The following is a 461373-nucleotide window of genomic DNA, read 5'->3' on the forward strand; positions in this document are numbered from 1 at the left end:
TGATATTGATCTTCCGCTTTCCTATATGTAACTTGCATTATAATTCCGTTATATTCAATTATTTAAAACTAATACATGCGGAACTTAAATTAGCATGCCGACTAACAGGCTTATTAGCATAATTCTGAAAAACATCCTTAGCTATTCAACGCAATATATATCGCTAATATACCTAAATTATCAATATTTTTAGCAAGTTATCAGCTTAGTAACCTTGAAACAATTATCCTTTTGGGTAGATAAAACAGAGAATAAATTTTAACGAGAATCTTTATTCTCGATAAAAAATCCGCAGAGTTCTTAAATTACGCTACATATCAATACGTTAAGTTCTCATAATCTAAAACCGAGAATTTTATTGATTACATAACGAGAAATAAAATGGCGCAAATTTAAAGAAATAAATGATACCTGCGTGAATACACAGGCATTAAAGCTAATGAGAGATTGAGTGTGTTAATAAATATTTTGTGCTGCTTCTCTTTTAGTACACTATTTTACAATGGCGAGTTAGGTAAAGCTGTTTACATGATGGAGACAGACAAATTTAATACTCCGTCTGTTCCATGTTGTAGAAGTAAGTGACTGTGACTACCCTTGCCTATATCGACATAATCACGTATTCAAGCCTGTTAAACTTAAGCCTCTGCTATATGAAAACAATATAGGTTGTTGTTAGTTATTATTTATTAGTTATTAGAATTTTTTAAAGCTGTCTTTAAGATTGCACCAAGAGCTTTTATAAAGAGCAAATTGCAAGCGTCATTGACAGTGTAATTAGTTTAATTGACTTAAACCTTCATAGCTTGATTCATATCTTACTGCTCTGAACACTTCTGAGCCTACGTTATATTCCCACGTAATATTGAAGTTGTTGTCGTACTCAAATAAACGGCCTTCTGTCCCTTCACACACAAGCGTATTACCATTGGTTAATCTTTGTGCACCTGAAATTCGCGATGCATAAAACTCACCAGTCACACCTTCGCTATAACTGCTGAGCATTTCACCTTCAGTACAATCATTTTCTGCTGAACAAAACTCATCGACTGATGAATAATCGCCTTCGGGTCTGTTAGTCCCATTATTGAAGACTAAGATATTGCCTGCCCCAGCAAGCCCTTCATCAATCCATTGTGCGTCATGCTGTACAAACAATGTTTGTTCACCTGTACTCTCATATGCAGCAGGATTACCGATACGTGAAACGATTCCTTGAGTTGAATCTTGATGGTTTACAATCCAGTATTCATTAAAGTTATGCACGCTTAACAAAATTTGATCTGTATCCACGTTGTAATCTACCGAATTAATATGGGTCCAGTCTGAAGCGCCGGCACCATTAAAGTAATTAAGGTTAATTTTGTCACTGTGCGCCGCTATGTCTGAAACAAAAGTATTGCTAATTTCTTCATCAACATTTTGCACGATATGATCCCAAACACTCCAACGCCAGACTGTATCTCCATCAATACAAGGATTACTGCTACTAGCACGGCAGATTTCATATACCGCACCAGCCCATAGTGAATCATCAGCGACTTGTGTTCGCCCTAGTGCTAGGGCTTCCTCTGCAGTTTTTGCTTCCCAAACTATGGCAAGGATATTGCCATTGGGTAACACTTCTACATCGTGATGACTTAAATATTGATCAGTTGACAGACTAGTACTCCATACTGGATTACTGTCCCAATCCAGTATTTCGATAATCCCACCTGTTCCGCCCGCCATGTCAGCAAAAACAGGATCGATATTATCGCTAGTACCAGTGCGTAATAACGTGCCATCTTCTAAAAGGTAGACTGATAATCCAGGGCGGTAATCACTTTGCCAACTATGAACAGTTTCACCAAGTTCATTTATAAGGTAAGTTTCGGTAGATTTTAACGGTGAGAATAAAGTGAACTGCTGGGTATCAGTGCTATTGGATTCGATATCTCGAACACAACGGACTTTATTATTACTCCGTAAGATATCACCCTGAGGCCCTTTATAATAAAACACCCCGTCTGTTCCTTGTGCTGATGTTGCGCCAGGTTCACTAGCAACATCAAGTTTATCGTTACTTCGTTGTGAGCCTGCGCCATGAACATCTAAAATCGTACTTTGCATGTAACCTAAAGCTCGACCAAATGACACGTAGACTGCATTACTGCCGTCTCCGTCGTTATCAACGTGTGTCGTTGACGCCCAGTAGTAGCCCCAATCAATAACACCTTCTTCATTCATAAACGAGGTACTATTAAATATGCTGTTTATAGCTGCCTGGTTGTGGGTATCTGGCGAAACAGTGTAATCAACAATACTTTGTAGTTCTTTTGCATTAGGCAGACGCCAATCAGTTTGGCTTGCTGTTGTAGCTGTTTGGCACTGTTGTACTGCATCATCCCAATTGTTCGAGTCAGTGTCGTTTTGCTGCCACATTAAGCCTGTTGCATTATCACTCACTGTTTTATTGTTATTATCAACAAATTGATTAACGCCATAGTCTGTATTACCTGCAACACAGCGAACATAATATTCCTTTGTATCAGTCGGGTAGCCTTTAATTCTTCCGTCAACATAGTTAACACCAAACATGGTTGGGTCGCCAAACATCGTGTTGCTGACATAAAGTGTGGTTGATGCATATTGACCATCAATGATGCGATCATTCTCGGAATTTAAATCCCCAAATGCCCAATCAAAAACAGGATCGATAAAAGGGACAAGCGTTGATGTATCTGTACCTTGATAGTTACTCGCATCTTTACCACTGAATAGAATAAGTGAATATGCTTCTTTTACGCTGGGCAAACGCCAGTCTTCTCGGTCTGCAAAATCGAGCGCTTCGCAATATTCAACGGCTTCATTTTGATATAATTTGTCATCGTAATTTACCTGGCCGTCTGCATTAATATCGGTGCTTTGTAACCAAATTAAGCCAGTCACATTATCGGTAACGGTTGTGCCATCATTACTGAGTGTAAAACTCGGTTGATTTCCCGAAATATCAGCATCGTAGCCGCTGCCTTCACATGTTTCAGCTTGGCCTGTTGATGAGTCATAACAAATGTTTTGATTGGTATCTACTATGGTATAAGTGTTGTCTGCACTGGTGGATGAACTGCTTATAATGACCGTAGCAGCCTCACTATTGTCAGTGCCATCGTTGACTGTAAGTGAAATAACATAATCACCATCGGTATCCGCTATAAAATTGGGTGTTGAACTCGACGCATCAGATAAACTTACGATGCCGCTAGGGGCAGAAGTGATGATCCAGTTGTAGGTTAACGTGTCACCATCTGGATCTGTACTAGCACTTGCATCAAGGGTAACCAACTCACCAGTCATTACCATTTGATCATCGCCAGGGTTCGCAATAGGAATCGTGTTATTTGGTAATTCTACAGCGGCAGAATCAGAATCTCCTGAACCACAGCCAATAAGAGAGAATGAAAAAAATATCATCACAAGTGACAGATTTATTACTCTAACTTTACTATGCATCTTTATACTTATTTTCTGAGTTATTGTAATTAAATTATACACATACGCATGTAAACAATAATGAGTAACATGTAAAGCTAAGTAAATTATACTGTTAACATGTCAACCGCATAAATTGTAGTTCTGCTAAGCCTAATGTATCGCCAACCTAGTGCTACAAACATCCAGTTAAAATCGATAGATAAAATACTCATGAAACGTATTTAAAGTTAAGTAAAGTTTATTTTTGTTGGCTTTATTATTGCTATTTTAATTAGCGATAAGGCATTAATCACGACTCGATTAAACCTGAGTAAAAACATAACTACCATTAAGTTGTTATGCATAATGTTTACTAGATAGGTTTTTATTAGATGGTTTTTAAAAATAGGTATTTTATGAAAAAGCGAATTCTTGGAGTTTCAGTGTTTATTTCATTGCTAGCAGCTTCTGCATATGCAACAGATTTAGCTAATTCATCATTTTATATAACAGGTTACCCAATTGTCGATACAGGGCAAAGAATATCCTACAGCAATAATGCCGCAATGCCATTACCTGACAAGGCCAATAGCTTTTATGGCCAGGATGCAAACTATCGCTCTAATCCTCCATCATATACAGACAATAATAATGGCACGATTACAGATAATGTAACCGGCTTAATGTGGCAACAACAAATGGGTGAAAAACTTACCTATGATCAGGCATTACAAAAAATATCCAGTTTAAAATTGGCTGGTTATGGTGACTGGCGGGTCCCTACGATTAAAGAGCTCTACTCGCTTATTCAATTTTCAGGCAGCGTTAAAGGGCAAAAAGCCCTTACTCCTTTCATCGACACCCACTTTTTTAGTCAACCCATTGGTAATACTCAAGCTGGTGAACGAGAAATTGATGCTCAAACATGGTCTAGTACTGAATATGTTGGCAAGACAATGAAAAATGATCAGACGATTTTTGGCGTAAACTTTGTTGATGGCCGAATTAAAGGTTATCCAAAGTATAATCCTCGCACAAAATCTGCGAATAAAATGTACTTTAGATTCGTTAGAGGCAATGAAGCTTATGGTAAAAATAATTTCGTTGACAATAATGATGGCACCATTACAGATTTAGCCACAGGCTTAATCTGGCAACAAGATGACAGCAAGCAAGGTCTGAATTGGCAAGAAGCATTGCAGTATTCAGAAAACCTCACATTAGCAGGCCATAGCGATTGGCGCTTACCCAATGCAAAAGAATTGCAAAGTATTTTGGATTATAGTCGTTCACCCGAAACCAGCCACTCAGCTGCAATTGCCCCTATTTTCTCAACAACAGCAATAACAAATGAAGCTGGCGATAAAGATTATCCTTATTATTGGAGCTCCACCACTCATCTTGATGGGCCAGTGCCTGCATCTGGCGCTGTTTATGTTGCTTTCGGTAAAGCTTTGGGCGTAATGCGCGGTAATACAATGGATGTTCACGGTGCGGGTTCTCAGCGCAGTGATCCTAAAACGGGTAAACCCATGTCCCGTGGGCCACAAGGCGATTACATTCGAGTTGATAACTATGTGCGTAGCGTAAGGGCTGGTAATATTGAGCTTGCCACTGAAGCAAGTCACCAATACCAAGCTGAACAAGTGTATCAATATTCAAATAGCTCTTCGGCGATAGTTGATACTACAAATACAAGCATGAGTACAAGTTCAGACATCAAAACTCATAAAATGACCCATAACAAAAACAGTTCTCCACATAATAAATTCATTAAACGATTTGATAAAAATGGCGACGGAAAAGTATCGGCATCAGAGTTTCAAGCAAGTACAAAACGATTTAATCATTTTGATAAAAATAAAGATGGTTATATCACGGCTAATGAAGCCCCGACAGGACCACCTAAAAATACAAAATAGAACATAATGTTGCAGTATATATTCTAAGCTTTTGTAAAATAGAGAGTATAATGATTTAGTAAAACGAGATATTAACGAGGCTTTAGATTTAGATGCCCGGTCATCGTTATATGCTTATTATTTGCACATAACGATGATTTATTGTTCTGTATATTTCAACTATCTATTTATAAGCGGCAATTTTTAAGTGATTGTTTCTAAATGCCTGTTTCGGCAAGCCTATATTATGATTTGTTTCTATTGATGGATAGCTTTACAGATTAGCATAATGCACGCATTGGTTTTGAACTGCGGTTTGCTTAAGCAACTGAGTGAATTGCGCCTTACCACCTGCTCTTTCATCATTTAACAATTTTTCCATGTGTTGTGCTTGTGAAACAACTTGCTCCATTGCCGTTTGTCTTGCCTGTTGTTCTGATTGCCCTGTTAATACTAATTGCTCAACAAGGTTTGAGTAATTCTCGTAAACCATGCCTTTGTAATAATCCGCTTCAGTCGCCATTGGCGTATGGGAATAAATGATAGAACAACTCACGGCTGATTCTATGTTAGCCCTAGCTTGATCGATTTGGATTACAACTGACTGCTGCGTTGAATAGCTGGCATTAGCTGCCACAGAAAAGAAAGCAAACATTGCGACCATGATTAATTTTTTCATATTTCGTATACCTTTTACGTCGATGCGAGTAAGCCAGTGTTGTAGTTAACTTGTACTAAGATAACGACTTTCATCATTTGTTAGTTACCTTTTTGCGCCAGTTAGTTCCAAAGATTTTTTACATTACATACCGCTTTACTGAATTAGCTAACTTGATAGCTATTTTACCTACTTTTGCTAAACCTAAGCTGAACAACCAATTAACTTATTCAATTCATGATGGTTCTTTTTAAGAAGCCTCAACGCTATCTTCGAATAAATAACCAACAGATTGTTCAAATCGAATACAAATAAACGGAAATTATTGCCAATTTTACGGGGAGGACTATAATACTGTATAAATATACAGTTATTTTAGAATGTGAAATTTATGAACGTTATTCCTATTTTAGCCAGCGCTGGGATTACCGGGTTTGGTAAGAAAATAAAAAATGAATAGCTTAAAAACCAAGTGATTTCATAACATATACATATAGAACGGACTAAAAAATCAAAAAAAACTCCTACACAGGATATGTAGGAGTTAAAGGACGACCTAAATCTTTAAAGCTGACTAATGAAATAGTCATATATGAATGAATCACACAAAACGCTATCTAGCTAAACCACACGAACTTAAATCTGAAACTAAATCGATTACAACAGTTGAAATAAAGGCTAAACAGCATTGATCTGCTTAGCGCCTTCTTCAGCGCTACATATAAATACTGTGGCTTGTAAATTGGTTTGTTTTTGATATTTAGCTTCAACAGCGGCAATAACTTGATCAATTAACTCATTGGGCACGATTGAAACAACACAACCACCAAAACCACCACCGGTCATTCGCACACCACCTAATTCGCCAATCTCTTGTTTAATGATGTCCACCAAATAATCTATTTCAGGAACGGTAATTTCAAAATCATCACGCATAGAAGCATGAGAATCAGCCATCAAACGTTGTAACGTATAGATATCGCCGGTGTGCATTGCGTTAGCCGCATCGAGAGTACGTTGATTTTCAGTAATAACATGGCGTGCTCGTTTCGCTGTTATCGCATCAAGCCCCGCTTCTTTATCATCAAACGTTGAAATATCAATATCACGTAGCGCAGGTACTTTAAAAAATGCCGCCGCTGCTTCACATTGCTCTCGACGAGTATTGTATTCACTGTCCACCAAACCACGTTTCTTATTTGAATTTACAATAAGAATGCGCATATTGTCAGGTAAAGATACTGGCGTTGTTGTTAACGAACGGCAATCAATTAATAAAGCATGGTCTTTCTTCGCTTCAGCAGAAATCAGTTGATCCATGATGCCGCAATGACAACCGACAAACTTATTTTCAGCTTCTTGACCATTAAGGGCAATTTCTTGCTGAGTAATGGTTAAGTTATATAGTGCTTTGAAACTCTGACCAATAACCACTTCAAGCGCTGCAGATGAACTTAACCCCGCACCTTGTGGCACATTGCCTGTAACAGCAATATTTGCGCCTGAGAACTGATAACCTCTTAACTTAAGATGCTTGACCACTCCGCGGATATAGTTAGCCCAATCATGTTCTGCGTGTTCTATGTCAGTATTAATTTCAAATTCATCGATGGCATTGTCATAATCTACCGATACAACACGGACGACATTATCATTACGAGGACTGGCGGCAACAACGGCGGCATAGTTAATCGCGCTTGGTAATACAAAACCATCGTTATAGTCAGTGTGTTCGCCAATTAAATTAACACGACCAGGAGCTTGTATAAGATGACTAGCTTCGAAGCCAAAATGGTTTTTAAAAGTGTGTTTCACTGAGTTAATAAGTGTTTTAGTCATGAGGAAACTCTCTATCTGGGTATCTAAAATTTGTATAACAACTTATAAAGCTATTTACACACTTTTATAATGTACTGATGCTGCATCACGTAATCGATGTGCCGCTTGTTCAGCGGTTAAATCGCGTTGAGCTTCTGCCATCATTTCATAACCCACCATAAATTTACGCACTGTGGCAGAACGTAACAGCGGTGGAAAGAAGCTGGCATGCAATGTCCACTCAGGATGCGCTTCACCATCAAAAGGAGCACCATGCCAACCCATTGAATAAGGGAATGAACAATTGAATAAATTGTCATAACGAATGGTAATTTGTTGCAAAATGTCTGCGAGTGATTCTTGCTGTTCAGCTGTAAGGTCAGTCATTCTTTGAATTGAAAAGCGCGGCAGTAATAACGTTTCAAAAGGCCATGCTGCCCAATAAGGAACAACAACAAGCCAATCATCATTAGAGACGACGACACGCTGCTGATTATCGAGCTCACGCGCAGCATAATCTTCAAGTAAAGTTGATTGCTGAGTTTGATAATACTCAGTTAATGCCGTCTGCTTCTTTTGAATCAGTGTTGGTAACTGGTTTTGAGCCCAAACTTGCCCATGTGGATGCGGGTTTGAACACCCCATTACCGCGCCCTTGTTTTCAAACACTTGTACCCAAGTATATTGCTGACTCAGTTCATGTGTTTGTTGCTGCCAGGTCTGAACAACCTTAGTAATTGCATCTACTGATAATTGTGGCAGCGTTTTGCTGTGATCAGGTGAAAAACAGATCACGCGGCTTTCGCCTTGTTCTGTTGCAACACGGAATAAAGGATCGTCTTGTGTAAACTCTGGCGTGTCTTGCTTTAAGGCTGCAAAATCGTTGGTGAATACAAATGTATCAGTGTAAGCCGGGTTAACTTCACCATTAATTCGAGTATTACCTGAACATAAGAAGCAATTTTCGTCGTAACTTGGCTTCACTGTTTCATCGAGCTTTTCTACTTGACCTTGCCAAGGCCTTTTAGCTCTATGGGGCGATACTAAAACCCATTCATTGGTAAGTGGGTTGTATCGACGATGTGGATGTTCAGTCGGATCAAATTCCATGTCGCTATCCTGATTGTTTGTTCGAATTATTTTCGCTTATTACTTGCTCTAACCCAAATAAGGTTAAACGTTTACCCTTTTAATGGCAATAGCTTTTTAAAAACTTTAAAAATTCCATTAAACCATTGAAAACCTGTGCTCTTAGTAGTAATTTAGCCAAAATTTTATAAGTTTCAGAGGTTTCATTGTCTAACGCAACCATCAAAGATATTGCTAAAGCCGCTAACGTATCAGTGGCGACAGTATCCAGAGTCGTCAATAACGGTCCTAAAGTCGGCCCTGAAACTCGTGCGCGTATTGTAGACTTAATTGAAACCATGGGTTATCGCCCAAACATCAATGCACGATCGCTAGTAACGAATAAATCATCCACCATAGGCGTAGTGATCCCAGATGTAGCAGACCCCTTTTTTGCCGCTTTAGCTAACAGCGTTGATAAAGTCGCAAGGCAGCACAACACCCAATTATTAATCAGCACAGGTCAACTCAGTGCTGATTCTGAACTAGAAGCTATCAAATTATTATTACAGCAACGGTGTGAGTCGATTGTTATTCACAGTAAGTTAATACCTAATGAAACGCTTATTAAGTTATTCAACGATAACCCTAACTTTGTATTGATAAACCGTTATATCGAAGAGATAGCACATCGCTGTATTTGGCTTGATAATATCGAAGGCGGAAAAATAGCGGCAAAAAGCCTAATCAACTGTAAGCACTTGAATATTGCCTGTATTTTAAGTAACTATGATATTGAAGATCCGAGTTTACGTTTGAAAGGGTTTACCGAACAACTCAAAGAATCTAATCAAGATATTGATCAGAAACTGGTCGTGTATGCGGAACCAACACTCCAGGGTGGAGAAGCTGCGACTCAACAGCTTCTTGCTGCCAACACACCTTTTAGTGCCGTTTTTGTTTATAACGATGCGATGGCAATTGGCGCTATATCCACATTAGAAGATAATGGATTTTCAGTGCCCAAAGATGTTTCTGTGATTGGCTGTGATGACGTATTGTTATCACGCTTTTCAAGACCAAAACTTACTACACTGCAATATCCAATCGAAACTATGGCTCACCATGCAGCCAAGTTATCTCTGAATATTGCTGTAAATGTAGATGACTGCCAACCACAAGATGCTAGTCACCCTTCCCCTGATATTCTGCCATCACTAAAGTACACTCCGGTGCTGATAGAACGAGAATCGACGGCGATAAAAACTGATTAAATGAACGAATTACTTTATTGCTCTTTTTTTGATAAACCATAAACTGCATGTGCCACCATTATTCCATGCAAGTTTTCGTGCTTGGGGGTTATGCCTTCTAAAAGCATATTAAGCCGCTCACAAACTTGGCGACTGGGTGTGTTTTCCACACAAGCTTTAATGCGTATCTTATCTAAATCAAATTCAGTAAAACTCACATCAATCATTTTTGACACTGAGCGTGTGATAATGCCTTTTCCTTGATAGGTTTGACTTATCCAATAACAAATCTCACCAACTTTCAAATCATTATCAATGTTCATTAACGCAACATTACCCACTAACTCACCTTGATAAATCATGGCGCAAACCATTCCTTTTCCTTGTGAATATTCAAGCCGTGCTTTTTCAATACAGCTTAAGAAGAACGCTTCCGACGTTGCAAGTGGTGGCCAAACCAACCACTTAGCTAAATAGTCATGTTGCTCGCTAACAATTTTATAATACTTTTTCGGCAAATGAAGGCTCAACTAAAACTAACATGTGACGGTACAGTCTGATATTTATATTTTTATCTACTTATTCGTATTACTCATACCGAGTTATATTGAGGCTATATCAAGGATTTACATTGAACAGATTAAACACTTTAATCAAGTAACACAAAACCAGTTACACTTCGCTCAATAACTGTTATTATTTCATATATGAACATTATAATTTATTGATGGATTAATAGGTGGTATCGTGCAAGATTTAATTAGCCCTACTCGCAACAAAGCATTGAGACGGTATATTCAAGTTCACCCAGAAGACAATGTTGCCGTTGCCATTGAACCTCTTAAGCAAGGGGAGTTATTCACTTTCAATAATAAACAAGTTACATTATTTAATGACATACCTAAGGGGCATAAATTTGCTTTATCTGCGTTAGATATAGCTGAGGATATCAGAAAGTATGGCTTCACCATTGGTATTACAACTAGCGCGATACAAGCTGGCGAACATATTCATAGCCACAACAGTAAAACCAAACTTGATGGTACAGAGACATATCACTATTCATCAGAACCTGTATCACAACCGAGTTTAAAAGATATCCCAAGTTTTGATGGTTACTTACGCCATAACGGTTTAGTCGGTATTCGAAATGAATTATGGATAGTGAATACTGTTGGTTGTGTAAACCAAACAGCGAAAAGAATCGCTGATTTATGTAAAAAACAGTTCACTGAAGCTGCTGATAATTTTATCGCCATCACTCACCCTTATGGTTGTTCTCAGTTAGGTGATGATTTGGTTAATACTCAAAAAATTCTTCGAAGTTTACTGGGGCATGCTAATGCAGGTGCAGTTCTTGTTATTGGATTAGGTTGTGAAAACAATCAATTAATGCAGCTCATCGGTGATGCTACCGGTCTTGATAAACAACGTATTAAGTTTTTTAACTCCCAAGAAGTTGATGATGAAGTTGAGCAAGGGTTAGATTATGCAAAAGATTTACTTAATGAGTTAGCAACTGATAAACGATCTCCACAGCCTGTCAGCAAACTGACTCTAGGCATGAAATGCGGTGGTTCTGATGGTTTTAGTGGGCTAACTGCAAACCCTGTTGTAGGCAGGATTACTGATATGTTGACTCAATTTGGTGGCCGAGTCATTCTCACTGAGACGCCTGAAATGTTTGGCGCAGAGCAAGTATTAATGGATCGCGCTTTAAACAGCAATATTTTTGATCAAATAGTAGATTTAGTTGACGAGTTCAAACAGTACTTCATCACTAACAACCAACCTATTTATGAGAATCCTTCGCCAGGTAATAAAGCTGGAGGCTTAACGACCTTAGAAGAAAAGTCATTAGGTGCCATTCAAAAAGGCGGGCAAGCAGTGATCAATGAAGTAATAGGTTATGGCGAAGTTGCATCGCAAACTCCGGGGCTTACCCTGCTTCAAAGCCCTGGTAATGATGCTGTTTCTTCAACGGCTTTAGCCGCTGCAGGTGCAAATATTGTTTTATTTACTACAGGAAGAGGAACCCCACTTGGTTTTCCCGTCCCGACCATTAAAATCTCATCAAACTCTGCGCTAGCCATTCGTAAAAAGCATTGGATTGATTTTAACGCAGGCCAAATACTGGACGCCAACGTCAGCATTGATCAATGCGCACAATCCTTATTTGATTACATCATTGAAGTTGCCTCCGGTAAATGTACCAACAACGAATTGAATGATAATCGCGAAATTGCTATTTGGAAAAACGGGGTCACTTTATAGTGATCTCTGTTTTATCAAAGTCAGTACAGTTTATCGCTGTAATCACTGTTTATCGGGATTGTCATGACACGCTAATCTCGATAACGATTCCTTCATGATAAATGCCTAATTATAAAAACAAAAAAGCCGGCTTAAGCCGGCTTTTTATCGAAATCAATTTACTTAATCTTGATTAGCTTTATGACCTGAAGCCCAAGTATTATCAACTCCAGCAAAAATATCCAGCAAAGCTGCAACTAACTCTTTGTCAGGTTTACTTTCAGCCCAGCGGACATTTTTTTCAATATTTAGCGGGTTTGCGGTACCGACCAAGGTAGACACAATTGATGGATGATCAATCGCATATTGCAGTGCTACTTCTGTAATATCAACGCCTCTTTCATTACACAATGCAATTGCCTTTTTACCCGCCGCTTGTAACTCTGCAGAAGCTGGATGCCAATCAGCAGCGCCTCTTTGAGTCAATATACCCATTGCGGTTGGTGAAGCATTAATAATGCCGACACCTTTAGTGTCAAGATCTGGGATCACTGCTGATAATCCAGTGTCATGTAATGCGTAGCGGCAATACGTCAAAATACAGTCGATATCAAATTGCTTTATCGTTTCCGAAAACACCTTAACGGGATAACCAGTAACACCAATGTGCTCTATTTTCCCTTCACTTTTTAGCGCTGCTAGACAAGGTAACGATTCGTTAAATATCTGATTAAAATCACCAAACTCAATATCATGTAAATACAAAATATCGACGGCATCAACACCGAGTCGATTTAGGCTTTCATCTAAACTCTGTCTAATACGTTTTTCGGAAAAATCAAAATCGGCAAAGTCAGCACCATAACGTCCCGCTTTAGTAGACAATATATATTTGTCTCGGCTAACCCCTTTTAATGCTTTACCTAAAACAGTTTCAGCGACCGTAGCTCCATAATAAGGTGATACATCAATATGGTTAATACCTAAGTCCAGTGCTGTATGAACAGTGCGAATGCCTTCTGCTTCACTAATATTGCGAAATACACTACCTAATGGTGATGCACCATAACTCAACTTAGATAATTTAAGACCGGTATTACCTAGTGCTTGATATTCCATATATCACCTTATTATATTTGGTAAAACGTTTTAGCATTCCCGCCAAAAACAGCTTGTTTGTATTGTGGATAGTTTTTTTCAACGTAATTTTCAATAATGGCTTTAATGGCTTCGTATTTACCACCGAGTAAGCAAACCGGCCAATCTGAACCATACATAATTCGTTCAGGGCCAAATGCGTTAAAAATAACGTCTAAATATTGATTGAAGTCTTGCTCTTGCCAATTATTTACATCGGTTTCAGTTACCATACCTGATACTTTGCAATAGGCATTTTGATAACTCGCTAACGTGTTAATGCCCCTCTGCCATTGGTCAAAATCTTCACCGGTTTCTATACTTGGCTTGCCGATATGATCAAGTACTATCGGTAATTGAGGCAAATGCTGTAACAATTCATTTGCTTGTGGCAATTGTTTCGCAAGTATCAATAAATCATAGCGGTAACCAAATTCAGCCAGCAGTTTTAGCCCTTGGATAAAGTCCTTATCGAGCATGAATTGACTATCGGCTTCATCTTGAAGAACATGCCTAAAGCCTTTTAACATTGGAAACGCTTGGTAATGTGTTAATTGCTCGGCCAAATCTACAGCCTTCAGATCAATCCAACCGACAACGGCTTTTATGAATTGATGTTGCTGTGCTAATTTAATTAGCCATCGTGTTTCTTTTTCTGATTGCCTTGCTTGGACTGCAACACAGGCATCAATGTTATTCTGCTTGTAAATAGGCAACAGCGTTTCAGGTAAAAAGTCACGTCTAATAACGGATTGGTGCTCACCAATCCAGCCATAGTCTTCTTCGTTAAATAACCAAAAATGCTGATGAGCGTCAATATTCATTCTAATTAATCCATCTCAATGACTGCCTTGATCACGCCAGAGTCAGGTTTTACCCACTCTTTAAAGCTATTTATCAAGTTTTCAAATTTAGCGGTGTGTGTAACAAAGCTATCGCACTTCACTGTACCATCTCTTAAACATTTCACAACGTGTTGAAAATCATCAAGAGTTGCATTACGACTGCCAAGTAATGTTGTCTCACGTTTATGGAATTCAGGATCTGAAAATGTAATATCGGCTTTAATGACACTCACGAACACGATGCGACCGCCATGTGCCAAATTATAAAAAGATGACTCCATTGCTTTAGCATTACCGGTGCAATCAATAATGACGGTTGGAAACTCACCTTCGGTCAGTATTGCGAGTTGTGCATTGACATCTTCAGCGGCATTCACGGTACCAAATACATTGTAATGTGCTTTACAAAAATCGAGTTTATCTTGTCTTACATCGCTGACGATTACTTTAGCGCCTTCAACCTGTGCAAACTGTAATGCACCCATGCCGATTGGGCCTGCGCCAAGAATAAGCACTGTATCCTCACTGGTAATTTTTGCTCTACTCACTGAGTGCGCCCCAATGGCTAAACATTCGATGACGGCCATATCATTAAATTCAAGCCCTTCAGTACAAACCACCGCCGATTCAGGAACAGATAAATACTCACACATGCCACCATCACGATGCACACCTAGCACTTCTATATCGGTACAACAGTTTGTTTTACCGTTTCGACAAGCAATGCATTTTCCGCAATGCAAGTAAGGAATAATGTAAACAGGTGAACCCACTTCAATGGATGTACCTTTACCGGTACTTTCAATGACGCCAGATAATTCATGGCCAAGTACTCTTGGATATTGAAAATACGGTTGATTACCACCATAAGCATGAATATCAGTTCCGCAAACACCGATAGCCTTAATTTTCACTAAAACCTCACCCTCTAACGGCGAAGGTTTATCTTTTAGAGTATGTTCAAGTAATCCTGGCTTAGTACAAACAATAGTATTCATTTAACGTTCATCTCCGAACAATTTTTACTAGTTAAAAGCATCTTTCATTTATATTACCACTTGAATTGTTAAAAACCACATATATTTTTGGATATAAACGAGGTGATTCATATTTAATTAATCAGTACTTTTGCTTTATTATTTAATTATCTCAATAAAGCGATTTGTCACCAATGAGCCGCACAAGCACAAACATTAAACAAAACAATGGGTTATCAAACAGATAATTTTTAACCTCTTAAATAGTCCAGGATATAAAACACCACTCATAATTACTTTTAAAATGCTAAAGCAATTATTAAAAAAACCTATCAACAATAATGATTTTACATATAAATCATAAGTGATGATGTAAAACGGCAATACCACTTCATATATGGTCAATTGACAGCCTAACGGCGTCAATGAAGTGTTATCACATAATAAAGCTGTCGGCATTTCTCTATTCAAATTTAGATTATTCAATCAGGTAGAAGATCATAGGGGTGCAGGTAAGTACTGCTAGAGCGTATTGGTTTGATAGCAATTGCAGGGAGCTTTGAAGACGGGAAAAAGAAGTGACGCGCTCGGTAAAGATACAGCAATACAGAAATTTCAGTGTTTCACCTTCTGACATTGGCCTAGATAAATTTGTCTTGCCCGAATAAATGCAGTTGTTAAACAAGGCCATATTTAGCGACCTTTACTCATCGCTGTTATAGTGAGTCGTTGTTACAGTGAGTCGCGGTAATCATTCTTGTTAATCGTCACTAAACTCTTTAGTTTTTTGTGCTGTATGGGTGTGAAATATTTTCAATCAATGCTTAAAATTACATGAACAACACGTCATGCCTACTTTTTCTTATATCGAAGGTTACTAAGAGAGACAAGTCTTAATAACCCAAATAACGATTACCTTTTAAAGCCTATACCCATACAACCTTAAATAACAATAAGTTAAATTAGGTTTGTGTCAGTATTGTTTACTATTACACTTCATGTATCACATGGCATATAGGTAATCAGCTTCATTTAAAACTATAATCTATACTAATTCAATTTTTTCATCGATAATAGCTCCTGGATGCTGTACTACCATCCTAGCCACATCACAGGCTAGCGTTAACTTGTCATTCATAGACATCCCTTCAATGGCTCCGTTCAGGTAAGCACCGGCAAAAGAATCCCCTGCTGCAGTAGTATCAACTTGCACTTTTGCTGGTACAAATGGCACATGTTCAACAGTTGCGTGAGTGCCTTTTGTGTAACCATAAACACCAAGTTCACCGCATTTAATCACCAGTTCACTTACGTTAAATGTTGAAAAATACTCCAGCAATTCAGCTAAGGATTGATGACCAAACAAACTCTGATGATCGTCTAGCCCAGGTAAAATAATATCACTGATATCATAGGCTTTTTGAATCCAGTTCCGAGCATCTTGTTTATTCCACAATAACGCTCGATAGTTTGGGTCAAATGCAATCTTACAGCCCTTCTGTTTCAATGAAGAAATAAGATCAAGCAAGGTTTGCCTGCCTTTGTCTGACATAATGGCCAAAGTAATCCCCGTAAAAAATACAATTTTAAACTGACTACTTTTTTCAATCACCATCTTTGTATCTAGGTACTGCATTAATTCACTGGCAGCAGACCCTTTCCGCCAATAACTGAAACTCCGTTCTCCATACGCATCTAACGAGATGTTATAAATACCGGTATTTCGCTCTGGTAAATAAACACATAGGTCGGTATTAAGTTGCTGTTGCTGCCATTGCTTATTCATCGCGAGGCTAAAGGCATCTCCGCCATAAGCTGATAAATAATGTACTTCCAATTCAGGGTTACATCGTTTTGCATATACCGCGGTATTGTAAGTATCACCCGCAAATGTTTTAACCAGCATAGTCTCATCTACTTCACGTAGCTCAACCATGCATTCGCCAATTACTAATAAAGACACCCATCACTCCTTTGTTCGCCAATATGTTACGATAACTAAGTTATGCCCAAGCCGTTTTATCGCCAGTTAACAGTGGCAGTAATTGTTGATAATTATTTTGCAGATTTTTAATAAATACCGGTTGTTGACTCAGCTCTGCAGAAAACACCTCTGAAATGGTCATGAGTAAAGTAATATCATGTTGAGCTTGGTTATTGCACTGTGAAGCCACTGTCAGCAATTTATCAGCGAGAGGGTCAACCAGTTCTACTTGTTGTTGATAACGTTTTCTTACAAACATAAACCAAGCAACCACTGCCATGGTTAAATTTTTAATACTGCGGTTTTCTACTATGTTTTTTTCAATAATAGGCAATATTCGCATTGGCAGTTTTTGTGAACCATCCCATGCAATCTGTGCCACAAGATGTCTAATAGCAGGATTTCTAAACCGATCAAAAATATCATTTTTATAAGCTACTACATCCATTTCTGCCGGTGCGGTAAATGAAGGAATCACTTCTTCTTTGACTAAATTTTCAAGTAACTCAACAACCTTAGGGATTTGCATACCATCAAATACGGTTTCAACATCCAGTAAGACGCCTAAATAAGCGAGTGTTGAATGCGGACAATTGAGTAAGCGTAATTTGGCATGTTCAAAACCACGAACATCTTTAGTAAATGTGGCTCCCGCTAATTCCCAAGCCGGTCTTTTGCTGGGTAAACAGTCTTCTATTACCCATTGAATAAAGGCTTCACGTTTTATAGGCCAATTGTCTGTCACATTTAATGCTTGCTTCACTTGGCTTTTTAAACTGTCATCAGTTGCAGGTGTAATGCTGTCTACCATTGAGCATGGGCATATTAGTTGTGTCGACAACCACTGAACCATTTGTGGGTACTTGATTGTAGAAAAACTGATAATGGCTTGACGCAATTTTTTGCCGTTATCTGTGAGGTTATCGCAGCTCAATATGGTTAATGGTGCTAAGCCTTTATCAAACCTCAACATTAACGCTTGTGAAAGTAAGCCTACTGCTGAAATCGCATTAGCTTGCGTTGTTAGATCTTGTTGAATGTCTACATGTTCACGTGCAAGCAAACCTTCGCTGTCTAAGCAGTAGCCTTTCTCCGTTATCGTCATTGTAACGAATTGAGTATCTTCATGGCTTAGCCTATCCATAACGCGTTGATATTGTTGCGTTGCGACAATGACCTCTTGAATAGACCCTACAACTTCATAGCTTGGCTCTGCATCTAATACCGCCAGTGTAAATAAACCATTTTGTGGATTAAGTGCTTCAGCTACACCTGCTGAGCGCATTGAAACGCAGCTTATTCCCCAATTTCCACCAGCAAGTTTCATTGCTTGATGGGTATACCAAGCTTGATGACCTCTAAAAAATGCACCGGGTCCAATATGCACAATACCAATCTTTGGTTGCTTATCTCCCATGCGGTAATTGGGTACTGATTGCTCTGCTTGCGCCAGCTTATTCAGGCTTTTAAGGCTTAATGAATTCACAACGTCTTTCCTTATATTGATAATAGGCACACTCTCTGAGTGACATCTATCAAGCTCACATAGGAGCAGTAAATCAAAAGAACAGTCAAAGTTGAAAATGTGCCACAAACGTCATTTGGCTTAACCTTTTATCGTTAAGCCAAATGAATGTAAGAAGGAAATGATAACCAAACTAATGACTGCGTTTATATCTGCATTCTAATTTTTATATACAAAAACGCAAGATAAATGATCAAAGTATACAATTGTTGAGATACTAAACCCAAAGTAATCGTTTCACTTAAAAGTTACCTTGCTGCATAATCTTAATTAATATTTAACCAATTATATCAATGAGTAACTTATAGAATTCGTCAAATAAAAGTAGAAAGAAATAATGATTTTTGGATGAATTTTTGAGAAAAATTAGTTTTTGAACACTGTTTCATTCACCTGCCGATTGATCAGTGACTAAACTATTCGTTACCTAAATATCATTTCCCGTGATATCAACTATTGAATTAACAAAATTTTATAACGCTTATTTAGATATATTTTAGTTTTTACCAATCTTATGGGGTTATTTGACTACATCATAATGATGCATTTGTTAACACAACAATAAATGCAATTAGCGGAGCTGATTTTGCGATCTTTAAATTTAAATACATTAATTACAATGAGTTAAATGTTACAAAACACATGGTTATGAGCAAATACAATTCGTTCAAATATAAATATAAACATTTGCATGTGAATTTTCTTGCAATCTTTTAACATTTAATTCTATAGTAGCTTTCATATTCAATGTACTTAACATAAAGTCGATATTTATGAACACTATGAGAAAGCTAACCTTAAAAAGCGCTGTAGCTCTTGCTGTTACTGCAAGCTTATTTTCTTGTTCTCAGGCCCCTGTCGCTGTTGATAGTCAAACATCAACAAAACCTGCAAAAGCCATTGAACAAGTGCCAGCTGTAAACCTTGAACAAAAACTGGCGAGCATTCACCAAGTTGCTAACCAAGGCCCTTATAAAGCTGACTTTACCTCATTTAGCCAGTATGAGATCCCTGCATGGTATCAAGATGCCAAGTTCGGCATTTTCATTCACTGGGGCGTGTATTCTGTCCCTGCATATAATGGTGAATGGTACCCTCGTAAAATGTATCGCGATGAGCCTAAGAGTGATGAAAAAGAACATCACGCTGAAACATGGGGGGCACAAACAGAATTTGGATATAAAGATTTCGTGCCTATGTTCACGGCAGAAAAGTTTAATGCTGATGAATGGCTCAATATTATTAAAGCATCAGGCGCTAAGTATATTGTCCCTGTAGCAGAGCACCACGATGGTTTCTCTATGTATGATAATAGTTATAGCCGCTGGGATTCTGTTGAAATGGGACCTAAACGCGACATTATTGCTGAATTAAAAGCCGCTACTGAAAAAGTGGATATTCATTTTGGTTTATCAAGTCATCGTGCTGAAAACTGGTGGTTTTTTGATGGCGGCCGAGAAATGCCTTCAGATGTTCAAGATGAAGCCAACCGTGACTTATATGGCCCTGCGATAAATCGTGATACTTCAGAGGCTGGTGAAACACCACCAACGAAAGAATTCATGGATGATTGGTTATTACGTACCGTTGAAATTGTTGATAAATATGAGCCTGAACTTATTTGGTTTGATTGGTGGATTGCATCACCCGCTTTCCATGATCATGTAGAAGCATTTACCGCTTATTATTATAATAAAGGGGTAAGTTGGGATCACATGCCAGCGCTTAATTATAAAGAACACAAAGACTTTAGATCATTTGTGCCAGGTTCAGCAGTACTTGATATTGAACGTGGTGGTATGACTGATATCCATGAGCACTTTTGGCAAACTGATACTTCAGTGTCTAAAACCTCTTGGGGTTACGTCACTAATCATCAATATCGTGATGCAAACTCATTGGTTGATGACATGATTGATATCGTCAGTAAAAACGGTTCTCTACTACTCAATATTGGCCCTAAAGCAGATGGCACCATACCAGAGGCTGAAGTCACGTTATTGAAAGAGATTGGTGATTGGTTAGCGATAAACGGCGAAGCAATCTACTCTACCCGTCCTTGGGTAACCTACGGAGAAGGTGAAACTGAAGTCGTTGACGGTAAGCATTCAAATAATGCAGAAAAGAACCGTAAAGATTTTAACAGCAGCGATGTGCGCTTTACCCGTAATGAAGACACTCTTTATGCGACGCTATTAGCATGGCCGGGTAATGGTAATAGCATTACGATTAACTCAATCAATGCGAAAAACTATCCAGATAAAATCGCTAAAATTTCACTTATTGGTCAAGCTGGTGAGCTCAAGTTCTCTCAAGATGCTGACGGACTAACAGTTGTCCTACCTCAGAGTTACCCTAGTGAATATGCTCAAGTGCTAAAAATCACTCAATAATCCCAAACCGCACAGAGTTTTCTGTGCGGTTTTTTACGTTTCACTTCATACTTTGAGTTAAAAGCCATGACTTTCAGACAACTATTGTCTTTTGAAGTGACAGCGTTTTTATACTCATTAATAACAATAAAATTGGAAAGGAAAATCCTGTGGACATTAAGCTAAGTTCAATAGACATCACTGTATTTGCAGTTTACGTGATAGGACTCATCTGCCTTGCATTATGGATCTCACGTAGCTCAAAAAAAGATGGCGCTGATACTGAAGATTACTTTTTAGCCGGTAAATCATTACCTTGGTGGGCCATTGGTGCATCACTTATTGCTGCTAATATTTCAGCAGAACAGATTATTGGAATGTCAGGCTCTGGCTATGCTCTGGGTTTGGCAATCGCTTCATATGAATGGATGGCCGCGCTTACTCTGATCTTGGTTGGTAAATACATGCTACCCATTTTCTTAAAGAACAACATTTTCACCATGCCTCAATACATGGAGCAACGTTTTGACACTCGAGTTAAGACCATTATTGCCTTGTTCTGGTTAGCTGTTTATATTTTCGTGAATTTAACCGCGGTATTATGGCTAGGTGGTCTTGCAATCGAAACGGTAGCCGGCGTCGATTGGATGACGGGTATGTGTTTCTTAGCAGCTTTCTCTGTGGTCTACTCACTCTACGGTGGGCTTAAAGCCGTGGCTTACACTGATATTTTACAAGTTGTACTACTGATTTTTGGTGGATTATTGTTAAGCTATTTAGCCTTAGTTGAAGTGAGCGCTGGTGAAGGGGCAATTGCAGGCTTTGGTATTCTAACCGATCGTTTGCCTGGTCATTTTGATATGATTTTAAGTCCTGATAATCCTTTTTATAAAGATCTTCCAGGTGTCTCGGTACTCTTTGGTGGCCTCTGGGTTATGAACTTCAGTTATTGGGGATTTAACCAGTACATCATTCAACGTGCCCTTGCTGCTAAAAATGAGCAAGAAGCACAAAAAGGGATTATGTTTGCCGCTTACCTGAAAATGTTAATGCCGCTCATTGTAGTGGTACCAGGTATTGCCGCCGTTATCTTATATCCTGATTTAACCTCAGCAGATCAAGCTTATCCATCAATGATGACTTTAATGCCTGTTGGCATTAAAGGCTTAGTCTTTGCAGCCTTAATTGCGGCTATTGTGTCTTCACTGGCTTCGATGACCAATAGTATTTCTACCATTTTCACCATGGATTTATATAGCAAGTGGAAGCAAGGGAAATCTCAACACCATTACGTACAAGTTGGCCGTATTGCATCATTAGTATCGCTTATCATTGCCCTATTCATTGCTGAACCATTATTAGGACAATTTGATCAAGCCTTTCAATATATTCAAGAGTTCACCGGCTTCTTCACACCAGGCATTGTCGTGATATTTGTTATGGGTATGTTCTGGTCTAAAACCAGTTCAACTGGCGCGATTTCTGCTGCGATAGGTGCTGCGGTATTCTCGCTAGTATTTAAAGTATTCTGGCCTGAGCTACCTTTCATGGACCGTATCGGGCTGATCTTCTTACTATGCTTAGCCTTGTGTATTGTGGTGTCACTATTAACACCGAACAATCAGCAAAATACTTGTGTGAGTTTAGATGATGTAAGCTTTAAAACTTCGAGCAGCTTTAACATTGCGGCAGTTGGTATCATCATCATCCTTACCGCCCTATATTACACTTGGTGGTAATCGCTTTAGTCATAGCTTCGATGTAAAGCAATATTGATTTGCAGTTTAGAAACTAAAAAATGCAGAATGTTTATGACATTCTGCATTTTTATTGGCAATAGGATTATATTGAGAATGCTGCTAACGATTATATTAATAACTCTATGAACATTAATTATGACCGTGCATCTTAATTGTTTGCGTAATGGACACAATCATTCTTTTTAGCCGTTTGTTGCAGCAGTTGTTTTAACTCTGTTTTTCCACCGCTTTTAGTATCATTGATTTGTTGTTCAATGGTTTGTGTTTGCATGACAATTTTTTCAATCGCTGTTTGTCTTGCGCCCTCTTCTGACTGGCCTGATAACACGAGTTGTTCAACAAGAGCTGAATAGCGTTCATAGACCACTCCTTTATAATAATCGGCCTGTGAAGTCATCGGAGTGTGGGCATACACAATTGAGCAGCTTAAAGCACTATTAATTTGCGTGAATGAATCCTGAATTTGAATGACAACGGGCTTTTGAGTCGATGGGCTAGCACTCGCACCAAAAGATAAGATGGCTAGCATTGAAATGATAAATACTTTTTTCATTGTGTTTACTCCCATTGATGAACAACTGATTTCTGGCTGATTAAGCACTTTGCACTTGAACTCATCGTCAGTATTAACGCTTTATAAAATTCTGATACTGATGACAAGCTTTAAACTTGCCTCTATTTTACCTACGTAAGCTAAACGTAAGCTAAACGTAAGCTGAACAAACAATTAACTTTTAACCTTTTTCTTTAATGAATGTTTATTAGGTTATTTTCGGCTAATGGTTCGACAGCAGCTCGATAACAAGTAGCCACTCAACCTTAAACACTCACGCTTACCTTGCTCATAATTTAGTACTTAGCAATGCTGTTTAGTTCAGCTCACTCAGCAAAGCATTCCTTCAACGACCCATAACAGATCAAAAAACCAACAATTCGCACGCTTATTCGACAACTTCACGGAATTTATTGCCAATTTTACGGGGCTGGTTATAATACTGTATAAATATACAGTATCGTAGAGTGTCGATTGTTATGAAGGTTATTCCTATTTTTGCCTGTGCCGGTATCAGTGGATTTGAGAGTCCAGCGGCTGAGTATCGACAACTACCACTCAGTTTAGATGAACTGTTAATTGAGCACCCGAGTGCCACCTTTATTGGTCAAGCCAGTGGTGACTCAATGGAAAAGATAGGCATATTTGATAAAGATATTCTGATTGTCGATCGTCACGTCAACGTTGAAAACCATGATGTAATCGTGGCTAATTACAACGGCAACTTCGTCTGTAAGCTGATTGATACCAAGCGCCGCTTACTGTTGTCGGCCAATGACCATCACAATAGCGTGTTAATCCAAGAGCACGACAATTTTAGTGTTGAGGGCGTGGTGATCCGTTCAATTCGTTGCCATCGCCAAAGTCCTTTATTAGTTAATGATTAGAATGGGCGGTTAACTTATGTACGCCTTGGTTGATGCCAATTCATTTTATTGTAGCGCTGAACAGGTTTTCAGACCTGAATGGCGCGGTCGCCCTATTGTTGTGTTATCCAATAATGACGGTTGTATTGTTGCCGCCAACCGACAAGCAAAAGCGTTAGGCATTGGTAAGTTTGGCCCTTACTTTGAAGTCAAAGACTTATGCCACGAACTTGGCGTAATTGCGCTCTCCTCTAACTATGAATTATATGGTTCGCTTTCTAGTGCGATGATGGACGTCATTGGCCGCTTCGCACCAGAGCAACACATATATTCAATTGATGAATCCTTCTTATCATTTAAACAAACTTATCCTGCAATTCCTTGCTTGCTGACCCATGCGGTTGATATACGCCGCGCAGTATGGAAAGAAACTCGCTTGCCTGTTTGTGTCGGTATCGGTGAAACCCTGACCCTAGCAAAAGTGGCAAACCATGCGGCAAAAAAACTGAGTGGCTATAATGGCGTTTGTTATATTGACTCAGTTCAGCAACGACAAAATATTCTCGCTAGCATGAAGGTCACCGATGTATGGGGAATTGGTTCTCGTATAGGCAAAAAGTTACAACAAATGGGCATTCAAACTGCGCTTGCCCTTTCTAAACTCCAGCCAGGGCTTGCACGAAAAAGCTTTAGTATTGAAATAGAGCGCACGGTACGTGAATTGAATGGCGAAGAATGTAAGGGCTGGGACAGTGCTCGAGCAGATAAGCAGCAAATTTTTTCGACTCGCAGTGTCGGTGAACGCATCACAGACAAAGAGGCATTACTACAAGCCTTAAGTAAACATGCTGGGATTGCGGCAGCGAAAGCACGCAAACAAGGTTCTGCAGCAAGTAGCTTACTCATTTTTGCCCGAAACTCCCCCTATGATGAACAGCCTAGCGGTTTTAAGTATCACTACCGCTGCGCGACGCCAACCAACGACAGTTGTGAACTCATCAGTCATGCAACAAGCATTGGAAGCCAACTGTTTAACCCCTCTACCCGTTATTATAAAATCGGTGTCGGGCTGGTGGACTTATGTCCTGTACAACATTTACAAGGTGATTTGTTCACGCCGCCTAAAGATCCTGCATTAATGCAAGTTTGTGATACGCTCAATCAACGTTATGGCACTGACTCCGTCTTTGTGGCTGCACAAGGTATTGGTGGAAAATGGCATATGCGCCGCGACTTACTGACACCGCAATACACCACCAGCTGGCAAGATATTCCTCAGGTTAGTTGCCGTTAAAATAAAGCGCCTGTGCATTTATTCAATGCTGTAATAGCTCAAGCAGCAGTTGTTCGAGCTTCAATTGCTCAATCACATCTATTCAATCTACAATCATTTGAACAACAGTCATTTAATCAACGTGATTCATAAGCAGTCATTCAATAAGGAGTGTCTTGACCTTATATCGCCCATTTTGTACCGCTGAACGACTTGTATACAGCAACACAAGCAGCGCTTAAGCAACACAAAAGAACAACAATGAAGCAACGTAAAGTAAACGTATATGAAGTTTTACAAGCTAATATCAGCATAATTGAATAAACCTCGACTGGATCATTGTTTTAGCGGCGAAAATATAGACAATACGCACCTTCAAATTTCTATCGGATTACTGTGCGTGCCTGAGTTTGCTTTAAATCAATTATTTTTTATCCAAGCAATTGGATTTGTCTCAATGGCCATAGGTTGGTGGGCAAATAGTCAACAGCAAGACTGCAAATTTATTCATGGCAATATGGTAGCTGCAATACTGACTGCAATTCATTTAGGTCTATTAGGCAGTTTTTTAGGCATGGCGAATCAACTAGTAAATGTTATTCGCTTTCGTTGTTGTCAAAGCCTCAATAAAGATGATTCAATTAACTTATCCCCTTTACTCATGACCATACTGTTCAGCGGTGTTGCGATACTACAGGGTTTAATGTGGGCAGAGCATTGGAGCGAATGGTGTGCTGTCATGGCTGCTGTCGTCATGAGTGTTAGCTTATTTTACTTTGCAGGCAGCCAGTTAAGACTCGCTATGATAGCCAGTAACGCACTGAACCTTATGCTATCAATATATTTGATGTCATTATCAGGAATACTCTATCAAGTCATGACGATAATGATTTTATCTCAAGGCCTGATTCAGCAATATTTACAAAACAAATCCTATTTCGAAACGAATAGCATTAAAGCGAATAATGATAGTGTTGAGCTGGTAAAATAGATAGAGAGTGGATTGAGTGTAAATGCTTAACTTACGCAGATATCCACCATTACAGCTCAATACATAAATTTGATACTTAAGCTCAGTACTTAAGCCCAGCATTCCCCTATCTCCAACTCTTATCTTTAAAATCATATCGCTACTTTTAAAGCAGCTAATTAATGCGTATTGTAATCAGCCAGAGTTAAGCAACCAGAGTGATGATCAATTAAGTTGGATCAAAAGCTTAAATGAATCATAGAAAACAGTTTTATTCACGACTTTAACAGGGATACAGGAGTTATAAATGCCACATTGTATTATTGAGCACTCGACAGAAATTGATGGAAACCTGCTCGTACCGTTAGTTCACCGAGGTGCGTTAACTTCAAACTTATTTGACCCAGAAGGCAGTGATATCAAGGTAAGAGCCATCGCTTACTCACATTACCAAACCGGTGCAGTTGATATCAATTTTATCCACGTTACCTTAAAGATCCTTTCTGGACGTGATGTTGAGCAAAAATCAAAACTCACTCAATTAGTACTCGCGCAATTGAAGACCTTATCAATAAAGGATTGCTCTATTTCGGTAGAAGTTGATGATATAGACAGAGAAAGCTACGCCAAAGTCGTTGTGTAGACAAAATAACGACATAAACTAATTTGTAAGGATACAATGAAGTGAAAATATGGAGACTCGTCATCGTGACTGTGATGCTTGCTGGCTGTTCAGCTACTGAAGTACATTTATATACGCGCTATTTATCAGAGGCTGACATTGACAAAGTCACCACGACGCTGGAACAAGCTAACTATAAAGTGACAACCAATACCCACGCTTTCCCTGATACGGTAAATCAATCAACCATCTTATATTCCCCCTTTATAAAGGATGAAACTCACCTTCAAGGACTTATTGGTTCCCTCTCTGATAATGGCTGGGTAATTCCTAACGTTGAAATGCTAAAGTCTGGAAATCACTGGTATAGCAAAGATAATGTGGGTTTATTTTTGCTGCCTGATGGCGTAAAGCCTAAAGATAAAGTCACCACACGAGATCTGGCTAGCAAATACCAAAGCAGAAATTGCGATACGTTAGTGGCTCTGGAGCTTAACGAAGATAATACTTATGAATTATCATACTCCAGTAAAGCAGTCACACACTCAGAACATCTGAAAGGCAGCTGGAAAATGAGGAGTTATCCTTATATAGAGTTAACCTCTTTAAACAGGCAATGGTGGTTTTATTTTGAAATAGAGCAGAAAATTGAAACCGATAAAATCAGTGAAGTTAGCATTATCGAATTTAAGCCTTTAAACCAATATACGTCTTTCCCTGGTTGCAGCTTTGCTAGTGGCGTAAGGATTTGATCAAATAAGATGCGAGTGAATAAAAAAGGGAGCCGAAGCTCCCTTTAAAAATAACATATTGCAGACACTAATTAAGCTGAGCTTATAACTAGACTAGGTGCAAGCACTTATAAATCGCACTTAAACCCAACTTATAGAGCATTAAGATAGGCTTTTAATGCCTTAAGCCTGATGGTTGCGCCACCAATAATATCCATAAACCCTAAAAAGTCAGCTGGTTTATCCGCCGAGATCCAGCCTGAACCTGTAGCACCAATAGGTATGATATAACCTTCCGGCTCTTCAAACTCGATAATCACTGTACGGCCGTGACTGCTGTTGTTGTTACCCACGTGCTGTCTAACATGTTGAGTTCCTGCCATTGGGCTGATTAACGACTCGCCCGTCCCCGTAGTGACACTGTGAACACGTCCACGGAAAATCTCACCAGGAAATGCATCAACATAAAACTCTGCAAATTGACCAGGTTTAATATAGCGATACGTTTGATCAGCAATACGCATTTCTAAAAACTTTTTAGAAGTATCATAAAGATGCATATTACCAATACGACTACCGACTGCAACATTGGTTATTGATAACTGGCCATCAAATTGCGCTCTGATCTCACGGCGATCGTCATTCCATTTAGCAGAACTAATCTGCGCATCGAACGAACGTAACTGCGCGCGATGGGTTTCAAGCTCAGCTTTGACAGAAGCGATTTCAGCCACTGTGGATTCGATTTTAGCGTCAAGATCGTCACGGGTCATTTCACTGGCATGTTCACCTAAATTGATAACACGCTCAAAATTACGCTTATCATTATTTAACGTTACCGTTAACGAATGCATTCTAAGTTTTAATGCTTCTTTTTTAGCAAGCTCTGCCGCTTTTTGCGCTTCAAGAGAATCTATTTCTTGTTCGCTGTCTACTGATACCAGTTTATAGATTAAATCGCCTTTTTTTACCTGTTGGTTATGAGTCACATAGATTTCTTCAATCTCTTGACCAAATAAAGGGCTTAACACCGCGTGAGGTGCTTTAATCGTTGAACTATCGGTTAAATCAGCTGGAGACCAAAAACGGTGTGCGGTAAAAAGCATAAATGCGATAAAAATACCTAAACCAACAGAACGAACCGCATTAGCAAGGTTCCATTTGATAACACCAAGTTTTACTAGGAGCCATATAATGAGTACATATGGGAGCATAATCTCTTTCATTTACTTGTCTCCTTTTAAGCCGTTACTAATGATGCTAGAAAGTCTGTTAGCTAATACATCCCAGCGACCGAAAGCAATAATGATGGCTAAAACCCACCAGGTTTTATCGATGAATAAGCCACATAATGATAAGGCAAACACAATTTGTGTATGTGCACTCGACATGGCCTCAGCCTTATGAACAGCAACTTCATGGAGGCGCCAAAATAGCAGCAGCGTATAACAAATAATGCCAATGGTGACCACAAACACAAAACCCATGAATAGCTCAGAATCGAGCAATCCTAAGATAGATGGATAACCATTGGCAAAATAACTTTCAGGTAATGATTTACCGTGGATCTTGGTCAACAATGAAAATAAATAGCTCAAAAGACCTAAAGCTGAAAAAGCAGCAATAACAGTGAGACTCTTCTTTAATAACCTAAACACAATGTGCTGTTTAGTTGATGCTGTAGATGCATTTTCTAGCGCTTTTGACATGTATTCTCCATAAAGCAAAGATTTGGACAAATGTATATTAACAATATTTAAATGTAAAAATGGAATAACCGATATTCCAAATGGCTTATTTACTTTGTTCGATAATGTGTTTGTGGAATAGATGGTGTAATATGAAGTTAACGTGTTCTAAATTATCGGTATATTATGGATCTTAATGCACTTAATGTGTTCATTACCCTATATAGAGCAGGCTCGACCCAAAGAGCGGCTAAACAACTCGGAAGATCACAATCTTTTGTGTCAAAAGTGTTGGCGCAATTACGTGAAGAATTAAGCGATCCCTTATTCATACGCACCGCAAATGGTCTTCAGCCAACCAGCTACGCTGACAAGATTGCCCCTAAAATACAAAGTTCTATAGAACAAATCAACCTGGCTTTAGAACCTGAGTATTTTGATCCTAAAAACCTGCAATATATTACGGTTCATTTAGGCGAACCACTAATGGTCATGATGGGAAAAGATCTCATTGATGCAATTAGAGCAGAGACCTCAGCAGTAATTGAGTTAAGACAATGGCGTAAAACAAGTAATGACGGCTTAATTGATGGCTCAATTGATATTGGAATACAAACCTTAAGAGAGCGACCACAACAGCTATACCAGAAGAAAATTGCTTCAGGTTATGGCTCATTAGTGGGCAATAAAAATGGCGAGTTTATTAAGCTGATTATTGAAGACCTAAATGAGTATGTTGAGCTGTATCGCGCCATAGACGTGAAACTCAACCCAACTATTATTGTTGATAATTATAGTGTGCAACGCCAATTACTTGCCGATAATTACTCTTATCAATTTAAGCTAGAGTCAGATGATAGCCATAAAGCGATTGCTGTCGACTTAGCTGTCATCTGCAGTGCTGCGCGTCGTCATGAAGCAAAAATTTCATGGTTATCTGAGTTATGTCAAAAAGTCATGTTGCAATCTATCGCTAATAGTTAGTCCACTCGAAAGTGAGGCATTATGAGTCAGAGAAGTATTCACGCTTTATTTAAACCAAAGTCTATTGCCGTCATTGGTGCATCAAATAAAGAAAAGCGCGCTGGTCGCGTATTAATGAAGAACTTACTGGGTAGCGGATTTTCAGGCCCTATCATGCCGGTGACGCCTAAATACGACGCCGTGATGGGCGTATTGGCCTACCCTAATATTGAATCTCTGCCCATCAAACCTGACTTAGCCATCATCTGTACTCGAGCAAGTCGAGTCCCCAGTATTGTAGAAACCTTAGCGCAATTTGGTTGTAAGGTAGTCATTATCATGGCATCGGGCATGGCCAATGAATATGATGACAATGGCGTTAGTTTACTCAGTTTGACTCAGCAGCACGCTAAACGTTTTGGCATGCGTATTTTAGGCTCAAACAGCCTAGGTATGATAATTCCACCTATTGGTCTTAATGCCAGCTTAGCCCATAGCAGTGCCAAGAAAGGCAAAATCGCATTTGTGTCTCAATCCGCAGCAATTTGTACTACGGTGCTCGATTGGGCCAATAACAAAGACATCGGCTTTTCATCATTTATATCCCTAGGGGATGCATCAGATATTGATTTTGATGAATTGCTGGATTATCTCGGTAGAGATAGCAGCACCAGCGCCATTATGCTTTATATCGATTCTATCAATGAAAAACGTCATTTCCTGTCCGCAGCCCGAGCAGCTGCGCGTAATAAACCCATCTTTGTGATTAAATCAGGCCGTAGCCAAGAAGGCATCGCAGCCGCCATGCTACATACTGGTGGTAAAGGCGGAAATGATGCGGTTTATGAAGCGGCATTTAAACGTGCTGGTATGCTACGTGTTAATGATTTAATAGAGCTGTTTGCTGCAGTTGAAAGTTTAGCCCATTCAACCCCCCTTAAAGGTGAACGTGTTGCCATTATAAGTAATGGCGGCGGCCCTGCGGTACTCGCTGCTGATGAGCTCATAATAAAAGGCGGTAAATTAGCTCAACTATCAGAAGACACCATTAATAAACTCAATGAAACCTTGCCAACAACATGGTCTGGCCAAAACCCAATCGATATTGTCGGTGATGCCAATAGCGAACGATATACCAAGGCATTAAATATCTTGATGGATAGCCAGGAAATGGATGCCATCTTAGTATTGCATTCCCCTTCAGCATTAGAAGAAAGTGACGAAATTGCTAATAGTTTAATTGCTGCAATTAAAGCTCACCCTAATCGAAATCGACTGAATATCTTAACCAACTGGAGCGGTGAAAACTCAGCTTACCAGGCAAGAAAACTGTTTAATAAAGCGGTGATCCCAACTTATCGAACGCCGGAAGGCGCAGTGAAAGCCTTCATGCACATGGTTGAATATCGACGTAACCAAAGGTTGCTTCAAGAAGTACCGCAATCTATTCCTGATAATATCCCTGCTGATGCAAACAGTGCGAGAAAGCTGCTGCAAAAAGCGCAAAATGAGCAACGTTTCATTTTAGAGACCCATGAAACCAGCGACATTTTAAAAGCTTATGGCCTGAATACCATTCAAACTTGTTTTGCTAAAACGGCAGATGAAGCCATTAAGCTTGCCAACGAACTTGGATATCCTGTTGCGCTTAAAGTACAGTCACCAGATTTAATGTATAAGTCAGATGCTCATGGCGTCATGCTTAATCTAACCAACGATGATGAAGTCCGACAAGCGGCACATTCAATAATAAGTCGCGTTAAAGAGATTAATCCAGATGCCAAGATTGACGGCATGATAGTGCAAAAAATGGCCTTAACAGCAGGAGCGCAGGAAGTACGAGTTTCCGTTATTAATGACCCTGTGTTTGGTCCAGCTATTTGTTTGGGTGAAGGAGGTTCTGAGTGGGATCCTACCCGTGATGCGTCAGTTGCCCTACCACCTTTGAACATGACACTAGCACGATACATGGTCATTCAAGCTCTAAAAGCGAATAAGCTTAGAGACAGACATTTGCCTTTAGGTTTAGACATGAATGCCTTGTGTGTCATGCTGACGCAAATATCGCATCTTATAATTGATTGCCCCGAAATTGCATCATTGGATTTAAATCCCGTTCTGGCAGCTGGCAAGACGATCACTTTACTTGATGTGAATATGAAATTGAACCAAGCCGATATCGACCCTAAAACGCGCTTGGCCATCATGCCTTATCCAAAAGAGTTAGAGCAAACAGCCATCTTGAAAAATGGCTTAAAAGTCATGCTTAGACCCATTTTACCAGAAGACGAACCTAAGCATTTAGCCTTTGATAATTCACTTAGTGATGAAGACAGATACAAGCGCTATTTTGGTGTGCGTTCTCGTATGACCCATGAAGAAATGGCAGTATTAACCCAAATTGATTACGCCCGCGAAATGGCATTCATCGCTACGGCAGAAGACGATAATGGTGAATCAATCACCCTTGGCGCTGTTAGGGCATCAACTGACCCTGATAATACCGAAGCTGAATTTGCCATGGCTGTACGTGGAGATTACCAAGGGATTGGCCTAGGCAAATTATTGCTAGAAAAGTTAGTCGATTACTATAAAACTACCGATACTCCGGTACTTGCAGGCTTCACCATGTTTGAAAACCGCAGCATGGCAAATCTTGCAAAGAATCTTGGTTTTGCAGTCTCATTTGATATGGAGGAGCATTTGATCAAAATGCACATGGACATGCCTACTTCATCTACATCAAACCAAGAGTAAATGACCCTGTGATAATAAATGTTTAAACACGATTGAGTTAAGAGTGACTCAACGGATTCTAAACCGCTGAACGGCTGGACAGGAATCTAATAGCATGGATTTCTGTTCAGTTTGGGCAAGGATATAACGAATTAAAATCAAAACGGAATTTGACAATACTATGATTAGAAAATGCATGATTGGCTTGCTATGTACAGTTTCATTGATTGTTAACGCAGAAAGCTATCAAACGGAAAACTTCACCATTGAATACGATAAAAACATTTCTATTAACACCATAAAGCAGTTAGCAAACCGTGTTGTTAAAAATAGAGAAGTCGTTCTATCTTATTTACAGCAGTCTTCGGTCTATGTTGGAACTCCGATAAACGAGCATCTCATTATTTATGTTTCCAAAAAAAGACGCACGCCTTACCAAGATTGGAACACAATACATATCCCCGAAAAAAGAGTCCTAGCTGCTTTTTCAGATAGCCAGTCTGAACACTCTGGTATGGCTATTATCCATGAATTGACTCACGTTTATGCCGTTAGTGCATTTAGAAAACAAAAGAAAAATGGATATGAAGATCGTTTTTATGATGACGGCCTTGCCGTGTTTTTACAGCATCGCTTTGGTGGAACACCAGAATACCCAGATTTTGGCACTGACTTATATAGGGCTGTTGCAGAGCAATCAGCAAAATATGGGAGTTTGATTTCACTGACTGAAGCAGAAGATATTAGGCATTCAGCAAAAACTGGAACCGCTAGGAAGCTCGCATATCTGCAAGAAGGTGCATTTACGCAATTTATCATTGAGCGTTACGGGTTAGATATTTATTTTAAATTATACCAAGGTGGCGAGCCACACACCTTAACGGGGAAAACATTTAGTCAATTAGAAAAAGATTGGATTGAGTTAATTAATGTATTTGCAGTTTAACTAAACAGTCGACATTAAGTGCCAATAACTACAATTGTACTTATTGGCCGTCAGTGTTAGACAGTAGTAAAATTTAGATAAGCGTCAATGATGACAGTCATAACATTCATACTAGTTTGGACGCTTAGATTATTAGCCTTTCACACAGTTTCTGCCAGATGATTTTGCTTGATACAACATATCGTCTGCGCGTTTTAATAAGGTTTCAGAATCATCCCCTGGTTGAATATTGGCAAGTCCAATCGACACGGTAATATTACCTAGTTGCTGTTTGTTTTCTTTGCCAATCGTTAATTGCCGCGCGGCAATACGCTCTCTTATACTTTCAGCAACAGTAAATGCATCTTTAAATTCTGTGTTAGGTAAAAGAACAACAAACTCTTCACCACCATAACGCGCGACAAAGTCATTGCCTTTCACTGACTGTTTTAATGCAAAGCCGACAAATGATAAGACCTTATCACCCACTAAGTGACCGTGGGTGTCATTAAATGCTTTGAAATGATCAATATCAACCATCAGTAAACTGCAAGGTATTTGGTTTTGAGTGAATAAGCTGACTTGTTCCGTTGAAAATATTTCATAGGCGCGGCGATTATTTAAGGAGGTGAGCTCATCGGTCATAGCGACTTTACTGAGGTTATCCATCTCTTCTTTAAGTTGGCTCAACTCGTCCCCTAAAGTTTCAATATCGGCTTTCATTGATTGGTTATTAGAGATGACCTGCTCTATCTCTGAGCTAATATTAACGACTAGTTCATTCAGTGTTTGAGGGTTAAGCTCTGTTTGAAGCTCTTGATTAAAATGTGAGAGATTACTTGAGAAGTCATCGGTACCAGAAGCAAACTGATTAATGCGATTCACTAAGCTATTAATGAGTAGCTGGGTTTCAATCTGGACATTCTCAATCACTTCAGGCGATTGCTCTTGTATGAAGTTATTGTATAAACCTTGATTGACTGAAGGGGTAAATTCAACCTCATTAGCAAGAAGACCATCAATCGCACGCTTTAAACTCAAATTGGTTTCTGAATAGTATTGATACCAAATGGCATAATTTTCAGGCGTGACAGGAATGTTTAACGCTGACATTTGCGGCACAGCCATACGTAATATTTGTGCAGAATTTTCAAGATTAGTATTCAAGAGAACATCCTATTCATCAATGTGAGAATCATATTTCGAAACAGTCAATCTGCACTAGTGACCTACAAGTCGCTTTAGCAATACACATAAAAAGTATACTTCACCAGTGTATTAAAATTATTTATTTAAGCAATGGAATTTAATATATAAAATGAAAAACATTGAATATAAAAGATATTTTAAGCTTTCATGGGGTGTGCTTATCGTAAAATCCTCGTGAATTAAAAATAAATAAAAAAATAAAACCCTTTTTGAACCCCAAACCGTTTATATCTATAACAAGGTTTTAGATACCAGTAATACACTAGCATTTTACAAGTGAGAATCCATATGAAAATTAGTCTTAACAGCGCATTTAAAAATCTAATCAAGTTGTCTGCAGTTGGCGCCATTGCCACTATGTCATTTTCATCTGTAGCGACTAGTCCTGTGCCGAATCAATTTGAGCGCCCTAACATGATTTCAAGTCATTCATTTACACAAGAGAGCTATCAAGAAATTGAACAAGCTAAAATGTTTCCTAAGCCTACAGAGAACCAAGTACAGCATATATTATCGCTTTCTAAACGTGACGATGAAGCGAGTTATAAAGTGGAAATTCAGATTGGTCAAAACAAAATGGTCGACTGTAATCAACATCGATTGATGGGCGAAATTGAAAAGCAAAACCTACAAGGTTGGGGTTATAGTTACAATACACTTGATAAATTGACCGATGGGCCAAGTACAATGATGATGTGTCGCGAGCCTAAAACAGCAAAATTTGTGACGCTAGGGGAAAGTATTACAATTGATTATGACAGCCGCTTACCTAAGGTCTTTTATTTGCCTGAAGGTGCCGAACTTCGTTACCGTATTTGGCAAGTCAAAAGTGATTACCAGTACACAGGTAATCAATAAAACAGGATTGGTGATCGCGGTGTAGGTTAACTTACTGATTGGCAGTTAAAAACATGTTAATAACGTTTAACCCGCACCACTTGCATTACTTCTATGGTAAAACCTGCAACCGTTTCTTCATCGGTGTAGTAAATAAGGCTCACTAATTGATCTTTAAGCGACTTATACTTTTTAGGTCGCTTAAATTTAAATGGAACGTCATAACCGTCTATCATAAGTGTATGCAGCACCCACTCTTCTTTCTCTCTTTGTATGTGAGAGATAACTTTAACGCCTTCTAAATGATTAAGTTTTTCATGTTTCTTTAGCAAGCCCTCAACTGCTTTGTTCTTCATTTTAGTGCGCTCCATTTTGGTTATATTTGTCGATACAGTTAACGATATCTTGATAACGATACTCACTACAATAACCGAAACCCGGTAACTGTTTCACTCTTATTCTGGCGAATATAGGCACGGTCATACCTGCCAAAAACTTAGCTTGCACAGATACTGAAACAGATAGATGCCCTTTCGTTAGCATGTGCTGATTAAAGCTGTCTAAATGTGCTTGGATGTCGGTTAAGTTTTCGATGGGTGCTATGGCTTTTTGCGGCAAAATGGCCGGTTTTCCACGACAAACACTACAATGACCACACTGCGAAGGCGCCGCATTATCGTCAAAGTAATGCGCTAACCGCGCTGTAATACAGGTTTGTGATTCAAAAAAAGCTAACAATTGATTTAAACGAGCGATTTCTTTGACTTCATTGCTCTGGAAGTAATCTGATAACTGACCAATGAGATCTTTTTGCACTAGCGCTGCAGGGTTTACTTCGAAAACTTGTGTGATTTTTTTGGTCTCTAATAAGATCATCTGCTTATCTGCAAGATACTCTAATGCTGCAACCACACGCTGCCTTTCAGCCCCATAAGCTTGATATAAACTATCAAAATCTAGTTGACCCCAAACCTTCTTAAAACGTGTATGTTCAAAAATTTGATTTAAAAATGTCTGCCTGTGCCCATCAAAGCCTGCAAGTAATTGATGTTTATCAACTAGAAATTGATACTTAAACTCAGCAAAATAAGCAAAACTAGGTTTAACGACCTTGGCTAATTCAAGTTGAACCAATAAGGTTTTAAGCGGCAATAACTTGATATTGCAACTACTGGATATACTAGATTCTTGCATTTCCCAGCGGCCATTATCCACTTCAGCGGTGATATGCTGAATTAATTTGGCAATGGCACTCGGTTCTGGAGTATCACCATAAACAAAGTTTTCTATGGTACTGAGACCATCTTTGTTTGCTAAAGTGACACAATGCGACAAACCATTATCACGCCCAGCTCTGCCAATTTCTTGGCTGTAATTCTCAATCGATTTGGGTAAATCATAATGGATAACAAAGCGTATGTTACTTTTATCTATCCCCATGCCAAAAGCAATGGTAGCGACAATAATATTGATTTCGCCATTCATGAAACGATGTTGGATCTGATTTCGAATATCAGATTCAAGACCCGCATGATAAGCCGTGGCCTGAAAGCCTTGAGTCGTTAAGTACTGCGCAACATCCTCAGCCGTTTTTTGCAAAGTCACGTATATAATGCCCGCACCGTTATACTGGCTGACGCAATGGCTCAAGCTGGTATTTTTTTCACTTTCTAAAACGGGTAATACACTGATATCAAGGTTGGCTCGATAAAACCCTGTTTGAACCACTTGCTGAGGCAATATATTAAACCGCTTAGCCATATCCTGTTTTACTTTGGCAGTTGCTGTTGCTGTTAATAGCAATACTTGAGGAATAGCGAACTCCTGACAATAAACAGGAATTTTCAAATAGTCAGGCCTGAAATTGTGACCCCACTCAGAGATACAGTGCGCTTCATCAACAACCAATAACGAAATAGTAATTGAAGATAAAAACTGCCTAAAGCGTTCATTTTTAAAACGTTCAACAGACACCATTAATATTTTAGTCTGACCGCTACGCACATCACGCATCACTTGCTGGCTTTGTTCATAGGTCAAACTTGAATCAATACTCGCTGCACTAATTCCTTTACTATGTAAGAAAGCTATTTGATCCTTCATTAAGGCCAACAGTGGCGAAATCACTAACGTTACATTAGCAAGCTGCAGTGCGCTAAATTGATAGCATAGTGACTTACCAGAACCCGTTGGAAAAATGGCCAAAGAAGAATGCCCTGACAATATATGTTCAATGACAGCTTGTTGCCCTTCACGAAATTGATCAAAACCAAATTGTTGTTTTAATAACGCAGTTAATGCTGGGGCTGTTGTAGATATGTGAGAACTTGGCTGTTGCATGTCGACGCCTTTATTGATTGAAAGCAGTCGAACGCTTACGACTTACGAGCAATATATTGATTGATTAAATCAGTTAGTTTATCTTCAAACACTTCTTGTACTTGTTCAAGGTCATGACCAAAGCGCTGTAAATATTTTGCAGCTTGCGCGCGAGTGAGCATTTTATTGGCTAAACAATAAGCCATTTCGTCTAATTGTTTATTAAAACGAGGTTCAAGTAACCACTGGCAACTGTCTGTATCAAACGCAGCTAACGTTTGCTGAGCAAGATTACAAAAGGTATCAATGTGATCTATACCATCTGGTCCTAAACAACCTGGCTCTAATCGGTAAAGAACAATTAATTTATTATCAAACATACTAAGCGCGCATCCTATGCGTAAACAATTGAACTGATTTACAAATTATCCAAAAATCAATTAAGTTAAAAAGAAAAACTAGCCTTCTTTGGCTATTATCATAGCTTGTTTAAACTTATCAATATAGTTTTCGATTGGCACAATGTCTTCTTTTAAGCGTCTATTACGCCCAAGCAAAGAGGACTCCACAAATAATTCAAACCAAGATGATAATGCCTCACCATTTTTAGGTTCATCTATCGCGCTAAATGCTAATGCAGCAACTTCAGCGGTAGACAACTGAAAGTCATGACTGCCCTTTCTTAATTCATAAGTGGCTAAGGTTTCCGGATTAAAAGATAGCAAGGGTAAATCATGAAGGTATGGACTCTTGCGAAACATTTTAATCGCTTGGCGCCAGCTACCATCCAGTAAAATGAGTAACGGTATTTTTTTAGGCTTATCAGCTTGATGCGCTAAAGAAGCATTAACTGCATTATCAATGTTTGACTGTTTGCACACTGATAGTTGATCAATATGCTCTACCACTTGCTGACCTTCTTGTGCATATTGAGCGGGGAAAATTAACAAAGGCTGATATTGAGCATCATTAATCATCTCAATCATTTGCTTATTGGGCTCTTTACGCGACCAAAGAAAAGCGCTGGTATTAGGCACGGTATCAGCAATGAGACGACCACTATTTGTCGGCTTTAATACTTCGTCATCATACATGATCAACATAAAGCTAGCTGATGTGTTGAGATACTGCCTATGCTCACAGGTACAGAAAATCTCTCCTAATAAACACCATGGGCAACGAATAAGCTTCATTCCTCTAGCTGCAAAAGGTTTTGTTGAAATTGATTTTCTGTATTGGTACAGACGATGAACAGCATGTTGCTGCTCAGGTGGTATCGCCAACATGTTGGACTCTCTTTCTATCGCAATATGGGAATGACTTAAGGACAGCTATAGTTTTGCTATTAAGGAAAATTATCATGCTTGCTTGATACATAATTATCTTAGTATCAAATGATAGTGTATTAAACACAAATAGATGCAGTCGTTTACTTTTACGTTCAAAAATATTCATCACCAATTAAGGTGATGAATGATTTTTGCCTAGCTATAATATTCTACGAAGTAAAAAATCAGCCTTTAAGCGTTTAATTCTAGTCATAATTTTTTTCACAGGAACTGGATATTTCTGTAAAGTTTCAATTTGACTGTAATGAAACAGCTTCTCAGTGTGGGTAAGGATCAGTTCTTGTTCAGCTTCAAAATTGGCCTTCCAAGCACCAGATTCATCATGCAGTAGTAAGCCATTTTCTAGATCCAAAGCCCAAGCCCGTGGGTTAAGATTAGAGCCTGTGATGAGGTGTTTTTTGCCATCAGCACTGATCCCTTTCAAATGGTAACTATTAATTCCATTTTTCCAAAGGTGGATCCTAAGCTGACCATTTTCAACAGCCCATTGTTGGCGCTTAACAAACTTGCGTAACGATTGCTCGTACATATACGGCAATGCACCAATGGTAGAGAATTCTTTTTCAGGTGGTATATAAAAATCGTTAGCCGTTTTATCACCGACAACAATATCAATACTTTTGCCATTACGAAGATGACGAGTCAGTGCACGCACCAAGGCATTAGGTGGATTAAAATATGGCGTACAAATAAACAATGACTCTTGAGACTCATCGACAAGCTTAACAACCACTTCATTAAGCTTATTCTTTTTACGGCCTAACCCCACAAGCGGTGTCACACGATTACCAATACGCGTACTTTCAAATTCGTATTTAGAACGCCCTAGACGCGTCTTGAATGTGCGAATATCGTTCTTTTCAGGGCACTGCTCGCTACTACTATCTTGCGTTAATGAGCAAACCGCTGGATCGCTAACTAAATACTGATGAATAAATGCAGTCATGCTTCTTGCAAGTTCAGCAGATTCAATCAGGTGATAGCGATCAAAGCGATATTTTTCAAATTGCTGGAAATAGATATTATTGATACTTGCACCACTGAAGATGACAGCATCATCGATAATGAAACCTTTAAGGTGCAAAACGCCCATAAATTCACGAGATTTAACAGGCACCCCAAGAATATCAAATGGGACTTCAGCTTCAGCCATTGCTTTGCGGTACATAATGTAATTACCGCTATCGCCTTTATGACCAATTAAGCCACGACGTGCACGATGATAATCTACTAGTACAACAATATTAATTTCAGGATTGGCAGCTTTAACTGCTAATAACGCATTTAAGACTTCGCGTCCTGCTTCGTCATCTTCCAAATACAACGCAGCTATATAGATCGCTTTTTTCGCGTTCGCGATGCGTGAAAGTAATTCAGTTTTAAACTGAATCGGATCTAATAACCATTTTAATGATTCAGCTTGTAATGCGATACCACCTAGCTTGTCCAGCAAGGCAACCTCCTTAAATGATTCTCAGTGTTACTCACTGAGTTCGCCGTTTTTAAATGACTATTCGTATTGAATTTAAGCATCAGCCCTATTTTTATTCTAGGTTTGAACAATAAAATGCTTAATCTATCAATCGATATATCTGAAACGACGCAATAACAAATTTACTAAAATAATTGGAGATAGAAATTACCGACTTAACTGCGTTCGAGCAAGGTTTTTCTCAACTTAAACACGTGTTTGGTTAGTTTATGAGAAACAATTAATATATTTGGGCTTAAACGCTAACGATTTACTCACGAAGGTGACCCAATATTTTCTGTAAAATCGACTATTTCTCAACCACAAGCAAAGATCTTTAATGTAAACCACACGTAAATGACGTATTTTAACTTTACCTATATTGATTGTATCTAATTATGCCTTTTCCTATTCGAGCCTTATCCTTTACGGTAGTCATTCTGGCAATGAGTTTTCCAGTGTTAGCAAATGACTATTTAACTAATATGATGAATATCATCAGCCCATCACAGTCACAGATATCAGTGAGTGTTTGGGATGTTGAAAGCCAAAAAAAAATCTATACACTCAATGATAATACCTTAATGTTACCTGCTAGCATTCAGAAATTAATCACTGCAGTAGCTGCGAGCCATCAATTAGGTAAAGATTTTCATTATGAAACCCAAATGACTCATGACGGTGTTATCAATAACAATGTCTTAAACGGTAACCTGTATATCCACTTTCAAGGGGATCCAACCCTAAAACGTAAACACCTCGATGCGCTCATCCAGCAATTAAAGCAAAAAGGGATCAGTAATATTAGCGGTGATGTATATCTAGTTGCAGAAGAGTCTAAACAAACTCGCGCACCAGGCTGGGCTTGGGACGATTTAGGCATTTGTTATGCGGCGCCGGTGTCAAATTACATTATTGATAGAAATTGCGTTAAAGCGACGCTGACGCCGTCTAAAGTGGCGTCTACCGTTTCAATTAAATCAATTTATCCAATCACGATGACATCAACAGCTAAGTTTGATCAAACCATTGATGTAAAAGAAGCACAAAAACATTTTTGTGAATTGCATATGCAACGATTTGATAATAACCATTATCAAATTGATGGTTGTTACCCAGGCAACAAATCCATTCGATTAGCGATAGCAGTAAACGATCCGAGTTTATATAGCAAAGGGGTAATTGAAGATTTACTCCAACAAAACAAGATTAACTATCTTAGTATTAGCACTGTATCAAAGGTTAATCAGCCACAAACAGTCATTGCAACACATCAATCAAAACCGCTACCCGTTTTATTAAAAACCATGTTACAAAAATCTGATAATTTAATTGCTGACAGTTTATTAAAACAAATTGGCAGACAGTATTTTTTTCAATACCAAAAGCAATTACGAACTGAGCAAGCAGCCCCTTTAGATGAGATACAGTGGAATAATACTGTACCTAAAGATGGATTTTTAGTCGGAGCAAAAGCCATTGAGCATATAATGCTAGAACTCGGCTTACCTTATATTGAAGCAAACATTGTCGATGGCTCTGGCTTGTCACGTTACAACCTTATTACAGCCCATCAAATGATGGCGGTATTACAACTAATCAAAACAGACGAGCAATTAAACTATCTAGAAACATTACTACCCGTTTCTGGTGAGTCTGGCACCCTCAAATACAAAAAATACTTTAATCAACCACCGTTAAAGAGTGAAGTGGCCGCTAAAACCGGCACTATGATGGGCGTAGAAAACTTGGCAGGATATTTAGATGCAGATAATGGTAAGCAATACGCTTTTGTCATCATAGAAAACGGCTTAAGCCCTAAAGCAAAAAAAGCCAGACTAGCACCTTTTAGTGCCCTTTTGCTGCAAACGTTGAATGATTTGCCTTAAACCTTAAGTATCGGTCTTTGCGCTATCAAGCAAATTGCTGCTTAAGCTTATTTATTGTAGATACTAAAAAGCACCTTAAATTAAGGTGCTTTTTTCTGATAAGTGCTTACAAGTCGATAATTTAAAACAAGTCTGCAGGCATTGCCATAATAGCATCGTCACCTTGACTGACCTGCGCAATATGGAAATCCGCTTTAGGCAGAACTTTGTCCATATAGAACTTTGCCACAAATTGTTTTTGTTGCGCAAAACTTTGATCTTCATGACCTTGTGAACGTTCAGCCATCAGCAATGAGTAATAACCGTAAAGGATAAAACCAAATGCATCTAAGAAATCAACCGCACTCGCATTAATTAATGCTGGCTGAGTTAATTTATGCTCATTGATGTGATTTGCAATGGTGAGTAAATTATCAAAGCGTAAGCTGATCGCCTTTTTGTCAGCGTCAGACACATGTTCAAAACCGGCTAACTCTTGGTTTATCTCAGCAACGAAACTAGTTAACGTTGCGACATTGTCACCTGTGACTTTACGACCTAAAAAGTCGATAGCCTGAATGCCGTTTGTTCCTTCATAAATCTGCGCGATTCGCGTGTCACGGACAAATTGTTCTATACCCGTTTCGCGAATATAACCATGACCACCGAATACTTGTTGCGCCATGATTGTGGCGTCTAAACCACGGTCAGTTAAGAAGGCTTTAGAAACTGGTGTTAATAAGCCAACATATTTTGTCGCTTTTGCTTTAACATCACCTTCACTGTGCTTGGCCAAATCAAGTTGTTTACCAGTAAACACTGATAATGCACGACCCGCATCAGTAATTGACTTGATTGTTAATAGCATACGACGCACATCGCCATGCACAATAATAGGATCGGCAGTAGCGCCAGTTGCTGACCCTCCTGCTGCGACGCCTTGTACACGTTCTTTAGCATAGTCGGCAGCCATTTGATAAGCACCCTGAGCACTGCCTAAACCTTGAATACCAATAGCCAAGCGCTCATAGTTCATCATAGTGAACATACACACCAAACCACGATCAACTCTACCAACTAAAAAACCTTTGGCATTGTCGTAATTCATCACACATGTGGCAGATGCTTTAAGGCCCATTTTATGTTCTATAGAACCAACAGTCACCCCGTTAGAATCACCTAATGAACCGTCATCATTAACATTGATTTTAGGCACTAAAAATAAAGATATACCACTGGAATTAGGCAGTTTAGCCAACACTAAGTGAATAACGTTTTCTGTTAAATCATGATCGCCACCGGTAATGAAAATTTTGCTACCAGAAATTAAGTAACTGCCATCTTCTTGAGGTTCAGCTTTAGTACGAATGTTACGTAAATCTGAACCCGCTTGCGGCTCAGTCATGTCCATTGCACCTGACCACTGGCCAGAATAAAGATTAGGTAAATATTTTTCTTTTAACTCTTCTGTTGCGTGCGCATTAATACATAATGCGGCGCCAGCAGTCAGTGAACTGTATAAAGTAAATGAGTTACAGGCGCTGTAATTCATCTCATCAACTAATACACCAAGCATTTTCGGCATTCCCATACCACCGAAATCTGGCTCACCACAAAGCCCTACCCAACCACCTTCTGAAAATTGCTGGTAAGTTTCTTTAAACCCATCCGGTGTGATGACCTTACCATCAATATGTCTGACTTCTTGTTCATCCCCATTTCGGTTAATAGGTTGAATTAGGTCACGGCTTATCTTGCTCGCTTCATCTAAAATAGCGACAGCAGTATCCATATCGACCATTTCAGCCATAGCAGGCATGTTTTGCCAAGTATTGGTGGCGTCGAAGACATTTTCTAATAAAAACTGCATGTCTTTTAAAGGTGCTTGGTAAGGGTTCATATCAGGCTCTTAAACAGATAATTAAAACAGTTGTTTCAATTTATACAAAAGTCGCAATAAACACAAGTTCAATCGCATGTTAACCATATAAAAAAAGGATATTTCTAAAAGCACTTTGGAAAGATAACTGCTGTCAATCATCTTAGATAATTAGCAGAGTTTTATTGATAAAATGAGAACGATATTAGATAAGTAACTTTTATTGCTGTTGCTCGTAAGCGGCACCCAGCAATGCAAAATAATCTATAATACAAGCCATGATCTGTTTGCGATGCTCCATAGAGGGATATATCATTTTTGAAACAGTATCAGTATCTAATGTCCCTGAGACCAAATACTGGTTATGGATATGACCGTCTGATTCAATTGCAGCCTCAAATGCCCTTGCCATTAGCTCTGTAGGTTTAGAGAAATAGTAACTTCCTTGCTGCTTATCAATGGCGATAGCCTTGTTCACATAATCACTTTCACTCATGCCGTCATCACTCAACAATACCAATTTAAATAACGCTGACAGTTTGTCATTTAGTTGGTGAGGTTTTAACAACACATCTTTGAGCCATAAATCAGATGCACAGCTGTATTTAACGCTAAAGGCAGAATGGGAACTCCTCATATTGCTACCAACATCAAAAGCCTTATCAACAATGTAATGATCAAATGCATGCCAGAACTCATGTGCTAAAGCTCCTGCACCTGCATTTTTAGCTAAAGCTAGTTCTTTAGTGGTCGGGGAATAATGAGCCTGCACGCCTTTTTGACCACCTCGGCCAAATAACAAGTTCAATGTTTGTCGCAACCCCAGTAATCTTGTAGGCACTTGTAATATCTGTGATAAATCAGCTAATGAATCAAAAACTAGATTAGCTGCAATGTCAGACTCTTCTCTAGTAACCCATTTGCCGACACTAATATGCCTCAAACCAAAAGTATGTTTGATATCAATAAAATTGGCTTGCTGCCCTTCTCGGTAATCAGCACCATTTCTATAGTAGTGAGTTTTTTTAAGCACGATGATTACCTAGTAAAGCATGAATGAAATGGTATTTAATTATAAATTTAAGCAATAAAAAAGCCCCGTAAAGAGGCTTTAATAATTATGATTTAGATAAACGAATTCGCCATTAAACACATCATTTGAATAATGAGAGTTTACTCCGTGTTTACCACATTAAATCATCAGGAATTGCATAATCTGCGTATGGATCATCTGCTTGTTCAACTTGTTCAGTTTGGGTATTGGTATTTTCTTCCCATAAATAACCACACCACTCAGGTACCAATAAGTTTACACGCTCAGCCAGTTTGTGAGGTACAAGGTAGCTCTTATCTTCGTGGCGTACGATACCTACAGCGCCAGATAATAACTGACCTTGCAGCTTTTCTGTTACGTAAATAGATAAAATCTTAGTGCTCATAGTGAAATTAAATTTGATTTCAGCATCTTTAGGGATGCTAATGGCAAACTTATTAAACTCGGTAATAAGACCACGAACTTGACCTTTCTCACTCGCCTCTGCAAATCGTTTCTCGTTTAAAGCGCGATCTTTTTCTGCTTGCGCTAACTTTTGATCTGCAATTTGCTGTTTCAAATCAGCACTGCCGTCATCGACCTTGGCTTTTTTCTGTTTACGTTTTTGAGTTTTAACGTCTCGCGCTTTTTGCTTACTCGCGAGTCCTGCTTTTAGCAATTGCTCTTGCAATGCGTTGGCCATTTAAATCACCTTTAAAAAAATTGTATTACTGTTCAGGTAAATGTTTTGCTAATGCATCCATTGCAGCACCTGCACCACCTAATGACCAACCACCATCGACAGGTAATATTGTTCCGGTAATGTATGAAGCCATGTCAGATGCTAGAAATAACGCAGCATTGGCAATATCTTGTTTTTGTCCGTTACGTTTAAGCGGCACACTATCAGCTATCATCGATTTTAATGCTTTACTCGGTGCTAAGCGATCAAAACCTTCAGTTTCTGCGATAGGACCCGGCACAATAGAATTGACTCGAATACCTTCAACGCCCCATTCTATGGCTAAGGTACGTGTCAGCATATCAACACCCGCTTTTGCTGCACATACGTGCACTTGTAACGCCATTGGCACATAGGCTTGAGGTGCTGAAATTTGAATGACACTGGCAGACGTTTTGCCATCAGTCTCTTTTATGCCTTTCGCCAATAATGGATATGCTTGTTTAATCACTTGAAAGCTACCAAGTAAATCAATATCCATAACCGATTTAAAGCCATTTACCGATAAATCTTTCGCTCGTGCAGGAAAGTTTCCTGCTGCGCCACTGACCAACACATCAATATGGCCGAACTGTGCTTCAATCTCTGAAAAACCCGAAGCAACAGCTTCAGGATCTCTGACATCAAAACTCACGCCTATGTGCTGACCTCGAGGGTTAGCTGACTTTAAAGCATCTACGGCTGCTGTCACTTTTTCAACACTGCGACTGGCAACAGCAACATTTGCCCCTTGCTGAGCAAAAGCGCAAGCAATACCAAGATTAATGCCACTTGTACCACCAATAACAACAACGTTCTTTCCATGATAATCAAACATTTTGCACTCCTGCTTAGGTGATACTATTAGAATATTGATCAATACCTACATGTTTACGTTAATGAATTAACGATTTGATGTAATGAAGCTAATGGATCGGTTGCTTTAGTAATTGGGCGACCAATCACTAAATAATCAGAGCCCGCAGCAATCGCCTTCGGTGGCGTCATTACGCGATGTTGATCACCAACATCAGCACCAACAGGACGAATACCAGGAGTGATTAAATTAAAGTCTTTACCAAAGCTTGTTTTAAGCATAGTGGCTTCTTGAGCTGAACACACAACCCCATCAAGACCAGCTTGATGTGTTAGCGCAGCTAAACGTTTAACATGTTCAGATGCAGGAACATTTATCCCTAATAATGATAAATCTTCATCACTCATTGACGTTAATACTGTTACAGCGATTAGCAAAGGTGCGTCATTACCATAATTGCCTAATGCATTTTGGGCTGCCTGCATCATCGCTAAACCACCACTTGCATGGACGTTCGTCATCCAAACACCAAGGTCCGCTGCTGCAGACACGGCTTTTGCTACAGTATTAGGAATATCATGAAATTTTAAATCTAGAAATAAATCGAAGTCACGATCATGGATGTCTTTTACCAATTGTGGTCCAAATAAAGTAAACATTTCTTTGCCTACTTTAAGGCGACACATAGATGGATCAAGCTTATCAATCAGTGATAGTGCCTCATTTTTATTGTCATAATCTAAGGCTACTACAATCGGTTTATCTGCCATGTTTACTCCGTAAGGTGTTTGTTAACGCATTTCAGCTATAGGGTATTAAATGAAATGTTTGATTGGTAACCCAATGTTTTAATCGGTTATCGTTGTTACCTTTGGCCACGCATATTACCATGCTCTGGCGTTATTCTCCGTCTAAGCCTTTAACACGTTTGATGCTGCCCCATTCTTTACAAGACGGACAATGCCAATACAAACTGTGCGCTGGGAAACCACATGAGCAGCAACGATAACTGGGTCTAAATTTAATCTGTTGTTCAACTAACTTTTCAAGCATAGATAAACTTTGTTTAGCTTGGCCATCTTCTGCTTGTTTGATATGTAGTTGCATTAAATGCTGAAAACCCTTCATCGTTGGGTGACGGTAAAGATGATCTAACACCATCTTTTCAGCATTTTTGGTATTACCTTGTTCAATCATGTGTTTTGCTAGTGCAATAATGACACTTGCCCCAGCGCCTGCCTCTAGGGCTTGTTGTAACAAGGATTGATAACCTTCAGCGTCGTTTGTGTCGCGATAGACTTGTTTTGCAACACCAATGGCATCAGAAAATAATTCAATATCAGCTAGTTTTAGTTCCAAGATAGCTTTTTTACATAAATTAACTTGATTTGAATCGAGATAAATTTTTGCCAAAGTTAACCAAGCACGACCACATTTATCATCGAGTTTAATTGCTTGTTGTAGTAATTTGATTTTCTCAGCGCCATCTGTAGATTCATCAGCAAGCTGACAATAAAAATGGGCTGTAATTGATTTTAAAACTTGCTGACGCTTGCGGCTTAAACCTTTAGTGATGTTAATGGCGTTCTGCCATTCTTTGGTAACTTGATAAATAGAGATCAGCTGAGTTTCAGCTTCTTCACTATGATCATCTTGACTAACAAGGTTTAAAAATATTTCTTCAGCTCTGTCGTAGAAACCAGCCGCTAAATAATCTTTACCCAACTCCATCATAGCAATATCACGTTGTTCTGTGGTTAAGCTAGGTCTGGCAATTAAGTTTTGATGAATTCTGATGGAGCGGTCGACTTCGCCGCGTTTTCTAAAAAGCGAACCTAATGAAAGGTGAGTATCAATGGTTTCATCATCGACATCTAACATGGTAATAAACAAATCGACTGCTTTGTCAGATTCGTTTGAAAGTAAAAAATTAAGCCCAGTAAAATAGTCTCTACTGAGTTTTTTACTTTGCTGTTTTTGATTCTGTCGTATACTTCTTCGCCCCATATACCAGCCATAACCAGCCGCTATAGGTAACAACAGAAAGAGGATTTCTAGCATATTACGCGACGGTATCCTGTACAGTTGGCTCAGAAATGTTGTTCGTTAGTTGAGCAATAGTTTTGTTCCTTTTTCTAACGACCATTTTCAACTTAACAATATAATAAGCAGCAAATAACCAACTAATGATGAAGCCAGCTAAAAATACAACCGCGAGGACAACAGGTAATCGATACTGTCCTTCAGCGATAAAATAACTGACAGTAACAATTTGCTCATTCTTAGCACCAAAAAGTAGCGCAAGAACAAAGAATAAACCAACAATGACAATGGCAATAAAAGATTTCACGTGCAGCTCCATTCTATCTGTGAAAGATAAGATCGAAATTTACCAATATAATGATTATCCAAGAATTTTAGTCAACTAACCAGCTTTGCTGAGCATTAGATACAAAAAAGCCTCCAAAAGGAGGCTTTTTAATCAAGCGTTAATCATTGATTAACCGCATCGACACGTTCACGCAGTTCTTTGCCAGGCTTAAAGTGCGGTACATATTTGCCTTCCAAGTCAACTGAGGTTCCAGTTTTAGGATTACGGCCAACACGTGGTGCACGGAAATGAAGTGAAAAACTACCAAAGCCACGGATCTCTATGCGATCACCGCCTTCTAATGTTGTCGCCATTTGCTCTAACATTTCTTTTATAGCACTTTCCACTTCTTTCGCCGACAGCTGCGACTGCCTAGTGGCGAGTTTTTCGATCAGTTCGGATTTCGTCATCCTATACCCTCTATTATCAAGCCAAACACAGTCGCCTAATGGGAAACAAAGTACGTTTCCCACACAACAGGCGATTTATTACTTACGAGCTGCTTTAAACGCTTCAGCCATTGCATTACTAATAACAGCATCATCTTGCTTGTTAATAGTTGCCATTGCTTCTTTCTCATCTGCTTCATCTTTCGCTTTGATAGATAAGCTGATAGAACGGTTCTTGCGATCTACGCCCATGAACTTAGATTCAACTTTGTCACCTACAGAGAATTGTGTAGATGCGTCTTCGATACGCTCGCGAGAGATATCTGCAACGCGAAGGTAACCTTCAACAGTTTCAGCTAGTTCAATTGTAACGCCTTTAGCGTCAACAGCAGTAACTACACCATTTACAATAGTACCTTTCTTCTTGTCTGCCAAGTAAGCATTGAAAGGATCGTCTTCAGTTTGCTTAACGCCTAAGCTGATACGCTCACGCTCAGGGTCAACAGAAAGAACTACTGCGTGGATTTCGTCACCTTTCTTGTACTCAGATACAGCGTCTTCGCCAGTACCGTTCCAAGAAATGTCAGATAAGTGAACAAGACCGTCGATGCCGCCGTCAAGACCAATGAAGATACCGAAGTCAGTGATAGACTTGATCTTACCAGAAACTTTATCGCCCTTGTTGAAACGAGTAGCGAAATCATCCCATGGATTAGTCTTACATTGCTTAAGACCTAGAGAAATACGACGACGTTCTTCATCGATGTCTAGAACTAGAACTTCAACTTCATCACCTAAGTTAACAACTTTAGATGGGTGGATGTTCTTGTTAGTCCAATCCATTTCAGAAACGTGAACAAGACCTTCAACGCCTTCTTCGATTTCAACGAAACAACCGTAGTCAGTTAAGTTCGTTACGCGACCAGTAAGACGAGTGCTTTCTGGGTAGCGCTTGCTGATTTCTAACCATGGATCTTCGCCAAGTTGCTTAAGACCTAGTGATACGCGAGTACGCTCACGGTCATACTTAAGAACTTTAACGTTGATTTCGTCACCAACATTAACGATTTCAGATGGGTGCTTAACACGCTTCCAAGCCATATCAGTGATATGTAGAAGACCGTCAACGCCACCTAAGTCTACGAATGCACCGTAGTCAGTAAGGTTCTTAACGATACCTTTAACTGCTTGACCTTCTTGAAGGTTCTCAAGAAGAGCATCACGCTCTGCACTGCTTTCTGATTCGATAACAGCACGACGTGAAACAACAACGTTGTTACGCTTCTGGTCAAGTTTGATAACTTTGAATTCTAATTCTTTGTACTCTAGGTGAGCAGTATCGCGAACTGGGCGAACGTCTACTAGAGAACCTGGTAAGAAGGCACGGATACCGTTTAATTCAACAGTGAAACCACCTTTAACTTTACCATTGATGATACCGATAACAGTTTCAGCATCTTCGTAAGCTTTTTCTAGAACAATCCAAGCTTCGTGACGTTTCGCTTTTTCACGAGATAATTGAGTTTCACCGAAACCGTCTTCAACAGAGTCAAGTGCAACATCAACTTCGTCGCCAACAGCGATTTCTAAAACACCTTGAGCGTTTTTGAATTCGTCAGCAGAAATTGGGCTTTCAGACTTAAGACCAGCGTCAACTAGTACAGTACCGTTTTCGATGCGTACAACTACACCACGTACGATAGAACCAGGACGGAACTCAAGTTCATTTAGGGATTGTTCAAATAGATCAGCAAAAGATTCAGTCATTTTATGATTACTTTCTTTTATAAACCACCATCCATCCTGGATGTGGAGTCAATTAATTTATTTACATCATCCGTGATATAAATGTTGTTTCATAATCTCTCAGAATTAAGAAATTACGTTAAGTTTTTATTGATGTGTTCAAGCACAAGCTCAAGCACTTCATTAATACCTATACCACTAGTATCAATCACTAGCGCATCATCTGCAGGCACTAAAGGTGAGACTGAACGATTAATATCGCGGTCATCACGTTCAATGATTTCAGATAAAAGGCGATCGATATTAACATCGAAGCCCTTGTCCTGCAACTGTTTATAGCGTCGCTGCGCCCTTTCCTCTGCTGATGCAGTAAGGAAAATCTTAGCTGGAGCATTAGGAAAAACGACCGTCCCCATGTCTCTGCCATCGGCGACTAAACCAGGTGTGTTACTAAAAGCACGCTGACGACGCAATAATGCTTCGCGAACACGAGGGAATGCAGCAATTTTTGACGCTGCATTGCCACATTCTTGAGTACGGATGCTGGTAGATACATCTTCGCCTTCAAGAATCACTTTAACTTGTTCAGTACCTGTTAAAAACTGCACATCTAAATGAGCAGCAAGTAAGGTAATAGCTTCTTCATTCTCTAATTCAACATTGTGATGAATCGCAGCAAGGGCTAATACGCGATAGATAGCACCGCTATCTAATAAGTGCCAATCTAGTTTCTCTGCGACTAATTGACATATGGTCCCTTTCCCTGCACCGCTTGGTCCGTCGATTGTGACTACTGGAGCACGTTCAGACATAAATTCCTCCGAAAAAAACAATCTTCCATGAAAGTAAAAAAGGTTCATCAAAATGAGCGGGCGGCATTGTATAACAATTTTGATGAAAAAACTGGAGTATTTTGTAAGTTCACTAACCAGATCAAAACAACGGCAGTATATTGACTGCCGTCATTTAATTGGTCGATGAAATCAACAGCCTTATTGAGCTAAACGAGCAAACTCAGCGAAATAGGTAGGGAATGTTTTAGACGTGCAATCTGGGTCATTGATGGTAATCCCGCAGTCAGCAAAGGCTAACATAGAAAAACACATTGCCATACGATGATCATTATAAGTATCAATTGCTGCAGTATTTAACTCAGCTGGCGGAGTAACAGCAATAAAGTCATGACCTTCTTCTACTGTGGCACCGACTTTACGGAGTTCAGTTGCCATAGCTGATAAGCGGTCGGTTTCTTTAATTCTCCAATTGTAAATATTTGTTATACGTGTGGTCCCCTCAGCAAATAACGCAGCAGTCGCGATGGTCATTGCCGCATCAGGAATATGATTCATATCTAAATCAACAGCCGTTAGCTTTGCTTGGCGTGCAATAATGTAATCATCACCCCACTCAATGTCTGCACCCATTTTTTCAAGTACATCTGCAAATTTCACATCCCCTTGAATACTTAATTTACCAACACCAGTAACTTTAACTTCACCACCTTGAATTGCACCAGCAGCGAGAAAATAAGAAGCTGATGATGCATCACCTTCAACAAGCACTTTGCCCGGTGAAACATATTGCTGACCAGTTTGAATTTCAAAACGGCGGTAATCATGATTAATGACTTCAACACCAAACTGAGCCATTAATGCAATGGTAATATCAATATAAGGCTTTGAAACTAACTCGCCCTTGATATTTATGTTTACTGTGTCTTTAGTTAATGGGGCAACCATTAATAATGCCGTTAAAAATTGGCTAGATAAATCACCTGCGATTTCAACTTCTCCGCCATTTAAACCGTCTGCATTGATAGTTAAAGGTGGAAAGCCATCATTCTTAAGGTAAGTTATATTTGCACCTAACTGACGTAACGAATCAACTAAATCTCCAATAGGTCTTTCTTCCATGCGAGGTTCACCTGTTAAGGTAAACTCACCTGAACCTAACGTAAGCGCTGCACATAATGGGCGCATTGCCGTGCCTGCATTACCTAAAAATAAAGTCTGCGCTTGCTGAGCACTTAATGGCTTGCCTAAACCTACTAATTCACACACGGTGTTGTTTTCAGACAATTGGTACTCAACGCCTAATTGCTTTAATGATGCCAACATATAGCGAATATCGTCTGAATCTAATAAATTTGTCAGGGTTGTTTTCCCTTTTGCTAGCGTCGCTAACAATAATGCTCTATTTGATATGCTCTTTGAGCCAGGGATATTAACGACACCATTTACTTTGTTAACGGGTTCTAGACGCAATTGTTTCATTAGCGATTCTTCTTAAATGATTTCTAGCTAAACGCGAGAATGACTGAAGGCAAAAGATAAAGACAGCTTTGTCAATTTATCTATACGATTTGGGCACTATCAAATTGATTAATTATTCTTGCCTACAAATTTACTGATTGCAGCCCATGATTCAAGGGAAATATGACATTTATTTACTGTTTTTAAGCCAACTTGAATAAAATGAATGAAAAACAGCCTGTTTAACCTAAAGTCAGAGCCTGTTCTGCACTATTGAACCGTAAACTGTAAACTTTCGGCTCATAAAAATAAGCTTTTTGGCGTTATTGAAAAAAAGGCATTTCATTCAGTATTTAATCTACGTTACCCTTAAGTTAATCCTACTAAAACTGAATAATAAATAAGGTCAACAGTCATGTTCAAAACATTAACTGCTATGCCAGCCGACCCAATCTTAGGTTTGCTGACTCAATACCGCCAAGATAATCACTCACAGAAAATAGATTTAGGTGTTGGCGTCTATAAAGATCCAGCGGGTCACACACCCATTCTGGAATGTGTAAAAACAGCAGAAAAAATGCGTACAGAAACTGAAACCACCAAAGTCTACATTGGCCCAACCGGATCAGAGTCGTTTAATCAATTAATGTCTGAACTTGCATTTGGACAAAGTCATACAGCATTGCTTGCTGATCGTATTCGCACAGTGTCAACACCTGGCGGTACTGGCGCATTGAGAGTAGCAGCTGAATTTATTAAAAGTTGTAATCCCAATGCCGTCATTTGGGTTAGCGATCCAACTTGGGCCAATCACACTGGCCTATTTGAAGCTGCTGGCTTAACGGTTAAAACCTATCCTTATTATGACTATGACACTAAAACCCTTAAATTTGATCAAATGGTCGATGCATTAAAACAAATCAATAAAGATGACGTCGTTTTATTGCATGCATGTTGTCACAACCCGAGTGGAATGGATTTAACTCAATCGCAATGGGATGAAGTAATTAGCATCACAGCTCAGCAAGGCTTTACACCACTGATTGATATGGCTTATCAAGGTTTTGGGGATGGTGTCGATGAAGATGCCTATGGCGTTCGCCAGATGGCTGCGGCTGTAGAGGAAATGATTTTATGTAGTTCGTGCTCTAAAAACTTCGGTTTATACCGTGAGCGTATTGGCGCATGTACTATTGTCGCTGATAATAGCCAAGCTGCAAACGTTGCTTTTTCTGTTCTACTGTATGTTGTGCGTTGTATCTACTCTATGCCGCCAGCACACGGTGCAGCATTGGTTGAGACCATACTTGGAAATCCAGAGTTAAAACAAGCATGGTTAAATGAATTAACAGTCATGCGAGATCGCATTAACGGCAACCGTCAAATGCTGGTGAGTAAATTAATTGAAAACGGTGTTGAGCAAGATTTCAGCTTCATTGCTAAACAAAAAGGAATGTTCTCCTTCTTAGGTATTAACCCTGAACAAGTAGAAACGCTTAAGCAGCAACACAGTATTTATATGGTAGGTTCAAGCCGGATGAGTATTGCTGGTATCAGTGAAGCAAACGTTGATTATCTGGCTAAATCAATCGCGACAATTTTATAATCAACATCACTAAACACATATAAACTAAAAAGCGAACGACATTAATGTCATTCGCTTTTTTATTTATGATTAGCTTAAACAGTTATGCACTATGTTGTTTTGCAAACGTTTCCATAAAGTTAACCAAAGCTTGAACACCTGATAATGGCATCGCATTATAAATACTTGCTCTCATGCCACCGACAATACGATGTCCTTTAAGCGCAACAAGACCCGCCTGCTCCGCTTGCTTTAAAAACTCACTATCTAGACTGTTGTCAGTTAACTGAAAAGTGACGTTCATTCTTGAACGGTTTTCTGCTTTAACACCATTTTTATAAAACGGATTACTGTCTATACACTGATACAGTAAATCCGCTTTTTGTTTATTGATTTTTTCTATCTCAGTAACGCCACCTTGCGCAGTCAACCAATCAAACACTTCTGCGGCAAGATACCATGCAAAAGTTGGTGGTGTATTGAACATAGAATCGTTCGCCTGCGCGACGCTGTAATCCATAATTGAAGACTGAGGTAAACTAGGCAGTTTCAACATATCGTCACGAACAATGACAATAGATAAACCTGATGGGCCGATATTTTTTTGAGCGCCGGCATAGATCAGCCCATACTTACTAACGTCTATTTGGCGCGACATAATCGTTGAAGATAAATCAACCACCACAGGCCATGGGCTTTCAAGTGATTCAAATATTTCTATGCCGTCAACGGTCTCATTGGCACAAAAATGGACATAGCGATAATCTTTATCAATGGCATTGAGATCAGGAAGAACAACTTGATTGACACCATCACAGTTTTCGACAATGTTCATTTGATCAATATTGTCATCACCCACCAATTTAACCGCTTCTTTAACCGCTGCTGTTGACCATTGGCCATTAACTAAATACAAAGCCTTACCGTTATCACCTAAAAAGTTATTAACGACATTGGTGAATTGACCACGACCACCACCATGCATAAATAACACATGATAGTTTTCTGGTATCTCCATTAATGCGCGTAATGTTTTTTCAGCATGTTGAGTTAATGCAATGAACTCTTTACTTCGATGGCTAATTTCCATGACGGAGACACCTAAACCATTCCAATCAATTAGTTCTTGCTGCGCTTTTTGCATTACAGCTTGTGGTAACATGGCAGGTCCAGCACAAAAATTATAAATAGCGCTCACAGCATTGTCCTTTATCGTTTTTAGTTAAAACATTAAATTGATAGCATTTTGACATGCATTATATCCCAACTGTTTCACAGCTAAAATGAAAAATAATCATAAAGCAGATCAAGCATGATTTAATTACTCAAAATATACTTTTAAATACTATCAACAAGGCATTTTTTGATAGAATCTACTGGTCAATTATCAATAAATAACCTGCTATTTTATTAAGTGCTGCATAAGTAAACTACGGCACTATTTTTATGTTTAAAATGAAACAGATTTTATGAATTTACATGACGAGTCACTAGTAAATATCATTAAATTAAACAACAATACTTGTATACAAATGAGTAACAAACGTCCTTTAAGTTATAGACGTCAACACAATAATAAATAAACCGTATTAACGGTCATTGGAACTGTACATGTTTTTAAAACCTATATTATTTTTAGGCGCTGTATCTTTTGTTAGTTTGCTCCCTACTTCCTTAATAGCTGCAGAGCAATCTGACTATTCTCCTTTAGCCGACAGCTTTAAACAGCGTTTTCATCAACAGCTTAAAACAAGCAAAGTGCCAGGTGGCGCATTTGTGATAGTTGAGGGCGACAAAGTGCTGAAACTCAGTACATATGGTAAACGAACAAAAGGCGGCAGTTTGAATGTCAATGCAGACACTGTATTTAGATTAGCGTCTGTATCTAAAACTTTTGCTGGCACGTTAGCTAGTATGTTGGTCAATGAGAAAAAATTAAATTGGCAACAGCCGATCAAAAGCTACTTGCCAGAGTTTACCCTTGCCGACAAACAAAAAGCGCAGCAAATCAATCTCGGTCATATCATTGGACAAAGTACCGGCTTGATGCCAAATAGCTATGATAATTTAATCAATGCCAATGTGGGCATGGAAAGAATTATCAACAAATTCTCTGAGCTCACCCCGATGTGTTCTCCTGGGGTCTGTTACAGCTACCAGAATGTAGCATTTTCATTTATTCAAGACGCAATAGAACAGCAATCGGGTCAATCTTATGAATCTTTACTGCAAAATAAGATATTTTCACCTTTAGATATGAAGTCAGCATCCATTGGTTATGACGCATTCGATCAGCAAAGTAATCGCGCTGAACCACACGTAAAAACGAAATCAGGGTTCAGAAAAGTAAAAGTAAAACCCAATTATTACAAATTAGCACCTGCTGCTGGTGTTAATGCCAGCATTACTGATATGTCAAAATGGCTAATTGCCAATCTAGGTGAAAACCCTGGGGTTCTGTCCAACAGTGTGATTAAAGATGTTACTACCCCAGGTGTTAGAACAACAAAAGAACTACGCCGCCGCGATTGGAGAACTTATCTAGATAATGCTCATTACGGTAAAGGTTGGCGAGTTTATGAATTTGAAGGTAGACCATTAATCTATCATGCTGGCTGGGTGGCTGGTTATGTTGCCGAAGTCTCCTACTCACCTGAATTAAATATCGGTATGGCAATGTTACTTAATGGAGAATCAAGGGTTATTGCTAAACTCAGTTCGGCATTTTGGCGTGATACATTTAAACGTGCAGATGTCCTCGCCAGTAATACATCAGCGAACTAAAACTGAATAGAACTGAGCTGAACTATAGCTGAACTAATATAAGTTAAATTAAGTTAAGTTAAGTAATCAAGCTGTCTTAAACAAGTTAATACATCGAGTGGTGAATACTTGTGACAGCGAATAACTGTAGCCAAATTAGCTTTAAGTAGCTTTAAGTAGGTAAGTAAGTGAGCAAACAACACTAAACCAAACACTGTAGTTTGAGACAATTTACAAACCTATAATTAAAAACACTAAAGCTGTGTTTACGCTAAGTTTAACGTTATCGATTATAAAAAAGAACCAATAAAAAAGGATGCCATTGGCATCCTTTTTTTGTTTTAGCAAATAACTCGATTAAGCATCTGCTTCTGGTGTATCAGTCGCATCGTCAGCAGTATTTTCTACTGCAGCTGTTTCAGACTCTTCGCCTTCAACAAACTCTTCTTCTGGGACTTCAATTTCATCAAGTCTTTGCAAACCGACTACTTTTTCATCTTCAGCAGTACGAATGATTGTCACACCTTGTGTGTTACGACCAATCAATGAAACACCGTTAGAAGGAGTACGTACCAGAGTACCTTTGTTACTAATCAGCATGATTTCTTCAGATTCAGTCACCTGAACAGCGCCAACGACTGCACCGTTACGCTCACTCACCTTGATTGAAACAACACCTTTAGTGCCACGGCTCTTAGCTGGGTACTCAGATAGGTCTGTACGCTTACCGTAACCATTTTCAGTTACCGTAAGAATAGAGCCATCTTCTTTAGGAATGATCATTGAAACAACTTTTTGACCATCTTCAAGTTTGATACCACGAACACCCGTTGCCGTACGACCCATTGGACGGATAGCAATCAGATCTTCACCAGTCTCAGGATCTTTCTTCACTTCACCCGTTTCAGAATCACGTACTTTCTCGTTAAAGCGAACAACTTTACCTTCATTCGAGAACAACATGATGTCATCACTACCATTAGTAATATCAACACCAATTAACTGGTCATCATCTTTCAGGTTAACTGCAATAATACCGTTTGCACGAGGATTACTATAAGCAGTTAATGCTGTTTTCTTAACGGTACCGTGAGCGGTAGCCATGACAATAAACTTATCATCAGCATATTCACGCACAGGTAGAATCGCAGTAATACGTTCACCATCAGAAAGCGGTAACAAGTTAATGATTGGACGGCCACGCGCTGTGCGGCTTGCCAACGGTAACTGGTAAACTTTAAGCCAGTACATTTTACCGAAGTCAGAGAAACAAAGAATCGTGTCATGCGTATTGGCAACAAGCAGTTTTTCAACGAAATCTTCATCTTTCACTTTCGTTGCAGCTTTACCTTTACCACCACGGCGCTGCGCTTGGTAATCAGTCAATGGCTGATATTTAGCGTAACCCATGTGTGATAGTGTCACCACGACATCTTCTTCGTTAATTAAGTCTTCAAGACTCATATCAACTTCGTTTTGATTAATCACAGTACGACGAGCATCACCGTATTGTTCTAGAATCTCTTCTAACTCTTCTTTGATGACTTCCATCAAGCGTTCAGGGCTACGTAGAATAAACAATAGACCTGCAATGAACTCGAGTAACTCTTCATATTCAGCAAGAATTTTTTCATGTTCAAGGCCCGTTAGGCGATGTAAACGAAGCTCTAGAATTGCCTGTGCTTGCTGCTCAGTTAAGAAGTATTCGCCATCACGAATACCAAATTCTGGCTCTAACCACTCAGGACGAGCTGCATCATCACCTGCTTTTTCAAGCATGCCTTGTACATTTCCTAGCTTCCAACCTTGCTCTACTAATTTAACCTTAGCTTCTGCAGGAGTTGGTGAAGCCTTAATTAACGCAATGATTGGATCAATGTTAGCCAATGCAATAGCAAGTGCTTCTAGGATATGTGCACGTTCACGTGCTTTACGTAATTCAAATACGGTTCTACGTGTAACGACTTCACGGCGGTGAAGGATGAAACACTCAAGCATTTCTTTTAAGTTAAACAGTTTTGGTTGACCATTTGTCAACGCAACCATGTTAATACCAAAAGAGCACTGCATTTGAGTTTGAGCGTATAGGTTATTAAGTACAACCTCGCCAACTTCACCACGTTTAATTTCAATAACAATACGCATACCGTCTTTATCAGACTCGTCGCGTAAGCCACTGATACCTTCAATTTTCTTATCTTTTACAAGCTCAGCGATTTTTTCAATCAAACGCGCTTTGTTAACCTGATAAGGAATTTCAGTAACGATAATACGTTCACGGCCATTCTCTTCTTCAACTGCAGCTTTTGAGCGCATAACAGCACGGCCACGGCCAGTTTTGTATGCATCAATGATACCTTTACGGCCATTGATAGACGCTGCTGTTGGGAAGTCAGGACCTGGAATGTGTTCCATTAGCTGTTCAATTGAAAGACTTGGCTCTTCAATTAACGCTAAGCAACCACCGATCACTTCAGAAATGTTGTGAGGAGGTATATTGGTTGCCATACCAACAGCAATACCAGAAGAACCATTAATTAATAATGTCGGTACACGCGTTGGTAGTACAGCAGGAATAAACTCAGTACCATCATAGTTAGGTACATAATCTACTGTTTCTTTTTCTAAATCGGCTAATAATGAATGAGCCAATTTTTCCATGCGAATTTCTGTATAACGCATTGCTGCTGCAGAATCGCCATCAACTGAACCAAAGTTACCTTGGCCGTCAACAAGCGTATAACGCATAGAGAATGGCTGAGCCATACGTACGATTGTATCGTATACAGCAGAGTCACCATGTGGGTGATACTTACCGATTACGTCACCAACAACACGAGCTGATTTTTTATAAGGCTTATTAAAGTCGTTCTTTAATTCGTTCATTGCAAAAAGCACACGACGGTGAACCGGTTTTAAACCGTCACGAACGTCGGGTAATGCACGACCTACGATTACACTCATTGCATAATCTAAATAAGAATTTTTTAGTTCGTCTTCGATGTTAATTGGCGAAATTGATGATGCCAGATCAGTCATAAACTGCTCGTTCCCCTAAAATTAGCGCACAATAATTATTCCATTTTATTGTGTAGCTCAAAAACGTGATTTGGCATTCTAACACAGATATAAAAAGTGGCTAGACCCTAGGACAACGAAAAGTTAAAGCAAGTGAAAAACTGAATAAAAACAGCAAGAATAAGTCAATATTGTTTAGGTTTCTCTACTATTTAAATTACGAAAATGGTTTAACAAATATCGGATGTCCTTTTTATCTACAAATAGTGTTGAATATATAACCAACTAGAAATGAATCTTGTTTCATCTCACTATGTTTATTGCAACGGATGGTTATAATGCATGCAATAATCACTAATAAATCATGGGTCCTTGCAATGTCGAATCAAGAACACACCACTCAACAAAATGTTGATCATCAAGAAATCGAAAAATTTGCCAATATGGCTGAGTCTTGGTGGGATCCAAATGGTGACTTTAAACCTTTACATTTACTGAACCCATTGCGATTAAATTATATCGACCAAACCTGTGGTGGTTTGTTTGGTAAAACAGTCGTTGATATTGGTTGCGGTGGTGGCATTTTGTCTGAAAGCATGGCAAAAATAGGCGCGAAAGTGACTGGGCTTGATATGGGTGAAGCCCAAATAGAAGTGGCAAAGCTGCATGCATTAGAAACAGGCGTGACAGTGGATTACGACACAATGACAGCTGAAGAGCATGCTGGTGCAAACCCTGCTAAATACGATGTTGTCACTTGTATGGAGATGCTTGAGCACGTCCCTGACCCATTATCTGTGATTCAAGCCTGTTGTGACATGGTAAAACCTGAAGGTTATGTGTTCTTCTCAACCATTAACCGCAATATGATGTCTTATATACAAGCCATTGTAGGTGCTGAATATGTATTAAAAATGCTGCCAGTCGGCACACACGATCACAGTAAGTTTATTAAACCATCTGAGTTAATAAATTTAGTAGATAAAACAGATCTAATTTGTCGTGATGCCCTAGGTATTACCCATAACCCATTATCGGGTGTATATAAGTACACTAATAAAGTTGACGTTAATTATATGATTGCCACTCAAAAAGTGGCTGACTAATTAATAGTTTTCATGGGTAGCATCAAATACGGTGCTGCCAGAGGCAAAATGCTTCGTTGATAGAATTAGCTTTGACAAAGAGTGCTAATCCGTTTTACTCATTGATAAAGTGTCGATTACGTATCTAAGGGATGTATGAATTCGATTAAAGCAGTGTTGTTTGATTTAGATGGTACTCTTGCTGATACCGCCCCAGATTTGATTCATGCATTAAATTTAAGCTTACAAGAACGCGGCATTGAGTCTAAAAGCGTTGATGAATTACGTTACTCAGCTTCTCATGGAAGTTTGGCACTGGTTAAAGCCGGAGTGCCACACCTTGATGAAGCATCTCAAATTGAAATTCAACAATCCTTATTGGCCTACTACAAACTAGTCAATGGTGAGAAAGCGAAATTATTTCAAGGATTCGAAGCCTTCCTAACTTTATTAGATAGTCATAATATCCCATTTGGGATCGTCACTAATAAGCAAGCTAAGTTTACTCGCCCTCTAGTCTGTGCTTTAGGGCTGACTAAAAGGGCCAAAACGGTAATTAGCGGTGACTCAACTCAATATCCAAAACCACATACTGCGCCAATGCTATTAGCCGCTCAACAAATTGACTGTCTACCAGAGCAGATCTTATACCTTGGTGACGCTGAGCGTGACTTAGTCGCGGCAGAAAAAGCAGGTATGATTGGTGGGACGGCATTGTGGGGGTATTTGTCTGAATCTGATACACCGTCACACTGGCCAAGCCAACTTGAATTCGAATCAGTTCATGCGCTCCAGCAATACTTTCTAAATACTGTTCTCTAAACACTGTGCTCTAAAAACTGTTATCTAAACACTCTTCTCTAAGTACTGGGGCATTTCCATTCGTTTACCGTACTTTAAGACTAATTTTGACAGTGTTTTAATGGATTAAATAATACCAGTTTGGCTTAGCAAAACCTTTCTATAAAGATCAAACTATTTTTTCAACAAAACAATCGATCGCTGAATATTGTAGCGATCAAACCGAACTCGTTCTTCGTTCAAAATTTAACCTAGCCTAATTATTCAAAGCGTAATTTGCGTTAGCAGGTTAGCTTTTACTAACTTGTTTCACTATACATAAGATATCCACAAGTTATTCAGTAAAATCTTGCTTGCAAAAGTACGCCAACCTCACTATCTTGTATGTATCAAATTTAAAAACACCATATCTTGTGTATGACATCACCACGAGACACTAGCTTAAAAAGCTCAGTATCTCGCTGTATCACTAGTATTTTTGTAAATTTAATGTTGTAAATGCTTTTGGATGATCGACTTACAAGGGAACGTAATGTGATTTATTGGCGATCGTAAGCAGTACGGTTAAACAAGATCCAAATAATAAATTACACCAATAAATATAGAACCAAGGTCTCTTTTTAATGAACAGCAATATGACAGTCACTAAACGTAGTGGCGAGCGCGAAACAATCGATTTAGATAAAATTCATCGCGTTATCGAATGGGCAGCAAAAGGACTGAATAACGTATCAGTCTCTGAAGTAGAATTACGATCACACCTGCAGTTTTTTGATGGTATTCCAACTGAAGCTATTCATGAAACTATTATTAAAGCCGCTGCGGATTTAATTTCTCCAGAATCGCCAGATTATCAATTTCTTGCTGCACGCTTAGCTGTTTTCCATCTTCGTAAAAAAGCCTTTGGCCAATTTGAGCCTCCAAAGTTAGTCGACCAAGTTAACCGTTTAGTAGAAATCGGTAAATACGATAAGCACATCGTTGAAGACTACACAGCTGAAGAATTAACCATTCTTGACGGCTACATGGATCATTGGCGTGATATGAACTTTTCATATGCTGCAGTTAAGCAGTTAGAAGGTAAGTATCTAGTACAAAACCGTGTGACTAACGAAATATACGAGAGTGCCCAGTTCCTTTATATTTTGGTCGCTGCATGTTTATTCGCTAAGTATCCAAAAGAAACCCGCCTTGACTACATCAAGCGCTTTTATGATGCGGTTTCTACTTTTAAGATTTCATTACCTACGCCGATTATGGCTGGTGTAAGAACGCCGACTCGTCAGTTCAGCTCGTGTGTATTAATTGAATGTGATGACAGCTTAGATTCAATCAATGCTACAGCGTCTTCAATCGTTAAATACGTTAGCCAACGTGCTGGTATTGGTATTAACGCTGGACGTATACGTGCATTAGGAAGCCCTATTCGCGGCGGAGAAGCATTCCATACTGGTTGCTTACCATTTTACAAATATTTCCAAACAGCCGTTAAGTCATGTTCTCAAGGCGGTGTTCGCGGCGGTGCAGCAACCTTGTTCTACCCTATTTGGCATCTAGAAGTTGAATCTCTGCTGGTACTGAAAAATAACCGTGGTGTTGACGATAACCGTGTTCGTCACCTTGATTATGGTGTGCAATTAAACAAGCTGATGTATCAGCGTTTAATTAAGTCTCAAAACATCAGTTTATTCAGCCCATCTGATGTGCCTGGTTTGTACGATGCATTCTTTGCTGACCAAGTTGAGTTTGAACGCCTTTATTTGCAGTATGAAGCTGACACTAGCATTCGTCGTAAAGAGATTAAAGCGGTTGAATTATTTTCACTAATGATGCAAGAACGTGCTTCTACTGGTCGTATTTACATTCAAAATGTTGACCATTGTAATACCCACAGCCCGTTTGATCCGAAAGTTGCACCAATCAAACAATCTAACCTTTGTTTAGAAATTGCCTTGCCAACTAAGCCAATGAAAAACATTGAAGATCCAAATGGTGAAATTGCCCTTTGTACTCTTTCAGCGCTAAACCTCGGTGCAATCAATGATTTATCAGAGTTAGAGCCTTTAGCTGATTTAGCCGTTCGTGCTTTGGATAACTTACTCGATTATCAAGATTACCCAATTATCTCTGCGCAACTTGGTTCAATGAATCGTCGTACGCTAGGAATAGGTGTAATTAACTTTGCAAATTACTTAGCAAAAAATGGCATGAAATATTCTGATGGCTCAGGTAACAACTTGACTCACAAAACCTTTGAAGCAATTCAATTCTACTTATTGAAAGCGTCAATGAACTTAGCCAAAGAGCAAGGTGCATGTCCGTTATTTAACGAAACGACTTATGCAGAAGGTATCTTGCCAATTGATACTTACAAACGTGACTTAGACAAAATCTGTGATGAACCATTACACATGGATTGGGAAGGATTACGTAGCGACATTAAAGCGCACGGTTTACGTAACTCAACGTTGTCAGCATTGATGCCTTCAGAAACCTCTTCGCAGATTTCTAACGCGACCAACGGTATTGAACCACCACGTGGATTAATCAGCGTTAAAGCAAGTAAAGACGGTCAGTTAAAGCAAGTAGTACCAGATTTTGATGAGCTTAAGCATCAGTACGAATTGCTTTGGAATATGCCGAACAATAACGGTTATTTAGAATTAGTCGGGATTATGCAGAAGTTTATCGACCAAGCAATTTCCGCCAACACTAACTACGACCCTACTCGCTTTGACGGTCAAAAAGTTCCAATGCAAACCTTGCTTAAAGATTTGCTAACAGCCTACAAGTTAGGGGTAAAGACCCTTTACTATCACAACACTCGTGATGGTGCATCAGACAACTTAGACGACATTACTGTAGTCGAAAAAGAAGATGACGATTGTGCCGGCGGCGCTTGTAAAATTTAATCAATAATTAGCATATAATTGCGGGGGCTTTCCCCGCTTTTTTGGGATATATAAATGGCTTACTCTACTTTTTGTCAAACACCGAACAATCCAATGAACGAACCAATGTTCATGGGCCAATCAGTTAATGTTGCGCGTTACGATCAACAAAAATATGAAGTTTTTGAAAAGTTAATTGAAAAGCAATTATCTTTTTTCTGGCGCCCAGAAGAAGTAGATGTAAGTAAAGATAAAATCGATTATCAAAGTTTGCCTGAGCATGAAAAGCACATTTTCATCTCAAACCTTAAATACCAAACGTTACTTGATTCTATTCAAGGCCGTTCACCAAACGTTGCCCTTTTGCCGTTAGTGTCGTTACCTGAATTAGAAACTTGGATTGAAACTTGGTCATTCTCAGAAACCATTCACTCACGTTCGTATACCCATATTATTCGTAACATCGTTAACGATCCTTCGGTTGTATTTGACGATATCGTTGTGAACGAAGAAATTCTGAAACGTGCTGGTGATATTGCTCAGTACTATGATGACCTCATTGAGTTAACTCAAGTATTCAATCTGCATGGTGAAGGCACGCACACGATTAATGGTAAAGAGATAGCTGTTAGCTCTCGTATCCTTAAAAAATCACTTTACCTGTGCATGATGTCAGTCAACGCTTTAGAAGCGATTCGTTTCTATGTCAGTTTTGCCTGTTCATTTGCTTTCGCGGAACGTAAGTTGATGGAAGGTAATGCTAAGATTATTCGCTTAATTGCTCGCGATGAAGCATTGCACTTAAATAGTACGCAGCACATAGTGAATATCATGCAAGGTGGTAAAGACGATCCTGAAATGGGCGAAATCGCTAAAGAATGTCACGATCAAGCCTACGATATTTTTTATAAAGCAGCTGAACAGGAAAAAGAATGGGCACAATACCTATTCAAAGATGGTTCAATGATTGGCTTAAATGAACAAATTTTATGTCAGTATGTTGAGTACATTACCAACCAACGTATGAAGGCTGTTAACTTACCGCAACCCTACCCAGAGCAAACTAATCCACTACCTTGGATGAAAAACTGGTTAGAAAGTGACGCTGTTCAAGTAGCGCCGCAGGAAGTTGAAGTTTCATCATACTTAGTGGGACAGATTGACTCTGCAGTCGACAGTGATGAGTTCTCTGATTTTGACCTATAAGCACAATTTTAAAAAAGCGCCCATTGTCAGTTTAAATGGCGAACCGGTGTTGCTGTTCAACCAGCAGCAACACACACTACTTGAAGTATTAGAAACTAAAAAAGTAAATGTTTTCTCTGAATGTAGAAATGGGTTTTGTGGCGCTTGTAAAACCAAGGTCAACAAAGGCAGCGTTCGTTACCTTACTAAGCCATTGATTGAGCTTAAACAAGATGAATGCTTACCTTGTTGCTGCGTGCCTGATACAAATCTAGATCTAGATTTGACCACAGATGAGCCCAGTAACTTATATGTTCAACATAACAAGTCTGTGGTTTTCTTAGATTAAGCTAAGGTGAATTGTCTTAAAAAAAGCACTAACCCTTGGCTTTCTTTGCCTCATTAAACATTTTATCAACTTCACCAAACATCCAATTCATAATATTACCCGCCCCTTTATCGCGACGCTTTACCAATCCCATTTCAATCAATAAAGAATCTGGAATGTGATAACAACTCAATTCTTTAATTTCACCAGAATACCAAGACGAGTCAGCAATGTGCTCAGGCACTAGCGCCCAACCTAAACCTCTTATGACCAAAGACGTAATATAGTAATAGCTATCAACATGCCAACAGTTTGCCGAAATGGGCTTACTCTGGGTTTGTAAATCACATATAACCAACTGTCGATACTGATTCAGTTCAGCTATATTGGGTGTTGGAACATTTGCTAGCGGATGATTTACTGAAACAATCAAAGATTGATGAAAACTGTCTATGCTAAAAAACTCAAGTCGCTCACAGAGTTGTTCATTGCGAAACAAAATACCTAAATCTGCTTTGCCATCATCAACCCATTGAGCAATGTCATCTCTTGAACCATTCAAAATAGTCAGTTTTAACAAAGGGAATGTATTGGCCGTTTTATCAAAAAAAGCCTCAAATGTAGAAATTGGTACAGCTTCGTCAATAGCAATAGTCAATGCAAGCTCATCCTCTGTTTGCACTGTCATTGCACGTGAATTTAATCGTTCACATTGTGCTAGTACTGCTTTCGCTTCGATGAACATCTGTTCGCCTTGCTCGGTAAGTACTGGCATACGCCCTGTTCTATCGAAAAGTTTAAAACCTAAATCTATTTCTAAATTGGCTACCGCAGTACTCACACGAGACTGCGCTTTACCTAATGAACGCGCAGCAGAGGAAAATGATCCCAGATTCGCCGCTGCAACAAATGCTTGTAACTGTTCTATAGACCAGTTCATGTTGACTCCCGCTAAAATACTATCCGAAAATCGGATAGTTACTAACTTTATTCTATCTTATAAATAGCCATAATGGACAACATTAAGTCTGTAAATTTATTTGAGTGTGTAGAATGTCTAACCTTATTTCAAAACCATCAAGTTTGACGGTCAGCCAGCATTTCTGGAAATATGCCATCCCTTCTATTGCTGCTATGCTCGTCAGCGGCTTATATCAGATTATTGATGGCATTTTTGTTGGTCACTATGTGGGTTTTGAAGGTTTAGCTGGGATCAACATGGCTTGGCCAGTAATCTGCTGTATCGCCGGTGTTGGAATGATGATTGGCATGGGCGGTGGTAGTTTATTATCCATCAGCCGTGGCGAAAATAAACCTGAAGACGGACAGCGTGTATTAAATAATGGCATCGCACTAATTGTGTTGTTAAGTATTGCTGCTGCCGTATTCATTCAACTATGGGGTGAATCGTTATTATTGTTACAGTCAGCTAGCGGCGCTAACTACACCATGGCAATGGACTATATTAAAGTATTTGCTTATGGAGCATTCTTTACTGCTGCGGCAACAGCTTTACCGCTATTAGTACGAAACGATGAAAACCCAGGTCTTGCCACAAAGCTTTTAATCGTTGGTGCCACGCTAAATATTGCATTGGATTATTTGTTAATTGCCGTCTATCCATTGGGCTTAAAGGGCGCAGCGATTGCGACATTAGTGTCACAAGCGGTAGTAGTTGTACTCGGTTTCAGCTACTTTTTCTCATCAAAAGCCAATACAAAAGCCAAACTTAATCTAAGTTCTATCTGCTTTTCTCAAATGAAACATATCATTGTGCTCGGTAGCTCGAGTTTATTTATGTTTTTATACTTCAGTTTTATTATTGCATTGCACAACTATTTATTCATGAAGTTCGGCTCTGCTGTACATGTTGCCGCTTTTGCCATCGTAGGATACGTGGCTACCACCTTCTTTTTGTTGGCTGAAGGTATTGCAAGTGGTATGCAACCACCTGTGAGTTATTACTACGGCGCAAAAGAGGTCAACAATATCAAAGCGACGGTAAAACTCGCTGTTAAAGTCATTATGGTATTAGCCGTATCAACAGTGACTTTTATCAATGTATTCCCTGAGTTTGTTATCGGTTTTTTTAGCAGTCAAGACCAAGCTTTAATGACTGAAACCTTGATAGGGATGAGATTACATTTATTTGCTTTGGTGTTAGATGGACTTATTTTTATCGCTACCATGTATTTTATGGCAGTTAACCAAGGCGGTCGTTCATTAACGATTTCATTGGGTAATATGTTAATTCAAATACCCTTTCTATTAATGCTACCTTATTTACTTGGGGTTAATGGCATTTGGTTATCAGTGCCCTTATCTAATATCGCTTTGTGTATTATTCTGTCACCATTAATTTTCAGTGAGATTAAACGGATCAATCAATTAGGTGAGCAGCCAACAAAGAGGGATTTGCATACTTTCAGTGAACTTAACGCCTCTTAATCTATGCATGGATGAAATATTGCTCCGCAGTTAATGCTCATTACAACTTGATAAAATAAACTCGCCATATATATACATCCATTATGTGGCGAGTGTAGATTCAGCATTGTCATAACCCTTCAAAATCCTTCATAACCTGCCATGAAAAATAGTTGTATTTAATCCGCTCGTCTTCAGCTCAAAATACCTGCTGTTTACAAGCTTAAGTACTAAGCAAAAAGTTATTAGCAATCAGCTAATATTCATCTTTGGCATACAATTTTACACTTTTAGTGTTCAATAACTTCGACTTATGTTAGTTAGTTGTTAATATCCACTGGCGTAAAATAAGATTAAATCATTATCTAAAATGGATTAAAACAACAATAAATAGGGACAATCATGATTAAAAAATCATTGAAATGGTTAGGACTTGGCACGTTAGGTGTTGCCACTATCGGTGCGAGTTTCGCTGCCCATGAGTGGTATGCCGATAAACCATTTATGTTTAGATCTTATCTAGATCGCCAAATGGTTAAGATGGCTTTTAAAGATCCTGAAGGGTTAACCTCTCTTGGATTTCTCGAGTCAGTTGGTATAAAAGGACATAATGCTCACCTTGATGATGTCGATCCATCTAACAGCAAAGCCGTGTTTGATGAAATGAAAAGCTTTCGTGATGGCTTGCATCAATATGAAGATAATAATTTAGATGAAAATCAGCTTATATCGAAACAAATAGCCCTATATTTGACAGGTCTTATCGATGATTTCGACAAGTTTCAGTATCACACCTATCCGGCAAATCAAATGTTTGGCATTCAAAGTGGCTTCCCAAGTTTTATGGAGTCTTCACATCAAGTGGCCACAGTTGAAGATGCCGAAAACTACCTTTCAAGAATGGGTGAACTAAACCGTAAATTTTCACAGTACCTATTAGCACTTCAAGAGCGTGAAGATCGCAATATCATTCCGCCACGCTTTGTGATTCAGCGAGTGCTTGATGAAATGCATGGTTTTGTTGCAACACCTGCAAATGAAAATATTCTTTATACTTCGCTTGTAACAAAATTTGATGCGACTGAAGAAATATCAGACTCTGAAAAAGCTAGACTCCTTGCGCAAACAGAGCAAGCGATTATAGATTCAATATATCCCGCCTATGATTTATTCATCAATTATTTTGAAGCATTAAAACCCAAGGCTGGCACTGACGATGGATATTGGCATTTACCTCAAGGCGAGCAAGCCTATGCGTTAGCTTTAAAGCTATTTACTACAACAGATTACACCCCTGATTATATTCATGAATTGGGTTTAACCGAAGTCGCGCGTATCCAAGCAGAAATGTTAGTTTTATTTGAGCAAGAAGGCATTGATACCAGTGATGGCTACCTTGCAGCAATGAACACGTTTTCTGATAAACCAGAATATTATTATGAAGACAGTGATGAAGGTAGAGCTCAAATCCTCGTCGACTACCAAACCATACTGGATGAAATTAATGACGGTCTAGATGACAGTTTTAACATTCGCCCAAAAGCTGGCATGGAAGTGGTTAGAATACCTGAGTTTAAAGAAAAAACAGCACCAGGAGCTTATTATCAAGGCCCCTCATTAGATGGCAGTCGCCCAGGGCGTTTCTTTGCAAATCTATATGATATAAAGACCTCACCTAAATATGCGATGCGTACATTAGCCTACCATGAGGGCATTCCAGGACATCACTTTCAAGTATCCATTGCTATGGAACTTGAAGGTATGCCTTTGTTGCGCAGATTTGCACCTTTTACAGCTTACTCCGAAGGTTGGGCATTATATGCTGAGCGTTTAGCTTATGAACAAGGTTTTCAAAACACACCAGCAGATAACATAGGCCGCTTAACAGATGAGTTATTACGTGCCGTTCGCCTTGTCGTCGATACTGGCTTGCATCACAAACGCTGGACTCGAGAAGAGTCGATAGCATACATGAGCGCTAGTACTGGCCGTGCGGAGCGTGATGTCATATCAGAAATTGAACGCTATATTGTCATGCCAGGCCAAGCGACATCTTACAAAGTTGGCATGATGAAAATTCTAGAGCTGCGACAAAAAGCTCAAGATAAACTCCAGGATAAATATGATATACGTGAGTTTCATGATGCGGTGCTGAAAAATGGTGCAATGCCTTTAGATTTATTGGAAACAGTCATTGATCAATATATAGAACAAAGGCTACAACAAGCTTAGAACTCGTTAAAATATAACAATAAAATAAAAGAAAGGACTGCAAATGCAGTCCTTTCTTTGTTTTAAGGTTCTGTACTTAATGTCTTAGCCGTAAGTGTAGCTAGCACCTAATCCTAATGGGAATCCAATTGACCAATAAATTAATAACCACGCACTCCAAATCGACAGTAGCGCCAAGCTAAATGGCAACATCATTGAAATGAGCGTACCTATCCCAATCCCCTTCACATAGCGTTGACAATAAACGACAACTAATGGGAAGTAAGGCATTAATGGCGTAATAATGTTGGAGCTTGAATCACCAATACGGTAAGCCGCTTGAGATAAATCAGGGCTGATATTAAGTTGCATCAACATAGGCACGAGCACTGGACCAATCAACGCCCATTTAGCAGATGAAGAACCCACAAACAAGTTAACGAAGCCCACTAATAAGATCATACCTACCACAGTCACTTCTGCAGGTAGGTTTAAGGCTTTAAGCCCACCAGCGCCTTCAACGGCAATTAATGCGCCTAAGTTCGATGCTGAAAATGCTGCTACAAACTGTGCACAGAAAAATGCCATCACAATATAGTGAGACATGCCACTCATTGACTTAGACATGGCTTGTACAACATCAGCTGAAGTTTTAAAGCTTCCAGTCATGTAACCATAAACTAAACCCGGCAACATAAAGAAGATAAAGATTAGCGGAACAATCGATTGCATTAGCGGTGCGCTAAAACTGGTAAGTGATCCATTAGCATCTCGTAATGTCGACGTTTCTGGAATGGCGAGTGAAAAGAAACCCACAATCGCAGCTAACATCACAGCTGAAGCAATCCTAAAAGCTTTCATTTCTTTCGCACTAGCTTGATCCATCTTAGGTAAGTCAACTTCGTCACGGTTAACTTTATGAGATTTATTCAATCTAGGCTCTAAGATTTTATCGGTTAAATACCAAATAACTAATGTAATAGGAATACAAGAAGACGCAGCAAAAAACCAATTATTCAGAGGGTTTACTTGGATATCAGGATCAACAATTTGTGCTGCTGACTGAGTAAAACTTTGCAATAATGGGTCGATACCTGATGGGATAAAGTTGGCACAAAATCCACCTGAAACGCCCGCAAATGCTGCAGCAATACCCGCTAATGGATGGCGGCCAACCGTAAAGAAAATAACCCCTGCTAATGGAATAACCACTACATAACCTGCATCTGTAGCAGTATGAGATATAATCCCCACAAGCACGACAGCTGGCGTCAGGAACTTAGCGGGTGTGACTTTTAGCATTTGCTTTAATGCAGTATTAATAAAGCCAGATTGCTCAGCAATACCCACACCCAGCATGGCAACTAACACAACACCTAATGGCGCAAATGCGGTAAAAGTAGTTACCATTGAGGTTAAAAAATGGGTTAACGCATCTGCGCTCAATAAGTTATTCACTTCAATAGGACTGTTTGTACGAGGATCTATCGCTTCAAAACTCACGCCTGAAAGCAGCGCTGAAATCCCCCACACAGCAAACATCAAAATTAAAAACAACATCGCTGGATCAGGTAATTTATTACCCACTCGCTCAATACCATCTAAAGCTCTACCTAAAAAGCCAGGCGCTTTTTCTGCAGATTCACTTTTAACTGTCATTATATCCCTACCTTGTAGATCCCTTTATTCAACAACACAGCATAAATGCCATCAACATTTATCGCCAGTGAATAAAGAGCGTCTGTATATTTTTATTAATATGACTAGTTTAATGAATTAATCTTTAAGTAAGCTTAATAAGTAGATAAAACTGCTTAAAAATAAGGCAGTTAAATTAAAGATAACAGTAAAAAAACACGTAAAAACTGACACAAACAAAGCCAGCAAGTTAACGGCGTTACAGCCACCAGCTAAACAACATGACAATCAACACAATATAATTAACCTATGAAGATAATTGATAAATCTTTAGTTAAAGTCTGTTAATCTGCGCCGCTAATATCTTTCATCACCTTAGTTATAGAGATTAAGTATGAGTCAACCTGACGATAAATACAGTATTAACAATACTGATTACGAAGTAGGACAAGATAATATTCAAAAATGGGGATTTGATATCCATAATCCGGTTTTTGGGATCAGCGCAGGTTTAATTGCCGTGTTTCTAATTGCCCTGCTCGCTGTTGAGCCAAGTACAGCTAAAGAAGTGCTTGATGGTGCTAAATGGAAGATCATCAATAACTTTGATGTTGTTTTCATGTGGTCTGCAAATTTTTTCTTAATTTTTTGTATCGTTTTAATCATCTCACCATTTAGAAAGATCCGTCTTGGTGGCAATGACGCTGTCCCTGAATACTCAATATTTTCATGGATGGCAATGCTATTTGCTGCAGGCATGGGAATTGGACTGATGTTTTGGGGCTTAGCAGAACCCGCAGCGCACTATACTGGTTGGTTTGAAACGCCAGGTGGTGTCGAGCCATTTACTGAAGAAGCCATTAAAGCCTCTCTTGGTGCAACCATGTTCCATTGGGGTCTCCACCCTTGGGCAATATATGCAGTAGTCGCGCTATCAATGGCTTTCTTTGCATTTAATAAAGGCTTACCCCTTTCCATGCGTTCAGCGTTTTATCCTATTTTAGGCGATAGAACCTGGGGTTGGTTTGGTCATATTATTGATATACTAGCAGTGCTTGCTACACTATTTGGCTTAGCAACATCACTAGGGCTAGGTGCTCAACAAGCTGCAAGTGGTATCAGTCATGTATTTGGGATCAGTAACGGCATTTCAACCCAGCTCATCATAGTTGCATTTGTTACGTCATTAGCTATTTTATCCGTTGTACGAGGTATGCACGGTGGCGTAAAAGTACTCAGTAATATTAATTTATTGGCCGCTTTCGCGTTATTATTATTCATCATCATAATGACCTTTTCAGTCACACTGACCTATTTACCCATTACTATCATGGGTTATATTGAAAACATCATCCCGTTAAGTAATCCACATGGCCGAGAAGACGAAGCCTGGATGCATGGTTGGACAGTATTTTACTGGGCTTGGTGGATATCTTGGTCACCGTGTGTCGGCATGTTTATCGCTCGTATTTCTCGTGGTAGAACAGTGAAAGAGTTCTTACTTGGCGTATTGCTAATACCGACAGCGATTACGATTTTTTGGATGGCAACATTTGGCGGTAATGCCATTGATCAAATAATCAATCAAGTCGGTGAATTAGGCGCAAATGGCCTAACAGATATCACTCTAGCGCTATTTCAGGCTTATGATGTAATGCCGATGAGCTCAATTATTTCGGTACTTTCAATCGTACTGATTATGGTTTTCTTCATCACCTCATCTGACTCTGCATCATTAGTCATAGACAGTATTACCTCTGGCGGTAAGATTGATGCGCCAATCCCACAGCGTATATTCTGGGCAACTACTGAAGGCGCTATTGCAGCTGTTCTATTATATGTTGGTGGCACTCAAGCGATACAAGCACTTCAAGCAGGAACCATTTCTACAGGTCTCCCCTTCACCATAATCTTGCTTACTATGTGTGTAAGCTTAACGATGGGCTTGAAATCGGAGATGGATATTAATCGAAAAAACTACGCTAAATAATTTTTGTAGTTCAAGTTAAGATCTCATTTAATAGAATATAAAAACCAGCAAGACGCTATAAAAATAGACTTGCTGGTTTTTTTACGCCTTAACATTGACTATTCTTTAACCTGCAAAGATGGTTCGACAATAACGCCTTTATTACTTGCTCTAGTAATAAAAAACTTCATTGGTACATCACCTGTATTAAATATGCCGTGTAAGTCCCAGGGCGAAACATATAATACATCGCCAGTTTTTGCAGGTGTTTCTACACCGTTTAATGTCCAAATCCCCGAACCTTCTACAATGTATAAATACTCTTCTTCAGCATGTTGGTGAGGCGGATGAATTTCATTGTTAGGTTCTATAATTGCCAAACCCACAATCGTATCCTTGGTGCCTATTGTTTCGCCGTAAAAATAAGTATAGAAATCACTACCATCGTAAGCTGTCTTATGGGTGTCTTCAAAGTTAACAATACTTGATTGAATATGAATATTTGACTCGTTATTTACAATGTTAATTTCATTTGAGTCTGTATTTTGCACAAAGGCACACGACGTCATTAAAATTATTGATATTAAAATAGTTAAGTAAAACTTTGATACTTTAACAATTTCTTGCAGATTATTTTTCATTGCTTGTCCCTTACCGCAAATAAATTGCCAACTTTAACTTGAGCACTGTCATAAAAATGTATGCAGCCAGATACCTATTAAACTGAGCCATTAACCCTTCACCAACTCGTTAAAACTTCATGTATTAATATAACCATAGACACATATATCCATAACTGTGATTAGGTTTAACTTATCAATTTTAGGTATATGCATTGTCGTTATTAAGCTATTTATCATTAGTAAAAATAGCATCGAGCTTAATACGTTCAACTGTATTTAATTCGGGTGAACCACCTTGCATACCAGAGCCAGAGGCAATCCATAGGTAACCATTTATTTCGATTACACCACTCCCGTGTCTTCCTTGAATTAAAGAAGGTTTTTTCCGCCATTGTTTGGATTGGCTATCAAATAAATGAACTTCTTCATGGGCTTTATTGGGATCGGCACTTTCTCCACCGACTACAATAAAATCATCTTGATGAGCAAATATTGCAATGCCAGCTCTGGGGGTTGGCAATTCGTTTTGTACTACTTTCCATTCATTAGTCTCGATATTCAACACATCTAGTTTACCTTCAACTAACTCAAAGACTTGTTTGTGCTTGCCTAGTGTTCTTCGTCCACCAGCAACATAAATATGATTATTTATGAGCGCAGCTTGAGCATGGTCACGCGCGTGAGGAGCATCATCAAGAATAGTCCATGTATTGGTAATAAAGTCATACCGATCGACCCAGTTAACATTGCCATCTAGGTGACCATTGGTAATACCGCCAATAAGATAAAGCGAGTTGTTTTTAATCACAGCAACGGCACTACCTCTTAATCTTGCCTCTGGAATAGCAGGACCTTTTTCCCATTTGTTTTTATGCGGATAAAAATAGTAAATATTTCTTACTGGAGTTTCAGCAGGGTAAGCACCCGTTAAGGCGCCGGCTATTACAATTTTGTTCTGCCATACACTTGGTTGGAAATGGTGTAATTCTATGGGCGATGCTTGTAGAGGACGCCACGATAATAAATCAGGATCAAATTCATCAACGGCTTTTACACCTCTACCACCAATTAAATAACCTTTATCTTCAAATTTTACAAAGCCCGCTTCGTGGCGTGCAGAGAAAGAGTTCGAGGTTTCTACTTGCTGCCAAGTTGTTGTAGCTGTTGCGTCTAGTACAACACATAGTGAAACACACAAGACCACAAAAAAAAGTGGAATATTGGTAATTTTCATGACTATTTCTCTGAAGTCGTTTTGTTAAACTTAGTAAAAAACGCCGCTACCGTTGGTGTGTCATTAATACCCAATATATAAGTGACTTCAACTAAGTCAGAAAAATCAACACCCCCTGCTGAAATCGCCTTATTATCGTAGCGCCCATTAATACCGTTATATTTAGTACATATTTCATTGGCCTGTTTCCAAACTTTTGCTGACAAAAGCCTGGTATCTTCAAGGTTTTTACTTAAGTAGGATTGATTGTTAAATCCTGGGGTACCGTTTCCTTCTTTATTACCGTCGGCAATTCTTATGTAATGAGTGTTTTGCTTGACGTAATTTAATGCATCTACGCTTGTTTCTTGTTCATTCCAATCTGCGTGTTGCACTACGATTATTTGTTCTTTAGAAAATGAGATATTGAATTCAGCCAGTGCTGTTAATATTTCTTGAGTAAAATCACTTTGCCCTGCCTCTACCATCCAAACATTGCCACCATCAGATAATGTTTTGTTTATCTTTTTGATGCTTCTATAGATAGAGTTTTGTCTGTCGTTATGTGCATCTGTCCAGTTTTGCTTGAACACCATATCAAATAGATTATTTGCCGGAACATAGGCACCTGCTTGTATGCCATAAGTGCCGCTGATAGCATAATAATTCAGTTTTTTATATTCTTTAGATTTCAGTATTAAATCGAATGCTGCAATAGTATGGACATCATCAACATCTGTTTTAAGATCAAAATTTAAAAGCAGTAGGTCTTTATCTATCTCAAACTTTTGATCCAAGGCATAACCATTAAAAGATAAAAATATCATTACGATAATAAATAAAGATTGAAATATGTATTTCATGTTGAGCCTCATGGACATTTAGTTGCCAGTTATTGTTAACATGACCATAACCATAGCGCGCACAGATTGCAACATCATTAATTTCAGTAAACCTTGTATAATTGACTTTATTACTTGAAACTTCGATTTGTCATTATATTAATGTGCTGATGTAATTCACTGAAAGTGGTTAATCAAAAAGCTTAACAACAATACTGACACCGGAGGAAGATAAAACCTCTCCATGCTCTATGTGATAGAAGTTTAATAAATCAATATTACATATAGAGAAAACAAACAGAGAGAGGTTTATTATTGGGGATATGAACTCACTAGTTCAACTGTGTTGGTTAGATTAATTTTCATCTCTACTAATGACTTAGTAAAGCCGACTTTCTCATATGCCCGTATAGCAGCATCATTGGCATCATAAACGTCTAGATATAAGTCAAACACGCCACGACTTTTACTCCAATCTATGAGGTTATCAATAATCATCTTATTGATACCTAACCCTCTGTATTCTGACTCCACATACATAAAACCAAGGTAGGTATGTGTAGTATGTTCGAGAGACTGTTTAGATTCTCTAATTTGACCGTAACCAGTGCCAATAATCACTCCGTTAATTTCAGCTACAATCAAATTTGAATCATCACCTGAAAGTAAGTGATTTAAATCATAATAAGCTGCATTTATAGGTTTAATACTTGGGTTAAAAGGCCGTTCTGCTTCAACCACTTTTTGCTCTAAGCTCAATAAATCAGCTTTATCTGCTGAAGTTGCTTTTCTAAGGAATAAATTTTTCAATTAAGCTCACCACCTTATTGTTTATGCATCAATATCAATACTGACATGAGTTTTAGCCTAGTCGATATTAAATACGGTAAGCTTTCGTAAATGACTGATCGCAGCTTTAATTCTGAAGAAGTATTAATATCACATCTTACCAAGGTAAGACTTGACCATTAGAGTGCTTAAACACACCAGATTGACTCATATCGAGTTCATTGATTAACCCTACAATACGAGCCGCTGACTCGACTGCTGAGATATCACCACCATGGTTAACCATATCAGTCTGCACGTAGCCTGGATGATAAATACCAACAGCTATATTTTTATCAGCAAGATCATGACTTAACGACATTGAAGCCGCATTTAATGCCGCTTTCGACATGCGATATCCATAACGTCCGCCAGAAGTATTATCTTCAATAGAGCCCATACGAGAAGTGATCATCGCAACTTTACTGCCCGGATTAAGTTGATTTTGCAGTGAAGCAACAACCCTAAGCGGTGCGACGGCATTGACTTCAAACTGTTGTCTGATGGTATCTAAATTAAGATGTGATAATTGCTCATCGCGTAAAATACCGGCATTGCAAATAAGAATATCAATAGCCACACCCGCAAGCGAAGTGTGCATATTATGAATCCCCTCATCTGTCGCAACATCAATTTGTGTAATCACATTAATATCCAGCGCTTCTAACTCATCAGAAGTGTGGCGACACAAACCAAATACCTTACACCCTTGTTGCTTAAATAGTTGTGCTAAAGCTAAACCGATACCTCGGTTAGCCCCTGTAATAACAACGTTAGACATTACAATACCCTTAAAATCTTTGATAACATTAATGAAAAGTATCAATAAAATTGACACATACCAAGTCCTAAAACTTCACCATCCCGTTTTGGTAACCGTATCGCTGATAAAATGATTCTTTACCTTTTACAGATAATAATCCTACAGTCGCTCCATTGCAGACCGTATCAGCCAAGTAACATTGAATATGTTCCATAATAAAATGCCCTAAGCCCTGACCTTGATAATGGTTTTTTACCACAACATCTTGTACATAATAAAACAAAGCTCCATCACCAATAATCCTGCCATAATCAGCTAAATTATTGTCACAATATAAGCAAACATGAAATAAAGATTGATTCAAACTGTTTTGCGCCAGTGTTGGGTCCACTTCTCCCTAACCAGCATCAGCTCTTATTTGATTAAACGCTCGCACTGATGGCGAGTTGAAACATATATTTACTTTATGTTCCTTATCATCATGGCGGACAAAATGATCAAAAGATTGCTTTAGCAGATTAAGATTCATCAAAATCCCCCCGTGTTACCTATACGATAGGTTTAATGGCAAAATATCGTTATCAACATTTAACGACTAACAAAGCAAAAAACCTAGCAAAATGCTAGGTTTTTTGAAAAATGACGAAGACCACATTTAACTTCAAGCTTTAGGGCTACATCGACGTCATCTTCTTTCAGTCAAAGCAAAGGTGTAGTTCTCATACCTGAAGACCTTATATTGAGGTATTGAGCTAACATGTTTTCCGCTAGCACCTTAAACTCTTGATTATTTATTAAGTTTTTTTGTTCATGTTCTTCTTTATTAGCATCAAGATCAAACAGTGCAACAGGCTTCCAATCAGTTAGATTTCGGTTAGTTTTGATAATTAATTTCCATTGTTCTTTTCTTAATACCACTTGAAAATCAGTGCCACCTTGTTGCAGCATAAACTCTCTGCTGGCTAACTCAGTTTTACCATCAAAAAGCGGTAAAAGATTCATAGAATCCATCATTTGATTTTCATTTGCTTCAAAACCAGTAACAGCAGCAATGGTCGCGACTACATCGTGTGCCATTATCGGTTCATTTACGATCTCGCCTTTAGAAATCATCTCAGGCCAATGAATAATAAATGGTACTCTATGACCGCCTTCATAAGCTGAATTTTTGCCATCTCTATACTCACCTGAAGCTCTGTGTCCGCTCGCTTGACTAAATAATAACCCCCCGTTATCAGATGTAATCATCAATAACGTATTGTCATACATTCCCTTGGCTTTAAGTGCTTTTACAATGCGAGCTATTTGAAGATCTAATTCCACAATCATATCAAGGTGAGCAGTCGGTGTACTGCCTTTTACTTTTACCCCATCAAAAGTTGCGGGGGGAATATGCGGAAGATGCGGCATCGGTGATGCGTAGTAAAGTAAAAACGGCTTTTTATTATTTTGGCGATGAATATAATCAACCGCTTTTTGAGAAATAATATCACCCATTTTACGGGTGTCCCAAGCAGAATCACCCATCCCAGGACCTTTGCTGGATACTATTTCTGGCACTACTGCAGAGCTTTCATCAATTAAAATAACTTTCGAATTTTCGGTTAATGGATACCATTTAGAATTTTCAAAAGCCATATAATTAGGTCCTTGAATCCCATCTGGTAACATGAAACTGTATTCAAAACCTACATGTTCTGGGCCACCGCCAACAATTTGGGATAAATCAACCTTAGGTAAATACCCTCTTTTTTCACCTCGATAAATTGTTGACCCCTCCTTGGTTTTGTAATCCCCCCCTAAATGCCATTTGCCAATAAAGCCTGTATTGTAACCTTGTGTTTGTCCAATACGGCCAATGGTGGCATCAGTTTTTTTGAAAGGAGACTCTTTATACATACTCCATGTCCCCCATGGCGCATTGCTTCGATAGGTACTATTACCCGTCATCATACCGTATCGAGTCGGAGAACAAAGTGCAGTTGTTGCATGAGCATCACTAAACCACAGGCCCTGCTGACTTAATTGATCAAGGGTGGGTGTTTCAAATAATGGCTTGCCATTAATTAAATCACGGGTGTAATAGCTCACATCACCCAAACCAAGATCATCAGCCATGATCAAAACAATATTGGGTCTTTCTGGCTGTTGGTTTGAAGATGAAGCTAAATGGGGTTTGGATAAAACTGGCTGACTTAAACTCGCGATTAAACATGGTATTATCGTGCCAATGCTGTAATGATATTTCATTTGGTCTAATGTCCTGAATGGTTGAGGCTGATACTGTTGCCATCCGCAAAGTGATTCTTAAAACGTGAGTTACAGCTAGCCCTTAGCAGAATATTTAATCGCTATTTTACTGGCTAAATACCAAGGTATTGATATTTCATACTGTAACGGATACTTAAAATATATGCAGAATAACGACAATCTAATAAGACACCCTTGCTAAAAATTTTCAACAAGGGTAAGCCAAAAATGATTAATCTAGTTTTAATACCACACCAGAGGAGGTGTTCTGCTTGCCTCCCATTAACGCCATAAACAAGTACTCTGGTTTGCCGTCCTCCATCAACACTTGCGGTCTTTCCATACGCTGAATTTTTTTCTCGTCGGTATAATGGGTGTTGGTTTTATATCCTAACATTGGACTTGACCAATTGATCCCATCATCAGACTCAAGCATGAGTCCTACATGAGGATGAATAACCCCCATATCTCGCATGACCATATAGTAAGTATTATTAGAAAAATATACGTACGCATCTTCTACTTGTTTTTTGATATTAGAAAAGGATACCAATGGGTTTTTCTCATGTTTTAAATAAGGCCCTTCAATCTTAGAGGATATAGCAACGCCCATTTTTCGCATATTATCGTTGTATCTATCCCAGGCTTTATAATATAACCAGTATTCGCCATTCGGATGTTGTAGCAGCGCAGGATTAGTGGTTAAGTAGCTATCCCAATCCGCTTTATTGGCACTAATATCAAGGATAGGTTCGTCACTAACCCGTTCAAATGGCCCATACAAACTATCAGACACTGCGAGCCCTATTCGTTGTGTTGAGGCATGGTGGCCATCAAAATCTTTGGCTTTACCTAGATTATTGCCAATAAAAAATAGCGCATATTTGTCCCCAACTTTTTGTATCGTCGGGTTATGTATCGTGTCTGCATCCCAGTATTCACCGCCTCGGCCAGCCAATACTGTCCCCATTACGGTATAAGGGCCTTCTGGCTTGTCAGCTACCGCATGGGCAATTTCACTGTGACTCAACCAATGTCCATGGGTACCGCGCCAGCGTGAAAAAAATACGTGAATCTTACCGTCTTCACCCTTGATGGGGGAAACGCCCCAAACATTCCAATTTTTCTCTTCTAAAATACGCACGCCAGTGGTTAATGACTGACTAAAATCAGACTCTACAATTCCAGCTGCCGCAAGGTCGGTTGGTATAGCATGATCTGACATAAACTCTTCACTTTGCCCCATAAATGCCACAGAGCTCAATAAAGCAGCTGCCACAATCGTTTTTATAAATTTCATATTCATTATTCCTTTTGACGCTTACTTTGTTTTTTTTGTTTTGGCAAAAACTGATTTAGTAACGGATCTTGTGTCGCGAGCATTTTTTCGAAAATAATATCATCAAAATTATTCACTATAACGCTAACCTTAGGGTCATTTGTTTGAATGATATTGTTTGATTCAGCAGGGTCATTGCTAAGATCGTAAAATTCGTCCCGCCCTTTATTAATATAATCTTTAATCAGTTTATATTGGCCATCACTGTACATCCGCATCCCTGAAATAGACTGATGTTTTGTTGTATAAGCAGCATAATAATCAGAGGTAGACAGTGCAGTTGTACCTAACAACACAGGCAGTACATTTTCACCACGAATAACGTTACTGTCACTATATGGAGCCTTAGCTGCAGCAAGCAATGTCGGGAACCAGTCAAGGTTTGACAAGGTGGAGTAATTGACACTGTTGGCTGCAACCTTATTTGGCCAGCGAACGATAACAGGCACTTTTATCGAATTGTCATACATATTTGGTCGTTGGTCTGCAGGGATATTGTGTGATTGAGCGGCGACCACATCATTCAAAATCCAATGGCCATTACCTTTATGCCAAATGCCGTTGTGTCCCATGTTATAACCATGATCTGAAGTAAACACGACCAAGGTGTTATCCGTTAACCCTAAGCTATCAAGTTTTTTCATCAAGATACCTAGATTGCGATCAACACTGCGAACACTAGATAAATATTCCCCCATATATTGTTTAACTTTCTTGACGTTTAAATTTGGAAAATCAGCGTTAGGAATTTGAATATCCACATTTTCATAAGGTGCTGAATCTTCTGGCGCTACAGGTAGCCACTTGCCATGAGGGGCTCTAAAATGAAGTGATAAAGCAAATTTCCGTTGTTGGTTTGCTTCTAAAAAGCCAATAGCATGCTGGGTTAAAATATCAGCAGTTAACCCTTGTTGTTTCACTTCTTTACCATTGATTTCTAATACTGGATTAGCGGGTTTGGTTCCACCTGAAGTAAAGCCTGAAAAAAAATCATAACCATTCTTTGTCGGATGATGCTCTGCTTGAGACCCTAAATGCCACTTACCAACAAGTCCTGTATAATATCCAGCTTGTTGCAGCTGTTTAGGCCAAGTCTCCCAGGTAGCAGAGAGCCCAAGCTCAGGTTCTAAAGGGGATAAATCCAATTTAGTAAATTTGGTATTAATCCAATCATCAATACCAAGTTCAAAGCCATACTTTGAAGTGAGTAAGCCTGCGCGTGATGGACTACATACCGGCGTTGTTGTATAGGCATTTACAAATCTCATTCCTTCTGATGCGAGCTGATCCATGTTTGGCGTTAGCGCCTGTTCGTTACCTGATGCCCCTAATGCCCATGGCGCTTGATCATCCGTATAGATAAACAGAATGTTAGGCGTTTCAGCTTCAGTCAAATCTTGAGAAACTGCCTTCTCGCCCGTTAAAGCAGCTAACCCTACACATATTGAAATGGCTATCACTAACGTTAATAATTTTGTTTTATTCATAACCCAAAGCCTTCGTGATTAAATTGGTTATTTTGCACTTATTGTAATAGGCGTAATGTTAAGTCCGTCAGCATAGGCACTGATTTTTATCTCGCCAGATTGCCCTTTTATGCTTTTAACGATTAACATTGCCTTACCACTAAATGCACGGCGATAATCCGCTTTAAATGGCTCTACTGTTGCAGAGTCACCATTGCCAACGGCAGCGATTTCACCAGCACCTTCTACAAAAAAGCGGATTTTATTTTCAGCCGTTGGGACTAAATTACCCTGTTCATCCAGTACTTCCACAGCAACATAAGAAAGGTCATAGCCGTCCGCATCAATGATATTACGATCAGGACTTAAGCTTGCTTGTACCGCTTCGCCAGCCGTTTTGATCACTTTTTCGCTAACCACTTTCCCTTGTTTATAAGCAACCACTTTAAGTTCACCTGGTTGATACTCAACATCCCAGCGTAAACGATAAGGCGTTTTATAATCAGGACGATTTTCACCATCCCAACGTTTAAAACTAACGGGTAATGAGGCTTTATCAACACCTTTAATTTTTCTGCCAAATGATTTTCCATTGACAAATAACTCAACTTCTTCAGCATTAGTGTAGGCAAATACAGGAATGGTTTGGCCTATCATCGTTGGCCAATTCCAGTGAGGTAATACATGGACCATCGGAGTATCAGTCCACTGGCTCTGATATAAATAAAACCTGTCTTTAGGGAAACCAACCAAATCTACAGCACCAAATGAAGAACTGCGCGCTGGCCAATCATGATTCCAGTAACCTCTATCGCTATGATCTTTGCCACCATAAGGTGTTGGTTCACCTAAATAGTCAAAACCAGTCCAAATATATTCCCCCATCACTTCAGGGTTACGCTCTAAAAATTCAAATTCTATATCAGGCGGGTAAGCCCAAACAGGACCAACAATATCGTAGCTAGTGACATAACGTGAATCATGGGTTGAATACTTTTCCATAGGGAAATGATACTTACCACGGGTACTTGTCACTGATGAGGTTTCGCTCGCTAATTTAATCCAGTTAGGATGTGCTTTATGGATATCATCGTAGAGTGTTGGCTTGTAATTTAAGCCTACAATATCAACCTCATCGGCAAGTTTATTCTTAATTGCACCATTAGGATTATTAAAGCCTGCTGCGACTAATCTAGTAGGATCTTCGTCATGAGCAATATCAGTGAGTGTCTTAGCAACCTTCCAACCATCTTCAACACCTTGTTCCATAATTTCATTGCCCGTACTCCACATGATGATAGATGGGCTATTACGATTTTGGCGGATCATGTCGCGTAAATCTTGCTCATGCCACTCTGCAAAATCTTTTTGATATCCATTAACTACAGTTCGTTTTTCAATTTCCCAAACATCAAAAGATTCAACTTGAAGCAAAATCCCCATTTCATCTGCAAGTTTGACAAGTTCAGGTGATGGAGGGTTATGTGATGTTCGAATTGAGTTAGCCCCCATATCTTTCATGATTTGTAGTTTACGTTCTATCGCTCGGTGATTTGCCACTGCGCCTAATGGACCATTATCATGGTGTAGACATACGCCTTGAATTTGAACTCTGCGCCAATTTAACCAAAAACCATCGTTGGCTTTAAATTCAATGTGACGAACACCAAGCGGTGTTTTATAGCGATCAACAATGACATTGTTTGTGCTAATTAATGTCTCAATTTCATATAAATGCGGGTTTTCAGTATCCCATAAAATTGGATTAGCTAAGTCAAAAAGCTGTGTAACTATTTTTTGAGAATTAGCTGCTAGCTTGTGAATAATATTGGGGGTTTCAATCACAGTGTCACCCGCTAAATTTCGTACAACATGACGAACATGAGTTGAAGCGGCCTCACCTTTATTATTAATTTTCGTTTCAAGTTTAACTTGCGCATAAGTAGGAGTGACTTTAGGCGTGCTAACGAAAGTTCCCCATTTGGCCACATGAATATCATCATTAATATCTAGCCAGCTATTTCGATATAAGCCTGCACCGGCATACCAACGAGCTGAGAAATTTTCCGGAGATAAACTTACGGCTATGACATTAGGTTTATCGTCATAATTTAAATAAGGTGTTAAATCATATTCAAAAGCAATGTAACCAAAAGGACGATGCCCTACTAAATGGCCATTAATGTATACATTTGAATTGTTCATCGCAGCATCGAAAGTGACTGATACATGCTTACCTTGCGTGTTTTTAGGCAAAGTAAACTCTTTACGGTACCAACCATCCCCAAATACGGGTAAACCGCCATTTCGCGCATTGTATTTAGTGTCAAATGGTCCTTCTATAGACCAATCATGCGGAATAGTGACTGATTGCCATTGGCTATCGTCAAAGTCATTTTTTTGTGCATTAACCATCTTACCTTTACTAAACTTCCAGCCATCATTAAAACTAATGCTTTCTGTATCTGCTGATACAGCTGAAAAAGTAAATGTAGATAAGACAAATAGCAGAACCAATCTATTGAATTTCATCATTAATATTTTCACACTCTTTTGATTTAACTTTTATTATTTTCGACTTTATCACACAAAATCAACAAATCATATATAAAATAGTAACGTTAAATACAAAAATAATTCGTTGTGTAGACTGGTTATGTAGCGTATTTAATCAATGCTGTTCATTACATAGCCAATATTAATTATTAGAGAAAGGTGATGGCATGAAGGTAAAAAGAACAAGTTTTATTGATAAGCAAGGTTACCGCTTATTGTTAGTTTGCAGATTTATGAGCCCCAAAAAAATGGCCCTTAAATCATGATGGTGATTTAAGGGCCAAACGGTGTAATTTGTGTTGGACTACACTTGGATCGTGCGTACCTATGAAAGCCAACCAGCGGTTAACTCAAGGCTCAGCTTAACGCTTCAAGTTTACTCATCTGCTTGAATTATGGATGGTCACGATTATTGTGAACCAACTTAACAAAACCGCGAATATCACGATGATTAACGATGTTATCAGCATTAAAATCATAAGCATAATGTGTAACACTGCCTGTGACAACACCATGTATAAATGCAATAAGGTCTCTTACATCTAGATCAAAATCACCATCGATATCGCCCAAAATACCAATTTGGTTATCATAGGGAAGAAAATCAATTTCATCATTAACACCATCATTATCATCATCAAGATCAGCGTTATCACCTAACCCATCAGCATCAAAATCAGCCCACTCAGTAGCGTCGAAAGGAAAAACATCTGCTGAATCATCCACATTGTCATTGTCATCATCTAAGTCACTGTTATCACCCACTCCATCTTGGTCAAAATCTTTAGATTCATGCGCATCAAATGGAAACAAATCAACCTCATCATTCACTCCATCGTTGTCATCATCGATATCAACTAAATCAGGAAGTCCGTCTTGATCAAAGTCTGCTGAAGGCACAGCTTTTACAATTTCTATAAAAGCGCCATATTGACCACCTGTTGCCTCTTTTGAGTTCAATTGACCATCAACATCTGCATTAATACCATAGGTATAAACACCATCTGATGTCACGTTAATGTCTGCACTAAACTGTGATGATGTACCGTCAACCTCGACACTGGTTATTAAGTTATCTAAATCATGCTTAGCATTCCAAGTGACGGTTAGCTCTTCCCAATTGTTATCACTTTCAAATATATTAATATTACCGATAATGGGTTTAGCCACACGGTTAAATTGCCATAATTTACTGGTAATAATATCGCCTGACACATCATCTATCCCAGTAATATTAAATTTCAAATAGCTATGACGACGATCGACAAATAATTTTAGTGCCGCTGGAGTGCCTAAATTTGAATCAGCACGACTTGAATCAACATCTGCATCTGCTATAACGTCAAATCTAAATTCAGCTGCCGCAGCTGCATATTTAATGTTAAATGGAAATGCATCAACATCATCAGCAATCCCATCGTTGTCATCATCGGGGTCGACATTGTTTGGAATACCATCCTCATCAAAATCAGCATCGCTATTATCATCACCTTCGTCAGGATTTTTATCTCCGCCAATCACAGTGTCATTAACAATAATAGGTTTTGTTTCTAAACAGGCTGACGAATCAAAACTAACACCTTTAAAGATGACATTGCCAAGTGATACGTTTTGACCAGGGTGGATCACCACATCACAATTACCTTCATCATGACCTGATAGTGTAATTTTCCTTGAGTATTCTGTTCCACCGGCAAAAGTATTCAGCGCTATTGAGCCATCTTTCCTGGCACCAATTTGAATGTTTTCACCCTCTTTTATGGCAACATAATCAGTGATCATCTCTGATTCGTGAAAATAGTTGCCTGCTATATAAATGTTTTTAGGACCGTAAGCATGCACATCTCTCTTACAGCTTTTATCTATATGTCCTGTGCTTGCGCATGAAGTTGAAGCGCGTCTTTCATTGCTGCCATCAACCTTATAGGTCCACGTTGGATAAGTGCTTGAATCAGTTTCTTGAAAAACGCGTTTATGACCTTCAGTTGCTGCGATAGAAATGTAAGGCACTGCTTTGGCAATGGTATCGTCCATATAAAATTCATTATCATAAATCTCCATATCACTGGTAAACTGTTCAAAATGAATCCCATTTGCACCTGAAGGGGCATCATCTGTAATCCCCAAAAAAGTGTTGTTTGATAATGTAAAGTGAGATGCTTGTACCCCAGAAAAATGAAATTTAGTACTTTTCTCAAAAATATTATTATCAATGATTGAACCATTCATATTGACGGATTCAGTATACCGACGACCAACCCTGTTACCATCCTCATCGGTATAATCGTGTGTTCTATCATTACCAGCATCCAATACCACACCAACACCGTATCCTTCTCTAAAGGTTGATGATTCAATAATCACTGGCTTAATGGAACTAATGACATCTCCGCCACGTTTTAAGGTGTTACGGTTAAATATATGTATTGCATAGCCTTTAATGTTAATAAACTCACTATTCCTGACTTCTAAACCTTCAGTAGCCCATCCTTGTGGCGCAGAAATAGCATCTTGTAATGACTGCTTAAAAATAACATTGTCGAAACGATGACCTTCACTTCGATTGAAAAAGAATATGCGATGCCCAAAACTTTTTTGTAAATTGTTACCGTCTAACGTTAAGTTCGATATGACTAAGTTATTACCAGTTGCATTTATCAACGATTGCTTAGCTTCTACTAATTTTAAAATAACCGAGTCTTTATCAGTACCATTTAACATGAGATTATTATTGTTGATTTTTAGCTGATTAGAAAACTCATAAACACCACTTGGAAATGTTATTTGGGTTGTAACCCCATCACTGGCCCATTCAATAATCTGTTCAATATTATTAGCATCTGCAACTCTTTCCTCTGCATTCGCCATAAAGGAACATACAGCATATGCAACTGCAGTCATTGTTATTACTTTGTATTTCATTATAACACCCCCAATTAAATTAAAATCATATACGAATACAATAGTTCGTATGCGATCAAGGTATGTTATTAGCTTGTTAATTACAAGGGGTGACAATTACTGTGATTAGCATGGTAAAACCAGAACAAACCTGATTTAGCACAAAATATTATAAGGTTAGATAAGGTAAGCAGCTAAGAGAAAAAGGTTTTGTTTCTATGCAAAAATAGATACGGATTTGAATATAAAAATACGGATGAGGAATATAAATGTCAGGAAGAAATTTTGAAATGAATCTATACGCTTTATGAAAACCCTCACAAAGCGTATATGAATCACATGAATTATTGACGATCTAGATAAAGATAAAAAGCCGCTTTGTCTTGGCGTTCGCCTGTCTCATCATCAGTAAACCAAGCCGTAACCGCTTGTTCACCAGATTGAAGTTCTAAATTCATTACGCAATGAGACGCTCTTCCCCAAACCCTTTCAATATGTCGTTGGTTATTTGTTTCTATTACACAATATTTATTTTGTACCGGTGTAGCTGCTGGCGCATCATGGTAAAAAACTTTTGCTTCATATTGTGCTGTTTTTTCAACATCGATATACCAAGGGTGAGGCTTAAAGTCACCTTCTCGAGTTAACCAATGAATATAATCTCGTTCATCCGCTGGTGCTTGATGGCCGATAAACCATGGTACCTCGCCTTGGTTTTCGCTCCAATCCATAGCATTTAATCGCACTGGATTTTCTGCTTCATTACCAATAACAATTCGACGATTTAAAAATCCTTTATCGCTGAGTTCCTGCCACCAAGTCGTATGATAGTTAGACAGCTGCTTTCTAACGTCAGGGTATTTTTTGATGACATTATGTTGTTGTTGCGGATCGTCACTTAAATTATAAAGTTCTTCTTTACCATTAAAGGTCAAATAGCGCCACATCTTGTGTGCTACCACTGTAGGTCGGTCAATTGATGGAACGTCTACTCTTTGGTTTGTTATAACTAGTTTTCGTTCGTCTAATTCCTTTGACAAGCCCGTCATTAATAATTCTTTTAAACTAATACCGTCAATTTTTTCTGTTGGTAAAGGCAAGCCAGCCAAATCTAATAACGTCGGTAAAAGGTCAACATGCGCACTTAAGTTATTATATTCTTTTGATATTAAGCCACCATCAGGATAATGAATATAGAATGGCACCTTATGACCACCTTCATAAGTACTGCCTTTATAGCCTCTTAAACCCGCATTGGGGATCCAACCAGGAAACTTTTCTTGTAACCCTGTGTGCTTCTTAGTTAACACATTTTTTTTGTCTGTTGGTTTATAACTCGCACCATTGTCAGTCATAAAAACTAAAATGGTGTTTTTATCTAATCCATTTTTTTTCAGAGCGTTACGAAGTTTCGCCATATTGTCATCAATATTAGTAATCATTCCGTATAACGTCGCCATATCACGGTTTAACCCTTTTTTTAGGTAGGGTTCGACATAACTTTCAGGCGCTCTATATGGTGCATGTGGTGAATTTAAAGAAATATAGGCAAAAAATGGTTGTTCCCTTTCTTCATTGATGAAGCTAATACTTTGATCGAACCACACATCAGTGGCATATCCAGGAAATTGTCTCTGTACACCATTATCATAATAGACATCATCAAATTGAGTGTTACCCCAATAATCTGGCGTCTGGCCAACACCACCTCCACCATGAATAACTACGTTATCAAAGCCTTGGTCTTGTGGTCTGAAAGGATAATTATCACCTAAATGCCATTTGCCAAAAATCCCAGTCTCGTAACCACTCCTTTTAAGTTGTTCGGCTAATGTGTCATGCTCTTCACCCAAGAAGTAACGCGTTAAAATAGTATGCCAAACCCCTGCTCTTAAGGAGTTTTTCCCCGTCAGTAATGAGGCTCTGGTTGGTGAACAAGTCGGATCAACATGAAAATTGGTTAAACTCACACTTTCATTAGCTAATTGATCAATATTTGGGGTGTCGATGATCGGGTTATCATTCTTGCCTATCTGACCATAGCCTTGGTCATCCGTCATCACCAAAATAATGTTTGGCTTATTAGGCGTAATTTTTTCTTCACTTGCATTAACATCTGACACGATTAAGTTATTCGTAGCTAGCAACAACACTAAACTTAAAAGCCTTTCCTTAGCCATACATAATACCTCTTTGTCGGTTGCTTCTATTTTTATGCTTAAATAGTATTAGTAAAAAATATTATCAAACAATAATTAATAAAAAAAACATACCTATTAAAAATTAAATTCACAAAAGAATCATTCTTACATTAAAAGGTTATCCGCAATTTAGCGCACATAACCAAAACTTATTCCATTTATCAATCGCTAAAAGTTAATTCTCGTTCCTAGGCGATACGTTGTACCCACATTTGACGCCGATATAGTTCGATGATCTGGCGCATCACCTAAGGTCAATGCTTCTGCCGGTAATAATGGGTCAACAACATTCGAGTTATACGTTCTAATAACTGTGTCGGTTAAATTTACCGCTTGAAAGTTTATCGAGATCATCTTATTTATCTGATATGAAGATGAAAAATCGAGCGAGTCATATCCCTCAGTCCACACGGCGTTACCATCTTGCGCAGCACGACTGTTTAAGTAGTCACTACGGTTGTTGTAAGCAATGCGCAATAAGGTATCGCCTTTTTCCCAAAAAACAGTGGCGTTAAACGTATGCTTTGATGTACGAGGTAAAGGCGATGAAGCAAAAATAATATTGCCTTGGCTATCACGTTCTTCATCCACTTCACTGTCTGAGTAGGTGTAGTTAGTCAGTAAACCTAAGCTGCTCAATGTCCCTGGTAGGTATTCAAAGTTATGCTGAAAATTAAATTCCATTCCTCTTACATATCCACCTTTACCGTTACGCTCAACCGTGAAGTTAAGCAAGTCACACCCTTTGTCACCAAAGGCTGCCACTACATTTTTCTCACGATTCGGCATACATCCAACAGGCGTCTCATCTGGGTTATAGCCAAGAATGATATCCGTCGGATCGACTATAAAGTCAATATCCTCATCATCTTTAAGCTCACCTGTACGCCCGTCATCAGCTACATCATAAAACTCATTTCGCACATCTTTCCAATACGCTAAACTCGCTAAACTTTCTTGGAAGTCTGACATATCTTTATTAAATAATGTCATGGCTAATAATGATGCCTTATCGAAATACCATTCAAACGATAAATCAAGGTTGCTCGATAAATACGGATTTAACTTTGTTGAGCCTAATGTTGCATTCGATGTGGGATTGGAATAACTTTCATTAATAGAAAAACCAGGTTTGAGTGCATCAATACGTGGACGAGCCATTGTTTTCGATGCAGCAAATCTAACGATGCTGTCAGCAGTTAACGAATAATTTAAGTTTACGCTCGGCAGCCAGTTATCATAATGATGTTTACCTTGAGTGGGCCTTGCTCCTGGAGTTTCTTCACCCTTCATAATGTTTAGACCTAGTGCCTCAATCGCGGCCTCTTCTGAGCCATAATAGGCAATATTTTCTGCGGTGATGAAGTCAAGTGTGGCGTACCGAAAAGCTGAATAGCCAAAGGATCTAACGTCAGTTTGTGCGTATCGTAACCCAATATCCCCTACCAGCGTGCCACCAAAGTATTCAAAATTCACTTTAGCGTAGGCCGCTTGCGCTTCAGTTTCAATATCACGAGTATTACGTAAATTAGTGGTGATTTCAGGGTCTAATCCAGCGGCTTGAATATCACGGTAAATCGCTCTTGAGTCTGCCTTTATCCAGCCGTTAGTGATTTCATCACGTGGAAAACCTAACACATCCCCCCAATCTGACGGTGTAGTTTCACCGTCATAGTAATCAGCCATGGTTTTACCATCGAAGAAATCACCAAACGTCGAATTATTAAACTCTTGACGCGTTTCATGAATGTTTTTTTCTCGTTGGCTCCACTTTAAACCAAGCTCAACTGTGGTGACTGGGCCGACATCAAGATCCCAATCAATATCAAGAAATACATTGGTGAAACTATCTTTAATTTTTCTGTCTTGCAGTGCCAGTGATTGGAGTTCCATTGTCGACGGGTCATTAGCAAGTTCAGGTGAAACCACACTTAAACACACCTCCTGTATTGAGGAACAATCATAACCATTGTAATAACCTCCACCTTTTGCACTATTTGGTAATTGATAGCGTGATTGAAGATAAAAATCATCGCCAGATTCTGATGTCGAATGTCCTGCTTTTAAACCCAATAGAAAATTTTCAAATTGATGATCGACATTAAAACCAAAGACGTGGTTGAAATCTGTGGTTTCTCTTATATCGCGATGATTTCTGACAACAATAGCCTCTTTAGCTGTCGATGAAGTATTAGTCCATTTAGTGAAGGTAAAGTTACTTGGGTCCCATAAAATATTTTCAGGCTCATCACCTTTATTTGGAGTAGTATTTGAAAAGTAGTTATCGTCATTTTTTACTTTTTTCTCAGCAAAAGTGTAATCAAATGACACATCAGTGTTTTCTGTTGGTAAAAACTGTAGAGTTGATGATACCGTTTTACGATCACTGGCAATATTTGAGGTACGATATTGGGTTTGTCGGCTAGCAAAGCCGCGGATCACTTTTTCATCATCACCAATCACACCATCGCCATTGTAATCATAACCATCATCTTTAGTTATTATTTCACCGGTTTCAATGTTTGTGGCACCTTTTTTTGGCTCTAATGGACGCCACCAGGTGTTATTGTAGCGATCACGCCTAACAGTTGATGCCTCTGTGCTAGCAACAATCGAAAAACCGGCTCTTTCATCAAGAAACCTTTCAGACAGAGAACCACTTAATTTATGATCAGGTGTGCCATCAACGTTAGCAAAGGGATTATTTCGGTATTGCACTTCGATGACTCTTCTATTCTTTGCGCCTTTTAGGGGTTTAAAGCCGTTGAGCTGAATACTTGCACCTATACTACCTTCATCATTGTCGGCACTAGGCGTTTTAACCACTTTAATACTAGATAGAATATCTGATGAATATTGGCTTAAATCAACCGATTGATTTTTGCCACTGCTGGTTAATGGCACCCCATTTAACGTAATATTATTTAAGTTAGGACCTGCTCCTCGCACTGATACCGTAGTACCTTCACCAGCGCTGCGCTCAATGGAAATACCGGTCACACGTTGTAATGCTTCAGCAATATTTTGATCTGCTGATTTACCAATGTCTTCAGCTTCAATTGAATCGGTTACTTTTTTAGTAAAGCGTTTTGCATTTAGCGCTTTGGTCACCGACGATTTAAAGCCTTTCACATCAATAACTTCTATATCTTGCTTAGCTTCTTTTTCGTCTTCTGCGTACACAGGGGACAACGCCAACAGCAAGGGACTTAGCACCAATCCAGTTACTAATAGTGTTTGGCTCATAAGCTCCTCCCCAGCTATTTATGTCTAATTGATTGTTAGTATTCTATTTTAATAATGCATTTCAATTGCACGAAACAGAAAGATTAAATGTAAAGTACCGAAATCAAATGCAAAAAACAAGACTAATAGACTAAACAAAATCGGTTGACACTGGAAAGTACAGAGGAAGCAATGACATTAACAATATTTTAAATAGAAAATATAATAAATATTAGGAATAAGAGGCACTCACAGCGTGAATAGATGATGGAATAATAAAGAAAATCTACGTAGGTCTGCCCTGTTAATAGAAAAGCTGTTTTGAGTTAACAACTATCATCAAGTATAAACATGATCTAGCTTGTAGACCTAAACCACTAAACATAAGAGACAATGAGTGACACACCAATCAAATTATGAACTAATCTTTGATGACAATAACGCTTAGAATAGAAACCGTGCCATAGAAGTGACTAGTTCAACGCCTTTTGTAAAAATACGATAAACTTAATATACTGAACAAAATAGCACGACATTCGCAAACGAATATCACTAGTTCGGTAAGAACAAGCCATGCTAACAACATGTTAAGCAAAAATTTTTCACGCCAAGTTAAATTAAGTTTTCCCAATTATATATAAGGTATTAGAGTAAGTTTTTAACAACACCTCACATATTAAATGTGGATAACCAAAATCATATATAAATTTTATTGGCTTTATTGCACTTATTGAGGTTAAATAAGAAACATTGAATAACTCTATATTAGTCATGAAAAGTCGAGTAAAAAATGAAAAAAATTCATTTAATTATCACAAGCTGCATATTCATTACAGCATTGTTTAGTTATAAAGCTATTGCTGATACACAACCTAACATCGTACTTGTACTGACAGATGACCAACCCTATGGTTATTTGAGCATTACGGGCAATAAAATTGCACAAACTCCAAGTATTGATGAACTTGCTGAGAAAGGCATGTTATTTACCAATGCTCATGTTACCAGCGCAATTTGTACTCCAAGCCGAGTTTCTATCCTTTTAAGCCAATATGAACGTCAACACGGCGTTAACTTTAACTCCGGCACTGCGGTTTCAGAACAAGCGTGGGCTGAATCTTATCCAATGATGCTAAGAGAAGCTGGATACTTTACTGGCTGGGTTGGTAAAAACCATGTTCCTCTCGGAGAAAAAGGTTACAAAAGTGGTTTAATGGAAAGTAGTTTTGACTATTGGTATGCATCCCAAGGGCATATGAAGTTTTATTCAAAAGAAACTTACGATATTTTTAAAGAAGCCGAGCATGACACTCAATTAGAAATCGTTTCTGAGGGAGTTGACGATTTTATGGATACAAACGAGCATAAATTCAAGCGTGCTGTAACATTCCTCGATGCTCGTCCAAAAGATCAACCATTTATGCTATCTATTAACCTTAACCTACCGCACGGCGCAAGCGCGCGCGAGATGGCTCAGCGTGATAGTGACGATGAAATTTACCGTTCTTTATTTAGAGATCGTGATATTGCCTTACCCAATCATTATGTCGCGAAAGATGATATTACCAGCCCGAAACTATCGCCATCATTACTTCATGCTGATGACCGACAAGCTGGTTATGCCTATGTCGATAAAGAAGATACGGTAAAAGAAATGCTTATTCGTCAGAACCAAGCAATGGTTGGAATAGATCGTTTAGTTAAAAAGTTAAGAGATGAATTAAAAGCTCAAAATGTCGATCAAAACACCATCATTATCTTCAGTTCAGATCATGGTTTATTCATGGGTGAACATGGTTTAGGCGGTAAAGCGTTTTGTTATGAAAAAGCCACCCATGTACCACTTATTATCTATGACCCTCGTAAGAAAGCCAGCAACAGTAGAAGTGATGCGCTAGTACAAAGCATCGATATTGCGCCAACTATTTTAGCTTATGCAGGCATTAATTCTCCTAAGTCATACCAAGGTGAAAACCTCACAGGGTTTTATCAAGGTCAGCAACAAACCCAGCGTCAATATAGTGTTTCAGAAAACCTATGGTCAAACCATTTCGGAAACCCGCGCTGTGAATCAATACAAGATAATGAATGGAAATACATTCGCTACTACCAAAACAATAACTTGTCCGCGACTAACAAAGTGGCTTTTGGTAAAACATTAGGGATGAAAGCTGGGACTGTGATGTATGGTTCCCATGACAGTGATATTTTTCAATACCGTGACTTTATCGACGGCCCGCTAAACGGTGAACCCGCTGTTTACGAGGAGGTATATCATTTATCAAGCGATCCCGAAGAATTGACTAACCTTGCACAAAGTGATGATCATCAAGCGGTTTTGAACAAGTTACGCGATAACTGGAAACAAGAAATAACTGCTGCACGTGGTAAAAGTAAGCCTGGTATTGTTCGATACACGGTCGATAGTTTAAAAAACTGACAAATAAGTAATGACCGTTTACGACTGTCTCATTACTTAATTCATTACCGATTTAATGCTAAATACTCACAGAGTAATTAGCATTTTTTTTATCACAGATACATTTAGTCCTATCTTGCTTATTAATCAATCGCATTAACCTACGACAACCTAATACCCTGACTTAATGGGGTTTTATTATCACAAAATAACGACTTAACGGTTAAAGCAATCGCTATTGGGGAAATCATTAAAGCGGTCTATTCGATTCTCTTCACCGTCAATGTAGTCAATGTAAAAGCTACGTACTGTAACGCTTACTCAAAATACGTCGACTAAAACCACTGGCACTGGCACTGGCACTGGCACTGGCACTGGCACTGGCACTGGCACTGGCACTGGCACTGGCACTGGCACTGGCAGAATGGTGAAAGACCGTTAGGGTGTCAATAAATCACTCTTTATTAATGGCTGTATATTGGCGCTAGTAACAATTGATGTTTTAAATATCAGATAAAAAAAAGCGATGAAATCTACATTTCATCGCTTTTTAGTTAAATTTTCCACCGTCAATTATAAGCTGATTTCATCTAGCTTTGACCATTGACTTTCAGTGTCCAACGTCTTACTTTTTAATTGGTAATAAAGGGTCTTTTGGGTAGGGTCTATATCTGCTGTAATCATGCCTCTACTGCTTGTTGTTACCTTCATATTAAGCCCACCTTTAGCATAGCCGTATTGTAAAATGTAACCAATATCATCCACTTTTCCAGAAAAACCAACTATGAACTTATCCTTGTCTATCATAGTTTCATAAATACTCGGAGACAGCGCCTTTCCAGATAGAGTCACATTGAAAGGCTTTGAAGGAGCGCTGTTACTCACATCGTTACTGGCCAAAAGCTCCAGTGTATATTGGTAGCGACTATCTAGATTAGTTAGCTCTATCGAATTGTTGATGGTTTTTTCTGACTCAATTATTTCCCCATCGGTTCGACGATAACGAACAAAGTATTCAACACTAGGCGTTTGCTTTTCAAATTCAACACGAACTGCATTATCAGCAACAAGCACGCTATTAATCGTTGGCGTTAACGGCTTTAAAAATGCCAGCTCTTTCTCAAAGCGTACATACCCATTGCTAGAAATAATGCGTACAGTCAAACTATAAGGATTATCAATATCCCCAGACCAATCAATTCCAGTCTGCCAAGTTTGATCTCCAGGTTTTAGTGTTGGCAAAGCTAATGAGGCCTTCGATAAAACGTCGCCATTCTCAGCATTTAGCTGCCATTCTAACTGGTAATTTTTTATCGTATAACTTGGATAGTCGTCTACATCTCTGACTGCAACGGAAACTTTTGCATGCTGACTGTTTATATTTACTTGATCAATTTGCAATAATTTTATCGGACTTAACTCTTGCTGGACCGTTTTGTATGCACGTCTTTTTTGACGCCAAGTATTCACCAAGCCCCAGGCTCGATTTTCATCTTCAAGTGACTGGGCATAGCCACTTCGATAGTCATTAAATGACCATATAGCGCTACCAACCACATGTGTATTTCTACCACGGATCATCTCATGCCACTCTGAAAAATTAGCATAGTCATTATCAAGGCTCGCAGTATCAAAACGCCCTAACCCATATTCTGAGATAAACACTGGACGATTTGGCCAACGATGCTTAATTGTGGAAATAACAGACTCAGGGTCTTTTTGATAAATATTTTGCATCAATAGATCGCTTAAGCCTAAAGGGTCGTTTTCTGCGGAGTCACCTTTTCTATAACCCGTATTACTCACATTAGTCACCAATCTATAGGGATCAAGCTCTTTTTTTACATAGTTTTTTACAGATGTGACATATTGATAATGTTCTTTAAGTTCGTTGCCAATGCTCCAACCAATAATGCTTGGATGGTTAATGTCCCGTTCAATCATTTCTCTGAGCCATTGCTTATTTAACGCATATTCAGGGGCGACAAACTCAGGGTTTGTAAGTTCTCTAATGTTTGCCTCTTCAAAAATTAGCATTCCAACTTCATCACACAGTTCAAGTAGCCTTTTATGTTGGGTTCCATGCATAATTCGCATGAAATTGGCACCCGCATTTTTCATCATCTTTATATCGCTAGCGAGTAATTCATCAGGCTCAGATGTCCCCCAATAACGATGATCGCTTATTCGATTAAAGCCACCTACCCGTATCGGCTCACCATTTAATAAGAACTGACTATCGGTAATTTCTACTTTTCTAATCCCAAAGCGGTCTTGTCGTTGGTGGAGTAATTTTCCTTGCTCACTTAATTCACTGGTTAATTCATATAAGTTAGGCCGGTCAAAATGCCAGAGACTGACTTGCTTAGCAGTAAGGTTACTTTCTAAATTAAATTCACTTACTGAATTTGCATCTAGTTGTAATTCATGGTCAAAGCTTGCCAACAATCCATTTCTGTTCACTTTTGCACTGAATTTGAACACTCTGGTTCTACTCGCAAAATTTTCGACCCGCACCTTTAGACTTAGGCTAGCATCACCTGCTATTAAATCTGGTTCTGCGTGAATATACTGAAAAGTAATTCTGGCATCATTATTTTTGATTAGCTTCACATCACGAATAATACCGCCCCAATTCCAGGTAGCACCCACAATCGCGTTATTATCGGCTTCAACAGCAAGTACATTATCTCGAGTAAAATCCAGTTTATCAGTGACATCAAATTCGAATGGGGTAAACCCACCTTTATGCACCCCTAGAAATTGGCCATTTAAATATACCTTAGCCACATGGTATACCCCGTCAAATGTTAACCGATATCGCTGCTCGGTCGTTGCTTGCCAGTTATCCGGAAGAGTAAATTCCTTTCTATACCAACCTTTTCCTGTATAAGTAGCATATTCGTTTAACATCCCCCAATGACCTGGCACGGCCAATTTTTGCCAAGATTCATCGGCTAAATTGACTTTATAAGCTTGTTGTTTCTCTTGTTGTGCTTTTAAATAAACAGATTCGTTTATTGGCCTCAACATTATTGCATCTACCGCCACTTGGCCTTTATGAATAGTTGAAAATTCAATACTTGATTCTGCTAAGTCGGCAATGTTAAAAATACCTAAACTGAGCCATTGGCCGGTACGATTACGCTGATTGAAATACTGGCTGGTTTCACCACCAGCATGTTTGACCGTCACTTTAGTATTTAAACTCGATGCAAAGGGATAAAAAACAAAATGCTCATAGTAACCCAACGCAATTTTAGGATAGTTAAATTTAACTTTAATATCAGGGTTTAACTTGCTGTAACTAAAAGCTAAAAAGTCATGCCCCCAAAAACTGCTGTCTCGCTGCCCAAGCTTTTTTGTTTGCCAGTTTCCAGAAAATTCGACTAAATCAAGGTCGCTATTATCAATAATAGTATCCTCAGCTGTCGGTTTAATATCTCGGTAATTAGAACCATCACCCAGAAATGTTTTAAATTTCCATTGACCATTTAATAGCTTTTCATCTTGTGTCATAAAACCGATATCTATCGGGGTATCATTAATAATTTCAGGCTTGCTAAATGTGGAGGAAAAATAGTTACAGCCAGAAATGATCATGAGCATAATAATCACGCCTAGCACTCGTAACCGGTTAATCGTATCTTTTGAAAACATCAACATATGATTAACGCTCTACTTTCTTTAGCTTATTTTTGTGCCACTGAGCGGTTTTATTAATTAACTGCTCATTCAATTCTGACGAGTCTTTATATTGCTTTCTTAATTCATCAAGCTCTTGGTTTAATTGATCTTGAACCTGCTTGTGGCTAGCGTTACCGTATAAGTTATTCAACTCACTTGGATCTTCTCTAAGGTCATATAACTCCCATGCATCTATATCATGATAAAAATGAATCAATTTATAGCGTTTTGTCATGATTGCATAATGGCGTTTTACTGCGTGGGCACCTGGATACTCGTAATAATGATAGTAAACACCATTGCGCTGCCATTTGTGTTCATCTCCGGTGAGTAAGGGAAGAAAACTTTGTCCCTGCATGTCGTCAGGCTCTTCTATACCCGCGGCATCAAGAAATGTTTGTGCGAAGTCTAAATTCTGAACAAGTTCATCAGATACTTTATTCGCTTCAATTTGAGCAGGCCAACGAACCATTAACGGTGTTTTCATTGACTCTTGATAAGCAAAACGTTTGTCATACCAGCCGTGTTCACCTAGATAAAAACCTTGATCAGAGGTATAAACAACTATCGTATTTTCAGCTAAGCCAACCTCTTCTAAATAATCTAGCACTCGCCCAATATTGTCATCAACGGATGATACAGTGGCTAGATAATCTTGCATGTATCGCTGATATTTCCATATGGTTTTTTCTCTTTCTGACATAGTAGGCCAGTTTTCGTTATAATCTTTCGCAATTTTACTGAGTACTTTTTCATATTCTATTTTCTGCTGGACCGTTGCACGTTGTGTATATTGCTTAGTGAACCTGCTTATATTGTCTTTGGCATCGACATAGGGTTCATACCTCGGGTCATAACGATCAGGAGAAACCTTGGTATCTTTTACCGGTAGCAAATGTTTTCTCAACGTCATTTCAGCCGTTTTAGCCGCACTACTTCGGGTGCTATAGTCGTCAAATAAAGTATCAGGCAATGGGTACTCTTTCTCGTAAAACTCCGCAAATTTATCAGCTCTAGGCCACCAAGAACGATGCGGCGCTTTATGCAGATAAGCCAACATAAATGGCTTTGTATCATCGCGCTTATCTTTAAGCCAACTCAATGTTTCATCAGTAATAATATCAGTAACATAGCCCTGCTTTCTCACTGTACCGTCATTGGTAATAAAGTCAGGATTAATATAATCCCCCTGACCAGGCAAAATCATAAAATCGTCAACCCCTTTTGGGTTGTTGCCAAAGTGCAACTTACCAAACATTGCAGTTTGATAACCATGACGCTGCAAGATCTGAGGAAAGGTTTCTTGGCTATCATCAAACGGCATTTGATTATCAATTTTGCCATTAATATGAGTATGTTTGCCGGTTAATATCGTCGCTCGCGACGGAGCACAAATGGAGTTTGTCACACTAGCATTGGTAAATCTCATCCCTTCATTGGCAATACGATCAATATTGGGAGTGTTTATTAGCGTAGAACCATATGAACTGATTGCCTGATAAGCATGATCATCGGACATAATGAAAATAATATTTGGTCGATCTGATGGTGTTTTCTCACTCACCAACGGCTCACTAGGTGTCACTTCAGCAAAGGAGCAACCTGGGAGCAGTGACATTATTAGCGATATAGAAGTCGCACTAATGATATTTGAAAATTTATGATGACAGTCCATTTAACCAGCCTCTTCCCTATATTGATATTTTAATGCGATTTAGCATCAATTATCATTATTTAATTTTGTAATCACCTCTCTTATATCATACCAACAAAAGACTCACCAGTAACACGTATTATTCATATATAAATACATTCACAGTAACGGCTAGAATAAGTAACTTAAATGAGATACTGTTTTTGTTTGTTTCTAATACGAATTAAGGCAAGAACTAGCACACCAACAGTCTCTGTTGTCATTGCACAATATGTTTCGGGTTACTTTTTGAATGATATAACGTTGAATATTGATTCCTTGGTTATTCCATCAAGGATATTTCATCAATCTAACGTTTTTTCGGAAACCTATTTCCTATGACGGTTGAGCATGACCAACCATTTTTTACATTTATTTTGGTATCAAAATGATTAAATTAATACAGTGCTTTATCAAGTTAATTTGCATGACTATTTTTTTTATAATGCTAGCTGGCTGTCAAACTCAAAAGCCAAAAAAGCTAGATTTTCAAAAACTATTACAACCAGTGCCAGCCACGGCAAAATTTACTGATCCTAATTATTTCATTTGGGGTGGTAGCATGGTTGAAGGTCCTGATGGAAAGTACCATTTATTTTATAGTCGTTGGCCTAAATCTTTCGGACATAATGCTTGGCTAACACATTCTGAAATAGCGCACGCCACTGCAGATAACCCGTTAGGGCCTTATCAACATGTAGACGTCGCTCTCCCCGCTCGAGGTCATCAGTACTGGGATGGTTTAGATACTCACAATCCCACCGTTCATAAATTTAATGGTAAATATTATCTTTATTACATGGGTAATACCGGCGACGGAAAAATCACCAAAAAATTTAACTTCTCGCACCGAAATAATCAAAGGATAGGTGTTGCTGTGGCAGATTCCCCAAATGGACCATGGAATCGATTTGATACACCGTTAATTGATGTTAGTCAAAATGCTGATGCCTGGGATGCGCTTATGGTTAGTAACCCATCTATTTTACAAAAAAAAGACGGGTCATTTCTAATGGTCTACAAAGCTGTTGCGAAGAAAAAGCCTTTGCCAAAAGGTGGCCCAGTGGTTCATTTAGTTGCAACGTCAGACTCTCCCACTGGCCCGTTTATTAAGCATCCTGACCCCGTATTCACAGCGCCAGGTGAACGATTCCCAGCTGAAGATCCGTTTATTTGGAGACAAGATGATCAATATTGGGCTATCGTCAAAGATATGAATGGCTTTTTTACTCAAAGCGGCAAGTCTTTGGCACTATTTCGCTCAGAAGATGGCTTTGATTGGCAACAAGCTGAACATCCATTGGTATCTCCATTAGTCATTAATTGGCAATCTGGTCGCCAAAAAGTTAACCATTTAGAACGTCCTCAAGTGTGGTTAAAAGACGGTAAGCCGGCTATATTATTTTGCGCTGCAGATGTCGACAGAGAGCATTCTTTTAATGTCCATATTCCGTTGAACTATGAATATTCAGGTAATTAATAGTACAGGTATATTCTGCACCTTAAGGTATCCAACGAGGTAACTGATATCGTGTAGATTTGGCAGCCTTGGTGCTTTTAAGTTTTCAATATCATTTTGAATAGTCGTAGGCATCAATGATGGCTACGCTGTTATTACGCAGAAGGGTTAAGAACAAGTTCAAGGTTAACACCATTTGCCAGCTAAGGTTTATTTCTAATGCCATTGTTTGAGAGGTGTTCATCTTAATAAGAGATTTCTTATCTGTTCAAATACGCTAAACAAACGTATTAAGCACCCTAGAAAACCATGATTAAATCAGCAAAATAAATCATCACGTTATGGTTTAAAGAAAACATACTGCTCTTTGGTAAAGTAACGATTGAGCACGTAAAACGTTATCTTTATGAGTTTTTATAAGTCATCAAAACCTTTGTCGTTATTTTATCAGTGCTCGTTTTATTAATTCTAAACACACTTATAGTTTGGACAGCATCATGGTGCGAGTTGTTGAAGGTAACTCTCCAAATAAAGCCTTAAATTGCTTTGTAAAATAACTCGGTTCAGCGAAGCCACATTCATGTGCAATATCTGCAATAGGCAGGTCTGTTTCAATCAAGTATCGTCTTGCCCTTTCAAGGCGTAACTCATTTAAAAACTGTTTAGGTGTTTTACCTAAGTACTTTTTAAAACGACGTTCCAAAGCACTTACCGAGATATGTGACAGTTCCGCTAATGATTGAATGGATATGGCTGATTTGAAATGCTGTTGCATATATTCCACAGGTACTTTGATGTGCTGCACTTCATAATCTAATTGAGATTGATGAGCTAAATTGCGTGTAAAGCCCATCGACCCAATAATCATTTTATTTTCATCAAACAAGGGCCGTTTAGTGGTGGAAAACCAGGCTAAATCACCATTTTTTAATACATTCATTTCCAACCGGTCAATGACCACCTCTCCCTTCATCACTTTCATATCATCAACGATATATTGATTTGCTAAGTAATGAGGAAAAAAATCATAGTCAGTCTTTCCTTGAATCTGCTCTAAGTGAAAAAATGGGGTACTCTCAAGGTAAACCTTATTGGCATAGATAATTTGGCTTTGGGTGTTTTTAATCCAAAAACGAATATCTGGAAGCAATTCAAAAATACTAATAGCTTGCGACACACCAATCGCCTCAAGTAACCCTATCTTACTCATTTAAATCCTCTTTATTATTCATGTCACAATAAAATCAACACGTTTTAAAATATCTAAACGCCGATTATGTTGCATAAGTCACCGATTAAATACTATCGTAAAGTTAAGCCTTAGTGTTAGCTTTTTAGATGTTAATAAATTACTTAACAATGTTAACTCACAGTTAAAAGGCGAATGGCGTGACTCAAGGTAATCATAGAAAAATAAAAATGGGCATGGTGGGCGGTGGTAAAGACGCTTTCATTGGGGCCGTTCATAGAATCGCAGCACAAATTGATGGGCAAATCGAATTAGTGTGTGGGGCATTTAGCTCCAATGTACAGCGCAGCATAGGATCTGGTCACGCACTTTACTTACCGCCAGAGCGTTGTTATGAAGATTATCAACAAATGCTCACTCAAGAAGCGGCACTTCCCGCTTCAGAGCGCATGGACTTTGTTGCTATTGTTACGCCAAATCACATGCATTTTCCTGTGGCGAAAGCCGCCCTTGAACATGGATTTCATGTTCTGTCCGATAAGCCAGCAACACTTAACCTAAATGAAGCGTTAGCACTCAAAGAAATAGTCGAAAAAACAGGTCAGCTATATGGGCTAACTCATACTTATAACGGCTACCCTATGGTCAAACAGGCCAGGGAAATGATCGCTGAAGGCAAGATAGGTAAAGTCGTTAAAGTGGTCGTTGAATACAGCCAAGGCTGGTTAGCTGACAAGAATAGCGAAGCTAGTAAACAAGCAAGCTGGCGACTCGATCCAGCCAAAAGTGGTGTCAGTTGCTGTATGGGTGACATCGGCGTCCATGCTGCCAATCTCGCTGAGTATATAACCGGACAGAAAATTGATTCTATTTGTGCTGAACTCAGTTCTGTGATCGAAGGACGTACTCTCGATGATGATGGCACTGTATTGCTAAAATTTGCTCAAGGCACTCACGGTGTATTGCTGGCAAGCCAAATATCAATTGGTGAAGAAAACAACCTTAATATTCGAATCTATGGTGACAAAGCCAGTGTCTCATGGGTCCAGCAAGAACCGAATAGCTTATGGCTTAAATTTAACGATCAACCTAGCCAACTTATTCGCTCGGGCGTGGGTAACTTTTCCAATACCGTCTCTGCAACCATGCGAACTCCAGCAGGCCACCCTGAAGGTTACCTCGAAGCCTTTGCCAATATTTATCAAGCGTTTGCCTCTCAAATTAGAAATTGTAACTCATCATCTAATGCCCATTTTGATGTTCCCGGTATCGATGAAGCCATTCGCGGAATGGCATTTATTGAAAATGTCGTTCAAGCAAGTCAATCAGACCTAAAATGGCATAAACTTGCTATTAACTAAAAGCAATAATAAGGAATAATCATTGTGAAACAAATACAAGGGCCTGCCATATTTTTGGCTCAGTTTGCTGGGGATGAAGCGCCATTTAATAGCTTTGAAAGCATTTGTGAATGGTCAGCAAAATTGGGCTTCAAAGGTATTCAAATCCCAACATGGGATGGCAGAATTTTTGACTTAGCCAAAGCGGCACAGAGTCAGCAATATTGTGATCAAGTGGCAGCGAAGGCTGCTGAATTTGGCTTAGTCATCACTGAGCTTTCAACCCATTTACAAGGGCAATTAGTGGCAGTTCATCCTGCATACGATGATATGTTTGATGGCTTTGCACCTGAAAACGTCCGCAAAAACCCATCTGCAAGAACCGAATGGGCTGTTGAACAAATGATGTTTGCCGCAGATGCCAGTGCCAAACTTGGGCTAAAAGCTCATGCTAGTTTCTCGGGCGCATTACTTTGGCAAACGGTTTACCCATGGCCCCAACGCCCACAAGGGCTGGTTGAGCAAGGTTTTGAAGAATTAGCCAAACGCTGGTTACCTATTCTAAATAAGTTTGACGAGGTCGGTGTCGATATCTGTTATGAACTTCATCCAGGTGAAGATTTACATGACGGAGCCAGTTTCGATCTATTCCTTGAGGCAACTGACCATCACCCAAGAGCTAACATCCTTTACGACCCAAGCCACTTTGTTTTACAGCAACTGGATTATCTTGCCTTTATCGACATCTACCATGAACGCATCAAAGCCTTTCATGTAAAAGATGCTGAGTTTGTTCCTTCTGGTCGTAGCGGTGTTTATGGCGGTTACCAGGGTTGGATTGACAGACCAGGCCGTTTTAGATCCCTTGGCGATGGTCAAATTGATTTTAAGTCTATCTTCACTAAATTAACCCAGTATGGCTTTGAAGGCTGGGCAGTGATGGAATGGGAATGTTGTATCAAACACCCTGAGGCTGGCGCAGCAGAAGGGGCTAAATTCATCAAGGCGCATTTGATTAGACCGACTGAAAAAGCGTTTGATGATTTTGCTGGCGGCGAGCCTGACGTTGAGCTCAACAAGCAAATTCTTGGGGTTTAGTGAGATCTATGATGAATTCAACTGTCCCCAAGGCCAATCGTCTATTTGTGCTTTGCTGTATTGCATTAACGGTCACCTCAATGACCTTTGCAATTCGCGCCGGCATTTTAGGCCAATTAGGCAGTAGCTATGGCCTGTCTGATGAGCAATTAGGCTGGGTTAACGCCATGGCCTTTCTGGGTTTTCCCATCGCCACTATGATAGGTGGCGTATTGTATAACTCAATGGGCGCTAAAAAGCTGATAGCATTGGCGTTTATTTGCCATTTGCTCGGTTTAATATTGACCATTACCGCTGAAGGTTTTTTAGGATTACTGATATCAACCTTCTTAATTGGCTTTGCTAATGGTTCCGTTGAAGCAGGCTGCAACCCCTTAATCGCCGAAAGCTATCCAGACAATAAAACCACCATGCTTAACCGTTTTCATGTGTGGTTCCCGGGCGGTATTTTCATTGGTGCACTCATTTCAAGTGCAATGACTCAAGCCGACATGGGATGGCAACTGCAAGTAGGCGCCATTTTAGTGCCAACCGTTATTTATGGTTTCATGATTTTAAAAAGTCAGTTCCCACAATTCGATCGCAGTTCACACTCCACCCTAGATAACTTAAAAAGTTTACTGTCACCTCTGTATCTCTTTTTAGTGTTATGTATGACGTTAACCGCAACAGTTGAGCTTGGTACTCAACAGTGGATAGAACGTATTTTAGGAGCAAGCGGCGCATCACCAATGCTGATATTAGCAATGATGACCGGTATTATGGCAGTAGGTCGATTTTTTGCTGGCGCGTTAGTTCACCGAATAAATCCAACAGGTATTTTGTTGGCTTCAGCGGTTTGTTCATTCGTTGGTATTTATTTAATGAGTCAAGCTGAAGGTTCTATGGTTTACGTTTCGGCTATTTTGTTTGCCTTAGGTGTAATGTACTTTTGGCCAACCATGCTCGGTTGTGTCGCTGAGTATCAGCCAAAAACTGGCGCGCTAGGGTTATCTATGATCGGCGGTATCGGTATGTTTGCCGTAAGTATGTGGAACCCAGTAATTGGTCGCTGGATTGATAATGCCCGCCAAGATGCACAAGCTCAAAACCTGGGGGCTGACATGACTGAACTAGTTGCAGGGCAAACCGTGCTGAGTAACTTATCTATCTTCCCCATCATGTTAATCGTTGCGTTTACCTGCTTATTTTTTTACATAAGGCGCAGTAAGCTTGCCACTTCATTAACACCGATTGAAGACAAGATAAACCAGAAATAACATTTCTTAGACATGATTCCTAGCGCAACCAGAAACATCACTTTAGTTTCTGGTTGATGCAAACTTTTGATACACACTAGAGAAGTCATTTTAAAGAACTAGCATAATTTTACTAAAATGCGTTCTTTAGATATGTTTTATTGATATTCAGTAATATGTTCATAATATTAATAAAAAATAAGAATATTCATCCTATAGATGACTAATGGAGTTAGCATTGACACTTTTAAGGTTCGAAAAATTTAAAAATATGAGTTTAGCCTTATGCCTGCTCATGACACCGCTTCAGAGCTTCACAGCAGCGGCAAATACACAAGAAGGTAAAACCTTATTTGAAACTACCTGTGCATCATGCCATGGTAAAAAATTAACAGGTGGTGCTGGATTTAACCTCAAAGACGAAATGTGGGTACACGGCAGTAAGCCAGAGCAGATATTAGCTAATATTAAGGCTGGGTTTTCACAAGCAGGCATGCCCGCTTTTGCTGCCATTTATAGTGACCAGCAATTGGCTAGTATTGTTGAATACATCCTTTCCCAGCGAGAGGGTTTAGATAATTTGACCTATAAAACCTACCATATCGACAGTAATGCACCTCAATCGTTTGAGATCATAGATAACTTACCTATTAAAAAATCAGGCAGCTTAGCAACTAACCTAATGGACTTTTCGTTACCTGAAGTTAAAGATTATATTATTGAATTTGAAGCCGATTTGTATGGCCCTAAGGATAAGGCTGGACAAATATTTTCAATGACTCATAAAGAGTTTTTCGAGATTGAAATAGACGGCAAACGCGTAGAACCGTCGATGACAGATTGGCTACGTTGGGCGTGGCCTATAAAACAAGGTAAACAAAAGATAAAGATTAGATACACAACCATTGGCACTAAACAGCGCAGTGATAAACGATTCAAAATGTTTGTTATGAATGGGGAATTAACAGAAAAAATCTTTGGCATCACTGTGTCTGGAAAGCAGTATCTCAATCAAGCAACATTTAACATTACCCCAGACAATAAAGATGAAGTGGTACGTAAAAAAATCGTCAAATTACCCACATCCTCAATAGCTGTAGGCACGCCATTAAACATCAATTACGCTTTTAACCCTAAGACCTGCTCTTTTGTTGGTGTATGGAGTGGCAATTTTTTAAATGTCGGTCCTAATATCGAAGGTAGAGGTCGAGACGGCAGTTTGATTGGTGGGGACTGGTTATTTCATATGCCTGCACAAATAAAACCCCTTGTAACAGATACAACACCCTGTGAGTTTATTCAATATCATCGTTCAGGAAATACCTCCTTTACTTACCGCTTAGGCCATCAGCAATATCGTGTTGAAGCCATTGCTCAAGATCGTTCTTCGCTATTGCTTAATTACACATTGTTATCGGGCCAAAATGGTAATTTACAAATAAGTTTACCCACATCAGACAAATTTAAGATTAGCACTAAGCAAGGTGAAATAACCGACAATCTATTTTCAGTGAATGCAAAAGTAGGACAATCCTATCAAGTGCTTTTATCCGCATCGGAGAACAACTAATGACACATAAAAAATCTATCATCTCCTGCGCACTATTATTGACAAGTTTAGTCAGTGTTACTGCAATGGCTAAAACAACGTATATACCCAAAGGGTATGCGATTGAAACCATTGCCACGCCGGATAACGTTCGATTTCATGCAACGGGATTAGATATTAATGCTAAAGGAGATGTCTTTGTCGCGACACGATTTGGCGATGTTTGGCAATACAGTGGCAATGTTTGGTCAAAATTCGCTGATGGCTTTCATGAACCTACAGGGCTGTTGTGTGATGATGATGGCAGCATTATTGTGGCACATAAGCCTGAATTGACCCGTTTGGTTGATAACGATAATAACGGCGTTGCGGATGAATATATACGTTTAGCTGATGGTTGGGAATTTCATGACAATTACCATGAATTTAACTTTGGTCCAGTCAAAGATGCTAAAGGTAATTATTATGGCACCCTAAACTTAGGCCACGGCGTACCTGATGCGCTCGCCTTAGGAGCCATGGACAGCGGTGGAGGATATCGCGGTTGGGCGTATAAAGTGACCCCTGAAGGCAAATTTATACCCTTCGCTTCTGGTTTACGCTCTCCAGCAGGGATCGGGATTAGTCCGGATGACGAGGTATTTTTTACCGACAACCAAGGCGATTGGGTTGAGACATCAAAATTACACTTACTAGAACAAGATAAATTTTACGGCCACCCCGTTCCACTAAGAGACCACCCTGACTTTGGTTTAGATAAAGTCCGTGATAATCGCAACAATTTCAATATGTTCGATAAACTCAGAGAAAAACCCGTGGTGTGGATCCCCCACAATGAAGTGGCTAATTCTCCCGGCAACCCCGAATGGGATGTCACAAAAGGTAAGTTTGGACCGTTTGAAGACCAAATATTTATTGGCGATCAAACTCAATCTAATATTTTTAGAGTGATGCTTGATAAAGTGAATGGGAAATATCAAGGCGCTGTGATTAACTTTATTGATGGCTTTCAAAGTGGCAATATTCGGCTCAAGTTTGACCCTCTAGGTCAATTATGGGTAGGTCAAACAGCCAGAGGATGGCACTCAAAAGGCGGTAAACCTTTTGGTTTAGAGAAAGTCGTCTGGAACGGTGATATGCCATTTGAATTACTTGATATGAAGTTAACCAATACCGGTTATCGATTAACATTTACCGAACCACTTGATCCGAATACGGTGGTTGCTGAACATTTCAAAGTGCATGAATATAATTATGTATACACCAATAAATACGGTTCAGATAAGCACAACATTCAAACCTTACCAGTAACTAACGTCATACTATCACCAGATAATAAGTCTGTTGATATCAGTTTAGCGTTAACCAAAGGCAAAGTCGTGGTGGTTGAGTTTGATGATTTACTTAATCGTATGAAAGACTCTCCTTCAGTCACTAAGGTATATTACACCTTAAATGAGTTACTCTGATATTTCATTGCCGAGTATGTCATTGAAGTGATTTAGCATTAATAACACTCTGTCACCTCCCCTAGCTGTACTTGCTCAAGAAGCCGTTCAGCTAGGGGATTATATTCATCTTACCATTACCACGCCAGCCAGTTTACCTTAACGCCTAAACCCTGTTCAGGACCTGCAAAACCAATCGCATAATAGTATTTTTTGTCTAAAGCGTTGGTCACGAAAAAATCAATATCAAACCCTTCATTGACTTGCCAGTTAGCACTGAGGTCAACTTTATAATAAGAAGATAATATTGCCGTACTGAAGTCACCGCCATGTAAACTGGTGGCCGATGATTCGCCGATATAGTTGGCTGAAATATAAGCTGAGAAATCATCAGTCCATTGTAAGTGTAAACTAGCGCCGCCCTGCCACTGTGGTCTGCCCGATAATAATTCACCTTCTCCCGCTTGCACATCGGCATAGGTTGCATTCGCACCTAAGGTACTGCTTGACGTTAAATCCGTTGATAAAATCAGCTCCGCACCTTGGGTTTTCACTGAAGCGCGATTGACTAAGGAAAACGTTTCGCTATCAAAATCAATCAGGTTTTTATAGTGGTAATCAAATACTGCTAAGCTAATATCGACTTGCTCACTTGCCCACTCTACACCTAGGTCAACATTGGTGGCCGTTTCAGGTAGCAGTTCAGTATTGCCTATCATGTTATTACCCAGAGCATAAAGGCTAGGCAATTTAAACGACTCACCAGTGTTAGCAAACAACCTAAGGTTGTTAGTCATAGGATAATTAACCCCTAGCTTCCAGGTCGTTTCATTATCGCTGTCTTCAGGTTTATCTAAACGGACACCCAGAAAAAGACTCGCTTCAGCGATATCAACTTTCGCGTCGATAAAGCCGGCTACATTAGTTCTTGATAGTCGATAATTGGTTGGTACTTGTTGCCCAAACATTTCGAGATAACCAGACGTTTCACCGTTTTCATCTTTATAATCCATCCCGACAGTTGCTGACACATTATCAACCGACACCGCATTTAACCAACGGAATTTACTCACCGTATAATCATTTTCAGTAAACGCTGGAGGCGCCATAAAATAGGGGGCAATACCCGGCGACGTCAAACTATCGTCTGTGGCGAGATGTTCTAATTGCAAAGACATTTGATAGTCTTCATTGATGTTAATTTGATGGCGAAGACTCGCACTCAAGGTTTGGCCTTCTTTACGCTCTTTGGTGGTATCTTCTGCAAATTCAGCCCCCCCACTTTGATCTGGAAATGCACTATTTTGATAGTCGGAAAATCGTATGTTGAGCTGGGTAGCACTGCTATCAGTTAATGTTAATTTCCCTTGTAAGGCAGCCTCTGCCAGTCTTTGACTGTCACCCGCGGCTTGCTCATCGGTATCAATACCGTTTAACGCGAGATTCCAGCCGCCAAAACCCGTTTTAAATGTCGCCGATTTTTGCCCATCATTGAGGTAACCAACAGACACCTTGCCACCCTCTTGTTGCTCATCAAAAGTAATAAAATTGATGACACCAGCAAGGGCATCAGAACCATAAATCGATGACTGCGCACCTTTGATCACTTCTACACGTGCAATTGTGTCTTTACCTAGGGTTGATAAATCAAAGCTACCACCACGGGAATCTAAAGGATTGTTCACTTGAACGCCATCTATCTGAATAATGACAAAGTTTGACTCGGCGCCACGCAAGAATATCTCTTGGATATTACCTGATTTATTAATGGTGATACCTGGAACTTGGGCTAAGACATCTAACGCAGTGTTACCCACAACAGAAGCAATATCCGCTTTATTCATAAGAGACACTGAACTAGGCATACTGTTTTTGTCGATGGGATTAAATTGTCCATAAACACTGATGGTTTCAATCTTTGAGCTTACGTTACTCTCAGCCCATACATAACTTGTAGTCGCAAATCCTATAGCGACGAATAAGGCATTAAACTTCATTTTTTTCATTTATTTACCTATTTTTATACCATACTTTTATTGATTAAATATTTTGATTAGAACCTGTTAGAAGACCACTCATTACATAATAACCAAACACAATGGTGACTCCCCATGCCTAGATAAATTGATTACACTAATGAGGGATGTTTATCATCTTTGAATTCAGTCTTGATTGAGGGTGAATACACGCTTTTGAGATTTGTTTTTCGATGGAAAATCATCGGGGATAGTTTGAGATACTTTACCTGTAGCTGACCACTCTACACCACGCAAGAAAGTGGTTATAAAACCAACACTTTCAAAGGCGGCACTCCCATGACCCAGTGTGGTGTGGAAAATACGCCCTTGCCCATAATGAACCGTCATTAGCATAGGTTCATGCTTTCCTGTGCCTTTTTGGTCTTTAGTGCAGTGAGCGGTTGCTAATATGGTTATGTTTTCTGCAGGCCCTCGCAATCGTCCATAACACTCGTCTTTGGTGTGCATCCATATAGCGGGTAACCCCTCCACAATGGGGTGCTCTGCTCGGGTGGTAATCTGTAATTCATGTTGTTTACCATGGGTGCCACCACTGCCTTTTTGAGTTTCACGGATTAATTTCCCCTTTTCATCATAATAAAGATAAGGCCCATTTGATTCATCTCGTCCGCCCCAGCCCCCTAGACCAATCATTTTATTAAAGGCTAACCACTGCGGAAAGGTGTTATCGGCCGCATGAACCGAGACAAATCCTCCCCCGTTTTCCATATACGTTTCAAATGCATCTTGGGTACCTTTGCTCCAGGAAGCGGCTTTGAAGCCTAAATTTGAAATAACGACATCGTAATCACTAAAATTAGGATTAAAACTCAAATCTTTTTCGGGGGTGCTGACATGAAATTGACTATTATCACTATGAAGGTCGTAGTATTGCGACTCTGATTCTCCTTTCCATGTCGGTTTAGTTCGATAAACATCCACAGTAAACAGGTCACTATCTTCTAAATACTGTTTCATCATGACAGTAGATTTCGGCCAAACAGTATGATTATTTTGGCCATCAAGAATGAGCGCGTTAAGTTTACTTATATTTGTATCAGTAATAACACTTGCTGTCGCATTTGAACTAGCACAAGACACGCACATCATTAGCGTAACAATTGAGATGGTTTTATTCATGATATTTCCATTGATAAAAAACTGATATAAAAGATACTTTATGTATTAGATAAATATGTACCACACCAACTCCCCCCTTCTTAAACAGGCATAAAAGAGGAAGCTAAATAACACTTAATAACGCTTAATAAAATTGAATTAATATCAATTTTTTTGTATTTAATAATCTAAATTTATTCACTCACTCATCAATACATAATGCTGCAGTTTTTAAATCTCACTCATATTATTAACAAATATACTGATGTCATTAATAACTGCTTTTGTATTGATTTTAAATAAGCCGCATTACAATATATCGTTAATATAAGGGGCTATAAGTCATTGAACTTATAACCCCGAGTCAATATTCGTTAAACAAAATATTAAGAAAACCTTTAAGGCAGAACCGCAACGATTAATCAGTAGTGTTAATCATCACTGATTGATCTTTTAGCCCTTTTATACGAGCAGTAACCATGACCTGACTAGCCTTCATATTAGCTTGAACCATCGCTATAGTACGTCCTTTCGCGGTTACAATCGATTGGCTTTGAAAATCTTGAACATTATCAGGTGCACCATTATCAACACCTAACCATCTAGCATCACCTTGCAACTCAAAGGTTACTTGAGCATTTTCGGTTAAAACAGCTCTACCTTGTTTATCATGTAATTGCACTACAAGATGACTAACATCGTAACCGTTAGCAGTTAATTCAACGCGATCTGGTGTTAAGCTGAAACCTACAACTTCACCAGTCGTTTCCATTGTGGCTTCAATTTCTTGACCTTCAAATCCGGTTTTAGCCGTTAAGGTACCTGACTGATATGGCACAACCCAACGGAAAATCCTATCAGGTGCTTCAGACATACTGCGAGAACCCAATGATTCGCCATTTAAAAATAACTCAACAATCGAATGATTAGAGGCGACTTCGACTAAAATAGGTGCGTCTATTTGATAATTCCAATGCATATTAGAATCGCGCCAGCGATAGCTTCGGTTACCACTTGGCGTCGCCAAACCTGATAGTTTATCAACATCAAAACCAGAATCTTTCAGCGGCAGTGTACCTAAAGAGATAAATGGCTCATTTACCCAGATGCTTTTGAAATAATTCCAGCCTTGTAACTTAAAACCAGCTAAGTCTAAAATGTCACCCCAACCGCTTTTATGTGGCCACTTTTGGTGGCGTTCACCCATGTAATCGATGCCGGTCCACATAAATTGACTAAATACACCAGGTTGTTCTAGTACATTTTTCCAGTCATCCCATGTACCAGGGTTTTCATTGATAGTAATTAGCTTGTCTGGGAAATGGGTTTGTCCCCAAGGAATGATGTTATTTCGGTAGCTGTAGCCGACAATATCAACTGCATCAGCATAACCACTAATATGGCTAATTTGTGGCATGATAAAGTTTGCTGTCGTCGGACGTGTAGTGTCTAACTCTTTAACCCATGTATTCAATTTTTTCGCTGTTTCAGCTAATCGATATTGTCCTTCATCAGAATCTTCATAACGTTGTTTCAACTCCTCTGGAGTATATTTCGGTGTCCCTTTCCAAAATCGAGGTTCGATTTTAGTTGGATCTTCTGTGCCTTTCCAAAAGCCGGTTACGTGACGATAATTGACATAGGCCCATTCAATTTCATTTCCTATACTCCATTGAAAAACACTTGGATGATTTCTATCTCGCAACATGGTGCGTGTTAAATCACTTTTTGCCGAATCTTGAAAATGCTCAACGTAGCCACGAGTGATGTAATCATCATGACGTTCGTTCATGTTTAAACGTTTGTCTTTAGCATAATCAAACTCATCAAAAAACTCATTCTGAACTAACAAGCCCATTTCATCACATAAGTCTAAAAATTCCTGTGAAAATGGATTGTGCGCTGTGCGAACTGCATTTACCCCAGCCTCTTTTAATGCTTGAAAACGTCGTCGCCAAACATCTTTTGGAACGGCGGCTCCCACTAAACCAGCATCATGGTGTATGGACACACCTTTTACCAAGGTCGCTTTTCCGTTTAAATAAAAGCCTTTATTGAGTTCAAATTTCAACTCACGAATACCAAAAGGGGTGGTATAGGTATCAATGACCTTTTCGCCTAGCAAAATGGTAGTAATGGCCTGATACATATTCGGCGTGTCGATATCCCAGAGTTTGGGATTACTCACTGTGAGTTCTTGTTCTATTAACTTGCTTTTATGAGATGAAATACGACTCTTATCAACAGTAGTCGCAACGACATTACCTACATTATCAACAATGTGAGTACGAAGCATAAACGATTTTTTATCTTCGTTATCGTTTTCAACATTCACTTCAATATTAATTGTCGCTTGCTGTGCACTCACCTCGGGGGTGGTGATGAATGTTCCCCAAATGGGAATGTGTAATTTATCAACGGTAATGAGTTTCACATTGCGATAAATACCACTGCCGGTATACCAACGACTGTCACCATAACGCGAATGATCAACATGCACAGTAATGACGTTGTTGCTACCATCTGTTTTCAGATGATCAGTTAAGTTGAAATGAACGGGTGAATACCCATAAGGGTTTTGTCCTAAACGCTGACCATTAAGCCAAAATGTCGCGTTGTTATAAACGCCGTCAAATAAAATATAGCTATTGGAACGCTTTGGATCAGCAGGTGTTTTAAAATGCTTTTGATAAATCCCAACACCACCGGGTAAATAACCTGTAGCCCCCTCTAGAGACTCATCAAACGACGCTTCCACACTCCAATCATGGGGTAGCCTTACATCACGCCAGTCAGTATCTTCCAAAGGTACTGTCTTAGGTAACCCGGTATTTTCAACAAGGGTAAACCTCCAATTAAAGTTAAAATCTACGGATCGGCTATGCTCACTCGCCATGACAATTGTTGTGTTTAACAAGCACAACATAAGCAGCCCCAATTGCTTAACTATATTCAATTTTTTACTCCCTTTTATTAATCCTGTTCGTTATAGCCTTTATAAATTATTCAGTTCGCTCTCAGTGCTTTAACTGGATTTAATCAGATTCGCGCACTTTTTAAATCATAAATTTTATCCATTTTTACCCACTTCTCACCCGGCGCAGCACTCTTCAGTGGTTGTTGGTATTTCCACATCAGCGCTTCCCACTCATCACTTTTCTGTTTACCTAACGCTGTTAACGGTGGTTTATTGGGGTCAAAACCTATTTTAGTTTCCATAATCATGAATAATCGATTATCAACTCGGTAAATTTCCATGTCTAAAATCCCCAGTTCACGCATATTCTGAGTGATTTGCGGCCAAGCATTTTCAGGCTTATGGTGCGCTATATATTGCTCAATTAAATCTTGATCTTGTTTTAAATCTAACGCTAAGCAATAGCGTAAACGGCCATCCATAACAGTTCCCTTAATTAAATAAATACATTGATAAGTAAAAAGCCATAATGTACATATGAAAATACACTTTAATATGTAAAAATACAGCAACTAGATATAAAAATACAGCCAAAGAGAGAGATAATCATAATCAAAGTATTTTTATCCCTAGAACATATCAAGTACAGAGGGAACGAACACGCTATTGAAGAACTGCTGGTTTTGATGCTTGAGGTTCTTTTTAGGTCACGGAAACATTTTGCCAAAGAGAAAATAAAATGAAGACAGATAAGTTTAAAAAGTTGATTCCACTTATTTCTGCCACTACGCTGATATTGACATTCAGTGCATGCACCAATTCAGATAAAGAAATAACGGATAAGCCCCACCCCAACGTAGTCATTTTTTATGTCGATGATTTAGGTTATGGAGACATAGGTGTAAACGGGGCTACGGGAGTCAACACTCCCAATATCGATGCTTTAGCACAAGGCGGAATTAACTTTACCGATGCTCACAGTTCTGCTGCTACATGCACACCCTCTAGGTATTCATTATTAACAGGCGAGCATGCCTTTCGTAAAAAGATTAAAGTGCTGAAAGGCGATGCTGCTTTACTGATTGATCCTGAACAACCGACTTTACCGAAGCTATTTAAACAGTCTGGTTATGAAACGGCAGTAATAGGTAAATGGCACTTAGGCTTAGGTGATGGTAAACAGCCATTAGATTGGAATAAAGCAATCAAACCAGGACCGTTAGAAATTGGTTTTGATTATAGCTATTTATTACCCGCAACAGGCGATCGCGTTCCCGCAGTGTATTTAGAAAATCATCATGTTGTTAATCTCGATAGCGCAGATCCCTTAACTGTCAGTTATAAAGAGAAAATTGGCCAGCGCCCTACCGGTTATGAAAACCCAGATTTACGAAGACAACCAGCAGATAAGCAACATAATGACACCATCATTAATGGCATAAGCCGAATTGGCCACATGGCTGGCGGTAAAAAAGCTGAATGGCGTGATGAAGATTTTTATAAGGTGTTTACCAACAAAGCCAACAACTTTATCGCCACCAATAAAGATAAGCCATTTTTCCTATTTTTCTCTTATCACGATATTCATGTACCACGCTTACCTAACAAAATGTTTAAAGGTAAAAGTACAATGGGTGTGCGAGGTGATGCCATTGTGCAAATGGATTGGATAACGGGACAAGTCGTTAAACAATTAGAAAAATCAGGTGTCATCAATGATACGATTATTATTTTCACCAGCGACAACGGCCCTGTACTCACTGATGGTTACGATGATTTTGCCATTGAAAAATTAGGTAACCATCTGCCCGCAGGCCAATACCGAGGCGGAAAGTACAGCGCATTCGAAGGCGGCACCAGAGTCCCTACCATCCTTCATTACCCCAATAAAGTGAGCACTGGTAGCAGTGACAGTTTAATGAGTCAAATCGATATCTATGCATCACTTGCAGCACTATTAAATACTCCATTAGCAGACAATGAAGCCATAGACAGTGAAAACCATCTAGATGCCTGGTTTAACGCAAATAAGCAAGGCAGAACAGCATTAATAGAAGAGTCTTACTCCTTGTCACTTAGAGACAAGCAATGGAAATATATTAAGCCAAGTAAAAGTGCCCATAGTTGGATTAAAGACAATAAAAATATTGAAGGGGGTTTCACTTCAGAACCTCAGCTTTACTTCTTAAAAGATGATCCACAAGAGAAAAATAATCTTGCTGTCGCTTATCCTAAACTTGTTGAGAAATATCAACATCAACTAGACAAAGCGGTTTCAAAAACGGCAAGAGATTAATCAAATACAAATTCATCCAGTAGAAAAATCAGCCTCTTATTGTTAAATAGGTGGCTGATTTGTTCATTAATAAGTCGTTTTACCCTATTAAACGCTAAACTGCTTATTTAATGGCAAGTCTCTGATCCGCCTACCTGTTGCAGCGTAAACGGCATTGGTAATGCTCGCCATGACAGGTGGAACGCCAGGCTCTCCAACACCACCAGGTAAACCATCACTCTCTATTATTGTGACCTCAATTTCTGGCGCCTGTGCCATTCGTGTCATAGGATAATCATGAAAATTTGATTGCTCCACTTGGCCATCTTTAATGCTGATGTTATTCATCAGCGCAATGCTCATACCAAAAATCATCGCACCTTCCATTTGTGCTTCTACTCGGTCAAGGTTAACAATCTGACCCGCATCGGCTACGCAATACATTTTTTTTACTTGCAGATGATTATTAAGCACTTTCACATGACTAATAACAGCAACATAAGATAAAAAAGACCTATGCACCGCAAGCCCTAATCCTTCACCTTCTGGTACTTCCTTACCCCATCCCGCGTGTTGACAAGCTAACTCAATGACCTCTTTATAACGGTCGGTATTAATTGGGTGATCTTTTGCACTGGCACCATAATTACCATTTTTGAAACCACCACGGTTCAACGCAACATTCTTATTGTCGCCTAATAGCTTGAACCAAAAGTCTTTTGCATCTAACCCTGCAGCGACTGCTAACTCATCAACAAAACTACTTTGTGCAAAACCATGGTGAATATTCGCCACTGAACGTAGCCAACCAATACGGACAAATGCTGGCGCATCAATATGTTCGCAACGAATATTTCGAACATCAAACGGTATGTCAGCAAAGCCACCTGCTAATTCAAATTTACCTTGAGATTGCGCTTTTTTCTTAAATGTCGATGCTATCGGCGGAAAACTTGTTCTTGATAACCAAGCTTGCACCTGGTTGTTATCGTCCAACGCTCCCTGATAATATTGAGCGCTGATAGCATGATAATAATCATTTTGAATGTCATCTTCTCGACTCCAAACTACCTTTACTGGCTGGCCTGCAGCTTTCGCTAATATCGCTGCTTCAACAAGGTAATCAGCCTTTGCTTTACGGCCAAATGCGCCACCGAGTAAAGTCACATTGACCAATACTTGGTCTTTATCGAGCCCTAATGCCTTAGCTACCGTGTCACGCGCACGTTGCGGCGACTGAGTACAGGCCCATAATTCACAACGACCATCACTATGGAACATCGCAGTTGCTGCTGGCGGCTCCATTGGCGCATGAGCTAAATAAGGGACGGTATAAACAGCGTTGACTTGTTTTACATGTTGTTTAAACGCATTGCCAATGTCACCTTCATCTCGACAAATTTTACCCGGTTGTTGCACTAATGATTGGCGCTTAGCTAAATATTCAGCAGATTGATGCGCTAGGTTTTTACCATAGTCCCAACTAATTTCCAGTTGTTCTCGACCTTTTATCGCACTGAAAGTATTGGTGGCTAGCACAGCAACACCTGCTAATGGGTGAAAGTTCACAGCCCCTGGCGTTAAGCCTATTTCAACAACCTGTTTAACCCCTTTAATTTTTCTCGTTAAACTTGCATCAAAGGATTTCACTTTGCCGCCAATAACAGGGCAACGCGAAATACTAGCAATAAGCATATTGGGTATTTGAATATCTTGCCCGAACGTAGTTGTGCCATTAATGATGTCTGGTAAGTCTATACTGGCTAGCTTTTTGCCAATGTAGTTAAATTCTGATTTATCTTTTAAACGCAGAGTATCAAGGGATGGAGGAGCCATCATTGAAGCGAGCTCTGCTAGTTGCCCATAGGATAAGCTTTTACCGGTTATTTGATGACTGACCTGATGATTAAGTGCCAAGCACTCGTCAATCGAAACCTGCCAAAAATTGGCTGCAGCTTGCCTTAACATGTATCGAGCAGAAGCCCCAATTTGTCTTAGTTGTAAAAAAGCTTTACGAATAGATGAAGAACCATCGGTATTTTGGCTACCATAAGCATTATTCGCCATGCCTTGAACAACATTCACTAATGACCAATCAGCCTCTAATTCATCAGCAATAATTTGTGGAATACTGGTACGGACTCCTTGTCCCATTTCAGAACGATGACAAATAATATCAATGTGATTATTAGCATGAATAGTGATAAATACATTCAACGCATTATGTTTCGCGGTGTCAGCCATAGCGATATGACCAAAGGGTAAAGTAGTGGCTAAAACAAAACTACCAGAAGCCAGGCCTAAGCCTTTTAAAAATGAACGGCGACTGACATTTTCAATGATGGGTTTATCTATAACATCCATTACTTTTCTCCTACATCGTTCGAAGCTGTTTTGATAGCAGACTTAATACGTTTATATGTGCCGCAGCGACAAAGGTTGCCAGACATTGCAATGTTAATCTCCTCATCATTAGGACTTTTATTGTTGCCAATTAAGGCAATTGCCGACATTATCTGTCCTGATTGGCAATAACCACATTGAGGCACATTTTCAGTTATCCAAGCTTGCTTTACAGCTATCGCAGTTGACGCATTTGATAAGTTATTCTCTACGCCTTCAATCGTGGTAATTTTCGCTGTCGTAATGGCAGAAATAGGAAGTGAACAGGAACGCACTGGTTTTCCATTTAAATGTACAGTACAAGCACCACAAAGCCCCTTGCCACAACCAAACTTAGTACCAGTCATATGTAGAACATCACGTAATACCCATAACAACGGAGTATCGGCCTCAACATCTACCTGATGTTGTTGATCATTAATATCAATAGTTAACATGCTCACCTTCTAGAAATAAAATGCTAAGGGCTGTTCTTATGTGTTATTTCATGACGTTATAAACGTCTTTTCAATAAAATGACTGCCCATAAAAAAGTCATCTAAATACACTATTTTGACTCAGCTAAAAAAATGCTAGAACAGCAATCTATGATCAAGCCTAGTGTCTACTGAGACGCATAATGAAAGAATTTAGATCAAGTAATAATCAATCACATACATTCATTTGCATTCATATACAATAACCACTACTTAAATATGAATCAACAACCTCGTCATTAACACTGACGAAAAATCAAATACCTTTAGTAACTTCAGTAATGGATAAAGACTCATGAGCTATGACTAATGAACCATGACTATTGAGTCAAGGGTGTTGATGGGTACAGGTTATAAACGAAAAAAAGGAGCAACAAGTGCTCCTCTACTTATCATGACTGGATTGATTTATTGAAGGGACTAAAAAGTGGCAGCCTCAATTGATTAAGCTACAGTCACTTACTTATTTACTGCTAATGCACTTTTTGACTCAATAACAATTAGCTACCAATTACAATTGGTTTTGCTATTTTGCATGCAGGTAATTCGAAATCAACTTTTGCAATGCTGACATTACTGTCGATGATGCCCTGCCCAGCTACAATGCTCACATTGCATGTACCTTCGTCATGACCACCAAAGCTAATTTTCTTAGTCGCGTTATTACCTCCCTTAAAGGCATTTAGATTAACGGTACTATTTTTTTCTATACCTATTTGAATATTTTCACCTTCGTGAACTTGGAGATACTTAGAAATTTTTGAAGAAGAGTTAAAGGTATTACCCGCGATATAAATATCTCGAGGGCCATACGCATGTACATCGCGTTTACAGTTTTTATTGGTGTCTCCAGAAGCCGCGCAACTGGTGTCAGCACGCCTTTCATTACTTCCTTCGTAATAATACGTCCAGTTTTTATAAGTATCACTCGCCAGTTTTTGTGAGACTCGCTTATGACCCTCTGTGCCAGCAAAAGAAATATAAGGATATGCTTTAGATACGCTATCACTCATATCAAAAGTATTATTGTAAATTTTTACATTTTTTGTAAATTGCTCGAAATGAAGCGAATTTGAACCTGATGCGGCATTATCAGTCATCCCCGCAAAGGTATTTCCTGAAATTTTAAACCCTTTAGCTTGAACACCGGCAATATGAAATTTAGTCGTTTTTTCAAAAGTATTATTTCGAAAAACAGAATCGCTCATATCAACAGATTCGGTATAACGGCGACCCACTTTTTTCCCATCAACAATTGATTCATTTCTTCTATCATTGCCAGCATCAAGGGTAATACCCACTGAATAGCCTTGCTTGAATAGGCTATGCTCCACAAGCACTTTGTCAATAGAGGTGACTAAAATACCATTGCGTTTTTCTGTATTCCGATTCAACAAGTTAATCACGATGCCATTGATATCGACAAATTCACAATGGGAAACATGCAAGCCATCAAGTCCATACCCCACTGCACCGCTGATACCAAACTGTTCAGATTTTTTAAATAAAACCCGTTCAAACCTGTGGCCCTTGGTTTTATTAAATTTAAAAATCGGCTCACCAAACTGTTTTAAATTATTATTTGCGTTTAAGGTCATGTCTTTTACCGAGATACTTTCACCTTGTGCATCAATAAGTGCTTTATCAAGCTGATTAAGTTTAAGTACTGTCCTTGTCTTACCATCACCTATCAATTTCAAGTTGTCATTAGTGATGACCAATCGTTTTGAAAGTACATAAGTTCCTGATGGAAATATAATTTTAGTTGTCACACCATCGGTTGCCCATGTCTGGATCTCATCAGCATTGTCAATATTGGCAGTTCGTTCTTTAGCAAAAGTTGCCGAGCTAATCACAGTTAATAGCACTGTACCGATCACAACCCGTAATGCTCTCAACTTATCACTCTGATAAGAACCTTGATTGTTGATATTTCTATTTCTAAACATAATTTCCCCATACGTAATTATTTTTACATTGATTTTTATATTTGATTTACTTTTTTTACACTGAAACAACCTAACAAGAGGAAAGTGATTTGTAAACCCAATCGATTACTTTTAAGGCTAAAATGGTTAATTCTGGCTCAAAAAGCAGACAGAATAGTACAATAGAGGTTTTATTTGGTTTAATATAAATTAATGACTATCTACAAATTGATTTGGAGGGGTTAACTTAGCGACTGAATTTTATAAAATGACAGCTATAACTTTATAAAACTACTCAGGAATAAAAATATAGTCATAAAAAAAGAACCACTATAAAGGTTGGGGCCTTTATAATGGTTCTATGCAAAAGTTATCATATTGAACTATGATTTACGCATGTAAAAGTTGGAATGTATTACTTTTAAAATTTACAGATAATAATTATCATTGAATCACGATTGGTTTATTCATTGAGCATGCCGGTTTATCAAAATCAACTCTAGGAATTGAAACATTACTTTTTGAAATTTGTTGATTTGGGAGAATTAACACATCGCAAGTTCCTTCATCGTGGCCTATCAAGTTAATCTTTCTCGTTTTATTATCGCCGCCTAAAAATGAATTCAAACTAACTCGGCCATCTTTTCTGGTGCCAATTTGAATATTTTCACCTTCTTTAATTAATAGATAACTTGATATTTTTGATGAGGCATTAAACGTATTGCCAGCAAGGTAAACATTCCTAACCCCGTATACATGTACATCTCGCTTACAAGATATATCAGTATGCCCATGAGCAGCACATTTTACATTTGCACGCCTTTCTGGACCGCCTTCATAAAAGTAGGTCCATTCTTTATAAGTGTCGCTACTTCTTTTCTGTGACACACGTACATGGCCTTCGGTGCCAGCGATTGAAATATATGGAAAACGCTTAGGCACTGTATCTGCCATATAGAAGGTGTTGTCGTAAAACTCTAAATCTCTAGAAAACTGTTCAAAATGAATAGCATTAGCACCAGGCTCAGCATCATCTGTCATACCTTCGAATACATTACGCTCCATTATAATACCCGTAGCCTGAACACCTGCTATGTGGAATTTCTTTGTCTTTTCAAATATATTATCGCGAATAATACTGCTATTCATATCAACTGACTCGGTATAACGTCGACCAACTTTTTTGCCGTTAACCACAGATTCATTTCGTCTATCATTTCCTGAATCCATGGTCACGCCAATAAAATAGCCTTTTCTGAAAACACTATTCTCTACAATAATCTGATCGATGGATGTTATTAACTCACCACGTTTCTCGGTATTTCGGTTAAAAATATGAATTGCATACTTATTGATATCTACAAATTCACAATGAGACACAAATAACCCATCAAGTGCCCAACCAGAAATTGGGAGAATGGCACCTTTAGTGCTACGTTTGAATATTACTCGTTCGAATCGATGCCCTTTACTCTTATTAAACCTAAAGATTGTATCGTAATACCCTTGTTGTTGATTGTTTCCATCTAAAGTTAAGTCTGAAATTATTGCATTATTGCCAATGGCTTCAATTAACATTGGCTTATGGTTAACCAGGGTTAAAATAGTGTGGTTTTTGCCACTACCCAATAAGTTAAGGTTGTCATTTTCAATAACAAGCGGTTCACTAAATCGATAATCACCAGCAGGAAATATTATTTTAGTAGTCACGCCATCTTTGGCCCACTTAATAATTTGACTGACATTATTTTCATCCGCTGTACGTTCTTTAGCAAGCGTAGTAAAACTACATAATACTGCTACACAACATCCAATTAAGACGATAAAACGTATAAATGCTGTAAATGGTCTATCAACATAGAGGTTGTGATTGTGATCTAAGTACATGAGCACTCCCTTTAATTTATTACTTACATATGATTTCAATTATTTATATACAAACAAGAATACCATATCTGTAAAAAATGTGACTAGTTTTACATGAATTTACACTTCATATAAAGCATCGCCATAGTGACCTTTTATGAGCAAGTTCATCACATCAAACCCACTATAAAATTACAGAGCCAACAAGAAAAAACATTCAATCAGCAATAACTAAAAATTGCCCAATTTGAAACGCTTTATTGTCAGCCAGTTTGATGACTTTGACCGTTGTTTTATGTTTTCCATCTTCAACTTCTGCTAAGTATTTGTATTTCTCCTGGCTTTTACCACTCCTAGAGCGCATGTCTACAAGTTTAGCTTTACCGCCGTCAGTAGAGACTTCCAGTAAAACATCACCTTTACCTTCTAATAATGCCGTAAAACCTAATAAGAAACCTTCCCATTCAAAGGTAAAGCTTTCACCAACTGTGCTTGTGGTCATTGCTTGGTCAAAGATGACTTTACTGCCTCGATTTTCATCTGCTAAATCAGCATCGATATCAATCCCTGTTAATGGCACGCTGTGCCAATTATTAGAATAAATGGCCTTATTTACAGGTACCATAGAAGCGTTAGAGAAGATGCGTTGTTGAGATGGTTCAGGAATAGAATTGGTACCCGCTACGCCGTGGCTTTCTATACTTTTAAGTGAGCGAGCAAGTACAGATTGATAAATATCATGCCCAGATTCTACTGGATGAACGCCGTCTTTAGAGAATATTATTTTACCTTTGGTTGGGCTATCGCCCTTTTTAAATACCAGTTGGTTTCCTTCTAATAAATTTACCACTTCTAGGCCAAAATCGATTGAGGTAATACCATAATGGTTAGCAACTGCCTCAATATGCTTACCTGCTTGTGTTTGGTTTCCTTTGGCAATATCTTCGATCATCCAATGGCTTATGGTGTAAACAATACAAATTTCCGCCTGTGGATTGTGTTTCCATATCTGAGGGATTAAACCCTCGATTGCCCTCCCCTGATAAACTCCGCCATTGTTTACTCTATATTCAATAAAAACCATATCTGGGTTATGTTTGAGTAAATGCTCACCCATTCTTGCGGCACCATAATCTGGACCCGTTCCGCCAATGGCGGCATTAACCTGACTGATATTGGCTTGGGGATATTCACTTTGAAGCCATGCAATAGACTTATCACGCCACATACCACCATTAGTAATACTGCCGCCAATGTAGCCTACTTTTACATCTTCACCTGCATGTAATTTCTTGAAAAAATTTGGTAAGCCTTCTCGTACTCGAAGTTCAGAGGTTTTGTTGGCATCAAAGGTATAACTCTTATCTTGAGTGTGGCTTTCCGCTTTAACCACATGTAGGTTAAGTAGTAAAAAGCATAACAGCCCAAGTGTCATTTTATGTATATTCATTTTCGACCTATTACTGAGACTGAATAATACCCATTGCATCGCTATAAAAGGCGACAAACATTTAATCACACAATGTGCCAAACAATGGAAGCACTCTGAATTGATCTCATATTCTATACAATTGGTCATTATCATTTAAAACGCGACTTCAATCCGCTCCATTATGTGAATCGAGCAAATTTCAAGTCGTGTGAAGGATGAATGATGCGATATAAAGTGGCGATATAGCATTTGAACTTTAGAAAGCAACATAAAAAAAGGTTATGCGCAGTTCATTGCGCATAACCTCATATCGTATCAACAAGGATTAAAAGTTAATCCGCGTGCTCAGACGGTATGTTGTCCCAACATTCGACGCCGTAATCGTTCGATGATCTGGCGCATCACCTAAGGTTAGTGCCTCTGCTGGTAATAACGGATCGACGACATTGGAGTTATACGTTCTAACGACAGTGTCGGTTAAATTAACTGCTTGAAAGTTTATCGAAATCATCTTATTAATTTGATAAGAGGCTGAAAAATCAAGTGAGTCATATCCTTCAGTCCACACAGCATTGCCATCTTGCCCTGCTCGAGTGTCTAAGTAATCACTGCGATTATTGTAAGCAACACGCAATAACGTATCCCCTTTTTCCCAGAAAACAGTGGCATTAAAGGTATGCTCTGACGTATCAGGTAAAGGCGATGCGGCAAAAGTGATATTGCCTTCTTCATCACGTTCTTCATCTACTTCACTGTCGGAATAAGTGTAGTTAGTCAGTAGGCCTAAACCGCTCAATGCACCAGGTAGATATTCAAAGTTGTGCTGGAAATTAAACTCCATCCCTCTGACATAGCCACCTTTACCGTTTCGTTCAATCGAGAGATTAAGTAAGTCACAGCCATCGTCACCAAAGGCAGCCCCCATATCCTCCTCACGGTTTGGCATACAGCCAGCGGGCATCGAACCGGGGGTGTAATCAAGAATGACATCAGAAGGGTTCGCAACAAAATCAATGTCTTCATCATCTTTAAGCTCGCCTGTGCGGCCGTCATCAGCTACATCATAAAACTCATTTCGCACATCTTGCCAATACCCTAGACTCGATGAAGTTTCTTCAAAGTCTGACATATCTTTATTAAATAATGTTACAGCCAATAATGACGACTTGTCGAAATACCATTCAAATGATAAGTCAAGGTTGGTTGATAAATAAGGATTCAATTCTGTTGAGCCTAACGACGCATTCGATGTCGGGTTGGTATAACTTTCTGTAATAGTAAAACCTGGTTTGAGTGCATCAATACGCGGACGAGCCATAGTTTTTGATGTTGCAAATCTGACGATCATGTCATCAGTTAATGAGTAATTTAAGTTCAAACTCGGTAGCCAGTTATCATAATCATGACTGCCTCGGGTGGGGGTCGCACTAGGAGTTTCTTCACCCTTCAGAATTCTAAGACCCAATGCCTCAAACGCGGCTTCTTCGGACCCATAATAGGCGATATTTTCTTCGGTAATAAAATCAAGGGTTGTGTACTTAAACCCTGAATAACCAAATGAATTCACATCTGTTTGCGCATAACGTAGCCCGATATCACCAACTAAATCACCGTCAAATAGTTCGAAATTAACCTTAGCATAGGCAGCTTGTGCTTCAGTTTCAATATCGCGGGTATTACGTAAATTAGTGGTAATTTCAGGTACTAGACCTGCATCTTGTATGTCTCGTAAAATGGCTCTTGAGTCCGCCTTCACCCAACCATTAGTAATTTCATCACGAGGAAAGCCTAGTGCATCCCCCCAATCCGACGGAGTCTTTTCACCATCATTATAATCAGCCATAGTTTTGCCATCGAAAAAGTCACCAAACGTGCTGGTATTAAATTCTTGACGAGTTTCATGAATATTCTTTTCTCTCTGACTCCACTTTAAGCCAAACTCAACCGTTGTAACTGGACCAAAATCAACTTCCCAGTCAATATCAAAAAATACATTGGTAGCACTATCTTCAACTTTTCGGTCTCGCAATGCCAATGATTGTAGCTCCATTGTCGATGGATCATTAGCAAGCTCAGGAGAAACAACGCTTAAACACAAATCACTTAACGAAGTACAGTCATAACCGCTGGTATAACCTTGGCCTTTGCCAGATGTAGGTAATCGATAACGTGACTGCAGATAAAAGTCATCACCAGACTCTGATGCCGAATGACCCGCTTTAAAACTAAATAGAAAGTTTTCATATTGGTGATCAATATTAAAACCAAATACATGGTTAGTATTGGTGGTTTCAGTGATATCACGATGATTTCTGACAACAATATTCTCTTTAGGATTCGATGAAGTATCGGTCCATTTAGGAAAGGTAAAGGTACTTGGATCCCATAGAATATTTTCAGGCTCATCGCCTTTATTTGGTGTGGTATTGGCAAAATAGTTATCGTCATTTTTCACTTTTTGTTCAGAAAAGGTGAAATTAAATGATACATCGGTATCTTCTGTTGGTAAAAATTGTAGCGTTGACGATACGGTTTTACGGTCTCTGGAAAGATTTGAGGTGCGATACTGCGTTTGCCTATTGGCAAAGCCCCGTATCACTTTTTCATCATCACTAATCTCACCATCGCCGTCGTAATCATAACCATCATCTTTAGTGACGATTTCACCGGTTTCGATATTTGTCGCACCTTTTTTAGGCTCTAATGGACGCCACCAACTGTTGCTGTAACGGTCACGCCTTACAGTAGATGCTTCTGTACTGGCAACCAACGAAAAACCTACGGTTTCATCAAGAAATTTTTCAGACAGCGAGCCACTTAATTTGTGATCAGGAGTACCATCAACGTCTGCGAAGGTGTTATTGCGGTATTGAACCTCAATCACTCTTCTATTTTTCGCCGCTTGTAAGGGCTTAAAACCATTGAGCTGAATACTGGCACCTAAACTACCTTCATCGTGATCGGCACTAGGTGTTTTAACCACTGTAATATTAGACAGGACGTCTGATGAATATTGACTTAAATCAACAGATTGATTTTGACCGCTGCTTGTTAATGGCACGCCATTTAAGGTGATATTATTTAAGTTTGGACCTGCGCCCCTAACTGATACCGTGGTACCTTCACCGCCGCTGCGGTCAATGGAAATACCAGTGACGCGTTGCAATGCTTCTGCGATATTTTGATCTGCAGATTTACCAATATCTTCAGCGGCAATCGACTCGGTAACATTTTTAGCAAAACGTTTTGAGTTTAGCGCTTTGGTCACCGACGATTTAAAACCTTTTACCTCAATGACTTCTATATCTTGTTCTGCTTCTTTTTCGTCTTCTGCATATGCTGGAAACATCGCCAGCATTAACGGGCTTAACGCCAATCCTGCAAGTAATAACTTATGGTTCATAAGGTCCCCCTCCCTATTCATGTATTGTTTATTTGCTATTTTTTATAAGTTAGCCACACACACTAAACATTGCATATAAACTACACTGTTTATATTTAAAATCAACAAATCTTTACATGTTTTTAACAAGCGGCGCTTAAGCAGAAGAAGTTAACAATGCTAGTTAGACTCAACGAAACAGCTTTTCATGCTAAAAACACGTAATTATTACGCACTCTTATATATAAAAAGCTCAACACATAACCTTTGGTATTGAAAGATTCTCATAATATTGATTTGAAATTATTTTTTGATTTATTAAAAATTGATAATCTATAAAATACACAACTTAATAAAAAACAATATAGATAGAAAGCTTGTTAATAATAAATCTGAACCATAAGCTGTTCACAATACGATACAATTAATCTTATTACTGAAAGAGAGTTCAGCAACATTAGAGGATAACGTTTTACAGTGTTCACAGAATAATTAATTAAAATAAAAATACCGTATTTAAACAATTTAAATACGGTACATCATCTGAAGTTAATTCAATTTTCGAACCTTACTGACTAGGTGTCCATGGGGATTTATTATTTTTACTATTTAGAAAATTAGCATCCACTTCGCGATACCAGTCATGTAGTAGTGCAGTTAACGCTTTCGCTTTAACCGGTTCAGTACTGACTAAATCGTTCTGCTCAGCGATATCGTGCTTTAGGTTATATAAATGAGTTTGACCATCTTCAAAGCGCTCAATGAGCTTCCAGTCACCAACACGGACTGCAGCACCAGGGAAACCACCTTGATTAGAGTAATGAGGATAATGGAAAAATAGTGGACGTTTTGCATTGATGTCGCCACCTGTTAACAATGGTGCTAATGAGACCCCATCTATATGTTTATCAGGTTCAGCGGATAAACCTGTTAAACTGAGTAAAGTAGGATAAAAGTCAGTTGCTATGACTGGTGTATCAAGTTGACGACCGTTTGATTTTGCATTAGGAGCTTTAATAATAAGAGGCACTCTTATTCCACCCTCATATAGCCAGCCTTTACCACCGCGCAACGGCAAGTTTGATGTAGGTGAGCCTTCTGAAGTCGATAATCCGCCATTATCAGAAGTAAATACCACAATGGTATTATCATCCAATCCTAAGTTCTTTAATTTGCTCAAAACCCGGCCTACATTAGAGTCCATTTTACTTATCATTGCAGCGTAAATTGCATGACTTTGTTTTACACGAACAAGTCTCTCCTCGTCCGTTGGCCATATTTGTTCTTCCCGCAGAAAGTCATTAGATAACTTCATCTTTTGTGATAAGACTTCATATTGCTTTACTAGCTCATCAGGTGCCTGTAATGGCGTATGAACGGTGTAAAATGATAGGTACATAAAAAATGGATTATCTTGTTTAGCATACGTTTCAAGTAAATTAATTGATTCATCCGTTAAGCGATCTGTCAGGTATTCACCATCTGGCCCATCAGTTAATCTAGGGTTCTTATAAGGCGAAAAATATCCATTTGGCGGTTGTCCATATTTCATCCCACCAATATTGACATCAAAACCTTGGTGCTCAGGCCAAACAGATTCATCGTCGCCCAAATGCCATTTACCTAAAAAAGCGGTACTGTAACCATTTTCTGAAAATGATTCAGCCATGGTTTTTTCTTCTAGGGGCATGCTTTCTAACATATTGGCAGGATTGAACTTTTCAGATCGATGCGGCCACCCATCAACATGAAACCAATCTGTGGCATTGATTCTTGTAGGGTGACGTCCAGTTAACGCAGCATATCGTGATGGACTACAAACAGGGTTTGCAGCATAACCATTGGTAAATTGAACCCCTTCTTTAGCGAGTTGGTCAATGTGAGGAGTTGCATAAAATGTATTGTCGTTATAAGCCGCAATATCTGAATAGCCTAAATCATCAACCAAAATAAATAACACATTAGGCTTTTTAGTTATTGTTTTTTTTGTGAGCTGTTCATTTGCTAATGGCTTTTCTGTGGCTATATGACAAGCGGAACCCAATAAGAGGCAAGCGGCAAGAGCACTATATCGATATAGTGACTGACAATGAATAAGCATGATACACCTTCTGACAAAGCAATGAATAAAATGCCCTATGCTTAAAGGATTAAGTCATTTGGCATAATATTTATAAAAATGATGGGGTGGTAAAACAAGGGCAGCATTTTTCTATATTACAGCCCTTGTTATACCATTCTTAAACGTGATACTTGTGATGTGCTCTATAGCCGTAAATGCAAATAGCTATAAAACAAATTAGTGGCAATATAAACGATGTTTGTACCGATGGAATACCGCTAATAAGCTCTACACCATCAATTAATTTACCCTGAAGAGGCGGCATTAATGCGCCACCTACAATCGCCATTACAAGACCAGCAGACGCCAAACTTGCATCATCTCCCATGCCTTTAAGTGCAATACCATAAATAGTAGGAAACATAAGCGACATGCAAGCAGATACGCCGATTAAACAATAAAGCCCCGTCATACCACCAATAAATATCGTCCCTATAGTGAGTGCAAAACCACCTGCAGCTAATATCATCAGTAATTGCCCTGGACGAATATAGGCTAGTAAAAAAGTACATATAAATCGGCTAGTTAAGAATAATCCCATCGCAATCATATTATAAGATTGCGCCTCAGCAGCGCTTAATCCAACAGAGGTGATGCCATAATGAATGATGAAGGTCCAACACATGATCTGTGCACCAACATAAAAAGCCTGTGCAACCACCCCTTCTAGATAACATTTATTGGCAAATAGTCGTGCAAAGGTCTGTTTTAACTCTTTTTTAGTTAATGGGTTATCGTGGGTAATTGTTTTAGGTAGCTTACTAAATAAAAACACCACAAATATGATCGCGACAATAATGGCTATAGCAACATATGGACCACGAATTGTCAGTAAATCAGCAGCTTGAATAGCTTGGTGTGCTTGTGGGCTTTGTGTTGAAAAATCAACCAACGCTTGCGTTAACTTACCATCGACTTCAGACGGTAATAAATTGGCGTACTCTGGATTAGCAGCCTTTTCTTTTGCTCTAAACTTCTCGACTTCAAGTTGACTAAGAATAAAACTAGAAGCAATAAACATGCCCGTTAAAGACCCTATTGGATTAAAGGCTTGAGCTAGGTTCAATCGCTGTGTTGAGGTGTCTGGGTGCCCCATTGATAATATATAAGGGTTAGCTGTGGTTTCTAGCAATGCTAAGCCGCAAGTTAAAATCCAAAGTGCCGCTAAGAAAAAACTAAACTCCATATATATAGAAGCAGGGATAAATAATAGTGCGCCAACAGCATATAGGAGTAACCCAAGCAAAATACCAGACTTATATGAGTATTTACGGATAAATATAGCTGCAGGAATAGCCATAACGCCGTAGCCTAAATAGAAAGCGAATTGCACTAAACTACTTTGCGCATTACTAATTAGAAAAATATCTTTAAAAGCCTTAACCAGCGGGTTAGTTATATCATTTGCAAAACCCCACAATGGAAATAATGTCGCGACCAACAAAAAAGGAAAAAGATATTTAGACTCTAATATCTTTTCCTTTTTAGTGATTGAACGCGCTGTGACTTCAATATCATCTAAATGATTAACACCTGTATTCATAATTCCCTCTATTACATTATTTCTTATTTGCTAGCTACGACGACCAAAGTTAACACCGGGCGAACAATAATTTAACAAACCATAACACAAATCCATATGTAAATGGTAGCCTTCATATGTAATTTAAAAGTCCTTCCCATATAATCACTTCTGTGTCCGTTTATGTAATTCCCTACGTTCACAGGAAAACAATAACGAAATAAACCTTTCCAAATCAGATACTTATGTACAGAACAATTTATTGGTAGTGGATCTAGCTTTCATTCACAGGTTTAATTTATAGGATTTGCAGTGGTAAGACGTACTTTAGAATTAAAGCACGTATGGGGAGATCGGATATTGGAGTGTAAATGGGTAAAGTCTCTGTGGAACCCGTCTTTGGCAGATTGAAACATGGCTGGATTGGTTAAAGTGAACCAACTCGCAAAAGCATAGATGAAAAGATGTAGATGCCCAGATTAATTATTACAAATTAGAGTAGCTGCATTCTACTCATGCTGATCTGTCGCCAATAGAGTTAAAAGTTCTCAACTAAGTGTATCCAATCATAGCGGTATCTTTCAAGAAAGTTCCCCAGCTCAACCTATTCGTATGTTGAGATCTTGATAGGAAATATGCTTAATAGGCTAAGGAGTAAAGTAACTCTTCGACTTAAAATAAGCCTATAAACACACCTAAAGTTCAAATTCTAAATTAATGAATCATACTTAAATCATTTATACGCATAAAAACATGCTGATAAAATTTTTAAATATAATATTTTGAATTTATACTTAATCTATCATTCTACTTCAAAGTGGGTTCGCGTGAATAAAAGTGAGTACATTAATTGATATCTGCGCCCCAAAAAAACAGTATTACATCTGTATTTATGAATGATAATGTTGAAACTTTGGTACAAAAAAGGGAGCGACTATGCTCCCTTGAATATTCAATTTGAAACTAAAACTTACGTACGATTCCATACGATACTGCTTTTGAAACTTCTTCTGCTGCTGCTTTTAGATGTTTAATAACGTCTTCAATGGGGACTTCTTCAGGAATACGCTTAATGTAAGGAACAGTCAAAGTAGCCACTGCAGCATCATTATCTAAAATTGGAAAAGAAATATCTGTAACACCTTCAACAAAAGCACTTGGTGCTTTCAAATAACCTTGTTTAGTGACTTTTTTAGCTTCAGAGAGGAAAGTATTAATTTCTTCTTCACTATGGTGTTGCTCTAATAACCTGAGTATTTTCTCTTTTTTCGCTGTATTTTGGAAAGCAAAAAGAATGCGTCCAGATGCAGCAAAACAGATAGGTCTTCTATAGCCAACACGCACTGAATAAGAAAGACTACTTGGGGTTTCGACACGAGCAATAACAACGATTTGTTCTTGGGATTCAACAGCTACATGGCATGACATACTGGTCTTTTCAGCTAGCTCACGCATAATAGGTTGAGCATATTCCATAATGTCTTTGATAGGTTCGTGTTCAGTGCCTAGTTGTAGTAACTTTCTGGTGACTTGATAACCATCAATATCATCATACTTTTCAATATAGCCTCTTTGTTCGAGCACGAGGATCATTCGATAGATTTCAGCGTTAGATCTGCCAAGCTTTTCTGCAATTGCCGAAGTACTAATAGGTGTAGAATCTGCCGAAAGTAACTCTAAGACATCCAGACCTTTTTCAAGTGCTGGTGCTGAATATTTTCTTATCTCTTTTTCGGACATATCGATAACCTTTAAAACAGGAAGTTTAATAGTGAATTGAAGAATATTTCAAAACTAACATAATTCAAATACGAATCTAAATATTTTTCTATTTTAGTATGAAAAGTGAAAATGTCGATATAAATATTGTTCAAAATAAAAATAACATTCCTAAAAAGCTGACCCTGACAGATAAAAGCCCTAAAGAACAAAATTACAAAGGACAAAACACTCATATTGGTTTGTTTTGACCTCTAATGTAATCCTCACAACACACTTATTTACTTTCTTTGCCCAAGTGTATGAAATAATTTCAAACAGCGTTTTATATCCAAAAAAACCAATGAATTCTATTGTAAAATTACTATACGTTTGTAGGTGACCAATATTTTATAGCACACCTTAGCTACCGATTTATAATGCTAGAAACCTTATTCAGGTGTAACTGAATAATCAATCTGCGCCAACATTCATATCCCAGTCCATTTGTGTTGCGATTAATTGAGCCAATTTAGTGGCATTAGCATGATGTTGTGCAACACGTGGATGCTTTTTAAAACCATTATAATCAAACATTACACTGCTAATTCTAGCATCGGGCTCTTGATATTTTATGTGGTCAATTGCTAGTTTTATGTAACCAGGCCAAGGCGAACCTTGCTGTGTTGCGTTCATACTACCAAGTGCACAAACAATTAGTGCTTGAGGGTATTTGCTACGTATTGTTTGTACAAAATCAACATAATGCTCAACAATTTCTGATTCGGTTGGTGCGACCTCAACATGCTTCTTTGATTTAACTAACCAACTATCGTTCTGTGTTAAGTTAATGACGATGACATCCGCTTTCCAACTCAAAAAATCCCATCGAGTATCGTTATTGCCAACGGCGGACAACTGATTAAAGTATTCAGGCATTATATAATCAAACCAACTATACATGACTCCTATTCCACTATGAGATATTGAATGATGTTCTGCATTTAGCATTCTTGCAGTAATCGCGGCATAAGAAAGGTAATGGTTCTTTTCGAAACCATTTTTATCATGAGAATTATAAATAGCTTCATTACCCATGCCAGATGTAATTGAGTCGCCATAAAATTCAATTTTCCGAGTTAAGGGAGCAGGCTTTGTCAGTAATTTTCCTGCTTCGATATTATTTATCGCTTTTGAAAGCGTTAAACCTAAAAAATGACTGCCGCCTTCAGTGCCTTCAGTACGTTTAAAAATCTCCACATTATGAATACCGAATGGCAATCCTGTAGCAACGGTGTAAGTATGGGTCCCTTTCTTTAAGCCAATAACAGTCGGAAAACGATTTTGCTTGTCAATGATCACATTATAGTAATTCAGCCCTAGCTCATCATCCATCGTAATGGCTAGCTCTGATCCACTGAATTGGGCTTTGATACTAGAACCGGGCCAAGTTAAGTAAGGTTTTTTAGGATCGGTAAAATCTATTCTGCCAGTATATAAATAGGCGGGATTATCTGCCGGCTGAAGTAAAGCTGCTACCTTGTGTAATTCACCTGAAATACCAACTGCTGAGTAAAATATGGCAACAATGCCAACCACATATGCAGGTAATACTGAAAAAGTGACAAAAATGGAAAGAGTTAAAGCGACTATCTTTTTCATAAATATCCATAAAGGTTGCATGAAATAGTGAGTTCTATGATTATTGTGACTTTTTTGAAATGCTCATCAATAAGATAGCGAAGCCAACAACTAGCAGCTATATAGAACCTGTCACACCCTCAACAAATTGACAATTGCTACAATGTCTAAATGTAGCAATTGTCATATTTACGCTCAATGTTGAGCATTATTTCTACTAACGTTTAGGTGACTAACACCTCAAATATCATCAACTCAGTTATTTCATCCAGCCTTGTTGACCATTTAAGTAAGTGATATACCAACCACTACCCCATCCTGAAGCCCATAATACATTTTCATTAAATGGATCGGGCTTTACATCTACAATTTTATCGTAGTTAGCTAGGTTATGATTTATTTTACTCCATGTGTTACCAGCGTCTTCAGAGAGGTACACTCCAGGGTTCATAAATTGATCAGCCATACTGACGACTTGACCAGCAACACTAATCACAATGAGCTTTGAATTAACGGGCGATACTTCTGCTTGCCAAACAAATGGCGCTTTAAATATTTGCTGCCAAGTGACGCCTTCATCTTTACTTCTCCAAACACCACCTTCTTCATAAATACCATTGCGACGCCCTGTGCTAATCAATATTTCCTTGGTATGTCTGTCAATAAACACATTATTAACCGCTTTTATGACCTTAGGAATGCTTATTTTTTCCCAATTCGACCCTTTATTTGTCGATTTATACAAACCACCATTGTCATTATTTAAAGCCGCAAATAATGTCTCTGGTTTATCAGGATGCATGACAACTCTTCTAACACTGGCATCTTTATCAAAGCCACTATTGCTCAACTCCCAAGTATGGCCACCATCGGTAGAGCGGTAAAAGCCGTAACCTCCTTTAGCTAATTTAGTTCCTGGGCCGTTAGAAATTTCAGAAATTCTCATATAAGTAGCACAAAAGTACATATTATCTGGATTTATAGGATCAATAATTAGCGAGTTTTGTGTCGCTAACTTTTGCCAAAGACCGTTCTCAGCATCAAAAATAGTAGCGATGTTTTCCCAAGATTTGCCACCATCTTCTGTCCTACGTAACTTACCTCTATGTTTTTGGCGCCATGATAAGGTGTAAATTGTATTGGGTTTATGAGGATGAACTGCCACTGTAGAAATTGAATGAGCACCATCGGGATTAAGTTGACCTTCAAGTTGCTGAACCGCAACAGCATTTTTGTCAGGCCAATCATCTGCTGATACGGTTTGCCATAGTCCGTGCTCGCCACTACTCAATAATCTTCTATTTTTAATACCCGTTTCGTGAAGCATAAAACGACCCGGTAGATTACTTGCCCCACGGCCAATCCACTTTTTACTCCCTGGTGAAGTTTCAAAATCATCGATTTGTTGCCATGAACTCCCCTTATCACGGGAAATGATAGTCTGTTGATGAATACCTGCGAACAGCTCCCCTTTAGAGTTTATGGCTAAAGCTCTATTGCCAGAGTATTCACCTGCTCGATCCATATAACTTTGCATATGGGCAAACGATACATTTGCTCCAATATCGTTGCCTCTAGATTCCCAATAACTGGTATCTTGGCCACTTTTCCAATAACTACCGTGACGAGCTACACCAGTCCAGGTTTCCCCGCCATCTAATGTTCGCCAAATATCACCATGACCAAAGGTATAATCATGTTTTTTATTATATGTAACATAAATTTCTTTACTGTTTAGTGGACTTACGACAATACGATTAAAAACCGGCAATAATTCTTTAGGTAACTGTGTAAATTTTGTTTTGGACTCATCTTTTGATATACCGAACCAATGAGCTAAAGTGCGATGGAAGCGCTCGAAAGTATCCTCAAAACTAATTTGAGTTAAATCAAGGGCAAGATTTCCAGTAATACTGTTCCAAGATTTACCACCATCAGAACTTTTAAATACTCCGCCTTTAGAGGAAACAGTATCCCCGTCTTGCACATACACCGACTGCTCTACTAAGTACAAACTAAATTCATGGGTGATCGGGTCATAATATGAAGTTAAATCTCTAGGTAAGTTATTGGGTAAACCTGATACATTTTGGTGCCAAGTATTACCAGCATCTTCACTTAATAGAAGCCCATGACTGGTCGCCATAATAATATTATTACTATTAGTGGGTTGAATAATTATCTTTGCAACATCCATTGTTTCAGGGAAATCAGCGGTTATTTTTCGCCATGTTTTACCTTTATCACTGGTTTTCCAGATATGTCCATATTCGGCGTATTTGAAATTTATGCCATGTGGTTTAGCGGCTGATTTATGGTTAGCTTTTACGTTCCAAAAGTCTCCTGCGCCAATGTACCAAATATTGTCATTGTTAGGGTCTACGGCAAGTTCACTATGCCGTGCTCCCTGCTGCTCATAATACCAACCTTTATCAAATGCTTTAGGGTCGCTAGGATCCATACCCACTTCTTGTGCGCCACGGCCTAAACTTTTAATTCTCAGCCAAGAGCGACCTCTATCCTTTGTTTCATAAGCCCAGCCATTCCAATCTATAGCCATGCCATAATCAGGATCTTGCAATGAAAACTCGATATCCAGAACCCGTTTCATCTTCAGGCCTAAACCATCAGGATCTTTTAACGTCTGCCAAGATACACCGCCATCCCATGAACCATAACTAACGTGCATGTCCGGTCCCATAAACATCACATTGGGATCAGTTGGGTGAGTCCAAAACTCTTCATTATATCCAGCCATGCCAGGTCCAAAATTTTTCCATTGAACCTTATCATCAGATTTAAATTTTTCATTCTTAATTTGTGAAAAAAAATCTTTATTTGGTTGAATATTAGAAACTTCACTAGTTTTTTGTTTCATACAAGCACTGTTGGCCAATATCGCACAAAGTAAAGTAGTCAAAACCACCGGCTTCCCATTCATATTTAACATCATCCTTTTATATTTCAATTTAACAATGGTTAAACAAAACAATAAACAATGCAATAAAAACTTATTTATTAAGATTAACAATAGAATCAAATCGAGTTAGTGAGTCAGTGAAAAAATGTTATAGAAAGACATTTAACCTGCTACTGAAGTCCAGCTGACTTACTTAAAGTTTAGTCAGCCTGGATTGAAAAAATTTGATTGTGGTTAGGGAAACGATGTTGAAAATAAATTTACCAGTAAATATAGCTATTTTAGACGTAGTACTTCAAGCAATGAACTAAACACACCAAGCAAAAAAAAACCTAACACAAAGGTTAGGTTTTCATATTTAATTGACGGTTTAATTGTCGTATTTAATATCGCCCGTTAAATTGCCATCGCTAGCTCTGCGCCTTGACGGATTGCACGTTTAGCATCAAGTTCAGCCGCTACATCAACACCACCAATCAAATGAACAGGTAACCCTGTGGCTTTCATATCATCAACCAATGAGCGATTAGACTCTTGTCCAGCACATAGCACGACATTATCTACAGCCAAAATTTCAGACTGCTCACCGACTTTTATATGCAAGCCTTGCTCATCAAATTTTTCATAACTGACGCCAGTTTTCATATTTACTTGATGTTGTTTCAATACACTTCGATGGATCCAGCCAGTTGTCTTTCCAAGGCCTTTACCCATTTTGGTCGTTTTGCGCTGCAGTAAATACACTTCTCGCTGCGGCTTATGTTGCACTGCATCAGTTAATCCACCGGCATGCTGGTAATCTTTGTCGATACCCCATTGCTTTAACCATTTATCAGGCTGCAATGTTGTTGATTCTTGCTCACATAAGAAATGCGCAATATCAAAACCAATACCGCCTGCACCGATCAGGGCAACTCTTTCACCAATATAGGCTTCGCCTTTTAGCACTTGCTGATAATCAACAACTTTTGGGTTATCAAAGCCTGGTAAGTCTAATGCACGAGGAACGACTCCAGATGCAATGATGACTTCATCAAATTGTTCATTAATAAACACTTCTGAATCTAAACGAGTATTAAGGCGTAGTTCGACATTATGTAATTTCATTTGGTTTGTGAAATAACGAATAGTTTCATCAAACTCTTCTTTACCCGGGATTTTTCGCGCTAAATTAAACTGACCACCGACTTCAGATTTAGCCTCAAATAGTACGACTTCATGACCACGCGATGCCGCATAAACCGAGAACGCCATACCCGCAGGGCCTGCGCCCATTACAGCTAAACGTTTTTTGTTTGTCGTAGGAGTAAAGTTGATTTCCGTTTCATAACACGCACGCGGATTAACTAAACATGTCGCTCGTTTTAACGCGAAAGTATGGTCTAAACAGGCTTGGTTACAACCAATACAGGTATTAATAAGTTCACTGGTGCCCGCAGCTGCTTTATTGACAAATTCAGCATCAGCTAAGAACGGACGCGCCATTGATACCATATCCGCCTGACCAGATGCGATGATTGATTCACCAATCTCTGGTGTGTTAATTCGGTTAGTTGCAATGAGCGGCACGGAGACTTCAGACTTAAGTTTTTCTGTTACCCATGAAAACGCACCACGGGGGACACTGGTAGAAATTGTCGGTACACGAGCTTCATGCCAACCGATACCCGTGTTAATAATTGAAACACCGGCGCTTTCTAACCATTTAGCTAATTTAACCACTTCTTCCCAAGTCGAGCCGTTATCAACTAAATCTAGCATTGAAAGTCTAAAAATAATGATGAAGTCTTTGCCTACTTTTTCACGTATAGCTTTAACGATTTCCAGTGGTAAACGGGCACGATTGTCAAAACTTCCACCCCATTCATCTGTACGTTTGTTAGTACGAGAACTAATGAACTGGTTAATCAGATAACCTTCAGATCCCATCACTTCAACGCCATCATAACCAGCTTTTCTAGCAAGCTTAGCGCTATTAGCGTAATCAGCAATTGTGCCTTTTACTTGTCTGCCTGACATTTTTGATGGGGTAAACGGCGTAATAGGTGATTTTATTTTGCTTGGCGCTTGGCTAAACGGATGATAGCCATAACGACCCGCATGTAGAATTTGCATACATATTTTGCCATCCGCTTCATGCACTGCATCAGTGACAATACGGTGCTTACTCACCTGCCAAGGAAAACTCAACTGGCAAGCGTGTGGCGCTAAACGTCCACGAAAATTTGGTGCAATACCACCAGTGACAATTAATCCGCAGCCACCTGCTGCTCGTTCTTTATAAAATGCAGCCAGTTTCTCAAATCCGCCCTTTTCTTCTTCAAGACCTGTGTGCATTGAGCCCATCAGCACTCGGTTTTTTAACTGAGTGAAGCCTAGATCTAAGGGTTCTAATAAATGTGGGAACGACATTCAAACATCCTTTTTAAACAAGTGATTTAAACTAGCATACAACGAGAGTTACTTAAGCTCAATGCTTTCCAAAGGCTCTTGTTAAAAACCGTTACAATTCAATTTCCCAAAGCTGCACATAATCAGTTAGCATTACAGTATTAGAATGTTATAGGAGTGGCTATGTCCGCCAAACCATCACTTATTAAAAGAATCTTTACTCTGATTTGGAAAACCATTAACGGTATTCGAAAAATCATCCTCAACCTTATCTTTTTCGGATTCATAGCCATCATTATTGTGGCGTTGAGTGCGGATGACGAAATTGTGGTCGAAGATCAATCAGCCTTAGTATTAAACCTTGCTGGCAGTATCGTTGATCAAAAGCGCCATGTAGACCCGATTGAAGCGGTGTTTAAACAAAGCAAAAGTAATGATCCTGAAGGTGAAGTTCTGCTTTCTGACATTATTTATGTGATTAACAGCGCAACACAAGACCCTCGAATCCAGGTCATCGTATTACAAGTGGGTAATTTACGCGCTGGCGGGATCAGTAAAATGACTGCGATTGGCGATGCATTAAATGAATTTAAAGCCGCAGGTAAATCTGTTGTTGCTTTTGGTAATTCCTATGAGCAAAACCAGTACTTTATTGCCAGCTATGCCGACAGTATTTACTTAAACAATAAAGGTGCTGTTTCCCTTGAGGGACTTAGCAGTTACCGCTTGTTTTATAAGTCCGCACTCGAAAAATTAAATATCAGCACCCATGTTTTCCGTGTGGGTACTTTTAAGTCTGCGGTTGAACCTTTCATTCGTGATGATATGTCAGCACCAGCTAAAGAGGCCTCTAGCGCATTACTTACTGATATTTGGCAAAACTACGAATCTACTGTTGCTGTTAACCGCAATATAGACCAAAACGATATTGTATTAAATCCGCAACGTTTTTTAACTGAGCTTGATAAAGTTTCTGGTGATTCTGCACAGTTAGCCTTGAAGATGAAATGGGTAGACGAACTTGTTTCAGATGAAGCCTTTAGATTAGCCATGGTAGAAAAAGTAGGCCAAGATACTGAAGGTGATTCATTCAAACAAATCAGTTTCTCTGACTACCATGCTGCAGTGCAACCAATACCAAGTCTTATAGAAAAAGACTCGGTGGGTATCATTGTTGCTAAAGGCAACATCTTAAATGGTAAGCAACAAGCTGGACAAATTGGCGGTGAAAGTACCTCAGCGCTACTTAAAAAAGCCCGCTTTGATGACAAAGTAAAAGCAGTCGTACTTCGCGTCGACAGTCCAGGCGGTAGCGCATTTGCTTCTGAAAAGATCAGGCAAGAAGTGATTGCGCTTAAAGAAGCTGGTAAACCTGTTGTCGTCAGTATGGGCAGTCTTGCAGCATCAGGCGGCTATTGGATTTCAGCCAGTGCAGATTATATCTACGCGACTCCTACTACCCTAACAGGTTCCATTGGTATCTTTGGTATGTTTGCCACATTTGAAAATGTGTTATCAAACTGGGGCATAAATTCAGATGGCGTATCGACATCTGAATGGGCAGGTATTTCAGCGACTCGTGCATTGGACCCTAATGTCTCAGCCGTTATTCAACGTCACGTTGAACATGGTTACCATGAGTTTATTTCTCTTGTTGCCAAAGAGCGTGACATGACACTCGAGCAAGTTGATCGTATTGCACAGGGCCGTGTTTGGTCAGGGACTCGCGCTGTCGAGCTTGGTTTAGTTGATGAGCTTGGTGATATTGACAGTGCTGTAGCCAAAGCCGCAACCTTAGCCGAAATTGAAAAATTTGATACTAAGGTCATTCAGCAAGAGCTCACAACTGAAGAAATCTTTGTTCAGAAAATGCTGGCTTCAGCATCAGCTTACTTGCCTCAGGCGTCGACTCAATCACCGATACTTGAACAGTTATTTAGTCAGTGGATTTCAGTTGTTGAAGAGTTCTCAATGTTTGAAGACCCTAATGGCATGTACCTGTACTGTGAAAACTGTAATTATTAACCCTGTATCGCTAATAAGCTCAATTTAATTACTCACTGAAAACAATTAAATTGAATATTATTCAAAAATGCCCGCTTTGCGGGCATTTTTATTGGGTTTTAATCAATCTAAGACGTATAATTTGCAGATCTGATAATTTCCAGTGCTGAGAATCAACTTCAATGACAAAACGTTCTATATACGTCGCCTACACAGGCGGTACCATAGGTATGCGCAAAACAGACAATGGCTTTGCACCTGTGGCTGGCTTTTTAACCGATTGTGTTAAATCTATGCCAGAGTTTTATCATGAAGAAATGCCAAGCTTTGTCATTAATGAATACTCGCCGCTAATTGATTCATCAAACATGGCGCCAACTGATTGGCAATTGATTGCCAATGACATCAAAGCGAATTACGACAAGTACGATGGTTTTGTTATTTTGCATGGTACTGACACTATGGCGTATACCGCCTCTGCTTTATCTTTCATGCTACAGGGCTTATCAAAACCGGTTATTGTGACAGGATCGCAGATTCCATTGGCACAGCTTCGCTCAGACGGTCAAACAAACCTACTAAACTCGTTATATATAGCAGCAAACTATCCTGTCGCTGAAGTTTGTTTATTCTTTAATAACAAACTCTTCAGAGGTAATCGTTCAACCAAAGCCCATGCTGACGGCTTTGATGCATTTGCATCACCTAACTTTCCGTTGCTACTTGAGGCTGGTATAAAAATAAACCTCCGTGCTGGCCAAATTACCGAGCCAACAAACGAAGCGCCACTGATGCCTCTTGAAGTGATAAATATTAGCCCGCAACCAGTTGGCGTTATTACGCTTTATCCAGGTATTTCCACTGAGATTTTTGCCAATATTTTAATGCAACCCGTTAAAGCATTAATATTATTAACCTTTGGTGTTGGCAATGCACCGCAAGACAAAGCATTGTTAGATACGCTAAAGCAAGCAGATGAACGTGGCATTGTTATCGTCAACTTAACCCAGTGTTTCCAAGGAAAAGTGAACATGGGCGGTTATGCTACGGGCAATGCCCTTGAGCAAGCGGGTGTAATAAGTGGATCAGATATGACCATTGAAGCAGCACTGGCAAAATTACATTATTTACTATCAAAAAATTTGACATCAAGCGAAATAAAATCTGCCATGAAGAAAAACTTACTAGGTGAGTTAACTGAGTAGATTTTACATTTAAATTAAACTACTGTTTTATTTGCATTAAAAAGCCACATTAAATAATGTGGCTTTTTTTGTTTGCAATGTAATTACTTCACACTAAATGTCAGACTCTTTGAATTCAGCTATGGACTCGCCGCGGAATTCTTTTTTAAGTTGAGATTTAGATAGCTCGTTAATCTTGCCACCAGCGCCAATCGTAAAGTGATCAGTCTGAGATAATTTACGTGCTTGATATAACATGACAACTTGTAACGTTGATTCTTTCTGCTCATCAGATAAAACGGTGCCGTCTTCCCACTTACCCGTTTCAGCCGCTGAGCGAAGTCGATGATAAACTTCTTCAGGCATGTCATCGATGACTTTATTGATATCGTTCATACGCTTTTCCGTTTGTGTAATACAATTCTTGCACGGGTTATGGTGTAGCCCACAAAACCAAATACAAAACAACCTACAGCTATATACGACTGCATTCCGGTTGCGGTTTCACCACCCCAAAACCAAATCACCACACCTGCAATAAATAAAGTTAAAAACACAAAACTATGGGTCATTAACTGATTAGATTTTTGGATGTGACTAATAACACGAACTGATTCATTATCGCCATCGGTACTCGAATGACAAAACTGACATTGTTTCGCTTTACTAGAAATACGTTTTTGACATGAAGGACATTCAATTAACGCCATAACTTGACTACTCTGTTAAATTATCAACAACGGCAAGCATTGCCACTAGCGATGCTTCACCAAGATACTCACAACGAGCTGGAGACCAACCCACTACAGGATCAGGCAGATTATCGTTGTCTTTAAATGGCATTTCTAACGTATTCGCTAGACATTTAAATGTGTTACCTACCCAGTTAGAGCCAACAGTTAAGTTTGCTTTTCCAGGCTCATCTTTGTCATAACCGTATTTAGTTTGAAAATCAGCACTTGCCATGCCTAATGCTGCAAGGAACTGCTCTTGTAACTTAGCCATATGTTCAGTGTAGTTTGGTGCGCCTTCACAGCCAGCAACAAACACATAAGGTAGACCTTCATCACCGTGGACATCATAAAATAAGTCAACGCCCGTTTCTTTCATTTTATTCGTTACATAAAACACTTCAGGGCTTCTTTCTAAACTTGGCGACTGCCATTCACGGTTTAGGTTAGTTCCCACAGCATTAGTACGTAGATGCCCTCTCACGCTTCCATCAGGATTCATGTTTGGCACAATGTAGAAGTTAGCTTTGTCTAATAAAAGTTTTGCTGTTGGGCAATCACTGTCAAGTAATTGGTTTAATAGACCTTCAATTAACCATTCAGCCATGGTTTCACCAGGATGCTGTCTTGCAGTAATCCAGATGTTTTTCTTAGCAGGATCGTTATCGCCAATTTTAAGTAAGCTCATATCGCGACCATCAAGGGTTAAGCCAAGGTTTTCTAAGCTAACTGATGGGTGTAATTGCACAGAGCTTATCAAGTCTAAGTGACGCTCGTAGCTGTATGGTGCAAAGTAAGCAATCTGAATGGCTTCACAATCTAAATCAACTTGAATGGTTAGCTTGCCATCTTGGTAGGCCGTTGGTAAACGGAACCAGTGTTGACGGTCGTAACTCGCCACTGCTTGATAATCTTCCCAACCTTTAGGGTAAGATGCAGTACCAGCATTCATAATGTTCAATGAATATGTTTGACCAATTTCACCTTCCATACGGAAGTTAAACCACTGATAAAACTCGCCGCCTTCATCAGGTCTAATCGCCAGTTGAATGTCATCGTGCTTGTCTAAATTGATAGTCTCAATGTTGCCACCATCAAAATTCGCGCTAATACGCATAGGACTTCCTTATGTAAGGTTATTATCGATTTTTATCAGTGCATCTTATCAAATGCAGTTACTCAATAAAATCAAATCTAGAACAACTGATAAACATCTGCACAATTAATCCCCTTAACAGGGTATTCCATTGCCAAACCGTCTTTGTTCCAGCTCAATATTCAGGTTTATTCTATTAAGATCTGTTATAAAAATCAGTAGAAAATCAGTTACTGAAAGTGAATTACTTGAAGTTAATTAATGGAAGTGAGTTATTGGAAGTGAAAAAATAAAAAGTCAGATATAAAAATGCCAAGTATGTCTGCCATACTTGGCATTAATTCAATGTTTGTTAATCACTTACGACAACATTAGCGAATATATATAGCCATGTTACCTCAAGATGCTTTGTCAGGCACAAGCTCAGATAACAATGCAAGGCGTAAGCGGAGGTAATTGTGATTCACTTTTTAAAGGTTACAACGTAGCAATGGTTTTCGAAGCAAAGGTTTTCGAGCTTGCGCCCCATAGGGCAAGTCAAATAGCACCAATCTGCGTTGTTATAAAATATCGATGTAGAATAACTTTACTTCAATTTTATGCCTAGGGACTGTTGATCTCTAAAGGTTGTTTTTGCAGCTTGAAATATCATGGGGATAAGTGCCAAAAACTTAAATTAGGCTTGAACTAAAGCAATAGCCTTTACCACGAACAGTGTTGATAAGCTCACGAGGTAAACATTTTTTGGCCATTTTACGTCGAGTATTGCTGATGTGCATATCAAGGTTTCGGTCAAACTCACCCAGCTCTTTATGTAACACCCTCATTTGTAGCTCTGCTTTAGTAACAACTTCACCTTTGCGCTGGAACAAATATTTAAACAAACGATATTCTGTTTGAGTTAGTTTCAGATGCTGTGTGTTCAAGGTGACGGTATTACTGACATCATCAAACAACACATCATCAAAATCAGACTGATGGATTACTTTGTCACTTCTACGGCGAAGTACATTAACTCGCAGCAATAACTCTTTTACATTGTAAGGTGCTGCAATATAGTCATCTGCGCCTAGCTCATATGCCTGCATACGCTCAACGTCATCATTGTTATTCGCTAAAACAATGACAGGGGTCTGGCAATGTTTAGCCATTAATAACCAAAATGAATCCATTTTAGGCACAAAATAGTCTAATAAAATTACTTCAAAGTCGTTACGTTCTATCTCAACCAGTGCATTAAAAGCATTATCAACTATTTCTATGCTATAGCCTAAAGACTCCATGTCCTGACAAAGTGCCAAACTATGAGTAAGTTGCTGGTCAATCAGTAATATTTTTTTCATAACGCTTTAATCTAAATGATAACAATTACCATTAAGATTACCACTCTGGTTAAGTTATTGCTACAGTAATTGTGTAAAGATGAGATCTTAATAACATTTATAGATAGTTCATTGTCTTAACTAAATTAATAATCAAGGTGTGTAGGGGTCGATCACATATTCGTCATCATTAGTTGAAGAGTAGTAAACTGAGGAATATACTTACATCGTTAATCGACGATTAACTATTGCTTAATCTTTTATAGCTTCAATAGCTATAATGTAAATTTTGAATGATATGTAATGTGTAACGTGAACAGCCCTAGAAAAATAGGTTAATGATCGATGCGTATACACTCTTTATGAACTAGCCCCAAATTGGATGTTGCAGTGAATAAAACTTGTGATCAAATCAACCAACTTGCTTTTAAAACCACAGAGCAAGATATTGCTAATGAAATCGCTTTTGCAGCTAAAGCAAAAGCTTTATCGCACCCTGCCCGTATCCGAATTCTCAAGATATTATTTACTCTTGATGAGCTGGGTGGCTGTTTAAGCAGTGATTTAGTTTCAGAAGTAGGACTTGCCCAATCAACGGTTTCAGAGCACATCAGAATTTTAAAAGCGGCTGGCTTTATTAGTGCTGAGCCCAAACCGCCTAAAATATGCTATCGCATTGTTCGTAGTGAGCTGGTTACATTTCAAACAAGTTTCAAAGACATTTATAGCTAATATGAATGGCAGTTTTTTAGTTTATTTTGCGCTCAACTTAATCGCTATTCGACGATTTACGATTAAGCACTTAAAGCTTACGAACTAAAATGGTAAACCACACAAGCGATGAGCTGTTATGCCAAGCTTGAAACCGATTTTTATAACTGGAATTTATGATGAACACTGACATACAAACACTCGGGGCTAAGAAAATGAGTTTTCTTGACCGCTACTTAACACTTTGGATTTTTGTTGCCATGGCCATAGGTGTGTCTATTGGTGCGTTGTTTCCACAAGTTGAACGAATTACCGAATCACTGAGTATTGGCTCAACCAATATTCCACTGGCCATTGGTTTAATACTGATGATGTATCCACCGTTAGCAAAAGTGGACTACAAGTTATTAGGAAAAGTAACTAAAGATAAGCAAGCCATAACGCTATCGCTCATTATGAACTGGATTGTCGGGCCAATTTTAATGTTTGCCCTCGCCTTAACGTTTTTAAGCGATCACCCAGGTTACATGGTGGGTATTATTTTAATTGGTATTGCCCGCTGTATTGCCATGGTTTTAGTGTGGAATGATATAGGTGGCGGTAATAAGGAACTGGGCGCTGCATTAGTGGCAATTAACAGTGTATTCCAAATTTTAACTTACAGTGTTATGGCTTGGTTATTTATCACCGTACTGCCACCGATATTCGGATACGAAGGCTTTGTGGTCGATATCTCAATGGCCGATATTGCCCAAAGCGTGATGATTTATTTAGGCATTCCATTTTTAGCAGGGTTTTTAACTCGTAAAATCTTAGTCGCCAGAAAAGGAGAAGATTGGTACAACACAGTATTTATTCCAAAAATCTCCCCTATAACGTTAGTTGCCCTACTCGCAACCATCGTGCTGATGTTCAGTTTAAAAGGCGACATGATCCTAGAACTACCCATGGATGTATTGCGTATTGCTCTGCCATTGACAATTTACTTTGTACTGATGTTTTTTATCAGCTTCTTCATTGGCGAGAAGATGGGGATCCCTTACGATAAAAATGCGTCTATCGCATTCACAGCCACAGGAAACAACTTTGAACTTGCGATCGCTGTGTCAATTGCAGTCTTTGGTATCCATTCAGACCAGGCGTTTGCGGGCGTCATTGGGCCATTAATCGAAGTCCCAGTGCTTATTGCTTTAGTGAACATTGCCTTACGCATGAAAGCTAAATCTGAGCAAAAGCTGCAACACGCCAGTTAATCAAACTTATCAAAACAAAAAGCCGGCTATTAATATTCAATGATCATAGCCGGCTTTTTATTTGCTTTATTAATACAGTCAGACAGTAAATTATTTCGTCATCATTAGCTGCTTAATGTACTTAACTGGCGCACTACCATAACTTAAGAACTGCTCATGGAAACCTTTCAAATCAAAGTCATCACCCTGGGCAGCTTTTAACTCTTCACGTAAATCATAGATTTCACGATAACCAGAGTAATAACTGGTTAACTGAACTTGGCTTAATGTAGCACGGCGCCATTTACCTTCTGCCTCTGCTCGCTGCTGAAATGCCTCATTCATCATAAGATCGAGTGCTTGCTCTTCAGTCATGCCATTCACTTGGATACTGTAATCTAAAATAGTATTGGCAATAACACGCAAATTCCATTTGTAGTACATCAGCCAAAGTTCAGGTTCAAAATCACCGTATCCTTCTTCAAGCATCATGCGCTCAGTATATACAGCCCATCCTTCAACCATGGCACCATTACCAAACAAGCTTTTAACCAAGCTTGGTGATTCGTTTGAATAGACTAATTGGGTGTAATGTCCTGGAATAGCTTCATGGATATTCAGAACTTGTAAAATCCAGTGATTATATTCACGTAAATAACTTTCAGCAGACTCATCACTCATGCCATCTAACGGTGTCACATTGTAATAAGTATTAGCAGACTTCTCATAAGGGCCAGGTGCGCTGATAGATGCTCCTGCAAAACCACGCATGTATTCAGGAGTTTCACGCACGACTAATGGCTTAGATGGATCTAACGTCATCAGTTGCTTTTTATTGACGAATTTAACTAATTCAGGAATTTGCGCGCGCACTTCATCAACAAAATCCTCACGCTTAACATGCTTAACTGACAAAACATCAATCAGTTGCTTAATCGCAGCATTGTCATCTTGTGGTTTTGGCGTATCAATGTATTTAGACCATAAATCATGGGTAATTTTAGCCATTTCCGCTTGAACGCGGGACTTATCAGCCGTCGCCTTTTCAAATAATGCTTTACCTGACATGCCCGCTTGAATATCAAAAGCGAACTTTTCTTCATATAACTCTTCACCGATTCTAAAGCTACGTGAGCCCTCTTTTTCAAGCTTGGCTTCTAGCTGCGTCAACCATTCAATATGTTGATTAATCGCATCCGTTGCTTTAGCAAAACGTTGGTTAAATAACGCTTTGTCCGCATCAGATAAACCAGATCCGCTGACTTGCTGTTTAAGCTTGTCTGATAATACAGAAAAGGCGCCTTTGTTTTGCATAATAGCCAGTTGTGTATGCTCAATCGTTGGGTCAACAATATTAGCTTGTGCTGCAGCATAATAGGCAGGCACATTCTCTAAACGCTCAACCACAGATTTAAGTCTTACATCTAGGGGCGCAAAGTCTTCATTAATGATTTGCGCAAAACCACCTGCCACATTGTATTGTGATGGATTCCACTGCCAAGATTTAAAGCGCTCTTGTTGCCACTTAATACTGCCAAGTAAATTTGAAATTAATTCGTAATCGATCAATTCATTGGTCGTTAGTGCGGTTTTATCAAATGCCAGTAATTTAGCTTGCTGGGTTTCAACAAACGCTAATGTCTTAGCTCGTGATGCTTCGTTTGGAATGTCTAAGTAGCCATCGTTTACATGTTTACCACTGTATAGCGCCCATGTGGGAGACCACTGCCATAAGTCATCAATAAATCCATCAGAGAACTGGCTAAAACTCGGCGCTTGAACTTGTTCAGCTGCCGTTGTGGTATCACTTGTTGTCGATGCACTATTACAACCCATTAGTGCAGCAAGCCCTAGTGCGATAGCGACTGAAATGGTGGCTTTTTTCATTGTCTGTATTCCTTTATCCCTTGAGATCATCTTAATCATGAATTTATAAAAAGGTGCTAACTGTACTTAGATACTTGAATTAGAAACTTGGATTAGAAACTTGAATTAGAAGCTTTAATCACAAACCTTAATACGAAACCTTAGTACGGAACCTTAATACGAAACCTTGATCTATTTTTATTGTTATTTATTTCACGTTTTTAAGCGGTTGAACATTTAGTTGTTAATCTTTTTGTGGCATAAGTAAATCATGAACTTCAATTCATTTCAGCTCAATTTAGTCTTTTGACACCTTTTGTGACAACTTATTCAGTCACTTTGAGCTAATAGATTAATTACCCATGGCACACTATGTCATCAGGCTCACCGCAAAAAGGATTTGAAATGACAACGCTACGTTACAGTTTGATTTTGAATGGTAAAAAAGCGGGTATCCCAGAGATCCGTACAGCGGTTTATGCATTAAGAGATAAAGGTTACGACCTTGCCGTTAAAGTCACATGGGAAGGCGCGGATATGCAGCGCCTAATAAAAGAATCAATCATTGCAGGTGCTGATAGAATTATCATTGGTGGCGGTGATGGCTCACTAAATGAAGCTGTTACCGCGTTAATACACTTACAGAGTGATTATTCATTACCGGAAATTGCCGCTTTACCACTTGGCACGGCCAATGATTTTGCAACCGCTTGTCAAATCCCCACCACCATCACTGAAGCACTTAACTTTGCAATAACAGGCGACAGTTTTCCTATCGATCTGATCAGTGCTAATGATCGTCACTTTATCAATATTGCCGCTGCGGGCTTTGGCGCCCAAGTCACCGCTGAAACTCCTGTTGAGCTAAAAGATTTCCTTGGTGGCGGCGCATATACCCTTACAGGTTTAGCTAAAGCGATCGGGTTTAAACCTTATGAAGGTTCCATTACCACTGAAAAAGGTCGATTTGAAGGCAATATAGTCGTAGGTGCCATGTGTAATGGTCGCCAAGCAGGTGGTGGTCAGGTGCTAGCACCGACGGCAAAAATAAATGATGGTTTGATGGATGTTACTTTGCTTAAAGGTTTTACCCCAATAGATTTACCCCAAGTAATTGAAGAAATAAAGACTTCGAATACCAATGGTGAATTTTGCTTTCACTTTCAATCTAAATGGTTAGAAATTGATTTCCCATTGGCCTTACCTCTGAATCTCGATGGTGAACCTTATCACTGCGAACAAGTCCGTTTTGAAGTCAAACCTAATGCAATTAAATTTGTACTGCCTAAGAACAGTCCGCTGATTTAGCCGGTTCCTGTCGCAATATTCAGTTAACAAGGAGTTTATATCATGAATCAATTGCAAAAAGCTGGTGGAATTGCAGCGCTTATGGAGGCAAGCATTTACGTATCAGCTTTCATTTTTTTTGGCGCATTCTGGGCTTATCCCATAGATGCTAACCCCGCTCAACAGTTTGCTTTTCTTGCTGAAAACCAAGTTGCCCTATCTATTGTAAATCTCATCATGTATGTATTATTCGGTGTCTTGCTAGCGATATTGGTAATGGCTATGCATCACCGATTAACAATAAACACTCCATTGCTGTCACAAATTTCTTCCGTCTTTGGGATCATTTGGGTGGGTTTGGTCATAGCCAGTGGAATGATTGCCAATATAGGGTTAGCTACGGCATTGGACTTGGCAACAAAAGACCCTGAGCAAGCAATGACAGTCTGGCGAGCTATTTATGCTGTCGTCGAAGGCTTAGGCGGGGGAAACGAGGTTGTTGGCGGTCTGTGGGTATTATTGCTGAGTGTTGCCGCTTTAAAAGGTAACGAATTACCTAAAATCCTCAATTACTTTGGCCTTTTTGTAGGCATTGTGGGTATTTTCACCATCTACCCTGCAGATGTACTGACAGAGATTTTCGGTTTAAGCCAAATCATATGGTTTTCTTGGCTAGGGAAAGTATTGCTGAGTAGGCCTAAGAGTTAATCATCATTGAGTGAAGTGAGTGAAGTGAAGTGAAGTGAACTTATTTTAAGTTAAGAAGTGCGCTCTTCGTCAAATGCTAAGGCCGCACTTTTAAAATGTTTAATATCAAAAAAGATACCCAATTGATTTTGCAGCCTTGAAAGAGTGATAATCAGCAGGATTTCGTTATTAAATGTATATAAAGCAAGAATAAAGCGATACAGAGTATATAAAAAATGCCCGCTTAGTCGCTCTTAAAGGTGCAGGTTAGGTATTTTGACGTTTACCTATACAAACTAAATTTTTTGGTGAATTCCCGTAAAATTTCAGTATCACCAAATAAGCACACACCGAGATATTCTAAGTCTGCTTCTTTAGTTTCATTGGTCCTTTGCTGTTGTACTAAAGAACCACCTTCAATCATCGAACTGGAAAAGTCTGTAAACTTAATATCTCGACTTATGGCTTCCTCGCGCACTTTACGAAGTTTATTGGAGTTATCCGCTTTTAACACAATAAAAGGATAATGAGATAAGTTCGGGTGCAAATTCCCATCCATGTCATGGTAATCAATATACTGAGTTTCACTATCATCTAGCTGACTTGCAAGACCTACACTCAAGTGACCTAAAACATTCAGCGACCTGCCAAGTTCCATCTTTTTACTCAAAACCGCTATGAATCGTTTCTGACTTTCATCTGGTAAATTTGACATAACATTTCCTTGTTAATTGATAGGTGAACACAAGTGATATATCGCATCATTATAAATCCCAACTCCGCAGTGATATATCACTTAAAGATCAAGGTTATATAAGAACTGATTATTGATTTAATGCACCAAGTTTACTTTTTTACCTGCTCGCCACATGAGTATGAAAAACATCATAAAATAAATAGGTGTTTCCACAAAGGTGTCATATGTGAGCCACTGTTCTTCAGTTAATTGACTTGCTACACAATAATTTAACCCAGCCATACATAAACCAATAAATGCTAAACCTATGACAAAGAATCTATGTTGAATAGGTGAGTTTAAATAGCGCTCAAAACGAGTTCCAAAGTAACCACCTTTATTAAACACGCCATCGATTATTAACGCTGATGCACTGAGTATTCCCATGAATGTGCCTTTGAGTTGAACTAAAAACTCACTTTGAAATGCAAACGAGAATATCGCTGATACGAAGAGCATTATTGTTCCGAACACTGCAAATCCACCAAGTAAATCGGCTTTTACAAAGCGTTGAATAATAACAAGTGCTAACCCTAAAAATACACCCGTAAATGCAGCCATGACTAAATCGCCAGTAACTTTCGCTACTAAGAAAAATACAGCACCTATGCCTATATCCGCGACAATAGAGGGTTTGTTTCTCCGCCATTTTTCACTTTGAAGCATTCTTTTTTCAGTTGCCTCTGGTGTTTGATCAGAAACACTCAGTTTTGCGAGTTTTTTAGTGGCAAAGTGAATATCTTTACCTGGATGACTTTGATAAATTAAATCAGTACCTTCCCTAACCTCGATACCGACACTAAACCAATTAAAGTAGCCAACTGATACGTGCACGGGTTTTGTTTCGTTGCCTGCTTGACTGGTCGATTGAAACTTATGCACAACTACTTTGACAGCTCCGTTGAATGAATCTGAACATTGGTCTATTAGATTCCCATTGCAAAATAGTTCAGATGTATAAGAAGTAAGTGTAAATGAGTACTTCACTTCATAGTCATCACCGTTATATTGAAAAGGCCGTTTGTAAGTCCATAATCGCATCGTCATCACCCTGATTTTTCCTATTTTTATTTTTTTTCTATCATCTAGCAAACTAGCATGGGCTGCACTTAAGAGCTCCAATAGGATCCGTTACTGCCTAGTTTCTAATTTATTAAGAGCCTCTATGAATCGTTTCTGACTTTCATCTGGAAAATTTGACATAACATTTCCTTGTTGAGGCTCATTTTGAGACATTTAGCCAGCCTTGTTGAAGCATGAACAAACTTTGAAATAAACTACTTGAAAATTCTGATCTTTCATTTTCAATAAATTGATTCACTTTCAATAAATTGATGCAATTTTAATACTTGATATTTATGTATTCCATTGTTCTGCCACGCACGCCCTTCACTGGTAATACTATTAAAAAATAGCAAAATAAATAGATGGCCTCTAACAATTTTGGTTCTCGTTTTCGCCAGACTCTTGCTTATCCCAGAATTAGACGACCCTTGTTATCCATTTTTTACGCTGTTTTTAGATAACAGACTTAACTGACAGTGCTACTTTTCTAATACCGTGGGCTGGCGTCCACCTTTTAAATTCGATAAAGCCATGTTTCTTATATAAATTAATTGCTGGTATATTTACTACAGCAGTTTCTACAACAGCTTCTGAAAACTCAATTTTTTCTAGAACAAAGCTTACCAATTGACCAGCAATACCTTTCCTAAAGTAATTGGGGTCAACAGTTAAACTATTTATATCTAAGTGCTGGTCTTCCATTACAATCTCTATAACTCCAGCTACGCATTCATTTTTAATAAATCCATAAAACTGTGTTTTTGAATTTTCTATATTTTTAATACTTCGGAATAGGGGCGGAAAATCAAGAGTGCCTATAAGATGAGCTTCAACTTGATATGATCGTTGAAAAACAGTGAAAATCTGGTTTGCTACTTTTTCATCCGAATTATCAAGTTTTCTAATCATAATATGCCTAAATCAAACATTTTCGTTACTCTCTAATATCGCAATAAGCGGCAAATATATAGTTGGCTAAAATCTTGAGGTAAGTGAAACAGCCAAACCTACTTTTCGATTATTCTTCTTGTTATATATATACTTAGCTCTGACTAGATTGCTTTAAATTATTTAATAAAATAAGACTTAAACCGATAATGGGAATATTGGTTGTTATAGGGTTGAAAGCTTCTATTAATAGCTGAGGCTGTATAACTGCGACAAATAGCAATAAACCAATAAGTGCATAAATGTTAAGTAAAACAATCAACTTAGAGCGGTAAAAAACAAATAAAATAATGCCGAATATCACTTCGATAATACCAGCAGATTTTGTAATGTGATAAGACACATCGTCTGAAAAACCAATGCTTGCTGTCATTAATTGTTCGAGCGGAGCAATATGGATTAACTTTGGGAATATTCCATGATAAAACCAACTAAAGCTGACTATATAGCGGGCTATTTGAATAGATGACAACGACTTACTTCCTTGTATTTATAACTGTCTATTAGTGAGATTTCAGATAAACATATTCAATCATCTCTCGTGCAAAATGATTACTAATAGGTATATTCTTCATTAATTTCAATACGCTATCAGCATATCGCCTCAGAATCAATTATCCCTTTTGGGGAAGCCAATAATTTAGTTAACCGAGAATTAGCACTTCTCGTTATACAAGCGTAACTATTCTATAAAACACACAATATCAATAGGTTATAATTTAACACAAAGTGAAAATGAAATTTTAAGATAACATACCAAGAATCAAAGTGGCCAAGTTTGTAGCAAGAGAATAAAACTGTTTGAAGGTTCAAAATCTAGGGTAAAGTACAAGAAGTAATCATAGTCATTAAGCAAATCATTTTTAGAAAACAGACTTATGACAAATACATTAAGAGATAGACAATAGAAACTGATAATTAAAAACAGATAGATAGAAACAAATAGATAGGAACAAATAGATAGGAACAGATAAACAAAAAATATTTTGCGAGAAAATTTGGCGGTGACGGAGAGATTCGAACTCTCGAAGGGTTGCCCCTTACACACTTTCCAGGCGTGCTCCTTCAGCCACTCGGACACGTCACCATTTCAAATTTTTATCTTGTAGCAATTCCAACAAACACCAAATACTGATTAGTCAATTTAGATATTGATATCAAGATGTTCGTGAACGGACGGTACTTTACGCAAATGCGCATAGTGGGTCAAGAGAAAATCCCCTATTCCCATTCTATTGCGCATTTGCTGCTCAAAATGGTTTCAAACTGAGGTGATTAACGCTGTTTATGCCATCAAAGTTGGGAACAAGCCTTTTAAGCCCGCTGCTACAACCTCAATGCCTATGGATAACATCAGAAGACCCATCAGACGGGTAATGACGTTAATACCTGTGGTACCTAATATTTTAAAAATCACAGGTGCAAGTCTAAATAAACCAAAGCTCATGAAGCCAAAGACCACCACCGTTATCGACATACCGATTAAATCGACCATCTTATTATTATCAGATGCAAATACAATCACCGAACTAATGGCTCCTGGGCCTGCCATTAATGGCAATGCTAATGGCACTACTGCCACTGACTCCATCCCTGACGCTTCACGATCTTCTTCTTGATTTCGCTTTACTGGACTTAATTTACCTTGCAGCATCGACATCGCAATGATTGCAATCAAGCTACCACCAGCGATTCTGAACGCTGACAGTGAAATACTGAACATATTTAAAATATGCTGACCGATAAATATCGTCACCAATAAAATCACGACAACCGCAAAGTTAGCGACTTTGCCTGTATGGTTCCGTTCGACCTCTGTTTGGTGACTGGTCAAGCTTACAAAAACCGGCAATAAACCCACCGGGTTAATGATGGCAACCAGTCCTAAGAAAAACTTAACGTAAAGCATGAAATCCACAAGCAAATCCTCAAATTATATGGTTTTGTGGCCCAAAAAATAATCGCGCAACTTTACTGATTATTTGCTTTTTATCAAATGAGATTTTTTAAAACTTTGAGCCAGTTAATAAAAAATCTAATCTATGAATATATTCGCTTTTTCAAATTAGATTTACTTATGAAAAAGTATGCCTTGAATCACATTTCTGCCTTCATCCTTCATTTTCCACTCTTGTACAAAATAAACAACGTAGCCTTCATAGTGAAATTTAATTTCAATTAAAGGCGAAAATTAATATTTTTCAGCCTACAGAGTGCAACATTTGTTATAATATTTCTCTTTCTGAATATAAATTACTGTTTAGCTTTTGTTTTCATTTTATTCAATACAGTACATTGAGGTTTCCCATGGGTAAACGAAATAGAATCAGCCAAAAAAACGGTCAACGCAAAATTACTGGCTCTAGAAGAAGGTTAGCTTATTTTCTATGGATAACAAAAACCGGACATAAATGCCCGCCTACCGAGCTTAAAATAGCTGACGATAATAGCTTAAACTCAAACGCTATTTAACGACTCTATGATTAAGCTGTAAGATCCACTTTATAAAATCAGACAAAAAAAAGAGATGCTTATTAGCATCTCTTTTTGTTTAATCAGACGTGTTGGTATAACTATTTTTTCTCAGTCCAACGATCCATCCAACCAAGTACGTTTTTGTACCATTGCTGCAAGTTATCTTGGTTCAGAATCCAATGGTTCTCATCTGGGAACATTAATAGTTCTGATGGGATATCGTTACGCTGCATGTAAGTAAACGCTGCTAAGCCTTGTCCATAAGGCACACGGTAATCTTTTTCACCGTGGATCACTAGCATTGGCGTTTTCCAGTTTTCAACATAGTTTACTGGGTTAAACTTCTCATACAGTTCTTTGTTTTCAGTGTAAGTACCACCGAACTCATACTCTGGGAACCATAATTCTTCAGTTACGTGATACATAGAACGCATATCAAATAAACCAGCATGGTTAACTAAACACTGGAAGCCGTCACTCCAATTACCTTGGAACCAGTTCATCATGTAACCGCCGTACGAACCACCTAATGCACAAGCGTTATCAGTATCTAGCCATTTCTGTTGTTGACCAACAGCTGCTAAGCCTTTTTGTAAATCTTCTAAAGGCTTACCGCCCCAATCTTTTGAGATTGAATCAGTAAATGCTTGGCCATAACCAGTAGAGCCATGGAAGTCGACCATCACTACGCCATAACCTGCACCAGCCCATAGCTGCGCATTCCAGCGACCACTAAATGAATTACCAAACGATCCTTGTGGGCCGCCGTGAACTAAATAGGCAACAGGATACTTTTTACCAGACTCATAGTTAGCAGGCTTGATCCAGTAACCATGTACTGTCTCGTTGTTCCAACCTTTAAAGTTAAACTGTTGGAATTCGCCAAATTGAATCTCAGCGAGTTTTTCTTCGTTTACGTTAGTTAAACGGGTTAGGTTTTCACCTTCTAGGCTGATTTTGTATAAGTCACCTGGCTCTACCAATGATTTATTACTAAAGATGATGCCTGAATCAGTAACGGCTACAAGGCTGTTACTGCCGTCATTGTATAGTGGACGTACATCACCAAACTGGGTGTTAACTTCAAAGATGCTAACTTGACCCACATCTTGCGCAGTGACATACAAGGTTCGGCCATCATCACTAAATGTCAGTGAGTGTGGGCTGCGATCCCACAGCGGTGCGACTTCTTTTTCAGCGCCTGTCACAGTGTCACGTAACATAATGCGGTAACGATCGGCTTCAAAACCAGGTTTGCTCATGGCTAAATACGCTAATTGGCGACCATCTTTTGAATACGTTGGCTGTGCATCCCATGCTAAGTTTTTCTCAGTTAGGTTTTCAGCTTCGCCGCCTGTTACTGGCACTTTCCATAAATCGTAATTTGTTGTCCAAGCTTGGTCTTTACTTGGCGCTTTTGCGCTATAAACAATATGCTTACCATCTGCAGTAAATGTGACCTCTTCCATGCCTGAGAAAGGTTTTGGCGGGGTTTCAGTATCTAGACCTAAAGTAACATCAACCACATCTTTTACTGGCTTACCATTTAACTGGCCAACGAATAAATGATTACGGGCATGATCTTCCCATGTGTCCCAATGGCGAACCATCAACTGCTTGTATTCACGGCCTGTCGTCTTTTTGTTTTCTTCTTCTGCAATACGGTCAACAGTACAAGCTAAGTCCTTGCACTCTGGAAAGACACGCATGTTCATGACAACTTGTTTGCCGTCATTTGAAAGCTTGTAACCATTAACGTCTAACGGTAAGTCTGTGACCTGCAAAGCTTCGCCGCCTGATAAAGACAAGTTATAAAGCTGACTTGAACCATCGCGCGCAGCAAGGAAGTAAATTGATTTGTCGTCAACACTGAAGTTAACGTCATGCTCAGTCCCTTTATGGGAAGTAATTTGCACTGGTTTAGCATTTTTGTTGCTTAAGTCGAGAAGATAAAGATCAGAACTACTCTCGCCTTGTTCATCAATGTGTTTAACTGCATAAACCAATTGAGTGCCATCATTTGACACTGCCGCAGAATGTAATTTGTTAAGTTTAACGAGCTGCTGCACATTAAAAGGAGTTTTAGTTGGCTCTGCAGCTTGGACAGAAAGTGCAAGTCCTGCTGCGCCAAGCGCAAGTAGTAGCGACGACTTTTTCATTTGATGAAGTTCTCTTGTTATTTTTTGTTGTTGATATCAATCACATTCAATTTCTAAATAAATCAATTATGGCTAGCATCATCACAGTTTTATGAGGTGAAGTTAGCAGTCAGTTAGTGAACTGAAATGACTCTGTTTAAAAAATACTGCTAAGCACATTACCCAAACAAAAACGCTCAGGCAATAGAGGGGTTCAAAAAAATGAATCTATCTATTTCTGAGCGTGATTTTTTAAACAATTTGAGTGTTTAAGCAGCTATATAAGCACGTATGACAGCATTTATATATGTTTCCATATAAGCACTTAATTAAGCTAGTCAAATATCAACACTAGCTTTTAGCGTTAGCAATATTCACTTTCCAAATTGCAGGACCCGTTTCATGAGCATTAATACCCTGAGTATCAACGGCTACAGTAACCGGCATATCTTGCACATCAAATTCGTAAATCGCTTCCATACCTAAATCTTCAAATGCGACAACGCGCGACTTTTTGATTGCTTTTGATACAAGGTAAGCTGCGCCGCCCACAGCCATTAAGTAAACCGCTTTGTGTTTCTTAATTGACTCGACAGTCTGTGGTCCACGCTCTGATTTACCAATCATGCCCATTAACCCTGTTTTTTCGAGCATAAGATCAGTGAACTTGTCCATACGGGTTGCTGTTGTAGGGCCTGCTGGACCAACGACTTCGTTACCTACTGGATCGACTGGGCCAACGTAGTAAATAAACTTACCGGTAAAGTCGACACCTTCAGGTAAACCTTCGCCAGATTCGATGAGCGTTTGAATACGTTTATGCGCTGCGTCGCGACCTGTTAGCATTTTGCCGTTTAGCAATAAGGTATCACCACTCTTCCAGGTTTCAATTTCAGCTTGGGTAACGTTATCTAAATCGACGCGATGAGTGTTCTCACCCGCTTCACGAGTGATTTCTGGCCAATCAGCTAATGATGGTGGGCTTAAATCTGCAGGGCCTGTGCCATCTAAATGGAAGTGAACGTGACGAGTCGCTGCGCAGTTAGGGATCATTACAACAGGTTTAGATGCCGCGTGAGTCGGTACAGACTTAACTTTAATATCTAAAACTGTCGTTAATCCGCCTAAACCTTGTGCACCAATACCTGTGCTGTTAGCACGTTCAAAAATATCTAAACGTAGCTTTTCTTCGGTAGTTTCTGCGCCGCGCTCCATTAGCTCATGGATATCAACAGGATCCATTAACGACTCTTTTGCTAACACAGCTGCTTTTTCAGCAGTGCCGCCAATGCCTATACCTAGCATTCCTGGTGGACACCAACCCGCACCCATTGTCGGTAAGGTTTTTTCAACCCAAGCTGCAATGTCATCTGACGGATTTAACATGACCATTTTAGATTTGTTTTCTGATCCGCCGCCTTTAGCAGCAATCATCACTTCAATGTGATCGCCAGGCACCATATCAATATGTACTACAGAAGGCGTGTTATCACGAGTGTTTTTACGTGTGCCAGCAGGGTCAGCCACAATAGATGCACGTAAAGGGTTGTCTGGATTCAGGTAAGCTTGGCGTACGCCTTGATCAACCATTTCTTGTACAGTCATGTCGGTTTTATCCCACTGAACTGCCATACCAATTTTAACGAAAGTGGTCACAATACCTGTGTCTTGGCATAAAGGACGTTTGCCTTCAGCTGACATACGAGAATTAATCAAGATTTGTGCGATTGCATCTTTTGCAGCTGCACTTTCTTCGCGATCGTAGGCTTTCGCCATCGCATCAACGAAATCTTTTGGGTGATAATACGAGATATACTGCAGAGAATCAGCAATGCTTTCGATGAAATCAGCTTGCTTAATCACAACACTAGCAGAAGAATTTGTAGACATATAGGGGCGCTCCAGCAGCCATTGAGGCATAACTTGTTTTATTTTTATATGAATGCGGTGTTAAAATTGAATTTAACCATAGAGTTAAAAAAGCATTCAATTAGCTATTAATCCTTTCAGGGACAATATGATACTCTTTCCAGCCTTTTTGGGCTACATGACATTTTAAATAGGTGTATTAATGGGACAGTTGAGCCAAGACTCTCTTGCTATAACAAAGCTAAATTGGGCATTAGACACCCACACAGTTTTCAGCGTGGTGAGCGATCAACCCTGGGCAATGTTATTGGATTCAACTCAAACCCTACATCAAGATGCCAATTTTGACATCATAGTGTTTAGCCCAATTGCCACCCTTGTCAGTGATGGGTCAAGCATCGACTGTTCAATAGTACCTAAAAGACAAACTCAATCTGATATCAACTCCTCAGCTACTATTACTCCAACTACCACTGCTAATGTTTTTGAAACACTGCAAGCAATGCAAAGCAAACTTTATCCAACCCAGTTTGATTGTAAGCTGCCATTTAGTGGCGGCTCAGTGGGTAGTTTTAACTATGATTTAGGCCGAGTCATTGAAAACTTGCCCCAACAAGCCATGAAAGATATTCAACTACCTGATGTTAATGTCGGTTTTTATGACTTTTCTTTATTATTTAGCCATCAAGAAAAGTGCTGGTATGCCACGCACTACCTTGGAGGAAATGCCTTAAACCTTGAGGTGAAAAAATTTGAAGCAAAACTTCAAGAAGCAGATGACACCAGTAAGCAATGTCAGCAGAACAATGCATTTAAACTCACCTCGACTTGGCAAAATCAAACCACAAAGGCGCAATATCAGCAAAGATTTGAACAAGTTCAAACCTACTTACACCAAGGTGATTGCTATCAAATCAACTTAACTCAGCGATTTAATGCCAGCTATGAAGGTTGTGAGTGGCAAGCTTATTGCGCTTTATCAGATGCCAACAAAGCCCCTTTTTCAGGTTTTATACGTTTAAAAGATCATTGTATTTTATCAATATCCCCTGAGCGGTTTATCCAGCTGACTGACGATAAAGTCTCTACAAAACCTATCAAAGGTACTTTACCGCGCGGTAAAACGCCGCAAGAAGATGATGCTAATGCCGCTAAGCTTAAAGCATCAGAGAAAGATCGCGCCGAAAACGTGATGATTGTGGATTTACTGCGTAATGACATCAGTAAAGTCGCTACTGCAGGTTCTGTAAACGTGCCAAAGCTATTTGATATTGAAAGTTTCCCTGCAGTGCATCATTTAGTCAGTACAGTGGAAGCCACCCTTGCCCCTCAGTATGATGCTGTCGATTTATTAAAAGCGGCCTTCCCTGGTGGTTCAATTACTGGCGCACCTAAAATCCGCGCGATGGAAATTATCGAAGAGTTAGAGCCATCAAGACGAAATATCTATTGCGGAAGTATTGGTTATATCAGCCAAGATGGCCATATGGACACGAGCATCACCATCCGCACATTAGTCACCGAAAACAATACCATCTATTGCTGGGCCGGCGGCGGCATAGTTGCTGATTCCGATGTGGATGCTGAGTATCAAGAAACCTTTGATAAGGTCAGTAAAATTTTGCCAGTGCTTGAGCAGGTTAATCAATAACCTTATTAATTTATCAACTTTTTTGTCGATGTTGCTTACGATATTAGTGTCGTTTGCAATATTAATCATGATGCTCATCTCAATTAAGACAGCTAAATGACTTAGCTGTCTTAAGCCTTAACCTTGAATCTAATCGCAGTAAAGCTTTTCTAAATACTCTTGCGCGACTTTGTGCCAAGTAAATCGAACGTCACTGGCAGATTGCCTCATGGCCAAATACTCATCTGGGTTGTCATTGTGCATGGTTAACGCTTGCTCGAGTACTAATAACAACTGCTGGGCTTGATGTTGTAAATTATTGCCTTCAAATAACCAGCCATTATGTTTATCTACAATCGTGTCTCTTAGACCACCGACGCCATGGGCAATACACACTTGGCCGTGTTTCATGGCTAATAATTGGCTTATTCCACAAGGCTCAAAACTGCTTGGCATCATAAACAGCTCACCATATTGATATAGGCTGGTTGATAAACTGTCATCGTAACCATTAAGGAACACAAAGTTATCGTTGTTTGCAGCGACTTTTTGAAACTCTACGGCAATTTGTTTATCGCCACTGCCCAAAAGGATAAATATTGCTTTAGGTTTAGCTTGCTTTAGTCGCTGTAAAACAGATTGTAAAATAGAACCTGAATTACCGTTGGTTTGCCTTAGCAATAACACTTTTTGATCGGTTAAACGCCCTACTGATGTCATTAAAAAATCACAGGCTAGACTTGGTTTTGATTGTTTTACCATCAACATTTGTAAGCGTGTTAAAGCAATTTGATCGACTGCTTTTACATACTCAGATTTACCAAGCCACTTAATAACGGCTTGCTGAGAATGTTCAAATACTTGTGAAATTTGTTTGCTGGAAACAGGCTTTATATATTTAGCGACTTTCGACACTGTACTTACTTGAGACACCTTTCTCACTTGGTCATGGGTCACTTGGTTATTAGTCGCCTGTGTTTCATTAGTCACTTGGTCATGAGTCGCCTGAGTTTCATAAATACAGCCATTAAGTATGCCGACTACGTCACCTCGATGATGCTTATCAAGCAATGAGTCTTCTAAACCTTCACCGCCAAAAAAACCGTTTTGGTGATCGGATGCCATTAATACTTCATTGGCATAAGTCGGCGACACCAAATGGACCTTATCACTGAGTTCAATGCCCATTTTCATCGGGTTAATACAATGAGGATAACGAGGGTCACTGATTTGGGTTTTCTGTGCTTGAGTTAATTTCATCGTTAACTCAGGAAACCATGCCGTAAATGATGACACATCTTCACGAATGGGCCGAATGCCCTGCAAAGCTAAATTATGAATAGAAAACACACAAGGTAAGGCTTTAAGCGCTGCATATTCAGATGCAAAGGCACGTAGCATCACTAACATTCCTGCATGCCAATCATGCATATGCAAGATATCGACCGGGGCTATGACTGCATCGATATAAGCTTGCGCTACCACTAAGTTAAATAAGGCAAACTTAGTGGCATCTTCTGCAAACGGACGGTCTGGAGCGCCTTCGGTATATACTTGGTTATCAGGGCTATTAAATAAATGATGATCAAACAAATAAACTGAGCTAGTTAACTCAATACTTTTGCCTTTCGAGCTTGTATCTTGCGTGCTTTTATCTTGCAAGCCAGTCGCTGTTAAAAATGGCGCAGGCATTTTGTAGACATCGATTGTTTCGAGATTGGCGCCAAACTTTACCACGACCTTAGCAATAAATTCTGCGTTGTTGTCATTGGCAATGAAGCCATAATTAGGCATTGCCACATCGACACACACATCAACTATGGCGAGTGCTGGTGGTAAGTCACGGATAACATCGGCCATTCCACCTACTTTGGCCCCTTTTATTGCGTCGTTTTCTGCTGCGATCATCAACACTTTTTTCACGTTGCTGGTTACCTTTTCAATATTTAATTTGGAACTCATAACATCGATAGCGATATCTAACTAACAAGCGGCTATTTAATGACATAACCGCTCATTGAGTCAGATTTACTCGTAACCTACTGGCAGCCCGAGCATTTTACGGGTGACTAAAGTGATACCTTTTTCAGAGACTCTAAAACCACGGGCTAAGTCTTGCTCGCGGCTGTAACCTATTTCCATGCCCTCAGGTATTACGCAGCCGCGATCAATAATCGCATTCTGAATACGACAGTTTTTAAGCACCACCACATCAGGTAACAGCACTGAATCTTTAACGAATGAATATGAACACACTCTGACTTCATCAAACAGCACACTGCGTTTAACTTTAGCGCCCGAAATAATACAACCACCAGAGACGATAGAGTCCACTGCCATACCGCGACGGTCATCATCATCAAAAACAAACTTTGCTGGTGGCAATTGTTCTTGATAAGTCCAAATCGGCCACTTGGCGTCATACAGGTTTAACGCTGGGGTTGGCGAGAGTAATTCCATGTTAGCTTGAAAGAATGAATCTAAGGTGCCTACATCACGCCAATACGCTGGCTCGTCAGGCACTGCACTGGTAAACGGGAATGCAAATACATTGGCATCTTTAATGATGGCTGGAATAATGTCTTTACCAAAATCTCGGTCAGAATTCTCGTTGTCAGCATCTTTTCGCAGTTGATCGAACAAGAATTTAGTATTAAATACATAGTTGCCCATTGAGGCTAAACAGAACTCTTCGTTACCCGGAATCGATTTAGGCAACTCTGGTTTTTCTTCAAAACCAATTACCCGTTTATCTTCATCGACTTCCATCACACCAAATGCCCCAGCCGCTTCTGGAATTGGGGTTTCTAGGCAGCACACCGTCATATCTGCGCCAGATTCAGCGTGAGCTGCAAGTAAACCTGCATAATCCATACGGTAGACATGGTCGCCAGATAAGATCATCACATACTTAGGTATTTCATGGCGAATAATATCGATATTTTGAAACACCGCATCGGCAGTGCCTTCATACCAATTTCCAGAGGTTTGCTGCGATGCAGGTAATATCTCTACTGATTCACCGAGTTCTTTTTTGAAGTGTCCCCAGCCACGACTGACATGGCGTATCAAAGAATGAGATTTGTATTGGGTGACAACACCGACACGGCGAATGCCTGAGTTAATGCAATTAGACAGAGGAAAATCGATAATGCGGAATTTACCACCAAAATATAAGGCAGGTTTTGCACGCCAATCGGTTAGCTCATGTAAACGAGAACCTCGTCCACCAGCTAAAATAAGAGCATAGGTATCGCGGGTAAGATTACTAATATAACGAACATTCGACATAAATATTAACTCCTAACTGTACGACTTTGGTTAGGGGCTGCAACTTGTAGAAAACGCACTCCTAGCAAGCTAACAAGCCCTTTAGCTATCTGATGATTATTTGGCTAGCCAAATTTCGTCACGATATGCACTAATAGTGTTGTCACTTGAAAAACGTCCGCTTGCGGCAGTATTTCGAATACTCATTTGAGTCCAATGCTGTTGATCTGCATAGGCCTGTGACACCTTATCTTGTGCCACTTTGTAAGCTTCAAAATCTGCTGCGATCATCCATTGATCAAAAGGATCTTCAATAGCATGAATAATGCTGTCGAAAATGCCCGGTTCCACTAAATTGAAATGACCACTTTTCAGCATGGTTAATACTTGCTGTAGAGCGGTCGATTGTTGAATAAATTGTTGAGGGTTATAGTTTGTTTTAAGTTGGCTGACCTGGTCTGCATTAAGACCAAAGAGGAAAAAGTTTTCTTCCCCTACTTCTTCAAGCATCTCGATATTGGCGCCATCTAATGTGCCAATGGTCATCGCACCGTTCATCATAAATTTCATGTTGCCAGTACCTGACGCTTCTTTACCTGCTGTTGAAATTTGCTCAGATAAATCGGTACCAGGACAGATTTTTTCCATAGCGCTAACGTTGTAATTTGGCAAGAAAGCAAAACGCAGATAAGGCGTAACGACGGGATCTGAATTCACCATATGTGCGACGTTGTTGGCTAATTTGATAATTTGCTTGGCCATCGCATAACCTGGAGCAGCTTTACCACCAATAAGCACACAACGAGGCTGTAGGCCTTCGGTATCACCCGCTACAATACGTTGGTATAAATGGATGACATGCAGAATATTTAATAACTGTCTTTTGTACTCATGGATCCTTTTTACCTGCACATCAAACATCATTGCAGGATCAAACGACACATTGCATTCTTCAAGGACTAACTTGGCTAAATCGACCTTGTTGTCGAATTTCACTTGTTGCCACTGTTTCATAAACGCTTTGTCATCAGTGAACGCATTTAGCGCTGTCAACTGAGTTAAATCCGTCACCCATTGCTCACCTAAACGGCGATTTAATAAATCAGCTAGCCTAGGATTACAGTGAGCAAGCCAACGCCTTGGCGTTACGCCGTTGGTTTTGTTATTAAACTTTTGTGGCCACAATTGATAAAAGTCTTTGAACAAACCTTTTTTCAGTAAATCAGTATGCAGACCAGCAACGCCATTCACCGAAAAGCTTGCCACAATCGCTAAATAAGCCATTCGCACATGAGGCTCTGGCCCTTCTTCGATAATCGACATACTGGCAAGTTTATGGTTATCACCAGGCCATTGATGCGCGACTTCTTCAAGATAGCGCGCATTGATTTCGTAAATTATGTCTAAAATCCGCGGCAGCATGTTTTTCAACATACGCACTGGCCAGCGTTCAAGTGCTTCAGGTAATAAAGTGTGATTGGTATAAGCAACGCTTTTTGAAGTGATGTCCCATGCTTGATCCCAAGCTAAGCCATAATTATCCATCAATAGGCGCATCATCTCAGGGACTGCAATACTAGGATGGGTATCATTAAGCTGCATGACGTTTAGTTCACTAAAGCGGCTAAAGTCTTGGCCGAATACTGTAATGTAGCGTTGTAAAATATCTTGCAGACTGGCTGATGATAAAAAGTATTGTTGCCTTAATCGTAACTCTTTACCGTTTTCACTTGCATCGTTGGGGTAAAGCACCATGGTAATTTGTTCGGCTAAGTTTTTACGGGCTACCGCTTCGGTATAATCACCATCATTAAACTCTGCTAAATCAAAGTCATCGGTGGCTTCAGCTTTCCATAACCGCAAAGTATTGATACGGCCATTTTTAAACCCTGGCACTGGCATATCATGGGGAACAGCTTGAACATCTTGGGTATCAACCCACACATAGTGCCGGTGACCTTCAGGATCGACATAAGATTCTGTATGACCAAAAAAAGGCACTGTAATGGCATGGTTTGCCATTCTCACTTCCCATGGGTTGCCTTCACGTAACCAGCGATCAGGTTGCTCTACCTGATAACCATCAACCAATTTTTGTTTGAACATGCCATATTCATAACGAATACCGTAGCCCACAACTGATAAATCTAAATTGGCACAACTGTCTAAAAAGCATGCCGCTAAGCGCCCTAAACCGCCGTTACCTAAGCCTGCATCTAACTCCGCTTCTTGCAGGGTTTCTAAATTGGCTGAATAATCCGTTAATGCATCGTTAGTCTCTTGGGTTAAATCTAAACTGAGTAAGGCATTGCCTAAAGTACGCCCCATTAAGAACTCTAACGATAAGTAGGCTATTTGTTTTTGCTGATACTGGTTATCTTTTAACCGAGTTTCACGCCATTGGGGTAATAGTTGTGATTTAACTGTTGAAGCAAGCGCACTATAAATATCGTTCACGGCTTGTTCATCGCGGCACAATGCCCCATGAAACTGGCGTTCAAATGTTGCAGCTAAGGTATCGCATGGGTCACAATCAGTGATTTTCGCATTAGCTGTGCTCTTGTTGGCGACTGGCTTTTTAGCGGTGCGTTTCGCCGTTTTAGCTTTGGTCTTAGCTACAGGCTTTTGTTTCACTTCTTCGGCATTATTCACAGCAGATAAATTGTCCGCCGAGGCTACATTAGTTGCTGGCGTTTTTCCTTTAGTCACAGTCATCGATAAAACTCCTTTATTACCCGCTTAATTTAAATGTTAATTTCGAAAATTATTTGATAAAAATTTGAGTTAATTCATTTATATAGATGTTTATTCGTTTTGCTGTTCACATGCATGGAATAACATTAAGCTTCTGCCTAACAAGGTCAGTTGATAGCTGCATGCATAACTCGGTTCTACAACTTGTTCTGATGCGCCATCATCTATGGTTGTAACAGCGACTTTGACTTTGTTTTTTGCCAACAAGCTTTCAATATCACTATTAGCAAGTTGCTGCGTGTTGATTAACGGTTGCCACTGGCTAAAACCTTCAATAATCGGCAAAACAAATTGTTGTGATTGCTCATCGGCATTAAGCAGTAGTAATAAGGCTTGAGGGTGTTGATAAGGCGGTAAGGTTTCGCACGTTAATACCACCGCTAATGTGCGCGCTTCAAACTCGCTCCACTGACGCTTGACCATGGGTTCGCCGTGTCGGCTATACCAGATAAATCCATTGTCATTTTGATCTTCTGGCTGATGTATAAATTCGCGATGACATAAGGCTGGGAAACGTTTACGTAATTTGATTAGTTCTGCGGTAAACTCGACCAATGGCCAATCGATATTTTGCCAATCAATCCAACAAATACGATTATCTTGGCAGTAAGCATTATTGTTACCTTGTTGGCTATGCCCCATTTCATCGCCACTTAATAACATTGGCACGCCTTGGGATAGCATTAATGTGGTGAGTAGGTTTCGCTGCTGGCGTGAACGAATTTGAAGAATATCACCGTCATCCGTTTGCCCTTCTACGCCATAGTTATGGCTGAGGTTTTCATGATGACCATCACGATTATCCTCGCCATTATCTAGATTATGACGTTGCTGAAAACTCACCACGTCATGCAAAGTAAAACCATCATGGCTGGTGATAAAATTAATACTGGCTGAGGGACTACGGCCATGATGTTCAAAAAAGTCACCAGAACCATGAAAGCGTCTAGCAAATTCAGGCAACATGCCATTATCACCACGCCAAAATCGTCTCATAGTATCGCGATATCTATCGTTCCATTCACTGAAAGCAATAGGATAATTACCCAATTGGTAGCCTCCAGGACCTATGTCCCAGGGTTCTGCAATCAGTTTCACTTGGCATAGCACTGGATCTTGAGATATCGCATCAAAAAAACCACACCCAGGGTCAAAACCATAGGTTTCACGACCTAAGCAACTGGCTAAATCAAATCTAAAGCCATCCACTCCCATGACCTCAACCCAATAACGTAGTGAGTCCATGATCAGCTGTAATACTTGCGGATGATTGGAGTTAAACGTATTTCCGCAACCCGTATCGTTAATGTATAAACGCTGATCGTTTGACACTAAGCGGTAGTAACTGGCGTTATCAATTCCGCGAAAGCTTAACGTTGGGCCTAGGCGATTACCTTCTGCCGTATGGTTATAAACTACATCCAAAATGACTTCGATATTCGCTTCATGGAAAGCATCCACCATGTCTCGAAACTCAGTGATACTGTCACCACTGAGATAACTTGGATTGGGTGCAAAAAAACCAATACTGTTATAGCCCCAGTAATTACTTAGGTTTTTTTCAATCAAGAAGGGTTCATTGAAAAAACTTTGTACTGGTAATAGTTCTATGCAATTAACCCCGAGCTGAGATAGGTATTGAATCGAGCTTTTTGATGCAAGGCCTGCGAAGGTTCCCTTAATTTCATCGTCAACCTCATGGTTTAAGACACTAAAGCCTTTCACATGTGTTTCATAAATAATGGTTTGCTCTAAAGGAATGTTTGGACGCTTTATCGTTTTTTGCTTTAATGCGCGATCGTCTATCACCACACATTTAGGCATAAAATTCGCGTTATCAATATCGCAAAAAGACAGGTCGGACTCGCTACTGTCTAGTGCATACCCGTAATTGGCATCATTGGGTTCAAGCTCACCTAGCAGTTGTTTTGCATATGGGTCGAGCAATAATTTATGGTGGTTAAATCGATGTCCAAGCATCGGCTGGTAAGGGCCGTAAACGCGATAGCCATATAAAGTCCCTGCAGTCAGTCCTTCAAGATAACCGTGCCAAATTTGTCTGGTTTTTTGCGGTAGGACAAACTGTTGCTCATTCAAACCATATTGGTCGAAAATACAAAGCACCACCTTGGTTGCATGAGCTGAAAATAATGAAAAGTTAACCCCATTATCATCCACAGATGAACCCAATGGATAAGGACTACCAGTTGCTACACTCTCTAAAAGTTGTTGAGATTTAGCATATGACATGACTAATCCTCATCCAGCACATTATTTGAGTTAACGGCTAACACAACACAAGCTAACGGTGGCACAGTGATCACACCACTGCCTTTCATTCCCTGCCAGGCTTCCTTATCGTAAGCAATGACACTATTGGTCACATCACTGCCACCATAACAATGACTATCACTGTTAAGCACTTCGACATAATCTTGCTCAAGTGGTAATCCAACACGAAAATGATGATGCACTTGTGGGGTCATATTAATGATGAAGACTAAATGTTCATCGGTTGATTTTGCATAGCGTACAAAGCTAAACACACTGTGTTGAGTGTTATCACAGTCGAGCCATTGAAAGCCGGTGGTTTGATGATCTAATTCGTACATACAAGGATATTGCAGATAGAGGTTATTTAAATCCCTCACCCAATCTTGCATGCCTTGATGTGGTGCATATTGTAGTAAATGCCAATCTAAACTTTGGTTATGGTTCCACTCATCACGTTGAGCAAACTCAGACCCCATAAAGATTAACTTCTTACCTGGTTGGCCCCACATTAAGCCAAAGTATGCCCGTAATGTGGCAAATTTTTGCCAATCATCACCTGGGATTTTGTGTAGCAGCGAGCCTTTACCATGTACCACTTCATCATGGCTGACGGATAATATAAATTGCTCGGTGTATGCATAAACCAGCGCAAAGGTCAGTTCATGATGGTGATGACTTCGATAAATGGGATCGCGTTTTAAATAGCTTAAGCTGTCATTCATCCAGCCCATGTTCCATTTAAACCCAAAGCCTAAGCCGCCATTTTCAGTAGAGTTAGTTACCCCAGGCCACGCCGTCGACTCTTCGGCAATCATTGTCACGCCTGGATAGGATGCATAAATCCGTTCATTCAATAATTTCAAGAATTCGATGGCTTGAATGTTTTCACGACCACCATATTCATTAGGTAACCATTGCCCTGAATCTCTGCTGTAATCTAAATACAGCATCGATGACACGGCATCTAAACGCAGTCCGTCGAAATGAAACTCTTCTAACCAATAACACGCGTTACTGAGCAAAAAACTTTGTACTTCACCGCGGCCATAGTTGTAAATCAAAGTGTCCCAATCAGGGTGTTCCCCTTGACGTGGATCTTCGTGTTCATACAAGCAGCTACCATCAAACTTTGATAAACCATGAGGATCTTTTGGAAAGTGTGCAGGTACCCAATCCAGCAAAACACCAATATCACGGGCATGACAGGCATCAATAAAGGCTTTCAAACCTACAGGATCACCAAATCTATAAGTCGCTGCATACAAACCTACGGGTTGATACCCCCATGATCCGTCAAATGGGTATTCACTAATGGGCATCAATTGAAGATGGGTAAAACCCATTTCTTCAATATAAGGTATGAGTTGGTCTATTAAGTCTTGATAGTTTAAATATTCATCACCCCATTCACCTTTACGTTTCCACGAGGCTAGTTGAACTTCATAGGTCGACATTGGTGCATGATGTAATTGTGTATCGCCACGCTGTGTAAGCCAGCGATTGTCATTCCATTGATAATCACTTTTTGCTGGAATAACTGAAGAGTTGCCTGGTGCAGATTGCATTTGTACTGCGTATGGATCCGCCTTTTCAACCTGTTCACCATATTGATTGGTAATTTGATACTTATAAAATTGCCCAGCACTGGCATGGGGTAAAAAGATTTCCCATATACCGTTACTTGGATGAAAACGCATAACATGCTGCCTGCCATCCCAGTGATTAACATCGCCGACCAAAGACACACGCTTAGCATTGGGTGCCCAGACGCAAAAATGTACTCCTTCAACGCCTTGCGTTTGGCGCCAGTTTGCACCTAGAAACTGATAACTCTTTTGCTGCTTTCCCTCAGCAAATAAATACACATCATCTGGGTTTATTAGCGAGCTAAATTGATAAGGATCGATAATGGTTTCAACGCTCATTGGATAAGTGACTTTTAGGCTATACAAAAAAGGCTTTACCCTTCGTCCCATCACGCCAGCAAATAAACCTTGATCGTCTATCTGGGCAAGTTCAGCCACTTTTTTACCGTCTTTCAAACTCATCACTTCAACGGCAATCGCGCCTTTAATGAAACAACGCACCAATAATGACTTACCATTTTCAGCCTTATGCATACCTAAGAGTGAAAACACATCGGTATAGTCACCGCTTAAAATTGCGATATCAGATCCATGATTAAAATAAGGGGCATTAGTCGTCATTGTTTATTGCTCCATGTAAAAGTTAATTTGTTACTGTCGCCCTACTACTTGCACTTAATGGTTAGCAACAGTCTTAATAAGTTGGATTTGTTGGCCGTTACATCAAAATGTTATTCAATTGAACCTGCCGATAGCGAACAGGATTCTGCAAGTGCAGATTGCTTGCAATGACGAGCACGATTAACAATATGAAGTTTTTGCTTCACATCTTCTGAGTCCATTATTTGCTCTAAACTCTGTGACAACCTGCGCCGCCAATTAGGATATTCTTTCCAAGTTCCTGGGATATTTATCGGCTTAACTTCATTAATAAGATCGTCAAGTTGAACGCTATACAACATGGATTCACCAGATGCTGTAAGTGATAACCATGCATTAATAAGCGCAGGCTGTTTGATATCGTCTAAAGTGATGTGTGACGGTAAAAAGTGCTTTGATTTAAGCAAATCTAATAATTGCAGCTTCTCATTAAGCCTGTCGTTCAACGCGTTATATTTCTGCTCAGTGTCAGTTAAACCAAGTTGTTGCCTTAACTGAATGTCGTCGCCATTCCACCAAGCTGACAATGTTGGTACATCATGATTAGCTAACATCATCAAACTATGTGGTTTATAAAATTCAGGCGGTGTAAAGCCATGGTAATTTTTTGTGAAGTAGAACAGTTCGTTAGAAAAGATTTTGGCTTTGGATAAGTTTTGAACGATCTCAGGTGGAACAATGCCTAGGTCTTCACCAATTAATAAACATTGCGTTCGCTGACTTTCGAGACATAGAATCGCCAATAACGTATCTAGTGGATAATAAACATAAGCACCATTACCGAGATGAGTATCTGTAGGCCACCACCATAAACGTAATAACCCCATCACATGATCAATCCGTAACCCACCGCAAGACTCCATATTACTGCGAATGAGCGTAATAAAATGCTGGTAACTTTGCTGCTGAAGGTTAATGGGATCAAGTGGGGTTAGCCCCCAATTCTGCCCTTGTGGTGCGAAAGGATCTGGCGGCGCGCCGATATTCGCTTGCTGGCAAAAATAGCTAGCATTTTGCTGTACCTCAGAACCCGTTGGAGATGCCCCAACAGCCATGTCCCTGATTAAGCCAATCTGCATGCCGACAGATTTTGCTTTTAACTGACATAAAGCTAATTGTTCTGCAGCCACAAACTGTAAGTAGCAAATAAAATCAGCTTCATAGCTAACATTAATATGATGAGGTTCAGCTGCTGGGCTGTTATTGGATAAAGCTAATTGATGATCGACAAATTGACTTAAAGCTTCTCCCTGTTGCTTTTTAAATTGAGTGAATTGTTTAAATCGCTTTGAACGTTTCGAGCTATTTTTAGTGATAAATACGTCAAACAATAATCGATAGATTGAATACTTAACTTGATAAACAGCCGAGTAATTGAGTAGCTCTTCATTGAATAAATTCGTTTTTTTATTATCAAATTCATCAGACTGGATTATGGCCGCGATACTTGCGTATTCGTCTACTGATTCAATGTGGATATATAAAGGATTTAATCGACGGCGATCATCAGGGCTGTACGGGCTGACACTATCGGGTAAACCTAAAGCATGTAGCGGATTTAATAATATAAAATCAGCACCTTGTTCAGCTGAATAATCAATTAGCTTTTGCAAGTCGTTAAAGTCACCAATGCCCCATTGACTGTGACTCTTAATGCTATATAGCTGCGTGCTTATTCCCCAAGGTTTACTCGCATCAACTCCATTTGTGTTTACATGAGCATTTGAACCTAGCTTGGAAGCTGAATTAGCTTTTAAATGCGTTGTTAATTCCGACTCTTGATGCTCAACAGTGCCACAATATGCACTGCGCGGCGCAAGCATAAATATGCCAGTATATGTTTGGGTGTAATTATCTGATTCGGTGGTTAAACTGATTTGATGATAACCAAGACCCACTGGCATATTAGATTCAAGATTTAACCGATATTGGTATTTGAAGTACTTAATTGAATCAAGTTGATAATCACCAACAATGGATAGCTGATGACTATGCACTTGAAAACGATAAACATCGCCTTGTTCGCTAATGATTTCAACCCGCAATTGCCCGATAAATGATTCAGGAAAAAATACTTCCACTACCGGTTCATCAACATTGCTCCACTGAAAATGATGCAAAGGAATTAGCCATGGCTTTACGTCAAGTTCATAAATCCGTTGCTCAATATAAGCATCACTGAAACTCTGTTTATTCGGATCTTTATCTAAATAACCCAAACACATTGATTTTAGAATTCCATTTCTATCTTCAGGGCAAATGTGAATATTGTTGCCAAAGCAATCAATAAATTCAGCCCCTACGCCTTGCAAATACAGTAACTTTTCCAGTCCCATATTTGTCTTCCTCGCGAATAACATAACTGGTTAATAACTCAGCACTAACCATGCCAGTAAAACATCACAGTTTAACTACAGTGATATTTCATTAAGGTGACAAATTAATTTACATATATTCAGCAGCTTACAACCAATAAAAAACCAAGCTTATATTTTGACCGTTTGAATTTAATCATGAATGTATTGGTGCAGATAGTATTTTGGTGCAAAAAACGCACAAGCAATGTGCATCACAAATCACTGAAACAATATAAGAAAGGTGCTACCAGAGATGTTTTATATATGATGCTTTCAAAGCAACAATCTCTTATGATGGGCTTAAATAATAAGTAATTAATACAGTTACACAACCATCGGGGGGAATAAATGAACGCCACTCAATTCAATGTACATTTTTCTCTTCAAAGCCTAGCTAGCGAAATAACCTCTGCACCGATTAATAGAAGCTTACGAAAGGCTGCTGTACTAGTGCCGTTAATGGAAGTTGATGGACAGTTACAAATATTACTGACTCGACGTGCACTGCATTTAAGAGCGCACCCAGGACAATATAGCTTTCCTGGCGGTAAAGTAGATGATGCAGATAACAGCATGATTGAAACCGCGCTTAGAGAAGCTGACGAAGAAATTGGTTTAACTGCTGATAATGTTACCGTTATTGGTAACTTCCCTCCTCACGCCACTTTTACCGGTTTTGAAGTAACACCGATTGTCGGAATAATAAAACAACCTTTTGATATCATATTAGATCCAGGTGAAGTGTCTGAAACCTTTTGGGTGCCACTACAATACTTCTTTAACGCGAGTAATCGATATACTTTTAGTTTTATGCGAAACGGCAATGATTTTGATGTGCATTATATGCCGTACAAAGGAAAGTTTATTTGGGGAGTGACGGCAGCAATTATTGATTTGCTATGCCGTCATATTGATTTACAGCATTTAAAATAATGTCAGCTTTATATTACGTAACGAATATAAAACCCCGCAGCAAGAGAAACCAGTAGTAACAAAGGAATATTGACCCAGTATTCTATCTTTCGTGACGTTTGCGCGTAATAGTTCACTGCTAGGTTCACTAAGCTTATCCCTGCACACCACCAAATTAAGTACTCTAATTTGATTGTTAAGTCTGGATCCCAATTAAAGCGTACTTCAACACCTTTGCTCATATAATAGCCAACAGCTCTATCGGGTCTTGCTTCACCAAACACGATAAGCGCGTAAACAGCTAATGCCCAACCAGTAATGGATAGCACAGTTAATATAAATTGCAGAACTTTGGTTTTGGACATTTAACCACCTACATCAATTAGATGATAATAAAATATACTCTTTGTTCATACGCTTACAAGCATAAATTAAGATCAATTTTAGTCGTTTAAAGATGATTTACCCCATTAAACAGTCGATATTGTTAAAAGTTAGCTAATAATCTTGCTATAAGGGCTTTTTCGGCTTGTGAAAAGCCGATATCAAGGTAATATAAAGCACTTATTTTTATCATTGATCCATTGGAGAACTAAGCAACAATGAGCATTACATCTGTCGCTTCTGTATTTAAAGGTGACTTCGCGATTGGTTCGCAAGTTACAGTACGTGGTTGGGTTCGATCTCGCCGCGATTCTAAAGCTGGTATTTCATTCCTAGCTGTTTATGACGGTTCATGTTTTGATCCTATTCAAGGCGTAGTACCGAATAATTTAGATAATTATACTGAAGAAGTGCTTAAGCTTACTGCTGGTTGTTCAGTGATCATGACTGGTGAAGTCGTTGAGTCTCCAGGTAAAGGTCAAGCATTTGAAATGCAAGTCACCAAAGTTGAAGTAACAGGTTTTGTTGAAGATCCTGATACTTACCCTATGGCAGCTAAGCGTCACTCTATCGAGTACCTTCGCGAACTTGCTCATTTACGTCCTCGCACTAACATTATTGGTGCCGTTGCCCGTGTACGTAACTGCTTATCTCAAGCTATCCATCGTTTTTATAACGAACAGGGTTACATTTGGGTATCTACCCCATTAATCACTGCTTCAGATACTGAAGGTGCTGGTGAAATGTTCCGTGTATCAACATTAGACATGGAAAACTTACCGCGCACAGATAAAGGTGCTGTCGATTTTTCTGAAGATTTCTTCGGTAAAGAATCATTCCTAACGGTTTCTGGTCAATTAAACGCTGAAACATATGCGTGTGCACTGTCTAAAGTGTATACCTTTGGCCCAACATTCCGCGCAGAAAACTCAAACACGAGTCGTCATTTAGCTGAGTTCTGGATGGTTGAACCTGAAGTCGCATTTGCTGACTTAGATGATGCTGCAAAATTAGCTGAAGACATGCTTAAGTATTGTTTCCGCGCAGTATTAGAAGAACGTCGTGACGATTTAGAGTTCTTTGCACAACGTGTTGAGAAAACAGCAATCGAGCGTTTAGAAGCATTCGTAACCAGTGACTTTGCTCAAATTGATTACACTGACGCAATCGAAATTCTTAAAGCGTGTGATAAGAAATTTGAATTTAACGTTGAATGGGGTATCGATTTACATTCTGAGCATGAGCGCTACCTTGCTGAAGAACATTTCAAAGCCCCTGTTGTTGTTAAAAACTACCCGAAAGACATTAAAGCATTCTACATGCGCTTGAATGACGATGGTAAAACAGTGGCAGCAATGGACGTACTTGCACCTGGTATCGGTGAAATTATTGGCGGCGCACAACGTGAAGAACGTTTAGACGTACTTGATGCGCGTTTAGCTGAGATGGAATTAGACCAAGAAGATTACTGGTGGTACCGTGACTTACGTCGTTATGGCACAGTCCCTCACGCAGGCTTCGGTTTAGGTTTTGAACGTTTAGTATCTTACGTTACAGGCGTGAGCAATATCCGTGACGTGATCCCATTCCCACGTGCACCAAAATCTGCAAACTTCTAAATCACCCCTCTGGTTCGAGAGGTAATTGATTTAAAAAACGCGCTTTAGGCGCGTTTTTTTATGTCTATAAATCCAGCACCTTCACATCAAAAATAATCACCCATAACAACCATTATTCATCAAAACCCTCTGCAAGCACGTATAATTATGGGTTTAGCTATCAATTTAAATCATCCAAAAATATAAGCTAATTTTCTATTTACATTCTAAGACCTTATTAACAAAGTTTTTGTTGATACGATTTTACTATTGAAAACTTGTTTGCGACTTAACTGCATAGTCATAATAAATGCCATATAATGATTGTTATAATCAAATCAATAATATCGAGCGAATAATGGAAGTCGAACTACTTGAAATTCGAAACTTCATCCGCCAGTACCCACCTTTTGATCAACTGCCTGAGCAAGCGTTAATCGAAGTGTCTAAAAGCGTCGAAATCTCTTACTATCGTTCTGACAGTATGGTGATTGAATTTGAAGATAAGATTCATGATCTGTATATGATCCGTAGCGGCGTAGTAGAAATATACCGCCGTAAAGGTGAACTCTATAATCGACTCGATCAAGGTGGTTTGTTTGGACAGCTTGGCTTATTGACCAACAATAAAGTTCGCTACCCTGCAAAAGCAGTTAAAGACACGCTGCTTTATTGCATTCCCGAAAATATTTTTGAAGAGTTTTGTGAACGTTACGATGTCTTTGCTGACTTTGTTGAAGTTGAAGGCAGTATTCGATTACAGCAAGCTGTTGAGGATAATAGTGATGATGCTAACTCTCTCACTACATCTAAAGTAAAAACCATTCTGAGTGCTGAACCTGTGATGTTGTCTAATACAACTTCAATTCAAGATGTTGCCAGGATTATGACCAATGAGAATGTGTCAGCAGCCATCATTAATGATCCAAGCCTCACAGATGAAGGCGGCAACAGTTTTGTCGGCATCATCACCGTTCGCGATCTATGCGCAAAAGTTATTGCTGAAGGCTTAGACGTTGACACGCCAGTGGGCGAAGTAATGTCTACCGAGCTCATATCGTTAGATCATAATGCCTATATTTTTGAAGCCATGCTATTAATGCTTCGATATAACGTTCACCATCTACCGATTTTAAAAAACAGGCAGCCTATCGGTTTAATTGAAGTCACCGATATTATTCGATATGAATCTCAAAACAGTTTGCTAATAGTCAGCAGTATTTTTCAGCAAAACAGCATTGAAGATTTAACTGTATTATCTCAGCAAAACAGTGCTTGTTTTGTCCGTATGGTTAACGAGGATGCTAACTCGCATATGGTCGGTCGTGCAATGTCAGAAATTGGCCGTAGCTTTAAGCAACGCCTCCTTGAATTAGCTGAAGAAAAGTTTGGTCCACCACCTGTGCCCTACTGTTTTCTTGCACTGGGTTCAATGGCGCGTGATGAACAATTAATCGTCACCGATCAAGATAATGCGATTATCCTCGACAATGATTATCAAGAATCACTACACGGTGAATATTTTGAAAACCTGGCTAACTATGTATGTGATGGCCTAGCGGCTTGTGGATATACATATTGCACTGGCGATATTATGGCGACTAACCCTGAATACCGTAAAACTCAATCTCAATGGGAAGATTGCTTTGCTGACTGGATTGAAAATCCGAACCCTCAAGCTTTATTAAACTGTTCTATTTTCTTCGATTTGTATGGCGTGTATGGCAGACCTAAATGGGCAGAACAATTAAATGCCTTCATTCTAAGAAAAGCGAAAAAAAATAACCGCTTTTTAGCCTGTCTTGCTCGAAATGCGTTAAACCGTACTCCGCCATTAGGCTTCTTTAAAGATTTCGTCATGGAAAAAGATGGTCGTCATAACAATTCGATCAACTTAAAAAGACGTGGCACAGCCCCACTGGCTGATTTAATTCGTGTTCACGCACTGGCGATTGGCTCTCAATCGCAAAACTCTTTCGATAGACTGGAAGACATTATAGAAGCCGGGATCCTTCCTGCTACCAAAGGCAAAGATTTACAACATGCCATGGAGTTCATTTCATTAGTTCGCATTCGTCATCAGGCATTAGATATTGAGGCAGAACAAGAACCTGATAACAATATTGAACCTGAAAACATGTCTGAATTTGAAAGGCGTAATCTTAAAGATGCATTTTTGGTATTAAGCAGCGCGCAGAACTTTTTAAAATTCCGCTACACTGCAAACAGTATGCAGGGGTAAACAATGCGTAATTTCACCAATCAAGAAGTCTTAAACTGGGAAGCGTTTTTACAAATAAAAGCCAAAGAAAGCAAAGATAAACGCTTAACAAATTTTTATGATGTCGGCACATATCATGCTGAAACACTCCTCAAAGATATTGAGTTTGTTGCGCTAGACTTTGAAACTACAGGGTTGGATGCTGACCAAAATAGCATAATCAGTATTGGGTTGGTGCCATTTACGTTGAACCGAATCGCACTAAGACATGCAAAGCATTGGTTTGTTACCCCTGAAGATAAACTGCAAGAAAACTCTATTATCATTCATGGTATCACTCACTCTGACTTAAAAGGGGCACCTGACTTACTGCGTATTTTAGAGCAATTATTAGATGAACTTGCGGGTAAAATTGTTGTAGTGCATTACCGTCGAATAGAACGTGATTTTTTTGATGCAGCACTGCGATCATTGATTAATGAAGGAATCGTATTTCCCGTCGTTGACACCATGCAAATAGAAGCTGAAGTGCAGCAAAACAAACCTAAAGGCTTTTTAGATTGGTTTAAGCATAAGCGACCTGAATCCATTCGATTGGGAAGTACTAGAATTCGTTATAACCTGCCGACTTATCCACCACATGATGCGCTAACAGATGCCATTGCCACAGCTGAGTTATTGCAAGCGCAGATTTATCATCACTATAGCGCGGAAACTCCGATAAAAAAATTGTGGATTTAGCGCTATAAACCTGTGCTATATCAAATAAAAAAGGCACCTTAATTAAGGTGCCTTTTGCATTATTCTAATAATGTACATTCTCAATACGTAATGTCGATAGCAGAGCAAGAACTTAACGCTTTTCTGTTCTTAATCCCATAATTAAACTAATGCACATTACCAGCAGAATGATGGTGAATGGTAATGCCGTCGAAATCGCACCAGCTTGTAATGCTTCTATCGCCTCAGTACCACCAACCCAAACTAGCGCTGCAGCAATCGCGCCTTCAACTAAAGCCCAAAACACGCGTTGCGGTGCAGGTGCATCGACTTTACCACCAGAGGTAATACTGTCGATAACCAATGAACCTGAATCCGAAGATGTCACAAAGAATATTAACACTAAGATGACAGCTAGCATTGATAGGATGTTGCCTAAAGGCAATTGATCAAACATTTGGAACATGGCTAAAGGAACATCTGTCAGTCCTTTTTCACCTAGCGTACCAATGTTATTCACCACTTGATCAATACCAACGCCACCAAATACAGACATCCATAGTATCGTTACCACTGTCGGTGCAATTAGCACGGCAGTCATAAACTCACGAATCGTACGACCTCGTGAAATACGCGCGATAAACATACCAACAAATGGGGACCATGAAATCCACCACGCCCAATAGAAAACAGTCCAACCATGCATCCAGGCTTCGTCTTCGCGACCGATAGGATTACTTAATGGAATGATATTCTTAATGTAGCCCATAACAGTCGTAGGGATTGTTCCCATTGCTACTGCAAAGCTCACTAAAGCAACAAATACCACTAAGATAAGCGCGAGCAGCATATTGACATTACTAATGACTTTAACGCCGCCATCAATACCGCGCATTACCGAAACAACTGCAATTAAGGTCACAGCAAAGATAATCGCTATTTGCAGAGTTAAGCCGTTTTCCATGCCAAATACATGATGGAAACCACTAGCAGCTTGTTGTGCCCCTAAGCCAAGCGATGTAGCTAAACCAAACAAGGTTGCGATAACAGCCAAAATATCAACAACATGCCCAGGCCAACCCCAGGTGCGATCACCCAAAATCGGATAAAACACTGAACGCATCGACAGCGGTAAACCTTTGTTGTAAGCAAAAAATGCTAACGATAATGACACTACACCATAGATTGCCCACGGATGAAGTCCCCAGTGGAACATAGTCGCACCCAGTGCGAGCTCTTTTGCTTCAGCAGTATTGGCTGCGACATTAAGTGGCGTTTCATACCATCCAGTAAAATAAGCTACAGGTTCAGCAACGGCCCAAAACATCAGCCCGATCCCCATACCAGCAGCAAATAACATAGCAACCCAAGATAATCTAGAATAGTCAGTCTTGGCCTCGGCTCCGCCCAAACGGATTTTACCGTAAGGCGAAATAATCATTGCTAAACAAAACAATACGAAGATATTGGCTGACCACATAAATAAACCGTCGAAAGCACCAATAATTTGCCATTTGATGCCGTCTAAAACAGATTTAGATGTTTCTGGTTCCACCAACAAGATAGCGATGATGAACAGACCAATTAAGGAAGCGCTGATACCAAAAACAGGGTTATGTACATCAAAACCCCATTTTTGAATGTTATCTTGACCGACGGTGTAATCAGTATTGTCGATACTGTATTTATCTTTATTAGTATTCATTGATCCTCGTTTAGAAGAACTTTCATTCGGAAAATGTCATTATATTTTACGCTATTAAGCGATTTTTTACAGTCGCAGCCGTAAAGCAATCGCGTTTAATGTCTCGTTTTTAAGCTAAGATTAGACATCCTTAACAAAAGTGGTGAAACAACCCGCAAAATAAAAACACTCATTTTCGAATGTGAAGTTAATACCTTCAAAGTATTCTGATATTAAAAGATAAAAAAAGCTTAGCATAATTGCTAAGCTTTTATTGTTTCAAACAGGATTGTCTGTAAGTTTATCGATAATAAACTAACTGTTAAGAATAATTTGTTCCCGCAGGCTTTTCACTTGGTCACGCACTGCAGCAGCTTGTTCAAACTCAAGATCGCGCGCATGTTGATGCATCTGCTTTTCTAGTGCATCAATTTGCTGCGATAATTCAGCAACACTCTGTACTTTAGTATCGGTTTTATATTGTGTTTCTTTTTCAGCCACTTTACCAAAAGCAGTGTATTTGTGTTTACTGTTACCACGATGAGGATCGCCCAAGTCCATCACATCTGTGACTTTTTTCGTCACCCCTTTTGGTGTTTGGCCTAATTTCAAATTATGCGCATGCTGCTTTTCGCGGCGACGTTCTGTTTCTCCAATAGCTTTTTCCATCGACTTAGTGACTTTGTCAGCATACAGAATAACTTTACCATTAACATTACGTGCTGCGCGGCCAATGGTTTGGATAAGTGAACGTTCAGAACGTAAAAAACCTTCCTTATCTGCATCTAAAATACACACTAACGACACTTCTGGCATATCTAAGCCTTCGCGAAGCAAGTTAATTCCAACCAGAACATCAAAGTGACCTAGTCGTAAATCTCGTATCACTTCTACACGTTCAACGGTATCAATATCAGAATGTAAATAACGGACCTTAACGCCATGCTCATCCAGGTATTCGGTTAAATCCTCAGACATACGTTTGGTTAACGTTGTAATAAGTACCCTTTCATTAACGGCAACACGTTTTGGGATTTCAGAAAGTAAATCATCGACTTGAATAGCAACGGGGCGAATTTCTATTTCTGGATCAAGTAAACCAGTCGGTCTAACAACTTGTTCAGCTATTTCACCATCACTTTGCTCAAACTCATAATCACTTGGGGTTGCAGATACAAATACCGTTTGTGGCATTAACTGCTCAAACTCTTCAAATTTAAGTGGTCTGTTGTCTAATGCTGAGGGTAAACGGAAACCATATTCAACAAGTGTTGTTTTACGGCTACGGTCACCTTTGTACATTGCGCCAATTTGAGGCACGGTAACGTGGGATTCATCAATAATTAATAAACCATTTGCAGGTAAATAATCTAATAATGTTGGAGGTCCATCGCCTTGTGAGCGACCAGATAAATATCGAGAGTAGTTTTCGATACCTGAGCAATAACCTAACTCGACCATCATCTCAATATCATATTGCACACGTTCTGAAATACGTTGAGCCTCAATCAGTTTATTGTTATCTAATAGCTCTTTACGACGTTCACGCAATTCTTCTTTTATATGCTCTGTCGCTTCGATGATTTTCTCTCTAGGAGTAACATAGTGGCTCTTAGGGTACACAGTAGTGCGAGCTAAGCGTTTAGTGACATGACCTGTTAATGGATCAAACTCACTGAGTTGCTCAATTTCATCATCAAATAACTCAACTCTGACCGCATCGCGTTCTGATTCAGCAGGAAAAATATCAATTACTTCACCACGAACACGAAACGTACCGCGCTGTAGGTCGATATCATTGCGGGTATATTGCAGCTCACCTAAACGAGTAATAATGTCTCGCTGTCCCATCATGTCACCCTGACGCAGATGTAATAGCATCTTCATATATAGCTCAGGATCGCCCAAGCCATAGATAGCCGACACAGACGCGATTAATACCACATCTTTACGCTCTAGCAGGGCTTTAGTCGCAGAAAGGCGCATTTGCTCAATATGAGCGTTAACTGAAGCATCTTTTTCGATGAAGGTATTAGAGGCTGGAACATAGGCTTCTGGCTGATAGTAATCATAATAAGACACAAAATATTCAACTGCATTATTCGGAAAGAACTCTTTCATCTCGCCATATAATTGTGCAGCCAATGTCTTATTTGGCGCCATAATGATTGTCGGACGACCTAAGGTCTGGATTAAATTAGCAACGGTAAATGTTTTACCTGAACCGGTTACACCTAATAAGGTTTGCTTAGCGACACCGGCTTCTAGCCCATCGACCAGCTGTTTTATCGCCGTAGGCTGATCACCAGCGGGAGAGTAATCTGAAACAAGATTGAAAACCGGTTCTTTCACGTCTAAGCATCCTATAAAAATGATAAACCATTTTATACTGAACCTGCCGAACATTGCGACCCAAAAGCTTTATAAACCCAGCCAAACAATCGCAGATACAAGAATTTGCATAGTTGAAAACTATTTTTCGTCTGGGACACGTTGACTGCTAATTGCAAATGTCTTGCACATCAGTTGCATTTATCATCAGTTGATAATTTGTCACTTTTAAAACAGCCATCATATAAAACAAACACCAAAAATGGTTTGATAAATGAATAAGCGATCCCAAATGATTTAGCCGCATATCAGTCAATCATTACAATTTGACGAACAAAACATGAAATTATGCTACAACAGCGCCAAAAGCTTAAAACTGTCGATAAAAGCGCCAAAAACCTCATTTCTATGGCAATTTAATACACAATAGCGCGTACACATATACTACATTAACCATCACTAAATAATCCGAGCAAATAAAAATCTATTGCATTTTGTAACACCTTGATTAGTTTTATGATTTTTAATTTGTTGATTCAGAGCATAATTTAACTTCTAGTCAATGCTCATAAGGGCTTCAGAGGGTATTTTAAGAGTAACTCACAGGCTTATCCACAGATTTAGTGGATAACTCACTCTAGCCCAATATTACTGGGGTGTTAGGGTAAACAGAAATTAATAAAACAGTAAAAAAAGATACATGAAATAAAATTACATTTGTAAGTCTGCTGACATGAATACATCATTTTGATTGAAACGGGGTATCGGCAATGACCTGCTCGTACTCGTAATTCGATCTCATTATTAATAAGCCGATCTACATTAAAATTAAAACAAGGGCCGCCATTTTCTTTACATAAAATTCCGCAAACAACATTATTGCTTGCTGTTTATTCGCGAGTAGTGACATTAACCAAACTTGGGCTGTAGTGTGCTTATAATGAAATAGTGAGTAGCATCACATTGCCAATTTTAACTTAGTTCTGATTGATTCCATTAAATGCTTTAATCCATAAATCACTATCTCTTTTTTATCCCTCAACTAATAACCTTCCAAGGCTAGAACACTACATATGAACAAGTAGGAGCAACTAGGAGTAATTAGGGAAAACTAGGAGTGACGAATACGGGCAAATCTATTTAATCAACCCACGTGTAAATGGTGTAACGTAGATGTGACCGTTATCAAAGCCATCACCCACTACAAATTTAGCAGCATATATAAGTAACCTGAATACAGATGGCTAATGTTAATAAGCCAACGTAGATAACGATGCTTAATGAGTTAACCTTATAAAGAGCAAGTTTTTAAGCTTAGCTAAAAGATCTATGATTTAAGCGCTCATAGCTGAAAAACTGTTTATAAAGCGTTAGCCGCTTATATGATCGATTAGCATGATTGACGCGTAAAAAGACATGTATCAGAAGAGAAACAAATATTTTGTAGAAAATGAATTTAGCGTCATTCAAATGATGTATATGTATAGAACTGCGTCAAGCATCAGCCTATATAGGGATTAAACAGTGATTGTTATTGACTAAATCGCTCAATTAACCTGTTTAGGATTAAAGTTGATAAGTAAAATGATAAAGCCATTAAATCGTTACTAATCAATTTACTTGTGAAAAAACACTCATTATGATGAATTATAAGCCACGATGGGTATTAGATGAGCAGTTAACATCAATTTTTCAATTTTTTTTATATCTCGAGTTGACTGATCGTTCAGGGCGTTTTACTATGCGCTCCGTTCTCAGCAATACATTGCTAAAACGATTCCCCTGTAGTTCAGTTGGTAGAACGGCGGACTGTTAATCCGTATGTCACTGGTTCGAGTCCAGTCCGGGGAGCCAATTTAGTATAGTAAGTTGAAAACATAGATAAAATGCAATTCCCCTGTAGTTCAGTTGGTAGAACGGCGGACTGTTAATCCGTATGTCACTGGTTCGAGTCCAGTCCGGGGAGCCAATTTTATCTAAGTTTTAATCGATTCCCCTGTAGTTCAGTTGGTAGAACGGCGGACTGTTAATCCGTATGTCACTGGTTCGAGTCCAGTCCGGGGAGCCAATTAAAACAAAATATAATGAAGTATCGATTCCCCTGTAGTTCAGTTGGTAGAACGGCGGACTGTTAATCCGTATGTCACTGGTTCGAGTCCAGTCCGGGGAGCCACTTCTTATAAATCTTCAAATCCCCTGTAGTTCAGTTGGTAGAACGGCGGACTGTTAATCCGTATGTCACTGGTTCGAGTCCAGTCCGGGGAGCCAAGATTTTGACGCTTTGTCAGTATTATACCCTTTCTTGATATCTATCTTTTTTAAATTCCTTTATAATTTCCTAAAATTTACACTACAATCTTAGTGTTAACTCCTTTATTTGTTATAGCTTTTTAATTTTTTGCCGCTATACATAAATGTATGATGACATCAGATTATTACAGGAAATGGACTATCCATGGGCTTATCGAAATCATTCCAATTAGTACTGTTTGTGATTTTTGGACTACTGTTTTTCCGGATTTATGATCTGGAAAATAAAGAAATGCAGCAACAAGGCGCATTAGCCATCCAAAACTACATCACACATATTGATAATATGACTGAGTGGGATGAAAACGGTGAAACGCTATTCAACACCCTGTCCCAAAATTTTACCTTTCAGTTTTTTCAATATATCCATGAAAGCGACAGTGATCTCAACTATACCTACGGCACATTGGCAAAAAGTGATGCAGAATTTGAAGACAAAATTTTCAGCATTCAATTAGGCCATACAAAGTCATTACCCAATGGTCGCTTGCAAGTCAGACTCAGCACTAAATCAGTCATATCTGCAAGTTTCGTCAATTTAGAAAAAGCCGCGACTCTGGTTATTTTTGCTTACCTTATTCTCATGATTAGCTTTGCTATATTAATGATGCTGCATCGTCGTGGCATAAAATACCTTTGCGATTATATCGACAACATTCCAAACCTAACCTTCCAAGCCGTTCAAACATCTCGTTTAAGAGGTTCTTTAAAACCCATTGGTATCGCGCTTGAAAAAAGCCGTATAGAGCTTAAAACCAGCATTGGTAATTTTCATAAAGAAAATGATTTACTAGCAAAAGCGGCATATCAAGATCCTGTTACGGGCTTTTCTACCCGCCGTCGCTTTAATGATTATATGAAAAGTATCAGTAACTCCGACAAAAAGCAGTTTGGTGTGCTTGCAATAATTAAAGCCGCTGATTTATCAACCATCAATCAATTACATGGCCGTGAAGCGGGTGATGATTACTTAAGTCAAATTGCTTCTTGTATAAGACGCGCTGCAGCTAAATCAGGTGTGAGTGAATATTATCGCGTATCAAGTAGTGATTTTGCGCTGTTTATCCAAGACATTACAGTAAAAGAAGGCGAACAATTTTTAGTCACATTAAAAGCCTACTTCGATGAGTATGCTCAAACTGTTGAAACCGATAACATTGCCCATAGTGGCATGGTGCCATTTGAAAGTAATAGCGATACTCATGCGCTGTTAACCTTGGCAGACACAGCCGTGAGCATAGCGCAAACTTCTGGACTCAATCGTTACCATATTCTTGAAAAATTTACCGGCAACGAACAATTAGGTGATGACCACTGGAAAGTAACGATTAATGAATTAATTAATCGCAAAAGCCTTAAGTTCTTTCAACAGCCGATATTGCCTTGTAACAATCAAGTCGATGTATACCGCGAACTGTATGCGCGATTTTTTAATACTGAAGGTTCAAACTTACCCACAGCCAGCGTTATTGCCATGTCGGAACGTCACGGTTTGAATATCGATTTAGATAAAATGATCGTGGTTCACACCTTACAGTTACTCAATGCAAACCCAAGTTTAACCGGTAATTTTGGCGTCAATATCAGTGCATCTTCTGCCCTACAAGAAATATTTGTTTCTTGGCTGAGAGATATTTTATCAAGCCACCGTTCGACCTCTGCAAGGCTTGTGTTCGAAGTCAGTGAATCGGGTATGCAACAAAATGTCACTGCTAGTCGCCGTTTTGTTCACGAAATGCATAAGGTCGGCGCAAGAGTTGCTATCCAGCAATTTGGTTTAGGCTTTTCATCATTTAAATTTTTCCGAGAAGTAAAACCCGATGTGATTAAACTTGATAGCAGCTATAGCGACGGTATTGACCAAGACAATAACAACAAATTCTTTGTCAGAATGATTGTTGATATTTCACGTCGCATTGGCATAAAAGTCATTGCAACTGGCGTTGAAAGACAAGATGAAAAACTGACATTAGAAAAAATGTTAGTTGATGGCTTGCAAGGATATTATATTGCTAGGCCTGAAATCATCGCTAAAACTGATAAATAAATAATCAATGTAAGACCAATCTTCCAAAATAGGGTTAATATTTACATAACCCTTTTTTTTATCCGTTGTTTCTCGACCCTAAACCTTAGATAATAGAGCTAATATCAAATAGAAAAGTGTAGTAATGACAGACTATCTCTTACTGTTAATTGGTACCGTACTGGTTAACAATTTCGTTTTAGTAAAATTTCTTGGCTTGTGCCCTTTTATGGGGGTATCTAGTAAACTTGCCTCCGCCATCGGAATGTCGATGGCTACCACATTTGTACTAACTTTAGCCTCTATCTTAAGCTATCTAACTAATGAGTTTTTACTACAGCCATTTGGATTAACTTATTTACGCACAATGAGCTTTATTTTAGTCATTGCCGTTGTCGTACAGTTTACTGAAATGTTAGTCCAAAAAACCAGTGCATCTTTACATCGCGCCTTAGGCATTTATTTACCGCTAATTACCACCAACTGTGCGGTACTTGGTGTCGCACTGCTAAACGTAAATGAAGATCATAACTTTATTCAATCAGCTGTATATGGTTTTGGTGCTGCTGTTGGTTTTTCATTAGTGCTGGTTTTATTTTCTGCCATGCGAGAACGTTTAGCCGCTGCAGATGTGCCACTCCCGTTTAAAGGCGGCGCTATTGCCATGATCACAGCAGGTTTAATGTCTTTAGCCTTTATGGGATTTGCGGGGCTGGTTAAATAGTCATGTCGAGTATTGCAATTGCTGTCGTTGTGCTGACACTTCTAGCACTAATTTTCGGATTAATATTAGGTTACGCCTCAATTAAATTTAAAGTTGAAGGTAACCCAATTATTGATCAGGTCGAAGCCTTATTACCTCAAACACAATGTGGCCAATGTGGCTACCCAGGTTGCAGGCCTTACGCAGAAGCCATAGCAAATGGCGATAACATTAATAAATGTCCTCCCGGTGGCACCGCTACCATGGAAAAACTTGCAGGCTTAATGGGTGTTGACCCAGAACCATTAAATGAAGTTGCACAAGAAGCCGTAAAAAAAGTGGCTTACATCCGCGAAGATGAGTGCATTGGCTGCACAAAGTGCATACAAGCCTGTCCTGTCGATGCCATTTTAGGCGCGGGCAAACTCATGCACACAGTCATTGCCAAAGATTGTACAGGTTGTGACTTATGCGTCGAACCTTGCCCTGTTGACTGTATTGATATGATCCCCGTTGAACAAAATCTTAAAAATTGGGATTGGAAGTTAGCGAGTATTCCAGTCACAGTCGTAGAAGATAGAACTGTCACCATCAGAATGAAGCAAGAAGATAAAGCTGTAAAAGAGGACTCTCAGTGCTAACTTTATTAGAACAAATTGATAAAGGAACGTTATGGCACTCTCCTGGAGGGATCCATCCGCCGCAACTCAAATCACTTTCAAATCAATCGGCAGCCAAGCGATTAACGCCTGCTGGCCAATATCGCGTTCCATTACCACAAGTAGGTGATTGCGCTCGGCTCAGCATTAAAGTGGGCGAGCAGGTAAAACAGGGCCAACAATTAACCGATGGCGAAGGTTTTATGTACTTACCAGTGCATTCCCCAGTTTCCGGCCATGTTATTGATATCAGCTTACAATCAAGTAACCATGCTTCAGGGCTACCAACACTTACTTGTATAATCGAAGCTGACGGTCTTAATCAAACAATTGACTATCAAGAGTCAGCTTTAGTTGAATTATCAAATCAGCAAATTTTAGATAAAATTAAGCAAGCTGGCATCGCTGGAATGGGTGGTGCAACTTTTCCGAGTCATATAAAGCTTAACCCAGCGAGTGAAATCGATTTAGTAATTATCAATGGTGTTGAGTGTGAACCTTACATCACATCTGATGATGTATTAATGCGTGAGAATGCTTTAGAGATTTTTAAGGGTATTCAAATTATTAATCAGTTGCTAACACCACAACGTATTGTTGTTGCAATTGAAGATAATAAACCAGAAGCGACTCTTGCAATGCAGCAATGTTTAGCAAGATTTGATGATTTAACCTCCATTGTCAAAATCACCGTTATACCAACAAAATACCCTTCAGGTGGTGAGAAACAATTAATACAAATCATTACCGGCCGAGAAGTCCCAACTGGCAGTATTCCAGCTCAGCAAGGTGTGGTGGTGCACAATGTTGGTACTGCATATGCTATTCAAGATGCTGTTTTACATGGGAAACCACTTATCGAACGACTCGTCACTTTAACGGGTGAACAAGTTACTCAACCGGGTAATTATTGGATTGCGATAGGTACTAGCGTTGAATATGCGCTGCAGCAAGTCGGTTTTAACGCAGATAGAAATCAGAAAGTGATTATTGGTGGCCCTATGATGGGTTACGCGCTACCTGATTATGATGTGCCTGTATTAAAAGGCACTAACTGTATTCTGACGCCAAGTGCCAACGAAATCGCGCCTGATGTCGAAGAGAAAGCCTGTATACGTTGTGGTGAATGCGCCGTTGTCTGCCCTGCTTTATTATTACCACAGCAACTATTTTGGCATGCTAAAGCGGAAGAATACGACAAAGCAGCCAGCTTTAATTTAAAAGATTGCATTGAATGCGGTTGTTGTAGTTTTGTTTGCCCAAGTGACATTCCATTAGTGGAATACTATCGCGTTGCTAAGTCGGCATTAAAAAATGAAGCTGAAGAAAAACAACAAGCTGAACAAGCAAAAATTCGCTTCGAAGCACGACTCAAACGTTTAGAAGATGAAAAACTTGCCCGAGAAGAGAAATCTCGTTTAGCGGCAGAAAAACGCAAAGCTGCGGCAAATGCTAGTAGCAATAAAAATACTGTCGCTGAAGCCATGGCGCGCGTCGCAGCTAAAAAGTTAGCAGCAGAACAAGAAAGTAAACAAGACAAACCAGCGACAGATAAATCTGCAGCTGTAAAAGCGGCCATTGAGCGAGCTAAGGCGAAGAAGTTAGCCAATCAATCAACAATATCGAATACTCCAGATGAAAATGCATCAACTGATAATTTACCTGCAGTTAATGATAAAAAAGCGCAAATTGCAGCCGCTGTAGCTCGAGCTAAAGCAAAAAAATTAGCTCAGAATAAAGCAACGCTGTCAGAGAATGATACTGCATCAGCTCAAAACGAACCCGTTGATGACAAAAAAGCTAAAATCGCGGCAGCAGTTGCACGTGCTAAAGCGAAAAAGCTTGCACAAAAACAAGCTGAGTCCGCCAGCGATATGGATGCAGCAAATTCGCAAGTGCTATCTTCTGAAGACCAGTTTTCTCAAGAGCAAGCGCCACAAGTGCAAGCTCAGTCAGAAATAGGTACAGGTACGGATTCTGATGTATCCGAACCGCTTGATGATAAGAAAGCTAAAATAGCCGCTGCTGTAGCGCGTGCTAAAGCGAAAAAACTAGCTCAAAAACAAGCTGAGTCAGCTGCCGATATGGATATACAAAGTTCGCCAGTGCAATCATCTCAAGAGCAGTCTTCTCAAGGGCAAGCGCCACAAGTTCATACTGAAATAGGCACAGGTACGGAATCTGATGTATCCAAACCGCTTGATGATAAGAAAGCTAAAATAGCCGCTGCTGTCGCACGTGCTAAAGCGAAAAAGCTAGCGCAAAAAGCAGCTGAATCTGAAAATAAAACTGATGTTGAGTCTGATGACAGAATAAATGCTGATGCCCTTATTTCACCAGCTCAAACGGAAACAAGTGCCCTGCCTGTTACGCCTTCTAATGTAAGCGAACCAGTAGATGATAAAAAAGCACGTATAGCTGCAGCGGTTGCAAAAGCCAAAGCGAAAAAACTGGCTAATAAACAGAAGTTGAGCGAAAAGGAATAATCATGGCATTTAAAATTGCATCCTCTCCCCATGTAAGCACCACATTGCACACCAATAAAGTGATGCAACGCGTGGCATTATGTTTAATTCCTGGCATTTTAGCTCAAGTATACTTTTTTGGTATGGGTACTCTGGTACAAATCCTAATTGCTGTATTAACTTGTTTATCGGCAGAAGCTGCAATAATGAAGCTTCGTAATAAATCGATTAAAAATGCCTTATCTGATAACAGTGCATTGGTTACTGGGATATTAATCGCTATAGCAATCCCACCACTTACCCCTTGGTGGATGACTGTCATTGGTTGCGGGTTTGCGATGGTGATTGTTAAGCACTTATATGGCGGATTAGGTAATAACATATTCAACCCTGCCATGGCGGCTTATGTATTACTGCTCGTATCCTTTCCAGTGCAAATGACTAACTGGGTAGCGCCTGCTGAATTAGCTGCGAATCAGGTGGGTATTGTGGCAGCTTTTGCCCACATTTTTGAATTTACCAGTGCAGGCTTAGATCATTTTAGAATTGCCGTTGATGGCCATACGATGGCCACGCCGCTTGATACCTTTAAAACAGACTTATCAATGGGTATGACAAGTAGTGAAAGCCTACAGCGTAATGTATTTGATGGCATGACTGGTGTTGGTTGGTTCTGGATCAATTTAGCCTACCTTGCAGGTGGCCTAATTATGTTGAAACTTAACGTCATACGTTGGCACATTAGCACTGGTATTTTATTAGCAATATTCGTTTGTTCGGGTTTCGGATTTTTACTCAACCCAGACACTCACGCAAGCCCAATGCTGCACCTATTTTCTGGCGGCACAATGTTGTGCGCATTTTTTATTGCAACTGACCCAGTCACAGCGGCGACCAGTACACGTGGAAGACTCTTGTTCGGTGCCATTATTGGTGTATTAGTTTTCGTGATTAGAACTTACGGTGGTTACCCTGATGCCGTAGCGTTTGCAGTGTTACTTGCCAACATGTGTGCACCATTTATCGATTACTATATCCGTCCTCGTTCATATGGTCATCGCGCGGGAAATTAAGCCGCTAAACTACAGGATTAAACATGTTCAATATTATTACTCGAAACGGCCTTATCCTTGCCCTGTTCGCACTCTGTTGCACAGGCTTGGTCGCTTCAGTGAATTTTTTTACCGAAGATCGAATTATCGACCAGCAACGTAAACAGCTTGCAGGTATCTTAGAACAAATTATCCCTAATCATTTGCATGATAATGAGTTAACTGAAGATTGTATTTTAGTGACCAATCAAGAGTTCCTTGGTTCTGATGAAGCGTTGCCTGTTTATATTGCTAAGATGAATAATGAACCTATAGCGATTGCAATTGAAGCTATTGCACCAGATGGTTATAACGGTGACATTAAAATCATTTTAGGTGTTAATAATGACAATGAGTTATTAGGTGTTAGAACCTTAACTCATCAAGAAACCCCAGGGCTTGGCGATAAAATTGAACTTCGTAAATCAGATTGGGTATTAGGCTTTAGCAACTTATTGTACGACCCAAATAGCAAGCCAATGGCAGTTAAAAAAGATGGTGGCGACATAGATCAATTCACTGGGGCAACGATTACACCGCGTGCTTACGTCAACGCCATTAACAATGCGCTCGCTTTTGTCAGTGCTAATAGAGAATCACTTTATAACACCGTCAATCATTGTGGACGTGAAAATGACTAATTATCGTGAAATTGCATGGCAAGGATTATGGAAAAATAACCCTGGGCTTGTACAACTACTTGGGCTTTGCCCTCTTTTAGCTGTTACTGCTACAGTCACTAATGCGTTAGGTTTAGGCCTCGCAACACTCATTGTGCTTGTAGGCTCCAATGTGCTGGTTTCTTTAGTGCGTGAATTTGTTCCCAAAGAAATACGCATCCCTGTATTTGTCATGATCATCGCCGCACTAGTGACTTGTGTACAGTTACTCATCAACGCATATGCTTATGGCCTTTACTTATCCTTAGGGATCTTCTTACCACTTATTGTAACGAACTGCGTCATTATCGGCCGAGCTGAAGCGTTTGCGTCTCGCAATAATGTTACCAGTGCTGCATTTGATGGATTAATGATGGGTGTTGGCTTTACGGCAATTTTGGTTGTTTTAGGCGGTATGAGAGAAATACTTGGCCAAGGAACCTTATTTGATGGAGCTGAACTCTTACTGGGAGACTGGGCAGCGAACCTCACCATTCAAGTATTTAATGTTGATACACCGTTTTTGCTAGCAATGTTGCCACCTGGTGCGTTTATCGCTATGGGATTACTGATCGCACTTAAAAACGTTATAGATAGTAAAATTGAGCAAAAGAAACCTCAACAAGCACCAGAAGCTATTGCACGTGCGCGGATCACTAAAGTCGGTTAAATAACTGAAATATCAACATAACGAATAAATAAAATGAATAAACAAAAACGCTATGAAATGCTGACTAGGCTTAGAGATAATAACCCTAAGCCTGAAACAGAACTTAACTTTGCCAGCCCATTTGAATTGCTAGTCGCGGTAACGCTTTCTGCGCAAGCAACCGATGTGAGTGTCAACAAAGCAACCGATAAACTATTTCCAGTTGCTAATACAGCTCAATCAATTTACGACCTTGGTGTTGATGGCTTAAAAACCTATATTAAAACTATTGGCTTGTATAACAACAAAGCGATTAACGTCATTAAAGCCTGTAAAATGCTAATCGAATTACACGGTGGTGAAGTGCCAGAAAATCGTGAAGCATTAGAAGCCCTACCCGGCGTAGGCAGAAAAACAGCCAACGTTGTGCTCAATACTGCCTTTGGTTGGCCGACGATTGCTGTTGATACGCATATTTTCAGAATGGCGAACCGAACCAAGTTTGCTATGGGCAAGAATGTCGACCAAGTTGAAGAAAAAATGCTTAAAGTCACCCCTGCTGAATTTAAAGTCGATGTTCACCATTGGTTTATTTTACACGGGCGCTATACCTGTATTGCAAGAAAGCCGCGCTGTGGCTCTTGTATTATTGAAGACTTGTGTGACTTTAAAGATAAAACAGAGTAATTAAGTCTGCTTTTTATTGAAGCAACCTCTCAAAAATACTGTGCTGCTCATAGGTAGATAGCTCTTGACAGATCATTGCCAAATCATCGGCCTAGAATTACGATAAAATATCGCTCAATTCCATAGAAAGTGATTTATGAGAAACTTTTTGAAGTCTAGTTTATGCCCCTTCAAGATGATTTATTAATTTTATCTCTTTATACTATCGGCCAAGCATTTGTGTAACTTTTCTGGTTCTTTGAAGCAATGAATGAAAAACAGTACCACCACGGAGATCTAAAGGCATCGTTGATCGAGGCTGCAAATATTGTGCTTGTTAGAGATGGTGCTACCAGGCTTTCACTTAGAGGTATTGCCGCTGAAGTAGGTGTGTCACACATGGCACCTTATGCCCATTTTAAAAATAAAAATGAGCTGATTAAAAGTGTCATAGAATCGGGCTTTCAGCAGATGGAAAATGCCATGCTTGATTGTCAAAAAAAACTAACGCCATCAAACCCGAACCTTGCAGGAGAATTAATTCTTGCATATGGCGTAAGCTATATAGAATTTGCTCTAGCAAACCCTCAGTTATATCGTCTGATGATTGGAGAATCTCATCAGTCTCCCATTGTTCATTCTCAAAATAAAAATGAGACTGAAATTGCAGAAAAACCAATCTTAGGTATCAATTCTGATAAGGAATATACTAAACGTATTAACCGCCCTTTTGATTTATTGCGTGATGCATTTGCGATGAAAGTTAATGAACCACTCATAGCTAAAACGCAGGCACTGGGGGCATGGTCAATGGTGCATGGGCTTTCCGCTTTACTTACCGAAGGGAGTATTCAAATTCCTGAAAGTATGAGCCTAAAACAGTTTTTGGCTACAGCCAGCTCAATGAGCTTTAACGCAGAACCTTCACAAGAAAATAAGTAACTCATTTAAGCCTAGTTAATACAAGTTAAAACATAAAAACATAAAAACATAAAAACATTGTGCGATAATTGATCACACAATGTTTTGATATTTTGTTTCGATATACTGTTTTAATAAATAGAAGAGCAAGTAGAGGCTGATAGTCGAATTCAAACGCTACAACAAAATTTCTATATCGCTCGTCGGAAAGGCAACACAAGAGTGGCACCAACCATAAGATTCATCAGTAGAGCGTAACTTAGATTCTGCAGGGTTAAATACACTACCTCGTAATACTTTCACCCTACATAAACTGCACTCTCCAGAACGACAGGCATTTTCTGCGCTGTATCCGTTGCGCTCCATACTGTTTAATAGCGGTTCATCTACTCGAGCGATAAAACTTCCCTGCCCTTTAACTTTCACTTCAATAACATCTGAAGGCTTAACTTGCTTAGGCCATCCTGGTAAAGTTTCTGGATTTTTAGGTGGTCCGTTACATTCAATACGAACTCGGCGTGCTTTAACATTAAGCGCTTCAAGCAATTGTGCACAATGATCATGAAAACCCGTTGTGCCGCATACGTAATACATTTTGCTTTGTAGCTGCTGCAGGTTGTCACCAAGTAACTCCTTTAAATCGCTTTGTGTTAAACGACCAGTGCGCCCTGAATAATTCTCATCAGGTCGTGTCACGATCCAAGTAATTTTCAAAAAATCATGTGCTCGTTCAAGTGCTATTAATTCATCTTTAAAAATAACGTCGTGTTCAAAGCTACTGGTGTAAATTAAATGTAATCGCTGATTTTGCTCTCTATGCAACAAGGTATTTTTCGCCATGTTAAGAATCATATTTCTAGCTGGCGCAATACCAGAGCCCCCCGCAATGAAAACAAGATCATCACCATGAAACAACGGGTTATAGTAAAAGGTTCCCATTGGCCCACTACTTTGTAGCTCATCACCAATTTGCACTTCATCTAGTAGGAAGTTTGATACAAAACCACCCTGTACGCGTTTAACGGTTAGGTCATAGAATTCATGTGATTGAGGCGAAGAAGAAATAGCGTAAGGACGCGCCGTATGTACGCCATTAATAGTGACGAACAAGTTGATGTATTGACCCGCTTGAAAAGGTGGAACCTGCCCATTTTGCTTTTTAAGTCGTATCGTTTTGGTACTGTCTGTATCTTCGATAATATCACTGACTACTAATTGCAAACGTTTAGGGTGCAAACTAGCAATTGTATTGGCGACACTGCCTTTTTGTTCAGAGTAATCTGTTCCGGCTTCAAACAATGCTTTCTTTTGGTTTAGGGCTTCTTTGTAGCCAGTCACCGCATGTAATATATTTTTCACTAGCTTAACCTCGCTTGAATGAACTTTAATTGCATAGCAAGTTTCATGTTTTTCCAACTAAGCGGATTAGCCATTTTAGGTTTATTCACTTTCATTGACTCTCCGAGCTGTTTAAGGACATATTTGGCTGTACTTTGCCCAACCATATACGTTGGCTGAAAACCGCCCATACCATTCCAACAACCTGCGATGTGTAAGCCGTCAATTTCTGTAATGCGTTCACGGAACATGTTTGCATCTTGAGTGTTTTGTCGAAAGCCATAAATTGCACCGTCAGGGGTATTTAAATAGCGCATCATGGTTAGTGGCGTGGCGACTTCAATTTCCTCAATATGTTCTTTTATGCCTGGGTACACACGTTCAGCATGGTCAATAAGGGTTTGAGCCAAGTCATATTTTGTTTGGGCATAATCTTCTACCTTCACATGCTTCCATGGTTCGCCGTATTGTAAGCACAATAATGAAATTGCTGATTTACCCTCTGGCGCAAAGCTAGGGTCATCATAGTTATAACAGGTAAACATGGTATGTTTTGGCGCCACGATTTTTTGCATATTATCGTGGGCTACCTGTTCATCTAAATCGTCAACAATAAAAGTAGACGCTGCGGTCACACCAAGGGTTTGAGGCGAGCAATCTAAGCCGATGTACAGCACAAATGCCGATGTACCGATACGGCGTGATTTAAAATCATTTGATGCCTGAATAGGTGTAGGAATATCGAGCAATTCATTAAAGGTATGCATTGGGCTGGTATTTGAGATAACCTGCGAGCAGGTAAATGTTTCACCTGCTTCTGTAGAAACCCCTGTTATAGCGCCGTTATCAGTATGAATGGTCGTTGCCGAGCAGTTAAACTTAATCTCACCGCCAGCCGCTAAAAACGATTCGAGTAACCCGCTAGATATGGCTTGTGAGCCGCCTTTGATGTGGCAAGGTTTAAATGATGAATATGCATAGAGCATTATGGCTAAATCTTGAAATGGAAATTCTTTAGGTGGCACACCTAAATAACACCAATACGCAGCGACAATGGATTTTAGTTCTTCGCTTTCTAAAAACTCATCTAATATCTCTTTAGCTGAGCGCAAGCCATACTTTACATACAATGGGCATTTCGCGCGCAATATCGATTCATCGTTACTCTTGGCTGCTTTTGGCATCAGCACAAAACACTCAAGGGAAACCCCTTCGCAGAGGTTTAAAAATTTCTTAATACCTGATTTTTCTTTAGGAAATGCATCGCAAAGGGTTTTAGCTAAGCCTTTCCAGTCAGCAGGTAAAGTAATATCAATACCTACTTCGGTATCACTTGCCACTTTAACGAAACGATAAATATCTCGCTCTTCCACCACTTGAAGCTTATCCATAATTCCTAGATCTGCGAATACTTGACGCATGATAAACGGGCTTTTATCGGTTCCCATACCGCTAAGCTGGTGAAGAGCCACTTCAAATTCGAAGTTTCCTCGAATAAACGACGTCGCACATCCTCCAGGGATATTATGTCGCTCAATCAATAAGGTTTTAGCCCCGCCACGTTGCAGCGTTGTGGCAGCGGTTAAACCTGCATTACCTGCGCCAATGACTATCGCATCATAGTCCATCATGTAATTTCTCCCTCACCCATCATTGAAAAATCCTCACCAGCCCATCCTTACACTGTAAACTTTACATCGAAAAGATAGGGCGAATTGCTATTCATTGTCAATGAAAAATGAATATTTTTAATAAACGTTTACTTAGAGGATATTTCTTCAGGTACATAAATGCAGAACCCATATTCACTGTGATTTTAACTAATAAAGTTAATCTACTCTTCATTAGTTAATTACAAACTATCTAGCAATTATCTTTAGGCTGGCCGACGATAGCCGTTGATACGCATATTTTCAGAATGGCGAACCGAACTAAGTTTGCTATGGGCAAGAATGTCGACCAAGTTGAAGAAAAAATGCTTAAAGTCACCCCTGCTGAATTTAAAGTTGATGTTCATCATTGGTTTATCTTACATGGACGCTATACCTGCATCGCAAGAAAACCGCGTTGTGGCTCTTGTATTATTGAAGATTTATGCGACTTTAAAGATAAGACTGAATGATTTAATTTACTGCAGTTATAGCTCATCAAATAGTAAATTCATAAGCACGTAAGTTCTTTGTAGCGGCTAATGAATACTGACCACTTGCTTAGAGATGTCCGTAACTCGTTTTTGGACAGAAACGTTTTAAGAGCAACAATTTTATACCTCATATAAATTGGGCTAGTTACTCAAGACCATTACTTCAATCTAATCCATTGCCTGCCGCAGGCTTATGTGCAGATACATCCAAGACACGCCGTAAACACATCCCTGTGGGCTCTGCGAAAACATCCATGTTTTCGAAGGTCTTGAACGCATCTACACTGGGTTTATTGTCTCTTCGATTTGACTATATTGGTGATAATTTAAAGAGCTAAAGCTAGTAGATCTTGCATTTAAAAGACTCCATTTGAATTGAGGGCGCAGAGAAAATAGCGTGAGCCTGACAGGACGTCAGGCTAGCTTTCGCGGTGCAGGGATGCACCATCGGAAGCGTTAGCATTTTCGAATAAGACCGAAGCTATCAACAAACGAAGTTTAAAGCTGGATCAATCCCCCGTTGGAAATCTTTCGCTTTTCAGAAAATTTCGCCGGGGCTGCAGGGGAGATGCAAGAGGGGTGAGCAGTTTCACCCTTCTTGCTCTGGTGTGGGCGAAGCGCCACGACGTTGATTTAGACTTTGATTTAGATGTTTATTCAAACCTAGAAATCATTAGCTGACTAAAGCTGCTAACAAGTTTTGGGGCAAAAACGTGCTAGCCCTCTAACCCGTTTCTGGAAAATTCCAAGTTACGAGTTTTAGACTACTTTTACTGTTCAGATTACTTCTAGTATTGCAACCAAACTATCAGTCCGCATATAGCTGGCCATATTCATTTATCCACTACACATTGGTTTTATCAAAGCCCACATAAGTAATGAACATATAGCGACTTATAGTCTATTACTTGCTGAGTGTAAAAAAGGAGCCAGAGAATATTGACTACTTTTCGAACAAGACTCTCATGATATATCGGATAATCTAATGCAGTTTTTCAAAGAAAGATAGAGCATAGCTGGCCAAATCAGACAATAGTGTTACGTAGGGTAATACTGATATTTTTGCTTGTTGATTTACTGTTAGGAAAAGTAAAAACTTAATCGAAGAATATCTTACCGCGTAAAGGAGACAACAAGATTGTTACAGGCTAGCATCGGATTTTAACGATATCAAAAGTCTCTGAGCTGACTTTAGAAGCTCAAAAACTAATGTCGATTTTTGACTAATTGAGGCTTTTCAGATATTCAAAATTCTTAATAATATGGGTTTTAATTAGTGACGCCCACTTCTTGGCAACATATGAAGGTTGATAGGCTAAATAATATGGCGTTTCACTCAGACTTTCTTTGAATATGTAGAGGTCTTTATTATTACTTTGATCGATAAAATATTCCGGTAAAATACCGATACCAATATTTGAAATAATTGCTTGGTATATACCGAAACTATTATTGATGACTTGCATGTTTTTATGCTGATGGAAAAGCTTATCATGCTTTAGAAAGAGTTTTTCCCATGTGTTACTTTTTACATCACTTCTAACAATAAGGCGGTGCTGTTCGGTAATATCGTCAAATGTGGAAAGTTGATGAGTTAGTGCATATTGTTCACTGCACACTAATACATTTTTCGCTGCCATTAGTGAAAAATACTCCAAGCCTCTTTCGTTCTTGTTATTTCTAATCGAAAAGTCAAATTTACTTTTCTTAATATCTACAACTTCGTCAGTTAAGTCTAGGTTGATGATTAATTGATCATTTTCCAGTTGCGACAGCATTGGTGTAATGAATTGAACTCCTAAATCAACTGGTGCAGTCATCTCTAATTTTGTTCTACTTTGATTAACTTGTGTATCAAAGATTACTTGATTAAAGTTTCGTTCAAGTATCACATACTCCTGAAACAGTTTACTGCCTTTGTTAGTAAGCTCTACTTTATTGCCTTGCCCACGTATAAAAAGCTGAAAACCCAACTTCTCCTCTAAACACTTTATTTGATAACTAATAGAGGGTTGTGATACCGCCAATTCGTTAGCCGCATTTGAAAAACTGAGACTCTTTGCAACTGCAGAAAAGTAAGGTAAATGGTTGGCCAAATGCCTAAGCATAGAATTTTCCTATACAGATATAGTAACAATCAATTTTATTTATATATTACGTTCATGGCAACATATAAACAATAGAAAACAACCTTGGATGATAGATGTCTAAAATTAAATTGAATTCCTACGCAGTATCATTACTTTTTTTATTTAACGGATGTCTCTTTGGGACATGGGCGGCTAAGGTGCCCTACTTTAAAGAGATGTTCGAGTTAGATGAAAAAGCTCTGTCAATCTTACTGTTGATACTTGCTTTTGGCGCAGTCATTTCTTTTCCATTGGCAGGTAGATTGAACGATAAACTGGGTGTACAAAGGTTTTCTAAAATAATGTATTTGTTATACCCAATCCCTTTTATAGGGTTGGCGTTGAGTTCTAATTATATTTTGTTGACGATATCTCTGTTTTTTTTCGGTTTTTTACACGGTTCAATGGATGTTGCTATGAATAGTTGGGCGGCAAAAACAGAAACCTTAACGAAAAGAAAACTCATGTCATTCTTTCATGCCATGTTCAGTTTGGGGGCCGGTGTAGGTGCGGGTAGCACAGTCTTTTTTATTTGGTCAGATATTAGTACTGTAATGCACTTTTTAATTGTCAGTTTATTGTTTGTCCCGTTATATATAATACTTTGCAAACCTTCTGCCTTTCCTCCTCCCAAAAACGAGTCTGTGAATGGTACAGATAATTCAAAACTACCTTTCATGCTTCTTTCTGTGGTTGGTTTGATGGCTTTTTGCAGTGCACTTGGAGAGGGAGCAATAGCTGACTGGGGCTCAGTAATAATGCGACAAGAATTTAGTGCTGATATGAGCTTCAGTGCATGGGCCTATGCCACTTTTTCAATGCTGATGGTTCTATCAAGGTTATCTGCTCATGTCTTTATTGAAAAGTATGGAGTAATACATATTGTAAAAGCTTGTTCATTATTTAGTTTATTTGGTGCAGTGATAATAATTATGGTTAGTTCGCCTTACCTAGCTCTAATTGGATTTGCATTTATGGGGATAGGTTATTCGGTTATCGTTCCATTAGTATTTTCTAAAGCCGCATCTATTAGTCAGCAAAAATCAGGTCGAGCTATCGCCTTTGTAGCAACCTTTGCTTACGGTGGTATGTTATGTGGACCAGTTGTTATTGGCTTGATAGCACACCAAACAAGCTTGAAAAGTGCTTTGCTTCTTCTAGTTGCCCTACCGATATATACGTTATTTACGGCTTACTTATTAAAGAGTAATAAGGAAGATAAACTCAAAAATGAGTTAAAAGTAGGATAAAGGCTAACTGTGAATATAAAACATTTAGGAAAAATAGTTTTTGATCAAACCGAAATCAAAAATGGTGTAACTATCGATAACTAATCATACAAAGCTTCAAGATATAAGTGGTCAACTAATATTGGCCACGATCTTAGAGTTTAACCAGAATAACCGTTCTGATTTATGGCCTCCCCTCTCTTTGGCTCAATTTACCAGACTCGTTTCAAATCTAACAACTGTCGCTCTACACTAAAACAACACTTGGATACTTCAATCAAAGATCACGTTTATCTCTGCTAAGCTCAATTATTCATCTCTTTTACCACGCTTTCTAATCTATTTTGAAAAAGCTCTTGTTGCCAACTTGGATTTATCCCGTTGGCAAGTTTAACTGCTAATTGGTGGGCTGAAATAGATTCTTCGTGCATTTTCAGTGAGAAGTAAACTTGTCCTAAACCACTATATGCAGCAGCAGACTCAGGATAATCACGGACTGAAGCTAAGTACAATTCCAACGACCTGTTATGCTCACCTTCTCTCAATAACATAGTCGCTAGGTTAAGTAGCGTACTCTCTGCTACCTGTGGATCAATACCATATATCTTCGCTCGTTTATTATAGTAATCTGTTAAGCCTATGAATCCGCCAAAATCTATATACTCTTCTAAATTGGCAAAACTTGGAGCTTGGTAACTATTGAAAACATGGGTCAATCCACCATATAAAGATGGAATAGCAGTCGTCATATGAACGTGTTCTTTAAGATATTCACTGCGCCAATCAAGATTTTCAGGTGGGTTTTCCATCAAAAAATGGACAAACTTATTGAAAGCATCGGTATATCGATAAGGCTCGTCAGCCTCTTCAGAGACAGCAATATATAGTGATTTAACTTGTGAGTTTTCTTTCGCTCCATTTGCCAAGATCTTATTATAAATTTTTGCTTCATCATCCTGCAACGGAGCACTTGCCAAAATATAGTTCCTAAAAAGTTCCGGTTGATTAGCCAAAACCTCGGCGGTGAACCAACCAGCCTTAGTATGCCCGTAGAGAGTATTTAACCCTGATGTTTTGTATTTATTGTTAACATAAGGCATCACTTCACTTTTAACAAAAGCGGTGAATTTACTTATTGCCATATCAGGGTCATGGCGTAATTCATTGTTGTTCGAAACCGCTACAATAATTTGCTCAGGGATTCTGTTCTGCTTTTGCAATAAATTAGATGAAACAATTGCATGTTCGATATGCCGATTACCGTCAATTAAATATAAAACGGGGTAGTTTATATTTGACTTATTATAACTGCTTGGTAAATGAATGATCAGATCCCTTGTTTCACCCAACGCTGTAGATTTGATAGAAACTCTACTAACTTTTCCTATTGAAATAATCTCTTCAACAACGGTTGAGGCCGAAACGGGTAAGATGCAAAAAGCTGATAATACTAAAAAAGACTGTATAATTTTTATCATGTATGTTCCCTCAACATTAATAATGTTTATCAACTGACTCTCCAGTGTCAACTTACAAAGATTCAACATTCTTTCTGCACAAAGCAATTTTCTATTTGTAACTAATAATGTCACCCCTTATTGTTCATCAAAAAAACAACACTTACATCGACTAGATTCATAACGCACCAAGTTTGCTACGCCACGACAGAACGTTGTTGAAGTTGAACAAAAGCACCTTAAAGTCGTACCGACGGAATTTATAGTTGACGTATTCCACTGGTTTATTTTACATGGGCACTTTAACAGTGTTGCTCGTAAACTAATGTGTGGTCTTATATTATTAAAAATTTGTGTGAGTACTTTCCAGAAAAGAAAGTTTAAAGAAAGGTTTATTCTGAAGATTTACGCTGAAACATTACTAAATGACAGACACAAAAAAACCGCGTTAAGCGGTTTTTTTATGGCTATTTGGTCAAGGTTATTAAAACAACGATACAAAAAAAGCACTGAAACAAATTGCGATTACTACTGAGGTACCTAGAGCCATTTTTAGTTCTGTTGTCATTATCTTGTCTCCAAATGAATATAAGTTAATTCTAGCTAATATGGATATATTTCACAGCTTTTAACCGTGATTATGTGATGTTAAACAACAAAAAATAATATTCTAAATCAATTTTTTAACTGCAATAGAAATTTGTTATGCTTACAAAAAAATACCCAATCAATAACTAAAGAGCACCCTATGTCGCAACTATTACATACTATGATCCGAGTCGGTAACCTTGAGCGCAGTATTGAGTTTTATACTCAAGTCATGGGCATGAAATTACTCAGACAATCAGAAAATGCTGAATATCAATATACCCTTGCATTTGTCGGTTTTGGTGAAGAATCAACTGGCCAAGCAGTGATTGAGTTAACTTATAACTGGGGCACTGAAAATTACGATTTAGGTACTGGATTTGGTCATCTCGCCATTGGCGAAGAAGATATCTATCAACGATGTGATGCGATTGCTGCAGCTGGCGGTAAAGTTACCCGTGCTCCAGGACCTGTAGCAGGCGGAAGTACTGAGATTGCTTTTGTTGAAGATCCAGATGGTTATAAAATTGAACTGATACAGAAGAAAGCAATGAGTGAGGGATTGGGCTAATAATTATTGTTTAGTTCATCAACCAATAAAAAAGCCAGCAAATGCTGGCTTTTTTGATGCTGTAAAGTTCGATTAGAACTTCATTGAGATGCCAGCGTAGATTTGACGCCCTAGAGTGTCATAAACCTCTGGTACAGTACCAGCTTCATTACCACTAGTTACACTTACAGGTTCTTCGTTAGTTAGGTTTTTAACACCTACGTTCGCAGAGAAACCATCGGTAAAGTGATATACACCTGAAATGTTGTGGTACAGCACTGAAGAGATATCTTCACCTGTGTTTACATCATTCATTTCACCGATGTAACGGTTTGAATACATAACACTCCAATCACCACGGCTAGCCGTTAGGTTAAAGTTGTTTTTGTATTCTGCATACCCGCCGTACATACCACCGATTGTACCTGTGTAATCAACACCGTCTTGCTCAAAGTTTAACAAGTAGGTTAAGTCATTGTTGATTTTCCAATCTAAACCTAAACCTTCGAAAGTGTAAGCTAAGTTGAAATCGATACCACTTGTATCTTGATAACCAACGTTAGTTAGCGGGTTAGTCAAATCCGATAAATCGCCATTAGCGCCGATGTTAAATGTGTCACAAGCTGATGCGTCACCAGCAAAACAGTTATCTAAGCCAGCTTGAACATCAAGACGTGCAATAGCACCGTCAATCTTGAATCTCCACCAGTCTAACGTTAGTGACATACCTTCAATGTAGCTAGGTGAGTACACTAAACCGGCAGTGAAAGATTCAGATGTTTCAGCATCTAAGTCTTCATCAGATGTGTAGTTAACTAATATTTGTGGGTCTTGCTCATTGTTCCAAGGGTCAGTTAGGTAATCGTAAGAACCTGAATTACCGCCGTATAGCTCGCTCACGCTTGGTGCACGGAAACCAGTTGCAGCTACAGTACGTAACATTAAGTCACCTGTTGCTTCGTAAGTTAAGCCAATTTTCCACGTTGCTGCGCTACCAAAAGTAGAGTAGTCATCGTAACGTAATGCAAATTCACCGGTTAGTTTATCGGTAAACGGTACACTAACTTCTTGGTATACTGAGAAAACATCAAAGCTACCATCTGTTGGATCTTGTTGAGCTGCAGTACCTTCACCAGCAACAATCACTGGGTCTGGATTGTAATAACCGCTTTCATGACGGTATTCTGCACCAATTGCGAATGCAACTGCACCTGCTTCTAAGTCAAATGCTTCACCACTGATGACACCAGCAACAACGTGTTGTTCGTTACCACCGTTAGTTTGTTCAGTGTAGCTAACCGCATCAATCATCTCTTGGCTCATTGGGTCGCCACCAAACCATGCATCTTGATTTGCATAGATTGATTTTTCCATGTTGCCTTGGTGAATTGAACTATGAACCCAAGTATCAGCTTCGTTTTTACCGTATGTGTAAGAAAGATCCCAATCCATTCCAGTGTTTACATCGATAACACCAGCAAGGCCAGCAGAAATACGGAATGTATCGGTTTCTTGCTCGTAAACACGATTACCCACATCATTCATACGCTTACGGTAATTGATCATGCCTTCTTCATCAGCTGCAACGCCACCGTCAATCATAGCTTGATCAAGGGTAATACAATCGTCTTGCTTAATATTGTTTTCACAAACTTTAAGATCTAGATTGGCTGGTTGAGCTGCCATCATTTGCTTTGATTTACGTTTTGTATATAAAACATCACCAGACAAAATCATGTCATTATTTAGCTCATGCATACCATTTGCAAAGAAGCTATAGCGTTTGTTTGGCGTTTGTAGCCAGCTATCTTGTGTGTAATCATACCCATATTCACGATCACCCCACTCACCTGTTTCAGGGTTGATTTGCTTTCCACCTAAAGTACCTTCAGGAATAAACGAACTTTCACCCTGTTCAACCCAATCACGATCGCCTTGCATAACACCTTTACGTTCAGAGTATGCTAAACCAAATGTGAAGTTGCCGCGGTCAGTGTTGAAACCGTATAAACCACTTAACTCGATGTTTTCGCCGTCGCCTTCAGAAGTCGCGCCGCCATTTACATCGAATTGGAAACCTTCAAAATCTTTCTTAGTGATAATGTTAACTACACCAGCAATGGCATCAGAACCATATACTGCAGATGCGCCATCTTTTAGAATTTCTACACGTGCAATCATGGCTACTGGGATAGTATTCAAATCTACTGCGCTATCAGCACCTGAACCCGAGTTAACCATACGACGGCCGTTTAGCAATACTAAGGTTCTATTTGAACCCATACCACGTAAGTCAACTTGAGCAACACCGTCTGCACCATTGTTGGTAGTAGAACCCACAGCCATACCAGCCATTGCTGGTTGTGATTGTAAAATCTCATCTACTGAGTTGTAACCTTCCGCACGGATAGCACCTGCATCAATTACAGTTACTGGAGAAGCAGTTTCCATGTCTTGACGTTGAATACGGGAGCCTGTGACTGCAATTCTTTCTACGTTTGCAGATTCTTCTTCAGCATAAGCGCTTACTGAAACTGCTGAAGCAGCAGAAACTGAGGCTAATAACGCCACATTAATGCTGTTTGATATTTTAGATTTTTTAATCATTTGTTGCTCCCAGGTGATATCTTTTCTTATTCTGTTTACGCAATTAAATAAATATTTAAATTTGCGTTGGACTAGATACTGAATAACCAGAGATATTTCGTCAAACCACTAACTTGTAACTTTTGAACCATTTTTTGTTAATAAATATGCACCAAGTATGTAAACCAAAATAGGTGATGAACATCTCAAAACATTATTAGTTTAATATTTCAGTTGAATAAACTAGTAAAACACCTGTGCAATAGAATTATTACCTAGGTCACAAATAACATTTTTAAAACTTACCCAATTACGAAAGTGTGACGCAGATCACATAAATAGTTTGAACCTTGACTCGGTTAAATCAAATATCTTCAGTTTTCATTCAGAATTGAAATTATTCACAATTAAAAACACTGAAACTCAGCCCTGCTGTGACTCAGAGCTAATTGCTAAATTAAGGAGGTTTATTAACCAAGTTGATTGGCGACAATAAAGGGTGATTATTTTACTGCAGTTGTTTTATTCCTCACTATTGAATGAAGAACATTAAGTAATAACTTTTTACATTCACAGAACAATTAAGCGTTAACTAACAAAAAATAAACATTTATCGAATTTATGAATTTCACTTTATAAAGTTTAAACAAAAGCAAATGTTAATAATTTGGTTCTCGGCTCATTGCATAGATATTCATTTTATTTGGGCAATAAAAAAGGAAAGCCTGTGCTTTCCTTTTTCTATTTTATTGTCTTGATTTAATATTAACAATTTATTCTGCAGGTTTGATTATATCAAAATGTTGATAAGCCCTGTCAGTCGCTATTCGCCCTCTTGGCGTACGCTGAATAAACCCTTGTTGAATTAAAAAGGGCTCTAGCACATCTTCGATAGTTTCGCGGTCTTCGCCAATTGCAGCCGCTAAGTTATCTAACCCTACCGGTCCGCCCATGAACTTATCAATAATGGCTAATAATAACTTTCTATCAAGGTAATCAAAGCCCTCTAAATCAACATCTAATAAATCTAATGCTTTTTGAGCGACTTCTTCAGTTACAAACCCATCATGTTTTACTTCTGCATAATCTCGCACTCGTCGTAATAATCGGTTAGCAATCCTTGGCGTACCACGTGAACGCTTTGCAATTTCATATGCCCCCGCTTCATCTATCGGTAACTCCATCACCTTGGCAGAACGGGTGACAATGGTGCACAGATCTTTGACGTTATAAAACTCTAAACGAAGTGGAATACCGAACCTTGCGCGTAAGGGTGAAGTTAACGCGCCCGCGCGGGTTGTTGCGCCAATCAAGGTAAAAGGCGGTAAATCAAGTTTAATTGATCTTGCAGCAGGGCCTTCGCCAATCATGATATCTAATTGGTAGTCTTCCATTGCTGGGTATAGGATTTCTTCGACAACAGGGCTCAAACGGTGTATTTCATCGATAAATAACACGTCACCATGTTCAAGGTTTGTTAGAAGAGCAGCTAAATCCCCTGCTTTTTCAAGTACCGGCCCAGAAGTCGATTTGATATTGACGCCCATTTCATTCGCAACGATCATAGCTAATGTGGTTTTTCCGAGTCCTGGAGGGCCGAAGATGAGCATGTGATCAAGTGCTTCTTCGCGCTTTAGCGCGGCCTCAATAAACACCTTTAACTGGGCACGAGTATCATCCTGCCCTGTGTAATCCTCCAACATTTTAGGCCGCATAGCTCTATCAATGTGAACTTCTTGCTCGAATTCTTGTGGCTGGATTAAACGATCCGCTTCTATCATTGTGGCCTCTTTATAACATTGACTTTAGAGAGGCTTTAATTAACACCTCACTTGTCATTCCGTCGCTATAAGCACTTAGCACAGCTTTACTTGCTTGTGCTGGTTTGTAACCTAAAGCAATTAATGCAGCAATGGCATCTTCTTCTGCATTATTTTCGATGGCTGCAGGCTTATAATTACTTTGTAGAGCAAATTCACGTTCAGAACCTACTGATGCTTCTAATAAGCTTTTCAATTTATCACGCATTTCGATAACTAAACGTTCTGCGGTTTTCTTACCGACACCGGGAAGTTTGACTAAAGTAGCAATATCATCTCTTTCGACACAATTAACAAACTCAGATGCAGTCATGCCAGATAAAATAGTTAAAGCTAACTTGGGACCGACACCATTGGTTTTTATTAATAAGCGAAACAGTGCACGCTCTTGTTTAGTGATAAAACCATATAGTAACTGCGCATCTTCACGAACCACAAAATGAGTGTATAACATTGCAACTTGATTAAGTTCCGGAAGCTCGTAAAAGCTGGTCATAGGCACTTGTAACTCATAACCCACGCCATTAACATCTAACACTATTTCAGGCGCTTGTTTCTCAACAACAAGTCCACTTAATCTTCCTATCATTTATATCGTCCATATGTGCGGCTTTGGGCTTTTCCGCCCATTGCAATTAAACTTTGAAAAGTATGGTTATGACAAACAGCAACGCCCAACGCATCTGCCGCATCCGCTTGGGGCGCTGCTGGCAACTTAAAAATTTGTTGGATCATATGCTGAACTTGTGTTTTCTGCGCGCGTCCAGTTCCTACAACCGCACTTTTAATTTGAGTTGCACTGTATTCGGCAACAGGTAAACCCGCATTCATTGCAGCGACAATGGCTACGCCTCTTGCTTGACCCAATTTAAGGGCTGAATCAGCATTTTTTGCCATAAAAACCCGTTCAATAGCAAATTGGTCGGGTTGGTACTGCTTTATTATTTCAGTGACCCCATCAAAGACTTGTTTAAGTCTAGTGGGCAGATCATCTGCAGAGGTGCGAATACAACCACTACCAAGGTATCTTTGCTGTCTACCCTGACATTGAATGACACCATAACCTGTGATCCGCGAACCTGGGTCAATACCCAAAATGATTGTCATCGCTTTACGCTTCCTTGGAAAAATTATTCAAGGCTTTCCATCACTTCATCTGAGATTTCAGCATTATGATAAACTTCCTGAACATCATCATGATCTTCAAGGTTATCAATTAAGCGCATAAATTTTGCCGCAGTATCGGCATCTAATTCAGCTTTGGTACCTGCTATCATAGTAACTTCTGCATTGATGGCTTCAAATCCAGCAGCATCCAGTGCATCTTTAACACTGCCAAAGGCATCAGGTGTAGTCAGAACATCAAATGCACCATTGTCATGAGTGACAACATCATCAGCGCCAGCTTCTAGTGCAGCGTCCATTAATTCGTCTTCGTCAATGGCTGCATCATAAGAAATAACCCCTGATTTAGTGAACATATATGCCACTGAGCCATCAGTACCTAAATTTCCACCAGATTTACTAAAGGCATTACGTACGCCTGATACGGTACGGTTTTTATTATCTGTCATGGTTTCTACCATAACTGCTGTACCACCAGGACCATAACCTTCATAAATAATGGTATCTAATTGCTGACCATCGAGTTCACCAGCCCCACGTTTGACTGCACGTTCAACAGTGTCACGAGTCATGTTATTTGATAATGCTTTATCAATTGCTGCACGTAGACGCGGGTTGGCATCAGGATCTGAGCCTCCTTCACGAGCAGATACCGTTAACTCTCGAATAAATTTACTGAATAGCTTACCTCGTTTTGCATCTTGAGCAGCTTTACGGTGTTTAATGTTGTCCCATTTACTGTGACCAGCCATTGTGACTCCTTCAGTTATTTTTGTTCTATATAAAAACAGACCGAGGCAAAAGCCTCGGTATGTGGGTTAACGCTTTAGTACAAACCAATGAGATTTGTAATTTTGCTGATTAACATTATTCGTCAGCGGCAGGCTTTTCTTGAGGGATAACGCTAATCCCTAAATCAACTAATTGCTGAGGGTTGGCAAATCCTGGCGCATTTGTTAATGGACATGCTGCAGTCGTTGTTTTCGGGAATGCCATCACATCACGAATTGAACTAGCACCTGTCATTAACATGATAATACGGTCTAAGCCAAATGCTAAACCTGCATGCGGTGGTGTACCGTAACGTAATGCTTCGAGTAAGAAACCAAACTTTTCATTCGCTTCTTTATCATCAATGCCAAGTATACGGAATACCGCACTTTGCATATCAGCATTATGAATACGAACAGAACCACCACCTAATTCGCAACCATTTAATACCATATCGTAAGCATCTGAAATTGCTGCACCTGGATTGGCTTCAAGTTCTTCAGCAGTTACGCCGCGCGGAGCGGTAAACGGATGGTGAACTGCATGGTAACCACCATTGATTTTTTCGAACATTGGGAAGTCAACAACCCACATTGGGCGCCACTCACCTTCAAGAAGTTCAAAGTCTTCACCGGCTTTAAGACGTAATGCACCCATTGCTTCAGCAACAACGTTTGCTTTATCTGCGCCAAATAAGATGATGTCGCCAGTTTCAGCATTAGTACGTGCGATAATTTGATTGACGATATCTTCGTTTAAGAATTTAAGTACTGGTGATTGAATACCTTCGATACCAGCAGATAAATCATTAATCTTCATCCACGCTAGGCCTTTAGCACCGTAAATGCCAGCATATTTAGTGTAGTTATCGATTTGCTTACGAGATAAAGATGCACCTGTTGGGATACGAAGCGCTGCAACACGACCTTCTTCATCGTTAGCTGGACCACTAAATACTGCGAACTCAACATCTTTAACTAAGTCAGCAACATCAACAAGTTCAAGTGGGTTACGTAAATCTGGCTTATCAGAACCATAACGCGTCATAGCTTCTGCATATGACATACGTGGGAACTCACCTAAATCAACATTCATTAATTCATTGAATAAACCGCGAACCATAGTTTCAGTTTTTTCCATGACTTGCTCAGCTGACATGAAAGAAGTTTCGATATCAATTTGAGTAAATTCAGGCTGACGATCAGCACGTAAATCTTCATCACGGAAACATTTTACAATCTGGTAATAACGATCAAAGCCAGACATCATCAGCAATTGTTTAAATAATTGAGGAGACTGTGGCAGAGCAAAGAACTGACCTTTATAAGTACGGCTTGGTACTAGGTAATCACGCGCACCTTCTGGTGTGGCTTTGGTCAAAATAGGCGTTTCAATATCCAAGAAACCGCTATCATCAAGGAAACGACGAACCGCGCTAGTGACTTTTGAACGGAAAACAATACGGTCAGCCATTTCAGGGCGACGTAAGTCAAGATAGCGATACTTTAAGCGCTGTTCTTCACTGTTGTTTTGATGATTATCCATGCTCAAAGGAAGCGGCGCTGAAGCATTAATAATTGTTAGGGCTTGACCTAAGACTTCAATTTCGCCAGTTTTCATTTGTGCATTAATTTGACTATCAGGTCTTGCACGAACTAAACCTTTAACTTGTACACAGAACTCACCGCGTAAACTGCTGGCTACTTTGAAAACGTCTTCCAAGTCTGGATCGTAAACAACTTGAACTATCCCTTCTCTGTCACGAAGATCTAAAAAAATTACGCCGCCTAAATCGCGACTACGGTTAACCCAACCGACTAAGGTGACTTCTTGACCAAGATGAGACTTATTAACGTCTCCACAATAATGACTGCGCATTTAACTCTACCCTTTAATTCGGAAATAGGTGTCTAAAAAACAATTTAATTTGGCATTATATTAAAATAATGCAGGCAACTATAGCACTTATAATACGCCTAAAAACGCGTTTATTGAACGTGTGCTACATTTTTGCATGGAAGTATCGATTAGTTTACTGCAATTGAACAGACTTTAGGGAAAGTTCCCGTTATAACCGAGTAAAAAAACAGCAAATAAGACAATTATGTTTGTTCATCACCTTGAAAACTCAACCGGTGATTAAAAGCTGCGTTGATCACCACCCTGCTTTTTTACTTTGTACATCTTTTTATCAGCCATCTGTAATATGGCGATAGCATCATCACCATCATCTGGATAAACCGCAATACCGATACTGGCTGATGCTGTTAATGTTATTCCTTCAATAATGAGGGGGTCAGATAACACATTAATAATATTATCTGCGACTTTTATCGCGCATTCGCTGCTGTCAACCTTGTTAAGTAAGATGACAAATTCATCGCCTCCAAAACGAGACACGGTATCAGATTTTCGTACTACTGATTTAAGTGCAGTGGCAATATGAATTAATAATGCGTCACCAATGTGATGACCATGTTGATCATTAACATTCTTGAATTTGTCTAAATCTATAAATAACAATGCAAACTTGGCTTGTTCACGTTCATGGGCTTTGATCGCACACGCTAAACGGTCATCGAGTAAACCACGATTAGGGAGTTTAGTCACAGGGTCGTGCTCTGCAACAAACTTTATCTTTTGCTCAGCCGTTTTTCTCAAAGTAATTTCACGTTTAAGACGTTTATTACCCAAGAAGACGATAAAGGTGATCATACTGATAATCAGCAAACCTAATAGTACAATTTTAAACCACTTTTGATATTTGTCCGCTTCAGAACGCAAGTCAACCGCCACCCATTTTTGGTACATCTGCTGTTGTTTGGTTTCATCAATCGTTTCAATGGCGCGGTTCAGTAATGGAATGATAGTTTTGAGTTTTGGGTAAACACCAATATGACTTTTTTGTTCTGTTAAATCTGCAACTAGGGCCATTTTTAAATCAGGAAACTCCCCTTCATTCAGCACATAAGCAAGGGTCACAACTTGTTCGATGAATAAATCGACATCACCAGAAGAAACCGCCTGTAAACCACGTTGAGTATTATCTACTTGAACAATTTCTAAACCTGGAAATTGTTGGCGCAATATATTGATCAAGTTATAGCCTTTGACGACCCCTATTCGCTTACCGTTATATTGGCTTAAATTGAACAACGGCTGTTGAGTTAACGTAGTCGCAATAGCCCAAGGTGATGGCCAATAACCTTCTGTAAACTCAAGTGCTGGCTCTCGATTTTTATTATTTGCCATACTGCCAACTAAATGAATACTGCCGTTTTGTAAGTCTTTATTGAGTTTGTCCCACTGCTGATAGGCAACAGGAATAATATCGATGCCTAGTTGCTCTGTAACAATTTCGATAACTTCTTTATTAATACCGGAAAATTCACCTAATTCATTTTGATATTCCATGGGCGCCCACTGAGTTAAATACCCCAGTTTAATTGCACCCAGTGAGTCTAAATATTTTCTGTCTTTATTACTGATATAGATTTGTTTATCGACAGTAGAAAATGTTCTATCGGCTTTATTTAAAAGCCATTTCTGTTCAAGTTTTGCCATTTCGAAATCACTAATTAGCTGAAAACCATTAGCGATGCGCTCTGCAAGTTCTGTATCTTCTACATTGGTAAGGTTATATATTTGAGTACCAAAATCGAGCTTATTATATTGATAAAACTCAGACCACGATTTTTGATGTAATAAGTAGTGTGAAGTGTAAGCACTTGCAGCGACAAAGCCTGCGATGTCGCCATCACGACTTGCCTTGATTAATTGCTCCATGGAATCGTAATAACGTATCTGCGCATTAGGAAGCACTTTCCTAAGCTCGATGATATAAGGTGATGTGGCAAACAATCCGATACGTTTACCATCAATTTCACTAATATCTTTGATTTCTTTGTTGTAGCTAAAGAATCGACTTTTAACTGAATAAAAATGATTAGCTCTATTAAGACCAGTATTGATTTCTTCACTCTCAGGGTAACCAATATGTACGTCGGCATGACCATCTTTAATGAGTTCAATGCTGCCATTCATATCGCTTGGAATAAAGTCTATTGATATACCTGTTTTTTCAGACCAAAGTCGCCACAAATCGACAAATAAACCATGGGGTAAACCGTCTAAACCAATATCCACAAATGGCTCTACATTCATTTGCATCGCAATCAATAGACCGTTGGATTCACGACGATAGCCAAACCAACGCTTTTCAATTTCATCGACATGGGTAGTAGACACTTTCTTAAAGCCTTCATTAATAAAGGAGACCCAAGATTGATTTAGCAAAGATACTACTGGCGCAAGTTCTATTTCTTTAATCAATATACGTGAAGATATATGGAAATTGTTGGCTAGTTCTAAATTGATAGGGATGCCTTGGTTATAGCCTTGAATCGTTGCAAATACGTATATTTCACCTGCAACAACAGCATCGTATAACGCTTTTTTAGTCTTAAAATATTTAAATGTCAGGCTGGGTTCTATCGCCAGTAAGTCCTGTTCATGTGAAGTCCCTTCAATAATGCCTATTTTAAAAGGACGAATATCACTAATCGCTTTTTTATTAGCAATATCTTTGTGAAGGTAAAGGTAGGAATTAAGAGAAGATACTTTATCTGCATATGAAAATAGTTGCTGTCGCTCTTTGGTTATTGCCATACCAATGTGAGCATCGACGTCACCGTCAGCGACTGATTGTAAAGATTGTTGCCATTGCATGGGATAAAACGACACTTTTACGCCTGTTGCGGATGCCCACTCGCGCCATAAATCTACCATGACACCTGCGGGGTTACCGTTATCATCAACAAATTGATAAGGGTAAGCATCTTCACTCATTGAAATGGCTAATGAACTTGGAAAAGCCAATGATGATACCGAGGCGGATTCATTTTCATCGGCTGATACAATAAATGTCATCAACGTAAACAGGAAAAAAGTAAAAATAGTGCTAATTAACTTCAAGCGCGTTCCTTTGTGCTAGTTGTCATTTTATTAGTCGTTATTTGTTATATTCGTTTTTTGACCACACACTTTATCTGGTTGAAATTTTGTTAATCAACCTTAAGCTTAATTGTAAATCATTTTAATTATATGTTCATCATACCGATTTATATCGACCAATTGTCCTACTTAATTAATTATTTAGCCAAAAAAGTGCAAATAAACAAAATAAAACAAAAAATACCAATAGGATACTTGCTGCTATTTGGTAGGATTGGCTAAAATGAAGCTATGATTTTCTCAAGTTACCTCAGATGAACTCTCAACAAGATACAATTTACGCTGCAGCAACCGATAAAATATCAGATTTTCAATTTGATAATCGGGTTGCAGGTGTATTTAACGACATGATACGACGATCTGTACCTGGTTATGCCCAAATCATTAGTACGATTGGGGATTTTGCTGACCGTTATGTTACCCCTAAATCTAATATTTATGATTTAGGCAGTTCTTTAGGTTCTGCGACTTTGAGTATTCGACGCCAAATTGAGCAAAGACAATGTCGTATTATCGCTGTTGATAACAGTGAATCGATGATCGAGCGTTGCCAAGAAAATTTATCTGCCTACGTCAGTGACACTGAAGTAGAACTCATTTGTGGTGACATTAGAGACATCGACATCACTAATGCTTCAATGGTGGTATTAAATTTCACTCTACAGTTTTTACCTGTTCATGACAGGGACGAGTTAATCGCCAAGATTTATCAAGGTTTACTCCCTGGCGGTATTTTAGTTATTTCAGAAAAATTACGATTTGAAGATAACGTGATTCAAACACTTTTAGATGAACAACATCTAGACTTCAAACGCGCAAATGGATACAGCGAACTAGAAATTAGCCAAAAGCGCAGTGCACTTGAAAATGTGATGCGCCCAGACAGTTTATCCATGCACCAACAACGCTTTACTGAGAATGGTTTTAGCCATTCAACAGTGTGGTTTCAATGTTTTAATTTTGCATCAATGGTGGCCATCAAGTGATAAGTTTTAGCTCCTTTTATCAACAAATTGCCGATTCAAGCCTGCAACATTGGCTAGAAGAACTTCCAGCAATTTTAGGAAAATGGCAAAGAGAACATAAACATGGCAACTTGCCAAAATGGGAAAAAGTCCTCAATAAATTACATTACCCAGCGCCAACCCATATTGATTTATTCAACGGAGTCAAAATTGGTGACGGTAGCCAGCTGACTCCAGGACAAACAGAAAAGTTACAAAATCTACTTGGGTTATTTCAACCTTGGCGTAAAGGCCCTTTTTACATTCATGGAATCGAAATTGATACTGAATGGCGAAGTGACTGGAAATGGGATCGGGTTAAAGAACATATTTCTCCATTAGATAATCGCACAGTATTAGATGTCGGTTGTGGCAGTGGTTATCACATGTGGCGCATGCTAGGTGCTGGTGCTAAACGTGTCGTCGGGATTGATCCCTCCCCGCTGTTTTTATGTCAATTTGAAGCAGTAAAGCGTTTAGCAGGTAATGAACATCCTGTACATTTATTGCCACTGGGCATTGAAGAGCTTCCAGCATTAGATGCGTTTGATACCGTATTTTCTATGGGTGTGTTGTACCACCGTCGTTCACCCATCGATCATATAATGCAATTGCGTGATCAACTGCGTATGGGCGGTGAACTTGTATTAGAGACCTTAGTGATAGATGGCGATGAAAATGCTGTTTTAGTCCCACAAGACAGATATGGCAAAATGAATAATGTCTGGTTTTTGCCATCTGTCGATGCACTCATGTTATGGTTAAAAAAGTGTGACTTCACCGACATACGTTGCGTTGATGTGGATATTACTTCAATGGCAGAGCAACGCTCAACACAATGGATGAAGAATGAATCTTTAGTAGATTATCTTGACCCCAACGATGTAAGTTTAACGGTCGAAGGTTATCCAGCCCCAAAACGGGCAACGATAATAGCGATAAAAAACCAACCTAATCACGACCTAGTTTAATATAGTATTATAATTATCAAAGTATTAGCTTAGATTAAAGAAAACAGGAATTGTCATGTTAAAGCAGGTATTTATTTTAACCGTCACCGCCGCATTAATATCAGGCTGTGCATCAAGTGCGAAAATCACTCCCGTTGGAAGTGAGGAATTGAGTGCTAATCTTGCAACTTCACAAACTGCGATTATCGAGGCAATAAATGCTCAATGTGCTCACTCATCTACTGAAATGCAAACCTTGAGTGCTGAAGTCAACGACCTAAAATTACAAATTACTGATGCATTAGCAAAACAATCTAAAAAAATGAATGATGATGCTGCAGCACTTGCACAATTAAGTGAGCCACCACAGTGTCCAGAGTCAGTTGTCTCAGACAAAATAGTCTTAGGTGAAATTGAGCATGTATATGTTGATGAGTTAAAAGCGTCATTTGAAACCCGCATCGATACAGGTGCAGAGTCATCTTCATTAGATGCACGTAACATTGTGTTATTTGAGCGTAACGGTGTTCAATGGGTTAGATTTGATGTGATGACCAACGGTGAAAAGCAACCTGGCAATACTTTCGAGCATAAAGTCGAGCGCTTTGTTCGTATCAAACAAGATGCTGATTTACCTGACGATCGCCGTCCTGTGATTCATGCTCATTTAAAAATTGGTCAATATGCTGCCGAAACAGACTTGAACTTAACCGACCGAAGTCACCTTGAGTTCCCGCTACTTCTTGGCCGTAAATTTATGAAAGACATTGCAGTAGTTGATGTTGGACAAATTTATGTTCATGGCAAAAAACCACAAACAGAATCGACTAAAGAAGCGAAATAGGAATTCAAATGCATTCTCGTAAGCCATTTTTTATCTTTGTAGCCCTATTATTCATATCAGGGATCAGCGCAAGTATTTACCGCAGCGTTGAACACAACGTACCCTTTTTCCCAGGCAAACAAGTTCAAAGTTGGTCTGTTGAAGCAAAAGTAATGTTCAACGGTACTAGCAAGCCAGCTGAAGCCTCGCTTTCTCTACCTCAAGACCCTGCATTTGATGTGTTAGCAGAAAATGCTACATCTGCCGGTTATGGATTAAATATTTCTGAAGGCGAAGACCGCCGCGCGGTCTGGTCAATTCGTGAAGCATCTGGTCGTCAGTCTTTATACTATCGAGTGACATTAGTGCCTACTGGCCAACTAAAAGTTGATGCAGATGAAGAGCCAGTCACCCCAGAGCCGTTTTTATGGCAAGTTACTGAACGTGGTGCAGCTGAACAAATCATTAACCAAGTATGGGAAAGAAGTGCGAGTAACATTTCTTATGCTCAACAGTTAATGGATGTAATTAATGATAGTAACCAATCGCAAAACCTTGCATTACTATTATCAGTTAATTCACGAACTCAGCTTTTTGTGCAAATGCTTCAATCAAAAGGTGTTCCAGCCAAGTTAGTTAGTGGCTTGATGCTAGAAGATCAACGTCGTCGTCAACAACTTAATCCTTACGTTCAAGTCTACCAAGATGGTGAATGGATTTTATTTGATGTAGAAAACAACAAGCAAGGTCGCCCAGATAACTTAGTACTATGGCAACACAACGGCATGTCTGTACTTGATGTCATTGGCGGTAGTAATTCACAAGTTAATTTTTCAATGTTAAAGGAAACTCGTTCTGCGTTAGCGACTTCTATTGACATGATGATGAACACTGATTCGTTAGACTTTTCGCTTTACCAGCTACCCCTTGAGGAACAAAGTACCTTTAAAGGCATCTTACTCATCCCTATCGGTGTGTTAGTTGTTGTATTCCTTCGGGTCATCATTGGTATCAAAACTTCTGGTACTTTCATGCCGGTTCTGATTGCATTGGCATTTATTCAAACCACTTTACTGACTGGTCTAATCGGTTTCTTACTGATTGTCGCATTCGGATTAATGATTCGTTCGTATTTATCGCAACTCAATCTCTTGCTCATATCCCGAATATCCGCGGTGATTATTGTGGTGATATTTATTATTGGGTTGTTCACGCTTATATCTTACAAGTTGGGACTCAGTGAAGGATTAACGATTACCTTCTTCCCTATGATTATTCTTGCTTGGACCATTGAGCGTATGTCTATCCTTTGGGAAGAAGAAGGTCCTAAGTCAGTATTTATGTCTGGTGGTGGTAGCTTATTTGTCGCCACATTAGCTTACCTTGCTATGAGTAACAGTTGGATCCAACATTGGGTATTTAACTTCCTTGGCATTCACTTAGTTATTTTGGCTATGGTACTGGTAATGGGTCAATACACAGGTTATCGCCTAACTGAGTTAAAACGCTTTAAACCACTGGCTGAGGATAAGTAATGAAGAATTACGCTTGGCCTTGGGAATTACGTCGAAATGGCGTATTGAATATGAATAAGCGCAATATCGATTACATTGGTAAGTACAATCAACGCAAATTTTATAAACGCGTAGATGATAAGCTCATTACTAAGCAGTTAGCTTTAGCCAATGATATTGCAGTACCTGATCTAATTGGTGTTGTTGAAGAACAGCATAAAATTAACGAAATACCACAAATGGTATTAGGCAGAACTGGCTTTGTTATCAAACCTGCTAAAGGGTCTGGTGGTAAAGGTATTCTGGTTATTACCCATGTTGAAAATGGCCGTTATTACAAACCTAATGGCGATGAAGTAACGCCAAATGAAGTTTATCGCCATGTGTCTAATATCTTAAGTGGCCTGTTCTCATTGGGTGGGATACCTGATGTTGGATTAGTCGAAGGCTTAATTGAATTTGACCCAATTTTTGACGGTTTTAGTTACGAAGGTGTACCTGATATTCGTCTTATCGTCTTTAAAGGCTATCCAGTAATGGGCATGCTTCGCTGTTCAACAGCGGCTTCAGACGGTAAAGCAAACTTACACCAAGGTGCTGTGGGCGTCGGTTTAGACATTGCAACGGGTAAAAGTTTGTATGCGGTTCAGTTTGATAAGCCAGTGCTTAGGCATCCTGATACCAATTATGAACTTTCTCAAATCCAAGTACCTAATTGGGACGTGCTACTTCATACCGCATCAAGCGCATATGAAATGTGTGAATTAGGCTATTTGGGCACTGACATGGTGTTAGATAAAGTCCGTGGCCCTCTTTTGTTAGAGTTAAATGCACGACCAGGATTAGCAATTCAAACAGCGAACGGAAAAGGAATTTTAGACCGACTTAAACACGTAGAAAGCCTGAAAGGGCCGACGTTATCAGTGGAAGAACGTGTCGCTTATGCTAAAAAACATTTTTGCAGCAACCCTAACTTTTAGTTTATTGGCAACTGCTCCCGCAGTTGCCAACCCTCTAAACCTGTTTATCCAACAATGCTTGCGTTACCAGCCTTCGCTATCTGAATTAGACTTAACTCGGTCGGTTTCCCAACAGGCCGTTCAATTTGAGCAGCTCACCCTAGGCCTTAATAACATTAATGATCGTTTAAATTACTATCGTGATTTGGCCATTAATAGCCAACGAGAAAGCATATTAATGTGTCAGTTACATTTAGCTGACGAATTACAAACACTACTTTTAGAACCAAAACTTGATCAGTTAATAATGAATCTGTCGCAATCACAGCCCCCCTATTCCTCTTTGGCTGAAACATTAACTAAGGTTAAACAGCGTCAGCTCGATATTAATACCAAATCACAACTGCATAATGCCCAGGCAACCATCAGAAGAAATTTAACAAATCAGCATATTGCTATGGTTTTCAACGATAAAACCTGTCAGCTACCGACTCAAACAAGCCATAACTCAGACACACCGACTGCCAATTCAATGTTGAAAACCACCAAGCCAAATCTGGATGTCAGTTTAGCTAAATACTTAATGTCACAACCTAACGAACAATGTAGAAAAAATGCTTGGCTTGCTTACCAATCACGAGCAAAAGATAAAAATGCGGCGTCATTAGATATCATTAAGCAGCTTTTGCAAGCAACGGCTTTCGAGTCACTTAACACTCAAATACTCAATGCCGCTTCACTTAATGAATATTTACAGCAACAAACAAGTAATATTAACCTTGCACCTTGGAACATTGGGCAACATCTTGCTTCATTACCTCACCAGCCCTACTCTGGACCTCAGTCTGCAAATGAGATTTTTACTCGAGTATTTACTCAATTAGAAAATTTGGGGATTCGAATAGAAGCATTGAATCTCAGTGACATAACCGACACTAAAACAGTTGAAACAAGCGATACAAACCGCACTAACACCAGAGATGGCGTTAAAAATACAATTTATCGTGTATGGCACCAACAACGTCTACTCGGAGAATTGTTTGTTAGCCCAACAGGTCAGACTAACGCCCATGTTATTCGTTATCCCGTGATCGGACATCAATTTGCACAAGCAAGCATCAGTTATTCAGAAACTATCTCTAATAAAAGACAAGCAAATAAGTTGATTAATGCAATTGCAGAAGCTGTTACAGGTTTAGCACGGGGTAATAAATTTTATCTGATTAATAAACAGGGAAAATCTGCTGATAACCATTTATTAGGGCAATATTGGCTGTCTGCATACCTACGCCAGCAAAACGATTCTGTATTATCTCAACGCGAGCAAGTTGTTCAAGATTATCGTCGGCAATTACGTGTTATACGTTCCAAAGTTATTATTGACTTCTATTTGAATGAGCCCTCAAAGCAACAACAGTTATCAATGGCTTTTAAAGATAGCTTCAATCAAGAGTGGCAATACGCTACTGATTTAGCTTTTAGCTTCAATGGTATTGCAAATGAAGGGGTTAACTATTATTTACCTCTTTGGCATCAAAGCCTTGTTAGTATGATTTTCGAATCTAGTAAATCTTCAGTAACAGAACGTCAAGTTTTTGATATTTTGGTGGTTAATGAAGATAATTTAACCCTAATGGAGCAAATGTTCATTATACTTACTCCACCCAATGATCCATCTTCACTCATCAGGAGAGCCTTCAATGCTGGCCACTTGCAAAAGTAAATCGTTATCGTGCTTAATTGGTTTATCATTTATAGTATCTTCGGTATCAGCCTTCGCTGCCGATGACCCAAAATCAACCGCAACACCATTAACACACCAACAAGTAAGAAGTGCGATACAGGTTAACCTTGAACAGAATATGTATTCTCTGCCACCAAGAATTCAAGGGCATTATGGTTTAAGAATGTACCGAATGACGGGTGATGAAAAGTATACAAATGCAGCCTTAATAGATTTAATCACGATTACTGAACGTCAAAACTATTTTGCCTGTAATATTGATAAGCCTAAGTTTATCGAACAGCAAGCCAGTGAAGCAATAAGTGTATTAGGTAAAGGCCCTCGTGCAAAAGCGAGAAAGAAAGCACTGAAGCCCTTCCCAGAATTTATCTTTTATAGTGATATTTTATTACGTTATGCCAGTCGTACGGACGAGTTAGGTTTTATGGGTCCTTGCCATCAAAAAATGGTTACGGCATTAAAAGCATATGATCTTAAACCTGCATTGACTGATCCTAAGATGATTAAAGCTTGGGCTGCACAACTGATCAATTACGCGTATTGGGCAGAACAACTTGAAGTCGGAAACTACGTCGATGATTACAAACAAGCTTTCATTGCCGCTTACCCTAATGATAAAGATAACGAATTAGATAAAAGACAATTCAGAAATAAATTGTATGGCATGACTCACTTTATCTTTGCTGCAAGCGGTTATTATCAACAAGAAGTAAGTGCCAAAGAGTTTAAATGGATTTTAGATTACTTTGATGACAACATTGACCGTATCCTTACCGATGCCACAGACGATATTATTTCTGAAGTTGGGATAAGTTTCTATTTAACAGGCTTACGTGATCATCCTGTCATTAAGAAGACGCAAAACCACATAGCAGCATCGTTTAACTCTGAATACCAACTGATCCCTTCACCACGTGGAAATCCAGATATGGTCATGGGTGAACACAGAAATGTTTTAGCCATGATGTTACTTGATTGGCCAGAGACGCTTCATAAAGGGCCATATCTTGCTGAAACAAAAGCGACGAAGAAGTACTTACCTGTACAAGTGACACCTAAAAATGTCACGAGTAAAAACAAGTAAGTAAGATATTAGTGATGATTAAGGGGTAACGATTGTTACCCCTTATTTTTGCAGTTTACCCCAGCATGAGTAATTTAAAACATGAGTAGAGCTAAATCGACGTTAGAGCAGTGGCGAATTATTCAATCTGTGGTTGATTTCGGTGGTTACGCCCAAGCTGCTGAACAGCTTAACAAAAGCCAATCATCTCTTAATCATGCCGTGGCAAAACTACAGACTCAATTGGGTATCCAATTACTCGAAGTTAAAGGCCGTAAAGCTTATCTCACAGAACAAGGCGAAGTATTACTGCGTCGTTCACGACATTTAACCCAAACAGTAGATGAACTCGAACAACTCGCGAGCAATCTTGGCGAGGGCTGGGAGCCTAACTTAACCATTGCACGAGAAATCATTTATCCTCTGCACTATTTAGTGGATGCCTTAAAAGCATTTTTGCCCCATAGTCGCGGCACCCGGGTAACGATTATCGACTCAGTTATTTCTGGTACTCACGAACTAATTTTAAATAACACTGCTGATATTGCCATTTGTGGGATCCCCGCTAAAGGTCATGTTGCAGAGCCTATATGTGAGTCAGAATTATATCTAGTGTGCTCGCCCGCTCACCCACTAGCTCAGCACGATGTTATAGCTGATGACCAAGTTTTAGCTCAACATCTACAGATTGTCATTAAAGACACAGCAACCCATAAAGCATCAGACACTGGTTGGCTAAAAGCAGAACAACGTTGGACGGTTTCTAATTTTCATGAAGCGAAAACTATTTTAAAAACAGGCATTGGTTTTTGTTGGGCACCAGCTTACTTAATTGAGGATGAGATTAAATCAGGTGAACTGCAAAGATTGGCATTGAAAGGCAGTAAAAGTCGTAAGGTACAACTTTCATTAGTGGTTCCAAATAGGGATAAACAAGGGCCTGCATCTAAATTATTAGAGTCATTGATATTATTACAACATGATATTAATCAGATGGTTGAATAGGTAACGATTCATATTAGCTAATAAATTTGTTTACTTTGAATGTAATTAGTTTGAATTGATTTGAATGACTTGAAAAGTGATGAAGTGTTATACGGCAATATTAATAGATGAATATTCTTGTGCGGCGTTAATCGCTGAATCCTTGATACGAGAAGTACTCGCATTGTTAGCTTGCTCACTTCCTTCATCATTAGTTTGATCAAATGGATATGTTGGCGTAAATTGCTGCTCATCCAACTGCTGAGCTAATTGATTGATTTGTTGAGACTCTTCTGTGCTTAGCACCTTTTCTTGTCTTTCAGATACAAGCTCTTTTTTAGCTTCATTCATTTTTCGAACCGCTTCATTAGCGACTTGAATGTCTGCTGTAGAAGGTTGAACCGGAGCCATTGCAGCAGCGTAAACCTTTTGCATTTTATTGAAAGTAGCTTGAGCATTACCTTCTATTACACCAACATCAATCTTTACTTCCCCCTCTACTGCATAGCGTTTTCCATCAGGGCCTTTTTCATAGGTATATTGGGGTGTTTGAGCAAAACTTCCGCCAACAGCTGCATGCGCCTGTTCATGGGTTTTAACTTCAGCATCCCTTTTAGATAATTCATTAATAATTTGAGTATCAAGTTGTACTTGTTGTTTTTCTTGCTCAGCTTGATGTGAATCTTGCACATCTTGTTTTACTTGCGCCTTTTGTTCAGCTTCAGCTTTGCTTTTGTCACTTTGAATGTCGTTGTTACTTTCGTTTGTACTATTATTTTCATCGACATTAGCAATAGCGTCTTTTTGACCAGTCGCCACCAGCGTAGAAGCTGCAAAGCTTTTATCGCTGTCTCGTAAGCCGGACGTTACATCATTAGTCGTATCCTCAAAAGCGTTCACTGACGCAGAAGTGGTCAATGAACTCGTGTTAACAGAATTTGAATGACCACCAGCGATTTGATTAGCTTGGCCATCAATCTGGATGTCTGTCGTTTTGGAAGATGAAATGACACCTAAAACCGATACTGGTCCACTTTTCAAATTAAATTGCGGGCTCAAATGACTTGAATTAACGACACTCTGTGTTTTTAATGGCTTCGAACTCAGGGAGCCTGCGTGAAAATTTGAACTGGACTGAATTGAACTGGGCTGAATTGAACTGGACTGAATTGTACTGGAATTGAAACTTGAAGATGAGGCCAATACTGAAGATTTTTTTGTAACACTGATCGTTTCGTTATGGTCGTTAACATCAGCGCTGACAAGTTCAGGACTTAGAACATTATGATTAATATTATTGGTATTTAATGCATTTGAAACGGGTTTATTTGTTACAGGGACAGTTGAGACCGTTTTACTTATGGCAGAATCAGCCACAACACTTTTACTACTCGAAGTATTGTGACGATTTAGAGAACTTGTCCCTTGCTGAAGTGGCTGACTTTGTACGTTCATCTCTGAATTTTAAACAGATAAATTTATAATAGTGCCAACATTTTCAGAGGCCACATCAATGACTTCAGCAGATGCCTGAGCTTGAGTCACTGCTTGTTCAGCATCAATGATCGCAGACACTTTATCTGTTGATTGTGCAGCTTGAGAACTTAACGTAACGGTATCTTGTTCAACTTTAACTGGAGTCGTTGTAGTGGGCTCAGGCGCCGCGACAGCTGTCGTTGCTTGTGCCAAATCATTTTGGGCACTCTGTAAACCTTGTATTCCTGAAGTCATTGCAGAAGGTATTTGCATTTGATCATTCCTTTTTAAACCCAAATCTAACCGTGTATACAATAAATTTATTTACAACACTCACGTTAGACTTAACTCACTAATTGGTTAATTATCATCCATGAATACAAGTTTGTACAGTACTACAATGATGAACGTAAAAGTTAAATTAATGCCAAGCCCGCTCCCAATCTTTCCAAACTGGATTTAGTCCTTTTATCTGCATTTTTTCAATCACTTGCTCAACGCTACGGTCGTCACTGATTTCAAATTGATCCAGTTGAGTATGTGGATTTTGATAACCACCAGGCTCAGTAGAGCTGCCTGCACTAATATTTGTCACGCCAAGCGGCAGTAAATTGTCTCTAAACTCAGGTGTTTCACGAGTCGACAGGCTAATTTCAAGCTGTGCATTAAATAATCTGAATGCGCAGATCATCTGTACCAAACCTTCATCAGTCAGTTCCACTTTTGGCGAAACGCCACCAGTACAAGGTCTTAATCTAGGCAATGAAATACTGTAGCGAGTGCGCCAATATTGCTTTTGTAAATAAGCTAAGTGATGACCCATCACAAAGGCATCAAGTCGCCAATCATCCAGTCCCAGCAACACGCCTAAACCGATTTTATCAACGCCAGCTGCAGCCACTCTATCTGGAGTTTCAAGCCGATAAGCAAAGTCTTTCTTTTTACCGCGAGTATGATGCTTGCTATAGGTATGCGGCTGGTAGGTTTCTTGATATACCATCACAGCATCAAGCCCTAACTCAACAAGCTCTTGATATTCAGGTTGAGTTAACGGCTGGACCTCTATCGCTACATAACTGAATGCTTGCTTCACTATGGGCAATACATGCTTAAAGTAGTCAATGCCGACTTTGGTTTCATGCTCCCCTGATACTAACAATATTGAATCAAACCCTCGCTGCTTAATGATCTTCATTTCAGCCAGCAATTCATTGTCAGACAGGGTTTTGCGCTTTAGTTTATTGCTCATAGAAAAGCCGCAATAATCGCATTCATTTGCACAAAGGTTTGACAGATATAAAGGCAAATATAGCCCGATATTTGCCCCAAAACGCTGTCTTGTTAACTGGTAAGCTTGTTGTGCCATTTGCTCTATGTATGGTTTAGCAGCTGGTGATAACAATGCCATTAAACTGTCAATGCTACCTTGTGGGTGATTGAGTGCACGCTTAACATCATCTGCCGTCGTGCTATATAAGCGCATTGATAAGTCATCGAGGTTTAACCGCTTAAACTGTTCAAGAAAACTCATTAGTAAGGTAAACCTTTAATCATAAATTCAGAAAGTTTGTCAATGGACTGGTGTGTTTTGCTTGTTTTTCCACATTGCCCAACCCTGCAAGATAAGCTTGTCTACCAGTGTTAACAGCTTGATTAAAGCATTTAGCCATCTGCACCGGATCGGCGCTACTGGCTATTGCAGTATTAACCAATACTGCATCTGCGCCCATTTCCATTGCTCTGCAAGCTTGAGATGGCGCGCCAATCCCTGCATCGATCACTACAGGAATGTTAGCTTGCTCAATAATAATTTCTAAAAAGGGTTCTGTGGCTAACCCTTGATTACTGCCAATTGGGCTACCGAGTGGCATAACAGCCGCGCAGCCTGCCTCTTCAAGCCGGTAACATAACACTGGATCAGCATGTACATAGGGTAAAACCGTAAACCCTTTTGCACAGAGTATTTCAGCCGCTTTTAATGTTTCAATCGCATCTGGCATCAGATACTTAGGATCAGGATGGATTTCTAATTTAATCCATTTTGTCGCTAACATTTCACTGGCAAGCTCAGCAGCAAATACGGCTTCTTTAGCATTTCGAGCGCCTGCAGTATTCGGTAAAAGCTTTACGCCCATTTGCTGCAATGGTGTCAGTAAGTCATCAAAATCTTTATTGTGATCGATACGTTTCATCGCTAATGTGACTAATTGCGACTGAGAGGCTTCAATAGCCGCTAACATGGTCTTAGCGTCGGAGAACTTTCCTGTGCCCGTAAATAATCTTGAATCAAATTGGTGATCGGCAATAGATAGCATGTTAACCACCTGCTACAGCTGAGAAAACATCAATTTTGTCACTATGTTGGCACTCAATCTGCGCCCAGCGACTCCTCGGTACCACTTGGTCATTAAGCACAAGTGCTAACGACTTTGGGTTCAGATTTTTCAACTCTATTAATTGTAATAAACTTGAGTTGTAACCTAGCTCTTGAGCTAGTCCATTAAATTCAATTGTAATCATGTCAATTCCTACACTGATAACTTGTCCTAAATGCAACTTGGAGTGCAAATACAACAATCTGGGTCTTGTGACATTGTGACTTTTCGCCACTGTAAGTTATGGGCGTTAAATAAGTGCAACTGCCCTTTTAATCGATCACGTTGGCTTACATCACTTGTTAGCCAATTAAGTCCTAATAACGATTGCATCGATGCCATGGATAATAAGGCTGATGTTAATACGCCTGCTTGGGCACACGATTGACTGACATTGGAGTCATCGGGATAAAGACACTGATAACATCCTGAACCGTGAAAATTGCTCTGCTTGCTATGAGCAATACAGAATAACTGACCGTTTGCCCCACTTATCGCAGCACTGATCAACACGCCTTTTGCATTTACCACCGCCTGATTAATCAATAATCGCGAAGCAAAGTTATCTGTACAGTCAAATACTAAGTCCACAGAATTGACTGAATCAACTGAATAAAAGTCTTCAGCTGTGAAGCGTTTACAGACGGCTGTGATTTTACAATCGCTATAAGCAGTACTCAGTTTCTGCCTTACAATGTTAACTTTAAGCTGACCAATGTCTTGCTCGTTAAACAGCAGCTGCCTTGGCAAGTTTGAAAGCTCAACAGTGTCATCGTCCATTAAAGTAATATGTTTAACGCCTGCCGCAGCCAGTTGCTGAGCCACGGCATGACCCAGCCCGCCAACACCAATAATTAACACTGAACTTTGTAATAACTTAAGCTGACCAAGTTCACCAATTTCAGGCAACAACACATGACTTGAATAACGGATATATTGTTTATCCGTTAGTTTACTCATCATCACTGTTCCCTTTGATCGTATATTTACTGTCGTTAGGCTCTTTTTCATACTGACTTTTAGTACTAATACCAGTACTGTCACTGAACCACTGATGCGACAGTTGTTTAAATGCCGTTTCAGGGTAGTTAGCTTCAGTAATCGCCCTTACTACAGCAACACTGCGCACTGTTGTTGCTTTAACAGCATCGAGCACATGTTTATCAATCCCACCTATTGCTACCGTTGGACAAACAGGTTTAAGCAAAGCAGCATAATGCGCTAACTTAGCCAGTCCTTGCGGTGCTGATGGCATCACTTTCGTAGTGGTAGGAAAAATATGCCCGAGTGCGATATAAGACGGTTTTAATTGATGAGCTAATAAGATTTCAAAGATGCTGTGACTTGATAAACCCAGCGCAATACCAGCCTCTTTTATCGAGTCCAGGTTAGCCAATTCAACATCCTCTTGGCCTAAATGAATTCCAAAAGCACCATGCTTTAGCGCTAATTGCCAATGGTCATTAATAAACACTTGCGCGTTATAGTCTCGCCCTAACGTTATTGCTTGTTGAATTTGTTGCTCAATATCCTTAAGTAGTAAATTGTCTGACTGCTTAATACGTAATTGAGCTGTGGTGCAGTTAGCCTTAAGCAGTGCTTCGAGCATCACGACATCATTTACGACAGGGTAAATTCCAATCTCTTGTGATAACTGGGGAAAACCATTGTCATAGCAACCACTTTGCGTGGTTGAAGTAAATAAATCATAGGGCTGGTGATCATAATAAAGGCTGATAGATGGGTATAAACTAATATCTTCAGGCCAGCCTGTTTTAGCAACTGGGCCCGTACCTTGGCCATATTGTACGCTGTTTATTAAGCCTTTTGACACATAAGCTTTGGCCATCACAATCGCATCATGCAGCACATAACCATATGCCATAAAACAGGCAATAGCACTTGATAAAGTACAACCACTGCCATGATTATTATCAGTATCGATTCGTTGAGAAGTTAACCAAAACTGTTGGTATTGATGTGATCCACTGACACCATTAACCTGCTGACATACAAATAGATCACTAGCAGTTTCCCCTTGCCATGGTTCGGCATCACCACCTTTTGCAAGCACATTGCAACATAAGAGTTGATTTAACGCTGTTGCAGCTTGATGAAAACCGACTTTAGAGTGGGGATTGGCTATGTTAGCTAAACCTTCTAGCCTAAATAACTCTGCAGCATTAGGTGTCACTAACGTCATCAGCCCTTTAAAAGGGCTAAAATCTAATTCGTCAGTTTGATTTAAACCATCACCACAGCTGGCCACCATGACAGGATCAACAATCACCGGCACAGTCTGATTTGCGATATTTCGCTGTCTAAAAGCATTTAGCCAGCAAGCAATTGCATTTAATTGCTGCTGATTAGCAATCAGTCCAATTTTGATTGCTGCAGGTTGTAAATCGTCATAGAGCGCCGTCAATTGTGCTTCTAGCATCGCCTCTGAAACGGGTTCGACTAAATTAACTGCAACTGAGTTTTGCGCAGTAATAGTGGTAATGACACTGCAACCAAAACAACCTAAATCGTTTATGGTTGCTAAGTCAGTTTGAATACCCGCGCCGCCGCCACTGTCTGAACCTGCTATGGTCCAGACGATAGGCTTAGTTTGCAATTGCCCAGCTTGCACGGGCTTAGCTTGCACTTTTTTAAGGTCGTATGGCCTTTGCATGCTTACCCCTCAAGCTCTTCAAGCTCAGCCTCTGGAGTGACAAGCGGTTTGTCAGATACGGCGTGGTATAGTGCTGAACCTGTGGCTTTGAATTCTGAAGACTTCTTCGCCATCGCCGCATTAACGTCAACGACTTGTTTTTCAGCATTAGCATCTGAAACTTGTTTCGCTTTAAATTCGCTGGCATCCACAACCGATACTAGCTGCTCTGTTCCTGCACTTTGTGCTTGTTTTTCTTGCTTTGCTGCATACTCTCTGACTTCTTGTGTGATTTTCATTGAGCAAAATTTGGGACCACACATAGAACAGAAATGGGCGACTTTGGCAGATTCTTGTGGTAAAGATTCATCATGATAAGCGCGGGCTGTATCAGGGTCTAAACCTAAGTTGTATTGATCTTCCCAGCGAAATTCAAAACGGGCTTTTGACAATGCATTATCACGTATTTGAGCGCCAGGATGCCCCTTGGCGACATCTGCTGCATGAGCTGCAATTTTATAAGCAATTAAACCTTGTTTAACATCTTCTTTGTTGGGTAAACCTAGGTGCTCTTTTGGCGTGACATAACACAACATAGCAACGCCATACCAAGCCATCATTGCAGCGCCAATGCCTGAGGTAAAATGATCGTAACCAGGCGCGATATCCGTCGTTTGTGGGCCTAAAGTATAAAATGGCGCTTCATCGCAATGGGCGAGTTGCTTTTCCATATTCACTTTGATCAATTGCATTGGCACATGACCAGGACCTTCAATGATGGTTTGCACATCATATTCCCAAGCCACTTTTACCAATTCACCTAAGGTTTCGAGTTCTGCAAATTGTGCTTCATCATTCGCGTCGGCAATACTGCCAGGGCGCATACCATCACCTAAAGATAAAGACACATCATAAGCGGCGCAGATTTCACAGATCTCTTTGAAATGTTCATATAAAAAACTTTCTTTATGATGGCTTAAGCACCACTTCGCCATGATTGAACCACCACGGGAAACGATACCAGTTAACCGTTTGGCGGTCATCGGCACATAACGCAATAACACACCAGCATGAATAGTAAAGTAATCAACGCCCTGCTCTGCTTGCTCAATCAAGGTATCGCGAAATACCTCCCATGTAAGATCTTCAGCAACACCGTTCACTTTTTCTAACGCTTGATAAATCGGCACCGTGCCAATGGGTACTGGTGAATTTCGGATGATCCACTCTCGCGTTTCATGAATATAACGGCCAGTTGATAAATCCATAACCGTATCCGCGCCCCAGCGGGTAGACCAGACTAATTTCTCGACTTCTTCTTCGATTGATGACGTCACCGCAGAATTACCAATATTCGCGTTTACTTTTACTAAAAAGTTACGCCCAATGATCATGGGTTCAGCTTCTGGGTGGTTGATATTTAATGGAATAATTGCACGACCACGAGCCACTTCATCACGAACAAACTCAGCTGTAATTGGTTGTCCAATCACTGCGCCAAAGGCTTCACCTGGTGCTTTTTGTGTCAGTATTTCATCGGTAACTTGCTCACGCGCCATATTTTCACGAATGGCAATGTATTCCATTTCTGGTGTGATAATACCTTGGCGAGCATAGTGCATTTGAGTAACACACCTACCCGTTTTAGCACGCCTTGGGGGAACTAACGCTTCAAAACGTAAATGATCCAAGCCATCATCCGCTAATCGTTGCTGAGTAAAATCAGAACTCACACCTGCAAGTTGCTCGGTATCTTTACGTTCATCAATCCAACTTTCGCGAAATTTGTTTAAACCTAATCGAACGTTAATTTCAGCATCGGGATCTGAATAAGCACCTGCACAATCATACACTTTGATTGGCGGGTTTTTCTCTGTAACTGGAGCATCGTCGCTGCCACCTAAAATGGTGTCTGTCTGATGAATTTGGCGCATACCGACTAATAAATCTTCACGGGATCCGCTTAAATATATTTTCTCGGAATTAGGGTGTTGTAGCGGCTTTAACGTATCAATGAAAGCCTGGGCTTGTTCACGGGTTTGACGACGATTTGACATTAGCAACCTCAAAATTAATGAAATAGAGTTGCTTGTCTGGAGAGGTGTGTTGATGACGAGCGAGTTATACATAACTCTGTAATTTGCATTTCATGTTTAAAAAACATCCATAAATTTTGGATACTCTTTTTGTATTTTTGGTCATTCTAAAGGTAAAGAACAATCAAAATCACACTATATGTTTCAACATCAATTTCAACGTTTGCTGAATTAAATTGAACATAAACAATAAGAAGAAATAGCAAATTAACTGCTTGTTTCCTTCGCAGGTTTTAACCTGATCAGGTTCAACGGATCCCGAATAAACGGTCTCAGCCATAAGGCACTCCGACAAGATGCAAGCAGTATACTCAGCTAATGAAATAAAATACAAGTGAAATAAAGTCAGGCAAACACAAGAGTTAATCAAATTAATTCGTATGACAAATAATTGATATTAAATAGAAATAATAATTTTGTATAATAAAGTTAATATATTAAGTGAATTATTATTAAGAGAAAAAGCAATGATTGGTTTCAAAAATGGATAAATAGTCAGCAAATGTTTAAGGTAATTGCACTTTAGATAATCTATTTTGAATTGCCTTCCCCAAGGCTTTCTTCATTTTTGCACTATCACAGGGCTCAGCAAAACCTAGACCTTCTGCATGAGGATTAATTTGTGTAGGTAATGGCACAATACGATAGCATGTCTCCCCATGTTTCATAATTCTATTGGGGTCTAATCTATGGTCAAGTGTGGTTGCTTGTCGCTTGTCTTCAATCTCAATAATTTCAATATCAAACATCTCAGGCGTGAGCTCGCTTAAACTTGCCCCACTCTTTGAGGTCGCTAAATGAGCTTGCTGTGAAATTAAAGTATTAAGCGCTTGCTGATTTAAGTTTTTCAGTACTTGATGCTTAACTGCATTTGTTCCTGTAAATAAGTGTTGATTTAATTTTGTGTCTTTAAACAAATGAGAGCTTACATCATCATCCTTTTCTTGCTGTAAATACATGCTGTCTACATTTGCCCAATTAAAATCTTCTTTTACCTCAACAATCGCACTGATTTTATTGATTTTTTCAACTTCAATTAATTGGTTATCAGATGAATTCATTTCAGGTAAATTAACAGTATTGATTTTAGTTTCTACACTTGTTGCATCATCAACTCGTTCCTCTATGACTTCCTCTTTGACTGCATCTTGTATTGTAATGGCGTTATCTTGTGGTTCAGTAGCTGTGTGATCAATTTGGGTTTCATTCACGTCTGAGGCTGACGTATCTTGATTGATTAGGCTGTCTAACTGCTCAGCAGTAATAAAATAAGCATTGATCTCTTTCGTTTCAGTTTGATTTTCTTGTTTCGAGGTGGCAATTTCTACGAAAATGTTGACTGTCTGTCCAGCAAGAACCAGCAATATAACAAAAGCTAAAATATGAGCAATTGCTACCATAAACACGGTTGGAGTTAACGATTTCCTTATCGTTTTAAATTTAGAAACGGTACCAATATCTTTTGCGGATGAATAATTTGAACGAGTTATTTTACTATCTAATTTAAAAGATTCATCAAGTTGAAATGGCTCATCAAAACTTAATGATTCGTTGCGGTTTTGGCTTGCTAAGGCTAAAGACAAGTTTAATTCAGAAAGCTCAATGTTATCGCTATCATTTACATATTGAGAAACGGCATCGCTAGCAATAATATGACTTTGAATATCTTCTGAACAAGATTGATTGAAATTTGTAGATTCGCTTAGGTTAATCTCTTCATTAAAATTTGCATGGGGCGAGTTTTGTTTTGATGAAGCACTATCCTTTACAGCAGCTAACGACGAAGTAGATAGCTCTTTTGTTAAAAGTTTAGGTTCATGCTTGTGGGTCATTTAGCGCATCCTATCGCCTTGGTGATTATAAAACGCTATAACGCTTTATCGCATATAGTGTAAAAAAGTTAGTGTTAAAAAATGTCCGTGTTAACACGATTTATCAAGCGATTAATAAAGCATTGGTTTGATTGTCTAGTCTTGGTCAACCTAAACTCTGCTTACAGCTGCTGTCTCTAAAGGCTAATGCTACAGGCATCCACTACAAGTATTCACTACTGTTTTAATCGCTGAATATTATCTGATACTCAATCTTTAAATTAGTTCAATAAAGCATCGAGAAGACCATAAAACACATAATACTTTGTTAACAAACTGAAATAATACACTTTTAAATTTAGCTTACACATGTACGCTAAAAATCTAGTGTTTTACAATTTAAGCTGTTACTCTAATTTTCCAATTAGTTTATTAAGTTGTATACCAAGATGTCTCTTGAGTTAAATGTGGCTCCCAAAATTGAAACTAACTCATGTTCTCAGTCTGACTATTGTGCGACTGAAGAGCTAGCAAACAGTGTCACCCATGGAATAGGTGTGTTAGCAGGCCTCGTCGCCATGGTGGCAATGTTAGTTAAAGGATCGACACATTTAAATACCACTGAGATGTTTGGTATCGGAATTTACGGTCTCAGTATCGTTTTACTATTTCTAGCATCAACTTTATACCATTCAAGCAAATCACAACTTTGGCGAAAACGTTTTAAAATGGCTGATCATTGTGCCATTTATACATTAATTGCCGGCACTTACACTCCCCTTATGCTGATTAGCTTAGACGGGGAACAAGCAAATATTGTTTTGGCTGCTATTTGGATACTTGCACTGGGCGGCATCATATTCAAAACACTTTTTATCGGCCGCTTCAAAGCCTTTAGTGTCATCCTATATCTCGTTATGGGCTGGTTATGCGTTACGGTTATGAATGATCTCATCAAAGGTATGACAGATTTAGGTTTTAATCTGCTATTAGCAGGCGGAGCCTTTTACAGCATAGGTGTCATTTTCTACATTAATAAGCGCATTCCGTATAACCACGCTATATGGCATTTGTTTGTACTCGCTGGCGCATTGTCACACTTTTTGTGTATCTATTTAGCCGTGATTTAAATGCTCTGTTCAAATAAAACGTCACTTTAACTTTGCAAAGATTCCTATCAAGCAACTGATAGATTATGCTGTTGTTTTTGCTGTGATGATTATTGAATGAATCCGCTTTCGCCAAAACAAAAAATCTGGTTTATCGTCAACATGATCCCTGAAGGAAATGTACTTGCCTATGGCAAAGTTGCAGATTTAGCAGGACTTCCTGGTCGTGCTCGTTATGTATCTCGAGCACTACAAGAAGCACCACCACATTTAAACTTAGCTTGGCATAGAGTTATCAATAGCCAAGGTAAAATATCTTTTAAACTCAACACGATTAATTTCCAAAACCAACAAGAGCGACTAAGATCAGAAGGAATTGAAGTGAACAAAGGCAAAATTTCACTGTCAAAATTTGAATGGAAACCCGATATGGCGACATTGGTTTTATCGTTACCTTTTTAACTCTCTTACGTAGGTACTGCTTTGGTTAAATTATTATCCGATTTCTCGAATATTACTACGACAAATAACACTTCATTAACTGCAGTAGTAATGGCAGCCCTATTGCTGCAGCCTTTTTCACCCGTTAATGCCGAAACATCCCCTGTCACCACAGCACAACAATCAGATAAACACACACAGAATATTGCCACAGACGCAGAAATAGAACATTCATCTGACTACCTCAATCCCCTTGCTGCTCACAATGCTGAATATAATGTTTACTATGGCAGTATTCATTTAGGCAAGGCTCGTTATCAACTGCCAGCCTCAGATAATGGTTACTATCAATATCGTTTCGATAGCGATGTCAGTTTATTGATGTTGTCTGATGTGCGTAATATTAGCAGCGAGTTTCAATTAGTTGAGGGTAAATTAAAACCTATCCGCTACATGAGCAAACGCTCAGGAACCGGTAGCGACTATAGTGAACAAACGGTATTCGCTGAAGGGCAAGGTGTTATTCATACTATATATAAAGACGAGCGCGAAAAGTTAACATTCGAAAACAACATTCTCGATCCATTAATGGTGCAACTGCAATTTAGGATGGATATGTACAATCCTCCAGAAAAATTGCACTACACCATGGTCAAAGAAAAAGAGTTAGATGATTACGAATTTAAGATTGTTGGTAAAGAATTAATGACACTTGAAAGTGGCTCATACGACACCATTAAAATTGAAGTCGTCAGAACCAGCAAAAAACGTCAGACATTTTTTTGGATGGCACCTGATTTAGGCTACTTACCAATAAGGTTAAGCCATTTCTCAAAAGGCAGTAAACAGCTCGATATACAAATAGATAATTATCAATTTTTAGAGCCTATAGAAAACGAAACACTTGTACCTTTTACTAAATAGACTATAAAGCAGGTGTTTGAAACACCCCATATAATAGTAAGGTTTTTTTCAGACGTTCTGGTACTAATATTTGTAGATTTAAATCTACATTTGCTCAATGTCCAAGTAATTAAGTTTTAACCAAAAAAAAGTGACAGTCGATTATCGACTGTCACTTTTTATTATCACAAAGATATTTCTTCTATCACAAAGAGTTCAAGATAATATCTACAATTAGTTGCAGGCCTGAAGCTCACCTTGTCTGAATAGCTTCCATTCACCCGGTTTTAAAATATGCCACTCTTCATCTTTAGTTAGTGGTCTAGTCGCAATTACAGTGACCACATCGTTCGGTGTGGTTTCTTTATCAAAATCAATAACCACATCGGTATCAATTAACTTTGCTTTGCCAAAAGGTGCACGGCGGGTGATGTAACATAAGTTATTACTGCAATAGGTCATTAAATCGATCCCATCACTCAAAATCATATTAAACACACCAAGGGCTCTTACTTCGTCGGCTAACCCAGCTATGAATGTAAACACCTGATTCATATCTTCAGGTTGCTTAGGGCCAAATTCAACTAACACTTGTTCCATAATCCAACAAAATGCTAATTCACTATCTGTATCGCCAACCGGTTGAAAACGATTAACAACAAACTTTTCTTGATAATCAGATAACTGACCATTGTGAGCATATGTCCAATACTTACCCCATAATTCACGGGTAAAAGGATGGGTATTTTCAAGTGACACACAACCACGATTAGCCTGACGAATATGGCTAACCACTATCTCACTTTTGATAGGGTAAGATTTAATCAATTTGGCAATATGTGATTCACTGCTTGGACAAGCATCTTTAAAAGTACGACTACCCTTGCCTTCATAGAAAGTAATTCCCCAGCCATCGACATGAGGACCAGTGACACCGCCTCTTTCAGCTAAGCCTGTGAAACTAAACACAATATCAGTTGGAACGTTAGCGCTCATCGCTAATAACTCACACATGGGGAAACGCCTTAAAAAGTTTTATAAGTCATAATTTTATCTAATAACTATTGTACCTAGTGCAAAACATTTTTGGGATATTTTTATTGTAGAAAATATTTTAAACAATTGTTTGAAAAAACTTGTAATCGTGTGCAGTAAGGTTTAATTTTATGTGATAGAGGTCTGACCACAAGTCACTTCTGTGAATAGGATCATTAATTTGTAAGTGCTCAATTTTTGAATGCTTTAAGGAGAAAGACATTGACTACCCTGACTTGGATCATCGCCATGATCGCAGTGCTCGGCGCAGCCACTTATATGCGAGTATCGCTACTCACGGCTACCATCGCCGCTGCAGTCGTCATGCTGATTAGCAGCGTATTAGATATTGTTGGTATCGTGGCATGGATTGTTTTTTTAGTCTTAGCACTACCGCTAAACGTAAAATCATTTCGCCAAAACTTCATTTCACGTCCATTGCTTAAAGTCTATCAGGGCATCATGCCTGAAATGTCTTCAACAGAAAAAGAAGCAATCGAAGCTGGAACCACATGGTGGGAAGCAGATTTATTTGCCGGTAACCCAAACTGGAATAAATTGCACAATTACCCTAAAGGGCGTTTGACTGCAGAAGAACAAGCCTTCCTAGACGGCCCTGTTGAAACTGTGTGTAAAATGGTTAACCAGCATCAAGTTTCTCATGAGTTAGCTGACTTACCCCAAGAAGTATGGCAATACCTGAAAGACGAAGGTTTCTTTGCCATGATCATCAAGAAAAAATACGGTGGTCTTGAATATTCTGCTTACGCTCAATCACGTGTATTACAAAAACTTGCTGGTTTAAGTAGTGAACTTGCTTCAACAGTAGGTGTACCAAACTCGTTAGGCCCTGGTGAATTATTGCAGCACTACGGAACGCCAGAGCAACAAGACCACTACTTACCTCGCCTTGCAAAAGGTTTAGAAGTACCTTGTTTTGCATTAACTAGCCCAGAAGCTGGTAGTGATGCAGGCGCCATTCCAGATTTTGGTGTGGTATGTAAAGGGGAATTTGAGGGCGAAGAAGTGTTAGGTATGAAACTAACATGGAACAAACGTTACATCACCCTAGCCCCTGTTGCTACTGTATTAGGTTTAGCATTTAAACTACGCGATCCAGATGGCTTATTAGGTGATACTGAAGATTTAGGCATTACTTGTGCGCTTATCCCAACGGATATTCCAGGTGTTGAAACAGGTCGCCGTCACTTCCCACTGAACTGTATGTTCCAAAACGGTCCAACTCGCGGTAACGAAGTCTTTGTACCATTAAGCTTCATCATCGGTGGCCCAGAAATGGCTGGTCAAGGCTGGCGTATGCTGGTTGAATGTTTATCGGTTGGTCGAGGTATTACTCTACCTTCAAATTCGGCTGGCGGCATTAAAACTGCAGCTCTCGCAACGGGTGCTTATGCACGTATTCGTCGTCAGTTTAAGCTTCCTATTGGTAAGTTAGAAGGCATCGAAGAGCCAATGGCACGTATCGGTGGTAATGCTTACCTTATGGACGCTGTAAGCTCTCTTACGACTGTAGGGATTGGTTTAGGTGAAAAGCCATCGGTTATTTCTGCCATCGTTAAATACCATCTTACCGACAGAATGCAAAAGTGTGTTATCGATGCGATGGATATCCACGGTGGTAAAGGTGTTTGTCTTGGCCCGAATAACTATTTAGGTCGCGGCTACCAAGCAGCGCCAATTGCAATTACTGTTGAAGGTGCAAACATTCTTACCCGCTCGATGATCATTTACGGTCAAGGTGCGATTCGTTGTCATCCATATGTACTTGCTGAAATGGAATCCGCTTTTGATACCACATCAGGCAAAGGACTAAGTAACTTTGATAGTGCCATTTTCGGTCATATCGGATTTGCCATGTCTAACTTTGTTAGAAGCTTCTGGATGGGTGTGACATCAAGTCATTTCTCTAAATCACCATATAGCGATAAAACAAAACGTTACTATCAGCAGATGAACCGTTTCAGTGCTAACTTAGCCTTATTGTCAGACTTGGCAATGGCCACTTTAGGCGGCAACTTAAAACGTAAAGAACGTATTTCAGCACGTTTAGGTGATTTATTAAGTCAGCTATACCTAGCATCAGCAACGCTTAAACGTTATGAAGACGAAGGTCGTTTAACTGAAGACTTACCATTAGTACAATGGGCGGTTGAAGATTCACTTTATAAGTTACAAACGTCATTAGATGACTTATTAGATAACTTCCCTATGGGACTAGGTTTTGCACTACGTGCTGTTATCTTCCCGTTTGGTCGCCCTCTTAAGCGTCCTAGTGATGTACTGGACCATAAAGTATCAAAGATTATGCAAACTCCGTGTGCCAGCCGAGACCGCTTAGGTCAAGGCCAATTCTGGACGCCTTCAGAGCACAACGTAGTGGGTATTCAAGAACAAACCTTACTGGATATTCTGGCTTCAGAGCCATTGTATGACAAGGTATGTAAAGCAGCAGGTAAACGTCTACCATTCATGTGGTTAGATAAAATTGCTGCAGAAGGTAAAGCACTTGGCGTGTTAAGCGATGCTGAAGTTGCATTACTCGAAAGAGCTGAAGTTGGGCGTTTGAAATCAATTAACGTTGATGATTTCGACTCAGAAGAACTAGAAGCAAAAACGGCAGCTGTTGCGAAACAAATACAAGCAGCGTAACGTTTTAGTCTATTAAAGCCAAAGGGAAAGCATCTGCTTTCCCTTTTTTATGCCTCTAATTCAAGTGACAATAGCGCAACTGCCAACATAACTTAAGTCATCTTTTCATTATTTAGTTGGTCAAATACCCAACCTCATTTCAAGCGCTGTGCCCAATTACCGTTATTCTGCGCCTCACATCGTGTTTCACTATCAAACACGATTTGTTTGGCTTGTACTTTAATGCCCTGTTGCAATAATTTATGGATGATTAAGTTTTGAATAAAAGCATCTTCTTTGCTCAACGCTAATTGAGTGAGCTGCGGATCATTTTCGAAAATACACACCACTTTTAACGACGCAGGGAAAGCATTGAAATTAACAGTATGGGTTAACCATTCAAACCCTGAACATTGCTCGAGTAATACCTCGCACACCTCTGTCAGCGTATCTCTAATTTGATTATCTAATTTTTTGTCGGTCTTTTTCATCTGCGCTCTACTTGGTACTTGATTGTGACAGCATATAGCTATTATCCATTGATTTTGAGCTTAGTCATTATTTTACGACTAACGTTAACTATCGGAACATATCACATGGGATTTATAAACAATGAGATATTCATTTATGCTTAGTAGTCATAAATAGAAAACAATAAAAAGCCAGTTACGAATAACTGGCTTTTAATTTGCTAATTAGCTCTTCAGTTTTAATTTAGCTTAATTAATCATTTGAAAGTTCTTGTTCAAGCTGTTTTGTGATCGCATCTGGTGAGCTGCTATTACGGGCGAATATGCTATACGCCACAGGTATCACAAGTAGTGTAAAGAACGTGGCTAACAATATGCCTGACAGTACCACCACACCAATAACAAAGCGGGTTTCAGCACCTGCTCCGCTTGACATAACTAAGGGTATTGCGCCAGCTGCTGTCGTAATACCTGTCATCAAGATAGGACGTAATCGCTGGGATGATGCTTGTATTACCGCATCATCAAACGCAATCCCTTTATCACGCAATTGGTTAGCAAACTCAACGATTAAAATACCGTTTTTCGCCGCAAGTCCCACCAGCATGATAATCCCGATTTGGCTGTAGATATTGATACTTTGATCAGTAAACCATAGGCCAATTAACGCGCCTAAAGTGGCTAGCGGAACCGTTAACATAATCACCATTGGATGCACATAACTTTCAAATTGCGCAGCCAACACCAAGAACACAATCCCTAATGCCAACACAAAGACAAAGTACATTGAACTACCAGAACTTTGATAATCTAAAGACTGGCCTTTGTAACTGATAACAGCTTCAGCAGGTAAATAAGTATCCGCAATATCATTCATATAATCTAATGCTTCACCCAAACTATAGCCATCGGCTAAGTTAGCCTCAATGGTAATAGCCCGCATTCGGTTATAGCGGTTAAGTGAACTGGCATCAGCGTACTCTTCCACTGTCACTAAATTTGATAAAGGAACTAACTCACCGCTTCGGTCTGAACGAACATAAATATTTTCAAGATCCGTTGCAGTGTTTTGATTTTCACGATTACCTTCAATAATCACATCGTATTCTTCACCATCGCGCATGAAGGTAGTGACTAATCTAGAACCTAACATCGACTCTAACGTGCGACCAATATGCGAAATTGATACACCTAAATCTGCTGCGCGATCTTTATCAATCGCCACTCTCAACTGCGGCTTAGTTTCTTTGTAATCATGATCAAGACCCGCAAGCATTTCGTTCTCACCTGCTTTTTCAATCATGATGTCACGCCACATTGCCAGTTCTTCGTAACTTGGGCCCCCTAATACAAACTGCACAGGTTTACCCACACCTCGACCAAAGGCTTGACGCATTATCGGGAAAGCTCTTACACCAGCTAAGTCAGATATACGCGAACGGATATCGGTAATGATTTCATTCGCTGGGCGACGCTCAGCCCAATCTTCAAGTACGATAATGGCCATACCATTAGAGAAGTCAGCACCAGATCCAAAACCACGTGGTGCGCGAATTAACAAACGCTTAATATCTCCAGATTCAACTAAAGGCATTAAGCGACCTTCGATTTCATCCATATACTTTTCAATATATTCAAAGCTTGCACCTTGTGGGCCATTAACCACTAAGAACATCGAACCGCGATCTTCTTGTGGTGCAAATTCTTGCGGGACTTTATTAAGCAAATAACCACTGACAGCAAATGCAGCAACAACAATTAAACCGATAAAATAAGGTTGTTTAATGGCTGATTGCAGATTGGACTGGTAGATATTAGTGACAAAATCCATCATGGCATCGACTTTACGCACTAACCAAGATGATTGACCCGCAGGTTTTAGTAACTTAGAACACATCATTGGGCTAAGTGTCAGGGCCACTAAGCTTGAAAACATCACAGCTGCACTCATGGTGACAGCAAATTCTTTGAATAGTTTTCCTAGATCACCATCAAGGAAACTAATCGGCATGAACACTGCGATAAGTACCAAGGTTGTTGCAACAACAGCGAATGCCACCTCACGTCCACCAAGGTATGCCGCTTTTAATGGAGAATCGCCTTGCTCAATTCGGCGGTGAATATTCTCCAGCATCACAATCGCATCATCTACTACCATACCAATGGCTAAGATCATCGCCAAAAGGGTTAATAGGTTAATGGTATATCCAAGTGTATATAACACGATAAACGTGCCCATAAGTGATACAGGAACGGTTAACGCAGGTATCAGCATGGCGCGCACGCTACCTAAGAACAAATAAATCACAATGATCACCAGTATCATTGCAATGAACAGCGTCTGATAAACTTCTTTAATCGATGCTTCAATAAATACTGAACTGTCGTATGAACGTTTTATCTCCATTCCTGCAGGTAATGTAGGATTGATTTCATCCACTAATGCATTGGCAGCACGTGCCACTTCTAAGGTATTTGAGGTAGATTGTTTAGACACCCCTAAACCAATCATTGACTCGGTATTACCACGGAACATAATCCGCTCTTCTTCAGAGCCAATTTGCACCTTAGCAACATCACCTAGCCTCACCAAATAGCCATCATTACCTTGTGTAATCACAAGATTGGCAAAGTCTTGTTCTGTTCTAAAACTTCTATCCACACGGACAGTAAAGTGACGCTCTTTAGATTCAATGGAACCCGCTGGTAATTCTACGTTTTCTGAGCGCAGCGCAGATTCAACATCGGCTACGGTCAAATTTCGAGACGCTAAGGCTTGTCGGTCAATCCAAATCCGCATTGCGTAGACTTTACCGCCACCTAAACGAATATTAGCCACGCCATCGACCACAGAAAAACGGTCAGTTAAGTAACGGCGCGCATAATCGGTGAGCTGCAATGTGGTCATTTGATCAGAGACCAAGTTTAACCACATGATGACTTCATCACCACCATTGGCTTTTTCAACCTCTGGTGGATCGGCTTCTTCAGGCAAGTTATCGAGTAAGCCAGAAATTCTGTCACGGACATCATTGGCAGCCGCTTCAATATCACGGCCAACATCAAATTCTAATGTGACAGATGAGCGCCCGTCACGGCTACGGGAGCTAACATGCTTAATCCCTTCTACGCCACTAATCCTATCTTCAATTAGTTGGGTAATACGGCTTTCAACAACCGAGGCACTCGCACCACGATAGCGGGTGTCAATCGATACCACTGGCGGGTCAATATTAGGGTATTCTCGTAATGGCAATTTTTCAAAAGACACTAAACCAAGAATGATAATCAAAATACTGATAACAGAGGCTAATACCGGTCTTTTTACAGAGATATCAGTTAAAATCATGCCGCATTCTCCGAACCAGCGACCTTGGCAAAATTAAATGCTTCAGCTGCTTCAGTTTTCACTTCATCGCCCGGTCTGACTTTAAGTAAGCCACGAATAATGACCGGCGTGCCAATTTCCACGCCGTCGATGATTTCTACCCAGCCACGATTACGGATCCCAATGGTTACCGGCTTTTGCTCTACCACATTTTCATCGTTAACTATGTATACGAACTGTTTAGATTGAATTGGGATAATCGCCGATTCTGGTAATAGTAAGGTTTCTCGATTTTGTTTAATCAGTTTTACTTTCATTAACATGCCTGGCAATAAAGCAGCATCGGCGTTATCAATGATGGCGCGCACAATCACTGCGCGCGTTGAAGGGTTAACGCGACTATCGATTGAAGTCACAACGCCCTTAAAAATACGGTCAGGGAAAGCGATGGCTTTTGACTCAACACTTTTGCCTAACTGTAATTCTTGAATAAAACGCTCAGGTACTGAAAAGTCGAGCTTAATCTTGCTGACATCATCTAAGGTGGTGATTTGAGTGCCAGGAGACACTAACGAACCGACACTGACTTGTTTAAGCCCTAAACGGCCAGAGAACGGCGCATGAATGGCTCTGTCTTCTAATGCCGCTTTAGCTTGCTCAAGTTCTGCGCGAGTGGTGTCGATTAAAGTTTGTAACCTATCTCGCTCAAGTTCCGCCACTGTTTTACTAGTCACAAGACTTCGGATTCGGTCAAGTTCGCGCAGATGGTCTTTCACTTTGACTTCTGCAGCTTGCACTTTGGCGAGTTGTTCACGGTTACGAAGTTGAACCAGTAAGTCGCCCTTCTGTACTTTTTCACCGTCGTTAAAATTGATTGTCGCAATTTGCTCAGTCACTTTAGGGGTAATGGTAATAGATTCGAAAGCCTTGTTTGTACCTATCGCTTCCACTTCATCACGCACAGGTAACATGGCAACTTTGGCCACTACAACATTCGGAATAGGTTTAACACGCTCTTTGGTGTTACTAGGAGATAGAGTCGATTGGTAGCCGAACCAAGCTAGACCTAATGCAACGAGTAATATAATTATTTTTTTCATCGGAATTCCGTTCGTCAAACTCATATACAAAATGTTAAAAGGATTGAAGCAAACGTTAGTTTACCCAGCAGCAAGCTGGTATCAAGGCGTTTTACCTTTACTTACAAAATACACATTTCATTAACACTCGGTTTTGTACGATTAAAACTGAATTACAGTTTACATATCAGCGGTTATCACCTCTTATGTAGATTAATTCAAACTAAATAACTGTATATTTAGCCAAATTAAGCATAAAAAAAAGAGACACATAAATGTGTCTCTTTGTAATAAATTGATGCATTTTAAAGCAACATCAAATAATTATTTACTTTATAGCCTATCGTACTTTACGGTCTGCTTTCATCGCTTCGCTTAATACGCGGTAAAGCTCAGTAATAACTTCGTTATCTAACGGTTCACCGGCAGCATCTTTGATAAAGATTTCTGTTTGTTCTTTGTCTGCTGTTTCAACAAGTTCAACACGATAGTTACCACGTTCTAACGGTAATTTATCTTCGCCCCATAACGAGCTCCAGAATCCGCCGCTTTCTTCAAGAACGATGTAATAAAGGCCTTTAGCTGAGTTCATATCAACAATATCAAAACCTAGCTCAGGCATGACGATACGCAAACGATCCCATGTTTTTGTATAATCTGCTTCTGCAATCCAGAAAGCGCCTCTTTCTTCAGTTTCAGCAACGAGATCTACATCAATCCCTAAACTCTGTTCAATACGGTCAGCTTTGATTTGCTTTTCACGCTTAACACTCATATAAGCAATGGTGTTATTGAGCATATCAATGGTGTAACGACGTTGGTCTTCACCGCTTAAAAAGATTTCTTGTTCTTCGCCGTCATAAGATTCTTCATGTTCTACAAGATCGATACTCATGCTACCTGAACGGCCATGAGGACTCACGTCAACATCGTAGCGGTAGCGTTGACGAAGTAAATAAACTTTGTCATCACCAAACCAGCTTGTTTCGATAACGTCTTTGTTCTCAATCCAACCCGTTTCGAGAACGCCAGCTTCATAATCTTCTTTTTCGATAGCAACATCGTACTTAGCTAAGAAGCCTTTAAGATTTTCGAACACTTCTTGCTTAAGGTCTTTTGTGCTTGCGATAGATTCAACGATAATTTTAATATTATCGGTGCCTTCTTCGACACGGGTACCTTCAGACATCGGCAGAACTAATAGTGGAGGACGGATATCTAAACGTTTACCAATCAGTTCTTTGTTTACGCCTTCACCAGCTTTAGGGATATCATATTCACGACTGTACGTCGGTTCAGTTAATCCTTCTGGAATGGTAAGAAGTGGTACTTCTTTGGCATTAGTAAAATCTTCACTACCATTTGCAACTCGACGATCTGTCGGCGTACTACACGCTGTAACGGCAGCAATCAGTAAAATTGGGGTGACTTGCTTCAACATTTATCGGTTTACCTCTATATGGGCTTGTTTCATCGCTTCTAACAACAGACCATGAAACTGCTCAGAAAGTTCAGTTAAAGGTAAACGAATATGCCCTTGACTGATTAAACCCATCTGATGTGCAGCCCATTTAACCGGAATTGGGTTAGCTTCACAGAACAAATGTTCATACAGTGCTTTCATCGGCAAATTAATGCTTTCTGATAGTGCATGATCGCCTGCTAATGCAGCGTCACACATTGCTTTGAATGATTTTGGTACAATATTATTCGCAACAGAAATTACGCCGTCACCGCCTAATAATAAAAAGTCACGAGCAGTAGCATCATCGCCACTGTATAACTTAAAGTCATTACCACAAAGTTCACGTAATTTAGCCACACGGGTCAAATCACCGGTCGCTTCTTTAACGCCAATAATGTTACTCACTGAAACTAATTCAGCTACCGTTTCAGGCAACATATCAACTGATGTTCTGCCTGGCACATTATATAGAATTTGTGGGATATCAGTACAAGCAGCAACCGCTTTGTAATGAGCAATTAAGCCCTTAGGTGAAGGCTTATTGTAATATGGCGTAACCCCAAGCATACCAACGATTCCTGAGTCGGCCATAGATTGGGTCAACTCAATGGCTTCAGCCGTTGCATTTGCACCGTTTCCACCAATAACAGGTATTCTGCCAGCAGCAAATTTAACGGCTTGAGCAACCACTTGTGCATGCTCTTTCATTGGCAGAGTCGCTGACTCACCTGTGGTACCCACGGCAACAATCGCATCTGTGCCTTGGTCAATATGAAATTCTACTAGTCTTTCTAGACTGCTGTAATCTACTGTGCCATCACTATTCATAGGTGTGATTAAGGCAACGATGCTTCCGTTTATCATCTAAATTCCCCAAGGTTTCAGGATTCGCTATGTTACTTATGCCTACTACTAATGACAAGCATTAACGGGGCTCTCAAATGCATTTCTACAAAACTGTAAAATTATCGACTTATTTAAACACTTTTTTAGAATTTATATCTTATTTAATACATGCAGAAATAAACTTTATTTCCTTACAAATCAATACTTATTAATTATTAGTGTCTCAACATACCACTTTTCAGGCAGTTTATAGCCTATTACGTACATACTTATGTGGTTTAGTTCTAGTTATGTTAGCATTACGCTCCGCAAAAAAACTTTGCGTTAGTTCGCTAGTTTACGCTCTATGATATCGAAAAAGTGAGGAAAATCCATGACCAACTATCTGGTCGTTACTGCTATGGGTGCAGATCGCCCTGGTTTAGTAAGTCGCCTAGCCCGTTTAGCCAGTGAATGTGATTGTGACATCGTCGATAGCCGTATGGCTTTATTCGGTAATGAGTTCACACTCATCATGATGATTTCAGGTTCTTGGGCTGCAATCACTAAGATAGAAACCTTGCTACCAGGCTTAAGTGTTGAGCTTGAGTTACTCACTGTGATGAAGCGTACCTCCAAACATACGCCTAAGAATTTTGTTTCTCGTATTGAAGTCAGCGTTAATGGCCAAGATCAGCGCGGCACGATGAAACGTATCACTGAATTCTTAGCTGATCGTTCTTTAGATTTAGCTGCTGTGCGTTCTCATGCTGATGATGACAACTTAACTCAAACAATTTTGTTCACGATTAACGTTCCTGAAAAAGTTGATCTAATAAAGCTTGAGAAAAGTATTCATGAACTCGCAACTGAACTCTCTTTAGATTGTTCAATCAATCATATGCAGGCAAGTGAAAAATAAAATAATTGAATAAGGACTTTACATGAATACCCTAACCGTTGGTGATTTAGCACCGCAGTTTTCTCTACAAAACCAATTTGATGAAACTATCTCTTTAACGGATGCATTAAAAGAGGGGCCAGTATTAGTCTATTTTTACCCAAAAGCGTCTACTCCAGGTTGTACAGTTCAAGCTCAAGGTTTACGAGACAGTAAAGCTGAACTTGCCAACCACAAGGTTACTGTTCTAGGGTTAAGTCCTGATCCTGTTGCTAAACTGCTTAAGTTTAACGACAAACAAGAGCTTAACTTCTCGTTATTGAGTGATGAAGACCACGCTATCGCCGATGCATTTGGCGTCTGGGGCGAAAAGAAATTTATGGGTAAAATCTATGATGGCATCCATCGTTTAAGTTTCTTAATTGGTCAAGACGGTAAAGTGGCGCACGTGTTTGATAAATTTAAAACTAAAAATCATCACGAAGTTGTCTTATCTGTTATCGCTGAGCACTAATCACAGAAAAGTATCACTTTGAATTAATTCAAATACTTATACTAACAGGCTTCGTTAACACGAAGCCTTTTTTGTTACTGATTATTGATTCATTATAAACTGACTTTTATTCCTGAGGCTTATGTTGACTGTTGGACGGTTTGTTATCCGTTGCTTGCGTTTCATTTTGCTCAGCTTGTTGTTTTTCCGCTTGCCCTTTTTCTGCTAGCAGTTTTGCTTCTCTATCAGCCACTTCTTTTAAGTTACGTTGGATGACATCCTGTTCTTGGGCCTCTTGTGGTAACAAGCTGATGAGCTCGATGCCTATCGGTAAGTCTTGTTCAATACCTGAGACAATTTTTACTTTTTGATCTTTAGTCAAATAAATTAATGGCATTGCAGTTTCGCCATAACGAGATTTAAAGTCTTCCAACGTAAAGTTTTCAGTGATGTTAGTCACCTTGATGACCGCACCTTTAGCCATATAACTGGCAATTCGTGCATATGAGACAGACTCACCAAATAAGCATAAACGTTGTAAATATGATTCAGACAATTGATGTCTAGCACTTCCGCCTTCAGCATTATTTAAACCATAAACTTTTTCACTGCCAAAATAGTCCTGAAAATGAAAACTCACTAGTGGATTTAATTGTCGATAAGGTGACAGGATTAGTACTCGGCCTATACCACTTAAGTCCATAAAGTTATCGGCATGCTCTGAAGCTGGGTTACCAAAATACACTGGAATATTTGCCATACGCGCTTGGCGGATATTATCCCAGTTATTATCAGCAAGCATGACTTTGACATTTTTCTCAGTTAACACTTTAGCTAACTCACGTGAAAATTTAGATGCGCCAAATAACAGTAAACCTTGTGACGAATCCGCTTTAACGCCTAAAAATTTAGCCCATGGGCCTGCAGTCAAACTTTGAATAACGACTGTACCGATAATAATTAAGAAAACTAATGGCACAATTGAGCTCGCGCCGTTAACCCCTATAGCTTCTAGTTTTATCGCAAATAGTGATGAGATAGCTGCTGCAACAATACCGCGTGGTGCAACCCAACTTAAAAACCATTTATCAGAGCGGGACAAGTTAGTGCCAATGCCTGAAATCCAAATGCTTAATGGTCTCGCCACCAGCATTACAACCATTAATACACCAATGCCACCCCAACCCAGATCTAACATGGCTGTTGAATTTAATCTTGCAGCTAATAAAATAAAAAGTGCAGAAATTAACAGCACCGTTAAAGTTTCTTTAAACTCTAAAATATCCGCAATATCCACGCCGCGCATATTGGCCAGCCAAATTCCCATTACGGTTACAGTCAGCAGACCTGATTCTTCTTGAATTAAGTTAGAACCAACAAACATGCCTAGCATGATGGTTAGCACAGCCGTATTTTTAAGATAATGGGGAAAGACATTGGTTCTTAACGCGACACCAATTAAATAGCCAGCTATAGCGCCCAAGCCAAAACCCAGTAGTAAAGTAATACCTAATGCAGACAATACATGAGTGGTTGGGTCTGCTGCGGCAGCAACTGCGATATATTCATAAACTAAAACCGCAAGAATAGCGCCAATTGGGTCTATCACAATGCCTTCCCATCGCAATATACTGGCAAGGTTTGATTTAGGCCTTACTGTTCGCAGCATAGGGACAATAACCGTTGGCCCTGTTACCACAACTAACGCACCAAATAACAGCGCCATAGGCCATTCAAAGCCCAATAACCAATGTGCAGCAGGGGCAATACATGCCCAAGTGATAAAAGCACCAAAAGTGACTAAATTCGTCACCATGCGGCCGTGATCTTTAATTTCTTTAAAGTTAAGCGTTAATGCGCCTTCAAACAGGATGACTGCAACCCCTAAAGAAATAATAGGAAACAGTAAATCACCAAAAATGGCGTCTGGATTTAAAATGTCTAAACCGGGTCCTAACAAAAGTCCACACAGCAATAACGGTAAAATTGCAGGTAATCGTAACTTCCAGCCGATCCACTGACACAATAAAGACAACACACCAATGAGTGCGAGCATGCCTGTGATGTGTTCCACCATGTATATATCCTTATAAAAGCGCTAACGTGCTTAGCTGTATCTTTGCCGATGTTCTTTGTATTTTACTTACAGTAATAAAATACTAAATACCTAAGTAGAGCAAGTGATAATTAATAGATTAGACGCATTTAATTAAAGATTCATTAACATCATAAGGTGTTGATTTGAAATACGTAAAAATTAAGCAAACTGTGAAAGGTAAATTTTGAGCACAAAAAAGCCCTTGTCATATGACAAGGGCTGATCTGTTTGGCGGAGCGGACGGGACTCGAACCCGCGACCCCCGGCGTGACAGGCCGGTATTCTAACCAACTGAACTACCGCTCCTAAACTGTGCTATCTGTTATGAACAGTATCAAAACAAATAAACATAATCTAAGTAACTTAACTGGCGGAGCGGACGGGACTCGAACCCGCGACCCCCGGCGTGACAGGCCGGTATTCTAACCAACTGAACTACCGCTCCACTTAAGTTGCGAAGAATAATAGAGATGTCGTCAAAAACCGTCAACCGTTTTTTTTATTTTTTTGTCTGTTTAGCCAAAAAATGTTCAACCAAGCTTAATTCATGAGCTTTTTGGATGTAAATAAACCAGTTCAGTGCCCTTCTTGTGATGTCATTATTTTTATCAAACAATAAAACTCACATCCAATAATTTTCTAATCAGTAATTAACCATGGGGTTACTCTCTTTTTTCAAAAGAAGAACCTATTTATTGATAAATACTTAATCAAGCGTGAATACTTAATCAAGCGTGAATACTTAAGCAAGCTTGAGTCCATAGCTGATCTACTGTCTGGTCAGCTATAGACTTTTATAGCTTGATAAGCTGCTTTAAAGCTCCTATCAATACTGCTTTTAAACATGAAAAAGCTAGCATTAAAGTGAGCAACAAAACGTTAAGCAGTTACAATACGTATTTAGCTGAAAACATAATGCGATTTAACTCTCCTTCATCGCCATTTTCTTTACTGTTTTTAGCGTACATGTACTCAACACCTACTGTCAGAGGCTTAACAGGTGAATAGAGTAAATTAACATAGCCAGAGTATGAGTCTTTATTGACCTCATCTGCCATCAAGCTGGTATTATTATCAGCACTAAAGGCTGAAGCTGTTAAGCTAGTACGCCATTTATCATTCCACCAGTGACGATAAGCAATAAAACCCCCATAGGATGAAATGGTGTCAATATCGCCATCAGCATCAATAACGCCGGCATTTACATAATTTAATGCCATATAACGACCTAAACCTTCTCCATATGTCGCTGTAAACTTTAAATCATCTTTTCCGACGGGAAGTATGCCGCTAACGCTTACACCGTAACCCATGGCTGTGGCATCTAACTGAATATCATTGATTTCAGTTTCTATATTGAGCTGTCTTGCAATACCGGCAACAGAAAACTTAGCCCCCTGCTTTGTTTTAATGTTATATCGTGCGACAACGTCTGGCACCATGCCACTACCACTCACAATTCTGCTTGTACTTTGATAAGCATTTAGTGTTGTTTCGGGGTTTTCTAATGAAAATTGAAACCCACCATTGGTATATCTAACTTGCGTTTGACGAACAAACGGTGTCCCTTCAGCAGCACCAACAAAATCAAGGTTTTCAGGTAACGCTGCAGGGTTTTGAAAAGTGGTCCAAGACTGGCCTACAGTCCAATTGTCAAAACTGACAAAGGCATGACGAATACGCGGCGAATAGCTATTAGAAACACGTTCATTGCCATCAGCATGTGTCATAAAATCTAACTCAATAAAACTCGTTAATTTATGATCGTCGATACTGCTAACCGTTTTAAAATTAAATCTTGATTCCCTAGCTTGAAAATCAACAACCTGACTGCCATTACCATCAACGCCATAGATAGTGCCAGGCACATAAAACTGCCTTGAGATTGAACCAGAGTCAGGTGCGCCATTGCTATAATCACTGAACATGGTATCGACTTTTATATAGCCGCCAAAGTTCACGTCAGTGTCATCAATCACTGATGCGCTTACATTTGTTGCGGCAAGTGCGCTGGCGACCACTAGCCCTATTAGGCTCAATCCTTTGTTTAATTTAAAAAATTTAACATCTGATGACTTTAGCTTGGCGTTAACTACACAGTTTTTCATTACATCACCTTATTTTTATTTATAACCTTCCATCGCATCCGTAAATGATGAGAAAGATTGGGATTTAGGAATTTTTAATATCCATGGTGTGATGATAAAACTGGAATTTGTTCCAAAATGTGGGTTACTAGAAGGTTTACAAAAAGAAACCCAGTCGTAACAAGAAAGTTAAAAGTGAGTCCCAAAGATTTGATATTAGTGATAAATGTCGCTTTTTGGATTGGGTACCATAATGTGAATAAGCTTTATTTAACACGCTAAATGATTAGCTAATAGAAGATTGATGGTGAGATGATTAAAAATGGAGCTAACATTGTAGCTCCACCGTAGTAGTTACTTTTCGTCTGGCATGGTTAAATCAAGATCATCAATGCTTGGTTCGTCAGTATTCTCAGCACCACCCTCTTGTTCCAAACGCAGTTTTGTTGCCGCTAACGCTTTGTTTAGCGCTTGTTTCTTGCGCCAAATAATTAAACCTAGAATGCCAATCACTAATAAACTGCCGTTGATGACTAAAATCCAGAAAATGGCTTTGTCTTTTGCTGCTGCCTCTTCTTGCGCTGCTTTAATCGCTGCACGCTGGGCTAACTCTTCGGCTGATGGTGGCGGCGCAGGGGGTTCAATTAAATTGAAAAACTGCTCGGGTAAGTCCAGCACAATCTCACGGCCTTCAATAGTCGTTGAGACTGCTGAGCCTTTAATTCGATAGCTGCCAAAGCCAGTGACCGATGGGATAGCGAGTAAGGTTTCAGCGAACTGAACCTCATTAAAGCTTATCGGTAACTTAAGGCCAGCTGGTCCGACAATATCAAAATGAAAATGAGTTTGTTCAAGTTGTAAAACGTCGTCATCAACGTTTAACTGAAGATGCCAAACACCGTTTAATTTATCTTCGGGTTCAATTACATCCACAGCAATTGGTTTTTCTGATAAGTAAAATGGGTAGCTAATTTCTCGTTGAAATATATTATTTCGGGCTTCAACCGTTAAGGTGTAATTCCCCCACGGTTGATTGAGGTTTTTCTTACCAGTAAAGATACCATCATCAGGTACTTCATCTAGCCCTTCGCCATTGTCTTTATAGGAACCTACGATGACAGTTCCAGTGGTAAAGTTTGCGTCAGTGTTTTTATGATGACTGGCAAACTTGACTGTCCACTCAATCATGTAATCAAGCCCGGGCAGCCTGACTGTTAATCCATCCCCTAATAAACGCGATGTCACTTTTAAACGCTCGCCTTGAAATAAAGGCTGTGGAATTGGCTCAACGTCAATTTCAAGGTTAGACACTTTTTGAATGGTTGAATTGGGCGCTAAACTGCCCAACAGCTGCCATGGACCAGGCATTGGCTTTTGGATTTTTATCATATCACCAGTCAATCCATCAACCCATTTGACAGACTCAGGATGCCTATCGGCATACCATTTAGAACCATCGGGTAATATGACAATAACGGGCGCGGAGCCGTATTCACGTTGCACTAATAATGTCAGTTCATCGACCATATGATCAATTCTGAACCTATTTTTAAGTTCAGTGGCCTGTGTATATGGCACAGCTAACGCCAATTGAGAAAAGGTGCTCACAATCAGTATTAGCAGTGACAATGCCAGTGACATTAAATACGGTTTAATTCCATTCATTACTTGCGCTTTTACCTTAATTTTTAGGCTTCACCTCTCCAGAGGCACTTCCCCGATTTCTTGACTAAATCAAGACGTTCGTCATGTAATACTAATTCATCGGCCGTAGCTGAGATCACTTTAAGATTAAACTCATTTTGATCAATTAATTGTATCCCACCACCCTCTTGCCCCGCTTTTTCATTGGACAAATTAAATTTAATTTGTCCGCCCGTCATGATCAGATAAACATCTGCAAGAATTTCGGCATCTAATAACGCGCCGTGATAGGTACGACGAGACAGATCGATACCATAACGACGACACAGGGCATCAAGGTTGTTCTTTTGCCCAGGGTGAAGATGTTTTGCAACGGTTAATGAATCGAGAATGCCACAAATATCAGCAGTTTTGGGGCCGATGGGTTGAAGATTTGCAAATTCATGATCCATGAAGCTGATATCGAACGGCGCGTTATGTGCGACGATTTCAGCCCCATCAATAAAGTCGATAAATGCTTGGGCTACTTGATGAAAACGAGGCTCTTTTGCTACTCGTTCATCAGTGATGCCATGTACTTCAATTGCTTCAGGATCAATAAGCTGACCAGGGTTAATATATTGATGGTAAGTTCTACCGGTTAATTTACGGTCAATGACTTCAACACAACCAATTTCAATAATGCGGTGACCAATATAAACAGGCCCGCCTGCTTGGTTCATACCCGTTGTTTCTGTATCTAAAATAACCTGGCGACTTGCGCTAGAAATAATATTCATAGGTAACTCAATTAATAGTTGTGTATTTAAGTATAATTGCCGCAATTAATACGTATTGTATGGTAACAATTTGATGTCAGAACTAAAACAAATCAAAATTTATACTGATGGCTCATGTCTGGGTAATCCAGGTCCTGGCGGATACGGTATTGTAATGAAATATAAGCAGCAAACCAAAGAATTGTCTGACGGATTTAAATTGACCACTAATAATCGCATGGAATTATTAGCCCCAATCATAGCATTAGAAGCCTTATATGAACCGTGTAATATTATTTTAACGAGTGATAGCCAATATATGCGTCAAGGGATCACGCAATGGATCCACGGATGGAAAAAAAGAGGTTGGATAACATCCACTAAAACACCCGTTAAGAATGTCGATTTATGGAAACGCCTCGATGCAGTCAGTCAAATTCACCAAATGGATTGGCGCTGGGTTAAGGGTCATGCTGGACACGCTGAAAATGAACGCTGTGATGATTTAGCTAGGTGGGCTGCAGAAGCTAAACCGGAGCAAGAAGATGAAAACTATAAGCCTGAATAAATTTAACTTAGTTTGGGTTATTTAATTTATTTGAATGACCCGTTCTACCTGCTGTTGATGCTGGCGCCCATTGAGGTGCCCGCGCTTTTTTCTTTTCTCTAATCGGTGTCAAAGGTGACTCCATTTTTCGCGCCACAATAAGATAAACACTGCCAATACCAGGAAGCCATCGCTCAATTCGGTTTTGCCACCAAGCACCTTGGTTAATATCGCCAATAAGTGGATGATATATAAATCGTTCATCTTGCAATATTTTATAACCCAAAAGCCCTAGCCAATCTTTGACCCTTGCAGGCATGAAGAATTGTCCAGACCAAGGAAGTTTTGTTTGATATTTAGGCATAACCTTTCCAATAAATGCAGTGCTCACCGGATTAAACCCGCAAATAAAGATATAACCACCGCTGATCATCACTCTATCGACTTCCCTAAGTAACCGGTAAGGATCTTGTTCAAACTCTATAAGAAAGCTCATTAATACCGCATCCATAGAACCACTATTGAGCGGTAAATGGTGGGGGTCAGCAATGATTGATGCTCCTTCTCCATCGTGAATAGAAAAATGACGAGCAATGTTGCAGTGTAAACTGGAGATTTGATGGCTAAGAGGGCCAAGTTTAAGTAAATGATAACCGAATATTCTTGGCCACCAACTAGCCAGTTGCTGCTCAACTGCTAATTGGATCTCATCACCACAAGGTAATTGATGCCATTGCTGCGGTTTCTCATTTTTTGACATGAACAATAACCCTTTAAGATTGTAACGCCTCACTTGAGTATAACGATTTTTGAATTTTTTTGAACTAAAGTCCCTAAGGCGATTCAATAAATTATGCTATTGAGAGCAGTAGGTAAATTAAGCTGAATTTTCGAATCTCTGGACTTTCGCTACCAACATGCGAGCCGCTCAAAGTTTAACGATCAATACCAATTCTGTATCAACATATGCTCTTCATTTCTAGTCTGTATTTCCGCTTTAATAGATGATTCAATCAAGGCAATTTGTTCAGATAAGGTATACAAGACTCTCAAGTAGCAGGCCATTATTTGGCGTCTCTAAGATAATCCGTTAATCTGTAGCTTCATCTATTATCAAGGTTGCTTTCATGCTCTCAGTTATTACCATCCCAGCTTTTAATGACAATTATATTTGGCTTTTCCATCAAGTTAATTCTAACAAAGCTTATGTGGTCGACCCAGGTTGTGCACAGAGTGTATTAACCTATTTAAATCAAGCTGATGCTCAAGGCAATAAACTAGAATTAGTGGGTATTTTGATTACCCATCATCATGCTGACCACACCGGTGGTATCGCTGAACTACAGCAAGCTCATCAACAGCAGTTAGCGGTATATGGCCCTAGCAAAGAAACAATTAGTGGTCTGACTCAATTAATCGAACATGATCAGACAATGTCACTACCCCATATAAGCAGCCCTGTTAAGGTCATCGAAGTGCCAGGCCATACCCTTGGTCATATTGCTTATTCAATAGAGGACACCTTATTTTGTGGCGACACCCTTTTTAGTGGCGGCTGCGGACGATTATTTGAAGGAACGGCTGAACAAATGAGGGCTTCTTTAGCGAAACTATCATCCTTAAATGCAAATACAAAAGTCTATTGCGCCCATGAATATACCCAAGCAAATTTAGCCTTTGCCATCGCTGTTGAGCCGAATAATAGTGCACTGCAGCAATATCAACAGTCAGTTCACAAGGCAAGAGAGAACAACATTTCAACAATCCCTACTACTATTGCAACAGAATTAGCAATTAATCCATTTCTAAGAAGTAATTGTACAGAAATCAAACAATCTATTTCTGAACAATTTAATGTAGAGAATCCGACCGATTTACAGACATTTACCCTATTAAGACAATGGAAAAATAATTTTTAAAAATACTGACAAAGCCAAGCAAACGTAACTAAGCAAAGACATTAAGCGTGTTTTGCTCTACAATGCCGCTTTAATTTTGACCAATACTTTAGGCTTACAACCTTGTTAAGCCTGTTTTGCAAGACTTAGGAATATTGTTTTTGATGCACAAATCTTTATATATTTTTATTGGTGGAATGGCCTTTTTAACAGGTTGTCAAACTCTTACAACACCAAAACCGACCCCAGAGCCGATTGCTATTCAAAAGCCTGTAGAGCCTGAAGATACTATCGTAAAAGTTGAAAAACCAGTTGAAATTACCGATGTATGGCAGCGTATTAGCCTACAAATGGAAATGCCGATAGATGATCATAAACTGGTTAATCAGTATCGTGACTGGTATCTGGCTAACCCTAGACACTTGGAAATTGTTTCAAAACGTGCTGAACCATATCTTCATTACATTGTAGAAGAGCTAGAAAAGCGTGATATGCCAATCGAAATCGCATTATTACCTATTGTAGAAAGCTCATTCGACCCTTCAGCTTATTCAGCAAGTGCTGCGTCTGGACTCTGGCAATTAACCTCACCTATCTCCAATCATTTTGGCGTAAAGAGTGACTGGTGGTACGACGGTCGCCGTGATGTGCCAGCTGCAACGATTGCCGCATTAGATTTTCTTGAATACCTGTACGACCGTACAGGCGAGAACTGGTTGTATGCCATTGCAGCTTATAATACTGGTGAAGGCCGTGTAAATAATGCAGTGCGCCGTAATAAAGCTGCAGGTAAAAGCACAGAGTTTTGGGCTTTATCATTACCTAGAGAAACACAGCGCTATGTCCCGCAGTTAATTGCCTTATCTGACGTTATTAAAAATGCTGAAAAATATGGCATTAATCTAACACCTATCAGTAATGAACCTCATATCGCCATCGTTGATATCCAAAGTCAGATGGACTTAAAGCTTGCTGCTGATTTAGCAGATATGAATATTAATGAGCTTAAAAGTTTAAATCCTGGGCTTGACCGCTGGGCGACATCACCTGATGGTCCCCATACTTTGGTTGTGCCTTACGACAAAAAAGATGTTTTTGAGCAAAAGCTTGCCCAATTAGATCTAAAATCAAAGCTAAATTGGCATCGCTATAAAATTCAATCTGGTGATACGGTCAGTCACATTGCGAAACGTTTCGATACTTCACCCTCGTTTATCCGTTCTAGTAATAACCTAAAGAACAACAATATCCGTGCTGGCCGATATCTTATAATTCCAGTTCCACCTGAAGGGGCTGATTTAACAACCGATGAGCTATTAGCACAAAACCAGTTAACACCTAAAGCGATGACGTATACCGTTAAGTCTGGCGATTCATTATGGGTTATTGCACGTCAGTTTGATGTCTCTGTAGATGCGTTAATTCGCTGGAATAGATTACCTAAAAATGGCGCATTAAGCATAGGTAAAGTACTGACGATTGGCAGTGCAACGTCTAGTAATGCCACAGAGCGTACGGTTAATTATAAAGTGCGTTCAGGGGATTCTTTAGCACGTATCGCTAATCGGTTTAATGTCTCAGTCGATGACTTAATCAAGTGGAATAAGCTGCATAACACTAAATACATTCAACCAGGTCAAATGTTAAGACTCGTTGTTGATGTGAGTAAAGTGAACGCGTAACAGTGTTAATCTACTGAAGTGATGATTGTCGATGAATACCACATTCTATAACATTCAATAGCACAACTAATAAAAACGGCCAGTGAAATCACTGGCCGTTTTTTATTTCATGCATACTAAATCAGTTCAATAAGCTGTTTTATTTAACGATAAGCGGCGTTGAACCTGCATTGATTAACGGTAAGCTACTGCCTTCGGCTTTACCTGCAAATTTTACTTCAAAGCGATAACCAGGGCCTGAAACTTTTTCCATAATCGCAGCAGGAACACTGAATCTAGATTTAATCGTTTGTGCTGGTGCTAACGTCACATCTCTTAACGCTTGGGTGTACATCATATCTTGCGATGATGACCATACCTTTTGCCCTTTAGGATCGTATAACCACAAATCAGCTGTCATTCCCGAATTAAATCGTAGATTAACACTACGACTTTGGCTGTTAGTGACTGTATGTGTCAATGACATTGCTTTACTTGGATCGGTATATTCTTTAGCTTCTAAAAAACCGACTAACAGTGTTTCAGCCATTGTTGAGACTCCAGCGCCTAACATAATTGTTTTGGCTTGCATTACGGGTTTTACCTCTGCTGCTGCCTCTTTGCTGTTTTGTGCTGTAACATCGGTACTTGTCGCACTACAACCTACTAACAGTAAACTTAAGCAACCTATAAAACGTTTCATTAAAACCCTCCTAATTTTTTAAACAAGCTATCTTTTAGCTTATCAGTTTCACCTTTTAACTTAGCATCAAACAACGCGCTAGTATCAATACCAAATTTAGGGTCTTGCATACTGCCTTTAATGGTTAAAGGTATATCCACACCAGCTAACGCATCGCTGCCACCGCCTTGACCTGCAAGTGAACCAACGACAGATGTCGTAAGTTTATAATCAACAGTTTGCGAGTCAATATTGGCACTACCATTACCAGCTAAACGTATTAATGGCGAAGCCATTGATAAATCTGGGTTAGTAAATACCGCATTTTTCAGTGAATAAGAACCGGTTAAACTGGTGAAGTCAGTTTTGAGTTCTTCATCATTTTTAGCTGATAAATCCCCTTTTAACTTATCTTGAGCACTACGGATCATTTGCGGAATATTCACCCCGTAAAGCGAACCATCAGCAATAGCAAAATCACCATTTGCTAATAGGTTTTTCTTCAAGTTGTCAGGGATTAAACTCTTACCAGAACCTTTGACATTAAAATTTGCAGCGCCAGAAATTAAATCAATATCAGCAGCATCTTTTAATAGCGGACGGAATTGTACCCCTGAAAGCGTTTGCTCGAAATTGTAACTTGCCACTTTTTGGCGTCCATCAAGTTTTGCTTTAGCTGTGATACTACCCTCGTACAAATTAGCTGAAAAATCACTCAGATTAGCAATACCATCTTTCACAGTCGCTTTCATTTTCCAGTCTTGAGTTAATAAATTTGAAACCTTTATCGACTTAACCGTCATGCCTAAGGTTAAATCAATCGTTTTAAGCGCCGATAAATCGGGCTCCTCGGCAGGTGTTGTTGAAGCAACTTGCTCTGTTTCTTTGGTTTCAGTTTGTTCACTTGCTGGCATTATGGAATCAAGGTCTATATCACCAAAATCCATCTGCACATTAATTTTCGGGATCTTATTGCCATAGTTCACTTTGATGTCACCAGTAGCATTAATATCCATTGCTGACAGCTTACTAATTGCAACCTGAAGCGTTTGCGAATCAAGTGCAACATTAATATCAGTGACTAGTTGGGTTGATAACTTCTTATTGGGGATACTGTCACCGGCTACATCAGTATTGATAGAAAAACCACTTATCATCACTTTCGATAAATCATGTTGCACAGTCAATTGGCCTTCGCCGTTACTATTTACCGTCATATCAGGCATCTGCGCTGAAAAATCATAAGCAAAATCAGCAGCATTGCCTAACGAGAATTCACCTAAGGTTAAGCTATTTAACATGAAGACTTGTTTGGTATCACTAGTCTCATCAATGAGGTTAATCCTAGTATTGGTAATTGATACGCCACCGATTTGTAGGCTTTGAAGTTGCAAATCGCTTTTTTCTGAAGGTGCGGCTTCTTCTTTAGGTTCTGTGGCAGACTTGTCACCACTAAGACCATCTAAACTGTTAGCGCCATCTTTTTTTGTCACCATGTTAAGTGTCAAACCATCTAATGAAAGCATGGCAATTTCAACTTCTTGGCTTAATAGCGGCATCAATGCCACATTGGCAACCGCTTCATTGATTTCAACAAAAGTCGCTGGGGCGAAGTTCTCAGGGTTGGACAATGTTATTCCGCCCAAGTTAATGCCGATAGAAGGAAAGAAACTCCAACTTAAATCATCTTTAATAGCAAACTCACGCCCAGTTTGTTCTTTTACCGCATCTACAATTTGTGGTTTAAAACTATTGAGATCAAAAAATACCGTTAAATACACAACCAGTATTAAAATCAAACTAGCCATAATACCTAATAGCCATTTAAGTGCCTTCATGTTTGCATCCTTGTAAGCAAATTGAAATTTAATGAGAAATTCTGTTCTATATATGAGTTTAGCTTAATACCATTAAATCTAAAGGTTTTTCAGAGACTGCTATACCATTTTTATCGGCATAAACCATCATGTTAGGTTTTATTGTGACTCCAGCGATTTCAATATCCGCATTCACTAGGCCGACATCTTTTTTATCGGTTTTGATTGGGTTACTCGCAAGTGCTTGAACACCAATATCAATAGTAGCAAGGGTGCCAACATCACGCACTGCGCCATAAATAATGATCCCTTCCCAATCATTATTTGCTGCAGATTCAGCAATCATATCACCTAATAACGCACGTCGGCATGCACCGCCACCATCAACGACTAGGACTTTTCCTTTACCTGAACTGGCTAATGTTGATTTAACTTTTGAATTATCTTCAAAACACTTAACCGTCACTATTTCGCCATAGAAAATAGTTTTACCACCATATGTATTCCAATTCGATTGAACCAAAGTCAGTTTATCTTCGTAATAATCAAATAAATCAGGCAATAAATCTAACATCTCACACTCCATGTACTAATTTAATAAGACTATCATTAATATAAACGTGTATAGCTATTGAAACAATTCATTAATCTGAATAGACTGTCGCTATAGTTGATTGTTCATGGATGAAAACACTGCAATATCCTTATTGCTATTCATTAACCCACCTTTCTAAGTAGTTTTCAATATGACAGATATTAATTTACAAAATGTTATTAATGCTTTCGATGAATTAGATTTTGAAAATCGTACCACTAAGAGTTTAGAGAATGCTCGTAACAGAGTTCAAATGAAGACCTATTTGTCTTCTTTAGATTACAGCTTACGTCGTATCAAAATTCTTGAGGAAGTCGTTTCTGAGTTAGTTGAAGAAAAGCAAACCGAACTCGTAAAACAAGAGCATATTCAGACATATAAAGCCAAAGTTATTCAGCTTTCTAGAGAGTTCAAAATCTCTTATCAAGATGTGTTAAGTATTATGTTGAAATTAAAACAAGATGAGAAATGAATACAAAGTAAGTTATTCACTCAACTCTGAAGATATTAATTATATTTTATTCAGATAAAACTGATGTCTTTGGGAAAATGAAATTTCTAAAATACAGCATTAAATTATCTTAAATATAATCATCAATATCCGCTGTAGCAATTTGCCTATCGTTAAACTCACTTAAAATAATATACCAGATAAACATATGACCTAAGTGAGTGATGACTTTTATAAAGCGAGTTAGCTTTTACAGTTAATCCTGTCATTGATATAAAATTTGTATCAATGACACAAAAGCTGAGTATTCGAAAAAGCCATTAGACTTTAAAATTACCAACAATACTTTCTAATTGAGTAGAACCTTCTGCTATTTGTATACTGCTATTAGAAAGTTGTTCATTGTGAGTTTTATTTTCAACAGACATGTCATTGATTCTTGTAATGTTCATATTAAGTTCAGATATAACAGCGCTTTGCTCTTCAGTTGCGCCAGCAATTTGAATGTTCATTTGCGATATGTCACCAATCGCTGTTTTAATCGAATTGAGTGCAGCTTCTACTTTTTGGGTTTCTGTCACCGTTTCATCAGATTGCATTATCGCGCGTTCGACTGACTGGTTAACATTTTCAATAGCTTCTCTGATAGCATCAATAATGCCATTAATTTCGCGGGTAGAATCTTGAGTTCGGCTCGCTAATGTTCTTACTTCATCAGCTACAACTGCGAAACCTCGACCAGCTTCACCTGCTCTTGCTGCTTCAATCGCTGCATTCAGAGCCAATAAGTTAGTCTGTTCCGCAATACCTACAATAACATCCAATATTTGCCCTATTTGGCTGGAACTGACCTTTAATCCTTTCGCTACAGTTTCAGTTTGTTGAAGTTCCGTGGATAAATCACCAATTTTCACTATCGCATTATCAACAATCTCAGCCGTTTTATCCGCTTCGCTATCAGCAACATTAGCACTTGATGCTGCAGCTTGGGCGTTTGATGCCACTTCAGCTGCTGTCATCGACATCTCATTAATTGCAGTGGCGACATTTTCAGTTTCCATTTGCACGTTGGAAGATATTTGATTGGCCTGTGAAGAAATAGTCGATAAATCATTAGCCAGGGTATGACTCTCTGACACAGAATCCGCGACCGAGGTCACTAACTTCTGAATTTTATCAGTGAAAATATTAAAATTTTGCGCGATTTGATTTAATTCATCTTGACCAGCTTCAGACAACCTTAATGTTAAATCCCCTTCGCCTTTAGCAATATTCTCAAAAGCAGTAATGGTTTGCGACATGGGTTCAGCAATACTGCGAGTAATGACAAACAAAATAATGATGATTGGCAACCATACAATCAATAAAAGTATTAAATATTGCATAGCAAATTCTGTCTTTTGAGCTTGGATATCATCGATATAAATGCCGGTTCCGATAATCCATCCCCATGGTTGAAAACGCTCTACCACACTCATTTTAGGACTAGGTGAATCTTGTTCTGGCTTATTCCACATATAATTCACAGTGGCATTCTTAGCGGAGTTTGTACGTTCAATCATTAACTGGAATAAAGGAACATTATCAGGATCACGCATTGATAACACGTTAGTATCGATTAATTTTTTAGCGAAAGCATGCTGCACCATTATCCCATCAAGGTTGATAGTAAAAAAATACTCATTGCCAGAATAACGTAGTTCATTTAGCGCTGTTATTGCCGCCGCCTTTGCTTCAGCCTCGGTTAATTTTCCTTCTTGTGACTGCTGATGAAACTGCGAAATAACTGAACTCGCTACCCCAACCAAAGAAGTTAACTTCGATTCTTTTTCTTGTACTAGAACATTATCAATACGATTAAAAGCGAAGAAGAACATTAGGATAGTGGCAAATGCAGCCACGATAATCATTGCTAGTAAGCGATTTGCAATGCTTGTTTTACGAAAGAAAAGATAGACAGCATTCATGATATATCACCGTATTCTTATAATAGGGATTAGATCACATGCGTGATCACTGTGAGGCTTCCCAGATCAAATACCACTTAATTAAGTTTAGAAATACCACACCTATACAATCGACCATATATGGGAATTATTTAGGGTTTAACGCTACAAATATCTAAATAAAAATATTATCGATAGATCTAGTCTGTTTTTCACACTACAACTAATGCAACAATTTAAACATCAAAGAGGCATAAAAATTGAGATAATTACTAGTGTTAACCATCTAATTTAACAACGAAAAATTTGTAATATAAAGAGTTACTATTCAGTAAAAGTAGTTGATGTATTTACATCTCGCAAGTACTTAACTGCCCGTCATGGTTAGTTATTCTTTAATTAGACAATAATATTTTATATTAGATATTAATGCTTAAATGAAGAAAATTAAAACAGAAACGCTGCTACCGCTTTATGGTTAGGGTTAGGGCTATAACTAGAGCTAAAACTATGGCTTATCGCTATATATTTCGATTCTATTTTTACCTTTTTGTTTCGCTAGGTATAAAGCTTTATCGCCTTGATTAATTAACTCATGCATATTCAATGACTGATTTTTGTTGGTAGCTAAACCAATAGAAACGGTGACTCTTAAGTTTTTATCAGGCCAATAGAGTTTTGCTACGTCGGTTAATATTGATTCCGCAATTTGCTGTAGCTCTGACTCACTAAAGCAATGGAATACCGATAAGAACTCTTCCCCACCATATCGAATGTTCATCCCTGTATAACGTCCACAATGCTGCCTGATGATTTGTGCAACACCATAAATCACATTATCACCCACTTGATGCCCGTATACATCATTGATTGATTTAAAGTTATCTATATCAATCATGAGTAAACTCATACCTTGCTTTGATTGCTTTGCATTTTGGACAAATAGAGCTGCATTTTGGGTTAAGTAGAGTCTATTTTTTAATTCGGTTAATGGATCGGTTACCGCTTGTAGCGATAATTTACGCTGGCTGGCTTTTAACTTAAGTTGCTGACTGCGGATTTGTGAATATTGTTCAAAACTTGTATGTGTTTCAGACTCTCGTCTTAAACAAGCAATAAGGCACATGATATAAATAGCCGACATGATAGATAAACGATCTATTTCTTCTGCAAAATCATGCTCTAACCTTAAAGGAGATATCATCCATACGTAACAAATTGCCATAAATGTAAGTGCGATAAAACTGGCTTTGAACGGCAAGCGTGACAAGGCGCCGACATAAGCCATGACCAATATACCGCCCGATTGATAGTTAAAATCCCCTCCGTGCATTGCCATTTGGCCAATATAAGTCAATGACCAATAAACACATAACACTAAAGTTAATTCAGCTAAATCTAAATGTTTTGGCGAATAACGTTTTAATAATAATAAAAGTGCCACACATAAAAAAGAAAAAAACAGGCGGGTCATTGTTGCTAGCCACGCATCTTCCTGTAAGTGCTGATAGTCAAAATAACCAAATAACAGGTATATCGGAATAACTGAAAGCACAAACCCCGAATAAGGCAACATGACTTGGTAAATGTGAAAGTGTTTAAAGCGCCAAAAGGTATATTCTGAACGATGTATTTTGGCAGAGCCTTTCAAATAATCGAACATATAATTCCCTGAGTTATTTTAAGGTTATACTTGTTTAATTTGATTGTAGGACAACTGAAATTAGGTAGCAATAATTGACCATAAAATCATAAAATCATAAAATAGTTATCGAAAACAATCTTTTTTGGAAATAATCTAATAGAACACGCTGTAATGACAATCTATCTGAGAGTTGTGAATTTCGATTAAAGATTGGTGCAATGGATGAAGGAGTACAGGGAACGTTGTAAAAGATCACTCGCCATTTAACAACCCGAATCTGTACTAAACTTTTTAAGCATCCAAACATCACAGCCACCGTGAATGGTACCATCCAGAGGTTGGTTAAGATGCTCAAAACCTACTTTCTCATATAACTTAATTGCAGCGGTCATACTGGTTAATGTATCTAAATAACATTGTTTAAACCCCATATCTTCAGCAAATTCCAAGCAAGCTTGAGTGAGTTGCATGCCTATACCTAATCCACGGCTCTCGGGTAGCAAAAATAACTTACGAAGCTCACAAGTATCTTCTGACTCATTGAAAGAAGCGACGCCACCACAACCTAAAATTTTCCCATCTAACGATGCCACTAAATAGATACTCTTATTATTGTAATGATAATGCTGACTCATTTGCTCTACTTCAGGATCTGACGGTCCAAAACCTTCGCCAATCGCACCAAATTCCTTGCCAACGGTTTTAATAATTAATGCAACTTCGCTATCTTGTTCTGCAACAATTGGTTTAATCAATATATTCATCTTCATGGTCTTTTAGTATTCCAACATTTATGACTTTTCACCTTACCAGCTAAATTTAACATTTCAAAGATTAGCGATATTCATTAATACATATAGACATGATTATACTAAAACGAACCTTTAAAGCTCATAACTACATCAAGTAATAGGTTTTGAATTTTAGCTATTCTAGGCATTTATACGATGAGTAATAACAAGAGTTGCTCAGTAAGACATGCATCTGACTAAAAATAAGTGATGAAAGGAGTTAATGTTGTGAGAAGTAAACTTTGTTGCAAAGTCATCTTATACAGCAAAATAGATATAGAATAGTTAAACTTTATAGCTTCTAAAACAATAATAGATAAGCTTCGCTAAAGTGTGAAGCCTAAACTAATGTTGTAAAAAACGATGTTAAAGAAATCTATGTTAGAGAAACCAATGTTAGAGAAACCAATATTAAAGAAGCTAACCTCGAAGAATCAATTCTATTTGATTATGCAGCAACCACAAGTTGAGCTTTTCTAAGCGGATTAAGTCTATTATGCATCACTTTAATTGTTTCAAATTGCTGCAGAGTTTTGCTCTCAGATAATGGACACTCTTTAGACAGTACCATCACTAATGCAGCTTGTAGGCTATTCTCAACCACCATGACTAAAACGCGAGTACCATTAGCATTGAGGTTAAATAACTTACCGACTTCACAATAAACACATTCTTGGCTTATTTCAAAAAACCAAGATTTAGGCATTTGTGGTTTTAACAAAAAATGCGCAGCGGTTGCATTTAGTGCTGTTTGAACAACAGCAGCATCTGACATATTGATAACTTTTGGAAGAGTTTCAAGCAAGTTGATATAGAATTTAGCGTGATCGACACTAAATTCCGATGTTATTAATGCATCAGGAATGAGTGCTTTAGTTTTGTATGGGGTTAAGAACTCCATCTCGGAACCTAATGAAATACTTAATTGCTTATAGTCTTCATTATATTCCCACTGCCAGTCCTTATTTGGCATTAATAACATTTTTTAGTACCTAATTATAAGAATACAAGGTGATAATAGTTTATATTTCAGACAATATCAAAACATTATTGAATATTTTTGATATAAAGATCATAAAGTTACAACGATCGAAAGATCGTTATTTCGATCGCTATAACTTTATTAGATCTAAAAAAAGGATCTTTGGTTGGTTTTTAAACTATTCAGATCTTATTTTGCTTTATAGGCTTTTACAATATCATTAATTAATCCAGGACCTTGGTAAATAAAGCCAGTATATATCTGAACTAATTGAGAACCTGCGTCAAATTTAGCTAAAGCATCTTCTGCACTATTAATTCCGCCAACGCCAATAATTGGGATCTCACCGTTTAAATATTCAGCTAATTGTTTGATCACTTTAGTTGAAAGATCGGTTAACGGTTTACCACTCAAACCACCCATTTCATCGGCATTATCAAGGCCAACCACAGCATCTCGACTTAATGTGGTGTTTGTGGCAATTGCGCCGTCAAATTTACTTTTCAATAATGACTCAGCAATTTTCTCAATTTCTTCAGTGGTTAAATCTGGCGCTATTTTCAATGCAACTGGAACATATTTATTATACTTCTTAGCTAGCTCTGCTTGCTTTTCTTTTAGCGAGCTTAATAAATCATCTAACAATTCACCGTACTGCATTGTACGAAGACCCGGTGTATTTGGTGATGAAATATTAACCGCAATATAATCTGCATGTTGATAAACTTTTTCCATGCAAATTAAGTAATCGTTTTTGCCTTCTTCAACCGGAGTATCTTTATTTTTACCAATATTCACACCAACAATAATGTCTGTCTTTTTAGCCATTAAGTTTCGGACTAAATTATCAACACCTTTATTGTTAAAACCCATACGATTAATAATCGCTTTCGCTGGTTTTAATCTGAATAAACGTGGTTGCTCGTTACCTGGTTGTGGACGAGGAGTGACAGTGCCGACTTCTACATGACCAAAACCCATGGCATGGAATGCATCAATCGACTCACCGTCTTTATCTAAGCCTGCAGCAAGGCCTACAGGGTTATTGAATGTAATACCCATGCAAGTCACTGGAGCAGCGCTAACATTTTGACTATAAAATAGGTTTAAAGGGTTGTTTCCAGTGTTTTTTAAACTTCCAATAGCGATGTTATGCGCTACTTCTGGATCCATTTGAAACATTACTTTTTGTGCAACTTTGTAAAAAAACATGCTTTCTCCTAAACCTAAAAAAAACCCCGGCTATTTGCCAGGGCTTGTTCACTTATTATAAATAATTATCTCGGTCCTTCGCAATGAAGGATCAACAAATTAAGTTCACGTAACGCCACCGAGAATTTGGCAAAGTCATGACTTTGAGAGACTTTAAAGTCTGCTAATAGGTGGAACCAACGTTCCAATAGCTTCTCGTTATTGTCTATCCATTGCTGAATAATTGAATCGGCATTACAAGTATCTGTACACGCTCGCAGCACAGTAGAGCTCAGTGCGCGTTGCTGCCAATCTAATTCTTCTCTGAAGGCGGCACGAGCAAGCGCTTGCCAATGGTTAGATACGGGCTGATTACTAATTTGTTCAAGGAACCAATGTAATTCAACTTTTGCACCAAGTCTGAAATAGGTTTCAGCCACAAGCTGAACTGACTTACCTTCGATTTGGGCAATTTGGGCGATATCTAACGCTGAGAACAAGGTACTCATTTTAGCAACAACTTGTGCTAAAGACTCAGGTACTTTTTGTTCTGTTAGTGATTTTATTTCAGTTGAAATCGCAATCACTTCAGCAGCAATCATATACTGATCAACATTGGTCTTTAATTCTTCAAATACAGGTTTGAAGAACGCCACTGTTTGCTCAATATTCTCACCTTTGGTGCGATGACGGATGAACCAGCGACAAGCACGACGCATATTGCGACGTAGTTGATGTAGCATTTCACTTTGCACGTCAGCAGAGACAATACCGTTTAATTCAGTAATTGATTGAGTTAAATCAGCTAAACCGAAAACTTCGCGAGCCATAGTATAACAAATTGCGGCTTCGGCTACTGTGGCACCTGTCTCATCCTGCATGCGTTGCACGAAATTAAAGCCCATGTCATTAACAAGTTCATTAGCTAATGATGTAGCAATAATTTCACCGCGCAATGGATGCGCAATCATTTTATCAGCATATTTGTCTTGTAATTTCTGAGGGAAATAAGCCGTTAGCAATTTACTTAAGAATGTATCTTCAGTGATTTCTGCTGTAACTAATTGCTCTTTTAATACCATTTTTCCATAAGCAACTAACACAGATAATTCTGGACGAGTTAATGCTCTGCTATTGGCTAAACGATCTGCAAGTTCATCATCTGTTGGAAGGAACTCTAACGCTCTATCCAACTTGCCATCTTTTTCAAGATACTGAATATAACGAATGTGTTCTTTTAATTGTGAAACACCGTGAGCCTGCGTCACTGAAATTGTACGAGTTTGATCATTACAATCTTGAAGTACAATATCCCCCACTTCATCAGTCATTGATTCTAATAAGCGGTTACGTTGTTTAACGGTAAGTTCACCGTCTGCCACTAACGTATTAAGTAAGATTTTAATGTTCACTTCATTATCTGAACAATCAACACCGCCAACATTATCAACAAAGTCAGTATTAACTCGACCACCATTAGCCGCGAATTCAATACGCCCTAATTGTGTCGCACCTAAATTGCCACCTTCACCAATGATTTTAGCGTTTAATTCATTACCATTGACACGAATAGCATCGTTTGCACGATCGCCAACTTCAGCATGCGTTTCAGAAGTCGCTTTAACGTAAGTACCAATACCACCATTCCAAATCAAATCAACACGCATTTTTAGCAATGCTTGCATTAACTGGTTCGGGGTCATGGTGTCTGAATCAGTTTCAAGCATTCCCTTGATTTCTTTAGTCAACTTAAGTGACTTAGCAGAACGATTAAAAATCACCCCACCTTTAGACATCAATTTAGTGTTGTAATCTTCCCAGCTTGAACGCGGTAGATTAAACAAACGCTCACGCTCTACGTAACTCTTTTCAGTATCCGGGTTTGGATCAACAAAGATATGCATGTGGTTAAATGCTGCAACAAGCTTAGTATGGCGCGATAACAACATACCGTTACCAAATACATCGCCTGCCATGTCACCCACTGCTAAACAGGTAAAATCAGTTGTTTGGCAATCAATACCTTCTTCACGGAAATGACGTTTAACCGATTCCCAAGCCCCTTTCGCAGTAATACCCATTTTTTTATGGTCATAACCGTTACTGCCGCCAGATGCGAAAGCATCACCTAACCAGAAGTCATACTCAATGGCAATTTCGTTGGCAATATCAGAGAAAGTCGCAGTACCTTTATCAGCTGCAACAACGAGGTATGCATCATCTTCATCATGACGTACTACATCTTTTGGCGGTACCACTTTGCCTTCAATGATGTTGTCGCTGATATCAAGTAAACCACGGATAAATAATCGGTAACATGCTTGGCCTTCATTAAAGAATGCCTCGCGGCCACCTTCAGTTGGTAGCTGTTTACACACGAAGCCACCTTTTGCACCAACAGGTACAATAACGGTGTTTTTAACCTGTTGCGCTTTTACAAGACCAAGCACTTCAGTACGGAAATCTTCACGTCTGTCAGACCAACGTAAACCACCACGCGCTACTTTACCGCCACGTAAATGAACACCTTCAACTCGCGGAGAGTATACGAAGATTTCAAATTTCGGTAATGGGCGAGGCATTTCAGGAATGTCTTCAGGTAAGAACTTAAACGAAATGTACGGCTTGTTTTCGTTTTTGTTCAATGTTTGATAGAAATTGGTACGCAGTGTTGCGTTGATCAAATCTAAATAACGACGAATAATACGATCATCATCTAAGCTCGATACGTCCTCAAGACGCAAATCCACCTGTTCTAAAAACTTATTTAACGTACGAGTTTTTAATTTTGGATTAAATTTACGAATGAACATTTTAACTAGTAAGTCAGCTATTTGCGGATAGCGATTAAACGTTTCTTCAATGTATGACTGACTAAAAGTTGCATCTATTTGACGCATATATTTAGCGTAAGCACGCAAAATAGACACTTCACGACCCGTTAAGCTGGTCGCTAAAATCATTCGGTTAAAGCCATCATCTTCAAGTTCTTTATCCCAAACTTGTGATAATGCATTTTGAAAACGATCTTGGCTATCAGCAAGGTTTTCAATGGCAGCGCCCTGCACTGTCATTAAGAAGTCTAAAATCCAGAAGGTTTGACCATCTGCAGTTTTAACTTCGTACGGGCGTTCATTAATGACCCTCAAACCAAAGTTTTCAAGCATAGGTAGCACATCAGAAAGATGAATAGGTTCATCTTTATGAAATAGCTTTAAGCGGACTTTATTATCATTTAATGCCGTTTCTTGTGGCTGATAAAAAAGCATGCCCAATTTATGTTCGTCGTTCAATGCTTCAAGGTGTTGAATATCAACCACTGCTGAACTAGGCAACACATCTTCTTTATAACTCGGTGAAAATGCCGTGAAGTAACGCTTAATAAGACCCGTTCCTGACTGCTCACCAAGAGCATTATTCAGTGAACTATGTAGTTTATCTTCCCAAGAGCGAGCTGCTTCAATTAGGTTTTTCTCAATAGCAGCCACATCGACGTCCATATTATTATTGTCAACTTTAATGATGTAATGAGTACGCGCTAAAGTTGATTCTGAGAAGTAAGTGGTAAATTCAACATCTTCACTACTGTTAAAATGTTGAGCCAAAATGCGTTGTGTATCTTGACGTAATTTGGTGTTGTAACGATCTTTTGATACATACACCAAACAAGATAAGAAACGACCAAAACCGTCTTTACGGACAAATAACTTTAATTTGTCACGATCTTGCATTTCTAAAACGCCGCGAGCGATATGAGCAAGCTCATCTTCTTTAGCTTGTATCAGCTCATCGCGAGGTAAGTTCTCAAGGATATTCATTAACGCTTTATAGTCATGAGAGCGAGGCGTTAAACCTGACTGCTCCATAACGCGTTCAACTTTACCAGCAAGTAGCGGAATTTCACGTGGGCTTCGATTATATAAATTAGAAGCATATAGGCCTAAGAATCGGTCTTCGCCTATGACATTACCTGCTTTATCAAAACGTTTGATACCCACATAATCGACATATGCAGGGCGATGTACACGACTTTTGGTTGAGCTTTTAGTAAGCACTAATAAGCTTTCATCCAGCGCTTCTTTACGGGCAGAAGCTGAGAACGTAGACAAAAGTAATCCACGATCTGCATGTTCAGCACTCGAGCGGCTCATTAAGCCTAAGCTTGAATCCAAATCTGGTACTAACTCAACATCACCTTCAACACGCTTTAACTCGTAATGTCTGTAACCAAGTAATGTAAAATGATGATTATTGAGATAAGTTAGGAATTTAGTCGCTTCTTCCATTTCAGCTTTATCGCCTGGAAATGGTTGTTTTGGTAATTGCTTAACCGTCTCGGTTAACTTATCTGACATTTGCTGCCAATCATCAACTGAAGACACAACATCAGCAAAAACTGACTCAAGTTCTTTACCAATGGCTTTAATATCGGCTTCGCTACTTTGACGATCGATTTCAATTAAAAATACCGCAACATTTTCAGTTGCTTCAGGTGCATCTTTAATAAAAGAAACTTCTTTAACCAATTCCTCATCACGAACTAATGCTAACGGTGTATGTAACACCATGTGCGCCGTAATGCCCATGCGGTTTAATGCCATAGTCACTGAATCAACCAAGAAAGGCATATCTGGTTGAATAATTTCAATAATACTATGGGTAGACTGCCAGCCATGTTTCGACTGACTTGGGTTAAACACACGGATGTGGCTGTTGGTTTTAGCTGATTTGTTTAGCGCATTCCAAAGGCTTAATACGGCACCATAAAGGTCGCTGTCATTACGAGCATTTAAGTCGTCTTTTGACATATGGGCGTATATACAATTGGCAAATTGCTCAACTTGTTTAGCTTGAGAATTAGGGATTTTTTTATGAATTAAATTGACTACATTTTCTAGTAGTACTGAAGGCATTGCATCTTTAAAGGCCATGTTGCAGTTTCCTTAAGCGTTTATGGCAGCGCTTTTATCATTATATTGGATGCTTCGGCTTGTTGATTCAGTCTAAAACTGAGATCTGGAGCAAAGTTTATTACTAATTAACTGCTATATCGAGCACTATTTTAGTGGTAGATCCTCTAAAATCCTTGTTAACTATAGAATTATAGTCACTATTTGACCAATCAAGCGTTTAGATAGACTAACTATGCAAAAAAAAGAGGAGCCTAAGCTCCTCTTAATATTTTCAAACCGTTTATTTACTTGGGTTTGCGCCAGAATACCGCTGACAACGCAGGTAAAATAATTATCGCACCCAACATATTTACTAAAAACATGAAAGTTAACAAAATACCCATGTCCATTTGGAACTTAAGTGCTGAAAAGAACCAAGTACTCACACCAATAGCTAAAGTTAACCCTGTAAAGATGACCGCACTACCACGTTCAACTAAGGCTTCAAAGTAGGCTTGCTGGACTGCCATACCTTGAGTAAGTTTACCTGACATGGTCGATAAAATATAAATACCGTAATCCACGCCAATACCCACACCCAATGCAATAACAGGTAATGTACTCACCGCTAAACCGATATCTAGCCACGTCATTAATGCTTGCGCTAATGTTGAAACCACATATAAAGGCACAATCACGGCGATAGTCGCTTTAATTGAACGGAAGCTGATGAGACATAAAACAAACACCGCGCCATAAACATAAATCATCATAGGTAGCTGTGCTTCGCTAACAGCCTCATTTGTAGCTGCCATCACGCCAACTGGCCCTGAAGCTAATTTAAACTGCAATGTGTCAGTATTAAGCTGCTCAGCAACTTGTTTTACTTTGGCAGTCACAACTTCAATGGTTTCTGCTTTATGATCTTTTAAGAACAAGAAAACTGGCATCACTGAACAATTACCGTTAAGTAATCCAGAGGTAGTTGGCACACGGCCTACAGCTTGCACTAAGCTCGCTGTGGTACGAGGAAGCACTTGCCATTTAGGATTACCCTCGTTGAAACCGGCATTCACTCGCTTAGAGACTGACGCTAAACTTGCTGTCGACTCAACACCTGGTGTATTGCCAACCATCCATTCAAACTGATCAATTTCATTTAGAATGGAATGATATGTACAGGCTTCAGGTGTCGCTTCAACAATCACAGTCATATAATCAGTCGTAATTGAATAATTGTCTGTTATATGGAAAGTATCTTGGTTATATCGAGAATCTAAATGAAGTGCTGGCGCACCGCCCTGCAAGTCACCAATTTTGATATTGCTTGCTTGCTGAAAACCAAAGCCGTATAGCACTGCGGTGCAAACTAATACAATGACAGCATATTTAGGTGTCGCGAATTTTGACAAGCTGCGCCACAAACCTTCAATTTTGGCTTTTTTAACTGGATCTTCTTTTTCTGGCTTAATCGTGGTGTATGAAATCACCAAAGGCAATAAAATGAGATTGGTTAAAATAATAACAGCCACACCCAATGAAGCTGAAATTGCGAGTTCTCGGATAATACCAATATCAATAGCCAATAACGTTAAAAAACCAACGGTATCAGATAATAGCGCTACGCCGCCCGGCACTAATAAACTGCGAAATGCCGATGCTGAAGCTGCTTTGGTATTTTGACCATCGAGTACACGACGTCTAACAGCATTGATCATTTGAACGCCATGACTAACGCCAATTGCGAACACTAAAAACGGTACTAGAATTGACATAGGATCTAAGCCAAAACCGACCACAGTTAATAACCCTAGCTGCCAGAAAACAGCAACAAGGCTGCACACAAGTGGGAGAACCGTTAGAATTAACGACTTAGAAAATAAATACACCATGACTGCAGTAATCAAAATCGCAATCAAGAAAAACAGTAATACGCCTTTTGCCCCTTCTGCGACATCACCTGCCATTTTAGCAAATCCAATAATATGGATTTTAATCGTTTCCGTTTCGTATTTGCCACGTAATTGATTTTCTAATTGTTTAGCGAATTGAATCGTGTTGAGTGGTTTAGTCGTAATATCTTTTTCAGCACCTTCAGACTCGGCCATTTCTTCGTCTGTTTTAGCCACAAAATCCATTAACTGCGCAGTTAACATCGCTGATGAATAATCATTTGATACTAAACGACCAACAATACCTGCCTTTTCCACATTGTCACGAACAACATTCAGGCCATATTCATCGTTACGAAAATCTGCAGGTATCACTGGTCCGCCAGCAAAACCATCTTCAACAACTTCAGTAAAACGTGTTGAAGGAGAATATAAAGACTTAACTTGGGAACGCTCTACACCCGGGATAAAAAACAGTTCATCATGAACCTGTTTAAGGGTTTCGAAATATTCAGGATTAAATATATTACCGCTAGTGTCTTCAACAGACACCATAATCCTATTCGCACCACCAAAATCTTTTTGATGCTTTGTATAGGTTTTCATGTACTCATGATTAAGCGGTATGTTTTTACTAAAAGCCGCATCCATTTTTAATTGGCTTGCTTGATAACCAAGAAAAAGTGTAATTAACATGAATGACAAAATCACCCACATGCGGTTTCTGAAAAGATGGGTTTCAAATCCATTGACCAGTTTTTCTAACATCTTATCGGCCCTATTATTGTTGTTTTATTTTTACACTAACTTAGTGTTTATTTTGCTCAATTTACACCGTAACCGTATCTTCCAGACACGTTTACTTGCCCCGTCACTGAACAAATCCATCGTAAAGCTTAAGCGACTCTATTTGAGCTGAAATAAACCTTTTGAACCTGCAAACCAAACTTGACCTTGATTATCACTTTCAATAGCGACGATATTTTCGCCTTGTCTACGTGCAATGATATTAGCTTTATCAGTACTATCTAACTCGATAACAACACCTGCGTTACCAACAAGGTACAAAGATCCAGAATCAGTAATATAAGCGTTATTAATTGAAGACTTCACCGGTAAAGCGATTTCTTGCCATTGACTGAATTGCTTATCGGTTTTGAAAACATGGCCACGTAAGCCCATGACAAACACTGCGCCGTCCGTTTCAATAGCATTAAACATTGAACCTTCATAATCAAAAGGCTGTGTAACAAACGTTACGCCATTATCATCAGATGTGGCGACAAGTCCTAATTCACCTACCATCAACAGTCGATTATCAGCTAATTGGATAACACGGTTAAAGTGAGGTAATAACGCTGATCTTTCTGATAAATATAAAGCTTCATCTTCAGCTTTTAAATCAGCAAGGTATGAGACATCTTCAGGGAATAGTAATTCTTCATGAAACTCTTGAACCCAATGCTTGCCACCATCAGCTGTGCGATAAAACAAACCATACGCGCCAACGGCAATACCTTCATTTTCATTAAAAAATAAAATATCCAAAAGCGGTTTTTCAACTTCTGTAGATTGGAATTGTACTTGCCAAGTTAACCCACCATCTTCAGTGTGAATGATGGTTGCATCATGACCTACCGCCCAGCCTTGCTTTTCATTTAAAAAGAACACTTTGGTTAATTGGGAAATTACTGGTGAACTCACTTGTTGCCAATCTTGTTGTTTAACTAACACATGACCGCGTTCACCCACCGCAACAAGGTTTTCACCTGCTTTGGCAATATCTAGAACTAATGAAGACTCAGCGAGTGGCTGTATTTGAACGGTAAGAGGATCGAATTGAGCATGGACTGGCGCAGTAGAAATTAAACAACCTAAGCTGATTGCGACAACATTGCGAAGTGTGCGAAACGACATACAAACTTCCTTAGAAATAATAGGGGCGCAATGCGCCCCATAAAGGTCTTAGCGAATACCTGCGCGACGTAATGCGTCAGGTGTGAAATTAGCTTCAGAAAGCTTAGCATCGAAATCGTACATGCGGCCTTCATTATCTAATCCCATTGCTAAATAACGACGAGATTGTAAATCGTGGAAAATTTCTAACGTGCTCCAATGTGTTGGAACTTCGTAGTAGTTAATCGAATGTGCTGTACCTACACGGTATAACTCATCACGGTTATCGTACATATCCGTTAGCGAAACCTGCCATGAATCTTCATCGATATAGAAAACACGTGTTTTATAAATATGACGCATGCCATCTTTAAGGGTTGCTTTAACTTCCCAAACACGGTGCTTTTCCCAACGAGCAAATTCAGGGTTGATATGACCTGGTTTTAAGATTTGATCATATTCAAGTGAATCTGAATGAAGTTTGTAATCGTTGTAAGGGATATAAAGCTCTTTCTTACCGACCAGTTCCCAGTTATAACGCACAGGCGATCCGTTAAACATATCGAAATCATCAGTTGTTCTTAGACCATCAGACACTGTACCTGGTGTATCAAAGGCAACATTTGGCGCTTTACGAACACGGCGTTGACCTGTGTTATAAGTCCAAGCTTGGCGCGGAAGTGCTTCTTGATCCATTGTCTCTTTAACAAGCAAAGCAGTACCTGCAAGACGCGCAGGTTGACGTACAACTTGTTTAAAGAAGAACAAAGTATTTGATTCTTTTAATTGATCCAGAGTCACTTCAGGACGGCTGTAGCTAAAGCGAATTTCTTCAGCCGTTTCAATTAACGTATAAGAACCACCTGCCGTTGGAGCCGCTTGGCTACGAGCAGTTTTGATATCAACACCACGATAACGCAGGATGTGGTTCCAAATCACTTCTAAACCATTATTTGGAATTGGAAATGGCACACTAATAGAAGCGCCACTTACACCGTTACCATTAGCAACCAACTCTGCATTTAAGGCGTTAGCTTTAGTTGCATCATAGACATACTGAGGTAAAGAAGCCGTACGACGACTTTCATACACATTCATTTTGTATGTATCTGGGTATAATTCAAAAAGCTTGTTTTGACCCGGCGTTAAAAATTCAGCGTACTGTGCTTTGTTAGCATTTGTAATGGTGAACAAAATTTTATCAGAAGGAAAAGGATCTGGATGATGCATTCCCTTTTCATAGCCAGCAACTGGAGAAGTAATACCATTATCCCAAGCAGGAATAGAACCGTCAGCATTACCCGCTTTAACAGCACCAATTGGCGTAAGTTCATTACCCAATTTAGCTGCTTCAGCTTCAGATACTTTCGCCATCGCTGCTGGCGCACTAAACGCCATGATCATTGCAGCCGATAATATCGTCAGTTTCTTCATTATTATTATCCTTCTAGATAGAATACTTGACGTTAAACGAGACGTAATCTCGGTCAGTCATTGCATTTGTTGTTCCTACACCACCAAAGAAGTTGTTGTAAGAAATATCTGCTCCCCAGCGGCTGCGATAATCAAAACTAACGCCTAAAGCAACTGATTTACGACCTTCAGTAAATAAGAACATTGGATCAGGAGTGATACCGTCAACATCGTGAGAGAAAATCACACGTGGAGACATGTTCACGCCAGCAAAGATATTATTGTAGTCAGCTTTAGCCACTAAACGATAACCCCAAGCAAAATCAGTTGGGAATGGATTCGTTTCAGGACCATCATGCAAGGCTTCGATAATACCTGGCATATCAGGGTTACCACCTGAACGCGCGGTACCAGGACCATTTAAGCGTAGTTCATCAAAACCAGGCATGTCATGGATCCACACACCACCGACTTCAGCAAGCATGGTTAAATTATCTGTTCCAAAGGTAGGACCAAATAAATGTGTCAATGTAAATTGAGCTTGAGTCGTATCAGATAAAATGAAACCATCAATTGTTTCACCAGCCTCTACACCTTCAATTTGCGACACACCATCTAAATCAGGGCGTAGACCAGCATTAGCAAGTTGCTGTGGCATACCTGCAAATAACAATTCAACGTCATCAATTTGTAATGGTTCATCAACACGGTGAGAAACTTCACCCGCAACAGATGTGTCACCGACTAAGGTGTTAAAACTCGCGCCGTACAATTGAATATCTTCAGGGTATACCACTTGAGCCTTAGTAAACGATTCCATACTAAGCATCAACTCACGGTCAATTTCACCGCCACTTGCAGCTAAACGGCCGTAGTCTCTTGCTAAAGCTTCACTGCTAAAGTTAGATGCTGTACCGCTGATAATAGGGCGGCGACTGTGATAGTTCATGTAGTACAAGCCAAATTCAGTTTCACCTAAACTCGGCGCGTAATAACCTAACTTGATACCGTATTGACCATCATCACTTGGTTCTGCTTCATCTTGAAGTAAAGCCACTTTAGTAGCATATGGCACCATGTAAGCTGCGAATGCAGGATCAAAATTAGCCGCAGCTGCTGCACCATAAAGCGCGGCATACTCAGACATTAAAAAATCAAGATTGATATCAGGGTTTGAGTTGAAACCTAACTGAGCGTTTTGGTTATAACCACCAAAACCAACAAAGTCATTGGTTGCAAAGTTAGAACCCGCAGATGGAACCCAAACTGGCTCCCAATCATATTGATAATAAGCTTCAACATTTAAATTTTCGGTAACACCTAACGATGCCCAAACCATTCCTTGCGGACGGAAAGCTTCTTTAAGTTCAGCACCAGGTGTATTCAAGATATTTAAATCAACTGGGTTAATGACACCAATACCGTGAGGAATTAATGTGCTTTCACCCCAAGAAACAACTTGGTTACCGATACGAACTGATAATGGGTTTTTACCATCATTTAAGTCAAAGTTACCGTAAACAAATGCATCTAATAAACGAATGTCTTTACATTGAACTTCTTCTGCTCGGCTATCCTCACAAGGATCATATTCTTTGCCAGTCAATGGATCATTATAATCAAAATCGCCATCACTTAATTTGCGATCATAAAAATACATGCCACGTACAAACAAACCGAAGTTCTTATATTCTAAAGATAGCTCGTGCAAACCTTTAAAACGTTCAGAGGTAGTGTCACCCTGAGAATAGAGTAAGTTACTTAAGTCGTTGTTACTTGAGTATGAACCAGGCTGGCCCCAAATTTGAGCTGAAGAATAGATAGGCGTTTGCCCAAATGGCGCACCGAAACCAGAATAACCAGACCAATCAAACTGTGGCTGGTTAACTTTACCGATTTGGCCTTCCCAATCACGCTCAGAAACACGCCAGCTTGCGCCGACTGTCCATGTTGAGTCAAAGGTGCCTTGTACTTCACCCCAATCAAATGATACAGCATTAGCGCTACTGCTCATCCCTAAAGTCAATGCCGACACCACCCCCAAAGCGAGTGCCGACTTGTTAAAGCGTCTTTTAACAATATTCATTTTTGCTTCTCTCCGTAACCTGCCGGATTCGTTGTTATAGGATTTGAACCAACATTTTGTTAGCCTGCAGGCAACACCATTGTTACAGCAATTAACATCATTGAGCAAGTTCAAAAAACAGAAAATTTGTTAACGAATTGGTGCAGTTAGGAGAAATTAATACAGAATAATCGAACGCTTATTTGAATTGGATCACACGAATTGACTACAAGCAGTAAAAACGAAAGAAAAATAGAATTTTTTCAACAGGTTACATAAAACCAAGTGAAGCTAAATTACCATTTAACAATCAATTGGTCGTTTGAAGTAATTACTCTAAACTTTATTAAGAGAAATAAATTTTCCAGCAGGTTCTAGTTGCAAAATGAATTGCCCCTGTATCCCTGCAGAGGTCACAAATGGTCTAAAATATTTACCATTTATGTGTAAAATTTTGCCATTAATATCCTTTACCTCGACATTTTTAACTGTGCCTTGGTAATAAGGAAGAAAATCTTTAAAACTGATGTACATTGAAAATATAAATTGCATAACTCAATTACTACAAATTATAGAGTGAAATAGTGATAGGCAACGATCTAGCATTAAAAATGATAAACCGTCACCCAATTTTAGATTAAGCGTGTTCTAATGCCTTTTCTACTTTCTCAAACAAATCTTTCGATAGGTTAGGTAGCGCTTTTAATCGTAATAAACAGGCTTTCATTTTCTGTTGGCGGCCATCATCAAATTTACTGAACTGAATAAGTGGTGTGATCATTCTGGCAGCAATTTGCGGGTTCAACTCATTCAGTTTAACCAAGATATCCGTTAAGTATTCGTAACCACTACCGCTCGCATCATGGAACTGGTAAGTATTTGCAGCGACAAAGAAGCCAATTAACGAACGCACTCTATTTGGATTGTTAAAGCTAAAACTTTCATGTTCAGTGAGTGCTTTGATTTCTGTTAAGACTTCAGGCGTGTTTTGTGAAGCTTGTAAACTAAACCATTTATCCATAACCAGTGGCGTTGAAATCCACTTTTGCTCAAAGTCTGCCATCAACGTTTGTTGACAAGTTAACTGACCTGAAACCGCAGCTTTAAGTGCAGCTAGGCTATCGGTCATATTCGTAGCTGCATGATATTGCTCAGTCACTAAGCCTTCATATTCTGATGACACACGCGATAACAATACTAAACAGATATTCTTAAAAGCTCGCGAAGCTGCATTATCTTCCTTAATCAATGAACGATAACGCGTCACTAACTCATCTAAACAGGCTTCAGCAAGTTCATCGATAACAAATTCTCTAGCAGCTTGTAAAGCATCTAAGTCGACAGTTTCAACCTGTTCAATTAAAGCAGCCGCACTCGGGAATGCCAGTATTTCTGCCACTAACGCTTTGTCTAAGCTTTCATCTAGAATAATGCCTCTTATTGCTTCAATCACTCTAGCATCGAGATGCATTGCCTCTTTAGCAACTAAACTGGCGACATTTTGCCAAACAGCTTGGCTGAATAAACCAACAGAAGCTTCCCAACGTGCTACTTCGCTTGATGCAAAACGTGTTAGATGTACAAGTTGGTCAACATTAAATTCATAATCTAAGCGAACTGGTGCTGAAAAATCTTGCAGTAAAGAAGGCACTGGCATTGCGTCAATATTATCAAATACAAATGTCTGTTCAGCTTCTTTCACATCAAGCACTTGGTTTGTTAAAGGTTGACCAGCAGAATTCAATAGCTCAAGGCTGAATGGAATATGCAGAGGGTTTCCTTTCACTCCTTGAGAAGTAACCGATTGACTGACAGTTAACTGGTACTGCTTGTTATCTGCATCATATTGATCAACCACAGTAACCACTGGGGTACCGGCTTGGCTGTACCAATTTCTGAATAAGGTTAAGTCGATACCACTCGCCGTTTCCATTGCATTGACGAAATCATCACAAGTTACTGCTTGGCCATCATGGCGTTCGAAATAACATTTCATCCCTAACTGGAAATTTTGCTCACCTAATATGGTATGCATCATTCTAATAACTTCAGCGCCTTTGTTATAAACAGTCACGGTATAGAAGTTATTCATTTCAATAACAGATTCAGGACGAATTGGATGAGACATTGGGCCTGCATCTTCAGCGAACTGTTGATTCTTCATGACGCGAATGGCTTGAATACGATTGACAGCACGAGAGCCTAAATCTGAACTGAACTCTTGATCTCTAAATACCGTTAAGCCTTCTTTTAAGCTTAACTGGAACCAGTCACGACACGTCACACGGTTACCGGTCCAGTTATGGAAATACTCATGGCCAACAACCGATTCAATACCATGATAATCTTCATCTGTCGCACTGGCGGTATCAGCTAATACGTATTTAGTGTTAAACACGTTTAAGCCTTTATTTTCCATCGCGCCCATATTGAAAAAATCAACGGCAACAATCATATAAATATCGAGGTCGTATTCTAAATCAAAACGGCTTTCATCCCATTCCATCGATTTTTGTAACGACACCATTGCATGGTCAGCTTTATGTAAGTTTCCTTTATCTACAAATACTTGCAGTTTTACCTCTCGGCCACTACGAGTAATAAACTTATCTTCAAGTAAATCGAAGTCTCCTGCTACAAGGGCAAATAAATAGCTAGGTTTTGGGAATGGATCTTCCCAACGCACAAATTGACGTGATTCACTCACATCGCCCTTTTCAACCAAATTACCATTGCTTAATAAAAACGGGAATGCCGCTTTGTCAGCTTCGATTCTTACCGTATAGATAGCTAAAACATCAGGACGGTCAAGGAAGTAAGTGATCCTTCTGAAGCCTTCAGCTTCACATTGGGTACAGTAAGCGCCATCAGACATATATAAGCCTTCTAGGCTTGAGTTTGCTTCAGGATCTTGCTTAGTAACGAGCATTAACTCAAAATCATTTAAAGAGGTGCTGATAGATAATTGGTTATCTTTTTCTTGGTAATCAGCTGGCTCGCCATTGATATGCACAGACACTAAATTAATTTGCTCGCCTACTAGCACCAATGCTTCGCTGTGCTCGCCTACCCTTTGTATTTTGCTTATCGCAATAACTTCAGTGTCTGAACCCTTTAAATTAAAATCTAACTCGATGTGACTAATAGTGAAAGTCGGTGCTTGATAGTCTTTTAAATGTTTTGCTTGAGCTTGAGTCATAAATAATCCTTGAATAACACTTAGCATTTAACGGGCATAAAATTTACATAATAAAAAACGCGCTAAAAGCGCGTTTTTTGACAATGAAATAGCGTTTATTTCACTGCAGATTTTTTAGCATCAACCATGTCTAGGGTGATTAATGCTGTTTCTTCTAAAAACGCATCCGGTACTTCTAATTCGTCTTCTTCAGACTCTTCAGCATCTGCCGTTTCGTTTTCAGCAACTTCTGTTGATTCTGCATCAGTTTCAGTGGCTTCTTCATCTTCTTCATCAAGTGATGCTAAAGGCTCAAGACCATTTTTAACACGACGCTCATTAGTGCGGTCAAGAATACGCTTTTCATCTTCTTCACGAGAAGCAATGCGCTCACTTTCCACTAATGAAATCGTTTTATCATCATGATGCTTTTTAAATTCAGCAATATCATCAAAGATATAACCAAATTCTACATCGGTTTTGATACGCTGCTGATGCTTGGTATCAAGTTTAGATACCAATTCAGGGTAGATATTACCTAAAGTACCGTATTGCGCTACCGGAACTTTATCCCATGGTAATGCGTTCTTCTCTTCAGATTCACCATATTCACCAGGCTCAAGTGCACTAGGGAAATTGATATCTGGAGTAACCCCTTTTAACTGTGTACTACCGCCATTAATACGGTAAAACTTAGCTATGGTGTATTGTACATGCCCAATAGGTTTTTCGTACATATCATAAATGCGACCTAAGCTTTTATGCTGCTGAACTGTACCTTTACCAAAGCTCGCCTCACCTACAATCAATGCACGATCATAATCCTGAAGCGCTGCAGCAAAAATCTCTGATGCTGAGGCACTGTAGCGATCAACCATAACTGTTAATGGTCCGCTATAAGCACTTTTACCGTCATTATCACGGTTTTGAGTAACGCGGCCATTAGCATCACGGATTTGAACCACTGGTCCCATATCAATGAATAAACCAGTCAGTAATGTCGCTTCGGTTAATGCACCGCCGCCATTACCACGTAAATCAATGATAATACCTTCAACGTTATCTTCTTTTAATTTAGCAATTTCTTTTTCTACATCAACGGATAAGTTCATGTAAAAACCCGGAATTTGAATAACACCGACTTTACGGTTAGCGTATTCGCCTTCAGTAGGCTCAACAACTTTAGAGGTTGCAGCGCGATCTTCTAAGCGAATTTTGTCACGAACAATCGTCACTTCAAATGCTTTCGCGTTTGCGCCACCTTTGTTAGGCAAAATTTGAAGATTAACTTCACTGCCTTTAGGGCCTTTAATTAATTCAACAACATCATCTAATCGCCACCCGATGACATCGACTATCTCTTCGTCTTTTTGACCGACACCAATAATTTTGTCTTCTGGAGATAGTTTTTCACTGCTCGCGGCAGGACCACCAGCAACCAAGCTTTTAATTACCGTGTAATCATCATCCATTTGCAACACTGCACCAATACCTTCAAGGCTTAGGTTCATTTCCATTTGGAAACGTTCAGCATTACGTGGAGAGAGATAACTTGTATGAGGTTCAACAGTGCGTGCAAAGGCATTCATAACACCTTGGAACACATCTTCACTGTGTGTTTGACTTAAACGTTTGATGGCATTGTTGTAACGCTTGCCAAGAATTTCGACTGTTTCTTCCCAGTCTTTATCAGCAAGTTTTAAATTTAATGCATCGTATTTGACACGTTGGCGCCAAAGTTCATTTAATTCTGCTTCATCTTTTGGCCATGTAGCTTCTTCGCGGTCAAACTCATAGGCATCATCGGCTTCTGTGAAGTCGAATTCTTTGTCTAATAAAGTCAGTGCGTAAGCAAAACGTTCATAGCGACGTTGTTGCAATAAAGAGAACATATTGAAAGCAGGTTCGATATTGCCTGTTTTGACCATATCGTCAAACAGATGTTGATATTGTTTAAAGCTATCAACATCTGCTTGTGTAAGCACATTACGTCTGAAATCTAGCTGTTGTAGATAACGATCATAAATCAACTCAGAAAAAGCATCATCAAGTTCAAAGCGATGGTAATGAGAGCGTGTGAATAAATTCGTTACCCTCTTACTCGCAACCTTGTGTTGAGGCTCTTGCTCAAGTTTAGGTAACTCGTTGATTTGAATAGTTGGTGAAATTGCCCAAGCCGAAAAACCGACAAATAAAGTGGCAATCGACGCAGCCAAAGTGAGTTTTCGCATCAACAAGTTACTCCTTAAATGATCACGATAATAAAATATGCTCTGCACGTACTTTAACGACTAAACCAGAATCAAGCTGTACATGGACATCTTCTTTCTTGATATCAGTGATAACGCCAGCGACAGGATTTTGTCCTAACTTGACACTAACACGTTGTTTTTGTTTAAGCTCGTCAAATTTTGCTGGGACATAATTAACTTTTGGTGCAGCAGGCTTTTTAGGCTTAGCTGGGCGGTCTTTCTTAACCGGAGCTGCTTTTGAAGAAGGTGCTTTTTTAGCTGGCTTCTTAGGATTTGCTTTAGCAGCTTGTGCTTGACGCTTAGCCTTGGCTTTTTCTTGACCTTCTTTTAAAGTCTGCTGAGCATGATCGATATGCTCTTGCTCAAGTTCGCCACAGTCTTGTCCGTCAAGATCAATACGTTGAACGCCGGTTTTAACACCTTTAAGGTAGCGCCAGCTACTTGTATAACGTCTAAGTGCAACACGCAATTGTGTTTTACTTACTTTAGAATCATCAGCCAACCTTTCAGCTAAATCTTGAAACAACCCAATTTTTAATGGCTTAGTTTCACCTTCTGCAATAAAGCATAAAGGAAATGTTTCATATAAATACGCTAAAACTGCGTTGGTGTCGGTCAACTTGTCTGTTGATTCCATTTTTACTTCCACGTTATATAAGGGGACTGGTTTATAGCTATCTTAGCTAGTTACAGTCGTTTATCTTTCGTTAAACAGAGTCTTGCTTAACGTTCAAATTAGCATTTCCTACATGATTGCTAAAGCAATTGAAACATGCCCTAACAAATTAACTTACTTGCCTGCATATTTACAGTAAATAAATTTTAAACATAGTAATGCGTGCAGCTCAGTATTATAAAGCCCATGTCAGCGATTGCGACCTGCAATTTAGCTTATTTGTTCGCAAATTAAGCAAATAAGCAAGATTCGAAGCTTTTAACTAAGATTTCTAAGCCTTTTTGATCATCTTTATCAAAACGATTCAAAGAAGGACTATCAATATCTAACACTGCTATGACATTTTTCCCGTCATGAACTGGCACTACAATTTCCGAATTACTGGCTGCATCGCAAGCAATATGACCTTCAAATTGGTGGACATCTTCAACAAGTTGAGTTTCATCTATGGCTGCAGCTGTGCCACATACACCTTTGCCAATCACAATGCGTGTACAAGCAACTTTTCCTTGAAATGGTCCTAACACTAATTGGTCGTTGCGCTTAATATAAAAGCCAACCCAATTGATATCATCCAAATTGTCATTTAATAAGGCTGAGAAATTTGCCATACCAGCAATTAAGTCGTCTTCGCCTTCCATTAAGGCCAACACTTGTCTGTTCAAGGTGTCATACATTTCAGCTTTCATTTTACTTCCTAACTATTCTTTTATTCTGCTGCCGCTTTTTTGGGTGCTTTTTTGGCTGCAGGTTTAGCTGCAGGCTTAGCTTTTACGACGCCTTTGAGTAGATTTGCGAGTTCATCTTTATTAGATGCAAGATAAAAAGCAAGTTTCTCTACACTATTTTCGTCAATTTTTAACTCAGCACTAGTAATAAAAGGAACTAAGTTATCCGCAATATCGAGCATTTTGTCATAGGCATCGGCTTCTTTTTTAGATGTGAACGTCATCTTTTCCACCCCTTCTCTGACCACGACAAACTTTGTAATTACCGCCATGATTAACCTCTTACTGTTTTTATATACAGTGCATAGAGTGTCATAGAACTAACTTCTGATGCAAGTATTCTGATTATTCTGGTATTATCTCATTTCATTGTAACTCGAATCATGATGAATAAACTCAGATAGTGGTCATAATTAGTCGCAATAAGTGGCTATAATATGTCTCAACTTGGATCATTGTTTCGCTGCTCATATTTACTAAATGGATGGTTTTAGCTTTTATATGCCCAAAAATTTAGATCAAGACACTATTATATTGTGCCGCTCTTGTGATTTAGCTGTGCAGCGCCGTGCTTTGCCCTCTAATGTTCGTGCACTATGTCCACGTTGTCATACGGCACTGTATGATGTGCCATATTGCTCTTTAAATGGCATGCTTGCCCTATGTATTACAGCCATTCTGTTTTATATCCCTGCTAATTTTCTTCCCGTGCTTGAAATACATTTTTTAGGCAGTATTCGAGCAACCACAGTTTATGAAAGTGCATTTGCTGTTTGGGTTCAGGGTTACTGGATTGTTGCTGTCGCCGTTATCGCTGCAGCGGTCGTCGCTCCAGGATTACTTATATTGTCGATATTGCTGCAAATTATCATTGTAAAGCGCCGACTTCATTCAGCTTTTTGGCAACAGACATATCGTAAATTGCTGAAAAACCATGGCGTACTTTCTCAATTAACAATGTTAGAAATCTATGTCATTTCTTTTTTAGTCGCAGCATTCAATTTATCTGACTTTTCAGATATCTATTTAGGCATGGGCACTTTTTGTTTTGGGATGTTATTTTTGGTTATCCTGTTCTTACAGCGAGAATATAACTTAGAACATATGTGGAGAATGGTTCATGACGAATAATACTTCACACTCAACGACTCAAGCGTCAACGTGTACTGAGTCTACAAGTACTGAGACAAAGATGTTGCAAGAAGATAACGCCACTAATAAATCCAATCTTGGCCAACAAGGTAAAGATATTGGCATGACGCTTTGTGGTACATGTCGCAATATTAACCCTATCGACCAAGGGCGTTGTAGTCGTTGCCATTCTAAAATTCAGCCGCGCAATTATCAAAGCCTACAGCAAAGCTGGGCATTACTAATTACCGCCGCCATATTATTAATACCCGCTAATATTTACCCAATCACAATGCTAACTAACCAAGGCAAAGTGACCTACGACACGATTTTTACTGGCATTGTACATTTGGTTCATTCAGACATGATCCCAATCGCGATTATCGTCTTTACCGCCAGTATTTTAGTGCCATGGTTAAAGATTGTAGGCTTGGCGATATATTTGTCAGCAATCAGTTTTAATCTTCCCGTTTCAAAAAAGAAGCTCATGGTGGGATTTCATATCATTGAGTGGATTGGTCGATGGTCTATGCTTGATTTATTCGTTATTGCTTTAACAGTGGCGGTAGTGAATATGGGACAACTTCTTGATGCAAAACCTGCACCTGCAGCAACAGCCTTCGCGCTGGTCATTTTATTGACCCAGTTAGCTGCAAAGGTACTTGATACACGTTTACTTTGGGATCGCTTGGAAAAAAACAATGACACGAATTGAATCACCAAAAGTCGTTAAAAAGAAACTCTTCTCTCCAATTTGGTTACTGCCAATTGTGGCTCTCGTTCTGGGAGCTTGGCTTGGAGTGAAAAGTATCAAAGAGTCAGGAATTGAAATACAAGTTCATTTCCCCAGTGCCATTGGTATTGATGTTGGTAAAACCTTAGTAAAATACCAAGGATTAACTGTTGGTAAAGTCACTGACATCAGCCTTGATAAGGACTTATCAGGGGTAAATGTCAAAATTGTGATGGATTATCGCTCTGATCCTTTCCTAAATAAGAACACCCTTTTTTGGCTGGTTACGCCAAAAGCCAGTATTACGGGAATTGAAGGGCTAGATACCCTATTTTCAGGAAATTATATTGCGATTGAACCGGGTGATGGTAGTTCAACATCTGAGTTCATTGCATCCACTGAAGCCCCGTCAATGATCCCCAATGAAGAAGAAGGTATCGTTGTTAAGCTAACGACCCCAACTTTAGGTTCATTAGATGTAGGCTCTTTAGTGTTTTACCGCCAAGTACCTGTCGGTAAAGTCGTTAATTATCGCTTGATAGACAGTGACACTATTATCATTAGCACGTTTATTGAGCAGCAGTATGCTCACCTTGTTAACCAGAATTCGCAATTTTGGAATGTGTCAGGACTTAAAATTGATGCCTCACTTTCTGGTATAAAAGTAAATACTGAAAGTTTAGCGTCATTGCTCGCTGGCGGGATTAGTTTTAACTCTGATATTAAAGCGGACAAAGCAATCACCGGCGATAATTACGTTTTATATCCAGATGAAGAAAGCGCTGTAAAAGGGGTTGAGTTTGTATTAACAGCAGATAATGCCGATGAGATTAACCAAGGCTCTGCATTGGTATATCGCGGTATTGAAGTCGGTAAGATTCATCAAACTCAACTGACTGAAAATGGCGTTAAGTTTTCAGCTAAGTTTGATATTGAATATCAACACCTTTTAAATGCTGATAGTCAGTTTTGGGTAGCGGGTGCTGATATTTCAATGGATGGAGTTAAGCATGTTAGTCGCTTACTGACAGGTAGCGTCGTTAATGTACTTCCTGGTGTATCTGACGAAACCTTACCTGAGAAATTTACATTACTTGAGCAATCACCAGACTTATTGAATGACAGTAAACTCAAGATCCAGCTCAGCTCTGATGAGCATAGTGGTCTCACTGCAGGGGCTGAAGTTCGATACAAACAAATGCCAATTGGTGAGATCACTCGAGTGACCTTTACTAAAGACTTTAGTGGCGTTGAGTACCAAGTAGAGATCCTGCCAGAATATAAAGGTCTTATCACTACCGATAGTCATTTTGTGTCTGAATCAGCATTAACCATAGATGCTTCACTCGATGGTGTTAGTGTGACCACCCGTGACTTAAACACTGTTATAGCCGGTGCAGTTTCATTAGTCAGAGGCAAAACCAAAGCGTTAGTAAGAGCAAATAGCCAATTTGCACTTTACCGTTCAACAGATCATGCTACTGCGACATTAAGTAAAAATAGTGTCACCACGCTAACCCTTGACAGTATCGATGGCGCAGGCCTTTCAGACGGCTCACCGATTTATTATAAAAAAATGCAAATCGGTAAAGTAACTGAAGTTAATTGGAATAATAAAACAGACCAGTTTTCTATTAGCGTCGCAATTCAAAATAAATTTAGTCAGCTAATACGAGATAATAGTGTCTTCTGGCGTAATGATGCTGCCAATATTAATGCGAGTTTATCCGGTGTTGAAGTGAATGTGGCGCCACTTGAGGGTGCGCTAAAAGGCAGTTTAAGTTTAGGGCTGTTAAGTGATGAGCTAATCGGAAATCAACAAAGATTATACGATTCAAAAGAGCTAGCCTTGAAACAAGCGCAAACGATTACGTTAGTTTTACCTGCTGAAGCAAAAGTAGCAGCTAAAGCCGCGATTCGATTTCAAGGGCATCTGATTGGTGTCGTTCAGCAAGTAAAGCTTAACCAAGATCTTAATACATTAACGGCAAGCGCTTATTTATATGGAGAGTATGCAGGTCACTTCACTAAAGCTGATACAGAATACTTTATTGTCGATGCGCAAATTTCATTAGCAGGCATTAAAGCGCCTGAAACCTTGATAACAGGTCCATATATCGGTGTGATACCCGGTAAAGTCAGCGATGCTATAGATACTTTTGAAGCTCATTTATCAGCTCGTTATGATGCTGACATTGAAGATGATGCTTTAACGCTCATACTTGAAGATAGCCAACTGGGTTCGATAAAAGTGGGCACGCCAATATTCTTTAGAGGTATTTCAATCGGTCAAGTTGATGGTTATACATTGTCGGATAACGGCAACAAAGTCTTAATGTATTCACACATTGAAAAGCAATACACCCACCTAGTGAACCAAAGCAGTCGTTTTTGGGATGCTTCTGGTATTAAATTAGAAGTGGGTATTTTCTCTGGTGCGCAAATTGAAACGGGTTCACTAGAAACATTACTGTCAGGTGGTATATCAGTTGTTACTGAGGATGTGACTTCAGAGCAGAATAAACTATCAGATAATAGCCGTTTTGATCTTTATAACAAGATGAAAGAAGAATGGCGCAGATGGCAGCCTGAACAGGTAAAGCCATAAAATGTTCAATCCAAAAAAGTCGGCATATGCCGACTTTTTTATTGAGCAAATGTAATATGAGTCAGCAGATATGATGACTCTACCCTTATGGCTCCTTTAAGTCTTTATCCGTAAAACCAGTAACAAACCCCAATAGCAGCCATGATACCGCCGACATCAGCAGCTAAACCACAGCCAAGCGCATGGCGACTATTTCGAATGCCAACAGAGCCAAAATATACCGCGAGAACATAAAATGTAGTTTCTGTGCTGCCTTGAAAAATAGCTGATAATCGCCCAGCAAATGAATCAACACCATGGTGGTCCATCGTTTCAAGCATCATTGCTCTTGCTCCTGAGCCACTAAAAGGCTTCATTAATGCTGTCGGCATCGCATCAACAAATCGGTTATCAAAGCCGAATAAGGTCACTAAGCTTGATAAACCCTGTAAAGCGAAATCTAACGCGCCTGAAGCCCTTAATAACCCTATTGCCAATAACATCGCCAATAAGTAAGGGATCAGCATAATAGCTTGGGAAAAGCCGCCTTTAGCGCCTTCTACAAACTCATCATATATGGCAACCTTTCTATAACCAGCAATCAGTATAAAACTTAAAATTAGCACCAGTAAAATACCGTTACCTATGGCGGTAGATAAAGTGCCAATAGCCTCAACTGATAAAGTCATTAAATAAAATACACTGGCAATAAGCACACTGATTAAGGTTGCACCGTAAGCAAGCACAACACTATTTAATAAAGAGATACGTTGCACAATAGCCACAACTGACAGCCCCACTAAAGTTGATGCAACTGTGGCAAGTAAAATGGGTAAGAAAACATCTGCGGGGGCAGCAGCGCCTTGTTGAGCACGATATAAAAATACTGTTACAGGCACTAATGTTACAGAAGAAGTATTGAGTACTAAGAACAAAATTTGCGCATTGGTCGCAACGCTTTTTTCGGGGTTTAAACTCTGTAAGTCATGCATCGCCTTAAGGCCAAGTGGAGTTGCAGCATTATCAAGTCCTAGCATATTTGCAGTTAAGTTCATCGACATACTGCCATAAGCTGGGTGTCCTCTTGGCACTTCAGGCATCAACTTGGATAATAACGGCTCGAACAATCGTGCAAACACCGCTACAACACCCGCCTTCTCACCCACTTGCATCAAGCCCATCCAGAGCGCCAACACACCAATGAGTCCAATTGAGATCTCAGCAGCAAGTTTCGCACTACTAAAAATCGCATTGACTGAGTCACTCAGCACTTCAACATGGCCATTAAATAGTTGCACAATGATGGCAATAGCTGCCGTTATAAAGAACAATAACCAAACTCGATTCAGCACTTAATACTCCATCATTATGACCAATGCTAACCCGTTTAGAACTGATGCTTAGTCCACGGGGATAACCTAACTCTTGTTAATGCATGATATAATCTATTTCATTATTACACAGTTGTTTTTATCGAAATATTTTACTATGGCTCAAATTAATCCAGATTACCTCACCCACATTGCCGCAGAACTTCCAAAACATCTTGATATGGAAGAGTTTGTTGCAGCTTGTCATCGCCCTTTAAGAAAATCTATACGCATTAATACGCTAAAGATTTCAATAGCCGACTTTAAACAGGTTATGTATTCAAAAGGCTGGGAATTTGAACCTATTCCATGGTGTAAAGAAGGTTTTTGGATAACCCATAACGAAAACCAACAACCTGGCAATTGTGTAGAACATATTCAAGGGCTTTTTTATATTCAAGAAGCCAGTTCAATGTTGCCGCCAGAAGCATTATTTAACGATTTAGGCACCAATGAAACTTATCAAGCGGATATTGTTTTAGATGTTGCTTCCGCCCCTGGCTCTAAAACAACCCAGCTTGCCGCATTAATGAACAACCAAGGCTTACTGATAGCCAATGAATACTCATCTAGCCGCGTTAAAATTTTGCATGCCAATGTACAACGCATGGGGGTCCGTCAAACAGCATTAACCCATTTTGACGGCAAGGTATTCGGTGAATATCTTTACGAAAAGTTTGATGCCATTTTGCTAGATGCCCCCTGTGGTGGTGAAGGCACAGTACGCAAAGATGTAAATGCATTGAAAAATTGGCAACTCGACGATGTCACAGACATTGCAGAAACCCAGAAACAACTTATTGAATCAGCCTTTTTAGCATTAAAGCCCGGTGGCGCTTTAGTTTATTCAACTTGTACACTAAGCCAAATTGAAAACCAGCAAATTTGTCACTATATCCAGCAGCAATACCCCGAAGCAGTGAAATTCGCCTCATTAAATAATTTATTCGCAGGCGCTGAGCAAGCCTGTACAGAAGAAGGTTTTCTACATGTTTGGCCACAAATATTTGACAGCGAAGGCTTCTTTGTCGCTAAAATCATCAAGACCGCATCTGTACCTCGCTTGAAGAAATGCCCCAAACAACAGCGAAACTTCCCGTTTGTTTCAGCTAACCCAACGCAGACCATAGCCGTTTCTGAGTATTTTTGTCAGAGCTTCAACATCAGCTTACCTAAGCAATATAACGTTATGATCCGCGACGATGAATATTGGTTATTTCCAGAGCAATTCAGCCATTTTATCGGCTTAATGCGTTTTCAACGCATTGGATTTAAACTGGCTGACGTAATGAAAAAAGGTTTTAAAGCTAAACATGAAGCCATTATCGCCTTAAGTGACTTTATTGAAAATCAAGATAGCGTTATTGAGCTTAATCGTCAGCAAGCTATTGAGTTTTTGATGGGACGCGATATTCCAACCAATGAAGTTAACGGCTTAGATATAACCCCTGCTGGTGAAATGATAGTAAGCTTTCATCACAAGCCATTGGGCGTAGTAAAACACTTAGGTCACCGCCTGAAGAATAATTTACCGAGAGAATTGGTCAAAGATAAAATCGAATCAGTCTAAAATTAGGCGTTAAAGTGAGCATTAAAGTTAAAATCATCCAAAAGTTAAACAGCTTTAATAGGCTAATTTCGCTAGTGATTTAAGCAGTATTAGTTAAATATGACGATTTATATACGTTAAACATTCATTTATAGCGCATTAATTGTGCAATATAGAAATACACAACTATAATTTACTCAGACGTGTTTAATTAAAGACTTTTGTAGCAAGAATTGAATGTTGGGAATAAGCGGGAATAACGCCTTATTCTCATAACGGTTTACTGAGAGTTTACTGAGAGACAACTCTCAACAGTAGCGCAAGGCTCTTTTCAATAAGAGCCATTCCCCTAGACCCAGAACAATTGGATAGTTTTGGGTCTTTTTTTTACCTGTAGTTTAATAGAGCAAACCTAATGATTAACGAATGTCGTTAGAATCTTGTCGCTAAAAATAACTCTATCGGCCAATTAATTTGGCAGCATCGGTGAATAGGTTGAAGAAGTTTTCCGAGGTGTAATGAGCTAAATCTTCATATTTTTCACCACGTAGCTCAGCGACAAACTCTGCGACATCGCGAACATAAGCCGGTTGATTTTCTTTGCCGCGATGTGGAACAGGTGCTAGATAAGGCGAATCTGTTTCTACCAATAGCCTATCTTGTGGGACTTGGCGAATAACACTTCGAAGTTCACCTGCGTTTTTAAAAGTGACAATACCTGAAACTGAAATATAAAAACCTAAATCAATCGCCGCTTTTGCCATTTCCCAATTTTCAGTGAAACAGTGTAATACGCCACCCACTTTATCCGCATTGCCTGCTTTTAACATGGCAATGGTATCTTCACGTGCATCTCGAGTATGAACGATCAAGGGTTTATTCACATCAACAGCTAATGCAATTTGTTGTTCAAAACATTGCTGTTGAAGTGTTTTAGTTTCTGGGGCGTAAAAATAATCAAGACCAGTTTCACCAATTGCTACCACTTTTTTATCAGTGGCAAATTGTTTGATTTCTTCAACATTTAAACCGTCTTGAACATCTAAAGGGTGAACACCAGAAGAAAGGAAGACATTATCAAATTGCGCCATTTTTTCGCGCATAGATTCGAAACCTTGCTGACGCACATTGACGCACAGTAGGTAATCTACGCCACGAGATTTAGCACCATCAATAATGGCTTGTAAACTAGGTTGATCAGGTGCCGCTTTTAAACGGTCTAAGTGGCAATGAGAGTCGATTAACATGGGAATTCTATCAAAAGCTAAAATAAGCCAGCAAGAATACCTAGCTACATTGTGCAGGTCAAATCACTTGAAGAAAGTTCGCTCGAAAGTAACTTTTCAATGTGATGTTTATGACTTTCGGGATCGGTTTTAATTTTAACCCCTATCCCTGCAGGTCTGCCACCAGAAGCGCCTAATGGGTTAATCCAAACCACCACACCTTTAAAGTCAGTCATTTGTGATGTTCCAGGTAACTTATACGATATCGACAACTCTTGGCCTAAAAAGTGGCTTTCTGTTGTTGAAATAAATAAACCCGCAGGCTTAATAAAAGGCATATAAGCTCTGTACAACTGGTGCAGAGTATCAAAATTTACAACAAGATCGGTCATAATCTCAGTCTATTATTTAATATGAATAAGTTGTCTAAATTCGAGTATGTAATCTTGGCATAATGCCGGAGCATTCACACTCGCCATCGTTGCTAGCCGTTGGCATATTTGCGCCACTTTTGAAGACAAACCAATAATGTTACTTATAGCTAATGCATCTAGCTCTTTACTTTTTAACACATATTGTCTTAAGTACAAATATAAAACATTAAGTGCATCAACAATTTGATGCTCTGAAACCTTAATTAAACTGCCATTCAAATGGCCAGATTTAATGCTTAACGCCCAATCTGTTCGAAACTGAATCAACTGTTGGTAATGCTGACTACTGAGGCTTTCAGCAAGCTTTAATGGCCCGCCAATCATACTTAAACACCAAGTGACATCATGGGGTTTCTCGCCAGCACGCACTGAAGGTAGCATTTGGTGGGCTTTTAACCATTCATACACTTGTTTTCTATCAGGAGCGTGAAATGCCACTTGCTGACAACGACTTTTAATCGTCGCCAATATTCTTGAAGGCACATCGGTTTGTAAAATAATTAATATATTATTACCCGGCTCTTCTAATGTTTTCAGTAAGGCATTGGCTGACGCTAAATTAAACTGCTCACAATTAAGAATAATAGCAACTCGTTGGCCGCCTTGCTGAGCTGTTACAGTTAACTTTTGGCATAAATCACGGATTTGGTCGACTTTTATTATCGTACCATCCGCTTTGATAACATGACAATCGGGATGTGTGCCGGCCTTAAATAGCAAGCAACTCTTACATTGGCCACAAGCCCCCACTGGCGTAAGCGCTGTACACATAGCAGCTTCAGCCATTTCGTTTGCCAAAATATGACCACCTAGGCCTTGATCAATACTCACCAGTTGAGCATGAGCGCTATGGCCGCTTTGGCGTTCGTTAATAAAACGCTCAAACGGTGCATCCAACCACGGTAATTGCTGTATACCAAATGCTTGCATTATACGCTCGCCTTTACCCAATAATATGTCATTTTCAAGCTAGCCTTGCTGTTAACTCAGCCGTAATCTGTTGGTGCACTTGCTCAATAGGCTTACTGGCATCAATAACAATAATTGAGTCATCTTCCGCTGCAAACGCTAAAAATGTCGCTCTAGCACGTTCAAAAAATTCAATTTGTTGCACTTCAATTCTGTCTAAAGCGCCGCGACTAGCAGCTCTTGCTAGCCCAAGCTTAGGCTCTATATCAAGATATAAGGTTAAATCGGGTTTAAAACCTTTTAAAGTGATATCACTAATAGATTTTACTAAAGGCATTAATCCCCTACCGCCGCCTTGATAGGCCAGCGATGATAAATTATGACGGTCACCTAATACCCAAGTACCATTAGCCAAAGCGGGCTTAATAACATTAGCAATTAGTTGCGCTCTCGCAGCGTAAAACAATAAACACTCAGACTCATCGCAAAGAGGGTCGGTTTCATCTGCAACCTTAACTAAATCACGCATTTTTTCGGCAAGTGGCGTTCCACCTGGCTCACGCGTGCATACTGGGGTTTGTTGAGTGTGTTGTGTGATAATCTGTTTAACCAGCTCAATGGCACTGGATTTACCCGCGCCTTCTAGGCCTTCTATTACAACAAATTTAGCTTGTTCTTGGGTCATTTTCTATTTCTCTGGTATTCATTCACAGCGCGGTTATGTTGCGCTAGCGTCTCGGAAAAAACATGGCTTCCATCATTTCTTGAGACAAAATATAAGTAATTAACATCTGCAGGCTTAGCCGCTGCAAAAATGGCGGCTTTACTTGGTGCGGCGATAGGCGTTGGTGGTAAACCATTAATGCGATAAGTATTAAACGCGGTATGCTCTCGTAAATCACTGCGGGTTATATTACCGTTATAGCGTTCTCCCATGCCATAAATCACTGTAGGATCAGTTTGTAAACGCATACCTAACTTCAAGCGGTTGTTGAATACTGCTGCGACCCAGTCACGCTCAGATGGCTTGCCGGTTTCTTTTTCAATAATGGACGCAATCGTCAATAACTCATAAGGTGTGGTTAATTTAAGATCTTTATCTCGCTCACCCCAAGCCGTAGCAAGGGTTTTCTGCATCATTTGATAACTGCGGTCTAATATCGCCTCTAATGAATCATTGGCTTGATATTGATAGGTTTCGGGGAAAAACTTACCTTCAGGTAAACCCGATTCATCACCATTTTTTATCAACACGCGATTAAAGACTTCCTCATCAAATGTTAAATGCGGCAAATCCACTAATGACTCATGCCACTCTTTAATCGTTTTACCTTCAATTAAGGTAACAGAGAAGGTCATTTCGTCACCACGATTAAGTTTGGTTAGCAAGCTGTCAATGCTATCACCTGGGTTAATTTGGTATAAACCAGTACGAATATGGGCATATTCAGGCTTAATCTTTAACAGGTATTTGAGTTTCCAGCTGTCGGTAATAAACTGCTTACTTTCTAGAACAGCCCCAAGTTTTGTGACATTCATTCCTTGTGCGATAGTCAGTTCAACTGGCTTTTCAATTGATAGAAGTTGGCTAGGATAAGCGATAATTTGCTGGTATCCCCAAAAGCCTACAACACACGCGACCGTAGTCAGTGTCATTAGCGATGTCAGTATAATGGTGATGGTTTTTTTCATATTATTTTAATCAGTACTTATTAGAATGATAGTTTAAGCTGGGTGAGTAAAGTATGGGTCATATTCCAGGTTTTATAATGATAGCTAGAGCTTAATTGGCTATTAATCGAGTCTATATTAATGCTGTTTACATTCACCACACCTAATAAGCTGTTGGTGATAAATACATGTTCCGCATCGAGCAATTCATCCAAAGTGACCTTTGTCGCCATTACTGCAATATCATTTGTCAAAAGCGCATCAATAACATGTTCACGCATGACGCCAGACACCCCGTTTTGACTCATCGCAGGTGTTTTAACCTGATTGTCCTTAACAATAAAAATATTCGCCATTGAAGATTCAACTAAACAATTATCTGCGTCAAGTACAAGCCAGTCATCGGTGTTTTTGGGTAATGTCTGCTGTTTGATTAACACTTGCTCTAAACGATTTAAGTGTTTCATCCCTGCCAGTAAAGGCTGATTACCTAACGTTACTGGCGACAAGGACAATGTGATTCCTTTAGATTGCCACTGAGCATATATGTCCGGGATCGGATGTAATGAAATCACCTCAGTGATATCAGGGGATGTAGGCGCAGCATAACCTCTGCCGCCAACCCCGCGGCTAAGCAGTAACTTAATACAGCCTTCCTTTAACGTTTTCGCGTGTGATTCAAGGCGTAAAACTAATAACTCGATGTGCGAAATAGTAAAACCTAAACGGAAACAGGTTTGTTCTATGCGTTGCAGGTGTGTATTAAGGAATAAGATTTCGCCTGCAGCAACTCGCATGGTAGCAAATGCGCCATCGCCATAAGCAAGCCCTCGATCAAGAGCATCAATAGTATTATCAGGTTTTCCATTCACAAATACCGACTGCATAACGTCCTTAACTCAAGGTTGTATTAATCTCATCTTGAAAATGCGATTTAGTTCACTAAGTGGATTGACTATCATATTTGCATCTAATGCCATGTAATTCAAATCGTCACTAAAGACTGTAAAGGCTAAAAATAACTAATGCGAATTCGAAACGAGAAACTGGTACCAGAAATGGCCTCAGCATATGATGAGGCTCCAATTCTCATGGAACCGTCAACTTGTATATCAGAGATCACATCCTTGTTATCTATAGCTTAACTCTATCTTATCTGGCTAACAGATGTTGGATCCTTGCTTTCAGTATATCTGTCGCAATACGGTTTTTACCGCCGCGAGGAACGATAATATCAGCGTGCTGCTTTGATGGCTCAATGAACTGCAAGAACATTGGGCGAACAGTGGCTTTGTACTGAGAAATAACCGACTCCATCGTACGTCCGCGCTCTGCTACATCACGCGTCAAACGACGTAAGAAACAAATATCCAGCGGTGTATCCATGAATACACTCGCATCCATGAGCTCACGTAACTTAGGGTCTGTTAATAGTAAAATCCCTTCTAAGATAATCACCTTTTTAGGTTGCATATCAAGGGTTTTAGTCATGCGAGTATGTTCTTTATAGCTATAACAAGGAATGTTTACCTGCTCACCTTTCTTTAATTGCTTAAGGTGTTCAGCTAATAGCTGATGATCCAGTGCTTTAGGATGATCATAATTCGTTTTAACACGGTCTTCCATTGTCATATGACTTTGGTCACGGTAATAAGCGTCTTCATTAATCACACCGATTTGGTCGGTGCCTAGGTCACGCTTAAGTTCTTCAAAAATCGTTTGGGCAATTAAACTTTTGCCTGATGCTGAAGCACCTGCGATACCAATAATGACACATTGCTGAGAATTCATTACTTAACCTTACTCGTCGTCTGAAATACTGATTGAAACTGTGTTTTTGTTTTGCTGCTTCGCAAGTTGAGCACCCACTTTACGGGCGATTTCACGATAAATAGCAGCAACTTCTGAATCTGGCTTACTGACAACTGTTGGGTTGCCTTCATCCATTGACTCACGAATGTTAATATTAAGCGGTAATGCGCCCAATAACGGCACTTCATATCGCTCAGCAATCTTGCTTCCGCCATGGGTGCCAAATGGGTGTTCTTTATGGCCGCATTCAGGACATAAATGAAAACTCATGTTTTCAATAATGCCTAACACTGGGATATCCACTTTTTGGAACATGGTGATACCTTTTTTGGCATCTTCAAGTGCGATATCTTGCGGTGTTGTCACCACAACTGTGCCACTTACTGGAAACTTCTGTGACAATGTTAATTGTATGTCACCGGTTCCAGGAGGCAAATCAATCACTAAGTAATCCAGTTCTGGCCACTGAGTTTCAGTTAACAACTGATTTAATGCGCCTGCAGCCATAGGACCGCGCCAAACAGCTGCTTCACCATCGCCTAGCATAAAGCCTATAGATTGGGCTGAAATACCATGGGCAGACGCTGCAGTCATCATTTTGCCGTCTGGAGATGTCGGTTTAAAACCTTGTAAACCCAGCATCATTGGAATTGAAGGGCCATAAATATCAGCATCTAATATGCCGACTTCAGCGCCTTCAGCTTTTAACGCTAATGCAAGATTTACCGCAGTGGTAGATTTACCCACACCGCCTTTACCTGAAGCAACTGCAATAACTTGTTTAATATTAGGGATTGGTTCTACTGAGGCAATAGCTGAAAAAACACGTGGCTGGAAGTCAATTTCACATTCTACTTCGTCAATAGCATCAAGTACGGCTAACTTTTTAGTCACATCCATGACGGTATCACGATATTGCGTCATACAAGGGTAAGGATAAACCAATCCAAGTAGAAGGCGTTTACCTTCAGTTGCAAGTTTGTTAACACAACCCGCAGATATTAGCCCTTCAGCTAAATATGGATCTTGGTATGCATCTAAAATACTCAATACTGGACCAAGAAGGTCATCACTTAATTGATAATCTGTATGCGAAGTAGACAAAAGCAGAACTCCCAGCGAAAAATTTGCCCAAGTGTACCAGAATTAGAAAAAAATGAGCGCTAATTTAGCCGATTTTGTTGTTGTTTGATGAAATAATCACTTTGATCGGTTAGTATCTTGACCATATATTTAGTGTAATCGATTGTTGAGACAAAATGACAAATTCACAACGTAAAATTCTGGTGACAAGTGCCCTCCCGTATGCAAATGGTCCAATCCATTTAGGTCATATGCTTGAGTATATTCAAACTGATATTTGGTCTCGCTACCAAAAACTTCGTGGACATGAATGTCACTATATTTGTGCAGACGATGCCCATGGCACGCCAATCATGCTCAAAGCTCAACAAATGGGTATAACCCCAGAAGAAATGATTGCTCAAGTTCAAAAAGAACACGAACAAGATTTCGCTGATTTTAATATTCAATTTGATAATTTCCATAGCACACACAGCGAAGAAAACCGCGAATTAGCTAGCGACATTTATATCAAGTTAAGAGATAACGGTTATATTAAAACCAAAACTATCTCGCAGTTATTTGACCCTGAAAAAGAAATGTTTTTACCAGACCGCTTCGTTAAAGGCACATGCCCTAAATGTAAAAGCGAAGACCAATATGGTGACAACTGTGATAACTGTGGCGCGACATATAGCACCACTGATTTAATTAAGCCTTATTCGGTTGTTTCTGGTGCTACACCTGTCATGAAGGATAGTGAGCATTTCTTTTTTGATTTACCAGCATTTGAATCAATGCTTGGAGAATGGTTATCTTCTGGCTCATTACAGCCTGAAATTGCTAATAAATTACGTGAGTGGTTCGATCAAGGTCTACAACAATGGGACATCTCTCGTGATGCGCCTTATTTTGGTTTTGAAATACCCGATCAACCAGGTAAATTTTTCTATGTATGGCTAGATGCACCAATAGGCTACATGGGTTCATTCAAAAACTTATGTGATAGACGTGATGATTTAAACTTCGACGACTTTTGGAGCATTGACTCAAAAGCCGAAATTTATCATTTCATTGGTAAAGATATCGTTAACTTCCACGGTTTATTCTGGCCAGCAATGTTACATGGCGCAGGGATCAGAAAACCAAACAGTGTTTATGCCCACGGTTATGTCACTGTGAACGGCGCTAAAATGTCTAAATCTAAAGGCACATTTATTAAAGCCCGTACTTACCTAGATAACTTAAACCCTGAGTATCTACGTTATTACTACGCTGCGAAATTAAATAGCCGTGTTGATGATTTAGATTTAAATCTTGAAGATTTTGCTCAGCGTGTAAATTCAGATCTAGTCGGTAAATTAGTTAACTTAGCTTCTCGTACAGCTGGTTTTATCAGTAAACGTTTTGATGGCAAGTTAGCAAAAATTAACGACACATCGTTAACCGAAGCCTTCCTTGCTAAACAAGACACCATTGCTGAACTATACGAAACTCGAGAGTTCGGTAAAGCAATGCGCGAAATCATGGCACTTGCCGATATGGCTAATGCTTATGTCGCTGATGCAGCGCCTTGGCAGTTAATCAAGCAAGAAGATAAACAAGAAGAAGCACATCAAGTATGTAGTAATGCACTTAACTTGTTCCGAATTCTGGTCACTTACTTAAAACCAGTACTGCCAAAACTTGCTGAAAATGTTGAAGGTTTCTTACAAGTGACGCTGACTTGGGATAATTTAGACCAAGACCTAGCTGGCCATGAAATCGCAAAATTCAAAGCATTAATGCAACGCATTGAAATGAAGAGCATTGAAGCCATTATTGATGCATCGACTGAAAACCTTCAAGTGACTCAAACTGAAGTGCCAAAAGTTGAACAAGTGCAAACTGAACTTGAAAAAGAGCCGTTAGCACCAGAAATCAGTTTCGATGATTTTGCTAAGATTGATTTACGCATTGCGTTAATTGCTAAAGCTGAACATATTGAAAAAGCCAATAAACTACTTCGATTAGAACTGGATTTAGGCGGCGAAACTAAGCAAGTCTTTGCAGGAATTAAATCAGCTTATGCACCAGAAGACTTGATTGGTAAACACACTGTAATGGTTGCCAACCTTGCACCACGTAAAATGAAGTTCGGTGAATCTGAAGGCATGGTATTAGCCGCAGGTCCTGGTGGAAAAGATATCTGGATTTTAGAGCCACATGCAGGTGCAAAACCTGGTATGCGTGTGATGTAATAAGTTTACTGACTTATTAACAACAAAAAAGCCGTCATTTGACGGCTTTTTTAATGCGTTATGAATAATAAATTTAAGACATCAACTTAGTTTCTGAGTCTTTGTCAGTGTCATTACTATTTATTTTACCGCAGTTTTCTTTGTCTGGGTCGCAAGGATGTTCTTGGGCGAATCGTTGACTTTTATACGCTTCAGTATCAGCTACGATAGCCTCTTTTAAACGTTCCTCGTATTCAATAAACAAGTTGATAAAATCGCCACCAAATTTTTCACCATCTGAACGATTAGCCCACTCGTTATAAAGCACTTCAGAAGCTTCACTCTCAACTCGCATGTAAGTCTTCTTTTGTCTTTGCACAAGCTCATCAGAAAAGCCCATCGCTTTCATTGATTCGGCTCCGACTTTTAACGCTGAGCGAAACGTCTCTGACTCAACGTAATCAGCCCCCGCCTGACGTAATAAATGGCCATGTCCACGGTCAAATGCTCGGCTAATCACTTTCAGTTTAGGGTATTTATGTTTTAGGTGCTTAACCAGCTCTACACTGGCTTGTGGATTATCTATCGCTACAACAAATGCTGATGCCGTGGCAACACCTGCGGTCTCAAGTAAATCTGGTCTCGTAGCGTCGCCATAAAAGGCTTTAGTATTGACTTTACGTAGATTATCGACTTGGGTCGCTTGATGATCTAACACCACCGTCTTAACCCCATTAGACAGTAACAGTCGATTGACTATCTGACCAAAACGGCCTATCCCAGCAATGATAACGGTGCCTTGTTCATCAACTTGATCTTGCTCGCGATCGTTCGATGTTTGTTGATATTTAGGTAAAATTACTTTTTCATAAAAAATAAACAATCCAGGGGTTAGGAACATCGATAAAGCCACTACAATCGATAAAGGCTGCGCGACTTCTGCTGAAATCACATGGTTTTGCTGGCTAAAGCTGAGTAACACAAACCCAAACTCACCTGCCTGGGCTAAACTTAAGGTGTATAGCCATCTATCACTGCCTTTAATCCTAAATATAAAACTCAACAACAATAAGACTAAGCCTTTTACTATCATCACAGCGGCTGTAGCACCAAGAATAACACCTAAGTACTGCCACAAAATTTCAAAATCTATTCCCGCACCTACGGTGATAAAAAACAAACCGAGTAATAAACCTTTGAATGGGCCGATATGAGTTTCTAATTCATGTTTGAACTCACTATTAGCCAGTACTACACCCGCAAGAAAAGTGCCTAACGCAGGTGACACGCCAACTAAACTCATTAAAGTTGCAATACCAATGACTAACAATAAAGCCGCTGCAGTGGATATTTCACGCACACCAGAATCGGCAATAAACCTAAAAACAGGTCGGCTTAAATAGTGCCCGCCAAACACGACTAGCCCTATTGAAAGCACTAACACCAAGGCGTATAAGCCACCGGGTAAGTTAGCGACTAAAGATAGTTCATCATGGTGTTCCGCTGCCGCTGCAACAGAGGATTGAGCAGCTTCCACCAGCTCAGGTAATGCTAGAAGAGGAATAAGTGCCAGCATTGGAATGACGGCTATGTCTTGAAATAACAACACTGAGAAAGCGTTCTTACCTGCCGTTGTCTTGGTTAGACCTTTTTCATTTAAGGTTTGCAGCACTATAGCCGTTGAGGATAGCGAGAAAATTAAGCCTATTGTTAATGCCACAGTCCATTGAAACTCAAACATTAGCGCAATGGCCATCACAATACCGGTTGATAAACCAACCTGTAAGCCCCCCATTCCCAACAGTCGGTTCCTCATCGACCAAAGCATTTTAGGCTCAAGTTCTAAACCAACTAAAAATAGCATCATCACAACACCAAATTCGGCAAAATGCTGAATGGTGTTTGTTTCACTGCCGACCAGCCCCACAATGGGACCAATAATCACCCCAGCAATTAAATACCCCAGCACAGAGCCTAAGCCCATTCTCTGCGCTATAGGTACAGCAATAACAGCGGCAGACAAATAAATAAATGCTTGGATAAAATATTCTGTCATGATGCTATTCCTTAAGCGATATCAGAAAGTTAAACTGGATTAACAATATCAATAAAATGATGGGTCAAACCAAATTGTTCAGCTAAATGCTCACCCAAAGCTTGTATGCCGAACTGCTCAGTCGCATGATGACCTGCAGCAAAATAATGTATACCTTGCTCCATTGCACAGTGGAAAGTTCGCTCTGAGACCTCACCGCTGATGAAAGCATCCACGCCAAGTGATGCCGCATGATCGATATAGTCTTGAGCACCACCGGTACACCAAGCTAATGAGCTAATAAGTTGTTCTTTATCACCAATGTGTAATGGTGTTTTGTTGAGTTTTTCTGTAAGTAACTCACTCATTTGTGAAACACTTAACGGTTTCGGTAACTTACCCTGCCACATTAAATCTTGTGAAATATCGGCACAAATTTCTACATCAACCAAGCCTAATTTATTCGCAAGCTCGGCATTATTACCTAATGTTGGATGGGCATCTAAAGGTAAATGATAGCCGAATAAATTAATATCGTGGTTCATTAACGCCTTAATTCGATTGTATTTCATCCCGGTGATCACTTCAGGTTCGTTTTTCCAAAAAAAACCATGATGTACGATAATGGCATCAGCATTGAGTGCTGCAGCTTGCTCAATGAGTGCTTGGCAGGCTGTTACGCCAGTCACGATAGTCTTAATGTTGTCACGGCCCTGCACCTGTAGACCATTTGGCGCATAGTCTTTGAATTGTTTTACATTAAGAAAATCATTTAGATATTTGGATAATTGTTGGCGAGATACAGACGTTAATGACATAAAACTAACCCTAAAATTTTTGATAATAATAGTGTAACTCAGTCCAATACTTATTGAAAAACCCTTGTTAAGATTGATTATTTGCTAAGCTATTTTGGCTTAAATTGGACTTTTGGGTGCATTAAACACTAAAATTAGACCTAAGGGATGTTGAAAACATTAAATAAACTATTCATTACAAAAAAATAGGTCTCAAAATGTCTAACTTGACTAAAGAAGCGCTTATCGCCGAATTAAAAGCTGCTCTTGAAAAGCAAACTTCAAAAACTGTTGAAATTGAACAGAAAGGCAGTTGGTATAAAATTGATGGCGGCAAGTCTTTACGCTTTAGCGATCTTGAGCAAATGCACCTTGAAGCAACACAAGGTCAATCAGTAGAAGCGCCTGCAGCTAAGCAAGATGTAGCTAAAAAACCAGCGGCTAAGCCTGCTGCAAAAAAAGCAGTGGCCAAAAAGCCAGCAGCAAAAACGGCAAATAAATCTGGTGGCAAAACGCCAAAAGAATTATGGCGCGAAAAATTAGCGAACGCTGGTAAAAATACCCTGCCACGCGGTTTCTAATCTTTGCTTATATGATAAAAACTAAAAAGGAGCCAATGGCTCCTTTTTTATTCATTGCATTAATCATTGCTAGATTGCTACATGGCTACATGGCTACATGGCTACATGGCTACATGGCGATATCAACGCGAACATAACCTTTAAGGTAAACAACGCGAACTTCATCTCCTGCGACAAATGACATGCCAGGGTCTAAGTCCTGTATCACCATCACTTGTGTGCCATCATCTAAATTTATCATCATTTCAATGAGCTTATATTCAAGTGTGCGAGTAGAGTTACCGTACTGATTTGCAGCTGCGCCGCCTAGTAATGCACCTAAAACGGTCGCAACATCTTGGCCAGAACCGCCGCCAAATTGATGACCAACGACGCCCCCTATTAATGCGCCTCCGAAAGTTTTCCAACCTAGATTACGATCTTCAACTAATTGAGTTTGAGTAACATGTTTTATCGACTCAACCTGACCATAAACCACTTTTTCAACCGGTACAGCTTGGTTTCTATCGTAAGCTGCACTCGCTAACGTGCTAACAGTAGCCATTAATAACATTAAAAGCGCACTAAATCGTATCACTAAGCTGTTTGTGAGTTTCAACATAGGCAAAATTCCGCTAACGTATATATAAGGTTTAGTAAATAATATACTTAATTGTGAACTCACTGTCTTATTTAAATCATCTTCCGCACTTTCCTGATCCGCAACAAGCACTTGATGAACCCAATGGTTTACTTGCTATCGGAGGTGACTTATCACCTCAACGTTTAGTTGAAGCTTATTATCAAGGCATTTTCCCTTGGTTTAATGATGATGACCCTATTCTATGGTGGTCACCTGAGCCTAGAGCTATTTTCAAACCAAAAGTTCAGCCGCTTAATAAAAGCATGAAAAAATATCTACGTAAAACACAGTGGCGTTACACCATCAATCATGCCTTTGCTGATGTCATCAAAGCCTGTTCAGAGCCACGACTCACACAACAAGGCACATGGATATCATCTGACATTCAGGAGGCTTATATCCAGCTACATAGGCTTGGAAAAGCCCATTCAATTGAGGTTTGGGACGGTAACGAACTTATAGGCGGCCTGTATGGCATTGCTGTAGGCAGTGTATTTTGTGGTGAATCCATGTTTCACCGCCAAACGAATGCATCCAAAGCGGCCTTTGCCATGTTAAACCAGCATATTTCTCGATACGGTTTTAAGTTAATTGACGCTCAAATAATGAACCCACATTTAGAAAATCTTGGCGCACAAGCCTGCCCTCGTGAGGACTTTCTGTTATCACTTCGGCAATTACGAAATAGTGTCATCGACAATAATGCATGGATAGCACAAGAGGTCTGTTTTGAGTTCTAGAAGCGTCAGCGTTGGCATTAGCCACCCATTTGATTGCAGTTATATCGAAGGATTAACTGAGCAGTTACTTATCATTCAAGAGTCTCAACTTGATAGTCAATTATTTGAGCAGCTTTTAGGCATGGGATTTAGGCGCAACGGAAATTCAATTTACAAACCGCGCTGTCCGAGTTGCTCTGCATGCCAGTCCATTCGAGTCGTAGTACCTGAATTTAAGTTATCAAAAAGACAGAAAAGAACCTTAAAAAATAACCAAGACCTGCACTGGAAAGTCACTCATCAAGTCACAGAAGCCCATTACGAGTTATACGAGCGATATATTATTGGTCGCCATTCTGATGGCCCGATGTATCCGCCAAGTGAAGACCAGTTCAATGATTTTTTAAAGTGTACTTGGTTAGAAGCGACTTATATCGAGGTTTATCTGCAAGATAAGTTGATTGGTGTAGCAGTTACAGACGCGATGAATAATAGTCTCTCTGCGATTTACAGTTATTTTGACCCTGATTACGCCAAACGTTCGTTAGGGGTTTATATGATCTTAATACAGTGTGAATTAGCCCAACAGTTAGCAAAACAATTTTTGTATTTGGGCTATCAAATTGATGAAAATAGAAAAATGAATTACAAACGTTTATATCGTCCATATCAAATATTAACAGCAAATGGATGGCAACATATTGAAAAAGAACCCACGCTATAGTGTTTCAATCCTTTACAGCAAGCGCTTTTTGGGGCATGATACGGCGAATTTTTTATATTTGAAGGCATAAAGGTAACCAATTAATGGCGAAAGAAGACAACATTGAAATGCAGGGCACAATCCTTGAGACCTTGCCAAATACAATGTTCCGCGTTGAACTTGAAAATGGTCATGTTGTGATTGCACACATTTCTGGCAAAATGCGCAAAAACTACATCCGTATTTTAACGGGTGATAAAGTTACGGTTCAGTTGACTCCTTACGATTTAAGTAAAGGTCGTATCGTCTTCCGCGCACGTTAATACTGCCTCATCTATTTAAAAACCCGGCTTAATTGTCGGGTTTTTTATTGGCTAAAGATTAACGTTGATGCGAAAAAAAATGGCTATCTGATTTCAGATAGCCATTTTTATTAACCCGATAAATTAATTAGCGAATTACGATACTTTCTCTAAACATTCACAATGAATAACAATCTCGTTGTCCTTAACATCCACTTTAGCTGTACCGCCAGCTTCAAGCTTACCGAAAAGTACTTCATCAGCTAATGGACGTTTAATGAGTTCAGTCACCACACGCGCCATTGGTCTAGCGCCCATGTTTTTATCGTAACCTTTCTCAGCAAGTAACGTCCGCGCTTCATCAGTCACTTCCAGTGTTACTCGTTTCTCGTCTAACTGCGCTTGTAATTCAATTAAGAACTTATCAACCACTTTCGCAATAATGGTCATGTCTAAATGGTTAAACCATATAATTGAATCTAAACGGTTACGAAACTCTGGGGTAAACACTTTATTGATTTCTGACATTGCATTAAGACTATTATCTTGCTGCTTAAAGCCAATCGATGTACGAATTGTTTCTTGCACACCCGCATTGGTTGTCATCACTAATGTTACGTTTCTAAAATCAGCTTTACGACCATTGTTATCTGTCAGTGTGCCGTGATCCATCACTTGCAGCAGCAAGTTATAGACATCTGGATGGGCTTTTTCAATTTCATCCAATAACACTACGCAATGAGGATTTTTAATCACAGCATCTGTTAATAAACCGCCTTGCTCATAACCCACATAACCTGGAGGCGAACCAATAAGGCGTGAAACCGCATGACGTTCCATGTACTCAGACATATCGAAACGAATTAACTTCATGTTTAAGCATGAGGCCAATTGATTGGTGACTTCCGTTTTACCGACACCTGTTGGGCCAGCAAATAAGAAACTACCCACAGGTTTCTTTTCTGCGCCTAAACCGCTACGAGATAACCTAATCGCTGAACTGAGCCCCTCAATCGCCTTGTCTTGGCCAAACACCAACATTTTAAGGTTACGCTCAAGGTTTTTAAGTAAATCCTTATCAGTCGAAGATACCGACTTCTCAGGTATACGAGCAATTTTAGCAATTATCGCTTCAATTTCTGGTTGGCCGATGGTTTTCTTGCGTTTACTTTGTGGCAGCATCACCATTCGAGCACCAGCTTCATCAATCACGTCGATGGCCTTATCAGGCAAGTGACGATCATTGATATGTTTAGCTGATAAGCTCGCCGCTGAACTAATTGCTGCTTGGGTGTAACGCACACCATGATGCTCTTCGTATTTGGACTTAAGACCTAACAAAATTTTTGTCGTCTCAGCCACTGATGGCTCATTAATATCAATTTTTTGGAAACGTCTTGCCAATGCACGATCTTTCTCAAAAATGCTTTGATATTCCTGGAACGTAGTTGAGCCCATGCAGCGTAGTGAGCCGTTAGACAATAAAGGCTTTAACAGGTTTGACGCATCCATTACTCCACCGGATGCCGCACCTGCACCAATAATGGTATGGATTTCATCAATGAACAAAATAGCATGTTCATTTTTACCTAATTCCTTGAGTAAACCTTTAAAGCGTTTCTCAAAATCACCACGGTATTTAGTACCAGCAAGCAACGAGCCTAAATCTAATGAATACACAGTTGCATCTTTGATGACGTCTGGCACTTGTTCGTTAACAATACGGTACGCGAGGCCTTCAGCAATGGCAGTCTTACCCACACCGGCTTCACCGACGAGTAATGGATTATTCTTGCGGCGACGACATAAGGTTTGAATCGCACGTTCGACTTCATCATCACGACCAATTAATGGATCAATCACACCGTCTTTAGAAAGTTGATTTAAATCGGTAGCAAATTGCGATAACAAGCTTCTGTCTTCAGCAGCTTCACCGCCTTCCTCTGAAGCTTCCGGGTTATTAATTTCAGAGTCGTCATCATCTTTCGGTAAACCATGAGAAATAAAGTTAACCACATCTAAACGGGTTATTTCACAACGGCGGAGTAAATATACTGCTTGTGACTCTTGCTCACTGAATATCGCCACTAACACATTTGCGCCAGTGACTTCATTACGACCGGACGATTGCACATGAAATACTGCACGTTGAAGTACACGTTGAAAACCTAAGGTTGGTTGGGTTTCACGTTCTTCTGTGGTTTCAGCGATCAATGGGGTTGTTTGTTGAATGAAGTTAGATACTTCCTCGTGGAGACGAGTAATATCCGCGCCACAAGCCAATAATGCTTCTTTGGCCGATGGGTTATTAATTAATGCTAATAATAAATGTTCTACCGTCATATATTCATGACGTGAATCTCTAGCTTGTTGAAACGCTAGGTTCAAGGTGACTTCGAGATCTTTGTTTAGCATAAGCACCCCCTAAAAATACTCATAAACTGCAGAGTTACCGACGGAGAATCAACTAATTCATTATGCGGTTTCTAATGAACACAGTAATGGATGTTGGTTTTCTTTGGCAAATTGATTTACTTGTAACACTTTCGTTTCGGCAATGCCAAACGAGTAAACACCACATATTCCCTTACCTTGGTGATGGATAGCCAACATAATATCGGTGGCTTGTTGTTCATCCTTATTAAAAAAGCGTTGTAACACTTCTATCACGAAATCCATCGGAGTGTAATCATCGTTATTTAACACGACTTTGTACATTGAAGGTGGTTGTAGCTCCGATTCAACACGTTCTTCTGTGTGCTCTACGCTGCCTAATCTACCCATGAGTTAATACTAGCCTCTAGTTTGGTACAAGACCAATTGATATTATTAAATTAATTAAATGTTGTCATTTTGTTAATTTTTACTTGACATCTTTTCGTACAAATTTCATTCTGTTCTGAGGCGGCAATAGAGACCGCTGATAAAAATAAGTTTTACTATCTTACTGGTAAGTAGACAACAGAAGGAAGTGGAAGTATGGCAAGCGGAACTGTTAAATGGTTCAACAACGCCAAAGGATTCGGGTTTATTTGCCCAGATCAGGGTGGCGAAGATGTATTTGCGCATTATTCAACAATCGAAATGGAAGGTTATAGAACGCTAAAAGCGGGCCAACCGGTAGATTTCGAAACTGAGCAGGGCCCAAAAGGGATGCATGCTTCAGCCATTTCACCAACTAAATAGTCGGTGAAACTATAATACAAAAAGGCAGAGATTTTAATCTCTGCCTTTTTTATTTAGCCAATTAATTATCAATAACGATTTGTTTGCCTGAAAAACACTCAACATTTATTTTAATATTGACAAACTTAGTTACAAAAATCTTTGAATCATCACGTTAATATCACTCATTTTTAAACCCAAATAAAAAAACAGAGACACAAGGCCTCTGTTTTTATCTTAAGCGATACCGCTAAATATTAAATTACGCAGTAATAAACGAATTCAATAATGCACTTGGACGCATTGCTGTTTCAGCTTTTGCTGCATCTAAACGGAAATAACCGCCTAAATCGACAGCTGGGCCTTGTGAACCATTCAATTCAGCAACAATCGCCGCTTCGTTAGTGGTTAATGACTCAGCTAATGCAGAAAATTCAGCTGCAAATGAGGTGTCAGCCGTTTGAACTGATAAAGCTTGTGCCCAGTACATGGCGAGATAGAAGTGACTACCACGGTTATCCAATTCACCTACACGACGTGAAGGAGACTTATTGCTATCTAAGAACTGTCCAATCGCAGTATCAAGCGTATCAGCTAATACCTGTGCTTTTGGATTATTCTGAGTTTGACTTAAGTGCTCTAATGAAGCCGCTAATGCCAAGAACTCACCTAAAGAATCCCAACGTAAATGCCCTTCTTTCTCAACCTGTTGAACATGCTTAGGTGCACTACCACCTGCGCCAGTTTCAAATAAGCCACCGCCATTCATTAGTGGTACGATTGATAGCATTTTAGCACTGGTACCCAGTTCTAAAATTGGGAATAAATCAGTTAAGTAATCACGTAAAACGTTACCAGTGACTGAAATCGTATCTAGACCTTCATGAACACGGGCAAGTGTCGCTCGTGTTGCTTCAACTGGTGCTAAGATTTGTAAATCAAGACCTGCTGTATCGTGATCTTTTAAGTACGATTCTACTTTAGTGATGAGCTGCGCATCATGTGCACGCTTGCTGTCTAACCAGAAGATTGCTGGTGTGTTGCTTAAACGAGAACGATTAACCGCTAGTTTAACCCAGTCACGGATAGGCGCATCTTTCACCTGACACATTCTGAAGATATCACCCGCTTCAACATTGTGGCTCATTAGCACATCACCCGCGCTATTGGTCACCTTAACAACACCTGCTGATGCTATTTCAAATGTTTTATCGTGGCTGCCGTATTCTTCTGCTTTTTGCGCCATTAGGCCAACGTTAGGCACGCTGCCCATTGTCGTTGGGTTAAAGGCACCATTTTCTTTACAGAAAGAAATAGTTTCTTGGTAAACACCCGCGTAACAACGATCAGGGATCATTGCTTTAGTGTCTTTTAATTGACCGTCTGGGCCCCACATTTTACCTGATGAGCGGATAGCCGCTGGCATCGATGCATCAATAATAATGTCACTCGGTACATGAAGGTTAGTAATGCCTTTATCAGAATCTACCATCGCAAGTGCTGGACGTTTTGCGTATACCGCTGCGATGTCAGCTTCAACTTCAGCACGCTGAGCTTCAGGAAGCGACGCAATTTTAGCGTAAACATCACCAAAACCATTGTTTACATCTACACCTAGCTCATCAAATAATGCTTGATGCTTAGTAAATACATCTTTAAAGAAGACCTTAACAGCATGACCAAATAAAATTGGGTCTGAGACTTTCATCATTGTCGCTTTTAAGTGAAGAGATAATAAAACGTCTTCAGATTTAGCAGCTTCAATTTCACGTTCGTAAAATGCTTGCAACGCTTTATTGCTCATAACTGCAGTATCAATGATTTCACCGGCAAGTAATGGAAGCCCCTGCTTAAGTGTCACTTCTTGACCATCAGTTTGGGTCAGTACGATATTAACAGTATCAGCAGCAGTTAATGTGACTGACTGTTCACTACCGTAAAAGTCGCCTTCGCTCATGTGTGCAACATGAGACTTTGAATCACTCGCCCACTTACCCATTGAATGTGGGTTTTTCTTAGCATAGTTTTTAACTGATGTCGGCGCACGGCGGTCAGAGTTACCTTCACGTAATACAGGGTTTACTGCACTGCCTTTAATTTTGTCGTAACGGCTTTGAACATCACGCTCAGCATCTGTTGCTGGCTCGTCCGGGTAATTCGGAATGTCATAACCTTTAGTTTGAAGTTCTGCAATACACGCTTTTAATTGCGGAATTGAGGCACTGATATTAGGTAATTTAATGATATTGGCTTCAGGAGTGCCAGCCATAACACCTAATTCAGTTAATGCGTCAGAAATTTTCTGCTCAGCAGTTAACTTTTCAGGAAAGTTTGCGATTACACGGCCTGATAAAGATATATCTCGGGTCTCAACTTTAACACCTGCAGCATTAGTAAATGTACGGATGATAGGGAGTAATGAAAGCGTCGCTAATGCGGGTGCTTCATCAGTTTCAGTATAAATGATCGTTGGAGAGTTATCTTTCATGCTTTTTCCTACATTATTGAAATAAAAAGTTTTTATAAATTATTATTGTAATAAGTATCTACCTAAAACAGCTTCAATCTAATTGTCGAAGTCTATTTATCTGCGGCACAAATCCATATGAAATAGAAAAATTAACTGTGACAGCGGGTACAAAAGTGGGCACAGATCACATTTTTTAGGCCAACATCATAGATCATTATCTCGCAGATTCAAATTCCACTAAGGCCCAATGCCAAGTAAACTATGCAAAATAACTTAATTTCGCTCTTAAATAGGCTTATTTATGCCAGCAAATGACAAAACAAAACGATTTAATAGCAAACCGGCATTTGCCAGAACAGCCAAAAAGTCTAGCAACAATACCAGAAAAACCATTAAACGCCCTGTAAAAAAAGCAGTTGAGAACCCAATAATTGTGTTATTTAACAAACCTTTTGATGTGCTATGTCAATTTACTGATGAGTCAGGAAGACAAACATTAAAAGATTTTATCCCAGTAAAAGATGTTTATGCTGCTGGCAGATTAGATAGAGACAGTGAAGGTTTATTATTGCTGACTAATGACGGTAAATTACAAGCTCAAATTACTCAACCTAACAAAAAAACATTTAAAACTTATTGGGCGCAAGTTGAAGGTGAACCCAGTGAGGAAGCCATTAATGCGTTATGCCAAGGTGTTGAATTAAAAGATGGTATGACTTTACCGGCCAAAGTTACTGTGATGAATGAACCAGCGGTGTGGGACAGAGTTCCCCCAGTTAGAGAGCGTAAATCCATTCCAACAACTTGGTTAGAAATCCAAATATGTGAAGGCCGGAACAGACAGGTTAGAAGAATGACAGCACATATTGGTCACCCTACATTAAGATTAATTCGCTATAAAATAGGCCAATGGAGTTTAGATGACATTGCCAATGGTCAATATAAAACACTTGCACAGTAACAATTGATAACCATCATAAGCTTATCTTTCAAGCCATGCTTAAGCTTAAAAATAAACCCAAGCCCAAAGAATAGCCTAAGCCCAAAAAATAGTTCAATGACAAAAGAATAGCTCAACGACAAAAGGATAGCTCAATGACAAAAGAACGTTATAAACCCAATACTACGGTCGCTTGTGTTATCCATTGCCAAAATAAATTTTTATTTGTCGAAGAAATCATTGATGGTGAAACTCGCTTTAATCAACCTGCAGGTCATATTGAAGCGCAAGAATCGATACCAGAAGCTTGTAAAAGAGAAGTTAAGGAAGAGACGGGGCTAGATATCGAGCTTCTCGGTATTATCGGCGTCTACCAGTTTAGCCCGAATGAACAATTATCCTTCGTGCGTTTTACCTTTGCCGCTGAGACTAAAAACCTGATAATTTGTCAGCCTTTAGATAAAGATATCCTTGCCTGCCATTGGTTCACTCTGGATGAAATTAAAGCGCGGAAACATCAGCTTAGAAGCCCGTTAGTGATTAAATCCATAGAAGACTTTTTACATAAAGCTCACAGCCCATTATCACTGATTAATAGTGACTTGCAGATCATAGCCGACAACAACAATGCATGATAGAATATGCGCCGCACATTTTTGAGATTTTCGTGATGTTTTTCATCGGTTTTTATGACCGGTTTTGATAACAGAACTTGGCGATATATATACAGCGACTTGAAAAGCGCTAACGTCGACCACATGATCATCTCTTGTATCCGTAAATTCACTGGTTTTTAGGTTTTATGACATCAATCAATCCCAATTCAAATGGTAAAAAAGTCATCGTAGGTATGTCCGGCGGTGTAGATTCTTCAGTTTCAGCTTATCTGCTTATGCAGCAAGGCTATCAGGTTGAAGGATTATTTATGAAGAACTGGGAAGAAGATGACACGGATGAATACTGTCTTGCAGCCGAAGATTTAAAAGATGCTCAGGCTGTTTGTGACAAACTCGGTATTAAGTTGCATACAGTTAACTTCGCTTCAGAGTATTGGGACAATGTATTTGAACATTTCCTTGAAGAATACAAAGCGGGTCGCACGCCAAATCCCGATATCATGTGTAACAAAGAAATCAAATTCAAAGCATTTTTAGAATTCGCAGACGAAATTCTTGATGCTGACTTTATTGCTATGGGCCATTATGTGCGTCGTCGAGATAACGAAGACGGCAACACCCAAATGCTACGTGGCGTTGACGGCAATAAAGACCAAAGTTACTTCCTCTACACCTTAAGTGACAAGCAAGTTGCTAAAAGCTTATTCCCAGTGGGCGAGTTAGAGAAATACCAAGTTCGTGATATCGCCAAAGAAATGGGCTTAATAACCCATGATAAAAAAGACAGCACCGGTATTTGCTTTATTGGTGAGCGAAAGTTCACCGACTTTTTAGGCACCTATTTACCTGCACAACCAGGTGATATAGAAACCGCTGAAGGTGAGGTCATTGGTACCCATCAAGGTTTGATGTATCACACCTTAGGGCAACGCAAAGGTTTAGGTATCGGCGGCTTGAAAAACAGCAATGACGACCCTTGGTATGTCGTTGAAAAAGACTTATTACGTAACGTATTAATCGTCGCACAAGGTGGCAACCACCCTCGCCTAATGTCTCATGGCATGATGGTCAGTCAGCTACATTGGGTTGACCGCCAAGGTCCTAGCTCACCAGCAAGCATTACGGTAAAAACTCGCTATCGCCAACACGATGTAAAATGCACCGTGACAACAGTAGATGCTGATAACATCAAAGTCATGTTTGATGAACCTGTTGCAGCGGTAACACCAGGTCAATCAGCCGTATTTTATGATGGTGAAGTCTGCCTTGGTGGCGGCATTATCGATACCTTAATTAGAGGATAGGTCGTGAGCCAAGTATTATTTGAACGCACTATGGCGTTTGCAGGTATTTTACAAGCGGTTGCTCAAGTTCAACACCTTGCTCGTCATGGTGAATCAGACGAAACCGCAATGGCTGCGAGTTTGAACACCATTATGGTGACAGACCCAGAATCAATTTCTGATATCTACCAAGATAAGCATGCATTAAATAAAGGCTATCAATTAATTGAGCAACAATTAGGTGATGGTAATAGCAAAGATGTTGAAACCACACGCTATCTTGTCGGTATGCTCGCTCTGGAGCGTAAACTCGCTCGCTCAGCTAATGGCTTAGGCATGCTTGCAGAACGAATTAACCAAGTCCATCGACAGTTACACCACTTTGCCATCACAGATGAGCAAATTGTCGCAAGTTTAGCGAGTATTTATAGCGATGTGATCAGCGAACTTGGGCCTAAATTACAAATTTCTGGTAATCCAGCTTGCTTGCAACAACCGCAAGTACAACAAAAAATCCGTGCTTTACTTCTATCAGCTATGCGCAGTGCTGTTTTATGGCGTCAATTAGGTGGCAAACGTCGTCACCTTGTTTTTGCTCGTAAGGCCATTGTGGATACTGCAATTAGTAGCCGTAAAAATAATTAATCGTATCACCCTACAACAAAAGTTCATCAAGGAGCTTCAAATGGATCTTTCTGCACTGACCGCTATCTCTCCGATAGACGGTCGTTATGGTAGCAAAACCACCTCATTACGAGGTATTTTCAGTGAATTCGGTTTAACTAAATACCGTGTTCAAGTTGAAATTAACTGGTTAAAACTACTTTCAAGTTGCCCAGAGATTGAAGAAGTTCCGCCATTCAGTGAAGAAGCGTTAATCTTACTGGATAGCATCAAGGATAACTTCAGCGAAGAAGACGCATTACGCGTTAAAACAATTGAAAGAACCACCAACCACGACGTTAAAGCGGTTGAGTATTTCATTAAAGAACAAATTGCCGATAATGCTGAATTAGTCGCTATTGACGAATTTGTTCATTTCGCTTGTACCTCAGAAGACATTAACAACTTGTCTCATGCGTTAATGCTTAAAGAAGCGCGTGAACTTGTTCTAGCACCTCAGTGTTTAGAAATTGTGGATGCCATTAAAAAGTTAGCGACAGATAACAAGTCTGTACCGCTAATGTCACGTACTCACGGTCAACCAGCTTCACCTACAACTTTAGGTAAAGAGATGGCAAACGTAGCAGTACGTCTAGAGCGTCAACTAAACCAAATCAACGCTGTTGAAATCATGGGTAAAATCAATGGTGCAGTAGGTAACTACAACGCACACATCTCAGCTTACCCTGAAGTTAACTGGCATGAGCTGTCACAACGTTTTGTGACTAGCCTTGGCATTAACTGGAACCCATACACGACTCAAATCGAACCGCATGATTACATTGCTGAATTATTTGATGCCGTAGCACGTTTCAATACAATCCTAATCGATTTCGATCGTGATATCTGGGGTTACATTGCCATGGGCCACTTCAAGCAGCGTACTATTGCTGGAGAGATTGGTTCTTCAACCATGCCGCATAAAGTTAACCCTATTGATTTTGAAAATTCAGAAGGTAACTTAGGTATTGCTAACGCGCTAATGCAGCATTTAGCCGCGAAATTACCTGTTTCAAGATGGCAACGTGACTTAACGGATTCTACGGTTTTACGAAACCTAGGTGTTGGTATGGCCCACTCGTTGATTGCTTATCAAGCAACGATGAAAGGCATCAGCAAGTTAGAAGTTAACGAAGCTAACCTGTTAGCAGAGCTCGACAAAAACTGGGAAGTATTGGCTGAGCCGGTACAAACAGTAATGCGTCGTTATGGTATTGAAAAGCCATATGAGAAATTAAAAGAGCTAACACGTGGTAAGCGTATTGATGGCGAGCAACTTGCTTTATTCATCGATGGTTTAGAACTGCCTGACAGTGTCAAAGCAGAGCTTAAAACAATGACACCAGCTAACTACATCGGCCGTGCAGAAGCATTTGTTGACGAGTTAAAATAATCTTCCAAACAAATGCTTATATAAAATTATTTATAAAAGTCACTTGTTTGTAGAATAAGGAATGGCGACACCTCTTATGAGCTGTCGCCTTTTTTACAATTATGTATACATTAAATTTTGATACTGCTGAATTCATACGTGAAAACTGGCAAAAAAAACCTATTGTGATTAAAAATGCCTTCAATGCATTCGAAGATCCTATTTCTGCAGATGAACTAGCGGGTTTAGCCATGGAAGAAGATATTTCTTCACGTATTGTGCAAACACAAGCTCAAGGCTGGAATGTGGTCCAAGGGCCATTTGAGGATTATGACGAATACGGTGAAGATGGCTGGCAATTATTAGTTCAAGCCGTTAACCATTGGTACCCTGAGTCACAGCCATTAGTGGAAGCCTTTCGTTTTTTACCTGACTGGCGCTTTGATGATCTAATGGTCTCTTTTGCGACGCCAAAAGGCGGTGTTGGACCACATATCGATAATTATGATGTATTTATCATTCAAGGCGAAGGTGAGCGTCGCTGGCAAGTGGGCAATAATGGTCACCATAAGCAGCGTGGCGGTGATAAAAACAGCCCTTTAGTAGACGACTTTGAGCCTATCATTGATGTTGTATTGACCAAAGGCGATGTACTGTATATTCCCCCTGGTTATCCACATTGTGGTGAAACGTTAACCCTTGCGTTAAGTTACTCCATTGGTTTTAGGGCCCCTAGTCAGCAAGAGCTATTAACTGAACTTGCAGACTCTTTAATTGACAATAACGCGGGTAAACAGCGATTTATTTCAACTGAAGAAAAAGCCAATAAAGGCATTGTTAGCCAACAGCAACAACAAGGTATGATGAACTTGTTAGCTGAGCTAGCAAATAACCCGAATCAGTATCAAACAATGTTAGGTAAGTTGCTTAGTCAAAATCGCTTTGAACTTGACCTTAATCCATTCGAGCAACCTATTTCGGCTGAAGATATGATTGAAGCCATTGAAGACGGTGCAAGTATGCAACGTATTGGTGGTTTAAAAGTATTAACACTTGAGGCGGATACACAAGCCCATCTCTATGTAAATGGTGAAGTAGTCAGTGTTGAAGGCATCGATGCTGAAATTATCAAGGTGATCGCTAATGAGCATTCAATCAGTCAACAAATGTTATCGACTTGGAGTCATCACCCCGCTTTACTATTAATACTCACAGAGTTTATCAATCAAGGTTGGTTTTACTTCTCTGAATAACCCATTATTTATCATTGATGGGTTATAAGATACATATTAAAAAGGCACAAAAGAATCATCTTTTGTGCCTTTTTAATTTAATTTTAATATTGGTTAAAGTGATTGAAACACGACTATCATTTACAACAGCACAAATCACTGATTGTAGGATTTAATACAGTTTACTCTCGCCATCTGGTCTTGTTTTCAAAAACTTTAAAAACCACATGTATTGCTCAGGATAAGCATTGATAACTTGTTCAACCATTTTGTTAAGGGCAATGGCTTCATTATCCTTACCTTGCATATCTTCTGGGTCTACTGCCTGCATCACGGTTAAATTAAACTGTCGCGCTTGTTTGTCATAACCAATTTTAACTGGCAGTACTTGCGCTTTTCCTGCTTGAGCTAAACGGCCAACCACTGGCAGTGTTGCTTTAACAGTCCCCAGTAATGGCGCAAAAACGCTTTGTTCTGGGCCTAAATCCTCATCTGGCAGGTAAAAGAAACTATTATCTTGTCTTAATTCGCTGATTAGAGCACGTATACCCGCCTCTCGCATGTAAACACGACCGTTTTGACTACTACGTAGACGGTTGCTAAACCAGTTAAACAAGCCATTCCTGTGAGCTTTTGCCATTGTCACCATCGGCAGTTCGATGTTAAGCCTGATCCCAGCATAATCGATTGGCCAAACATGAGGCATGATAAAAATCATCGGCTGCCCTGCTTGTCTTGCAGCTTCGACATGTTCAAAACCTTCAATCGTGACACGACTTTTAATATGTTCATTAGAGCGCAGTAACAACTCAGCTTGCGACATTAATGTTAGAACAAACATATCGACATTGTCTTTAATCAAGGCATCAATTTCTGCTTCTGGCTTATCTGGAAAACAAGTACGCATATTAATTCGTGCAATATTAATTGGTTTTTTAGCAATCGACATTACAAGCTTGGCGAGGAGTCGCGAAATGGGATCGCGTAGCCAAGCCGGCATAATGCCAAAAATGAATAAAATCAGAATGACAAACCAAGTACCCCAATATCGATGGTGTAACAAAGAAAGAGTAAATCGACGATCGAAATGTTTTGCTTGTCTAGCCAAAAGAAACCTCAAAATTACATCAGCGCAGTGAAATGAATAGCGGAGCCAAAGACATATAATAACAATTTTCTACTACTCACAGCACGATATTTTTACCTCTCCAACATCAGGAGTAGTGATTAATTAATTTTAGAAAACAAAAAAGCCACTCAATTGAGTGGCTTTTTGAATAAAGCGAAACTATTTCTTAGCCGAGTTCGATTCTTCAACTCGAGTTTTCAACTTTTGTCCTGGACGGAACGTCACAACACGTCGAGCTGAAATTGGAATATCTTCACCAGTTTTTGGGTTCCTTCCCGGTCTTTGATTCTTGTCGCGCAGATCAAAGTTTCCAAAGCCAGATAACTTGACCTGCTCACCACTTTCGAGTGCTTCTCTAATTTCTTCAAAGAAAGACTCAACCATCTCTTTGGCAACACGTTTGTTCATGCCCAGCGTTTCAAAAAGATGTTCTGCCATTTCGGCTTTGGTAAGTGCCATACTTTTAGTCCCTCAACGATGCGTTGAACTCGGTCTTAAGTGCAGATACAACTGAATCAACAGTTTCGGTTATATCTTTTTCTTCAAGCGTACGAGTAATGTCTTGTAATGTAAGTGCTATTGCTAGGCTCTTTTTGCCTGCTTCAACACCTTTACCTCGGTATACGTCGAACAAGTTTAAGCCAACCAACTGATTTTCGCCAACTTTTCTTATCAAATTCATAACATTAGTTGCAGAAACTTCTTCTTCAACAACAACAGCAATATCACGTCGATTTGCAGGAAACTTAGATACAGTCTGGGCTAGCGGCAAACTGGCATGCAGTAAAGCGTCCAGTTCTAACTCAAAAATAATTGTTTTGCCATTCAGTCCAAAAGGCTTTTCCAAACTAGGATGGATAGCACCAATGATACCAATGACCTGATTATTTCTTAGTATTTCAGCACATTGCCCTGGATGAAGAGCAGAATGTGTTGCACTTCTAAAAGTAAATTCAGAAGTTGAAACTGTCAAGCCGATAATTGATTCTAAATCACCTTTTAAATCAAAGAAGTCGACAGTTTTTGAATCCATTGACCAATGTTCATCATTTTGAACACCAGATATCACTGCACCAATCATTGCTTCTTGTCTAACACCAGAATCTGCTTTTGCATCAGGTACAAAGCGTAAACCAGTCTCAAATAAACGCACTCGACCTTGTTGACGGCTTTGGTTATAACCTACTGACGTCAATAATCCAGTGAACATAGAGAGGCGCATCGCTGACATTTCAACCGAAATAGGATTCGGTAAAATCATCGCTGGCGCATCAGGGTGAACAAGATTTTGTTGCTTAGGATCAACAAAGCTGTAAGTCACCGCTTCTTGGAAGCCACGTGCGACTAAAACATTACGTACTTTACGTAGTGAAATATCAGCTTCTTTGTGATCAGACATGGTTAATGAAGCTACAGGCGCGATATTAGGGATATTGTTATATCCGTAGATGCGAGCCACTTCTTCAATAAGATCTTCTTCAATCGCCATATCAAAACGATAAGTTGCAGTGACAACATCCCACGTTTCAGCATTAGCGGTTACATTGAAACCTAAACGCTCAAGAATTTCAGTCACGTCAGTATCAGGAATATGATGGCCGAGAATTTTGTCTAGTTTGCTGCGACGTAATGTCAATTCAACAGGCTTAGGCAAGTGAGTTTCAGTCACAGCTTCTTCAACAGGGCCAGCTTCGCCGCCACAAATGTCTAATACTAGACGAGTAGCACGATCCATAACCTTATGTTGTAGTTCAGGGTCGACTCCACGCTCAAAACGGTGTGAAGCGTCGGTATGAAGACCTAAGCGGCGTGACTTACCCATAATCGCAAGAGGCGCAAAGAAAGCACACTCTAAAAGGATATCTTGAGTTTTAGTGGTAACACCGGTTTTTTCACCGCCAAATACGCCGGCTAACGCGATTGAACCGCTGTCGTCTGCAATCACTAATGTATCACTAGGCACAGTAACTTCATTACCGTCTAGAAGCGTTAATTTCTCTACGCCGTCGCTTAAGCGAACTTGAATAGCACCCGATAAGGTAGCCAAGTCAAATGCATGCATTGGCTGACCGTATTCAATTAATACGTAATTAGTAATATCTACAATTGGATCAATTGAGCGAATACCACTACGACGCAGTTTCTCTTGCATCCACAATGGAGTTGCAGCGGCAAGGTTAACGTTTTTAACTACACGGCCTAAGTAACGAGGACATGCTTGTGCATCGATAACATTAATCGCAACTTTATCGTCGATAGTCGAAGCTACTGCTTCCCAAGTTGGCTCTGTTACTGCTTCACGGTTTAATACGCCAACTTCACGCGCAAGACCAGCCATGCCTAAACAATCTGCACGGTTTGCCGTTAAATCAACGTCAATCACCGCATCGTTAAGGTCAAGGTATTCACGAACATCCTTACCAATTGGAGCATCTGTCGGTAATTCGATAATGCCATCGCTTTCGATGTCGATACCTAATTCACCGTACGAACACAACATACCAAATGATGGTTGACCACGTAATTTAGCTTTCTTAATTTTAAAGTCACCAGGTAAAACAGCACCTACCATAGCAACAGCAACTTTAAGACCTAAACGACAATTTGGTGCACCACAAACGATATCGATTAACTCTTCTTCACCGACATTAATTTTGGTTACACGCAATTTGTCAGCATCAGGATGCTGACCACACTCAACCACTTCACCGACAACAACACCGCTAAATTCGGCGGCTACAGGGTCAACGCCGTCTACTTCAAGACCAGCCATTGTAATTTGGTGTGATAACGCGTCACGACTTACTGATGGGTTAACCCACTCACGAAGCCAAGATTCACTGAATTTCATCTTTATATTGCTCCGTTATTTGAATTGCTTAAGAAAACGTAAATCGTTTTCGAAGAAGGCACGTAGGTCATTTACGCCGTAACGCAGCATTGTTAAACGCTCAACCCCCATACCAAAAGCAAAACCAGAGTATTTTTCAGGGTCAATACCGACACTGCGAAGGACATTAGGGTGCACCATGCCGCAACCTAATACTTCTAACCACTTGCCATTTTTGCCCATCACATCCACTTCTGCAGAAGGTTCAGTGAATGGGAAGTAAGATGGACGGAAACGAACTTCTAAATCTTCTTCAAAGAAGTTACGCAAGAAATCATGCAAAATACCTTTCAGCTCAGCAAAGTTAACTTTCTCATCAACTAATAACCCTTCCACTTGGTGGAACATAGGTGTATGAGTTTGATCGTAATCATTACGGTAAACACGGCCTGGAGAAATAATGCGTAAAGGCGGTTTTTCGTGTTCCATAGTACGAATTTGAACACCTGAAGTTTGCGTACGAAGCATCACTTTAGGGTTAAAATAGAAAGTGTCATGATCAGCACGAGCCGGATGATGCTCTGAAATATTTAATGCATCAAAGTTATGGAAATCATCTTCGATTTCAGGACCGTTCTTAACAGAAAAGCCTAACTCACCAAAGAAAGTTTCAATACGTTCGATAGTACGGGTCACTGGGTGCAAGCCACCCAATTCAATTGTACGACCAGGTAAGGTCACATCAATTTGTTCAGCGATAAGTTGCGCTTCTAATTCAGCAGATTTTAAGCCTTCAATACGCTCAGAAAGTTCTTTCTGCACCGCTTGTTTAGCTTTGTTGACTGCTTGTCCAAAGGCAGGTTTTTCTGCTGGACTTAAGCTACCCATCAATTTCATCATGTCAGTGATTTTACCTTTCTTACCAAGGTAGTCGACACGGATATCATCCAATGTCTTTAGATCACTGGCCTTAGCGATTACTTCTAAGGCTTGTTCTACGATCTCAGTTAACTGCTGCATTATATCTTCCACTGCATTCTTGCATATCAAATGCGTTTGGGCGTCTAAGGTTAGACGACATATTTAGTCTAGGCATAAATGTAAAATTAAACCTAAAGCATGGGGTTAAAACAAAAGATGGGATTTTACGTGACCTAGGCATATTTTACTAGCATTTATTGCAATTTAAACCAGTAAACTCCTGCGTTATCATGAGTTAGCCTCATGTAAATTGAAATTTATCAAACGCTAAAAAATCTTATACCCCTAAAAGTATAATTTTATGAATAATTCAATATATACAAGCCAGTAGCAATTAATCAGTCAGCCATTATTGCCTTTAACAAAACTCCATCTAAAGTTTAATCAGTATTATCCGATATAACGACATAGCGCGTATAAAACAAGAGGCCAAAATGAAAGAAGTAAAGTTTAGATGGGTTGATCAATTTTTAATTAAATTATCCATTAAATCCAAATTCACAATATTGGCGATTGTTCCGATTGCATTGATTTTATTGCTAACTTTTACATTGACAAGCAGTTTTAAAACGACCTTAGCTGAAGCTGAAATTGAAGAAGCTATATCCCTTAACAATACTTATAATCATGCGGTTGAAGTTGCCTTAGATTTACTTGAACAAGATAAACAACAAGCTTTCCTATCTGACTTAAATGGCTCAAGCCGAGCGGTTAATATTGATACGCTTTCTCGCCAAGAACAACAAATCGCACGTCAAGGTGGCGGTTCCCTCGAAACAGGCCAAGGCTTTAATGTCTTTAGTAATGTTAATTCTCACGATATTGTTATCACCACTCAAATAGCGCACAAAACTATCGATGATAAAACCACCGACGATAATAATTTGGCCTATTTATTAATGGTGTTGATTATTGCAATTATTTTGTTCTTTTCTTATTACATCTCAACGTTTATCGGCGGCGCGTTATATACCACTGTGATGGCGCTACGTAGAGCAACTGAAGGCGATTTAACTAGTCGATTAAACTTTTTCGAAGTCCCCGATGAATTTAGTTTGCTGGCTATTAGTGTTGATGAATTGGTTGACAGGCAACACAAACTTGTCGTTCAAATGACTCACGCTACTGAGCAAATTAGGCATGTAGTACATTCATTTAGAAACACGGCTGAAGAGGGTCAAACTGTCGCTGTTAATCAACGTCAACATTTGGACTCACTGGCTACAGCCATGGAGGAAATGACTGCAGCCGTTAAAGAAGTGGCCCGTAATGCAGAACAATCTTCAGCAGAGACTCAAGAGGCGAATAATCAGGTTACAGCAGGGTCTAACGACATTGAAACCACAGTGCAAGCCATTGATTTACTTTCAACTGAAATTGCTGGCGCTTCAGACGCTGTGAATGAATTAAATGACAATGCCAGTAAAATTGATGCAGTTGTAACCACAATTAATGCCATTTCTGAACAAACCAACTTACTTGCCTTAAATGCTGCTATTGAAGCTGCACGTGCGGGTGAGCAAGGTCGTGGGTTTGCCGTCGTTGCCGATGAGGTTCGTACTCTTGCAGGTAGAACACAATCTGCCACGGTAGAAATAAAAACCATGATTGAAGCTTTACAATCTGGTACTCAGAACCTAACACAAGTTATGTCTCGGACCGTTGAACAAGCAGAAGAAGGTAAAAAGCATGTCCTTCAAACTGGTGACGATTTAGAAAGCATTGCCCATCATAGTGGTAAAGTGTTTGAGATGAGCGTATTAATCGCTACATCAGCAGAGGAGCAATCAGCTGTCGCAAATGAAATAGCCTCTAATTTAATGGAAATTAGAAATCAATCCCATAATGTTGAGGAAGCGGCCAATTTATCAGTATCTGGTTGTAATGAGCTAAACACGACGGCTGAAGAACTCGATAAACTAATGATTGGTTTGAAGATTTAAAATCAAATCGGCATATAAATGCAAAAAAGCTCGTCCCTAGATGGTGACGAGCTTTTATTTACCAATTTTAACTGGCTGTTTTATCTGACAATATTATCTAGCTATAAGTAAGTTAAACGCATTAATCTAGCAGTGCTAATACAGCTTAATTAACACTAGTGAAGCATTAACGGTTTTTCTCTAATCGAGCCAATAAACTTGAAGTGTCCCAGCGATTACCTTTCATTGACTGCACTTCTGAATAAAACTGATCGACCAATGCAGTGACGGGAAGATGGCTGCCATTACGTCTACCTTCTTCAAGGGCGATACCTAAATCTTTACGCATCCAATCAATCGCAAAACCAAAGTCATACTCGCCCTGCCACATGGTTTGGTAACGGTTCTCCATTTGCCAACTTTGCGCTGCTCCCTTACTGATAACTTCAACCACTTTTAAACCATCTAAACCAGCACTTTTAGCAAAATGGAGCCCTTCAGCGAGCCCCTGCACCACACCTGCAATACAGATTTGATTAACCATTTTAGTTAATTGACCAGCGCCAACATCACCTAATAATTCAGCGCAGCGGCTATAAGATTCAATCACGGGTTTGACTTGATTGAAAACCGACTCTTTCCCGCCCATCATCACGGTCAGTACACCATTTTCAGCCCCAGCTTGGCCACCAGAAACAGGTGCATCTAAAAACTCGACATTTTGGCCAGCTAACAAAGCAGCAACTTCACGTGCCACATCCGCTGATGCTGTTGTGTGATCGACGAGTACAGCACCTTGATTAATACCGTGAATAACACCGTTGTCGCCTAAGATAACTTGTCTTAAATCATCATCATTACCAACGCAGGTAAATACAATATCTTTATCTTTTGCAGCTAAAGCTGGCGTTAACGCGAACTCACCTTGATAATCTTGAGTCCACCTTTCCGCTTTCGCCGTTGTACGATTGTACACAGTGACTTGATGACCTTGTTTGACAAGATGACCCGCCATTGGGTATCCCATAACACCAAGTCCGATAAATGCTACCTTTGCCATATTATCCTTCTTATTATTTTAATGGTTTTATAATTACAGTGCAGGTTTAACGTGCGCTTCCATTTCTGCGCCAATACGCTTACGCATATCCATTAATCGTAATGCAGAGTCTCTTAAACGAACATCGTCTTCATTTTGTGGGATCCACTCAGGTACAGAAGTTGGTTTACCATCATCATCAACCGCAACCATGATCACAATACAATGGGTGGTTAAATGGCGTTCAGGTTCTTTAGGATCGCCCGCTTTTACATCAATACCTAAGTGCATTGATGATGTACCGGTATAAATTACTTTAGCGCTCACTTCGACAATATTGCCAACATGAATAGGTTTCACAAAACGAATACCGCCAGCATAAACCGTAATACAGTATTTCCCGCTCCAACCTGCCGCGCCAGCATAAGCCGCCAAATCAATCCATTTCATTACCGCGCCGCCGTGCACTTTGCCGCCAAAGTTAACATCTGCGGGTTCGGCCAAAAATCGTAAGGTTATTTCTCTATCAATACCGGCCATACAGCCTCCTAAATGAATCATCTAGACTCAGTTTACGATATTTTTAAACCTAAAACGTTAAAAAAATCAGCTTTGTAATAATTTAGTCATTATATTATTGAATTGTTATTTATCCTCGAAAATATCCACGTTTCGATAATAAAGGAATGAATCTATTAAACAGCAAATATAAAAAAGCAGTAACCGAAGTTACTGCTTTTATTATGTATTCATTTTGAATGTTAATTATAATTCAAAACTGATTTATGACATATTTTAAGATGTGCTTTACTCTACGAATCCGCTTTTTTGAATAAAAGCGAGCCGTTAGTGCCACCAAAACCAAATGAATTACATAATGCGTAGTCAAATGTATGCTCTTTTGCTTTATGGGCAACGAAATCTAAATCACAGCCTTCATCTGGGTTATCTAAATTAATGGTTGGCGGTACGATTTGATCACGTAATGCCAAAATAGTAACAATAGCTTCAACTGAGCCCGCAGCGCCTAATAAATGCCCCGTCATAGACTTAGTCGAACTGACTAATAAATCATAAGCATGAGGGCCAAATACTGATTTAACCGCTGCAGCTTCTGCTTTGTCACCTGCTGGTGTTGATGTGCCATGAGCGTTAATGTAGCCCACTTTTTCATTTTCAATTTGCGCATCATTGATAGCATTAACCATTGCAGCAGCAGCACCTGCACCATCTGCTGGAGGTGAAGTCATATGGAAAGCATCGCCACTCATGCCAAACCCAACAAGTTCAGCATAAATTTTGGCACCACGTGCTTTTGCATGTTCATACTCTTCCATGACCATCACTCCAGCACCATCACCAATAACAAAGCCATCACGGTCTTTATCCCATGGACGGCTTGCAGCAAGCGGATCGTCATTACGAGTCGATAACGCTTTAGCCGAGCCAAAACCTGCGACTGCAAGTGGTGAGGTCACATCCTCTGCACCGCCTGCAACCATCACATCGGCATCACCATATGCAATGGTGCGCGCTGCAAAACCAATGTTATGCACACCAGTAGTACAAGCGGTTGTTACAGCAAAATTCGGGCCTGTCATGCCATATTTGATTGATAAGTGCCCTGCTATCATATTGATAATAGTACTTGGGACAAAAAATGGAGAAACCTTACGCGGGCCACCTTTTAAAAGTGCGGCGTGGTTTTGCTCAATTAATGGCATCCCCCCCATTCCCGCACCAATTGCAGTTCCCACTCGTGAAGGGTTTTCTTTTTCCATATCCAAACCGGCATCGTTCATGGCTTGAATACCAGCAGCCATGCCGTATTGGATAAATAAGTCCATTTTGCGCGCATCTTTACGCGATAAGTACTGCTCGACGTCAAAATCTTTTACAGAGCCACTGAAACGCGTACTGAATTCAGTTGCATCAAATTTGGTAATGGGTGCAATACCACTTTTACCCGCTAATAAAGACTGCCAAGAAGAATCGACATCGTTACCCACTGGAGTAACTAGTCCTAGGCCTGTAATGACAACACGACGTTTAGACACAGTATTCACCTTTGAAATAAATAGGCATAAGCCAATAATAAACAATATTGGTTAATCCATCATCAATGACTTTGTACCGGTACATTTAGCATTGAGTAGATAAGGATGGAGCTGAAGGATTAACGCTTGGAAATTAAGTCTAGTCGAAAAGTATCGACTTCAGAAACAAAAACAGGCGGCATAAATGCCACCTGTTTTTGTGAATCTGGGATTACTGATTTTTTGAAACGTAATCGATCGCTGCTTGAACAGTAGTGATCTTTTCAGCTTCTTCATCAGGGATCTCGGTATCAAACTCTTCTTCTAGAGCCATAACCAATTCAACAGTGTCCAGAGAATCTGCACCTAAATCGTCTACGAATGATGCAGCTGATTTAACGTCTTCTTCTTTAACGCCAAGTTGCTCAATGATGATTTTCTTTACACGTTCTTCGATGTTGCTCATTAGTTTTCTTTCCTATTCAAATTACACACTTGCGTAAGATTGCGAGTAGTTTATTCGATCCAGCTGACAATGCAAGCTTAGTTTTCGTGGTCTAACCACGAAAATTATCATACTTTGATATCAAACCAGATTCAATAAAAGTCGTTGCCTTTGAAGGCGATTAAACCATGTACATTCCACCATTTACATGCAGGGTCTCACCCGTTATGTAAGCAGCAGAGTCAGATGCTAAGAACAATACAGCGTTAGCAATCTCTTGTGCCTGCCCTAAACGCTCCATTGGAACTTGTGACATGATAGCTTGCTGTTGTTCTTCAGTTAGCTCATCTGTCATGTCAGTTTGTATGAAACCTGGTGCAATAGCATTCACTGTTATTTGACGAGATGCAACCTCTCTTGCAAGAGATTTTGTAAATCCGATCAAACCAGCTTTAGCTGCAGAGTAGTTTACTTGGCCTGCATTGCCCATGGTACCAACAACTGAACCGATGTTAATGATGCGTCCATTACGTTTTTTCATCATTGAGCGCATTACAGGTTTTGATAATCTAAATAGCGACGTTAAGTTAGTATCAAGGATATCTTGCCACTCATCATCTTTCATTCGCATTAATAAATTATCACGAGTGATACCCGCGCTGTTTACAAGAATATCAACATCACCGGCTTTTTCTTTGATCTGGGCGAATAATTGTGCAACTGATTCTTTATCAGTAACGTTTAATACTAGACCGTGACCTTTGTCGCCAAGGTACTCTTGAATCGCCGCAGCACCTTTTTCACTGGTTGCAGTACCAATAACAACTGCGCCGGCTTCGACCAAGGTTTCAGTGATTGCACGTCCAATACCACGACTTGCGCCGGTGACTAATGCAACTTTACCGGTTAAATTAAAGCTAATGCTCATGAAAATTCCTTATTGGATTAAAGCAGATAAAGACGCTGCATTGTTTACCGCATGCCCCTTTAATGATTTATTAATTCTTTTTGTTAAACCCGTTAAGACTTTACCTGGGCCCATTTCTACTAAATCTGTGATGCCTTTACTTGCCATTAGCTCGACCGATTCGCTCCAACGCACAGGGCAATATAACTGGCGAACTAAAGCATCTTTAATGTCACTTGCCGCAGTTGGCGTGGCAACATCAACATTATTTATCACGCTAATTTTAGGCTCATTAAAAGTCAGTTCGGTTAATGCTATCGCTAACTTATCAGCTGCAGGCTTCATCAGTTCACAATGAGACGGCACACTCACTGGTAATGCTACTGTCATTTTGGCCCCTGCCGCTTTACACGCTGCCGCAGCTCTTTCTGCCGCTTCTTTTTCACCAGCGATAACGACTTGGCCAGGACTATTAAAGTTAACCGGGCTAACCACTGCGCCATTGGCTGATTGTTCACAAGCTGTAGCGATTGCATCATTATCTAAACCGATAATAGCAAACATCGCACCTGTGCCTGCTGGAACAGCCTGTTGCATGAGTTGACCACGAAGCTCGACTAATTTAATAGCATCAGCAAAATCAATCACACCAGCACATACCAGCGCGGAGTACTCACCTAAGCTATGGCCTGCTAATAAAGCAGGTTGAGCCGCACCGCTTGCTTGATAAGCGCGGAAAATAGCCACACTTGCGGTTAATAATGCAGGTTGAGTTTTGTCTGTTTCATTTAATTTTTCAGCGGGTCCATCTTGAGTTAGCGCCCAAAGGTCATAACCCAATACTTCGCTTGCTTGTGAAAATGTCTCAGTGACAACCGGAAAATCCGCAGCAAGATCAGCTAACATGCCAACGGCTTGCGAACCTTGACCAGGAAAAACAAAAGCCATATTTTCCATTATTTTTATTACCTTTATTCGTTCATGAAAAATGAAATTATTCGTCTGTCGTCTATATAAAGCGCTAACTTTACTGACAAGTAATATTAGAACAGTTAATGAATGAGTCTCTATTCAAAATATTAATTATCTTACTGACGTTTTAACGATAAATCTAGAATCTAACCAGCTGGTTAAATCAAAACCTAACTAACGCACTGCCCCATGCAAAACCGCCGCCAAACGCTTCTAGCAAGATTAATTGACCACGTTGAATGCGGCCATCTCTGACGGCTTCATCCAGAGCAATCGGAACTGATGCAGCTGAAGTATTACCATGCTTAGCTAACGTCAATACAACTTTATCTAAGCTCATATCCAGTTTCTTAGCTGTAGCTTTAATAATTCTAAAGTTTGCTTGATGAGGCACTAACCAATCAATTTCTGATTTATCAATATTATTAATACGTAATGTTTCAGTCACAACATGCGAAAGCTGAGTGACTGCAAACTTGAAAACATCATTACCTTTCATAGTCATAAAACTAACGGCTTCTGATGATTCTGCAGCTCTTGGCGGGAAAGAACATTTTAATAAATCACCTTGACGGCCATCAGCATAAATATGAGTCGAAATAATACCTGGTTGCTCACTTGCACCAATCACGGCTGCACCAGCACCATCGCCAAATAATATGACAGTAGTACGATCTTCAGGATCGCACAAACGTGATAATACATCTGCACCGATAACCAATACTTTTTTAGCGGCACCTGTTTTTACAAACTGGTCTGCAATAGATAATGCATAAACAAAACCTGAGCACGCTGCAGCAATATCAAACGCAGGAATAGTATGAATGCCGAGTAACTTTTGAATTTCACAGGCTGCAGCAGGAAAAGCATTGCTAGCACTTGTGGTACCACAGACAATCATGTCTAGTTCACTGGCTTCAATCCCTGCCATTTCTAACGCTTTTAATGCGGCTTGATAACCTAATGTAGTTACAGTTTCGTCTTTTGCTGCAATACGTCGTTCAGAAATACCTGTACGCTCCACAATCCATTGATCTGAAGTGTCGACCATTTTTTCTAAATCGTGATTACTACGAACTTGCACCGGCAGATAACTACCAGTTCCGAGAATTTTTGTTTGCATATAATGAGATCAGCTATTGATGTCTAAAAGAATCGTCTCCAAACGATCTTTAATCATTTCCGGAAGACGACGTTTTGCTTCTGTAGCAGCTAAATTGATTGCTTGTAAGTAAGCCGCTTCATCAGCGTTTCCATGACTCTTTACTACTATTCCGCGCAATCCTATCAGACTTGCGCCATTGTAGTGGTCGGGGTTCATCTTACTGAGCACTGATTGTATACGTGGAGCGAGGAGTTTAGACAACATCCGAACGAACAAACCTTGCGTTAAGCCACGTTTTAATTGGTGGACTAAAAGCTTAGCAATGCCTTCTGATGTTTTTAACGTGATATTGCCAACAAAGCCGTCACAAACAATGACATCAACCGTTCCGGTGAATATTTCATCACCCTCAATAAAACCGGTGTAATTGACTTGTTCAGTATCCAATAAATACTGAGCAGCTTGCTGGACCTGATCGTTGCCCTTCACGTCTTCGATGCCGACGTTCAGTAATGCAACTTTTGGTCTTGCGCGTTTATGGACTGCTTCACATAACACTGAACCCATGACTGCAAACTGAAATAACGTTTCAGAGTCACAGGAAACATTTGCGCCGAGATCTAATAAATAAACAGGTTTACCTGTTACTGCAGGTAAACAACTCACTAAAGCGGGCCTATCAACCCCAGGTAGCGTTTTAAGTAAAATTTTAGCCAATGCCATTAATGCACCAGTATTACCGGCACTAACGCACGCTTGGGCTTTACCATCTTTAACTAATTCTAACGCCAAACGCATTGAACTTTGTTTGCGCGAACGAATAGCTTGAATAGGTCTATCACACATGGTGATAACTTCAGTGGTATGAATAATTTGAATACGTGCACGAATAGCACTATCAATATCAACTAGGAAAGGATCTATTTCGGTTTGATTACCGACAAGAATAATGGATAGTTGAGAATTGAATTTCAGTGCCTGCAAGGCTGCAGGCACTGTGACGAGGGGGCCATTATCGCCCCCCATCACATCTAACGCGAGCGTCAGATCCGTCATAAGATTAGCAACAAATTACTTGTTGATAACCTTTTTACCGCGGTAAAAACCATCAGCAGTCACGTTGTGACGTAGATGTAATTCACCGCTAGTAGCGTCTACAGATAATTGAGCTGTGCTCAATGCATCGTGTGAACGGCGCATGCCGCGCTTTGAACGTGATTTTTTATTCTGTTGTACAGCCATTTGACTTGTCTCCTAGATTACTTGCTCTTCAGTTTTTCTAACACTGCAAACGGATTTGGACGCTCCTCTTGAGAGGGCTCGATTTCGCCTACAACTATGTCTTTTGTTCCTAAGTTGCAATCAACATTCTGATGCATAGGAATAATTGGCATAGCGATTATCAATTCATCTTCGATCAACTGATGCAGACGAACTTCACCAATTTCATTGCACTCAATCGGCTCATACGCATCCGGGAGCTCATCGATTTCTTCTTGAGTCTTACAAGGACTAAAGGAGAAGTCGACCGTAACCTCTGTGGTATATGGTGTCATACAACGTTGACATAGCAGAGTGAGCTCCGTCACAGCCTTCCCGCTAAGGTAGACTATCCCCTGAATATCGACGCCACATTCTAACGACACTGTCACATCGGAACAATCGCCAGCACATAACTCGTTTAATCGCTTATTCTGTTTGCCGGGCACAACACCTTCATAACGAAGACCGCTGGCTGCAGTTCGAATAGGATCAATTGATACTGGTATCTTTACTGTTTGCATAAGGCGCGCATATTATAGTTTGAAAACGCTAGAGTCAAAGGAAATTTATCCAAATTGCGGTTAATTGCTTAACTAAACAAATTGAACAATTTACTAAAACGCCAACATTAAAATTGATCGAAGCGAAATATTACCTGTCACAGCCTGCGATCACAAGCGCGATCCGGCTAAATTTACTGCATTTGAACGCAATTTTGACTTATTATAGTCGTAATTATCTAAATACATGAAAGACGCAACATGAATACCAAAATAATCTTGGCTTCTACATCTGTATATCGCAAAGAAATTCTCGAAAAATTACAGCTCCCTTTCGACTGTTTATCTCCCAATATCGACGAAACCCCCATTAAAGGTGAAACAGCACAAGCATTAGTATTACGCCTAGCAAAAGCTAAGGCTGTAGCAGGTGCCAAACTCTACAATACAATTAATAATAACCTCGATACGCATAATAAAGATGTGAACAATAATCCAGAGACTAAACTCGATAAAATTAGCTATATAAAGAGTGGATCAAACGAAATACAACCTGCGGTGATAATTAGCTCGGATCAAGTGGCAGTAATAGATGGCAAAATTGTCGGTAAACCCCACTCCAGTGACAAAGCCATCAAACAACTTCAACAAGCCTCCGGCAAAGCTATCACTTTTTATACTGGACTCAGTGTTATCCATAGCCAAACACAGCAAGCATTCAGTTTGATTGAACCATTCACCGTGCACTTCAGAGAGTTAACCCTCGCAGAAATTACCCGTTATGTTGAACTAGAACAACCTTTATACTGTGCTGGCAGCTTTAAAGCTGAAGGACTTGGAATCGCTCTGTTTGAAAAGCTTGAAGGCGATGACCCTAACACCTTGATTGGCTTACCACTGATTAAGCTTATTCAGTTACTTAAAAAACATGATATTCAAGTATTGTAAAAGTCACGTTTTTTAAAAAAATATATGAACCTTTGTTAAGGATAATCAAAGGTTCAATTTAAAATCGGTAATTTATGAATGACGATTATCGGGCGCAATATAATTTTACGTCTACATTATTGAATAACTCACTTCCAACTCATTTAATCAACAAAAATAAAAGAATCATTACAAAAAATAGAAACAAGGATTACAAAGAATAGAATAAAACAAAAATAAATTAATGCTAATGAAAGTGACAATCTGCAATATAAATACACAAACCCACTTGCAAACAATTAAAATTAGTTACCCGGCAAGTATTCCAGACTGATGGAATTACTCTAAAATGAAATACCAAGTACACTCAACCTTTCAATTTAATATTTATAATTAATATAACCTCTTTCATTTCGTATAAATAAGCCCTCTAACCTGACAATATATTTACATTGTTACAGATTAAAAAAAAGACTAAAAAGTTAATGAAACGATATGGTAATGTTTCCCCCCTTAATTAGCGATTTAGCACCACTTTGCAATAAAAAATTAAATAGCCAATGCAAACCCAGCCAACAAGCCATTAATAACAGCAACTTAAACAAAAACACAGCAATAAGCGCAAACAACTTAAGGTTGCTCTAAACTAATGTTCAGTTCTCAAAACAACTTAAATATACATTTAGATCACATTGCAACTAATATCATTTACCATGTGAGAATAAAATTGACATTCATCACATACTATTTCTTTGCAAACATTTACATTCCTCACCGAAGCAATCACCGCATTACTAATACTAGATAATAGAATTAGTAATGAATCAAAGTTAAAGCTGCAATATCAGAGGTGTTAACTAAAGCATCGATATCGCACAAATGATTTTGTGAGCACTGCTTTATTTACATCTAAATTAAATTTGGATGTTCAAACATATTAAAGCTGAACGTAGTTAAACGTTTTATTAACGTATGAATAAAAGATTGTTCGTCTCACCTAGTGTTTTACAAGACATTCATTTAAATGGATGTCATAAAAATATTAAGGTAAAGACTGCTCATTCTATCCATCGCTTTAATTTGTAGGTTGAAATAAAAATAATATTAAATGCTAGTCACAAACTAGTAGGGGAACAATGATGAAAAAAACTTTTAAATTAAGCCTTGTCTGTATTTCAGTTTTGGCTCTAACTGCTTGTAACGATGATGATACTGTTACAATCGATCCTAATCCTGAACTAGAAGTACAAATTGCTGAATTAACTCAACAAAACCAGCAATTAGATGAGGCTAATAAAGGTTTAACAGAAGATAACAAAAATCTATCTGATACCAACAAAGAGTTAGATGAGAAAGCCACTAGCTTTGTTAGCACATTCCAACAACAGTGTGCCAACATTGGTGTCAATTTCGAATATGAAAACCCGAATCCTGATACGCCGTATGTCAATAATGGTAAATCACCAGAAGCGAGTTTAGTGGGCGTATTTGGTATGCCTGAAATTCCTTTTGAGCATAATGAAGGGTCTACATGTACTTCATGCCACAACGATGGCCACGATAACGGTATGACTTGTGATACTTGTCATAGCTTTGCAGCAGAACCTGTTGAGCCAACAGATCCTGTTGATCCAGTTGAACCAACAGAGCCAGGTGCGCCAGGGGTTCCAACTCATCCAGCTGATGGAAATTGGGATAGTTATACTGGAGCATCAAATGTAGGTACTTTTTATTACAATGCAGACGGTGCTTCATTTGTTAATGCTGCATTCTTAGAAACTCGTATGGGTAAACAAAATACTTTCTATGAATGGAAAGAAGCTGCTGAAGGCGAAGGTGTTAAAACACTTAAAACGGCTTGTGGCCAAGAAAATCGTGAATTTATCACCCATGAATTCCCAGACGATGGCAAATCTTATACGCTGAATAGTTATTCTAACTTCAAAGGTGCTTCTACTTTCACTACTCATCGTATAGAAAATGGCACGCCAATAGCGAGTTCAGCTACATTTGGTCCTGGTATGAGCTTAGAAGATGACGGTGAATACTACATCGACTTATTTATTACCAAGAATAATACTTGTAAAAACTTAATCACCAACGGCAGTGGTGAAGTGCATTACTATGAGTATGATACTCGTTCTAATGTTAAGAAAGGCTCACCAGATATGGGGCCACGTAATGCTGGTGCACGTATACAAGTAACCGCTGATTTACATAAGTCAGTACTGAAAAGCTTTGACTGGTTCACACCTGTTTATGGTGCTGATGGCCAATCATTCGATCCACTAGCTGTAGACTGGAATACTGTAGGTTCTTGTGATCTAAAACTGAAAGTGCAAGTTATCTACCCACTAGGTTAATTAACACTTAGATACAAAAAAGCCGGTGAATGATTCATCGGCTTTTTTATGATTAATTCATAAGGCAATAACTAGTTATGATTCGAGACTATTTTTTATAAACTGAAACAAGTAGCCAAATAGTACAAGATAACTCTACGAGCTAAAGATGCAATAATATATCAGTCGGCTTATTGACTGTTGCTGTAGGATTCTGACTTAATAAATCTTCTAAGCTATGTGCACCATAAGTGACCGCAATGCTACTCACACCCGCATTATTTGCCATTGCAATATCAAGCTTTGAATCACCAATCATCACTGTCTGTTCAGCATTGATATCTAACTCATCAAGTAAAGATGTGATCATCGAAGGGTGCGGTTTTGACTCAGCTTCATCAGCAGAACGAGTAGCCACAAAATATTTACCTAAACCCGTTTCAGACAACATTCTATCAAGACCTGCTCTGCGTTTACCGGTAGCAATGGCTAACGTGTGCCCTGCTGCTTGAATTTGAGATAACACATTCTCAATACCGTCAAACAAAGGCGAAGGCGTCACATTAATGTTTAAGTAGTAGTTTTTGTAAGCTTCCAAAAGTTCGTCGTACATATCAGCATTGTGAGGAAACAACTTTTCCATCGCAGGTAAAATAGACAAACCGATAATATCGCGGACTTGTTGCTCTGAAGGAACAACTAAACTTAATTCTTTCGCCACACATTGCATGCAATCAACTATTTTACCGATTGAATCCATTAATGTGCCATCCCAATCAAAGATGACTAACTGATACTGTTTTGTCTGATTTGGGTTCATGCGCGCTTTAACTTCTCTAAGGTTGCTAATAAAACATCATCTAATGGCGCTTTTACTGTCGTCACTTCATCATTTTCAGGATGTATAAACTTAAGTTCAGCCGCATGCAAAAATAAACGATTTAAACCTTTGTCACGCATAGCATCATCAAACTTCTTCTCACTGTACTTATCATCACAGGCAATTGCATGACCTGCATATTGACAATGTACTCGAATTTGGTGAGTTCGACCTGTTACTGGACTCGCTTTAACTAATGTGCAGCCTTGGTAACGCTGCATAATCTTATAACGGGTTTCAGATGCTTTACCTTCAGGGTTTACTCTGACTATTCGCTCACCGGATTTAAGAGTGATTTTAAGTAACGACGCTTTAATGACTTTATCTTTAGCTTGCCAATCACCGCGAACCAAAGCCATATAATCTTTCTGCATCGTTTTCTTACGCAGTTGATCGTGTAAATGTTTTAATGCGCTGCGTTTCTTAGCAATCAGTAACACACCTGATGTGTCTTTATCTAATCGATGAACCAACTCTAAAAACTTTTGTTGTGGTCGTAATGAACGAAGGCCTTCAATCACACCAAAATCAACACCACTGCCACCGTGAACAGCAATTCCCGCAGGTTTATTCAATACGATAAGATGATTATCTTCATGAATAATACGTGCTTCTAACTGAGTCACTTTCGATAATTTAGCTGAAGGGGCTGTACGATGATCTTTTTCAGCCATTCTCACTGGCGGAATACGCACCACATCATCAATTTGTAATTTATACTCAGGTTTTATCCTTTTCTTATTTACACGCACCTCTCCTTTTCGCACGATTCTATAAATCATGCTTTTAGGAACACCTTTTAATTTGGTGAGAAGAAAATTATCAATGCGTTGCTCAAAATGATCTTCATCAATGGTGACCAACTGAACTTTTGTGGGAGTTTCTGTATTCATGATGCGCCTATAGTAATTACGGCGCACATTGTACCCTAAGTTTTACCTTGATGGGATAATAAGAATTCGTTGTTTTGATTGCTGTCTAAATTGTTTATTGCTATATTTGCGCAGTGATTGAGGATAAACAGTGAATAAATTGTTCACAACCTCAATTTATTATGGTGTTTTTTCAGTAGAATTCATGAGCACGGCAGGTCGCAAATCATTGATTTGCAGACTGTAAACATCACAAAGCAATAAGAATTGCTTTTACAGTTAAACCGTCTGTTTCATCATTATTTAAAAAGTTTTCCTGAAACATTGCACCCCCAAATTCGAACAAATTTTAGCTTGTTATCAAACAGACCGATTCGACTTGGGCATTACCGGATAAGAAATTTTAAAATTTATGGGGTTGGTTGCGTATTAACAACGAATTCCTTGTTTTTGTAATCATTAAAAAATAAGCCATAAATAGGATGCGACACGCAGCGAATGCGTCTTACAGCAATGCGCACCTAACTTGCCTAAAAACCAGCCGTGAGGCTTTGTGAATAATAATTTTAGGCCCGTAATGCAACGATAAGTCTTTGTTTGATGACCTTATTAGAAGAATTAAGTCATCATGAAACGTATGTTAATAAATGCAACTCAATCGGAAGAGTTGCGCGTTGCCCTAGTAGATGGGCAACAATTGTATGATCTGGATATCGAAAGCCCAGGCCATGAACAAAAAAAATCAAATATCTATAAAGGCACCATCACTCGCGTAGAACCTTCTTTAGAAGCTGCGTTTGTTGATTACGGCGCTGATCGTCACGGTTTCCTTCCGCTTAAAGAAATCGCACGCGAATACTTCCCTAAAGGATACTCTTTCCAAGGTCGCCCAAATATCAAAGAAGTGGTATCTGAAGGCCAAGAAGTTATCGTACAAATCGACAAAGAAGAACGTGGTAATAAAGGCGCCGCCTTAACAACGTTTATCTCTCTTGCTGGTTCTTACTTAGTGTTAATGCCTAATAACCCACGTGCTGGCGGTATTTCTCGTCGCATCGAAGGTGATGAGCGTACTGAGCTTAAAGCAGCAATGTCTGAGTTATCTGTACCTAACGGTATGGGCCTTATTGTACGTACAGCTGGTGTTGGTAAAGACGCTGCAGAACTAAAATGGGACCTTAAAGTTCTTCAACATCATTGGGATGCCATTCAGGAAGCAGCTCAAAGCAAGCCTGCACCATTTCTTATTCACCAAGAAAGTAACGTAATTGTTCGCGCTATCCGTGATTACTTACGCCGTGATGTTGGTGAAATCTTAATTGATCACCCACGCATTTTTGAAGAAGCGAAACAGCATATTGGCCTTGTTCGCCCTGATTTCGTTGAACGTGTTAAGCGTTACGAATCTGAAGTACCGCTATTCACTCACTTCCAAATTGAGTCTCAAATTGAGTCTGCTTTCCAACGTGAAGTACGTTTGCCTTCTGGCGGTTCAATTGTTATTGACCCGACTGAAGCATTAACGTCTATCGATATTAACTCTGCACGTGCTACAAAAGGCGGAGATATTGAAGAAACAGCATTAAACACTAACCTTGAAGCCGCAGACGAAATTGCACGTCAATTACGTTTACGTGACCTAGGTGGTTTAGTGGTTATCGATTTCATCGATATGACACCAGTTAGACATCAACGTGAAGTTGAAAACAGAATGCGTGATGCGGTTCATTTAGACCGTGCTCGTGTACAATTAGGTCGTATTTCTCGTTTTGGTTTGATGGAAATGTCACGCCAACGTCTACGCCCTTCTCTTGGTGAATCTGCAGGTCATTTATGTCCTCGCTGTCATGGCCAAGGTACGATTCGTAGTACTGAATCTTTAGCTCTTTCTATCCTTCGCTTAATGGAAGAAGAAGCGATTAAAGAAAATACCTCGCAAATCGAAGCTGTTGTACCTGTTGATGTTGCTGCATTCTTATTGAACGAAAAGCGTAAAGCAATTCGCATCACTGAAGAACGTCACAATGTTGAAGTGTACGTAATCCCAGATTCGCACATGACAACACCTGACTACCGCGTATCACGTTTAAGAAGCGATGATGAAGTCGTTGAGTCAAGCTATAAGCGTGTAGAAAAACCTGAAGCTAAGTTGTACGAACCACGTAAACTAGAACGTGCAGAAGCACAACAGCCAGCTATTAAAGGTTTTGGTACGCCAAAAAATGTTGCGCCAAAACCGACTGTTGAACAGCCTGCTAAAGTTGAAGCTACTGCATCAGAGCCTGGTTTCTTCGCTAAAATGGTTTCAGCGATTAGCAAACTATTCTCATCAGATGAGCCTGCAAAAACTGAATCTAAGCCATCAGACAAAAATCGTAAAGATGGTCAAAACAACCGTCGTAACCGTCGCAATGATTCACGTCGCACTGACAATCGTCGCAATCGTAATGACAACCGCAGCGATAACCGTAACGATGCTGATAACAAAGGCAGAGACAACAAAGGTCGTAACAAGAAGTCTGACAGAGATGTTGCTAACAAAGAGCAAGCTGATAAACGTCCGACTAAGAATGACCCTAAAGTTAATACAAATAAACCTGTTGCAGATAAGCCACGTGCTGAAGGCGAGAAATCACCTAAGCAGGAAGCTGCCAGAGAACGTCGTCAACGTCGTAACATGCGCCGTAAAGTTCGAATTGAAAACGAACAAAATGAAGCTAAGTTAAATGACGTTGCCACAACTGAAACTACTGCTTCAGTTGAAACAGCTAAGCCTGTTGCAACAGAACAAGCAGCTAAACCGGCTCGTACTCGTCGTCCAAGAAAAGATAACACAGCAAAAACTGAGCAAGTTAAGTCTGAATCAGTTGAAGCGGTAACATCTGAATCAGCAAAAGATGCTCAAGTTATCAAAACTGAAAAAACTGATTCTGAAGTGAAAGTTGACTCTGCAGTTGTCGAAACCACGGTTGAAGCAACAAGTTCAGCGCCTGTAGCTGCCCCAGCTGAAGCATCAGCAGAAGCACCTGTTGTTACATCTGAAGATAATGCTGAAGACAGTGATGAGAAACAAGGTCAGCGTCGTAGCCGTCGTAGCCCTCGTCATTTGCGTGCAGCGGGTCAACGTCGTCGTCGTGATGAAGATGAAACTGCGCCAGCAACAGCTGTATTTACTCCAGTTGATGAACTTGAAAAACAACTCGATGCAGAACAAGCTGAAGCAGCAGTTGAAGTTAAAACTGAGGCTCCTGCTGTTGAAACAACACCTGTTGTTGAAGAAGTTAAAGTTGAAGCACCTGTTGCTCAAGAGCCTGCAGTTGAAGAAGTTAAAACTGAAGAGCCTGTAGCTGAAGAAGTTAAAACTGAAGCGCCTATTGCTCAAAAGCCTGTAGCTGAAGAAGTTAAAGCTGAAGCGCCTATAGCTCAAGAGCCTGTAGTTGAAGAAGTTAAAACTGAAGCGCCTATTGCTCAAGAGCCTGTAGTTGAAGAAGTTAAAACTGAAGCGCCTATTGCTCAAGAGCCTGTAACTGAAGAAGCTAAAGTTGAACCGCTAAAAGCACCAGCTAAAGATAATTCAATCGCTTCAGCACCTATGGCTAAGCCTGCGGCTATTCAACGCAAAGTTGTTGCTACACCAACAGCATCTGCCGCGAAAGTTGAAGCGCCAGCTAAAAAACCTGCTGCCGCTAGTCGCTTTGGTTCTATGGTGATGTCAGATACAACTAAACCTGTTTCTGAAGCTCGTACTCAGCAAGCTGTCCCTAAAGGTCGTGAATATGAAAAATCACAACCTGATGCTGAAGCATCTAAGTCTAGAATGGCAAATAGTGCTTCGTCTGATACGACAAAAGCTTAATGATTTAAGTTCAGTCTAAAAGACTCATTTAAAAACCACGCTAATTAGCGTGGTTTTTTTATATTTACAATTTAATGAATTATTCTATTTATAATCAATTAAGATTAATTTCAGGTTTAGCGCAGCATTAAATTTTGTTAACATACGCACACTTTTATTATCAAACACATCAATTGTTTTCAGGGGCTAAATGTTCGATCTACTTCGTCACAAAACAAGCAGTAGCAAAGCAGATATTTTATCTGGATTGACTGTTGCACTAGCACTTATACCAGAGGCTGTTGCTTTTGCATTTGTCGCTCAAGTTGAACCTATGGTCGGTTTATACGCAGCCTTTATCATGGGTATTATTACTGCTGTTATTGGCGGGCGCCCAGGCATGATTTCTGGCGCAACCGGCGCTATGGCAGTTGTCATGGTATCGCTTGTTGTTGAGCATGGAGTACAGTATTTATTTGCAGCGGTGGTGCTGGCGGGGATAATTCAGATATCCGCAGGTATATTCAAGCTCGGTAAATTTATACGCATTGTTCCTTATCCTGTGATGATTGGCTTTGTAAACGGTCTCGCTATTGTTATTTTCCTTGCCCAGCTTGGACAATTTAAAGTCAAAGATGCCGCAGGAAACATGATCTGGTTGGCACAAGAGCCATTAATGATTATGCTCGGCTTAGTCGCTTTAACGATGGCGATCATCCACTTTTTACCAAAATTAACCACTGCGATTCCGTCTTCATTAGTCGCGATTTTAACGGTTACCGCAATCGTAGTTGGTTTAGATTTGGATACGCGTAATGTACTCGATTTCTTAAAAACCATGAGTGGTGATGAGCATGCAACCATTGCAGGCACCTTGCCTAGCTTTGCCATTCCAAGTGTGCCATTTACTCTAGATACCCTATTTATTATCCTTCCGTATGCATTTATTCTTGCTGCAATTGGTTTAATTGAATCACTGTTAACCCTTACCGTTATTGATGAAATGACCAATAGTCGTGGTAAAAGTAACAAAGAATGTGTTGGTCAAGGTGTGGGCAATATTACCAGTGGCTTCTTCGGCGCTATGGGTGGGTGTGCAATGATTGGTCAATCAATCATTAATATCAACTCAGGGGGTCGTGGTCGTTTATCTGGCATAACTGCAGCTTTAGCACTACTTGCCTTTATTTTATTTGGCTCAGCATTCATTGAAATTATCCCTCTAGCCGCGCTAGTCGGTGTAATGTTCATTGTGGTACTCGGGACATTTGAATGGGCTAGTTTTAAAGTCATGGGCAAAGTACCAAAGCATGATGCATTCGTTATCGTCTTAGTCACTGCTGTGACCGTATTTACCGATTTGGCATTTGCTGTTTTTGTTGGCGTTATTGTTTCAGCACTCGTGTTTGCATGGGAACACGCAAAACACATCAACGTTGAAACTAATACAGATGCCAATGGCTGGAAAGTTTACAAGTTAAATGGCCCATTGTTCTTCGGCTCTGTATCTAACTTCTTAGATCTTTTCGATGCAACTAATGATCCTGAAGATATCATTGTCGATTTCCAAAATTCGCGCGTTGCTGATCATTCAGCACTTGATGCTATTGATACGTTAGCTGAACGATATGTTGCAGCAGGTAAAAAGTTACATTTACGACACTTAAGTCCAGACTGTAAAGATTTACTCCATAAGGCACGTGATTTAGTTGAAGTTAATGTGATTGAAGATCCACATTACAAAGTGGCAGATGATGCACTGGATTCTTAATCCGAATCAATAAGTGATGTTATTCCATCAACAAAAAAGCGAACTAGAAAGTTCGCTTTTTTATTGGGTTACCGCTTTGTCAGCGTAGGTATTTCTTACATCAACTAGACTAATCTTTCTTTAGTAATGCCTCAAATTGTCTCATCGCCTGTTCAAACTTGGGCTTGATAAGTAGTTGGCAATAAGGTTGTTCTGCATTTTTAGCAAAATAGTCATCATGAAAGTTTTCTGCATGATAAAAAGTTTCGTACATAGAAACTTCAGTCACAATAGGTTTTGGCCAAATCCCCTGCTGTATCAATTTACTAATTGCAATTGTCGCTTGATCGACTTGCTCAGCATTATGAGTAAATATCACCGAACGGTATTGTGGACCTTTATCATTACCTTGTTGATTCAAAGTGGTAGGATCATGAATCGCAAAAAATACCGACAGTAAGGTGTTGTAACTAATCACAGCTGGATTAAATGTCACTTGTATGACTTCGGCATGACCTGTAATACCACTGCATACCGCATCATAATGTGCATCTTCTGTTGTGCCGCCACTATAACCAGAATAAACACTCTCAACCCCGTCGAGTCTTTGGAAAACGGCCTCTATACACCAAAAGCAACCTGCACCAAATGTGGCCATTTGCATCGATTTGGCCGCTTTAGATTTCTCTGCTTCTATTTCATCGTAACTTTTAAAAACCATTGAAATAGAGTTGACACAATGACGCATATTTTTACCGGTGAGCATTTCACCTTTAAACACATGACCAAGATGACCGCCACATTCATAGCAAGTAATTTCTGTGCGTTGACCATCTGCATCTACAGTACGCTTGATTGCACCATGTATTTCATCATCAAATGCAGGCCAGCCACAAAAAGCATTAAATTTATGTTCGCTTTTATATAAAGGCGCTAAGCATTTTTTACACAGATATAAACCTTCAGCTTCATGATTGACGTATTCTCCACTAAATGGACGTTCAGTTCCTTTCTGCTCAATGACATACTTTTCAAACTCAGTTAATTCATTCATTTGCATCGTCCTAACTTCAATCTTAGCCTTCTCACTTTAAAGCAATAGTTAAACAGATGGCAGTATGCCGAATAAAGATCACTATTTCGACTTATAAGACCGCTTTTTAGATCAAAAAATTGCGACAAAGTGTGACGGAGGTTAAAATCACATTGGGTCAAATAAAACAATAAGTAGAAAACATGAAATTAGAAACAATTGATTACCGCTCAGAGGGCTGTGCAAAGCAGTTTGTTGAGTCATTAAGAGAAACAGGGTTTGGTGTATTATCCAATCACCCAATCAGTAAAGAACTCGTCGAAACCATCTATAAAGAATGGTATGAGTTTTTCCAGTCTGAACAAAAAAATGATTTTTTATTCAAACCAGAAACACAGGATGGGTTTTTCCCGGCCTCAATTTCTGAAACGGCAAAAGGCCATAGCGTAAAAGATATCAAAGAATATTTTCACGTTTACCCTTGGGGCCGTATACCTGAATCATTAAAAGCCAACATTCTGGCTTACTATAAACATGCTAATGAATTAGCTGCGGAATTATTAGGTTGGATTGAAGAGTATGCACCAGCTGAGGTAGCTGCAAAATTTTCAATTCCGCTGCCAGCCATGATAGCTGAAAGCGAAAAAACATTATTACGTGTTCTGCACTACCCACCAATGGCTGGCGATGAAGAACTAGGCGCAATTCGCGCAGCAGCACATGAAGATATTAACTTAATAACTGTACTACCCGCGGCTAACGAGCCAGGTCTTCAAGTACAAACCAAAGATGATAATTGGATAGATGTACCCAGTGATTTTGGTAATATCATTATTAATATCGGTGATATGCTTCAAGAAGCATCTGGTGGTTATTATCCATCAACGTCACATCGAGTCATTAACCCTGAAGGAACAGATAAGACCAAATCGCGTATTTCGTTACCACTGTTTTTACATCCCAACCCAGAAGTGGTGTTATCTGAGCGCTACACAGCAGATAGCTACTTAATGGAAAGACTACGAGAGCTTGGCGTTATTTAAGTTCTTGAGTATTTCCAATAAGTTTAAAGCGCCAAATGGCGCTTTTTTTTATCATTTAACGGCATAACAAGGTAGAATATGCCCCCTTTGTTAGTAGTGGTTTTAAAAAAGGCAAACACATGGCAATTCAATGGTACCCAGGACACATGCACAAAGCTCGAAAAGAGATTGAAGAGGCAATGCCTCAAGTCGATCTTGTCATCGAAGTATTAGATGCGCGTATTCCATATAGTAGTGAAAACCCTATGGTTTCAACCTTAAGGGGCGATAAGCCATGTATTAAACTACTCAACAAATCAGACCTAGCCGATCCTAAAGTGACCGCACGCTGGATTGAATACCTAGAGCGTGAACAAGGTGTAAAAGCAACTGCGATAACCACACTTCAACCAGGTCAAGTTAAAAGCATTCCTGATATTTGTCGTAAGTTAGTTCCTTCTCGCGACAAACTTGAAAAAGATATTCGTACCATGATTATGGGGATCCCGAATGTCGGTAAGTCCACTATTATTAATACCCTTGCGGGTCGCACTCTCGCAAAAACAGGTAACGAACCCGCTGTCACCAAGCGTCAACAACGTATCAATTTAAAAAATGGTATCGTACTGTCTGACACTCCTGGTATTTTATGGCCAAAGGTTGATAACGAATCAAGTAGTTATCGTTTAGCTGTCACTGGTGCGATTAAAGATACTGCAATGGAATATGAAGATGTCGCCATGTTCGCTGCAGAGTATTTTCTTCACGCCTATCCTGAAGAGATTTGTGAGCGATATAAACTCAAGTCACTGCCTGAAACCGATATTGAATTACTCGAAGAAATTGGCCGTAAACGCGGTGCATTAAGACCAGGCGGTCGTATTGATTTACACAAAGCATCTGAATTACTACTCCATGAATTCCGCTCAGGAAAAACAGGCTTATTGACCTTAGAAACCCCTGAAATGGCTGAGATTGAAAAAGCTGAAGTAGCGCGAGTGATGGCAGAAAAAGAAGCCATTAAACAGCAAAAAATTGAACAAGAAAAATTAAAACGTTCAGGTAAACGTCATCAAAATGGTTAACCCTAATTAGTTATTACGTTACGATAGAACGTATAAAGGCTTATCACATGATAAGCCTTTATACGTTAAATTAGAGAGATTCTGCCGATTTAATCCGCTTTGCCAACGCAACTAAACTTGCATCCAACAAATCTAAAACCACTTCAAAACCATTCTCGCCGCCGTAATAGGGATCGGGCACTTCCATTACACCGTTAACGTCATCTGCTGCAAAGGATAAAATCAACCTCAATTTATGTTGGTATTGAGAAGGACAGCGAATGATTAAATCATCCATATTAGTGTTATCAGCTGCCAATATTAAGTCAAACTGCTCAAAATCTTGGTCTATTACTTTACGTGCTTTCATACCACTGAACTCTAATCCACGAGCCTCACCTGCTTTGATTGAACGAGGATCCGGTGGGTTTCCTTGATGATAGGCCGCTGTTCCTGCTGAATCTATATGAATTTCAAGACCTAACTCAGCAACTTTATGGCGAAAAACAGCTTCAGCGCTAGGCGAGCGGCAAATATTACCGAGACAAACAAAAAGTACTGACTTAACCTGACTCAAGTTTAGCGTTTGTATCGCATCAGCTTTAGAATGGGATTGGGATTCCAATACTTACTCCTTTATTTCGCTTGGAAAAATCGTAGATTTAGCGAACCTAATATTAACTAGGTTTAGGTCAAAAAGCCTATATTTATTCATTCCTTAACCTTAAAAAATGCGCGAATCGTGGAATGCCGTTTTTCGTCAGCCCTAAATATTGGTAAGTGATGATTGAGCCAATTGCCGGCGGGTTAGCTCTTTGATGATCACTAAAACCACTGCCAATTTTAAACTGTTTTCCATCAGGCATTTCAACAGTGAGAGAGCCTAGTAAACCTGAATATTTCCCCTTACCTTCGTTATAAGCGATGACAATGGCTTCAGCATCATAGCGAGGTTTGAGTTTAACAATATCTTGGCTGCGGCCCACTTTATACAAGGCCGATTTTTTATGTAGCATCAGGCCTTCAGCTTTTAGTGCTATAACACGATTAAGTTCTTGATATAGCGCTTCGTGAGTTGAGAATGATTGTTGGGGGATCATGTTTATGTACTTAGAGTGAGACGCTATTTGTGCCATGTCTTGCACACGCTGACTAAATTCGCCCTTATGTTCTGGCATATCAAAAATCATAAACTTAACTTGTCGCCACAAGGGGTTATCGACCCTCTGACTTCGCGATAGCGCGGACACTGATTCAAAATCATTACGTTTAATCCATAACTCGCCATCCAGTTTAGACGCTGGAAAGTCTGCAACAAACCAATCAGGCACGAATATCTTTCTACCAGAGCGAGACAACAGATGTTCACCATTCCAATAGCCTCTTACACCATCAAGCTTTTCACTGACAAAGTATTGTTCAACCTTGATGTCATCTTGAAACCGGCTAGCAAGTTGAATGGGAGGCTTTTCAGCTGCAAACAATGAAACAGAAAGTAATAAATAGATGGGAAGAAATATAATAGACAGTAAATATCTTTGCATAGTAGCATCCTTGCTAGTAATAATTTGAAAATGAAACCTATTGGACTTGATCAATACACTGCTGCCACAACAGCGACCATATTGAATAGCAACAGTAGTCGGCTCCTACCTTAGTTAACAGCTAGCATAGTTAACCCCAGCTATAGACAACAACTCTGACACTAAACAGCATTCAAGATAATTGATTTTAGTAAAGATTTTATATTTTGCTATGTTAAGGGCTGATATAACAATCTACCTACGTTACACACAAAATGAGATATAGGCATAAAATGAAACCGGTAAATAATAATGGCTTTAAACGGATCATCCGAGCGACTGGCTTTTCATTACAGGGGTTAACAAGCGCCTGGAAAAATGAAGCTGCATTTAGACAAGAACTTATCTTAGCAATGGTATTACTCCCTATTGCACTTTTCACCAATGTCAGCTTTATCGAATCAATATTAATGATAATGACTTTGTTCATCGTACTTATCACAGAGTTACTTAACTCAGCCATCGAAGCGGTCGTCGATAGAATAGGTGATGAAATCCATCCTTTAAGTGGTCAAGCCAAAGACGTGGCTTCTGCAGCGGTATTTTTAAGTTTGGCATTGTGCGCTATAACGTGGGGCGCAATATTGATCAATGCTTACTTATTATAGCTATTCGTCCGAATCACTCTCTTGTAGTAAAGACAGCTAAAAACATTAAATGATCCAGCTAAGATCAACGATAAATTTTATGTGTTAGTACTAGCAGAGCTTGTTCAATTTCATCAATTCGCTCACTGTTAATCCAATGCGCGGCGTAAATATGTCTGCGCATTGGCTCAACGCCTTCAACTAAAAACAGTTCAGATTGTAAAAGCTTTTCCTCAACCATCGTTTCAGGCAAAAAAGCACTACCGCCATTGCTCATTAGATAATCAAATGCTATTTGCGCAGAACTGGTATGTAGAGATGCCATGGGAAAGTATGCTAACTCTTGCGCATGCATGATATTAAAAGCGGTACCCCAATCCACTTTCACATACTGGTATTGGCTTATATCATTCACCGATAAGTCAGGCTTGTCAGCCACCAATATTAAATTCACGCGGTGTAGTTTAGTGATTTCGATATCATCGATACGCAGAGGATCAAAACTTAGCGCGATATCTAGCGTTCTTTCCGACAACTGTTTTGACATCACAGCCGTGGTTATCACATCAGTTCTTAAAGACACGTCTTGTAAGCCAGAACATAATGGTTGCATCAATTTATTTAAGTAGCTATCCCAAACATTGTGTCCAATACCAAGGCTAAGTTGTACTAGCTGACTGTCTGACAATGATACATCTTGCTTTGCCCTTTCAACTGCGGTTAACACGGCATTGGCATGCTCTAGTAATCGCTCACCCGCTGGTGTGGGCTGAATATTATTTCGCTCTCTATTAAACAGCGAAACACCTAACATATTCTCAAGCTGTTTAACTCTGAAGCTCACCGCGCTACGAGTTAAAAATAGATTATCTGCAGCTTTTCCAAAATGACGGGTGCGATAAACTTCTAAATACGTTTTTAATAAATCAGTATCCATAATGGATTAATACTCAAACAGGAATGTACGAGGTTATTTTAATATCGCTTTATAGCAAAATTATGGCAAAGAGTAATTAGCTTTAACACTTGTAGACGTAATATCAAATCAGCAAAAAATTGACAAACCCTCTCAATTACAAATTTTTAACACTTAGTCAAAATACTGACTGTAAATTCCATAAAATAATCAGTAAATATTCCATTAATGTTCCCTTAAACACACTGAACACTTCATTTTAAAGATTCATTAAACCAAGCCAGGCCTCACCGTAAAACCCAACTTAAAGCTTTTAAAACAGGCACTTAAATTTATCATACAAATATTTAGCTTTAGCCCGATGTTTGTCGACACTTCTAAACTTTGATCTAGGATCACTTTTTAGCACATTTTAACCAACAAAGTCTTCACATTTAGTTACATAGTGCTAGTATTAGTACGCAAAAAGATATAACCCTGATTATAAAATAAAAATAAAAAGCACGTCTAACTCACAATGAGTTCATATTAAGTGCGGAGATAAAATGTTTAAGCGAGCCTCTTTAGGACTTTTAGCTGTGGTTTGTACTACTGGCCATGTTAAAGCTGACGAATACAAATTTACCCTTGGTGCATTTTACGCTAGCTCAGATTCAACGATGCTAGTGAAAAGTGCTAAAGATACCGGTAATTATTATTTGCTCGATTTTGAGGATGACTTGCTGTTAACCGAAGATCAATTCCTGCCTTTTTTTGAATTCCAATATAGCTTCAAAGAACGCCACCACATTTATGTCGATTGGAAGTCATTACACCGTAATGCCGATACCCCACAGTTAGGTTTTGATATCGAAATCCCTGAGTTTGGTGATAATGATCAAAGCTATGTCATTGACGGCAGTGCTAAATTATCGACCACATTAAATATCGATATTTTAAGAATTGGTTACGGATATGATATTTGGGAAGGCAATGATTACACTGTAGGCGGCTCAATTGGTTTGCATACTATGTTTGTAGAAACCATATTTGAAGGTGACATTAGCCTCTGTGGCGAAACTAGCGAACCAAATAGCTTGTGTGATACCGTCTCATTTACGCCTAAAGTTGTTGATAACGCGTTAACAGCACCTTTACCAAATATTGGTTTATTCGGCATGTACGAATTTTACCCAGGTTGGCAGTTTAGTGCTCATGCACAATACTTTGCTATTAAGTATGATAACTTTAAAGGTTCATTAGTCGATATTCGAGCAGGTGTTAGTGCCATGATCTGTGAAAACTTCCACTTATCTTTGGCGTATAATTATTACGATGTTGACGTTGATATTGAGCGTTCTCGTAGTATCTTGGATAAAGAATTTAGAACTTTAGATTACAATATAAATTATAGTTTTACTGGCCCCATGTTTGCCGTATCCTATTCATTCTAATGTTCAAAAAGCACCTTAATAAAGGTGCTTAAAAAACGTTGAAGATTAATAATTAAGTCACTTTCAAGCATCAACATTCATTAAAATTATGCCTCTTTTCTTTTGATAGTTTGCAAAGTGACCTCAACTGGTATTGAGGAATTGCATGTCAACTGATCAACTAAAATCTGCCGCTTTAAATTTAAAAAAAGCCGTTCCTTTAATGTTGAAACACAGCATTCCAACCACGCCGACCAATTATGCACTTTGGTACACATATGTGGCCGAATCCAATCCCAAGCTTAACCTTGCCCTCGATTCAGCTATTGCACAAAACCAGCAATACTCTCCTGTTTCCAGCGAATTACTTTACCGAGAACACATTTCAGATCCCGTTGAGCTAGATGTGCGTGATATGAGACAAAACCTTGATGCAATGGTTTGCGAGCTGTCTCAATCCTTAAAAGACACTAATCATGACACCAACAATTTTCAATCAAAAATCGAAAAGGAATTTAGTAAGTTAAGCGAACTTGAAAGCAAAGGCTTTTCACTTGAGCAAGTTATCAAGGTCGTTCGCAATATCGTCAGTGAGTCAGCAAATATACATTCAAGTACCGTTAGTTTTACCCAGCAATTGGACAAAGCACAATCAGAGATAAATACCCTCAAACAACGCCTAGCTGAATCTGAAAAAGATGTTTTATTTGATGCATTAACCGAAGCATTAAACCGCCGTGCATTTAACGAAGATATTAATGCCCTTATCAGTCAATCTCCGTCAGGGGCTTGTTTGATAATCGCCGATATTGACCATTTCAAACAATTCAATGACACCTTCGGCCACCAGCTGGGGGATTTAGTCCTCAAAGTAGTATCTAAACGGTTACAGGAATCTTGTCGTGATGGGGTTAAACTTTACCGATTTGGTGGCGAAGAGTTTGCAATTTTATTGCCTAACAGCAAACAACGCATTGCAAGACAACTGGCTGAAGCCATGCGCCGCTCTATAGAAAAACTGAGCGTCAAAGACCGACGCAGCGAAACACGTATTGATAATATTACTGCTTCATTCGGCGTCAGTGAATGGAAAGAAAAACAAACAACCAGTCAGCTGATTGAAAGTGCTGACAAGTTGTTATACGAAGCAAAACGATTAGGTCGTAATAGAGTGATGCCCATTTCAAATTAAACGATGACCACTGTTTACTTTCTTGGCCGTCACCACATAGCGATAATCGCTGTTAGCAGATAAATCTTCAAACGGATAACACGTTATTAAAGTTAACTGGTTATCCGTTGTCATATTAAGTACTTCAGTTTGTGTTTCGTGAACGATATCAATATGTGTGATTAAGTAGTTCTGCTGCATTCCGTATGATGTTTCAAGCTCAACAATGTCCCCTTTTTTCACTTGTTGCAGGGGTAAAAAATGTGTATCTCTATGCCCTGCAATAATGGTATTACCTTGCTCACCCACTCCAGCACCACTTAATACTAAGCTTGGGCCAAATGCTAAGTTTCTCCCTGAAGCCCCCGCGAGAACAAACATTGGCTGGCCGATTGGATATAAGTCAGTTTCTTTATCTGCGTATAATTTTAACTTAGCCACAGGGTGTGTATCTGCCCAGCTCCAAGGTTTATGCGGTAATTGATCTTCTAAGGTTTTACTCCATGCCTGCTCAATCAAATATTGAGCAAAATTAGCTTTAATTTGCATATACGCTCCTTGCGATAAAAAACTCACTCCTATCAATGCCACACAACTCGGAATAATCCATTTAAATGACATCATAAGACCCGCCTTGCTCGTTATTTTTGGGCAAAATGAGTCGCTGTGCGGGTAACAAACCTTTTAGCCAAAGGCCATGTAGCAAAGCAATGATAAGTAGGCTTAGCCCGATTAAAATGTTTAGCCGACTAGATGTTGCAGTTTGAGGCAAAACACCTTGAGGTCTTTTCCAGCCATCAGGCATATGTCTTTTCACCTGTTGATTGCGATTAAATTCGGCCATAGGGTTCACTGGTGTTTTATCAACCGCAACTAGGCTTGTTTGCGATGTGACTAAATGATATTTCATTCCCAATGCTTCCACTTGCTTTTTCACTCGCTGTAAGTTGCTGCGACTTTGGGTGGCTTCAATAGCATCAATTTGCGCATTTGCCCAGATTAAATCCAGACCCGCAGCTTGTTTGGGTGCATTACGGTTTATCTGATGTTGCCAATATTGTCCTTGGCTATAACCTGAAACAATTAAATCTTGTTGGTTATATGAAGGCGATTTATAACTCACTAATAATGGTTCATCTTGATATAAATCGGGGATCTGAGCAGGCCAATAATCAGGTACTGTGCCATCTTGATAAGTTAACTTAATATCTGTACTCACTGGTTTCTCGATTTTAGCGAGTAATTGCGAAATTTTGCTTTTTACTTCAGACGTTTTACCAATGTATGTATATGTACCGCGCCCAAACATAGCTGCACGTTCCATAAAGTATGAATTAGGCGCCGAACCGATCCCTACGGTGAATAACCTGCTGTCGCCTAATTCAGCTTCAATTTGCTGAAATAAGCCATGCTCATTACTCACCGCGCCATCAGTGATAAAAATAACTTGCCTTAACAACGTTGAATGCTCTTGTGCGCGATTAAATTCATCCTCGTGATTTCCAGCTTGATTTCCAGCGTGAGTCAAAGACACTGATAAGGCTTTACTGATTTCAGTTCCACCATTAGCTTCAAGTTGACGGACAAACTGATTAGCTTTGCCGATATTGCTACTTGAGCCTACTAATGATTGTTCAGATAACTGACTCATCGCGTGATTAAACTCAATCACATTGAATTTATCTTGGCTGGTTAATCCTGCAAGCGCATAAAGCATCGCTTGTTTGGCCTGTTCTAAAGAGCCGCCTGACATTGAGCCTGACGTATCAATCACTAAAATTAACTCTCGTGGCAAGTGATGTTTACTGATGTCATCGTTTGTATTTGGGTCCCTTTGAACAAATTGGCTTTGATTTGACGCTGCTGGAGGTGTCAGCATGACTAAACCATATTCCACTTGATTAAGCTTTGCCTTGTTATCAATATGCTTATTACTCTTTTCATTACTCTTTTTATTACTATGTTCTTTACTCTGTTGATTAACGACTTCATGAGTCTGACCTTGCTGAGTAAACACTGCTGTCAGCGGCGATAAGCTTTCATTAGCCTGCGCTCGCCAGGTCAGCACAAAATCTTTATTGGCTTTTTGTTGCCCCACAAGCGATATTTGCCATTTATCCCCTGCACCAACCTTTTTAATCTCTTGGTATGGGCTGTTGATATCTGCAACATTAAAGCCTGCTTCTAATTCCACTAGTAAGTTGACCGTTACCCCGTCTGAGTTTTTATCATCCAGCTCGTAATCAATCTCACTTCGATCGTCTGCCGCTGGGTACAATAAAAATTCAGGTGAAAAACTTAACAGTGATGACGGCAATGTTGGCGATAAAGATTCATACGATTGTTGCGATAATTCAGACGTTACAGTCACACCATTTAATGGCTTATGATTAACAGTCTCGCCATCAACCGCCGAAGATCCTGGCTTATACCTAGGGTTAATCGTCATCGGAAATCGTAAGCTAAACTCACCGTCTCTATAGCGCAGTTTTTCTTGATAACTAATTTCAACCGTTAATGTTTCCTTCGGCCCAAGATTAGCGACTTCTGTGGTGAATATATTAGCGCGTTGCTGTGATACGAGACTGGCTCTTTTCCCCTGAGACTTTGCTTTTTCAAATGTGGCTTTAGCTTGCTTTTTAGGTTGAATATCGCCTTCAATAACCCGCTCGCCGATAATGAGGCGCATTTGATCGACCGCACTATTAGACGATAACGGGAAAATATAACTACCATTAATCCAATCACTAGATTGGTTTGTGAAGGTTTGCTTAACACTCACCCTATTTGTCCAGCCAGAGACTTTCATCCTGACATCAGTTTTTAAAGGTAAACTTTCAAATTGCTGACCATTAACCTGATAACGCAATATTCCTTGGGTCACTTCGGATAAGTCATTTCCTTTATGCTCAGAGCCAGTATTTCTGCGATCTGATGATCCCATGGCATGCACTGGAAACAACACATTCAAAAGCATCAATGCCAACAGAATTAGACCTGAACAGCCATAGGCTGCTAGATCAAGCTTGTTAGTGGCATTCCTAATTATAGGTATTTTCCTGTTTCGGTAACGGGTTAACCTTTTCATCGTTTCTCTCCTTGAACTCGGTACTCCCTTCGATGAAACGCTGCCAACTCAGCAAGGTTTCACGAAGGTTGAATCTTTAATAAAGGTTAATTAGTTAGCAGCGAGAGCTTCACCGACAGGCATAATTTTCAATGTGACACGACGGTCAAAAAAGTCATTTTCAAAACTTTGCTGGGCATGTAATGGCGCTGATGCTCCAAATGCTTTGGCATGTAGACGCTCAGCTGATACGCCTTGGCTTTGTAGATAACTTGTCACTTCAATCAGTCTTTGCTCAGAAAGCGCCTGGTTAAATGTGCTATCTCCGCGACGATCTGCGTAGCCCGTCAAATCCAACATTAATTCAGGAGATAAAGCCATTAAGTAAGCCACGTCATCAAGTTGTTGCTCAAAGTGTGGCTCGATAGTGGACGACCCTGTTTTGAACTGCACATTCAAGCCAATAGCTAATTCTTGTAACTGTTGTTGCTGCGCTTCACGCAAGTCAGTTAATTGCGATTGCACGAGTAAATACTCATCCGTCACCTCTGCAAGTGATTGCTGTTTTTCATGTAAGGCAGTTAACTCAGACGTTTGGATTTCAATAGATTGCTGTTGCTGCACTAACATTTCTTTCTGAGTTTGAATTTCAGAATCATCACCTACTGTTTTACCAATTAAGGTACCGGCAAACGCGCCGATAATTGCACCAACAGGCCCGCCTACCACTGCGCCTAATACAGCACCTGACGTCAGTCCGACTAACTCTTCAGTGTGTTCACGCTCAGTGACTTGTTCGGTCATTGGCTCAGTATTCAAATTAGATTCTGCATTAGCGACTGAGATAGTAGAAATAAATAAACTGCTGATTACGGCTACTGCGATTAATTGCTTTTTCATGGTGATTCCTTTTGTGTTCTAGTTAAGTCATAAAATGAAGGAGACAATGAGTGATTCAATAAACAAACTTGAATGTCGCTGCGTCTCATTCGATGTCACTATTAAACACAATAGAAATGGCAACCAAGGGGCATAAAAATGGCAATGTAGAGATGAAATGTGGCAACAATATGGCAATTACTTTGTGACGATTTTTTTGGATTAAAAATCATGTATAGTCAGCCATATAAGTCACAAGAAAAACCAATACATGAAAAGAATTGCCATCGTTGAAGATGAAGTTGCTATTAGAGAAAACTACAAAGAATTGCTACAACAGCAAGGCTATAATGTGCAGGGCTATGCCAACCGTCCCGCAGCAATGCTGGCCTTCAATGCTCGCCTTCCGGACTTAGCTATTATTGATATCGGTTTGGAAAATGAAATCGATGGGGGTTTTACCTTATGTCAATCACTTCGTTCAATGTCGAGTAGCTTGCCGATTATTTTTCTCACCGCAAGAGACAGTGATTTTGATACCGTTTGCGGCCTTCGCTTAGGCGCAGATGATTACTTATCAAAAGATGTTAGCTTTCCGCATTTAATTGCCCGTATTGCCGCGCTTTTTAGACGTTCAGAACTCATTGGCGCTGCCACCGTCGAAGATAACCTCATCGAACATGGTGCATTAACCATTGATGGCAATCGAATTCAAGTATATTGGAACCAACAACCCATTGAGTTAACCGTAACTGAGTTTTGGATGGTGCATGCGATGGCAAAACATCCCGGGCACGTCCGCAGTCGCCAAGACCTAATGCAAGAAGCTAAAATTTTTGTCGATGACAGTACTATTACTTCTCATGTTAAACGGATTCGTAAAAAGTTCATCAGCGCAGATAAAGACTTTAATTGTATAGATACCGTTTACGGCATGGGTTATCGCTGGGATAGTGTTAGCTAATGTTTAATATTCCCATAGGTCTGCGTGCCAAAGTCGTTATCTTGTCTTTATTCTTACTTTGCTTGCCTTGGCTGGGTTATGAGTATGTTTGGGAGATGGAAAAGTATTTACGACATGGGCAAGAAAAAACCTTAGAAGGCACAACCCAAGCATTAGCAACTGCGTTGCATGAACGGCCGAAACTGTTTAATCATCAAGCGAGTTTTTTAAGCCAAGTTGAAAAAGGCCGCGACCTTTATGCTTACCCATTATCAGGCCCAATTCAATTAGATGGTAAGCTGATTGATTGGCAGCAATACCAGCACCGTATGATCAATTACGCTAGTGATCATGTGATTTTTAATCGAAATGAAAATCAACCGGTTGATATTCACTTTACCCACATGGTGGGTAAATATGCTGGCTACTTATATGGTTTTTTTAAAGTACACGATAAACAGTTGGTTTATCGCAGTAAAAATAGCTTACGTGTCGATAAGAACGACCACTTAGTGATTGCCACTCAATCACCAGATGGCCAATTTAGACGTTATATCGTTGCTAACACACAAGATGGCTGGTTAAGCGCATTCGAATTGCCTCAAGATCCAGCTCAGTCCATGCCAGTAACACCAGAAATTCGTATCCAAGGACAATGGCTAGCGACGAAAGATGGCTACAATATCGAGTTTAGAATGCCGCTTTCTATGGTGGGCAGTAAACTTGGTTTTGCGATTTATAATGTCGACGATGTTAAAACTCGCACTGTGAATACCATTATTGGCACTTCCGCTATCGACTCTGTGGCTCAATTAGGAACGGTATTGGTGCCCTCGCCTGAAATTGAAAATATCATTAAAGGCATGAGCCATAACAGCTCGCGTATTTGGGTGGTTGATAACCACGGCCGTGTGTTAGCAAAATCAGGGGATATTCGCGCGACTAACAATGTCTGGTCTTCAAGTTTAAATGAAACAGAAACCGCCAGTGCTTGGCGCCAATTTAAAAGTGATCACTTATTGCCTTTGTATTATAAAATTCTCACTAAACCACCACAGGATTTTGTTGACTCATTGCAAGATTCAACCGAACTCAATGGCAGTCACATTCAACAGGCTTTAAATGGCAAACGTGCCTCAACTTGGCGTCTAACACCAGATAACAAAGCCGTTGTTTTAGCTGCTGCTAGCCCTATTTGGATTGATGATAAAGTCATGGGCGCTGTCATTGCAGAAGAAACCACCCATGGGATCCGCACGTTACGTAACCGCGCTTTAGAAAAGTTATTTAATGTCATCTTAACTATTATGAGCATGGGCACATTGGCGCTATTCATATTTGCCTCAAGTATCTCAAGCCGCATTCGAAAACTGCGCGACCAATCTGAGCAAGCCATTGATAGCCAAGGCCGAGTGAGACAACAAATTGTGCCGTCTAAAACCCGTGATGAAATAGGCGATTTGTCACGTAGCTTTGCCAATATTGTTGGCAGACTAGGACAATATACCCATTACCTTGAAAACATGTCATCACGCTTATCCCATGAGCTTAGAACCCCTGTGGCAGTGGTGCGTTCTTCTCTTGAACACTTAAGTCTACAACCTCTTGAACCTGCAAGTGAAAAGTATGTCGCCCGCGCCCAAGAAGGTGTGAGCCGTTTACATCTTATTTTAAATAATTTAAGTGAAGCTACTCGTCTTGAAGCCAGTTTATCCCATGTTGAACAAAGTGATTTTTCACTGCAACAAGTTGTCAGCGGTTGTATGCAAGGGTATCAATACACCTATCCTGATAACGAGTTTGCTGTCGCCATAAATGAGCACACTATGTCTATGAACGGTGTGCCAGAATACATTGCCCAATTAATGGATAAACTGATTAATAATGCGATTGAATTTAGTACTGAAGATCCGATTGAAGTTTCGTTGAAACAATCAGGAAAAATGGCCAAGTTAACGGTTAGCAACCGCGGCCCTTTATTACCTCAAGATATGAGTGAGCAAATTTTTGAATCCATGGTGTCGATCAGACCACAAGGCATGCAAACAAAGCCTCATTTAGGCTTAGGGCTATATATCGTGAGATTAATCACCGAGTTTCATCAAGGGGAAATACATGCACAAAACCTCGCTGATGGTTCTGGTGTGCAATTTAGTTTGGCGTTTCCAATTACAGACCCTAAGTAAGCTAAGCACACGATAAATCGTCATTTATATTCGACTAGCGCTTTATTATGGCCGTATAGATGGTAGGATGGCTAAATTAATAGATAACATCACCTTGTATCAATTGGGAATGAGTTTATGAGTAATCAGCAAGACAAACTAGCCACTCAAATTGTCAGTGTCGGTAGAGAAAAGAAATACTCGCAAGGGATTATAAACCCACCAGTATATCGCGCATCGACAGTCGTATTCGATACCATGGATGACATGCGTTTTGCGATTAAAAACAAAACCAATGGCGAAATGTTTTACGGCCGCCGTGGCACCCCTACTCATTTCTCTTTTCAACAAGCAATCAGTGAATTAGAAGGCGGCGCAGGTACTGCGCTTTACCCATCTGGTGCTGGTGCTATTAGTGCTGCTCTGTTGTCCTTCTTAAAAAGTGGCGATCATTTATTAATGGTCGATAGCGCCTATGAACCGACGCGTGATTTATGTAATAAATTGCTGGCAGGCTTTGGCATTGAAACCACTTACTACGATCCGCTTATTGGCGAAGGAATTAAAGACTTAATCCAGCCGAATACAAAAGTCTTGTTCCTAGAATCTCCAGGGTCTATCACCATGGAGATTCAAGATGTGCCAACATTAAGCCGAATCGCACATGAACATGATGTTGTGGTAATGCTCGATAATACTTGGGCATCGCCAATTAATTCCCGCCCTTTTGAAATGGGCGTGGATATCTCCATCCAAGCTGCAACCAAGTACATCGTCGGCCATTCAGATGTGATGATGGGCACAGCAACAGCTAATGAAGCCCACTGGGAACAACTGCGTGAAAATAGTTATATCATGGGCCAGACTACGTCACCTGACGATGTGTACCTCGCCGCGCGTGGTTTACGCACATTAGGTGTAAGAATGGCCCAGCATGATAAGAATGCGCTTAAAGTCGCCAATTGGTTAGCTAGCCGACCTGAAGTGGATCATCTGCGTCATCCTGCCTTTGAAACCTGCCCTGGTCATGAATTTTATCAACGTGATTTTAGTGGTGGTAATGGCCTATTCTCATTTGTATTAAAACAAGGCAACTTAGCCTCTGTCACTGCATTTGTTGAAAACATGCGTCATTTTAAAATGGGCTTTTCATGGGGCGGATATGAGAGCCTTATTTTAGGTGTATTCGGTATTGATAGACTGCGCACTGCAACAACATGGGATACCAGTAAACCACTGATTAGACTTCATATTGGCTTAGAAGATCCTGATGATTTAATTGCGGATTTAACTGAAGCATTTGAGCGCTTTAATGCTGTTATTGACAAATAACACCACAGCTTAACAGCCAATAAAAACTAAGGGCCTTCTCAGTGAGAAAGCCCTTTTTTATATTTTTCAAATACAATTAAACGCGCTACAGCAATTTAGTTAGCATTAACAATAGACTGTAATACTTTACGTAATTCATCACTGTTAGCTTTAGATAATCCAATAATCACACTGGGTTTCTGACCACGAGTTTCAATTTCAACCTTGTCCCAAATAATACCGCTACGGTAATTAAACCCTGCAATTTTATTCCATGGTACTTCATCCGTGTTATTCCACAGTCTAAACACACCGGGGGTATTAATCGTGATTTTATCTTCATCGGTTATGATTTCTTGGGGAAGAAGTCGAAACCTAAACAACAAAGAGGCCAACACTTCCGTGTTGAATGCCATGGACAACTGACCCACATCAACACTTATCTGGCTAAAGCGATAACGACAGTGCATGCACACCTTGGCACCAGCAGGTAATGTCCCATAACAGTCGGGGCAGACATGCTCTGATAAATACTCATGACAATGAGCGCATTTGAGAGCGCCTTCATTCAGTTCACTTTGGCAAAAAGGACAATCCATGTAATCACCATTTATTTTATAAGTTAACCATTAACTTAAGCTATGCCCATGATACTTCAAGATGCAAAGTCAGTAAGGCAAATAGTGCCAAGATGCTAGGCATAAAATTGAAGTATAGTTATTCTACATCGATATTTTATAACAACGCAGATTGGTGCTATTTGACTTGCCCTACGGGGCGCAAGCTCGAAAACCATTGCTTCGAAAGCCATTGCTACGTTGTAACCTTTGAAAAGTGAATAACAATTACCTCAGCTTACGCCTTGCATTGTTATCCGAGCTTGTGCCTGACAAAGCATCTTGAGGTAACATGGGTATATCAGTATCTCAACTAGCAAGCTTAAAGCTAAATCGCAGGCTGCGGCTGACGATAAGCCTTTGTAGCCCACAGAGGTACAGTGGATAAACTGTGCTTGTAACTGCCAGATGTTTCTTTCGTTGAATATGAAACATACATCAAAGTTTGATTTTCTTTATCAAAAATACGTCTAATTTTCATGGTTTTAAAAAAGATACTTTTTGACTTTTTAAATACAATCTCGCCTGATGCAGACATATCAATTTGTGCAATCATTTCTGGTGTGATTTCACCCGTTTGTCGACATGAAATAGCCGAATCGGATGGATCTGAAAAGCTTAAATCAGCTTCAATACTGGCAACATGACACGTTACACCTGAAACGATCGGGTCGACCATCATATTTAGCTTAATATCTTTGGTCGTAAAAACACCTAAACTGACTTTACCAACATCATCACTGCAACTCATTGTTAGCATGCTAGCCGCCACAACAAATATTGCCGCAGTAGTTTTAGTCAGCGAAGGCAGTAACGCTTTGTTATTCAGTGTCGACTTTAATGGAGTAAACATCATTTCACTTTTCCTTAAGAATTAAATACTTTACCAGCCCAGCGCACAAGACCACTGGTCACACTACCAAAATGATCACCAACAACGATTTCTGCATCAGTAAATTGCTCGGCAATGCATTGATGAATAACCGGACTTTTTGCGGTGCCGCCAGTAACATAAACCACATCAGGCATAACGCCAGTCCCCTCCACCGCTTGCTTCATAATTGTCACCAACTTAGCAACGGGTTGATCAACCGCAGTTTCAAAATCAGTTCTATTTACCGGCACAGTAAATAAAGGCTCAATAAATGACAAGTCTGCGCTGTACTCAGACTGTGATGATAAACCTATTTTAGATTGCTCCGCTTGGCGTACAAACTGATAACTCATTTGATGTTGTCTTAATGATTTAAGACGTGCTAATAATGCAGGTTTTGACGAATCTTTAATTAACTCATCAATTAATTTTGCCGTGGCAAGCGAGCCAAAATCACGCTGAGCGCTGATATCATTTACCGCAACACCATTCCAAAACGGTTGTCTTGGTACGGTTAAATTGTTTTTCAATTGAGAACCAAGACCAAGGTGCGGCATAAAACAATTCATTGCTACGGCAATATCTAAATCGTTACCGCCAACACGTTGTCCACTATGGCCTAGTACATCTTCACTGCGATCTGTTTTGTGTTGTAAATCTGGCCCCATTTTCACCATAGAACAATCCGTAGTACCACCACCGACATCAACCACTAATACGGTTTGATTACGTGTCATTGAAGCTTCATAATCCATCGCTGCAGCCATTGGCTCAAACAAAAAACTCACCTCTTCAAAACCCGCGCGTTTAGCTGCAGTTTCTAAAATAGTTTGCGCTTGTTGGTTGCTTAACTCTCCGCCAATGCCTTGAAAGTTGACCGGTCTGCCAATAACGGCTTTGGTAATAGGTTCATTGATCACTTTATTCGCGCGAGACATCACTTCTAACATCATAAGCGTCACGATGTCTTCAAACAGTCCTACCTGCTCAACTCTTAACCCACTGGCACCCAAAAATGATTTTGGCGAACGGACATAAAACCCTTCGTCAGGCAGCTCCAAATATGCTTCAATCGCCTCAGGGCCAACAAACACCACTTGCTCATCTGGGTAAATATCCAAATCATGGCGAACCATTCTTGCGCGGCTAAGTTGTGCAGAGCGCAGCTTGCCATATTCAGCTTTTAGCTCTGGTGCAATACGCTGATAAACAGCTTCGGCGATTAATTCTCGGTCCATTGCATATAAGGTCGATGATAAGAAATTACTGTCGCCATTGATCGGAATTAACGTCACTTCACCATTTTTTTCAATTCCTACGGAACAATTAGCACTGCCATAATCAAACCCAATAAACATTTCTTACCACTCAAAAATTCAAATCAATGCTAAAAATAACACAAGCGCTATATAGGATCTTATAAAGTTTAGCGTTCACTGTTATTTCGCTGACATTTTCATCAATTGGTTTAATTTGCTTAATCAATTTGTTGCGTCTTTGAATTTACTGAAAACAGTGTTCACACTCAATGTGTTCACATAGCTGTCATATAACTGCAGTAAAATACCTTCCTATTTTTATTCATATTAAACAGCTGATTAGCTACCTCTATCCGATAGTACTATTTAAGCGCTACCTATTTAGTGATAGATTAATTTTTGCAGCATTGCTTTGCAGGAGCCCATCATGAACGAACCTCGACATCACAGATTTATCGATAAAGAACTCTCTTGGTTATCATTCAATGAGCGCGTATTGCAAGAAGCTTATGACACATCAGTGCCTTTAATCGAGCGAGTTAGATTCTTAGGGATTTTTTCTAGCAATATGGATGAATTTTTCCAAGTCAGAGTGGCTGCAGTTCGCCGCGCTATCTTGGTATCGGGGATCAGTTCAAAGCAACTAGAATATCAAAGCTTGATGGCTAAGATTCAAGCTAAAGTATTAGATTTACAAGAAAAGTTTGACCAAATATATCCAGTGCTAATGAAAGAGCTCGCGCGCTGCAATATCTTTTTAATCAATGAAACTCAACTAAGCGAGTTTCATAGTGCCTGGCTTAAGAAGTATTTTAAAAATCAACTTAAACGACATATTGCACCGCATATTATCAATGAAGATAGTGACTTGGTTCAGCACTTAGTTGATGGCACAACTTATCTCGTGGCCAGTTTACAAAACGGTGAAAACAAAGAATACGCATTAATTGAAGTGCCGAATAAAAATGTACCGCGCTTTCTTGAATTACCTACTGAAAAAACTTCTAAAATAAAGCACTTAATATTACTCGACAATATTATTCGTCATTGTATTGATGATTTATTTAGACCCTTTTTTGAATTCGATACCATTAACGTGTTTTCAATGAAAATGACCCGAGATGCTGACTACAATATCAGTAATGAACTTGAGCAAACAACTTTAGAGCGCATGACTAAAGGGATTAAGAAACGCTTAAAAGCTCAGCCTGTAAGGTTGGTTTACGATAGAAATATGTCTGATGATATGCTCGAGATGTTAAAGTCTCATTTGCATATCAGCTCGACAGAATGCTTAGTTCCTGGCGGTCGTTATCACAGCTTTAAAGATTTTATGGATTTCCCTAATCCAAGTCGTAAAAAACTAGTCAATGAAAAGCTTCACCCTATTGATAGCAGTCAGTTTTTAGCCTTTGATAATAGCTTCGATGCCATTAGACATAAAGATATCATGCTCAATTATCCATATCATAAATTCTCGCATTTCACTGAGTTAGTCAGACAAGCCGCTTATGATCCAGCAGTTAAATTCATTAAAATAAACTTATACCGTGTGGCTAAAAAGAGTCACATAATGCAATCTCTTATTGATGCAGTTAAAAACGGTAAACGCGTCACGGCTGTAATTGAATTAAGAGCGCGCTTTGATGAAGAGTCTAATATTAACTGGACTCGCCGCTTAGCTGAAGCAGGTGTAAAAGTTCATCACGGTATCCCTAGTTTAAAAGTGCATTCAAAACTGTGCCTAATTGGTCGTAAAGAAGAGAATAAAACCCAATATTATTGTCATATTGGTTCAGGTAATTTCAACGAAGGAACTGCACGCTTTTACACTGATTTCTCGTTATTCTCAGCAAACCAAGATATTGCCGGTGAAGTAAAACAAGTCTTTGACCTCATTGAACGACCTTACCGCAAAGATGAATTCAACCATTTAATTGTCTCACCTTATAATTCTAGAAATAAGCTCATTGGTTTAATCAATAATGAAATTGAACAAGCTAAGCAGAATAAGCCTGCCAGTATTCAACTGAAATTAAACAATCTAGTCGACGACATCATGATTAATAAGCTTTATGAAGCGTCACAAGCGGGTGTCAAAATCACCATGCTAATACGCGGTATGTGCAGTTTAATTCCTCAAGTCCCTGGGCAAAGCGATAACATTAAGGTTTTCAGTATTATTGACCGCTATTTAGAGCATTCGCGCGTTATGTTGTTTCATGCTAGCGGTGAACAAAAACTGTTTATAGGGTCGTCAGATTGGATGACACGAAATATTGATGAACGAATTGAAGTCACTACGCCTGTATATGATAAGCAGTTAAAACAGATGGTTATTGCTATACTTTCACTGCAATTTAAAGATAATACAAAGTCTAGGGTGATTAACCAGCAGCAAGACAACCGATATCACCCAAGAGGAAATAAACGAAAGCTTCGCAGCCAAGTGGCCATTCATCAATACCTCAATGGCTATGAGAAAAAAGTAACAAGTGCACTCGCTGCAATAAGTAACACAACAACTCATTGTTTAAATAACAATAAGAAACTACAAGAATTACCACAAGAGGCGTAGATTTGGCAGATGTTATTGCAGAAGACTCACAACATTTTGTCGCTATCGACATGGGGTCTAATAGTTTCCACTTAGTCATAGCCCGTGAACAAGATGGGCTTTTACAAGTGCTGCACAAAGAAAAGCGCCAAGTGCAATTGGCTAAATATTTAGACAACCAAAATGTGCTAGATGAAGTTGCTATCGACAATGGTGTTCAGTGTCTTAAAGATTTCAGTCAACGTTTTTCAAACTTAGCCAAGACGCAAGTCAAAATAGTCGCAACCCACGCACTTCGTGTTGCTAAGAACCGACAATCATTTTTAAAAGCCGCCAGAAAAATACTGCCCTATCCCATTGATGTGGTCTCAGGGCATGAAGAAGCTCGCTTGATCTACACTGGTATTGCCCATAGCCAAGTACTGAAACAGAAAAATATTGTCATTGATATTGGTGGTGGCTCAACAGAAGTCATTGTGGGGAATGAAAAACGCGCAAAACATTTAGCCAGTTTAAAATGTGGTTGTGTCAGTTATAACAAGCGTTTCTTTATTAATGGTCAGCTATCAAAAGATGCTTTTAAGCAGGCGATTTTAGCAGCAGACAAGCAGTTTGCAGGCTTAAGTCAGGTCTACTTTAATCAAGACTGGTCACTTGTATTGGGTAGCTCAGGTTCTGCTAAAGCCATTTCGCTTGCGATTAGTGAAATTACCGATAACGGCGAAGGCATTACTGCTAAAAACCTGCTGGCATTAAAGAAACACCTGATTAATATAGGCAGTATTGAAAAACTTGTATTTGAGCATTTAGATGACAGAAGAATCCCATTATTGGCTGCAGGCCTAGCTATTCTTATCAGCTTTTTCAGGCAGTTAGGTATTGAAAGCCTACAAGCGGCTAAAGGCGCTCTACGTGAAGGGGTATTGTACGAACTGGCTAAAATTGAGCAGCAAAATGATATAAGACAACGCACGTTATCAAGTTTAACTCAGCTATATCATACTGATTCAAATCAAGCGCTTAAAGTAACCAATACTGCGCTGACATTATTTGAGCAAGTCACAAAAAAGTGGCAGTTAACGGGTTATCGCTGGCTTTTAGAAGGTGCCTGCCAGCTACATGAAATAGGTATTTCGATTAACTCAAAGTCTCACCATAAACACGGAAGTTACATTCTTGAAAATAGTGATTTACCGGGTTTTAATCAGCAACAGCAACAATTATTAGCCTTGCTCGTTGGCAACCATAGAAAGAAAATCAATTACCTTTCAATCACCATTGCTGATGAAACACAGCGCCTTGCCTTTTTCAGATTATTGACCCTTTTGCGATTAGCAGTGCTATTTAATCTTGGCCGCACATCCAGTAGTTATCAGCACATAATCGTAAAAGCACAGCAGGCAGATTTCAATGTCATATTTTCTGGTGAGCAAGCCAAACATAATGAATTATTACTGCAAGATTTATACGCTGAGCAAAAGAGATTGGCCACAATTGGTATTAACCTCAGTTTTGGTTAGTCTCGGTTGTCGTTAATCTGAACAACTAGTTAAAAAACTAAAAAAGCATCCATATGGATGCTTTTTTACTTTGGTTAATCACTAAAACTCTGATACGAAGCTAGAAATTTAACCAATAAATCTTAGCGTGCAACATAAACTAACTTACTTAACTTTTACTTTTCATTTTGCGCTTGTTTTAGTGACTCTTTGTCTTTACGACGCTGGGCAATCACTTGCTTTACTTCGCTACCAATATGCGCTTCGCCGCGCTGTTTCGCTAGCTGAACTTGGCGTTCACGTTCGATAAAACGTTGGCGTTGCTCATCAGATATTTTATCAATACAATGGGGACAACTTACACCTTGCACATAAGCTTCTGATTGCATTTCTTCTTGAGTGATAGGCATACGGCATGCGTTGCACTGATCGTAAATGCCTTTTTCAAGGTCATGATTCACTGCAACTCGATTATCAAATACAAAGCACTCACCTTCCCACATGCTTTGTTCAGGTTTGACTTCTTCAAGGTATTTTAAAATGCCACCTTCAAGATGATAAACATCTTCAAAGCCTTGCTCTTTTAGATAAGCAGTCGATTTTTCGCAGCGAATACCACCGGTACAAAACATAGCCACTTTTTTGTGTTTTGCAGGGTCTAGGTTTTCTTTTACATAATCAGGAAACTCTCGAAATGTCTCTGTTACTGGATTAACGGCATCTTTAAAGGTACCGATTTTAACTTCGTAATCATTACGCGTATCAACCAGTAATACTTCAGGGTCGGAAATAAGTGCATTCCAATCCTTTGGTTTAACGTAGGTACCAACGACTTCACGAGGGTCGATCCCCTCTACACCCATGGTCACAATTTCTTTTTTAAGTTTTACCTTAGTGCGATAAAAAGGCATGTCTTCATCAAAAGAAAACTTACAGACAATATCAGCTAAGCCTTCTTGAGTTGCCAGCCATGCAAGTAACCCATCAATGGCTTGCTGACTACCTGCAACTGTGCCGTTAATACCTTCTTTAGCGAGTAATAAGGTACCGCGGATCTCGGCATTTTCCATATGGGCTAATAATGGCGCTCTAATGGATTCGAAATGAGGTAACGCAACAAATTTATATAAAGCACAAACAACGACTTGTGACATGGGGTTCTCCGCAAGCTGGAACTTAATTTCCAGAGCATTTAATGTAAGCTGACTAATGCAAGACCACTTAAGGTGACAGACCTCAAATAAAGGCGCGAAATTGTACCCTAATCACAGTCTTCACGGCAATTTAATTTGAATCAGATCACACACTTTGATGGTCAACTTAGGATTTATCACTAACAATTCATTTATTAACCTCTTAAAATGAATCAAATACTTAATAAAAAAATAACTCAAATTATGATCCTATATAGTTTTAGACGTTGCCCATATGCTATGCGCGCCCGCTTAGGGTTACACTTATCTTCATTAAACCCGCAAATACGTGAAATAATACTAAAAAATAAACCGACTCAATTACTCGACGTTTCACCTAAAGGCACGGTACCTGTATTAGTGGTAAACACGCAGCAAGATACTGGCGGCGCTGGTGTAGACCATCACCCTTTTGTACTAGAAGAAAGCCTAGACATTGTCCATTTTTCTCTAGGTAATTATCCTGCAACCAATAGCGAATATTTATGCAAAGGTGAATATGATTTATTAATTCACTCTCTAAATGATGCCAATGCTAAAGCACTAATTGAAAAAAATGATAACGAATTTAAAACCTGGCTAGATAAATACAAATACGCAGATAGACACCTTGAGTATTCTGAAGAGTATTATCGGGAAAATGCATGTAAATTCATTGCATTACTGGAACAGAGATTAAGCGACTCCACGCACTTATTTGCTGACAGCCCTACCTATGCTGATTTTGCTATTTTTCCGTTTGTCAGACAGTTCGCCCATGTAAATAAAAATTGGTTTGAGCAGAGCCAATACTCCAAAGTGAGGCAGTGGCTAAAACTTCACATTGAAAGCAATTTATTTCAGGTAGTTATGCGTAAGTATCCACTATGGCTTGATGATATTAATCAACAAATGAGTTTAAAAAGCACACTATAGTTTAGTAACTGCTTAATTAAACAGCTTAACTTCAAACTTTTGTATAAATATTCATAAAAACCATTGAATTAGTAAGACTAATTAGAGTAAGTTATATCAACTTAAAGATGGATTTTTAATTGTTTTTACTGCGAAATCCTAAAATGAGATTAAGCTTAAATAAGTCTCTTTGCAGTAATCAAGGATGTAGACATGGAACAAATGGATTTGGTGATGTTATTAATACTGTTATTAAGTATTTTGCATATCATGTTTTGTCATCGAGCAATAACAACGGGTGCTCATATCGACAATGTACGAAGGTATTTATGGGGAACAATTAGCTTGATTTTTGGGCCTTTAGGTTATTATATTTATCAAAATTTACTCCCGCTAGACTCCTTAGACCCAAGTGAATAAAAGCTCAAGTATATGACGCTGATAAATAACAGCGTCATATTTTATCTACAGATGATTTCACCTGATAGCGCCGAATCCTTCACTATTTATTAAAGCCTATATTTGGTGAATCAATACTCAAACTTATTAGACTCAAGGTTTGTATAAGCCCAGAGTTTATTTAGGCTCATAATTTTCCTACGTTCATATTTTATCTAAGTGAATCATTTATCTAGGCTGAGCAGATATCAAAGAAAACGAGCAAATTGACGTCCAGGCTTTAACGGTTTAACAGGTGCGTTAACTGCTGGCGTACCTACGTATAAGAATCCCACTATTTGCTCATCTTCGGCTAAGCCTAAACCTTCATTAACAACCGCGCTAAAAGCAAAGTCACCTGTGCGCCACACTGCGCCAAGCCCTAATGAAAAAGCCGCTTGCTGCATTGCCATCGTGGCACAACCTGCTGCCAGTTGTTGCTCAAGTAAAGGAACTTTAGGGTGCTGCTGATTTTTAGTCGCGATAGTGATGACCATCGGGGCACGGTGTGGCATATTTTTAGCTTTAGCGATAAAGGCTTCTTCTGCTCCGTTTGCAGTCGCTGCTTTAACAAAAATATCGCCTAACTTATTAAGACCATCACCAGTAGCAATGATAAATTCCCATGGCGTTAAAGCACCATGATCAGGCACACGTGCGCCAGCATTAAGAATGAAATCAAGTTGAGACTCTGAAGGAGCAGGTTGAGTTAATCTCGGCGTTGATTGTCGGGTAAGTAATAATTCTGATGCGTCCAATGAAATGTCCTTTTTATCAATCACATTAATTAAATTCTGACTGATACTAACAAAAATCCCACATTGAAGTGGGATTTTTTAATGACTCAATTTATGACATAAAACGCTTTCGAATAAAGTAATCAACGCTAGTGTATCGACCACCACCCATCATGAGTAGAGCCAGCAACATAAATAAATAGGTAATGGCAAACTCTATACCATTATTTAAGATAACAAAGTTACCTGAGCTAGTAAGCCATTCATAATTACCATGCTGTTGCAAAATTGACTTCGCAGCAGCCAATTTTTCAGCAGATGCGGCAACATTATCATTCGCAAGCCAAGAACTAGCATCAGCAATAGCTAACCAGCCGTTATCAATATGAACAGCAAATGCCGCAACCAACATGGTAAACATCATTGGAATAGCCACTAATCGAGTCGCTAAACCAACCAATAATAAGAAACCACCAAATAACTCAGTACCTGCAGCAAGTGCTGTCATCACCTCAGGCATTGGTAGTCCCAATCCCCAATCTGGATTACCAAACCATGCAGCAGTATCGCTAAAATGCGACAATTTATTATAACCAGCCTGCATTAATACCGGCGCAAGATAAATACGTAATGCTAATGGTGCTAAACCTTCAAGGTGTTTTAAAAAATTTAAAAACTGCTGGTAAAGGTTGGTCATATTTATTCCTTAAAATATTCATTCATTACGTCAATAGACCAAGCTTAGTCGAAAATTATTTCATCACAGGTAATTAAAACAGCCTAAAATAGTACCTGAATTATTTTATCTCACTTGAAAGATCACTTAAGTCAGTAATTAGTTCTTCCATTTTACCGGTAAAATGTTGCCTTTGTTTGGCGGATAAACTGCGATTAATATCAATCACCAATTGACCAAATAATCGAGAATTTTGATCAACATGTTGCTGGTAAACCTCTGACTTTAATTCATCTGGTGAGGTCATTAATAAACGCATACGTTGTTCTAATAAGCGTTCATCATCACGCATTTCAATCGCTTGTTGAAACTCTCTTAACCATTCAAGTCGATATTCGAGCCACATATCTAAGGTCGCAATACGCTGTTTATTATACTTTTTAACTAAACTTTGTTGTTCTGTAGATACGCTGCCTAGCCAATCATCAATACGATCTAATATCTTCTCATTGGAATCTTCTAATAACTCTTGTTGTGTCTTTCCTGCATACTTTTTGTTTAAGTCTTTATTATCTTGTTTGAGCTGTTCAATCATGCCATTGGCTTGTTCATCAGATAAGCTTGCAAGGATGGGTAATAAATCAGGTAGGATAAAGTCGAAAATACGAAACCAGTGAGCCTTTGCATCCGTAACTTGTTGCTGCCACATTTCGGGCGTCACAGTTTGCGTTTCAATCGCAGTAGAAAGTGTGTTGAGTTGTTGGCTATACCTTAATAATTCATCTTTTTGATGCCAGATGAGGAATTTATCTAGTAGAACATCAAATTGTTTTTGCTGACTCTTATCTAAAGTCACATATTCCTCTACCCGCCATTCTATGGCCCAATCAAGAAAAAAATAACTAAATTTAGTTGAGCAGCCAACTAAAAATACCACCAGCAATATTGGAACGAATGACTTCTTCAACGGACGTTCTCCTTAATCTTGGCTATTGATTAAGAATAATAGCCTTATGATATTAAAGATAGGTATTTGTTGAATAACGTAAAATATGAAGCTTTTACCTCAGCAATATCTGTCAGCTTGTTACCTACAATCGGTACTTCAACTTCCATTCCCGTGTCTTCAACCTCTGTTCCTGCCATCATTAGTGCCCAAGCGGCAGCAAACATCCAAAAACAATTAATGATTTGCCTTACATACTGGCTAGCGCCAGCTTTAAGATTTGGTTGCTCAGCAAAATATTGTTTACATAAGCTGGTCACTTGATGCGAAGTTAATTGGTGAGTTGTCAAAACAGAGGCCAAATCAAACATTGGGTGACTGGCCGCACAATATTCAAAATCAATGCATTGCAATTTATCATCGCAAAACAACAAATTATAGGGTGATAAATCTCGATGGCAAAACTGAGGAGCTATCAAGCATGATTCCAAATCAGCCAACCAAGCATTCATCTCAACTTGTCGTTGCTTTAACTGTCTGAACGAACTCTGCCATTGTTGATTTTTTTCAACTTGAGAAATGGTTGTTAAAGACTCGAGGTAAACTTGCCATTGCTGCGTTAAGCTGATGACTCTAGGTGGCAAAGGTAGCCTTGATAACTCGCAGAGTAATGTTAACAGGTGCTCAACGGGGTCAAGTGCTTGTTGTTGCTTATTTTTTAATAGCGTTTGATCCTCTGCGGATTGAGATATTGGATTTAGATGAAAAACAGAATTAACCGGGCGTTCTCGGGAATTAAAGCCGTATTCAGAGTATATAGATGACCAATCAAACCTATCTTGCTTAATAAATTCGCTCAAATAAAACTGTTTATTAGCACTTTTCCAGATCAGCTTTGGCGCTAATTTAACTGCTTCAACCATCTGCCAGCAAATGACTTCATTGTCTCTATCACACCATTGTTGAACATTTTTATTATCACGCAGCACCCAATCTTGATGAAGCATGTGGAGCCGATAATTACTATTGCTTAAACCAGCAGATAGCTTAGTGACGCCAATACAATGTGAACTTATCTCATTCACTAAATTAGACGGCAGTAGTCTTTGAAATGATGCAGGCAATACAGACCAAGGATTAAATTTTTTCATCTATTTCTGCATTTTAGTTCAGGCTCCACTCTTGCTCCATTCTGGCTCCATTCTGGCTTTAAAGTCATTCTAAACGCCTTTATTTTGCTAGAGATAAATTAACGTCAAGGTTATCTTGCTGCATTTTCTTGCGCCACATGAAATAACCACTGACAGCCATGAACAGATATAAAATAAGTAAACCAGATGTGAGCATCAAGCCTTTCTGTAAGTATAAATAAATCGATAATGAATTAATCACCATCCAGTAATACCAATTCTCAATGACCTTTTTCGCCACTAGATAGGTTGTCATCACAGCAAAGCATGTCGTTAATGCATCAAGATAAGGAAACGAAGCTGAGGTATTCGTTGCCATTAAATAACCTACGACTAGAGAGATTATGCTTGTAACGGCAATAATTATTAGATGTGTCTTCAGTGACCAACTGATAATGGGAGAAGCCGTGTTGTGGACATCGCTGGCACCATAACGCCACAACCAAAAACCATAAATAGCCATTGCCATGTAATATACATTCAACAATGACTCCATCAATAATGAGACTTTCCAAAACAACACGGTGTAAATTGCCGTACTGACAAATGCTGCAGCCCAGCACCAGATATTAGTTCTCATGGCGAGAACTAAATATGCGATGGCCAATATGACAGCAACCGCCTCCCAGCCAGTCATAGCGGTGGCTTCAGCGATGGCCGTTTGTATTGATTGAAAAATCTCAGCAAGCATAATAAGGCGCTTCTTTTTCTATATTGAGCGAATTAACAAGTTTTATTCTGTATGGCTTAAATCTAATTCGCCACCGATAAACTTACATACAAAAACAGCCTTGCCCCACTTTTGATGGGCGGCTTCCATTTCAACCGCAAGCATTGACATCACATCTGCATATTCGCCACAGATTTGTGTTGCCATCGCATTGGTTTTTCTTTCAATGTTTGAATAGCTATCAACACGACCAATAAACCATTTAATCGGATCTAAATAGTTTTCGTTAAATGGATACATACTGATTTCAGCAGTTAATTTCATCAGGAATTCCTTAGGTACGTCTCAATTAAAAATACCGCCATAGTCTAGCAAGTTATGGCGGTATTTCACTGAAATACGTTGTAAAAATATATTGTTAAAACTATTGTAATTATTAAAGAAAATGATCTTTAACGATTACTCATTAACGCTACATAAACTTCACATCAAGGGTAATACCTAATTGACGAGGGTCGCCATAACGAACGTATTGTTTGTCAGCCCAATCTAAATCTGGCTCGTTGCCAAAGTAGAAACCTCTTACACCATATTGCTCATCAAATAAATTCCTGCCCCACAGGTATGCTGACCACATTTGTGACTCATAGCCAATGCGAGCATTGAAGATAGTATAAGCATCGGACTTTGATTCATTACTGTCTGAGTAATAAAAATCACTTTTGCCACTCGCATTAAGGTTAGTAAACCAACCTGAATCACTGACATAACTCATACCAGCACTATAGGTAAAGTTAGGCGCATGCGCTTGGTCACGACCTGTCAAATCAATCACGTTGCCATACTTATCGTTATATTGATAATCACCGTATTCAGTTTCTAACCAACCAACACTGCCATAAAACTGAATATTATCTGTCGCATAGTATTTAAAATCAGCTTCTGCACCGTAATTTTTGGCGCTGCCTGCATTTTCTGTATACAGAATAAAGCGCTGCTGATCATCTGGATCTTGTTGTGACGCTGATACTTGCTGGTTTTGACGGTCCATATAAAATAACGCCATATTCGTCGCAACCACACCATCTAACCAAGATGACTTAAGACCTAATTCGTAGTTATATAAGATTTCAGTATCGAACTCTTTTTTATCAGCCAATTCCGGTGGTAATGTCATGTTAAAACCACCAGCTTTATATCCTCTCGCGATTCTGAAATAAGCATTATGATCTTGGTTTAAGCTTTTCGAAATCGCTAAATGACCGCCCCACATATTCTCTGTTGGGTCGAACTCATCGCCGTTGCTATCGCTGTATTCACTTTCTCGGCGTTCTAAACGCACACCAGCAGAAAAGACATAACCGTCGCCAAACTGGGTATCTGTTTGAGCAAAAACAGCATAATTGGTTGCTTCATATTCAGATTGTAAAACCTCGTCAGGCCAGCCGTTATATTCAGAATATAAATCATTATCTTCTTTTAGATTCATGCCATATAAACCCACTAACCAATCAGTTGAATCATTAAAGATTCGACCCGCTTCGTTTGAACTGATCCTAAACTCTTGTGAAATAGTTTTACGATCGCCTTGTTTATCCCATGTGTAATCGTAAACACACGGCTCAGTGCCAATAACAGCCCAGCTGTCATCATAGGCTGGACATTCTTTAGATGCCCAATATTCAGGGTTAGCCCAGTCACCGTCATAATTATGATGATGATCAGTTTGCGCATATGAGGTTAACGAGGTGAGTTCAAATTTTTCGAACTGAGAGAAAATAGCTTTTAAACCTACACCTGTGGTTTTTTGAGCATCAACACCTGGTGCATCTGTGATGGTTTCAAAGCCGTTGTTATCCAGTGTCCAAGCATCATAACCATTATCAAAGTTCGCGTGTAATAGGGTTAAATCGAATTGGACATCATCAGATGCGTACCAGCGCAGTTTAGCTCTAGCCGTAAACTCGTCGCGGGCATTGGTATCTTCACGTTCAAGGTAAGTATTATCGCGGTAACCATTTTGAGAATGCTGCTCTAGAGAAACGCGATAAAGTAATTTTCCTGAATCAGAAATTGGACCAGAGCTGAAACCGGAGAATGTCTGTAAGTCGTCGTCGCCCATTGATACTTGCGCGCCATGTTCAAACACATCTGTAGGGTCATTACTTTTTAAATAAATCAAACCTGCTAACGCATTGGCACCGTATTGCGTACCTTGAGGCCCGCGCAAGACTTCAACTTGTTGCATGTCGTACATGCTCGAAACCATGCCAATACCAGACAAGTCGATATCATCAACAATAAAACCAACCGATGAATTAGGTGCGCCTTGATACTCTTCTTGTTCACCCACACCACGGATTTGGAAATATTTAGGGCGAGAGCTGCCACCAGACCAGTTAAAGTTAGCAATGGAGTTCAAAACGTCTTCAAAATGTTGAGCGCCTTCATCTTGCAATTGTTGACTGTCAATTACGGTGACACTAGATGGCGCTTTTTCAAGTTCTATACTGCTAAAATCAGCATTAACAACAATCACTTCCATTTTTTCAGCGTCGGGAGCAACGCGTTCGATATTTTCTGTTTGAGCAACAGCGGAAGTTGATAAAGCAGCGAGAATGGCTATCGCAACAGGCGATTTAGATTTTAATAAAGACATAGGACCTCAAATAATAATTTTGAGATCCGGCAAGCATAGCGAATGAGTGATGTGCATCTGTGACAAACGGGTCTTATGTGCGTTGTGCTAACCGCGCTATCGTAACTGTGTTGTCGTAAATAAATGCAGCCTATTCCTACGCCGGTATGAGCCGGATCAGGTTCTAAGGGTTTGTCATTAGACATCTCAGTTAGCTCATTAATGAGCTAACACCCCTTGGCGAGGCGGATTATAAACGATTCAACTTAAGTACGACACTATTACCGTGAACTTTTCATTAACTATTTAAGTACAAATTTGTATCACACAGCAATAAAAAATATATAGCGATAAAAAAACACCCAATTAGGGTGTTTTTAATACTCAAAATACAGATTAGTTAGAGAATGCTTTACGCACGTAAACATCAAAACGTGTCGCATTGGCATTAGGCGCTAACGCTGTTACTTGCATTTGCTGTTTGCCATGTAACTTTAACGACTTCCAACTTGTGGCCTCATCTTCGATAGTAAAACCGCTGACATCATACCAAGTGAACTTATATTGTAGGCGTAAATCGCTGCCAACTTGGCTCATAATAAGTGCTGAACCTTGTAGCAAGTCCCCTTGAGTACGTACTCTAACTTGCTCAACGGCAACTTCTTGACCAAATGAGTAATTATCCACTCTCGTGACACCATTTGAACCCGCTGAAACCCCTGCTGTGTGATTGGCACAAGCAGACATCATTAATACTAATGTTACAACAACGATAGACAGTTTCATGATTGTTCCTCTGGGTACTATTTTCTTATTAAGAATACTTATTAAGAATACTGTAAAAAATGGCTTATGTTTAATTTACACTTTATTGGTCTAATAAAAAATGGGCTCTAGCTGTTGCTATCAACTGCTTTCTATTCGTTTGCCAACAATTTATCGTTACGTGGGCGACTCTGCGCCCCTGACGAGTAATTTTACACTCTGCAAAGGTATCTTGGTGTAAGCCAGCACGTAAGTAATCAATTGAGAAGTCAATGATCTTAGGTACCTTCTTCGCCTGCATAAATACCATTAATTGCACAATCGCCGACATTTCCATAAAGCCCGCGATAACACCGCCATGGATGGCAGGTAAAATAGGGTTACCGATATTGTCGTCTTTTTGTGGCAATTTAAACACCATTTCATCACCGAAACGGTTAACACTCATGCCAATAAATTGCGTGTACGGCACTTTTGCCAGCAGATAACTGTAATCATTAAGATCAATAGCACGCTTTACAATATCATGAACGTTTAATTCATCGTCAACGAGTACTTCGCTGTCAGTTTTTGAAGAAGTGCCAGTACTAAGGTTTTTATTAACAGCGAGCTCATCGCTGGTGCTAGTGTCTCCCATTAATGCTTGGCGGAATTCTTCGCCGACCATTTCTGGACTTATTCGCATAAAAGAACCAACAGCATGAGCAATAGGATCATCAACACTATCTTGATAAGCAATGGCTCTTGTAAAAGCAACGTTGGCTGATAAACGATAACACTCAGCAATCGCATAAAGTGGCTTATCAGGTTCAGCGGGTTTCATATAGTCAACACGCAAATCCAAAGTTGGCGATATCTCTAGAGACTCATATTTAGCTAAAATTGCACTCACAACCGACGTACCTGATGCCGTGTCGATTAACGTAGTTACCACACCACCATGGATAACTCCGGTATCAGGATCACCAATAATATCTTGGCTGTATGGCAGTTCGAGTAAAACATGATGCTCACTCGCCTCAAGTACACTGATGTTCAGGCGGCGACATTGGGCTAACTGGTTCACGAAACGAGTCGCCACTTGCGTTAGCGGAAAAAATTCACTGTTTATTTTCATTGGGTTAGAACTATCCTGCATGATTAAGCATTGAACCTAACGGTTTGCCGCCTACTAGATGCATGTGGATATGATAAACCTCTTGGCCACCATGCTTATTGCAATTCATGATTAAACGATATCCGTCTTCAGCTATCCCCGCTTCATCAGCAAGCTTTGCCGCAACAGACATCATGCGTCCTAAAGCTAACTCATCGGACGCTTTGATATCGTTAGTCGTTGGAATAAGGTGATTGGGGATAATTAAAATATGCGTTGGAGCTTGCGGGGAAATATCACGAAAAGCAGTCACCAACTCGTCTTGAAATAAAATATCCGCAGGAATTTCGCGGCGAATAATTTTACTAAAAATGGTTTCTTCGGCCATGGGTAATCATCCTTATCGTTATTTGTGAGGTGAACTTTACTATAGAGCGCGCCAACTAGATTATCTTATAGTATCAACTACGACCTTTGTCACTCCAGTAAATGTACATTTTAGATTTTGTCGTCTTGTACATATGCATTTGCACATTGGCAGTGATTTTGGCAGCATTGTGGTTCTTCTAGCTCGCATTTCTTTTTAGCAACACCAACTTATTTGGAAATTGTTCATGCATTATCACATCATTGCTATCGATCCTAAAGCGCATTTATTTGAAGTCACTCAAACAATTAGCAAAGCAAAACTGCAGCAAACACTGTCATTGCCTTCTTGGTTACCAGGAAGCTACATGATCCGTGATTTTGCAAGAAACCTAATCGATATAAAGGCAATAGATAAAAATGGGCAACCAATTGAGGTGCTTCAGCTAGATAAACAAACTTGGCAATGTCAAAACAGCGACAGTTTTATTAACATTTCTTATCAGGTTTACGCTTGGGACTTATCCGTGCGATCTGCTCACCTAGATACGACTCACGGATTTTTTAATGGCAGCAGTGTTTTCTTATGCGCTGAAGGGCTTGAGCAAGAAAAACACACATTAACCATTGAAAAACCAGTATTGCCTGAATTGAGTGATTGGAAACTTGCCACCAGCATGAAACGAACCTCTGGTGAACAATTTGGCTTTGGTGAGTTCTACGCTGGTAGTTATGATGATTTTATCGATCATCCTGTAGAAATGGGCAACCTCGCGATTGCCAGTTTTGAAGCATGCGGCGTACCTCACGATATCGTTCTCAGCGGTAAACATCGCGCATCACTACCCCGTTTATGTAAAGACTTAAAAGCCATTTGCGAGTACCAAATAAACCTTTTTGGTGGCAGTGCACCATTTGAGCGATATGTGTTTCTTACCACAGTATTAGGCAATGGTTTTGGCGGTTTAGAACACAGAGCAAGCACGGCGCTAATGTGTTCAAGAAAAGATTTACCTACTGATATGCACCATGAAGTGAATAAAGATTATCGGGTTTATTTATCCTTATGCAGCCATGAATATTTCCACAGTTGGAATGTAAAACGGATTAAGCCTGCTGAATTCACCCCGTTTGATTTATCCAAAGAAGCTTATACAGAGCAATTATGGGCTTATGAAGGTATCACATCCTACTTTGATGATTTTTTAACTTATCGCAGTGGCTGTGTCGATCAAACTCAATATCTCACTATGTTAAGCGAGATAATGACTCGAGTGTATCGTTCACAAGGGCGTTTTAAGCAAACCTTAAAATCATCAAGTTTTAATGCTTGGACTAAGTTTTATAAACAAGATGAGAATGCCAATAATGCCATTGTGAGTTATTACACTAAAGGCGCCTTGTTCGCCTTATTCTTGGATCTCACCATTAGAATTGAAACAGAAGGCAAACAGAGTTTAGATGATGTCATGCGCACGCTTTGGCAAGAGTTCGGTGCAAAAGGAATTGGCACTGAGATTAATACTCACCAACAAATTGTCGAAAGCCTGTTAAATCGCAATTGTGACGAGTTATTTGCTTACCTCGATAACACCCAGGATATCCCGCTTGAGCCTTTGCTTAACCAAGTCGGTATCACACTTCGCCTTAGAGCCAGTGCCGGCAATGCTGATTTAGGCGGTGGAGAAACCAAAGGTTATCAAATAGCATTTGGCGCAAAAACGAAACCTGAATCTCTAGGCCTTAAAGTCTTGACGGTTACCCAAAGCAGCCCTGCTCATCAAGCTGGACTGAGCGCGGGTGATTTATTGATCGCAGCAAATAACTTACAAGTTGATGCGCAATTTGAAGCACAATTACAATCAATGAGTTTGGCCGATGAAGTCACGTTAACTTGGTTTAGAAGAGATGAGTTAATGCAAGGTGTTATGACAATTAGCTCTGCAATAACTGATACCGTTAGTCTTGATATTCACGACCAAGAAAAACTGAATATTTGGCTGTAACGCTATAGCCATGACCTAAATATCAAATAAAAATTGAATACGCTTTTATTTCTGAAGATAAGACATATTCAATTATTTACAGCAATAAAAAAGGTGCCATATAGGCACCTTTTTTTACTGTAAATAATGGAGCTTTAACGTGTGTTAGCCGCGCTTAATTCTTGCACTCACTCTGGCTTCACTGTGGGCTTCTAACCAATACTTTTGCAAAGTTTCATTTTGCAGACCTGTGACAGAATCACCTAAGTTCCAAGCACCTTTCCAAATACCATCTGCAATTAAATGTACTACAGCACTTTCAATCGCTGACACAACACAAAGGCTTACAGGTTCATTTGAGGTGTAACCGACTTCAGCTTCTAGTAAATCTTGAGCGTCAATAAACTTAAATACACCAGCGGTGATTTCTTTTGAAATTACCGATTTAGTTGTAGTAACACTACTTAAAAGGCGACCAGTTCGAATATCAACTGCACGTAGGTTTACAGTAATACTATCCACACGATACTGACCAGAAGCACCAATACCTAAATATCGCGCGCCAGCACCACCTGTTTTGATGTTAGTGTCATAAGCAACAATACCGCCTTCCATCAATACTTGGGCGCTGTTTAATTGAGGCAGTTTATTCTTATTACCATTTAAGCCAGCACGTAAAATTTTACGCTCGGTTAATAAGTTTTGCAGCCCTTCTCGCTCAACAGGTATAAACCATGCTGAATCATTCAATGATTGCGCTAAAAATGCAGTTCCAGATTGCGGCACCGCAGTTGAAAAGTTACTAGACGGGATTGGTTTATATTGACCTGTTTGATCTCTAAAGTCATAAACTGCAGCAATCATGGCACCTTGAGGAAAAGGCAAGCTGACCAAATCGTAGTAAGTCTCACCTTTTGGCATTAAACTCGATGTTGCGTCTATGTCTGCAAACTCATCATCAACAGAAGAACATGCTGTTAACGAAAGAAGAAATAAACTGACTAAAATCTTATTCATTTTATCCTCCTGTAGACACTAGGCCGCCGACTTCGATTATCGTCGTTTCACCCGTTAGTAGATCTGTAATATGTACGAGTAACGTTCCATCTTCATTAACAACGTTAATTTCGAAATCATCGGTTTTAAGATAACCTTCATTACCATTAGCTGCATCATTAAAGAGTTGAGACATTAACCTAGATTCTAACGAACTTGCTAAACGTTCCAAAGCTGTTGGCGCGACATATCCCGTTCCACCTGAAGATTCAGGCTCATGATCATTTTGAGCAAGTGCATTATTTAATAAATACTGACCATTTAAGTAGCTACCACCAAAAGCGGGATTAACCGGAGTATAAACTAACTGAGTGGCGCTAATATTTGCCGAAAAAACTAACGCCGCGGAAGTAAATAATATTTTTTTCATGTGCGGTCCCTGCCTATATTTCATCGGGAGCTAAGTCTGGGTCTAAAAAAGCTCCCAAAAGCGCCCGTTCATTTTCCTGTTTAATCACTGTGTTAACTCTTTTCGCAGCATAATTGGCTTGATCATCCAAGTTTCTACTGATTGGGGAAACAAAGGTGACGAAAATAGTTTTTCGATTCTGTTGAATCAACATTTTACTACCGCTTCTGGCAGTAGCTTGTTCGATAATAGTAATGCCTGAATGTTTCGTTATTCCGCCAATATCTCTATAAGCCCCGACAAACTGACGATAAAAACGATGCCCAAGACGTGTCATTGCACGATTTAGAATGAGTCCATCGATTAAGTCAGTTTCATCTTTAGGAATAGAATCACTCGTATCTTGAGGTTTTACTTTAATTTCTTTTTGTATATTTTTATCTGTAGCAGAGGTTACAGGCTCTTTAGCATCTTCTTGACGTTGAGCCTGTGTTTGATCAATCACTTCATTTGGAGCTTTATTGATGGTCTCTACTGTATCCACAGATTGAGATACAGAAGAGTTTTCAGCAAATACGTTGCCTGAAATTAATAGTGATAAAAACATCAAATTGATGTTTTTCATACTCTAACCTCATGCATATGAGTTTGTGCCCAAGCAATTGCCTGGCCTCGACTTGAAACACCTATTTTTCTAAAAGCACGATATAAATGTGTTTTAATGGTACTTTCACTGACAAACAGTTGGTTAGCAATATCCAAGTTTGTGCTACCTGATAGTAAAGCTTGTAGCACTTCCCTTTCTCTAATCGTCAAGTGCTCACTCTCATCATCAGCAATATCACTCAATAATGATTTATGTAAATCATTCGGAATAATACTTCTTCCTTTCAATATTTCATTTAATCCACTACTAACTTGACTTAATTCTGCATCACAGTAAAAAACACCGGCAGTTGTAGCAGGATGAATTAGAAATTTTGCATCGACTTGCTTAGGAAAGTTTAAAAAAACAGTTTTTACAGCATAATGTTCCCTTTCTATCAATTTTTGTAATTGATAGACCTGCTGTAAGTCAATTGTCGCTAAATCAAATACGACTAGAGAATTTTGATGAGATGACAGTTGCGAACTCATTGTTGCTGGGGTGGCTTTAGCTAACTTCACAAGAAACTCTTGCGGCCAACGACAGTCTAATAAATCAACTAATAACTGAGAACGAGAAACTATCATCCAATTGACAACTTTAAACATTAATTACACTCCATTGTGACTAGATGATTAAATTGAACATGTATTGATAAATCATTTACAAGGTAATCTGACAATCCAAGTACAGATAACATTAACTTGTAAAGCAAAGAGCTAGCACTTAACAACGTACTAGCTCTTGTTAAATATTATCAAGGTAGATATGTAATAACTATTAGCCTAACGGGTGTTTTTACTTACTCCAATAGACGAAAGTATTACGATATTACATGCCTTGGTTAACCGTAATGTTGTTACCCGCACCTGAGGTTACTGCAAATGAACTGTTACCATTACCTATTTGAGATACCGATACAGTACTACCTGAACTCATGTAACCACCAGCGAATGAAAGGTTGCCTTCACCTGTTTGAATAACTGAAACAGTGTTAGAGTCACCCATTATTGCACCAGCATATGATTCATTTAAATCACCAGTCTGAACTAAATCAACTGTAGAACCTAAATCATCAGTCAAAGTGAATGAATAGTTGTCATTACCAGCTTGAGTAACGTTAACCATATCGCCTGCACCGTACTGTTCATTTTCAGCAGTATTTAAATCACCAGTTTGGGTTAATGTTGCATGGTCACCAGCACCAAACTGTTGCGAAGAAGCCATGTTGCCTAAACCGCCAGGTGTAGAAGTTTGTACCACGGTAGCTGTATTATCAGTCCCTGATTGTGTCACCCCTGCCTCATTAGAATCTTCATTTTGAGTTACAGAAGCTTCATTATTATCACCTAATTGTGCAGTAACTGCGGTGTTCGCATTACCAGTCTGAACAACGGTAGCCATATTAGAGATAGAGAAATCTTGAGCAGTCGCTGCAATGTTATCGTTACCTGTTTGAGTAATGACTGCAGAAGTATCATCACTACCTGCACCTAACAAATGGTTGTCAGTTCGTTGCCCTATTAATGCATCATTACCTGAGCCAGTTTGATTAACAGTACCGACAGCAGCATTAGAAACAACTTGAACAATCGCAGCTCTATTAAAGCCAGAACCGCCACCATATTGATTAATCGTTGCCACAGCATTATCTGATTGAGTATTTACTGCAGCTGCATAATCATCATTACCGTACTGATTAATTGTTGAATTAGCTGTATCACCACTATCTTGAATAATACGACCCCAGTTGTTATCACCCATTTGAGTAACAGTGGCTGCTGCATCAAGGCCGTTATTAAATCTTTGTTCAACTGTTGCTAAGTTACCAGCACCAACTGACGTAATTGTCGCTGTTGCAGAATCTGTTGCGTCATGCTGATAAACACTACCCATATTTTCAGAACCATCTTGGGTAATAAAAGCATGTGAATTAGTGGTATCAGCTTGTTCAATACTTGCAACACTGTCAGAGCCGTACTGCATAATAGTCGCATCATTATCCATGCTATTTACGACTTGCGTTACGGTTGCAGACTGGTTCGTCCCCATCTGCTCAACCCATGCTTCATTATCATCGCTAGATGCATTAACAGAAGATGCTAAAACCGCTGCCGAAACAAGTATTGCTAATTTTGAATATTTCATGTCGTCTTTCCCTTTACTGAATTAAATTAAAGATTTCCTTGGGTTACTTGGTAATTCTTAAAAGCACCCACCTGATGAAACGTTATATCGTGATTTGAGCCTAATTGGTTGATCTCAATATTGTTATAGAAACCAGCTTGGGTTACTTCAGCATTGTTGTAATCTCCTTCTTGATATAAATCGATAGAAGAACCAACCCCACCTTGCCCAACAAACGCTGTATTATTTGTCCCTATTTGCATTATTTGTAATTCTAAATAAGCACCAGTTTGTATTACTTCTGCGCTATTTTCTTGCCCTTGTTGCTGTACATTAAGAAAGTTGCTTTGACCAAATTGATTCACGTTTGCCACATTACCTTGCCCAGACTGACTTACAATCAAGTCATTAGACCAACCAAACTGCGTAATTGTTGCCTCGTTAAACCCATGGGACAATTCATCAATCTCACTGATATCTTGACCTGCAAAACTCGGAAATGATAAGCACAATCCAACAGCACTTAATACGGCCATTTGAAACATACGAAAATTCGCATTATATCCATTGCAGATTGAACACTTATTCAAGGTCATGCTTCCTGCCTCCTTGTTTTTCGATGTATATCAATTATGACTTGATATATGAACTTTTAAATCCGCCCCGAGTATTAAAGGGAGCTATACCAATAGGTTAAAAAAATTCTCAACCCCCACTTTAGTACTAGACTGACAAATAGCACTAATAGAGATAACAAACTGTTATTAAAGACAAAAAAAATATTGAGTTACTTAAAGGGGATATTACGAAAGAATGAGGAAGAAACTATAGACGGCAAGAAGCATCGAACTTTATCAAACTCTATTGCATTCAAATAAGTCAACTTAGCAGTAAGTACATAACCCATATAAGCAGAGTTGCGCACGTACTTTGCCAGAACTTAATTGGGTTTCTTTGAATAAAAGGAATGAAGGTTTTAGAGTCGGTTTGACTGGGCGTAGTTAAGGCGTGAATGAACTCATTGGTGTCAACAAAACGTAATGATGGCTCAACTGATAAAGCCTTTTCTAATGCTTTATCCATCCACTCTGGCACCATAGGGTTGGTTTTATACACAGGCACATAGCATAATTTAACAAAATCATTTCGACTATGACACTTGGCTAATTGACCTTTAAAAGGTGGTTCACCCGCCAGCATTTCATAAGCTATGACTGCAAATGAAAATAAGTCTGCCCTACCATCTGATTGATAACCTAAGATCACTTCAGGCGAGGTATAGTCTGCGGTGCCAAGAATTTGATCGCGTTTAAGTGGTGTATTAATTTCAGCTATACCTTTTATATGGCAGGCGCCAAAATCAATAATTTTAACCACACCTTCACGAGTGATAAAGATATTGTCAGGTTTCAAATCTTGATGAAGGGTTTCTTTACGGTGAAACGCACGAATACCAGTTTCAATTTGTTTTAATAACTGCAGCACATCTTCAACTGGGCCACGTTGATGCTGCACCATCCAATCGGCGAGGCTTAACCCTTGTAAGTATTCAGTAAGATAATATAACGCTGACTTATTCAGGTGGTGATCGACGACTTTCACCACATGTTGACTACTTATTCGGTGACCAATCCAACTTTCAAGCATAAAACGCTCAATATAAGCAGCATCATCAATATAATTAACCGATGGGGTTTTCATGCAGCGTTCTTCGCCCAGCTTATTTTGTACAATATACACCTGGCTTCGCTGACTTTGATGAAGCACCTTAGTGACTTCATAATCATCCAGCTTCATGCCAACCTCCATGGGTGGCGGAAATGGACGACTAGACAGTTTTTGATATACATCATCGATAGCTTGGGTGGGCAATTGTTTTATGCTGATAAGTTGTGCACTTAAATTATCGCCACTGTCCAACTCATAAGCTTTATCGACTAGGTTTTGACAAAAGGTTTCACAGGCATCATCTGTTAATAAAGGGCTACTCTGTTGAAATTTTACTAAACTTTTTAATAATTCATGATCGGTCACCACATCATGAATTCCATCCGTGGTTAGCAAATATATGTCATCAAGTTCAATATTAAATTGTTTGTAATCCACCTCTAGATTGACATCCATCCCTAACGCACGGGTTAAGTAACTGGTAAATTCATTAACAGAAGTACTATGATCGCGGCTAAGTTTAACAAGTTGACCTTGGCGAAAACGATAAATTCTTGAATCACCAGCATGTAACATGTGCGCCGAGCAAGATTTAAATACTAATGCGCTGAAGGTACAAACGTAACCTTTACGCGCATCACGATAGTCTTGACCTAAACCATAAAGCCAGCGATTTAATGCTGTTAAAACACGGGTACTGGAAGTCAATACGCTCCAAGACTCAGGTGTTGAATAGTAATCAGCGATAAAGTTAGACACACTAATAGCGGATGCCTTAGCACCACCTTCAGCCGCACTCACTCCATCGCTGATGACACTCACAATTCCTTTTGTCGTTAAGGTTAATCCCGTAGGTATTTTAATCCCAATTGCATCTTCATTTTCTGGTTTACGGCCTTTGCTCGACACTTGTCCAGCAAACACGGCTAATGCGCCAGAGATGGGTAATTGTTCTTGTTTTTCTGGGCTAGTTTGAATCGACTTAGATGTGATTTTAGAAAGGCTAGTCTCATGTTTTGTCATAGCATCAGTTTCAGACTCTACATTTTGTTTAAGATTCAATTGCATCTCAATCCTTTAAAAGTCTAACACCGTAGAGTGAATACAATACGGTGTTAGCTGTTGGTATAAAAGCTTAAACACTAGGGCCGGTTCAATGCTTTATGATGATTAACCTAGCGCTTTAGTTAACACTGATTAATGTCACCTCACCTTTTTCATTCACTTCTGTCATATGACCTTTAGGTTCTGCCATAAAGAATAAAGTGATAAACCCAAGTACGGCGCTCACAGCAATCACATAGAAAAAGGTTGATGTGGGTACCATCGAATAAACTGTCAGAAAGAATACTGCACCAACATTACCATATGCGCCTGTCATACCCGCAATCTGGCCAGTTAAACGACGCTTAATCAAAGGAACTGCAGCAAATACCGCACCTTCGCCACCTTGTACAAAGAAAGAACAAGCCATAACCACCACAATTGCAACTGGTAATGACCAAGTGCCATCAATTTGCCCGACGGCAAAATAACCCACCGCTAAACCCGCAGTTAAAATTAATAAGGTATTCTTGCGGCCAAACTTATCACTTAACCAACCACCGCCAGGACGGGACATTAAGTTCATAAAGGCATAGCTTGAAGCGACCATACCTGCTTGTGCCATACCCAAACCAAATGTTTCCGCAAAAAATAACGGCAACATAGACACCACTGCCAATTCAGAGCCAAATGTGGTGAAGTACAACACATTTAACACCGCTACTTGCTTAAATGGATAACGCTCAAATTCAGGCACTTCTTTAACAAAAATATCCTTGTTAACCTGATAAGTCTGATACAAATCGACAAAGAATACTCCTACCAACGCAGCATAAATAATGTTAGTGGTTTGCTCATCTAGCATACTGACGCCAGCAGGAGAAAGCTTCCAAGCAAGTAACGCAAGGGTTGCATACATAGGGATTTTCATGAAGATCAGTAAAGCAAAATCACCTTTACTGGTGACTTCCAAGCCACCCGCTTTTTTAGGCTTAAAATAAGTCGAACCTTTGGGCGTATCGGTGACATTAAAATAATAAACAAAAGCAAACACTAAACTCATCAAGCCTGTTAGGCCAATGGCATAGCGCCAACCATCTTCACCACCAAAAAATATGGCGATAGCAGGTAAAGTAAATGCCGCTGCTGCACTACCAAAATTACCCCAACCACCGTAAATTCCTTCAGCAGTGCCAAGCTCTTTCGCTGGGAACCATTCACTAACGATACGGATCCCAATCACAAAGCCCGCACCGATAAAACCAATTAAAAAACGCGCTAAAGCTAACTGCTCAAAGGTATCTGCTACAGCAAACATAAAACACGGTATCGAGCATACACCCATTAACACTGAGTAAGTGAGCCTAGGGCCATATTTATCCGTCACCATACCAATGATAATTCGAGCTGGAATCGTTAACGCCACGTTTAAAATCAGCAGGGTCTTTATTTGTGATGTAGTCAGACCTAAGGTATCTGCAATCACACTGAGTAAAGGCGCAGCATTAAACCAAACTACAAAGGTGATAAAAAAAGCCATCCAGCTTAAATGCAGCGTTTTCATCTTGCCCGAAAACGAAAATAAGTTAAATTTTTCAGCACTCATATAAAGGCCCCTTATGACTTAGCCAAGATCAGAACTTGGCCAGCTTCTTTTTTAATTTCATAGGGAGAAGCCACTAACGCTTCATCTTCGATACAAATACCCGTTTCAAGGCTGTAATGTTGTTTATAAAGCGGTGATGCGACACATAACACCCCTTCCATATCACAAACTAATCCTCTCGCTAATAAGCTAACGCCAGTAGCAGGGTCAACATTATCAATGGCATATAAACCATGTTGACCTAAATCAAATATTGCGACGGCTTTTCCTGCAACCCAAGCTGCAACACCGGTTCCTTGAGGCAAAGTAGACTCATTACACACGTTTACCCAACTCATACTAATTCCTCCGCTACCGCTTGCTCGTTTTGTTCAGTGGTGATGTCTTTAATCGCAATATTTCCGGCACCTGAAGATTCAGGGCTTAACGGGAAACGCTGATCACGAACTCGTTCATATAAGTGTGTTTCACCATCAGGTTTAGCATCAGGGTTTACGAACTCATTAAAGCGAGATAAAAATTCTGGCTTTTCAAGACTGGTCTTCCATTCACACTGGTAGGTATCAGAGACACTATTCATTTGTGCATCAAGTTCTGCAGCAATGCCTAGGCTATCTTCAATTACGACTGACTGCAGGTATTCAAGACCACCTTCTAACGACTCCATCCAAACAGATGTACGTTGAAGCTTGTCTGCCGTTTTAATATAGAACATTAAAACGCGATCAATGTATTTAACTAAGGTTTCGGTATCTAAATCTGTAGCAAATAAATCACCATGGCGTGGGCGCATTCCGCCGTTACCCGCGACATACAAGTTCCAGCCTTTATCGGTTGCAATCACACCGATATCTTTACTCTGCGCTTCGGCACATTCACGAGTACAACCCGAAACAGCAAACTTAATCTTATGAGGACTACGCAGGCCTTTATAACGATTCTCTAAATCAATCGCAGTACCAACTGAATCTTGAACACCATAGCGACACCATGTGCTTCCCACACAAGATTTAACCGTTCGCAGTGATTTACCGTAGGCATGACCTGTCTCAAATCCTGCATCAATGAGCTTATGCCAAATAATCGGCAAGTCTGACAATTTTGCGCCAAACATATCAATACGTTGACCGCCAGTAATCTTAGTATATAAGTCAAATTCTTTTGCAACAGCGCCAATAGCAATTAAGCCATCTGGCGTGATTTCACCGCCCGCGACACGTGGCACAACGGAGTAAGTACCGTCTTTTTGTAAGTTACCTAAATAGGCATCATTAGTGTCTTGAAGCTGCACATGACTGCTTTCTTGGTTTAATACATATTTGTTTTGTAATGAAGCAAAGATTGAAGCAGCAGCAGGCTTACAAAGGTCGCAACCAAAAGTCGTTTGCTGACCTGTTGGGGATTTTTTACCATGCTTGGTAATTAAGGTATCAAAATCAGTAATATTCTCTACCTGACATAAATGATAAAGCGACTGTCTATCATGCTCAAAATGTTCACAAATACCGGTGTTACATTCTACACCTTCAGCAATTAATGCTTGATCCATTACTTGTTTTACTAGCGCTGAACAACCACCACAACCTGACGCTGCACGTGTACAAGATTTAATTTCAGCAATGGTGTGATTGCCTTCTTTCACTGAATTAACAATGTCAGCTTTAGTCACTTGATGACAAGAACAAATGATTGATGTGTCTTTTAATTCAACAGCAGATTCATCACCTGTCATCAGTAATTCAACCGCATTACCTTCAATTTCATCTTGTGAAAGGTAACAATCTAATAGACGGTTATAATCGCTGTTGTCACCAACAAGCACAGCACCTTTCAAATACTTGCCAGTTTCGTCTAGCCACAGCTTTTTATAAATCCCAGATTGGTTATCTGAAAGCTCAACAAACTGCGCATTTTCAAAGCCGCGACTTTCACCAATTGCAGCAACATCCACACCCAGTAATTTAAGCTTGGTGCTCATGTCTGCGCCAGTAAATGTCGTCGTTGAATCTACCTCATTAGCACTGGCTGCGATATGTGACACTGCAACACGCGCCATTTGATAACCTGGTGCAACTAGGCCAAAAATACGATTCTGCCATAATGCACATTCGCCAATGGCGTATACGTCTGGTGCAGAAGTTAAGCAGTTATCATCAATGGTAATACCGCCGCGCTCGCCCATGGCTAAACCACTTGAACGCGCTAATGCATCCTGGGGGCGAATACCGGCTGAAAACACAATCATGTCGGTTTCCAGGAAAGTGTCATCATTAAATGTCATACGGTGCATGGCTGACTCGCCATCAACAATCGCCGTCGTCGCTTTTGAAGTATGAACAGAAACACCCAGCTCATTAATTTTGCTTTTCAGTAAATCGCCAGCTTTGTCATTTAACTGTACAGGCATTAATTGCGGTGCAAACTCAACAACATGAGTGGTCACACCCAATGCCATAAGCGCATTTGCGGCTTCTAACCCTAATAAGCCACCACCTACAACCACACCCACTTTAGACTGGCTGGCTGCGGCTTCAATATCTTGTAAATCTTCAATGGTACGATAAACCACACAGCGTTCACGATCATTACCGTTAATCGGCGGTACAAAAGGATATGAACCCGTTGCCAACACTAAGCTGTCATAAGTGCTTGTTACGCCATCTTCAGTAGTAAGGGTTTTATTTGCTGTATCAAGTGCTGTAATACGGGTTTCGAGGTGTAATTTTACGCCCCAATCTTGATAATCTTGCGCACTTGTCAACATCAGCTCATCAGCGCTGCCGGTTTCAAAATACTTAGATAACTGCACACGGTCATATGCTGGACGTGGCTCTTCACCAAAAACTTCAATATCAAATTGATTTTGTAAGCCTTGAGTGCATAACTGCTCAATAAAATGGTGCCCGACCATGCCATTTCCGATCACAACAAGTTTTGGTTTTACACTTGTCAGTTTCGTTGAATTCGACGTTCCTGTTGAATCAGCCATCGTAGGCTCCTTTTTTATTTTGAATTAAAAACAAAAAGGCGCCACTCTCTGAATAAACAGAGATGGCGCCTTTGCCTAAGATTCAAATTTTAAATTTTAAAAATATAAACTAAATAACATTCATGATGATAACGAATTCAAGTTCGAGTTATTCAGACGCCATTGCCTGCGTTAACACTCATCATGATTAAATTACTGATTACGCTTAACACTTTATGCTTTACCTAACTATTGCATTGACTACTGCATTGACTATGCCAATCAACAAATTAACTTAAGCTTCTGATTTTATGTGAAATATTAAAGCTTCCGGTTAACAACTTTACGCTTCTTTGTTCACCGCAGGAGCATTCGCACCAAATTGATGCATTTTCTTTGCCTCAAGTTGTTGCGCTGCAATAATGACTTGTTGTGCCATGTCAGCCAAACTGATGCTTTTACTCATTGCCTGTTTCTGAATTAATTCATGTGCTTGAGACTCAGAAAGTCCTTGTGTTTGTAAAAGTGACTTTGCTTTAGATAATTGCTTTAATCCAGTGCATTGCGCATCAAGCAGTTTGACTTTCTCCAGCATATTAGAGGCACTGTTAAAACGAATTTTAGCGAGGCCAACTAAAGAGTTTAATCGCTTTGGGGTCATTTTTTCTGGCACAAAAGTGACTCGACCACATTTCAGTAAATTCTCGAGATGCGTTTCATCCCAAGAGTATGCATTGACAATGATCGGCAACGCAGTACTTGCCAGTAGTCGTTCAATAAACACTTGCTGTAATGGTTGTAATGCCTCAGTGAAAAAAACCAAACATAAACCATTACCCTTCAAGGCTTGGCGCTCTAATTGACTCAATGATGTCATCTCGATACAAGGCTCTTCACTGCTCAGTTCAGACATGCAATCAATAAACAAATCTTCGTTTTTAAACGAAGGATCACGATAAACTAAATTAACCATGGGCTAGCTCCTAACTTTCTGGTTAAACAACAAATTTGATAACGTTAAGTTCAGTTGCTTCATGTTCTTTGTTCACAAAAATTTGCATTAGCATTGAACGAGAACATAAACATTTCATCAGGCTGACTGAATGTATTTTTCAAAGAGTTACTATTGTTACGAAGCAGCCAATCTTTGTTCGCTCTTTTTATCGATTTATCAATAGTTAATGAAGGCGACAATAAGACATAAACCAATGCCATAGTTGCAGTTATACTGCTGATTGCTTGCTGTAACTGTAAGTCAGTCAAATCAGTTTCTTCAATGTCAGAACCGCGCCATAGTTGTGCAAGTAAGTAAGCAGGTAAATCAGACTGACCGACTTTTGCACCAACAAAAGCTTCGAGTTGAGTGGGTAATTCAAACTGAGTGCTTTGAGGTAAAAATGTTGAACCTTTAGCACTAAAACGAAGCATGCTCACTTGAGTCGCTACTCGAGGATTTATTTCGGTTTCACCCTGCAAGCCTTTAAAAATCGCAATACTCGGTGGTTTACCTACTGCGCTAGGCAAGTGATATTCAGCCAATAATGATGCTACTTGTTGGTGCTGTTTATCTAAACCTGGATGAAAATAACTGCGTAAACTGAACGGCGAATTGGTTGGATTGATGCAGCGCACTGACATCTGGATCAAGCTGCGTAAACCTAATTCTTGATGCAAACGGCGACAATCATTTAATACCGGAACAATATCTGCTGAGTTAACGTATATGATCCCTGAACTAGCAAGATTGACTTTCGCTTGTTCGGCGGTAAAACAACGCGGGATATCTAATGCAGAAATAAATCCTTCAACATGTCGTCGGTGAGGCAATGATTGACTATCACCGTGTAAAATAATGGTTTGACCGTTTTTGGCTAAGGTTTTAGCCGCTAACAATAACCAAGGTAATTGCTCTCTTTTACCAGCATAAACGGGCCAGTCAATATCGGCCTTAATCGATTGCCATTCTGTGGGAACTAACTTTTTAAGTCCGCAAGCGACGCCCGCTAATTCTTCAATTGATTCACCACGAACCCGCATTAACATCATCGCTGCAGCCATTTGACTGTTTGAAACATCGCCTTTAGCAAATGCGGTTATCAGATGAGAAGCTTCAGCAAAATTTAAGCTGCGACTACCTTTGATGCCTTTACCCAATGTTTTAACTAATTTACGATGGTCAAAATCTTCAGATTCGAGCATTGCCTGTGTGTGTTGTTCAACCATTAACAACCTCTGCCATGTCATAACGGCCAAATGCATCTGCACTACGATCAATATTATCAAGTAATTCAGTCAGCTCTTGCCCTACTGCAACCACTTCACCAATAATAATTAACGTCGGGCCACTGTCTTTAATTAAACTGGCTTTGTCAGCCATATTACTCACGGTTGCAAACGTGACTAACTGATTAGGTCTGCCACCATTGGTAACAAACGCAACAGGTAATTCAGCTGGTGCATCGACGGCCATTAAGCCTTGCGAAATTGCAGTAGCTTGCTCTTTTCCCATATAAAATACGAGGGTCGATTCCGCAGCAAGTAATGCTTTCCACTGTGTGGGGGCTTGATGATTGCCTTCACTGATAAAACGAGTTCCTGTCACCAAAGTAACCGAGCGTGCTGTACCACGATAGGTTAATGGTATGCCAGTTGTTGATGCGCAACCTAAAGCCGCTGTTACCCCTGGAGTGAATCGACTGACAATGCTTTTTTTAGCAAGATATAACGACTCTTCAGCGCCGCGGCCAAAAATGTGTGGGTCGCCACCTTTTAAACGCACAACTTTTAATCCTTGCAGCGCAAGTTTTGCAAGTAAGGCATTAATATCATCCTGCTTGTAGCTAGGTTGGCCACAACGCTTTCCAACAAAGTGACGTTGGCAATCTGGTGACACTAAAGAAAGGATATCGCTACTGACTAAGCTGTCATAAACCAAAGCTTCAGCTTGCGATACAATACGCGCGGCTTTAATGGTCATGAGATCTAACTGACCACAGCCTGCGCCTACAATTTCGACTTCGCCAGCGCCTAAGGTGTTAGCACTCGATTCGTTAACAGAAGTGATAGCTTGGTTAAAATTCACTAACTGATTAAATGAATGGCTCATCACGCCACCTCCTCTTGTGTTGATTTACGTTGCTTTTGTTTGCCGTCAGTATCTTGATTGCTCAGCGCTGCAGTTTCTAAACCCATATCTTCAAGGCCAATCAACCAAATATCACTGGCACATTGCACAACTTCACTGTGGCAACTTCCGCACTGCTTACCGCAGCCAAGTGCAGATTGAGTCTCATTAAGCGCCGTATCAAAATCATCTTGGTTAATCGTTGCATTAACTTCTGAGCTGCGTTTACTGAACACCATATTGTCGAGCTTTTGCAGCATTGCATCTTGAATCTTTGCTTCAGTTACACCTGTACAAGCGCAAATTAATGGGCTGTTACCTGCTCTAATTAACTGATGTAACTGCTGCATTAATCCTGTATCCACTTCTTTGCCAATTAACAAATGCAAGGGTTCTAATGCCACCTCAACTTGGGTTTTACTTAATAATTTAAGTGATACCAGCAGGCCTTTATTGATGTTGCATTGAACATGAATAAGTTGCTGGCTAATTAAGCTAACCGTCCACTTTAGTGAATACGCAGTTGATTGGAATGCAAAACCTTGTTCAGCATCAGCAAACGCAATGTGGTAACACTCCCCAGTTGAAAGCGTATGCTGAACATTCCAACATGCACCTTTAAACGCTGGGTCATGCTCACCAAAAATAACCCCCTGTAAAGCTGTTTCAACTTTTGATATAGAGACGGTTTGACATTTAAATGCGGGTTGCTTTGAAACAGGATCGTAAGCACTGGATAATGCTTGATTCACGCCTAGGCCAATTGAAAACTGTGAAGACCAATGCATTGGCATAAAGGCGATTTCAGGTGCTTGGTTATCATCAGTTACTACCCTTGCTGAAGCATGTTTATTGCTGTCATTAAAACTGATTAAGTCACCTTCAGATAAGTTAAGCTCTTGAAGTTTAACTGGATGTATTGCAATGAATGGCTCAGGAATGCTGGCGCGTAAACTGGCTATATGCCCCGTACGAGTCATGGTATGCCATTGGTCACGGCTACGACCACTATTCAGTTTAACCTGATGTTTACTGACAATTTCTGTGGATTGGCTGTCATTGGTAGCGATAAATTGTGCTTTATTGCTGGCGGTTGAAAACGTCCCAGTTTGAAAGACCCTTTGATTGGATTGCCCAAGCTGTGATGGCGTTGATATAGGCCATTGGGTTGGCAATAATGCATCATACTGCGCATCGGTTAATTCGCTCATGCCTGTTAAATCAAATTGTTTTTCAGGAAAGCGAGCTTTGACTGTTTTTGATAATTGCGAAAATTCTTTAAATACAGCAGCACTATTGCTAAATTTAAATGCGCATTCAAAACCCATTAATTTACCGACTTCAGCCAATGCCCACCAATCTGCTTTGGCTTCTCCTTTAGCTGGAATAAAGCCGCGCTGACGAGTAATCGTTCGTTCACTATTGGTGACTGTGCCACATTTTTCTGACCAACCTAACGCAGGAAGTAAAATATCAGCTTCCTTAGCCGTTGCAGCATCTTGCGTAATGTCAGACACCACCACAAAAGGACAAGTATCAAAAGCTTGTTTGATTTTTGCAGTATTAGGTAAAGATACTAATGGGTTTGTTCCCATAACCCATACCGCTTTAATTTTACCCTCTGCCATCGCATCAAAAAGCTCAACAGCGGTTAAGCCCTTTTCTGTTGCAATCACACTTTTGGTATTATTTACCTGCCAAAAGTCTGCGAGTAATTCACGTTCTGGAGCTGAAAAGCCCATATGACAAGCAAGTTGTGTGGCTAACCCGCCAACCTCACGTCCGCCCATTGCATTAGGTTGACCTGTGAGCGAAAAGAAACCACTGCCGGGCTGGCCAATATGACCCAATGCCAAATGACAGTTAATCATCGCATTGGTGGTATCTGTTCCTGAAAGTGTTTGGTTAACTCCCTGACAGCTCGCTGTCATCACTTTATCGTTGCCAATAAAGAGTTGGTAAAAATAAATAAGCTCACTACTTGTAAGGCCTAACTCTGTAGCAAGGCTGTCAATGTCATAACTGAGTTTGTCTTTTGACAAGTGCGCAAGAAGCTCATCAAACCCTTGTGTGTGGGCTTCGACATAATTTGAATCTGTCGCATCGTTATCCACGATAAATTGCAATAAACCATTGAACAATTTGCAGTCTACACCTGGCGTAATTTGGAGGTGTAAATCAGCTTGGCTAGAGGTGGCTGTTTTCGCGGGATCGATAACCACAATTTTAGTGCCCCGTTGTTCGCGGGCTTTTATCATGCGTTGAAATAATACAGGATGAGTCCACGCACTATTAGCGCCAACTAACACAATCACATCGGCTAACTCAAAATCTTCATAACACCCTGGCACAACATCTTCGCCAAATGCACGCATGTGGCCACTCACAGCAGAAGACATACATAAACGGGAGTTAGTATCCACGTTTGCAGTTCCAATAAATCCTTTAGCGAGTTTATTGGCAACATAATAATCTTCAGTGAGTAGTTGTCCTGACAGATAAAATGCGACCGAATCAGGTCCGTGCTCAGCAATGGTTTGCGTAAATGTTTCAGCAATTGTGCTTAACGCTGAATCCCAGGAAGTCGGTTTACCCGATTTAAGTTTTGGGTAACGTAAAGTATTAGGTTGAACCAAGCTTTCAAGAAGGCGTTCGCCTTTAGCACAAAGCTGACCTTTATTGGCAGGGTGAGCTTGATCGCCAAATAGTTCATCAACAGATTTTTGCGCCTCAGCAGCAGGTAAACCCATTTTATGCGAGCCTGAATTTAAAGAAACAGTAACGCCACAGCCTACTCCACAATAAGCACAACTCGATTGGATATTAGACATGCAACTTCCCTTTACTGACAAAATGTTATGTCAATAACATCGCAAAAGTTGTGCCAATTACTAAGGTTATGATTTAACTGTGGTTTAACAAAAGGAAATCTAGGAAGTACCGAGAAGTGTGCAACTCAAGTGCATTATTTTGCACCAAACCTGCGCAAGCTATTGAAAACAAATGAATTTAAATACCTCTTTAGGGGTAGTTAAATTCATAGCATTAGTCATATCTAGAGCAAAAAACCTCATCACAATAACCAGCTTAAGATTAATAGGCATAAAAAAACGCCAACATCTGTGGCGTTTTTTACACTATCTCGCATCGTTCTGTACAAGCGCTCTTATATAAGCAATATGTGTTTCCGATGTAAAATAGCAGTCGATTCATCTCATTTACTGAGCAGAACGTCCATCATCATGACAACTGTCACATGTTGGCACATCACCAACATTCATGTCATGAGGTGCGTGACAATCGGCACACATTAACATTCCATCATGTGGTGCGTGATTATCATCCATTTCAGCAAGTGTTCCGTGACAGCTTTGGCATTGTTCAAACTCATACTCACCATCAGCTGATGGTTCGCCGTCAGCATGACAGCTTTCACATCCACCCATTTCGGCGTGGAAATCTGCTAGATTTTCATCAGCAGCAAAAGCATTCGATGACAATGTTAATACAGCAAGAGCTGCTGCAAACAATGCGACAAGAATTTTATTGCTCACTATAGTACCCTCCATTTGTGATAATCGAGAAAGTAATCATCAAGTCACTTTTTCGATATCGGTTATCAGCACGACATTTATTTGCTCATTATAAACTTAGCTAACACTGGTTGATTTAGCAACAGCAAGCGCAACCACTTAAACCTAACAACCAGCTCAACCCTTTAATATGCGTTACTTTATGTATCCGCAAGATTAAAGTGGTCATTATTCTACTCGTTCAAGCGCAAATTGAAAGCAATAAAAAAGGAGCCTTCAGGCTCCTTTTTTTAGATATATTAAGATATTAACTGTTTTTAAGCGCGCTAATACGCTTATCTAATGGCGGATGGCTCATTAGAAACTCAGCCATTGAACGTTTACCATTAATACCTAAGGCTGACATTTGTGCTGGCATAGCGCCTGCTTCTGGGCCTGTTTTTAAACGCTCTAATGCAGCAATCATTTTATGCTTACCAGCTAGTTTTGCAGCGCCTTCATCTGCCTTAAATTCACGAATACGTGAGAAGTAAGCCACGATCATTGATGCTAAAATACCAAATAACATGTCCATGACGAATACAACGGCCATATAAGCAAACATGCCTAGGCCTTCACCATCTTCACTGTTATTAGCAACAACGTTATTCACAATGCCAGCAACCACACGTGCAGCAAAAATAACAAACGTGTTCACAACACCTTGAATTAGCGTCAGTGTCACCATGTCACCGTTAGCTACGTGGCTAACTTCATGAGCAAGTACACCTTCGATCTCATCTTGAGACATACCGTAAAGTAAGCCTGAACTTACCGCGACTAATGCATTGTCTTTACTCGGGCCAGTAGCAAAAGCATTCATTTCCTGTGACTGGTAAATCGCCACTTCAGGCATTTTGATGCCAGCTTGCTCTGCTTGGCGAGCAACAGTTTCAACTAACCAGCGCTCAGTGTTATCACGTGGCGAAGTAATGACTTCACAACCCATGGTCTTTTTAGCCATCCATTTTGAAATAGCTAAACTGATGAATGCGCCGCCAAAACCGAACATCGCAGCAAAAATTAATAAACCGCTCATACTTGAAGTACTGACACCAAGTAGAGACATAACAATTGAAGCCACTAGCAAGATTGCTAAGTTAGTTCCAATCAATAACATAATACGTAACATTACAACTCCTATCTGGCACACATGCCACTTTACACTTAAATAGCTTGAACCAATCAGTTCGCGTTAATCGCGGTACTGTTTACACTCTTTCGAATTTCTTATTCAAACAATTGATGAACACTTAATGACATAATATGTCCTAAAAATCGTTTTTCAAGGGCAGGAAGTTAAAAATTGAAAATTAATTAACGACGATATAGAAAAATATCACAGCAAACCTTACCTAACCTGAATGTGTCGCTTGTTTGCCGCAGAGTCTAGGTAGCTAGCATTAATCTAATCTTAAAATTTACACCTAAGTCATTAGTTAAGTTATGGAAAGCGATTAATCTTTGTTAATATCGATATATACAAGAATAAAAAGTTAATAATTAACCAGTTAAGGATTTTTACATGGCTATGAATGCATTGATGTTAAGCAGTTCTCGTGAAGGCAATACCGATTATTTAGCCCATGCTATTGAGTACATCAAACCTTTGACAACTCATGCTAAAAAATGGGTCTTTATTCCCTATGCTGGCGTGAGTGTTAATTACGATCAATACCTTAGTATGGTCACAGAAGGCTTAGCTCCACTTAATATTAATGTGAGCAGCATTCATCAATACAGCGATCCTAAACAAGCCATAAAAGATGCTGATGGTATTTTAGTTGGTGGTGGTAATACTTTCCAATTATTAAACGAGCTATACCGCTACGACCTTATCCATTTAATCAATGAGCAAGTCTCAAATGGTAAACCTTATATTGGTTGGAGCGCAGGATCTAACATTACCGGCTTAAGTATTCGCACTACTAATGATATGCCGATTGTTGAACCAGCATCTTTTACTGGGCTTAAGTTATTGCCGTTCCAATTAAACCCTCATTACACTAATTACCAAGCCCCTGGTCATAATGGTGAAACGCGCGCACAGCGTTTACTCGAGTTCACTCTGGTTGACCCGATTACCCCAGTGATTGGCATTCAGGAAGGCACAGCCCTTTGGCGCCGTGGTGATACCTTAACGCTTGTGGGTGATAAAGAGGCATACTTATTTCACGGCAAGCAACAAGAAGTCGTTATTCCTGTTGGTAGTGATTTGAGCAGTTACCTTGATTAACATTAACAAGAATTGGAATAAAACAGTAACAAGTATCTGATTCAAAAAGCCTAATCTAATTAAGCAAAAAGCCTTAAACTCAGTAAGAGTTTAAGGCTTTTTCAATCAATAAACCGCAATAATTCTGCGTTTTAGAAGGTGTAGTTCACTTTCACACTGAAATAACGACCTGGCTGGCTGTAGGTTTCTTCAGTCACACCTAAGTTAGACATCAAGAACTTAGATTGACCTGCCACATCGGCATAATCAATATATTCTTTGTCTAATACGTTGAATACACCTGAACGCAGTGTCCAATTATCACTCAATACAAAATTAGCGGTGATATCAACCACGGCATAACCAGCAGTATTAAATACTTCGTTAAACCCCATATCTGGCATACCAGGAATCGGTGGGAAAATATCTAACTCTGTTGTGCGGTCCATACTGTCAGCAAAACGCACTGTTAAGCCAAAGTCCATTTCTGTATTGGCAAGATGAGTATAATAATTAACCCCAACGTTGCCTTTAAGCGGACTGACTGAATTTAAATAGTCACCGTTTTGATCTTCGCCGTGGGTATAAGCAATATTACCCCAAAGTTCAATCTCATCAGTAAACCATTGACTAAATGATGCTTCAGCACCGTATAAAGTCACTTCATCATAGTTAATATATTGGTATTCAAGTGAGCGAGGCATTACACAACCTAAAGGACCGCCACAGCCAACAAATTCCCAATCAATGTAGTCATTGGCTTGAGTGTAGAAAGTGGTGAATTCATATTGAGTATCACCATGATGGCCACGTAAACCAAGCTCAATGGTATGGCTTGATTCTGACTCTAAATCATAGTTGGCTTGGATCATTACAGGGAATGGCATTTTGCCATCTTTCACTTCAAGCTCACCCCATTTTTGATCCGGCGTCGGCATTTTGTAGCCGTAAGCATATTGTGCATACACATTAACGTTTGGCGTCATGTGGTACACAAGGCCTAGCTTTGGCGACCAAAAACCATCACTCATTTCTTCGAAATCAGCTGGGTCACGGCCTGCTTCTTCAGCTTGGTTTTGATCTGGCGTGTTTTTAAAGTAGTCATAACGCAGACCTAAAATCGCGTTTAACTTGCCATCATAGAAAGTGATGTCATCTTGAATGAACGCGCCAACTCGAAGGCTTTTAGTATCAGCGAATGAGAAAGTGTCAGTATCTGAAGGTGACCAATTACCATCTTCAAAAACTTGATAATCACGTGGACGACTCATTTCTGACTGCTCAACATCAACACCGTAAATGATGTTGTGATCGTGACCCGTTAACGATAAAGACTTACTAAATGTGCTGGCGAAACCAACACGATATTCGTCAAATTGGTAGTCTCTGTGCTCGGTAATATCACGAGCACCACCTTGCGCGCCGTCGTAATAATCACGCTTTTCACTTTGGTCAGTCTTACCGTAGTACAGCACAAAGTCGACATTGTCATGGATAACACGGTCTTTAGTCGAACGAAGACGCAATGACGTGTTTAGTGACTGGGTTTGGCGATCATAATCAATCGAACTTGTGTTATCTAAGCTGTTTTCCCAACGGTCTAACTGCTGATTCATGTAATCAACAGTTAACTGCAGGTTAGTATCATCATTGAAGTGATATTTACTTTTAATGAGAAAGCTATCTGTGACTAAGTCGCTATCAGGGAGTGTTTCTGAGTAGTTTTGCTGCTCTTCACCTTCACGGCGTTGGTATGAGACTAAGTTGTCAAAGTTACCTGCACTAAAAGCACTGGTAAATCCAGCGCTGTACTCATCATTCATGCCGGTATAGCCAGCATTCGCTGAGAAGTAATAATCTTCACCACGTAAATAGTCATCAGCATCTTTAGATGTCATCACTAATACACCGCCAAGCGCATCTGAACCATACATGGTCGATGCAGCAGCCTTTAACACTTCAACTTGTTTTAAGCCTTCAACTTCAGTTAAACCACGGCCAGTACCTTCAGCACCTGGGCCTAATGGTGAAGCATATTGGTTGTTAACGCGAACACCATCTTTCACCATCATCACACGGTTACCACCAATACCACGGATTGTCACCGAGCTTGGTTTACCAGCACCGCCTTTAACATCGACTGCCGCTTCATTTCTGAATAACGTTGAAAAATCAGTGCTCATGTTACGTGCAATGGCTTCTTCATCAATCACAACGACAGAGCCCGCAACTTGATCAAGCGTTTGCTCCATACGTGAACCCGAAATAACAATCACTTCATGGAAGTTTGAGATAGATTGTTTAATCTCTTCTTGTGATACAACCTGTGACTCTGCCATTACTTGTGGCGCAAGCGCTGCGGCTACGGCGGCGCTAATTAATTTGATTGAAAGCTGCTTCATCATCGCGAACCTTAATTAAAGCTTAATAGGAATTAATCTCATCTTGAATGGCGCAGGAGTCTACCATGAAGAATATTTCACATCGGGATCACGATCCCAATATTCGTGTAATGATATAAAACCCTTATCTTTTAATAGGAACGCTGTTTCACACTTGTAAAAACATGTATTGCTAATGTTTAATTTTCACAACTTAAACAGCAAGATAAGAACAATCATTACACAAAGCGGTATTTAATTAGTCCAATTAAATGTCACAATGTTTTTATTCAGTGGCAGGTAGATGGCAGGCTTCGATGCCTTTTATAGATATATCCCCTTTGAAATTAGACGGGAGTTCGGACAGATTTTACCATTAAAAAAGGGCTCGCATTAAAATGCGAGCCCTGATGATGAATAGCGTCTGTTCAGGTATTACAATTCAACGATTCTCATGTCTAATCCTAACTAGAGTCACTTTGATTTGAACTTGAAATATCAGCTAATTCTTCTTCTGTTAACACCCCACCACCTAATGAACGATATAAGGTGATCATTGATAACAAACGGTCACGCCTCACCTGACTTAGGGTCAACTCGGCATTAAATAAACTTCGCTGGGCATCCATTAAATCTAAAGAACTAGAAACACCATTTCGATATCTCAACGTGGCTAAGCGAGTATATTCTTTTGAAGCTGCGACTAAATCTTGCTGCGCCTCGATAGCGAGTTCTGAGCGCCTGAAACTATTCATCGCATCATTCACTTCAAAATAGGCACTTAGTACCGTACTGCGATAGGCAAGATTTGCCTGTTTATATTCTTGTTGCGCAATCTCGTATTGAGCTGAAATACTACCAGCATTAAATATAGGCGCAGTAATACCACCAAGCAGCGACCATGTTAGTCCTTGGCTATCAAAAATGCTGCTGAGGTCATCTGTTTCAGTGCCGTAACTGCCGCTAATGGTAAATTGTGGGAAAAATGCAGTCTTAGCCACACCCACATTCGCATTAGCTGCAATCAATGCTTGTTCCGCTGCTTTTACATCTGGCCGTTGAGATAACATTTGCGATGGCACGCCAACCACAAAGCTATTGGGAAATAACGTTATATCTTCAAGTAGCTCATCACCTGTTTTAGCTTCTAACGGATAATTAAATTCCCCCAGTAATATTTTTAGCTGGTTAGATTTGGCTTTCCTTTCAAAATCTAAATCTGGCAAGGTCACTTTCGCGCTTTGATATTCGACTTCAGCTTGGCGTACTTGTAAGCCTGAAATCACCCCGTTCTTTTTGCGCAAACGCGATAAGTCACGCTCTTTTAAACGAATCTCAACGGTATTTAATGCAATTTGATAACGCTGTTCAATATCAAGCCACTCGTAATATCGACTAGCGACATCACTTATCAAACTAATAACTGCAAGGTTTAACGCATCTTGTGCAGACAAAAAGTTTGCGTACTCAGCTTCACTTCGGCGTCTATTGGCTCCCCAAATATCTAATTCCCACGAAACCGTGCCATCAAGATTAAACTCATTGCCATGCTCAGGATCTGTGCTAGTAATCGCACTATCAATAGCGCGCTCAGCGCCAGCTTCAAGCCCTAGTGATGGATATAGGGCAGCGCCTGTTACTGTAACCTTTGAACGAGCGGCAATTAAACGCGAGCGAACTGATTCAAGATCTAAATTTTGCGATAACGCATGCGAGATAAGTATTTGTAAGTCTGGGTCTAAATAAAACGATTTCCATTTCGATAAACCAAGATTCGTCTGTGGCTCTTGGGCTAAATCATCGTGATACTGGGTAGGCAGCTCCATCTCAGGGCGTTGATAATCTGGCCCCATCGCACAGCTTGTTAGCAATATGCTTAAACCAAGTGGAACAAAGGCTCTAACTGGTTTCTGAACAAGACCGTTTTGAACAAATATTTTTTGCACAAGTAATTTAAACACTGTCAGCCCCCTTTACATCAGTAAGCTTGTTGATGTGTTTATCTTCTGACACTTTAGACTTTAACCAACCTGCGGTGGTGACAAAAAATAGCGGCACCATCACAATACCGATACTGGTCGCAAATACCATTCCGCATAGGATTGGAATAGAAATACTTTGGCGACTGACAGCGCCCGGGCCTACTGATAACACCAGCGGTAACACGCCTAATATGAATGCCATCGAAGTCATTAAGATAGGTCTAAAACGCATGGTCGCGGCTTCTAATGCAGCATCCACTCGACTTTTACCTTCTTTATGAAGTTGATTAGCAAACTCAACAATTAAGATTGAATTTTTAGCCGCCATACCAATCAAGGCAATAAAGGCCACTTGGAAAAATAAGTTACTTTCCATGCCGCTTATCAAGGTGCCTAATGAAGCGCCTAACATCGCAATCGGTGCTATTAACAACACTGCTATAGGAATCGTCCAACTCTCATAAAGCGCGGCTAAAAATAAGAATACAAACACCATAGCCAACGATACGGCAATGCTGGTTTGGTTTGCTGATTGCACTTCCTGATAAGTAATACCTGTCCATTCGTAGCTGAACTCATTCGGTAGCATAGGTTTAGCCACCCGCTCAATGGCTTTAATTACATCACCTGATGCGTAGCCTTGTGCTGGCGTTGCGTTAACAGAGGCGCTACTGAACAAGTTATAATGGGTTACTGAAGCTGGTCCAACGGTGTAGTCATACTTAGCAAGCACACCAATAGGCACCATCGCACCAGTATTTGATCGAACGTAGTAATCTTTAATTTGTTCAGGGAATTGACGGTACTGCTCTTCAGCCTGCACTTTTACCCGATAAACACGGCCAAACAAATTAAAATCATTCACCGTTGAGGAGTCAGTAAAGGTTTTAATCGTGCTATAAATATCTGCGACATCCACTCCAATGGCCATAGCCTTAGCTTCATCTACTGTTAAATGAAGTTGCGGAATGGCACTTTGCAACGACAAACTTGCTGAGGCAATTTCAGGTTGTAACTTTAACGCTTCAACCAGTTCATCCGCCGTTTCCATTAACCCTTTAAAGTTAGTTCCTGATGTATCTTGCAGTTCCATCTCAACACCTGAGCCATTACCAAGCCCAGGCACAGCAGAAGGTAAATACAAATTAAATTCAGCTTCTAGCACCTTATGTAATGAAATGCGAATATCTTTCATCACTTTTTGTACTGTGGCATCACTTTCAGCCCTGTCCGCCCAAGGCTTTAAAATAACTTCAAATTGACCATTAGCCTGGTTAGAACCTGAGCGTTTATTTTCGCCCGCTAAGGTAAATGAATATGCAATTGCAGGATGGGATAACACATGAGCTTCAGCTTTTTTCAGCACAGCTTGCGAGCGGTTAACCGTTGCACCATTTGGCAAGGTCATATCAATAAAGAATCGGCCTTGATCTTCATCAGGCATAAAGCTTGAGGGCAGCGACGACATAATGAAATAAACACCACCGACCATTAATGCAAACAAGAAATAACTGCGCTTTGCATGTTTTGTGGTCAGCGCGACTAGAGCACTGTATTTGCTGGTACTGATATCCAGTTTATCGTTCATCCATTTGAAAAAGCCGCTCGTGGCTTTATCACCCGGTTTTAGCAATAATGCACATAAGGCAGGCGACAGGGTTAACGCCACGACGGTTGAAATGAGCACTGCGACGGTAATCGCAACCGCAAACTCACGGTACATAATGCCAGTGATACCTGACAAAAATGACACTGGCACAAATACAGCGGCGAGCACTAAACTGGTAGCAACTAATGCTCCTGATAGCTCTTTCATTGCCACTTTTGTGGCTTCGACAGAAGACATACCATTTTCATTCATTAAGCGTTCAACATTTTCAACCACCACAATGGCATCATCAACTACGATACCAATCGCAAGCACTAATGCCAGTAAACTCACTGTGTTAATCGTAAAACCAAACGCCAACATCGCTGCTAACGTACCAATCAAAGAAACAGGCACCGCAATAGCTGGGATCAATGTTGCGCGGACATTTTGTAAAAATAAAAACACCACTAGAATCACTAGAATCAACGCTTCTACCAGTGTTTTAACCACTTCATCTATTGAGTTTTCGATAAACACAGAAGCATCAAAAAAGACTTCCCAGTTCATGCCTTGGGGGAATTTTTCTGCCAGCTTTGCCATTTCAGCTTTTACGTTTTTTGTCACTTCTAACGCATTAGCACCCGGTAATAAGTACACCTGTAAAATGGTCGCATTAGCGCCATTTAACTGCGATTGTAATGTGTAAGATGAGGAGCCTAATTCGATTTGAGCAATATCACGTAAACGGATAATTGAGCCATCGTTATTTGCTCGCACAATGATTTCTTTAAATTGCGGCACACTGCTCATACGACCTGCCGCAGTAATCGGCAATGTCATGCTAAGTGAGTCACTGTTAGGTTGTGAGCCAATAGAGCCAGCTGGTGATTCTTTATTTTGCGCTTTGATTGCACTTATCACATCGGCAGTTGTTAAACTGTAGCCAGCCATCATGTCAGGCCTTAGCCATACTCGCATTGAGTAACTTCTTGCACCTGTGTTTCTCACTCGGCCAACACCTGGGATCCGCTTAAGTGCTGATTCGATGTTAATGGTGCCGTAGTTACTGAGATAAATTTCATCAAAGCGTTCATCACTTGACGTTAGTGCAAGCTTTAATAGCTCAACTGAAGCTTCTTTAGAAACCGAAACACCTTCGGTTTGTACGTCAATCGGCAAACTTCCTGTAGCCTGTTGCGTTGAGTTTTGTACATCAACAGCAGCAAGATCGGGATTAGTCCCCACGTCAAAAGTAATGGTGACATTGGCGCTACCTGAGTTGGTGCTTTTTGAACTCATGTAAATCATATTCGGCAAGCCGTTTAGCTCTTGTTCAAGCGGCGTTGCGACAGATTCTGCTGCAGTGGTTGATGTTGCTCCGGGGTATGACGCTGATACTTTGACTTGCGGCGGCGTAATGTAGGGATACTGATCAATTGGTAGCTGAAACATGGCAATAAGCCCAAGTAACACGATAACAATTGAAATCACGCAAGCATAAACAGGTCGATTAACAAAGAACTGAGCCATCAGTTTTGCTCCTGTTCTTGTTCTAACTCCTGCTGCTTAAGCGCCTGTTCTTTAAGAATCACATCTTCTTTCTTATGATATTCCTCTGCTGTTAATGGCTCAGCTAATTGACCATGGCGAACACGGTGCATGCCTTCAACAATCACTAACTCCCCTGCTTTTAAGCCACTTTTAACCACAACGCCCATTTCGCCTTGATGCTCAATCACAATAAATCGACGTTCCACTTTATTGTCTGGTAGAACGACCATCACGTAGACACCGCCCTGCTCCACTTGCGTGGCTTTTTGAGGGATGACGATGGCATTGTTCACTTCGTTGAGTTTAATGCGCACATTAGTATATTGGCCCGGAAGCAACTCTCTATCAGGGTTGGGTAATTCGGCTCTGACTTGGAATGTACCGGTTTCTGGGTTGACTGAAGGATCAGTAAAACCAACATCGCCTAAAAAACGGTATTGACTATTATCAGGCAGTGTAATTCTCACAAAGCCCTCAACTGCTTTACCTTCAGCTTCTGCTTCTTGCTGTGCAGAATAACTGGTCATACGACGGCGGGCATTAAGGTAATCCAGCGCCGACATATTAAACGTCACATAAATTGGATTGACTTGTTTTACGCGAGTCAATAATGACTGGCCGCTGCTACCGACTAACGCGCCAATATCCACTTCAGAACGACTAACAAGCCCAGATATTGGCGAGCGGATTTCGGTATAACTAAGTTCAAGTTCAGCTTCTTCTAATTCAGCTTTACTGGCTGCTAAACTTGATCTTGCTTGTGACAATATCGATATCGCATTATCAAAATCTAGCTGACTGGTGGCATCTTGCTCATAAAGAGGCTTTAACCGCTCAACATCACGTTTAGATTTATCTAGCACTGATTGTTGCGACTCAACATTAGCTTTTAATCTATTAACCACAGCAAGATAAGGTCTATTATCGATGGAATATAACAGCGCACCTTCTTTCACAGCGCTGCCTTCAATGAAGCTTTTTCCTTCTACAAAACCGTCAACACGGGCTCTAACCTCGACATCTAAAGAAGCTTTCGTTACCCCGACATAATTACCATATAAAGGCACAGTCGCGGTATTCACTTGCTCTACTACCACTAATTTAGGGGTTATTTGAGGAGCTGGCTTTTCACAGCCCGATAAAGATGCTGCTGTAATAATAACTGCGAGTGAAATTGTTGGAGGAGTGAAAAACGATGCCATAGCTATCCCTAAATCCTTGATGGTGAGTGCTAATCCATTACTTGCTTTTTGTCCATAAAAACACAATAAAACAGCATGAGGTTACAGTTACACTTTTATAACAGTGTAAGTTCAATTATCTAACACATCAAGGAATGGATAGGATTAGTTTTTACAGCAAGCACAGGGAGTTAGCGACTTTGTCTACAATGGAAGAATAAAATAATGCTACTGGCTAGAAACATCATTTATCCAAGGTAAATATGCTTAAGCCGTAGAATTAGTTAGCGCAATGAAGTTTATTATAATAGGTTCGCAGTTGAGGCATATTCTCAAAACAAAACGACTAGTTCAGTTCAGTCGAGTCACATCAGTGTTATCGTCTCTGGCACTTTCGTGAAAAATATCCCCTAAATAAGTCGCAAGCTCATGTTCTGATAATTCACTCGGGATCACAACATCATATACCCGAGTGCGTAACCCAGTATTTGACTCTATAAATAACAGCCATTCGCCGTTTTGTCTATTAACCGACATCGACTTACCAAAGACATCAAATTTTAACAACATATCACCTCTTTAAACTCAATGAGAAATGATCCAATGACTAATGACTAATGACTAATAAAATAGTGTCAAAAAGTCCTAATTTATAAACCTTTAACCTCTAAATACTGTGCAGCCTCTTTCGCTGTTGCAGAAGCGAAGTTTGGCACATAACCCAAAAAGGACCACTCATTAATTCTGTTAAACTTGCTAAATTCTCTTTTATTTCGCTCATGTCTGCATCGACTTGATTCGCCACCCAGCCCGCAATTTTAAGTCCGTCTGCCACTGGAACAGCACCTCTTTATCTGTCCAGAGCTTCGCTTTTTCAGCGTCAACTTTTAACAGCACATATAAATGGTTACTCATCACTGCATAAGCACAAATATCAATCGCAAAAATGGTCGCCAATTCTACAATACATGAATCAACCCACTCTCGGCGATGCTAAAAATTTTTACCTGTCGATTTATCAAAACCACACAAAAACGCCTTACGTACCACACGCGAACAACAGTGGTAGTAAGGGGTATCTTCTAAGCTCACGAGGGTTTGTCTTGGTCTAGCCATCTTCAAATACCATTTTGAAAGGGTAAATAAAGCCTAGTTAAGCGGTGAATATTTAGCCAATTAGAATGGGTGGCCATATTATTTGCTAAAAGTGAGCTGTGAGATTAGAAAATGTATGGTAATAAATTAAATTTTACACTGACCCAACATATTCAAAACCCCGATAATCAGCTAGACTATCGGGGTTTTATTATTTACAGCTTTCAGTTAAAGCTCAAATTAAAGTCTTATTCGACAGCAACAACCGCTTCAGATGTTGACGAATTATAAAGTGAAGCTGCATTATCTGTATCGAGTGAATCACCATCTGCATATTTCTCAAAGTCATCAGTGAACACTTCTGTTGTGCCAGCTGTATCAGAGTAGATTGTAAAGTTATCTACAGAGACAATACCAGTCGCTTCTCTTACACCTGAGTTATCACCAAACCTAACAGATACATGTGTAACACCGCCAAATGAGCTGTTATCAGGAGTAAAACCAGCAGTCGTCAAGCGAACCCCGTCTATTTCAACTGTAACTAATGGATTAACCGTAGTATCACCACCAGGGTATTCCCAAGTCACCACAACGTTCATAAATTGGTCAAGTACATGAGTAGCGACAGAAGTATCAACGTCACTTGGACTACGAACACTAAAACTGTCATCTTTGATACGAAGGTCTAAAATAGCCCCATCATTATTTGTATCAGAGTTAAACAACGTAATGAATGCATCTCCATCACCAAGGTCATCATCTAAACGTTTTATTGCAACTTCAAATCGACCTGCCGCTAATGGACCATTAGTATCAAGGGCATAACGTAACTCGCCGGTATCATCAGTTGTATCAGTAATTGCAGCAAATTTATTACCAGCCGTTCCAGGACCGCCCACAGGAGGAATCGTTTCTACTGTTGCTTCTGAGGTACTGCTATTATAAGGCGAAGCAGCATTATCAGTATCAAGCGAGTCGCCATCTGCATATTTCTCAAAGTCATCATTGAAAACTTCTGTTGTGCCCGCGGTATCAGCGAAGATCACTAAATCATCAACAGTAAACTTACCAGTAGCTGCTCTCACCCCACTATTGTCACCAAATCTAAAGGAAACATGAGTAACACCACCAAATGATTGGTTATCAGGAGTAAAACCTTCAGCAACAAAGCTTACGCCATCCACTTCAACTGTAACCAATGGGTTAACCGCAGTATCATCACCAGGGTATTCCCAAGTAATAACTACATCCATGAATGTGTCTAACATAACCGTAGCGACTGACGCATCAATGTCACTTGGACTACGAACACCAAAACTGTCATCTTTGATACGTAGGTCTAAAATAGCACCATCATTATTTGTATTAGAGTTAAACAATGTAATGAATGCATCTCCATCACCAAGGTTATCGTCAAGACGCTTGACTTTTACCTCAACTCTACCAGCAGAAAGAGGTCCATTGTCGCCAAGTGCGTAACGAAGTTCTCCTGTATCGTCTGAGGTATCGATAATAACGGCAACATTGTTAGCACCTGTATTAACAACAATAGTACCTGTAATTGTGATTATTAATTCAGCAGTAGTACCATCAAAAGATTCAATGGTAAAGGTATCGATTTCATTATCACCCACAACAAGTGCAGCAATAGTAGGATCAGTGGTATCAAGGGTATAAGTCCATGAACCATCATCTAATATTGATAATGTACCGTATGTACCCATTAAGGATGACTGAACAATAGAATCTTCGCCACCATCTGGGTCTAGTACACTGACTACACCTGTTGCCGTTGCCTCATCACTTGCAATTCTTCCAGTTAAATCAAAAAATGCCGCTGGCGTATTTTCTACTGTGCCGTCACCAGCATCAAATACGATAACTTCTGAGTAAATAGCTACGCCATACTTGCTGCCTGTACCATCTAAAGTTTCGCCTGCATCATAAACTTCAAAGTCATCTGAAAATATACTAGTTGTGCCAGCGGTATCAGAGAAGACCTCGATGTTATCAACATAAAAAGAACCAAAAGGAATCGTTCTATCATTATCACCGAATCTAAATTGGATAGCTTTCACACCATCAGCGAACCACTGGTCTAAGCCAGTATAATCAGAGTCAACAACCGCTGCAGTAGAGAAAGAACCGCCACCAATCACTTCACCATCAATAGTCACGGTAATTTGTTCTGTTGCGTCTAAGTCCCATGTGATTTCTACATCATAAAACTGGTCTTCAACAAATGGTGCAGTGATTAAATTTCCAGGGTAAGCGTCACTGTCAGTATTTCGAACAAAGAAACGTGGATCAATTATAGTGCCGTCGCCTCCAGTTTGAGTTCCTTGAATACGTAAATCCATTAACGCTTCACTAGAACTACCAGAAGAACCATAAAGCGTAATATAAGCATCTTTAATATTTCCATCACTACCAAGCGCAACCTCTTTAGTGAAAGAAGCACTTAGTTTACCTTGACGAAGGTTATCAACGCTAAATCTAAGCTCACCCGTATCGCCGCCTGTATCGCTTATTTTTACAATCTGAGTAAGCGAAGCAACACGAATATCAATGTAAGCAGTGGTACCGTCAATAGAAGCGATAGTGATTGAATCTCTTACAGAATTACCTAACTCAAGGCTAGCCACTGTTTCGTTTGCAATATTAACTGTATACGACCAGCTACCGTTAGCGCTGATACTAAATGTACCATAATCAAGTGCTACATCAGTTTGCGCAACAAAAGCTTCTTCTTGAAAGTTTGGATCAATAATGGTTAATGAACCAGTTAATGGATCCGTAGTAGTATGCTGAACAGTACCACCCAATTCTCCTTCGATGATTGCAGCAACAGGGTCATTGTTATAACCCACAGACGCGCCAATGACGTCAAGTAACGCCTCATCAACTGAATCAGCAACTTGTGAAGTCGTTTGCAAATTAATTTGTGCTGTCTCAAGTGTATCTAAAGACTCTTCAGAAAAAGAACCATCAGCGACGTCACTAGCAAGATCTTGCATAACGGTAGATAAATCTGCGTCTGCGTTGTCTGCATCAACTTGTGATAGTAGTGCTAGCACAGAACCATATCTATCAGCATCTTCAGCACCATCAGCACCAAGTTCAACAGTACCAACTAAAGTAGGAAGCACTTCTGTTGTATCAAAACGAATACCAAAACGAGCATTAATTATTTCAGCTTCGTCAGCAAACTGGTTTAAATCACTACCCGCGTTTTGAACGGCCATTTCGGTTAAAGGAGAAACAACATAGGTAGGTGGTGGTAGTATAGTTTCCACACCATTTTCATCAGTCTGAACAATATTTTCAACTACATTCACTACAGATCTTAGTTGAGGAGCATCTAAGGTTAAACCTGTTGATTCATCTGCATAAGTACCGCCAGTACATGTAATTAAACCTGTACCTTCGAAGTGTACGTCGCTAAATGTAACACCACCTGAAACATCAGAGGTTGCAGCAGCTTGTGCAGGAAGAACCGCAGCACCACTATCATCAACTTCAAATATGTCACAAGTTGCACCATCAATAGGGCCCTTAATAATGCTAGCAGAAACATTTAAGGTTGGATTGATAGTAGGTGTAGATGCACCAACACCTTCGGTAAAACCTGCCTCATCAGTATAATTAGCAGAAACAGAAATGACTGAACCTTCATCGGCTTCAGTAATGGTGATGGATGTACCAATAACACCTGTTGACCATACGTAAGTAAGTGTATCAGCTATAATTCCGTCAGCATCAGTAGCTGCTGCAGAGATTGTTTCGCCAGCGATAAAATTGCTTCCGGTTATTGCTATACTACCGCGAGTATTTCCATCTAGTTCAGCACCGTCATCACCGCCACAACCTAATAGACCTGTCGCAATGATGAGCGGTATAAAGGATTTATTATTCATTTTTATGACTCCAAAAAAGATTCTTTTTCCAAATTTAGCTTGTTTTATTTAAGTACTAGACTTGGCTAGTACTTAAAGCTGACACCTGCAAACAGGCGAGGACCGTAATCACTTACTTGACCTAAGTTACCTTGGGTATAGAAGTCATCACTGCGAGGCTCACTGAACAAGTTAATTGCTGAAACTTTAATACGAACGTGTTGATTGATTTTGTAAGCAGCACGAGCTTCCCAAATACCTGCCTCATCAACATAACGCAGTCTTGTGCCGTTAGAAGTGTATGGTTGGAAGTATTCACTACGATACTTGTAGATAAGAGCAGTATCAAAACCGCCTATTTGATAGTAAATCTGTCCATTGAATACATGTTCAGAAAACCCAGGTACTGAGGCAGGAGGAACAATACCTACGGTATCCTGAATAGCAACACCATCTAAATCAGTAGTAAAGGTACTACCGTAGTTACTATCTTCAAACTCATAGGTTGTATCTGCATAGTTATAACCAAGCTTCACACCAATGCCTAAGTCCCAACGATAGGAGAATGTCGCTTCAAAACCATAAAGGTCACTATTTTCGTCAGTAGTGACTGAATTAGTAATAGGTAAAGAAACTTCTACACCGTCAACGATAAAATTCTCTAACTGTGTTTGCTGTTGGTAACCGCCATTGAATTGCTTGTAGTAAACACCTAACGCTACCATAGAGTCATCGCTTGGATACCATTCAAAAGCAGCGTCATAGTTCCATGACATTAATGGTTGAAGATCAGGATTACCTGAACCATTAACACCAACCAACAAATCTTCAACTGATTCAGGGTCATCCGAGTCATCGGTTACGAATGTGCGGCTATAACCTAGATCAGATGGATCTGCACGTGACATACCTCGGTAAATACCGGCCCTTAGGAGAATATCGTCACTATAATCAACGACTAAGTTAAAGCTTGGTAGTACTTCAGTGTAATCACCACCACCAACAATCTTTTCAATACTTCCGTCTGGTACTAATTCGACGATACCTGTCGCCGGATCAGTGACAACGTCGAAACCTTCTCTAAAGCCAATAGAGGTAATGTCAGAGTTCACTACACGAACACCAAAGTTACCACGAATAAATTTACCAAACATTTCAGTGTCGTAATTAAGCATGGCGTAAGCAGAGATAGTTTCTTCTGTTACGTCAATAGTACCCGCATTCTCGTATGTAACCTCTGGGTATGCGAATTCGCCGCCTTGTGATGCTGCTACTGCTTGAGAGAAACACTCGTTATTGTAAGTTGCCCACGAAGCGCCTGTACCGCTTTCTACAACATTACCTGAACTGTCAACATGGGTGATAATATCACCGTCAGAAACACTAGATAAAAAATCAGTCTCAGGGAAGGCTATTTGGCAACCTTCAAGTACGTCGATGGCCGATGTTGCAGATTCATCTAAATTAAATGTCGTTCTTGAGCCATTACCGTTCGTGCCACCAAATTGAACAAATGTTAGCTCAGAAACGCGAACGCCAGCTTGAACGCTACTGAAAAAATCACCGTCTAGAATATAATCAATATCAAGGCGTGCACCCATAATTTCGTTGTCGCGGACATTTTCTCTGTCGATACGAGTACGAAGGCTATCAGTAAAATTGGAAATATCAGTCACATCAAAATCAGTAACTGTGAAATGAGGAATATGTTCACCTAAATCCCAAGAAAAGAAAGGACGAGAGCTCGTTCTTCCTCGGTTTGTTATTTGTAGTTCTTCACGGCTAGTTTTAGAATAGCCAAGGTCAAGACTAATCTTTAGATCATCAGAGAAAAAATGTTCAACGTTCAAGCCATATCCACGATAATTTTCTTCACGCGAAAATTGCTCGCCCGCAGATTCGATACGTTCTTCACCTTCCCAATGTAGAATACCGCCAACATCGTTTGTGATCAGATTTTGTCCCGTTACACCCGGTGTAACGCGCTTTTGTAAGAAAATTAAATCATGACGCGCTTCTGCTTGGGTACGATCTGAAATTTGCGCGTCAAAATTGATATCCCATTTATTTGAGGGTTGGTATTGTAGAGCAAAGAATAAAGCATCTCTTTCATCAGATGTTTCATTTTGACGGAAGCTTCGGCTTGAGCCAGTCCATGCGTATTCTCTGCCATCATCTACTGCAAGACCGGTTTCTGGATCAATTTCATTATTATAACCTTGGTTATTCGAGCCAACAATTTCATCTTCACAATCGCCCGCTTCACTGCGGAAAAAGCCAGTATTGGTATCGGTTGGATCATTCAAACATGCCCACAAAGATGAACCCGTTGGGCTTGAGCTTCTATATTCAGCTTCTGGCTGGCTAATATCTTGACGCTGAAAACCCACACTTAAACCAAATGCTTGGCCGTTATCAAACTCAAATTGATCAACATAACTTAGTGTTCCACGGTAGCCCAAATCATCTTGAAGTGAATTGTCAACGTTTGCTTGGTCTGGGTTGTAGTTAGCTTTTACTTCAGCCTGAAAACGTTGCTTACCAAAATCTAAAGGCTTAAGTGTCTCCAGGGTAATAACACCGGCAACACCACCTTCAATCATGGAAGCGTCTTGTGTTTTATAAATAGCTACTTTCTGCATCAACTCTGATGGGAACTGAGAAAAGTTAACTGAACGGTCACCACTACCATTGGTCGCTTCACGGCCATTGATGTTAGTGGCACTTAAGAATGGGCCTAAACCACGAATACTGATTTCAGTAGCACCACCATTTTCACGGTGAGATGATGCACCCGTTAATGTTTCTAGCGCCTCACCAATTGAAAGTGCAGGTAAATCACCAATATCTGAAGCAGATAAACCGTCAACAACCGTGGTAGATTCACGCTTTATTGCAATTTGGTCTTGAATTGTTCTACGTGTACCAGTAACTACAACAACTTCTATATCATCATCAACTTTATCTAGATTTTCAGTTTCTGCTTCTTGTGCTATTGCCGAAAATGCAAAAGAACTGGTTAAAGAAGTAAATGCAGCAAGCTTCATCCATTTTGCTATAGGTGAAAGCTTGAACTTCCCTATTTTATGGATGGGTTTTGTTTTTTTACTTATTTTCGTCGACATACCGTACTTCCCCTTAGTATTTTAATAAGCATGTTAATGCCATATATTGGTATATTTTTTATTGCTAGCAGGTTACTGCCATTAAAGTCTTATATTTATTATTGCAAGCAGATTACTGCCATTAAATTCTTATATTTATTATTGCAATCAGGTTACTGCTATTAAATTCTTATATTTAAATTAGAGTTATATTAATTTCAACAGACGAAACCCAAACAAAAGTTTTAACCTATTAATTTAAATAAAAATATAACCAATAATTGTAGTTACGAATTACGAGTTACGAATTTTAAATTGATGTGTTAAATGCGCTAAAACTTATAACCTTTATGCATGTTGTGGATATGATAAAAAGTGGCTTGCACATAATCACCTTCGGCGCCGCCATTGTTTTGGTTATAAACACCCGCTTTAAAGTACATATACTGGTTACTAGCACTGTAACCACTATCTTTCATATCGTAGTACTTAGTAATATTAGGCTTACCTTCCCTGATTATAGTGACGAACAACACTTCATCTTCGACGGAAATTTTATAAGAGAATTTTTCGTTTAAGGCGATGCCGTCATCAGGGTCTGACAAAGTATGTGAACGTGAGCCAATCATATTTATCCAAATATCATCACCATCATTTATTTCATGGGCAAAATAAATAGCCCCTTTCGAGTTGGCTGGTAATTTTCGATAATATAAACGAATAGGTTCGTCATCCGTCGCGTGAATTTGCCCGATGACCACGCGTCCAACCTTTTTTTTATCACCTGTGGTAGATACTCGGTTTATTGCCAGCGTCCCTTCCAAACTGCCTTCAACACCCCCAGACTTAGCTTTCGCCGAACCATGCGCATTGCTGAAAACCCAGTTATTTTTAGTCAGGCCACGAGTTTTAATTCTGCTATTACCTCTACGTAGCATTTCGCGTAGTTCGGTTCTCGCATATTTTGTATTTTTTGAGGTCTTGGCACCTACGTTTGGGCAAGCGAATACCAAACCACCATCATCTGCTGTATAAAAAAATGGCTTTAAGTTAAAGCCTTTACCTAATGATTTCTCATAGACGGTATCAGCTTTTTTATCTTTGTTGAGATCGGTTGGCAAGGTTAACGACCAATCGAGTAAGTCAAAATTTTCACCTGGCTTTTTAAGCGGATCGAGTTTTGACAAATCCCCCAGTAAAACACCTTCAGCAAGACTAGTGTGTGACTTAGGAATAAGCGTATTATCCTCAATCTCCTGAGCATTGAGTGATGCGCTAAAAACAGTTAAAGCAAAAACTAGCACAGCGAAAACGTCACACATTTTCTTTTGAATATGTCGGTAAGAGTTATATGTGTTGATATTGGAATCCTTTATAATTTACGATCTCTTTGTTGAATATGATCGTGTATTGTTCGGCTTAACTATTTTCATAGCTTACTTAGAATACCTATATGCGCAGCATGAAGTGACGCACCTACACATGAACTTAACTAACCCTGAAAAACGTAATAAAAATAGGTAAGACTTTGCTTCTAATTAACACCAAAAATTATCTAATTTCGTTTTAAAAATAAGCAGAACTCTTTGTTGTATATGATCAAAGAGCTATGATTAATTGTTACGCACAGAATCACACACAACCCACCTAACACAACCACATACTTAACAACCTGTTCACACCTGTAACTTTGTGTTAAACAAAATATAACCAACACAACATATCATTGTCAACCAAAATAGTGCCGCAAGCATTACCAAAAACCAGAATTGGTAGTAACAAGGGGGTAAAAAAGACTAACGCATTGGCTTGACACATTTTTCACAAAACAAAAAGAAAATGATAAACAGAAACTTATAGGAGGAACGAGCTGTTATTGTTGAATGGTTTTTATATTCACTACCAATGGATATGACAACATTACCAAATAACAGAACAAAGTTAGTCAGTGACTCAGCTGTATCCTAAATTCACAAAAGTTTATTACCAATTCTCAATATAGGTATTACCAATAGGTAGTGTAATGAGATTACAGTTCAGAACTAATATGCAGATTATAAGCTGTACGATAATTCGTATTGATTGTGATTTATCATTAATGCTCTTGTTGAACGAAGCTGCGCTGTCAGGCGCATTAGTGCTTATTTCGATGCATGTCCTGATAACCTTTCAATCGATGATTTGAAGCGCTACTTTGCCAGTTTGATTGAGTCACATTCATGGAGCACCGTGAAACTTGACCGTAATGGGTTGCACAATCACTTGTAAATAAGTCTATCGATATGTCCTTGACCAGCACTGGCAGTGGCTTAATATTGTTAAGCCGCCACAAGTCCATAGACTGCCTGATATTCTTACGCCCACAGAAGTCTCTATCGTTATTAGTCTTACTCATAAGCTTCGATATCAAGTGTGTTTTCACACCTAATACTGTATGGGGTTGCGCCTCGGTGAGGCTATTTCACTTCAGGTTGGTGACATCGATTCACAGGTGATGCAGGTGCACATTCGTAACGCCAAAGGTGGGCATGATATAAGGACCGTACAAGAACTACTTGGGCATAATGATGTAAAAACAATCCAAATATATACCCATGTTGCAGGCTTACACCAAACAGGTGTTTTAAGCCCTATGGATATAAAGTGCTAAATGTAAAAAGTGATTAACTTTGAATGCGATTGACTTTTAATGCGCTAGGGCCTGTTGATCTTTCGAGGTTGTTTTTGCAGCGAATTGTTGGTCATTTGTACAAGGCAGAGACTTTGTGGTGTAGTTATTCTACATAAAAAGTTGATAACGCAGTAAAAAGGACCAACAAACGCTGCCCGAAGGGTTCGACTAAAAGCGTTTTACTCTTTGTTGAATGCATCTTTGTGAATAAAAGGTGCTTAGATGACTAGGCATCAATTCATTCGCCTCGATTAAAACGCTTTTATTTCGAACAAAACTTAACCAGCAAAGATCAACAGGCCTTAGTAAAGCGAATAGATTGAGCAGCTTGTTTTGCGGTTGGGTTAGATAAGTGAGGGACATAACCCATAAACTCAGAGGTCATTATTTGTGTTAACGTCGCGAGGTTTTCATCTTGATATGCCATGTCAGGGTCCACTTGATTCGCAACCCACCCCACGATGGTTAATCCATCAGCCAATATCGCTTCTTGGGTTAATAAAGCATGATTAAGGCAACCTAACTTCATGCCAACCACCAAAATAATACCGACTTGATGTTGTGTTGCTAAAAATTTAGCACTGTCAGATAAGTACTCGCCATTGCCTAGCGGTAAACGCCAGCCACCAGCGCCTTCGATTAATCCAAAATCAGCCTTTTCAAGCTCAGTTAGTGGTAAGGAGTCCACTACACCTTGTGCCGTCAACGCTAGCCCTTGTTGCTTAGCCGCAATATGCGGTGCAATAGCTGGCTTAAATGCAACGGGGTTGATTTGCTGATAATCAAGCTTGATATTTGACTCTGCAATTAGTGCCAAGGCATCGCTATTTCTCAGGCCGTTTTCGGTTTGTTCACAACCAGAAGCGATGGGTTTAACACCAATTTTAGTGCCTTCTGCCGCATGTAATAATGCTGACGACACTAAGGTTTTTCCGCTATCGGTATCAGTGCCTGTGATGAAATAAATCATTGCAATAAACCTTCTATTTTTTTGTTAACTGCAAATAGGTAATTTGGTAAGTCAGTGGAATACCTTCTGCTTGCCTCATCTTTTCAGCATGTTGCTTTAATGCTAACCAATCTTTACGGCCACGAAGCGTTACTCTTTCTACTGCTGTGCTGCTTATATTAGAGCTGTTTGTATAAGAACTGGTTTTATTAGAACTGTTTTTTTCAGAACCGTTATTATGCGAGTTTTCTTGATGAGATTTAACCGAAGCACCGACACCTTTTATTGAATAAAGCATCGTTCGTAAATCATTAAAATAGAGCGATTCACTGCATTCATTAACTGAATCAACTTGCCAATATTGGCTATCGATTGCTGCTGTTATTTGTTCAACGGTTCGAAAAGCGTTGTGCCCTAACCCCAATGTTTCAAGCTCAGGTAAACTGCCACTGGTAACAATACTGATTAAGCATGTGGCTTTAGGTTTTAATACTCGATGAAATTCGTTAAATACTGCCGTTAAGTCACCGCACCATTGCAATACTAGATTTGAATATAGCCCATCAAATTGTTGCTGAGATAAAGGTAAGTTAGCGGCATCGGCGCACAAGGTAAGATATGAAGGAAAAGACTGGTTTACTACTGCCAGCATTTGCTCTGATAAATCCACCGCAGTCACTTTGGTAATGTCTTGTCCGTACGCAGTGAAATCGGTGCCAGGTCCGCAGCCAATATCAACAAGACTGCCTTTAAGCGCCGCTTTATTTAATAATTTTTCAGCGGTGATCCGCTGCAACACATCATGTTGTTTATAAGTTGTCGCTGCCTGAGAAAACTTCACTGCCACAGGGTTATTTGAGTTCATTCACGCTCTCGAAACGATACATTTATCATAAAAGTATGCTTATATCATAAAAGTATGCTTAAAAATTAAATTAAGGTGGCTATTACACAAACCAATTCAGCAATATCATGCTGACTATGCTGCGCGTTAATTGTAATGCGAAGCCTTGCTTGCCCTGCGGGTACTGTCGGTGGCCTTATCGCCCCAACTGCAAAGCCTAAATCAAAAAGTTTGCTCGCTATTAACACTGTCTTATTACTATCACCAATGAGAACAGGTTGAATAGCAGTGGTTGAATCGGTGAGTTCAATATTGTTTTTGCCACAAGCCTGCCTAAATTCGGCAATATTGGCATTAAGAGCTGCAAGCCTTTGTGGTTGTTCTTGGGTTAATTTTACTGCGGCTAGTGCTAAATATGCACTGGCAGGTGATAACGCTGTTGAATAGATATATTGGCGAGACTGAGCAACCATAAAATCAATCACTGCTTTGGGACCTAATATGGCTGCGCCCTGACAACCAAGTGCTTTACCAAATGTCACCACTTGGATATCGCAAAACTTACCATTGGCTTGAGTTGGCGTGACCCCAAAGCCATGGGCATCATCAACCACAAGCAAACTATTATACTGCTGACACAAAAGCTGTAACGACTTTAATGGTGCTTTATCACCATCCATGCTGAAGACACTTTCGGTAATAACCACGCTATCGGGATTGCGTTCGAGTAGCTGCTTGGCATGATCTAAATCGTTATGTTTAAAGCGTTTAAAGACTGCCCCGCTATCTCTTACTCCATCAATGATTGATGCGTGAATAAGCTTATCGGCAATCACCACATTATTTGCATCAAATAGAGTTTTAATTAACGCTTGATTAGCGCTGAAGCCTGAGCAAAAAAGTAGCCCCGCTTCGTGTCCTGTGAGTTCACATAAGCTTTGTTCTAATTGAAGATGTGCTTGGCTATAACCTGATACTAACGGTGAGGCTTTACTGCCTACGCCATAGATTGTTGCCCCTTGTGTAAGGGCATCAACCATTTCATTGGCACTCGCTAATCCTAGGTAATCATTATGGCTAAAATCGATAACGCTTGGATTGCTATTGTCGTGAGACAATTTACGCTTTCTGAGTAAGCCATCATTATTCAGTTGCTGCATTCGCTGACTGATTTTATCTAAGATTGGATGACTTACCATATCAAAACCTATTAACGATTAAATTGCGCCAGCATCAAAAAACTGTTGAGTTGCTTTATCTTTTTTGGCATTTGCTTTGGCAAGTAAAGCACTGTCTGAGTCGATATCAGCAGATGGGCCTTGCTCTGGATGTAACCCCAAGCGTTTGAATAAAGTCATATCATCGTTTTCTTCAGGATTTGGTGTTGTCAGTAACTTACATCCGTAAAAGATCGAGTTTGCACCAGCAAAGAAACACATAGATTGCAGTTCATCGGTCATGTTCTCACGACCTGCAGATAAACGTACACGAGATTTAGGCATGATGATGCGCGCCACTGCAATCGTGCGCACAAATTCAAGTGGGTCTAAATCATCAATTTTTTCAAATGGTGTGCCTGCTACTTTAACAAGCATGTTAATAGGTACTGAATCTGGATGTTGTTCAAGGTTAGCCAGTTGCTGTAATAACCCTGCTCGGTCTGTTGCTTTTTCACCCATACCCACAATACCCCCTGAACACACTTTCATGCCTGAGGCACGTACATTCGATAAGGTATCAATACGGTTTTGGTATGTACGAGTCGTGATAACGTCGCCGTAGTACTCAGGCGATGTGTCTAAATTATGGTTGTAGTAGTCAAGACCTGCACTAGCTAATTCATCAGCTTGATCAGGTGACAACATGCCTAAGGTCATGCAGGTTTCCATGCCTAACGCACGAACATCTTTCACCATTTGAGTTAAATATGGCATGTCACGTTCACGCGGGTTACGCCAAGCTGCTCCCATACAAAAACGTGATGCCCCTGCAGCTTTGGCACTTTTCGCTTCGGTAATCACTTTTTCGATTTCCAGTAAACGTTCTTTTTCAAGACCAGTATCGTAGCGCGCACTTTGTGGGCAGTATTTACAATCTTCAGGACAAGCACCGGTTTTAATCGACAATAAACGACTAATTTGCACTTCGTTAGGATCAAAGGTTTCACGATGAATACTGTGAGCTTTAAACAGTAAATCATTCATTGGTAAAGCAAATAGTGCTTCAATTTCTGCTTTAGTCCAGTCGTGACGGATCGCTGACGATGACATGATTAATCCTTTTTTATTCATTTTATATTCACTTTATATTGGGTTAGGATACCTTCAGCGTTTAAACTGTCAATGCTACCAAGCACCACACCTTGACTAACGGTTAAAATATGAACAACTTAAATTCTCAACACTCTGACTCGACAATTAATTCCGAAATAGACTTTGCTTTCGATAAGCAACATATTTGGCACCCATACACTTCAATGAGTCAAGCCGCAAAAGTCACCGGGGTTCACTCAGCCGATGGTTGTGAATTAACCTTGTCAGATGGCCAAGTTGTGGTTGATGGCACCAGTTCTTGGTGGGCTTGTATTCATGGCTATAATCGTCCTGAAATTATTGATGCCATGCAGCATCAATTAACCACATTAAGCCATGTGATGTTTGGCGGCATTACCCACGCACCTGCAATTAACCTGTGTAAGCGCTTAGTGGATATGACCAGTCCTAATCTGACCAAAGTGTTTCTAGCCGATTCAGGTTCGATTGCAGTAGAGGTTGCCATGAAAATGGCCATGCAATATTGGCAAGGTAAAAACCAGCCATTGAAACAACAATTGCTCACCGTTAAACGTGGTTATCATGGCGATACGTTTGCAGCCATGAGTGTCTGCGATCCTGATAATGGTATGCATACTATGTTTGGTAATGCTGTCACTGAGCAATTATTTGCCCCTGCGCCGCTGTCAGGCTTTAATCAGGCGTTAGTAGATGGCGATACGGACGCCTTAGAAGCAATATTAAAAGCTAATCATCAGCACATTGCCGCCCTTATTATTGAACCTATTATGCAAGCTGCTGGCGGTATGCACTTTTACTCAGCCGATTACTTAGTCGCTTTACGCGCCTTGTGTGATAAATACCAAGTGCTGTTAATTTTAGATGAAATAGCAACCGGTTTTGGCCGTATAGGTAAGCTGTTTGCCTATGAATATGCCAATATTGAAGCTGATATTTTGTGTTTAGGCAAAGCCTTAACGGGTGGTTATATTAGTCTTGCCGCCACAATCTGCAGTGATGAAGTTGCACAAGGCATTAGTGACTCCCCAGCTGGCGTGTTTATGCATGGTCCTACTTTCATGGGAAATCCATTAGCCTGCGCAGCTGCTGATGCCAGTTTAGCCATATTACAAACGGGCAAGTGGCAACAACAGGTCAGCGACATCGAATCGCAAATGACACTTGAACTCGCAGAGGCTATTCATTATCAACATGTAAAAGATGTGAGAGTGCTTGGCACTGTCGGTGTGATTGAAATGGACAGTGCAATTAATACCGGCGCACTTCAGCAAGCCTTTATTCAACTTGGAGTATGGATAAGACCCTTTGGCAATGTTATCTACATTACGCCGCCCTACACTATTAATGCAGCTCAACTCACCAAGCTGACCACTGCGATGAAAACCATTGCAGCCGATATGACTCAAGAACAAAGTAGCGCAGATACTTTTAGTAATGGCTAGCTTTTTTAATGACAAAATTGCAGTAACGGCTGCCTTTTAACATAACTGACTTGTTTTTATTCTGACTTTGAAATGCTGGCTGTGTTTAATCTCTGCAATTCATGCCAGTAAATAGTGCCAGTCAAAAGTTAAATACGGCTAGATTAAAGACCTGTTATCAGCTTTGATAACGGGTCTTTTTCATTTAGAAGAGAAATTATGGTTTATCGATTTAGCAAACAAATTTACGCTGAACTTATTCTGTATAAAGAGTCATTAACCCAAAAATCCTAACCAGAATCTGCGACAGTTTTAAATAATAAACAATCTAATGTGAATAACTATGATAATTGTTCTTAGGACATTAATTCCTGTGTCACGATAAAGCATATTAAAGTTCAGTTATTAAGCTGATTCGCTCTCTTGCGCATTATCATCTAGCCATTTAAGGCTGCCTAATGGGTAACCTAAAAACCACTTACTGCGCTCTAATACGATACGGGTTTTAATATTTTTAATGCTTAACTCTGGACGATCTGATAATTCAGTACAAATTTCATTAAGCTTTTTGATATTTGGAAAACAACTAAGGGACATATAATCCACATCACCACTTAGCTGCATGCAATCCATAAATTCTGGAATGTCTTGAATCGCACTCACAAATCGGCGGCTAGAAGGCGCACTGTTGTCACGTAAGGTAAACTCGACATATGCCAGTACGTGTTCACAAATTTGTTCTAAATTCACATCAGCGTGAAAGGTTCTAAAATAACCAGCTTCTTTCAGCGCTTTGACTCTTTGAAAACACGCACTGGGTGATAAGCTGACTTTATCGGCTAATTCGATATTAGTGAGATCGCCTTCAAGGTGAAGTGTGGCCAAAATTTTCTTATTGTAACTATCAATTTTTACTTTCTTTTTCATTTTCAGAAACCTAAGCCTATATTTACCGTGCCTATAATGGATTATCTCTCATTTGGTTGCAAAATTTCGTTAGTTTTATCTCAAAGCGATAATTTTTCACTGCATTTAAATAGCATTACAAAATATTATTTTTCCACAAAGCGCCACAATGGTTGTAACGGATATCACACATGCACAATATTTACATATTTATGCATATCAGCCTATGAGGGCAAACACATGAACCACAGCCATCGTCAGTTTTTTTCAAAAACAATTTTAGCCTCTGCCATCAGTTTATCATTTATTAATATTGCTCATTCGGCAGAAGAGCAACAATCGAGCAATGCTGATACTGGTATTGAGCGAATTGAAGTAAGCGCTCGTGGCCGTGTGGAAACCCTGCAAAATGTACCTGACTCTGTTACCGCATTCAGTGGTGATATGATCCAAAATCAGCGCATTGAAAACTTTCGTGATGTTGCTGATCTGACCCCAAACTTAAGCCAATTAGATAACTTTCGCCCTGGCTTAGCGCGTATTACGATTCGAGGCCTCATCACCCCACAGGTAGGAGATGCGCCATTAGCGTTTGTCGTCGATGGCGTTACAGCCCCTGATTTAGAGTTTATCAACCAAGACTTAGTTGATATAGAACGTATCGAAGTGATGCGTGGTGCCCAAGGTGCGCTATACGGTAAAGGCGCTATCGGCGGCGCAGTCATTGTGACCACAAAAAAACCAACTGAAGAGTTGGAAGGTACGCTAAAAGGCTCATACGGTAATGGCAACACCTATAATTTAAATGGTGTCGTCTCTGGTGCATTAAATGATGACAGTAGCGCTTTCTTTCGCGTCGGTGGCTACACCAAAAATTCAGATGGTTTAATTGATAATGTATTTTTAGATGAACAAGCAGATTACTTTTCCGAAGACTCGGTTTTTGGTCAGCTAGAGTTCGAATTAACTGACGATACCAGTTTAAACCTTCGCGGCAGATACACCACCAGCGACGCGGGTTTTGCTTATTATCAAGGTGTAACAGAGGAAACTGCTGAAGATTTTGATATTCCAACCTCTCAAAATATTCGTAATAACGATCAACGTGATGTTTATGAAGTCAGTGCAAAATTAACTCAACACTACGACCTTGGTACATTCGACTTAATCACAGCCTATAGCAGCTCTGAGAACAATCACTTTTACGATGGTGATTACTCGGCTGATCCAACCTTTATTGACGAAGAAGACTTTTTCCGTGCCCCATTTGGCACTGAAGGCCTATTTGATGTGAAATCATTCACGGTGGAATCTCGATTCACTTCTCAAAGTGACCAACCATTAAGATGGGCAGTATCTGCGTTTTATCAAGACAAAAAACGTGATAACACCATTAACTTCTTCGACGATTTCTTAGGTGATGTCCCGTTAGACAGAGATGACTTTACTGACGATATGATTTATCTGACCATTGCTGATAAAAATAGCAGTAAAGCCTGGGCACTATCAGGACAAATCAACTATGACATTACCGATAAACTTGAGTTGACTGCTGCGCTTAGATACGACAATGACAAGCGAGAGTCTTACGATCCTAATTATCCAGTAGACACATTTGCTGAAGATACATTCAGTGAGTGGCAACCTAAATTCACTTTAGCTTATCAAATGAACCAAGATTTATTACTTTATACCGGTTACTCAAAAGGCTTTAGAAGTGGTGGTTTTAATGAACCAGCAGAAGGAATTAATCGCGTATTTAATCAAGAAGTATCCGATAGCTATGAAGCGGGTTTTAAAACGACATTATTTTCAAATACAGTAACTTTAAACGGTGCAATCTTTATGATTTCACAATCTGATGCGCAAATTACCCAATTTAATGTTGATAGCTTTACCCTAGAAAATCTTGCTATTGATAAAGTAGAAACCAAAGGTGCAGAAGTTGAATTAGGTTGGGCTGCGACAGAGAATCTTGATGTGCGTTTTAATGCTGGCATTATTGATTCTGAAATTAAAGAGTTCTCAGATAGACCTGAACTTGAAGGCTACTCACAAGTGTGGGTGCCTGAATACAGTTATACACTTTCAGCTAACCACTTCTTCCCTATTGGGGCTAATTGGTCAATCGTTTCGCGAGCAGATATTCAAGTACAGGGGCCACAATATTTTGATATTGAAATTCCCGATGTCACCTCATCAACGTTCACCTCTATTAACGCTGGCGTTGGTTTACAGTCTGACGATTGGACAGTACAACTTTATGTGAATAACCTTACCGATGAACGCACAATTGAAGATATCTTCTTTTATGGGGATGGCGTAACTGACTTAGCACGTATGCCAAATAAACCTCGTACCTATGGTATCGAAGCAATATATAACTTCTAATTCATTAATCATTAAATCAAAGGCCTCAATTGAGGCCTGTCGAGGGTTCATGTCAGTAAATCAGCCAGTACAACTAAATAGTCAGTCAAGCTCGGCACCATCAAATGCTGATAAATCAAATTATGATGGATTACTTGACGACTATGCCACCAGCCCTGTTCCTTTACATAAAACCGTAGGTGGCATCCGTATTGGAATGATTAATGGCGGCCTTGCCTTTGCTGTTCCTGGACTCATTACTGGCTTAGAATTAGGCGGCGCACTCGGTATAACACAAAGTATTTATGCATTCTTAATAGGTGGTGTCATTCTATCTGTGCTCGGTGCGATAACGGGCTTAGTAGGCATGCATAACCGCTTAGCATCATGTATGACGATGAAGTTTGTGTTTGGTACGAAAGGCGCCAACCTGCTTACTTTGGCATTTGTCTTGTCTTTACTTGGTTGGTACGGCGTTAACATCAATTTGTTTAGCGAAGTATCGCAAAGCTTAATACTGCAAATGTTTAATTTTACCTTTCCTATCTGGGCGTTAGAGATCTCTGCAGGGGTCCTTATTACGCTGACCACTATCTGGGGCTTTTCGCTTATTGAAAAAGTATCCAGTTTGTTTGTTCCCGTACTGTTTATATTGACCGCATATATGCTTTACAAGAGTTTTGGCTACGTGATCCCCGCGACAGAAACTGCAGCACAGACTAACCAAATGGACACTATTTCACTTAGTTTTGGTGAGGCTGTATCCGCCGTGGTCGGAAGTTTTATCGTCAGTGTGGTACTGATGCCTGACTTTACTCGATTCGCTAAAACCAAAACCGATACAGTTGTCGCCTCATTCCTGCCCTTTTTACTGCTCAATACATTTGTGTATATTGCTGCGGCAATGGCTGGCTTAGCAGTTCAGCAAAATGACATTTTACAAGTGATGCTTACGCTTGGAATTGGTACATTAGCCTTTATATTATTAATCATGTCCAGCTGGGTCACTAATGTAGTTAACCTTTATAGTGCAGCATTAGGATTTAATGCCATTAATGCTAACTGGGAAGAATGGAAAATTATCGTAGTGGCTGGTGTACTGGGTACTATCGTTGCTTCATTCAATCTATTAGCAAACTTTACCGACTTTTTATTTAGTTTATCGATCATTTTCACGCCTGTTGCTGCTATTTATGTCGTCGATTTTTTTATCCTTCGCAGACAAAAAACTTATCAATTAGCACAAATTTCTCATTTACCTGCAATAAATTATTTAGCCGTTATAGCTTGGGGAATTGGAATTTCGACCTCGCTACTCGTCAATAACGGTTATTTCACTTTTACTGGAATTGAAGTGTGCGATGCAATCATCATCACAATGCCGAGTTATTACCTATTGATGAAAGTTTGGCAAAAAAATCGTTTGTCTCGCTCAAACTAAACCATCAATTGTTTTGTGTAGTCGCCATTTTTAAAAACATATTTTTTAGCTAGTCCCTAACATTAACGCGGTTAGCCCCTTTTGACTTTCCCTTAACCTATAGCTTAAGAGACGTATACAATGAAAACACTGACTCGATTAGACTTATCAGACATATTGCACGGTTGCGCTATTTTAGGAACTGGTGGGGGGGGTGAGCTTGACGAGGGCTTCTATTATATTGATAAAGCACTAGCAGAAGGTAAAACCTTTAACTTAGTCAGTGTTGATGATGTGCCAACAGGTAAAAAAATCTGCACTCCTTATATGCTCGGTGCATTATCACCACTCACAGTAGAGGAAGAGCAGGAATATACGCGTCTGCCTAAGTCAAATAGCAGCTCAATCATGACCGCTTTCAGGCGCTTAGAAAAATACACGGGCGATGAATTCTACGGCACCATTTGCTGTGAATTAGGGGGGTCAAATACCGCTATCTCATTCTACGTTGCAGCAATGGCAAATGGCTATATTATTGATGCTGATGTAGCAGGACGAGCAGTGCCAGAGATAACCCATTCAACTTACTATTTTAATAATATTCCAGCAGCACCAATAGTCACAGCTAATGAGTTTGGTGAGTGTTTTATCTGTGAAAATGTCGTAGATGATTTACGCGCTGAAAGCGTTGTCCGTGCTTTATCTATGATTAGTCGCAATGACATTGCCGCGATTGATCATGCTATGCCCATTGAGCAAGTAAAAAATGCCGTCATTAAAGGAACAATTTCTAAATCATTAGCGATTGGTCAAGCTTATCGTCTAGCCAAAGAACAAAGCGAAGATATTGCGACTGCGATAGCAAGTCACGGTGAAGGTTATGTGGCATTCAGAGGCGTGGTCACTGATTTTAACTTTAAAACCCAAGATGGCTTTACTATAGGCGAAGTATTTATTGACGGAACGGGTGAATATAAGAACAACCGTTACCATATCGAAGTAAAAAATGAGAACCTTGTGGCCAGGGTCAATGACAAGGTTGATATCACTATTCCTGACTTAATTTGCAGCTTAGATATGGATAACTTAACCCCTATTACCAATCCTAATTATCATAAACAGATGAACGTGGCCATTGTAGTACTTCCCGCACCTAAAGAGTTCACCACTGAGCGCGGACTTTCAGCTTTTGGACCTGCTTACGTCGGGATTGATACCCCTTACCAACCTGCCGTTACACGTTATTTTGCTAACAAATGAGACTGCATTAACTAAAAACTAATCTCATTAACTAAATTGCTGAACTTGATATTGAGTTCCGCAATTAATCCCTCTGCCAATGTTTAACAACTATTTATATTGAGCACCAATATGTTAATTTTTCACAGGTTCGTTACATTATTACAAGTTTGAAAAATCCTCGCCTGAAATTGCAAGTTTTTAAATATGAGTTTAACACCTGTTTTATAAGTACTTTTTACAACATTACCTAATTTAAACTTGATTTATTTCAATTAAAATCTAGGACTACGTGAATAAGTTCTGTAATAAAAACAACACCAACTGGTATTACCAATACGTAGATTGATACATTACCAAAATTTAGACAACTGTATTTAAACTATCAAAGCCCCACATCTACAGCACGACCGCCGATAAAGATTAAACCCCATAAAAACAAATAGATGAGCCAGAATACAGCTCAGAACAGGCCCCTGTCTTAGCACTACTAAAGAACAGCCAGTATCGTTCATAAATAGCGACAAACCAAGAAAGATTAGACCTTGGTATACCAATGTGAACATTTTGGTAATAATAGGTTGCATTCGAATTACCCTTGTTATATAAATGTTGCTGTTGATAAAAACAACAACAATTGGTCATACCAAAGGGTAATGTATGACCTGATACCATTCTTGGGGGAATTATGAAGCTGAATAAAATAAGTGCCATGTTTAGTGACACTAAAAGTAAAGCGACTAATATATCGATTTTCGGTGCTGCATTAACAGCACTGTTAACACTACCAGCTTACGCTGCAGAACCAACTGAACAAGCAGATACTGATGACATCGAAGTGATTGCTGTTAAAGGTATCTTCGGTAGTTTGAAAGCGGCAAACTTAATGAAACGAACTGATGATCGTATCGTTGACGCTATTGTTGCTGAAGACATAGGTAAGCTACCAGATAACAACATTGCAGAAGCATTACAACGTATTACAGGTGTTTCAATTGGCACTGACTTTGGTGTTGGTGAATCTGTCACAATTCGTGGTGTATCAGAAAACCTTGTACTACTTAATGGCCGTTCAACTGCTGGCGCTGGCCGTGGCGGTATCGGGTTAGATGACTTCCCATCAAGTTTCTTAAAAACAGTAGAAGTAATTAAGTCACCGACTCCTGACATGATTGAAGGTGCCTTGGGGGGTACTGTCAACATGAAAACGATTCGTCCACTAGAACTTTCAGAGCCTCTAGTAGCGATAACGTTAGACGGTGAATACGCAGACAAAACAGAAAATACAGCACCTAATTTCTCTATGGGTATTGGTAATAACTGGGACCTCGGTGATGCGGGTTCATTTGGTGCGTCAGCTAACTTAGCTTATCTAGATCGTGAATTACGCCGTGATGAGTTTTTTAGCAAAGTAGATTTACAAGACAATATTGACATTGATGGTGACGGTATTGTTGATGATTCTGGTGGACCAAATGGTAAATACCTGCGTCGTACTCAGAATACAGTAGAGCAAAAAACAGAAGAACGTGAACGTACTGCTTATGGTATCTCGCTACAATGGGAACCTGTGAGTGCAGAAGCTAATATTTATCTTGATTTGAATGCCACAAAGCTTGACGGTGGTCAATCAGCGTACTCTATTCTTGATGTGGGCGGTTCTAGTGTCGCTAGAAGTGATTCATACTATGATAGTAATGGTGAGTTACATAACTACGATTTAGATGGCGTATTAGTGATTCCAAAAACATGGAGTGACTTCACTACATCTGATACCACTTCACACGCTATTGGCGGTGAATGGTTCTTAACAGATTCAATTGAAATTTCTGCTGAGTACTCTTTATCAAAATCTGAAGAAAAACAAACAGCAAACGAATTCAACTTACGTCCTATCGAACGTACCGATCCTACAACTGATTTAGTGACTCACACCAGTACGAGTAGCTCTTATTCAGGTGGCGGCATTCCTGGTTATATGTATGCCGACTCGGGTATGTTAACTAACCCTGATAACTTAGTGTTCCGTGAATTTTTCCACAAAACACTTGAAACAGACAATGAAGAGCAAGCACTTCGCTTTGACTTTAAAATGTCTGATATCGGTGTAGATTGGGTATCAGCGGTTAAAGCTGGTGTTCGCTTTACTGATAGAGACTACACAGCTAATCGTTATGATCTTAAGCCAATTAATGGCAATACCACGCTAAAAGATTCATATAAGAAAGCCGTTGATGATAATGGTAATTTTGCGCCAATCTGGATTGATAATGCGCTTCTTAGCGACAGCATGAACATTGTCAATTTAAATAACTCATTTGATCAAACAGGTGTGAACGGTCAAAACGATTTATTAACATACAATGTTTACGATGCTGATCAGTTGCAAAATACTGAAGCAACTTATGAACTTGTTAAGCAAATGCTTGCAGGCACGTCTTATGCTATGAACGGCTCTTTAGCTGACAACATGGTAGAAGATAATGGTGCATATAAAGAAATTAATGAGAAAACCAGCGCGATTTATGCTCAATTCCATTTGGATTTCGACGACCTAACAGCGGTATTCGGTGGTCGTTATATTCAAACAGAACTTGAATCAAGTGTTGTTGCATCGGTTGATGCTGATGGTAATAAAGTTTTAGATACAGGTAAAAATGATTACTCGGATTTCCTACCTAGCTTAAACGTAACTTATACGTTAACTGACGAAACCTTAATGCGTTTCGCAGCAGCTAAAGTAATGCGTCGTGCAGACTTTGATGAATTAAGCCCTGCATTATCAATTGATAACTCGTTAGTGACTGGTACTCAAGGTTCTTACCAACTTGAGCCATACCGTGTAACGCAATATGATTTCTCGGTTGAGCATTACTTTGGAGACGGTGGTCTAGTGTCTGCTGCACTTTTCTATAAAGATGTTAACTCATTTACCCAAACTGACAGCAGCTGTTTAGCAGATGCAAGCACTGTCTCAGGTCAAAACACCACTGAGTGGGGCAACATTTGTTTACTCGACACAGCAGGACAAAGCCAAGGCGATGTTAACTTTGCTACAGAAGATCAAGGTTTAGCTTACGTTGACCAACAAAAAGCGGCTGGCCAAACGGGGATCGTAATCGATACTGACGTTAATGGCGGTAGCGGTGAAGTAAAAGGTATTGAATTAGCTTATCAACAGCAGTTTACCTTCTTACCTGGTTTCTGGTCTGGTTTTGGTGTTAATGCCAACTATACCTATGCAGATAGTGCACAGCCTGACGGTAACCCTCTTCTAAATATTTCAGAAAATACGGCTAACGGTCAAATTTACTGGGAAAATGAAGATCTTCAGTTCCGTTTAGCATACAACTGGCGTGACCGTTACTTATATTCACAAGCTGAAAAACGTGTTCAAACAGTGGGTGCTTTAGGTTATAACGTATTTAACCAAAATGACCCTACTGCAGACAACTTTGATGCAACTGTGGGTAACAACTACCGTGAAGCGCGTGGTCAGTTTGATTTCTCTGCTAGCTGGGATATTAATGAACACTTTGCTGTTGTCGGTAACGTTGTGAACTTAACAGGTGAACCAATTGAGTACACAACAGAGCTAGGTTCAGCATGGAAATACAGTGAATCAGATCGTCGTTACACTCTAGGTCTACGCGCTAGATTCTAATTTAGCCACACCTTCAAAGAGAGCCTATTAAACATTAATGGGCTCTCTTAAATAAATACAAATAGCCACACCACTTTGTTTACTTCAAAAAACAACCAACATCACAAAATCACAAATTGGTAAACCAATTAAGATAATTGGTCAGTAATAGTTTGGCTTTACAGTCTTATTGTAATACAATTAAAAAATCAGAAGTAAGTAAAGAATTCGAATCATTAATTGAATATATAAAGCCAACACTGAAATTCAGTCATCGCTTTATAAAAATAACTTAGCACGCCTATTCTAGATGCTAGATTTTATTAGCATTCGGATAGCATTTACCAATATATTTAGGAGTTAGATATGACAAAGCCTGTCATTGGTTTCATCGGACTTGGCCTTATGGGCGGCAACATGGTTGAGAACCTTCAAAAGAGAGGTTATCAAGTCAATGTAATGGATCTTAGTGCAGAAGCTGTTGCTCGTGTTATTGACCGTGGTAACGCAACTGCCTTTACTTCAGCAAAAGAACTAGCAGCAGCGAGTGACGTTGTTCAATTCTGTTTAACGACTTCAGCTGTTGTTGAAAAAATTGTTTACGGTGATGACGGTGTTTTAGCCGGTATTAAAGAAGGATCTGTATTAGTTGACTTCGGTACTTCTATCCCTGCTTCTACTAAGAAAATCGGTGCTGCACTAGCAGAAAAAGGCGCAGGCATGATTGATGCACCTTTAGGCCGTACTCCTGCACACGCTAAAGATGGTCTATTAAACATCATGGCTGCTGGCGAAATGGAAACATTCAACAAAGTTAAAGCGCTTTTAGAAGAGCAAGGCGAGAATGTATTCCACCTAGGTGCATTAGGTGCTGGCCATACTACGAAGTTAATTAACAACTTCATGGGCATGACAACCGTTGCAACTATGTCTCAAGCATTTGCTGTAGCAAAACTTGCTGGTGTTGACGGACAACAACTGTTTGACATTATGTCAGCTGGTCCTTCAAATTCACCTTTCATGCAGTTCTGTAAGTTCTACGCTGTAGACGGTGAAGAAAAATTAGGTTTCTCTGTTGCTAACGCAAACAAAGATCTTGGTTACTTCCTTGCAATGTGTGAAGACTTAGGTACTAAGTCTTTAATCGCTCAAGGTACTTCAACAAGCTTACAAGAAGCGGTTGATGCAGGTATGGGTCAGAATGATGTACCAGTAATTTTTGATTACTTCACTAAACTAGCAAAGTAATTTAAAACTGACTCAAATAACCTTACTAGGGTGTCACTGTTTGAACAGTCACACTCGGTAAGGTTTTTTTATGCCTGTAATATCCCTTAGTCTATCATTGCCACATACCCAATTTGCTCAGTGATTCTAAATAACCAGTTTTGAATATTGGGATATACTGACAAGTCAAAACCGCCTTCATGAGCAACATGAGTGTATGCATAAAGGGCAATATCAGCCAAAGTAAATTGCTCCCCTATCATAAACGGCTTAGCCAGAAGCTCTTTATCGAGCAAACTTAATATCTGCTCACCTTTCTCATGTAACACAATATATTCAGATTGACGTTCAGCAGGCATATTTTGATAAAACTGAATAAAACGCGCCACTGCGATGCAAGGTTCGTGTGTGTATTGCTCATAAAACATCCATTGATACATTAATGCTTTGTCGAATGTATCATGAGGGATCAACTGCGAACCTTCAGCTAAGTAACCAATGATTGCGTTTGATTCAGCCAATATTTTGCCATCAGGCAATTCAATAATGGGGACTTTACCTTGTGGGCTTTTAGTTAAAAACTCAGAGGTTTGCGTCTCCCCTTTAAGTAAGTCTACGTTTTTCCACTGATAGTCTATGTTGAGTAAACTTAGAGTTAACTTAATTTTGTAACAGTTACCTGACTTTTCATCCCCAAAGACTGTAATCATTCTTCATCCTTTCAATTTGTTTTTTCAATACTTAAGTCTGTGACTTATTATCTAAAAATTTTATTTTACTAGGCTTGAAATAAGTGCCCTCAGCGCTGCGGGTTTTACCATTTTCGCCATATAGTGATAGCCCCGTTTTTGAACATCATCAACGAGATCTTTATTAGTATTGGCTGTAATCAAAATGCCAGGTAGATGCTCACCATAACGAGAGCGAATACCGTCCATCGCATCCACGCCATTTTGGTCATTATCTAAGTGATAATCCGCTAACACAATATCTGGTGCCACGCCTTTTAAGCCCAGCTTAATACGTGCATCGGCTAAATCAGAGGCGCAAACCACTTCACATTTCCAGCGGGTTAATAAACTTTCAAGCCCTGCTAAAATAGCTTCTTCATTATCAATACATAACACTTTCACCCCCGCTAACGGTTGAGTTAATGTTGGTACTGGCTTTATCACTTTCTCGCTAACCGTTTCTCCAAGGGGCACAATTATCGAAAATACAGAGCCCTGGCCGAGCTTTGAGCTCACTTGAATTTGATGGTCGAGTACTTTGCTTATTCTATCTGCAATCGCCAACCCTAACCCCAATCCGCTGACATTACGGCTACTAGGATGATTTAGCCGTTTAAATTCTTTAAAGATTTCTTCGGTTTCGTTTTCGTCAATGCCACAGCCTGTATCCAATACTTGGATCTCAACAAAATCACCACGACGGCGACAACCAAGCAATACTTGACCACCTTTGGCGTAACGATAAGCATTGGTTAAGAAGTTTTGTAAAATACGTCTTAATAAGGATAAATCAGAATTAATCGTGGCATTACAAGGCATCATGTTAAATCGAATTTGATTATCTTTCGCCATCGCCTCAAACTCTACTGCTAAACCATTTAACAGTTCACCCAATGCGAAATCTCGGCGATTAACTTCGACCATGCCTGAATCAAGCTTGGAGATATCGAGTAAATCCGTTAACAGCTCACCAGCTGTGCGCAAGGAGTTATTAATATGCGAAATGGTGGTTTTACCTTCCAAATCCAAATTTGGATATTGAGCAAGCGAAGCGGTAAATAATCGAGCGGCATTTAAAGGTTGCATCAAGTCATGACCAACAGCTGCTAAGAAACGACTTTTCGAGGCATTAGCAAGCTCTTCTTGGGCTTTAGCCTCAAGCAGTTCACTGTTAAGCATCGCCAGTTCATAAGTACGCTCTTGCACACGAGTTTCTAAGGTTTCATTCGCTTCAATTAATGCTTTTTCTTGCAGGCGATATTGCGTAATGTCAGTAAAGGTCATTACAAAGCCACCATCAGGCATTGGATTACCTTGTATCTTAATGACTTTGCCATCACGGCGCTGACGCTCAGAAGTATGCTCTGTGCCATTACGCATGTGTTGCACCCGAATATCAACTTGAGTTTCGATATCTCCTTCACCGCAATAACCTCTAGCAGCATTAAAGCGAACCACTTCACTAATCGGCATACCTTGCTGTAAAAAACCTTCAGGATAATCATACAGCTCAGCATATTTAAAGTTCCATGCAACAAGGTTTAAGTCTTTATCGACAACACTCATACCTTCATATGCATGCTCAATCGCACCACGAAGCATGTCTTGGCTTAAAATGATTTTTGAAGAGGCTTCATCCACTAAGCTGAACACTTCATCAAGGGCTAAGTCACGCCCTTGTAGTACAGAATCCATGACCAATGAGGCACTTGAAGCACCTAACACACCTGCCAGCATATGTTCTGTGTGAGAAATAAGCGGCTCCCCTGCCACTTTGTGCCACGAGTCACTGCGCACTGCGTCGGGTGAAAATTTACTAAAGCTCTCATAAGCCCGAGTAGGACTGACAAATCGACTCGCAAGGATTAATAAATCTTGCTGTGAAATAGCACCATGTTTACGGTTAGCATCTTTTTTATCGCCCTGCTTATTAACCCCTGGATTAATAAAGTGACTTGCTTGAATACGTTCAGCGACACCGGCTCTAAACCATAAAGAACCTAAAACATAACAAATTACATTGGCTAAAAGTGCAATCAAGGTATCAGCAACTTCAGGGCTGATTGAGGCTAATAATCCTGTGTCTCCTCCAAGTCCGACACTGCCTTCAAATAAAATGTAACACCAAAGCGAAAAGCCAACCGCTAAACCAAGAAACACCCCAGAACGGTTACCATACTTCCAATACATTCCGCCTAATAAAGCCGGTGCTAATTGCGCAAATGCACCAAAAGATAACTGACCAAGATGTGATAATGACTCACTATTACCAAACAATAGGTAACTTAAGTAACCTAACGCCAGAATGATAACGATGGCTAAACGGCGTGCGTTTAATAAGAATCTAGCAAACTGATTAAAATTGGTACCGTTAACGCGCCCAGTACGTAGCATAAATGGGACTAACCATTCATTACTTATCATTACACTAATGGTCACAACCGCTACGATGACCATCCCTGTAGCAGCAGATAAGGTACCCAGTAGTGCAATAACCGCAAGCACGGGTTGATCGAGTGCTAACGGCAGATTAATCACATAAGTGTCAGCAGCAACGTTATCTCCTAGCAATAAGGTGCCAGCTAAAGCAAGCGGAGCAACAAACAAACCAAACATGGCGAGGTATAGCGGAAATATCCATCGCGCTTTATTCAGTACAGTTTCTTCAGCACACTCTACGACCATCACGTGGAACTGACGTGGCATACACATAAAGGCCGCAATACCCACCAACATTTCGGGTAGAAATGAAACAATATTCAAATTACCTTTTTTAATAATGTCCTTTTCTGATGCTTGTTGCCAAATGTCACCAAAGCCATCAAAAAAACCATAGGTAATCACAAAACCAACAATCAAAAAAGCGGCTAATTTGACTAATGACTCAAATGCAATAGCCACCATCATGCCAGGATTATGCTCGGTAGCATCTAGCTTTCTTGTGCCAAATAAAATCGCAAAAATGGCTAAAACGAAGGTGATTAATAAAGGGACACTCACAGGACTGAGTGGCTGATTATCGGGTTGAAAAAGATTTAAACTAAATACCATCGCTTTAAGTTGTAAGGCGATGTAAGGCATTATTCCAAATAAAGCAATTAAGGTAACGATGGCGGCTAAGGTCTGAGACTTACCATATCGCGCAGCAATAAAATCAGCAACAGAGGTAATATTTTGCGCTTTTGAGATGATAACCATCTTGCGCAGTACCCCAAAACCTAGGGTAAAGACCAGTATCGGACCTAAATATATTGGTAAAAATGACCATAAATCGTTTGCAGATTGACCTACTGTGCCCAAAAAACTCCATGACGAACAATAAACCGCTAGACTTAAGCCGTATATCCAAACCTGCACCTTTTTGGTGATCTTGCTAAACCACCGCTCAGCACCCCATGCCAAGATGAACAGTAAAGAAACATAGCAAATTGCAATGACAGCAACGACTAAGGTTAAATTCATGGCTTTCTCTTCTTATTATATTTGCTTAATAATTGGGCAATAATTCTGTATCAATTTGATGCCATGCTAACATGCGCAACAGGTTAAATATTAAGGATATTTTAAAACTAGACCAAGGTCTAATAGTGTTAACCTCACCTTGCAGACGATACTTTCGTAACGCTAAATTCGACAAAGGGAAGCCATATGAGCTCGCAGTCTCTCTATAAAGTACCAGCAGATTTTGCAACCAACGCACTGGTAGACAATGATACCTATAAGAAAATGTACCAAGAATCTGTGGTAAATCCAGAAGGTTTTTGGAGAGAACACGGTAAGCGTATTGATTGGATCAAACCCTACACCAAAATTAAGAAAACATCATTTGATGATCATAACCTTTCCATCAATTGGTTTTATGACGGTACATTAAACGCATCAGAGAACTGTTTAGATCGCCACCTTGAAAAGAATGGCGACCGTGTTGCTATTATTTGGGAAGGCGATGATGCCACTGAACAACGTAAAATAACTTACCGCGAATTGCACACTGATGTGTGTAAGTTTGCTAACGCCCTTCGTAGCCAAGGTGTTTGTAAAGGTGATGTCGTTACAATCTACATGCCTATGGTCCCTGAAGCGGCCGTAGCAATGTTAGCCTGTGCTCGCATTGGTGCAGTCCATTCAGTAGTGTTTGGTGGCTTCTCACCAGACTCTATCGCCTCTCGTGTAATTGATGGTAATTCAAAAGTTCTTATTACTGCCGATGAAGGTGTTCGTGGTGGACGAAAAATCCCATTAAAACGCAGTATTGATGATGCGCTGAATAATCCTGATGTTGATTGTGTGGAAAAAGTCATTGTACTTAATCGTACTGGTGGCGACATCGATTGGGTTGAGGGACGTGACGTTTGGTGGAGTGATGTGATGGCAACAGCATCAGAACATTGCCAAGCAGAAGAAATGGGCGCAGAAGACCCGCTATTTCTACTTTACACTTCCGGTTCAACTGGTAACCCTAAAGGCGTTTTACATACGACCGGTGGTTACATGGTCTACGCTTCAATGACTCACGAATACGTCTTTGATTACAAAGAAGGTGAAGTCTACTGGTGTACTGCTGATGTAGGCTGGATTACAGGTCACTCGTACATGGTTTATGGCCCATTAGCTAACGGGGCAACTGTACTTATTCATGAAGGCGTTCCTAACTCCCCAGGCCCTTCTCGTTTAGGTGAAATGATTGACCGTCATAAAGTTAATATCCTTTACACTGCACCGACATTAATCCGTGCATTAATGGCTGAAGGTAAAGAACAGTTTGAAGGTTTCGATGGTAGTTCGTTACGCGTCATGGGCTCAGTAGGCGAACCAATCAACCCGGAAGCATGGCGTTGGTATCATGAAGTCATTGGGCATGAGTCTTGTCCTATTGTCGATACCTGGTGGCAAACAGAAACTGGCGGGATTTTGATTAGCCCGTTACCTGGCGCAACTGATGCAAAACCAGGCTCTGCGACTCGTCCTTTCTTTGGCGTGCAGCCAGCTCTAGTGGATAACATGGGCAACATTTTAGATGGCGCTGTCGATGGAAACCTAGTCATTCTTGACTCATGGCCTGGACAAATGCGCACGGTTTATGGCGATCATGACCGATTTGCACTGACATATTTTAAAACCTTTAGAGGTATGTATTTCACTGGCGACGGTGCACGTCGTGACGAAGATGGATATTACTGGATTACCGGACGTGTGGATGATGTTATCAATGTTTCTGGTCACCGTTTAGGTACTGCTGAAGTTGAGAGTGCCCTAGTTTCACATGAGCTAGTTGCTGAAGCCGCTGTAGTTGGTTACCCCCATGACATCAAAGGTCAAGGCATCTACGCTTATGTGACTCTGACCAAAGGTGTTGAAGAAACCGAGGAGCTACGTCAAGGGCTTCGCCAATGGGTAAGAAAAGAAATTGGTGCCCTCGCGACCCCTGATTTAATTCAATGGGCTGGCGGTCTACCTAAAACACGTTCAGGCAAGATTATGCGTCGATTCTTACGTAAAATTGCCGCTAATGAAGTCACTAACTTAGGTGATTCGTCGACATTGGCAGATCCAGCCGTTATCGATACCCTAATTGAATCACGTTTGAATAAAACAGAATAACGCTAACAATATTTGTTAGAGGTTATTCAAAACCTTTTACGTCCTACCCACCTAGAGAATCTTGACCAGATTCTCATTGCCCCCTCAATTGAGGGGGCTTTTTTATGTCACATAACAATTTTAGCAATCTCATTGTTCCTGATTTAGCGGGCTTCCATGCTAAAGTAGCTATTCAGTCATGAGTCATGCTCATATTTCTAATTATTGAATTATTATTAAACAACGAGTTTATGTCAGTAACCATTTCGCTTCGTGATTATCAGCAAGATTCAGTCAATGCGGCTATTACTCACTTTAAGAAAAGTAATGATTCAGCAGTATTAGTTTTACCTACCGGTGCAGGAAAAAGCATTGTTATTGCAGAGCTTGCACGGATCGCTCGCGGTAATGTTCTAGTACTCACTCATGTAAAAGAGTTAGTGGCACAAAATGCTGAAAAAGTGGCTCTGCTCACCGAAGAGGCCAGTATCTATTCTGCGGGTCTAAATCAAAAGAAAGCCGTTGGTAAAACCGTTGTTGCCAGTGTGCAATCTGCAGCTCGGGCACCTGAAAAATTTACTCAAGTGTTTTCATTAGTCATCATCGATGAGTGTCATCGAGTCAGTAACGATGAAAATAGTCAATACTGGCAACTACTTGAACATTTAAAAAAACAAAACTCACAACTTAAACTGCTAGGTTTAACAGCCACGCCCTATCGATTAGGATTAGGATGGATTTTTCGCCACCACTATCACGGTAAAGTCGGCAATACTGAAAAGCCTATATTTGAGCAATGTATTTTCGAATTGCCTATGCGTCCGCTAATCAAGCAAGGGTATTTAACCGCCCCGAAAATCTTTGATGGCTTATGTGCACAATATGATTTTAGCCAAGTCACGCCTTCTGAAACAGGGGAATTCCCCCAAAAAGAAGTTGATGATTTGCTCAATCATCAAGGCCGTGCAACCACAGCCATTATCAAACAAGTTCTACAACTTGCAGAGCAGCGTAAAGGCGTGCTTATTTTTGCAGCTACGGTTAGGCATGCAAAAGAAATCATTAAATTGCTGGCAGATGATGCCGCTTTAATTACTGCTGATACTCCTCATATTGAACGCGATGAAATTATTTCCCGCTTTAAACAGCAGCAACTTAAATTCATAGTTAACGTTGCGGTATTAACTACAGGGTTTGACGCGCCTCACGTTGATTTAATCGCGATATTAAGACCCACTGCATCAGTGAGCTTATTTCAACAGATGATTGGCAGAGGATTACGTTTAGCGCCTAATAAAGCTGATTGCTTAGTCATAGATTACGCTGCAAATGGCTATGATTTATATTTCCCAGAAGTCGGCCAAGTAAAAACTAACAGCAAGTCGGTTCCAGTTCAGGTTCATTGTCCTGTATGTCAATTTGCCAATACCTTTTGGGGGCTAGTTGATGGCGACGGTGATATCGTTGAACATTTTGGTAGGCGCTGCCAAGGGCTTATCGAAAATACTCACGATACTCAAAAACATCAATGCGATTTTCGTTTTCGCTCTAAATCGTGTCCAGACTGCGGCGCTGAAAATGATATTGCTGCGCGTATTTGTCAAACTTGCCAATCAACCTTGATTGATCCCGACAAACGCTTAAAACAAGTGCTTTCATCACAGCATCATCATTTATTTAAATGCCAAGAAATGCAGTTAGTCGCTGAAGGCAATAAATTAATAGTCCAGTATTTTGATATTGACGCCAATGACTTTAAACAAACGTTCAGAATGGAAACACCCGCTCAACGTCGCGCCCTATTCGCCATTTTTATTGCACCTCATTCTCGCACTCCAGGAATGAAACACCCACAATATAAATCACCTCAGGAATTAGTCGTGTCGTCTGAAAACTTTAAAACTCCTGATTTGCTGTTATTAAAAAAACAGAAGAATAAATGGGATTTAGTTGAAAAGTTTTTTGACTACAAAGGCCGTTATAAAACAATCAATGAGAACAGTTTTTAATTGGGTAAGGTATAAATTATCAATTCAATAAAACTTATGGTATAAATCGTCAAATCAAAAAAAGGAGTCACTATGTTTGTTGTAATTTTTGGCCGTCCAGGCTGCCCATATTGTGTTCGTGCTGTTGAATTATCAGAAAAATTAACTGCGCAGCGTGACGATTTTAAATTCAAATACGTAGATATTCATGCTGAAGGCATTTCTAAAGCAGATTTAGAAAAAACAGTAGGCAAGCCTGTTGAAACTGTACCGCAAATCTTTGTCGATGAAACTCACGTAGGTGGTTACACTGAATTCGAACAATATGTTCGTTCAAACAACTTGTTAGGCTAATTAGCAACTTAAAAAGTTGATAATTCACGTCATTAAAAAAGGGTTAATTCAATTGAATTAACCCTTTTTGTTGTAACAAAGCTCATGGGGGGAGAAGTTACACGTAAACTGTTTTACAGAACGTATTTAGCTGAGAACATAATTCGGCTTAAATCACCATCACTACCATCTTCTCTTTCGTTCATAGCATACATATATTCAACACCAAAAGTTAATGGCTTAGTTGGAGAATAAAGTAAGTTAATATAGCTTGAGTAAGACTCGGCATTCACTTGATCGCTTGATAACATTGTGTCGTTATCTGCTTTAAATGCTGATACGGTTAAACTTGAACGCCATTTATCATTCCACCAGTGGCGATAAGCAGCATAACCACCATAAGAACTGATGGTCTGGATTTCACCTGAAGCATCAAGGTTACCAGCATTAGCATAGTTAAGCGCCATATAACGCCCTAAACCTTCACCGTAAGTCGCTGAGAATTTAAAATCATCACTACCTACTGGGATAACACCAGCAATACTCGCACCATAACCCATTTCAGTTGAATCTATGTCAATTGGATCATCACTGGTACCAATATTTTGTTCCAC

341 protein-coding genes, 8 tRNA genes, 3 pseudogenes and 2 riboswitches (2 of these 354 running past the window's edge) are annotated in these 461373 nt (G+C 39.6%); of the genes and pseudogenes, 124 read left to right on the top strand and 228 right to left on the bottom strand.

What is annotated here, in order from left to right; all coding sequences use genetic code 11:
* Together L2737_RS06435 and L2737_RS06440 are read right to left on the bottom strand one after the other, a co-directional pair.
* Positions 1-38, bottom strand: partial view of a hypothetical protein gene (locus tag L2737_RS06435; protein ID WP_248955183.1) — the beginning only. It extends 559 nt beyond the left edge of the window; the window shows 38 of its 597 coding nt (coding positions 1-38); the start codon lies at positions 36-38; its stop codon lies beyond the left edge, outside the window.
* 739 nt (positions 39-777) lie between these two features.
* Positions 778-3492: an Lcl domain-containing protein gene (locus L2737_RS06440; protein ID WP_248955184.1), complete on the bottom strand. Its 2715-nt coding sequence runs from the start codon at positions 3490-3492 to the stop codon at positions 778-780.
* A gap of 377 nt (positions 3493-3869) precedes the next feature.
* Between L2737_RS06440 and L2737_RS06445 the strand changes: the two genes are divergently transcribed.
* Entirely contained in the window at positions 3870-5375 is a 1506-nt protein-coding gene (locus L2737_RS06445; RefSeq protein WP_248955185.1) for an Lcl domain-containing protein, read from the top strand.
* A 253-nt stretch (positions 5376-5628) separates the two neighbouring features.
* Here the strand turns inward: L2737_RS06445 and L2737_RS06450 are convergent, their stop codons facing one another.
* The 3 genes from L2737_RS06450 to L2737_RS06460 all read right to left on the bottom strand — a co-directional run bounded on the left by L2737_RS06450 (position 5629) and on the right by L2737_RS06460 (position 8940).
* A complete protein-coding gene (locus L2737_RS06450; RefSeq protein WP_229368721.1) occupies positions 5629-6033 on the bottom strand; it encodes a hypothetical protein in 405 nt (134 codons plus the stop codon).
* 657 nt (positions 6034-6690) lie between these two features.
* Positions 6691-7851 (bottom strand): galactokinase, encoded by a 1161-nt coding sequence (galK, locus tag L2737_RS06455; RefSeq protein WP_248955186.1) that lies wholly within the window; start codon positions 7849-7851, stop codon positions 6691-6693.
* Positions 7852-7905: 54 nt separating this feature from the next.
* Positions 7906-8940, bottom strand: a complete 1035-nt coding sequence (locus tag L2737_RS06460; RefSeq protein ID WP_248955187.1) for a UDP-glucose--hexose-1-phosphate uridylyltransferase — start codon at positions 8938-8940, stop codon at positions 7906-7908.
* A 185-nt stretch (positions 8941-9125) separates the two neighbouring features.
* On the opposite strand from L2737_RS06460, the gene L2737_RS06465 reads away from it, so the two are divergent.
* A complete protein-coding gene (locus L2737_RS06465) occupies positions 9126-10172 on the top strand; it encodes a LacI family DNA-binding transcriptional regulator (protein WP_248955188.1) in 1047 nt (348 codons plus the stop codon).
* 14 nt (positions 10173-10186) lie between these two features.
* On the opposite strand, the gene L2737_RS06470 is transcribed toward L2737_RS06465, so the two are convergent.
* Positions 10187-10669: a GNAT family N-acetyltransferase gene (locus L2737_RS06470; protein WP_248955189.1), complete on the bottom strand. Its 483-nt coding sequence runs from the start codon at positions 10667-10669 to the stop codon at positions 10187-10189.
* Between the two features lie 229 nt (positions 10670-10898).
* On the opposite strand from L2737_RS06470, the gene L2737_RS06475 reads away from it, so the two are divergent.
* The gene (locus tag L2737_RS06475) at positions 10899-12425 is read left to right on the top strand and encodes a UxaA family hydrolase (RefSeq protein WP_248955190.1); all 1527 of its coding nucleotides are present in this window, start codon (positions 10899-10901) and stop codon (positions 12423-12425) included.
* Between the two features lie 162 nt (positions 12426-12587).
* On the opposite strand, the gene L2737_RS06480 is transcribed toward L2737_RS06475, so the two are convergent.
* The 5 genes from L2737_RS06480 to L2737_RS06500 all read right to left on the bottom strand — a co-directional run bounded on the left by L2737_RS06480 (position 12588) and on the right by L2737_RS06500 (position 18833).
* Positions 12588-13523: an aldo/keto reductase gene (locus L2737_RS06480; protein WP_248955191.1), complete on the bottom strand. Its 936-nt coding sequence runs from the start codon at positions 13521-13523 to the stop codon at positions 12588-12590.
* Positions 13524-13534: 11 nt separating this feature from the next.
* Positions 13535-14365: an amidohydrolase family protein gene (locus L2737_RS06485; protein ID WP_248955192.1), complete on the bottom strand. Its 831-nt coding sequence runs from the start codon at positions 14363-14365 to the stop codon at positions 13535-13537.
* 5 nt (positions 14366-14370) lie between these two features.
* Positions 14371-15384 (bottom strand): zinc-binding alcohol dehydrogenase family protein, encoded by a 1014-nt coding sequence (locus tag L2737_RS06490; RefSeq protein ID WP_248955193.1) that lies wholly within the window; start codon positions 15382-15384, stop codon positions 14371-14373.
* Positions 15385-16408: 1024 nt separating this feature from the next.
* A complete protein-coding gene (locus tag L2737_RS06495) occupies positions 16409-17326 on the bottom strand; it encodes a sugar kinase (RefSeq protein ID WP_248955194.1) in 918 nt (305 codons plus the stop codon).
* A gap of 40 nt (positions 17327-17366) precedes the next feature.
* The gene (locus tag L2737_RS06500; protein WP_248955195.1) at positions 17367-18833 is read right to left on the bottom strand and encodes a mannitol dehydrogenase family protein; all 1467 of its coding nucleotides are present in this window, start codon (positions 18831-18833) and stop codon (positions 17367-17369) included.
* Between the two features lie 821 nt (positions 18834-19654).
* Between L2737_RS06500 and L2737_RS06505 the strand changes: the two genes are divergently transcribed.
* Both L2737_RS06505 and L2737_RS06510 read left to right on the top strand, forming a co-directional pair.
* Positions 19655-21265: an alpha-L-fucosidase gene (locus tag L2737_RS06505; protein ID WP_248955196.1), complete on the top strand. Its 1611-nt coding sequence runs from the start codon at positions 19655-19657 to the stop codon at positions 21263-21265.
* Between the two features lie 155 nt (positions 21266-21420).
* The gene (locus L2737_RS06510; protein ID WP_248955394.1) at positions 21421-22983 is read left to right on the top strand and encodes a sodium/sugar symporter; all 1563 of its coding nucleotides are present in this window, start codon (positions 21421-21423) and stop codon (positions 22981-22983) included.
* A 169-nt stretch (positions 22984-23152) separates the two neighbouring features.
* On the opposite strand, the gene L2737_RS06515 is transcribed toward L2737_RS06510, so the two are convergent.
* On the bottom strand, positions 23153-23557 hold the full coding sequence (locus L2737_RS06515; RefSeq protein WP_248955197.1) for a hypothetical protein: 405 nt from the start codon (positions 23555-23557) through the stop codon (positions 23153-23155).
* Between the two features lie 479 nt (positions 23558-24036).
* On the opposite strand from L2737_RS06515, the gene L2737_RS06520 reads away from it, so the two are divergent.
* From L2737_RS06520 to L2737_RS06540, 5 genes are all read left to right on the top strand, one after another.
* Positions 24037-24444, top strand: a complete 408-nt coding sequence (locus L2737_RS06520) for a LexA family protein (protein WP_248955198.1) — start codon at positions 24037-24039, stop codon at positions 24442-24444.
* Positions 24445-24460: 16 nt separating this feature from the next.
* Positions 24461-25717: a Y-family DNA polymerase gene (locus tag L2737_RS06525; protein WP_248955199.1), complete on the top strand. Its 1257-nt coding sequence runs from the start codon at positions 24461-24463 to the stop codon at positions 25715-25717.
* Between the two features lie 295 nt (positions 25718-26012).
* Positions 26013-26687 carry a YgjV family protein gene (locus L2737_RS06530; protein WP_248955200.1) on the top strand — a complete coding sequence of 225 codons (675 nt, stop codon included), beginning with the start codon at positions 26013-26015 and terminating at the stop codon, positions 26685-26687.
* Positions 26688-26973: 286 nt separating this feature from the next.
* Positions 26974-27309 carry a 5-carboxymethyl-2-hydroxymuconate Delta-isomerase gene (locus tag L2737_RS06535; RefSeq protein ID WP_229368724.1) on the top strand — a complete coding sequence of 112 codons (336 nt, stop codon included), beginning with the start codon at positions 26974-26976 and terminating at the stop codon, positions 27307-27309.
* A 41-nt stretch (positions 27310-27350) separates the two neighbouring features.
* Entirely contained in the window at positions 27351-28040 is a 690-nt protein-coding gene (locus L2737_RS06540) for a hypothetical protein (protein WP_248955201.1), read from the top strand.
* Between the two features lie 131 nt (positions 28041-28171).
* Here L2737_RS06540 and L2737_RS06545 read toward each other — a convergent pair whose 3' ends face one another.
* On the bottom strand, positions 28172-29245 hold the full coding sequence (locus L2737_RS06545) for an HlyD family secretion protein (RefSeq protein ID WP_248955202.1): 1074 nt from the start codon (positions 29243-29245) through the stop codon (positions 28172-28174).
* Complete coding sequence (locus tag L2737_RS06550; protein ID WP_102527352.1) at positions 29246-29728, bottom strand: magnesium transporter; 483 nt, start codon at positions 29726-29728, stop codon at positions 29246-29248.
* 165 nt (positions 29729-29893) lie between these two features.
* Between L2737_RS06550 and L2737_RS06555 the strand changes: the two genes are divergently transcribed.
* The 3 genes from L2737_RS06555 to L2737_RS06565 all read left to right on the top strand — a co-directional run bounded on the left by L2737_RS06555 (position 29894) and on the right by L2737_RS06565 (position 34352).
* A complete protein-coding gene (locus L2737_RS06555; protein ID WP_229368726.1) occupies positions 29894-30691 on the top strand; it encodes a LysR family transcriptional regulator in 798 nt (265 codons plus the stop codon).
* A 21-nt stretch (positions 30692-30712) separates the two neighbouring features.
* Positions 30713-33427 carry a bifunctional acetate--CoA ligase family protein/GNAT family N-acetyltransferase gene (locus L2737_RS06560; protein ID WP_248955203.1) on the top strand — a complete coding sequence of 905 codons (2715 nt, stop codon included), beginning with the start codon at positions 30713-30715 and terminating at the stop codon, positions 33425-33427.
* Positions 33428-33602: 175 nt separating this feature from the next.
* Positions 33603-34352, top strand: a complete 750-nt coding sequence (locus L2737_RS06565; RefSeq protein WP_248955204.1) for a hypothetical protein — start codon at positions 33603-33605, stop codon at positions 34350-34352.
* A gap of 132 nt (positions 34353-34484) precedes the next feature.
* On the opposite strand, the gene L2737_RS06570 is transcribed toward L2737_RS06565, so the two are convergent.
* The gene (locus tag L2737_RS06570) at positions 34485-35459 is read right to left on the bottom strand and encodes a GGDEF domain-containing protein (RefSeq protein ID WP_248955395.1); all 975 of its coding nucleotides are present in this window, start codon (positions 35457-35459) and stop codon (positions 34485-34487) included.
* A 369-nt stretch (positions 35460-35828) separates the two neighbouring features.
* Here L2737_RS06570 and eco point away from each other — a divergent pair, with 369 nt between their 5' ends.
* A complete protein-coding gene (gene eco, locus L2737_RS06575) occupies positions 35829-36398 on the top strand; it encodes a serine protease inhibitor ecotin (RefSeq protein WP_248955205.1) in 570 nt (189 codons plus the stop codon).
* A gap of 56 nt (positions 36399-36454) precedes the next feature.
* On the opposite strand, the gene L2737_RS06580 is transcribed toward eco, so the two are convergent.
* The 5 genes from L2737_RS06580 to pssA form a co-directional block, all read right to left on the bottom strand.
* Entirely contained in the window at positions 36455-36733 is a 279-nt protein-coding gene (locus tag L2737_RS06580) for a hypothetical protein (protein ID WP_102527358.1), read from the bottom strand.
* A gap of 1 nt (position 36734) precedes the next feature.
* Positions 36735-38717 carry a RecQ family ATP-dependent DNA helicase gene (locus L2737_RS06585; protein WP_248955206.1) on the bottom strand — a complete coding sequence of 661 codons (1983 nt, stop codon included), beginning with the start codon at positions 38715-38717 and terminating at the stop codon, positions 36735-36737.
* Positions 38718-38752: 35 nt separating this feature from the next.
* On the bottom strand, positions 38753-39076 hold the full coding sequence (locus L2737_RS06590) for a hypothetical protein (protein WP_102527360.1): 324 nt from the start codon (positions 39074-39076) through the stop codon (positions 38753-38755).
* Positions 39077-39154: 78 nt separating this feature from the next.
* Positions 39155-39982 (bottom strand): tRNA-uridine aminocarboxypropyltransferase, encoded by an 828-nt coding sequence (locus L2737_RS06595; protein WP_428848381.1) that lies wholly within the window; start codon positions 39980-39982, stop codon positions 39155-39157.
* A 202-nt stretch (positions 39983-40184) separates the two neighbouring features.
* The gene (pssA, locus tag L2737_RS06600; protein ID WP_248955207.1) at positions 40185-41498 is read right to left on the bottom strand and encodes a CDP-diacylglycerol--serine O-phosphatidyltransferase; all 1314 of its coding nucleotides are present in this window, start codon (positions 41496-41498) and stop codon (positions 40185-40187) included.
* A 416-nt stretch (positions 41499-41914) separates the two neighbouring features.
* Between pssA and dacB the strand changes: the two genes are divergently transcribed.
* Positions 41915-43405 (top strand): D-alanyl-D-alanine carboxypeptidase/D-alanyl-D-alanine endopeptidase, encoded by a 1491-nt coding sequence (dacB, locus tag L2737_RS06605; RefSeq protein ID WP_248955208.1) that lies wholly within the window; start codon positions 41915-41917, stop codon positions 43403-43405.
* 121 nt (positions 43406-43526) lie between these two features.
* Here the strand turns inward: dacB and L2737_RS06610 are convergent, their stop codons facing one another.
* From L2737_RS06610 to aroA, 11 genes are all read right to left on the bottom strand, one after another.
* Complete coding sequence (locus tag L2737_RS06610) at positions 43527-45284, bottom strand: acyl-CoA dehydrogenase family protein (protein WP_248955209.1); 1758 nt, start codon at positions 45282-45284, stop codon at positions 43527-43529.
* A 199-nt stretch (positions 45285-45483) separates the two neighbouring features.
* Entirely contained in the window at positions 45484-46296 is an 813-nt protein-coding gene (locus tag L2737_RS06615; protein WP_248955210.1) for a CLCA_X family protein, read from the bottom strand.
* Between the two features lie 151 nt (positions 46297-46447).
* Entirely contained in the window at positions 46448-46999 is a 552-nt protein-coding gene (locus L2737_RS06620) for a DUF2058 domain-containing protein (protein WP_102527365.1), read from the bottom strand.
* Between the two features lie 25 nt (positions 47000-47024).
* Positions 47025-47855: an SDR family oxidoreductase gene (locus L2737_RS06625; protein WP_248955211.1), complete on the bottom strand. Its 831-nt coding sequence runs from the start codon at positions 47853-47855 to the stop codon at positions 47025-47027.
* Between the two features lie 53 nt (positions 47856-47908).
* A complete protein-coding gene (pyrF, locus tag L2737_RS06630) occupies positions 47909-48604 on the bottom strand; it encodes an orotidine-5'-phosphate decarboxylase (RefSeq protein WP_248955212.1) in 696 nt (231 codons plus the stop codon).
* A 130-nt stretch (positions 48605-48734) separates the two neighbouring features.
* Complete coding sequence (gene lapB / locus L2737_RS06635) at positions 48735-49895, bottom strand: lipopolysaccharide assembly protein LapB (protein WP_102527368.1); 1161 nt, start codon at positions 49893-49895, stop codon at positions 48735-48737.
* 1 nt (position 49896) lies between these two features.
* Positions 49897-50184 carry a LapA family protein gene (locus tag L2737_RS06640; protein WP_229368740.1) on the bottom strand — a complete coding sequence of 96 codons (288 nt, stop codon included), beginning with the start codon at positions 50182-50184 and terminating at the stop codon, positions 49897-49899.
* Between the two features lie 143 nt (positions 50185-50327).
* A complete protein-coding gene (ihfB, locus tag L2737_RS06645) occupies positions 50328-50615 on the bottom strand; it encodes an integration host factor subunit beta (RefSeq protein ID WP_229368741.1) in 288 nt (95 codons plus the stop codon).
* A 78-nt stretch (positions 50616-50693) separates the two neighbouring features.
* Positions 50694-52382 carry a 30S ribosomal protein S1 gene (rpsA, locus tag L2737_RS06650; protein ID WP_277868760.1) on the bottom strand — a complete coding sequence of 563 codons (1689 nt, stop codon included), beginning with the start codon at positions 52380-52382 and terminating at the stop codon, positions 50694-50696.
* A gap of 92 nt (positions 52383-52474) precedes the next feature.
* Positions 52475-53152 carry a (d)CMP kinase gene (cmk, locus tag L2737_RS06655; RefSeq protein ID WP_229368742.1) on the bottom strand — a complete coding sequence of 226 codons (678 nt, stop codon included), beginning with the start codon at positions 53150-53152 and terminating at the stop codon, positions 52475-52477.
* A 180-nt stretch (positions 53153-53332) separates the two neighbouring features.
* Entirely contained in the window at positions 53333-54613 is a 1281-nt protein-coding gene (aroA, locus tag L2737_RS06660; protein WP_248955213.1) for a 3-phosphoshikimate 1-carboxyvinyltransferase, read from the bottom strand.
* A 394-nt stretch (positions 54614-55007) separates the two neighbouring features.
* Here aroA and L2737_RS06665 point away from each other — a divergent pair, with 394 nt between their 5' ends.
* A complete protein-coding gene (locus L2737_RS06665) occupies positions 55008-56198 on the top strand; it encodes an amino acid aminotransferase (RefSeq protein WP_102527374.1) in 1191 nt (396 codons plus the stop codon).
* 82 nt (positions 56199-56280) lie between these two features.
* Here L2737_RS06665 and serC read toward each other — a convergent pair whose 3' ends face one another.
* On the bottom strand, positions 56281-57375 hold the full coding sequence (serC, locus tag L2737_RS06670) for a 3-phosphoserine/phosphohydroxythreonine transaminase (protein ID WP_248955214.1): 1095 nt from the start codon (positions 57373-57375) through the stop codon (positions 56281-56283).
* A 413-nt stretch (positions 57376-57788) separates the two neighbouring features.
* Here serC and L2737_RS06675 point away from each other — a divergent pair, with 413 nt between their 5' ends.
* Positions 57789-58961 carry a serine hydrolase domain-containing protein gene (locus tag L2737_RS06675; protein WP_229368746.1) on the top strand — a complete coding sequence of 391 codons (1173 nt, stop codon included), beginning with the start codon at positions 57789-57791 and terminating at the stop codon, positions 58959-58961.
* Positions 58962-59297: 336 nt separating this feature from the next.
* On the opposite strand, the gene gyrA is transcribed toward L2737_RS06675, so the two are convergent.
* Complete coding sequence (gene gyrA / locus L2737_RS06680) at positions 59298-61979, bottom strand: DNA gyrase subunit A (protein WP_102527377.1); 2682 nt, start codon at positions 61977-61979, stop codon at positions 59298-59300.
* Positions 61980-62335: 356 nt separating this feature from the next.
* On the opposite strand from gyrA, the gene ubiG reads away from it, so the two are divergent.
* The 5 genes from ubiG to yfaE all read left to right on the top strand — a co-directional run bounded on the left by ubiG (position 62336) and on the right by yfaE (position 68269).
* A complete protein-coding gene (gene ubiG, locus L2737_RS06685) occupies positions 62336-63064 on the top strand; it encodes a bifunctional 2-polyprenyl-6-hydroxyphenol methylase/3-demethylubiquinol 3-O-methyltransferase UbiG (RefSeq protein WP_102527403.1) in 729 nt (242 codons plus the stop codon).
* A gap of 135 nt (positions 63065-63199) precedes the next feature.
* A complete protein-coding gene (locus L2737_RS06690; RefSeq protein WP_229368749.1) occupies positions 63200-63865 on the top strand; it encodes an HAD family hydrolase in 666 nt (221 codons plus the stop codon).
* 602 nt (positions 63866-64467) lie between these two features.
* Positions 64468-66756 (top strand): class 1a ribonucleoside-diphosphate reductase subunit alpha, encoded by a 2289-nt coding sequence (gene nrdA / locus L2737_RS06695; RefSeq protein WP_248955215.1) that lies wholly within the window; start codon positions 64468-64470, stop codon positions 66754-66756.
* Between the two features lie 54 nt (positions 66757-66810).
* Positions 66811-67941, top strand: a complete 1131-nt coding sequence (gene nrdB, locus L2737_RS06700; RefSeq protein WP_102527380.1) for a class Ia ribonucleoside-diphosphate reductase subunit beta — start codon at positions 66811-66813, stop codon at positions 67939-67941.
* Positions 67916-68269: a class I ribonucleotide reductase maintenance protein YfaE gene (gene yfaE, locus L2737_RS06705; RefSeq protein ID WP_248955216.1), complete on the top strand. Its 354-nt coding sequence runs from the start codon at positions 67916-67918 to the stop codon at positions 68267-68269. The genes nrdB and yfaE overlap by 26 nt, the downstream gene beginning before the upstream one ends.
* Positions 68270-68297: 28 nt before the next feature.
* Here yfaE and L2737_RS06710 read toward each other — a convergent pair whose 3' ends face one another.
* On the bottom strand, positions 68298-69188 hold the full coding sequence (locus L2737_RS06710) for a LysR family transcriptional regulator (RefSeq protein ID WP_248955217.1): 891 nt from the start codon (positions 69186-69188) through the stop codon (positions 68298-68300).
* 113 nt (positions 69189-69301) lie between these two features.
* Between L2737_RS06710 and L2737_RS06715 the strand changes: the two genes are divergently transcribed.
* Both L2737_RS06715 and L2737_RS06720 read left to right on the top strand, forming a co-directional pair.
* Positions 69302-70696: an MATE family efflux transporter gene (locus tag L2737_RS06715; RefSeq protein ID WP_248955218.1), complete on the top strand. Its 1395-nt coding sequence runs from the start codon at positions 69302-69304 to the stop codon at positions 70694-70696.
* A 381-nt stretch (positions 70697-71077) separates the two neighbouring features.
* Positions 71078-72907 carry a DUF885 domain-containing protein gene (locus L2737_RS06720; protein WP_248955219.1) on the top strand — a complete coding sequence of 610 codons (1830 nt, stop codon included), beginning with the start codon at positions 71078-71080 and terminating at the stop codon, positions 72905-72907.
* A gap of 84 nt (positions 72908-72991) precedes the next feature.
* Here the strand turns inward: L2737_RS06720 and L2737_RS06725 are convergent, their stop codons facing one another.
* A complete protein-coding gene (locus L2737_RS06725; protein ID WP_248955220.1) occupies positions 72992-74545 on the bottom strand; it encodes an AbgT family transporter in 1554 nt (517 codons plus the stop codon).
* 373 nt (positions 74546-74918) lie between these two features.
* Between L2737_RS06725 and L2737_RS06730 the strand changes: the two genes are divergently transcribed.
* Positions 74919-76514 (top strand): BCCT family transporter, encoded by a 1596-nt coding sequence (locus L2737_RS06730; RefSeq protein ID WP_248955221.1) that lies wholly within the window; start codon positions 74919-74921, stop codon positions 76512-76514.
* 98 nt (positions 76515-76612) lie between these two features.
* Here the strand turns inward: L2737_RS06730 and L2737_RS06735 are convergent, their stop codons facing one another.
* From L2737_RS06735 to L2737_RS06795, 13 genes are all read right to left on the bottom strand, one after another.
* The gene (locus tag L2737_RS06735; RefSeq protein ID WP_248955222.1) at positions 76613-77134 is read right to left on the bottom strand and encodes a dimethylsulfonioproprionate lyase family protein; all 522 of its coding nucleotides are present in this window, start codon (positions 77132-77134) and stop codon (positions 76613-76615) included.
* A gap of 208 nt (positions 77135-77342) precedes the next feature.
* Entirely contained in the window at positions 77343-78350 is a 1008-nt protein-coding gene (locus L2737_RS06740) for a Kelch repeat-containing protein (RefSeq protein ID WP_248955223.1), read from the bottom strand.
* 2 nt (positions 78351-78352) lie between these two features.
* Positions 78353-79192 (bottom strand): hypothetical protein, encoded by an 840-nt coding sequence (locus L2737_RS06745; protein WP_248955224.1) that lies wholly within the window; start codon positions 79190-79192, stop codon positions 78353-78355.
* Between the two features lie 291 nt (positions 79193-79483).
* Positions 79484-79981: a GNAT family N-acetyltransferase gene (locus L2737_RS06750; RefSeq protein ID WP_248955225.1), complete on the bottom strand. Its 498-nt coding sequence runs from the start codon at positions 79979-79981 to the stop codon at positions 79484-79486.
* A gap of 136 nt (positions 79982-80117) precedes the next feature.
* Positions 80118-80780 (bottom strand): SDR family oxidoreductase, encoded by a 663-nt coding sequence (locus tag L2737_RS06755; RefSeq protein ID WP_248955226.1) that lies wholly within the window; start codon positions 80778-80780, stop codon positions 80118-80120.
* A gap of 67 nt (positions 80781-80847) precedes the next feature.
* A complete protein-coding gene (locus tag L2737_RS06760; RefSeq protein ID WP_248955227.1) occupies positions 80848-81153 on the bottom strand; it encodes a GNAT family N-acetyltransferase in 306 nt (101 codons plus the stop codon).
* Between the two features lie 308 nt (positions 81154-81461).
* Positions 81462-83012 carry a sulfatase family protein gene (locus L2737_RS06765; RefSeq protein WP_248955228.1) on the bottom strand — a complete coding sequence of 517 codons (1551 nt, stop codon included), beginning with the start codon at positions 83010-83012 and terminating at the stop codon, positions 81462-81464.
* A gap of 232 nt (positions 83013-83244) precedes the next feature.
* Complete coding sequence (locus L2737_RS06770; RefSeq protein ID WP_248955229.1) at positions 83245-84312, bottom strand: glycoside hydrolase family protein; 1068 nt, start codon at positions 84310-84312, stop codon at positions 83245-83247.
* Between the two features lie 5 nt (positions 84313-84317).
* Positions 84318-85838, bottom strand: a complete 1521-nt coding sequence (locus L2737_RS06775; RefSeq protein ID WP_248955230.1) for a sulfatase-like hydrolase/transferase — start codon at positions 85836-85838, stop codon at positions 84318-84320.
* 27 nt (positions 85839-85865) lie between these two features.
* Positions 85866-88352 carry a glycoside hydrolase family 2 TIM barrel-domain containing protein gene (locus tag L2737_RS06780; protein ID WP_248955231.1) on the bottom strand — a complete coding sequence of 829 codons (2487 nt, stop codon included), beginning with the start codon at positions 88350-88352 and terminating at the stop codon, positions 85866-85868.
* A 414-nt stretch (positions 88353-88766) separates the two neighbouring features.
* A complete protein-coding gene (locus L2737_RS06785) occupies positions 88767-91295 on the bottom strand; it encodes a CBM96 family carbohydrate-binding protein (RefSeq protein ID WP_248955232.1) in 2529 nt (842 codons plus the stop codon).
* A 323-nt stretch (positions 91296-91618) separates the two neighbouring features.
* Positions 91619-93454, bottom strand: a complete 1836-nt coding sequence (locus L2737_RS06790; protein ID WP_248955233.1) for an arylsulfatase — start codon at positions 93452-93454, stop codon at positions 91619-91621.
* Positions 93455-93643: 189 nt separating this feature from the next.
* The gene (locus L2737_RS06795) at positions 93644-96721 is read right to left on the bottom strand and encodes a TonB-dependent receptor (RefSeq protein WP_248955234.1); all 3078 of its coding nucleotides are present in this window, start codon (positions 96719-96721) and stop codon (positions 93644-93646) included.
* Positions 96722-97490: 769 nt separating this feature from the next.
* Between L2737_RS06795 and L2737_RS06800 the strand changes: the two genes are divergently transcribed.
* Positions 97491-99140 carry a sulfatase-like hydrolase/transferase gene (locus L2737_RS06800; RefSeq protein WP_248955235.1) on the top strand — a complete coding sequence of 550 codons (1650 nt, stop codon included), beginning with the start codon at positions 97491-97493 and terminating at the stop codon, positions 99138-99140.
* Between the two features lie 552 nt (positions 99141-99692).
* On the opposite strand, the gene L2737_RS06805 is transcribed toward L2737_RS06800, so the two are convergent.
* Both L2737_RS06805 and L2737_RS06810 read right to left on the bottom strand, forming a co-directional pair.
* Positions 99693-102728 (bottom strand): glycoside hydrolase family 2 TIM barrel-domain containing protein, encoded by a 3036-nt coding sequence (locus tag L2737_RS06805; protein ID WP_248955236.1) that lies wholly within the window; start codon positions 102726-102728, stop codon positions 99693-99695.
* Positions 102729-102789: 61 nt separating this feature from the next.
* Complete coding sequence (locus L2737_RS06810; protein ID WP_248955237.1) at positions 102790-104481, bottom strand: sulfatase family protein; 1692 nt, start codon at positions 104479-104481, stop codon at positions 102790-102792.
* A gap of 445 nt (positions 104482-104926) precedes the next feature.
* On the opposite strand from L2737_RS06810, the gene L2737_RS06815 reads away from it, so the two are divergent.
* Positions 104927-105979 (top strand): glycoside hydrolase family protein, encoded by a 1053-nt coding sequence (locus L2737_RS06815; protein ID WP_248955238.1) that lies wholly within the window; start codon positions 104927-104929, stop codon positions 105977-105979.
* Positions 105980-106070: 91 nt separating this feature from the next.
* Here L2737_RS06815 and L2737_RS22315 read toward each other — a convergent pair whose 3' ends face one another.
* On the bottom strand, positions 106071-106202 hold the full coding sequence (locus L2737_RS22315; RefSeq protein WP_283108284.1) for a hypothetical protein: 132 nt from the start codon (positions 106200-106202) through the stop codon (positions 106071-106073).
* Between the two features lie 234 nt (positions 106203-106436).
* Entirely contained in the window at positions 106437-107168 is a 732-nt protein-coding gene (locus L2737_RS06820) for an AraC family transcriptional regulator (protein WP_248955239.1), read from the bottom strand.
* A gap of 209 nt (positions 107169-107377) precedes the next feature.
* Between L2737_RS06820 and L2737_RS06825 the strand changes: the two genes are divergently transcribed.
* The 5 genes from L2737_RS06825 (at position 107378) to L2737_RS06845 (ending at position 113841) form a co-directional block, all read left to right on the top strand.
* Positions 107378-108508, top strand: coding sequence for a Gfo/Idh/MocA family protein (locus L2737_RS06825; RefSeq protein ID WP_248955397.1), 1131 nt, complete (start codon positions 107378-107380; stop codon positions 108506-108508).
* Positions 108509-108532: 24 nt separating this feature from the next.
* Positions 108533-109585, top strand: coding sequence for a sugar phosphate isomerase/epimerase family protein (locus L2737_RS06830; RefSeq protein ID WP_248955240.1), 1053 nt, complete (start codon positions 108533-108535; stop codon positions 109583-109585).
* Between the two features lie 11 nt (positions 109586-109596).
* Positions 109597-110844, top strand: a complete 1248-nt coding sequence (locus L2737_RS06835; RefSeq protein ID WP_248955398.1) for an MFS transporter — start codon at positions 109597-109599, stop codon at positions 110842-110844.
* Between the two features lie 274 nt (positions 110845-111118).
* Positions 111119-112393 (top strand): c-type cytochrome, encoded by a 1275-nt coding sequence (locus tag L2737_RS06840; protein ID WP_248955241.1) that lies wholly within the window; start codon positions 111119-111121, stop codon positions 112391-112393.
* A complete protein-coding gene (locus L2737_RS06845; protein ID WP_248955242.1) occupies positions 112393-113841 on the top strand; it encodes a DUF7133 domain-containing protein in 1449 nt (482 codons plus the stop codon). Before L2737_RS06840 ends, L2737_RS06845 begins: the two co-directional genes overlap by 1 nt.
* Before the next feature lie 116 nt (positions 113842-113957).
* On the opposite strand, the gene L2737_RS06850 is transcribed toward L2737_RS06845, so the two are convergent.
* From L2737_RS06850 to L2737_RS06865, 4 genes are all read right to left on the bottom strand, one after another.
* Positions 113958-115826: a TonB-dependent receptor gene (locus L2737_RS06850; RefSeq protein ID WP_248955243.1), complete on the bottom strand. Its 1869-nt coding sequence runs from the start codon at positions 115824-115826 to the stop codon at positions 113958-113960.
* 156 nt (positions 115827-115982) lie between these two features.
* The gene (locus tag L2737_RS06855; protein WP_248955244.1) at positions 115983-116978 is read right to left on the bottom strand and encodes a ThuA domain-containing protein; all 996 of its coding nucleotides are present in this window, start codon (positions 116976-116978) and stop codon (positions 115983-115985) included.
* A 397-nt stretch (positions 116979-117375) separates the two neighbouring features.
* Positions 117376-119913, bottom strand: a complete 2538-nt coding sequence (locus L2737_RS06860) for a glycoside hydrolase family 2 TIM barrel-domain containing protein (protein ID WP_248955245.1) — start codon at positions 119911-119913, stop codon at positions 117376-117378.
* Between the two features lie 83 nt (positions 119914-119996).
* On the bottom strand, positions 119997-120356 hold the full coding sequence (locus L2737_RS06865; protein WP_248955246.1) for an L-rhamnose mutarotase: 360 nt from the start codon (positions 120354-120356) through the stop codon (positions 119997-119999).
* Between the two features lie 257 nt (positions 120357-120613).
* On the opposite strand from L2737_RS06865, the gene L2737_RS06870 reads away from it, so the two are divergent.
* The gene (locus L2737_RS06870; RefSeq protein WP_248955247.1) at positions 120614-122170 is read left to right on the top strand and encodes a sulfatase family protein; all 1557 of its coding nucleotides are present in this window, start codon (positions 120614-120616) and stop codon (positions 122168-122170) included.
* Between the two features lie 87 nt (positions 122171-122257).
* Here the strand turns inward: L2737_RS06870 and L2737_RS06875 are convergent, their stop codons facing one another.
* The 12 genes from L2737_RS06875 to L2737_RS06930 all read right to left on the bottom strand — a co-directional run bounded on the left by L2737_RS06875 (position 122258) and on the right by L2737_RS06930 (position 145951).
* Entirely contained in the window at positions 122258-124513 is a 2256-nt protein-coding gene (locus tag L2737_RS06875) for a xanthine dehydrogenase family protein molybdopterin-binding subunit (protein ID WP_248955248.1), read from the bottom strand.
* On the bottom strand, positions 124513-124989 hold the full coding sequence (locus L2737_RS06880) for a (2Fe-2S)-binding protein (RefSeq protein ID WP_248955249.1): 477 nt from the start codon (positions 124987-124989) through the stop codon (positions 124513-124515). Before L2737_RS06880 ends, L2737_RS06875 begins: the two co-directional genes overlap by 1 nt.
* Before the next feature lie 539 nt (positions 124990-125528).
* Positions 125529-127046, bottom strand: coding sequence for a hypothetical protein (locus tag L2737_RS06885; protein WP_248955250.1), 1518 nt, complete (start codon positions 127044-127046; stop codon positions 125529-125531).
* 354 nt (positions 127047-127400) lie between these two features.
* Positions 127401-128843 carry a hypothetical protein gene (locus tag L2737_RS06890; protein ID WP_248955251.1) on the bottom strand — a complete coding sequence of 481 codons (1443 nt, stop codon included), beginning with the start codon at positions 128841-128843 and terminating at the stop codon, positions 127401-127403.
* 196 nt (positions 128844-129039) lie between these two features.
* On the bottom strand, positions 129040-130272 hold the full coding sequence (locus L2737_RS06895) for an SGNH/GDSL hydrolase family protein (RefSeq protein WP_248955252.1): 1233 nt from the start codon (positions 130270-130272) through the stop codon (positions 129040-129042).
* A 307-nt stretch (positions 130273-130579) separates the two neighbouring features.
* Positions 130580-133657 (bottom strand): TonB-dependent receptor, encoded by a 3078-nt coding sequence (locus L2737_RS06900; RefSeq protein WP_248955253.1) that lies wholly within the window; start codon positions 133655-133657, stop codon positions 130580-130582.
* Between the two features lie 547 nt (positions 133658-134204).
* Positions 134205-135737, bottom strand: coding sequence for a sulfatase (locus tag L2737_RS06905; RefSeq protein ID WP_248955254.1), 1533 nt, complete (start codon positions 135735-135737; stop codon positions 134205-134207).
* A gap of 139 nt (positions 135738-135876) precedes the next feature.
* Positions 135877-137301: an L-fucose:H+ symporter permease gene (fucP, locus tag L2737_RS06910; protein WP_248955255.1), complete on the bottom strand. Its 1425-nt coding sequence runs from the start codon at positions 137299-137301 to the stop codon at positions 135877-135879.
* 942 nt (positions 137302-138243) lie between these two features.
* The gene (locus L2737_RS06915; RefSeq protein WP_248955256.1) at positions 138244-139020 is read right to left on the bottom strand and encodes an IclR family transcriptional regulator; all 777 of its coding nucleotides are present in this window, start codon (positions 139018-139020) and stop codon (positions 138244-138246) included.
* 432 nt (positions 139021-139452) lie between these two features.
* Entirely contained in the window at positions 139453-140640 is a 1188-nt protein-coding gene (locus tag L2737_RS06920) for a GDSL-type esterase/lipase family protein (protein WP_248955257.1), read from the bottom strand.
* A 238-nt stretch (positions 140641-140878) separates the two neighbouring features.
* On the bottom strand, positions 140879-143497 hold the full coding sequence (locus L2737_RS06925) for a sialidase family protein (protein ID WP_248955258.1): 2619 nt from the start codon (positions 143495-143497) through the stop codon (positions 140879-140881).
* Positions 143498-143935: 438 nt separating this feature from the next.
* Complete coding sequence (locus tag L2737_RS06930; RefSeq protein WP_248955259.1) at positions 143936-145951, bottom strand: NADPH-dependent 2,4-dienoyl-CoA reductase; 2016 nt, start codon at positions 145949-145951, stop codon at positions 143936-143938.
* 162 nt (positions 145952-146113) lie between these two features.
* On the opposite strand from L2737_RS06930, the gene sppA reads away from it, so the two are divergent.
* Entirely contained in the window at positions 146114-147955 is a 1842-nt protein-coding gene (gene sppA, locus L2737_RS06935) for a signal peptide peptidase SppA (protein ID WP_248955260.1), read from the top strand.
* A gap of 161 nt (positions 147956-148116) precedes the next feature.
* The gene (gene ansA / locus L2737_RS06940) at positions 148117-149139 is read left to right on the top strand and encodes an asparaginase (protein ID WP_229368756.1); all 1023 of its coding nucleotides are present in this window, start codon (positions 148117-148119) and stop codon (positions 149137-149139) included.
* 93 nt (positions 149140-149232) lie between these two features.
* Here the strand turns inward: ansA and L2737_RS06945 are convergent, their stop codons facing one another.
* From L2737_RS06945 to L2737_RS06960, 4 genes are all read right to left on the bottom strand, one after another.
* On the bottom strand, positions 149233-149514 hold the full coding sequence (locus L2737_RS06945; protein WP_102527503.1) for a YeaC family protein: 282 nt from the start codon (positions 149512-149514) through the stop codon (positions 149233-149235).
* Positions 149511-149828: a zinc ribbon domain-containing protein gene (locus L2737_RS06950; protein ID WP_102527504.1), complete on the bottom strand. Its 318-nt coding sequence runs from the start codon at positions 149826-149828 to the stop codon at positions 149511-149513. Before L2737_RS06950 ends, L2737_RS06945 begins: the two co-directional genes overlap by 4 nt.
* 7 nt (positions 149829-149835) lie before the next feature.
* The gene (locus L2737_RS06955; RefSeq protein ID WP_102527505.1) at positions 149836-150966 is read right to left on the bottom strand and encodes a M14 family metallopeptidase; all 1131 of its coding nucleotides are present in this window, start codon (positions 150964-150966) and stop codon (positions 149836-149838) included.
* 650 nt (positions 150967-151616) lie between these two features.
* The gene (locus tag L2737_RS06960) at positions 151617-152288 is read right to left on the bottom strand and encodes a response regulator transcription factor (protein WP_102527506.1); all 672 of its coding nucleotides are present in this window, start codon (positions 152286-152288) and stop codon (positions 151617-151619) included.
* Positions 152289-152657: 369 nt separating this feature from the next.
* Here L2737_RS06960 and L2737_RS06965 point away from each other — a divergent pair, with 369 nt between their 5' ends.
* Both L2737_RS06965 and arsB read left to right on the top strand, forming a co-directional pair.
* Positions 152658-152999, top strand: coding sequence for an ArsR/SmtB family transcription factor (locus L2737_RS06965; RefSeq protein ID WP_102527507.1), 342 nt, complete (start codon positions 152658-152660; stop codon positions 152997-152999).
* A gap of 155 nt (positions 153000-153154) precedes the next feature.
* Positions 153155-154231, top strand: coding sequence for an ACR3 family arsenite efflux transporter (gene arsB, locus L2737_RS06970; RefSeq protein WP_283108285.1), 1077 nt, complete (start codon positions 153155-153157; stop codon positions 154229-154231).
* A gap of 90 nt (positions 154232-154321) precedes the next feature.
* Here arsB and L2737_RS06975 read toward each other — a convergent pair whose 3' ends face one another.
* On the bottom strand, positions 154322-156097 hold the full coding sequence (locus L2737_RS06975; RefSeq protein ID WP_248955261.1) for a DUF885 domain-containing protein: 1776 nt from the start codon (positions 156095-156097) through the stop codon (positions 154322-154324).
* A gap of 384 nt (positions 156098-156481) precedes the next feature.
* Between L2737_RS06975 and yegS the strand changes: the two genes are divergently transcribed.
* Both yegS and L2737_RS06985 read left to right on the top strand, forming a co-directional pair.
* Positions 156482-157384 (top strand): lipid kinase YegS, encoded by a 903-nt coding sequence (gene yegS / locus L2737_RS06980; protein ID WP_248955262.1) that lies wholly within the window; start codon positions 156482-156484, stop codon positions 157382-157384.
* Between the two features lie 42 nt (positions 157385-157426).
* Complete coding sequence (locus tag L2737_RS06985) at positions 157427-158071, top strand: hypothetical protein (RefSeq protein ID WP_248955263.1); 645 nt, start codon at positions 157427-157429, stop codon at positions 158069-158071.
* Between the two features lie 262 nt (positions 158072-158333).
* On the opposite strand, the gene L2737_RS06990 is transcribed toward L2737_RS06985, so the two are convergent.
* The 8 genes from L2737_RS06990 to L2737_RS07025 form a co-directional block, all read right to left on the bottom strand.
* Positions 158334-158765, bottom strand: coding sequence for a DUF2000 domain-containing protein (locus tag L2737_RS06990; RefSeq protein WP_248955264.1), 432 nt, complete (start codon positions 158763-158765; stop codon positions 158334-158336).
* Between the two features lie 117 nt (positions 158766-158882).
* Positions 158883-159878, bottom strand: a complete 996-nt coding sequence (locus tag L2737_RS06995; protein ID WP_248955265.1) for a hypothetical protein — start codon at positions 159876-159878, stop codon at positions 158883-158885.
* A gap of 426 nt (positions 159879-160304) precedes the next feature.
* The gene (locus L2737_RS07000) at positions 160305-160760 is read right to left on the bottom strand and encodes a GNAT family N-acetyltransferase (RefSeq protein ID WP_248955266.1); all 456 of its coding nucleotides are present in this window, start codon (positions 160758-160760) and stop codon (positions 160305-160307) included.
* A 133-nt stretch (positions 160761-160893) separates the two neighbouring features.
* A complete protein-coding gene (locus tag L2737_RS07005; RefSeq protein WP_248955267.1) occupies positions 160894-161271 on the bottom strand; it encodes a DoxX-like family protein in 378 nt (125 codons plus the stop codon).
* Between the two features lie 527 nt (positions 161272-161798).
* Positions 161799-161886 (bottom strand) — tRNA-Ser (locus L2737_RS07010).
* Between the two features lie 198 nt (positions 161887-162084).
* On the bottom strand, positions 162085-162717 hold the full coding sequence (locus L2737_RS07015; protein WP_102527515.1) for a YchE family NAAT transporter: 633 nt from the start codon (positions 162715-162717) through the stop codon (positions 162085-162087).
* A 655-nt stretch (positions 162718-163372) separates the two neighbouring features.
* A complete protein-coding gene (locus L2737_RS07020; protein WP_248955268.1) occupies positions 163373-165433 on the bottom strand; it encodes a S9 family peptidase in 2061 nt (686 codons plus the stop codon).
* Between the two features lie 330 nt (positions 165434-165763).
* The gene (locus tag L2737_RS07025) at positions 165764-167302 is read right to left on the bottom strand and encodes a fumarate hydratase (RefSeq protein WP_102527517.1); all 1539 of its coding nucleotides are present in this window, start codon (positions 167300-167302) and stop codon (positions 165764-165766) included.
* A 181-nt stretch (positions 167303-167483) separates the two neighbouring features.
* On the opposite strand from L2737_RS07025, the gene pabB reads away from it, so the two are divergent.
* Positions 167484-168932 carry an aminodeoxychorismate synthase component I gene (gene pabB, locus L2737_RS07030; RefSeq protein WP_248955269.1) on the top strand — a complete coding sequence of 483 codons (1449 nt, stop codon included), beginning with the start codon at positions 167484-167486 and terminating at the stop codon, positions 168930-168932.
* Between the two features lie 129 nt (positions 168933-169061).
* Here the strand turns inward: pabB and L2737_RS07035 are convergent, their stop codons facing one another.
* From L2737_RS07035 to malQ, 6 genes are all read right to left on the bottom strand, one after another.
* Positions 169062-170819 (bottom strand): glycogen synthase, encoded by a 1758-nt coding sequence (locus L2737_RS07035; RefSeq protein ID WP_283108299.1) that lies wholly within the window; start codon positions 170817-170819, stop codon positions 169062-169064.
* A gap of 120 nt (positions 170820-170939) precedes the next feature.
* The gene (gene glgC, locus L2737_RS07040) at positions 170940-172202 is read right to left on the bottom strand and encodes a glucose-1-phosphate adenylyltransferase (protein ID WP_248955271.1); all 1263 of its coding nucleotides are present in this window, start codon (positions 172200-172202) and stop codon (positions 170940-170942) included.
* 96 nt (positions 172203-172298) lie between these two features.
* Positions 172299-174896, bottom strand: coding sequence for a glycogen/starch/alpha-glucan phosphorylase (locus L2737_RS07045; protein ID WP_248955272.1), 2598 nt, complete (start codon positions 174894-174896; stop codon positions 172299-172301).
* Between the two features lie 90 nt (positions 174897-174986).
* The gene (gene glgX, locus L2737_RS07050; RefSeq protein ID WP_248955273.1) at positions 174987-177185 is read right to left on the bottom strand and encodes a glycogen debranching protein GlgX; all 2199 of its coding nucleotides are present in this window, start codon (positions 177183-177185) and stop codon (positions 174987-174989) included.
* A 2-nt stretch (positions 177186-177187) separates the two neighbouring features.
* Positions 177188-179416, bottom strand: a complete 2229-nt coding sequence (glgB, locus tag L2737_RS07055) for a 1,4-alpha-glucan branching protein GlgB (protein ID WP_248955274.1) — start codon at positions 179414-179416, stop codon at positions 177188-177190.
* A gap of 110 nt (positions 179417-179526) precedes the next feature.
* A complete protein-coding gene (gene malQ / locus L2737_RS07060) occupies positions 179527-181791 on the bottom strand; it encodes a 4-alpha-glucanotransferase (protein WP_248955275.1) in 2265 nt (754 codons plus the stop codon).
* A 369-nt stretch (positions 181792-182160) separates the two neighbouring features.
* Here malQ and L2737_RS07065 point away from each other — a divergent pair, with 369 nt between their 5' ends.
* Complete coding sequence (locus tag L2737_RS07065; protein WP_248955276.1) at positions 182161-182745, top strand: CoA pyrophosphatase; 585 nt, start codon at positions 182161-182163, stop codon at positions 182743-182745.
* Positions 182746-182753: 8 nt separating this feature from the next.
* On the opposite strand, the gene L2737_RS07070 is transcribed toward L2737_RS07065, so the two are convergent.
* Positions 182754-183089: a hypothetical protein gene (locus tag L2737_RS07070; RefSeq protein WP_102527532.1), complete on the bottom strand. Its 336-nt coding sequence runs from the start codon at positions 183087-183089 to the stop codon at positions 182754-182756.
* A gap of 237 nt (positions 183090-183326) precedes the next feature.
* Between L2737_RS07070 and asnS the strand changes: the two genes are divergently transcribed.
* The 3 genes from asnS (at position 183327) to L2737_RS07085 (ending at position 187668) form a co-directional block, all read left to right on the top strand.
* The gene (asnS, locus tag L2737_RS07075; RefSeq protein WP_248955277.1) at positions 183327-184727 is read left to right on the top strand and encodes an asparagine--tRNA ligase; all 1401 of its coding nucleotides are present in this window, start codon (positions 183327-183329) and stop codon (positions 184725-184727) included.
* Between the two features lie 337 nt (positions 184728-185064).
* Positions 185065-186948 carry a DUF294 nucleotidyltransferase-like domain-containing protein gene (locus tag L2737_RS07080; RefSeq protein WP_102527534.1) on the top strand — a complete coding sequence of 628 codons (1884 nt, stop codon included), beginning with the start codon at positions 185065-185067 and terminating at the stop codon, positions 186946-186948.
* Between the two features lie 3 nt (positions 186949-186951).
* On the top strand, positions 186952-187668 hold the full coding sequence (locus L2737_RS07085) for a 3'-5' exonuclease (protein ID WP_102527535.1): 717 nt from the start codon (positions 186952-186954) through the stop codon (positions 187666-187668).
* A gap of 112 nt (positions 187669-187780) precedes the next feature.
* On the opposite strand, the gene L2737_RS07090 is transcribed toward L2737_RS07085, so the two are convergent.
* Both L2737_RS07090 and uvrB read right to left on the bottom strand, forming a co-directional pair.
* Positions 187781-189352, bottom strand: coding sequence for a BCCT family transporter (locus L2737_RS07090; protein WP_102527536.1), 1572 nt, complete (start codon positions 189350-189352; stop codon positions 187781-187783).
* 294 nt (positions 189353-189646) lie between these two features.
* Positions 189647-191683 (bottom strand): excinuclease ABC subunit UvrB, encoded by a 2037-nt coding sequence (gene uvrB, locus L2737_RS07095; protein ID WP_102527537.1) that lies wholly within the window; start codon positions 191681-191683, stop codon positions 189647-189649.
* Positions 191684-193440: 1757 nt separating this feature from the next.
* Here uvrB and L2737_RS07100 point away from each other — a divergent pair.
* From L2737_RS07100 to L2737_RS07165, 14 genes are all read left to right on the top strand, one after another.
* Positions 193441-193516, top strand: a tRNA-Asn gene (locus L2737_RS07100).
* Positions 193517-193555: 39 nt separating this feature from the next.
* Positions 193556-193631 (top strand) — tRNA-Asn (locus L2737_RS07105).
* A 23-nt stretch (positions 193632-193654) separates the two neighbouring features.
* Positions 193655-193730, top strand: a tRNA-Asn gene (locus L2737_RS07110).
* A gap of 29 nt (positions 193731-193759) precedes the next feature.
* Positions 193760-193835: transfer RNA gene (locus L2737_RS07115), tRNA-Asn, on the top strand.
* Between the two features lie 19 nt (positions 193836-193854).
* Positions 193855-193930: transfer RNA gene (locus L2737_RS07120), tRNA-Asn, on the top strand.
* Positions 193931-194117: 187 nt separating this feature from the next.
* Positions 194118-196019 (top strand): EAL domain-containing protein, encoded by a 1902-nt coding sequence (locus tag L2737_RS07125; protein WP_248955278.1) that lies wholly within the window; start codon positions 194118-194120, stop codon positions 196017-196019.
* Positions 196020-196143: 124 nt separating this feature from the next.
* Complete coding sequence (rsxA, locus tag L2737_RS07130) at positions 196144-196722, top strand: electron transport complex subunit RsxA (RefSeq protein WP_102526049.1); 579 nt, start codon at positions 196144-196146, stop codon at positions 196720-196722.
* 2 nt (positions 196723-196724) lie between these two features.
* Positions 196725-197342, top strand: a complete 618-nt coding sequence (gene rsxB, locus L2737_RS07135) for an electron transport complex subunit RsxB (protein ID WP_102526050.1) — start codon at positions 196725-196727, stop codon at positions 197340-197342.
* Positions 197336-199846: an electron transport complex subunit RsxC gene (gene rsxC, locus L2737_RS07140; protein ID WP_248955279.1), complete on the top strand. Its 2511-nt coding sequence runs from the start codon at positions 197336-197338 to the stop codon at positions 199844-199846. The genes rsxB and rsxC overlap by 7 nt, the downstream gene beginning before the upstream one ends.
* Positions 199847-199848: 2 nt before the next feature.
* Positions 199849-200898 (top strand): electron transport complex subunit RsxD, encoded by a 1050-nt coding sequence (gene rsxD / locus L2737_RS07145; RefSeq protein WP_102526052.1) that lies wholly within the window; start codon positions 199849-199851, stop codon positions 200896-200898.
* Between the two features lie 23 nt (positions 200899-200921).
* Positions 200922-201557: an electron transport complex subunit RsxG gene (gene rsxG, locus L2737_RS07150; protein ID WP_102526053.1), complete on the top strand. Its 636-nt coding sequence runs from the start codon at positions 200922-200924 to the stop codon at positions 201555-201557.
* Positions 201550-202245, top strand: coding sequence for an electron transport complex subunit E (locus L2737_RS07155; protein ID WP_102526054.1), 696 nt, complete (start codon positions 201550-201552; stop codon positions 202243-202245). Before rsxG ends, L2737_RS07155 begins: the two co-directional genes overlap by 8 nt.
* A 33-nt stretch (positions 202246-202278) precedes the next feature.
* Positions 202279-202911, top strand: a complete 633-nt coding sequence (gene nth / locus L2737_RS07160) for an endonuclease III (protein WP_248955280.1) — start codon at positions 202279-202281, stop codon at positions 202909-202911.
* A 246-nt stretch (positions 202912-203157) separates the two neighbouring features.
* Complete coding sequence (locus L2737_RS07165) at positions 203158-203832, top strand: TetR/AcrR family transcriptional regulator (protein WP_248955281.1); 675 nt, start codon at positions 203158-203160, stop codon at positions 203830-203832.
* 156 nt (positions 203833-203988) lie between these two features.
* Here L2737_RS07165 and L2737_RS07170 read toward each other — a convergent pair whose 3' ends face one another.
* Both L2737_RS07170 and L2737_RS07175 read right to left on the bottom strand, forming a co-directional pair.
* Entirely contained in the window at positions 203989-205170 is a 1182-nt protein-coding gene (locus L2737_RS07170; protein ID WP_248955282.1) for an FAD-binding oxidoreductase, read from the bottom strand.
* A complete protein-coding gene (locus tag L2737_RS07175; RefSeq protein ID WP_248955283.1) occupies positions 205170-206780 on the bottom strand; it encodes a phytoene desaturase family protein in 1611 nt (536 codons plus the stop codon). The genes L2737_RS07170 and L2737_RS07175 overlap by 1 nt, the downstream gene beginning before the upstream one ends.
* Positions 206781-207022: 242 nt before the next feature.
* Here L2737_RS07175 and L2737_RS07180 point away from each other — a divergent pair.
* Positions 207023-207271 (top strand): annotated as a pseudogene (locus tag L2737_RS07180) (endonuclease III); the annotation flags it as partial.
* A 1244-nt stretch (positions 207272-208515) separates the two neighbouring features.
* Here the strand turns inward: L2737_RS07180 and L2737_RS07185 are convergent.
* A complete protein-coding gene (locus L2737_RS07185; RefSeq protein ID WP_248955284.1) occupies positions 208516-209400 on the bottom strand; it encodes a LysR family transcriptional regulator in 885 nt (294 codons plus the stop codon).
* A gap of 95 nt (positions 209401-209495) precedes the next feature.
* Here L2737_RS07185 and L2737_RS07190 point away from each other — a divergent pair, with 95 nt between their 5' ends.
* Positions 209496-210671: an MFS transporter gene (locus tag L2737_RS07190; RefSeq protein ID WP_248955285.1), complete on the top strand. Its 1176-nt coding sequence runs from the start codon at positions 209496-209498 to the stop codon at positions 210669-210671.
* 284 nt (positions 210672-210955) lie between these two features.
* Here the strand turns inward: L2737_RS07190 and L2737_RS07195 are convergent, their stop codons facing one another.
* Complete coding sequence (locus L2737_RS07195; protein ID WP_248955286.1) at positions 210956-212128, bottom strand: alpha/beta hydrolase; 1173 nt, start codon at positions 212126-212128, stop codon at positions 210956-210958.
* Between the two features lie 727 nt (positions 212129-212855).
* Here L2737_RS07195 and gloA point away from each other — a divergent pair.
* Positions 212856-213266 (top strand): lactoylglutathione lyase, encoded by a 411-nt coding sequence (gene gloA, locus L2737_RS07200; protein WP_102526056.1) that lies wholly within the window; start codon positions 212856-212858, stop codon positions 213264-213266.
* A gap of 72 nt (positions 213267-213338) precedes the next feature.
* Here gloA and L2737_RS07205 read toward each other — a convergent pair whose 3' ends face one another.
* From L2737_RS07205 to L2737_RS07235, 7 genes are all read right to left on the bottom strand, one after another.
* A complete protein-coding gene (locus tag L2737_RS07205) occupies positions 213339-215852 on the bottom strand; it encodes a TonB-dependent receptor plug domain-containing protein (RefSeq protein ID WP_248955287.1) in 2514 nt (837 codons plus the stop codon).
* A 752-nt stretch (positions 215853-216604) separates the two neighbouring features.
* On the bottom strand, positions 216605-217612 hold the full coding sequence (gene ruvB, locus L2737_RS07210; RefSeq protein ID WP_102526058.1) for a Holliday junction branch migration DNA helicase RuvB: 1008 nt from the start codon (positions 217610-217612) through the stop codon (positions 216605-216607).
* 10 nt (positions 217613-217622) lie between these two features.
* Positions 217623-218240: a Holliday junction branch migration protein RuvA gene (gene ruvA, locus L2737_RS07215; RefSeq protein WP_102526059.1), complete on the bottom strand. Its 618-nt coding sequence runs from the start codon at positions 218238-218240 to the stop codon at positions 217623-217625.
* Positions 218237-218758: a crossover junction endodeoxyribonuclease RuvC gene (gene ruvC / locus L2737_RS07220; protein ID WP_102526060.1), complete on the bottom strand. Its 522-nt coding sequence runs from the start codon at positions 218756-218758 to the stop codon at positions 218237-218239. The genes ruvA and ruvC overlap by 4 nt, the downstream gene beginning before the upstream one ends.
* A gap of 23 nt (positions 218759-218781) precedes the next feature.
* The gene (locus L2737_RS07225) at positions 218782-219528 is read right to left on the bottom strand and encodes a YebC/PmpR family DNA-binding transcriptional regulator (protein WP_102526061.1); all 747 of its coding nucleotides are present in this window, start codon (positions 219526-219528) and stop codon (positions 218782-218784) included.
* Positions 219529-219643: 115 nt separating this feature from the next.
* Positions 219644-221425, bottom strand: a complete 1782-nt coding sequence (aspS, locus tag L2737_RS07230; RefSeq protein ID WP_102526062.1) for an aspartate--tRNA ligase — start codon at positions 221423-221425, stop codon at positions 219644-219646.
* Between the two features lie 261 nt (positions 221426-221686).
* Entirely contained in the window at positions 221687-224521 is a 2835-nt protein-coding gene (locus L2737_RS07235) for a diguanylate cyclase domain-containing protein (RefSeq protein WP_248955288.1), read from the bottom strand.
* Between the two features lie 293 nt (positions 224522-224814).
* Here L2737_RS07235 and cmoA point away from each other — a divergent pair, with 293 nt between their 5' ends.
* The 8 genes from cmoA to L2737_RS07275 all read left to right on the top strand — a co-directional run bounded on the left by cmoA (position 224815) and on the right by L2737_RS07275 (position 233622).
* On the top strand, positions 224815-225546 hold the full coding sequence (gene cmoA, locus L2737_RS07240) for a carboxy-S-adenosyl-L-methionine synthase CmoA (protein ID WP_248955289.1): 732 nt from the start codon (positions 224815-224817) through the stop codon (positions 225544-225546).
* Positions 225543-226535 carry a tRNA 5-methoxyuridine(34)/uridine 5-oxyacetic acid(34) synthase CmoB gene (cmoB, locus tag L2737_RS07245; protein ID WP_229368782.1) on the top strand — a complete coding sequence of 331 codons (993 nt, stop codon included), beginning with the start codon at positions 225543-225545 and terminating at the stop codon, positions 226533-226535. The genes cmoA and cmoB overlap by 4 nt, the downstream gene beginning before the upstream one ends.
* A 55-nt stretch (positions 226536-226590) precedes the next feature.
* On the top strand, positions 226591-227358 hold the full coding sequence (locus tag L2737_RS07250) for an ATP-dependent zinc protease family protein (protein WP_102526066.1): 768 nt from the start codon (positions 226591-226593) through the stop codon (positions 227356-227358).
* Positions 227359-227366: 8 nt separating this feature from the next.
* Positions 227367-228872 (top strand): UUP1 family membrane protein, encoded by a 1506-nt coding sequence (locus tag L2737_RS07255; RefSeq protein ID WP_102526067.1) that lies wholly within the window; start codon positions 227367-227369, stop codon positions 228870-228872.
* Entirely contained in the window at positions 228872-229831 is a 960-nt protein-coding gene (locus L2737_RS07260) for an alpha-L-glutamate ligase-like protein (protein WP_102526068.1), read from the top strand. Before L2737_RS07255 ends, L2737_RS07260 begins: the two co-directional genes overlap by 1 nt.
* Positions 229794-231533, top strand: a complete 1740-nt coding sequence (locus tag L2737_RS07265) for a hypothetical protein (protein ID WP_248955290.1) — start codon at positions 229794-229796, stop codon at positions 231531-231533. Before L2737_RS07260 ends, L2737_RS07265 begins: the two co-directional genes overlap by 38 nt.
* The gene (locus L2737_RS07270) at positions 231511-232638 is read left to right on the top strand and encodes a DUF3541 domain-containing protein (RefSeq protein WP_248955291.1); all 1128 of its coding nucleotides are present in this window, start codon (positions 231511-231513) and stop codon (positions 232636-232638) included. The genes L2737_RS07265 and L2737_RS07270 overlap by 23 nt, the downstream gene beginning before the upstream one ends.
* Positions 232639-232719: 81 nt before the next feature.
* Positions 232720-233622 (top strand): LysR family transcriptional regulator, encoded by a 903-nt coding sequence (locus tag L2737_RS07275; RefSeq protein WP_248955292.1) that lies wholly within the window; start codon positions 232720-232722, stop codon positions 233620-233622.
* Positions 233623-233709: 87 nt separating this feature from the next.
* Here the strand turns inward: L2737_RS07275 and L2737_RS07280 are convergent, their stop codons facing one another.
* The 9 genes from L2737_RS07280 to L2737_RS07320 form a co-directional block, all read right to left on the bottom strand.
* A complete protein-coding gene (locus L2737_RS07280; RefSeq protein ID WP_248955293.1) occupies positions 233710-235056 on the bottom strand; it encodes a putative metalloprotease CJM1_0395 family protein in 1347 nt (448 codons plus the stop codon).
* A gap of 9 nt (positions 235057-235065) precedes the next feature.
* Positions 235066-235350: a chemotaxis protein gene (locus L2737_RS07285; RefSeq protein WP_248955294.1), complete on the bottom strand. Its 285-nt coding sequence runs from the start codon at positions 235348-235350 to the stop codon at positions 235066-235068.
* A gap of 148 nt (positions 235351-235498) precedes the next feature.
* Positions 235499-236608: a 2-iminoacetate synthase ThiH gene (gene thiH, locus L2737_RS07290; protein WP_102526074.1), complete on the bottom strand. Its 1110-nt coding sequence runs from the start codon at positions 236606-236608 to the stop codon at positions 235499-235501.
* 19 nt (positions 236609-236627) lie between these two features.
* Positions 236628-237392, bottom strand: coding sequence for a thiazole synthase (locus L2737_RS07295; protein WP_248955295.1), 765 nt, complete (start codon positions 237390-237392; stop codon positions 236628-236630).
* A 1-nt stretch (position 237393) separates the two neighbouring features.
* On the bottom strand, positions 237394-237597 hold the full coding sequence (gene thiS, locus L2737_RS07300; protein WP_102526076.1) for a sulfur carrier protein ThiS: 204 nt from the start codon (positions 237595-237597) through the stop codon (positions 237394-237396).
* Between the two features lie 26 nt (positions 237598-237623).
* Complete coding sequence (locus L2737_RS07305; RefSeq protein WP_248955296.1) at positions 237624-238415, bottom strand: HesA/MoeB/ThiF family protein; 792 nt, start codon at positions 238413-238415, stop codon at positions 237624-237626.
* Positions 238405-240126, bottom strand: coding sequence for a thiamine phosphate synthase (thiE, locus tag L2737_RS07310; protein ID WP_248955297.1), 1722 nt, complete (start codon positions 240124-240126; stop codon positions 238405-238407). The genes L2737_RS07305 and thiE overlap by 11 nt, the downstream gene beginning before the upstream one ends.
* Before the next feature lie 2 nt (positions 240127-240128).
* Complete coding sequence (thiC, locus tag L2737_RS07315) at positions 240129-242162, bottom strand: phosphomethylpyrimidine synthase ThiC (protein WP_248955298.1); 2034 nt, start codon at positions 242160-242162, stop codon at positions 240129-240131.
* A 241-nt stretch (positions 242163-242403) separates the two neighbouring features.
* Positions 242404-242502, bottom strand: a riboswitch (TPP riboswitch).
* A 205-nt stretch (positions 242503-242707) separates the two neighbouring features.
* On the bottom strand, positions 242708-244033 hold the full coding sequence (locus L2737_RS07320; protein WP_248955299.1) for a hypothetical protein: 1326 nt from the start codon (positions 244031-244033) through the stop codon (positions 242708-242710).
* Positions 244034-244461: 428 nt separating this feature from the next.
* Between L2737_RS07320 and trhA the strand changes: the two genes are divergently transcribed.
* The 3 genes from trhA (at position 244462) to L2737_RS07335 (ending at position 246486) form a co-directional block, all read left to right on the top strand.
* Positions 244462-245142, top strand: a complete 681-nt coding sequence (gene trhA / locus L2737_RS07325; protein WP_248955300.1) for a PAQR family membrane homeostasis protein TrhA — start codon at positions 244462-244464, stop codon at positions 245140-245142.
* A gap of 96 nt (positions 245143-245238) precedes the next feature.
* A complete protein-coding gene (locus tag L2737_RS07330; RefSeq protein ID WP_102526082.1) occupies positions 245239-245583 on the top strand; it encodes an MGMT family protein in 345 nt (114 codons plus the stop codon).
* Between the two features lie 21 nt (positions 245584-245604).
* A complete protein-coding gene (locus L2737_RS07335; RefSeq protein ID WP_248955301.1) occupies positions 245605-246486 on the top strand; it encodes a DUF3108 domain-containing protein in 882 nt (293 codons plus the stop codon).
* A gap of 213 nt (positions 246487-246699) precedes the next feature.
* Here L2737_RS07335 and L2737_RS07340 read toward each other — a convergent pair whose 3' ends face one another.
* On the bottom strand, positions 246700-247479 hold the full coding sequence (locus L2737_RS07340) for a class II glutamine amidotransferase (protein ID WP_102526083.1): 780 nt from the start codon (positions 247477-247479) through the stop codon (positions 246700-246702).
* A 243-nt stretch (positions 247480-247722) separates the two neighbouring features.
* Here L2737_RS07340 and fadE point away from each other — a divergent pair, with 243 nt between their 5' ends.
* Positions 247723-250170, top strand: coding sequence for an acyl-CoA dehydrogenase FadE (gene fadE / locus L2737_RS07345; RefSeq protein ID WP_248955302.1), 2448 nt, complete (start codon positions 247723-247725; stop codon positions 250168-250170).
* 134 nt (positions 250171-250304) lie between these two features.
* Here the strand turns inward: fadE and L2737_RS07350 are convergent, their stop codons facing one another.
* From L2737_RS07350 to dapA, 5 genes are all read right to left on the bottom strand, one after another.
* Positions 250305-250640: a Fis family transcriptional regulator gene (locus L2737_RS07350; protein ID WP_248955303.1), complete on the bottom strand. Its 336-nt coding sequence runs from the start codon at positions 250638-250640 to the stop codon at positions 250305-250307.
* Between the two features lie 232 nt (positions 250641-250872).
* Positions 250873-253968: an efflux RND transporter permease subunit gene (locus tag L2737_RS07355; protein WP_102526086.1), complete on the bottom strand. Its 3096-nt coding sequence runs from the start codon at positions 253966-253968 to the stop codon at positions 250873-250875.
* Positions 253965-255047 (bottom strand): efflux RND transporter periplasmic adaptor subunit, encoded by a 1083-nt coding sequence (locus L2737_RS07360; RefSeq protein WP_248955304.1) that lies wholly within the window; start codon positions 255045-255047, stop codon positions 253965-253967. The genes L2737_RS07355 and L2737_RS07360 overlap by 4 nt, the downstream gene beginning before the upstream one ends.
* Before the next feature lie 319 nt (positions 255048-255366).
* Positions 255367-256467: an NlpB/DapX family lipoprotein gene (gene bamC / locus L2737_RS07365; RefSeq protein WP_102526088.1), complete on the bottom strand. Its 1101-nt coding sequence runs from the start codon at positions 256465-256467 to the stop codon at positions 255367-255369.
* Positions 256468-257355 carry a 4-hydroxy-tetrahydrodipicolinate synthase gene (dapA, locus tag L2737_RS07370; protein ID WP_248955305.1) on the bottom strand — a complete coding sequence of 296 codons (888 nt, stop codon included), beginning with the start codon at positions 257353-257355 and terminating at the stop codon, positions 256468-256470.
* 355 nt (positions 257356-257710) lie between these two features.
* Between dapA and L2737_RS07375 the strand changes: the two genes are divergently transcribed.
* Positions 257711-258238 carry a glycine cleavage system transcriptional repressor gene (locus tag L2737_RS07375; RefSeq protein WP_102526090.1) on the top strand — a complete coding sequence of 176 codons (528 nt, stop codon included), beginning with the start codon at positions 257711-257713 and terminating at the stop codon, positions 258236-258238.
* A 22-nt stretch (positions 258239-258260) separates the two neighbouring features.
* Positions 258261-258731 (top strand): thioredoxin-dependent thiol peroxidase, encoded by a 471-nt coding sequence (gene bcp / locus L2737_RS07380; protein WP_248955306.1) that lies wholly within the window; start codon positions 258261-258263, stop codon positions 258729-258731.
* Between the two features lie 106 nt (positions 258732-258837).
* On the opposite strand, the gene L2737_RS07385 is transcribed toward bcp, so the two are convergent.
* The 6 genes from L2737_RS07385 to dnaQ form a co-directional block, all read right to left on the bottom strand.
* A complete protein-coding gene (locus L2737_RS07385; protein WP_248955307.1) occupies positions 258838-260787 on the bottom strand; it encodes a cation:proton antiporter in 1950 nt (649 codons plus the stop codon).
* 250 nt (positions 260788-261037) lie between these two features.
* Positions 261038-261114: transfer RNA gene (locus L2737_RS07390), tRNA-Asp, on the bottom strand.
* Positions 261115-261176: 62 nt separating this feature from the next.
* Positions 261177-261253, bottom strand: a tRNA-Asp gene (locus L2737_RS07395).
* A 442-nt stretch (positions 261254-261695) separates the two neighbouring features.
* Positions 261696-262916 (bottom strand): DcaP family trimeric outer membrane transporter, encoded by a 1221-nt coding sequence (locus L2737_RS07400; RefSeq protein ID WP_248955308.1) that lies wholly within the window; start codon positions 262914-262916, stop codon positions 261696-261698.
* A gap of 333 nt (positions 262917-263249) precedes the next feature.
* Positions 263250-264560, bottom strand: a complete 1311-nt coding sequence (locus L2737_RS07405) for a TIGR03503 family protein (protein WP_248955309.1) — start codon at positions 264558-264560, stop codon at positions 263250-263252.
* 23 nt (positions 264561-264583) lie between these two features.
* The gene (gene dnaQ / locus L2737_RS07410) at positions 264584-265318 is read right to left on the bottom strand and encodes a DNA polymerase III subunit epsilon (protein WP_248955310.1); all 735 of its coding nucleotides are present in this window, start codon (positions 265316-265318) and stop codon (positions 264584-264586) included.
* A gap of 73 nt (positions 265319-265391) precedes the next feature.
* On the opposite strand from dnaQ, the gene rnhA reads away from it, so the two are divergent.
* A complete protein-coding gene (rnhA, locus tag L2737_RS07415; RefSeq protein WP_102528755.1) occupies positions 265392-265865 on the top strand; it encodes a ribonuclease HI in 474 nt (157 codons plus the stop codon).
* A 7-nt stretch (positions 265866-265872) separates the two neighbouring features.
* On the opposite strand, the gene L2737_RS07420 is transcribed toward rnhA, so the two are convergent.
* Positions 265873-266604 (bottom strand): class I SAM-dependent methyltransferase, encoded by a 732-nt coding sequence (locus L2737_RS07420; protein WP_248955311.1) that lies wholly within the window; start codon positions 266602-266604, stop codon positions 265873-265875.
* A gap of 367 nt (positions 266605-266971) precedes the next feature.
* Here L2737_RS07420 and gloB point away from each other — a divergent pair, with 367 nt between their 5' ends.
* Both gloB and L2737_RS07430 read left to right on the top strand, forming a co-directional pair.
* Positions 266972-267763: a hydroxyacylglutathione hydrolase gene (gene gloB, locus L2737_RS07425; RefSeq protein WP_248955312.1), complete on the top strand. Its 792-nt coding sequence runs from the start codon at positions 266972-266974 to the stop codon at positions 267761-267763.
* 143 nt (positions 267764-267906) lie between these two features.
* Positions 267907-269424, top strand: coding sequence for a LysM peptidoglycan-binding domain-containing protein (locus L2737_RS07430; protein ID WP_248955313.1), 1518 nt, complete (start codon positions 267907-267909; stop codon positions 269422-269424).
* Between the two features lie 139 nt (positions 269425-269563).
* Here L2737_RS07430 and L2737_RS07435 read toward each other — a convergent pair whose 3' ends face one another.
* Genes L2737_RS07435 through L2737_RS07445 form a run of 3 tightly spaced genes read right to left on the bottom strand, consistent with a single transcriptional unit; the run spans position 269564 to position 272476 of the window.
* On the bottom strand, positions 269564-270106 hold the full coding sequence (locus tag L2737_RS07435; RefSeq protein ID WP_102528751.1) for a BsuPI-related putative proteinase inhibitor: 543 nt from the start codon (positions 270104-270106) through the stop codon (positions 269564-269566).
* On the bottom strand, positions 270106-271923 hold the full coding sequence (locus L2737_RS07440; RefSeq protein ID WP_248955314.1) for an AsmA family protein: 1818 nt from the start codon (positions 271921-271923) through the stop codon (positions 270106-270108). The genes L2737_RS07435 and L2737_RS07440 overlap by 1 nt, the downstream gene beginning before the upstream one ends.
* Positions 271924-271981: 58 nt before the next feature.
* Entirely contained in the window at positions 271982-272476 is a 495-nt protein-coding gene (locus L2737_RS07445; protein ID WP_248955315.1) for a putative 4-hydroxy-4-methyl-2-oxoglutarate aldolase, read from the bottom strand.
* A gap of 172 nt (positions 272477-272648) precedes the next feature.
* Here L2737_RS07445 and L2737_RS07450 point away from each other — a divergent pair, with 172 nt between their 5' ends.
* The gene (locus tag L2737_RS07450) at positions 272649-272969 is read left to right on the top strand and encodes a hypothetical protein (protein ID WP_248955316.1); all 321 of its coding nucleotides are present in this window, start codon (positions 272649-272651) and stop codon (positions 272967-272969) included.
* A 299-nt stretch (positions 272970-273268) separates the two neighbouring features.
* Here L2737_RS07450 and L2737_RS07455 read toward each other — a convergent pair whose 3' ends face one another.
* The 16 genes from L2737_RS07455 to L2737_RS07530 form a co-directional block, all read right to left on the bottom strand.
* Positions 273269-274915 (bottom strand): methyl-accepting chemotaxis protein, encoded by a 1647-nt coding sequence (locus L2737_RS07455; protein WP_248955317.1) that lies wholly within the window; start codon positions 274913-274915, stop codon positions 273269-273271.
* Between the two features lie 487 nt (positions 274916-275402).
* Complete coding sequence (locus tag L2737_RS07460; protein ID WP_102528746.1) at positions 275403-276557, bottom strand: GGDEF domain-containing protein; 1155 nt, start codon at positions 276555-276557, stop codon at positions 275403-275405.
* A gap of 245 nt (positions 276558-276802) precedes the next feature.
* Positions 276803-277303, bottom strand: a complete 501-nt coding sequence (locus L2737_RS07465; protein WP_248955318.1) for a GNAT family N-acetyltransferase — start codon at positions 277301-277303, stop codon at positions 276803-276805.
* A 475-nt stretch (positions 277304-277778) separates the two neighbouring features.
* A complete protein-coding gene (locus L2737_RS07470; protein ID WP_248955319.1) occupies positions 277779-278312 on the bottom strand; it encodes a cell division protein ZapC in 534 nt (177 codons plus the stop codon).
* Positions 278313-278501: 189 nt separating this feature from the next.
* Positions 278502-279524, bottom strand: coding sequence for a quinone-dependent dihydroorotate dehydrogenase (gene pyrD, locus L2737_RS07475; RefSeq protein WP_102528743.1), 1023 nt, complete (start codon positions 279522-279524; stop codon positions 278502-278504).
* 65 nt (positions 279525-279589) lie between these two features.
* On the bottom strand, positions 279590-284434 hold the full coding sequence (locus tag L2737_RS07480; RefSeq protein ID WP_102528742.1) for an NAD-glutamate dehydrogenase: 4845 nt from the start codon (positions 284432-284434) through the stop codon (positions 279590-279592).
* Between the two features lie 266 nt (positions 284435-284700).
* Positions 284701-287055, bottom strand: a complete 2355-nt coding sequence (locus L2737_RS07485; protein ID WP_248955320.1) for an efflux RND transporter permease subunit — start codon at positions 287053-287055, stop codon at positions 284701-284703.
* Positions 287056-287193: 138 nt separating this feature from the next.
* Positions 287194-288204 carry a WD40/YVTN/BNR-like repeat-containing protein gene (locus L2737_RS07490; RefSeq protein ID WP_248955321.1) on the bottom strand — a complete coding sequence of 337 codons (1011 nt, stop codon included), beginning with the start codon at positions 288202-288204 and terminating at the stop codon, positions 287194-287196.
* Between the two features lie 48 nt (positions 288205-288252).
* A complete protein-coding gene (locus L2737_RS07495; RefSeq protein ID WP_102528739.1) occupies positions 288253-289617 on the bottom strand; it encodes a DUF1329 domain-containing protein in 1365 nt (454 codons plus the stop codon).
* Between the two features lie 13 nt (positions 289618-289630).
* Positions 289631-291682: a DUF1302 domain-containing protein gene (locus L2737_RS07500; protein ID WP_102528738.1), complete on the bottom strand. Its 2052-nt coding sequence runs from the start codon at positions 291680-291682 to the stop codon at positions 289631-289633.
* 315 nt (positions 291683-291997) lie between these two features.
* Positions 291998-292213 carry a DUF2835 domain-containing protein gene (locus L2737_RS07505; protein ID WP_102528737.1) on the bottom strand — a complete coding sequence of 72 codons (216 nt, stop codon included), beginning with the start codon at positions 292211-292213 and terminating at the stop codon, positions 291998-292000.
* 85 nt (positions 292214-292298) lie between these two features.
* Entirely contained in the window at positions 292299-294860 is a 2562-nt protein-coding gene (gene pepN / locus L2737_RS07510; RefSeq protein WP_248955322.1) for an aminopeptidase N, read from the bottom strand.
* A gap of 95 nt (positions 294861-294955) precedes the next feature.
* Positions 294956-297070, bottom strand: coding sequence for a carboxy terminal-processing peptidase (gene prc, locus L2737_RS07515; RefSeq protein ID WP_248955323.1), 2115 nt, complete (start codon positions 297068-297070; stop codon positions 294956-294958).
* 22 nt (positions 297071-297092) lie between these two features.
* A complete protein-coding gene (gene proQ / locus L2737_RS07520) occupies positions 297093-297728 on the bottom strand; it encodes an RNA chaperone ProQ (RefSeq protein ID WP_102528734.1) in 636 nt (211 codons plus the stop codon).
* Positions 297729-297997: 269 nt separating this feature from the next.
* The gene (locus L2737_RS07525) at positions 297998-298456 is read right to left on the bottom strand and encodes a GAF domain-containing protein (protein WP_248955324.1); all 459 of its coding nucleotides are present in this window, start codon (positions 298454-298456) and stop codon (positions 297998-298000) included.
* A 20-nt stretch (positions 298457-298476) separates the two neighbouring features.
* Positions 298477-298767 (bottom strand): YebG family protein, encoded by a 291-nt coding sequence (locus L2737_RS07530; RefSeq protein WP_102528732.1) that lies wholly within the window; start codon positions 298765-298767, stop codon positions 298477-298479.
* 229 nt (positions 298768-298996) lie between these two features.
* Here L2737_RS07530 and L2737_RS07535 point away from each other — a divergent pair, with 229 nt between their 5' ends.
* From L2737_RS07535 to L2737_RS07545, 3 genes are all read left to right on the top strand, one after another.
* Positions 298997-299626: a paraquat-inducible protein A gene (locus tag L2737_RS07535; RefSeq protein WP_248955325.1), complete on the top strand. Its 630-nt coding sequence runs from the start codon at positions 298997-298999 to the stop codon at positions 299624-299626.
* Positions 299627-299687: 61 nt separating this feature from the next.
* Positions 299688-300341 carry a paraquat-inducible protein A gene (locus tag L2737_RS07540; protein ID WP_229370409.1) on the top strand — a complete coding sequence of 218 codons (654 nt, stop codon included), beginning with the start codon at positions 299688-299690 and terminating at the stop codon, positions 300339-300341.
* Positions 300328-302967 carry an MlaD family protein gene (locus L2737_RS07545; RefSeq protein WP_248955326.1) on the top strand — a complete coding sequence of 880 codons (2640 nt, stop codon included), beginning with the start codon at positions 300328-300330 and terminating at the stop codon, positions 302965-302967. Before L2737_RS07540 ends, L2737_RS07545 begins: the two co-directional genes overlap by 14 nt.
* A 104-nt stretch (positions 302968-303071) precedes the next feature.
* Here L2737_RS07545 and L2737_RS07550 read toward each other — a convergent pair whose 3' ends face one another.
* The gene (locus tag L2737_RS07550; RefSeq protein WP_248955327.1) at positions 303072-304298 is read right to left on the bottom strand and encodes a nucleoside recognition domain-containing protein; all 1227 of its coding nucleotides are present in this window, start codon (positions 304296-304298) and stop codon (positions 303072-303074) included.
* A gap of 136 nt (positions 304299-304434) precedes the next feature.
* Here L2737_RS07550 and rsmF point away from each other — a divergent pair, with 136 nt between their 5' ends.
* Positions 304435-305886, top strand: a complete 1452-nt coding sequence (rsmF, locus tag L2737_RS07555; RefSeq protein ID WP_248955328.1) for a 16S rRNA (cytosine(1407)-C(5))-methyltransferase RsmF — start codon at positions 304435-304437, stop codon at positions 305884-305886.
* Between the two features lie 437 nt (positions 305887-306323).
* Here the strand turns inward: rsmF and L2737_RS07560 are convergent, their stop codons facing one another.
* The 8 genes from L2737_RS07560 to apbC form a co-directional block, all read right to left on the bottom strand.
* A complete protein-coding gene (locus tag L2737_RS07560; protein ID WP_102528728.1) occupies positions 306324-307112 on the bottom strand; it encodes a TatD family hydrolase in 789 nt (262 codons plus the stop codon).
* Positions 307113-307156: 44 nt separating this feature from the next.
* Positions 307157-307483 carry a PilZ domain-containing protein gene (locus L2737_RS07565; protein WP_055024454.1) on the bottom strand — a complete coding sequence of 109 codons (327 nt, stop codon included), beginning with the start codon at positions 307481-307483 and terminating at the stop codon, positions 307157-307159.
* A gap of 12 nt (positions 307484-307495) precedes the next feature.
* Positions 307496-308455: a DNA polymerase III subunit delta' gene (holB, locus tag L2737_RS07570; RefSeq protein ID WP_248955329.1), complete on the bottom strand. Its 960-nt coding sequence runs from the start codon at positions 308453-308455 to the stop codon at positions 307496-307498.
* A 34-nt stretch (positions 308456-308489) separates the two neighbouring features.
* The gene (gene tmk, locus L2737_RS07575) at positions 308490-309119 is read right to left on the bottom strand and encodes a dTMP kinase (RefSeq protein ID WP_102528726.1); all 630 of its coding nucleotides are present in this window, start codon (positions 309117-309119) and stop codon (positions 308490-308492) included.
* Positions 309116-310126 (bottom strand): endolytic transglycosylase MltG, encoded by a 1011-nt coding sequence (gene mltG / locus L2737_RS07580; protein WP_248955330.1) that lies wholly within the window; start codon positions 310124-310126, stop codon positions 309116-309118. The genes tmk and mltG overlap by 4 nt, the downstream gene beginning before the upstream one ends.
* A 20-nt stretch (positions 310127-310146) precedes the next feature.
* A complete protein-coding gene (pabC, locus tag L2737_RS07585; protein WP_248955331.1) occupies positions 310147-310992 on the bottom strand; it encodes an aminodeoxychorismate lyase in 846 nt (281 codons plus the stop codon).
* A gap of 265 nt (positions 310993-311257) precedes the next feature.
* A complete protein-coding gene (gene udk, locus L2737_RS07590) occupies positions 311258-311896 on the bottom strand; it encodes a uridine kinase (protein ID WP_102528723.1) in 639 nt (212 codons plus the stop codon).
* Between the two features lie 9 nt (positions 311897-311905).
* Entirely contained in the window at positions 311906-313021 is a 1116-nt protein-coding gene (apbC, locus tag L2737_RS07595) for an iron-sulfur cluster carrier protein ApbC (RefSeq protein ID WP_248955332.1), read from the bottom strand.
* 155 nt (positions 313022-313176) lie between these two features.
* Between apbC and metG the strand changes: the two genes are divergently transcribed.
* Positions 313177-315219, top strand: a complete 2043-nt coding sequence (gene metG / locus L2737_RS07600) for a methionine--tRNA ligase (RefSeq protein WP_248955333.1) — start codon at positions 313177-313179, stop codon at positions 315217-315219.
* Positions 315220-315292: 73 nt separating this feature from the next.
* On the opposite strand, the gene L2737_RS07605 is transcribed toward metG, so the two are convergent.
* Both L2737_RS07605 and L2737_RS07610 read right to left on the bottom strand, forming a co-directional pair.
* On the bottom strand, positions 315293-317254 hold the full coding sequence (locus tag L2737_RS07605; protein ID WP_248955334.1) for a monovalent cation:proton antiporter-2 (CPA2) family protein: 1962 nt from the start codon (positions 317252-317254) through the stop codon (positions 315293-315295).
* A 29-nt stretch (positions 317255-317283) separates the two neighbouring features.
* Positions 317284-318051, bottom strand: coding sequence for a Nif3-like dinuclear metal center hexameric protein (locus tag L2737_RS07610; RefSeq protein ID WP_248955335.1), 768 nt, complete (start codon positions 318049-318051; stop codon positions 317284-317286).
* 197 nt (positions 318052-318248) lie between these two features.
* Here L2737_RS07610 and L2737_RS07615 point away from each other — a divergent pair, with 197 nt between their 5' ends.
* On the top strand, positions 318249-318611 hold the full coding sequence (locus tag L2737_RS07615; RefSeq protein ID WP_102528718.1) for a hypothetical protein: 363 nt from the start codon (positions 318249-318251) through the stop codon (positions 318609-318611).
* A 109-nt stretch (positions 318612-318720) separates the two neighbouring features.
* Here the strand turns inward: L2737_RS07615 and L2737_RS07620 are convergent, their stop codons facing one another.
* A complete protein-coding gene (locus L2737_RS07620) occupies positions 318721-319164 on the bottom strand; it encodes an outer membrane lipoprotein (protein ID WP_248955400.1) in 444 nt (147 codons plus the stop codon).
* Between the two features lie 101 nt (positions 319165-319265).
* Here L2737_RS07620 and aat point away from each other — a divergent pair, with 101 nt between their 5' ends.
* The 3 genes from aat to infA all read left to right on the top strand — a co-directional run bounded on the left by aat (position 319266) and on the right by infA (position 320978).
* Positions 319266-319973 carry a leucyl/phenylalanyl-tRNA--protein transferase gene (gene aat / locus L2737_RS07625; protein ID WP_229370341.1) on the top strand — a complete coding sequence of 236 codons (708 nt, stop codon included), beginning with the start codon at positions 319266-319268 and terminating at the stop codon, positions 319971-319973.
* Complete coding sequence (locus tag L2737_RS07630) at positions 319963-320676, top strand: arginyltransferase (RefSeq protein ID WP_102528715.1); 714 nt, start codon at positions 319963-319965, stop codon at positions 320674-320676. The genes aat and L2737_RS07630 overlap by 11 nt, the downstream gene beginning before the upstream one ends.
* An 83-nt stretch (positions 320677-320759) precedes the next feature.
* On the top strand, positions 320760-320978 hold the full coding sequence (gene infA, locus L2737_RS07635) for a translation initiation factor IF-1 (protein WP_011496276.1): 219 nt from the start codon (positions 320760-320762) through the stop codon (positions 320976-320978).
* 135 nt (positions 320979-321113) lie between these two features.
* On the opposite strand, the gene clpA is transcribed toward infA, so the two are convergent.
* Positions 321114-323372: an ATP-dependent Clp protease ATP-binding subunit ClpA gene (gene clpA, locus L2737_RS07640; protein ID WP_229370343.1), complete on the bottom strand. Its 2259-nt coding sequence runs from the start codon at positions 323370-323372 to the stop codon at positions 321114-321116.
* Positions 323373-323432: 60 nt separating this feature from the next.
* A complete protein-coding gene (clpS, locus tag L2737_RS07645; protein WP_102528713.1) occupies positions 323433-323741 on the bottom strand; it encodes an ATP-dependent Clp protease adapter ClpS in 309 nt (102 codons plus the stop codon).
* Positions 323742-323936: 195 nt separating this feature from the next.
* Between clpS and cspD the strand changes: the two genes are divergently transcribed.
* Positions 323937-324143, top strand: a complete 207-nt coding sequence (gene cspD / locus L2737_RS07650) for a cold shock domain-containing protein CspD (RefSeq protein ID WP_055024439.1) — start codon at positions 323937-323939, stop codon at positions 324141-324143.
* A gap of 241 nt (positions 324144-324384) precedes the next feature.
* Here cspD and L2737_RS07655 read toward each other — a convergent pair whose 3' ends face one another.
* A complete protein-coding gene (locus L2737_RS07655) occupies positions 324385-326610 on the bottom strand; it encodes an NADP-dependent isocitrate dehydrogenase (RefSeq protein ID WP_248955336.1) in 2226 nt (741 codons plus the stop codon).
* A 283-nt stretch (positions 326611-326893) separates the two neighbouring features.
* On the opposite strand from L2737_RS07655, the gene L2737_RS07660 reads away from it, so the two are divergent.
* The 6 genes from L2737_RS07660 (at position 326894) to L2737_RS07685 (ending at position 332720) form a co-directional block, all read left to right on the top strand.
* Complete coding sequence (locus L2737_RS07660; protein WP_248955337.1) at positions 326894-327553, top strand: rRNA large subunit pseudouridine synthase E; 660 nt, start codon at positions 326894-326896, stop codon at positions 327551-327553.
* Positions 327554-327687: 134 nt separating this feature from the next.
* The gene (locus L2737_RS07665) at positions 327688-328167 is read left to right on the top strand and encodes an NUDIX hydrolase (RefSeq protein ID WP_248955338.1); all 480 of its coding nucleotides are present in this window, start codon (positions 327688-327690) and stop codon (positions 328165-328167) included.
* A 167-nt stretch (positions 328168-328334) separates the two neighbouring features.
* Positions 328335-329453: a tRNA 2-thiouridine(34) synthase MnmA gene (gene mnmA, locus L2737_RS07670; RefSeq protein WP_248955339.1), complete on the top strand. Its 1119-nt coding sequence runs from the start codon at positions 328335-328337 to the stop codon at positions 329451-329453.
* A gap of 3 nt (positions 329454-329456) precedes the next feature.
* Positions 329457-330077 carry a high frequency lysogenization protein HflD gene (gene hflD / locus L2737_RS07675; protein ID WP_102528708.1) on the top strand — a complete coding sequence of 207 codons (621 nt, stop codon included), beginning with the start codon at positions 329457-329459 and terminating at the stop codon, positions 330075-330077.
* Between the two features lie 40 nt (positions 330078-330117).
* Positions 330118-331488 carry an adenylosuccinate lyase gene (gene purB, locus L2737_RS07680; RefSeq protein ID WP_102528707.1) on the top strand — a complete coding sequence of 457 codons (1371 nt, stop codon included), beginning with the start codon at positions 330118-330120 and terminating at the stop codon, positions 331486-331488.
* A gap of 101 nt (positions 331489-331589) precedes the next feature.
* Entirely contained in the window at positions 331590-332720 is a 1131-nt protein-coding gene (locus tag L2737_RS07685; RefSeq protein WP_248955340.1) for a ribosomal protein uL16 3-hydroxylase, read from the top strand.
* Between the two features lie 151 nt (positions 332721-332871).
* On the opposite strand, the gene lpxM is transcribed toward L2737_RS07685, so the two are convergent.
* The 4 genes from lpxM to pheS form a co-directional block, all read right to left on the bottom strand.
* Positions 332872-333807 (bottom strand): lauroyl-Kdo(2)-lipid IV(A) myristoyltransferase, encoded by a 936-nt coding sequence (gene lpxM, locus L2737_RS07690; protein ID WP_248955341.1) that lies wholly within the window; start codon positions 333805-333807, stop codon positions 332872-332874.
* A 180-nt stretch (positions 333808-333987) separates the two neighbouring features.
* Positions 333988-334287, bottom strand: coding sequence for an integration host factor subunit alpha (ihfA, locus tag L2737_RS07695; protein ID WP_102528704.1), 300 nt, complete (start codon positions 334285-334287; stop codon positions 333988-333990).
* 4 nt (positions 334288-334291) lie between these two features.
* The gene (pheT, locus tag L2737_RS07700) at positions 334292-336679 is read right to left on the bottom strand and encodes a phenylalanine--tRNA ligase subunit beta (protein ID WP_248955342.1); all 2388 of its coding nucleotides are present in this window, start codon (positions 336677-336679) and stop codon (positions 334292-334294) included.
* A gap of 15 nt (positions 336680-336694) precedes the next feature.
* Positions 336695-337678: a phenylalanine--tRNA ligase subunit alpha gene (pheS, locus tag L2737_RS07705; RefSeq protein ID WP_248955343.1), complete on the bottom strand. Its 984-nt coding sequence runs from the start codon at positions 337676-337678 to the stop codon at positions 336695-336697.
* Positions 337679-338073: 395 nt separating this feature from the next.
* Between pheS and L2737_RS07710 the strand changes: the two genes are divergently transcribed.
* Positions 338074-339582 carry a methyl-accepting chemotaxis protein gene (locus L2737_RS07710; RefSeq protein WP_248955344.1) on the top strand — a complete coding sequence of 503 codons (1509 nt, stop codon included), beginning with the start codon at positions 338074-338076 and terminating at the stop codon, positions 339580-339582.
* A gap of 166 nt (positions 339583-339748) precedes the next feature.
* Here the strand turns inward: L2737_RS07710 and L2737_RS07715 are convergent, their stop codons facing one another.
* The 10 genes from L2737_RS07715 to yceD form a co-directional block, all read right to left on the bottom strand.
* Positions 339749-340621 carry an NAD(P)-dependent oxidoreductase gene (locus tag L2737_RS07715; protein ID WP_229370364.1) on the bottom strand — a complete coding sequence of 291 codons (873 nt, stop codon included), beginning with the start codon at positions 340619-340621 and terminating at the stop codon, positions 339749-339751.
* A gap of 33 nt (positions 340622-340654) precedes the next feature.
* Positions 340655-341140 (bottom strand): acyl-CoA thioesterase, encoded by a 486-nt coding sequence (locus L2737_RS07720; RefSeq protein WP_102528699.1) that lies wholly within the window; start codon positions 341138-341140, stop codon positions 340655-340657.
* A 272-nt stretch (positions 341141-341412) separates the two neighbouring features.
* Positions 341413-342657 carry a beta-ketoacyl-ACP synthase II gene (gene fabF, locus L2737_RS07725; protein ID WP_102528698.1) on the bottom strand — a complete coding sequence of 415 codons (1245 nt, stop codon included), beginning with the start codon at positions 342655-342657 and terminating at the stop codon, positions 341413-341415.
* Between the two features lie 211 nt (positions 342658-342868).
* Positions 342869-343102 (bottom strand): acyl carrier protein, encoded by a 234-nt coding sequence (gene acpP / locus L2737_RS07730; RefSeq protein WP_011496723.1) that lies wholly within the window; start codon positions 343100-343102, stop codon positions 342869-342871.
* 160 nt (positions 343103-343262) lie between these two features.
* Positions 343263-344009, bottom strand: a complete 747-nt coding sequence (fabG, locus tag L2737_RS07735; protein WP_102528697.1) for a 3-oxoacyl-ACP reductase FabG — start codon at positions 344007-344009, stop codon at positions 343263-343265.
* Positions 344010-344018: 9 nt separating this feature from the next.
* Positions 344019-344945, bottom strand: coding sequence for an ACP S-malonyltransferase (gene fabD / locus L2737_RS07740; protein WP_248955345.1), 927 nt, complete (start codon positions 344943-344945; stop codon positions 344019-344021).
* Between the two features lie 178 nt (positions 344946-345123).
* Entirely contained in the window at positions 345124-346083 is a 960-nt protein-coding gene (locus tag L2737_RS07745; protein WP_102528695.1) for a beta-ketoacyl-ACP synthase III, read from the bottom strand.
* Positions 346084-346092: 9 nt separating this feature from the next.
* Positions 346093-347121, bottom strand: a complete 1029-nt coding sequence (gene plsX / locus L2737_RS07750) for a phosphate acyltransferase PlsX (protein WP_229370370.1) — start codon at positions 347119-347121, stop codon at positions 346093-346095.
* Between the two features lie 15 nt (positions 347122-347136).
* Positions 347137-347307, bottom strand: coding sequence for a 50S ribosomal protein L32 (gene rpmF / locus L2737_RS07755; RefSeq protein ID WP_011496728.1), 171 nt, complete (start codon positions 347305-347307; stop codon positions 347137-347139).
* A gap of 17 nt (positions 347308-347324) precedes the next feature.
* Complete coding sequence (yceD, locus tag L2737_RS07760; RefSeq protein WP_229370371.1) at positions 347325-347849, bottom strand: 23S rRNA accumulation protein YceD; 525 nt, start codon at positions 347847-347849, stop codon at positions 347325-347327.
* A gap of 240 nt (positions 347850-348089) precedes the next feature.
* On the opposite strand from yceD, the gene L2737_RS07765 reads away from it, so the two are divergent.
* On the top strand, positions 348090-348776 hold the full coding sequence (locus L2737_RS07765; RefSeq protein ID WP_248955346.1) for a Maf family protein: 687 nt from the start codon (positions 348090-348092) through the stop codon (positions 348774-348776).
* Positions 348777-349891: 1115 nt separating this feature from the next.
* The gene (locus L2737_RS07770; RefSeq protein ID WP_248955347.1) at positions 349892-351118 is read left to right on the top strand and encodes a hypothetical protein; all 1227 of its coding nucleotides are present in this window, start codon (positions 349892-349894) and stop codon (positions 351116-351118) included.
* Positions 351119-351260: 142 nt separating this feature from the next.
* On the opposite strand, the gene L2737_RS07775 is transcribed toward L2737_RS07770, so the two are convergent.
* Together L2737_RS07775 and rluC are read right to left on the bottom strand one after the other, a co-directional pair.
* Complete coding sequence (locus L2737_RS07775) at positions 351261-351917, bottom strand: HAD-IA family hydrolase (RefSeq protein ID WP_229370375.1); 657 nt, start codon at positions 351915-351917, stop codon at positions 351261-351263.
* Complete coding sequence (rluC, locus tag L2737_RS07780) at positions 351914-352870, bottom strand: 23S rRNA pseudouridine(955/2504/2580) synthase RluC (protein ID WP_229370376.1); 957 nt, start codon at positions 352868-352870, stop codon at positions 351914-351916. Before rluC ends, L2737_RS07775 begins: the two co-directional genes overlap by 4 nt.
* A 607-nt stretch (positions 352871-353477) precedes the next feature.
* Here rluC and rne point away from each other — a divergent pair.
* Positions 353478-356705, top strand: a complete 3228-nt coding sequence (rne, locus tag L2737_RS07785; RefSeq protein WP_248955348.1) for a ribonuclease E — start codon at positions 353478-353480, stop codon at positions 356703-356705.
* Between the two features lie 190 nt (positions 356706-356895).
* The gene (locus L2737_RS07790) at positions 356896-358455 is read left to right on the top strand and encodes a SulP family inorganic anion transporter (RefSeq protein WP_102529315.1); all 1560 of its coding nucleotides are present in this window, start codon (positions 356896-356898) and stop codon (positions 358453-358455) included.
* A 109-nt stretch (positions 358456-358564) separates the two neighbouring features.
* Here L2737_RS07790 and L2737_RS07795 read toward each other — a convergent pair whose 3' ends face one another.
* A complete protein-coding gene (locus tag L2737_RS07795) occupies positions 358565-359488 on the bottom strand; it encodes a bifunctional methionine sulfoxide reductase B/A protein (protein ID WP_102529314.1) in 924 nt (307 codons plus the stop codon).
* Positions 359489-359670: 182 nt separating this feature from the next.
* Here L2737_RS07795 and L2737_RS07800 point away from each other — a divergent pair, with 182 nt between their 5' ends.
* Together L2737_RS07800 and ylqF are read left to right on the top strand one after the other, a co-directional pair.
* On the top strand, positions 359671-360510 hold the full coding sequence (locus L2737_RS07800; protein WP_229370384.1) for an isopenicillin N synthase family dioxygenase: 840 nt from the start codon (positions 359671-359673) through the stop codon (positions 360508-360510).
* 119 nt (positions 360511-360629) lie between these two features.
* Entirely contained in the window at positions 360630-361574 is a 945-nt protein-coding gene (gene ylqF / locus L2737_RS07805) for a ribosome biogenesis GTPase YlqF (protein WP_229370387.1), read from the top strand.
* A gap of 70 nt (positions 361575-361644) precedes the next feature.
* Here ylqF and L2737_RS07810 read toward each other — a convergent pair whose 3' ends face one another.
* Both L2737_RS07810 and L2737_RS07815 read right to left on the bottom strand, forming a co-directional pair.
* Entirely contained in the window at positions 361645-362130 is a 486-nt protein-coding gene (locus tag L2737_RS07810; RefSeq protein ID WP_248955401.1) for a low molecular weight protein-tyrosine-phosphatase, read from the bottom strand.
* Between the two features lie 130 nt (positions 362131-362260).
* Positions 362261-363097: a DNA ligase gene (locus L2737_RS07815; RefSeq protein WP_248955349.1), complete on the bottom strand. Its 837-nt coding sequence runs from the start codon at positions 363095-363097 to the stop codon at positions 362261-362263.
* Between the two features lie 272 nt (positions 363098-363369).
* Here L2737_RS07815 and L2737_RS07820 point away from each other — a divergent pair, with 272 nt between their 5' ends.
* On the top strand, positions 363370-363744 hold the full coding sequence (locus L2737_RS07820) for a diacylglycerol kinase (RefSeq protein ID WP_102529310.1): 375 nt from the start codon (positions 363370-363372) through the stop codon (positions 363742-363744).
* A 64-nt stretch (positions 363745-363808) separates the two neighbouring features.
* Here the strand turns inward: L2737_RS07820 and L2737_RS07825 are convergent, their stop codons facing one another.
* Positions 363809-364660: a LysR family transcriptional regulator gene (locus L2737_RS07825; RefSeq protein ID WP_248955350.1), complete on the bottom strand. Its 852-nt coding sequence runs from the start codon at positions 364658-364660 to the stop codon at positions 363809-363811.
* Positions 364661-365184: 524 nt separating this feature from the next.
* On the opposite strand from L2737_RS07825, the gene L2737_RS07830 reads away from it, so the two are divergent.
* Entirely contained in the window at positions 365185-366072 is an 888-nt protein-coding gene (locus L2737_RS07830) for a hypothetical protein (RefSeq protein ID WP_102529308.1), read from the top strand.
* A gap of 145 nt (positions 366073-366217) precedes the next feature.
* Entirely contained in the window at positions 366218-367243 is a 1026-nt protein-coding gene (locus tag L2737_RS07835) for a GGDEF domain-containing protein (RefSeq protein WP_248955351.1), read from the top strand.
* Here L2737_RS07835 and L2737_RS07840 read toward each other — a convergent pair.
* The 3 genes from L2737_RS07840 to pdsO all read right to left on the bottom strand — a co-directional run bounded on the left by L2737_RS07840 (position 367235) and on the right by pdsO (position 371189).
* A complete protein-coding gene (locus L2737_RS07840) occupies positions 367235-367846 on the bottom strand; it encodes a class GN sortase (RefSeq protein WP_102529306.1) in 612 nt (203 codons plus the stop codon). The genes L2737_RS07835 and L2737_RS07840 overlap by 9 nt on opposite strands.
* The gene (locus tag L2737_RS07845; protein WP_248955352.1) at positions 367833-370310 is read right to left on the bottom strand and encodes a marine proteobacterial sortase target protein; all 2478 of its coding nucleotides are present in this window, start codon (positions 370308-370310) and stop codon (positions 367833-367835) included. Before L2737_RS07845 ends, L2737_RS07840 begins: the two co-directional genes overlap by 14 nt.
* Before the next feature lie 90 nt (positions 370311-370400).
* The gene (gene pdsO / locus L2737_RS07850) at positions 370401-371189 is read right to left on the bottom strand and encodes a sortase-associated OmpA-like protein PdsO (RefSeq protein ID WP_248955353.1); all 789 of its coding nucleotides are present in this window, start codon (positions 371187-371189) and stop codon (positions 370401-370403) included.
* A 250-nt stretch (positions 371190-371439) separates the two neighbouring features.
* Between pdsO and pdsR the strand changes: the two genes are divergently transcribed.
* The 3 genes from pdsR to L2737_RS07865 all read left to right on the top strand — a co-directional run bounded on the left by pdsR (position 371440) and on the right by L2737_RS07865 (position 375608).
* Positions 371440-372132, top strand: a complete 693-nt coding sequence (gene pdsR, locus L2737_RS07855; protein WP_102529303.1) for a proteobacterial dedicated sortase system response regulator — start codon at positions 371440-371442, stop codon at positions 372130-372132.
* Positions 372132-374297, top strand: coding sequence for a proteobacterial dedicated sortase system histidine kinase (pdsS, locus tag L2737_RS07860; protein WP_248955354.1), 2166 nt, complete (start codon positions 372132-372134; stop codon positions 374295-374297). Before pdsR ends, pdsS begins: the two co-directional genes overlap by 1 nt.
* A gap of 117 nt (positions 374298-374414) precedes the next feature.
* Positions 374415-375608, top strand: coding sequence for a cystathionine beta-lyase (locus L2737_RS07865; RefSeq protein WP_248955355.1), 1194 nt, complete (start codon positions 374415-374417; stop codon positions 375606-375608).
* A 95-nt stretch (positions 375609-375703) separates the two neighbouring features.
* Here the strand turns inward: L2737_RS07865 and L2737_RS07870 are convergent, their stop codons facing one another.
* From L2737_RS07870 to yegD, 3 genes are all read right to left on the bottom strand, one after another.
* Complete coding sequence (locus tag L2737_RS07870; RefSeq protein WP_102529300.1) at positions 375704-376186, bottom strand: double zinc ribbon domain-containing protein; 483 nt, start codon at positions 376184-376186, stop codon at positions 375704-375706.
* A gap of 346 nt (positions 376187-376532) precedes the next feature.
* Positions 376533-376964 (bottom strand): CreA family protein, encoded by a 432-nt coding sequence (locus L2737_RS07875; RefSeq protein ID WP_198589606.1) that lies wholly within the window; start codon positions 376962-376964, stop codon positions 376533-376535.
* A 107-nt stretch (positions 376965-377071) separates the two neighbouring features.
* The gene (gene yegD, locus L2737_RS07880) at positions 377072-378436 is read right to left on the bottom strand and encodes a molecular chaperone (protein WP_248955356.1); all 1365 of its coding nucleotides are present in this window, start codon (positions 378434-378436) and stop codon (positions 377072-377074) included.
* Between the two features lie 328 nt (positions 378437-378764).
* Here yegD and ppk1 point away from each other — a divergent pair, with 328 nt between their 5' ends.
* Both ppk1 and L2737_RS07890 read left to right on the top strand, forming a co-directional pair.
* Positions 378765-380915, top strand: coding sequence for a polyphosphate kinase 1 (gene ppk1 / locus L2737_RS07885; RefSeq protein WP_248955357.1), 2151 nt, complete (start codon positions 378765-378767; stop codon positions 380913-380915).
* A gap of 2 nt (positions 380916-380917) precedes the next feature.
* Positions 380918-382414: a Ppx/GppA phosphatase family protein gene (locus tag L2737_RS07890; protein WP_248955358.1), complete on the top strand. Its 1497-nt coding sequence runs from the start codon at positions 380918-380920 to the stop codon at positions 382412-382414.
* 155 nt (positions 382415-382569) lie between these two features.
* Here L2737_RS07890 and trhO read toward each other — a convergent pair whose 3' ends face one another.
* On the bottom strand, positions 382570-383547 hold the full coding sequence (gene trhO / locus L2737_RS07895) for an oxygen-dependent tRNA uridine(34) hydroxylase TrhO (RefSeq protein WP_248955359.1): 978 nt from the start codon (positions 383545-383547) through the stop codon (positions 382570-382572).
* 243 nt (positions 383548-383790) lie between these two features.
* Between trhO and L2737_RS07900 the strand changes: the two genes are divergently transcribed.
* Together L2737_RS07900 and L2737_RS07905 are read left to right on the top strand one after the other, a co-directional pair.
* Positions 383791-384501 (top strand): glutathione S-transferase, encoded by a 711-nt coding sequence (locus L2737_RS07900; protein WP_248955360.1) that lies wholly within the window; start codon positions 383791-383793, stop codon positions 384499-384501.
* A gap of 192 nt (positions 384502-384693) precedes the next feature.
* Positions 384694-384900 carry a hypothetical protein gene (locus tag L2737_RS07905; protein WP_102529295.1) on the top strand — a complete coding sequence of 69 codons (207 nt, stop codon included), beginning with the start codon at positions 384694-384696 and terminating at the stop codon, positions 384898-384900.
* A 227-nt stretch (positions 384901-385127) separates the two neighbouring features.
* Here L2737_RS07905 and L2737_RS07910 read toward each other — a convergent pair whose 3' ends face one another.
* From L2737_RS07910 to hinT, 10 genes are all read right to left on the bottom strand, one after another.
* Positions 385128-385676 carry an NAD(P)H nitroreductase gene (locus L2737_RS07910; protein WP_102529294.1) on the bottom strand — a complete coding sequence of 183 codons (549 nt, stop codon included), beginning with the start codon at positions 385674-385676 and terminating at the stop codon, positions 385128-385130.
* A 91-nt stretch (positions 385677-385767) separates the two neighbouring features.
* Positions 385768-386352: an HvfX family Cu-binding RiPP maturation protein gene (locus L2737_RS07915; protein ID WP_283108286.1), complete on the bottom strand. Its 585-nt coding sequence runs from the start codon at positions 386350-386352 to the stop codon at positions 385768-385770.
* Positions 386353-386452: 100 nt separating this feature from the next.
* Positions 386453-387298: a DUF6279 family lipoprotein gene (locus tag L2737_RS07920; protein ID WP_248955361.1), complete on the bottom strand. Its 846-nt coding sequence runs from the start codon at positions 387296-387298 to the stop codon at positions 386453-386455.
* Between the two features lie 44 nt (positions 387299-387342).
* Positions 387343-388428, bottom strand: a complete 1086-nt coding sequence (locus L2737_RS07925) for a phosphotransferase (protein WP_248955362.1) — start codon at positions 388426-388428, stop codon at positions 387343-387345.
* A 79-nt stretch (positions 388429-388507) separates the two neighbouring features.
* Complete coding sequence (pnuC, locus tag L2737_RS07930; RefSeq protein WP_102529290.1) at positions 388508-389158, bottom strand: nicotinamide riboside transporter PnuC; 651 nt, start codon at positions 389156-389158, stop codon at positions 388508-388510.
* Between the two features lie 42 nt (positions 389159-389200).
* The gene (locus L2737_RS07935) at positions 389201-389461 is read right to left on the bottom strand and encodes a YkoF family thiamine/hydroxymethylpyrimidine-binding protein (protein WP_102529289.1); all 261 of its coding nucleotides are present in this window, start codon (positions 389459-389461) and stop codon (positions 389201-389203) included.
* Between the two features lie 148 nt (positions 389462-389609).
* Positions 389610-391796 carry a TonB-dependent receptor gene (locus tag L2737_RS07940; RefSeq protein WP_248955363.1) on the bottom strand — a complete coding sequence of 729 codons (2187 nt, stop codon included), beginning with the start codon at positions 391794-391796 and terminating at the stop codon, positions 389610-389612.
* Positions 391797-391911: 115 nt separating this feature from the next.
* Positions 391912-392023, bottom strand: a riboswitch (TPP riboswitch).
* A 148-nt stretch (positions 392024-392171) separates the two neighbouring features.
* Positions 392172-392561 carry a YcfL family putative periplasmic lipoprotein gene (locus L2737_RS07945; protein ID WP_102529287.1) on the bottom strand — a complete coding sequence of 130 codons (390 nt, stop codon included), beginning with the start codon at positions 392559-392561 and terminating at the stop codon, positions 392172-392174.
* Positions 392562-392643: 82 nt separating this feature from the next.
* A complete protein-coding gene (locus tag L2737_RS22500; protein ID WP_229368205.1) occupies positions 392644-393657 on the bottom strand; it encodes a PaaI family thioesterase in 1014 nt (337 codons plus the stop codon).
* 10 nt (positions 393658-393667) lie between these two features.
* On the bottom strand, positions 393668-394024 hold the full coding sequence (gene hinT / locus L2737_RS07955; protein ID WP_102529286.1) for a purine nucleoside phosphoramidase: 357 nt from the start codon (positions 394022-394024) through the stop codon (positions 393668-393670).
* A gap of 226 nt (positions 394025-394250) precedes the next feature.
* Between hinT and L2737_RS07960 the strand changes: the two genes are divergently transcribed.
* Positions 394251-396008 carry a M61 family metallopeptidase gene (locus tag L2737_RS07960; protein WP_248955364.1) on the top strand — a complete coding sequence of 586 codons (1758 nt, stop codon included), beginning with the start codon at positions 394251-394253 and terminating at the stop codon, positions 396006-396008.
* 144 nt (positions 396009-396152) lie between these two features.
* Here the strand turns inward: L2737_RS07960 and L2737_RS07965 are convergent, their stop codons facing one another.
* The 16 genes from L2737_RS07965 to htpX form a co-directional block, all read right to left on the bottom strand.
* A complete protein-coding gene (locus tag L2737_RS07965; RefSeq protein ID WP_102529284.1) occupies positions 396153-397004 on the bottom strand; it encodes a CsgG/HfaB family protein in 852 nt (283 codons plus the stop codon).
* 1 nt (position 397005) lies between these two features.
* A complete protein-coding gene (locus L2737_RS07970) occupies positions 397006-397413 on the bottom strand; it encodes a curli assembly protein CsgF (protein WP_102529283.1) in 408 nt (135 codons plus the stop codon).
* A 13-nt stretch (positions 397414-397426) separates the two neighbouring features.
* A complete protein-coding gene (locus L2737_RS07975) occupies positions 397427-398017 on the bottom strand; it encodes a CsgE family curli-type amyloid fiber assembly protein (protein WP_248955365.1) in 591 nt (196 codons plus the stop codon).
* Positions 398014-398646 (bottom strand): LuxR C-terminal-related transcriptional regulator, encoded by a 633-nt coding sequence (locus L2737_RS07980; RefSeq protein ID WP_102529282.1) that lies wholly within the window; start codon positions 398644-398646, stop codon positions 398014-398016. The genes L2737_RS07975 and L2737_RS07980 overlap by 4 nt, the downstream gene beginning before the upstream one ends.
* Before the next feature lie 223 nt (positions 398647-398869).
* Entirely contained in the window at positions 398870-400186 is a 1317-nt protein-coding gene (locus L2737_RS07985) for a hypothetical protein (RefSeq protein ID WP_248955366.1), read from the bottom strand.
* Between the two features lie 26 nt (positions 400187-400212).
* Entirely contained in the window at positions 400213-400761 is a 549-nt protein-coding gene (locus tag L2737_RS07990; protein ID WP_248955367.1) for a hypothetical protein, read from the bottom strand.
* Positions 400762-401044: 283 nt separating this feature from the next.
* The gene (locus L2737_RS07995; protein WP_248955368.1) at positions 401045-402901 is read right to left on the bottom strand and encodes a bifunctional protein-serine/threonine kinase/phosphatase; all 1857 of its coding nucleotides are present in this window, start codon (positions 402899-402901) and stop codon (positions 401045-401047) included.
* 115 nt (positions 402902-403016) lie between these two features.
* Positions 403017-404483 (bottom strand): NarK family nitrate/nitrite MFS transporter, encoded by a 1467-nt coding sequence (locus L2737_RS08000; protein ID WP_102529279.1) that lies wholly within the window; start codon positions 404481-404483, stop codon positions 403017-403019.
* An 11-nt stretch (positions 404484-404494) separates the two neighbouring features.
* Complete coding sequence (gene nirD / locus L2737_RS08005) at positions 404495-404821, bottom strand: nitrite reductase small subunit NirD (RefSeq protein ID WP_248955369.1); 327 nt, start codon at positions 404819-404821, stop codon at positions 404495-404497.
* Positions 404818-407472, bottom strand: a complete 2655-nt coding sequence (nirB, locus tag L2737_RS08010) for a nitrite reductase large subunit NirB (protein WP_248955370.1) — start codon at positions 407470-407472, stop codon at positions 404818-404820. Before nirB ends, nirD begins: the two co-directional genes overlap by 4 nt.
* Before the next feature lie 322 nt (positions 407473-407794).
* The gene (locus L2737_RS08015; protein ID WP_229368224.1) at positions 407795-408424 is read right to left on the bottom strand and encodes an ANTAR domain-containing response regulator; all 630 of its coding nucleotides are present in this window, start codon (positions 408422-408424) and stop codon (positions 407795-407797) included.
* Positions 408425-408483: 59 nt separating this feature from the next.
* Positions 408484-409674, bottom strand: coding sequence for a glycosyl transferase (locus L2737_RS08020; protein ID WP_248955371.1), 1191 nt, complete (start codon positions 409672-409674; stop codon positions 408484-408486).
* Entirely contained in the window at positions 409667-410557 is an 891-nt protein-coding gene (gene cobA, locus L2737_RS08025) for a uroporphyrinogen-III C-methyltransferase (RefSeq protein ID WP_248955372.1), read from the bottom strand. The genes L2737_RS08020 and cobA overlap by 8 nt, the downstream gene beginning before the upstream one ends.
* A complete protein-coding gene (locus tag L2737_RS08030) occupies positions 410557-413406 on the bottom strand; it encodes a nitrate reductase (protein ID WP_248955373.1) in 2850 nt (949 codons plus the stop codon). The genes cobA and L2737_RS08030 overlap by 1 nt, the downstream gene beginning before the upstream one ends.
* 387 nt (positions 413407-413793) lie before the next feature.
* Positions 413794-414129, bottom strand: coding sequence for a tetraheme c-type cytochrome CctA (gene cctA / locus L2737_RS08035; RefSeq protein WP_102529272.1), 336 nt, complete (start codon positions 414127-414129; stop codon positions 413794-413796).
* A 286-nt stretch (positions 414130-414415) separates the two neighbouring features.
* The gene (htpX, locus tag L2737_RS08040; RefSeq protein ID WP_102529271.1) at positions 414416-415279 is read right to left on the bottom strand and encodes a protease HtpX; all 864 of its coding nucleotides are present in this window, start codon (positions 415277-415279) and stop codon (positions 414416-414418) included.
* Positions 415280-415672: 393 nt separating this feature from the next.
* On the opposite strand from htpX, the gene pepE reads away from it, so the two are divergent.
* Positions 415673-416383 (top strand): dipeptidase PepE, encoded by a 711-nt coding sequence (pepE, locus tag L2737_RS08045; RefSeq protein WP_248955374.1) that lies wholly within the window; start codon positions 415673-415675, stop codon positions 416381-416383.
* 131 nt (positions 416384-416514) lie between these two features.
* On the opposite strand, the gene L2737_RS08050 is transcribed toward pepE, so the two are convergent.
* From L2737_RS08050 to L2737_RS08095, 10 genes and pseudogenes are all read right to left on the bottom strand, one after another.
* On the bottom strand, positions 416515-418767 hold the full coding sequence (locus tag L2737_RS08050; RefSeq protein ID WP_248955375.1) for a TonB-dependent hemoglobin/transferrin/lactoferrin family receptor: 2253 nt from the start codon (positions 418765-418767) through the stop codon (positions 416515-416517).
* 440 nt (positions 418768-419207) lie between these two features.
* Entirely contained in the window at positions 419208-420704 is a 1497-nt protein-coding gene (locus tag L2737_RS08055; RefSeq protein WP_248955376.1) for an efflux transporter outer membrane subunit, read from the bottom strand.
* On the bottom strand, positions 420697-423846 hold the full coding sequence (locus L2737_RS08060; RefSeq protein WP_248955377.1) for an efflux RND transporter permease subunit: 3150 nt from the start codon (positions 423844-423846) through the stop codon (positions 420697-420699). The genes L2737_RS08055 and L2737_RS08060 overlap by 8 nt, the downstream gene beginning before the upstream one ends.
* Positions 423846-425069, bottom strand: coding sequence for an efflux RND transporter periplasmic adaptor subunit (locus L2737_RS08065; RefSeq protein WP_248955378.1), 1224 nt, complete (start codon positions 425067-425069; stop codon positions 423846-423848). The genes L2737_RS08060 and L2737_RS08065 overlap by 1 nt, the downstream gene beginning before the upstream one ends.
* 330 nt (positions 425070-425399) lie before the next feature.
* Entirely contained in the window at positions 425400-425618 is a 219-nt protein-coding gene (locus tag L2737_RS08070; protein ID WP_248955379.1) for a DUF7661 family protein, read from the bottom strand.
* A gap of 97 nt (positions 425619-425715) precedes the next feature.
* Positions 425716-425883 (bottom strand): hypothetical protein, encoded by a 168-nt coding sequence (locus tag L2737_RS08075; RefSeq protein WP_248955405.1) that lies wholly within the window; start codon positions 425881-425883, stop codon positions 425716-425718.
* A pseudogene (locus L2737_RS08080) lies at positions 425880-426164 on the bottom strand (transposase); the annotation flags it as partial. The gene L2737_RS08075 and the pseudogene L2737_RS08080, both read right to left, overlap by 4 nt.
* A gap of 227 nt (positions 426165-426391) precedes the next feature.
* On the bottom strand, positions 426392-430060 hold the full coding sequence (locus tag L2737_RS08085; protein WP_248955380.1) for a VCBS domain-containing protein: 3669 nt from the start codon (positions 430058-430060) through the stop codon (positions 426392-426394).
* A gap of 65 nt (positions 430061-430125) precedes the next feature.
* Positions 430126-433164 (bottom strand): TonB-dependent receptor, encoded by a 3039-nt coding sequence (locus tag L2737_RS08090; RefSeq protein ID WP_248955381.1) that lies wholly within the window; start codon positions 433162-433164, stop codon positions 430126-430128.
* A 311-nt stretch (positions 433165-433475) separates the two neighbouring features.
* The gene (locus L2737_RS08095) at positions 433476-434396 is read right to left on the bottom strand and encodes a polysaccharide lyase family 7 protein (RefSeq protein WP_428848382.1); all 921 of its coding nucleotides are present in this window, start codon (positions 434394-434396) and stop codon (positions 433476-433478) included.
* A gap of 1265 nt (positions 434397-435661) precedes the next feature.
* On the opposite strand from L2737_RS08095, the pseudogene L2737_RS08100 reads away from it, so the two are divergent.
* Positions 435662-435793, top strand: a pseudogene (locus L2737_RS08100) (tyrosine-type recombinase/integrase); the annotation flags it as partial.
* 313 nt (positions 435794-436106) lie between these two features.
* Here the strand turns inward: L2737_RS08100 and bioD are convergent.
* The 4 genes from bioD to bioB form a co-directional block, all read right to left on the bottom strand.
* A complete protein-coding gene (gene bioD / locus L2737_RS08105; RefSeq protein WP_248955402.1) occupies positions 436107-436781 on the bottom strand; it encodes a dethiobiotin synthase in 675 nt (224 codons plus the stop codon).
* A 16-nt stretch (positions 436782-436797) separates the two neighbouring features.
* Entirely contained in the window at positions 436798-437628 is an 831-nt protein-coding gene (locus L2737_RS08110; protein WP_248955383.1) for a methyltransferase domain-containing protein, read from the bottom strand.
* A gap of 65 nt (positions 437629-437693) precedes the next feature.
* A complete protein-coding gene (locus L2737_RS08115) occupies positions 437694-438806 on the bottom strand; it encodes an 8-amino-7-oxononanoate synthase (RefSeq protein ID WP_248955384.1) in 1113 nt (370 codons plus the stop codon).
* Positions 438807-438824: 18 nt separating this feature from the next.
* Complete coding sequence (gene bioB / locus L2737_RS08120) at positions 438825-439877, bottom strand: biotin synthase BioB (protein ID WP_248955385.1); 1053 nt, start codon at positions 439875-439877, stop codon at positions 438825-438827.
* A gap of 110 nt (positions 439878-439987) precedes the next feature.
* Here bioB and bioA point away from each other — a divergent pair, with 110 nt between their 5' ends.
* Positions 439988-441343: an adenosylmethionine--8-amino-7-oxononanoate transaminase gene (gene bioA, locus L2737_RS08125; RefSeq protein WP_248955386.1), complete on the top strand. Its 1356-nt coding sequence runs from the start codon at positions 439988-439990 to the stop codon at positions 441341-441343.
* A gap of 384 nt (positions 441344-441727) precedes the next feature.
* Here bioA and L2737_RS08130 read toward each other — a convergent pair whose 3' ends face one another.
* Entirely contained in the window at positions 441728-442249 is a 522-nt protein-coding gene (locus L2737_RS08130; protein ID WP_229368268.1) for an Lrp/AsnC family transcriptional regulator, read from the bottom strand.
* Positions 442250-442468: 219 nt separating this feature from the next.
* On the opposite strand from L2737_RS08130, the gene L2737_RS08135 reads away from it, so the two are divergent.
* From L2737_RS08135 to L2737_RS08155, 5 genes are all read left to right on the top strand, one after another.
* Entirely contained in the window at positions 442469-444619 is a 2151-nt protein-coding gene (locus tag L2737_RS08135; protein ID WP_229368271.1) for a TonB-dependent receptor, read from the top strand.
* Positions 444620-444668: 49 nt separating this feature from the next.
* Complete coding sequence (locus L2737_RS08140) at positions 444669-446039, top strand: cytosine permease (protein WP_248955387.1); 1371 nt, start codon at positions 444669-444671, stop codon at positions 446037-446039.
* Positions 446040-446159: 120 nt separating this feature from the next.
* Positions 446160-447278 carry an S-methyl thiohydantoin desulfurase family protein gene (locus L2737_RS08145; RefSeq protein ID WP_248955388.1) on the top strand — a complete coding sequence of 373 codons (1119 nt, stop codon included), beginning with the start codon at positions 446160-446162 and terminating at the stop codon, positions 447276-447278.
* Between the two features lie 667 nt (positions 447279-447945).
* The gene (locus tag L2737_RS08150) at positions 447946-450921 is read left to right on the top strand and encodes a TonB-dependent receptor (RefSeq protein WP_248955389.1); all 2976 of its coding nucleotides are present in this window, start codon (positions 447946-447948) and stop codon (positions 450919-450921) included.
* Positions 450922-451266: 345 nt separating this feature from the next.
* Positions 451267-452148 carry an NAD(P)-dependent oxidoreductase gene (locus L2737_RS08155; protein ID WP_102528374.1) on the top strand — a complete coding sequence of 294 codons (882 nt, stop codon included), beginning with the start codon at positions 451267-451269 and terminating at the stop codon, positions 452146-452148.
* A gap of 86 nt (positions 452149-452234) precedes the next feature.
* Here the strand turns inward: L2737_RS08155 and L2737_RS08160 are convergent, their stop codons facing one another.
* Together L2737_RS08160 and L2737_RS08165 are read right to left on the bottom strand one after the other, a co-directional pair.
* On the bottom strand, positions 452235-452837 hold the full coding sequence (locus L2737_RS08160) for a glutathione S-transferase family protein (protein ID WP_283108290.1): 603 nt from the start codon (positions 452835-452837) through the stop codon (positions 452235-452237).
* 60 nt (positions 452838-452897) lie between these two features.
* A complete protein-coding gene (locus tag L2737_RS08165; RefSeq protein WP_248955390.1) occupies positions 452898-456320 on the bottom strand; it encodes a hybrid sensor histidine kinase/response regulator in 3423 nt (1140 codons plus the stop codon).
* 186 nt (positions 456321-456506) lie between these two features.
* Between L2737_RS08165 and acs the strand changes: the two genes are divergently transcribed.
* From acs to L2737_RS08180, 3 genes are all read left to right on the top strand, one after another.
* Positions 456507-458459, top strand: a complete 1953-nt coding sequence (gene acs / locus L2737_RS08170; protein ID WP_248955391.1) for an acetate--CoA ligase — start codon at positions 456507-456509, stop codon at positions 458457-458459.
* A gap of 230 nt (positions 458460-458689) precedes the next feature.
* Positions 458690-460447 (top strand): DNA repair helicase RadD, encoded by a 1758-nt coding sequence (radD, locus tag L2737_RS08175; protein ID WP_248955392.1) that lies wholly within the window; start codon positions 458690-458692, stop codon positions 460445-460447.
* 72 nt (positions 460448-460519) lie between these two features.
* Positions 460520-460780 (top strand): GrxA family glutaredoxin, encoded by a 261-nt coding sequence (locus tag L2737_RS08180; protein WP_102528371.1) that lies wholly within the window; start codon positions 460520-460522, stop codon positions 460778-460780.
* Between the two features lie 113 nt (positions 460781-460893).
* Here L2737_RS08180 and L2737_RS08185 read toward each other — a convergent pair whose 3' ends face one another.
* A protein-coding gene (locus L2737_RS08185) for a DcaP family trimeric outer membrane transporter (RefSeq protein WP_248955393.1) crosses the window boundary here: on the bottom strand, positions 460894-461373 show its final stretch. The gene runs 684 nt beyond the window's last position; only the last 480 of its 1164 coding nucleotides appear in the window; its start codon lies beyond the right edge, outside the window — the gene reads right to left on this strand; the stop codon is at positions 460894-460896.

The sequence above is a fragment of the Shewanella electrodiphila genome, from assembly GCF_023283985.1.
GTDB lineage: Bacteria > Pseudomonadota > Gammaproteobacteria > Enterobacterales > Shewanellaceae > Shewanella > Shewanella electrodiphila.

Bases quoted from the DNA above. Each gene is read 5' to 3' on its own strand.
- bamC (WP_102526088.1), bottom strand. From the start codon at position 256,467: ATGTTGAAGCAAGTCACCCCAATTTTACTGATTGCTGCCGTTACAGCG.
- aspS (WP_102526062.1), bottom strand. From the start codon at position 221,425: ATGCGCAGTCATTATTGTGGAGACGTTAATAAGTCTCATCTTGGTCAA.
- L2737_RS07460 (WP_102528746.1), bottom strand. From the start codon at position 276,557: ATGTTCGATTATTTGAAAGGCTCTGCCAAAATACATCGTTCAGAATAT.
- L2737_RS07815 (WP_248955349.1), bottom strand. From the start codon at position 363,097: ATGCAAAGATATTTACTGTCTATTATATTTCTTCCCATCTATTTATTA.
- L2737_RS07480 (WP_102528742.1), bottom strand. From the start codon at position 284,434: ATGGCCTTTAAAGATGCAATGCCTTCAGTACTACTAGAAAATGTAGTC.
- hinT (WP_102529286.1), bottom strand. From the start codon at position 394,024: ATGGCCGAAGAAACCATTTTTAGTAAAATTATTCGCCGCGAAATTCCT.
- L2737_RS08065 (WP_248955378.1), bottom strand. From the start codon at position 425,069: ATGGCATCGTTTTTCACTCCTCCAACAATTTCACTCGCAGTTATTATT.
- L2737_RS07080 (WP_102527534.1), top strand. From the start codon at position 185,065: ATGGAAGTCGAACTACTTGAAATTCGAAACTTCATCCGCCAGTACCCA.
- thiC (WP_248955298.1), bottom strand. From the start codon at position 242,162: ATGTCAAATCGTCGTCAAACCCGTGAACAAGCCCAGGCTTTCATTGAT.
- L2737_RS06755 (WP_248955226.1), bottom strand. From the start codon at position 80,780: ATGTCTAACGTTGTTATTACAGGGGCTAACCGAGGTATCGGTTTAGCT.
- L2737_RS07275 (WP_248955292.1), top strand. From the start codon at position 232,720: ATGAGTAGAGCTAAATCGACGTTAGAGCAGTGGCGAATTATTCAATCT.
- L2737_RS07385 (WP_248955307.1), bottom strand. From the start codon at position 260,787: ATGGTGGAACACATCACAGGCATGCTCGCACTCATTGGTGTGTTGTCT.
- rsmF (WP_248955328.1), top strand. From the start codon at position 304,435: ATGGCTCAAATTAATCCAGATTACCTCACCCACATTGCCGCAGAACTT.
- L2737_RS07800 (WP_229370384.1), top strand. From the start codon at position 359,671: ATGAAATTAGAAACAATTGATTACCGCTCAGAGGGCTGTGCAAAGCAG.
- L2737_RS07775 (WP_229370375.1), bottom strand. From the start codon at position 351,917: ATGAACCCAAATCAGACAAAACAGTATCAGTTAGTCATCTTTGATTGG.
- L2737_RS07845 (WP_248955352.1), bottom strand. From the start codon at position 370,310: ATGAAAAGGTTAACCCGTTACCGAAACAGGAAAATACCTATAATTAGG.
- L2737_RS06810 (WP_248955237.1), bottom strand. From the start codon at position 104,481: ATGGACTGTCATCATAAATTTTCAAATATCATTAGTGCGACTTCTATA.
- acpP (WP_011496723.1), bottom strand. From the start codon at position 343,102: ATGAGCAACATCGAAGAACGTGTAAAGAAAATCATCATTGAGCAACTT.
- L2737_RS06820 (WP_248955239.1), bottom strand. From the start codon at position 107,168: ATGAGTAAGATAGGGTTACTTGAGGCGATTGGTGTGTCGCAAGCTATT.
- fucP (WP_248955255.1), bottom strand. From the start codon at position 137,301: ATGAATACAGGTGTTAATCATTTAGATGATATTGAAGTCACAGCGCGT.
- eco (WP_248955205.1), top strand. From the start codon at position 35,829: ATGAAAATTAGTCTTAACAGCGCATTTAAAAATCTAATCAAGTTGTCT.
- L2737_RS06790 (WP_248955233.1), bottom strand. From the start codon at position 93,454: ATGGCTAAGGAAAGGCTTTTAAGTTTAGTGTTGTTGCTAGCTACGAAT.
- L2737_RS07925 (WP_248955362.1), bottom strand. From the start codon at position 388,428: ATGAAAAAATTTAATCCTTGGTCTGTATTGCCTGCATCATTTCAAAGA.
- L2737_RS07990 (WP_248955367.1), bottom strand. From the start codon at position 400,761: ATGACCTTGAATAAGTGTTCAATCTGCAATGGATATAATGCGAATTTT.
- L2737_RS07025 (WP_102527517.1), bottom strand. From the start codon at position 167,302: ATGTCTACAAATTCTTCTGCTAGTGTTGTGATTAAGCAAGCTGATTTC.
- L2737_RS06900 (WP_248955253.1), bottom strand. From the start codon at position 133,657: ATGAACCATAAGTTATTACTTGCAGGATTGGCGTTAAGCCCGTTAATG.
- glgB (WP_248955274.1), bottom strand. From the start codon at position 179,416: ATGACGACTAATGCCCCTTATTTTAATCATGGATCTGATATCGCAATT.
- ihfA (WP_102528704.1), bottom strand. From the start codon at position 334,287: ATGGCACTTACCAAAGCCGAAATGGCAGAACATCTTTTTGAAACGCTG.
- L2737_RS06740 (WP_248955223.1), bottom strand. From the start codon at position 78,350: ATGAAAATTACCAATATTCCACTTTTTTTTGTGGTCTTGTGTGTTTCA.
- galK (WP_248955186.1), bottom strand. From the start codon at position 7,851: ATGACTAAAACACTTATTAACTCAGTGAAACACACTTTTAAAAACCAT.
- L2737_RS07190 (WP_248955285.1), top strand. From the start codon at position 209,496: ATGTCTAAAATTAAATTGAATTCCTACGCAGTATCATTACTTTTTTTA.
- L2737_RS07255 (WP_102526067.1), top strand. From the start codon at position 227,367: ATGCATTCTCGTAAGCCATTTTTTATCTTTGTAGCCCTATTATTCATA.
- nirD (WP_248955369.1), bottom strand. From the start codon at position 404,821: ATGAGTTGGGTAAACGTGTGTAATGAGTCTACTTTGCCTCAAGGAACC.
- glgC (WP_248955271.1), bottom strand. From the start codon at position 172,202: ATGTCGAATGTTCGTTATATTAGTAATCTTACCCGCGATACCTATGCT.
- L2737_RS06890 (WP_248955251.1), bottom strand. From the start codon at position 128,843: ATGTACTTAGATCACAATCACAACCTCTATGTTGATAGACCATTTACA.
- ruvB (WP_102526058.1), bottom strand. From the start codon at position 217,612: ATGATAGAAGCGGATCGTTTAATCCAGCCACAAGAATTCGAGCAAGAA.
- L2737_RS06985 (WP_248955263.1), top strand. From the start codon at position 157,427: ATGAATCAATTGCAAAAAGCTGGTGGAATTGCAGCGCTTATGGAGGCA.
- L2737_RS07420 (WP_248955311.1), bottom strand. From the start codon at position 266,604: ATGTCAAAAAATGAGAAACCGCAGCAATGGCATCAATTACCTTGTGGT.
- tmk (WP_102528726.1), bottom strand. From the start codon at position 309,119: ATGACCCAAGAACAAGCTAAATTTGTTGTAATAGAAGGCCTAGAAGGC.
- L2737_RS07125 (WP_248955278.1), top strand. From the start codon at position 194,118: ATGGGCTTATCGAAATCATTCCAATTAGTACTGTTTGTGATTTTTGGA.
- mltG (WP_248955330.1), bottom strand. From the start codon at position 310,126: ATGAAAAAAACCATCACCATTATACTGACATCGCTAATGACACTGACT.
- cmoA (WP_248955289.1), top strand. From the start codon at position 224,815: ATGAACTCTCAACAAGATACAATTTACGCTGCAGCAACCGATAAAATA.
- pyrF (WP_248955212.1), bottom strand. From the start codon at position 48,604: ATGGCAGATAAACCGATTGTAGTAGCCTTAGATTATGACAATAAAAAT.
- L2737_RS07905 (WP_102529295.1), top strand. From the start codon at position 384,694: ATGGAACAAATGGATTTGGTGATGTTATTAATACTGTTATTAAGTATT.
- L2737_RS07960 (WP_248955364.1), top strand. From the start codon at position 394,251: ATGCATTATCACATCATTGCTATCGATCCTAAAGCGCATTTATTTGAA.
- L2737_RS06440 (WP_248955184.1), bottom strand. From the start codon at position 3,492: ATGCATAGTAAAGTTAGAGTAATAAATCTGTCACTTGTGATGATATTT.
- L2737_RS06525 (WP_248955199.1), top strand. From the start codon at position 24,461: ATGTACGCCTTGGTTGATGCCAATTCATTTTATTGTAGCGCTGAACAG.
- L2737_RS07945 (WP_102529287.1), bottom strand. From the start codon at position 392,561: ATGAAACTGTCTATCGTTGTTGTAACATTAGTATTAATGATGTCTGCT.
- udk (WP_102528723.1), bottom strand. From the start codon at position 311,896: ATGAATTCTCAGCAATGTGTCATTATTGGTATCGCAGGTGCTTCAGCA.
- L2737_RS07085 (WP_102527535.1), top strand. From the start codon at position 186,952: ATGCGTAATTTCACCAATCAAGAAGTCTTAAACTGGGAAGCGTTTTTA.
- L2737_RS07455 (WP_248955317.1), bottom strand. From the start codon at position 274,915: ATGAATGCTGTCTATCTTTTCTTTCGTAAAACAAGCATTGCAAATCGC.
- plsX (WP_229370370.1), bottom strand. From the start codon at position 347,121: ATGACGGATCTGACGCTCGCGTTAGATGTGATGGGGGGCGATAATGGC.
- glgX (WP_248955273.1), bottom strand. From the start codon at position 177,185: ATGTCATATGCTAAATCTCAACAACTTTTAGAGAGTGTAGCAACTGGT.
- L2737_RS06875 (WP_248955248.1), bottom strand. From the start codon at position 124,513: ATGGATGTTATAGATAAACCCATCATTGAAAATGTCAGTCGCCGTTCA.
- rsxB (WP_102526050.1), top strand. From the start codon at position 196,725: ATGTCGAGTATTGCAATTGCTGTCGTTGTGCTGACACTTCTAGCACTA.
- L2737_RS06865 (WP_248955246.1), bottom strand. From the start codon at position 120,356: ATGGATGGCCGTTTACGCTATTGCTTAGCGTTAGATTTAAAACAAGAT.
- L2737_RS06590 (WP_102527360.1), bottom strand. From the start codon at position 39,076: ATGTTTGATAATAAATTAATTGTTCTTTACCGATTAGAGCCAGGTTGT.
- cmk (WP_229368742.1), bottom strand. From the start codon at position 53,152: ATGTCTGAACGTGCTCCAGTAGTCACAATCGACGGACCAAGCGGTGCA.
- pnuC (WP_102529290.1), bottom strand. From the start codon at position 389,158: ATGCTTGCTGAGATTTTTCAATCAATACAAACGGCCATCGCTGAAGCC.
- L2737_RS06490 (WP_248955193.1), bottom strand. From the start codon at position 15,384: ATGAATACTATTGTTTGTACTAAGCCAGGATTACTTGAACATACTCTA.
- L2737_RS07710 (WP_248955344.1), top strand. From the start codon at position 338,074: ATGAAAGAAGTAAAGTTTAGATGGGTTGATCAATTTTTAATTAAATTA.
- L2737_RS08130 (WP_229368268.1), bottom strand. From the start codon at position 442,249: ATGAAAAAGAAAGTAAAAATTGATAGTTACAATAAGAAAATTTTGGCC.
- L2737_RS07980 (WP_102529282.1), bottom strand. From the start codon at position 398,646: ATGTTTAAAGTTGTCAATTGGATGATAGTTTCTCGTTCTCAGTTATTA.
- L2737_RS07445 (WP_248955315.1), bottom strand. From the start codon at position 272,476: ATGTTAGATTTATTGCCTGATTTATTTGATTATTACGAAGATAAACTG.
- L2737_RS07505 (WP_102528737.1), bottom strand. From the start codon at position 292,213: ATGCAATTTATATTTTCAATGTACATCAGTTTTAAAGATTTTCTTCCT.
- L2737_RS07655 (WP_248955336.1), bottom strand. From the start codon at position 326,610: ATGAAAGATAACTCTCCAACGATCATTTATACTGAAACTGATGAAGCA.
- L2737_RS07340 (WP_102526083.1), bottom strand. From the start codon at position 247,479: ATGTGTGAGTTATTAGCGATGAGCGCTAACGTTCCAACTGATATTGTG.
- rsxG (WP_102526053.1), top strand. From the start codon at position 200,922: ATGTTCAATATTATTACTCGAAACGGCCTTATCCTTGCCCTGTTCGCA.
- L2737_RS07430 (WP_248955313.1), top strand. From the start codon at position 267,907: ATGCACAAATCTTTATATATTTTTATTGGTGGAATGGCCTTTTTAACA.
- L2737_RS07355 (WP_102526086.1), bottom strand. From the start codon at position 253,968: ATGATTTTAACTGATATCTCTGTAAAAAGACCGGTATTAGCCTCTGTT.
- L2737_RS07250 (WP_102526066.1), top strand. From the start codon at position 226,591: ATGTTAAAGCAGGTATTTATTTTAACCGTCACCGCCGCATTAATATCA.
- bioB (WP_248955385.1), bottom strand. From the start codon at position 439,877: ATGTCATCGTCAGCGATCCGTCACGACTGGACTAAAGCAGAAATTGAA.
- L2737_RS08030 (WP_248955373.1), bottom strand. From the start codon at position 413,406: ATGTCTAATATCCAATCGAGTTGTGCTTATTGTGGAGTAGGCTGTGGC.
- nrdB (WP_102527380.1), top strand. From the start codon at position 66,811: ATGGCTTACTCTACTTTTTGTCAAACACCGAACAATCCAATGAACGAA.
- proQ (WP_102528734.1), bottom strand. From the start codon at position 297,728: ATGGAATCAACAGACAAGTTGACCGACACCAACGCAGTTTTAGCGTAT.
- L2737_RS07530 (WP_102528732.1), bottom strand. From the start codon at position 298,767: ATGGCGGTAATTACAAAGTTTGTCGTGGTCAGAGAAGGGGTGGAAAAG.
- L2737_RS07440 (WP_248955314.1), bottom strand. From the start codon at position 271,923: ATGAAGGCACTTAAATGGCTATTAGGTATTATGGCTAGTTTGATTTTA.
- L2737_RS07035 (WP_283108299.1), bottom strand. From the start codon at position 170,819: ATGATCGCAGCAGAAAACGACGCAATAAAAGGGGCCAAAGTAGGTGGA.
- L2737_RS06610 (WP_248955209.1), bottom strand. From the start codon at position 45,284: ATGAACCCTTACCAAGCACCTTTAAAAGACATGCAGTTTTTATTAGAA.
- L2737_RS07975 (WP_248955365.1), bottom strand. From the start codon at position 398,017: ATGAAAAACATCAATTTGATGTTTTTATCACTATTAATTTCAGGCAAC.
- thiS (WP_102526076.1), bottom strand. From the start codon at position 237,597: ATGATTACAATTGAATTTAATGGACTAGCTCAAGAGCTAGGTTACAAC.
- L2737_RS06555 (WP_229368726.1), top strand. From the start codon at position 29,894: ATGGATCTTAATGCACTTAATGTGTTCATTACCCTATATAGAGCAGGC.
- L2737_RS07045 (WP_248955272.1), bottom strand. From the start codon at position 174,896: ATGACTGTGACTAAAGGAAAAACGCCAGCAACTAATGTAGCCTCGGCG.
- L2737_RS07375 (WP_102526090.1), top strand. From the start codon at position 257,711: ATGACCAACTATCTGGTCGTTACTGCTATGGGTGCAGATCGCCCTGGT.
- L2737_RS06725 (WP_248955220.1), bottom strand. From the start codon at position 74,545: ATGACAGTTAAAAGTGAATCTGCAGAAAAAGCGCCTGGCTTTTTAGGT.
- prc (WP_248955323.1), bottom strand. From the start codon at position 297,070: ATGCGAAAACTCACTTTGGCTGCGTCGATTGCCACTTTATTTGTCGGT.
- ppk1 (WP_248955357.1), top strand. From the start codon at position 378,765: ATGAACGAACCTCGACATCACAGATTTATCGATAAAGAACTCTCTTGG.
- L2737_RS07985 (WP_248955366.1), bottom strand. From the start codon at position 400,186: ATGAAATATTCAAAATTAGCAATACTTGTTTCGGCAGCGGTTTTAGCA.
- dapA (WP_248955305.1), bottom strand. From the start codon at position 257,355: ATGATAAACGGAAGCATCGTTGCCTTAATCACACCTATGAATAGTGAT.
- L2737_RS06815 (WP_248955238.1), top strand. From the start codon at position 104,927: ATGACTATTTTTTTTATAATGCTAGCTGGCTGTCAAACTCAAAAGCCA.
- holB (WP_248955329.1), bottom strand. From the start codon at position 308,455: ATGCAAGCATTTGGTATACAGCAATTACCGTGGTTGGATGCACCGTTT.
- L2737_RS06920 (WP_248955257.1), bottom strand. From the start codon at position 140,640: ATGAAAAAGATAGTCGCTTTAACTCTTTCCATTTTTGTCACTTTTTCA.
- pepN (WP_248955322.1), bottom strand. From the start codon at position 294,860: ATGACTCAAGCTCAAGCAAAACATTTAAAAGACTATCAAGCACCGACT.
- L2737_RS07660 (WP_248955337.1), top strand. From the start codon at position 326,894: ATGCCAGCAAATGACAAAACAAAACGATTTAATAGCAAACCGGCATTT.
- L2737_RS06520 (WP_248955198.1), top strand. From the start codon at position 24,037: ATGAAGGTTATTCCTATTTTTGCCTGTGCCGGTATCAGTGGATTTGAG.
- L2737_RS06960 (WP_102527506.1), bottom strand. From the start codon at position 152,288: ATGAAAAAAATATTACTGATTGACCAGCAACTTACTCATAGTTTGGCA.
- L2737_RS07935 (WP_102529289.1), bottom strand. From the start codon at position 389,461: ATGAAATTAACTGCTGAAATCAGTATGTATCCATTTAACGAAAACTAT.
- clpS (WP_102528713.1), bottom strand. From the start codon at position 323,741: ATGGGTAGATTAGGCAGCGTAGAGCACACAGAAGAACGTGTTGAATCG.
- metG (WP_248955333.1), top strand. From the start codon at position 313,177: ATGACAAATTCACAACGTAAAATTCTGGTGACAAGTGCCCTCCCGTAT.
- L2737_RS06785 (WP_248955232.1), bottom strand. From the start codon at position 91,295: ATGAAATACAAAGTAATAACAATGACTGCAGTTGCATATGCTGTATGT.
- L2737_RS08090 (WP_248955381.1), bottom strand. From the start codon at position 433,164: ATGTCGACGAAAATAAGTAAAAAAACAAAACCCATCCATAAAATAGGG.
- acs (WP_248955391.1), top strand. From the start codon at position 456,507: ATGAGCTCGCAGTCTCTCTATAAAGTACCAGCAGATTTTGCAACCAAC.
- L2737_RS07330 (WP_102526082.1), top strand. From the start codon at position 245,239: ATGAATCCGCTTTCGCCAAAACAAAAAATCTGGTTTATCGTCAACATG.
- L2737_RS06950 (WP_102527504.1), bottom strand. From the start codon at position 149,828: ATGGCGTTAATTGAATGTCCTTCATGTCAAAAACGTATTTCTAGTAAA.
- L2737_RS08135 (WP_229368271.1), top strand. From the start codon at position 442,469: ATGAACCACAGCCATCGTCAGTTTTTTTCAAAAACAATTTTAGCCTCT.
- L2737_RS06880 (WP_248955249.1), bottom strand. From the start codon at position 124,989: ATGTTAACTATTGATATTAATGATCAACAACATCAGGTAGATGTTGAG.
- yfaE (WP_248955216.1), top strand. From the start codon at position 67,916: ATGAGTTCTCTGATTTTGACCTATAAGCACAATTTTAAAAAAGCGCCC.
- sppA (WP_248955260.1), top strand. From the start codon at position 146,114: ATGTCCGCCAAACCATCACTTATTAAAAGAATCTTTACTCTGATTTGG.
- L2737_RS07715 (WP_229370364.1), bottom strand. From the start codon at position 340,621: ATGGCAAAGGTAGCATTTATCGGACTTGGTGTTATGGGATACCCAATG.
- L2737_RS06915 (WP_248955256.1), bottom strand. From the start codon at position 139,020: ATGTCCGAAAAAGAGATAAGAAAATATTCAGCACCAGCACTTGAAAAA.
- L2737_RS06665 (WP_102527374.1), top strand. From the start codon at position 55,008: ATGTTCAAAACATTAACTGCTATGCCAGCCGACCCAATCTTAGGTTTG.
- L2737_RS06945 (WP_102527503.1), bottom strand. From the start codon at position 149,514: ATGAACGATATCAATAAAGTCATCGATGACATGCCTGAAGAAGTTTAT.
- L2737_RS07620 (WP_248955400.1), bottom strand. From the start codon at position 319,164: ATGTTATTAATGGCTACTGTTAGCACGTTAGCGAGTGCAGCTTACGAT.
- L2737_RS07830 (WP_102529308.1), top strand. From the start codon at position 365,185: ATGTTTAAGCGAGCCTCTTTAGGACTTTTAGCTGTGGTTTGTACTACT.
- L2737_RS07175 (WP_248955283.1), bottom strand. From the start codon at position 206,780: ATGATGGACTATGATGCGATAGTCATTGGCGCAGGTAATGCAGGTTTA.
- rluC (WP_229370376.1), bottom strand. From the start codon at position 352,870: ATGAATACAGAAACTCCCACAAAAGTTCAGTTGGTCACCATTGATGAA.
- nirB (WP_248955370.1), bottom strand. From the start codon at position 407,472: ATGGCTGATTCAACAGGAACGTCGAATTCAACGAAACTGACAAGTGTA.
- pheT (WP_248955342.1), bottom strand. From the start codon at position 336,679: ATGAAATTCAGTGAATCTTGGCTTCGTGAGTGGGTTAACCCATCAGTA.
- L2737_RS07280 (WP_248955293.1), bottom strand. From the start codon at position 235,056: ATGAACGTACAAAGTCAGCCACTTCAGCAAGGGACAAGTTCTCTAAAT.
- L2737_RS06535 (WP_229368724.1), top strand. From the start codon at position 26,974: ATGCCACATTGTATTATTGAGCACTCGACAGAAATTGATGGAAACCTG.
- pdsO (WP_248955353.1), bottom strand. From the start codon at position 371,189: ATGAAAAAGCAATTAATCGCAGTAGCCGTAATCAGCAGTTTATTTATT.
- L2737_RS06775 (WP_248955230.1), bottom strand. From the start codon at position 85,838: ATGAATAAAACAAAATTATTAACGTTAGTGATAGCCATTTCAATATGT.
- L2737_RS07265 (WP_248955290.1), top strand. From the start codon at position 229,794: ATGCTAAAAAACATTTTTGCAGCAACCCTAACTTTTAGTTTATTGGCA.
- L2737_RS07020 (WP_248955268.1), bottom strand. From the start codon at position 165,433: ATGAAAAAGTCGTCGCTACTACTTGCGCTTGGCGCAGCAGGACTTGCA.
- yegD (WP_248955356.1), bottom strand. From the start codon at position 378,436: ATGTTTATTGGGTTTGATTATGGCAGTGCTAATTGTTCCGTAGGAATT.
- L2737_RS06675 (WP_229368746.1), top strand. From the start codon at position 57,789: ATGTTTTTAAAACCTATATTATTTTTAGGCGCTGTATCTTTTGTTAGT.
- L2737_RS06930 (WP_248955259.1), bottom strand. From the start codon at position 145,951: ATGTCGTTCCCACATTTATTAGAACCCTTAGATCTAGGCTTCACTCAG.
- L2737_RS07825 (WP_248955350.1), bottom strand. From the start codon at position 364,660: ATGGATACTGATTTATTAAAAACGTATTTAGAAGTTTATCGCACCCGT.
- lapB (WP_102527368.1), bottom strand. From the start codon at position 49,895: ATGCTAGAAATCCTCTTTCTGTTGTTACCTATAGCGGCTGGTTATGGC.
- L2737_RS06730 (WP_248955221.1), top strand. From the start codon at position 74,919: ATGAGTCAACCTGACGATAAATACAGTATTAACAATACTGATTACGAA.
- infA (WP_011496276.1), top strand. From the start codon at position 320,760: ATGGCGAAAGAAGACAACATTGAAATGCAGGGCACAATCCTTGAGACC.
- L2737_RS06690 (WP_229368749.1), top strand. From the start codon at position 63,200: ATGAATTCGATTAAAGCAGTGTTGTTTGATTTAGATGGTACTCTTGCT.
- L2737_RS07970 (WP_102529283.1), bottom strand. From the start codon at position 397,413: ATGAAAAAAATATTATTTACTTCCGCGGCGTTAGTTTTTTCGGCAAAT.
- pabB (WP_248955269.1), top strand. From the start codon at position 167,484: ATGGGACAGTTGAGCCAAGACTCTCTTGCTATAACAAAGCTAAATTGG.
- L2737_RS06545 (WP_248955202.1), bottom strand. From the start codon at position 29,245: ATGAAAGAGATTATGCTCCCATATGTACTCATTATATGGCTCCTAGTA.
- L2737_RS06905 (WP_248955254.1), bottom strand. From the start codon at position 135,737: ATGCTTATTCATTGTCAGTCACTATATCGATATAGTGCTCTTGCCGCT.
- L2737_RS07915 (WP_283108286.1), bottom strand. From the start codon at position 386,352: ATGACCAACCTTTACCAGCAGTTTTTAAATTTTTTAAAACACCTTGAA.
- L2737_RS07155 (WP_102526054.1), top strand. From the start codon at position 201,550: ATGACTAATTATCGTGAAATTGCATGGCAAGGATTATGGAAAAATAAC.
- L2737_RS07745 (WP_102528695.1), bottom strand. From the start codon at position 346,083: ATGCAAACAAAAATTCTCGGAACTGGTAGTTATCTGCCGGTGCAAGTT.
- rnhA (WP_102528755.1), top strand. From the start codon at position 265,392: ATGTCAGAACTAAAACAAATCAAAATTTATACTGATGGCTCATGTCTG.
- L2737_RS07470 (WP_248955319.1), bottom strand. From the start codon at position 278,312: ATGTTATTAATGCCAAATAAGGACTGGCAGTGGGAATATAATGAAGAC.
- L2737_RS07560 (WP_102528728.1), bottom strand. From the start codon at position 307,112: ATGTTAATCGACTCTCATTGCCACTTAGACCGTTTAAAAGCGGCACCT.
- L2737_RS07090 (WP_102527536.1), bottom strand. From the start codon at position 189,352: ATGAATACTAATAAAGATAAATACAGTATCGACAATACTGATTACACC.
- L2737_RS07400 (WP_248955308.1), bottom strand. From the start codon at position 262,916: ATGAAAAACTGTGTAGTTAACGCCAAGCTAAAGTCATCAGATGTTAAA.
- L2737_RS06450 (WP_229368721.1), bottom strand. From the start codon at position 6,033: ATGAAAAAATTAATCATGGTCGCAATGTTTGCTTTCTTTTCTGTGGCA.
- fabG (WP_102528697.1), bottom strand. From the start codon at position 344,009: ATGAGCATTAGCTTTAATTTAACCGGTAAAGTTGCATTAGTCACCGGC.
- arsB (WP_283108285.1), top strand. From the start codon at position 153,155: ATGATGAACACTGACATACAAACACTCGGGGCTAAGAAAATGAGTTTT.
- dnaQ (WP_248955310.1), bottom strand. From the start codon at position 265,318: ATGAATATTATTTCTAGCGCAAGTCGCCAGGTTATTTTAGATACAGAA.
- L2737_RS07450 (WP_248955316.1), top strand. From the start codon at position 272,649: ATGACAGATATTAATTTACAAAATGTTATTAATGCTTTCGATGAATTA.
- L2737_RS06445 (WP_248955185.1), top strand. From the start codon at position 3,870: ATGAAAAAGCGAATTCTTGGAGTTTCAGTGTTTATTTCATTGCTAGCA.
- L2737_RS07490 (WP_248955321.1), bottom strand. From the start codon at position 288,204: ATGTCGTTTCGCACACTTCGCAATGTTGTCGCAATCAGCTTAGGTTGT.
- L2737_RS08150 (WP_248955389.1), top strand. From the start codon at position 447,946: ATGAAGCTGAATAAAATAAGTGCCATGTTTAGTGACACTAAAAGTAAA.
- L2737_RS07285 (WP_248955294.1), bottom strand. From the start codon at position 235,350: ATGCAAATACCTTCTGCAATGACTTCAGGAATACAAGGTTTACAGAGT.
- L2737_RS07065 (WP_248955276.1), top strand. From the start codon at position 182,161: ATGAACGCCACTCAATTCAATGTACATTTTTCTCTTCAAAGCCTAGCT.
- L2737_RS07865 (WP_248955355.1), top strand. From the start codon at position 374,415: ATGAGTAATCAGCAAGACAAACTAGCCACTCAAATTGTCAGTGTCGGT.
- L2737_RS06735 (WP_248955222.1), bottom strand. From the start codon at position 77,134: ATGAAAAATAATCTGCAAGAAATTGTTAAAGTATCAAAGTTTTACTTA.
- L2737_RS07165 (WP_248955281.1), top strand. From the start codon at position 203,158: ATGAATGAAAAACAGTACCACCACGGAGATCTAAAGGCATCGTTGATC.
- L2737_RS07360 (WP_248955304.1), bottom strand. From the start codon at position 255,047: ATGAAAAAAATAATTATATTACTCGTTGCATTAGGTCTAGCTTGGTTC.
- L2737_RS08160 (WP_283108290.1), bottom strand. From the start codon at position 452,837: ATGATTACAGTCTTTGGGGATGAAAAGTCAGGTAACTGTTACAAAATT.
- pheS (WP_248955343.1), bottom strand. From the start codon at position 337,678: ATGCAGCAGTTAACTGAGATCGTAGAACAAGCCTTAGAAGTAATCGCT.
- L2737_RS08070 (WP_248955379.1), bottom strand. From the start codon at position 425,618: ATGTTGTTAAAATTTGATGTCTTTGGTAAGTCGATGTCGGTTAATAGA.
- L2737_RS07195 (WP_248955286.1), bottom strand. From the start codon at position 212,128: ATGATAAAAATTATACAGTCTTTTTTAGTATTATCAGCTTTTTGCATC.
- fabD (WP_248955345.1), bottom strand. From the start codon at position 344,945: ATGGAAAATATGGCTTTTGTTTTTCCTGGTCAAGGTTCGCAAGCCGTT.
- L2737_RS08060 (WP_248955377.1), bottom strand. From the start codon at position 423,846: ATGGCTCAGTTCTTTGTTAATCGACCTGTTTATGCTTGCGTGATTTCA.
- L2737_RS06925 (WP_248955258.1), bottom strand. From the start codon at position 143,497: ATGAAACAAAAAACTAGTGAAGTTTCTAATATTCAACCAAATAAAGAT.
- L2737_RS06855 (WP_248955244.1), bottom strand. From the start codon at position 116,978: ATGAATAAAACCATCTCAATTGTTACGCTAATGATGTGCGTGTCTTGT.
- L2737_RS06480 (WP_248955191.1), bottom strand. From the start codon at position 13,523: ATGGAATATCAAGCACTAGGTAATACCGGTCTTAAATTATCTAAGTTG.
- L2737_RS07225 (WP_102526061.1), bottom strand. From the start codon at position 219,528: ATGGCTGGTCACAGTAAATGGGACAACATTAAACACCGTAAAGCTGCT.
- rsxD (WP_102526052.1), top strand. From the start codon at position 199,849: ATGGCATTTAAAATTGCATCCTCTCCCCATGTAAGCACCACATTGCAC.
- L2737_RS07795 (WP_102529314.1), bottom strand. From the start codon at position 359,488: ATGAATGAATTAACTGAGTTTGAAAAGTATGTCATTGAGCAGAAAGGA.
- thiE (WP_248955297.1), bottom strand. From the start codon at position 240,126: ATGCAAAGGCCATACGACCTTAAAAAAGTGCAAGCTAAGCCCGTGCAA.
- L2737_RS07605 (WP_248955334.1), bottom strand. From the start codon at position 317,254: ATGACAGAATATTTTATCCAAGCATTTATTTATTTGTCTGCCGCTGTT.
- L2737_RS08155 (WP_102528374.1), top strand. From the start codon at position 451,267: ATGACAAAGCCTGTCATTGGTTTCATCGGACTTGGCCTTATGGGCGGC.
- L2737_RS07685 (WP_248955340.1), top strand. From the start codon at position 331,590: ATGTATACATTAAATTTTGATACTGCTGAATTCATACGTGAAAACTGG.
- L2737_RS07835 (WP_248955351.1), top strand. From the start codon at position 366,218: ATGTCAACTGATCAACTAAAATCTGCCGCTTTAAATTTAAAAAAAGCC.
- L2737_RS06990 (WP_248955264.1), bottom strand. From the start codon at position 158,765: ATGTCAAATTTACCAGATGAAAGTCAGAAACGATTCATAGCGGTTTTG.
- L2737_RS07525 (WP_248955324.1), bottom strand. From the start codon at position 298,456: ATGAAAGCTGAAATGTATGACACCTTGAACAGACAAGTGTTGGCCTTA.
- L2737_RS07540 (WP_229370409.1), top strand. From the start codon at position 299,688: ATGTTGCAAGAAGATAACGCCACTAATAAATCCAATCTTGGCCAACAA.
- nrdA (WP_248955215.1), top strand. From the start codon at position 64,468: ATGAACAGCAATATGACAGTCACTAAACGTAGTGGCGAGCGCGAAACA.
- L2737_RS06840 (WP_248955241.1), top strand. From the start codon at position 111,119: ATGACACCGCTTCAGAGCTTCACAGCAGCGGCAAATACACAAGAAGGT.
- L2737_RS22315 (WP_283108284.1), bottom strand. From the start codon at position 106,202: ATGAACACCTCTCAAACAATGGCATTAGAAATAAACCTTAGCTGGCAA.
- L2737_RS07765 (WP_248955346.1), top strand. From the start codon at position 348,090: ATGAATACCAAAATAATCTTGGCTTCTACATCTGTATATCGCAAAGAA.
- L2737_RS06895 (WP_248955252.1), bottom strand. From the start codon at position 130,272: ATGAATATACATAAAATGACACTTGGGCTGTTATGCTTTTTACTACTT.
- L2737_RS06485 (WP_248955192.1), bottom strand. From the start codon at position 14,365: ATGAATATTGACGCTCATCAGCATTTTTGGTTATTTAACGAAGAAGAC.
- nth (WP_248955280.1), top strand. From the start codon at position 202,279: ATGAATAAACAAAAACGCTATGAAATGCTGACTAGGCTTAGAGATAAT.
- gloB (WP_248955312.1), top strand. From the start codon at position 266,972: ATGCTCTCAGTTATTACCATCCCAGCTTTTAATGACAATTATATTTGG.
- ruvA (WP_102526059.1), bottom strand. From the start codon at position 218,240: ATGATAGGAAGATTAAGTGGACTTGTTGTTGAGAAACAAGCGCCTGAA.
- L2737_RS07770 (WP_248955347.1), top strand. From the start codon at position 349,892: ATGATGAAAAAAACTTTTAAATTAAGCCTTGTCTGTATTTCAGTTTTG.
- bioA (WP_248955386.1), top strand. From the start codon at position 439,988: ATGAACAACTTAAATTCTCAACACTCTGACTCGACAATTAATTCCGAA.
- L2737_RS06550 (WP_102527352.1), bottom strand. From the start codon at position 29,728: ATGTCAAAAGCGCTAGAAAATGCATCTACAGCATCAACTAAACAGCAC.
- trhO (WP_248955359.1), bottom strand. From the start codon at position 383,547: ATGTCACAAGTCGTTGTTTGTGCTTTATATAAATTTGTTGCGTTACCT.
- bcp (WP_248955306.1), top strand. From the start codon at position 258,261: ATGAATACCCTAACCGTTGGTGATTTAGCACCGCAGTTTTCTCTACAA.
- L2737_RS08165 (WP_248955390.1), bottom strand. From the start codon at position 456,320: ATGAATTTAACCTTAGTCGTTGCTGTCATTGCAATTTGCTATGTTTCT.
- L2737_RS07790 (WP_102529315.1), top strand. From the start codon at position 356,896: ATGTTCGATCTACTTCGTCACAAAACAAGCAGTAGCAAAGCAGATATT.
- yceD (WP_229370371.1), bottom strand. From the start codon at position 347,849: ATGCAAACAGTAAAGATACCAGTATCAATTGATCCTATTCGAACTGCA.
- L2737_RS08050 (WP_248955375.1), bottom strand. From the start codon at position 418,767: ATGATGAAGCAGCTTTCAATCAAATTAATTAGCGCCGCCGTAGCCGCA.
- L2737_RS07500 (WP_102528738.1), bottom strand. From the start codon at position 291,682: ATGAATATTGTTAAAAGACGCTTTAACAAGTCGGCACTCGCTTTGGGG.
- gyrA (WP_102527377.1), bottom strand. From the start codon at position 61,979: ATGACTGATCTGGCATCATCAATTTCGCCAATTAACATCGAAGACGAA.
- L2737_RS07615 (WP_102528718.1), top strand. From the start codon at position 318,249: ATGTCTAACTTGACTAAAGAAGCGCTTATCGCCGAATTAAAAGCTGCT.
- L2737_RS08020 (WP_248955371.1), bottom strand. From the start codon at position 409,674: ATGGTTGAACAACACACACAGGCAATGCTCGAATCTGAAGATTTTGAC.
- L2737_RS08140 (WP_248955387.1), top strand. From the start codon at position 444,669: ATGTCAGTAAATCAGCCAGTACAACTAAATAGTCAGTCAAGCTCGGCA.
- cspD (WP_055024439.1), top strand. From the start codon at position 323,937: ATGGCAAGCGGAACTGTTAAATGGTTCAACAACGCCAAAGGATTCGGG.
- htpX (WP_102529271.1), bottom strand. From the start codon at position 415,279: ATGTTACGTATTATGTTATTGATTGGAACTAACTTAGCAATCTTGCTA.
- rpmF (WP_011496728.1), bottom strand. From the start codon at position 347,307: ATGGCTGTACAACAGAATAAAAAATCACGTTCAAAGCGCGGCATGCGC.
- gloA (WP_102526056.1), top strand. From the start codon at position 212,856: ATGTCGCAACTATTACATACTATGATCCGAGTCGGTAACCTTGAGCGC.
- L2737_RS06585 (WP_248955206.1), bottom strand. From the start codon at position 38,717: ATGCAACAGCCAAGTTCTCACATATCTACAACAGCCCCAGCATTAACT.
- L2737_RS07485 (WP_248955320.1), bottom strand. From the start codon at position 287,055: ATGTTAGAAAAACTGGTCAATGGATTTGAAACCCATCTTTTCAGAAAC.
- pdsR (WP_102529303.1), top strand. From the start codon at position 371,440: ATGAAAAGAATTGCCATCGTTGAAGATGAAGTTGCTATTAGAGAAAAC.
- pdsS (WP_248955354.1), top strand. From the start codon at position 372,132: ATGTTTAATATTCCCATAGGTCTGCGTGCCAAAGTCGTTATCTTGTCT.
- L2737_RS08085 (WP_248955380.1), bottom strand. From the start codon at position 430,060: ATGAATAATAAATCCTTTATACCGCTCATCATTGCGACAGGTCTATTA.
- L2737_RS06975 (WP_248955261.1), bottom strand. From the start codon at position 156,097: ATGAAAAAAGCCACCATTTCAGTCGCTATCGCACTAGGGCTTGCTGCA.
- L2737_RS06825 (WP_248955397.1), top strand. From the start codon at position 107,378: ATGGGCATGGTGGGCGGTGGTAAAGACGCTTTCATTGGGGCCGTTCAT.
- pepE (WP_248955374.1), top strand. From the start codon at position 415,673: ATGGCTATGAATGCATTGATGTTAAGCAGTTCTCGTGAAGGCAATACC.
- L2737_RS08015 (WP_229368224.1), bottom strand. From the start codon at position 408,424: ATGGTTAATTTAGTTTATCGTGATCCTTCGTTTAAAAACGAAGATTTG.
- L2737_RS07070 (WP_102527532.1), bottom strand. From the start codon at position 183,089: ATGTCCAAAACCAAAGTTCTGCAATTTATATTAACTGTGCTATCCATT.
- L2737_RS06780 (WP_248955231.1), bottom strand. From the start codon at position 88,352: ATGATGAAATTCAATAGATTGGTTCTGCTATTTGTCTTATCTACATTT.
- L2737_RS06570 (WP_248955395.1), bottom strand. From the start codon at position 35,459: ATGGCTGTGCCGCAAATGTCAGCGTTAAACATTCCTGTCACGCCTGAA.
- ihfB (WP_229368741.1), bottom strand. From the start codon at position 50,615: ATGACGAAATCCGAACTGATCGAAAAACTCGCCACTAGGCAGTCGCAG.
- malQ (WP_248955275.1), bottom strand. From the start codon at position 181,791: ATGGGACTGGAAAAGTTACTGTATTTGCAAGGCGTAGGGGCTGAATTT.
- L2737_RS06850 (WP_248955243.1), bottom strand. From the start codon at position 115,826: ATGAAAAAAATGAAGTTTAATGCCTTATTCGTCGCTATAGGATTTGCG.
- clpA (WP_229370343.1), bottom strand. From the start codon at position 323,372: ATGCTAAACAAAGATCTCGAAGTCACCTTGAACCTAGCGTTTCAACAA.
- L2737_RS06620 (WP_102527365.1), bottom strand. From the start codon at position 46,999: ATGGCCAACGCATTGCAAGAGCAATTGCTAAAAGCAGGACTCGCGAGT.
- L2737_RS06595 (WP_428848381.1), bottom strand. From the start codon at position 39,982: ATGTTGGCGATACCACCTGAGCAGCAACATGCTGTTCATCGTCTGTAC.
- mnmA (WP_248955339.1), top strand. From the start codon at position 328,335: ATGACATCAATCAATCCCAATTCAAATGGTAAAAAAGTCATCGTAGGT.
- L2737_RS06745 (WP_248955224.1), bottom strand. From the start codon at position 79,192: ATGAAATACATATTTCAATCTTTATTTATTATCGTAATGATATTTTTA.
- L2737_RS08000 (WP_102529279.1), bottom strand. From the start codon at position 404,483: ATGAGTGCTGAAAAATTTAACTTATTTTCGTTTTCGGGCAAGATGAAA.
- L2737_RS06795 (WP_248955234.1), bottom strand. From the start codon at position 96,721: ATGAGCCAAACACTATTAGTAACTGGATTGGTGCTAAGTCCCTTGCTG.
- L2737_RS07565 (WP_055024454.1), bottom strand. From the start codon at position 307,483: ATGACCGATCTTGTTGTAAATTTTGATACTCTGCACCAGTTGTACAGA.
- L2737_RS07405 (WP_248955309.1), bottom strand. From the start codon at position 264,560: ATGAATGGAATTAAACCGTATTTAATGTCACTGGCATTGTCACTGCTA.
- L2737_RS06625 (WP_248955211.1), bottom strand. From the start codon at position 47,855: ATGTTTGATTATCATGGAAAGAACGTTGTTGTTATTGGTGGTACAAGT.
- asnS (WP_248955277.1), top strand. From the start codon at position 183,327: ATGAGCATTACATCTGTCGCTTCTGTATTTAAAGGTGACTTCGCGATT.
- L2737_RS06765 (WP_248955228.1), bottom strand. From the start codon at position 83,012: ATGAAATATCATTACAGCATTGGCACGATAATACCATGTTTAATCGCG.
- L2737_RS06770 (WP_248955229.1), bottom strand. From the start codon at position 84,312: ATGAAATTTATAAAAACGATTGTGGCAGCTGCTTTATTGAGCTCTGTG.
- L2737_RS07965 (WP_102529284.1), bottom strand. From the start codon at position 397,004: ATGAATAAGATTTTAGTCAGTTTATTTCTTCTTTCGTTAACAGCATGT.
- L2737_RS22500 (WP_229368205.1), bottom strand. From the start codon at position 393,657: ATGAAAATAAACAGTGAATTTTTTCCGCTAACGCAAGTGGCGACTCGT.
- L2737_RS07900 (WP_248955360.1), top strand. From the start codon at position 383,791: ATGATCCTATATAGTTTTAGACGTTGCCCATATGCTATGCGCGCCCGC.
- L2737_RS07295 (WP_248955295.1), bottom strand. From the start codon at position 237,392: ATGCTATCTATTGCCGATCACCAATTTGATTCAAGATTATTTACGGGC.
- L2737_RS08110 (WP_248955383.1), bottom strand. From the start codon at position 437,628: ATGAACTCAAATAACCCTGTGGCAGTGAAGTTTTCTCAGGCAGCGACA.
- L2737_RS07545 (WP_248955326.1), top strand. From the start codon at position 300,328: ATGACACGAATTGAATCACCAAAAGTCGTTAAAAAGAAACTCTTCTCT.
- L2737_RS06955 (WP_102527505.1), bottom strand. From the start codon at position 150,966: ATGCGTATTAGCGCGAATTTTGATGGTGGCAACATTGAGACTATCAAT.
- ylqF (WP_229370387.1), top strand. From the start codon at position 360,630: ATGGCAATTCAATGGTACCCAGGACACATGCACAAAGCTCGAAAAGAG.
- pabC (WP_248955331.1), bottom strand. From the start codon at position 310,992: ATGCAGTCGGTATTTGTGAATGGAAAACCTGATAATACTATTGATGCT.
- L2737_RS07305 (WP_248955296.1), bottom strand. From the start codon at position 238,415: ATGATGAGTAAACTAACGGATAAACAATATATCCGTTATTCAAGTCAT.
- L2737_RS07870 (WP_102529300.1), bottom strand. From the start codon at position 376,186: ATGGATTGTCCTTTTTGCCAAAGTGAACTGAATGAAGGCGCTCTCAAA.
- L2737_RS08145 (WP_248955388.1), top strand. From the start codon at position 446,160: ATGAAAACACTGACTCGATTAGACTTATCAGACATATTGCACGGTTGC.
- L2737_RS07260 (WP_102526068.1), top strand. From the start codon at position 228,872: ATGAAGAATTACGCTTGGCCTTGGGAATTACGTCGAAATGGCGTATTG.
- L2737_RS06720 (WP_248955219.1), top strand. From the start codon at position 71,078: ATGATTAAAAAATCATTGAAATGGTTAGGACTTGGCACGTTAGGTGTT.
- L2737_RS07185 (WP_248955284.1), bottom strand. From the start codon at position 209,400: ATGCTTAGGCATTTGGCCAACCATTTACCTTACTTTTCTGCAGTTGCA.
- L2737_RS07820 (WP_102529310.1), top strand. From the start codon at position 363,370: ATGAAACCGGTAAATAATAATGGCTTTAAACGGATCATCCGAGCGACT.
- L2737_RS06515 (WP_248955197.1), bottom strand. From the start codon at position 23,557: ATGAAAAAAGTATTTATCATTTCAATGCTAGCCATCTTATCTTTTGGT.
- L2737_RS06560 (WP_248955203.1), top strand. From the start codon at position 30,713: ATGAGTCAGAGAAGTATTCACGCTTTATTTAAACCAAAGTCTATTGCC.
- L2737_RS08180 (WP_102528371.1), top strand. From the start codon at position 460,520: ATGTTTGTTGTAATTTTTGGCCGTCCAGGCTGCCCATATTGTGTTCGT.
- ansA (WP_229368756.1), top strand. From the start codon at position 148,117: ATGACAAAACGTTCTATATACGTCGCCTACACAGGCGGTACCATAGGT.
- radD (WP_248955392.1), top strand. From the start codon at position 458,690: ATGTCAGTAACCATTTCGCTTCGTGATTATCAGCAAGATTCAGTCAAT.
- rsxA (WP_102526049.1), top strand. From the start codon at position 196,144: ATGACAGACTATCTCTTACTGTTAATTGGTACCGTACTGGTTAACAAT.
- L2737_RS06835 (WP_248955398.1), top strand. From the start codon at position 109,597: ATGAATTCAACTGTCCCCAAGGCCAATCGTCTATTTGTGCTTTGCTGT.
- L2737_RS07720 (WP_102528699.1), bottom strand. From the start codon at position 341,140: ATGGCCGGTATTGATAGAGAAATAACCTTACGATTTTTGGCCGAACCC.
- L2737_RS07465 (WP_248955318.1), bottom strand. From the start codon at position 277,303: ATGAATATATTGATTAAACCAATTGTTGCAGAACAAGATAGCGAAGTT.
- L2737_RS07940 (WP_248955363.1), bottom strand. From the start codon at position 391,796: ATGTCTTTATTAAAATCTAAATCGCCTGTTGCGATAGCCATTCTCGCT.
- L2737_RS06800 (WP_248955235.1), top strand. From the start codon at position 97,491: ATGAAAAAAATTCATTTAATTATCACAAGCTGCATATTCATTACAGCA.
- yegS (WP_248955262.1), top strand. From the start codon at position 156,482: ATGACAACGCTACGTTACAGTTTGATTTTGAATGGTAAAAAAGCGGGT.
- ruvC (WP_102526060.1), bottom strand. From the start codon at position 218,758: ATGACAATCATTTTGGGTATTGACCCAGGTTCGCGGATCACAGGTTAT.
- L2737_RS07270 (WP_248955291.1), top strand. From the start codon at position 231,511: ATGCTGGCCACTTGCAAAAGTAAATCGTTATCGTGCTTAATTGGTTTA.
- L2737_RS07995 (WP_248955368.1), bottom strand. From the start codon at position 402,901: ATGCAATTGAATCTTAAACAAAATGTAGAGTCTGAAACTGATGCTATG.
- L2737_RS06805 (WP_248955236.1), bottom strand. From the start codon at position 102,728: ATGCTCATGATCATTTCTGGCTGTAACTATTTTTCCTCCACATTTAGC.
- L2737_RS06715 (WP_248955218.1), top strand. From the start codon at position 69,302: ATGTCTAACCTTATTTCAAAACCATCAAGTTTGACGGTCAGCCAGCAT.
- aroA (WP_248955213.1), bottom strand. From the start codon at position 54,613: ATGAAACAATTGCGTCTAGAACCCGTTAACAAAGTAAATGGTGTCGTT.
- L2737_RS06710 (WP_248955217.1), bottom strand. From the start codon at position 69,188: ATGAACTGGTCTATAGAACAGTTACAAGCATTTGTTGCAGCGGCGAAT.
- L2737_RS06505 (WP_248955196.1), top strand. From the start codon at position 19,655: ATGAGAAAGCTAACCTTAAAAAGCGCTGTAGCTCTTGCTGTTACTGCA.
- purB (WP_102528707.1), top strand. From the start codon at position 330,118: ATGGATCTTTCTGCACTGACCGCTATCTCTCCGATAGACGGTCGTTAT.
- L2737_RS06460 (WP_248955187.1), bottom strand. From the start codon at position 8,940: ATGGAATTTGATCCGACTGAACATCCACATCGTCGATACAACCCACTT.
- L2737_RS06870 (WP_248955247.1), top strand. From the start codon at position 120,614: ATGAAGACAGATAAGTTTAAAAAGTTGATTCCACTTATTTCTGCCACT.
- L2737_RS06845 (WP_248955242.1), top strand. From the start codon at position 112,393: ATGACACATAAAAAATCTATCATCTCCTGCGCACTATTATTGACAAGT.
- L2737_RS07495 (WP_102528739.1), bottom strand. From the start codon at position 289,617: ATGAAGAAACTGACGATATTATCGGCTGCAATGATCATGGCGTTTAGT.
- pyrD (WP_102528743.1), bottom strand. From the start codon at position 279,524: ATGTTTTTTTACAAAGTTGCACAAAAAGTAATGTTTCAAATGGATCCA.
- L2737_RS07665 (WP_248955338.1), top strand. From the start codon at position 327,688: ATGACAAAAGAACGTTATAAACCCAATACTACGGTCGCTTGTGTTATC.
- L2737_RS07435 (WP_102528751.1), bottom strand. From the start codon at position 270,106: ATGAAACGTTTTATAGGTTGCTTAAGTTTACTGTTAGTAGGTTGTAGT.
- L2737_RS07320 (WP_248955299.1), bottom strand. From the start codon at position 244,033: ATGACCCACAAGCATGAACCTAAACTTTTAACAAAAGAGCTATCTACT.
- thiH (WP_102526074.1), bottom strand. From the start codon at position 236,608: ATGAGTTTTCTTGAACAGTTTAAGCGGTTAAACCTCGATGACTTATCA.
- L2737_RS07875 (WP_198589606.1), bottom strand. From the start codon at position 376,964: ATGCTAACAATGAGTTGCAGTGATGATGTTGGTAAAGTCAGTTTAGGT.
- dacB (WP_248955208.1), top strand. From the start codon at position 41,915: ATGCCTTTTCCTATTCGAGCCTTATCCTTTACGGTAGTCATTCTGGCA.
- L2737_RS08115 (WP_248955384.1), bottom strand. From the start codon at position 438,806: ATGGTAAGTCATCCAATCTTAGATAAAATCAGTCAGCGAATGCAGCAA.
- L2737_RS07610 (WP_248955335.1), bottom strand. From the start codon at position 318,051: ATGTCATTAACGTCTGTATCTCGCCAACAATTATCCAAATATCTAAAT.
- L2737_RS07840 (WP_102529306.1), bottom strand. From the start codon at position 367,846: ATGATGTCATTTAAATGGATTATTCCGAGTTGTGTGGCATTGATAGGA.
- L2737_RS07000 (WP_248955266.1), bottom strand. From the start codon at position 160,760: ATGATTAGAAAACTTGATAATTCGGATGAAAAAGTAGCAAACCAGATT.
- L2737_RS07205 (WP_248955287.1), bottom strand. From the start codon at position 215,852: ATGATTAAAAAATCTAAAATATCAAACAGCATTAATGTGGCGTTATTA.
- L2737_RS06565 (WP_248955204.1), top strand. From the start codon at position 33,603: ATGATTGGCTTGCTATGTACAGTTTCATTGATTGTTAACGCAGAAAGC.
- rne (WP_248955348.1), top strand. From the start codon at position 353,478: ATGAAACGTATGTTAATAAATGCAACTCAATCGGAAGAGTTGCGCGTT.
- trhA (WP_248955300.1), top strand. From the start codon at position 244,462: ATGTCTCTTGAGTTAAATGTGGCTCCCAAAATTGAAACTAACTCATGT.
- L2737_RS07350 (WP_248955303.1), bottom strand. From the start codon at position 250,640: ATGAAAAAGACCGACAAAAAATTAGATAATCAAATTAGAGATACGCTG.
- L2737_RS06580 (WP_102527358.1), bottom strand. From the start codon at position 36,733: ATGAAGAACAAAGCAGTTGAGGGCTTGCTAAAGAAACATGAAAAACTT.
- cobA (WP_248955372.1), bottom strand. From the start codon at position 410,557: ATGAGCCATTCATTTAATCAGTTAGTGAATTTTAACCAAGCTATCACT.
- ubiG (WP_102527403.1), top strand. From the start codon at position 62,336: ATGTCGAATCAAGAACACACCACTCAACAAAATGTTGATCATCAAGAA.
- L2737_RS07535 (WP_248955325.1), top strand. From the start codon at position 298,997: ATGCCCAAAAATTTAGATCAAGACACTATTATATTGTGCCGCTCTTGT.